This is a genomic window from Paenibacillus sp. BSR1-1, from assembly GCF_030403775.1.
In the GTDB taxonomy this organism is placed as follows: Bacteria; Bacillota; Bacilli; order Bacillales; family Cytobacillaceae; genus Neobacillus.
This window is the reverse complement of record NZ_JAQMWQ010000002.1, coordinates 57,672-489,746: the sequence shown is the minus strand read 5'-3', so window position 1 is coordinate 489,746 and position 432,075 is coordinate 57,672. Positions and strand designations below refer to the sequence as shown.

Sequence of the window (432,075 nt, the reverse complement as noted above, 5' to 3'; positions counted from 1 at the left end):
CATCTGAAGATATTTTAGCTGTTAACGAAGTAACATTGACTAATAAAATCAAGGAATTATGTAAAAGTCGTTCAATAAGATGGGCAAAGGAAAAAGCCCAACAACTTAAGGAAGCAGCAGCAAAGAATCCGTTTCAAAAGACACTATATCATAGTCATTTACTGAGTCTTAGTATGTATATTAATATGCTTCTTCAATACAAAGAGCATCTATCAGAGTTGGAGGCTGAGATAGATACTCTCGCAAAGGAAATTGAAGAATATAAGATTATCCAATCTATCCCTGGTATCGGAGAAAAAATCGCTGCAACGATCATTTCAGAAATTGGGGAGATAGACCGGTTTAATCACCAAAAAAAACTTGTCGCATTCGCTGGAGTGGATCCAGAGGTGTTTGAATCAGGTAAATTTAAAGCTACTCTGGTTCGTATTACAAAACGTGGGTCAAGTAGGTTGCGGCACGCCTTATATATGGCTGTTCGCTCTGGGATCCGTGATTGTCGTAAGCAGAAAACAACTGATGAAATTATCCCTAGAAACAAGAGATTAAGAGCGTTTTATGATAAAAAGCGTGAGGAAGGCAAACTTTATAAAGTAGCCGTTATTGCTTGTGTAAATAAGCTCTTACATTGGATCTATGCCATATTAAAAAACAGAACTACTTTCCAAGATATAGCCTAATTAAGATTTCCAGCTAAATAAGACAAAACCTTCCAATCATCAGTTAGCGGAAGGTTATTTGGCATGCTTATTTTTAGTATATCATGGCTAAATATTATTTTTTATTGAAAAATATTGACAAACTATTAGCTGGTTTAGCTGAATAAGAAAGCCACCAGTCGGTATTAGTTAATTTAATAAATTTAATATAATCATTAACAAAATGGATAATGAAATGAAACCTATCATAAAGTATCCAAAGTATTTTAATTGTTTTGGTAGCTTGTTTATCTTAGCATTAGAAGGGTTACTAGCATTTCCTTCAATCTCGTTAAAATGGTCTATTGCATCATTAAATGGTTTATTCTCATCCTTCATACAACCACCCCTTTACTAAATAATAACATTATTCAGTCCTCTGTACTGGGATTTTTTGTATTATTTTCCTAAACTAACCTGCTCCGTTAGCGGAACAAGAAAAAAGGATCGCCGCAGCCATCCCGATCTTTAACTCTTGCAACCGTTAGCATAAGTACAATGTTTCACAAACTTATTTTTGAAAAAGTAATTTTTAAATTTTGGCTTTGTTAAATAGTATTGTTGTTTTTCAGGTATAAAATATGGGAACGTCCGATTTGGACGTTCCAGTTCTTATCCCATTAAAGCCCCCTATAATGGAATAACTGTAAAGCTAATGAAGATTTTTTAAAAGCTGCGTTTCGCTGCCCAAGCTCCTTGCATTTTACTAAGGAATACAATTTGCCCAATATGATAGGCGTCGTGCATTGCTAAACTCTTTAGTTCAATCATTAATGGATTGTCTTCAGGGATTTCTCTATACAAATCTTCTAGTTCTGATGTTGCTAGTATTTTTTCTAGTTCACGATGAACATAAAAGTATTCTTGTTTTGTTTTCTGCCAATTTTGAGACGTCTCAGTTGGTAATCGATATGTAGCGTCATTATTTTCTGCCTGTGGTTCATTTGTTGTTTCACCAAGAAATCGTAACAGAATTCTTTTTTCAAAGAAAAGCAAATGACAAACTAATTCCCAAATGGAATGTGCCCCCACAACTGGTTTCCAAATTGCCTGTTCAAAAGTGATATCCTCTAGCACTTTTTCAAGTGGTGGAAACCAGTCTTCTTGATCTAAGCAGCTTGCCCATTGCTGTAACAAAAGTGTCCTTACCTCCATTTTCTATTACCTCCAATTTTAATCCCTTTAATAGATAATCATTTTAGTCAAGATTCATTTGAGTTGTATTTTCTATTCAAACTTACCTTCCCTCAACCAATATTTTAAAGTAGAATCCCCATCCACTTACACAAATTTTAAGAAATATCAGTCAAATAAGAAATACCATATTTCCCCTTAAAATGCTCGATTTATTTGTCGAAAACCAAAATTTTCATTTAATTTCTTTTTCAACTAACCTGCCCCTTTAGTTCAACAAGCAAAAATGACCGCCGCAGCGATCATTTGCCAGAAAGTGGTCTTTCACTCACAAACCGGTTTTTTTAAGAACAATTTTTCACAATCTTATAGCCAACTCGTACACGCTTATTGAGAAATACGCTCGTACTGACTGTGAATCAGCTTTCGAACCAACTTCAAAACCGCCAACAGTATCAGGAATATGAACGGATAAAGAACTGCAGAGTACCAAATTTTCCATTGATTGTAATAAAAGTATCCAGATTTGTCCGCTAACCACTCATAAACTACGGCGAAAACCGAGCACCCTATGATGTACCAAAATTTCTGTGCAACATTCTTCATGTACTGATAGTAATTCAGAAAAATAGCGTTAGCTGCAGGATAAATGCCGAATATGACAATTAAAGATCCCCATTGAGGACCTTTCTGGAAGTAGCCGTACCAATCGAGTTTTAGGTCTAAATAGATGTTCACTATCAGCTCAAAAACGCATGCAAACATACAAGTTGCGAATATCTCAGTTTTAGTCAGCTTCATAGGCATTAACCAGAACACGGTATTAAGTACAATAACCGTTAGTATTAAGAACCACACTTCACCTCACGTCCTTCACTATATTTTCCAACAGAATCGAATAATTCATTCGCCAAATAGCCATTACACAGTGGGATTCTTTTGTGCTTATTCAAGTAACCTGCCCCGTTAGTTGATCAACAACAAAAAAGAGCTGCCGCCGCAACTCTCTCTCTTCAAGTCAAGCACCCTAAAGTTTAAGTACATTTCTACACAAACTTGATTTCAAGAATTTACCTATTCTCCTTTGAACACGGGCTTTCTCTTCTCAGCAAAGGCTTGAACCCCTTCCTGAACATCTTTGGTACCAAAACATTGTTTAATAAAAGCGTACTCTTGTTTTAAAATGGTTGTTAGATCAGTGTCAGGGCTTGCAGCAAGCAATCTTTTAGAAAGCGTCATTGCTACCGGCGGTCCTGCCGCTAATTCCCTTGCAAAATCCATCACTTGTTCCTGAAATTCTTCATTAGGGAATATCCCGTTCACCAATCCAATTCGTTCTGCTTCTTCAGGGTAAATGTCCCGACCGGTTAAGATCAATTCGGCAGCCTTTGCCTGCCCGACCAACCGCGGTAAAAAATAACTCATTCCCGCATCGGGGCTGAGACCGCGGCGAATGTACCCAGCAGTTACCCTTGCGTCAGAAGACATGAAGCGGATGTCACAAGCCAGAGCCAGCGCGAGTCCTGCACCAGCCGCAATCCCATTGATCGCCGCAATAACTGGCTTATCACAATAAACAATCCCCAAAGCTTGATGACCAACCCAACCCAATTGATCTAATTTTTGATAACGGGATTGAGCGTCTGGATTTCTCTTCGCATAATCGGTCAAATCAAGACCTGCACAGAATCCTCGTCCACTTCCAGTAATTACTATGACACGGACATCATCGTCAGCAGAAGCCTCCTTAATTGCTTGGATAATCTCGGAGCTAAGTTTATCATTGACGGCATTAAGACGTTCAGGTCTGTTTAGTGTCAGTGTACGAACCCCATCCTTTGTTTCAATAATCATATGTTCCAACTTTTATTCCTCCTCAATAATTTGATTTTTAAATTTATTTACTATTCCGACTATTTTCAATATAACACTCTACTCAAATGCTTGTCACATTTAATTTACTGATATAAAGAAAAAATAGATATATGACGAAATTGTAAAGTATATGAAATAAATAAGCATAACAACCGTCCTTCATATACCTTTTCCCTATGAAAATTCTTTAAAAGGCAGCAGTGAATAAAAGACTGATTAACTGAAAAAAATGTAATAACTATGTTTTGAGGAGATGTTAAAAATGGCATTTGAGGAAGGACTCGCTCAATCAGAAAAAGCCTATAACCAGCTCACTGAGGTAAGTTCTTTATTTGCAAAAGCAGTGACAGAAGATTTTTTCTTTACATGGCAATGGTGGTTTGGAGTGGCCCTATTTGTAATCCCATGGATTGTTTGGATTATATTTAGGAAAAAAGATAGCACAGGACGTCTTCTTTTAGCAGGCTTCTTGACCATCATATTGTCACTTACGATAGATCTTGCGGCCTTATCACTAGGGTTATGGTCTTACCCAATGGTAATCATTCCTCTAGCACCCTTTCTATTTTTACCCTATCACTTCTCTATAGCACCAGTTGGGATTATGTTCGCTCTACAAATAAAGCCAAAAATGAATTCCTTGTTAAAAGGAGTCATATTTGCAGCAATTGCTGCTTTTGGAGGAATGAATTTCTTTAACGCGATCGACTTCTATAACCCTAAAAATTGGTCCACTTTATATGATTTTATTATTTTTTTAACTCTTTACTATGTCGCTTATGCGGTTACAAAGATGGAAAGCTATTCTAAATTAGATAAGGGATAAACAATATTTGTTACGACATAAAGGCGAGATGAATTAAGGAGTCATTTATTGCAACTTCAGTTACTTTTATTTCCTTACAATACTTATAGTTGCACTAGACGGCGAAAGGAACTTCTTTTCTCCAACGGAAAAAACAGATTTTTGACGTTTTATTTCTGCATATTGAAGTACCTTGCCTTTATTTAGAAAAACCAATAGATATATATCGTCCCTCTTATCAATATCACTTGGGTCTTTAAAATGGACATCTAATTGTTCATCGATACTTTCTTGAGTTGTATAAGGTGGAAAGATAAAGGCTTTGTCCCAGGTGAAATTAGCCAAAGATGTTATATCTATTTCACTTTTACTTTTGTTTTCCACTACTGTATGAATAGACTCTTCTAATTTTTTACTCTGTCGTACATTACTGTCACTAAATCCTACTAACAAATATAAAGAAAAAATAACAATTATAACTTTTTTCAATTTAAATCCCCTTTTCTCAATTATTTCCCCATTGTTTTCTCCTTAGAAATTTAATAGCTCTTTTCTAATCACTATTTTACCATTTCATTCTTCCGCTAACCTGCTCCTTTACTTTTTAAAGTATGCCACCAAATTGGCAAGCAACGTGTAAGGGCGTGTACGATATCCAAAACGTAAACAGCTACCCCAGCCACTTAAAAAAGTAGATGGATCGCTTTAACGGCGTTTCAACATTTTTTGGCTTGGTTTCGTTACTTAGACAGCAGGAATATGAGAATACAGCATCGAATAAGAAAAATATGTTGGTGAAATCATGCCTGTTTTCTGTGACCGACACGAATGACAATCTTCGGCTTTCTGCTTATAATTGTTAATAGATTAGCAATCAAAATCCCTCATGAACAAAGGAGAACTAAAAATGAGAAAACTTGTTCTATTTCTGCACGCATCTCTTGACGGTTTTGTAGAAGGTCCGAACGGTGAAATGGACATTGGCTGGGTTTCATACGATGCTGACTTGGAGAAACACGCGAGAGAAATTCTGAGTACTGCCGACACTGTCATATGGGGACGTGAGACTTATCAGATGATGCACAGTTACTGGACAGCTGTGCCATCGGACCCCTCAGCCTCGCACCATGAACTGAATCATGCCGAGTGGATCGAAAAGACACCCAAAATCGTTTTTTCCACGACGCTGGAGAAAGTAGAATGGAACAATTCCAGACTGGTGAAAGAAGATGTCGAGAAAGAGATCAAGAACCTCAAACAGCAGCAAGGCAAGGATATGGTCATCCTCGGCAGTCCTAGGTTAGCACACTACCTTATGCAGCTTGGTTTAATAGATGAGTATAAAATTACGGTTTCTCCCGTCCTGATCGGCAGCGGGTTGCCGTTATTCCAAGGTCTCCAGGAGAAGGTCAATCTTAAACTTATTGAAAACAAGACATTTGAGTCTGGAGCCATAGCCCTAGTTTACCAGACGGTTAGATGACCTTGTCTCCTAAAACAGATTACGACAGATACGATAGCTCAATAAGCCGCCTCTTCAACAAGGCGGTTTTCTTATCTTTAAGGTCAACATCAGGATTTAACATACCTTTTTTAAATAAATTTGTCTTTTTATTGTACTATTCTGCCCCCGTTAGCTCAGCAAGAAAAAAGACCGCCGCAGCGATTCATCTTTAACTCAAGCACCCGGTAGTGAAGCTACTACAAACTCTCTGGCAAGTGATGTTTATACATTTCTAATGCATTTGTATTTTCTTCTAAAACAGCCACAATTTTGGGATGAGGCTTAGCAAAGATAACTGGATAATCCTTTTCATCAAGTTCTTCATTAATGGAAAAAGCTAATTTTTCTTCTTCAATTGAAAATTGAGCAGCAATTCCCTCTTTATTTCCACGAGCATCAACCCTAATCCATTTATTAAGTGATTCAAGGAAGATAGCATTTAAAGCGTGAATACAATACCCTTTTTCTGGGGTATCAAATAACATCAATCTTTGATAACAAAAACCAATTGGTATTTCCTGTGAACGTAATAAAGACGCTAAGAGGTGTGATTTGGCATAGCAAATTCCCTCTTTAAAGTATAATACTTCCGAAGCATTACAAGTAACTCGCTTCGATTGAATATCCCAAGAATGAGAAATTTCATCACGAACAAATTTATAAGCTATTCTTGCTTTTTCAATTTCCGTTTGAGATGGATTAAAAAGTTCATCTGCTTTCTTTTTTATAATTGGATTAGAAAAATTAACTTCGTTTAATTCGAGTAAATAGTCATCTAGTTTTTTCGACTCACATACCAAATTCATATATACTTCTCCCCTCAACAAAATGCATAAATATGTATATATAAACATTATTTTACGATTTTTATTAGTTGGATCACAATCTTTGTTAGGTATTCTAGGAATTTTTGAATAAATTTTTTCAGTTTTTTATATTGACTTAAACCTCGGTTTAAGTCGTATGATAGACCTGTCGACGAAAGATGAAGAAACAATTTGGAGGTCTCCAGATGAATTACTGTTCAATTAGCGAAGCCGCAGCCAAATTCAATTTACCACAATCAACGTTACGTTATTATGAAAAAAAAGGCTTACTACCATTTATCCAGCGTGATGAAGCAGACAGACGGTTATTTTCAGATTATCAAATGGCGCTCTTTGAAATAGTGCTGTGTTTAAAAAACACGAATATGCCGATTAGCAGTATTAAGCAATATATGGACTGGGTTATTGAAGGTGACCCTACCGTTGAAAAAAGACTCGAAATGATGATGCAACACAAACAAACCGTGCTAAATGAAATTTCATTAATGACAGAATCCCTAAAAGGAATTGACTTCAAAATTGAACGCTATACAAAACAAATTCAGGAAAGAAAACAGGATGAGTACTGAAGGAAATAGTAAAAAAGGGAAAAGAGGAACTATAATGAAACTTTCAGGAAATACAATATTGATAACAGGTGGAAGCACTGGAATAGGATTGGCTTTCGCGGAACGTTTTATAAAGGCTGGGAATACAGTCATTGTCTGTGGACGACGTGAAAAGGTACTCCAAAACGCGAAAGAAAAACTCCCAAACCTAATTACTCGTATAAGTGATTTGACTATTGAATTTGAACGTGCAGCATTGTTTGACTGGGTAACATCCAACTATCCGGATGTGAATGTTTTAATTAACAACGCAGGAATCCAACAAAGTTTTAACGTGTTAAAGGCGGATTCAAAGAAAGATTGGGGTTATTTCAGTAAAGAAATCTCAACAAATCTAGAAGCACCGTTCCAACTCTCTATGTTATTTGCTCCATTTTTTGCAAATAAAAAAGAGGCAACTATTATTAATGTGACATCTGGGTTAGCTTTTACTCCATTTGTAATTGCACCTATCTATTCAGCAACGAAAGCAGCGCTCCATTCCTTTACAGTGAGTCTCAGACACCAACTTTCTGACACATCCATAGAAGTCATTGAAGTTGCTCCTCCAGCGGTGAATACAGATTTTTTAAACGGTGCAGGTCTGCCTGGAGAACCATTAGATGCATTCGCAGATGGCATTTTCAAAGAATTAGAAGAGGGTAAAAACGAAATCGGATATGGTACATCTGTGAATCGCTTACGTATGTCACGGGATGAAATCGACGAATACGTCGAGAAAAGTTACCAAGCAACAAAGAACTTAATTTAGTAACCACCGCTTGTGAAGAGTTACTCAATTATTTGAATGCTTTTCAGAAAATCATTTATTTAAGAAGAAAGTAGTTTTTTAATGGACCATAATGGGTTATAAAAAACTGCACCTCCATTGTTAGTTTTGTGTCTAACAATGGAGGTGCAGTTCAAATTATCCTGCCCCGCTACTTTTAAATAGTCCATAATCGCATGGGAGTAGTCATAACCCCATTTATTCACCTACTAAGCCATCACCATCTCGATCATCCATATATTTATAGAGCCATGAATCGCGCGTAATTGGCATTTTAAAGCCAGCAGCTTTGGCTTCAGCGATCGTAACAATTCCGTTATGATTGGTATCCACTTTACTAACATCTTCATTACTATTTTCCGTATCGTTTGCAGGTACATTGTCTGTTTTCGTTGGGGTACTGCTCGTACCCGTCGTTTTCCCTAAATTTTTGTTCACTTCATCTGGGTTTACATTGTCAAATTCATCTGTAATGGATCTGCCGTGAATTTTGTATGTGAATTTATAATGGTTAGGAATTTGCGTCTGAGTATTTGGATATTTAATCACTGCTACGAAATCCGTACAACCTCCTGCATCTCGAATCACTTTTTCCATATAAGCTTGATCACCGTGCCTATTGAGAATACTGTCCTGAGGTGTAATATTATATGCGTTTGATACTCCCCCAAGCGAGTCAGCAATCACATGTCCTTTATCCAAGGTTGGACTCTCTGTACCAGGAACATTTGCTTCATCGGAGTAATATCTACCTGATGACAAAACATGATCAGTTTTCGGATTTTGAAGTGTTATTTTTTTCGCTTCAACACGAATTAGCTGGCCGTACTCATTTGTATACGCCCAATATTCCCGATTTCCAAATCCGACATCTACTTTGACATTCGGCTGTCTATATCCTGACATATCCCCGCCGTTTACTTCAATTAGGGTATATTTGCTGTAATCAAATCCGTCCGTTGTACCTGTTGCCTTTAAAGTGCTAGATGCAGGAACACTTTTGTTGGGTTCACTATCACTCGCTGGTTTTTCTGTGTCATTGGCAGAAGTACTCTTATTTGCTTCAACAGTCTTAGAAACCGTGCTCGTTGGGGAAGTATCTTCAGCTATTTTTCCGCAACCTGCAAATACAGTTATTAAAATCACAGTAAATAAAATCAAAAATATTCTTTTGTTCAAACTTCTGCACACCTTTCTCATGTTTACACTAGACAAATCTTATTTAACAATAACACATTTTGATCTTTTGTTGGAATATATCTATCGTTGGTATTAAATCCTTATTTAACTAACTACCCCTTTATTTGAATAATAAAAAAAGTAGCCGAAGCCACTCAGTGTTTTGCTCTTGCCCTCTTTAGCTTAAGTAAAATTTTTCACAGAGTCATTCAAAGGGGACGTTAATTTATTTATCTTGGTCATGGAGACTGTGCTTTTAATAGGTTTCTAGAGTATGCTTGTATTAACTCATAAAACGACATTTTATCGTACTTTTTTCTAAGTCTTTCTTTTTCATTTTGAGAAACTTGTTTAAAGTATTGGAAATTGCTAAATGTATAATCTTCTAAGGTAGGTACTTCGATTCCCTTTGGTCTATATACCTGAATAAAAATTTCTTGAGATTTGACAAATGTTTTTAATAGTTCACACCAAATTTCCACATCTATGTTTAGTTCAATAGCTTGGATTGCGAACTCTGAAAATAAAAATTCGTCTGAGGAGTCTGGCTGTCCTTGTCCAGGATATTTTGTTCCTCTAATTTCACCGTTGGAAAATAATTCATAGCATTCATGAAATCGATGGAAATTTGACTGATCATGAAAACCATTAAAAAATTCTTTATATAATTGTAATAGCTTATTTGAGAGATATTGGATATCATCTATAGCAGCATTAGGCAATTCAGTATGTTTAGGAATTCTTCCACCTTCTTTGGAAGCTAACCCACGTTTCAAAAGACGTGCCAAAAGTATAGTGTAAACATCATTAATAACTTGTATTCGCCTAGTCTTCTCCTCTTTTGATAATTGAATATTGTTATTAATTAGCATTGGATGAAATTGGTTTTCATATTCTTCGAAAAATTCCTGAAACTGAACAATGGAGAAATCAAGATTTTTTATCGAGTTCTGTAGTAAAAAACCTCCAATGTCATTCTCATTAGCAGAGGTTAAATAAAATTTAAGATATCGTGCATTTTCAAAGCCAATTTGTACCCAACTATTTATACAGTCATTCGGAGTATATTGTGGAAGATTATTTTGAGGTCCATATTGAAGGTAAGATTGATTTGTAAATGTTGGTACACAATATAATGTATTATACGCATTTCGAGAAAGGTATCCTCCTAAATAATGGTTATCCCAATATGTCAGGAAAAATTTAAAATAAAAATCGTTAGATAAACCTACTTCAATCCATTTATTCATGTATTTTTGGGGTATATATTGAGGAAACCCTTGATCATATATGTTAAATTCATTAATCAAGATTATCCTGCTCCTTAAATTAATTGTAACTGTTTACTATATTTTGAGTATTTGCATGTCAAACGCAGACGTTTAGCTACAGGCTGATACGTGCATCAATTTTGCCCTATTTTTAATTCCTACCTAAGTTTTATGACTTGTAACGAGAATTAATACCCATTTTTCCTATTAATGTACCGTCGTGTTCAAACCTGCATATTTCAGGTTGAACATTTAGTGTAAGTACATCTTTTCACATTTAATTTAAATCAACCTGCAAATATAGCTAATCAAATACGTTTCATGAAATCCTTTTTCGGTGGGCACATGAAACTGGACAATTTTAAAAAATCAGAAGTAACAATATATAATGTCTTCTAGTTTGATTACCCTTTTTTTAATTAGTTACGAAAAAAAGCCGATATTATGCAACTCTGTATAAAAGCTGCATTTTCGGCTTTAAAGATTTTATCCTATCCGTTAAAGAAGATTGGCTTTTCGTTACATTAACGAGCCTCTCTAATTAAAAATTATTGGAAAGGTAAATGTAACGAAAGCTGCCCAAAGTCCGTAGACCGGCAAATACTTAGTAACGGCATCTTGGATTGCTGAAGGTCCGGATTTGTTTTGAAGAAAACGCATATAGGAGAACATAATCCAAATTAGATTTGCCCAGATAAGTATGTTTACTCCTAAAACAGCAAGTCTATTTGGCGTAATCCCATAAGAAGAAAGTCTGAACACGATGGCTGACAAAGCCACACTGTCAATGATAAGCGCAAGAACAATTAAGGCTAAATTTATATAATCTGAAATGTTCTTTTTGTCGTCAGAATCGCTTTCGGTGATGGAAAATATGGTAACGGCCAATACACCAAGGAGTATTCCATTGAAAGCGATCAGGAAATCGCGGTCCATGAATGGATTTTTTCCAACCCATATAACCGTTACAAGATAGGCCAACAATGTGACCAGGACGAGTGGACTAAAAATTTTAGCTATATATGGTGTAATATTCTTAGCAAGTTTAAGATTCATTGATACCAGGTTTGCGGCCACAATAGCAAGAGCTGCAGCACCAAATAAAATGACATTACTAAAATAGAAGTCTTCTATATCCAAGCCAACAAACCTAAATAACTGCATGGTTAATGCTGCTAGCACCATTCCGCTAACGGCCATGCTTGCGTAAAGAATACAAAATTCCAAATTAAATTTAATATAGCCTAATCTTGCAATGCCTTTTGAATATTCATTTCCTGTAAATGCAAGCCCTACCAATACCCATAAAAATATGGGAAGGTGCAAATAAGCAAGGATAGTACTGTCTTTATCATTTAATGGCAGCATATTAAGATAAAACACAGAAATGAGGAACAACGCGGCAAGGGAATAAATAACACTTTTTTTTGGTTTATTTTTGTAAACAAAATAGGCAGCAATAAAGGGAATTATACCAAAAGTCAGGTTAATTGGAGCAATTGCTTCCAGTTTGACAAAATGGAAAATGAGCCTGGTGCTTATCCCGGCCAGAATGGCTAAAATGCCCATTACTAGGAAACATTTTTGAAACAAGGAAGATTTTTCTGTATTTTCCTTCTCCTTGAAATGCAATCTTTCATACCAAACGCCAAGAACCTGAGAATCAGGATTTTGTTCCCATGCGTGTGAGAATGATTTTTTAAAAGCTTTTGGGTCTTTTCTATACATTCTCTCCAGCTCATGAGGATTAGACATATTTTCAATAATCAAATTGTTAATTTCCATCGTTATACCTCCTTTAATCATCGTTATCTAAAGTTTCCTCTACAATATTTAACTGTCTTCATCACTTTTGTATTCTAAAATATCTCCTGGCTGACATTCTAAAGCCTTACAAATTGCCTCTAAAGTGGATAATCGAATCGCTTTTGCCCTGCCATTTTTTAATATAGAAAGGTTCGCCATTGTTATTCCAACCTTCTCAGAAAGTTCTGTTACGCTCATTTTCCTTTTTGCTATTGATTTTGATTTTAATACATAATTTATCGTTTTACAATAAATTATTATTAATTATAATAATATTTTTGTTGTATTGTTGTTTTTCAAAGCAAAAAAGCATTTCTCCATCAAAGAAATGCTTTGTAAGTTTTAACTATTAAATTTATAACTTGTACAACTACCTGCCCCGTTAGTACAACAAGAAAAGGGGAACGCCGCAGCATCCCCATCTTTAACGCTAGCAACCATTACAGTAATAACGTAAAGCAAAACTACTTTAATGAACCTTCACACGGTTAGTAACATCATTTATGTTAAATATCCAAAAACATATAAGTAAAATAAGGTAAATATTATTGATAGAAAAATTCCCCATAACGGATTTTTAAAATGAATTCTAAGCATGGAAAACATTGAAAAGTCAAAAAATATTGTCCATTTTAATTTCCATCCATGAAAATAGTTGATATGGTCAAAACTTAGCAGCAATAATTCCACTATTATTAATGCCAATACCCATTTTATTATATAAATGCATTTCTTAAGGAAACTTTCCTCTGGAAAATTTGACAGATAAATAATTGTATACAAAGGATTTATAAGAAATGTGTGGCACAAATGAATTGCAATATGGCTATTGAAGAAAAAGTCATGAGAACTGAATTTCCATAAATGAAACTTGTCTAAAGCAAATAATTTATATAGGAGACTCATTGCCACAATATAAATCATGGTAGGATAATAGCGTTGCCATTCCTTCCAATTTGCCCACCTTAAAGATATAAGTATAAGAGTGACCCCAATTGTAAAATGCAACCTTATGTCTCTTCCTCTCATAAATGAAAAATTAATATTTAATTATTATCTCCATTTACATAACGCAAATTACATATTTTTACAATTTTTCCTGTTAGCGCAAGAAGAAAGCCGCCAAAAGGCGGCTGATCTTAAACTATTGCACCCTAAAGTTTAAGTACATAACTTCGCAATCTTGTTACCAAAACATGCATTTTTTTTGCTTAATAACGTTCAATTTAAACGAAGAACAAATAAGTCGGGGTTGTAGCAACAGTCCCACATGATGTACCCGTTAGCTGTAGAAGGATCAACAGTACTTCATTCTGTCCACTCCATCAATGTGTTCACTATTATTTTTCTATAATTAAGGACATAATGTATGTAAAAAGGTGTGTTCCAAATGGATTTCCCCACGATACATACTAATTTTTGGGATGCTGTAATTGCAGTCCCATTAATAATGATTTTTACTGAAATACTAAAAGTGATTCTGAAGGTCCCAAAAAAGTTTGTACCGTCTATTGCTCTTATTTTGGGATTATGTATTTCAATTTTTATAAGTCACAGACATCATCTAGTAGCAGGTATTTTTATGGGGTGGTTCTATGGATATGCTGCTATAGGTTCTTACGCGTCATTAAAAACAGCCTTATTATCATTTAGGCGTGGAAGAAACGATAAATAATTTTTAATGGCATCCTTTTTCAACAACTTAATATTACTAGGCTACCCCAATAGGATAGCCTTTTTTAATTTGTGGTTAGAGTAAGAATATCTACATTCCTCGAAAGGTCAAAACATAATTCAACAGAATCATTAATAAATTGTTGATGCTTAATAACAGGCATTTTATATTCTCCTTTATAAGCACTTTCTAACATCATAATAATAATTCACCGAAGTCAATATTAACTACATTTTCTTAAGCTAACCTGCTTCATTAGCTCAAAAAGAAAAATGACCGCCGCAACGATCATCATCTTTAACTTAAGCCCCTTTTGAATTTACCTTCAAGTCTTACGACTGCTGGCTCTTTAACGCTCTTCTAACTTTCCTTGCAAAAACTAATGGATCTTCAACAGATTCGATATTCACGTAAATCAAATTAGGATGATCAAAAAACCACTCATTGTGTACGGATGAAACTATTATTCCTTGTTTAAGAATGGAAGCAACAAAATTCTCGACTTCTATTTGCAAGAGTGCAACCCTACCTAAGCATAATGCTCGTCCAGTCTGATCATTTCTTGATTCAAATGAGAAAGAAGAGGTTACTCTGAAACGTTCTCCTAAAATTATTGCTTTTATTTCATTTCGATTTATGGTTGCTACGCATTTTCCACCCGCAAAACCCTCTTGCCCACCGATAATTCTAGCAAACTCTTGACAAATTGATTGATCATTATTCACAGCTATTCATCTCCTCCCTAGTATTACTAGGATATGAATAAATGAAAAGCTCTGATACGGACATGCATCTATTTCAAAATATAAATACGATTTTCAACGGGACGCAAAAGCCGTAGGTGTGGAAATATCCTAAATTTCTACATTGTCATCAAATTCATTAGCAACATAAAGAGTGGTACCTGTAATCGCCAATCTTAATTTTATTTAGTTAATTTCTTATACAGTCTTGGGTTAAAAGGTCAAACTATGAGGAAAAGAATTAAAAAAAATATAGCACCTGTACCACTGAAATATGTGAAAAGGCGAATTCCTCTAGTAAATTTATTCAACGGTTCAGGCAGGAAGAAACCCAAAAATAAACTAGTGCCAAATATAACAATTAAAGATGGAAGAACCTTTAAACAATGGTCTTTAATACCCTTTCTTTCAAATTGGCCCATTGAAAGTTCAACTAATTTATAAATTAAGAATAGATAAATAAACCCTATAGCTACGCTACCAATGAAATATATCACTTGTTTCCTCCTCCCCGTTAAAGGTCTCTAAGAAAATAATTGATACCTAAATTTACCATAAAATTCCTTCTAAATCGGATTTATTTAAAATGAGGTTTTTCAAGACGATCCTAATTCCTCTAACCTGCTTCGTTCGTTCAATAAGAAATAAGCAGCAAAAGAGATGCTGGATTTTTAACAAAGCACTATTTAATTGAACTTAAATAATCGTTGATTCTTTGCAATATTTCGGCATATAATTCCTTAAACGCCTCTGTAGCTCTAGAAGGGAAGAGCGCCGGAAAACAATTGTAGCCACCGGGTCGCAAGGCAAAGGTTTCAGAAGCACCGAAAAGCAAATTAGCTGAAGCAGGTGAAATTCCTGTTGGTGAAATTCCGTAGGGAAGCGTGTTGCCCTTAGCCTATGCTTACGAAAGGAGTGCGGGTTCGAATCCCGTCAGAGGCATTACTCAAACTGCACCATATTCCCTCAAATACGATATTAAAGAGAGAAGGATTTTCATCTTTTCTTGTTCCACTAACCTGCTTCGATAGTGGAACAAGAAAAAAGAGTTGCCGCAGCAACCCATTGTTCAACTCTAGCACCATCCTATTTTTTAAAGGATTTATAATACTCATACCCTAAGATTAATAACCCTATTAACGTAATCAAAACTCCTAAAATAAATGGAATACCCAGAAATAAAGTATCTACAGCTTCTTCGCCATATTGCTTTGCCCCAAAAATCGCAAACCACAATTTCGACTTTCCAGACCATTGTGTAATACTTGTAGCATAAATCGCACCCACAAAGACCATTGATAAAGTAACCAACAAGCCACCCAGCATCACAAATCCACCAATATCATATCATTTAAATTGCCTATTTTTCACTTAAGTTATGAATAAACAGGCTATTTCCTTAGGACAACTTCATCCAGTGATACATATTCATGCAGTGTAAATATATCTAATTATTTTAAGGAGGAGAATTTTTTATGGATAAGGACATCATTAAAAATTTTATAGGTAGTGTAATCAGGGTTGATCGAGGCGGACCAGAATCCAGAATTGGGAAGTTAATGTATGCAGGTGACGATCATATCGCCCTTCTCACGGAAGATGATGGAGTCGTTTATTACAACACTCATCATATTAAAAGTTTAACAGAAAATATGAAGGGGCAGATGGAATTCAACATTGAAGTTCCTAAAGATTTCGAATTTAAAAAAGCCGCCAATTTCCAAGAACTGCTTGAAGCATTGAAATTTCAATGGGTAAAAATTAATCGTGGCGGTCCTGAGAAGTTAGAGGGGGTACTCAGTGATGTAACTAAAGATTTTGTTTCTTTGATCAATAAAGAGGAAATCGTTCGCCTTTCTTTGTTCCACATTAAAAATATTAGTCATGGAGTAAAAATTGAAAAGGCTGAAGAAGTAAATTCTTATAACCAATCAAGTAACAAAGCTGAAAGCCAGTCAACTAGCCAATCAAAAATGGCTAAATCAGAAAAACAACAGTCACGTCAAAAAGTTGTAAAATCAAACGATTACAGTCGAAATAAAAAAAATAAGACCAAAAATTAGCGCAAAGGTAACTTCGCAATAAAGATCTGTTGTAGATGATGAAAGTGTACTATCAGATCGCTATTCCACAATGGAAGAGTCTTACGAAATTATTCTAAAACCAACCAAAATTAAGTTTTTTAAAGATCCTCACGTTACAGGGTTCACAGAGGTGTTGAATGAATGGGACACTGTCAGGAAATGAGCCTGTCAGTTCCCCATCATTCATTTTTTCAAAAATAATATCCTAGGTTTTAATATTGGTGGTATTCTTTACTTCCCTAGACTATTCTTTCTTCAGCTAACCTGCTTCGTTAGCTGAACAAGGAAAAGATCGCCGAAGCGATCTCATCTTGAACTCTTATCCCCGTTAGCTTTATTAACATTTTTGTATCCTTTTTTAATAAATAGTAAGATCACTTGTTGGATGAAAATAAGGATTGCCCCTAACATTAAAACTAATTTCGGTCTTTCAATACCTTCAGCAAAGAAGTAAATACTGGTTATACCAATAATTAATATAAATAAACAAAAAATTGTTACTATTATTTTAGTTTTTTTCAAGATTATCTCCCAATTAATTTATTATTTAGGTTGAATTTTTCTTCGTATTTTTAGCTAATTAAAGTACTCTAAAATATTTAAACCCTCGGATGCCTCTGGAGCTTCAAAAAATTTGGTAACATGAATAAACACCGCTTCCGTGTCAAAAGCTGCTCTTTCGGGTTGTTCGTTACGCCTTTGTGCAATTTGACGTAAGCATTGCTCGTTATTTAAATTAAGGAAAATTAGTTGATGGCTTGCACTGACCTCTGTGGCCATATCCAAAAACCACTTTCGTAGTTTTTGAGTGTTAGCTGGAAAATCCATCACTACATCTGTACCGACACTTAATATGTTTTGGACATGCTTTTTTACCAAAGGCTTGAGCTGCGCTGAGAATTTTAGATAGTCTTCAAATGATGCAATCTGATTGGGATAAAGAGATGAAAGCCATTCATCCTCAGACAACAGTACCGCATGTTTATCTATCGCCAATTGATTTGATTTAGTTGATTTTCCAGCTCCCATTTTTCCACAGAAAAAGTATAACGTCCCCAATTGTTTCATATATTTTAACCCCCTGCGCTTATTTAAGTTTAAAGTTTAAACTTTTTACCCATAGATATTCTCTTCTTATTAATATTTAGACCTTAAGATTTATATCCAATTTACTATTCTACCAATTTTATTTATATTCCTTCTTTAACAAACCGGCTTCGTCACATTAAGAAAAGAGCTGCCGCAACATCTTGTTCAATCAAGAACTTTTTATTAGGAATAGAAAATCAACTATCGTTAACATCCCTATTTGACAGGGATCATACGTGTCCATATTTTTAATAATAGTTTAAAAATCCAATAAAAGAAAAAAAAGTTAAATACTAAGCCAAATGAGGTAAAAGTAAACAACCATCCCCCCCGATAAACTAAACCTTCAGCAGGAAAACCAAAGTAAAAATACCCAAAGTCATTATCAACTCGATAACCAATTGCTGGAATTAAAGCGAAAATAATAATTGTAAAAAGACTTAATATGGATAACCGTTTTTTAATTCCAATTATCTTACCTTTGAGGCTTAATAATGCAAATATTATTAAGGCATTTGATCCAAGTCCCAGGATAAAAGTAATTACATTTAACATCTGTTCCATTAGAAACCACCTCTGATCGAATATGGCTAATTTCTCCATTTTACCCTAATTCCAAATTATTTGGAATATTACGTTAAATAATCTTAAGTAACTAACCTGTAATAGGAAAAAAGGATCGCCGCAGCCATCCCAATCTTTAACTCTTGCACCCGTTAGCTCAACAACACTAATTTTTCATTTAGCTTTTAAAACCTTTTAAAAACAAACTAAAAATAACTAAAATATATATTCAACCTCAAAGTCGGGTGAAACTAAGTCCATTTTTACTAAATCCCAATCAAAAGTTAGAATTGCAGATTGTTTTGATTTATGCGAAAGGAGGCGTTTGCCATTCTTAATAATAAGACTTTCAGCTTCCCAAAAGGTAACAGACTCATCTTCACCAGTACGATTACAAACAAATAAACATAATCCAGTATCTATCGATCTTTGTTCCCACTCACCATTGGGTCCGTATAGCCCTGGACCCCAAGCCGACGGGGCAATTAGGATCTCTGCTCCCTTAGATAAAAATGTGTCTGCAATATTTTTATTGTAGGCATCTGCACATATTAAAACACCGATTTTAACATTTCCCATATCTATTGGCTCAGTGATAGCACCAGAAGTAGACCAATCATCTATAATACTTGTGATCTTCCTTTGTTTTCCTATTAATTGACCATCCCGGTTTATGACAAATACTGAATTATAAAGCTCACCACTATCTGACTTTTCAGGACAACCAAGAAATACATAAGTATTTAAAGACTGAACCAATGTTAAAAAGTTCGTCATCCATTCATCTGGTTGCTGTTTTATCCAATCTGTTCCAATCTCTTGAGAAAATTGCAAGCCACTAACCGCTAATTCTGGAGTTATAATCCAGTCTACATTTTTATTTGCTGCTTTTTTAACTGCTTTTTCAATAAGACTTTGATTTTTTTTTATATCACCTGCGATTGGTAGCAAGTGCAATAAAGCTACTCTTAATTTAGTCAAATCAATTCCCCCTATTAGATATTAAAATTATATCATTCTGTTTATATCTCTAAGTTATAATTAAACTAATCTGCCCCGTTAGAATTCCTGTAGATCACTAATTTTCAACTTTGAAAAAAACAGGGCCCCTCAGTAAGATATGAGTAGAGACACCACTCTAACTCAAAATCCTAAGGAGGAAGCCCTTTTGTCTAACACTCAATCCGTCTGTTTTAAAAACATTTAAACAGTTCTATTCAGCCGCCAAGTGCACTCGGTCAATTGCTTTTGGAGGCTGCTCCATCCAGCCATGTTTGATTAAAATTTGGGCACCATCTTCGACAAATGCAAAAACATTAACGATATTTCTGCCATACATTAACGCAATATCTCTTCTTCCATTGACGGCAATGGAGTTTGCAAATGCTCTAATCTTCATCGAAAACATATCCACCTTGTGAAATAACATTATTTTGTCTGAAAAAGGTGAAATTAGCGAATCTGTAACCAAATGATCTAAGCGTGTTGGGGCTGGGAGATTATCAACGGTAAGTTTCTCACTGAATTGCTTAAGGGATTTTTCAGTAATGTCCAAGCCTTTTTTAAATAATTGCTTTACCTTATTATTTCTTACGACTTGATGAAATCCCAATAACAACGCTTTGCTTGTACTATTATTCTCAATGTTGTCATAAAGATGGGTGACTTCCAATGCATGTAGTGGACGGATATCCCCCATAAAACCTTTTAAATAGTTTTGTTTTTCTATAAAATCCACTTTTTCAGGTACGGGCAAGACGGGAGGTTTTAAAATAAAACCTTTGCTGATTAAAGTTATATTGAGCTGCTCTAAAAACTTAGAGGTAGCTAAGGTACACTCATAAAAAAATTCCCTGGTATCTTTTCGCATAACCAATGGAACAGCAACTGCATAGAGGCTTAGTCCCGCTTTGGCGGCATATTTCAAGTAATGGACATAAAATTCATCTTGATATAACCGGGGTGATTCCAGATTCACGTCTTTTTCTGTAAATCCGACAGGAATAGGGAAATTCTCCGAATTGAAAATCCGTTCCGCCTCTTTCATAAACTCGCTCGCTAATTTCAATCCATTTTCAAGCAACGTTTTAATATCCTGATCCTCAACATGTTTCAGATAATAAGTCAAAATCCGTTTGGACATGCTGTTCCCCATATATGTAGCCCAAAGTTTCGCCATTTCTACAGATGTTAATGGCGCTCCGGAATTAAGTTTGTCTGAACTTAAATTGATTGGTTTAAGCGTCGTATCCATGACTAAATCTCCTTCATCCAGGAATTTAAGTTAGCTTAGTATTTTTCCTTTTTTTAATTTATATTCGATTACAGTAATTCACGTTAAGTGCCCAGTGAGAAATTCATTCGTAATTTAAAGGCAATAAAATTTGTGCTTAATCTAATAATCTGCTCGTTAAGCTTTTATCCTATTATTTTTTACACAATCAAACTGATGTATTTACCCTTTTTAATATAAGGGCAATCCAAAGCTTCAAAATTTGTTCATCAGTCAAACACTTCATTTATTTTCTCTCCCAAATGTTTCATTTAATCCTTTTTAGGTATTCTCTCGGAGGAATCTTTCGTCTAGAGATTTCTTTATACACAAATCCGGTAAAGTCCATTCCTAGCTGCTGATCAATTGCTTTTCGATAAATTTTCAATAACAATTCATCCTCAACATAAAACCATGCATAATCCATTACACTTCATTACTTTCTATAAAAATGTTCATTCTTCTTAAAGCCTTCTTTCTCAGAGACATTGTTGCATATAATATCATTTTCTAATTCAAAGGGGCAAATTCTAAAAGAATCAGGAGGGGGTGGGTGCCGTATAGGAGAAATTGTTACCTTAGAGAAGAATAGAATTAATTGGTATACCGTTCCGCTATAGTGAAAGGAAAGGGATAAGGAGAGGGAAGTGTATTTAAAAATCCGCTGCGAAATTTGGCTTAAATAATACCTTGATTAACGCCAGGATGGCGATTCAGCCATTTTTGTTCTAGAACGGTATCCTCATCGAATGAGCATTGCCCAGATGAGATATGTCATCAAACGAATTTCGAATCGGGCACGGTTCAATAAATCGATTCATCCGCACCAACTGAGGCACAGTTATGCCACTCATATGCTGAATAATGGCACCTCTAGAAGTTATCAGAGCTTAGCTTACTAGGTCATGAGAAAAGTGAGACTACAAGGATATATGCACAGTTAAGTGGGAGTTTAAGGCGAGAGCTTTATTGCAAGTATTTTTAAATTGAACTCATAAAGCAATGCATTAAAAAGCATTGCCTTCTTTAATTCTCGTACCCGATAGTTAAATTTGTTAAATTCTAGTGACCTGCTGACCTTGAGGTTGACAATAAAATAATGAGAGGTCATTACAAAAATTAATTTCAGTAAAAAGCAATATTTTCCTTAAGCACCCGTTAGCTTAAGTACATTTTTTTACATACTTTATAAAAATTAATAACTGAAAAATCAGCTATTGTCCAATTAAGTTATAACGCCAATTATTGCAACGCATAAAGCTTCCTGGAGGATATTCAAATTCGCATTCAGAGATAAACTGAAAGTCAAGCTTCCGACAAATTGCATTAGAAGCAGGGTTATCAATCGATGGGAATGCGTGGATGTATTTATATTTGTTCTCACTAGATGCTTCTTCAATTGCTAACTTTACCGCTTTTGTAGCTATTCCTTTTCCTTGATAAGAGGCTAGAACGCTCCATCCAGTTTCATATACACTTTCATTATTCCAAGTAGTTTGCCAATAACCCACAGAACCTACTGGTTCTAATTCTGGTAACAATTTAATGCTGAACATACGTCCTCTATTACCCAGTTCAAGATATCGTTTATGTCGGTGCAAAATCTGCTCTTTACTCTCTGGACCTCCAAGATGCTGCATCATTTCTGGAGTGTTAATAAAAAAAAGTAAATCAAGGTCATTATCCTCCCAAGGCTTTATCTGAATGATATGGTTACTTGCTTCCAAATTTACTTCATCCTCTCACCATTTATTATTATTTACTCTTTCTTTACGAAAGCTAACAATCCTCTTTTTGCTGATATTGTTGTTTAACTAAACTGCTTACTGTAGCTGAATAAGAAAAAAGATCGCCGCAGCCATCCCAATCTTTAACTCTTGCACCAGTTTGTTTAAGTATAATCCTTCACAATCTTTTTCATTACAACGGTGTAGGAGTATAAATTTGTTCGTCAAAATTTAATTCTAGAAGTTGACCAGCTTGAACCAAACCAGCTCCAAAACCGTACATGAGAACTCTGTCTCCATTTTTAACTTTTCCCTCACGGATTCCCAGGTCAAGAGCTAAAGGAATAGTTGCAGCAGAAGTATTTCCAAAGTTGACTAGGCTATAAAGAGTTTTTTCCATTGGGAATTCTAATTTTTCACAGATTGGCTCTATAATCCGTAAATTGGCACTATGAGGTACAAACCAATCAACCTTGTCTAAACTCAATTGTGTTTTATTCAAAATTTGTCTAACACTAGTAGGAACACTCCTTACAGCCCACCGAAAAACTTCCCTGCCATTTTGTACAAGGCATTTCGTATCGATTAACTCAATCTCATTAACCTTGTTTGAAAGTCCAGTTTGATATACATTCTGTGCTCCACTTCCATCACTTCCCAAATGGAATCCAATGAAACCTTTTGATTGTTCATCCCTTTCAACCATAACAGCCCCAGCTCCATCACCAAATAAAACACATGTGCTTCGATCGGTATAATCCGTTATCTTTGAGATCGTATCGGCACCGATTACCAGAATCTTCTTGTGAAGTCCAGAGGCAATATAAGTGTTTGCTGTATGCAGAGCATATACAAATCCTGCACACGCCGCACTTAAATCAATGGCGCCTGTTTGTTTGATATTTAATCGTTCTTGTATGATGCTTGCGACAGATGGAAACGGAAAATCTGGAGTGCTTGTTGCCACGATGATCATATCTACGTCTTCGACTTTTTTATTATATCTGTGCATTAAATCCTTTACTGCAGCTACACATAAATCACTGGTAAATTCATCAGGGCGACTAATTCTGCGTTCACGAATTCCTGTTCTTTGAATAATCCAATCATTAGTTGTTTCAACCATTTGTTCAAGATCGAAATTTGTTAGCTTTTTTTCGGGCACATATGTACCAATAGCAGTTATTCTCGAACCTATCATAGAATCCACCCCATATTTTTATTATAAGTTGGTATTAGTACCTGGTTATAATTATAGCGATTTATATTATTAAAAATCAACTTTTTACATAACAAAAAGGTTACTCCTTTTTGAAGTAACCTGCATCGATAGTTCAATAAGAAAAGCCACCAAAAGGCAGCTCGCTCTTAACTCTTACACCCGTAAGGGGAATATATTAGTTTAACGAAGAAAATTATTAGTCCCATATATAGAAATGCACATAAAACAAAGATCCAAAAACAAATCCCTTAATTCCTTTAAAATAGCTCCTTATTAACCACTCTAAAGATGCCCCAAAAATAGAAACAATTGGTCTTCTTAACCTATCTATAGTTTTTGCACCGACAAAACCAATCAAAAAGTTGGATAAAAAGCTGCATGTAAAACCGTTACTAATTTTGATTATTCATTAGTTTCATAACTTCTTCCATGTACGGCATACTTAATATTGCACCTTTCCTTGTTGTGACAATTGCTCCAACTGCATTTCCGAAAATAGTAATTTCTTTCATATCATCGATATTTAAATCAGCAATAGGTTTATTTTTTTCTAAATATTTATATAAAACGCCACTAAAGAAGCCATCTCCTGCACCTGTTGTATCAACTGGATTCACTTTGAAGGATTTAAATTTCCCTATGTTCTCCCCTTTTCGATAAAAACAGCCTTCAGCTCCTAAAGTGACAAATATAAGTTCTGTGTTATACTGTTCAACCAATTGTCTTGTTCCTTTTTCTAAATCTGCCTTTCCAGTAATGAATTCCAACTCTTCCTCCGAAAGCTTTACAATGTTAGCATATTTCAATCCCTCTTTAATCATTTTCTTTGCATGTTCTAGATTCTTCCAAAGCAAAGCCCTTAAATTAGGATCATAGGAAACAATTTTCCCTTGTTCTTTTGCTACTTGGACAGTCTTTAGAGTGGTCGTGGCAGCTGGTTCATTAGTGAGGGAAAGAGATCCAAAATGAAAAATTTTGGTTTGAGCTACGATATTTTCATTAATGTCATCCTCTGTTAACATGGTATCCGCACCGGGATTTCGATAAAAGCTGAATGAGCGGTCACCATTTTCATCTAAATGAACAAATGCAAGCGTAGTATTTGCTTTTTGGGTAAAGGATAATCCTTCGCAGCATATGTTTGTATCTAATAAAACTTGCTTTAAATAATGTCCAAATTGATCATCTCCTACCTTACCAATGAAACAAGTCTTCTTGCCTAATTTGGTTAAGCCCGCTAATACATTGGCCGGGGCACCACCAGGATTTCTTTCAAAGACAACTTTGCCAGGCTGAGAAGAGTTATAAGGAGTTAAATCAATTAATAACTCTCCAAGAGCTGTTACATCATACATTTGAACCTCTCCTAAATTCTAGAATTTATTAAGCCAGAAGACTACTCTTCTGGCTTTTTATTTGAAAAAAACTTATTTAAGTTCTGCTTCGTAATCTATCAAGAAGCACGGCAATAACAATAACTATCCCTTTTACAACTTGTTGCCAGTAATAATCCACGTTAAGCAAAGTCATTCCATTCGTTAACACAGCCACAATCAAAACCCCAATGATTGTTGCTTGTATACGGCCACGTCCTCCTACAAAACTAGTACCACCTAGCACGACAGCTGCTATCGCATCTAGCTCAAATCCTATTCCTACCATGGGCTGCCCTGAAAACAAACGTCCTGCCATCACAACGCCGCTAACACCGGCCAATAAGCCACTGATAGAATATACATGAATCAGGGTGCGATTAACTTTAATCCCTGTAAGATGTGCAGCTTCTTCATTACCGCCAATAGCATAAACATGCCGCCCGAACATCGTATACTTTAAAACGATTAACATAATGATATAAACAATTGCCATCACATAAATAGGAGTAGGAATCCCCAGAATTTCACCTGCTCCAATGAACTTGAACTGCTTTGATGCCAATACGACAGGATATCCACCGGTTATAACATAAGCCAACCCCCTCAGGTAGGTCATACTTCCAAGCGTCACAATAAAGGAAGGCAACTTAGGTACAGCTGTTAAAAATCCGTTAATTGCCCCAGCAACATATCCTACAGCAGCTCCTGCTAACATAGCGATAACTGAAGGAGTTCCGGCATTTGATAGTAATACAGATATAACACTGCTCAATGCAAGGGTTGAGCCTACCGATAAATCAATTCCTCCTGTTAAAATAACTACAGTCATCCCAGCTGCCAGAATGGCAGTGATTGAACTCTGCTTTAGTACGTTTAAGATATTACTTGAATCCGTGAAATTCGGTGCAACAATAATCATAACTACGATTAATATGGCAAGAATTATTACCATGCCCAGCTGATTAAAAATCTGTTTAGATCGTTCCTTGAATGAAACTACGGATGGACTTGACATTTGTAAGTTTGTATTCATTGTTTAACCTCTCCTGTAGCATAGTACATAATTTTTTCTTGTGTTGCTTCATCACGAGATAGTTCAGCTCTGAGTTTACCCTCATGAATCACTAAAATCCGATCACTAACTCCTAATATTTCTGGTAATTCAGAAGAAATCATTAATACAGCAAGCCCTTGTTCTGCTAATTTACTTATGATTTTATGAATCTCAGTCTTTGCACCTATGTCTACACCTCGGGTCGGTTCGTCAAGCAGCAGTATTTTAGGACCAATAGATAACCATTTAGCAATAACAACCTTTTGTTGATTGCCTCCGCTAAGGCCCATAACATTTTGTTCCTTCGATGCCGTTCTTACTCCAAGTTCTTTAATGTATCGATCCGCATCACGATTCATTTGCTTATACTGCAATAGTTTAAATTTTCGATAGGTTGGCAATTGTGCCATCAGTAAATTTTCTTTTACAGATAAATTTGGTAATAACCCCTGTTCCTTCCTGCTTTCAGGAACATGAGCAATGCCAAGCTTTATTGCATCAATAGGACTTTTTATATGAACGGGCTTGCCATCCAAAATTATTTGACCCTCTGACAGTTCGGATAGTCCAAAGATTGTTCTTACCAGCTCAGTCCGTCCTGCACCGACAAGGCCTGCTAATCCCACTATTTCTCCAGGGTAGATTTTCAGCGATATCCCCTTTACATACTTCTTGTCAGAGACATTTTTTAACTCAAGGACTGGTTTTTGTTCAGACCTAACAATACTTTCGATTCTTTCTCTTACAAAAAGCTCATTTAACTCTCTTCCTACCATAAGTTTTACTAGATTCTCGGGATTTGTATCCGAAATTGGTCCACTTGTAACCCAATGACCGTCTCTAAGAACTGTAAAGCGATTTGAAATTTTAAAAATCTCATCCATTCGATGAGAGATATAAACAATAGCTACGCCTTTTCTTCTTAATTCTTCAATGATGCCAAAAAGCTTTTCTATTTCTTTATCTGTCAGAGATGCCGTCGGTTCATCCATAATTAAAATCTCAGAATTAAGTGATAAAGCTCGAGCAATTTCTACCATTTGTTGTTGGGCCACACTTAAGGTGGAAACATCCGCTCGAGGATCCAAGGAAGATCCTATGGATTTTAAAACTTGGGCAGCATTTTCATAAATATCATTCCAATTTATTAGGCCCAGCCTATTTTTCTTAAATGTTGTCCCCATCATAATATTCTCACCAATGGACAAATTAGGTGAAAGGCTTATTTCTTGGTGAATAACACTGATCCCTTTATTTCTTGCCTCCATTGGATTATTCCAATGTACTTCTTGACTTTTATATTCAATCGTTCCTCCATCAGGCTGATACACTCCAGCCATGATCTTCATTAAAGTAGATTTTCCTGCACCATTCTCCCCCATCAAGGCATGAACTTCCCCTTTATAGAGTTCGATATTAACGTTTTGCAACACCTTGACACCGGAAAACTTCTTCGTAACCGCCTTCATCCTAAGGATGGGTAACTGACTCTCTGGTAGACGGCAATTTATTTGTTCTTGAACCTGAAATACTGCCATTAGTGCCACTCCCTTAGTCTTTTTAAGTTATTTTACTAGGATATAAATATAGTGCTCTTGATAGAGCACCATATTTTACCTTCACTAGAGGGATAATTAATTACCAGCCACTATAGGAATCAACATTATCTTTAGTGATAAATTTAGTTGGAATAAGGACCTTTGAGTCAACTTTCTTTCCATCAATGATTTTTAATGCTAAGGCAACACCATCAATAACCATTTGATTCGGGAATTGTGCTGAAGTACCAGCAAAGCTTCCGCCTTTTTTCAGCGCATCAACTGCAGAAGGCGCTCCGTCGACACTTACGACAAAGAATTCATTTTGTCTACTAGCTTGTTCTTGAGCAATTTGTACTCCAACAGCCTCTTCATCATTTATTGTAAATACTGCATCGATTTTTTTGTTTGCTGTTAGTGTACCTTCCATTACGGTAAGAGCCTTTTCACGATTACCCTCACCATTTTGTTTAGCAACGACCTTGATATCTGGATATTTATTAATTACTTCGTTAAAACCTTTAATTCGGTCTGTCACTGCTGAAACAGGAGGTCCATCAATAATAACAATATTACCTTTTCCATTAAGTTGTTTTACAAGGTATTCCGCAGCTAATTTTCCTGCTTGTACATTATCAGACATAACCACTGTGTCAATGCCGCCTTCTGCAAATCCATCAAGAGCAACAACCGGAATACCTGCTGCTTTTGCTTCACTAACTGCACCGGCAATACCAGCAGAATCAAATGGGCTTAATAATATTAAATCAACTTTTTTTGTGATAAAGTCTTCAATTTGTGCAGTTTGTTTAGCAAGATCTTGATCTGCACTTACAGTCGTTACTTCAGCATTATACTTAGAAGCTACTTCTTTAGCACCTTTAGACATCGCTACAAAGAATGGATTACTTAAATTTGGAACTGTTAAACCAATCTTTAGCTTTTTTTCAGTTTTAGACTTGTCATTTGTTTTACTGGTTTTAGAAGCGCTTTCATTATTGCTGCATGCACCTAAAAAGCATAAAGTTAAAATTAATAATACTATGTTAAAAATTTTAAAGTTTTTCATGATTTGTAATTCCTCCTAAATAGAGTTTTGTAAAGTAATAGATACTTCTAGCAAAACACAATCCTTGTAAAAAAATCTGTAATATCGTACTATAAAAATGAGTGCTAAAATTAATACTAATTTTAGGTATACTCAGGCAGGGTTATGATTTTGGGCGTTTTTCCATTTGGTCGTGGTTGCCCTGAATCGTAACCTTTTTTGTAATTCTTTCATTTTTCTCCCTCAAAGAAGAGGTTAATTAAAATGATTAAAATCTTCTTCTATTATTTTCACACCTCTATAAGCATCACCTCCTAAAAATGATGTAGATATTTTTTTAAACGCTTTCATTTAAATGCCTTCATTTTTCGCTTTTATCTGATATTAGATCCTTACCTATGGGAGAAAAGTCAGACTACGCGAACAGAAATCCCTGATTCCTCAATGCGGTTAAGTACTGTCTTTTGTGCAGCACTATCGGTTATTAAATAATTTATCTCATGAATATCCGCAAACTTCGCAAAACTTACTTGACCTATTTTTGTATGATCAGTAATGAGAATAACCTTTTCCGCACAATCAATCATTTTCTTTTTCGTTGATGCCTCAATTAAATTTGGAGTTGTTAAGCCATTTTCTACATCAACGCCATTAGTAGCAATAAACGATTTGTCTACACAAATTTGATTAAAGCTGTTTTCAGCCAATGGACCTACCAACGCTAGTGTTTCTGAACGCAGAGAACCACCACATAATAAGACTTCAATTCCAGATACATCCTTTAATTCATTAGCACATAAAATTGAATTGGTAACCACCTGTAAGCTAGAAAAGTTTCTTAGCTCTTGGGCAAGATAATAAGTTGTCGTACCCGAATCGAGCAAGATACTTTCACCGTTCTCAATGAGTTTAGCCGCTTCCTTTGCAATAGCCCTTTTCTCTTTTTGAAACTGCACTTCTTTCTCAATGTAAGTCGGTTCGAAGGTTACACTTTTGAACAAGACAGCCCCACCATGCGTTCTTTTTAACAATTGTGCTTCCTCAAGTTCCTTTAAGTCCCTACGAATTGTTGATTCAGACAAGTCAAAGTGTTGACTTAATTCTTGTACATCTACTCTAGCATTCTTGTTTAGTAACTCTAGTATGGCCGACTTTCTTTCTATACCGTACATAGAATCGTTTCCCTCCAATTCATTTGTAATGCGGCATTTGACTGTTTTAGCTCATTTTTGAATGAATTTGATGTTTTGTGCTCATTTTTGATTATATGTGTTATATTACCAATTTACAATATCAATTTTAGAATAATTATGAAAATTTTAAAATTAGGGGGGAACACTCTGAGTAAGTAAAACTTAGAAGTAAACACAAGTTCGGGCTTCGAATGTTATTAATTTGAGAGAAATGAAAATTCCGTTAAGTTACATAATGCGCAAGTCAAACTCCTCCGCCTCATGCTCGTCGATTATAGGCCGCTGTATGCAGTCAGTATCGTGCCACATATCACGCTGCGCCTTAATTAGCTCCGGCATTCCATACGCAAACTGCCACTTCTTAACACCGCGATCTCTTATCGCCATAATATCACCTCGATAACATCATACACAAACAGGTGTTCTATATGTAAATGAAAACTTTCTAAAAAAGAGGGAATACTATTCTTCATCACTTTGTTTAAGGAGAAAGTAAATGCTCGATTGGATATATTACAATATAATAAATACCATTTATACAATCTTCTTCGTCCTTGGATTACTGTTTCTAAGCCTGATTTTTTTTGCATACCGTGCTTTCAAGGAAGATAATATGGCTAGCAAATGAAAAACGCCACCTGTTAAGGTGACGCATTCCGAGGGACTGGGAAGTTATATAAATCTTCTGCTGTTACATATAGCGATAGCAAAATAATAAATAACTACTGCCAACAAGGCTGTAGCTAAGATGATGAAAGTGATCTTTCAGATCTCTATCTACAATGGAAAAGTTTTTACGAAATTATTCAAAAATCAACCAAAATTAAGCTTTATTAAGATCCTCATGTTCCGGGATTCACTGTGGAGTTGAAAGATGGGACACTGTCAGGAAAAGCGCCTGCCAGAGCCCCATCTTTCATTTTTTCAATATTAATATCCTAAGTTTTATTTTTGGTGGTAATCTCTACTTTCATAGCTACTCTTTTTTCAACTAACCTGCATCCGTTAGTGCAACAAGCAAAAAATAGATCGCCTTAGCAAACTTCATCTTCAACTCTTGCACTCGTTAGTTGAACAAGCACTTTTTTTTGCAATAATGATTATATTCATTCTTCACATGTGAGATAGTTTGAAAATGACCATTATATTTTTCTGTTTTTATGGGAAAAATCCCCTTATATTATACTAAGGGGTTTTTTTTATATGCATTTCCTTTTAAATTTAATGTTCTTGGTAACTGCTATTAAATGGGGCGACTGGAAGAATTGGCGAACTTATTATCCAACCTGGCTTTTCTTTATTGGTGGTGATCTATTTAAAAATGCGTTATTGCATGATCACCCATTTTGGACTTATAAAGAAACCATATTGGGAAGCAGGATTCTGTTCGGACATCTAATCATCGACATTCTAATTATAACAGTGGCATATTCATCAACCCTACTTATTTATTTGGGGAAATTCCCTACTCAACGATTAAAACAAATAGGTTGGGTGTTATTCTGGGTTGCAATTTATAGCCTTATTGAATTTATCAACTTGAACTATTTAAATTTAATTGAACACCATAACGGATGGAATATGTTTTGGTCTATTCTTTTTAATTTAGTAATGTTTACAGTTTTAAAAATTCATCTAGAAAAACCCCTGATAGCTTGGTTAATATCCTTAATATTCCTGTCCATTTTATTATACATATTTCATGTACCATCATGGGTATTTAAATAGTAGTTCAAAAAGGCGATTCAAATAAGGTGTTCCAATTAAAGGTAACACCTTTTCCCGTTACTTATGTTGGTAATCTACTACGTTAACCTTTAAGTCGTGACTACATCCAATTTTAGGAAGAAAAACTTGATAACTTAGTCAGCATAAAACTTTACTTCTGCCACATCAAAATTTAGAAGTTTCTCTATTAGTTTATCAACATTCTTGTGCTTGTCTTTTCTAATATGTTCTTTATAGTGTTTAAGTTCCTCTGCTAATATAGACTTCATCTCCCTTAAATACTGTATCGGCATAATAATCCCTGAGTCTTCGCAAATTAGGGTAATTAAAAAACGTCTTACTTCCAGTTTGAAAAATAGCATTATGCAAAGAATCATCAATCGGAAAATAATCTATTTTATTGTTTTTATCGTCATACAAAATTGTTTTTCTTTTGTGAAAAACAAAGCCGCCTTAAACTCTTGCACCCGTAAGATGAACAACTCCATGTTTTATTTAAAACTGTTAATAATTTACTTGTGATTAGAGATACCTTTCTTAATAAAAATAGTTGCCCAATCCTAAAAAATTTCATATAAAGTTCTTCATTCATATTTGATGTAGGTGGGCTACTAGGCATACATCCAATCCAAGCTTTGACCCTGAGCATAAACTGGTTATATGTCTAATTTCAATAGGAGTGAACCTCGAATTATGGTATATATACGACAAAATCCAACCTATGCCCAGAGTCCCTGGGGGCTTGAAAATTGTATCTTTCGTTTCACGTATTTGTAGCTTAGAAACGGAGACAATTTCTGGTTCTTTTTGACGACTATCGGGCATCAAAGAGTTTATGGCTATAGGTTTTTCGGCGGAAGATGGAATCAATATTCGGTTGCTTTAAGAGATATTGTTAACTTCCATTGTTCTCCTCCAACACCAACTCTATATTAAAACACTGCTCATCACTTTCGTAATCGTATCGTTCAGTCTTTCTTTAGATGCGTCTGGGTTTTCGCATATACAGTAATCAATCCACCACCTGCGTGTTCCCTTCCATTATGTATAGAACGTTAATCAATTTGGTTAGCGTTCATTATACTGAAATTAGAATATATTCCAAAATAAAAAAATTCAATTTGTTATTATTAAAGTGGCGGTTAAACTGCTTCTTTAGTTGAATAAAAAAAAGACCGCCTCAGCGGACCTTCAACTTAAACTATGCTCTCCGTTTGTCAGAGGCGACCACTATTTCACGCCGTTGATCTTAATTTTATCCCAATATTTTTCTGCTTCAGGGATACAATCCAAGACCTCATTTGCTATAGCATCAAAAATACCTTCATCAGCATCAGGTGCATCATACCTAAACCATTCTCCGCCATTAAGTCTCGGTCTGTTGTTTATGTCGTGAGCAGTAACTTTATTCGGCGGAACTTTCTTACCCCAATGTGTGGTAACTCCATCTGGAGGACAAACCGCCACTTCGATAACGAATCCCCCGCCATATCTATCAAATTGAAATGTTACAAGGTCAATTTTATTTTCTTTGATACGACGGAAATGTGGAATTGAACCTTTAAATCCATTCTCTCTAAGAAAAGGTATTACTATTTTCTTTAAAGATGAAACCATACTATCTCTTTCAACTGCCATCTTTTAAACCTCACTACTTAAAATTAACTCTTTAGTAAATATTCTCTCTCGTATAAACATATTCCTTCTTCAACAATCCTGCCCCGTTCGTATTATAAGGTTAACCAGAATGCTAAATATTTCTGGTTGACCTTATTTATTTTGGTCTTATATCAGTAGCCAGGGTAGAACGTAACTGCCGCCCGTGGGGCTTTAACCCGTCAGCTAAACGGTTCGCCCCCTACTTGTAGAAACATGATTGAGGCTGGTTGGGACTTAGATCTCGTATAACAAGCGAAGGTGCTATTTATTGGAAGAAATTGATTATCTTAATAATTTTCGTCCTAAAAGATTCCCTATTAGAAATATTGGTACCATTAGAATGCTTAGAGGAATACTTTTGAATAGTAGATGACCGTCTATGAGTCCTAATTCAAACAAGCGGTAATAGGATAGAAAAGAATAGGGAATGACGATGAATAACGCCGTTATGACACCAGGTGTATAACTGCGAAAAATGATTGTTTGTCCAATATGCGAAAATGACTGAATAAAAAATACATTTAATGTTGCAGTAAATAGAAGAAAGTTTGCCCCATTTGGAAGTTGGCAAACGGTCATAAATGTGATTAATGATATAAAAAGTAAAATCCATGCCATACTAATAGAAAGTTGGAAGGATTTCGCACCCTTAATTTTTTTAATCGATATCGTAAATTTGGCAAGAAAAGTTTCCGGAACCTTATTTTTGTACTTTGTTATAAAACTCTCAACAGTAATAATCTCCTCTCAGCCATGAAACATAAAAGTGACAGGGAACAACCAAATAATTGTTGCAATATAATAAAGTTCATGAATTGTCTCTAGCATCTTTTGCCTCCTCAAAGGGATACCTGAGCACATCTAATTAATATATTGTATGCTATGGAACTGGTTTAAGAATTAGACCGTGACTATGTAGGTGATATTATGAAGATTTTCTTGGTTCTATCTAGTATTGTACTTCCTGTAATTATGTTCTTTCTTCAGAAATTCCGAATGATATTCCGTATTATTTTTAATCTAGTTGCCGTCGTATCAGCAATTATATTTGGAAATATTACTTCTGTTTCAATTTATGAAATCATTAAAGATCATACTGTATTTATGACAAATATCCATTCCATATTCCTAAATCCATTTTTCTTATCAACTGGAGGTTATTTAGGTACTTATCTTATTTATCGACTGATTTTCATAACCCTGGATGAAGGATAAATGTGCTTTGTAATCTTCTGTCTTTTAAAGTATCATTAATACTTGTAAAAAAGACCAAAATACGCAAGTAATGCAAAACTTGCATATTTTGGTCTTATCAATTTTGTTCTTTATTGTCGTAAAGCACCCGTTCGTATTATAAGTTCAGCCAGATATTTCTGGTTGAACTTTTTTTATATCGTTTTATGATATCGGTAGCCGGGGTATAACGTAAGCACCCGTGGGACTTGGATCCCGTCAGCTAAACGGTTCGCACCCTACTTGTAGAAACATGTTTGAGGCTGGTTTTAGTTTAAAAATCCAGAAAAAAAAGTAAAAGTAAACAACCATCCCCCCGATAAACTAAACCTTCAGCAGGAAAACCAAAGTAATAGGACCCAAAGTCATTATCAACTCGATAACCAATTGCTTGAATTAAAGCGAAAATAATTATTGTAAAAAGACTTAATATGGATAACCGTTTTTTAATTCCAATTGTCTTACCTTTGAGGCTTAATAATGCAAATATTATTAAGGCATTTGATCCAAGTCCCAGGATAAAAGCAATTACATTTAACATCTGTTCCATTAGAAAACTCCTCTGTTCAAATATGGCTATTTTCTCCATTTTACCCCGATACCAAATTAGTTGGAATATTACGTTAAATAATCTTAAGTAACTAACCTGTAATAGGTAATAGGAAAAAGGGATCGCCGCAGCCATCCCAATCTTTAACTCTTGCACACGTTACTTTAATAAGAAATATTACACAATAGACCCACCTAGGGAAGCAAAAACGACTTTAATAAAAATGCCCCAGCCTAAATGGCTGGGGTAAACGAAGCTAAAATCCAAATGGTCTAGGCGGCCAACAAGGGCTGAATGGGAATCCGCACATCGTATGTGTTTCACAGCATTTATTTACATATGATTCTATGTGAGGGAAATAGCATGGATGATGAATCAAATGCTTGTTAAAAGTAGTTGTATGCGAAGGGTGTACATGTGTTATCACATTATTATACAAATTTGTATTTACATATTGTTGGCAAGGTGAAACTAGTGGTGGATAATATTGGACAGGGAACGCTTGAGGCGGGCAGTAAATTGGCTGACATGCTTGAAATGGAAAGTATTGGACTGGCATCTGTTTCATGTGTGGTACTACATTGGGAGTTTCTTTCATTGGATGTACTATATTTGGAACTTCTTTCATTTTCGGTACTACATTTGGAGTTTCTTTAATTTTTGGTACTTCTTTTGGAGTTTCTTTCATTTTTGGTACTGCTTTTGGAGTTTCTTTCATTTTTGGTACTTCTTTTGGAGTTTCTTTCATTTTTGGTACTGCTTTTGGAGTATCTTTCATTTTTGGTACTGCTTTTGGAGTTTCTTTTATTTTTGGTACTGCTTTTGGAGTTTCTTTCACTTTTGGTACTGCTTTTGGAGTTTCTTTTATTTTTGGTACTTCCTTTGGAGTTTCTTCCATTTTAGGTACTGCTTTTGGAGTTTCTTTTATTTTTAGTACTACCTTTGGACTTTTTTTCCAAAACATCGTTAAATGACCTCCATGTGAAAATATCTTGTTATTACATTAGTCTATGTGAACTTAGATTTGTGCGGACTAGTTTATTACCTATTTTGTATGAAATGATACACACTACGATCTTATACTTCTTAATCATGTAATTTGTATCTGTTAACACATAAGAAAACGGGATAGACCCCGCCATCCCGGCCTTTAACTCTTGCCCCCGTTAGTTTAAGTGAAGGATTTCACAATAAAAACCCATTGAGTAATGAAGAATAAATATAAATTACAAACATTACCATTATTGTTTTACAGAGGCTTTATAGCACTGTATAGTAATTATTAGAAGACATAAAGGAGAAATGAATATGATTGAATCGAACGTCGTTTTTTACAGAAGTGATATAAATTAAGTAAACAAGGAGAAAAAATGGAACTTCAAACTCAAAGACTAATAATTATCCCTTGCACGAATGAATCATTATCAACATTTGCAACAGAGGAATATAAAATTGGTAGCCATATCAATAATTATTTGGAGAAACTAAAAGAGGATTCTTCCCTTCTAGGCTGGGGGGTATGGCTAGTTATAAATAAAGAAAATAACGCCATCATTGGTGATATTGGGTTTAAAGGCAAACCTGACTCAGAAAATATCGTTGAAGTAGGATATGGAATTGTACCTGCAGCACAAAACAAGGGATATGCAACCGAAGCAGTAAATGAAATTTTAAAGTGGGCATTTTCATCAGGTAATGTAAAAACAATAGTTGCTGAATGTTTAATTGATAACATTACATCCATTAAAGTCTTAGAAAAATTAAATATGAAAAGAATCGGAATCAAGAATAATATGTACTTATGGCAATTAAGTAAGTAATTTTATTTTTGTAATAAGGACGTGCAATTAATGGCACGTCCTTTTAATATACACCCGTTGTTTAGTTTTTTGAGGACAGAAATTATTTAATAATCATTGTTAACCCATTAATCTCTTATCGGGCGAAGAGTTCAAGTTTACGCAAAGTAAAACAGACATAATCGAGCTAATCATCTGTGCGTACTGTACTATAAGGAAGACTTAGAACCTTATAAAAAACGGTAACCGTGGAAATGTACATTAAAATACTTTTAGAATACCAAACCACTTGAAGCAATCCATTTTGCCCAATTAAAAACAAGGCTTTTCCAATAAGAACAAGCATTTAAGTAATCTAATAAAATGATACTAACTAAACTCGTACATCACTTTGGTACATTCATTATAAGGAGACGGTAGAAAATGAGTATCATTAATGGTAGGGATTTTATTGAACGTTTAAATAAAATGAAAAATGAAATTTGGTTTGATGGTGAAAAAATCAAGGGGGAAATTTCGGAGCATCCTGCCTTTAAAGGAATTCTTAAGACAAAGGCTTCCCTTTATGATTTGCAAAATTCTCAGGATCTAAAAAAAGAGATGACATTCCTTTTGCCAGAAAACCAAAATACTATTGGACTATCTTTCTTACAGCCCAAAACGAAAGAAGATTTAAAAAGAAGAAGAAACATGATTGAACATTGGGCAAGACACACTCATGGATTGATGGGAAGAAGCCCTGACTATATGAATACGGTTGTAATGAGTTTTGCCTCTTCCGCCAACGTTTTAAGAGATAGGGAAAATTGTTTTCCCGAAAACATTCAATCTTTATATGAAAGGGCAATGGAACACGATCTATCGTTTTCACATACCTTTATTACTCCCCAGGTAAATCGTTCACAAGTCTATTTAGGCTTTTCCGATGAGCCAATCTCCGCTAAGGTGATCGATCAAAATGATCAAGGATTGATTATCAAAGGTGCCCGCTTACTTGCCACTCAAGGTGGTTTAACGGATGAAATTTTAGTCTTTTCTGCACCAAGAATGTTTTTTGATCCTGACCAGGCGTTCGCCTTTTCCATTCCAACTAATACGAAAGGATTAAAATTTTATTGCAGGGAATCCTTTGTGGGGGGAGAATCTTCGTTTAATTATCCGTTAAGTTCTAAATATGAAGAAATGGACTCAATCGTCGTCTTTGACAATGTTTTGGTTCCATGGGACCGCGTATTTTATTATGATAATGTAGATGCAGCAACAGATTTTCTTGTTGAAAGCTCTTTTTACCCTTTTGCCTATCATCAAGTCATAACAAGACAAATTGTAAAAACAGAATTTTTCCTTGGAGTTGCTCAACTTCTTGTCGAGACAATTAATGTTGGGGAGTATCAACATATACAGGAAAAACTTTCCGAAATCATCATTGGTCTTGAAACCATGAAAGCACTTTTAGAGAAATCAGAAAATGATGCAGAATTGGATAAATGGGGATCTATGTGTCCAAGTATTATTCCATTACAAGTGGCTAGTAACATCTTTCCTAAAATTTATCCCCGTTTCAGCGAAATTATCCAAATAATCGGGGCTAGCGGAATGATATCAATACCAACGGAAAGCGCGTTTGATTCCGAAATTCGTTCAGAACTCGACCAATATCTTCAAGCATATGGTATGAATGCCGAGGACCGTGTGAAACTTTTCCGTTTGGCATGGGATCTTACGATGAGTTCGTTTGGTACAAGGCAAACCCAATATGAAAGATACTTTTTTGGTGATCCTATTCGATTATCCAGTAATTTATACAAAAACTATATAAAAGATAAGCATTTTGAAGAAATTAGAGGATTTTTAAATCTAAAAGATTAAGAGTGTCTTATCAAATTGTCAATGCAGTATCCTCCATTTATAGATTCACAAACAAAAAACCTTCATCATTTCACAAAACGAAACAGGTGTTTCTACTATGTAGAACCCCCTGTTTCATTGAACTCTTTTCTCAGCAAAGCTTAATATGGGTAGAAATAGTGGTGGTGGTGATATGGGTAGTAATGGTGATGGTGGTACGGGTAGTAGTGATGGTATTGTGGATAGCCAAAACCAAGACCTGGAGCTCCAAATCCAAGACCTGGTCCATAACCAAAACCTGAACCTGGTCCACCTAAGCCAAGACCCGGAGAGAAACCAAACCCTGAGCCTGGTCCACCTATACCAACCCTTTCATATGCATCATAATTAGGAAACATATCCATCCTCCTCTTTTCTTTTTACAGTAGAGTTTATGCGCTTTTGGGTAAAAGTTCTTGGGTATTTATCATGGATGCTGAATTAAATTGGGATTGATAAATAAAGAAAAAGACGTATGCCAATTCATACGTCTATTCTTGTGTCATATATTAAGTCGATTTCATTGTCTTATCTTATTGTGCTACTCCCTCTCCCTGGTAAATCCGAAATGCTGGAACAATCGTGTCTGAAACAATTTCTTTTCCTTTTTCACGAATAAAGTCCAATTTATAATAGGCGTCAAATCTTTGGCTGATTTCTGTTTTCACCAGTTCGGGCGGTGTAACGACGATGAATTGGAATTTCAGTTTTTCAGCGACTGCGAAGATCGGGTCAAGGACATGTGCCGATGCTGCCTGTCCGAACGGATTATCACAGACTAAAGGAACCCAGCTTTGATCGGTTTCGCTTTTAACCGATAATAACATCATCATCATAACCATTCGGGCTGATAGCTTTTGTCCCCCACTGCCATCTGATTTCGTCTTAGAACCTTGATTGATTGTCTGCCAGGTTGAATAATGATCTCTCTGCGGTTTCCCGTACATAAAGGCATTATCTGTCCGCATGTTATAGACGAGCAACTCTGGATATCGATTTCGGAGTGATACAAATAATATTTGCTCATCACTAATCAGTTGTTTTATTTCTTCGTCTAATGCTCGATTTTGATCATCAATCATGTCAAATTGTTTGGTAATTTTATTAATGGCCGCTACAAAGTGCTGCTTCAGCATTGGTTCGATCTCTTCAGCCTTTTTAGGCAAGATGTCTTCTTTGAGCTGGACGAGCGGAAAGGAACCTCGTTCATTTTTCAGCTTCATCTTCGCAATCATGGAACGAATGGCCTCTGATAGGCTCATTACTTTCATGCTGGCACGGCTGGCCCAGAAGTTTTGAGCCTTTTCCGCTCTTTCCTTGTCACGTTCTAATTGTTCCAACCCACTTTGTGAAAAACGTTTCATATTTTTAACGATGGTCTGGATATGCGTATAATGCCTTGTATCCATATGGTCTAGTGTTGTTAACACTTCATTTTTAAAACGAATCTCCCAATCTTTTCCTTCAATCGTAAGCTTTAAATTACGCAATGATTGATCTATTTTGGCATGTTTCTCTTGGCCTTCTTCCTGAATAGCTTGATGTTCTTCGCACCAGGATATGATACATGCTTTTCCTAGACTCTTAATTTGTTCTAAATCATGATTTGTAAATGCTGCCGCTTCCTCTTTTAGGATCACCGATAGGGTTAACAAATCACCTTCGAAGCCCGCAATATTGGTTTCCGCTTCTTTTTGGTGTTTCTCCGCTTTCTTTACTTCCTCTTTGGTTAATTTCGTTTGGTCTTTAATTTCTACTTCCTTTACTTCCAAATCAATATCTGCCCATTGTTCAGGCTGTTTTCCATGCTTTTCGACTTTCTTTCCTGACTTATCACGCTGTTCAATCGAATGCTTTAAGGATGTTTCCGCCACTGTTACAGCTGTTCCTTGTTCCCGTTCTTCTTTTTCTGCTGCCTTTACTTCCTTCTGTGCCGTTTGCAGCATATTTTCTAATATACTCATAGGTTCATCTGGTTCCGGAGCTTTATTCCAACCATCATTATAAGCATTGAGTTTTTTCTCTAATTTCTTTTGCTGCTTTTGTTCGGTTTCTTTTTTTGCTTGAAGAACAAGTAATTCTCTAGCCTGCTCTTCTTTTGATTTTTGGAGCTGTTTTAGCTCTTCGATACTTCCATTTACCTCTTGTAAAAAATATGGTGATAACCGAGGGACATCTTCGCATTGGTCTGCTTTTTCATCAGCAGGATAAACCGCTTCTTCAATAAAGAACTTAATCTCCTTTATATTTTGTTCGGTGGTAAGCTTCCATTCTACATACGTTTGATTCCACTGGTTTTGCTGTTCAACTGTCTTTAGATGCTCTTTTCCGATTTCTTGCTGCTGAATGGTCAAAGCTTCCTGTTGTTTCTCTTTTTCTAGTTTTACCCGTTTATTTTCTTGATGAAGAGTTTTGTCTTGTTCAAACTCCTCCAAGGTTTCTACATTTCTTGTAAGCTTTTCTATCCTGCCTTTTGTCTTTTCCAACTCTTCTTTTAATCTCAGCTGTAATTCCTTTTCTTTTTCTTCTTGTGCTTTGATTTCCTGCAATTTCGTTTTCAGAGACAGAAGAGAGTTTTGTTCCTGATTAAGAGCTTTTTCGATATCAATGGAAAGATCACTTGATAAAAAACGATCGATTTCTTTTATAATACGACGTAAGGAGGCTTCTGTTTTTTCAATTTCATCGAGAGCTTCTTTCTTTTCTTCTATTTGTTTCGCAATCTTTATTTTCCAGCTAGTAAATTGATTTTTATCACTTAAAAGCTCTTTCTCTGTTCCATTAAGAATCACAAACGATGGCTGGTGATGTTCGCTGTTCATTTCCTCACGCAAGAAAATCGGAACAGGACTTTTAAACATTCTTCCTGTCAGAACCTGCTGATTAATTTTTTGCCATTGCTGCCCGCTTACGACCAGCCCGTATGGAAGGAGCGGATACGTATGAAGGGTATGCGCCATTTCCTCTGGACGTAATGATTGGAGAAATTGGGTTCCATAAAAAACATCAATTCCCGTCTTCTCATCTATCCATTCCTTTAATTCTTTCACGTCTTTATTGGCGATCCAGAAGGGCTCATCATTTAAGGAATGGTCGAGTTGTGTGACCCATAATTCTTTTTTCATCTGTTCAGCTTGTTCTCGGTTAGTACCGAGTATTTCTTCTATTTGTATGGCATATTTCGATAACAGCGAGTGAGTAAACGGCGCTGTAACATCATCTATTAAACCAAGAAGCTTTTCTGCTAGTTTTGCCTCTTTTTGCTTTTGCTCTTCATTTGCTTGGTTTAAATCTTTATATTTTTCCTCTGAAAACTGAATGGATTGGACGAGTGTACCATGTGAAGTGGCAAGCTGGTTTTGCTTCTCACTAGATTCTTTATCTTTTGCTTGCAACTCTATTAATCTAGCCTTTTTGTCTTCAATTTGTTTAAAAAGACTGTCGATCAATCCCCTTAAGTCATAGGTTAAGCGGTCGCCAAATTCTTGGGTGAGGGCCGCTTCCTTAGACTCAAAAGTATGCATTTGAGTATAGAGAAAATCAATTTCAGTACTCAGTTGAGCAATCTCTTTTGTCTTTTGTTTATCCTGTTGAGCTAGCTCCGTTCCTTTTTTCTTTAAGAACTTTTGAAACCCCAAATACTGCTTTACAACTTCTTGTATCGATAAATAGGATTGCTCCCAATGCTTTTTAGCTTCTTGCTTGATTTCATCCATTCTTTGATTTACTTGCTCTAAGCCGATATTTTGTTCCAATGTCGCGATCTGCTGAGATAGAGAGCGAATCGTTTGTTCATTTTCACTCCACTCTTTTAATAATAGCTGAAAGGCCAATTGGTCTTTTCGATCCTGTTTCTCTTTAACGATCGCTTGGAAGGAAGTATGTTTCTCCCTTTCTTCCACTAATTTCTTATCCCAATCCATGACCTCTCTATGAGCTTTTGCAAACTCTAAATTATCATGTTGGAAGCGTAAATCCGCTTGCCTTACAATTAATTTCTCAATGTCTTTCTTTAGGGTAAGCAGCGTTTCCTCTTCCGATTGCTTCAAATGCTCTAAGGCACCAAGCAGCTGTCTGCCTGCCTGTATACTCGCTTGAACAATTTCTTTATGTTCTACTCCATTAGCTAAATATTCTTCAAATGGGACAATGTCTTCTAAAAACTCTTTATGGGCTTGCTCTCTTTTTAAAAGAACTGGCAGATCCTTAGCAATACTTGCCTGGCTCTTAAAAATCTCTACAAGATCGTTCTTTTGATGTTCGGTCCGATGTAAGACTTGACTAACCGTAGGGATGATTCGTTTTTGAAAAAGGGAATGATCATCCTCAGCCCCCTCGAAATATTTACCAACTCCGCCTTCATCCTTGTTAATGTCCTTCATAATATCCCAGTCTTTACGGTTAATTCCATATGTATCAAGGATGCGATAGTGCTTCTTCGTATCTCGGTAAACGTCATATCCATTCCATTTTAAATAATCCTTCAAGCTTTCGGTTTCAGCCACCTCATCATTTTCATAGAGTGGAATATGCTCAAGCGCTGCCTCTTCTTTCCGTTCAAATTCTCTTGTATAAAATGTAATATTAGGGAGGATTTTGGCTTCCTGTTCCAATGTTTTATTTTCATTTCCACTTTCTTCACTCAATGAGACACGCTGCTCAGCTGAGAACATTCCTCCCGTTACGAGATGCCGCCGGTCTGCACCGTCCAATTCCCACTGAATAAGAACATGAAAGGTATAGGGAATAAATTGCTCTTTATTGCTAAAGAAAAACTGCTGATAATAACGATTGTTTTGTTTTCCCCATGAAGTTCCAGGTTTGAGTATTTGGAAGATGGTCTGAAGGAATACCCCTTTTCCACCTCCATTCATCATCGCAATGAGGCCATTGGTTGATGTCTCCTCATTATGGAAATTAAAAGTGGTATCTTTGTATTGCTTTTGCATGCCATCATACTTCAGGCCGACAATTCTAATTCGATGGATTTTCGGCATGCCTATCCTCCTCCGTCGTCATCAATTTTTTTAATTGTTCATACCGATCATAATCGTGATACAGGTATTCAATTCGCTCAAACAGCTCTTGTTTTGGAATCACCTTCGCTATATCGTCCCGATCAAGAATGACGATCAGCCCCTCTGTCTCTAGTAAGCGCATAGCACCGGCAATTAAACCGATTCGGGTTCGTCTATTGCCTTTTTTAATCCCATAATCGTCTGTGTCAACCTCCATGTATTTCCATGTGGTCACAACTTCCTTCATATCAATTCGTTCTTCTTCTCCGAAGTCCGGTTTCGCTTTAAGAATGCTCTCCCATTTCATCATTAAGTCGTTGACTTGCCGTTCTAATACGTAATAGCTAATCCCTTCCCGCTTCGTCCGGATTTTTGCCGCCTGGTTACGGTCTATGGCTGCTAAAAAAGACATAATGACAACACTGATAAGATGGAAATGCTTTTTCGTTTCCACTTGCCGATGCTTTTCTTTCAAATGGGTAAAATTCGTTGCAAAAACCGAGCCGGTTGGTTGGACGACTAGGTGGATGCGTTTAGGCGATTCAATAATATATGTACCTGATTCGTCTGCTAATAATAGGACCGTCTGTCTCACTTCCGGATCAAAATAGGTCTGGAAGTGTTCACTGTTTTCGTCGATGACTTTATCTTTTAATAGTGTAAAATAGACAGCTGATGCTCTTTTGATACTTTCCGCATTCATCGTTTCTCCTCCTTCTGTACACATATTTTAAAAGGGGTCATTTTCATTTGATACCATAGAAAGGGCTCCGCCCGATGATCAAACTCAGTATAGATCTTCAAGCCTTCAAACACTTGAAATTGCGGATATTCCTTCATTAGTTTATAAAGAAGAATTTCCCGCTCATCGCTTAAGGTTTCTTCCTTTCGATGCAGCACTTGAACCTTCAGTGGCTTTTTATCGAACATCATCCACAAATCAATTGTTTCAGATTCTTCGAACCATAAATCCTGGACTTCTAATGGCAGCTCTGCTAGATCAGCTAACGAAAACTCTCCGTTTGTTTGTAAAAATTGAAAAACATAACTCCATGCTTTTATAACAGAATCCCAGTTCGTTACTCGCAGACGAGTAATGCTTTCTTCTGCCTCCTCTTCCAGTACAGCATCCGTTAGTTGTTTTTCATCAAATTCTTGTTCACCCCAAATCCAATCCAATGGCAAAATAAATTCATTCTTCGGTGAAAATAATGGAGAAAGGACGGTTTCTATCGTTTCGAAATGATGAACGCCTTCCTTCATGAACCAATTTTCATAAAAATGCTCTCGAAAAGAAACCAGGCTGTTTTCCCAAAACAATGAAGGGTTTTCCGCTTTTAATTTCATCTCATAGGAAATATTTTGAATGACTAGTTTTGCAAAGCGGTCATGTAATTGCCTTGTATGGCCAATTTTTTCTTGCAGGACAACCAATTCCTTCTGAATATAATCATCTTCTTCGTTTCTTCGTTTTGTCTTTTCGATCATACTAGTAATCGTACGGAAGTGATTTTTTTCCTCTTCAAATTGCTTTTCAATTTCAACACGATTGTCAGCCCTCTGCCATTCCTCTTCCATCAATAAGATTTTGGGATTGTTGATCATTTCCTTTTGAAAGGTGAATTCATTTGCCATTAAGCGGTTTACGCGTGAAATGAGGTGATCGAGGTTTCGGGTAGCTTTTCTGAAATTACCGTTTTTAATCAGCTGCATACTATAGAGTTGTTCAATCGTGATGGAGAATTCCTCAGCCATTTCCCTGCTCATAAAAATCATTTCCTGAGCGACATCTGTGAGTTTATAAACAATGGATCCGCCCATCTCTAAATTCGTATATAATTCATCCATTGTGACATACCGAAATGTTTGCGTCTCCCAGGATTGTCTTATTTCATCGTAATATAAGGCTTCAAATGGTTTACTATACTCTTCTTTTCCCTGATATAAAAGCCCGCTAGTAATCCGTTCCACTTGCTTATCGTCTGCTAAAAGCTTCATTTGCTTAATTGAGTCTTCAACGATATATTTGATATCTGCTTTACCTCTATGATCATCATCATTTAATTCTCTATAAAAGATGGTGAGGAGCACTTGCATGAGTATGGTTTGGATATGAGGCTTCAACTCACCTACTTCCATTCCCCTCCCCAGCTCAAACAGTGGATTTAATCGTTGCATTCGCTGTGCGAATCCTTCCCATGATTCGTTCACATCCATTTCCTCCATGTTTCGATTGTTAAAACTTCTTGTGGAATCCGCTTATTTTCCTGCCATAATTGCCGTAACAGCTCTTGCTCCTCTTCCATAAACCATTTAAAAAATAAATCACGGTATTGGATGTTTGGTGTTTGGCCTTGTTTTTGGTCATTCCTTTGTTCTCGACATTCAAGCATTTTGCGATAAATTTTTAAGGCTGGCTGAATACAGGAATCCGGGTATTTTTCGATAAGCCGAATGATGATCCCGTATCCCGCGGCATCAAGATCCCCTGCATAATAGAAAAGATAGGATTTTGGCGGAAACATTCGAAAGAAAAAGGAAAAGCTCCGTTCAATTTTAGTCCCTTCACCATAAATAATCAGTTCAGGTTCATAATCGAGTTGACCCGCTTCCAATAACTTAATGGAAGTATGAAAGAAAGATAGATTCTCGACAATTAGTACTCGCTGAATATCTTTTATTTCTTTCCCTTGCTTCATCCAAAATACAAAAGGCTCCCCGTAGTTCACCATTTTTAACTTCTCTTCTGATATTCCAATTCTAGCTAAAAATCCTTTTCCATCAGGAAAGCTATCACTGTCGAGTAAAAATTTTTCATGGTCAAAGAGCTCCAGGCTTCTTTCTTCGACTGACACGATTTCCCGTTCCTGACTGGATTGGAGAAATGTATAGACATTCTGGATTCGTACCCATTCCTCTTTCGTTTGCCATTCGGGATGCCGTTCATAAAAGGAAAAATCAAACTGGTCACCTAATTTCATCATCTCAAGACGGTCCCATTGGTTTTCTTGAACTTTTATATTTACCCAGTAATATAAGGCAAGTGCTGGGTTTTTTCCATTGTATTGATTATTTTCAATAGGAATAAGTTGTCCTTCCGTTTGCATGGTTTCAATGGCACGATAAAACAAGGTATAACCGTCCATTTCATCATAATCATCCAAAAGCTTGCGCAGCTGAAGTTCTAAGTCGTTTATATTTATTTTCTTTTTTTGTTTAGGGTGTTGAATATCTCCAATAAAACCTCTCACCCGTGTTTCAATGATATCGATGGTATTCACCTACTTAAAGCTTCTTAGTTTCATAGAAATAGACTCATGCTATCCAATTTGGTCATCCTTTAATTATAAACTAGTTGCGTAATTGGTGGTAAATGAAATTATTTTAATAAAGTATCCGTCAACAATTAGCCGAAAAAATTTTATAAAGTACCTATTTCCTTAAACAAAAATACCCTCACAAATATTGATTTGTGAGGGTATTGTCGTTTGCGCTTTTGCTTACTTTAATATTCACCTTTAATGACAAAAAATGAGCCCCGAATTGTTCCAGCTAGTTTAGATTTTTGCCTAGCAAACTTGAACTTATCTTCTAACTCCTTCGGTACCTCCATCCCTTCAGAAAGCTTAAAACCAACGGCCCGCTTCTTAGGGTCATCAACCGTATACATGACATTGACCGAAAGACCATCCTCATAAAAGACGTAGGCCATTTTGATATTTTCCACTTGAAAACGAGACGTTTCTAAAGGTTTGGCCGCAAACTCGATATCACGTTCTTTCAGAATTCGGTTCACATAATCAAGAGTCTGGCAGGACTCGCTTGCTGGTACAACTGTAAATTCATGCTTGTATTTGTTCATAAAGTAACGGGCTTCATGAGCACGTAAACCAGCAAGCGCTTCTACTACAGGTGAAGACTCTAAACCAACCGTAGACACATTTTTAAAATCAACGATATTGGACATTTCCTTCCCTCCTTTATCCCTTTATTTCCTAACAACAGGAATCCACATTTCACCAAAAACTAAGCCGTTTCGCTGCCCCATCTCAACCGTTGCATTTGGCGCACCAACATAAGCAAAATTCTTTGCTTCCGGCAAGACTTGACCAAAGGCAATGCCAGCAAGCTTATTATTCAATTCATCAGCCGTCGTCCCTTCCCCTTTAACAACTAGGTATTCTCCCTTAGGAAATTGGATCACTCTGTCAACTTCTGGTGTCGATGCTTCTGACATGACACCAGCATAATGCATCATCTTGTTATTCACCGCTTCGTTCACGGCAAAGATATAGTCATTTGAAGCTAAGGCTTTTAAAGCATCTAGCCTTCCATCTTGGCTGACGGCCTGCCAGAAGTCTGACTTTTCCTTATTTAAACCAGCAAAGTCTGTGTACTTGCTCTTAAGCTCAGTTCCAAAACCTAAAACGGTAAAGCTATCTTTTTCTTCTAATGTATAATTTGTCATATTCAAAACCTTCCTTTTTTAAATTTATCAAATGACTTGCGTTCTTCACTTGATAGCTTTATCATAGCCTTAAATCATGTCAAAAAATGATACTGTTTAGGAGTCCCGATGAAAAAAGTTGAACGGATTAATATCATTATGCGGTATATCAACAACCGCGCTCACTTTACAATTTCTGAAATCATGCAAGAATTTAACATCTCTCGTTCAACCGCAATTAGAGATATCAGAGAAATTGAAGCCATGGGGATGCCGCTTGTCGCTGAAGTTGGGAGGGATGGGGGCTACTTTGTCATGCACAACTCTGTCCTGCCCGATGTTCGCTTTACCGATAATGAGGTCAAGGCTCTTTTTATTGCCTTTATGGCCACGAGAAATCAACAACTCCCCTATCTAAAGAGTCGTCAGTCTTTAGCTGAAAAATTACTGGGCCTCATCTCAAAAAACCAGCAGGATGACCTTGTTCTTTTAAATCAAATCTTGCTATTTGAAGGCACCAATCCCCATAATCCCGACCTGCTTGATCTGTCAGACCTCCCTCATCCGATGTTAGAAGAACTAATTCAAATCCTTCTTTTGGATCGCTATTTATTGATTACCATCAACGAAGAGAATGTAATAAAGTCTTATCCAATTTATCTCTTGCACCTTTATCGTGAGAAAAGCCTCTGGATGATTGAAGGGTTTGACTTAAACGAAGAAAAGAAGCAGATTTTTCCTGTGGACGATCTCACCAATGTCATACCCTACCCAACGAAAAAAAGATTAAGTAAGAAAAGAATTTTAGAAAAGCTAAGTAAGCAGGAAGAAGTAATCAACCTAGTCCTTGAACTTGGTCCAAAAGCGATTGCCCAGTTCAGAAAATACCATCCTTTAAATGTTTCCATTTCCTATACGAATCCATACCAAGCCACAGCCATTCTAAAGACTTTTATCAATGTTCATAAGCCCGAAGAATTGGCCGAAATAACAAATTGGCTCCTTTTTCTAGGTGGGGATATTAAGGTCAGGGAAATGCCAGAAGAAGTCTTAGAAGGTTTACAAGAAAGATTAGGATTATACTGCCAATAAGCATAATCTTTTTAACTTTATACCCGATTACCTTTTTTGTTATTCGCCCAGCAATAAAAAGCCGTTCATCAAGTAAAAAAGAAGAGCTGCTATTATAGGCAGTTCTTCTTTTTCAATGTATCTTTATTTTCATCAATAAAATTAACCCAAGTATCGATGATATAGCGCCTTTGCTTCGGAAATATCCTTCGTTCCGTGGACTAACACCCTTCCGTCTTTAAAAACGACTAATCGGTGTGAGTCTAATGTATAAGATAAAAGGAAAGAATTTCGCTGTACTGTTCCGCCATTTCTCGCCAATATGATTTCTAACGCTTCTAAATCCATTACGGTAGGAATGGAAGGTCGGATCTGCACAGAATCTCTCCCGCATAAGACAGCTGATTTTGTTTGATTATCAAAGGATAAAAAAGGGTAAGAGCGTTCATTCCCGCAAGAAGGACAGTCCGCCTTTTTCAATTTATCCACTTGGACGGCACTAAATTGGTTTTTCCATAAATCAAAAGAAACTAGTTTGTTTCTTAATGAATCCATATCACCGACCAAAATTTTCAAGGCATCACTTATTTGATAAGAAACGACCATATTCACTGCTGGACTTATAATCCCTGCTGTGTCACAAGTTAATCCCCCTAGAGGAACCGTATCTAATAAACACGAAAGGCAAGGTGTCTTTTCAGGAATAATCGTGTAGGAAATTCCATAGCTTCCAACACAAGCACCGTAAATCCATGGGACACCCACTTTTTGCGATACATCGTTGATGATCATTCTGGTTTCGAAATTATCTGTTGCATCCATAATCAAATCTACTTTTTGAGCCCAGTCTTCCAGCTCTATGACTGTAGCATCCCCGACGATGGCCTCAATGGCCACTGACGAGTTAATATCTGTTAAGCGATTTTTGGCTGCGATCACTTTGGGAATCCGGTTTTTGGCATCTTCTTCTGAGTATAATTGCTGCCGCTGTAAATTGGACCATTCCACATAATCACGATCCACGATGGTTAGTTTTCCAATTCCAGCTCGAACGAGTGCTTCCGCACATCCTGACCCGAGTGCTCCCACTCCGATAATGAGTACGTGTTTATTGGAAATTCGCTGCTGCCCTGCTTTTCCAATCGGTGAAAATAGCTCTTGCCTTGAGTACCGATTATTCACCCGATACTCATTCCTTCCTTTGGACTGCTTGCTGTTGCATATCTCTTTTTCTCGATTCGGCCGGCTTCATAGCCTAATCGTCCCGCTTCTATCGCTAGTTTCATTGCTTTGGCCATTTTTACTGGATCCTTGGCCGCTGACACAGCCGTATTTAATAACACCCCATCCGCTCCTAATTCCATTGCCAAAGCCGCATCCGCTGGTGAGCCAATCCCTGCATCCACAATCACAGGAACGACCGCTTGTTCGATAATAAAGCTCAGGTTAACTGGGTTGATAATTCCTTGACCAGATCCAATTGGCGATGCCCCTGGCATGACAGCATGACAACCGGCTTCTTGAAGCTTCCTGGCTAAAACCACATCATCGGAGGTATACGGCAGGACAATAAATCCTTCCTTCACTAATTCCTCTGTGGCTTTTAAGGTTTCAATCGGGTCAGGGAGCAATGTTTTATCACAGCCGATCACTTCCACTTTAATCATATCGCATAGGCCTGAAGCTTTGGCTAATTTGGCGATCCGGACAGCCTCCGCTGCGGTTTTTGCTCCTGCAGTATTGGGCAAAAGCGTATATTTATTGGTGTCTAGCTGTTCTAAAAAATTCGGCTGGCTTGATTCAAAAATATTCATACGTCTAACTGCAAACGTAAGGATTTCTGCTTCGGAAACTTCCACGGCTTCCTTCTGGCTTTCAAAGCTTGGATACTTTCCTGTTCCCAGTAACAAACGAGATTGAAAGGATAATGAACCGATTTTTAACATCATCAACCGCCTCCTACAAAATGGACTATTTCAATTTTATCTTTATCTGCTAATCTAGTACTTTGGTGCTCTAACTTGGTTAATATCTCACCGTTCACTTCTACGACAACGACTTTATCGTGGATTTCATAATGGTTAAGAACATCTGAAACAAACAAAACATGCTCTGGCAATTGGACCCTCTCACCATTCAATAATACCTTCATATTTAACCTCCCAAACCTATCGTTTCTTTATGTCTTTCTAGTTGAAATGCTGAGAGAAGACTCTCATCTAGCAATCTGCCTGCCAATAGATCAGCTACTAGTTTCCCTGTAATCGGACTTAATAAAATCCCATTTCGAAAATGCCCTGAGGCAACAAACAGTCCCTTCCAGTGGGGATGCTCACCAAGGTAAGGAAGTCCATCGGCAGTTTGCGGCCGAATTCCCGACCACACCCGCTCCCATGCTGCCTCCTTGATCTCGGGAACAAGTTGAGAAGCTCTTTCTATTAATGTAGCAATTCCTTCTGGCGTTACCTTGTTATCAAAGGTATGTTCAACCATGGTAGCCCCAATATAAATTTCCCCATTTCGTTTTGGGACCAAGTAGCAGCGTTTATCGGAAAAAATCGTCGTGTTGATGATCGGTTTATCCGTTTTTATCGAAAAGCATTCCCCTTTAACAGGGTAAACACTAATATCCAGCCCAGATTCACGCATTAATTTCGCCGCCCAAGCCCCAGTTGCTATGACCACTTGCTCGCTATGTATGATGCCTTGGGTAGTTTTAACCCCTTTCACCTGTCCATTTTCAAAAATAAACGAAAGGACTTCCGTGTTTTCGCGTATTTCCGCACCAAAATAGACAGCCGCTTTGGCAAACGCTTCGGTTAACTTTGTTGGCTGCACATGTCCATCGTTAGGGAGATACATCGCTCCGACTACATTTGGCGAAAGGGATGGTTCCATTTCTTGTAATTCCTTTGCATCCAGCCATTTAATCGCTGGATCCCATTTCCTTTGGAAGGCGACCTGCATTTTTACTTCGTTTGCTATTGCTTCGGTCTCAGCAATTTTGAACATCCCTTTATTCACATATTCGATATCGATTCCTGAGTATTCATATAACTCACTTGTGATTGCAGGAAACATCGCCTGACTTTTTAAAGCCAACTGGAATAAAGGTCCGTCTTGTTCAATCTCCGCTTGTGCTGCCAGCATTCCGGCGGCCGCACTTGACGCTTGGCAAGCCAATTGATCTTTCTCAATGATGATTACTTTTCTTCCCATTTTGGATAGTTGATAGGCAATGGAGGTCCCGTTAATTCCTCCACCAATGATGGCAACATCAAAAGAATTTTCCACTTTATCCCTCCTCTAATGCATGAATGTAAGCTTTTACAGCGGATAACGGATCGGGCGCTTCTAAAACTCCTGACATGACTGCAATCCCCTTTGCCCCAGCCTGAAGTACTTGCCCCGTATTTTCGGGTGTTATGCCGCCAATGGCAATCACTGGAATGTCCAGTTTGGTTATCCTAGATAATTCCTCTAGTCCTTTAGGTCTCATTCCTGGCTTTGATTGGGATGGGAAAACATGGCCGTATAAGACATAATCAGCACCGTTCTCTTTTGCTTTTTCTCCTTCCTCATAGGAGTGGATGGAACTCCCTATCACAAGTTGAGGAAAATTTTCTTTTACAAGGTTTGCCTCTAAACTATGAAAGGCTAATTGAACTCCCCTGACCCTTGTTACGAAGGCAACATCGACCCGATCATTAATCATGATCTTAGATAGGGGTATGTTTTTCTTTGTTAAAAGTTCAACTGCTTGATAAAGGTCCCTTGCTGATCTTTGTTTCTCTCGTAAGTGAATCGCGGTTACATATGGGTGAATATCCATTACCATTTCACATAATTGCTCGATCGGCATTTTTCCATTGGAGATAATATGAAACTCTTTACCATTAATACTAGTGAAAATACAAGTCCCCCCTTTAAGAAGATTCCAGTTATCTAAGAAATAAAGTGAAAAACAAAAAACCACTTCCAAATGGTAAGGAAGTGGTCGAAAATTTGAATAGAAACGATGGTTCATCAAATATCCAGTTTCCACTTCCCTACGCTGGTATTACCCAGATCAGGTTCATAGAGTCCCGAAGTAACACTTCAATCTCAGCCCTTTAAAAAGGCACCTCTAGCGGAATTGCTTAAAATATTCATTTGTCATGTTAACCTATAAGGATAATGTTACCACTTCTATTAGAAAAGATAAATAACTTTTTTATACTAGCTTAGCAAACTTCCCTGTAACCAGGCGCGAGGACGATAGGTTCCAACCGGGATTTTAATCAAGCTGGTTTTCCCTTTCGAATTGATCCTGTAAAGTTCATCACATTGGTTCACATTGAAACCCAGCAATGGATGGCCCCCCATCCCTAAGGCACCCGACATCAAGAGCAGCCGCTGCACGAGAATGCCCGCCTCCATTTGTTGAATACGATATCCTCTATACCCCAACTCATCTTTGTTGTAATCCTTGTTTCCCACGACATGCATACATAACGGAACTTGAAACAGATTCACATTGGGCATTGTTAATCCAAAATGTAAAAGCTGCCGGTAATCACCTTGATTAATTCTCCGCAGTGCATGAGTACTATTTTCATAGGAGTAGGTACCATTTGGAACGCCTTCGACGTTATAAAAACTGCCATACAGTGAAAAACGAGTCCCTATCTGTCCTTCTGTTTCATCAAGGTCATTTTGATACGAGAAGGAAAATGTCTCTTTTAACAAAGTCGAAAGTTGAATTTGGCTTACATTTCTCAAAACAAAATCGCTATCAGGTGAACGGCGCTCCCTGCAAATAGATGTGAAATTGTACGATAAGCGTTCTGTTAAGGGCAAAAATAACATCTCAGTACTTAACAAAAGCGTTTCACTTTTATGTTTCATGATTTTCACAAATGACTCAGTCGTTTCTATCCTCGATGCCTCAGTAAGTTTTCTCAGCATCGGATAATCAAGGACTCGCTTTGATCGGTTATAATATACATGTTTCAACATGGGAATTTCCCTGCATAATTCAGCCGCAGAAACAATATCTCGATTATTCTCATTGTCAACATAATGGATAGGCTGCTGTAGGGCTAATGGAATAACCGCATATACACTTTCTTCCTTTTCAGATAATCCCAGTAAATGATTGATGGCCGGATCAAGAAATTGATAGCAGACGCGAGAGGAAAACCCCATCTGATCGGCCGCTTCCAACGTTTGCCCTATTAACACTCCTGCATCTAACCCTTGGAGCCTATAAGAAAAGTTATTGTATTTATAGAAATTTTTCCAAAACATCGTTGAGACAAAAACGGTGCAAAAACTGCTTGAAATATCATAACCGTTACCAAGACTTCTAGATAAGTAGGAGTCGTAGTTTCCTTCTCGCAGCAAAACAAGGCGGTGATGGGCCGCATCGTAATGGTAAATTCCATTTGGAGCTCCCTCTAGATTTACATAAACATATAATTCACTGGGATACAACGCTCCTCCGGAGGGAACAAATCTCCTTTTTGATTGGGCAAACATGACATCATTTTCAACCGTTCCAACGTTTATTGCGGTTTGTGAATATTGTGTCAGGCCATATACATACCATAAGAAATGGCCAAACTCCTCCAGACTTGGTTTTTGCTGGGAATCTCCTCGCTTGAGGGATAAAGGTTTTTTTGTGTTGAGAGGAATCACTGGTAAGCCGCGATACAGTTTATAGGGCAGGGGTCCATCTTCCCAGTCCACCTGCCAATCAGGCGGAAAGACTTTTTCCTGGTCAAAATGCAAATTGTGTAGAAATGTATCGAGCTCCAAACTTAAACCTCCTACTCTTCAATTATGGAAATGGATGAGGATATGGATTTAGTTGTTCGTATGATAACGGTGTCTTCTTAAATCCTAGCTCCATCGGTACTTTGAGTACCCTCTCCAGCCCTTTCACACGGGTAAGGTGATGACCAAACGTCATTGGTAACATTCCTGGAATTAAAACCTTTACACAGAATAATCCGTTCCGTTCTATCACTGGTGTTGTTTGATTAACCACTATGACTTCTAGGTTTAAGCGGCGGAATCTGTTTAAAATATCCAATAGATCATCCTTCAAATCAGAATTGGCTGGAGGCTGCTTGAATTCCTCAGCAAACGTACGTAATGGACGCTTATCATCTAATATAAAATCCAGCCGTTCTTCCGCTTCAGGAAGACCGTACAGCAGTCCATGATCCTCCATCGTACGTACTGCGAACGGATCGTGCAGCATATCTACATATTTCTGCCGGTTTATTTCCAATTTTTCGTCTTGTTTACCCATCATTCCTGCAAGCTCGTAAATCGTGCTTTTTACGGCTCTTACAGGATCAGGGTTTGCTCCGGCTGCACAAATCAGGTTTAGCCCCTTGGATGTTCTGTTTTTTGCTGCTGCCCATACGCTTGGAATTCCATGCTCCATCGTCGAATTGTAAAAATGAAGATCATATCCTGTCACTTCATGTACTCGGTCGACCATCAGCCGTAATTCCTTATCGTCGGCAGAATGAAGGTCAAGGCGCGGCAGAGGAAGTTTAGCATACCAGGTTAACAAGAAGGAATCCCGCTCAACGACTTCCATGATCCCATGGAAAATCGCTTCCTCTAAACTTCCCCCTAATGCACATCCATTAGAGGTTTCATAAACAAAACACTCCCCAAAACCCAAACTGTAATAGGCTAGTAACTCCGGTACCAAAATAGGACGCTCTTGTAAGAACGAATAGCCCCAGACCCAATTCATCGGGGTATCTGGATGAAAGGCTTTAAACGGAAAACGAGGCTTTTTATAATGTTCTTTTTCATGTAAACCTACTGTTGCTGGATTTAATGCTATTTTTTCTAAATTGTGATAGCTATCACGAACGATCTTTCTTTTTCCTCGCGGCTCAATCCCGCAATATCGTTCCAAGCCTTCCAAAATAGCAGTCAGCTCGCTCATTTCATAAGAATTAGACCTTCCCGCTACTCCCTCATCCCCTTCAAACAGCGGCATGTTTATTAATACATCCGCGAACGGCAGCGAGAAATCCTGCATTTTACCATTCATCACCCCACTGCGATAATCGAGGTAATCCTTGACGAGGAACGGTTTCAATTCCTCCATCGAACGTGTGCGATAACCCATACCATTTATTTTAGGACTGGATTCCAACTTGATTTGAGCCAACTCCGGTGTGTCATCCGGTAATGGACTGCAGATGGGGCATAATGGATCTGGCAAGAATGGATGGAGAGAGTTCGTTAACGTCCTCAGGTTCGTAATGAAAACTCTTTCTTCCAAATGGCTGGGTTCCCCTTGAAAAACTTTTTGTACTTCGCTGCATATCAACGCGGCGATTTGCGCTAGACCCGTTCGTGATGCCCAAGCATCCCTTATTCCACCTTCTCCTCTAACCCTGCTCATCTGAAATCCCCACATCTCACGGCGATCGGGTCCAGCTATTACGCGCCTGATGTCAGCACAACGCGAACATCCCGGTCTATCGGGACGTACGATTGGACCGATGATCCCCTCCCCAAAGGAAATAAATCCTCGAAGCCACGGTATTCCTGTTTCCCTGAATCTTTCTTCCGCATTCTTATGATCCAAAGGATTCCAGGCATCGTTTAGGACAATCGCGAATTCTATGTCTTCAGGGATTTCTTCTAATTGGCTTTGACGCTTAACGTGATAGCTGAGGGACAATTGATCAGAGACAAAATCCGCTAATAATCCCTGTCCCTCAATAAGAATCTGGGCAGCCATCAGGATTCCCCCTCTCGCACCTGTACACCATACACTCCTGCCAAACCTTGTTTTAAAAAAGGTTCGAACGCAAGATCATAGATAAATAGCTGTTTGTTCCTTCTGTTCAACACCTGTAAAGAAGATTGCAATAACTCCAATTTTGTTATTTCTGCACATGAGGGGATCTCGAGCTTAAATTTCTTTTCTTTCAGAAAAACAGCTGACTCCATTTCCCTATCGGCAACATTCAACTCGTTTTGCGCATCCAACAGCGCCTGTTGTAAGGAATACCGTAACGCCAATGCCGTATTTAAACCTGCCCTTGTGTACCAACGGCCATTTGATCGTACCCCGATGACAGGGAATCCTAGAATATCCTCTTTCAAGCCGATTGTCGGTGCACCATTTAAGGTAGTCAAGGCATTTAAATATAATCGGCACTGTTGATCTTCTATCGAACCCAGTGGAATTTGATAAATCGTGCTGTTATGATTGGCCTTTCTTTGTCTCAATTCTTCATCAATATAGGCCTGAAGACCTCGACAAACTGCCTCTTCGATTGTTTCTCCCGCACCTACGCCCATGAATCGATTGTGAATATTCACACTATTTTTCCGATCTGTGAGTTCCTTTATCATTTGTGAGACATACATTTCTATACCTGTAAGTCCTGCTTCCCTTCTTGCTTCTTCATGGGTTAATCCAGAGCAGATCACCTCCGGCAGGAGAGTTGCCGGTCCTTCTGAAACTGGATTAACGGCTTGAACATAGCACTGTGATAGAGGAAGCTGTTTCAGGTCTCGTTCTTCCCAGATATGGAAGATACCTGTTTCTACAGAAGTTAATAGATTGAAATATTCCAAGAGGTTATGATTTGGATCCTTTTCACTCTCTTCTTGCTCTAAACCTACATCGAGATCTTCCAGTAGTCGAGGCGAAACATCATAATTCGCAACCAATGGATGGGGGATAAATGAAATCCAGTCTCCTTCCAGTGTTTCAAGATTAAGATTGTAAAATTGGGTACTCTGATTGGAGTCTGCTATGTCTACAGCCTTTTTAAAAAATTCAAATACCATGACATGGGCAAGAATCGCTCCGGCTGTTCCCGAAGAAGATGGCTGCTGTCGGTCTAACTGCAAGAAAGATTGATGGATTCGGCGCCATGCGGATTCCCAGCATCCCTCTGATTCAGGATGAACCACTGGACCAGCAAGCCCCACTTGATCTAAGCAGATGGCCGGTACAAATACCTTCCGCTCCTCTTTGCACACCCTATTTAGCTCCCTAAGCTCTTTTTCATTTCCATCTTGAGAGATATATAAGATCCAATCATAGGGCTTTACTGCTTCTTGCCAAAAATTCCCGCCATCAGAGTGATATGGTATTTGTTCCACCATCACCTCAGAGTCATCGTTGCGGGCATTTTGAACGAGTTCATGAATCCGTACCTCATTTGCAGGTACCGAATCCGTCATCATGAAATGGAATTTCGGAAGCCCAGATTCAAGCAGGGCATCTGCCAATGAAACCAAAAAGGATCCAGAGCCAACAGCCAAAACTTTAGACTGTCGGTACTGTTGAAAACGGTACGGACCGGAATCTACAAAATTCTCGATAAATTCAATTTGTGAACCATATTTTTCGAGAATGCTGCTATTTAATTGGTGGGGATGATCTTGGCTTACATCTCGAACAAAACCATTCTTGTACAATGTTTCTCCAATCTCATATACCCTGTTACGATATGGGGGAGTTAATCCTTCTGTTATGTGTTCTAATGATTGCTCCCCGTTGAACATTGGCATCAGTTTTTCAATCCATTGATAGATGGTACCGCCTTCCAAACGGAATGAACTTTGATTATTTCTAAAATACACACCACCTTGTGGATCAGGTAAATAAAAGGTATCCCTTTTCACCTTTAGACGTGAATATGTGTTTAGCTCTGACATTCAGCTCCTCCTTCGTTCAAACTATTCGTAGATATGCACTATCAGTTTATGTACTTTTATTTGTCCAATATGAGTAAATAAAGCCAACTTGCCGATTGGCAAGCACTTATTTTGAAGAGTCGGACTTGTGGTTCGCTAAAAAAGAAATGCCCCTGTTTCAGAGGCATTTTTTTCAATAATTTTTTTCTACCACCAGAAACCGAAACAGCTAAAACCAATACCAAAACAGCTAAAACCAATACCAAAACAACTAAAACCAAAGCAGCTGCCAAAGCCACCACAACGGCCAAAGCCACCGCAACGGCCAAACCCACCGCACATAAAGCCACCGCAACGACCAAAGCCGCCGCAACGACCAAAGCCACCACAGCCACCACAACGCCTGTCGGCAAATAATAAGCTAGGATCTTGAGTATAATCCATAGGAACTAACTGACCCACTTGGTAAGGATCCATCCCTAACGATTGAAGATCATTTTGGAAATTCTGCATTTTTTCCTCCCCTTTGCTATTTATAATCAGGTTATCCACCTGTAAAGAGACTTGAATTTTTTTAGTGAACCCATGTAGGCTCCTTCTCGTACTCTCTTAAACAAATTATGATTCTTTTTAGGTCCTTGTTACTGATGTAAAAGCCTATTTCATTATCGGAAAATGTTTCTTCATTACAGTAAGCACTGATCACTGATTAAAAAAGGACCCAAACCAAATTGGTTGAGATATTTTGAACGCCAAACATTCCGTTTTTGAGGACTAAAGCGAACGAGCACCTTTATGATAGGTTGATTTGTTACTTTAAATTACTAAAAATCAGCACTTGTCCACTCCATTTTAATAATCTGACATATATTATTATTGCCACCGCCAAAGACATAGATATTTACCTCCAAAGAGACGTTTGCCCGTATTGCAGACGTCTCTTTACTTTTAAAGAAAACACTGATTTTTTTTGTCACTATGATGTTTGTCCAATCGCTACATCTCTAAAAAAATATATATATATGGAAAAGGTTTTCTCTTTAGAAAAATAAAGGGTGGTGATAAATATGTTTGGATTCGGATGCGGCGGTTATGGCTACGGAGGTTATGGCTACGGAGGTTTCTTTGGCAACAGCTTTGTTTTAATCGTAGTATTGTTCATACTTCTTATCATTGTAGGAGCGTCCTTCATCTAATAGATGGGGCAGGGTAAGTCGTTTGGAATATGAAAAAGACTCCAGTTGGAGTCTTTTTTATTTGGACGGTTCTTCTGGTCTGCACGAACATATTTTGAGCCATGAGAACCGTCCCTGTGGAATCTTTTACATCCCAACCTCTTCAGCAGCATACAACTCAAATGGATTAGCCGTATCTGATTGTCTAGCTAATTTTTCAACGATGAGACGATAACCCCTGCCGTATTCATCTTCCCGGTTTAAGAGTTGTTGTTTCAGCAGGTTGGCGTAAGGGATTTCTCCCAGATGGGTCATCATGTGTACTTCGACCCATGAGGCAAATCCTTCAATCTCTTCATGCGTTAGCTTTTCCACCTCTAAATTTTCAAACTGCCAAATATGTGTCAATTCATGGGCTAAAGTAGCGAGCGTATAGATTTTTGGGGACCCATTTTCTACAAATACTTTAAGCTTTCCATGAACATCCATGCTTGCTTTCCCGGTTAAACGAGGCTGCCCCGCTTCCGGAATAAAAGGTAAGCCGCTTATCTTGTGGATCTCGGCTGCACTTACCACTGACAGCTCTATATCTGCTGGCAAAGGTACTAAAAATAATTCAGTGAATAATTGACGAACTTGGTTATAGAGTGGCTCAACCTGTAAAACATCGTCAATGGCTGTCTCATTACAGGTAAAACATCTTTGCCTGCCATCATCGAGTTGATGAATTTGAGTGGAAGAAAACACATTTCCACAGAACACACATTGAGTAACGCCGCCGCTCATTTTTAGGTTGTCACGATCTTGTAACCGTCCGAGATATTCTGTTCGTACTTCCCGCAGTTTTTTCCTTGTTAACAGCTCATCGATCATTAAATAGGTTTCACGTAAGGCAAGTTCGGTTGGATACCTGTCATAACCAAAATGAAGGTAATGACTAGTCCCGTTACTCTCATTTGATAACCAATACAAATAGTCATTTAGAATATCAAAGATATGTTCCCAATTATTGCGAATCGCATCTAAAATTCCAAGGTGGACAGGAGAATCCTCTATCATATATATGATAATCTGCCCTTCGTCTTCCGTCTCACCATCCATCCGGAAGGAAGGTGTAATCAGTTGTAACTTTTTAGATATGGTGTCTGTCTCATCAAAAAATGAACCATCTAATTGGGTACAAACCTTCACAAAATGATGTGTTTCCGGAAATAAAGACAAAAACAACTCATTCAATAATAATGTGAGCGTAAATTTAATTTGAGCCGGGTTTTGAATCGTTCCCTCTTTTGAACGAATCACCATTCTAAGTAGATGGCCGTTCTCGTACTGCCTTATTATCTCTTCATCTTGATGGAAGGAATGAACCTTCATCGATTTTAGATTCAACATTTGACTTAATTCCACATAACCGCATGTGTAAACTCTGACATCCGCCTGCATCTCTCGAAGGCTGACCTCCACCCGGTCAAATGAAATGGTTTTATTCTCAGGGCAGCCTGCATCTATCAACTTACGTATTTGATATTCCATTCTAGGCCGGTAATATTTCTGCTCAAAAAGCGGTTCAAAGCTGACTTCCACGACTCCTTGCTCCAGATCGACCTTTTGGATTTTGTAGAGTTCCCCATTAAACGAATGAAATTGGCCCGGCAGGTATTGTTGATAGAAATGCCCTTCAAAAATCTCCGAAATGCACTTGTTGTTATGCCTGATCTCAATAAAACGGAACCCTGTTGGTAAAATCTTTTCCTTAGCTGTATACGGAATCCGAAATTGAGTCTGCCTTATAAAATCCCTTTTCGTGCGGTCAAACTTTACTAACTCTCTAGATTCGATATTCAATCGGTAGGCCAATTTAGGACCAAAAGCGATCGAGAATAACTCGTGAACACCTTCTACTACCGAGCGGTAGGAATATATTTTCGCCTTACTTAAGTAGTTCTTTATTTCTTCTTCGTTCAGGTAAAAATGACATAATCGCTCTAAAAGGTAAAAGGCAAGGCTCCAAACTGATTGGGATAAGCGTGGAGCCAATGGAGCAATGGTCCTATTGGTGCTCATATAAAATTCTAACTGGTCTGCTAAATAATCCCGAATTAAATAAGGCGGGGATACGATATGGACAAAGGAGGCCATTTTACCGGCACCTTTCCACATATTCAACCGATCGACTAAATTATAGTGATGGTCTCGAATGAGTAGAAAGGAGAAATCATCACTAGGAATGGAAAGATTTCGATCATGGATTCTCATCCTTTTTGAAAAATGATCCAACGTATCTAAATCAAATCCAAGCTCAAATAACGCCGACTTCGCATCCATGATTTCCTGTATGCTTTCTTTCACAGTGGTCTTCCGCTGATGGATGAAGTGAACGGGTTCAATATTTGCCTTTATAGCTGGCAAAGATAATACCACTTCCGCTTCTAATTGCCGGTGCGACATCTTCGGAAGGATGGTTTGCTGAAATATATGTTCTCCTTCTTTTTTCCAAACCATATAGAGTAAATTTTGACTTATGCTCGAGGAGGCGACGAGATCTCTTGGCTCGCATTGCAAGACCGTACGGATAACTTGCTCTAATCCTTCATACCACTCCGTTAAAATGATATACTGCGGTTTTTTGCCAATTAGCTCCCTTACATTCAAGTTAAACGAATGCAGAATGGTGGAATAGGCCGGAATCAGTTTTTCTCCCTGTAATAGCATAATGCCTTCCAATCTCTTTGTTTTTTCTAACTGGCTTAAGTATTGCAAGAATCGGTTCTCCTGCAAAATATCAGGTGAAACAACTAAGACATCGGAATTGAGGTTTTGCTCGAGGGCATCTAAAAAAGTGCTAACCTTCCAGACTTGATCTTTCCCGGCTACTTCGCTAATTCCATTCGTTACCCATTCCACCGCTTCCTTTGCAGCATTATGGCTATGGGCGATGAGTAAGATCTTCTTATTTTGCGTCAACAAATGGTACATTGCCGGAAAAAAATAGGAAGAGAAATCCTCGTAGATGACATCCTCAATCAACACATCATGTTCTTGGATGATTTCTAACATCATCCTCGTATAGCTCTCATCAATGATCAAGTTCCTTTTCTTTATTCCCTCACAAATGGTATTCATAATCAATTGATGCTCAGGATCAGACGAGAGATTTTCATAAGAAAAATGATTGGTTCGGTGAGGAAAAAGCTTATTTTCTTTTATAATTCCATCTGCCAATAAGCGGTCTCCCCATAATTCCTTGTATTGTTTAAATAACTCCTCATAGGAGGCAAGCCTTGTTGGGATGGCATCGTGCCCATCAATGAAGCCTTCACTATAAGCCGCCTTTCGCCCATTTAAGAACCAGGAAATCTCCATTAACAGAACAATGGAGATTATTGGATATTTTGGCAAATACTGAATCAACGATAAATGATATACACTGGCTATCATAAGGAGCACCAGTAAACCAATGGGAAAAATACTAGCATATTTGAAAAACCATGAAAGATACGTCCATTCTTTTTTCAAAAGGATCTGTCCCCGGCTTTTGATATACACCAGCGAAACAGTTCCCGGCGCAAATAGCTTCGTTTTTGTTCTATTTACGAGATCTTCCGGATAGAAGATTGCTTTGGCTTTTTTCGGAAGTGTATCGATCCAGCTTAGCCAGCGGTACTTCATCGGCTTTTGTTCCGGTTGTTGTACAGACAGCCTCCCCATCATTCTCCAGCACCATTTTACAAACAGAAATGCAAACAGAAACGATAGATTGAGTAGCAGCTGAATATAAGGTATTAAATTAGACATCTTTTCATCCAGGAATTTTTCAAAAAAACGAGTGAGACTATCATCGAATAGAAGTAAAGGTATGGAAGTGAATAGGGCTGCGGCCGGGAGCAAAAGTTGTTTATATCGCTGTTCCTGAGAATAATTCGCCGTATAAAGGAGGATGAAACTGATCACAAAGACGACTAGACTTCCTAACAATAAAGCGAGTAGGTTCATAGTTTATACACCTTATCCTCTTGGATCCGAATTTGATCAATTTCATTGAAATAGGTTGATTGATATTGTTCAATCGCACTGCCAAGGTATACTTCGATCCCATTTCTCCCAGCCTCCTGCAAGCCAGACTGCTGAAAGGGGGAATATATAGGATTCTCGTTTACACTCTTTTCCATTTTAATAGCCGGAACACTTCGATCTTTATTAACCGAGTCCTGTTCGATATTCATTTGCAGAATATGAAGCAGCCGGTTTGCCATATGTGCAAATTCTTCTAATTTAATAAGGTGATAGCGATGGAGCAGATTCTGTTCCTTCTTCTCTTCTGCAATGCTGGATACTTTTTCGTGATATTTTCGTAACGAAAAAAGCTTGAATAACTGTTTTAGGTAATGATTGTATTGATGCTGTGAATTCACTTGCATTTGATATATTTTTTCAATGTGCTCATAGGTTTGTTCTTGAAATTTCCAAATCGGTCGATGGGAAGTTCGTTTTGTCAAAATATACCCCAGGCAGATAACAGCAAGGATGACAACAAAGACGATCGCAAAATTTAATGTCCATCCTCTCTGAGATGCAGTGGCTGCCCACAGAGGCAGGAAAGGAAGGATTAAGATGAAAAAAATGAGTGCTCCCATCGTCTGGTACTGGCGCTGGCTAGGAATCAATTCTAGGAGAAAATGCATCTTCTTTTTCGCTCCTGGCACCTGATTTTTCCAGGTAGAAAGAGCTTCTGACGAAGAAGGCACTATGTCGATTACCTGTTGGTGCACAAGACTCATCTTTTCAACCAATTCCTGTTTATAATCATTGATTTCAATCCATTCTTCCTCTTCCAAAAATTCATTTTTCCTTTTTACTACATTCAATTTTTTAAGGGCTTCTCTTGATTTTCGAAGAAGTTCCCTTTCGCGATCTAGGAGGATGGTTTCTGCTTTATAAAGCTGATCCTGCCATTGGTCGAAGAAATGATACGTAATCCTTGGATGTTTCGAGAGTGGTGGATTGAAATCCCTATTCTTTTCAATCGCTGCCGCCGTATATGGGGCAAATTCATCATCCCGAAACCGATTAGTATGAAACTGATTTTGGAGTAATAGTTGATCCTTTATTTGTTTTTTCACTTTTACCAGATTAATATAATAATTTTTTAGTAATTTCTCTAAACGCTCCTCTTCTAACGTCACCTGGATCACACTCGCACTTCCCTTGTCCATCCTTTCAATAAGGGAGGGATGGTGACATATGGTCAGAAGGAAATAGGCGAGTTCCAAATACCCTTTCATTCTTTCCCGTTGAGAGCTTTGGTCGATTTCTTGACGAATTAAACGAATATCACCGATTTCACTTTGGATTCCCACATGAAATTTCAAACTGCTTGAAAGCTCTTTTGATGGCGAAAAGTTCGTTAACGATTGCGTCAAAGGGGGCGTCATCATTTGCTTCAGCTTATTCTTAAAATCTTCCAGCACAATCTCGAGCTGCCGAGAGGTCATCCAATAATCATGAGCCTGAACCTCTCCTAGATTCACCAAAAGCTCCTTTTTTCGAATGATCAACTGTTTAAGACAGCTTCTCACCCGGTCACATTTCTCTTTTAAAGCCAACATGAATTCATGATCTGGCTGGTCTAAAACAATATCTTGGAGCTGGATGGTGTCTCCCCATTCTTCATCCAGCTTGTTTATTTCCTGTTTCGTAAAGGCATTGCCCATTCCAAAAGCTAGTTGGTCTGATTCTAGACAGCCAAAATGATCCAGCTCCCAGCACCTTTTTAACTCTGCCTCGTTTGGAGCGTAATGAGAATTTCTTTTGATCATGTCAACTAAATGCAATAGGGTTTGAAGCGGATGAAAACCTTTGTCCTTTAAAGGGGAAAGTAGTTGTCTCCTTATTTCTGATAGCTGCGTCGTTAAACGTAAATGTCGATTTCGTTCATCATTTAGGTTCAAGAGAATAATCAACTGCCAATCCTTTATTCGAAGACGGTCTAAATGCTCAATCATTCTATCCACTAATGAGGAATAGAGACGTTCAGAGGAGGATTCCTCCTCCCAGTAAAAGATTACTTCGTTATGATTCTGCAGCTTATAAAAAAATGGCTCAACGAGATGCCAATCTTCATACTTTTTGCCGAAATGTATTACAATGGAGTGCATCAGAATCAGTCCTTTATCACAAGCTTATACAACTACTTGTTCTTGATTTAATGAACTCATTTTATGATTAATATCATTCATCCACTTGTTAAACTCTTCTGTATCCTGGGCTGTTTTATATCTGACAAGTGATTCAGCCCAGAGCCGTTTAATCAACTTCGCCGCTTCCCTTTTAGCTGAGTCCGGTTTCATAACCTTCATAAAGTATTCGACGATTTCATTTAACAAACATTGTCGTAACCGATCAGCCCTTACGGTTAAGGAAGGATCGGAGATAAATTCCAGATCATAAGCCAACACCAAATCTAAAATATTTCTGATTCCTTCTTTTTTTACTTTTGAGATTTCTAATGCTCCCAGGATAAAATCGTGTTCTTCTATATTTCGATTATTTTTTATTTGATTTTCCTGCGTTTCTTGGAATCTTTCTAAAATTTCATCATAGATGACAGGATTATGCGGTAAGGCTTCATGAAGCAAAAACGTATCTTCTTCCACCTTTTCTCCGAATTTCAGTAATAATTTAGTGCCCTGATTTCCACTATATTGATAGACTCTTTTCCCATCTGAGTTGACCAGCTGGAGCCACCCATAGATCACCCCAAGGATTAAAGCTCGGTCCGTGCGATTGGTTTCAAGCTCAGCCCGTTCTGGATTTAAGTCGGGCATATAGGCAGGAAGATGCCAATTTCGATCCAGGTGAGGCGTAATCGTACGATTTTCATCCTCATTAAGCTTGTTCACTAAGCGATGATAGGCCTCATAATACACTCCTGGCGGCTTGCCATTTTTTCCAGAAGAAAATTTGCTAAAGTCACTGACCGATAATCCATAATGGGCACGATAACAAACGATTTCATTCCGTTCAAACGCATTTTCAACAATTTGCTTATCATTAAATAACTCGTTCTTTTCCATCTCGCTGAGGAGATTAAAGCTTTCAGAATGGAGTCCCCAAAACTTCAAGCTTCGATAATGACTCGTGATGGGAACAAAAGGCTGTGCAAGCTCCTCGATCGCCTTAATCTTGCGATAAAGGTAATCGTCCACATCCTTTCCTAATCGGCCTGCTTCTATTTTTAATGCTTGAATTATGGTTAAATCCAATTGATCCTGATGCTTATTGGCCAATTCCTTCCGGCAGAACGCCACCACATTTTCTTTAAAAAACTCTTCTACCTTTGTTTCCTTATAAAATTCCTCTGAGCCGCGATTATTTTTCCGCTCGATGAAGCGGTTGTATAGACTTAAATAAATCTTTTGAGAGATGCTCTCCGGTAAGAACCCATTATCCACCGATTGGCGAATCCGCTCCCAGGTTTGTTCCAGCATTTCCTTATCTGCCAGAACGAAGGTTTTTGTCGGGTCACTGACGCCCTCGAACTTCCTGGCCAATTGATAAATCTCACCTGTGAGCGTTTCTTTTGTCTCCATTAAATTGTCAAAGAATCTTTGCCAATCCCCGATCATTTCCTTAATGGATTGATTGAGAGCTGAAAAGACTTGTTCTAGCAGCATCGAATATTTGTAACGGTTCAGCGTATTAAACTGATGCGTGGCCTTTTCCGTATATTCATTGATAAAATCTTTAAAGTTATTTCTAAACATACTAGAAAGGAACCCCTGCTTTAAGGCTTTATCAACGCGGCGGACTGCATCGTCTACGTCACCATCATTGCGGTCTAAATCATAGATGTCTTGATATCGATTCATCTGCTCCTTCAAGAGACGATTCTCTTCTCTTAAACTGGAAATCTTCTTGATTAGTTTATTGTGAATGCTATAAAGGATATAGCGTACCCCTACCGGATGGATGGGTGATTCCTCTTTCAGCAGCCACGTGTTTAAATGAAACCTACTTCCGTCCCCGCCATTAGGCGAATGATAATCAGAATCGATTACCTGGTAGGCAATGAAATGACTATTTTCATTGATTTTCTTGTTAATCTCTTTGGCATAGTCTTCCAAGGCTGCTTCCATCCGGTTTATTTCTTGTTTTGCTTGATCTTTTATTTTTAGTTTTCCTGCATCAAGCTTACAATGCTCTTCATAATCCTCTTTTAACTCTTCATCCTCTTTGATTACCCTTTTGGCATATTCCTCCACCTCATGCAAAAATAAATCTGCCTTCGAAGAGCCTTTTTTTCCTTTATCCTCGATTTGGTGAACTTGCATATCAAGCTGGCGGAAAAAGGGATTGGGTTTTTCTTGGTTATTTACAATCTGATCAAAGTATTTCACATAAAGCTCTCTGATCAGTGGCTTTTCATGATGGATTCCATTTCTTTCGTCATCTTCATGGCGCTTTTTTTCTTCATGAAAAAGCTGATCTAATCGAAGCCATGTGTCATTAAGTCCATTCACAGACCATTGTAATGCACAATAATCCAAAATATCTTCATACGGGTAGGTTAAGGAAGCGACACCAGACCCACAGTACCTAGCCTGCCCATTTGATTCTACTAAGCTTCTTATTTGATTATCTTCCTGTGAAAAGCTTTTTGCCGATATCGGGCTAAAGAGCTGCAGATACACGGTACGTGCCACCTGTTCCATATACTCGGAAACATTTGTCAAATGCTGCCCTTTCGTATTTTCGTAATCAAAAAGAAAGCAAAAATCATATGGAAGATGCTTATCGGTAATCGCATGTGCCGTCCTGCCCTCTAAATCAATCTGATTGGGGCGATACTCCAGTTCGATCGTCACATTTTGCTTATGATTGCCGGATGCACTTAAGGTAATGGCGTTCAGTTCTTTTAAACTGGCGTAGCCATTCCCTTGGACGGCTTCCCACTCATTTTGGTCCAGCGTATTACTTCTTACTAGAATATCAGGAAGTAAAAAAGCGCCGCGGATTAATACACTTTCCGACCCTAACTTCCGCTCCAGCATTTCCCGTAAATAGAGAGCAATTTGCAGGAAGATCCCGGAGCCGGTTCCTCCCACTAAGGAACTAATAATAATCACCCGGACATTATACGATCTTGAATCGCTATCCACTGGAAATATTCGTTCAATGCCGTCCCACAAAGCATTCAGTTTCCCTTCAGACATCGCTGAGCGAAAGGCGAGTCTTGAAACAGCCCGAACCTGGCCGGCTCCATCTGTCATCGTTTTCCGTTTGATTTGAGGATTATTCGGAAACCATTTTATGACTTCTTTATTCGCTTGCAGATATTCATTAACAGAATGGTTCGTGCTTGTTTGTGTCGCACAGTTTCGTAAATGATCCAATTGAGCAATGCTGCCGGCATCCGTATCAAACGCATGGATGGCCACTCTTCCTCGCTGCTCAGGGGGAATACGACCATATACCATATTGGCAATATTACTGCCTATACCGCCTAAACCGATTAAAATTGTTGGAACGTTAAAGCTCATGCTGGCTGCCCCCTCTTAGGAATTTTTAATGGGATTTAAATGTGTATACCAAATAGTTGTTACTTCTCTCAATTTGGATTTCATCGTTATGATAAATCGCTATGTCTGCCTTTTTACTTCTATCCAAAAGCTTTTCATGTCTCACAATCAAGTCAGCGTATTGGCTTTCTTTTACCAGCAGCACCCGGTCTTTCTTTCGATCCGCTTTAAATACTAAATCACTGATCCTCTTTTTTTCAGCTAGATAGGGTACCAGCCATCTTTGTACCCAGCTGGTATGGAAGTTCTCTGTCATCACCCGTGCCTCTCGCAGTTTTTCTCTTCTTCGGCTCTGCTTGTATTCTATGGAAATACGGTTTTTGTCAAACCTCGGTTTAATGATGATTCCAATCAAATACACAATTAGGGCCAGCAAGATTAAAATCCAAACGAGATCCTTGCCATATTTCTTAAAAAACGAGATATCTTCAATCCTCAGTGTAAAAGTGCCTTCGGCGACTTCATTAGGGTATTGGCCTTGCAGCGTCATATGCAGGGGAACTTCCCCCACGGAGGTTCGAAAAATAGGAGATAAACTCTTCGGATAAATGTAAATTTGATTTCCTTTTTGTTTCTTTTCAATCTTTATATGGCCCGGTGATTCTATTTTCAGTTGATTCATGATCTTCTTAAGCTCTTCGGCGGTGATTTCTTCTCCGTTAACCATTGGAGTGATCACAAGGGGGTGTGCCTGATTCAGTTTGTCTAACGATGCAGTCCAGGAATCGGTATTGGCGACTAAACTCAATTTACGAGTAGGAAGTACCTGCAGGCTCGTATTTTTTTCTTGTTGATAGAATCCCTTTATATTGACCTTTACGTTTACAGGAATTTTTTCATTGTTGGGTATTGTAAACTCCCCTATGAATTTATTAAGTTTACGATCATATTGAAGCGGAAGACTGTTTGGACCTATTTTCGCTTCCACTTCAAACAAACTTCCCACATCAATATCGCGGATATCAATTTCTTCATCGGAGCTGTCACTTTTCAACAATGTTGTTTCTACCCTCATTTTACTGCCTTTAAAGAACACGGAAGGATCCTTCGTCAGACTTCCATTGCTGTTGATTTTATGGAAACCGATTTTAAAATCAATTGCAGGTTCGGCTACTACCTCAATATTCTTCTGTTGTTCTTCAGTTAGGTTCTTATCAAAGACAATTTTGTAGGTGCCTTTTTCGATCACGCCATCACCATTCACGTTGTTAAAGTGTGTGAAGGTTCCCCGAATTGGTGGATTTAATTTTGCAGGGTCATCAGGGGTTTTCACTTTAAATGGCCCCTCTATCCCCTTTTCAATTCGTTGGTTGTTCATATAAAATTCCTTCATTTGAAAGGACGCATTTTCTTCCGCTGACTGTTCAAGGAGCGTAATTCTCCTTAACGGGAAAGGCGATTTTAGGACTAATTCATTCCCCTTCCAAACAGGATTCAAATCAAACTGCTCCTGTTCGTCTGGATCACGATTCGTCATGAGGGCAGCCACCTCATTTATCCGTTGAATAATATCCAGCTGCCCTTTGCTTTCTAAGACAAGTCCGCCTGAGCTTTCCTTCCATTGCCGTTTAAAATCAGCCATAATCGATAATTCTTCAGGGTTCAAATAGGTTTCAATGGGGATCAGGGTGGTGTGGATACTGGTTCCATTTTTCTCCACCTTCGCCTTCAAATCTTGTAAACTAGAGAAAAGTGCCTTCTTATCCGCATCAATTTGGGTGGCCGGAATAGATGGGTCAAGATGGTTCAATTCATTAAAAATTCCGTCCGTTAATACGATTAGCCAAAAATCTGAGTTTCTATTATTCTCTGCCGCTTTATTCAATTCATTTATGGCCGTATGTAAAGAAGCCAATGGAGTGTTTTTTTTTCCCTGCCATGCGCGAATTTGATCAATCTCGTGCTGCCGAAGTCTTTCATCTAATTCAATAGGATTCGCGACAGTTGGTGAACTCATAAATACCACCTTTAGCTGGTCCTGCTTCTCTAATAGAGCCGTGAAACTTTGAAGAGCATAATTCGCATATTTCCAATTATCAATGGGCTGTTTTCCACTTGTTCCAGATTGTTCCCACATACTACCCGAATCATCATATACAAGCGCAACAATCTTATTTTTGGGAATCCGCGGATCCATTTTCGCTTCAGCCTTAACAGTAAAGAAAGCAAAGGGATAAATTAACAGGATTAACGTCACAACCAGCTGTTTATACTTACCTTTCATTAATTGAACTCCCTTCAAGTAAACAAACACAGACGGTAAATTTACATTTTTTGATAGTTCATTTTATTTTATACAGGAAGTCCATTGGTTATGACCCATGCTTGTAATCTATAACTAATAAAAAAACCTCAACCCCTATGATAAATGGGCTGAGGGAAGGTTCTTTACTTTATTCGCTTACTATTTTGGATGTAGTTGAAAAGATTATTTGGATCGAATTTTTTCCGTTTCTTCTTTCAAATCTATTACCTTATTATTTCCATACGTTCAGAAACCAGTTGAACTTTTTGGCTTTTCCCCATGCATATTTGCCTGCATAGAGAAGCAAGTTGACAACCCTTGAAAAGAAGGAAGCGCCTCCATCCCAGGGGAGCCCTTTCCGATAGCGTACCCAATCGTGAACACGCCAGGGGGTTAATAGGTCAAATTTATACATGTCCCAGATTTTGCACTTCCTTTTTCTTGAACCAGCTGCATCAAGGATACCGTTCACCGCTCTTCGTGCTGCCTCATTGGCGGCTTCCATCGACGCTAGATCCCCGTATTCGTACGCACATAATCGGATGCCAGGAAGAGATTGGGAATACCAGTGAAAGCATAGGGTCTTAAGATCCACGCAAACACTTCGTTTATGAGCAATGGCTCACTATTGATCATGTTGCCAGAATCATCGAAATGGATGTCCGGATCCAAAAACCAAGAGTGAACATCCTCGTCCCTAAGCAGCACTTTTTCGTGATTTAAAGCTTTTTTCAGCTGTTCCCATACTTCATCTTTAATTTCTTCTTTGGTGCATTCGATTGCCTTTTTTCCTAACAGGATGCCTGGTTTGTACCATTCCGAAATATCAACCGAAATAATGCCCCTCACCTGACCATCCCCATACTGTTGGAGATCCTTCCCGTTCCAAAATTGTTTTTGTGAAATGGCCGTTATGGCCCATGGAGAATCCATAATGACACCAGAATTCCTTCAATCCTCGACAGTTCCCCAAGGTTTAGCCCTTTGCCTCCAACAGCCATAAGTGTTGTATGGTCGATCTCTTGAAAACCCAGCACATAGGCATTTATGGCAGTCCCCTCCCAATAAATGAATTCTTCTTTCATTTTATTGAGGATATCGCCAATGTAATCCTTGCATACCCTTATTGATTAGAATTAGAGGATTGCAGAATCGCCACCAAATTATTGACAAGTGCATTTATTATCTGCCCAAAAACAAAAAGTGACCCACTATGTTAAAGTTGATGGTCACTATTTGAATAATTTTATAGAAAACTCATTTATAGGATTTTGTACGTGAGGAAGGTGAAGTGGGGCTAATTTCCAATTAAGCAAGGCCATTCGTGTCCAAATATAATTTGTATTCTTTTTCAAGTTCACTCAATGTTAATTCATATAGTTGTTTGCTATTTTTTTTATAAATTCCAATTTTAATTAGCTTATTAATTAAATTTTGCTTTTTTAAATAAACAGCATTTCGAAGTAAATTTCCCATTTTTTAAACACCTCATTTTTAACTTTTTTGTCTTCTGGACAAATTTCATAGAATATCACTTTCTATTAGTTTTTTAATCTATGTATTTGATCCTTAACAACCTATTGGCCTTCTGTTTATTTTCTTGATTTGTCAAATTTTTTATCATGGAACTGATTAAAAATCAAATTAATAAGCCAAACAATACTAAGTGAAACCAAAATGTATGCGCTTAACCAAATTACAATCGCCATTTAATATTTCCTCCACTATAAAGCAAATATTTTTTACTCCTTTCCCTTTGACAGTTCAATTATAGGCAAGCAATCTTTTAAAAATTTGTCGTTTTATCTGGAATTAACAAGACTTAATTGAATTGTTAAATTTCTATAAAAAAAGAAAAACTTGTCATACTGTAGTAAATTTAAAATGATCTTAAAATGCAAAAAAAAACGGAGAAATAGTGGCTTCTCCGTTTTTTGCTTCAAATAATATGTTAATGTAATAGCGATAGTCAATTCATCCTGCTTTTTCCACTAAACAGTTTTTTTCCCATTGGCCATATTCTTCAATTGCAGTCCAGCTCAACCAGGACACTAGAATTCGTAATTCATTTGGACCAACATACCAGTATTCCCATCGTCTCTTTTCTGAATTTAAATAAATTCCTGTTTTGTTGACATTATACATGTGTGAACACCCCTAGTTTAATTTATAAAAATTTTCAGAATATTAACTATAAAACTAGTAATTCTCCAATTATCTAAAAACTCCTGCTAAATGGATATCATTAATTTATTTTCCTTTTTTTCAGATGATGGAAGATGCTTATTATCCATGCCCATTTACCTCTTTTGATTCATTGGATTTCCAATAATAATCTGCAAGTATCTCTGAAAATGCATCGATCGTATTATGAAGTTCACTCAAATTATTGTCAACACCACCAATTTCAAGCAACATAGCATGATTTGATATATCTTGATTGTAAACACCGTTACCATCCTTGTAAGTTTTAAGGAACACACCTCTACTAATACCAGGATACTTTTTTTCTAACTCTTTGTTTAAAACCTTGGCCAATTCTAGATTTTCCAGATAATTTTTGTTTTCTCGACCAATTACAAAATTGATCCTTGCATAGTTTTTATTATTAATAGTTTTAGTGGTAATTTGTTTTCGCAATGAATCACGGTGAATATCAATCAAATATTTTAATTGATTATTTTTGGCTGCTGCTTCTACAATCTCCCGGGATTCTGTATATGCTTTGGTTGATTCCCATCCTTTTTTCAGTAACTCTTGAGTCATATTTGTTTTGTCGTGCTCAACACCAATACCTTTACTCATTAAATTTTTGGCTAATCGATTCCCTAATCCAATGACATTTACTCTTTCATCAGAGCTTATGGCGTCGTCGGGTTTTTCAGCATCATTTAAAAGGGGAAGAAATGACTCCCAACTATGAGTTTGGTAAATAAATACTGTTTTATTTTTTGGGTCTGGAAGAGGTTTATTGTCATCGGTTGATTGACTCTCTTTTAATAGTTCTTCATGTGCTTTCCTCTCATTTAGTAAAACCTTATTTGGAGGGGATGATTCGGATGGTAGATTAGTTAAGTTGGTCCCTTCTCCTCCTACTACTATTTCTGTATCATAAACTCTTAATCCAGGGATTTCGTTCCCTAAAAGCGTTCTTGAATCAGTTGGCTTAATCGCTGTTGCAACCTGGAAAGCTAAATTTGACATTTTTGACATGGTAAATGCAGGGCTTTTCAATTTAGGGAAAAAGGTATGATTCTCTAATTTGAAAAATTGAACAAACAGTTTTTCTCCATTTACTATTCCAATAGAATTACTCATTTTTAGGGAGGAAATATTTATATTTAATACCACAACCAATGAAATCATGAAAAACATGACCAGAACAATTAAAACCGAGCGATAAATTAATTTTAGTGAAAATATTATTTTTGGATTCATCGGAAATACCTCCTTATCTTATGTATATGAATTAATAAGGAGTTAAAGAGGAGAAATATAGTTTTTTGATTTTACAAAAAAGTTACTAGTATTACAGTGGCAGAAGAAACTATAGATGCATTACCTTTAGTAGTTTGGATCATATCCTAATTCATTGAACCTTTTCTCAATCTCATATGCATATATAAGTTCGTAAAATTCTATTAAAGAACGTTTACTTAAATACTTATTATCTAAATCGAAGACGTCAGGTATTTCTCCATACAACTTAACCTTAACCCTGCCATTATCTATCCACCACTTTACAACCATTGTTCCTGTAGTTCCTTTATTCATCCACTTAACTTCATAAGATTGCATTTATTATCCACTCCACTGTTTCAGTTCTACCTACGAACTTCTAAATGAAAAAAGAAGGCCAGCACCCTTAATAAAAGGAAAGCTGGCTTTGATATGGTAGGAGGTATAGTTTACTTTATCATAGCTTTTTTACATATTAGTTACACAAATAGAACAATTTGCTAAAATTCCTTTATTGTTGTTCAGTAATCCCTGTTGATAACTGACGTTTTCCTTCATTAATTACATATATCATTCCGATTCAGAATAAGTCTCCGCTGTTGTGTCCCTGCATTCCCAGCATTCCGAACGATTTCTTTCCAGAATGCATAACTCCTCTCCGCATGAAATGCAAATATCCATTAGAAATCCCCCTTTCCGTGTTTTCTCTTAAAATATCGCCAACCCTTGTGTGCGAATCAGGTTGTTACATAATATTCTGAAAAATGAAGCATGCTTATGTTAATTGTGTTACAAATTTATTCGAAGTGCTGTATCAAGAAAATTATCAGTGGGTATTAATTGCTCAAAAAAAAAATGGACCTCCACTTTTTGGAGGTCCTTTTATTACTAATGTTTTCAGGTAAAATATTCTTCCCCTTTATATGAATAAGCTATTTCTTCTTATGACTGAATAAAGAACACATCCGGATTGTTTCCGTTATCGCTTTTCCGATTATCACTCCACGCATGATATAATGTTGTTCCAGGTCCGGCAATGATCTGATTATAGTCACCCATATAACATGGTCCGACCCCCGAATCAAAGTTAGTAGGAGCGGTATCCGGTACCATGGAGGCCGGGTTCGCAGTACTTAACATGGTTTCAGCACTAACTGTATCGTTTACAGGATCATAGGTGCGTTTAAATAAGGCAAATCTTAGAGGATCTACGAAACGGGTGTATTGAACATGGGCACCAAGGGCATTCACTGCCACCGAAGGGAAAAATTCATTGAAACTTGAATTGGCAATATTTCTCACATTCCAAGACGCACCTCCGTCAGTGCTAAATGCAAGTCTAACGTCATAGCTAGTAGTCTCAAAGCTGTTCCAGACCACATATAAGGTATTATTCGGATTCGAATTCGGACCCGGACCCACTGCAGCTTGAGGAAACTCATTCATTCGAATCTGCTTTGTTGGGGTAATCACAATTGCAGACAGATTACAATTATTACAATTACACATTGTGTTTATTATTTTGACAGGGGAAATGGGATCTCCTGTTGGGATCGGATTAAAGAAAGTTACCCCACCGTCTTGTGATTTGACCACACGAATTGCTGCATCCAAATTCGTTTGACCGAAAGTAAAATCTTCATAGAAAATATACAAGTTGCCATCGTTGTCTACAAGTGGGTAGGAACCCTGCATCCCAATAACAGGATTTCCATTTATAAGCACGTCCTTACTGTCAATCAAGGGCTGAGGGCTGCATCCAGTAGTCCATTTGGAGAAACGTAGTTTAGAATTACCATTTACATCAAAATCTGTCCAAGTTACATATAATGACTGTTGGCCAGGTCTGCTGGGATCCAGCCCGACGGTAATCCATGGTTTGTCTTCAAAGTTATTAGGGGACGGACCTACTCCAGCTACAAATGGGTTTCGAACCTCTATTAATCTGGTTAGCGGGTTAACATTTGCTGTGTTGATTTGAATAATTCCTTGGAGAGGATTGAAACTCGTGACTCCTAAATGTGCATAGTAGAATACCCCTTGGGCATCTACCGCGATAACGGGATCTCCTTGGTTTGAGAAACCAGGATTTTGAGGCATATCGCCGCAGTCACTCCAAGTGCTTCCAGCGTCACTGGAGAAGGCAAAGCCAGATGTATTGCCATCAATTTGATCTCGGTTCGTGTCATTAAATCCGAATAAAATAAAGGGACCGAAAGCTGCCAGGCTGGTTTCACTCTGAGTAATATTATTATCCGGTACTCCAACATCTTGTGCTGGATTGTTTACCTGCCTTTCACCTGGTGTACCAGTTCCTATATTGCCATTACCACAAGTGAGTACTATCGGCGGGCATGGAGTTGTGGTCGTAGTAGATGTTGTGGTAGATGTTGTAGTTGTAGTTGTAGTTGTGGTTGTCGTTGTGGTAGTTGTTGTAGTAGTCGTTGTTGTCGTCGTTGTGGTTGTTGTGGTAATCGTTGTTGTCGTCGTTGTGGTTGTTGTGGTTGTTGTGGTTGTTGTGGTTGTGGTTGTTGTGGTAGTAGTTGTTGTTGTTGTGGTTGTTGTTGTGGTTGTTGTTGTTGTTGTGGTTGTTGTTGTTGTTGTTGTTGTTGTTGTTGTTGTTGTCGTCGTTGTGGTTGTTGTTGTTGTTGTCGTTGTCGTCGTTGTGGTTGTTGTGGTACTAGAAGTCGATGTTGATGTACTAGTTGACGTTGAAAGAAATTCAAGTATATTTTCAAATTTAAACTGGAGTAACATTTCTTTTTTGATAATTGTTTGCAGCATTTTTTCCACTTCACTGTTAGCTTCTAATAAATCAGCTAAAGTTCTAGCTTGAATTTGTGTATTTACTGGTTCAAGCGTACCAATAGCTCCTTGAAGCTTTTCTGCTTCTGTATTTATTAAATGGGCCAACCCAAGTTCTTCAAATGCGATGCTTACAAGCAGCAAAAGGGCTACTTGTTCAGAATCTAAACCCTCAATGGGATTTATACCCTCAGGAGGGGTATTAGGAAAAGACATTTAAGTTCTCACTCCTTATATATTTCTGATTTATTATGATACGTTATTCGAGGGTTGTCTTTTTTGTTTAGGTGTTTCACCTGATTGAAATAGCAAACAAATATATGTAGTTATTCCAATGTCCCTAGGGATTTTATGGATTGAGCGAAACGTCAAAAAAACGCCTTCAAAAATGAAAGCGTTTTTCTCAAAATCCGAAAATTTTTTTTTGACTCATTTTAGCCATCCCAACTAAATACAATTGGCATCCATTACCTGTCCAGATACCGCCATTAATTCATTTATGTTAACCCAACCACCAATATTTTGATTTTGGTCAACACCTTCAATTGAAAATGAAAGGCTTATATTGTTTGGAAGTGTCAGAGTTGATCTTTTACCAATACAATTTTGAGCTTTTTGCAAAGAATCCACCTTTACACCGTCACACGAAATTGTATATCTTTGCAGAGGAAAATAAATTAATACTCCCTTTAAAGGATCATACGTCTTTATAAAACCTTCAACTGTTGTTCCATCACGGAAAGATAATCTGATCCATCGCTTTTGGTGATAACAAGCAAGAATTTTTGAGAATAGGCCTTGTCTGTAGTCATAGTAATATGGATAGAAAGGCTGGTAAGGATAATTTGGATACAATGCAGCCTCCCCCTTTCTTTAATCAGTAAATCTTTTCATGTATATGAGGAAAAAAAGAGATGGTGCTTGCGGTCTGAAAAATTACTTCCTTTGAGCCATGAGAACCGTCCCTATGGCTTTCTTTATTAAACTTTATTTTCAAATCTAGTACAGGAGTTGTACCAGATTTTTGCTAGATTAATATAAATAGTATTGTAAAGTATTAATATACTAAAAGGAGGTGTTGATTTTGGAACCTAAATGGCTCGATTGGGCAAAGCAGCTTCAGTCTATTGCTCAGACGGGATTAACGTATTCAAAAGATGTTTATGACTTGGAGAGATTTGAGTTAATAAGAAATATTAGCGTGGATATCTTAGCCCATTGCACAAATATGGAAAGGCAAGTAATCAAGGATTTATTTGCTAGCGATAAAGGTTATGCAACACCTAAGGTCGATATTAGAGCAGTAGTCTTTAAGGATGATAAAATACTGATGGTTAAGGAAAATTCCGATGGAAACTGGGCATTACCCGGCGGCTGGGCTGATATTGGACTTACCCTAAGCGAAGTTGCTGTTAAGGAAGTAAAAGAAGAATCGGGATTCGATGTGAAAGCAATCAAATTATTAGCTGTAACCGATAATAAATGCCATCCGCACCCTCCTTCAGCTTTTCATATTTATAAAATATTTATCCTTTGTAAAATAATAGGAGGAAAGCCGTCCAAAGGCGTTGAAACAAGTGAAGTAAAGTTCTTTGCTGAAAACGAACTCCCGACTCTCTCAACAGCCCGGAATACATTATCACAAATTGAAATGGCTTTTCAATACTTAAAAAATCCACAAGAAACCGTTTATTTTGATTAAATTCATTTTGCTATCGTTACGGTCCTCTTAAACAGTTTTTTTAGTCAAATCTAATAATGATCCCCGCTTTATCATCTTGACGCAGATGATTTTTTTTTTCAAATTGCTCTAATTCTAGGGAATAAACGTCAATACCAGACCTTTGAATCTTTTTAAAAGTTTCTTCGATTGAAAGATTGGGGTGAAAAAGCCCATCTGTTATCATTAATAATGTTTTGATTTCAGGAATATTTACTTGACCATGCTGAATGAAATCTATCACTTCTTCCTTTCCATTCGCTACCGTGTAACCATGTTGTTTATTCGCCAATGATCGATTAAAGACAAGCTGTTTAGTAATATCCTGAAAATACTCCTCACTTGGTAAGTTCATTCCTTGTTTTCTTTGTTCCTCTCGCCATACTTTTGCTCTTTTACTTATATCCTTTACGGTATCCCTTGTTAAGGCTTGTATCATACCGTTTTGATACTCAGCAATGATCATGCAGTCACCCAGCTGGGCATAAGAAATCCTGTCGTCTTTTTCAATTTTTATCACTGCCGCACATGTTGACCAAAGATTTTCATTTTTTGCCTGATCCACCTTGTATTTTTTCATTTGTTCTCTCAGCATTCTATTCGCGGTTACGATTCCTTCAACTAACGAAAGGTTACTTCGGTAGAGTCTTAAGAAATAATCTTTAAATAAATTAGCTGCTAAATATGCACCGTTCTTTCCGTTTTCATCCTTAAATGGTATTAGAGGTGTAACCCCATCAAAAACACCATAAACATTTAAGCCTTGATTTAATAAGACTGAATCTTCACTTACACCTTTTTGTGGGGCAGCCCTTAAAAATGACTCAACCTTCATTGGTTGTTCACCTCTTTTTTACATTTTTATTTAAAAAAACACTTTTTCTACAGTAAATCCCCATTGGCGGAATTTAGTGCATCCAATTTTTCACTTTAAGTTAGAGAAAAGCGAACAGTGCTGGACTGTTCGCTGGTTTTAAATGTATTTCTACGTTTTATTTTTATGAATGGTATGAAGGATTTTCTTTATGATTCATTTTATTTAAGACATTAAAAAATACCCACACTGCATTCATTAGTAACAAGGCACCCGTAATAAGAAACACTGATCTGATTCCAAAATAAGATGCCATCTGTCCCCCTAAAGTTGCTCCTCCAAATACCCCTAAATACCCCGCTGACATGGTAATGCCAAACACTCTGCCCGTAAGGAAATCTGGTGTAATTTGCTTAAGCAATGTATTTACAGAAGGCATTAGTCCTGCTGATGCTAATCCTATCATAAATCGTAACCCCATTAACTCCCAGGGATTTTTTACAAATGCTTGCGGTATAAACATCAATCCGGCCACAATAAGTGCAGCAAAGATGACATATTGTGCTCCAAGTTTATCCGATAATCTGCCAAGTCTTGGAGCTGCCAGGATACTAGCCAGTCCCGCTGCCGAGAATGTCATTCCGGCTAACAAAGCAACATGGTTTGAGTTTTTTGTTAATAATGTAATATAGATTGTAATGATCGGTTCAATCGAATAAAGGGCAAAAGTTAGGATAAAGAAGGTAACAAATAAAGTTATCGTTAAACTTTTTTCTGGAACCTGACTCCATATTTTTTTAATAGGAAGTACTTTTTTATCTTGGCGATTAAAGGTTTCCTTTACAAAAATAGCAGTGGCAATAAAGGAAATAAGCAACAAAGCGCCTGTTATAAAAAATACATTTTGCAATCCCGTGGTCTCTTCCAAATAACCACCAATCATCGGACCAATCAATGAACCTGCTGTACCTGCAGTTGAAAGTGTACCCAGCGCAAATCCTGCATGTTCTTTATCTGTTTGAGTCGCAATCAAAGCTGTACAGGCAGATCCATAACCTGAAATCACACCTAGCAATAATCTTAATCCAATTAGTTCAAAGACATTGTGTGCAAACCCCATACATCCAATAACAATTCCCATCCCAAGGCTCGCCCGCATGAGCATGGGCTTTCGTCCGTACTTATCTGCCGCACTTCCCCAAATTGGTGAAAACACAGCTGAAATGATAAAAGTAGCGCCAAACCCAAAACCCGAATATTGAGCAATTAAAGCCGGATTATGGACTCCGAGATGGTTAATATACAGAGGTAATACAGGCGCTATTTGGCTCATCCCTATACTGGACATAAACATTCCAAACCAACAGACAATTAAATTCCTTTTCCAAATTGGCATAAATGGACGCTGTCCTTTCCTTTTGTTATAAAAAACCAACAAGTACCTCTTAGAGTTAAGAGGCGCTTGTTGGTTTTACACGATTCTTTCTAATAATTGATTACTTCAATTTAATGTATTAATCCAAGTGTCCACAGTCTGAATATCTGCTTGGCGTGGAAATACCTTTTCCATGAGAACGCGGTGAACTTCAGAATCAGCATCGAGACAAGCATCCGAAAGCACTGTAATAGCAAAATCTTTATCGCCCGCTTCCCTCAATGTAGATAAAACAACTCCACTGGTAGAAATGCCGCTAAGAACAAGTCTGTTGATTTGTTGGGCACGAAGAATGACTTCCAGATTGCTGCCTGCAAATGCACTGAATCGATACTTCGTAATAACGGGTTCATTTGGTTTAGGCTGAACAGCTTCGTGAATTTGTGTGGCTGAATCAGAAAGGGTCATGCCTCCATTTTTAGAAATAGCAAAGAATGCTTTATTTTGTGGGCTGACTTCCGGATATCCCTCGCTGAATCCTACTCGAATAAAAATAACAGGGATATCGTTTTGACGAGCTGCATCAATAGCTTTCTGAAATGGTTGAAGAACATCTGTATTTTCTGCAAATCGGCTTACAATACCATTCTGCAGATCCATTACTAACAATGCGCTTTTATTATTTTGATTTTGCATATGTTGTCAGTTCCTCCCTATTGGGTTAAAATTAAGCGGAGAGTTCTCCTCTTAATACTAAATGGAGACCTCTCCGTTTGTCAAGTTCAAGATATGTATTGAATTTTTTAGGATGTGATAGCATGATAAATGACGAGAATACACCCCGTATTCGGACCGAACGTCGTGATGCGGCCAAGAATCGTCAGCTTATATTGGATACTGCCCATAGACTATTTGAGCAATTTGGTGTTGAACAGGTAAGTATGAATCAGATTGCCACCGAAGCACAAATAGGTCCGGGAACACTTTATCGCCGTTATCGAAACAAAGGTGAGCTATGCCAAGATTTGATAAAAGACAGTGTGGATCTTTTTTTCGAGGATATTGAAGAATACTTGAAGGAGAACGGTCAAGTACCGCCCCATCAAAAATTGAAAGAAATCCTAAGCTTTTTTATTCGTTTTAGGGAAAAAAAAGCACAGCTGCTTACTGGAGTCGAGGAAGCCAAGTCAACGAATCCCCTTAAGCCGCGAACCAAAAGCCCTTTATATGCTGAATTACATCAGATATTGGTCGAACTATTTGACGAAATGGAAGCAAACGAAAACACCTATTCGCAAAGTGCTTTTAAAGCGGATATGGTGCTAATGGCATTGAGCAGCGATTCGTATTTTTTTCAAAAGGATGTACGTGGGTACTCACCTGAGGAAATTTTGGAATTGCTATTCATTACTTTTATTGTCAAATAATTCGAGTAATTTATATCCTCCCAAAAGGCGCATTCTTTTTAAGAATTGCGCCTCCTTTATCTGCTATATATAAACTCGTTATGCTATGTACTAAGAAAATTTCCATCCATAACAAATGTATTAACTTCAGTTCCAATCAATATAACAAGGTGCTCATTTCCATCACTCCTTTATTGATGATGACTTATTAAAGTTTAGAGTGATGGAAAATTTGTGTAATTACTCTTTTTACTAATTGTTTTCAACATTTTTAGGATCTAGAGGATGATAAAAAGGGAATGGATGGTAATGATGAACTTCTACAAAGTCACTATGTCGAAAGAACAACGTAGGTTCGGAAATATCGAGTGAATAACCATCAGATGAAGAGCCCCCTGCAACCGTCACTTGAACGAGGTCACCTGATTTTCGGATGTCACCGCTGACAATAACAGATAAAATCCGCTGACTGTTTGGTTGTGTAGTATTTGATTCTGTTGGATTGGTAACAGACAAAGGAACAGCCATTCTCGATACTGTGTTCGGTGGAAGTGATATATCCTTTGCCGGAAGGAGCGGGGAAAATGAAACAGGGGAATCAACTGGATCTGAAGAAGTTGAAGATTGCTTAATCATAGCCCTAACATTAAGTGTTCGATTGGTTAGATTGCTTAATGTCACGATTATAATATTTATAGGGTGCGTACCTAGAGTGAAATTGGGAATAAGAAATGGGCCTGTACGAAAAATCGCCATAATTGAATCATCCTTTCAATAGTTTATTCTTTCAATACTTTAGTTAATGCAAAAGGACAACTATTTGCAAGGGACAAATTATCGAGTCCTTGCTAATAATTTAAAATTAATTTTCCATGGCTCCTTAACATCCTCTGTATTCGAATTTGCCTATGATGCTATTATTCTCGTGAATAAACATCCAGCCATTACAATGGTGAGTAAAGGATTTACCGATTTGTTCGGACTTACCAAGAAGGACGTTTTGAATAAATCGACGACTGATCTGTTTCCTACAAGAAAAAATGCAGCTAAGAATGGTCGACTGCAACTTCAACACTTGCATCAGTAGTTCAACAAGAAAACATCTATTATTTCTTCAATTGTTTGTTTTAATTTAAAGCATTCTCAAATTAACGGTTTAATAGATACTAGAAATAGTAGAATACCCTAGCAACTTAATACTTCCTTTCATATTATATAGCAAGTCTAATATAGAAAGGAGGTCGTTTGAAGTGAAATTAAATTATGAACGTGCAAAGCACTTAGAAGGCAGGGTCATACGCTTTCGACATGAAAATGGAGAATGGGTCGTAGGTAAAGTCGTAAGTGTTAAAAAAGATGGGTTGGAAATTGAGGAATTAGATTCTTCCTACTCAAATAAGGGTGATGGATATGCTTTTCCGTTTTTTAGTCCATTCTTCTGTCCATTTAAGTGTTTCTTTTTTGACCCCTTCTTCTTTTTCTTTTAAATAAAGGTATGAGCAAGTCGTTTTCTGATAATGCAGATACTTCTTTGCCTGCTTAAGTAAATTACTGATAAGGACAGCTTGTAAGTTTAAACTGTCCTTTTGTTTTTACCCGATCCATCGGAAAACGAGATTGAGGGGTTAAAATGAGCTTCTTTTTTTATTTTTGAGGACTTTTTTTGAGCGAAACGAAAAAAACACCTTCAAAAATGACTTTTGAAGGCGTTTTTTGCAAATTCGGAAAAATGTTAAATGGTTTTCACTGGTTCCTAGGATCGATTGGATGAATATTTTTGAATTCTGGATCAATTCAACTATTAAATTCATTTATCAATTTAATTGTTTCACTTTCAAAGGCTTTTTCCCCTTGCTCACCTGGATGATTTCCCCGATAATACTGATAGCAATTTCTTGTGTTGTTTCCGCCCCCATTTCTAATCCGATTGGGGAATGGACCCTCTCCAGCTGTTCCTCGGTGACCCCTTCGTTTTTTAATTTATCAAAAACGTGTATGACCTTGCGTTTGCTGGCGACCATTCCGACATAGGCACACGGGAATTGCAGTGCTGTTTTTAAGACAATATCATCACCATCTTTTGTTACAATCACCACATATGACTTTTCATTAAGATTGGCTGCAAGCAAAGCCTTCTCTATATCTTCGTCCACAAAAAGGTTGGTCGCATTCGGAAAACGTTCCTTCGTACAATAACCAATTCGATCATCCACAATGCAATAAGGAATTTCGAGGAAATCCGCGAGTTTTGCCAAGGCATGGCCTAAATGACCAGCTCCACATAGAACGAGTTCAGGCCTGCTTGTATAGACTTCAATAAACACCCGTAACGTTCCGCCGCAACTCATTTGAATTCCGTCTTTTGCATGTCGATTCAATTTATATTCAACGATTTTCGATTGGCCGTTTTGGATGGCCTTTACACTTTCCCCAATGATATAGTGTTCAGCCAAGCCCCCACCGACAGTCCCTTCAATCGACCCATCACGGTATACAATCATTTTTCCAACATGCCTGGGAGTCGAGCCCTTGGATTCTATTATCATAGCTAAAGCAAAGGTTTCGTTTTGACGAGTCAGCATGGCGACTTTTTCCATTAGTAGCATGAATAGCCCTCCCCCTTTTTTGAAAAAATCATTTCGTTTGATATTGCTTTAAGCTAAGAAAATAGCGTAATAGATTTAACGCAACAATTTTTCTGTAGACGGCCGTGGAGCGCTGATCGTCGATTGGCCGTATGATTTTATCAAAGTCTGCCACAATCTCAGCAATGTCTGAATCGGCTAATGGGAGGGTTTTTCCAACCAGCTTCTTCTCAATATTTAGGGAACGAACCATCGTCGGTCCGACCGCCCCGAAGGCGAAGCGAACATCTTCGATTCGAGCATCATTGATCCGGATATAGCCTGCAAACCCTACTTTTGCTATCGCATCTGCGTTACGGTTGCCGACCTTCTCAAAAACGACATGCGCATCTTCCTCTAATACGGAGGGGAGGATAATCTCCGTTACGATTTCATTAGGATCGCGCTGCACCCGCCGCGGCCCTTGAATAAAATCGTTAATCGCCACGATCCGTTCACCGTTGACGGAGCGGAGCCGAAGTTTTGCATTATATACATACAATAATGGAAGCGTGTCACCAGCTGGGGAGGCGTTGCAAATATTGCCTCCTAAGGTTCCCCGGTTTCGAATAGCCGGGGCCGCAATGGATTTAATGGCGTTTTTTAAAGCAACAGGAATTAACGCATGTTCTAATAATTCACTATAGGTGCAGCAGGCTCCGATGTGGAGATCCTTTTGATTTTGATTTACCTGCTTTAATTCGGAAAGATGATCAATAAAAACAACCGATTTAAGAATTTTCGGTGGTACGCCCCTCCGGCTTTTGTGAAGAACCATGACATCTGTGCCTCCGGCGATAATCGCACAGTCTTCCTTATTCAATTGGCTCAAGGTTTGCTCTAAACAATCGAAGCGATAGGCGGTTATTTTTTCTGCCATAGGCCGTCACCTTTTTTCGCTGCCAGATTAATCGCATCCACGATCATATTGTAGCCGGTACATCGGCACAGATTTCCAGAAATGCCATCCCGAATTTCTGCCTCTGTGGGATGAGGATTGTTGGATAACAAAGCGGCACTAGCCATAATCATCCCTGGAATGCAATAACCGCATTGCACTCCTCCGGCATTGGAGTAGCTCTCGTCTAAAAGCTTAAATTGTTCCGTTTCCATGATCCCTTCAATCGTTTGAATATCGGCACCGGCAATCGCGCCAATCGGAATCAGGCAGCTGTTTTGCAGGAGGTTATTGACAAACACACTGCAGGCCCCGCATTCCCCTTCCCCGCAGCCTTCCTTTGTTCCGATTAACTCAAACTCATCTCTAATTAAATCTAGTAATCTTGCAGTAGGAGGTGCGTCCGTTTCTACGATTCTTCCATTTAGGGTAAATTTAATCAATCACCTTCACCTTCTTTCCTCCAAAGGCTTTCAATAATGACTTCCGGTGTAATCGGAATTTGCTGAAAAGAAGTTTGCAGTGCATCCTCGATCGCTGCCTGGACAGCAGGAGCGCCGCCGATTAACGTCAATTCACCTGCACCCTTCGCCCCGTATGGACCATCGGCATAAGGGTTGTCAAAGACCTTGCTGTCGATGGACACCACATCCATTGCAGTTGGCGGGCCATAATCCGATATGCTTTTTTGTTGGATTCTGCCTTCCTTTGACGTCATTTTTTCCAAATAGCCGTACGCTAACCCTTGAGCCAAACCGCCGTCAATTTGGCCTTTCATAATCCGTTCATCGATAACCTTCCCGACTTCATAATTGCCGTATACTTTTTCTAGCTTTACATTTCCTGTTAACGTATCTACTTCCACTTCCACAATATTCACACCCCAGGAATAAGCCGGGTAGGCATCTCCCGTAAAGGTTTTCTCGTCCCATGGAATCATTTCTCGGTGAACATAATGCTCCACGGCTTCCTGTTCCACTCCGCTTTGCCACTGAGTCTTCAGTTTTTTGGCGGCCCGTTCGAGCAATTTCCCGACAATCATTGTCGTCCTCGAGGCAACAGTCGGACCGGAGTCTGGAACCTCTTTTGTATCGGGATCAGGATACAAAACTCTTTCGTACGGCAGGTCGAGTTCTTTGGCAACAATTTTACTCAATGTCGTATAGATTCCTTGTCCCATGTCAGAATTGGAGATTTTTAGCGAAACCAGGTCGTCCTTTGATTTCAGCAGCTTGACCGTTGCTTTAATATGATCTCTTTCGCCGCTGCCTGTAAATCCGCAGCCGTGGAGGAACAATGAAGTTCCAATGCCTTTTTTATAGCGCAGATTTTGTGGATTGTTATGCTGAAACTCCGCTTTTTTCGTTTTGTATTGTGACGCGGTAAGCAGGTCCTCTATCATATCTTCGACTAAAATTGGATCTCGGAATATTCCTTTGGTGATGGTGGGGTCTCCTTGTTTGACGAGGTATTTTCGTTTATATTCTAACGGATCGAAGTTTCCTAGTTTACTAAGGTGTCCGATATGGCTTTCAATTCCGGCAAAGCTTTGCGGCGCACCAAAGCCTCTGAAGGCGCCGTTCGGAACGGTATTGGTTTTTAAAACATAGCCTTTAGCATGGAAATGTGGAATCTTATAAACACCGGCACTGTTTATTAAGGCACGCTGCAGCACGACTTGGCTCAATCCTGCATTCGCTCCGCCATCGAGGTAGATGTCCACACACATGCTTAAAATATTTCCTTCCTTATCAAGGGCCGTTCGATAATTGAGTTTGGCCGGATGCCTTTTCGTCGTCACCACCATATCCTCAGATCGGTCGAATACGAGCATCACCGATTTTTTGACGGCTTTTGCCGCAACGGCTACGTGACAAGCCATCATTGAAGGAAACTCTTCTTTGCCGCCAAAGCCTCCTCCGGTCGGGCTTTGTACCACCCGGACTTCATCCGCCCCGCAGTCTAACGCGCTAATCAATGCATTTTTTATATAATAAAGACATTGCATCGATCCCTGGACGACAATTTCATCTTCCCTATAAATGGCTAGCATTCCTTGCGGCTCAAGGTAAACATGTTCCTGATAACCCGTATCATATTCTTCTTCGATGATTTGATGGGCTCCCTGCTCAATCGCTGATATGTTCTCCAAGCTTTCCCCGAATTCATAGCTTGCCATAGTGATCCCGGTTGCCGATTTTTGTTGGATTGCTTCGTCCAATGTATAGACAGCTTGATGTTCCTCAAAATCAATCTTCACTTCATCTAACAAACGGTAGAGGGTATTCAGGTCTTTTCCAACAAGCATGAGTATCGGCTCGCCAATATAATTAACCCACTCATTGGCAAAAATGGGCTGATCCTCTTGAATAATTTTCACATAATTTGGTCCAGATATATGCTCGGCGCCTACCGCTTCATACCCTTCCGGAAGAGTTGGTAATTGAATGGATTTGATTTTTCCATAAGCAATTGGCGACCGAACCAAAACACCATACACCATATTTTCCACTTTCACGTCACTAATATAGGGCAGCTGGCCCGATACTTTACCTTTATGATCCTTTTTGGGCACTGAGGTACTTATGTCTTTGAGACTCATTGCAACACATCCTTCGACACATTGTTTGTGGAGCAAAGGGACAGTTCTTTTCGTCTTAACTAATCTGGTTTAAGCTATGAGAACCGTCCCTTTGGATTTTGGACCTGTTTCTATGATTCATTTTTATTCAAAAAATATCTAGAACATTCAGCTTTATCATATTTAATCGCATTTTGGTAATCTTCAATCGTATCAATGTCCATTAATACACCTGGATCGTCTACGTTCAGGTATGTTTTTTCGTAACCGCCTAAAACCACACGCAAATTACTTTCAGGATTGGTTTCGAGAATTTTCTGTTTCACATTACTTGATAACTTGATAGGGTGGCCGCCTTTATAGTGAAAGCTCGGAATCACTACATCTCCTTTGTGTTTGGCTATTTGATGAACCGTCTCTTTTTTTACAAGGGGACAATCCCCGGGTGTGATAAAGAAGTCAGGGGCATTTACCTCGTTACAGCCCCTTTGAATGGAGCTAAACATTCCCTGGTTAAAGTTATCATTGTATACAAACTTGAACTGAAAGGAGAAAGCATTTTTACTGCGGAGTTTTGCCACCTCCTTTTGAATCAATTCCGCTTGATGCCCAGCTACGACGATCACTCTGCTGCATACACCTTCAAATTTAGATATCGTTTGCTCCAATATGGTCATTTGCCCCAGTGGCAAGGTCATTTTGAAGGCATTGGCCCGGGTGGAATAACCTGCTGCTAGAATAATTGCTTCCATAATATCACCTTCTACCTATCAGTTTCCTAGACCTAAATGGTAATCGTTCATTTCTTCAACTCTTATTTTCTATTTTATGGCCGGTATCTTTTTTGATGAACTAATTCTTTAGGACAATCAACCATTAAATCTAAATCTATGAAACATTAATTCATGCCTTTTCTTATAATAGGGAGAAATGTCCTTCATAGGGTACATGAAGGACAAAACCTATCTAGTAATCGGACAACGGTCGATCAAAGAGGTTTTTAACACCCGATCCCATTCTGAAACTGAGAGCTTTTCTCCTTTTCTATTAACTTATTTTGATTTCTGGTCAAAATATTTCTTTTGGGCCATAACACATTTTCTATACTTCTGCCCATATTTGATATAGACGGGCTCTAATATCCTTTCTGTGTGTATTATATAGTGTAATGTCTAAGTTATTTTCCATCTTCAGAAAGGAAGTGTAAAAAAATGGATAATGCCATACCACATTTTGCTGGTTCTAATGTTATTCCTCAGCCAGCATTATCTTACGGCTGTGCAGCGCCTGTATATGGAGGTTGTTTTCCTGCTCATGGATGCAACGAATTTATCATCATCGTAGTACTGTTCATTTTATTAATTATTGTTGGTGCAGTTTGTTTCTGCTGAAAATAAGCTCTATTAAATAATCCTCCTCTATAATCCAGAGTGAGGATTATTCCCTTAACAAAAATTGACTGGTTGGGGGAAGGAATTTAAAAAAGAGGTAGTAAGGTGTTTCTTGAAATAAAAAAGTTCCATGTCCAGAAAAGACATAGGAACTACATAATTGAACCATTTTTATCTTTTAACGATTTTTAGTGGAAGATTCTTCACACCATGCACGATAAATCCACGAGCCATTTCCAGCGGTTCATCATTTATCCTTTCGAAATGAGGAATTCTAGATAGCAGCAACGATAAGGCAATTTTTGCTTCCATTCGAGCTAATGGGGCGCCCAAGCAAAAATGAATACCATGACCAAATGCTATATGCGGATTCAATTTTCGATTCATATCAAATTGTTCCGGATTCGCAAACTTATCGGGATCACGATTCGCAGAACCGATCCACGCGATGATTCGACTTCCTTCAGGAATAGTTGTGCCGCTAATTTCAATATCCTGTTTCGCAAATCGGAACATGGCTTGCACTGGAGAACGATAACGCAGCGTTTCTTCAATTGCAGAAGGTAGTAGGTCCAAGTTGTTGCGAAGTCGTTCCAACTCATCCGGCTGCTCCAATAAGGTAAGGACCGTATTGCTAATTAGATTTGTTGTTGTTTCGTTACCGGCAACCAGCAAGAGCCAGCAAAACGATAATACATCTTCTTCGCTTAGCTGCTGATGATCCTCCTCTGCCTGAATTAAGGCGCTGATAAGATCACCTTGTGGATCTTCTCTTCGTTTGGTAATAATCTTTCGGAAATATTCATTCATTTCCTGGTGTGCTTTTGTCGAGTCTGCACTCGTTCCACCAATTGCTTGATCTGCGGAGGCAACGACTTCATCTGACCAATACTTAAATTGTTCGCGGTCCCCACTTGGAATACCGAGCATTTCGGCTATGACGATAACAGGTAGAGGATAAGAGAGGTCTTGTACAAGATCAAAATCTTCTTTATCTGCAATTCGGTCAAGAAGCTCCTTCGTAATGTCATGAATCCGCGGCTCAAGTGCTTCAATTGCTCGTGGAGTAAAAGCGCGACTGACAAGTGAACGCAATTTCGTGTGTCGTGGCGGATCACTCGTAATCAAACTGGAGTTCATTCTGGTTTGCATGGAGACAGTTGCTTGTGGCAAGTTTTTATCAACGTATTGTGATGAAAATCGAGTATGATCTGATAGGACTGTTTTAACATCTTCATAGCGAAAAACAGACCAGATGTTGTAGGGTTCAAAGAATAGTACCGGTTGTGTCTCACGCATCATTTTGTACATTGGATAAGGATTCCGGCGTATTTCCGGTGAAAAGAATGATTCCATTGTATCAGCCCCATTAATTAATGATAGTTAAGTCTACCAATATTAATATAACCTAACCTCTATATTAATGACTTATTTTTGGAATTGCACTTAGGATGATGTTCCCTATTGCTTCAGGGTCACTTTAAATTTAACAGTATATAATGTAGGACTTTTCAAATAAATAGAAGGAGAAAATCCTTTTGTTAAACAATCACTTACTTATCTATGTTTCACCTTTTTCTTCTTTATATATCCGTTCTCCGTTTTTGGGATTCACATAAACACGTTTTTTTACCTTTGAAACAGGATCAATAAACACTTCTTGTGTTGGCTCAAAATCTAGTGATAAATCATCAACATTATCTTTATAGCGTCTATCTTTACGTTTGGAATAAATCCAAAAGAAAAGTACTAAACAAATTTGAAAGACAAGATAATACAAAACCCATTTCATTTTTACTCTACCTTTTCAACTACGACCGCTGTCCCGTAGGCTACTATTTCGCTCATATTTTGGCCAATTTCTCCTGAATCAAATCGAAACATCACAACGGCATTCGCACCCATGGCATGAGCGTTTTGCGTTAATCTGTCCATGGCTTGTTTTCTGGCATCCTCAAGCATTTCCGTATATTCATGTATTTCTCCGCCCACAAGTGACCTAAATGCTGCAGTCAGCTGACCAGCAAAACCACGACTTCTCACGACCAGGCCAAAACAAGCCCCTTTTATTTCTTTAATTTTATAGCCATCGATTTGCTCTTTCGATACTACTAACATACATACTCCCCTTTTTAATAAGTATTAATCTACTATTCATTATAAAGGGAATATTTACAATTGTCGTTAAAAGTTTACAGCTAGTCCAAAAATATTCCAAGAGCTGCAAACATAAAAAAAGAATACTCCTTCAGTTAATGACTGAAGGAGTTTACTTTATCTTTGTAAAAATGATAAAAACTCAGCTCTGGCATCTGATTGTTCAGCAAATACACCATGAGAAGCGGTGGTAGTAGTGGAAGCGTTCGATTTTTTTATCCCTCTTCCACACATACACATATGTTTGGCTTCAATGACGACCATCGTCCCTCTTGGCTGAAGAATTTCCTCGATTGCCTCGGCAATTTCGTTGGTGAGACGTTCCTGTACCTGAAATCTCTTAGCATATCCCTCCACTAAGCGTGCCAATTTGGACAGACCTGTTATTTTTTCATGGGGTATATAACCTATATGAGCTACACCGAAAAATGGCGCAAAATGGTGCTCGCAAAGTGAATGGAATTCAATGTCTTTCACTAGAATTAGTTCCTTATGATTTACATCAAACGTTTTCTCTAAATGAATTTTCGGGTCTTCCCGGTTTCCTTCCGTATACTCAAGAAATGCTTTTAGCACGCGATGCGGCGTCTCTTCCAGGCCATCCCGATCAGGATCATCCCCGCATAATTCAATCAGGTCTCTAAGGGCTGACAAGATCTTAAAAACCTGAACATTATTTTGATTGTCCCTAGAGTAAGGATCACCAATTATTCCAGGAAATTTATTAGAAAGAGACTCTAACTCTTTTATAAACATAGTTTCACAGACCTTTCTCTTTCGCTAACCGTAGTCCTCTCTGGATCAATTCAGGGAATTCCGGATGAAGCGTTTGAATTCCGACCAATTGTTGAAGGAGGACATTTTTCCAAGAAGAAAGTACTTTAAATTGTTCCATGAGCTCAAAGATTTCCACTCGCAGCAGCCAATCCTCTGAAAAATCAGCGGAAAGTTTCTCGAATACTTGCTTCAGTTCTTCTTCCAATTCCTCACGGATCATGACCGTTTCTCTTAATCTCCTTACATCGCTGTAAAGCTTTTCAAGCATGGTTTCTTCCTTTTTCTGCAATGGCTTCTGTACCACTTCTTCCATATCGGAGTAAAACTGTTCGGAGTCTGCTGCTCCGGCAAAGACAGAGGTAATCGTCTCTCCCACTACTAAGTCAAAGGTGCCCCATTCTGGATGATAGAGGATCACATCGTTGAATGAAACGGTACAGTTATCGAAAGAAATAACGAGAATCCTGTTTTGATCACGAAGGAATTGCTGAGGAATTCCTGTCACGGTCACACCGCTTTCATATTGAAGAGTGTACTCTTTTCCTATCTCCATTTCTCCTAGCGGACATGTGGATTTTTTCAATCTTCCAACTGGGGCACCGAATCCATCCCCATGTTTACCCTTGCCGTGTCCTGGCAGTTCTTTATGATTAAAGGCTATAGCCGATGGCCCTTTTGTTCGAATGTAGCAAGCCTCACCATTCGAATCTTTTAAAATGGTACTTACTGTTCCAGTTAGCTGAACACCAGAATCATATTGGATGGTCGCCGTATGGTTAGAGCGGCGTGCCTTTTCGAGGCTTTCAGTCCCGCCTTTATTGAAGGCCATATTGCTGGCAAATTCCTTAACCGCCTCTATTAACTGCTCAAAACTTTCACATACAAACAATTGTGGCTGAGGCTTTGTGATATCAAAGCCGGTTTCAATTACAGTCTGTAAATCAAATGGCCGCTTTTCGACCGAATCCGATAGACTACTTCTTCCTTCCGCCACGGAAGATAGAAGTCCGGCACCATAAATTTTGGGCTCCTCCATCGTGCCGATTAACCCGTATTCGACTGTCCACCAATACAGTCTGGAAATTTGCTCTGCCTCTGACAGTTCGGTGACATTCGCTTGTTTTTCTTCAAAAAGTGCTTTAACTGCAGCAATCTCTTCTTGGTTAGCTGTCCCGCTTTCTAAAAGATTGGAGTATGCTCTAGTGGCTTCAAACAATTCATGTTCTTCGCTTGTGGCAAGTGCCTTTGAACCAATGCTTCCAAATAGTTTTACATATTCCGAGAATTTCTCGTCTACTAGAATGGGAGCATGTCCCGCGGCTTCATGAATGATATCAGGAGCAGGAGTATATTGAATGTTCTCCAGCTTCCGAATGTCTGACGCAATCGGTAAAATGCCATGGGCCTGAAAATCGAAGAATACCACTCCAGGAATGAATCCATCAATGTTGGCGGCACTCCAGCCAAAAGGTGAAAGTGCTTCGTTCATATCATGGACATTCGGAATTTTTTCAATAGAAATACCAGAAGATGTTAAACCACCAGTGTATGCTTGATGGGCAGATTCTTTTAGGAAATGATGATTTTGTCTCATTACATAACGCCAAACAGCCTGGTCAATCGCTGTGTATTTTTCATATTGCTGATCCACTACATATTTTTGTAAATGCTTCGGAATTTTCGTTAAAGTTGCTTCCATTTTCTGCCACTCCTTGTTAAAAAATAAAAAAGAGAGTCCTCCATCCCAAATAAGGGACGAAGAAGCTCTCCGCGGTACCACCCTTTTTGACCCAATCGAGTCCACTCTAAAAAATATGCCCATAATGCTGCATGTGTAATTCGTACCTCTTCTCACCTGGACTTTCACCACCCGTCCAGTCTCTATTGACTGTTAAGAAAGGTACTACTAGAATGCTAGGCTGTTATATCCACCAACACACTTAAACGCTAAAACGCTTTTAAGCATTAAAGTATATTAATAAAATACAAGGAAAAATGACATCTTGTCAAATGTTTTTTTAAAATAATTTTTCATAAACACTTACTTTTTTGCAGAAAGAGAAGCAAGTGCAGCTTCATCGAATCCTTTCACCAGCAGCCATACTGCCAAAATCAATTCATTCGCTGCAACTGGCAGCGACAATATACTCCAAACAGAAATTTGTTCAATCACACCGAACATTACGAGTAATCCATAAATAAATACAAGAGTTGCTCCTGTCATGCCCAAAATAGGGATAAACCTGGGCACTAGCTTAGATTTATAAAAAATATAACTGTACATCATCGTATTGATCCCCAGCATGAATAGCGGACCCAGCATAAATGTCCATGCATGAATTGCTTTTAATACGATACCTGATGTTTGAAAGGATGCGGAATCCGTGGCTCCTGCAGCTGCAAATTCCTGACTTAAGGTCAATAGGGACAACATACTGATTACACCTACTGTAATGATAATGGCTTCAAGAAACCTGAAACAAAGATGCCAAAGAGCAATCGTTTCATTATACTTTCTTAAAATCGGAAACATGGTAGTTGCCGTACCAACGGCTGATACAACAAGTATTAGCTCCATAAGCACTCCGAGTATCACCTGGTTGGCGTGTTCGGAACCATTTACCATGTAATCAGGACCATTAAGGATTGGGTCATATAAAATAAGACCGAATATTGCCGTAACGGCAGCTAGGATAAACAGTACACCCACAATTTTTGCAGCTTTCTTAGTTGAATCCATTTTTCATCGCCCTCTCTGCATTATTTCATCCACATTCAGCTTATGGCTTTGTGTTATCCTGATAAAAGAACACTTCTTCCAAGGGTAAGTGAAAGGCGCGAGCAATGCGAAAAGCCAGTTCTAGGGATGGGGAGTACTTCCCCTTTTCGAGTGCGACGATGGTTTGTCTTGTCACGCCTACCTTGTCAGCCAGCTGCTGCTGTGTCATTTCATCATGGTTGAAACGTAATTTTCTAATGTGATTGCCGACAAGATTTTTGCCCATGTTAGACTCCTCTCCGATAGTGATAAATTTTCGTAACTGAGCCTGTCACATCTGAAAGGAATCCCGAAATAATCAAGATCATGAACATCATCTGTGATGGCTCAATAATGACCAGCGATCCCATGGCAAGGAGAAAGCCCAGGATAAACACAAAAAAAGAATTCCGGCTCGCTTTTAAGCTAATTAACTTATCCAGTTCATCTGCAAATGTAGGTTCCTTTTCTCTGGTCGTCATTCTAAAGACGATATTAAAAATAATGCCGATTATGATGTGGACGACGATTGAAACCAAAGTCAATTGGATGACGAAGAAGCCCCAATAGCGAAAGGTTTCTGCTGACTCCAGTCCGCCAACGGGATGTTGAGGGTACATGTATAACCAATATGAGATGAAAATGAGTATTACGGTGATGACTGATACGATGCTCTTTTTTTCTTGATAGGTCAAGGTATACACCTCCTGTATGGTCACTTTTACATCAGGTAAAGTATTATATGCATCATGTAAAAAAAAGTTTACATTTAGTTATGTAAAGATGACATAAAATTGGCCGGACACCACCTAATAGATGTTTGTTCCGGCCAGTCTTTCCTTCCGCACGCCCACCGACAAAAAACCTTTTAAAACATAGGCATCCTGAACAGTGAATACAATGTATTAAACTTTTTTAATAGGGGCGATGGGATGCCTAATTCCATAAATCATCAATTAACGACTCAACAAATGATTAGTATCATTAGAAATGGACTGCCAAAATCTCCATTTCCTAAGACCATTACCATTGTCGGTGCAGGATTAGCTGGACTTGTTGCCGCTTCTCTCCTGAAGGAAGCAGGGCACAAAGTCACGATTATTGAAGCAACCAATAAAGTGGGCGGACGTGCCGCGGCAATACGTTCCCCTTTTAGCAGCGGGCTTTATTTAAACATTGGCCCTATGCGGATCCCCGATACTCATCTTTTAACTTTAGAGTATATTCATCAATTCGGTTTGCCCGTTAATCAGTTTATCAATCGGACTCCAACCGATATTCTTTTTCTCAATGGAATCAAAACACGTCTTGACATTTTTGAACGAAATCCAGGTATTCTAAACTTCCCTGTTGACCGGAATGAGAGAGGCAAGAGTGCTGAGGATCTGTTAAATTTAGCGATTCAGCCCATTATCGATTTTATTAACAAAAATCCTGTAAAAAATTGGCCTCTAATCGAAAAAGAATTTAAAGATTACTCGCTAGGTACATTTTTAAGCTCCTACCATTATCAATATGGAACCACTTTTTCAACTGGTGCGGTTGATATGATTGGTTTACTTCTTGACTATGAGGCCTATATGGGGATGTCATTTCTGGAAGTTTTACGCGAATCCGCAAGCTTCAGGACGGATCGTTTCTATGAGATAACGGGTGGTATGGACTTGCTCCCTAGGGCATTTTTGCCTCAATTAAAAGATGATATATCGTTCTACCAAAGGATGACGAAAATTGTACAGCAACAAAATAGTATAACCATTCATTCCAACCATTCTCACAACTTACAACAATCCTCTATAACAAGTGATCTTGCCATCATAACCATCCCTTTTACCGTCTTACGTTTTGTTGAAGTGGAGCCCTTCCATTCTTTTTCCTATTATAAACGGAGAGCAATTCGTGAACTGAACTATATGGCTGCGACGAAAGTAGGAATCGAGTTTAAAAGCCGGTTTTGGGAAAAAGAACATCAATTTGGTGGTAAATCGATAACCGACCTGCCGATTCGTTACACGTATTACCCTAGTCAGGGGATTGGCACAAAGGGTCCTGCTGTGGTCTTGGCCAGTTATACGTGGGCGGATGAGGCTTTGACATGGAATGGTTTATCCAACGAAGACCGAATTCACTATGCTTTAAAGAACTTATCCGTCATTTTCGGGGACCAAGTGTTTTCAGAGTTTGTTTCAGGAACGTCCTTTAGCTGGGTAGATAATCCATATGCTCTTGGAGCACTAGCGACTTTTAAACCTGGTCAGGAACACGAACTTTTCCCCTATATCGCTATCCCTGAAGGCCGGGTCCACTTTGCAGGTGAGCATACCACCCTTACACACGGGTGGATGCAAGGTGCCATTGAGTCGGGAATCAGAGTTGCTAATGAAGTTAATCACTTGCCAAAATAAAGAACAACAAACTGCCTGTTTACCTTTATAAATAAAAAACTCAGTTCAGGGTGAACTGAGTTTTTTAATGAAATTCCCTTATTTTTTGATAGCCCTTCCATCACTTTTTAACTTTTATTTTCTCAGATATAGTCTTCCAGTACTTTGGATCTTCTAAGCCAAGCCGCCAAATCCCAATTCCCCGTAAGTTATATTTTTCTACAAGGTTTAGCTTAAACCGCAAACTATGGCTATTCTCAAACCAAGCCTGGTGGTTATGTTGTTTATCATCGACGTAGCTGAAATAAGGTGTTTGCGATTTGGAGTCCCATATAATTTTAGCTTTATATTTTGTTTTCAGACCCATTAACTCTTTATAAGAGCTATACTTGGCTTTGCCTGCTGTTGTATCCCAGTCCCATCCATAACCAGCGATACCCAGTAAAATTTTGGATGGTGGTACTCCATGTTTCAAAGCATAACGAATCGTGGCTTCTGTCCATTCGACCGATGCTGTTGAACCGGGTGTTGTTCTTGTGTTGTGTTCATCATATGTCATAATCATTAACCCGTCCGAATATCGGCCAAGCTTTTCGTAATCAAACCATGGTGACCAGGGATTAGCACGGGAGTCCCCTGTGTTTGCCGGGACAGAAACCGTAACTGCTTTTCCATCACGATTTAGTGCATCAGACAATTCCTTTATCAGCTGGCTAAAGGAATCTCGGTCAGTCAAATACAAATTTTCCATATCAATATTAATACCGTCATATTTAAACTGATTTATTTCATTCCGTAAGTTCTGAATGAAAACATTGCGGTCTTTATCGGTATCGAGTACCTTATTCGCTGCCTGTTTCCCCTTCTCCACGGTTTCATAAAAGAGATTATGGACAACCATATATACCTTCAGGTGTTTTTTATGAGCACTCTGAATAACCTTTTTCTTATGTTCTGCAGTAACGGAATCAATAAGACTGCCTGGACGTTTATCATCTAGTTTATACCAAAAGGGAGCAATGACGCTTAAGCTCTTGAATTGGGAGTTAACTGTAGCTTGGGATCCAGGATACGTTCCTTCCTGTTCTGTATAGAAGCCTAATACATCACGAGGAGTTTTCTCCTTATTGTTTTCTTCTTTTCTTTGTATCTGGTTACAGGATGACATTAGTAGAATTGCCAAGCTTAAAGAAATAATGGTGAGCGTCTGATAACCATTTTTCGCCATAGTACACCTTCTTCTAATTGGTATATTTCTTAAGTTGATGAGAAAAGTTGTAACTTATTCAAGAATGGAGTTTCTCCAATGGATGGAAATCCTAAACACACAAAAAACTGCCGGAAAAAATTCTGGCAGTTTTTTGTGTGTTTTTTAATTACGCTCTTTTTAACTATGTTGGTAGGGATAAAAACTAAAAAAGCTCTCTATAAAAGGGCCATTCTTATCCTCAACTATTATATTACTTTGTTATATTCCTCGTCTGATACTGGTTCCAACCATTCAGGCGTACCAGCAGTAATGGCAATGTGTTCAAACCAACTATCTTTTGCGGCACCATGCCAGTGTTTCACACCATCGTGAATGACTATCACATCGCCAGCTTTTAGGAATTGAGCAGGCTTTCCTTCTTCTTGGTACCAACCTTCGCCACCAGTTACCAATAAAATTTGAAATCCATCGCGATGAATATGCCAGTTATTTCTGCATCCAGGTTCAAAAGTTACATTCCCAACACCCACACTCACTTTAGGATCAGCAACTAATCCTTTAAGATAACTTTGTCCTACAAAAAATTGTGCATATGCTTCATTTTTCTCTCCCACAGGGAAAATAACGCCATTTTTTACTTCTTCATGTTTTGCCATTCTAATTCCTCCAATATTCTTTATTTTAACCAACTTGAACTGTCGGACGAATAATCATTTCAGTATTTGCTATATGTTTTAGTTAATCGTATATTACTGCGTTATCGCACACCTGTGTATAATATAAAAGGAATAGAGGATAACTGCAATAATCAAAATGCTGTAATTTGTGCGTTACTGCACAAATTGAGTAAATTTGTGCGATAACTTTTTAGAAGCTTGGTGATTCCTACAATGTCTAGTATGGATAGACGAGTACAAAAATCTCAAGAGTCAATAAAAAAGGCTTTTATTGAACTAATGTCTGAAAAAAGTTTTGATCATATTACGATTCAAGATATTTCCGACAGGGCAAATGTCGGTCGAAGAACCATTTATGATCATTACATGGATAAATTTGATTTACTGGATAAGCTCATTGATGAACATATTAACGAACTAAAGAAACTGTGCGTATCAGCAGCTGATATGGATTTTACCGAGGGAAATCTGATGTGGTTTGAATACTTTGAACGTAATTCCTCATTCTTTTCAACCATGTTAGCGAGTAAAGGAGCCCCTACATTTCGTAGTCACTTCCTAAAATTTGTGATCGAGGAGTTAGCGGGTGAAGTTGATGTAACCGAAGGAAAAAATCAAGGATTAAGTAAGGATATACTTCTTAAATTTTTTGGAGCAGCTATAGTAGAGATCGTAACAGCCTGGATCACCAATGGTTTATCCGAACCAACTCAAGTTGTGGCAGAACAGGTAGGGATTTTGTTGGATCGGAATCTATAGTTTACTTCCATGGAAAACCTGACTTAATGAATAATATATAAATGTAATAAGCTTTTCCATCATAGGTGTTTCAATTTGAGCAGGTAAAACGGAATTCACTCTTATATTATGTTTTCCAAAATCAACCGCTGCATTTTTAGTAAGAGTTATTATTTCTCCTTTGGATGCAGTATACGCTGCGGATGTGCTCCCACCTACTAACCCATAGACAAAAGAAATATTAATGATAGATCCGCCTCCAATTTTCAACATTTCTGGGATTACCATTTTCATACCTAAAAATACACTTATCACGAATGGAGTTTCCCCCATAATGGAAATCCTGAACGCACAAAAAAAACTGCCAGAATTTTTTCTAGCAGTTTTTAGGTAATATTTATGAATATATTTTATTAACATTGATATCCTTAAAGTTCTTAACCTGCCCTGATATAGCCAGTTCAGTCGGAAGTCTTTCAATACTAGAGGCTCCAAAGAATCCGGAAACACCCGTTGTTCTATTTAAGACATACTCTGCATCTTCAGGTTCAGAAATTGGACCGCCATGGCATAACACGATGATTTCAGGGTTGATGCTCTTACCGGCATCATGGATTCGTTGTACTAAGTCGACTGCTTCATCAATATCCATTGCCGTTTTCGCGCCAATGGCTCCTTTGGTAGTTAAACCTACATGAGCAACTAATATATCAGCGCCAGCTTTTGCCATTTTAATGGCATCCTCTTCATTAAAGACATATGGGGAGGTAACTAAACCGATCTCATGAGCTTTTTTGATCATTTCCACTTCTAGATCATATCCCATTCCTGTCTCCTCTAAATTTTCACGGAATTGGCCGTCACATAACCCTACCGTCGGGAAGTTTTGGACACCGGAAAACCCTAATTCCTTTAATTGTTTTAAGAAGTAATCCATGTTCCGAAATGGATCTGTACCGCAAACACCTGCTAATACAGGAGTATCCTTCACGACCGGCAACACTTCGTTCCCCATTTCGACAACAATCTGATTGGCATCCCCATATGGCATTAACCCTGCCAACGACCCGCGCCCGGCCATACGGTAACGACCTGAATTATAAATGATAATTAGATCAATTCCGCCCATTTCTGCGCTTTTTGCCGATAATCCGGTTCCAGCCCCGCCGCCTATTATCACTTTGTTATCTTTGATTTGTCTTTTTAAACGTGCTAATACTTCATCTCTAGAAAGCCCCATTCTTAATCACTCCAATTCTTGTATTTAGTACTTCCAATAATTGATCAGCTATTATTTGAGCCACACTTGGATGATTGATATCTTCATCCATTTCCACGAATGTTATATGTGATTCCAGGTTTTCTTTAATCCCCTTATAGAGAGACTGCCTCTCATCAATACCTTCAAATGGCTGGTCCGGTCTATCTAGTAGAGAAACTCCTCCTTTAGGGAAAACGAGGACAGTCGGGGATGTACTTTTGTTCAACTTACGAGCAATGGTTTCCCCTAATGTTAAATTCTCTTCAACCGTTGTTCTCATCAAGGTTGTGGTTGGATTATGCTGATAAAATTTCCGATCTTTAAATTTTGCCGGCACTGTCTCAGGAGGACCGAAATTCACCATATCTAACGCACCCACTGAAACCACTTGGGGAATTCCTTGTGCCCCGGCAGCCTCTAAACGGTTTTCACTCGAGCAAAAAATTCCGCCCACAAGCCCATCTGCCAGTTCTGTCGTCGTGATATCCACCACTCCTTGAATAAAGCCGTCATTTATTAAGTTCTCCATCGCATCACCTCCAGCACCAGTTGCATGGAAGACAAGAACATCAAACCCGTTCTTTTCTAAAATCTCTCTCGTTTGATTTACACACGGTGTGGTTACTCCAAACATCGTGGCCGCAATCATTGGCTTTTCCTCATTTACTTCAGAAATGGAATTCCCTTTTACCATTCCGCAAAGGGCATTTGCTGCATTCCGAAGAATTTTGGCAGATAAACTGTTGATTCCTGCAATATCCACTATCGAATACATCATCATAATGTCTTTCTCGCCAACATATGGACGGGTATTTCCTGATGCTACAGTGGAAACGATCAATTTCGGAACGCCCACAGGAACACTTCTCATTGCGGCTGCACCGACGGTTGTGCCAGCCGTTCCTCCCATTCCAAAAACAGCTGCAACTTGATCCTCTTCTACTAATCTCTTTACAATCGAGGCCGCTCCATTTGTCATTACGGCAACTGCATAGCCACGGTCATTTTTTTCCCTAAGTTCATGAATGGTTGATCCACCTGCTATGGCAACCTCTTCATTCACGATGTCACCAGGAGTGGAAGATTCATAGATACCTGTATTGATTAGAAGTGTTTCCATTCCTGATTCTACGATCAATTCTTTCACATACAGAAACTCTTTTTCCTTTGTATCTAAAGAACCAACAAGAACAATCCTTTTACTCATAAGCGCCCTCCTTTTTCAAAATGTTTTCAAAAAACTCCTTCGTCTTACGAACAACCTCCACTTCACCTAGTTTGTCTTGCTGGTAAAATGACGGATAATGAGTATCAATTGTTAAAATAGCTTGTGGGTCATGTTCAGAGAGCGCCTTCATGATTGGTTCGTGATCAAACTCATCCTTTCCAGCAATCGCGAAATTGCCAAACAATCCAAACGGATTATCCTTCGTGATGGAATTCGATAACCGGGAAGCTCCTTTAAGATGGGTTTGATAAACCGCACCTTTAATGCATTCATATTTTTCTAAAGTCGGATATTCACCTGCCCTCCAGCCATTGACGATATCCCAATTGATTTTGAGATTTGGATGATTTGTATATTTAACAAGGATCCCCAATTCCTCACAATTGCTCGTTAACGTAGGCGGCTCGTTTTCAACCAATAGAATTTTCCCTCTCTCTTTTGCGTGTTCTGCATGCCTTAGCATCATTTCCGCATTAAACTTATACTGTTTCTCTTTTTCATCCTCTTGCAATAGATTAAAGTCCTCTTGTCGGTATAAGGAATAGATTCTAATATATTGAGCAGAGAAAATATCTGCCAGATCGAATAGTCGATTCAAGACAGTGCTCATTTGTTTATGATGGTTTTCATCATCATTGCGATAGGATGGAGTTCCGGAGAATGTACAAGGATTTACCGCCCAAGAGCTTAAACTGCTTACTTTAAGATTGTTCTCTTTCACTAACAAGCTTAAATACCTAGCTTTATCTAATGTGATGTTATCAATAGTAGATCCGTTTAATTTCCCTCTTAAATCAATATTTTCAAATCCAAGTTCTTTTGTATGATGAAGTGCTTCCTCGAATGACTCACACCCTAACATATCAGTGAAGATACTAAGTTTCATTTTTTTGTCCTCCCCAAAGTTATTCAATCGTAATCCATTTACCGGAACGGTTATTTTTATATGCATCAAAGATTTTTGTTAAATGAAGCGAATCTCTTAAAGTTGCGCGTTCAATTTTTCTACCATTTAATACCGCATTTGCGAAGTGATTTACGCTTTGGACCATGCCTTGTAGGAAAAGATTTTTATTGTAAATTTGTCCTAAAGAAAATTCTGGTTCCCAATGGACTGGACCATCTGCAGGGTCATCACCAATATAAGATGGGGCTTTCCCATACTCCCCGCTTCCTTTTAATCCCTTATAGTAGGACAGCCTCATCCCGTTATCGATTACAATATTCTGTTTATTCCCAATTACCTCAAATCTTTCTAATGGACTTGTATCTGCTTGAGTAGAGGGTAATTGTAAATTTCCAACAGCACCTGACTTAAAAGTGAGCAGGGTTTGGACGTTTCCGCTTGGCTGGTGTTCAATAAAGCACATTTCCTTTACCTCACCCATCAGGTAATGAATACCAGACATAGGATGACAAATATCTAAAAACCAGTGTAAACCTGTTCGTTCCCCAAGCTCCTCCTGGAATGGGGACAAAGTGAGCGGGTATCTTCCAGATACGGAGACAGGTTCCCCAAACGCTTCACTTTCAAGAATTTTTTTCGCTCTTTCAAACGATGGATAAAAATAGCGCTTATTAGAAACAAGGACGAATTGACCCGTCTTTTCTTCCAGTTCTATCAGCTCTTCTGCTTCTCTTGCTGTATAGGCTACAGGCTTTTCGATCCAGGCAGGCAGCCCAGCCTTCAGGATATCTGGAACGATTTTCGGGTATAGCGGGTGGCCGTTTTTATCAAAATTTAATACGACAAAGACAGCATCTAAATCTTCTTTTTTAATCATTTCCTTATAATCTGTATAGGTTTTTTCCGCACCAAATCTTTTTTTGTAAATATCTGCACGCTCTTGATTTAAATCACAAACCGCTACTAAGTCGATCGGAGCATAATCAAAGGTCGGATACACATTCCTAAATGCATGTGCTCCGCATCCAATAAATCCCACTCTTATTTTTCGTGTATACTCATAATTGAATTTCACTGGTTCCATCTTCATTCCCCTTTTCATTCTGCTATTTTAAAAAATCGTTTACTCCCCAATCGTTTTCCTGTCTGGCGCTGAATAGGCAATAATCATTTTACAAGGTTCCCAGCTGGTAACCGTTGCATTGTGCGGGACATTGCGCGGGATACGCAGCATCATTCCCGGTTTAAGATGGTACGTTTCTTCACCCAATGTGTGGTCACACTCACCAGATAAGACGAAGATCAGCTCTTCGCAATTTGGATGAACATGCCGGGGATTGGATTCCCCTGCCTTAATGTAAACCATGCCGAATGTCATTTCACACTCGGGATCGATTTCTTCCCCGCAAAGCCACTGAATTGCCCCCCAATCCATTGGTAGTACATGTTTTTCGGAATTCAAATCTGTAATCGTTGCCATTTTAACCTCTCCTTATAGTCGTAATTTCATAAAATCTATTAAAGTAAGAAAAGACTTACTTATTAGCCCCGTCCGTCATCCCTTCTACGAATGACCTTTGAAAGAGGATATAAACGATAATGCTTGGAATCATGCTAATGACAGTTCCGCCAAAAATTAAACCAAAATTTGTTGTTTGTTCACCCTGAAAAGAATATAAACCTAGTGAAATCGTAAATTTTTCTGGGTTTACCAATAAAACTAAAGGGAGTAAGAAGTCATTCCAGATATTCATAAAGGTGAAGATCAGCAGAGCTACTAAACCAGGTTTTGCAAGGGGAAGGATGACAGACCAAAAGGTTCGCCATTCCCCTGCACCATCCATGGCAGCTGATTCCCTCAGCTCTTTTGGTATATCGCGGAATGTATTTCTCATAAGGAAAATGGAAAAAGGCAGTGCCAATCCTGATGAAACCAAGGTAACACCAGTAAGAGTATTGACTAGTCCCATCGTCTTTAATTGAAAGAAGATCGGGATAATAATTGCCTGGATTGGCAATGACATCCCTAATAAAAACATGTAAAAGAGTAGGTTGCTTCCCTTAAAGGATAATTGTGCAAACGCATATCCTGCAGGACACGCAACAAGGGCCACAATCAGCATTCCACCAACCGTGATAAGTGCGCTATTTAAAAAATATTGTTTAAAGTTTCCTAGATTCCATGCATTGATATAGTTATCAAAATTCCATGACTTCGGCAGTGAAAATGGTGAATTGAAAATCTCCATATTGGTTTTAAAACTGGCAATTACCGCGTAAAAGATCGGTGCCGTGATAAAGATAAGAAGCAGCAGCAAGACCGTCCACAGAGCAATTTGTGAAGTCTTCCATCTCTTGACAAGAGATTCCATTAATTTTCACTCCTTTCACGGTAATAGTTAAAAGCAATCGTAAAAACAATGACGATGATTCCCAAAACGACACTTCCTGCAGTAGCGTAGCTTACCTTATTCATGCTAAAGGCAGCCTTATAGACATAAGTGGAAACGAGCTCACTCATATAAAATGGACCACCTTGCGTCATAATCCAAATCAAAGCAAATCCCTTCAGCGAATTAATAATGACCATACTAATCACAACATTCAGAGTATTCCGTAAACTTGGAACAGTAATACTCCAAAATTTCCGGATCGGGCCCGCTCCATCAAGGTCGGCTGCCTCATATAATTCATGATTAATATTTTGCAAACCGGCTAAGAATAAAATCATGTAGAGTCCATAAAAGGCCCAGGTACTCGCTATTACTAGTGCTGGGATGACATAGAATGGTTCCCCCAGCCAGTTTTTCGCTAGGTTCTCTAATCCAATTGATTTTAAAAATACATTTATTGGCCCCATCATCGGGTCATAAATTTTCGACCACAACACACCAACTACAGCTAATGAGAGAACACTTGGAAGGTAGAATCCTGCTCGAAAAAACGTTTTTCCTTTTTTTACTCGGCTAATCAATACTGCCAGTACTAGAGTCGGAATGACCATTAATATCAAACTTAAGACAACCCATAACAAATTATGGCTAAGAGCTTTCAAGAATATCTTGTCATCGGCGAGCTTGATATAATTTTCAAACCCTACAAAATTCATGGAAGGGGCTGCGCCGTCCCAATCAAAAAAGCTATAACGGACCGCATCGAACATTGGAATGAGCATAAAAATTGAATATAGGATTAAGGCCGGAAGCAGAAATGATAGAATGGTTATCAACTTTTTAAGCTTTAATTTGTTTTTCCCCTTTACCAATGAGAGATTTTTCTTGAGGTCCATTTCTAAAGAGGATGTAGAATCGTTTAGGTTCAATGCGTTTCCCCTCCTTTACTATAAGAGGCTTAAACTATTCAAGTCTCAATCCCAATCTAAGCCTCTAATTTATAATTCCTTATTTCTTATTTAACTTAAATCCTTCCGCGCGGTCTTTCTCAGCAGCCGCTTCAATATTATCCATCGCTTCTTTTGGTTTCGTTAATCCGCCCACCAAACCTTGTAAATTTTGATAGTACGCTTCCTTTGCTTCTACTCCCATAAAGACACTAGGATTGTAGCCTGAACCATTCTCAATATTTTTCATAGATGTTTTTAACACTTCACCTGCTGGCTCAATGCCAATCGAAGCTTTTGATGCAGGAACAAAATTGTAATCAGGTAAGTTTAAAACAATTTGGCTATAGTCTTTAGAAACGATAAAATTAAACCATTTTTCAGCTAGATCGACATCTTTTGCTTTGGTTGGAATAACCCAAGTTAACCCGATGCCTCCAACTGGTTTGGCGGTTTTGCCTTCTATGAAGGAAGGCATCATGACCGAATTCACGCTGGATTGTAATTTTTGATCCACAAGGTCAGTAATTAAATAGGTTCCCTCAGCCTCCATTGCCGCTTTTTTACTTAAAAATCTAAACTTTGAATCTGCCTGTGTTTGCGTTACGGACTCTTTGGTGATATATCCTTTTTTCACCCAATCAGCCATCATTTCCGCTACTTTCACAATCTCTGGATCATTCCATTTACCATTCCCATACAGAAGTTCTTCTACTTTTTCAGTTCCTGCAGCAGACTCTAACATAACCCCAAATAGCCAACCAATCGCATATCCATTGCGGGCACCCACAGTTATTGGTGCGACTCCCTTATCCTTCAACGTTTGAAGCGCTTTCAAAAATTCGTCTTTTGTAGTTGGAACCTTGATGCCATGCTGTTCAAAAACATCTTTATTATAGAAAAATCCAATTGCATCTACCATATGAGGCAATTCATAGATATTTTTCTCTCCTGAGATAAGATCATAAGCAAATGGACGCAACTGATCCTTCCAATTGTTTTTTTCATACAATTTATTTAATGGTTGAATTAAATTCACATTAGATAATACTGAAACTCTTCCAGGGCCGGCATTCATGAGAATCGCATCTGGCGGCTCAACTCCTGATTGTAAGAGGGTTGGCAGCTTGCCCGATTCTACCTGAACATCTCCATTAGCTACATTTACATTTACGCCAGGATTCAGTTCTTTAAATTTCTCCACTACCTTGGCCCATTGTTGTTTTTCTACATCGTTGTAATAATTAGGGATATATAGGTTCAGTGTTTTACCATGATCACCTGTTGCACTCTCACTCTTGCTTCCATTATTTTTACTAGTTTCCTTATCATTAGAACTAGCTGTTGGGGACTGACAACCCACCATCAAACTTAAAAGCATCACGATTGTTAGTGCTAAAGAAAATAAACGACGATAATCTCTCATTTTCATGCCCCTCCCTGATTCTTTAACAATGGTATTTTTAGTAGGAAACGACTAGGTATCTTAAAAAATAATTTACTTTTTATCCTCCCTTCGATTATTCTTAAAATATTAAATTTACAACTTACTGATAATTATAAATTTTAAATATAATATAACAACGGGATAAACCGTTGAAAAAAGGAGACATTTCGTGGGTAACTTGAAAAGCATGATCTAGATATAAAACAAGGGGGTTCTTTCAAAAATGCAATTTGCAAACTCAATCTTCTTCAAACTCCTTTTATCATTTGTACTTATTTCAGTGATACCCCTATCATTTGTGGGATGGATTACCTATGATAAATATTCGCGTAATCTCTATGAAAAATTAGAGTACCATGCAAATTACATATTAAGTCAGAAAATGAAGTCTCTTAACACATTTTTGTTCGATTTAGAAAGAATGCAATCTGGAATGAGAAGTAGTAATGTTTTCTCGCAATTTTTAGCAAACAATGATCCCACCATGCACCCTGATTACTATCTAAAACTTGATAACTTAATGGAAAGCATTCAAACAATCCGCCCGGAAACAGTCGGAATTACTATTATTAGTAATAATGGGTTTGTGTATAATTATGGGTATTCTCTCAATATGAAGTTTACAAAGGATCATTTTAATACACTGCCATGGTTGAAAGAGATTGAAAAAAATAACTTAAACCCGCTTATTACCAATCTCCATACTCGAGAGTATTCAAACCTAGATAAGAATCAAAAGGTCTACTCCTATGTACAAAAAGTTTGGGATAAAAAACTTAGAAGCTTTGGTTATATTGTGATCGATTTTAAACCAGAATTGCTTCAAAACATATTAAATAGTGAGTTGGATACCGCTATCTCTTCAGGAACATTTATTTATGACCGTCATGGTTTCGTACTATCACCAAAAGCATCAACGCATATATCGTTTGATTCCATTCAAAAACAAAAATCCGGGTTCGTCCTACAAAAAGCACATGATAAAAACTACCTCATTTTCAAGCAATTCAACCCTACCACTAAATGGTATGTGTCAGAATATTTTGAAGTAGGTGAATTTTATAAGCCCGTCAATGAAGTTAAATTCATTGCTTGGATCATCACTATTACCAGTGTCATCATTTGTATATTAGCAGCTATGTTTATCTCTCACAGAATATCCCAACCAATTAGGAGATTGCAGCAAGCGATGAAGAATGTAAAAAGTGGTGACCTCGACCAAACCTTTCATGTTAAATCAAAGGATGAAATAGGAGAACTTGGAAGAGGATTTAATGAAATGATCGTCCAGATCAAAAAGCTGATCCAATCTGTATCAAAAGAAGAGAAATTAAAAAAAGCAGCGGAAATCACGGCACTCCAGCTCCAAATTAATCCTCATTTCCTATACAATACGCTTGAATCCATTAACTCATTGGCGCGGATTAAAAAGGAGCATGAAATCAGCCACTTAATCGTATTATTAGGACGATTATTACGATTAAGCATAAGTTCTTTTGAGGAAAAAATCCCTATTCACCAAGAGATTATGTACATAGAAAGTTATCTTGAAATACAAAAAGTCAGGATGAGGGATCCTCTTGACTATACCATCACTCTTGAAGATGGTATTAAAAATTGTCTCACAACAAAATTAATCCTCCAGCCAATTGTGGAAAATGCCATTATTCATGGAATCGACCCTTTACGGACTTTTGGCAGGATAAAAATTGAGGGGAAGTTTTTAGATGAAATGATCATTTTCACCATTGCTGATAATGGAAAGGGAATACATCCAGAACAGCTGGAACAAATTCGTGAGCGTCTGAAAAATAACTCAGAGGAGCTATCGAAGTATAAAAAGAAAATAGGACTATACAATGTGCAAACAAGGATTCGTTCACATTACGGAGAAAATTTTGGAATCAGTATAGATAGTAAAGTCAACAAGGGCACGACAGTCACCATTAAATTTCCAATCGAGGTGTGTGATTTCAATGAAAAAAATGTTGATTGTGGATGATGATTGGCTAATTTCGAGCAGTCTGATGTCAATGGATGAATGGCAAGAGAGGAATATTGATGTGGTAGGAACTGCTGAGAGTGGAAAAGAAGCTTTACATTGGATGGAAAACGAAAAAATAGACTTCATCCTTACTGATATTCGTATGCCGAATATGGATGGCATTGAATTAACCAAACATATTTATGAACATTCCCCAGGTACCCATGTAATTGTAATGAGTGGTTATGAAGAGTTTACCTATGCCCATAGTGCGCTAAAATATAATGCAAAAGGTTATATCTTAAAACCTATCGATACAAATGAGCTATTTGAATTGATTGATAGAATTCAAAAGGAATCCGTCATTCCAAAGGCTAAATCTATGAGTTACGATAAATCTGCTTCCTATCATGAAAGACTCGTGTTAAGCGCAAAATCTTACATCCATGCTAATTATATGAATCCCATAACCTTAAAAGATGTATCTAAGCGTGTTCACTTAACCGAACATTATTTTGGACAAATTTTTAAATCCATTACCAGCGAATCCTTCATTCAATTTTTAACTCGTGTACGAATGGAAAGAGCATGCCAATTGCTTAAAAAACCAAACCTTAAATATTACGAAATAAGTCAGCAAGTCGGCTACAATGACCCCAAATACTTTACAAAAATGTTTCAAAAACAATATGGATTAACCCCAAAGGAATATAGAAAACAATTTTGAATCCCATGAAATACATTTAGAAAATATTCACCAAAATAGGACATCTCATTTGGATGTCCTATTTTGGTTATAACTCCCCGCCAAACGTTGCCACAGTCTGCCTTTCAGGAGCAAACACCTGCCCGTTCCATTTCAACACGGTTTGCACATCTCCCAGACTATCAGCATTGTACCTGCCAGCTATCCTTTGATGCGCTGCCAGCTCATAAATTCCATCCCGGTTTATATCAACGGGATATAAACCTGACAAAGGATTAACCCAGCCATTAATGGGGGCCTTCAAAATACCTTGTGGATTATAAATTTCCGATAGGTATTCCTTCCCCTTGTAAGTAAGGTCAAGAATATACTTTTGTTTGAGATAATAACTGGTCACCTTTGCTTTGTATTGATTTTCATAAGTCACATCATACTTATAGGATTCATTGAATGTATCCGAATCAAAGATCTGCTTTATTTGACCGTTAATAGAGGAAAAAATATACGCGTAAATAGCACCGCCGCTTCCTCCGGTATCAATGACTACTAAAATATCATCGCCATTTTTACCTGTAAAATCACCAAGAAAAAGAGTAGGATTGTATCCAGAGTTATTCTTAAAAGTGGTGTATTCATATTTATGGGTTCTGCCATTTTGGACCACCAACTTGATATCTTTCCAAAATGGACTATCAGGGGTTTTTTTCGCAGTTAGAAAAACATTATCCTTTATCCCGTCTCCATCGATATCGCCCCTCTTTACCGTTAAGACTTCGGGACTGCTGGTGCGCATTTTTCTTAGATCAGCAGATTGCAGACCAGCCCGTATTTCTAGAAGTTTGTGTCTTGAAGGATACGGATTTGGAAAGGACAAAGCAATATCAATCGTTTGCAGTGCTTCATTTAATAATCCGGCTCTTAACTGCGTATTTGCCAAACAATACCAATAAAAAGGATGATTCGCTTCACGTATTTTTGTGTAATAATGATGGAGTTCTTTATTGAAATCATTGGTGCCCAACTACATCCCCACCTATCAAATTAGTATACACTTAGATTTATATGTGGGATTTTGAGTAGCATTCCATTGTCCATTTAACCACGAGAATCGCCCTCTAACATTCTATGGTATAATAGGAAAAAACCACAATCAGTGAGAAAAGGACCTTATATTTATGAAAAAATCATGCAATGAATCTAGAACTATTCAAACCGACGGAGTCCTGCCAAACGACACAAACCCACACCAGACTCTCTTCGGTGGCGCCCTGATGAGCCGAATTGACCGCGTTGCTGGTATTGCCGCTGTCAAACACTGCGGAAAACCCGTTGTGACCGCAAGTACCGATTCGGTCGATTTCTTGCACCCGATCACCCTTCAAGATGCAGTCACATTAGAAGCGTTTGTCACATGGACCGGGAACACCTCGATGGAAGTGTTTGTAAAGATAACAGCAGACAACTACTTTACTAGGGAAAGCCGGGTTGCGGCGACTTCGTTTTTAACCTTTGTATCGTTAGATGAAAAGGGGCAGCCGACCCCAGTGCCTGCTGTATATCCCGAAACAGAGGAAGAGCTCTATTTGTTTAATACCGGAAAAGAACGTTTCATTACTAGATAGCTCCGAAGAGAAGAAAGCAAGCATCTAGCACAAACATTTGGCGGAAAATAAAAAAGCAATTTAACGGGTTCGGTCATATCTTATTTACTAGTTCGTATTAACTTTCGTGTTTTGACATCAAATATTTTATAACTAATTTCAAACATATGGTCTTTTGTAACTGTCACTTCACAAAAATAAGGGATGGACTTTCCATATGCATCAAGTGCAGGAATATCTCTGAAGGAATATATTTCATCTGTATTGAGCATTTTAAAGTCCGCTTCAGGAGAACGGCCTGATGAATCTATTTCGATCACACATGTCCCACTGATGACATCATATTTCTTTAGGACGACATATTTTAGGCTTGGGAGAGTAATCGCTAAAAGTAAAACACCAAAACATAAAATTCCAAGACATTTACCTACATTTAATAATCGAAAGTCTTTAGTCCCATACATCACAATTAAAGCAATTACTGCACCTATTACAAATAAGGATCCAAGTATGAGTATTAAATAATAAACGACCAAAGTATCACTTCCTCTAACGTTTACCCTTAAAATTGTATAACCCTGTCCTAATATAGGACAGGGTTAACATAAAGTTGTTTTTTTCATGCTGATAAAAACACTTTATGGGATAACTTTTTCGTCAAAACGTTACTTCTGCATAATCTGAATAAGGTTGCCGCATGTATCATCGAAAACCGCTATTGTGATTTCGCCCATTTTTGTCGGCTCCATTGTAAACTTCACGCCTTTTTCCAATAGGCGTTCGTACTCTTTACGAATATCTGCAACGCCAAACATTGTTGCAGGGATGCCGTCGGCAAATATTTTGTTTTGATATTCTTTGGCGGCTGGATGGTTATTCGGTTCGAGCAAAAGCTCGGTACCTTCTTGGTCCTCCGGAGAAACAAGCGATATCCACCTAAATTCGCCTAAGGGAATGTCATGCTTTTTTACAAAGCCAAGGTTTTCCGAATAAAACTTTAATGCTTTGTCTTGATCTTGTACAAATAAACTGGTAACAATGATTTTCATATATTTTTGCCTCCTTTAAGATTTGCTATGTATAGTAGTCTGATAACAATCTGGATGCAAGCAAAACAACCCACAGAATTGTTAAAAGTTGAATTTATCATAACACTTTCATCAGCATTTCGAAATCAAGTTTTCAATATCCTTCCCCCATTTGTTCAATAAGAAAAAGAAGCCGAATACTTACAACTTCTTGTCAGACCCACACGGTAGTTTAATAAGAACTATTTTACTTCTAAAACAAATGCATAAAAAGCATCGCCATGAGAAAGGTTCTTTTCCTTTTCATCCATCCACCATACACCATAAGAATAATAATAAACCCCTTTTTGTATAGGAACGGAAAAACTATTATCTTTAACCAAAACTTCATTTTCAATACTTTCACTAATCTGTGAAACGTGGAATTCATTTGGTTTTGGTTCATAGTCCATTATAAAAGATATTCGCTCACCAGGATTTACTTTAATAGGTTCTTTCCCCTTTAATAAATCAACTGGTCCCGCCGTATCAACACAGGTACCTTTCCAACAATAAGTGCCAAGTTTTGTTTCATACTTTACATTACCAATTTTTATATAGACTTCTGGAGGCTTTTCTCCTGACATTCCCTCTTTTGAACAACCCATTATGGTAAGACCGAAAAGAAATAGTAATATAAAAAGACTTTTGTTCATAAACAATCCCCTTTAATCCTTCTTTTCAAAAAGATCTTCTCTATTAATTTTAAAATAAAAACTCTATGATTCTTTATTCATTGTACCTAACAACAGTTTGAGCGAGAATGTCATAAACAGTCTGTTTATTTTTGTTCATTAAGGGGCTTACCAAATTGATAAATACAAGTCCGTATACCGTTAACAATAATATATTAATCAAATAATCAGGGAAATTAGAAGGTATGACAATGTGCCAAATCGTAAAATGCGACAACTCCCAAGGGGCAAATTTAATCGCAGAACGGACAAGCGAACGTCTCAGACCGATTGATCGACCATCTACACCCATGACCACTATCCCCATTTTTCGTTTTCCCCATGTCGCATGCGATTTCCTGCCTTCACTTATGGAAAAATAAAGATAAACAGGCAGTGTAATCAATAGGAATCCGGTGATTTCCGCTGACATGGAATTTGCTGTGAACAATGGAATCAGCAGCGGTCTCGCAAAAAAAGATAGTACGAAAAGCAGCAAGAGGTAACCCAAGATCATAACGTAGTCCCATAAAAAAGCAACGATTCGTGTTCCAAGTGATACGTTTTTTAATTTTTCATTTCGGCTCTCCATTGAATCCCCCCATCTTCATATTCCTAGACAGTAGTTTCATTTAAGACTATTGGGATATAAAGGATAATATGCAACTATTGAGCTAATTAAAAGAATGCGATCTTTTTAGGATATTTATGGATTTATACCTTATAATAGAATTAGGTATATAATTACAGTAAGAGGTGAATATCAATATTGGAAATATACAAAATACTTTTGGATTAAACAATTTCAAAACGATGAAAGAAACATCAAAAGCTGTTGAATTTAAAAATATTGTGAAGGATAAAGTAATTTATTTTTTTCCAAATAAAGAGATTACTATTGTTTTAAATCCAAAAAATGTTGAAGAGAATAAAGAACTAAGAGAGACCATACAGGTAATGGACCGATTTGCTATGGGTATGCTTATAAATTCCAATCAACTGATGAATTAGATGTTTTTTTACATAAGTTAAATAATAAATAACACCACGTTTTTGGAGGTTGCCTAAGACGATCACGTGGCTCCATCTCTCATGGCTTTGTAATTTTTCAAAATTAAACCTTATAGTTAAGCAATAAATCATTCATATCTTTCCAATGATATACCTCTCTTCTACTCTTTCAATTCCAATATCTTTGGTTCGTTAAGTGGTTATTTATTTTTGTCTTAAACTATCACTATTTCGATAAAATTTTTGTGCTATGTTTGGATAATCTAATAGATTTGGTTTCACTAACAAATGTAGACCCCAACAGGAGTACACCACCCAGCATTTGAATACAAGTCATTTGTTCTTGCAGGATAATTGCAGATATCAATATAGCTACAAATGGATCCACATAACTTAGCATAGCAATACTCTGTCCCTTTAATCCTTCCATACCAGAGAAAAATAACCAAAAACCGATCCCTGTATTGATAATCCCTAAAATTAAAATAAAAGGAATGGAAGAGCTTGATACTTCAAAGATACCAAAGCCGGAAGTCAAGAAAACATATGGCATTAGAAGTAAAGTGGTTGTTCCAAGCTGAATGATGGTCAGCTCTAACTTTACCATATTTTTAATAAATTTATTTAGTAGCAATAACGCAGCATAAAATGCAGCTGCGATTAATCCAAAGGAAAGTCCAAGAAGATCGTCTGTGCTGGATGCTCTCACGCCTTCACCTACAATCATTACCATCCCTATGATCGCTACACCAATACACAAAATTTTCTTGATGGATAATGGTTCCCGAAGTATAAAGGGAGAAAGAATCATCACAAATACAGGTGCAAAGTAATAACCTAGCGTTGCATTGGCAATTGTCGTATGGTCATACGATTGATAAAGAAAAATCCAATTTCCTCCCAATGCAATACCTGAAAGAATCAAAAATAAAGCATTAGATTTAATTAAACTCCATGATAATTTTTTCTTAATCACGAAGAATATTAACAGTAAAAATAAGAATCCTATGAAACTGCTTAGTATAGCTCTTTCGCTCGAAGATAGATCAATTTTTCGAACAACTAAACCAATTGTACCGAAAATAATCATTGATAAGATAAACTGAATTTTAGATTTCATCATCTACTCCTACGAATCTGCGAAACAGTTTTAATTCGCAGATTCTAATATCACTCACAAAAAACATCGTTTTGCACCTTTTCCTTTCCTAACTTGAATAATTATTAGTAAAAATATATCATAATCACATACATTACAAAAACGAATGTTTATCATGATAGGTATGACAAAATCAGATAGGATGAGGAAAGAGATATGAATATCCAAAAATATATGGCATTTGTCAAAGCAGTAGAATTGGGTAGTTTTACAAAAGCTGCCGAAATTTTGGACTATTCACAGTCTGGGATTAGCCGAATGATTAACGATTTAGAAAAGGAATGGGGGATTTTCCTTTTTGAAAGAGGACCTGCCGGTATCAATTTAACCTCGGATGGTTTAAAGTTACTGCCCCAATTAAAGCGAATTTGCAATGAGCATGAAATCTTAATGAAGCAGATTGAAGAATTAAATAATATGGAATCTGGGATGATTCGTATTGGGACATTTTCCAGCGTAGCATCTCACTGGCTCCCTAACATTATTAAAATTTTTAAGAAAGATTACCCAATGATAGATTTTGAATTTCTGCTTGGTGATTATACAGAAATTGAGAGTTGGATCCTAAATGGGCGTGTTGACTTTGGATTTTTGCGGCTTCCGACAAAAGCAGAACTTGAAACAATCTTTTTGGAACAAGACCGTTTGCTGGTAGTGATTCCCCCAAATCATCCTCTTGCTAATTGCGAAAAGTTTCCCATCAACGGCTTACAGAACAGTCCGTTTATGCTGTTGGAAAAGGGGGCAAAAGCAGAAATCTCAGAAATTTTTGAGAGGCACCATATTACACCACAAGTTAATTTTACAACATGGGATGACTATGCCATTATGTCTATGGTGGAAAACGGGCTAGGAATCAGTATATTACCAGAATTGATATTACAGCGTATTCCACACAAAATTATAACGAAAGAGCTTGAAGTTCCTGCTTTTAGAAATATTGGTGTTGCTATGAGAGAACAAAGATCACTTTCACTTGCGTCCAAGAGATTTTTAGAATATTTATCATATAGAAAAAGGGAGTGAAATAGTAAGGATAAAATTAAAAAATAGGAAAATATAACATAACTTTAGATGCGTTTGATAACTATCTGATTTTTAAAATAATTTTCCCTTTAGCCCTTCCCGACTGTGCATATTCCATCGCCTTTTGAGCATCTTTAAAAGGAAAAACTCTATCAATTACAGGTTTGATTTTACCTGACTCTATAAACTCTGCAATAATACGTAATTGATCTCCACTTGGCTTCATAAACAAAAACGTATATTGAACATTATGCTTTTTTTCAAGTGCTGTAAGTTTACTACTTGCTGCTGAGAACAAAAGTGTTTTAAAAAATCCTGAACCATATTCTTTGGCAAAACGAGCATTCGGTAAACCAGAAACGGAAACAATCTTTCCTCCGTCTTTTAAAACATCAAATGATTTCTCGAGTATCTTGCCCCCAAGTGTATCAAATACCGCATCATAATTTTTCAGTCTATCTTCAAATTTTTCTGACTTGTAATTAATAATTTCATCTGCACCAAGAGATTTTACTAAATTCGTACCAGCTTCACTTGCAGTTGTTGCAACAGTGGCACCCATTAATTTTGCCAGTTGAATAGCAAAGGTACCGACACCACCAGCCCCAGCTTGTATCAAAATCTTCTGTCCTTTTTGTAATTGCAGGATGTCATGTAACGCTTGATAAGTAGTTAATCCAACCAGTGGGATCGATGCAGCTTCCTCAAAGCTCAAATTTTTAGGTTTTAAGGCGATGTCATTTTCATGAATGGAGATATATTCCGCAAACGTACCGATTTTACTCTTACGTGGACGTGCATATATTTCATCTTCAACTTTAAAACGAGTTACTTTTGCGCCAACCTTTACCACGACTCCAGAAAAGTCATTCCCAAGGATAAGAGGCATTCTGTATTTAACTAACAATTTCACTTTCCCGTCGCGGATTTTAAAATCAACAGGATTAATACTAGCTGCATGAATTTCTGCGAGTACCTCATATTCACCCAATTCAGGTGTGGGCATTTCTGCTAAACGCATAGGGACTTCCCCATACCGATCTATAACCATTGCTTTCATTGCGTATTCCTCCTAATAACTTATGTTTTAATCTCATCATCTCAATAAAAGTTCTCCATTAACTTTTCAATATCCAACACAAGCGTTTTTAATAAACCTAATTTTGTACGTACATTTATATAGTAGTAGTTTTTTGTACCTTCTTTCCGCATTAAAATAACACCGGCATCTCTCAATATCTTAAGATGATGTGACACAGCAGGTCGAGAAAGATGTGTTTGTTCAGTAATTTCACCTACACGTAATCCTGTTTGACAATCCGTTCCCATTAAAACCATTAAGATCGATTGACGTGTTTCATCACCAATCGCCAATAGTACCCTATGACAATTAATAAAATCCTCTTTGATAATATTTAGTTGGTCATGCTTATTCATGCAATAAAATACCTCCAATGATCAGTTGAATCGTTTAAGTTGACGAACCATATGATCGAAACCAACTATATACTATGGTTGGATTCGGTGCAATATTGAGAAAGAAAATCGAGACGAATCACTTCTTAGAATTGGTAAAAAATTGCTTTTTTAAAGCAACAGTTTTCTGACCAATATCGATTACTTTACGACCTACTCAAAAAAAAAAAAACGACCTATATGGTCGAATATAATTTCACAATCCTTATTAAAACGGCTGATTTTGCCGTTTCTTTGCACTATTCGCGTACTATTACTTATACCAGTGATATCTTCTTCAGTCACTTTTCCTATCGAGGCTTTGATTGGTATCTGAAGTGACTTCAGACTGGTAGTATTCTTTCCCCTTTAGTTTAACTTCTGGCAAAAAGAAAGTTCCTATAAAGCTAAGAATGGCAAAAACTAATCCAACCATGAAGAGATGTTGAACACCATAAGTTAAAGAAGACTTCACAGCATTCATCAGTTGAATATACATCTGATGGCCCGCGTTTCCAAACTTATTAAACTGGGCTGCAATTGCTTGCTGTGCTTCAGATGTCAAAAGTGCTTGTGGATTCACACCCGCTAACTTACTTTTAAATTGCTGTAAAGATTCAGGTAATGTCTCGTTAAACTTTTGAGTGAATGCTTTGTTTAATATAGAGCCGAAAATTGGGGAAGCAATGACACCGCCAAGTGAATTCACAAATTGCTGCGTAGAATTTACGGTACCCATCATCTTATAAGGAAATGCATTTTGGACGACCATATTCATTAGCGGCATCAACGAGCCAATTCCAAGTCCAATAACAACCATGTTAAAAGCTACAGATGTCCAACTTGTATGAATATCCATCTGATTCATTAATATAGAGCCTGCCACGATCACTGCACCGCTTATTATTGCCAGGAACTTATAACGACCGGTTTTAGACATGACTTGACCAGATACTATGCAGCCTACAATAAAACCAAGCATCATTGGGGACATCACCCACCCACTGCTTTGTGCATTTAGACCAATTACTCCTTGAACATATACAGGTAAGAATATAAGGGTTCCAAACATCGTCATCCCAATCAGAATTCCTAAGATCAGTGAAGTGCTAAAGATACGATTTTTGAACAATGATGGTGCTAGTAGTGGATCTTTCGCCTTTCGCTCCCACAACACAAATAGGATAAGAACGATTAAACCTCCAATAAAGAGCGTTAGTTCTGTAGGTGAACCCCAGTCGTATTTTGTTCCTGCCCATGTAAAGCCAAGTAAAATCGGAATTAATCCAACAACTAAAATGGCAGATCCAATCCAGTCAATCTTCACCTGGTGTTCCGCACGTACTTTAGGTAAGGTAATAGACACCCCGATGATGGCAAGTATGGCAAAAGGCAAATTAATGTAAAATACCCATCTCCATGAGAGCGTGTCCGTAATCCATCCGCCGAGTGCTGGACCAATGATACTGGATAAGCCAAACACAGCCATCATCACGCCCATCCATTTTCCCCGTTCTTGAGGTGTAAATATGTCACCTATTGTTGCACGAGGCATACTCATCATAGCACCGGCGCCAATCCCCTGAAAAGCACGCGCCATAATTAGTTCTATCATCGTATGTGCCTGCCCCGATACCGCAGATCCGATTCCAAACATAATAAGGCCAAATAAATAAAACGGTTTCCGCCCAAATACATCCGACAGCTTACCGTAAATAGGAATAGTGACAGAAGACGCCATCATATATGCCGTAAATACCCAAGCATAGAGATGTAATCCATGTAAATCACCAATTATGGTCGGCATTGCAGTGGAAACGACAGTCTGATCCATTGATGAAAAAAACATCGTTAAAAGAACCGTTGCTAAAGCCCACCACTTTTTTTTACCCTTAATTTGATTAGTCGTTTGTACTTCTTGATGAGCCATACATTATTCCCCCGAATTATGACAATTAAATAATGTCTCGTAATTCCATTACCTGAACAATAGTCGATAATTGTTCTAAAGACTGGTTAAACATATCCAATTGACTAGGCTCTGGTTGTTTAAAGCAGTGTTTCAAGATTTTCAATACATTCATAGACTTATCAAACCACTCTACTAATAAGTCGAGGTTAAGATTTAAAAAACCCCCTTTATTTTCATTAATTAATAATTAATATATATAATGATTATAAGATCTAATGTTTACATTATTTAAATAATTTTAATAAAGCAAACTTACATTTTATCACCATCAAAAATAATGAATCTAGCATGTCTTGGTCCCAGAATCATTTTAATTTAATGTGTTTATTTCATTAGAAAAAAAAATCATGATATATTTAATTTGGTAAAATACGTAAAATCGCTTCTATGTTGAATTAATGTATGTTTAAATATGGAGGGAAAAACATGGGGAAATATCGATTAAATAGCAGTTTAATTGTGAAGAAAGATCAACGCGAAAAATTAGTAAATATGCTTCTTAAGGCATCGAAATCCATCGAGAAACTTGGAGAGTGCGATATTTATAATATTATGGTTTCCAAGGAAGATCCTAATTTAGTATTTATTTATGAAGAATGGTTCAATGAAAGCGCTTATATTACCTCTCGTTCTTTAGACCTTATTAAAAACCTTAATGAAAACACAAAGCCGATGATATCTGGTTTTGTCAAAACGCAACGTCAAGGATTAGATGATGAGTTTAAAGATTTTTCTCCTTTCAAATGCTTAAACATCATTGAATAAGAAAATATGGCAACTTTCATATGAAATTGCCACATTTTAATTAAGGAAGGACCAAATGTGCCCAGTTATAACACTGATCCTGGCAACCTTTTTCATCAAAAAAAGTTGCACAAAGGCAACCCCATCAAAAAAATAATCAACCCAACTATCATGCTTAATTTGACCATCATGCATTCTATAACTTTTTTCGTTATTTAGGTTATAGGGTACCTCCTGTAAGATGAGCATCAAACATATCAATGATTTCTAGGAACCTATCAGCTTCCCGGAAAACATGATCTGCTAATAGAGGATGAATAATGCTCTTTATTTTACATTGCTCGATTAAATCACGGGCTGTTTTCTTGAAGTCCCTAAGAGATGCAACCGAAACCCTATTTTGATCAAGGAATTGATCTAAAAGAGGAACAGTTTGTGATTGTGGCTTCATAGATTCTAAATCCCTTGCTTGATACAGCAATTGATCAAAATCATTGCTGAAATTCTGTGCTACGTCAACTAGTTTCCTTTCTGAGGGATCAAGGAGATGACCAATAAATTTGGCATGGTCTGCCATAATCCTTAAGAAAAAGACATTTTCTTTAATAATGGCATCTGGCAGCGCTTTTAATTTTCCTTCATTTAATTCAATTAATCGTTTTCTAAAATAATTTGCTTCCCTACTTGTATGGTCAACTAATAACGGAAAATTATTGGCCCCAGGTAATTTGCATGTAAGAATTAGTTCTAATACCTTCCGTTTAAATACGAAAATATTAGTTGCAGCTTGTTGAACCTCTGAATTAAATCTTCTAATTTGTTCTGGGTCTGTTTGATTATTAAAGGAATGGGCAGTTTGTTCGATGTGTTCAAATAATCGATAAAATTGATTAGCCTCTTGAATGAGCTGAGTATCCTCTGCTCTAAATCCTAATCGAAGAAATAAAGAATGCTCTTTCATAATCCTAGCCCAAAATCGTATTTCATTTAAGGAGCGCTCAACAAACATTCCAGATGTAACACCGGTATCGGCATGCAAAGATGTATCTTCTCCGTTCATTCTATATCCTCCCTGAAAAACTTCTTTTGTTCTATTCATATTTACATGGTCATTTGAATATGCCTCAAATCAAAAGTACCGTTATATTTGAAAATTAAGAAATACATAAGTAATTAAAATAAGTCGTTTAAAAGGAGGAAATGGGGAAACGATATCAATAGAATGTTCAAAGCTAAGGGCTGCGTATGGGGTTACTAAGCAAATCATTTGGGCGCTGCACAATAAGGAGGAAGAAGTAATGACAAATGAAAAACTAAAAATAGGAATTATATTGGGGAGCACACGTCAAGGTCGTGTTAGTCCACAAGTTGGAGATTGGGTAAAGGGGATTGCAGATAAACGTGGAGATGCAGAATATGAAATTATAGATATTGCAGAATTTAATTTACCATTTGTTTTTACAACTGCGGGCAATGAACCAGGATTGAAAGCATGGTCGGAAAAGCTAGCTATTTTAGACGGTTTTGTATTTATTGTAGCGGAATATAACCACAGTATTACAGGGGCCTTGAAAAACGCATTAGATTCTGCTCGTGATGAATGGAATAACAAAGCAGCTGGTATTGTAAGTTATGGATCCACTGGGGGAGCTCGTGCTGCTGAACATCTCCGTGGAATTTGTGGAGAGTTACTAATTGCAGATGTTAGGGTACATCCAACATTATCTTTATTTACCGATTTTGAAAACGGAACAACCTTTAAACCACAAGAACTACACTTAAATAATGTAAATGCGATGCTTGACCAAGTGATTGCATGGAGTGGTGCTTTAAAAACGTTGAGATAACAAAATTTTATAGAATGTAAAATACGAAAATAAACACCGATTTTGTTGAAAAAGTCGGTGTTTCTGATTTATTTAGTTTTTTCCCAATAGGTCTTTCTTTTTTATACCTGCCCGAAGCAACCCGAATCTTGAACTCATGTTAGAAAAAGGACCTACCTCTAAGCAGTTTAAAACTACCTGTTACTCGAATAAGATATTCATTCACGATGATTTCTCCCAAAGTTCAATCCATCTTCCTTCTGGATCAGCAATCCAAATAAATGTTCCATACTCACTTTTCTCAGGTTGTTTTAAAAGCGGTACTCCAATTTTATTGAAATGTTCCATCCAAGCCTCGATATTTTCTATTTGAAAATTTAGCATCACAGATTGTTCTTTTGGAAAATAATCACTATCTTCTTTAAATAAAGAAAAGATGGTTTCGTTGTCAACATCTGGCTTGATGATCGTACCATTCCACTCTCCCATCGATAAACCAAGAGTCTCTTTATACCAATTATTTAATGAAACAACGTCTTTTGTTCTCCAAAAAACCCCACCGAAACCTTTAATTTTCATGTTCTTAACCTCCAATTATATCGTTATTCGCTTCTTCCCTTTAGCTACCCATGCACCCCTATCAGGATCAGGTTTGCCCATTGTGACTTTACAGAAATTAATTAAGGAATTTCGAAATACTGGTAAATCACCTTTATCCCATCCTCAATTTTTTCTTTTTCGATTACATCTATTCCTTTTGATTCATAGATATTTTTCCAGAATTTTATTGCTTTTATGTTCGTTTCTATCTGACCAACTGCATATCTTCCCGGATACTTTTCAAATAACCTATCACAAGCCAGCCTTCCATACCCTTTTCTTCTGTATTTATTTATAATAAAGAAGGAATTAATAATATATTCGGCATGCTCTGGATTTGTAAAAGGTCCACTTTGCAACAAAATAAATCCTATTGGTTTCTTATCAAACAAAAGAAAAAACGGTGTAAGTCCCTCTTTTTCAAAAAACCAATCTAAAACATCAAATTCAAACAAACCGTTTTCAGGATTCAAATCAATGGAAGGATTAAATTCTGATAAATCGTGTAAAAATAATGTTAATAAGTTTTTTAATACTTCTTTTCTATCAGAATCAACCCTTTCAATAAGTAATTTCAATCATCTCTCCACCTTTAGGGTAAAAATCTTAGAAACATTCACACGTTTAAATTCTACTTGAATTACAATAAATCCTTTTTCATTAACCCGACTGCTAGTACAACAAGAAAAAAAGGATTGCTACAACAATCCCTTCTTAGGCATTCTACTCCATGTTGCCGAAAGTCGGTTTTCCCGAAGCCTCGTAGCGCAATAGAACTGAGCCGCTCGGGAACGTTCTGGATTCAAGCAATTGCAGGGCCGTCGGTATCGTTCCGGAATCGAAGAACCGTTTTCCCTTTCCCAGCAAAACCGGAAACTGCCAGATGTTCATGCGGTCAATCAGCTGGTGACGCAGCAATGTCTGGATCAAGTCGCTGCTACCGGCGACGTGCACCTCTGCATACCTCTCCTTCAGCAACGGCACACTTGTAGTCACATCCGCATCGAGCAGCTTTGAGTTGTTCCAATCGACGCTCGTTAATGTGCGGGATGCAACATATTTCGGTTTCTCGTTCAACAGCTTGGTGAACGGGCTGCTGGCCGGAGCCTGCTGCCAGTACGGCGCGAAGATTTCGTATGTTTTGCGACCGAGCAACAGCGCGTCGAGCCTCGCATAATCAGCCGCGATTAATTGTCCGGCCTCCGCATCGACATACGGTGCCTGCCACCCGCCATAGCCGAAATCTCCCTCTCGATCTTCATCGAGCCTTCCCGGAGCTTGAATAACACCATCCAACGTCATGAACATATTCACAACCAGTTTTCCCATGTTCCTTTTCATCCTTTCAAAATAATATCGCTCTCATTCATATCGAAGAACGACGTGAACGGAATTCGACACAATTTAAATATAATTTAGGAATATTAAAAATCTTATTTAGTATTACATTTTCAACAGACGAAGTATAAATTCCTTGTTCAATTAAACTCCCATGTTAGTAGAAGAAAAAAGAGCTCTTACACAATAAAATTGTCAGAGCTCTTTTGATTAATTCGTAGTATTTATTTCATGATTTTGACTCTTAGAGCGAACGCTTACAAAGATAAAAGAAGCGACTAAGAAAATGAAAAGAATGATTCCCACGATTTCGAAATCTAGTTCTGCCCAAGGGTTAAAGAAAGTAAATGCTAGATAAAATGAAACTCCGTATGCTAAGAAGACAATCACCCAACCCATAAGTCTAGACGCAGCTTGACCGATTTTGCTGGACTGATTCACCATTTTATAAACAATCATGGAATCAATTGTATCTGTAATCATCATGCCAAACATAAAAATTAATCCTAAAAATAAAGGTGTGTATTTACCTGAGTTACTTGCTGCCATAGACCAGACAGCTGTTTGACTTACCGTCTCGGCAGCTAAGGCAAACAAAGCCCCTACCAAAATGATAAGAAAGGGATTTGTTGTTCCTTTCGCAATTTTTGGAATAAACTTTCCCTTTAATCCACTAAGTTGAAATTCTTCATTATTCTTTTTAGTGCGTAACAGATTGTAAGTATTTAATGTGCCAATTAGGAATAAAGAAATAATCGATACCCATGAAGCAAAATTATCAAAATATGCTGGGAATGAAAAATTCTTTATCACCATTCCCAAAATCCCAGCCATCACTGCTACGATTCCTCCATGACCAAATGAAAATAACGTACCAACCCAACGTGCAAATGGACTTCCCATTCTCCAGTTATAACGGGTTTGTCCATCAATAAAGGCAAGATGATCCGCATCCAAACCATGCCGAAGCCCCAAAACAAAAACAAGTAAAAACAGTGATACAGTTTCCATATAAAAATTCCTCCCCTTTATAAACAGTTGCAACAAAAAAAATCAATCTCTTGGGATGATGATTACAGACACCCTAGATTCAATCGATTTTTTCCTGATTTCCCCATTCCTCAAAAAATATTAGATTACGAAGAGTTCTTCTTTTCTCCCAATTCGCTTGCTCTAGAATGGGGGCGGATGGATATTCATTGGTGTATCCAATCGAAATTAAGGCGACTGGATCAATATGAGGCGGAATCTGCAGGATATCCCTGACATCATTTTTCTTATAAAAACTTACCCAGCCCATTGCTAATCCCTCTGCATATGTCGTAAGCCACATGTTTTGGATTGCACAGGCTACCGATAGAATATCCGTTTCGGGGATCGAGTTTCTTCCTAATACATGGGAGCCCCCACGTGTGGAATCACAGGTGACACAAATGGTTAACGGTGCCTGTTTGATGCCAGCAACTTTCAGTTCTAAAAATTTTGTTTTTCGTTCATCCTCATAGTGGATAGCCAATGCTTTTCGTTCCTTTTCTGCCGCCCAGGCCAACCGTTCTTTTATTTCGTCTGAAGAAACGATTATAAAATTCCATGGCTGCATAAACCCTACGGATGGCGCATGATGGGCCGCTTGAAGAACACGTTGAATCACCTCAGGTCTTACCGGATCCGGGAGAAAAGTGCGGACATCTCTCCTTTTATAAATACAATCGTAAATCACTTCTCGTTCCTCTTGACTAAACATGTTAACCCCCTTTTGAAAACAAACTTTATGCATCTTTCAAATCATTATCTATTCCTTGCTTTCATAATGATATAAATTTATAGGAACGCCCTTGTAAGCGAGTGACATTTCCCTAATTATGTGTGAAACCACCAATTCATTGTTGGGAAGATTTCCATCTAGTATAATACCCGCGACCGTTCCACTGTGGGCGACAACAATTCCGCCCTGATAGCGATAGGCCAACTGATCTAATAGAGGAAAAACAGGCTTTGGCAATATTTTTTGATTCACCCGTGCACTGAGGGTTGCTGCCTCCGCAATATTAGTTATATTTTTTTCCTTAAATCCTTTTGTAACCAGATCAAAAGCTTTAATCAATTGCTCTTGATCGTTTTGGCTGTACTCTTTCGGAACTTCATTAAATTCAATTGTATTGATCATACCCCCAAGGTCGATCCCAACGAGGATGAATGGGGGTAAGGCCCCAAAGCTGGCAATCAGCTGACCGTGAATATAGTCATAGACCACGACTTCCTCATACATGACCCCATCGGTAGGTTCCACTTTTGCGGCAATCATCGAGATCATTTCATTTGTGAGCGGAATACTATAGCTGTCAGCTATTGCTCTTAATGAAGCAACAATATCCGCCGAACTGCTAGCCATCCCCTTGCCGGCAGGGATATTGGAATGTATTTCGAGGTATCCGCCCCCTCTTATCCCACAAAGTTGGAGTAACAATTCCCCCGCTTTCCTCGCTTTCATTTTGGAATTTACGACCCTTATTTGGGATATGGCTGTGTCTGGAACAAATCTAGCCTCACTTCGTAAACTCGGGATAGGCAAAGTGATTAAAAACGGGCGCTCTTCCATGATTCCTTGGACCAGTTCTCCAAATGTGCCATTGCAGCTTCCTTTTCCTAGTTTCATTGTTCAGGCTCCTATCCCCCTACTTCATGCCCAGCTCATTATTACCGAAAGGACCATAAATAACACGACACAGATAATGGAGGTTATTTTCATAACCGTTACTGTAAGTAAAATATCATCTGCTTGGATCTTCCGTAATGGTTCACCCATCTTTGCCCTTTCAGAGACTTTACCGAAATAATAATTCGTTCCTCCAAGTTGTACCTGAAGCGCTCCTGCGATTGTCGCCTCTGGGTAACCGCTATTTGGACTCGGATGAAGTCTGGCATCCCGTTTCATCATTTTCCAAGCGCCTTGTACATCGAGACGTTTAATCGAACAAGCAAGCAGCATCATTCCAACCGTTAACCGGGCAGGCAAATAGTTTACTAGATCATCTAGTCGGGCCGAGGCCCAGCCTAAGTTTTGATATTTCTCATTCTTATATCCAACCATCGAATCTAACGTATTAACCGCTCGGTACACCATTGCAAGCGGGGCACCCCCGATAAGGGCAAAGCATAACGGTGATATAATCGCATCGACAATGTTTTCGGCTACGGTTTCCACAGACCCCCGCGAAATTTCACTTTCCTCAAGGTTTTCCGTATCTCTTCCGACAATCATTCCCAGACTTTTTCGTGCAGCTCTTAAATCCTGATTTTTCAAGTGTCGGAATACTTCCAACCCTGCATCAGCCAATCCTTTTGTCGCGATGGTCGTTGAAATTAACCATATTTCCGCAATGACAGCAAGAACGTGATTCAGCTGATTGAGGCAGTAAAGCAGCACAGTAACGAATAAATAGCTGCCGCCAGCAATCAGAATAGGAAATAAGAGTCCTGCCAGTTTCAAATACCTTTCCTTTATGGTGAAAGAACGAATCGCTTTTTCCAAAAGACTAATAGACTTCCCGATGATGACCACCGGATGTGGCAGCTTACGGGGGTCACCGATGATTCGATCAATAAGATAAGCAATAACAATATAAATGGCATGAACTAACATCGAATTCTCAGCCCTCCTGATTCCTTACTGCTTTCCATGTGGCCTCATAAACAAGGCAGAAATCGTATTCCCAATAGTGGTGGCGGATCAATTAAGGCTTGGATTAAGGATTGATTTTCTTCTTCGGTTCGAATCGCAATCCGAAAATCCTGATCTGTTAGCTCCGGGTTCCGTGCCCGTCAGTAATTCGCCGCCATGTACAATTTTTTCAAAATAAACCATTTAAAACTCAATTCCCTTCACGGCAGGAATTCCTTCGTTATAATAATGCTTAACGGGCCTCATTTCGGTTACTAAATCCGCACAAGCGATGATTTCCTCTTGAGCTGATCGTCCGGTAATCACCAAGTGCATCCCCTTTGGGCGCTGCTGAATCAACTCTAGTACTTCTGTTAACGGAAGTACATCGTCTATCGGGAATTTATCAATTGCGAGGGCATTATTTAGTTCATCTAAAATGACAACATCATAGCCGCCAAACTTTACCTTTTCTTTTGTAAAAGCCCACGCTGTTTTTAGGGCTTCCCGATGTTCCTCCGGTGTTTTCGTCCACGTAAAGCCGACTCCTGTCTGCACGATTTCAATCCCTAATTTTTCGAACGTAATTTTTTCCCCATACGTTCGATCAGGCGATTTGATAAATTGAATCATCAGCACCCGTTTCCCTCGACCGGCGGCTCGGACAGCAAGTCCAAGGGCTGCAGTCGTTTTCCCTTTTCCATCACCGGTATAAACTAATGTAAGGCCGCTCTTTGCTTTGTTTTCTGTTACCTCTTCCATCCGTTTCACTCCTCGTTACAGCCAGACTGTTTTTTCTTCATAGGATGTCCGGGCTGGTACCTTCGCCTTTTTTATTACTTCTGGATCGGGATAACCGATAAACAAATTTCCAATTATTTTCTTGTTTTCTGGTGAGCCAATAAACTCATACATTCGTTGGTCGCGAACAAGTCCGACACCCCTTGTCCGCCAGACCAGACCTAATCCTAATTCTTTAGCGGCAAGCCACATCGAATGGATCGCACAGCATACGGCATATTCATTATCGGCAGAGGCCTCTTCATCGCCCGGAACAATGTCAGCGGTAACGACAATATGAACCGGTGTGGTTTTTAGTACTTTTAAGGAGCTTTCGATTAAATTTGGTTTGGTTGGAAAGCGTTCCTGTAGATATTCATAGGCCAACGCTTCATAACGTTTTTTTGCTTCACCTTTAATCACATAAAAGCCCCATGGTTCCCTCATCCGATCATTCGGTGCCCAAGTCGCTGCTTCTAATAAAGTGTGAATCTTTTCGTCTTCGACCTCTCGAGCCGCATAATCACGGATCGCTCTTCGATTTTTGATTTCCGCTATAATCGACATCTTATTTCCCCCCTATTCCTACTTCTTGCTTTTCTTCTGCTTCTTGAAACCAGCGTAATTTCTCGCGCAGGCCGACCACATCGCCCACCAGAACAATCGCCGGATGAGTAATCCCTGCTTCAAGGGCCCGGACTTCGATATCCTTTAAACTTCCGGTCACCGTCTTTTGCTTGGTCGTCGTTCCCCATTGGATGATGGCGGCTTTCGTATTAGGGCTTTTTCCGTTTTCGACTAATTTCGAGACAATATAGGGTAAATTCCCAATTCCCATATAAAAGGCAATCGTATCGATTCCTTGAGCGAGGGCTGGCCAATTTAATTGATCCTCATCCTTTTCCGCTCGGCTGTGGCCAGTGACGAACGCGAAGGAGGAAGCATAATCACGGTGGGTAACGGGAATTCCAGCATAAGCAGGTGCTGCAATACCAGCTGTAATCCCCGGCACTATTTCATAGCGGATCCCATGGTCCGCAAGAATTTCTGCTTCTTCACCGACACGGCCGAAAATACAGGGATCGCCTCCTTTTAATCTGGTGACCGTCTTGCCCTGACTGGCTTTTTCAACTAACAGCTGGTGAATTTGATCTTGAATGATCTGATGTCTTCCTGGCTGTTTTCCGCAAAATATCAGCTCTGCCTCCGGCTTTGCATATTTCAGCAGTTCCTCATTTACTAAACGGTCATATAAAATCACATCCGCCTGCTGGATACACTCCATCCCATAAACGGTAATCAGCTTAGGGTCTCCCGGCCCCGCACCAACAAGGTACACTTTTCCATTTGTCATCTTCTCGCTCCTTTCCTACATTACCCATTTGAAATTCCTGCCGATGCAAAGGTGGCCATTTCTTTCAGCATTAAGGTCGCTGATTGTAAGATCGGAAAGGCCACTGCTGCCCCGCTTCCTTCGCCTAGCCGCAAATCTAAATCAAGTAGTGGCTTCTTGCCTAATAACTGCAGCGCAATTTCATGTCCAGGCTCGACAGAACGATGGCCGACAATCATATACTCCGCTGCTGTCTCACAGATTTCCCTTGCCAAAAGTGCTGCAATCGTGCAAATAAACCCATCTATCAATATCGGAATCCGGTTTCGAGCGGCGGAAAGCATTGCACCTGTCATCCCGGCAATTTCCAAACCGCCAATTTTAGCTAAAATATCGATGGGATCCTTCTGGTCAGGGTTTCTTTCCTTTAATGCCCGTGTGATGACCTCTTGTTTATGACGAACTTTTTCTTGTGCAATCCCTGTTCCTCGGCCGACTAGAGTACCGATGTCCTGTCCGCTTAAAATTGCTGCGATTGCACTGCTTGGCGTCGTATTGCCGATCCCCATTTCACCAACAATTAGGCATTTGATTCCCTGTTGAATCATCTGTTCCGCTCGTTCATAGCCAACGGCGATGGCTTTTTCGGTCTCTTCTCTTGTCATTGCATCCTGGTGGCAAAAATTGTTGGTTCCATAGCGAATTTTCCGATTCACAAACCCGTCTGCTTCAATATCTGCTGCCACACCGATATCGACGACTTCAAACATGGCTCCGATTTGCCGGCTAAAGACATTGATGGCCGCACCGCTGTTTAAAAAGTTCATGACCATTTGCACGGTTACTTCCTGCGGGAAAGCGGACACCCCTTCTTCGACCACGCCATGATCAGCGGCAAACACGACCACTCCAGGCGGTGACACGACAGGAAAGTTTTCAGATGTCATTTCCGCCAGTTGAATGGCTAATTCCTCTAATCTCCCCAAGCTGCCCGGAGGCTTGGTTAAGGTATCGATATACGCACGAACTCGCTGTCCTATTTCTTTATCAAGAGGCTGGATTGCTATTTTTACGCTATTCATTGGGTGATCCCCCTTTTTTGGTAATCCTTTATTAAGTCTTCAATGACATCCAGTTTAACGTGTCCCCTTACATGTTCTGCCAGCCGGTCAAACGCTTCTTCCCGCAATTGGTTAAAAGATGGGCGCTTGTGGATGGGCTCCAACCCCTTTTTACGGCGGAGCTGATTAAGCAATTCCTCACGAAATTCATCATTATGGAATATCCCATGAAAATAAGAACCAATGATGGTTTCGTCTAAAGAATGAAAGCCATCCCATTTTTCATTTGTAAAAATAAGCCCTTGCGACTCTTCTGTCGCCACGGTTTCCCCCATATGAATCTCGTAACCTGTCACATGAAAGGTTTTTCCGAAAAGATGCAACATCCCATTTGATAGGGTCGTTGTCTTTTCTTTCGTAATGGTCGTTTTAATTGGCAGTAACTGAAGGCCTTCGATTGCTTGATGGAGCGACTCGATCGCTAACGGATCCTCAATTTTATCACCGAGCATTTGATAGCCGCCGCAGATCCCGAAAAGAACGGAGTGTTTATTTTTCTGAAATTCTGCTATTTTTTGAGCGATGCGGCTCTTTCTTAAAAATAGCAAATCTTCAATTGTATTCTTACTGCCGGGGAGAATGACTAAATCTGGTTGGTGTAATTGATCCGCTCTGGTAATAAAACGGACATGACAATCCGGCTCAGCAAAAAACGGGTCAACATCGGTGAAATTTGAGATTTTCGGATACTGGATCACCGCGATATCCAATTCTTTTTCGGTATTTTGAGTGGCTGTATATTGATTTAAAACAACGGAATCCTCTGCATCAATATTTAGATTCTTCAAGTAAGGGATCACCCCGAGAACGGGTTTACCTGTATACTCCTCAAACCACTTTAATCCGGATTCAAGCAGGCGGATATCACCGCGGAATTTATTGATGATTACGCCAATCACTCGGTCTCGGTCCTCTGGTTCCATCAGCTGAAGGGTGCCTACTAAACTAGCAAACACTCCGCCTTTTTCGATATCCCCAATTAAGATCACTGGGGCATCCGCCATTTTGGCGACCCGCATATTAACCATTTCCCGGTCATTCAGATTAATCTCGGCCGGACTGCCAGCCCCTTCAATGACAATTCGTTCATAATTTTGGGATAGGGTGGATAGTGATTGTTGAATCAGTTCCAATCCCGTTTGAAAGAATTCCCTGCGGTACCTTCCTGCTTCCATATTCTTATATGGTTTACCATGGACGACAATTTGGGATTGGTTATCCCGGTTCGGCTTTAGTAGAATCGGGTTCATATCGGTGGTTGCCTGAATCCCTGCGGCTTCGGCCTGAACTCCCTGTGCTCTGCCGATTTCTTTTCCATCTACTGTAATATAGGAATTTAACGCCATATTTTGGGATTTAAACGGAACCGTTTTATATCCGTCCTGAGCGAAAATCCGGCAAAAGGCGGTCACGACTACACTTTTGCCGACATCCGAATTGGTACCTTGAAACATAAGTGGAAGAGCTTTAGCCATTTTCTTTGAACTCCTTACATTTCTTGATTTAATTTTCGACCAGTCTATTCTCTAATTATGGTGATGGTGATGATGATGTTCATACCCATGTTCTTCCGCATATTTACGGAAATTTTCTAAATCTTGCATTCCAGTGGATGTACCGTTTATGGCCTGATTCATACGTTCTAACAGTACTGTTCTTAACTTTGGATGATAGCCAAAATACTGAGCTATATCAATTGTTACATGCGGATAAGTCTCTTTAAACTGGTCGGCCATTTTATTCATTCTTTCCATTAAAATTCCCGTAAATAAAAAATACGGGAGCATGATAATTTTTTTTGCGCCTAATTTTATACAGCGTTCCATCCCATCCTGCACAGTTGGCGTCGTTACCCCCATAAAGGCACTTTCAACGATAGGTACATTTAATTTCTCCCACAATAATCTGCTGATTTTATAAAAATCACCATTAGCATATGGATCGCTGCCGCCACGTCCAATTAATAAAATAGCCGTTTCCTCATGTTTTTGATCTACATCAAAACCTGCTTCTGCAAGTCTTGTTTTTAAAATTTCAAAAACTTCCTCATGAACACCTATCGTTTGGCCATAAGTAAATCGAACATCTGGGAAATGCTCTTTAGCATGTTCAATCTCTGCAGGAATGTGCAGTTTTGAGTGTCCTGCATGTAATAAAATGATGGGAATTACATGGATTTCATCTGCACCTTTTTCAACACACAACTGGATCCCATCCTCAATATTTGGTGATGCAAATTCTAAAAAACATGTTTCTACTAAAAGGGCTGGATCAATGTATTCTTTCATTTGCCCGACAAATTCACGAACTTCTATATTCCCTGTCTCTCGCCTGCTGCCATGTCCAACAAATAATACAGCTTTTTTCATCGGTCCATTACCTTTCTTGTATTTTTCAATTCCTTTTATGCGATCTTCACTGCGTTTCCGCACACCGTGCTCCATTGAATAAATGATCGCATCTTCTTTAACTTCATCATGAACAATATCACGTGCAGTTTCTTCATGTTGAACCGAATACCATGTCCCTTTTGGGTAATCAATTACGACGCATTTATCTTTACACCGGCCGTTACATCTTGTACGCGATGTATGAATATGCTCATCTAATCGGTTTTTTCGGATTTCGTCTCGAATTTGCTGCGTGACCTCCTCAGCTCCTGCTCCCATACAAGTTGCCCCATTGCAAATGAGTAAATGACGCTGCATTTGCGTTAAATTCCATGTTGTCATAAAGCGACCTCCCCTCTCCCATCATCTTGTAACCACTATGTCTATTTGTATTATCAACAGTGCCCCCGATTAAAGCCCTTTTTAGTAATGTCAAAACGAAACTTAGTCATGTAACTTCACAGGCTCCCAACTAATGATCGCAGCATAGAATGGGTAACGGTATACATACTTGCCATCCTCCATTGCTATAAAGCGTGCGAGTGATGCTTTCACATGTGCCATATCAAACCGAGGTGATAAGATTTTTTTGCTCTGTGCTTCATATAATTGCTGCAATGTATCATAACGATACTCACGCTCCAGCTTAAGCATTTCACAATTTGCATAAATCCCTAACTGATACAGCATATTGACGATGGTAATATAATCACGGCGAGGATGTTTAATGTCATAGCCAAACTGCTCATCTAAAATAACGTAATGCGGTTGAATAGGTCCTGTTGTTAAACCAATGATGGCGCGCTTTTTGGCAAGACTGTTCATTTTTTTCAACGCCGCATTCATTTCATACATACGATAAAAGCAGTTCACCCCAATAACAAAATCATGCTGCTCAATTTGCGCTTCTTCCCATTTACTATGAACGAACTGAACATTTGTATCGTTTTCAAAGTATTGTTTTAAATAAGCAAGCACACTTTCAGAACCATCCACTAAAGTTAAACTTTTGACATCTTGATGGAGTTGGAAGGAATAGTTGCCCCATCCCGGCCCAATTTCAATACAAGTTGAATTTTGAGGGATATGTAGTTTCATTTTTTCGTAAATTTTTTTTGCATAGTTATCTGTTTGCTTGTATGTTTTTTTCTTCAAGGACTGAGCCCAATATGCTTCTTCCAGCACATCATCGATCATTCTTTCTGGCATCTTGCCATGCCAGTCTAACATGCCTTCTTTCCACAGCTTTTCAAAATCAAATTGTAAAGGGGAACATTTTATCATTTAATTTTCTCCTCAATCTCGACAACATAAATGGACAATCCTTCTCTGGTGAATTGGGTGCCAGTTTGTGATTTAAACATGGCGTCCTGGGTGCTTAAAACTCAAGCCCCTTCATCGCTTTGACATCCTGATCAGCATAATAATGTTTTGTGGCATCAATCGTTGACACTAAATCAGCATCCTCACCGATTTTCTCCTATACGCTGCTGTAGCCACGCTTCACATTTTTGGTTTTCACCTTGCTCCATCCATTGTAATAAATGTGGATCCAGGAGCTCTGCTAATAGCTGTTTTTTCGCATCGCCCGTAAACTCTTGTAAAACTCGCTGGCGTGCTTCTTTTAAAAATGAAACATAATGCGCGTAATGTACTCCAAATTGCTCTTCTAAATCCGTCTTTACTTGGCGTGTCAGACCTGGACTTGCTCCAGACGTCGAAACCGTCAATACGAAATCACCACGGCGAACGACTGCTGGATTGATGAAATCAACACGTCCTTTTGCATCCGCACGGCTGAGTAATTGCCAATGCTGTGCTGCTTCTTCCACTGCATTATTTACCTCTTCGACATTTGTAACGGCGAAAATAAGTGCTGCATCATCTAAATCTGCAGGTACAAATTCTTTTTCTTTCCATGTCACAAACCCTTCATTGATGTAGTGCTGTAATTTTTCGGTTACAGCCGGGCTTATCACTGTCACTAGTGCCTTTGTTGGCAGCAGTGCTTCTACTTTTTGACGAGCTACATGTCCGCCCCCAACAATAACAACCTTTTTATAGTCAATATTCATTAATAGTGGGAAATAATTCATTGTTTATCCTCCAAACATGCTGCCAGCCAATTTTTCACAAGTTGTGGATTCGAAGCAAAATGAAAGTGTGTATAACCAGCTACAATATTTTTATGTAGGTAACCTTCCTGCTGAGCGCGAAAACGGCCTTTACTAAAATAAGCTGGTGTTGCATGCTCCCCCTCATACGTTGAGTAATGGAACTCATGCCCTTTTGCCTGCTCCTCTTCATTAATTAGAAAGTTGCCTGGAACACCTGTAATTTCCCGGTATCCAAGTGCCGCTAATTTATCTTGCATCCGCACACGTCCTGGAATGATCCCGAGCATTGGGAATGCCTGTCCTTGACGATTCACAATTTCCTCTGTTAAATACATAAAACCGCCGCATTCCGCTAATGTTGGCACCCCCCGCTCAAGCGTGATTCTAATTGATTGCTTCGTTTCCTCATTTTTCGCCAATACTTCAGCAAACTCTTCCGGGAAACCTCCGCCGATATAAAGCCCCTGTACATTTTCTGGAACTTCCTCATTTTGTAAAGGAGAGAAGTAATGCAATGTGGCACCATATGTACGCAGTAATTCTAGATTTTCTTCATAATAAAAGTTAAAGGCGGCATCTTTGGCAACTGCAATATGTACTTCTTGTCTTTGCGGCTGTGCATCAAAGATAGATTTAGAAATGTCTAATGATTGTGTTTTTGTAATTTCCAGCAGTTGTTCAATATCCACAGTTTCATGGATTGCTTCTGCGAGACTATCAAAATATGAATCTAAATCACCACGTTCTATGGCTGGCACTAAACCAAGGTGACGGCTTGGCATCATTGGTACTGCTCCTTTTAGCAAATAACCAATGACGGGAATTCCACATTCTTGTTCAATCGCTGCTTTGACAATTTCAAAATGGCTTTTACTTCCTAATTGATTTGCAATAACACCAACAATATTGGAGCCTTTATCTAACATTTGAAATCCTTTGACAATCGCAGCTGCACTTCTCGCCATACTAGCTGCATTGACAATTAAAATGACGGGACTTTGTGTAATCTCACTAATATGAGCAGCAGATCCTTCATTTGATAATGGGGATTTGCCATCATAAAAGCCCATCACTCCTTCAATAATAGCTGCATCTGCATCTTGGCTAGCTCTTGCGACAATTGCACGGACTGTATCATGGGACATCATGAAACTATCAATATTACGAGAAGGACGTTTTGTGACTGCTGTATGATAAGTTGGGTCAATATAGTCTGGACCGCATTTAAAACCCTGGACTGTTAATCCACGCTTCATAAGGGCACGCATGATGCCGATTGTAAATGTTGTTTTCCCAACACCGCTTCCTGTGCCGGCTAGAACAAATCGATTCATCGTACTTCCTCCTCAAAATTGACACGTGCAATGGATAAAGTCACATTTCCGCTTTTCTTTTTCTCCAGCAGTAACTCTTTCGCATTCGCATAGCGCAATGCAGCAGGTTCACTGACCCCATATGCACCGGTATATTTAAAGACTGTTTCCGATGGGTTTTGCATAGGTATTTCATTTAGCTGGTCAGGTGTGTAAGTTACAAACGACCAATTGTGTTTAGCCGTTAATTCAAGCAGTCCTATTTCGTTTTTCTTTAAGTCGATGGTCGCAACTGCTTTGACACTTTTTTTACTTAAACACAGCTCAGCTAATGTTTCATCTATGACTTGTTCAATTTCTGCCAATGCCGTACCACGATTACAGCCAATACCAAGTACAATTGATTTTGGACGATACATAACTCCGTTCTCAAGCAGTACCTCTTCATGTGACTCAATTAACCGATCAGTAATAAGCAGTGCCGCCTGCGGCTTTGCCATGATCGCCTCATCTATTGTTGGATATATTTTCAAATTGTCAGGCATTGGGCGTTCGTACATCCACCAATTTTTTTCACCCGTTTCCTGCACGATGGCAACATGCTCTTCATTGACAACCGATGCACTAACAGGTGTTAATTTTTCTTCACTTTCCCACATCCACCCAAATTGGGCGCCAAATAAATCCACGGGAATCGTTTTTTGAACATCAGACGCAGTGGTAACAACGGGTGAAGCACCAATCGCATTGGCAAACTCATGGGTTAAGGCATTGGCACCTCCAATATGACCTGATAAAACGCTGACGACATACTGGCCTTTATCATCCACAACTAACACTGCAGGATCTTTCTTTTTATCAATCAAAAGCGGAGCAATCATGCGAACAACAGCACCGAGGGAAATGATGCAAATGATTCCTTTATACTGCTGGAACAAAGCGGGCAATAATAGGCGAACCGTACCATCAAATAACTGAATTTGGCGCGCCTCTTCGTCCCCCTGTTCGAATTTCTTCATATAATAAAGATCCGCATATGGGAATTTTTCCGTGTAGCTTCTTGCATGTGCCACCCCATGTTTCGTTATGGCAACAAGGGCATATGGTTTGCGCTTTTCGATTACAGGAATTTCCCCTTCACGTAAACTAATCATTCGCCCTTCACACCTTTGCGGAAGCCGTGAGTAAAGGTTTTGTCATAAAGCTTCGAACGATAATTTTTTTCATGGATATGCGGGTCTAATGCCCAGCCTGCTAGAATCATCGCATGCTTGCGAATGCCATTGACACGCATTGCTTCATCTAATTCAGCTAGTGTTGTGCGAACGATTTTTTGGTCAGGCCACGAAGCACGCTGTACAACCGCAACTGGAGTATCGTCTGCCCAGCCTGCTGCCTGCAATTCTTTGGTAATTTTCTTGGTTAATGTTGCACTTAAAAACATGGCAATCGTACAGTGATGGCTTGCAAGTGCCTGTAATTTTTCACGCTCTGGCACAGGTGTACGCCCTTCAGCCCGGGTTAATATTAGCGTTTGAGTTAAATCTGGAATCGTCAACTCGGCACCAACGGCTGCTGCTGATGCAAAAACAGAACTTACACCTGGAACAACTTCATAGCTAATATCATGCGTCTTCAGCAGTGCTACTTGCTCCATGGTTGCCCCGTACATCGCCGGGTCGCCTGTATGTAAACGTACAACCTTTTTGCCTGCATTGACACGTTCGACAATACAATCCACCATTTCCTGAAGATGCATCCCTGCTGTGCGGATAATTTCTGCCGACTCCTTCGCTTCCGCTACCAATGTTTCGCTTACAAGTGAATCAGTATACATCACAACATCCGCTTCTTTTAATAACTTTAAACCTTTCACCGTGATTAAATCCGGATCGCCCGGACCTGCTCCGATAATCCAAATTTTTTTCATTATTTGCGCACCACCATACATGACAAGTAATTTAATTCTGCACCCCGTAGTTCATTCATTTTCCAAATTACCTCTTCATCAGATGTAACTTTTGTAACAACATGTGCTTTTTCTAATAAATTCATTTCCTCCAATAGATCGAGCATTCCGTCTATAACTTTTGCTACTTTGATAAAGACGATCGCATCGTGGTTTTCAATCACTTGACGCATTTCTTCCATATCCTCCGTAGCAGGAATCATGGCGACATGATCATCACCGTCAGCCAATGCAATCCCTAAGCGATTAACAGAACCATTAAACGATGAAATTCCGGCAACCGTTTCAATCGGAACAACAGGGTACATCGATTTCATTAAGTTCATTAAATGTATAAATGTGCTAAACAGCATCGGATCCCCTTCAGTCACAAAAGCTACATCTTTTCCTTGAACTAAATAGCTATAAATAGCTTCCACAGATTTTGTCCACTCAGTTCGCAGTGTATCTTCATCTTTTGTCATGGGAAATACTAAACCAAGCATTTCTTTTTCTGCAGGGTTAATATACACTTCAACAATACGATGGGCATAAGATTTACTGCCCTTTAATTTTTTGGGGTAAGCAATGACCGGGCTTTCCTGCAATCTGCGAAATGCTTTTACTGTGATTAATTCTGGATCTCCCGGCCCAACACCTAATCCAAATAAGGTTCCAATTCTCATGATTCATTTCCTTTCTTTGCTGTCACTATATAGATTGGATTTAACGGTTCCAAACGTGTTAAATTTAAGATTGGCTTACTTTTAGAAATTTGTACCTGTAATATCGATACTTCACAGCCTAATGCTTTTAAATGCCGAAGCGCTTCTGCCAGATTTTCAATCGTTACAATATTCATAACAAGTCGTCCATTTGGCTTTAAGCGTGAAATACATGTTTGCAATAAATGCTCCATATTTCCACCGTTGCCGCCAATAAAAATCGCATGCGGATCTGGAAATTCATCCAGACGGTCTGGTGCCTTCCCCAGCACTGCAACAAAATCTGTACGATGTTTTAATTGATTTTCCAAGCAGTTTTCAAGGTCACCCTCATTTTTTTCAATGGCATACACGGAACCTTCCCGAGCCATTTTCGCTGCCTCTATTGCAACTGAACCTGTGCAGGTTCCAATATCCCAAACAATGCTATTTTCCTTAATCCCTAACTCTTGCAGACAAAGCGTCCGAATTTCTCTTTTAGTAATCAATCCTTTATCTGGCTTTCGCTGAATAAAGGCATCATCCGGAATTCCAAGAGAAGAACGTTCCACTACCTCACGCTGTTTTAAAATCACAACATTCAATGGAAAAAAGGAGGTTTGCTCCATTTCGTCCAATGTGAAGCAGCGGCAGCGCTCGTTTTTACCTTGTAGATTTTCAGCAACAAAGGCTTCATATTCTGTCATACCGAATCGTTTTAAATACGTTGCAATCGCCTGTGGAGAATTCGTTTCATCTGTTAAAATAGCAATCTTTTTACGCCCATCAATTTTTTGTGCAAACCCTTTAATAGAACGGCCGTGCAAGCTGACAATATACGCATCCTGCCAGCTTTCCTGCATTTTAGAAAAAGCGAGCTGTACCGAGCTGGTATAAGGATAAATCTCTAATGGGAGCTTTTTCGCAAGCACACTGCCAAGTCCATAAAACAGTGGATCACCGGATACTAAAATAACGACATTTCTTGTTTCTTGCTGTAATTCAGCTGTTAACGCTGACAGACCGCCTTTGATTACTTTTTTCTCTTGTTTAAATTCCGGGAAAAATTGCAAATGACGCTCCCCGCCTACAAGCACATCACATTCATTGATCCACTCAGCATATTGGGGGAGCAAACCTTCCGCGCCATTATCCCCTATACCAATCATCTTCATCCAATTTGTCAATATTCTCAGCCTTTCCTAAACAGTGTCCATTCATGGCATACAAGGTTGTCGATACTTTCATGTCAGTATCCATATGATTCAGTGCATAGTAGCAGCAGTTTTTGCATAGTGCTGCAAAGAATGCCTCGTTTCCCTGAAGCATGTCTCCAACCTGTGAAGCCGTATTCGCCTGTAAAATTTCTTGCTGCGTCTCCACATCAACACCTACTTTATTGGCAATACCTGCTAAAAACTCAAAGCTAATCGGTGCACTTTTTGAGTGGACCATCATAACGCCTTGGGCAACTTTAGAGAACTTCCCCATCATCCCTACTAACGAGACTCTCGGAATCTTCTTCCGGGCAATATTTTTTAACGTAAAACCAACAAAATCGCCCATTTCGATAAATGCTTCTTCTGGTAAATGAGGATATTGCTTCATCGCATATTTTTCACTGCGTCCACCCGTTGTAATGACTAAATGCTCACATCCTGATTCTTTTGCTACATTAATCGCTTGTACGATACTTGCCATATAAGCAGAACTTGAAAATGGAACCACTGTTCCCCGTGTACCTAATATCGAAATTCCGCCGATAATGCCTAAACGCCCATTCAGTGTTTTTTCAGCAATTTCTTCACCATCTGGTACAGAAATGATTACTTCAATTCCGCAATCCAAGTTAAACTTTTCAATTGCTTCTTGTACAACGCCATATATCATTTTTCGTGGTACGGGGTTTATTGCTGCTTGACCAACTGGTACAGGCAGTCCCGCTTTTGTCACTCGCCCTACACCAACCCCGCCGTCTAAATGAATGCCTTTTTCTTTTGAATAACGGACGGTACTCTGAATTCGTGCTTGATGTGTAGCATCAGGATCGTCACCGGCATCTTTGATTGTTTCACACATTACCCTTCTATCTGACACTTCAAATGCGGTGACTTTAAATGTTGCATATTGTCCAACCGGTAAATAAATCGTGACTTCATCTGGTACCTTTCCAACGACAAGCGCTTGCAAGGCTGCCTTTGTCATCGCTGTTGCACAAGCTCCTGTCGTATAGCCGTGGCGCATTTGTGAAGGGTCTTTTTTATTTCGTTTCTTTTGCTCGTTCATCCGCCATAATCGAAATGGCATTAAGTGCAGCGACTGTCACTGTACTGCCACCCTTTCTCCCTGCATTCGTAATAAATGGAATTCCTTCCAGCACGGCTAACTCCGCCTTCGACTCTGCTGCTGATACGAAGCCAACTGGCATTCCAATAATTAAATCAGGTTTTGCCTCACCTTCCTTAATTAATCGAATTAACTCCAGCAGCGCGGTTGGCGCATTGCCAATGGCATAAATTCCTCCTTCTTGTAAACGTGTTGCTTTTTGCATGGAAATAATAGCGCGGGTTGTTCCTTGAGCCTTTGCTTCCTTTGAGACATCTTCATCTGCAATATAACAATGCAAGTCCCCGCCGTGTTTTTGGAATCGCTTGCGGCCAGAACCGCTTTCAATCATTTGTACATCCGCCACTACATGACGGCCCGCTAAAATGGATTGAATCCCTGCCTCAATAGCATCAGGCGTAAAAATCATGCTGCGGCCTAATTCAAAATCTGCTGAAGCGTGAATCACCCGCCGAACAACTAACCATTGTTCATCAGTAAAAGAATGTTCACCCATTTCTTCTTTGATAATGGCGAAACTGTGATCATAAATCTTGTCTGGATCGACCGTTACAGGAATAAATGTTGTATTAAAGTTCATATTTGCCATGAATAAAACCTCCCAATATTTTAGTTACTTCGTCAAAAGATGTACAAAAATTTTCATATTCAATCGCTGGCCGCTTTATTAAAATTACAGGAATCCCTAATTGCAGAGCAGCTGTCATTTTTTCATCTACAGATCCCACTTTGCCGCTTTCTTTGGTAATCATTAAAGTCACATTATATTGCTCACATAGTGCTTTATTTAATGATTCTGAAAATGGTCCTTGGATCGCAATAATGTCCTTTTGTTTTATGCCTAAACTATGACATTTCTCCATGTTCCCTATATTCGGAAGCATTCGGCAAATAAGCCGAATTTCATCACGCATTAAATATTTCGTAAATATTTCCAAGGTTTTGCTTCCTGTTGTCAGCATGATCGTCCCTTTATGAGATTGAGCTAATTTAGCTGCTTCTTCATAACTTTCAACTTCTGTAATTAGTGGAGAAATAAACTGTTCTTCCGGCCTTTCATAACGAATATAGGGGATATCGCATGCTTGTGCTGCAGCCATTGCGGTTTTCGAAGCTTCTTCCGCATATGGATGGCTGGCATCGATGACACAGGTCATCTTTAGCTTCTGGATAAGCGCCATCATGTCATCAACTGATAACCGCCCTACTTGATAAGGAATATGGTGGGCATTTAAACTTTCGGCTGCAGATTCTGTGACTACTGTTGCTAATAAGGGATAACCTTGATTTTGCAATTGAATGGCTAATGCTCTGGCATCACTTGTGCCTGCTAAAAATAGAATCATGTATTCCTCCTAATCTCCACATGGTGCCGGCTCGACTTTAATTTTGGAGCTCATATCCTGGTAGTTAAAATCCTGAATTCGTTTTACCCGTTTAAAATATTTAAAAAGGCGCTCATTGGGATGGGCATTTAGTTTGTACTCTTCTATCATTTTTGTTAATAACGGCAGCAGCTCATCTGGTTCAATTCCTTCTGCTACTGGCTGTGCAGCATGGGCCGTACGGCCAACCGGCTTTGCACCAATAAATAAATCAAATTTTTTCTTGCGGTAAACGATCCCGATATCATCGAAGACTGCCCGATAACAGGCCATACCGCAGCCGTTGAAACCAATATGTAATTCTTTTGGAAGCTTTAAGCCACCTAATTTTGTTGCTATTTCTTCCGCATATGGAATCGATTCTGCTTTTTCACCGTAGCAAAAATCACAAGCTTTTAAATTTAATACATCGCCCACAGGCATGACAATTAAATCATTTTGTTCAAGTTTTTCAACAATCGCTTCAGGCTGATTTGTTGGAATCTTTAATAAAAAACGATGGTCTGGTGTATATTCCATGGTGCCTGTCTCGCCAATGGTTTCTGCCAATACGCGCATTTGCTTTGGCGTAATAAATTTATTGGCTACACCAGGTGAAACAGCTAATTCGAATATATCTTCGACTGTCTGCTGTACTAACAATGGATTTACTATTTCAGTTTTAGTCACCATAAATAAAGCCTTTAAAGCCATATCTAATGAACTAACTTCAGGTTTTTTTTTTACAATTTGCTCATAACCAGCTTTTGCTTTCCCTGTTTCTTGATTTAATGCCCATGGCTCGGCTTCCTTTTTCAAACGCTGATGCGGTTTTAAGCTTTGCTTCTCTTCACCTAACGTATATTTACGCTGATACCCTCTAGGGGTAATGATTTTATTGTCATAAAAGAAAGTAGAAGAGTTCCCTATAATAACCGTTGTCAACATTCCGATATCATGTTCAAGCATTTCAGCCAGTGTTGTCAGCACTACATTTTGATTTTCACGATAAGCACTTTTCACAAGCCCCACTGGTGTTTCAGGAGAACGATATTTTAATAGAATATTTTGTGCCTCTACAATTTGGCGTGTCCGCCGACCGCTTTTCGGATTATATAAAGCTATAACGAAATCCGCCATCGCAGCTGCTTCAATGCGCTTTTCTATTACAGTCCAAGGCGTCAAATGATCACTTAAGCTGATCGTGCAGGAATCATGCATGACTGGCGCCCCCAATAAACTCGCACAAGAATTAATGGCTGAAATACCTGGAACAATTTCAACCGCAATTCCATCTTTTTCAGTCCAGCCCTTTTCAATCAGCACTTCATAGACTAATCCAGCCATGCCATATACGCCTGAATCTCCGCTGGAAATCACTGAGACAATCTGTCCTGCTTCCGCTTTCTTTACTGCATCCTGTGCACGTGTCACTTCTTCTGTCATACCCGTACTGATAATAGATTTTGCTGATACGAAATGCTCAATTAGCTCCACGTATGTTTTATAGCCAATAATACAATCACTTTGCTGCAAGGCAGCTACAGCTCGATTAGTAATATGCTCACGATCACCAGGACCGAAGCCAACAACAAAAATTTTTCCCTTTTTCATAGGCTTACCTCCAAATAAAAAATGCCTGCACTCCTTTTAAAAGGAATACAGGCATGTGAAATGGCAGTATAAAAAAGCATACTGAAACACAAAAACAATAGGTATAATTGTCTCGCCTATACTTCTCCCTCCGAAAAGCAAGTGTCGTTTAAATAAGCAGGTTTCCTGACTTAAGCTTCAGTTTACTCTTGCACCTTCCCGATTTCTCAGTGGTATAGCAATTTCATCAGCTCTTACAGTAGCGGGGGCTGTACTAGATTTTCACTAGTTTCCCTATTACCTCACATATGTGAGCACTTATTTAAAGTATTTATTAAATTTTTTTATAAATATATCATATAATCTCGAAAGTTAACAAACTATTTTTTTGAAAATTTTATGTTTAGCAGACCTTTATTAAACTCGAGTACCCCGTTAGATGAATAAAAACCATGTTTATTAATCAATTTTTCTTTATGAAGTTTAGCATTTTATTGAAAGCGAATTGGGATGATTTTTCATTAAATTTTGTAGAGTATGGGTCACTAAATCCGTGTTCTCCAAAACATTTATATATCTCTATATTATTCTTTTTATCTAAATTTGATATTAACTCATCCACACTAAAGGAGTGTTCCTCTTGAGGAAAGAATAAAATTGTAGGACATAGTGGTACTATTTGCGTGAAATTCCTAATTCTTGAACCATAGTATCCCACAACCCCATCAAGGCACTCTTCCTCACTACACAACCAAGCAACAGTTGCCCCAACACTAAATCCAATAATATATATTTTTTGATATTTATTTTTTACACCTAATAATAAATTCTTTAATTTATGTTCAGCATCAGAGAACCCTACATTCTCCATAAAATTGAGATAGGCATTCTCCTCTTCAGAATATTCAAATGGCCGTTCTCGGTCTAATAAGTTCGGACAGATCACATCAAAATCCTGTTTGGATAATAGCTCACAAAAATTCTTTATATGTTGATTAATGCCATAGATTTCGTGTATTACAATAACCAAATTAATTGATTTTTTCAGTACCTGAAGCATTTTTATCCCCCCTTAAAAGTGATTCTACCATAGGATATCAAAATATTTAGAGGAACACTATGTATCATTTATGATGTTTTAATTAGATGGAAAAACAACTACTATAAAAGTTTAACAAATCACACTTCATTATATTAAAATGTTAAGGAATCTCTCAAACTTATTTTCACCTATTACAAGAATCCTGCCCTTTACTGTTTATCTTTCTGTGGAATAAAATCCAAATTATAATAACTTCACTACATCTACATTATTTTATTTTTAAAAACCAAGTCTCAAATTGGAGATTCCTCATAACATAAAGTACTATTAAATTAATATTGTTTTTCAAAAATTTATCATGTTGCCCCAAGTGGCTCGTTTGTTAGGAGGATATTATGAGCGAAAATATTAAAACTTATGAAGCAGAAGGTATCAAAGTATATTGGGAACCCAATATTTGCGAACATGCAGCAGAATGTGTAAAGGGTTTGCCAAGTGTATTCAATACCCAGAAAAGACCTTGGATATCACCAGAGAATGCAACAGCTGAAAAAATCATGGAAGTGATTGATCGATGTCCAAGCAGAGCACTTACTTATGAGCAAAAATAAACAGAAGTAAAAAAGTTAGGAGAATGAGGAAATGACTGAAATTAAAATGGGCAAGAATGAATTCTATATTGAGGAATCTAATGAAATTATTGCAAAAATTCAATTTATCCCAAGCGGAAAAGATGTAAATGGAAGAAATTTAATTATTGTAAGCCATACAGTTGTATACGAGGGACATAATGGTCGTGGATTAGGCAAAGAATTAGTAAACAAGATAGCTGAATATGCAAGAGATGAAAACTTATATATTGTTCCTGTTTGTCCTTACGCAAAAAGTGTTCTTGAAAGTAAGGAAGAATATCAAGGTGTACTAGCAAATTGATGACATTTTATTATATATGCGTTGTATGAGCTACACTTAACTGGACAAAAAAATAGGGTCCACTAAACTTATCAATAAATCAGGGCATACTACTAATTAAATTCGGAACGCTGATGACTAAAACTTCGGAAAGCATGAACATACTTAGCTATTAACTAAAAAAACAGGAAAGTCCACCCTTGGTGAACCTTCCAAGTAAATACTATTATTCTAACACAATGTTAAACGGCAAGTCCTTCCTTTGCCATATTGTTGTTCTTCATCTTACAGGTTCAATTTAAAATATCGTATTTTCTTCATCTGTTTAACATCTTTATGTCAATTTTTGTGGCTAAATTTACTTTGTAGTTTTTAACCAGAACTATATAATTAAGGTATTAACGAGAGGAGAATAAAAATGAAACAAGTTGCTCTCCATCAAATGCATAAAGAACATAATAAACGAATAGCAGAATTTCATATGAACCACGAAATGAAAATACAGCTTGGTGAAAATGGAAACGGTTTATTGGCTAAATGGGAAAGATTTTTTTATAACAATGTCATTTCCCCTCTTAAAAAATAAAATACTTACTAATTGAACTGTCATCATAGTACAGTTCTTTTTTTTCGCAATTTGAGACAAAAATACGCATTAAACAAAAAGCAAAAGCTCCTGCTCCTTCCAACACTAAACTGCCGCGTTCCTTCAATAAGCAAAAAGCGATCTTTAGTTATTGAAGCATCGCACCATTTACTTTAAGTACAGGATTTCACAATCTTTTTTTTACACCTCATTAAACTCAATCCCTAAATGTATTGTACATGCAAAAAGACGCCTTCTTTTTTAGAAAAGCGCCCGACTGTTGAACAATGAAATATGCGAAAGATCGCTCTGCAAATACTACGAAAATCACCCGCTTCACCATAGAGAATGAAAAGGGCTACACTGTCAATACTGCTTCTACGGCTTGGCGAGGAATGTCACTGAATTATGGTGGTTTAGGACCAATCAACGCCACCCCAAGAGGATTGCAACTTTCGCAACAGAACAATTTGGCCGAGATGATACGTATCGTGCATCATGATATTACTGAGTAAACGCTCAATAGAGTACCTGTTAGCTGCATACGGAGCTTTTAACTTTTCATCTTCAAGGTCTGCAATGACCGTTTTTAATTTATTCATGACTTCATTAAGGCGCTGCACTGTCTGGGCCCACCCAATTTCGTCTTCTGGATTCCCCGGATTTCCAAAGGTTTCTTCATTGTCTTCTGCCTTATGCGGATTCTCTGTGCCCTTAATTCGATGGATTACGTCTTCATTCCAAAATATCAAGTGGTTGACAATCTGCCAAATCGAATTGCTGTTTCCCGAACTTGTCCATGCTGCCTCAGCTGCGACGACTCCATGAAGCGCCTGATTTATGGATGCAAACCACTCATTCTCATAGCAATGCATGTCGAGTTGTTCTAAAAACATTTTGGCTATAACTTGCATAAAACCAATCTCCTCACTGTATAGTGTAATCCTTCAAAGTTAAAAGTGATGGCATAAAATCACCTTCATTTTCGACTGTCGGGCATATAACGAAAAAAACTACTCTCAATAGAAATACTCCAATCATTTATTTTGAGAATACAAAAAAAACAAGATTACTATGGTTTATTCCACTTATCCAGTTTTTATTCCTTCATCATAACAGTACAGATGCATTGCCTTTATGACTTTTAAAAGGCTAACAAAAGTACATCCTTTACATACTTAAAAGATGATTCCAAGATGACAGCCGATTCCATTCTTCTATTATTCCATCTTTAATCTCTTTTCCATCAATTCTGCCATTTGTTTTGAATTTGGATTTCCTTCATTTCGTAATTTATTAATAATGTTATTATAATCCGTTTCATTTCGGTTTTGACTTAATTTATAGGCAGCCTGAATTTCTCCCACCTTAATCTTAAATCCAACTATCCCTTTCAGTTCACTTTCTATGAGCTGTTTTGAAAGTTTATCCCATAAAACCGGATTTTCACGATTTTCTTCATATTTTTCCAGCATAATTGTTAATTCTTCGATTAATTCGTCTTTTTCTAAAATGATTGCTTGACCATATACATGGACGGCTTGATAATTCCATGTTGGAACCTCTTCATGCCCATACCAAGAAGAAGAAATGTAAGCGTGTGGTCCCTGAAACATGATCAGCACATCTTCACAGGCTTCAAATGTTCTCCACTGAGGATTTCCATAAGCCATATGCCCAGTAAGAAAGTAATCATCACCTTTCTGAGTTAATCTCAAAGGTAAATGAGTGGCAATTGGTTTCCCTTGTAATGTTGTAACTACCGTGCCAAAAGAGTTTTTTTGAACAAAATCCCAAATTTCCTCAACATCTTTGACCTTATAATATTTAGGAATATACATCTTAATCCACCTTTCAAAATAGTTATATAAATCATTTTTTCAATTTACAAAAGATAAACCTTTTTCCTTTCTCGGTTAGAATTTTCTACCTACCTAGCACAGATTATTGTTGCAATTGCAATAATAATAGTATATGTTAAATTTAATCTATCTTTGTTGCATTTGCAACAAAAAATAATGTTAAAGGAGTCCAATAAAGTGAAATATGTTATTTATGTAGTAGGAATTTTCATATTAACTCTTGGTATTTCATTCACAATACAATCAGACCTTGGAACTTCACCCTTTGATGCGCTTTTGGTAGGTCTGTCCCAAAATTTGGGGCTTACGGTGGGGAGTTGGGAAATCATCTTAGCTTTTATATTGGTCGGGTTTAATTCATTATTAAAGAGACAAAAACCTGAAGTTTTGGGGTTGTTAACAGCCTTTATAACGGGTATTGGTATTGATATGTGGCTGTTTTTATTGACCAATTTGATAACACCTGAACTATGGTACAGCAAAGTTGTTTATTTTGGTATCGGCTTAGTTGTTATAGGGGTTGGAACCGCAACCTATTTGCACACAAACTTTGCACCGATTCCAATTGACCGCTTAACATTAATCATACAAGAATTAACTAGAACCACTCTATTTTTTTCAAGAACATTGATTTACCTTGTATTCATGATCTTGGCATTGATTTTAAATGGACCCATTGGCGTTGGGACTTTATTAACCGTTTGTTTAGGGGGGCTAATACTGAATTTCTTTATGCCGGTTGCTGAAAAAGTATTAGACCGCGTATTAACACACTCAAGTACATCATCATATCAAGATAAAGATAAAAACCATTCAATATAGGATGGTTTTTGTTATTCTTATTCCATTAAACTCACGTTAATCCAATAAAAAAAGCAGCCAAGAATGCCGCTTTTCTTCAACTTTTTGCCCCACATAAACGTTTCATAAAGGCTGGTTATTTAAATTTATGATTTTAAAAACTGTCTGTTCAGCTGACTGAAGTGCCCCTTCAAGATGGCCACTACATTGTGAATTCGTCTCTGTACCAGCAAAAATAATTTTCTTTTCCCATACACCTTCTACTCTTGGTTGTCTATAGTTCTGGTAATTCTTAAAAGGACTTAAGTCTTCCTCAACAGTCGTTTCAAAATCGCTGGCCCAATCTATTAAAAAAAAGGACTGCCGAAAACAGTCCTTTTTGTTGCCCTATTCAACGTATATTTTCTCACAAAGCTGCCTTATTAATTTTATAATTTTTATGATTGACTATGGTTGTAAGTGGTTCGTCCTTTTCTTTATTGTATCCGTACTTAACAATAACAGAATTTTCTCTAACACCAGTAACCATTCCTTCATGGCTTTTCCCTTCACGCTTAAATAAAATATTGTCCCCGACTTTAGCCGTTGCCATTTTATCACCTCAAACTTATTATTTTCAGCAAAGATAAAAAAATGCAAGATTTTACAATCCTACGTTGTTTTTCACCGTATTTTTACTCTTCATTACAATAAAGGGTTGCAATTTAAGGGAATTTTCTGTAAATTATAGTTAAAAAGGGTGAGACAACGTGAATTTTGCAGAGATAAATGATCAGATCCGATCTAAAAAAGGAATTATCGGGATTGTGGAAAAGGTATATGAAAACTCCGTAATGATTAAAATACATATAAATCCTACGGATATTTTTTATGAAAATAATGTAACCGTTATCAATCATAAGAACTACGAAGTTATAAAAAAAGCAGTATTACAATTATAAAACTATCCTGGGTATTACTTTACATTTATTTAAGTGCCAATAAGTTAACCTTTTCAGTTGGTTCAACATAAAAAAATGACCGCCGCAGCGGTCATTTTCCTTAAGAAGAGCACCCGTTAATGAATTAAGTTAGTTTCTTATAACTGCAAACTCATAGTAATTGTCCTAATGCTGAATCCCAATTTTTCATATAATTTAATTGCATGATTCCCTGCAAATGCACTTAGACGGATTTCTGAATATCCACCTTGTTTTAATTGGTCAATTCCTGCTCTCATTAACAGTTTGGAAATCCCATTCCCTCTAAATTCTTCTAAAACAAATAGTTCGTAAATAAATCCATTCATCCTATCAGTAAATTGGTCTTTGCTAGCCCCAATAAGAATCCATCCCATTAATTGATCGTTTTCTGTTGCTATTAAATAATAGCTTCCCTTTTCCAAAAGTGGTTTAACTAGTTGGTCAATTTTTTCTTTCGTAGGTTCTACTTCACCTAATGTGCCATCAAAAACAGCTTGTGGCGAAAGAAATAATACCTTTTTTAGTTCAAAATCATTCGGTTTTCTAATATCCATTAATTGAATCAGTCCTTTAATTTCCTTTTATTCAGTTTACAAACTAAAAAAATAGAAAGTAACGAAGAGTCGTACTTTCATTTTAATTAACATTACTTATTTGATTTCCTCAGCCAACTCCAAAATAATTCCCTCTGGACCACGAACGTAGCATAATTTATAACTTTCTTCATATTGCTGTATCTTACTAAAGATTTCCGTACCCTTCTTTTTCAATTTGGCAACAACAGCTTCAATATCTTCAACAGTAAATGCAATATGTCGGATACCGAGTGTATTTGCAAAGGTTTGCTGAATACCATTTTCATCTGACGGAGTATAAAATTTGATTAGCTCTAACCATGTCTGACCGTCAGGCGTTCCCAATCCTACACACGCTACTTTAACGTCATTAAGCCCAGCTGCATACCCCATCAACTCTCCTTCCATTTCCCATTCGCCTTTCACTTCAAGTCCAAAATCGAAAAAAAACTCTTTAGCAGCAGAGAGATCATTTACGATTACACCCACATGATCTATTCTTTGGATCTTCAAATTTCATACCTCCTATGTTCCTGTTATTTTGCAATATACTGTATTCTGTATTCAAGTTCTAGTATTAACAAAGGGAAGATTAATCTATTATCACCATTATAGAATCAACTACGCAATGTATTGGAAGGATTTTGCCTTAAATTTAACTCTAGCTAAAAAGATCCTATAATTTAAGTGGATATCTTCACCATCTCTTTTACAATCTAACATAATTCAATCCCATAAATGTGTTTGTTTTGAAAATGACTCATGACAAAAAGACGCCTTCTTTTATTAAAGAACCGCGCCCTTATGTAATAGCTAAAATATGACTCATGGGTTTATTTATATTATTTTATTCAGAAAAAATCCTCTTAAGTTTCGCTGCCATCACAGTTTATGTTAAGTATAAACTTATAACGCTCCCATACCGCCGTCAACTCTATACTGAACTCCTGTGATAAAGGCACTTTCGTCAGAAGCAAGGAATACTACCAGATTTGAAATGTCTTCTGATTCTCCATAGCGACCTAACGGAATGGCTTTTGCTAAATCTGCTTTTACTGCTTCAGGATTTCCAGGTGCAAAGCCTTCTTCCAAGGAACGCATCATTCTGGTATTTACAGGTGACGGATGAATGGAATTTACACGAACTTGATAAGGAGCTACCTCTACTGCACATGCTTTTGTTAAGCCTACTACGGCATGTTTAGAAGTAATATAAGGTGTTACGTTTGGACTACCATGCAATCCAGCAACGGAAGAAGTGTTTATAACACTACCATGTCCTTGTTTCTTCATTACAGCTAAAACATGTTTCAAGCCCAAGAATACTCCACGAACATTAACTGAAAGGACTTTATCAAAGTCTTCTACTTTTTGTTCTGTAATCGGGGCTACTTTTCCTTCAATTCCAGCATTGTTAAAGAACACATCAATTTTCCCAAAATGGTCAACCGTTTTCTGTACATAATTTTGAACATCTTCTTCTTTTGATACGTCAGCTCGAACGACTATTACTTCGCCATATGGATCTAATTCTTCTTTTGTTTTGTCCAGAGATTCCTGGAATAAATCAACTAAAACTACTTTTGCTCCTTCTTCCAAGAAACGTTTCGCTGTTACTTTACCGATGCCGCCTGCTCCACCTGTAATTATTGCAACTTTTCCTGATAGTCTTTCCATAGTGTAACCTCCATCATTTAATTAAAATATTCTGAATTAAATGTAATTATAAATCCACTATAAAAATTTATCAAAGAAAACGCTTTCTCTGTACCTTTCACTTTTTAATAAAGTTAAATATCTGTTTTATTAAATTATATGCAACTATTCTGACTCTATTTCTGAGCAGAGGTTATGCTAGTCTTCTCTACAAAACCGTCTCGTTACTTGAATGAGAAAAAGCGCCCCCTCTTTATTGAAGTAACATCCGGATAATTTAAATGAAAACCTTCACTATATTTAACAGAGCTAAAAAGGCAAACACATAATGTGCTCGCCTTTTTAGTAACAATGTGGAATTAAATATAATACTTCGGGATACTTAATGCTTATGCGACAGGTTGCATTCTTAATATTGAAGACTTTTTTAAAAGCAAAGAGTCTATTAAATCATTCAATCTATCGTTAAAGTTGTTCATTAAGAATGCTGCCTTAATAAATAAGGTAATTAAATCTGACAATAAGCGAATAAGTTTTTTCAAAATATATCCCCCCACATTGAAGCTTAGTGTTAAAAAAATAACACTAGTCTTATTATTCGTTTTAAAATAAAATTTATTAATTATTATTAATGATTTGAACCCGATCCTCCATTTGTGGCGGTTCTTCAAACCAACCGTTTTTAATCTTAATTTTAATTCCTTCATCAGCATAGAAGTATATATCCTTTGCGGACCTCTTTTATCTTTGAACATTGAGCAAATCCTATGTTGCCTAAATGAAATTTTTATTGCATTTGGAATGGTGTTCTTTTCATCTTCAACTCCCGCTTAGCGTAATAAACCCCAAAACGAGTATAATCCAAATAAAAAAATGATAATACCCGATAATCGGTTAATCCATATTAAAGTTTGTTTTTTAAGAGCTTCCTTGAAAAGCCCTACAATAAAACAGAGTATAAGCCACCAAATTCCTGAACCAATAAATACACCCAAAACCAAAGTGACCACTGATCCTTCGTTAGCTTGAGTGAGCCCCAATCCTGAAAAGATGCCAACAAAAGATAATATCGTCATAGGGTTTGTCAAAGTAAGGAGAAAAACTGAAAAATAATCCCCAAATAAATGCTGACCTTGTACTCGTGCAGGGTTTTCTGATGCCTTAGATATTGCAATTTTTATTCCTAAATAACATAGGAATATTCCCCCTGCTAAATGAAACCAAAACTGGTATCCTATAAAAAATTTTGTAATAAAGGTTAAGCCAAGCCCTGCAATAAGCCCATAAACGGCATCGGCACTTGCTGCCCCAACCCCTGACACAATCCCATATATTCTCCCCTGACTTAATGTTCTTTTAATAACTAGGACACCAATAGGTCCTACAGGTGCAGCAATAGAAAAACCAATAACTAAACCTTTCAAAAAAACAAGAATCTCCATAGGTGGGTATCCTTCCAAATAAAATATCTATCATTTATTGTAGTGTAACAATATGTTACGCTATCTTGCTTTGAAGCACAAAAAAATAGCTGCCTTCAATTGCAGCTCGATCTTTAACATATTCAACCGTTGATTAATAAATAATTCATTTATGATATTCAATCATCCAACAATCCTGATATTCCCCTTCGTGGAGTTCATGATTCGGGAGTATTTTAACTTTTTTAAAACCACATTTCTCATAGCATTTTATGTCCCTCGTATTTCTTGTTTGAGGGTCCATAACCACTCTGTCAGCTTTATAATAATTAATTAAGAATTTAACCATAGATGTAACAATTAATGTTCCAATGCCTTTATTCCTGAACTCTCCTTCACCAATAAATTGGTCCGTGCCGAAAATTTTCCCGTCAGTATAACCATATTCTTTTTTTACCTCATCATCTAATTGATAATATTGTATGTAACCTATTTCGATTCCCTCGTATTCAACAATACAGCCAGTAACACCATCCCTTCGGTTATAAAACTTTGCATTAACCCGGTATATATTAAAAGGATTGTTTCTCCCTTCATAAAATTCAAGAACTGATGGATCTGAAAGCCATTTTGCTAACAAATATTTATCCTTTTCCTCTAATTTACGGACCTTTAAACCATCACTTTTGAATAAGATATTAATCCCTACTCTCCCTTGAATGATTATTTAGATAATTCGTTTTATTTTGTTTAAATCCTCCAAATCTATCTAAAGCCAGATAAAAAAGCCCAAAGAACCAAGGGCTTTTAATGTGAATAAAATTATGTTGGTTGCTTCTTTTTAATAAAAGATAGTTGCTCCAATGATAATTAATAAAATGAACAAGACAACGATTAAGGCAAAACCTCCGCCATAACCAAAGCCGCCACCGTAACCGAAGCCGCCACAGCCACAGCCGCCGAATCCTCCATATCCGAACATAAATTTTTCACTCCTTTAAATGATTATTATTTCATTAATAAAAGCCGCCGAATCCTCCGCCCATAAAGGACGCTCCTATAATAATAAGAAGGATAAACAATACAACGACTAATGCGAAACCTCCACCAGCTCCTACACCGTCCATTTAAAAACCTCCTTTACATCTATTCCATACAAAATATGACTAAATCTTAAAGGTGTCAGGGCTTTAGCGAAATACAAAAGCCCAATCTCTACAATGGGATGAATTACTGTTTTCGAGTCACCCTACTCATTTTTTGAGTGGGGTTATTTGTTTTTCTAAAAAAATAAAAAAACAGACTCAAAAAAATAGTCTGTCCATATATGGTATTTTATTTAACTCCCAGTCTAAAAATTACCACTCGCGCCGTTCCATATTTCTTTTTTGTACATACTTTGTAATTACGAATTAAAAGGTTGCACTGTGAACACCAGTCCATCCACTATTTTAAAATACATAATTCATCTCAAAAAAAGACAATTAAAAAAAAGAGATAAATTAAAAGGGGATATGTACATGATCAACGTTTTATTTGTATGCTTTGGGAATATTTGCCGTTCACCGATGGCTGAAGCTCTGTTTCGTCACTTAGTCAAAAAAGAAAAATTGACAAACAAAATTGCAGTTGATTCTGCTGCAACCAGTTCATGGCAAATCGGCTTCCCTCCGCACGAAGGAACACTTAATATTCTGAAGAAATACAATATCTCTTCTGCTGGGCTTGTTGGACGCCGACTAAAGAAAGAAGACTTTTCGAAATTTGACTATATTATCGGAATGGACAAAAACAACATAAAAAATATTTATAGGATAACCGAAAAGCCTAATCATCCAAAGATCATTAGGCTGCTCGACCTGACCAAATACAGGAAAGATATCCCCGATCCATTTTATACAGGTGATTTTGAAGAAACCTTTCGTCTTGTTTCAGCTGGCTGCAGGGTATTACTTAATAAAATACACAGCGAAAAAAACTTAGGTTAATCGAATAAGAGAATGCTGCCATAATGACAGCTAATCTTCATCTCTAGCACCTGTTAATTAAAAAAACTGCCTAATAAAATAAGTAAATTAACAAAAAATAATTTAATTTTCTTTCCCCCTAATGTTCTTTTCCAGCACCGCAGCCATACAATTAATAACTTAACCTGCACCTTTAGCTTAATAAGAGCTGCCGTTTCAATTTATTTTTTTGGATTTCCATTCATATTGAATATCAGGTAAATTTTCCTCATTTTCGTGTCCTCTACCAATGATTTTAAATCCATTCTTTTCATAAAATCGTTGTGCGTTTTCATTTACTTCAAATGTATATAATGTTAATCTCCCACATGATTGTTCTTTTACCTTATCAAGTAATGTTTGACCTATACCGATTCCTTGATAATCATTATGAATATATAGTTGGCTTATCTCCCTTTCATTATAGGCGATCATTCCAACTACTTTTTCATCCATTAACGCTAAATCGATTTGGTACTGTCCTGGCAATACATTATTTAAAAAATTTATATAATTTTCAAAGCTATGAATTTCTTTCTGACCAATAGCCCGTTCCTTACTATCACGCCACATTCCCACTGTCTGTTTTGCATACTTAGGATTATACGGAATTATTATGAATTTGTGTTGTTTCACTACAATACCTCCTTATGATTTATTCAATGTTTCTTTAAGAAGTTTAGATTTTGCACCCTTTACATATATAAAGTGAATTTTCGCTATTGGAACAGTCAAATTTAGACTATTATATAATAGTAAGATTCATACTATTTACCGTTTGGAGGAATGCATTGTGAAAATGGAACATGTGGGGATTATGGTTAATGACATGGACGAGTCTTTAGAATTCTATCAAAAGATCCTCGGTTTGGAATTAAGAAATAGAGAATGGTTAACTGACACTGTTGAGCTTGCATTTTTATTTTTTCCAGAGCACCCGAGTGTAGAGGTTGAACTTGTCTATGGCGGCCCTGTTGAAAACGAAGGAATCGTTAACCACTTGGCCTTTACAGTTGAAAACATTGAAGATGAACTCGTGCGTTTAAAAAAAGCAGGTGTCAAATTAGTAGATGAAGAACCTCGAAGTATTTTAAATAATACAGTTAAAATTGCCTTTTTCCAAGGGCCCAATGGTGAGAAGTTAGAACTGGTAGAAAGATGAGTGTATATAGCAATAGGGGAGCGAAAAAGAGGGATATTTTTAATCGCCAAAGTGATTAAGTGAGTGGCATGCCGCTCTCTTTTTTATTGATAAAATTTGTTTATTCACCTCATTCGTCTTTAGTTAAATTTTTTAATAACTTGTGGTGTTTATGCAGTTTATGGATAATATAGCTGAATTGGAATACTGAGAATACTTGAATATAGTTGGCTAGGTCGCTTAATCCAATGACTTTTAGCATGATAGCTATTACTACTATGGTAATCCAAAACTCTAGTGACTTTATATAGCCTATCACAGAATCTCCCCTTTCCGTAATTAATTTTTATAACTAAAAATTGACCTGAGAGTAAAGGTGCCATTACATTAAAGAATTTATCTATCACTATAGTTAATGAAAAAAATTCTCTTATTGAAAGGGACAAGTTATTTAGTCATCCGTAAATTTTTTTCTTAATGATATTCATTCCTACTCCGACTAAACCGCCCGTAAAAATTAAGTGTATTTCTTCACAAATCTTTGCACCAAAGATAATAATTAGGCGATCATTCCAACTACTTTGTCATCAATTAACGCTTAATCTATTTGATATTGTCCTGGTAATACCATTTAATAAATTTATATGATTTTCAAAACTATGAATTTCTTCCTGACCAATAGCCCATTCCCCTTTATTATCCTGCCCCGTTCGTCGAACAAAAAAAGGATCGCCGAGGCAATCCCTGTTCTTTAACTGTTGCACTCCTTATCGAAAACACGGTTAACACTTGCACACCATTAAATGATTTCCATCAGGATCTTTAAATTTAAACCAATGGTTATGCTCAACACCAGTTGTTAATTCGACATTTTTACCCCTCATAAACTCATATGCTTGTTCAATATTGTTAGTATTTAAATGAAAAGGCGGCGTTTTGAAAATATTCTCCTCTGAATAAATTTTGCTATCTAAAACCATTCCCGTTCCATTCATAGGAATAATATATAAATGACCATATAATATCTCACCATTTGCTGGTAACCCTAATATGTCACAATACCAATTACGTGCTTCCTTCACATTACTTACAGGGATAAAAATGGTTCCAATTTGATTTGATATAGGGTTCATTAAATACCTCCAAAATGAATTTCTTATACATAGATTAATTCGCTACAAGTCAAATTTTCCCTTCGTCCTCCATAAAACGACCGATGTTATCCCCTATTATTCTATTTGCTGTGTGAAATTAAAAAGTTAGGATGAAATTATTGACAGAATTGCTAAACAAGTGTAATTTTATTGTTAATTAAATATTACTACTATTCTTATCTAGAGAGGTGGAGGGACTGGCCCTTTGAAGCCTCGGCAGCAGACATCTATTTGTACTGTGCCAATTCCAGTAGCGAATGCTAGAAGATAAGAGGAGAACCCGTTATGTACATACGCCCTCTTCTTATTTGTAAGAAGAGGGTTTTGCATTTTAAAAGAAAGAAGGAAATTATTCATGACTAAAGTACTTATAAAAGCACCATTCAAAGCGGACCATGTTGGCAGTTTTCTTAGAACAGAGGCGATTAAAGAAGCAAGAAAGTCTTTTTCAAATGGGACGATCGATGAAGAAGCTCTAAAGGCTGTAGAGGACCAAGAAATTGAGAAACTCGTACAAAAACAGATCGAAACAGGCCTAAAATCCATTACGGATGGCGAATTCAGACGGTCATGGTGGCACTTGGATTTTTTAGCTGGTTTAAATGGAGTCGAATTCTTTGAAAGTGAATATGTTAGCCACTTCCAAGGTGCAAAGACAAGAAATAATGCCATTAAAGTAGTCGGAAAAATAGAATTTGATCAGCATTATATGATCGAACACTTCAAGTTCTTAAAGCAAGCTGTTGATAAGTTTGGAGATGGCAGTCAAGTTGCGAAATTTTCCATTCCCAGCCCGAATATGCTATTTACAAGAATTCAAGGCGATGACTATTATCAAGGAAACCGTGAGCAGTTTTATCATGATACAGTAGCTGCTTACCAAAAGGCCATTCAGGCCTTCTATGATGCTGGCTGCCGTTACTTGCAATTTGATGATACGTCTTGGATTGATTTTATATCGGAAGATCGGATCGAAGCAGTCGTTGAAAAGCAGGGTATGGACGTACGAGATATCATCAAAACAAGAGTAAATTGTATTAATGAGGTCATTTCCGATAAGCCTGGGGATCTGTTGATTACAATGCATATCTGCCGTGGGAACTTCAGATCGACCTTTATTACAAGTGGTGGATATGAACATATTTCTGACGCGATTTTCGCTGATTTAAAAGTGGATGGTCTGTTCCTGGAATATGATGATCAACGTTCAGGGGATTTCGAACCATTAAAAAACTTCAAACGTGCAGATCAAGCTGTTGTACTAGGATTAATCACATCTAAATACCCGGAACTGGAAGACCCAGAAACTATTAAAGCGAGAATTAAAGAAGCAAGTCAATATATTCCTTTAGAAAACTTGGCATTAAGTCCTCAATGCGGATTTGCCAGCACAGAAGAAGGAAACCTTTTAACCGAAGACGAACAATGGAATAAAATAAAACACATCATTGAACTAGCAAAAAATGTATGGGGCTCCATCTAACTTTTTGATCTAATCATCATTTTATTGATTTCCTCCTTCTAATCATTCACCGGAAGGAGGATTTTTACCTTTCTAAAATCCTACCAAATCAAACATAAATAATAGAGTTGCTATTTAGCAATAGCCTAATTTAGTTATAGACAACCCTCATAACTACGTAAAACGAATATAGTATCAAGAAACGAAAGTGAATAAGGAGGGACAGTATTGTATTATCATCTATCTTCAACATTAAGTCCATGTCCAATGTATCATTTCAACCCACTTCTTAGAACCATATCAATTATCCCCTATTACTATCCTTATACACCATCTTACCCTCGTTCCTTTGAAGAAATGTGGCTATGTAATAACAATAACCTACAAAGAGGATTCTACTCCACACCGCAAATTATTGCTTACGAAAATACTGAAGCATTCCAACCCCATTGGGAATCGTTAAGGTGGTTCCCTCCAATGCATGATATGGAAGATCCCAAAGTTACTGCAAAAACAACCATTGAAAATAAATGGAAATCGTTAAATGGTGCTCCGGGTGCAGCTATTTCTTATGTGGAAGAGATAGAGACAGGATATCGAATCCGCTATCAGAATGGTGCTATTTATACGAAGAAAACAAAAGGACCTGCTTATTGGGTTTATGGTGCCATTAATGAGAAGTATCTTGCATTAGGCGGAGTCGAGAGCTGGCTTGGTTGGCCGGTTACTGATGAATTATCAATAAAATATGACGAAGGCAAAGTAATGCGTTTTGAGCATGGTGAGATCTATTGGTGGCCCGAGACAGGTGCTATTGAAATCGATCAAGTGGTGTTGACCTATAAAGGTATTCATTGCTTTGGTACGACTAGTGGACCTGGTTCTGACGAGGTTTATGCAACCATTAGCGTAGCAGCTCCTACTGGAAGAGACAATGAACCTGTAAATGTTTCAACATCCTTGACTAAACTTTACACAGGTGTTGACAAAGGTGAAAGTTTCTCGGATCATATAGAACTCTATCGTGGAAAACCATATGGTTTAAACGTAACATTTGTTTTAATAGAACACGATGAAGGAGATCCAAATAAGTATTATAAGATAGTCCATTCGACTGTTTCTACTGCTGCCGCAGCCGCAACTTCAGGAGTAGCAGCGTTAGGCGGTCCACTTGTCGGAGGAGCTGCAGCCTCTATTTTGAAAGCACTTGTAACACCTGTGGCAAAAGGGATAAACAGTCTACTTGGCACAGGTGATGACTTGATCGGTCAGTCCACAATTGTTCTCACATTGAAGGACCTCGTTCAGCTTTCGGCAAGACATAATGAATTCGTCCTTAAAAATCAAATCCCCTACAAGATCGAGACGCCGCCACTCACCGGTCAAGGTTCTTCCTTTAAAGGATATTTTAGTTTAAGCCGCGCATAAACTTTTTCGATTTTTTAGAAATCCTATAGAAAAATTCTTTTAAAAAAAGCAGCCCTCTCTTTATAACCGGGAAGGCTGCAAATGGATTATTCGTAGGGAAAACTGTACTAACGGTAGCGTTCTTCTTTAAATGGATTGGCTGTCATCGAATAGCCAAGCTCTTCCCAAAAACCGGCCTCGTCTCCTTTCATAAACTCAATCCCCGACACCCACTTAGAGCCTTTCCATAGATAAAATACTTCTGGTGGAATAAACCTTAATGGATAACCATGTTTTGGATCAATATCCTGCCAATCATGATTTTTATCTTTCCAACGATAGACAAACAGAGAATCGGCCCCTAATAAAGGCTCGAGCGGCAGATTTGCTGAATAACCAAACTTGTCTCCATTGTAATACCCGTAAATTTTAATATATTTTACATCTTCATTCATTTCGACAAATTTCAATAACTCTCTAAGTGCAATTCCTTCAAACGTTGTACCAAATTTAGACCAGGTGGTAACACAATGCATGTTAACTTTTGAAATTGTTTTTGGAAGCTCCATTATTTCTTTATAGGAAAAGAGCTTTTCTTCTTTTAGCTCTCCAAAAAGTCTAAAATTCCATGTGGTTTCATTGAACTCGGGAACATCCCCTACGTGCAGGATTGGCCATTTTTCCGTTTCAAATTGGCCTGGCGGAAGCTGCTGTTCCATCATACACCATCCTTTTTTCCACTTAATCGTTAATAAAATCAACGTGTTTCGTATAATATGCCATTTCCTATTTAGTTATTTACATACTCCGGCTTCTGTTAATAGAAGTATTCATCACCTGTTAGATTAAAACCAACAACTTGTGTCTTTTTTATCCACCAGAATCTTCTCCTTCCCTGTTACATATGAAGGAAATGACTGGATAAACTAAGAAGACAAACACAAAGATCTGTTATTAGTCTAAATACATAATAGCAATTATATCCCACAATATGGACATTATTAAAAAGTATGAGGATTATTCTATAAAAGAGGTACGAATGATGAATCGAATTCCTCCCTATCGAAGGCAAAGAGCCTATTTATCGCAATTTACAACTGGACAACTTCATTTGAAAAATCCGTGGGTCGTTGCCTTTTTTTCATTTTCATATCCGGGATTTGGACATTTATTGCAGCATAGATACGCAGCAGGGTTTCTTTTAATTTTATGGGAAACCTTTATTAATGGAGTTGCACATGTGAACCTTGGGATTTTGTATTCCTTATTGGGTGATTTTGATTCTGCAAAAGAAGTTATGAATCAACGATGGTTAATTCTTTACGTGGCCATATATATGTTTGGAATATGGGACGGTTATAGATCCACGGTGGATTTAAACAAACAATATTTATTAGCAGATAGAGAAGACGCTCCTATTTTGAATAAAAAAATGGGATCGTGGGACATGAACTACTTGGATAAACGTAAACCATTGGTAGCCTTAGCATGGTCCGTTTTATTTCCTGGTCTTGGTCACCTTTATATTCATAATGTTATTTCGGGATTTTTTATATTTCTCTATACAGTAGCAATCTGTTATTATGGTCATATTTTGTCTGCTATTCACTTATCAATGTTAGGTGATTTTGTAAAAGCTAAAGAGGTTATAAATATGCAATGGGCACTTTATTTTCCATCCATCTATTTTTTTATCATTTACGATGCCTATTCATCTACGATCGAGCTCAACAAATTGTTTGAAAAAGAAATGTCAAAATTCTTACGGAAGAAATACCAAAATATTCATTTTAAAACTCCCATTTGAAAGGGGTATAAACATTGTTAGTCATCGCTTCCTTTGAAAACTCGATTTTTATAGAGCTGGCCCTTTCGGAACTGGAACAAAATGATATTTCAAAGGAAAGGATACTGGCTGCCCCTCTAGATAAAAGAAGTGAGCAAAGGAAACTATTTGATACCATTCATAGGGCAGATGGCTTAAGTCTATTTGATGCAGCAGCCATACTTGGTACATGTTTGATGCTCTTAGGAGCCATATATGGTTATATTTTAAAATGGGGTCCAATTATATGGGGTATAATTGGTGCTGTTAGTGGTTTGCTTTTAGGGTTTCTTATAAAAATGATGTTAATTAAAAAAAATAAACTCGGAGTCAAAAATATTACATCTGAAATTGTTTTAATGATTCGCTGTGAAGAACATGAATACAAAACCGTTGAAAAAATCTTATGGGATAATCAGGCTCTCGGACTAACAAGAATAAAGAATATGTAGAATTTGTTTAACTGAAACCAGCCATTATTTTGGCTTATGGAGATTTTTCATTAAACAGGATTTTACCAATAAAAGAAAAGGGTATCGAGTTTAAACTCAGATACCCTTTTCCCTTTAATTATAATCATTTAAATTTATTAGTTTATTGAAACTAATCAATTCCAACACTCTTGGCTTTTTTAAAGGCTTGAATGATGAGAAAAAAAATAAACAATATTGGTATATACATATATAGAAAGCTTGATGAGACAATTGTTATAAAAGTTCCTATTTCCTCGACATCCATTTTACTTTTGACATTAGTAACCATGAAATGAACGATAATAATGGATATCCATAATGACATTCTAGGTTTAAATTTAAACGATTCTTTCAAAACTCGAATCGCCCCCCACAATGCCATACAACAAGGGGGAAGAATCACTAAGAGCCATAAAAAAATATAGATATATTCAAACCTTTCGATAAATGGAAAGCGGATAATTTTTGACATCATGAGGGTTGGCCAAGTAACATGTTCAAGCTGCCCATGACTAAAATAAACAAATGAGATGACTGTAATAAATAAATATAAAATGGTTGTATACGCTTGTGAAATATGGGCCCATTTTTGAGAAATTTGATTATTTTTAATGAAAGGAAAATAAATAAGTAAAAATTCCGGTCCTGAGTACATAAGAATACTTTCTTTTGCTGATACAATATAGTCACTTAAGCTGTGATTAAAAACGGGTAATAAATTCGTCCAGTAAGCATATTTGATTTGGAAATATAGCGTAAACAGAAGGAGCGAAGGGATTATCATCCCCCAAAAACAAATACCGGTAATAACCCTAAAGCCTCCGACAACTAAATAGGAAATCACAATAATCATAGTAAGTGATAAAAACCAAATGGGGGTGAAAGGAAAAACCCAAGTCACCAATACTGATAAATAGGACCTAATAATTGTTGAAACAATTAAAAGCATATATCCATAAAAAAAAATATTTAATACGTTTCCTAGCCATCTCCCAAATAATTGTTGATGTAAAGACATAATATCTCCATTATTTGATTTCTTTAATAAGAAATACAGCAGCCAAATAATGAGATGAATACTGATTCCGACTAATAAAACTGAAACCCATGCATCCTGTTCTGCTCCCTTTATGATTTTACTTTGAAAATTCAACAAGCCTACACCGGTTTGGGTACTGTGAATCAGAAAAAACAAAAAAAAGGGAGATACTGTCAAGCTTGCATTTAATTGTTTACTCACGCTCAATCACCTTTTCTTTTTACTCGCCCATCCCTGCATGAGATAGTTCTATTTTTAAATTAATCTCCATTGCAATAGTTGGGTACACCTTTTCATAAAACTCCTTTTCGTTCCATTTTTTTGAATACGCTCTTGCTAAATCACCTATACCTAAAGGATCGACTTGTTGTTTTTGAAACTTTACGAATAGCTTTTCAAAATCCTTTTTCATTTGTTTTTCCAATTGTTTTTTTAATAATAGATTATTTTGTTTTTTCCTTAAATCTAACCAGTCTGGAAAATCCTTTACCATACCGTTTACTGTTATATTGAATGTCACCTTTGATTTCGAACCATTGTTTCTAATTGATTTTTTGTTTTTTCCATATAAAATAGCTAATATTGCTGTATCCCTGGACTGCCCCTTATGTATGTTGAATTCTGTTTGCCCTCTAATCACTCTTCCTCTTAATATTTTATATAAAAAGCTTTCTTTTTGATCTAAGATAAGTCCCAGTCTGTCTTTTTTTAACACTGCTAGGCCTTCTACTTCAATGTTACCCTTTTGATTTATCTTTAAATATGGTATGGAAGGGTCTCTTCCCTCTCCATAGAAATCAAATAAAAAACTTTGCAACGTTGGAATTGGTACATTTTGAGTTCGATAATTTTGTTCAATCAATTTATATGGATAGTCGCTGTTTCTATCTTTATTTTTCATTAAAAATTCTCCTGCGGGTTCTTCTGAAACAGCTATTAACATATTACTTCCAATCAAGGGATCCCTGCAAACAGTCTTCACAAAATAAGACACCCCATTTACAGCTAGTTCTTTACCAAAGATTAAAAGGTTCAACTTTCCAATTTCTATCGGTTTAGGAGATTGTGCATTTAAAGTTTGTTTTATTAACTGGGATTTCCTTCCTTTCCCCTGTAAAATAGTGCTCCCACCTTTTTTTCATCTTCCGTATAATCAGAATAAAGCACAGTTCCAACATACTGGTTATCAACCTTATCAAAACCTAATACTTTAGGAAGCTGCACATCATCGATAATTTTTTGCCGTGGAAACGAGCAGCCAGGAATAATCAAAATGAGAGGCAAAAGAGCATAAAAACACCTTATATTTTTTTTCTTTTGACTATTCATTATTCATATCATCCTTATCTTGATTTGGTGTATATCTTTTTAGGGAAAGAGGTCTTAAAAATCTGCTTCGTGTCGTTGAAAACTTATATGATGATCGAATAAAACTGTCACGAAAGTTCTTTATTCTAAAAGGAAATAGTGGGACCATATATGGATTCCCCAAGGATTTAAGCTTTAATAAATGTCCTAACAGAAGAACGAACCCTAAGATAATTCCAAAGCCGCCCAAAAATGCTGCAAATAAAATAAGAGGAAACCGGATGAGACGAATGGCATTTGACATTTTAAAGATAGGAGTTGTGAACGAAGCAAGTGCTGACAATGAAACAATAATAAGTAAAACATTACTTGTTAGAGCAGCTTGGACTGATGCCTGACCAATTACAATACCACCTACAATACCCAGTGTTTGTCCAATTTTTGTCGGCAGGCGTGCCCCCGCCTCTCTCAACAATTCAATGGTTATTTCCAAAAAAATAGCTTCTAATACCGGAGGAAATGGAACATGAGCTCTTGAACTAATAAGCGGTTCCAATAAATCATCAGGTACAACTTCATAATGAAAGGTTAATATTGCAACATAGATTGGTGTAGCAAACAACGAGAAAATAACACTAATAATGCGAATGATTCGAAAAAACGACCCAAGTACCCAATTAAGATAATAATCTTCGGGAGAAATGAAAAAATCTAAAATCGTTGTTGGCCCAGTAATAATGTAAGGGGATCCATTCGATAAGATCGCAACTTGCCCCGATACCATCGCATATATAACTCTGTCAATCCGCTCAGTAGACAAAAAAATAGGAAAGGGAGTATTTGAGTTATCTGAAATAATTTGATCAATTTGGGAATTGTCGAAAATAACATCAAAATCGATATCCTTCAATCGCTGTCGAACGGTTTGAATATATTCCGGATTGGTAATACCATCCAAATATGCAATAACTACTTCTGTTTTGGACATTGTACCTATTGTTATTTCCTCAAAAACTAACTCCGGAACTGCTATTTGCTTTCTTAACAGATGAAGATTAATACCAATGTTTTCTACAAACCCAACTTTTGGGCCAATTACACTAAATTCATTTTCAGTATCATTATTTTCTCGATAACCAAGATTCGCATTTTCAACATTTATCGTCAAAAAATCTTCACTGGAAGCCTTGAACTGAAGAATAACATAGCCTTTGATTAGTCTTTTCTCAATATCTAGGGGATTACTTGTTACATGGACGTCCTCAAAAGGAATATATTTTTTTATATCATTCATTTTACTAATTTTCTTTATATGTTCTTGAATTGACGGTAGAAGGAGATCATTTATTTTTTTGGGATCCACCATACTTTTATAGTAACTAATTGTAATATCCTGTTCTTCAGATAAGGAAAATTGATGGAAATCACTCGATTTAGCAGCTTGTTGAAAAATAGTTTTTATTGACTTTGTTTCGTTCTCAGACTTTTGATTATTTAAAAACCGATCTATAAACTTGAAAGACATTTGTATCACCAAATGGATTTGAATTTTCAATTTATTGCTATAGAAGGAGGAAGGTTCAGACTGATATCGTTCAAAATGGATACTATTTATGGGTCATGAGAACCTTCCCCACGGTCTACTTTAATTTAATGCCAATAAATTTCAGCTCTGTCATTTCTTCGATGGCATATTTAATTCCTTCTCTGCCTATCCCACTTTGTTTAACACCGCCGTAAGGCAGATTGTCCTGCCGATAGGTAGAAATATCGTTAATCCAAACTCCGCCAATTTCTAATTGGTCTGCTACCCTGATGGCTCGGTCAATATCCTGGGTGAACACTCCCGCCTGCAAACCGTAAATGGAGTCATTGGCATATCCGATGACTTCCTCTTCTGTATCAAACGGAATGACAGATACGATCGGTGCAAAAACCTCTTCGGCGATGATTTTCATATTGCGATCAACATTGGTCATGATGGTCGGGGAAAGTATGGTCCCGTTTCGTTCACCACCCACTTCTATTTTTGCTCCATTTCGAACCGCGTCATCAATCCATAGCTTTGCCCGCTCGGCTTCTTTCTCGGTAATCATAGGTCCAATGTCTGTCGCTTCCTCCATTGGATCTCCAATTTTTAAAGCCCTTGTTTCTTGTTTGAACTGTTCCAAAAAGGGCTGATAAACATTTTTTTGAACAAAGATTCTTTGAGCATGGATACAAACCTGTCCTGAAAAAGAAAATGCTCCAACCACTAATCTTTTTACAGCCGTTTCTATGTCTCCATCTTCGAAAATAATATTAGGGGAATTGGAGCCTAATTCTAGTGTTACTTTTTTAAATCCGGCGGTTTCGCGGATTTTCTTTCCGACTGCTAAGCTTCCTGTAAACGAAACTTTATGGACTTTTTCGTGTGTAACAAGAGGAGCCCCAACCTCTCCCGTTCCCATTAACAAATTTAATGCCCCATTCGGAAGGCCTGCTTCCTGAAATAACTTGACTAATTTATAACCAGACACTGGTGTTTTCTCGGCAGGTTTGAAAACAATCGTATTCCCTGCAGCAATCGCTGGTGCAATTTTATGCAAGGACAGATTCAGCGGAAAGTTAAAGGGAGTGATGGCTCCCACTACACCCAATGGGATTCGTTTCACCAGCCCCATTCGATTTTCCCCGCCAATGGCTGCATCCATGGCCAGAACTTCCCCTGTAATATTTTTAGCAAGTTCAGAAGCAAACCGGAGGACCTGAACAGAACGATTGATCTCATCTCGGCTATATTTGATTGGTTTTCCAGCCTCTTGAATAATGGTGTCTATAAAGTCCTCCGGCTTTTCTTCTAATAGGTCGGCGGCTTTTCGTAAAATATCGCTCCGTTGATGTGCAGGCATCTTCTTCATCGTAGAATGAAAAGTTTCAAAGGCATTTTCTACTGCATCATTCAGATCCGTTTCAGTCGCTAAAGCTAATTCCGCTACTATTTCTTGGTTGTAAGGATTTTTTACTTCAAGTGTTTCCCGATTAGGTTCATTTCGCTCTTGACCATTGATAATCGAACCGAGCCGCATGTTGATCCTCCCTTTCTTAGCATTGAAGATGACTTAATTTCTCTGTTAATTTCATGTTTTCACTATAATCAACTGGGCAATCAATAAAGACTGGTTTGTTCATGGCTATGGCTTTTTCTAGTGCAGGCTTAAGTTCCTCTGCCCTGTTAATTTGCATTGCTTCAAATCCGTAAGACGAGGCAAGCTGTACAAAGTCAGGATTTCCAAATTTAATATGGGAAGGACGGTTAAACTTTTTCATCTGATGCCATTCGATTAAGCCATACCCTTCATCTCTCCATAATAAAACAATAATCGGGAGATTCAGCCGTTTAGCTGTTTCTAACTCAGCGCCGGTCATTTGAAAAGATCCATCCCCGCAAACAGCGACAACGGTACGATCTGGCTGGGCAAGCTTCGCCCCTATCGCTCCAGGAACCGCGATCCCCATTGATGCAAGCCCATTCGAAATAAGACAGGTATTCGGTTGATAGGTATGGAACATTCTCCCCATCCATACTTTATGGGCCCCCACATCTGAAACCACAATATCCTCTTCTTTTAAAACAGCACGTAAATCGGAAATAATTTTCTGAGGCTTGAGTGGGAAGCTTGTATTGTCACTAAATTGCTGCAGCTCATTCAGTGCCTTATTCCGAACGTTCAATACCCATGAATTATTCCTTTCTCCTGGGGAAAGAACCTTATGTAACTTTTCTAAATTCCGTTTGATATCTCCTACTACATTTAGTTTTACAGGATAATATTGATCGGTCTCTGCTTCTTCTGTATCGATGTGTAAAATGGAGGTGGCACCATTAGGATTCCATTTAGATGGAGCATACTCTGCAATATCAAAACCAATCGCGATAATTAAATCAGAATGATTAAATCCACAAGTAATGTAATCATTCCCGCCAATGCCCGCTGTAAGTAAACTTAAATCATGGGTCCAGGGAAGAGCTCCTTTTCCCATAAAAGTATGGACGACTGGTATATTGATCTTTTCCACTAGAGCCCGTAATTGATCAGCAGCATTTCCTCTCGTTATTCCATTACCTGCTAAAATGATGGGATGCTCAGCCTGTTCAATAAGCTCGGCAGCCTCTTTGATGACTTGGTCCCCTGCTTCTGTTAAAGTATGGACGGTTCCCTTTAAGGGTGTTCCCTCGATCTCCTTTCCAGCAATATCATTGGGAAGATCGATGTGGACTGCCCCTGGTTTATCTTGAGTCGATACTTGAAATGCTTTACGAACTGCCTCAGGTATGATTTCTCCCTTTTTTATTTGTGCATTCCATTTTGTTACAGGCTCATAGATATGAATTAAATCATAATATTGATGACTAATTTTATGCTGCCGGTCTAAACTAGCTTGGCCGGTTATCGCAACAATGGGATTCAAATCCATGTTGGAATTCGCAACACCAGTTAAAAGGTTTGTTGCTCCTGGCCCTAAGGTGGCTAAGCACACACCCGGTTTTCCGGTTAACCTCCCGTAGGTCCCTGCCATAAAAGCAGCACTCGTTTCATGTCGGGTTACGATAAATTTAATCGTTGAATCCAGTAGAGCATCCATCAGATCGATATTTTCCTCGCCTGGTATCCCAAAGATATATTCTACATCCTCTTCCTCTAAACACTTCACTAATAATTCAGCTGCCTTCACGATTACACACCCTTTACAATGGATTGATACACTTCTTCTAATGAATAAACATGATCTCTTTCGTCTTTGTAAACGATATGTTCAGGTTTAAAATGCACGGGGGAATCCAAACCAGCTGCTGCAGCCAGACGGAACAACCCTTCCCGCATACTGATTAAATAATTAGCCGTACGATACTTTTTCTCATCAATGACAAGAGCCTTTTGTAAATGGGGATCGGTTGTGGCTACACCGACCGGGCAAGCATTTGATTGGCATTTTAAGGCTTGGATACAACCTACTGTAATCATTAATGCCCGTGCAATATTGACGAGATCTGCCCCCATCGCAAGAGCAATAGCGATTCGATCAGGTGAAAAAAGTTTGCCTGAGGCAATGATTTTCACTCGATCACGGACGCCATATTTGATGAGGGCATTGTTTACTAATGGAAGCGCAGCTTTAATCGGCAGTCCAACACTGTCAGCCAGCTCCTGATAAGAAGCACCTGTACCGCCTTCACCACCGTCTACGGTGATAAAATCGGGGCCTTTTCCGGTTTCTTTGATGGCTTTTGCCAATTCATCCGCTTCATGCACACTTCCAATAACGCATTTCATTCCAACCGGTTTGCCTGTTTCCTCACGAATCCGTTCCATAAAAGTAAAAAGGGACGGGAAATCACTAAATTCTTTAAAACGATTAGGGCTATCGATGGATTTAAATGGTTCTACCATCCGAATTCTTGCGATTTCCTCTGTTACTTTTTCTCCATCAATATGACCGCCGCGTGTCTTTGCCCCTTGAGCTAATTTAATCTCAAACGCTTTTATTTGAGGGATTTGACTTTTCTCCTTTAATGCTTCCCAGCTGAAATTTCCCTCTCTATCTCTTACCCCAAATAATCCGGGGCCAATTTGCATAATAATATCGACTCCGCCTTTTAAATGATATTCAGATAATCCGCCTTCGCCTGTATTCATCCATGCCCCCTTTGCAATAGCTAAACCTTTTGAGAGTGCGGTAATGGCATGCTCACCTAATGAACCATAACTCATTGCGGACATCCCGATTTGCCCTTTTACAATGAAGGGGTGTTTTAAATTTTTTCCAATCACGATCGCATCCTTATCGTCTAATAAATAGGCGGATGATTCATTTTCCTCTAACACTTCTTTTTTCTGTGTAAATAAAGGTTCTTTTATCAAGAGATAACGATTCGTCGTTACTTTTGTCTCTTGGTCCATTTTTAATTCCTCTGTTAATTTAGGAAACATGGAATTTCGAATATAAAAACCAGCTTCTTCAAAATCCCGTAGTGAACCATATCCCATCACATTACGTTTATACTTTGCTTGTTTTACAATATGTTGAAAATCGATTCGAGAAAAAGGTTTTCCCTCTTTGTTACTATCAAATAAGTACTGACGAAGCTCTGGTCCAATTGTCTCCAAAAAGTACCTTGCACGTCCTAAAACCGGATAGTTACGAAGAATGGGATGCTGTTTTTGCGTTCGGTCGATAAATAATAAATACAATCCTACTACTAGTAAGACCAATACAAACAAAACCAATAAAACAAATACAATGATGATCATAACGTCGGCAATATTCATTATCATTTCCTCCATAAGTAAACACTTAATTGATATTAAAAATGGAATTTATAATGATAAGATTCTCTTTATGGGGAAATTTATCCTTAACGAAAATATGAGCTAAATGTAAAGAGCCTGACCTCAGGTGTGGTAACGTATTTTCACACCAGAAGTCAGGCTGCCTAAATTAACTTACACTTCCTTCGAATTGTACATCCCAATCATCGGATTCATCGTTTGTTTCACAATCGTCAACTTCTGAATAAAGGATGGAATCAACTGCTATTCTTTTTATTTTCATGAACTCCAATCAATGTCCCCTCCTAATTTGTTTATTGTATTCGTATGCATGTCCAACCAATTTTGTTAGGGACAATGGTTTAGAAATTATTAAATGAGTGGAGCCAAACAATTCTTTATATCTTTAGAAAATGTATTGAATTGATATACTAAAGGAATCACCGATTAAGGAGGAAATTGTCATGTTAATAGAAATGTGGACTGATTTTGCTTGACCATTTTGCTATATTGGCAAAAAGCGTCTGGATGACGCTATTCAGAAAATCGATTTTCCTGTTGAAATTGTGTATCGCTGCTTTGAATTAGATCCGTCAACAGGACGAGATGTTCCATATAATGTATACGAAAGTTTATCCAAAAAATATGGGATGAGCCTCGATCAGGCTAAAGCGAGCTGCCGCAACACGGAGCGCATGGCTCGGGACGCTGGATTGGAGTATCACTTTGATAAGGTCATTTTAACCAATACTTTTGATGCTCATCAATTAACGTTGTATGCAAAAAAGTATGGGATGATGAAGGAAATGACCGAACGACTCTTGCGTGCGTATTTCACCGAGGGTAAACATATTGGTGACCACGCCACACTTGTTCAGCTGGCTGAGGAAATTGGATTGGATGGTCCGGCCGTGAAAGAAATGCTGTCAGGTAAGGAAATGAGTGATGCTGTTTACGCAGACGAAGTTCAAGCCCAGCAATACGGGATTCGAAGCGTACCCTTCTTCCTCATTAACAAAAAGTATTCGCTGACCGGGGCTCAGCCTCTTGAAACATTTGTTCAGGCTCTCAAGCAAGTCATGCAGCAGGATGGTCCCTTCACTAACTTAGGCGGGCAAAGCGGTGCCACTTGTGATGATGATGGTTGCGAGATTCCGGAGAAATAGACATAAAGCATGCCGAAAATAAGCAAGCAGTGAATAAGCACTTGCCTATTTTCGGCTCATTGATCATTTTGATTATCTTTATCCCTTGTATGCTTCTCGTAATTTTTCAAGATCAAATTTCTTCATTCCAAGAAATGCTTTCGTTACACGCGCACGTTGCTCCGGTGTGCTCTTGCTCATCATTTCGTCCATCGCACTAGGCACAATCTGCCAGGAAATTCCATATTTATCTTTCAGCCATCCGCATTGCTCGGCTTCAGGAACTGCAGAAAGCTTTTCCCAGTAGTGATCAATCTCTTCTTGTGTGTCGCAATACACCATAAAGGAGAGTGCCTCGTTAAAACTGAATTTATGTTCATGCGCGCTATCCATTGCAGAAAACCACTGGTTTTCAAGCATGAAATCAGAGAACATGATTGTTCCTTCTTTGTCAGGTTCCATGCCTTTAGGATACCGGACCATTAGCCCTTGTTGTGCATTCTTAAATACAGATAAATAAAATTGAATCGCCTCTTCCGCTCTGCCACATTTATCTCCGACAAACAATAGTGAAGGCACAAACGCAGGCCGCTCTTCCCCTTCCGGGTTGGTAAGCATTAACTGCCAAGACAAACCATATTTATCCTGAATCCAGCCAAACTTCTTACTGAACGGATACTCACCAAACGGCATTAACGCTGTGCCGCCTTCGGACAATTTGTTCCAAACCTCAGTTATTTTTTCACTAGCGTCTTTTTCTCGCGAAGGGTCAAAATTAACAATGAAAGACACAGACGGATTGAGCTTGAAATAAGGTCCTGCACTGATGGCCATGAACTTCTGCCCCCAAAGCTCAAAAGTGACTATATCGGAGTCGCCAGAAGGTGTGTCTTTGATTGTTGTTACATTCGTAATTTTGGAGTCTGGGAAAATGGAAGCATAGAATTCTGCAGCTTCTTTTGCCTCCTTGTCATACCATAAATGCGGAACGATTTTTTGATTTGTTTTCGACATAGATTTTCCTCCTTCATTTCAAGCCAAGAGGACAGTTCTTTGGCCTGGGAACAGTCCCTGCAGCAAATAATATCCCTTTTTATTTTAGCACTTTTTTCCACTATTCTGCCAAGCCGAAGGAGAAAATCATTTCAAAAAGAATATTTATGAGTCATTTAAAAAGAAGGTACTGAACTCAGTATCCTTCTTTTTGTAATTATTGTTTTTTCAATTCATTAACAATCTCATTAATGCGTTTTTCCACTTCATATAGGTTCTTCTGCATCCTTTCACGACGACCGGTCAAAACCTGCAATTCCTGTTTTAATTCCTCTGTTTTGCTCATGATATCCCCTCCTGAGAATTTCTCTAACCTGCTTTTTATAACCACCTCATTTTTTCTTCAACGCTAATTCCCTTCTGTCTTCGGCTAAAGGAGGTTGTTCCAGCCAACCGTTCTCAATCACCATATCCATCCAATCATTCCCAATTTTCACATCACCAGAAATGGCCATCATGTAATGTGGAGTCAAGTCCCTTCTGGGTGAGGACGCCCATCCCGTTCCGTAATACACCATGGCGGTTGAGAATAAAAATCCGACCTGATACATCATTAGCTTTTCTGAAAACGGAGAAGTGGTGGATTTTGTCACTTCCGCTTCTAAAGTGGGGGGTGCGGGCAGATTTTCCTTATTCAATAGGTCATGAAACATTTGGATGTGGCTGTCTTTTGTTTTCACGGCATCCAAAAAAAAGGCTCGAACCTTCTTAGATTGAGCGACTTGGCAAAAGGCAACTGTGACTGCTTTCGCCATGATGCTCTTCTTCAAATTAAAGTAAATATCAGTAATCTCAATACAACTTAACGGCCTTTTTTCCCCAAACCAACCTGCTATAAAATTATCGTCTTTGACAAAATCGGGTTTTTCAGGTGGAAAAACCACTGGGGGGCGATAGTACAAGCCTTTTTCCATCAAAATATTCTTTGTCCGATTACATAATTCAATGGCAGAAGCATTACAACTCGTAAAATATTCACGAACGTCATGTCGAGCACTTGTGGTGAGCGCTCCGCTGTACCCATGACAGCTATGTATAGACATGATATTTAAAAAATGCAGACACAATACATCTGAAAAAAGGCGTGGTGTGTTTGGTATCATGTCATGATTCGTAAATCCGATTGGAATTGGAAAACCTTCATTTAAAAAGAATTCTTTTATTATCTTCAAATGTTCGGTACCGAGTGAAATCGCATATTCAAAAACATCTATGATTTCCTTGTCCTCTAGGTGTTCAATCATGTGTTTATGAAAGCAAAGCCCTGCTGTTTCGTTTAAATATTGTGTCCAGAGGGCAGCAATCTCTGCAGAAGTCAATTTGGTTTCATGATTGGAATTCACACAAGACACCTCATTGTTTTTTCATAGATTGTCTTACATGGAATTGAAATATACCTTATCTTTATTTAACGAAACACCCCTAAATTGAATTTATAAACCGGAACTTTATCTTTCGTGGTGGAATGAAAAATAGAATGACAAAAAAGAGTGTACCTAAAATGGTACACTCTTACGTTTAGAAATTTCCATATTATTTTTCCGTGTCAAATATATATTTTCCTACCCAAGCTGCGATTACACCGCCGACAATTGGGGCGATGATATATACCCATAATTGAGAAACGGCATCGCTCCCAGCAAATACTGCTGGTGCAAGGCTTCGTGCAGGGTTTACGGACGATCCGGTCAATGGAATGCCTAATAGGTGAACTAATAATAACGTTAAGCCAATGACAAGCCCCGCGAAAGATGCATTTCCTTTTTTACCTGTTACGACCATAATTACTAAAATGAAGACAAAAGTTAAAACAGCTTCCACTAAAAAGGCTCCTGATGATTCAAGATTGGCAAAGCTATTTTGACCTAGATTCGAAGTAGTCTTGTTCGATAAATTTAAAAAGGTTTGTAATAGTGCAGTCCCTAATAATGCACCAATGACTTGTGCCACGATATACCCTGCTAGTTCCTTTGCATTTATTCGCTTATTGACAAACATAGCGATAGAAACAGCCGGGTTTAAGTGGCAGCCAGATATGGTACCAATACTGTACGCCATTGCAACTAAGGACAATCCGAAGGCGAGGCCAATACCAAAAATGCCGATTCCATCCACTCCGCCGCCTAAAACAGCTGTTCCAGTTCCGAACAAAACCAGTACACATGTGCCAATCAATTCAGCAATCCCCTTTTTCAACATAAAAATTTCCCTCCTCACAAGTGTGAAAACGTGATTTTGTAAAGAATAGGGTCATTTTTGCAGGGTAAGACATGGCTTATCGGTTCCTCATGCAGTTAGACACGTTAAGCTGGCCAGCTATTGTTTTTTCCTTAGAGCTCTAAGTTAATATGAATATATGTGAAATACGGTTCGAATAAGACTTTCTCATCAAGATTTAATCATGGGTTTTAATAACCAGGATAGCGATTCCACCATTCATCTGTTTCTTGATGCCCTGTAAGTAAATCATCCGCAACTTGGATGATGATATCATTCAATTCAACCTTCTCTACCCAGTCTGCTGGGATTTTATTAAGTCCCAAATAGGCTCCAAGAATATTCCCTGTGATGGCACCGGTACTATCACTGTCCCCATTGTGGTTAACGGCAGCTACAATTGCTTTCTTAAAATCACTATTGTATTTCAAAGCACAATATACAGAAACCGCTAATGCTTCTTCCCCCACCCAGCCTTCTCCAAGTTGAGAGATAGCCTCATAATCAGAAAGGTCACTTTTTACTACTAAGTCCAGTGCCTTCTCTAAAATCCTTGTGCATTCCTCATGGTGTTCTTTGGTTTTCAGTTCCATAATGCTTTGTTTGACGGCAGTAAGGATATCTGCTCCTTCAATAATGGAAGCGACTATGGATGCAAGGGCGCCTGCTGATAAATAACCTGATGGATGTCCATGAGTTAAGGCGGCACAATCAGCTGCCATATCGAAAGCTCTTTCTTTCAGACAAAAAAGTCCAATTGGAACAACTCGCATGACTCCTCCACAGCCTTTACTATTATTAATGGGTTCTTCAATCGTCCCATGCTTTCTGTTTAATAGAGCGGATAAACATGAATTACCTGGTGCTCTCCTTGCATGGAGTTCTTTAACACCAAGCAGCCAGCCATCATAAATCCATTCGTAATCATCAATTCTTGGATATCCTTGTGTCAACAGCCACCTTTGATAAGCAAAGAATACAACTGATGGTGGATGACAGATTCCTTTCCGAATGCCTCTAGTTTCTGCTCTTAAGATTCCTTCAGCAGTGAAAAGTGTCATTTGCGTGTCATCCGTGATTTGGGCTTTCCCAGACGATACTAGTTGCAAATCTTGAATCCCATTGGGACCATATTGTTGAACAATTTGGTCATGCTTATTAAATTCAACCGGCCAGCCCAAAGCGTCACCGATCGCTCCGCCGATAAGACATCCTCTAAAAAATTCTTGCGTTCTTTTCATAAAAAATTCCTCGCTTTCAAACATTCATTTTGCACGAGTAAAATTTTGAAGGTAAATTGTGTAAACTTGGGTAATAACCATAACCTATTATAAACAAATAGGGTGTACCAAAAATAGCACACCCGTAAAATATAAGAATTGTTAAACTCAACAATGACTTTTCAGACAGCCATAATTAATTGCAGTGCGAAAAGCAGGAAGGAGTTTTCCTTCCTGCTTTTTTATTTATTAGAGCAGCTTTAGCCACTATAAACACTATCACATGTTCCAGGTTTTGGTTCATAAAAACAATGTTCTTTAAATTGACCAGATTTTGGTTGATCGTACCATGTTGCAGGACATGGAGCATGTGGATTGAAATACCATAATGCAAATTTCGCTGGGTGATCTCTCCAGTAGTCCAAATTCTGTTGTGCTAATCTTTTTTCAGAAGTTCTGGCTCTTTGATAAAATACATTCCCTTTTTGAACAGCTTCAAAGGAAAAATTTCCTCCTTGGACTTGAAAAATAACTTGGTTAACTGTTCTTAACCCTTTAAAATCTAAACAATTTGCTACAAGACGATTAACAATGACATTTCCAACATATAACATTCCCTGTTTTCCTTCACCTTCGGCCTCTGCTCTCATCATCCTTGCCATTAAGGCAACGTCCGAAGTCCGGTAACTAGCTCTTGGCATTTTATCACCCCAAAAATATAGTATGAAAAAAAGCCTACAATGTTGTCATAGTTAAAAAAATAAGAGCGCACATGGACTTGCGCATTTTTTTAAGTAAAGATACACTTTCATTGTTTATGCAGTATTATCCATACAATATTTGAAAGAGGGATTAATTATGAGGCATATTAGAAACATTTATTGTGTTGGCCGAAATTACGCGGCCCATGCAAAAGAATTAAATAATGCGGTTCCGACTTCCCCATTTCTATTTTCAAAGCCTACTCATGCCTTTGTGGAAGCCAACGGCCAGGAGATTTATCTGCCAGGAAATCGCGGATCTATCCATTTTGAAACAGAGCTTGTAATCTATATTGGAAGAAAACACGAGAAAGGCATGAAGGCAGATGAAGTGATCGACTTAATGGGAATTGGCATCGATTTTACCTTACGGGATGTTCAAGCTGAATTAAAGAAAAAAGGCTATCCATGGCTGCTTGCCAAAGGGTTTCCAAATTCCGGTGTGGTAAGTAAATTTATTAAATTTCCTGGAATTAACGAATTAATGGATAAGGACTTTACGATGATTAAAAATGGAGAAACAGCACAACAAGGTAATATTAAAAATATGATTTTTGATTTGCAGACAATCGTTGATTTCACCTCCGATCATTTTGGCTTGAACGAAGGTGACATCATCTTTACGGGGACACCAGAAGGAGTCGGCCAAATTATGGACAGAGACCATTTGTCATTAAAATGGGATAACCAAATTCTTGGGGATTGTGTGATTAAATTAAAATGATGCCTGGGGAGACGTTTCTCTTGGTTTTAACTAATCAGATTTAAGCCATGGGAACCGTTTCTGTGGCACCGAAATTTTTCTATCCATTCCGCTACGTTCATGGTAGAATCAAAACGTTGTGAAATTTTCCGGCGGTGATTTACCATAAAAGAATCTGTTGTTATTAAACAAAAATATAAATTATCTCTATCGTTTCGCTTTTTAAAAAAAGACCTCGTCTTTTCTATTTCTATTATACTTGCAGCTGCAAGCTGTTTCATTCAAGCTCCAAAACTGGAGTATATTAATTTCCATGTTTTGGTTTGTCTTTTCAACTTAATGCTGGTGATTAAGGCGTTAGAAGAATTAAAGATATTAGACAAATTGGCGATTAGTTTTTTAAATAAAAGCAAGAATAGTAAATCCGTTTCAGCAATCCTGATTTTGCTTTGTTTTTTTAGTTCGATGATCGTTACAAATGATGTAGCGTTATTGACTTTTGTGCCATTGACCCTTGTTATCAGCAGAAAAACAAATATGCCTATGATGGAGACGGTGATCCTCCAGACTGTCGCTGCCAATATCGGCAGCAGCCTGACACCAATGGGAAACCCGCAAAATTTGTTTATCTATTCCTATTTTGGCATTACGCCTATGCCCTTTTTCTCCACCGTCCTATTCATGGCTATTCTCGGGGTCAGTTCTCTCTATTTTTTCATTCATAGGCTTCGGGGGAGTGAACTAAAAGTAGACCTTACTCCCGTTACAATAGCGGATTGGAAAAAAGCATTGGTTTGGGGACTGGTTCTTGGCGTCATTATTGCCTCTATTTTTGGAATCATCCCTAATCAAATCGCATTCATAATCACTTTGATGATTTCATTTTTATTAAATGCAAAAGTATTACTTAAAATTGATTATTTGCTGTTAGTAACCTTTATTTGTTTTTTTATATTTATAGGAAATATATCTCATTCAGAGGCTGTACAAACCTTTGCTGGAACAAGCTTAAAGAATCCTGCTTCTGTCTATTTCAGTTCCATATTTTTCAGCCAAATAATCAGTAATGTACCTGCCTCCATCCTGCTTTCGAACTTCACAACGGACTGGAAACCTTTGTTACTGGGAGTCAATATCGGAGGGCTGGGAACACTGATTGCTTCTCTCGCCAGCGTCATCTCTTACAAACTGTTTATTCAGTCAAATCCAAGTGAGGCTAAGCAATATTTAATCAAATTTAGTATTTATAATTTTTCCTTTTTGGCGATTTTCGCACTTATTCAGTATGTAATCTTGAAATTTCTAAACATTATTTAACAAACGGTAACCCACTAAAAATGAAGGGCCGCTTTTCCTAATTTAGGATAGCGGCCCTTCTTCATTATTGATTTTCGTATTATTGAATGGCTCTGTTAAACTTGGTTGTTGATTTGCGCTCCAGGCGCGAGCGGTTCGCGGGCGTGCCGGGGAGCCTCCTCGGCGCTTTGGCGCCTCCGGGGTCTCCCCTGCCCCGTGTCTTCGCGCCTTCCGCTCCAATCAACAGTGTTAAAAATCAACAATAGTCTTTAACAAAGCCAATTCAATAAATATTAATTTACTTTTTTTAACAAATGCAATATGATATAAATGTGATATCACTTTCATATCACTTTACTCAGGGAGGGAAACGTATGAGAGAAAAATCCGTTTTTAAAATGAATGGTTTTGCCGCACTAATCCTGGCGTTATTGTGTATTATTTTCGGAGTTTATTTACTGGTAACTGGAACAGATATTCCTGGAAAAGCAGGTGGAGTATTTGTTGTTCTTATAGGTCTCATTATTGCGACAAGTTTAACCGTTGTTCAGCCAAACGAAGCCAAGGTATTAACGTTCTTTGGAACCTATCTGGGTGTCATTAGAGACCAAGGGTTATGGGCAACCATTCCCTTCACCTTCAAACGAAGTGTTTCTTTACGGGTTACCAATTTTAACAGTGAGAAGCTTAAGGTCAATGATTTAGAAGGAAATCCAATTGAAATTGCTGCTGTAGTGGTCTATAAAGTGAGAGATGCCGCAAAAGCCCTTTTTGATGTGGAAAACTATAAAAATTTCATTCAAATCCAAAGCGAAACCGGTATACGTCATATTGCCAGCACCTATGCCTATGATTCGTTCGGAACTACAGAGAACACGCTGACCCTTCGCCAAAATAGTGATGAAGTCGCAGATGTACTCGTATCGGATTTACAAAAAAGACTAGAGGTTGCGGGTGTCGATGTGATCGAGGCACGGATCATGCATCTTGCGTATTCTTCGGAAATCGCCTCTGCCATGCTTCAAAGACAGCAGGCACAAGCTGTTTTATCAGCACGAAAAGTCATTGTCGATGGTGCCGTAGGTCTTGTAAAGGCTGCAATTGACCAGCTAGCGGAGCAGGAAATTGTGGAGTTGGATGAGGAGAAAAAAGCTCAGATGGTGAATAACTTAATGGTAGCAATCGTTTCCGAGAAAGGAACGCAGCCCATCATCAATACAGGAAGCATTTATTAAGGTTGTGTACTAAATGAGTAAAAGAAAATCATTTCCGCTCCGGATTGACCCAAAATTATATGAAGTGCTTGAGAAATGGGCGGAAGATGAAATCAGGAGTGTAAACGCCCAAATCGAAGTCATCTTAAAAGAGGCAGCCAAAAAAGCAGGAAGATTAAAAAAAGAATAAAGTCGAGAGCCAGGGGGACGGTTCTTGTGGTCTAAATTAGTCTAATTTAAACCACGAGAACCGTCCCCTTAGCACTTCCCCGTGGATTTAACATAATATGTAATAATCGTATTTTTCCTAAATGGAGGGATTGTTTTATTAAAAAAATTATTATGAATGATGCGATTCAATCAAAAGAAGTGAGACTCGTATCAGAAAGCGGTCAACAAGTTTTACCTACCGTTCAAGCGCTTAACATGGCGAGTGAATTGGGATTGGATCTTATCCAAATCAGTGCGTCCGACCCGCCAGTTTGTAAGATTTTAGATGGCGGTAAATACAAATTTGAGCTACAGAAAAAAGAAAAGCAGAGCAAACAGAATCAGCAAACAATCGAAACTAAAGAAATTCGGATGTCCATCACAATAGGTGAAAATGACTTTCAAACAAAGGTAAAAAGCGCGATTTCCTTCTTAACAAAAGGGTATTATGTAAAGGTAAGCGTCCGTTTTCGCGGAAGGGAAATCACGCATAAAGAAATTGGCGAAGAACTACTTGCTAATTTTTGCCAACAGGTCAACCACTTAGTAAATTCTAAAACAAATGCTTCCTTACAAGGCCGAATATTATCAATCTTGTTAAAACCATAAACAAGTACAAAAGAAAAATGCGAGAGTCAATTGATCCCTCGCATTTTCTTTTGCATGATTTTTGTTTTCCAGTCACTGGTTATTTCTATTCTTTACCACTCTTATATTATTCCTTACATAGGCCCAATTCTGAGGTGCCGGCAGACTGATTTGCCAGTAAGTTGTGCCAGCTAAATGGTAAATATCCATAAGGTTATACTTTTCAATATAGCTGCGTATGTCTTCAAACCAAACTATATGTTCGTTCGTGCCGCTCCAATAACGATACCATGGTGATTTAGCCGGATCATCAAATTGAATAGATGTTCCATTTAGTATCGCCTGATTTTGTGCAGCAAGCACTGATAATCCCTTCGTTTCCTTTGTAGTGACCACTTTATCATACCCATATAATGCCATGGCGATTAGCATTTTCCCTGGGTTTATTTTAGTTAGAGCGTAGTTTATCACTTGTTCAACCCATCCAATTGGAGAGATTGGGTCGGGCGGGCCGCCAGGATAACCATAATCGAGCGTCATAACCGCCATAAGATCAACCGCATTGCCAATGGCTGCATAATCATAAGCTCCGACAATCCGATTGGTCGGTAAATCCGCTGTTTTGGCATGAACGTTTACTTGTAAAATTAATCCGCCCAGTTGTTTCTTTAATTCTATTAAAAACAAATTAAAATCTTTACGATTTGCCGGTGGGATGAATTCCAGGTCAAGGCTTACACCGCCAAACCCTCTAGTTGTTGTGAGATTGACGATGCTTGTGACTAAATTCTGTCGATAGGTTGAATTTCCAAGTACCTTTCCTGCCAGCTCCGCACTAAACCCCTTGGCCGTAAAGTTTCGAATCATTAATAATGGTGTAATGCTTACTTGATTGCATTTAGCAATAATGGCAGAATCGTCAGTTTCCATAAAAGCAAAACCCTCATCTGTAAAAGTATAATTCACAATCGCTAAATAGGTTAACTGACTGGATAATGAATCTAATATCGAAAGGGTTGCCGGCTCTGCTGAAGGTACCAAAAACCCTAGAGTAGTAATTTCCAAAAATATGTTTGCGGGTATTTTGATGATCTGGCCGACTCGAAGGTGATTGAGATCTATTCCCGGATTAGCAGCACTCATCAAGGTAAGATTAGAGTTAAATGCCTGGGCCAATTTCCATGGGTAATCACCCGTCTTTATACGATAAGCACGGATTGGCAGCGCATTGTCTGGAATATAAAGAGCAAGACCAGGAACTAGAGATGTTGATGTTAATCCATTAACACTAACAATTGAATGAATAGAAACATTATACTGCTTGGAAATTGACCACAGATTTTCTCTGGTACCAACAACATGAACAGACATCTTTTCACCCCTTCCCTATACTAAAGAATTTATGCCATTTCATCATTATTCAGAATTTAGTATTCTTATATTTCTAAGGATAATAGTATCCCTCAACTTCCCACAATGCCCTTCCCCCTCTTCTTGACCCCTTCACGGGAGCTCTGAACCCGCCACAGTGACCGGCACACTCTTTTTGAAACCTTCACGGGCACTCTCAACCCACCACAGTGACCGGCACACTCTTTTTGAAATCTTCACGGGCACTCTCAACCCACCACAGTGACCGGCACACTCTTTTTGAAACCTTCATGGGCACTCTCAACCCACCACAGTGACCGGCACACTCTTTTTGAAACCTTCATGGGCACTCTGAACCCGCCACAATGCCCGTCATCCTCCTTTTTACATCATCACGGGCACTCTCAACCCGCCACAGTGCCCATCACCCTCTTTTCAAAAACATCACGGGCACTGTGAACCTAGCACAGTGCCCGTGAAAAAAATCTTATTAAACACTTTTTACTCTCTTTTTTGAAGGTGGAGTCATATAGGTCAAGCGACTTTGTTTTACTCCCATCGTAATTAAGCTTTCTATCATTCTTGTTGCTGCAAATGCAGGATCGATCACGGGAACATCATAGCCGTTATGCCTAAGGCTCTCTTGAAGCTCCTCTGCTACCCCCATGAAGCCGGTGCAGCCTAACACAAGCACATGAGCGTTATCAAGTTCAATTGCCTTAATCATTTCTTCATACAATGCATTTTTCAACTTTTCCTTTTCATGAACCTCTAAAACGGGAATGTTTACGTATCTGACAGAAGCGAGATTTCCATTTACCCCCACAGTTTTACTAATGTTTTCAATCATCGGGACAACGTTTGGTAATACGGTTACAACCGAAAAAGATTTTCCCAAAGCACTTGCAAATAACATGGAGGATTCACATGGGCCAACAACTGGAATATTCAAAACTTCTCTTGCAGGCTTCACACCGGGATCTCCAAAACAATCACTAATGACCCCGTCGTACCCCTCGTTTTCTGCCTCAATTGCTTTTTCTAAGAAATTAGGAATACAAAGCGCTTCATCATATTCACTTTCTACAGATTCAGGGCCATAATCTAGGTTGACAACGCCGATTTCCGTAGATTCAGAAGAATAATATGTAAATTCCTTTTTAATTTCCTCATTGAAAATATCTGAAGTAATTGGCATAATAACTTTGATTTTCATCCAAATGCACTCCTTTATTTTAATTTACGGCCAGCAGGAAGTTTCCCACTGGCCTTTAATTACGCGTTCAGTTGTGATATAACAGCCTACACTAATTGCTGTGCTTGGAATTGCGCTAATTCACCTGCTGCTTTCACACGGATACGTGTGGCATTTCCTGGCATGTAGGCAAGCGGAACATCTTCAATATCTACTATAACTAGCGATTCAGGATCAGCTCCTGCATTGATGGCCTCGCTTCTTGCGATGGACTTGGCATCTTCCAGCGCTTTTTCCCGGCCAATGGTATCGAGGGTGTAGACCTTTTCGACTTGGCCGCTTACTTGGGAAATCGCTGACCCAATGGCATTGGCAACCCCGGAATGCTGCGGCCTGATTACCTCAGATGCACCCTTTAAAGTTTCCGGAAGTAATATGCTGCCTCCGCCAACGAGAATCACCGGTACTGGAGCCGCACTTGTTTTCATCTTATCAATCGCTTCCTCGACCAACTCTACCATTTTTTGATAGACTTTCTCTAATAGTGATTTATCCAAATGAGCAACCTTTGCTGGATCTCCCAATTCTACCTTGCCGAGTGCAACCGCAACGTCCGTTGTGGTTAACGTATCTCCTCCAAAAATTAACCCCTTCTCAGGCAGACGGTAGCCTACGCTATCTGGTCCAACGGTGAATTCACCGTTTTCTTGGATGCGAACAATGGTACCGCCGCCTAGGCCGATGGAAACAAGGTCCGGCATCCGGAAATTGGTCCGGGCTCCGCCGATTTCAACCGCTAGTGACGATTCCCTTGGGAACGATTGGACTAACACACCAACATCTGATGTCGTACCACCAACATCCACCACAATCGCATCACTAAGATCGCTTAAATAAGAGGCGCCGCGCAAGGAGTTTGTCGGACCGCAGGCTACGGTGAAAATCGGATATTTAACCGCGTACTCGACTGACATCAATGTACCGTCGTTTTGTCCGAAGAATACTCTCGCATCAATACCTTCCGCTTTTAACGCATTGATGAAGCCATCTGCTGCGGTTTTTGCCACATTGACAACCGCCGCATTCAAAATCGTCGCATTTTCTCTTTCCAACAATCCAACTGACCCAATTTCAGATGATAACGAAATCGCCACATCTTCTCCAAGAACTTCTTTCAAAATCTCACCAGCGCGTTGTTCGTGGGATTGCGTTACTGGGGAGAACACAGATGTAATCGCTACAGAATCTACTTTCCCTTTGATTTCATAAGCAATTTCATATAAACGTTCTTCTTCTAAGTCCACGATTTCCCGGCCGTCAAATTCGTGTCCCCCACGGATCAGATAAACATGCTTGCCAAGTGCTGCGCGGAGATCGTCCAGCACGCCAATCAGCGGCTTAACGGCTAATGTCGCAGGTGCCCCAATCCGGATCGAAGCAATGTTATTCAAGCGTTTCCGTTCCACGATAGCATTGGTACAATGAGTCGTTCCAAGCATGGCATATTTTATCTGATCACGCGGAACATTGGCATCGTCAATGATCTTTTTCATGGCATTGTAAATACCAGTCGCGACATCTTCTGTCGTTGCTGCTTTCGTTTCAGAAACTACCTGATTATTTTGATCTAAAAGTACGGCGTCCGTATGGGTTCCGCCTACATCGATTCCAATTCGATAGATACTCATTATAAAGCCACTCCTTTTTTCACAAGCTCTTCTACTGGTACATAATCCACATTGTAGCCAAAGTATTTTGGACCTACCGTGTCAATTCCCTTCGCCGTTCTCCATTTCGGGTGACATGGAATACCTATAACAACACATCTGGCTCCATAACGAATACCTTCTGTTGTAATCGGAAGTCCGGTTTCTGCATCGAGAACAGCAATAAGGTCAGGCGTGACGCAAAGTAACCGCTGTTCTGTCTGTGCGATTAAATGTTCATTTTGGAAGCTTAAGGTGCACGTTTCACCTTTATACTCATTTAATCCCTCAATTTTCGCCTCGCCTCTGGCAAACCCTGTTTCGGTTTTCCGGTTAATATCACTCACTTTACCACTGAACAGTTCAAAGCCACCGACTGTTTTCAAGACTTGTTCAATAGGATTTACATTGTTGACTTTAGCAAGGCGGATTGCTTTTCCAATCTCCTCTTCGAGCTTTAGGATTCCATGAATCCCGCTTTGTTTCAATTCCTTCGCTGTCATCGGATAAATTGCACACATAACAGAACCGCCCATTTGAATGGTTGCAGCACGGGCAATCCGCTCCGTCCAAACATTATTGATCGTTGATAGAAGCAGAGTGTTTCCTTTTTCATCCGCCAACATCCCAGGAGTGGCAGATATGCCATCCAAATAAAAGGTCACCATTTGCAGTTCAGGAAAGGCACGTCCCATTCCATCTGCATCGATAACAGGAAGACCTAATCTTGCCGCGGTAGCAAAAGGAAGCATGGAGTTCACACCGCCCGCTTCGATTGGGAAGGTTGCATATATCTTTTTCCCTAAATATTCTTCAAGATTTTTAAAGGCCTCGATGGCTTCCTCTCCGCTAGGTGCTTTTTCGAGCATAACGGTTGGTGCACCCATCATTGAGGATGGAACAACTAATGCGTCCTCAGGTACTTCATCTGGATCCAAAAGAGTTACTTCTCCATATTCTTCTATCGCCTGCAGGGCCATCAGTTTTCCAATGTACGGGTCACCACCGCCGCCTGTTCCGAGAAGTGCAGCTCCCACCGCTATATCTTCAATTTGTTGTTTTCCGATTTTTCTCATATTCTAAAAACCTCCAATATTCAGATAATTTATTATGCAGCTTGCCCTTTTGAAGCATTTTTGTTAAAAACTGACTTTACGATTAGCATTCCAACGTAATATACGACTGCACTTACTACAAGAGAATTGATCGATGGAATACCTGCTTTGACAAAATAACCAGCGGCAAAACCTGAACCCCAGGCAATCAAGGTAATTGGGCTCATTTTTTCCACCTTTTCTGGCAATGTTCCAGTGAGCCTGCTCTCATCCAATTCTTTGCGGTGCGTTTTTAAAACAAAATAATCAATGACCATAATCCCGGCAACTGGCGGAATAAATACCCCTAATAGAATCAAGAAGTCAACGAATTTATCGAGGATTCCCATGACGGAAAGAATGGTTCCGATTACCCCAATGACAAGGGTGACCAGCCCGCGATTTAATTTCAGATTAAAGACGGAATCAAAAATGTTCGTAAAACCTAAGGATGAAGAATATAAGTTCAAATTATTAATTTTAATGGTAGAAAATACAACGACGATAGCTCCAAGCCAGCCGGATGTTTGCATCATAATGCTGACAACGTCATTTGTCTTTGCTGCAAGTGCCATTAGCACCGCAATTATGTTAATCCCAAGTTCACCGACAAAGGTTCCAATCATCGTCATCCAAAATACATCCTTACCATTTTTCGCAAAACGGCTAAAGTCAGGCGTAATGACTGCACCGATGATAAAGCCTCCAGCTACCATTGTCGCTGCCATACCAAGTGATAAAGGCTCCCCTGCAGGCTGGCTATGTGTTAAATCGAAAACCGAATGTTTACTAAGAACTTCATAGATTCCAACACCGACTGCTAATAAAAAGGCAGGTACGGCAATGGTTGCCGTTGCACTCAACAATTTAAATCCAAAAATAACAAGGATTGTTACACCTAATCCGGTAAGTGTTGCGGCAACAGGAAGAGTTAATTTCCCATTTGAAGATTGAACCAATCCATTGGCAAACACGGAGTTTTGTACACCAAACCAGCCGATACAGGCAATCGCAATAATCGCCCCGATAATACTTGATCCATAGCGGCCAAATCCGGTCCAGCGTGACAATAGACTCGTTGAAAGACCCTCTCGTGCACCTGCATACCCTAATAGAAAACTAATGACCTGTAATATGACGCTGCCGAACATCGTAGCCCAAAACGCCTGCCAAAAAGTCATTCCATAACCTAATGCCGCACCCAAAATAAACTGGGAAATGGTAGCGAGAGCCCCGACCCTTACAATCGTAATGCTCCACAACGAATGACGTGCTGTTTGTGGTACCCTTGATAACGAGTAGTCATCACCTAAGCTAATTTTCTTTTCCATTTGGATCAACCCCAATTTAAATTTTTATAGACGAACCATCGCCTGCAGGTATAAGTTGCAAATCTCCAATCGCCTTCATTCGAATTCTCAATACTTCCCCCTTAAAATAATCAAAAGGAAATTCTTCAATTGAATCCACCTTTATGCTCTCTTCTTTTGCTCCTTTACGAAGAAGCTGTTGAAAAAGCTTCCCTTTTTCTTGCTCAATAATCTCTTCTTTCGTCTGATTCATTAACCAAAACACCTTATCGTACTGGGCACTCAGAGGGGCATAACAGGCACCGATGGCATTACTAATATGGTTGCAAAGAGGATGGTATACTCTTTTGTATTTACCGAATAAACGGTTAACTAGTAATTTGCTTCCTCCGCCAACTAAAACAACGGGTAGTCCATCGCTGTTCACCTCTAGACGAGCAATCTTTTCCTTAATTTCCTGGGTTACTTTTTTAATGACCATTTGACAATCTTCATATGATAACTTTTCCAATCTATCTAATGTCATCTTTTCGTCTGCAAACATCTCTGGATTCACTTTTAAGAATGAGTCCGTTATAGTCCACGAATCTCCTCCCCAAGAAATACCTTGATGCTCGAGGTCATTGGCAATTGTTTCTTTTATTTGAACAACTCCGTTGTCTATCGAAATCAAGCTTCCGCCTCCAATAGGCAATGAATACATCTTGGGTACTCGCAAATTGACATCAATGTTTAAAAAAGAGGATGAGCTCTCAGTCGATTCCGGTTGCCCATTGCGAATTTTCCCGATTTCAATCGTACTCCCTCCAAAATCTACGACAATACATTCTCGTAAACCACTTAAAATGCTTGCCCCTCTGAAACTATTCGTTGCCCCGGAACCAATCGTGAAAATTGGGTAATCGATGGCTTCATGCAGCTCAATCAATGAACCATCATTTTGTGTAAGCCAGCATGGGCAGTTAAGGTTCAGCTTTCGAAATAAATCGGTTAATTCCATCATGGCTTGACGAATAACCTTTGATAATATGGCATTTAAAAGGGCAGCATTTTCTCTTTCAATGAAGCCAAAGCTTCCTAATTCGTGGGACATCGTTATTGGCATCTCTGGGAAAACATTTTTTAGTTGATCCCTTAAGTAAAACTCTTCTATCGGATTTAATGGCGAATTTACTGCTGCAATACAAATTGCTTCAATGTTTTCCTTTATTAAATCTCGATAAAGGTTATCCAATTCCTGCGGGACAAGAGTTTGTTTTGAATCGTCATAAAAATGCTTAAGATGATAAACCTTCCCAATATACCGTTTCAGATGTTCGGGCCAAAATAAAGCTGGTTTCACGTGTGAAGGGCTTTTCATGATGCGAATGACCGCGGTTTTCGATAGTTGTACAGGATGATAAAGGGCATTTTGTACATGGGTCGTCCCGATAAAGATGCCTTCGATTTGTTCTGGAACGATCCGTGCGTCCTTGATTACGGCCTTCGTTGCTGCTTCTATTCCTGAAATAATATCATTTGAGGTAAGTTGCTTTTTCCAGGAAAGCAGTTTCCCTTCGTTGCCGACGATGACGACATCTGTATTCGTTCCACCTACGTCAATTCCAAGCTTCATCATGGTGTTCTCCCTGCAATGGTTGATAAGAAACAGCTAAATTAAAATTTCGGGGCCCTACATATTCCAGCATTTCCTTAGTCCGAAGAATGTTGGGGGCAGGAACAGCCAGTATGATGACGGACAAACCACGTTGGATTTCGGAAACATTATAGGGACTTAGTTTTTCAGCATCTAAGACAAGAATTAAATCAGGCGTGGTGCAGATATAATTTTTTTCCTTAATGGAAATGAATTCATTTCTAAATTCGATCTCCACTTTTTTATTGGAAAAAGAAGATTGGCCATCCACGGCGAATTTCCCAATCAAGCTCTCAGATTCGAACCACCTGCTCACTTCCGATACGACACCTGAGATAATGGGAATGGGTTTTCCATAAAGGGAGTTGTCGAAAACAGCCATCATTTCTTCCATTTTTTCACTTACCCTTAATTCTTTTGTTAACGCTTTTCCTAGGCGAAAAATCAAATAAAGGGAACCAGGAATCATGGAAGCTTTTACTTTACTCGCTTTTGCCCCAAAACCTGCAAAATGAACATTTCCACCGTTTTTCATCATAAAATCCTTTGCCGTTTCTGAAACGAGCTGAATATCTTCAACCCTTTGAATGATTGTTCTTGTCTCTTCGGCTAGAAGGACAAGTGGTGAAATAGAATTTTGATTGAGATGAAAGGTTGTCATCGAAATTTCAGGAAAGGCCCTGCCCATGTAATCCCCATCGACTACCGGTAAATGGTTTAGAAAGGCTGTCAGGATGGGGGCTAATCCATTCACTCCACCTATTTCAACGGAAATGACGGCTTCCGCCTTTTGCTGGACACTATTCTCATACAGCTGTAAAGCCTGACTCTCCTCTTCTCCGGAAGGGATGCGTTCATTGTAAAAAACCGTTGATCCCATCATACCCGTTCCTACCACCCATTCATCTTCGAGATCTGCTAGGGTCTTAACTGTTATCGTGTCATCCTCTTTCATCATCGATAAAAGTAAGTTCTGAATGGTAAGGAGATTACCACCACCTCCACAGCCAATTAATTTTGCACCTATTGCTAATAGTGGAATATCCTGCTTTTTAATTTGCCATGTCATAGAATGCTCCCCTTTCCTATTACTAATGCAAGGATCGTGCCAAAATAATAAAACCTCTGAAGCCAGAGGATAAAAGGATGTTACTGATTTAATTTTGAGAATTATGAGAAAAATTTGATAATGATAATTTGAAATTACCTTCAAAAAAGCTCTTTTTCTCATGTTTTTTAATCTTTTCTCAAATTTTCTCACTTTTTATTGAACTTTATTTGATTTTGTATTTATTAATCTTCCGATATAACGTTGGCAAACTTATATTCAAATGGATTGCCACCTTCTTTTTAGCGGCGGTTCCTCGGCCATACTGATCTAATAATTCGATAATCTTTTCTTTCTCGTCCAATTTCCGATCCGTTCTGCGAGGCAGAGGATTTTCATCTTCATTCACCGCACCTATTTTAGCCGTCGTCCGCAAATAATCAGGCAGGCTTTCAACTGTCACCAATTCGCCGATTTCCAATTGAACGAAATGATAAACCACGTTCTGCAATTCTCGAACATTGCCTGGCCAGGAGTAGGCCAGCAATCGTTCGAACACTTCGGGAGATATTCTTTTTGGCGAGCGGAATTGCTCTTTAGAAAATTTATTTAAATAAAAATCGATGAGGATGGGAATATCTTCTCTCCGCTCTCTAATAGGCGGAATCATGATGGGAATAACATTTAACCGGTAATACAAATCCTCGCGGAAATCCCCCCTTGCCACAAGGTCCTCAAGATTTCGATGTGTGGCTGTAATGATGCGCACATTCACAGGTGTACTCTTTGTATCACCCACTCTTTCGATTTTTCGTTCTTGGACCACACGAAGTAATTTTGCCTGTAAGGGAAATGGAAGATCGCCAATTTCGTCCAAGAAAATCGTACCACCATCTGCTAGTTCAAATCTTCCTGCTTTATCGGAGGTTGCCCCGGTAAAAGCTCCTTTGACATGCCCAAATAGCTCGCTTTCTAGTAAGGATTCAGGAATAGCTGCACAATTTAAAGGGATAAACGGACCATCCTTTCTGTAGCTTGCTTGGTGTATAGCCTGGGCAAACACTTCTTTTCCTGTCCCGCTCTCTCCCCTTACGATGACCGTTGTATCACTTGGAGCAATCCTAATGGCAATGTCGACGACATTTTGAATAGGAACACTGGTACCTTTGATATCATGAAAGCTATAAAGGACACGTTGTTCTGAAATCTTCTTTTTCAAATCTTTTACCGGAGTTAATCGGATAAGGTAAGAAACAAAGATTCCATCAGCAAGCAAAGGTTTCACCATTGCAGTAAATGCTTTTAACTTACCGCTTGGCAGCAAGCACGAAATTTTCCATTCCTGCTGCTTCTTACTTGTTTTCATTTTTTTCCAATCGTCTTGTGAGAGGATATCTGAAATATTCTCACCGATTAAGACCGATCTTACTTTATTAAATTCTAAACAGACACGATTACTTACATTATGTATCGTTCCATCAAGGCCAACGATTAACACTGGTTCTTCGATAAACGAAAAAATCCCATTTACTTCTTCCAATATAGAGTGGTTCGTATGCCGCAATTGGTTAATCTCTAATGTGTTACAAATCCATTCCCTGCAAAAATCCAGCCGGACGTCTAGTTGGTTTTCGTTTTCAATCAGCCAAGATTCATACCCCTCTAAAGCTGCAGCCACCAGAACCCCTACTACCTTTCTCTCCTGAAAAATTGCCTTTATCATAAAGGTATCGGTTTGGAAATATTCTTTAATGGAACAACTCTCGCATGTATGCTCCAATTTGTTTTTCACGAACATATCCATACCTGTTTGAATCACCTTATTGAGAATGGGACAATTTCTCTGATTCATGTTATCAGGAAGAAGTTCAACTTTTACAGGATAAGCATCAAATATTTTTTTATAATCAATTTCTGTTTCCATATGTATCACCTATGCCATTAAAGCAATTCTTTCTATATATAAAATCATTAAGAAAATTTTATCAAAACTGAAGCAAAAACAATAATGGAAATCACTAATTAGTTTGCACAAAAACGTATGATTGGTTGAATCAATGACTTTTTGTTAAAAATAAGGCCAGAAGTTCATGGGGACGGTTCGCTGGACCCATGAATCGAAAGGTAGGTTATGCCGATGATGCAAATTGAATTGTATGGTACGGTCTTTTATGATCCTGCAACAAATGAATGGACGGGATCTGGTACGGGTTGGTGGATTGAAAAAACGGAAAAAAATATTGCCAAGATCACGTTTGAGGAAGCGATTACGTTTGATCCTAGAAAACCGTCAAAAACGAATAATTACAGTTTGTCCATCAGTAATATCAATGATAATGGAAATGTAGATTCCTATAACGTCGATGAGGATGGGTTTATTCTTTGCTGGGAGGATTATTCCAACGACACCTGCATCGCTTCTTTTCAAGTCATAGGAACAAAAGTCAGTTTCGTCCCTAATGACAGAGCTCTTGGAACGGACGAAAGCGTTGCGGATATCTACGCTGCTGAGCTTCTTTTTAGTTATGAAGCGAAATATGGTGTCATTTCACTGATGGGTTCAGGATCCATTTCCTCCAAGGAAATTGCAGAGAAGAAGTTACATATCTTGAACAGCCATGCAGAAAAATTGCAGACCGCCATTGAAAAGGACCAAGACCCCTTCAATATGATACTGCTTCAGGGTAAATTGGAAAGAACAAAGATTAAAATGGAACGGCAACATCGAATCGTTGAGAAAAGTGCAAAATATTGGGATTCAGCACTAAAATTCGGAGAATTGTGGGGACATTATTCTGCTAATGAACAAGAAAAAGCACTTGGAGGCTGTTATGTTCCTCTTTGTACTGGGGGAGGTCCAGGTATCATGCGGGCAGGCGCACAAGGGGCACGAAGCCAGCATGCCCATGTGATCGGGATTGACTGTCAGTTTGGTGTCGACAATTTTTTCAATTTAAAGGATACCTATTCTGTCCATTCCAATCAACGTCTAAGGATGAATAATTTTTCGATTAGAGAAGGAGTTTTGATCAATTACTCTCATGTCATTCTGTTTTGGCCTGGAGGTTTTGGGACTGCCTGGGAAGTATATGAAACTCTATCAAAAATACAAACCAATCACCTTCGAAGACACCGAACCAAGGCTATTTTTGTCCATCCTGAGTATTGGGAGCCTTTCTTTAAATGTATCGACCATATGCGTGAGTATGGTGCCATTAATAGCTATGGGGATCGGATAAAGATCCCTGGTGTAGATGACCACCTGCCCGATGAAGCCTATTTGGCCGAAGTGGCATCCGGCCCGGAGGAAGCATTTGAAAAAACAAGAGCTTATGTCGAGCAACTATACCGGAAAAATCAATTAACATTAAAAGCCTGAATATCGAAGATTTCTAAAGGGAATCAGACACGGCTTCTATTCTGATTCCCTTTGGGGGACCTTCTGATATTGCTCATTTGGCAGACACATATCCAAAATCATAATCAAAACAAACCTGATAAAGTTCCTCTATTTCTTCCCTGCTAGGGACTTTAGGATTGTTCCCAGGACTGCCGCTGGTAATAGCATCGGATGCCATTTTACTGATGAAACTATCAAATTTCTGTTTATCTATTCCCCACTCTTTCAGGTTAGGAATGTTCAATACCTTGCAAAGATGCTTAACAGCGGCTACAGCCACCTTAGCAGCAACTTCATCCGTCAGGCTCTTATCAGGTTCAAAAATCCTGCCCAAATCTGCTAATCTTTCAATACATGAGTCCTTGGAAAATTCTAATACAGCAGGCAAAAGCATGGCATTTGAAAAGCCATGTGGAACATGAAAAAGCGCACCAATCGGTCTGGACATACCATGGACCAAACATACAGAAGCATTAGAAAAAGCTATACCTGCTTGAAGAGCCCCTAATGACATGGCTTCCCTTGCATCAATATTTTCTCCATCCTCATAAGCAGCAACAAGATTATGGACAATTAATTTCATTGCGGATAAAGCCAATACATCCGTCATTGGATGGGACTTCCTTGAAATATAGGCCTCGATGGCATGACTAAGTGCATCAACACCCGTTGCAGCCGTTACATGCTGCGGCGAAGGCATTGTTAAAATCGGATCTACTATTGCAACCGACGGCATAAAGGCTGGCTGTTTTATCATCATTTTGACATTATTTGAAGTATTTGTGATAACAGTTACATCAGTCGCCTCCGAACCGGTCCCTGCTGTCGTGGGAATGGCAATATGGGGAACTGGAGTAACGTCCGCTGCCTTTCCTCCGTTCATATAATCACCAATATAACCATAATTAGTGGCCAGGACCGCAACGGCTTTTGCTGTATCAATGCAGCTTCCCCCACCAAGGGAAATAACCAAATCACAATTTTCCACTCGAAAAAGTTCCAATGATTCTTCTACAAATTTGTCCGTCGGTTCTGACTTCACACCGAGATAAACTACACTCTCAACATCATTCTCCGAAAGCATTTCCTGGCTAATACGCACAAATCCAAGCTGATCGATGATCTCATCGCTGACGATTAAAGCCTTTTTACCAAATTGTGTTGCCTGGTTACCAATCTCTTTAAACGCGTTTCTACCATAAATAATTGCTTGTGGCGCTCTAAAAAAATTAAAAGTTTCCAATCAAAGTCCCCTCCCAAAGTCAGCCTATTCTATGTAGGCCAGGTTTATGAATGGTACGAAATAGAATCATAGAAAAGAGAATGTTCTGTTAATGGCCAAAATTTCTCAAATCGTTTTTTGCATCCTTTCCAGGTTTGGCTGCTTTTTCAAATCTTGATGAAATATATGCAAATAATAAATAACAAACGAGAAGGAATCCGGCTGCAAATTTTTCATTTGGTGCAACAGGCCCCCATACGGTACTTGCATTTAAAAGGAGAAGAAACAAATAAAATGTGAGCGTTTGATATTTTTTCTTTTGCTTTGTAGTTTGATAGTAGATTAGTATTGCTGCCCCAAGTAAAATCGCTTCTAAGGTAAAACTCCAAAGTGCACTAGAATATAAACCGAAACCTACTTTAAAAGAATTGCCAATAATCGGGAGATCCTTGCTGTGAACAATTAAATCCAAAATCCAGTGTGAGAAGACAGCGATTCCCATAAGTAAGGATTTACTTGTTAAAAACTCTTTGTTTCGATTTGACGGTAAAAAACGATAAAAGATTACCATTAATACAGACAAAACTAATGAACCAATTAAACTATGTGAATAGGGCATATAGTCAAGGTGAATATGGCTTCCGGGTAAACCTGTTTTTGTATCAGCTTTTTCAATTCCAAGAAAAATGAATATACTCCATACAATGTCCATCAATTGGGCAGCTAAAAATAAATGCCATAAAGGGATACCATAGTCCTTCCTTTTCAAAACATAACTGACTGAATAGTGACCAATAAACACACCAATTCCTCCTTCAGAGCAAAAAATATATCGCTTTAAATTCATTATATGTTTGAATATTGACCAATATTTAACGATATAGAATGTGCTATGAAAGGTTTATCAGTAATATGATATTAATATTCTTGATTGACTAGCTTTATATTTTAAAAGACTTGGAGATGATCCATATGAGTCACTTTTCACCCGTTAATGGATGGCTGCATTATACGAATCGTACGAAACAAGCTCCAGAAATTATGTCTAAAAGACGTGTCGATTTGAGTTATCAAAATGCTTCTGCTGAGGATCTTGGTCAAGGTTTCAAACGTTATACGTGGAGATCTGGAGTTCTGATTAATAGTCGTGAATATCTAGACTTTCGATTAGAAGCACGCGAAAATGAAAGCGTTGTCAATTCAGGATACTTAACTAATCCAATGGAAAATATCTTTTCTTTACAAAATGGCCCTATCAAACCGAATGTCATGGTTTTAGTCCTCCACAATGCCTCAAATGCCGAATCCGCAATTTCCCCTTGGCTCGTGGTTAAGGAATAGGGGCTAGCTATTAAAATTTCTATTCAAATATAAAAACCTCGTTGAAAAAAGTTACACTTATCCCAACGAGGTCTCTTTCTGCTTACTAATTATTATATCATCACATCGCAACTAAAAAAACTTTCAACTCATCCTAATGAAGTTTATCTCTTTTCAATTTCCCCATCTTTATTGCGTGAAAATCTTCCAGATTCAAGCTCATTGACAGGATCAAGACGGCCCCATGGCCAGCCCCCGAACTCTGTTCTGCGAAATTCGCTAAATGCATTCCGAATTTCCTGTTCGGTTGTCATGACAAAGGGTCCATATTGCACGACCGGTTCTTTTATTGGCTCACCTTCAAGAACCAGCAAATACCCTTCTTTGGCTCCATTGGTAATCTCGGTTTCTTGGTCCCCTGCCAGTTTAACACGGTGAGAAGCTGGAATAACATTCCCATCTATAAGAATTTCATCACCTTGATAAAAATACAAATTTCTATTTAATGTATCTGAAACAGATGGCAGAGTGAAAGAAGCGTTTGGTTCCATATGAATAAGATAAATGCCAACATGGTGGTTTGAGTCCTTGGCCCATGAGGCATTGGTTGGCTCTAAACTAGTCTTCGCCTGCAATTTACCTGCGATCAATTTCACCGTTGTTTTCTTTCCATTTGGACTAATTGACTGAATTTCAGGTATTTCTTCAGACCACAGCATCTTATATTCTGGATCTGCCGATTTATTTTTTGCTGGAAGGTTCAGCCAAATTTGAAAGAGCTCAAGCGGGTTCCCTTTATCCTGGTGAACGAGCGGGAACATTTCCGTATGCTGACAGCCACGCCCGGTTGTCAGCCATTGCACATCGCCATTCCCATAGCGCCCCGAGGCTCCCATGGAATCAAAATGATCAACAAACCCTTCTAAAACCACTGTTACCGTTTCAAACCCACAATGTGGATGCGCAGGGAATCCTGGTACTGTTTTTCCATGATACATGCGAAAGCCATCACGCAACGTAAAATCTTCACCTAGGTTCCTGCCTTCTAAGGAGGTACTTGGTCCCTGCTTTTCATTTCCCGGTGGATAAGCATCTTTATGATACATCGTTGCGAGGAACGGATCCTCTGTTTGCCAGGGAAAGCCCAGCCTTTGTATTGTTAAAACTTTTTTGGCTGACATAATTCTCCTCCATTAATTTCGTAAAAGTATTACTCCATAACATGCTGTTTCATGGAGTTTAATTCAGAAGAAAGCTCCATAAACCATTTCTTATCCCCTGTTGCTAATGCCAGGTCAATTAGGAATTGAATTTGCGTTTTATTAGTCACATTAGAAACAGGTAATGCTTTAACCTGTTTACTTAAAAATGGAATGGTTTTACCTATCTTATTATTATTGTCACTTGTTACAACAGTCACCTTTACTGCCCCGTCCGGAATATCTGGTAATAGTGAATCAACGTACCCAATGATTAATTCACCATCCAGTGATTCTCCTTTGATCCAGTCACCCGGTTTTAAAAACATACTTAATCACCTTCATCTATCTGTAATTTTTTTTATTACATTTCCAATAAAAAACTTTGCAGCCATACTATTCGGTTATAGCCGCTTTTTAACCAGATCAACAACCTCTTTAATGGTATAACCCATTAAATATTCACCCATATGTTCTTCAGCACCTAAGAAAATGCTGCAGAGCACTCTTTGCATGTTCGCCCCTACAATGCATTGTTCATTTGATTCAGGACATTTAGGCTGCAGGGCACCTTCTGAGGTAATTTTATATATATCCCAAAGATTTACTTCACTAAGATCTAGCGCAAATAGAAATCCGCCGCCAGTTCCCTCTTTCGATTTAATGAATCCATGTTTTTTTAACAAACTTAACACTTTTCGTATACGAACCGGATGCACTCCGGCACTTTCGGAAATAGCATCACTTGTTGACATTCGGTCCGGCTGAAGCGCAAGATAAGTTAAACTGTGAATGGCAAGGGTATAATCACTATTCATGGCTTCCTCCTTAAACACTTACATGTATTGTCTGCATCTTTATAGAATATTAATCAATGCACTGTAATACTAAACATTACAGATTAACTAGTCAAGCTTTTAGCTCGCTCATACATTCCATTGTTTTTTAACTTGTTCTTCTGCCAAGCGTTTAATTTTTTTCCAGTTTGTGTCTTTTTCCACAATTACATTGGTATGATAATTTCGATCTTTAAAATTAACTGTTACAAATACTTCAATCATTTCTTACTTCCTCCTTTTAAAAAACATATTAATTAGCGAGTCTTTGTATTTCCGTATTCAAAAATGTGCGAAGCTTACGAGGCAGAAAGCTCCGGATTTCGTCCTCGTTATACCCTACTTGTAATCGTTTTTCATCTAGGATAATAGGCCGGCGCAACATTTTTGGGTTCTCAATGATTAATTGATAAAATTCATTAAGCGGCATAGATTCAAGATTTACATTTAATTCCTGGAAAGCCTTTGAGTTGGTCGAAACAATTTCGCTCGTCCCCTCTTCTGTTAAACGGAGAATCGATTTAATCTCATCGACAGTAAGCGAATTAGATAAAATGTTACGTTCAATATATTCAATCTGATGCTCTTCAAGCCAAGCTTTTGCTTTTCGGCAAGATCCACAGCTAGGTGTCGTATATATAGTTACCATATTTTAACCACTCCTTAAAATATTTTGGCAAGCACGCGGGACAAATTTTATTTACATATTGAGTATATACCCGGAAATTAAGTGATAAAACCTGTTGTTCCTTACAATATTTTATTAATTGTAATAAAAAACCTTACAGTTTCTATACTGTAAATTTAATCGTTACAGTTGAATTTGTCAACTGTAATTTTTTGCTTTACAGTAAAAAAATACAGCGCAGCATAAAAAAAGCAAGTAACACTGAGCTCCTACCAGCACAGTGTTACCTGCTATTCTTCAAACAAACATTAAGCATCGTAATGTAAAGCTTCCGCCCTATTTAATAAAAAGTCCGAAGGTTCATTCCCATACAAATACAATCGATGCATCGGTCTTGTCATCGACACGTATAGCAATTTGATGTCTAGGTCAACATGTGAGTATGGTTCTTCTAGACATACAATGAATACGGAATCAAACTCCAATCCTTTAGATAAATAAGAAGGTAAAATCACAATATGTCCCTTCTTCATTTCTTCCTTTTCTTCTAATAACTGAATCGGAAGCTGACTATTTTTAAAAAGCAGGTGAATTCTTTGGCACTCCCGATCGGTCCGTCCGATAATCGCGATGGAGTGAAGCTCTTCCTCCTTGAGTAAGCCAATTTTTTGTTCGAGCTCCAGCCTTATCTGGACTGGATTCGCTGGATCAATTGTTTTATAAAATGGTTTTTCGCCATGCCGTATGACAGGTTCGACCTTCGGTAAGTCTTGGTCAATCAATTGAAGGATATCATTGGCCAAATTCATAATTTCAACAGTTGTTCGGTAGCTTTTTTGTAAAGCTTGATAGTTCGCATTTGGAAAAATATCTTTCAGAACAGGTGTCCAGCTATTCATTCCCCGATAGGAATGGATTCCTTGAGCCAGGTCCCCGACAATGGTAAACAGGTCAGTTTCAAAGCCCTCTTTTAATGCAGCAAATTGAAAATAGCTGTAATCCTGCGCTTCATCAATGAAAATACTGCGCATCTTATATTTTTCATCAATTCCTTCCAATTTTGCCTTCATATAAAAGATCGGGGCTAAATCTTCAAGTTCGTAGGCTCCACGATCAAAGATCCTCTGACAATATTTACTGAGCAGCTGGCATTCTTGTTCTGTAAGTGTAGTCGAATGCTTGTTGATCAGTTCGGGAGAAGACATTAGTTCCTTATACAAAGTAAAAATATCTTTCATGATAAACGATTCCATATATTTTTTGACGGCTACCTTTGACTCCTGCTCCACCCTTTTTATCCTTTGTTCTTTCTTATCCATCAAGTTAATCACTTTTTGTTGTCTTATTTCCGCTTCCAATTTTCGGCTATAAACAAATTTCTCAAGTGTTTCTTCATATTTCTTGTTAAGGTTTGAGAGCATGATGGATTTTTTCTTTTTTAAATCACTTTCTAATAATGTTTTTATTTTTCCAATCCGTTTATAGATTGGTAAATACGTATATTCTTTTAAAAATAGTGTTTTAAGCTTTTTGCCCTTCATCAGAACGGATTTTTCAACGATGAAATCCTCGCTTGGGGCAAGATTCAATTCCAATTCATTCACATAATTTTGGATTAATTCCTTAAATTCGAGCGAACCCTTTAAGCTTGAAACCCATTTCATTGACTTATTTTTTCCGGCATCTTCAAGGAGCTTCATCAATTTGGAATTAGGAGAAAATAATTTTATTTTCTGGCCCAAACAGCTTCTCATAAAATCAATATAGGTTGTTTGATTAATCTTATTTACCCCTAGTTCCGGCAGGACAGCCGATATATAATCAATAAACAGTCGGTTTGGTGCGAGAATCATTAATTTTTCTGGAGGAAATTGATAACCTAAGGAATAGAGAAAGTAGGATATTCTATGGAGTGCGATAGTTGTTTTCCCGCTTCCAGCGGCCCCTTGCACGATAATTGGGTGTTTTAATGAAGCCCTGATCACTTCATTTTGCTCATTTTGAATGGTCGCCACGATTTCGGTTAATCGATTGTCTGCTTTGCCTGACAAGGATTTTTGTAAAAGTTCATCATGGGTTGTTAAATCGATGTCTCTGATGTCTTTTAATAATCCATTGACGATTTCATACTGCCTTTTTAATGCCAGATAACCCGTTTGTGTCTCCCCATAAGCTTCATAAAACACTTCACCCAGCCGTCCGTCGTAGTAGACATTAGCAATCGGCGATCTCCAATCGACGATTATCGGCTGCTGTGTCACTCTGTCAAACAAGGATACCTTGCCTATGTACAACGATTCTTCCTTTTTCGTACTATCGCTTGTAAAATCAATCCTTGAAAAATAAGGTTTGCCAATCACGCTTTCTAACCTTTTGAGTTCACTTTCCGCTAATTCAAGAAAACTGGCATTTGCGAGGAGATCAGTATAGCTCGTACTGCTATCCTTAGAATTCAGCTCAGCAAATGATTGTTTCATATTTTCAACGAAAAATTCCTTATTCCCCTTCGAAATGTCTAAAACAGTTCGAATATATTCCTTCGTAAACTCTAAACGCTCTACTTCTGCTTGATAGTCTTTATGGTCCCGGACAGACACTTGATCCTTAGCACTCATCCTATTCACTCCTCACCTCTCAATTCCATTTTCGAAGCATGGGATAATTAAGATTAAACAAAACTTTTATCCCAGTCAAGTTTAAAGCTACGGCCAAGCCTCTCTTGTTGAACCTCGAGAACCGTCCCATTGGAGTTAGCGTATGTTATTAATGTGAGATAATTCAAAAAAAATGAAGGAGGAAACAATATGGGGAAAAGAAATGGCCATGATTTTGATGGTCACTGCGTGTGTGAGGTAGTTCGGACCATAAAGGACATACAGGATAATGCTGTTAGTCCTATAGAATGTGAGGAGTGTACCAGTTGTTTTAATGAGCCGCTTGGTTCATTAGTTTCACCAACTGAAGAGGAACCTGTCGACACTCGTGTTTTCGTTTTATCAAATGCGGATGGTTCGCCGTTTCATGCATTCTTTAGTGGTCAAAACGAAGCATGTGTATCTATCTTCTTCCGTGTTGAGGAAGTATTTGATAACTGCTGCGCAACCCTTCGAGTATTGATCCCTGGCAATTGCCAAGACGGAGGTTTTTGTCCTGTCCAGCTTGTGTCCAAAGGAGACAGATGCTGTATTGATCTTAGAAGAGTCTGCCAAGTAGATCGATTCATGGCAAGCCACGACTGTATTACAGTCGATTTAAAATGTTTCTGCGCTGTTCAATGTATTGCCGATGTATTTTTAGGAATTTGTGACTAACCTTAAACTTTTTGAAATTACCCCTGCATTTAGCCTGCATGTCTATACCCTCATGAAAAGGTGCGCCATTTTTGGCACACCTTTACTCAAGACCTACATCAGTTACATCCTCACTTACATAAATTTCATTTTAGTAAAAAACTCCTAGTAAAACGAGTATTTGGTCCCGTTTTGATTCGGACATGGCCTGAATATACTCTAATTGATTCTAAAAATTTCCAAAGTGGAATTTCCACCACTTATAGGTTTTAGAACAGGAGGTCATAAATGATTGTATTTGAACGGGTAAATAAGTTTTATGGGGATTTTCACGTCTTAAAAGATATTAATCTCACCATCCATCAGGGTGAAGTTGTTGTCGTCATTGGTCCTTCCGGTTCCGGCAAAAGTACCTTGTTGCGTTGCATCAATCATTTAGAATCCATCTCGGATGGGACACTCACCGTAAATGGGATATCTGTAGGAGATAAAAAAACAGATATCAATCAGCTGAGGCGGAATATCGGCATGGTTTTTCAGCATTTTTATTTATATCCCCACAAAACAGTACTTGAAAATATTACTCTAGCTCCCAAAAAAGTATTGGGCCAAACGGAAAAGGAAGCTAGGGACACTGCCAATCATTATCTTAATAAGGTCGGGATTTTAGATAAGGCTGAAGCCTATCCTTCCCAGCTTTCCGGCGGCCAGCAGCAGCGTGTAGCCATTGCCCGCGGCCTCGCCATGAAACCGCAAATCATGCTTTTCGATGAACCTACCTCGGCGTTGGACCCTGAAATGATCGGTGAAGTCCTGGATGTGATGAAAACCCTCGCAAAGGAAGGCATGACGATGGTCGTCGTCACCCATGAAATGGGCTTTGCCCGCGAAGTTGCCGATCGAATCGTCTTTATGGATGAGGGGCGAATATTGGAAGAAGCAATTCCGGCTGAATTTTATAAGAATCCCCGAGAAGAACGGGCTCGCCTATTTCTCAGCCGTATTTTAAATCATTAATGGGAGGGAAATGAATTGTTCAAGACGAAACATATTGTAAAATTGGTGTTGGTAACCATTGTGGCTGCCCTTTTTCTTGCAGGCTGCGGGAAGGACAAGGCCTCTACTGGTTCCAGCAAGGATGTGCTTGCCAAGATAAAGGAAGATAAAAAAATTGTGTTTGGCGTTAAATATGACACACGTTTGTTTGGATTGAAAAATCCTAAGACTGGTGAAGTCGAAGGATTTGACATCGATCTTTCTAAAGCACTTGCAGAAGAAATGTTTGGCAAGGATGTAAAGCCGGAATACGTTGAAGTGACTTCGAAAACGAGGGTTGGCCTTCTGAATAATGGCAAGGTCGATGCGGTCGTCGCAACGATGACCATCACGGATGAACGTAAAAAAGAAGTAGACTTCACGGATGTTTATTTTGACGCTGGGCAGTCCTTACTGGTAAAAAAAGGCAGCAAAATTCAAGGCTTGCAAGACTTGAAAAAAGGCACGACGGTGCTGGCGGTAAAAGGCTCAACCTCTGCGATCAATATTCGTGAGAAGGCGCCTGAAACTACTGTCCTCGAATACGAAAACTATGCTGAAGCTTTCACCGCCTTAAAGGCTGGTAAAGGTGATGCCCTGACTACTGATGATTCCATCCTTTATGGTATGGTCGAAGAAGATCCCTCCTTCCAATTGGTTGGAGGAACATTTACCGAAGAGCCGTACGGGATCGCCGTTAAAAAAGGCAACCAAGAGCTTGTCGATGCGTTAAATAAAGCATTAAAAAGCCTGAAAGATTCTGGAAAGTACGATGAAATTAAGAATAAATGGATTAAAAATTAAGAGTCTTTAGTTAAATTTGTGTTCTATTTTATAATTCGCTGATAAATCCTCAAAATCCGCTGATAAAGTGGTTTGATTTGCTGATAAACCTTCAAAAATTCGCTGATAAATTAAATTACATGGATCGATAAAGTGTAATTTTAAAGAAGAAAATGCTAATTTAGGAGATTATCCGCTTTAAAAAACGATTTTCTTTATGAAAACAGCCAAAAACAATGATTTAAACCCGGTTTCTCGTCAGGATAGGGAATCGTCTGTCTAAAACGGACCTTCCCTTCTTGATTTATGAGGAGGAGATCGATTGCTGGATTTCACGATACTAACGAATCATCTAGATTCTTTTTTGGAAGGCTTAAAAATTACGCTTATTTCTAGTTTAATAGCTTTATTGTGCAGCTTTATTTTAGGAACCCTTCTGGCCATCATGAGAATTGCCCCCATTAAACCTCTAAACTGGCTGGGGACGGCTTATATTGAATTTATCCGTAATATACCTGTACTGGTTATCGTGTTTTTCACCTATTTAGCGGGACACTTTGGCGGAATGATAGCAGGAACCATCGGCTTAACCATCTACACTGCCGCTTTCATCGCCGAAGCCATTCGAGCTGGAATTCTTTCAGTACCCAAGGGACAAATGGAAGCTGCACGCTCAACTGGCTTAAGTTACGGACAGTCCATGAGATGGATTATACTCCCCCAGGCTATAAAAATCGTAATTCCTCCCCTTGGCAACCAATTTATTAATTTGGTAAAAAATTCATCCTTGTTAGCTGTTGTCGCAGGCGGCGATTTAATGTATCAGGGGGATTTAATATCGGCAAAGACTTACGTCACTTTTGATACTTATATTTTTGTAGCCTTATTTTATTTAATTCTAACAATTCCCTTAAGTATAGGGGTTCGATTTTTAGAAAAGCGCCTGGCTAGAAGTAATGTTGGAGGTGCCTAAATGGATTTTCTCGCACCATTCAAAGAGGTCTATTCACTTGATAATATCAAATTTTTGCTTGATGGTTTTGGGATCACCTTAAAGGTGGCTGCCATTTCCATTGTGCTCAGCTTCCTTATTGGCGGTCTTATCGGGACTCTAAGGTATATGAAGATTCCCGTTGTTTCTCCTTTACTCGCTGTGTTGGTTGAGACGATTCGAAACCTTCCTTTGCTGCTTATTATCTTTTTCACCTATTTTGCCTTGCCTGAAATCGGGATTGAGATGGAAATCACGACTGCAGCGATCGCCGCATTGACGGTTTTTGAATCAGCCATGCTGTCAGAAATCATCCGAAGCGGATTGAATTCTATCGAAAAAGGGCAGATTGAAGCGGGACGTGCTTCAGGGCTAAGCTACTTCCAGACCTTACGTTACATCGTCATGCCCCAAGCTCTGAGAAGAATGGTCCCTCCTATTGTCAGCCAATTTATTTCTCTGCTTAAAGATACCTCGTTAGCTGTCGTCATCGCCTTGCCGGATTTATTGCACAACGGACAAATCATATACGCCCAAAAGGGATCCTATGTAATACCGGTATTCCTTCTGGTGGCATTCATGTACTTTATCGTAAATTATGCGTTGTCTCTAGTTGCGAGAAGGTTAGAATTGAATTAAAGCAAACATAACAAGTCCGGCTCCTACAAAGGGCTGGACTTTTTCACTTGTTTCCTATTCAAAAAATAAATCCCCTATGCATTGCATAAGGGATTTTCTTGATTAAACTCTTACCAAAAGCTCATTGAGGCGTTTTAAGAAGGAATCCAATTCAGCTTCTGCAGTAAATTGAAACTGATAACCATAATGGATGAGGTTTTCTCCATTATTTTGGTGCTTTGGAAAGTGTCTTAATGCAGTACTATTTCGAATCTTTCCTTTACTCTTTAGCGCTTCATTTTGTTCAACCATCAATGGGTTGAGTAAAATGCTTGTAACATTATTATCGTTCAGATAAACGATTTCCTTGCTCGTTTTATGCGTAAACTCTATGGCTTTTGTAGTTTCATAGGTCTTCTCGAAATTATTGGTACTAAAGACGGTTATTTCATTCTTCTTAACTTCACTTAGCGGTTCTTTTACGGCTCCTATTTTATCCATCCCTTTGGTTTTACCGGTTTCACTATTTCCTTTTTCCGTCTTCATTGCTTCCAGATGACGTTGTAACTCTTCTCTAAGTTCCCCCAGCGACTGGTCGATGTAGGGTTTAATCAATTCATCCACGTTTTTTGCATCTAATAGGTTTATTTCGGTTTTAAGTGGAATCTTATATTCCGGTGCAGTAAATTCATGACTGCCATACACTTCCATATACCAAACGCTTATTTCAAATAGTAACTTGTGTACATCCAGCACATCCTTGTACTCTGCTTCTTTTACATCATGCGCTGCTTTGTTACCCATTCTTCGAATCGTATTCAGTTTTGTATAAATATCCTCTGGTATGAGGTCTTCACGGAATAATTTATTGATGCGCTCTACCGGCTTTAGAGGATAAATCTTTTCTAACCCCTCTGATTGGCTCATTTTTTTAACAAATTCTTCACAAAATAAACGAGCCTGAATTAAGGATGAATTGGGTTGTTCAAACAACTGATCTTCAAGTCGGTTTGCTAAATCAGCTAACTCTTCAGAAAATTGTCTAACGAAATCAAATAATCGGTTATTCATCATGTACCCCCATCTATGTATCTCATGAAACTTTCTATTTTTTATAAACGTAATCAGTTTGATATTAACATATTTTCAATATTTTATTAATCTCTTAAGAATTTATAGGAGGAATATATACTAATATTAATTTAAAGAGTACCATAGCATTTTTTAGAAAGGATGAGATAAATGATTATTCGCGATCGGGAACAAAGCTTTATCATGATCACCCAGCATGACCATGCCAAAATATCAGGTGTAATTGCGCAGAATTGGAAGGATTCTTATTTTAATGGCGTGGAAAGAAAAGACGAAGTGGTTCTCGGAATTTATGAACATGATCGAGGTTGGATCGAACCAGATGCTGCTCCGTTATGGAATAACAACAAGCAAAAACCGCACTCATTTATAGATTTCCCCCTTGATTTAAAGGTTGGCTATTACAAAAAAGGGATTGATCAAGTTGAAAAAATGAGCAAATATGCCAGTCTTCTTTGCAGTTTACATTATGTCTCTTTTCTTCAATATGAAGAGGATCCCATCGGAACAAAATTTGTAGAGGACGAAATCACCAGGCAGCTGCACCTATTAAAAGCGTGTGGGATATTAGGAAAAATGAGTAAGGAAAAACAGTTGCAGTACCATCTAAACATCTTAAAATTCTGCGATAACCTCTCACTATATATTTGCCTAAACGAACCAGGAGGTATAAAAGAAAGAGAGCATCCTTTTTATAAAAACGGCATCTCCCCTTCTTTCTCTTTTGCCAAAAATCAGCCAATCCAGGTCAAATGGTCTGACCAAGAAACAGTCTCGCTCTCGGTGTCTCCTTTAGAAAAAGAAATACAGGTGCAATTACTTTATAAGGAAGTTAAAAAAGAAGATATCACCTCGAACGGGCTGCTATCAGCTTATTCAAAAACCCCCTTTTCCCATAAAAATGTGGCATTGACAGCTTGTGTCAACTAAGAAATGCCCCCTATTTTTGTTGAGTAATCACATACTCAGCCTTTTGATGTCTCGAAACACATTTATTATCGGTAACCCAGAAACGCCAAGGATAGTCCCTTGCTTCGCCAGAGTTGTCAATTCCAATCCGTTTCCCCGCGGATATGCTTTCCGGACGGAATCCTGCTGCAACAAATAATGGAGGTTGAATCAGTTGGTGTCCATAGTCCGCCATGGTAATTCCCAATGATTTGGTCAGTTTTCCAGGTCCGTCCGTCAGTTTTGTCAAATCATCTAACCCTCTTCTGGTTTTCATCAGCCCGATGCCTTCTACAGGTTCCAGGGCCCGTATCAAAACCGCTTCAGGATTTTCTTCCCCTCCGCTGACTACATTGAAAAGGCAATGTGTATGCATTAAATAAGTATAAGCAAGGCCGGAGCGATGAAACATGACCTCCGTTCTTGCCGTCCGCCTGTTATTAAAGCTGTGTGCAGCTCTGTCACCGGGACCTATGTAGGCTTCTGATTCTACAATATATCCTGCGGCTATCCCCTCATCCGTTTCTTTCACAAGGAGGCTTCCGAGCAATGCCTTTGCCAACTCAAGTGTAGGCTGTTCAAAAAACGACTGTGGTAATGGAACAAGTTTTTTACCCAAATCACCCAAAATGGATACCTCCAATAAAATGATTAAACTTAGTGAAAAAAAATCGTATGGTATGAATTTACCATTTTATTTTTAAATTTCAATTTCTTAGTCGATTGTCAAAAAAATTGTTATAATATAGCACATATGGAAGAAGTTCAATGAACTTTATCGATTCATGGAGAAAAAGGAGAAAAGCAATGATCTGGTTAATTATTTTGACACTATTACTTGCTGTATCAGCCGCCTGGTTAGGTTATACCGTAAAAAAAGAAAAGGCTAAACAAAAAGAATTGAGAAACAACCATTTCGAAGAGCTTGAAGCCATGAAGGAAATACAGAAAGCTTCTATGGAAACAGCAGCAGCCACCTATGATGAAAAAGTATTCCTTTTGTCTGAATCCTATCAACGTGAACTAGAAAAGCTGATAATTGAAAATGAAGAGATCCGAAAAAATTATCGAAACCCCGGGGAAATCAAAACCCATCAAATACTAGAAAATTTTAAAAATGATTTAATTCGAAAAAGAATTATTCCGCCAGATGAAATGATTATCATGCCGAATATTTTTATCCCTGAAGGAAATGGAAGTACTAGGCAGATTGATCACCTTGTCCTTTTATCAACAGGTATCTATTTAATAGAGACCAAACACTGGAACGGCCATATTGTCATGGGATTAGATAGAATGGGCAGCCACAAGTTTTCTTTCTTAACCGATTTAGTAGACCGTGAAAAAGAGGAAACACTTATCTTTACCAAAGGTGATTCTGGAGAATTAACCGTAAAAACATTAGATAACCCCATTTGCCAGATTCAACAAACAGCCATCCTCCTATCCAATTATTTACAAAGTCAAGATATTAAAACATGGATCAACACTTTGGTGTTTTTTAATCACGATGATAAAGAAGTTCACGATTGGTCGGATAACAGCATCGTTAAACGGATTACGAATCAAGACCAATTGCAACAGTATTTTATACATGAACTTACATCCCGAGATAGAATATACGGAGCTTTTCAGCTAAAAAATATCAAGCAGATTATCGATAATGCCAATTATCTTTAACTTTTAATCAACTAATGCCTGGTCATAAAACTTGTTTTAAAGAATATCTATGTTAATAGGAAACGTAAGTCTTAACTTTTACATGGAGAAGCCAGAGGAATGAAACTCACTTAGGTTAGGAGGGGAGCTAGGATAAGCCTTGAGGTTATGATCCAGTTGCTTACACTTATAGTGATGATCATTGGGCTGGCTGTAAAAGACAACAATTAAGACTAGACACCGCAAAAAACGAACCCACCAAATGGTGAGTTCGTTTTTTGTTTTTAATCACTTAAGAAAATAACATATGAGCAGAAAAAATGACTGTTGTTACTGTCATCATACTAAATACTGTAGATAATAAAACCGTTTGTGCTGCATATTCAGGATGATTTCCATATTCCAGTGCAAACAGTGAGCTATTTCTTGAAGTTGGAAAAGAGCTCGCAATCAATAAGGATTGAGCGGTAGTCCCCTCCAGCTTTAATGTTAAAATAATGATGAACGCAATACAAGGTGACAGGATTAACCGCCCAAAAAGGCTTAGAACCAACGGAAGCGAAACATTTTTTATTTTAAGGAAAGCACTTTGTGCCCCAAGTGTAATGAGTGCGATTGCTAAAAATGCGTTTGAAGTATTCTTAATAGGAGTCCAAATGTATTCTGGAATTCTTATTGAAACCGTCTTGAGTAAAACTCCGAACAAAAAAGCGTAGAAGACTGGATTTTTTAAAAATGCCTTTATCGCATGAAATTTTGCCTTATCAACTGAAACAGAATTAAATAATCCATATGTATACGTTAGTAGATTTTGAAAAATCAAGACCACAACTTGTATCGATAATCCAAGAGGATTTTGATGAAAAACAACTTGACTGACAGGTAATCCAAAGTTTCCCGAATTGCTAAGGACTACACTGTTTTTAAAGGTAGCTGAAAGGCTGCTCTCTAATTTCGCGATTTTAGATATTCCTGTGCTGGCGATCATTAAACAAAGACTTTGAATGATAAGAAAACTAAGAATATCCAGGAGTATATCTCCTCTAATTTTACTCTGATATACATTGGAAAAACTCACAGCAGGCATAAGTAAATAGGAATTTAATTTAGATAAGGTATTCATGTCAAATTTAAATTTTCTATGAAGGAAAGCTCCAGTTCCAATAAGAGCAAATATGGGTAAAATAACATTCAATGTAATATGAAATAAAAGGCCCATAAATTCACCCTTTCCATTTTAAGATTCAAATATTTGTATAAAGATGCCATAGTCATTGTTATATTTTATTGTTAATGCTATATCATACTGTCCACAGGTTTCTCCGCAAATTTGTTTGATGCCGCAAAGCGGCAGACTAAAGTATTTTCCTGTTTTCGGTTCGCTGACCGTTATTCTCCCAGCCTGGATATGAATTTTTGCCTTATGGATATAGCTCGTAAAACTAAACCCTGCGGTCCCTTCGATTTCATCCTTTAGGATGGCATCGAAATCTTTCCCTTCGTGCCCCAATAAGAATGTAATCAATTTCTTTGAATTACCCTCCAATTACTCTCCCCCACTTCCATTTCATTTTAAAAACAATCTCCAAACAGTTGAAATACTAATAAATTATCGATATCCATTCAAAAAAGGAATAGCAACATATCCTGTTTGATTCCAAGAAAAAAAGCCTGAGCATTTGCCCACGCTTTCTTAAATAGTAGATTTAAAATCCAATTTTTTTATAAATTCTACAAATTCTTTCACTATTTTGGTCTCAAGGGATTTCTCATGATAGAACATCCACGTTCTTCTTACAATAGGATTTCCTTTTTTATCCTTTAGAATGATCAGATGAAGGTTTTGATGATCCTGCACAAGTACACTGGGAAGTATCCCATATCCCAAACCGTTCACTACCATTTCCATGCATGTATCTGCTTTATCCACTTCCATGCCTATAAAAGGTGCCTTTGAAAATTGCCCGCTCCACCAATTATCAATCATGGTCTTTAGTAATGCATCTGTTTCATATTCAATTCTCGGTAGTGAAGGCAGGTCACGAATTTCAATTTTTTCTAAAGATGCAACACAGAGATTTTCTTCAAAGAGTAGAAATTTTGAATCGGACCACTGATAATCACCACGGACCATTCCAATATGAACATCCCCATTATAGGCAAGATTAAACACATCCCTGCTCCATCCCGTTGTCACTTTATAATTTACTTTTGGAAACTGTTCACGAAAAAGCTTTAAAAGGTGTGGCAGCTTGTGTCTTGTAATGTAATTAGAAACTCCTAATCGTAAGGTACCGCTTACCTCTTCACCCATATTAGATACCGTATCTTTAATCTGTTGGAGACGATTCAGCATTTCATCCGCACATTGAGCTAAATATTCTCCTTGGGGCGTAAAGTGAACACCTTTTGTTCCCCTTTTGACAATTTCTGTTTGATATTCCTTCTCTATTTGTTGAATTTTTTTCGTTAAGGATGGTTGGGAAATATATAAACTCTCAGCCGTTTTCGTGATATTCTTTTTTTCGTATAGCACCTTTAAGATTATCCAGTCCTGTTCATCCATTTGTTTTGGCCCCTAATCAGTAAATTACTATTAGATTACCACATAATAAATATGATTAAGGATTTAAAGCCCAAATTTATAAATTGGAAATAGATTTATGTTTTACGTACCAAATTTGATTGTTATAATGATGACTATGATATACATAGGAGGATGCCGCAATGACGACATTTGAAAAGTTAAAGCCCATTATCGCAGACCAACTCGGGGTCAATATGGGGGAAATCAAACTGGAATCATCTTTCAAAGATGATTTCGTAGCTGATTCGCTAGATATGGTGGATCTGACAATGGAAATTGAAGATGAATTCGCGATTGAAATTAGTGACAAGGTTGCAAAGACACTTCAAACGGTTGGAGATGTCGTAAACTTTATTAACAACCGAAAATAAACAGAGACCGAAAATAAATAGCAAAAAAATTATGAAAGGCGTAATACCTTTCTATTTTTTTTGCATAAAATAATATAAAAAATAAAAACTATTAAATTATTTAATTGAAATTTTGGACAACCTCTTTTTCAACTTCTACTACAAATTTACCCTTTTGGAGGTGTTAGGTTGGACGACGAATGCAATCTCCCTTATGAAGACACCATTTTCTGTATACACTGTGGACTTCCGATTGACTTTGGTGAACCTTATTTCATCTATGTAGAGAAGGATTTAAAAGGTCATAAGGTTTATTGCTGCGATGAATGTTCTTAACACAAATGCTTTATCTTAATAAAGTGACTTTGCGTCACTTTTTTTATTTAATGCTGGAAATGTACAAAATATATTGCAGGCTATTTTTTTGAAAATGAGGGAATGAATTTGAAGGAAAAACAATTAGCTGGCGAAGAAGCCGTTCACTACATCAAAGAAGGAATGACAGTAGGATTGGGTACCGGTTCCACTGTTTATTACAGTTTGATGAAGTTGGGAGAACTAGTAAAGAATGGGTTAAAAATCAAGGGTGTCTCTACCTCAAAATCGACAACAGCATTATGTGAACAGTTAGGAATTCCGTTGATATCGATTAATGAGGTCAATAGAATTGATGTAACCATCGATGGAGTAGATGAAGTAGACCACAAATTTAATGGAATTAAGGGCGGCGGCGGCGCACTGCTGTTTGAAAAAGTGGTTGCTTCTATTTCCGATAAGGTTATTTGGGTTTCTGATTCAAGTAAGGTATCACAAAGTATCGGGCATTTTCCTTTGCCTGTAGAAATCGTTCCCTTTGGCTATGTTCATGTACTAAGAACGTTAGAAAATCATAACCTGAATCCTCAATTAAGAGTTAAGCAAAATGAAATCTACAAAACGGATAGCGGGAATTATATTGTCGACCTGCACTTGAAGGAAATCGAAAATGTAGAACAATTAAGTTCATTTTTAAAAAATATGACTGGTGTTGTGGAACACGGTTTGTTTTTAAATGTTGTTGATACATTAATTGTCGGGGATCATGATCGTGTAAACATAACAATTGTCAAATAGAAGTTTCATTATCCAGCTTCAGGGAGTTTCGAAATATTTGAAACTCCTTTGTATTTTAAACGTATACTAATAAAATCACTTTTTAAAAACAATTGGAGTTGGTTAAGTGGAATCGACTGATTTATTAATGTCTGAATTAAAAAAGATTGAGGATTGGGAGAACGAGCAAAAGGATTTATGGTTTTGGGAGAAAATTGGCCGTTTGCCCTTTAAACTGCTGGATAAAATTACGCCAAAATTCATCCAAGAAAAAATTCGATTGGCGATTGATGAATTAGGAAATTACATACAAACGGGAGGACAATATTTACTAAAGGAAGAAAGCATACTTAAGAAGTTTTCCCCGAAAGAACCTTTACCTGGGCATGAATTCCGAATAGAGGACCTAAATCAAGTTCCGCTTGGTAAGATGGATGAGGTTGCAGATGAAATCAAACATTCACGAACAAAATTTGCTACCATTCAGGGAGCAACAACAGGGATTGGCGGGCTGTTTACATTGGCGATTGATGTCCCTGTCCTTTTAGGATTGTCCCTAAAAGTATTGCAAGAAATGGCCATTTGTTACGGATTTGACCCTAAGGAAAAGACGGAAAGGATATTTATCGTAAAATGTCTGCAATTTTCGTCTTCTGATATTGTCGGGAAAAAGGCTATTTTAGAGGAGCTTTCTTCGTTTCAGCAAGAAAACCGGAACAATCAAATGATTTCACAATTACAGGGATGGCGTGAAGTCGTGACTACGTATCGCGATAATTTTGGCTGGAAAAAGCTCTTTCAAATGATTCCGATTGCCGGGATGATATTTGGAGCGTTTATTAATCGCTCCTCCATTGGAGATGTCGCCGAAGCAGGTCAGATGTTATTCCGAAAGCGTAGAATATTGGAACGGATTAACCAATTAGAAAATGCCAGATGATTTAAAAGGGTTCAAATCTATACAAATAGATTTGAACCCTTTTGATTTATTCTTAGTTTTCGTTTGGGTCTTCCTGATAATGCTCGTTTAAATAGGAGTTCTCTCCAGTAGCAAAATTCACAGAAAGTAAACTCATTTCCGGATCAAGGCCATATAGTCCTTTAAACTCTTTATTGACCATGTCCCCACTTTGAAATTGGGGTTCTTTCTCATTTTCCTTCATTTTGTTCACCTCATTTGTTTATTTTTCTACTATTGTCTTCGTTTGTTTGAATAAAATTCTTCTAAAACGATAATTGGGAACCATTTACAAAATCTTCAACAGTTTCGATCTCGTCTTTAGTAAGCTCTCGTCCCACCTGATTTCTATATGCTTCCGATATTCTTTGTTTAACTCCTTTAAAATCCTCCGTGTAACTGGCAATAGTTCTGAGCATTTGGACTTCTTGATCGAACTCTTCCTTTGAAATCGGCTTCCAATGTGAAAGAACATATGTTTCAGCCTCAAATGCTTCCAACTTTTCTAACAGCTCAAGTGTTCCTTGAACCGTATAGTTTCGTTTTGGTGAAAAAATATCAGGATAAAGGCAATCTCCGAGAAATAAGATTTTCTCTTCTTTTATATAAACTACAACAGAATCTTGAGCATGGTCCCCGCCCACATGCTGCAAAATGCATGTCACATCGCCAAGGTCTATTTCCATTGTTCCTTCAAAGGCTACATCTGGCAGGGTAATCGTGATATTTCGATGCCCAGGAAACTCCTTCTTAATTGCCGAGGCACAAAATTCAATTTCAGCACCCTCTTTTACTCGTTCATCTAGGGCCACATCCGACCAGCTAAGTGGAAGCAGTTTCCCGATCTCCCCTTTCGTTTGCCTAGAGGCGATGGAAACAGCCTCAGTTAAAGCCGAAAGACCAAAAATATGATCCCAATGCCAATGAGTCAGAACAACCATGTTTGGTTTCGAAACCTGATTTTTAGAAAGCTCCTTTAAAAAATAATGCACATGCGCTTCTGAATTTCCAGCATCGATCATTAAATTTTTATGCTTTCCAACGACCATCCCTAAAATCGGGCGATCAGTCTCGGAAACGGGTGTCATATACCAAAATCTCTCACCAATTTTCTTCATTTCTTGCATGACAAGATCCCCCTTTATTTTTTCGTTCTCCGTAAGTAAGATAATATGATTACAAGTGCTGCAAAAGGGAGGAACAGCCAGAGCCAATTAAAGGGTGGGTTATTCTGTATTTCATATGTGTCGTCATCAATACTGGTATACTCCTCATTAGAAGAGGCAGTTTCGATTACATCTGTAGCACCGTTATTCGAATCATCTTCATTAAAAGTAACGGTTTCTGAATATGAATCTGCAGGTGGCTCCTCTTCCGGTATCTGCACGTCCATATCTTCTAAATCCGCAAGTGTATAAACGTTTCCTGCTTCATCTTGATATGTAGGTTCATCATCGTATATTTCGTTTAACAGTAATACAGTCGATCCGAAAAGAAGCGTTTTGGATAGCGCATTGCCGGAAAAATACCTTGCAGATTTTGGATATTTTGTCGTGAGTGAAGAATAGGATGGCAGATTTGTTGTTGTATTTTTTGTACTGCTGCTTGGGCTCCGATTTGTTGTTGAAGAGGCCGGGGCAGACATTTTCGGTTTGGAAACACTTGAACCGGATCTACTTGTACCGCCTGAACGGGTTTTAGCTTCTGTAAATGTATTGCCAAGGATAAAACTCAAAACAATGACCCCAAGCACACTTATTATGATTTTTTTCATGTATTTCCCCCCAGTTACTGATATTTACAACTTAATTAATACCTTATTTTAACATTTCAAGAAATTAGTAGATATCTTTTATCATTTATTTTGGAAACAATTTTCATAAATGGATGAATGCTCTTGTTCTATGAAGGAAAATTACTACTTAGGAAGAAATTGATATAAAGACATATTAAAAGGGAGTGTTTTTCAATGGATCAATGAATTATTACATATCTTGCGGAAAACGCTTTTCCACCATGGATAGAAATTGGGTCCGGCGGCAAAAGGGCTCTCTATGGAGATAGCCCTTTTTGCCTTTTAGTTTGGCGAAGCCGCCTTTACGTTCTTAGGGTTATTTTTGCTGTTTTGTATGATTCGCTGATAAAACTGAAAAATCCGCTGATAAAGTCGTAGAATTCGCTGATAAAATTGAAAATTCGCTGATAAACCTGTGAAAATCGCCGATAAATCCAACAACTCCGTAAAAAGAGTGTAATTTTAAACTAAAATGATGATTTTTTAAGAGCACTCAGCACATTAAAAGCAACAATTTGCCCGAAATCAAATAAAAAGAGCCAACCCTTAGGCTGACCCTTCTGAAAAATTAAAAAGTATGCGCTAAATCCTTTGCCCGAGCAATCGCATTTTCTTTAATTTCTTGTGCTTGCTCAGGCTTGGCATTATGTCCTTCTACAAAAAGTCCTTCAAGTGATGGAACTCCAAAGAATTGCATCATCACATTTAAATAACGGTGGCCCATTTCCATTTCAGCAGCGGGACCTTCAGAATAAAAACCGCCGCGAGCTTGGATATGCAACGCTTTTTTATCAGTCAATAAACCAACTGGACCTTGTTCTGTGTATTTAAATGTTTTACCAGCAACAGCAACTGCATCAAGATACGCTTTCATAACTGGCGGGAATGAAAAATTCCAAAGCGGAGTTACAAATACATATTTATCGGCTGCAATAAATTGCTCCGATAATTCAGAGAGTCGGCCCACTTTTGCTTTCTCCTCTGAAGAGAGCTCCTCAAAGCCTTGCCCAGATCGCAGTTTCCCCCATCCGCTAAATACGTCAGCATCAATATGTGGAATAATTTCTTTATAAAGGTCAATTTGAATAATTTCATCAGTTGGATTTACTTCTTTATATGTTTCAATAAATTCGTTGCCTACAGCCATACTGTAAGATTGCGTGTGATCATGCGGATGAGCCGTAATGTATAATACTTTTGTCATTTCTGTCCAATCCCTTCGTCATTTAAATATCTATCATATTAGTTGCTATAGCAACTACAAGACCTGCTCATTCTAACAAAAAAATAGTTGCTAGTGCAACTATTTTGATTCAATACATTTCATTTCTACATTTTGTCTCATTTTCAACAAAACTTGTTTAACAATTTGTTGTTCTTCCTTAGAAATTCCAGCACACACCGTACGGTTGAATTCTTCCGCCAGCGGTTTGATCATTTCACCAAGTTTTTTGCCGTTCTCAGTGAGAAATACATTAAACGAACGATTGTCAATTTCATTGATCTGTCTGCTGATAAATCCTTTTTTTTCAAGATTGCATATCATACGGGCTATATTGGTTTTATCTTTTTCGAGCTTCTTAGCAATTTCATTTTGTGTCAGCCCGTCCTTTTCCCAAAGGAGCATCAAAATTAAATTTTGTTCCGGCGCAATGTTTAACGGTGCTAGCTTGGCTTTGATATAACTGGTTAGGGTCAGGTCTGTTTGATGAATCATAATACTTAAAAAATCATTAAATACAACTTTCATGTAAAAGCCCCTATCATCTTCCATATGAACGAATTATATTGAATTAAAACCAACCTGTCAATTTTTGGAACATTATAAAAAACGCTCCTTACATCAGGTAAGAAACGTTTCGAAAACTTACATTTTCCTCAGTTCTTCAAGAATCTCCTGAGCTCTGTACCCCAAATCAAAATCATAAAGCTCTGCTTCCTGGCCATTTGCCGCTTTTACTAATTCGTCTATTAAGCGATTGGGTTTTGTTTCACCAAACGAAATTGCAATAAGTCCTTCTCCATTTTTTCCGCCTCTTAATTCGCCCCAGTTTTCTAGTGAAAGAATACCTTCTGAACCATAGGCAGTAAAAGCGATATGTTCTTTACCAGCGATTTGGCTTAAGCCTTCGATTAATACGGGTGTTCCATCTTCAAGCTCACCCGTTGCGATCACACCAGTCTCACATTTTTGGGGATCATCAGGCAATTCTAAGCGAGTTTGGATATTTTTGATATCGCCAAATACCTTTAAAGTTTGCTGGATAAAATGGACACCGACCTCTAAAACAAATCCCCCTTGCTCTCTTTCCCCTACCCAGTCATTTTTTTGCCAGAATCGCGGCCATTCTGGAAAATGCATGGTGAGGTGTAAACGACGGAGCTTGCCAACGTAATTTTCGCTGATCATTTGCGCAAATTTAGTGGCTCCTTGTTCATAATTAAGCGGGAAGTTCATCGCATGAATGACTCCTGCTTCTTTTGCAGCCTGAGCCATCTCTTTTGCTTCATCCAGGGAGTTGGCTAAAGGCTTCTCACATAAGACGTGCTTTTTTGCTCTTAGGACATCCATTACAATGGGATGATGAAATTTGGGTGGAACCGCAACGTAGATAAGGTCCACTCTTTGATCAGCAACCAAACTTTGGTAGTCAGTATAAACTGGAACTCCTCCGAGCGCATCAGCTGTTTCTCTAGCTAGGGACTCTAAGCGATCACAAACAGCCGTGATTTCAACGTCGGGATGTTCCTTGAATTTTTTTATTAAGCGTTGACCAATGGCTCCTAAACCAATAATTCCGATATGTAACATGAAAATTCCTCCCTTTTTATCCTACATTATACATTATTATCAAATAGAAAATGGATCTCTCATCAGTAATTAACTCTTTTATATAGGTTCCTCAACAGATACACTATTAACTATGCTTGCTGGCAAAAGTATCAATGCGGCTTCCTTATCGATTGTGAAGCTGAGTTAAAAAAAAATCCTCGCCACTATCAAAGTATGGCGAGGTTATTAAATTAAAAAAATTGTAATCAGAATTTCAAGGAAATGTAACCTAAATATGGGATAATCACTATTTCAAGGGGGTTTTTATCTTTAATTCAACCTAGGTGGTGCAAAGTTTGGAACGGACGAGAAAGAAAAGAAAAAGAATTAAATGGGGAAGAGTGTTTGGTGCCCTGCTTTTATTAGGGATCCTTGCTGCAGGTCTTTTTCAAGTATATCAATACATTGAGGGAACCATCCAGGTGATTAACCAACCACTTCAAAAAAAGGAGGTAAAACCTTCAATTCAAGCAGAGAAAAAGAATTTAAGTTCCATAAATGTTCTTTTATTAGGAAGTGACTCCCGAGGTGAAGATCATGCCCGAACGGATACCATTATGGTTGCCCATTATGATCCACAAACTCATAAAATGAAACTTATTTCTTTTATGCGTGATATGTTAGTCACTATTCCTGAACATGGACAGCAAAAATTAAATGCGGCTTATGCTTTTGGCGGTCCTGAGTTATTAAGTGAATCCATTAAAGAAAATTTAGGGTTAGATATACAATATTATGCGATGGTTGATTTTAAAGGATTCGAAAAAGCTGTGGATCTTCTTGTTCCCGATGGGATTGAAGTAGACGTACCGCATGAGATGTCTGATGGTATAGGAATGACGTTAAAAGAAGGTAAACAAACACTACATGGTAAAGAATTGCTTGGATATGTCCGTTTCCGGCATGACAGTTTAAGTGATTTCGGACGGATTCAAAGACAGCAGGAAGTGGTCTCAAAATTGACTGAACAAGTTGTCGGTCTCCATAGTATTCTAAAACTACCTGAACTCATAGGACTACTGAATAAATACATAGATACAAATATTGATAGCTCCACTCTCTTGTCGATGGGGAAAGACTTGTTCACGAAGAAAGGCAGAAATATAGAAACATTGCGTATCCCTGAAGAAGGCAGTTTTCAAAATAAAACGATTGATGGACTTGGTGAAGTATTAGATGTAGACTTCCAGCAAAATAAAGAAACTCTTTCTAAATTCATAGAAGAAAAAAGTATTGCTTCACAATAATTAAGACGGCACCTAAATTACAGGGTGCCGTCTTGAGATTTGATTCGAGGTAAATTCCTAATAAAAGTGTTCACCTTTGGATAAATGAAGAATGTTATATATTACTCCCTCCATTTTTGTTAACCCGCTTAAATCGCTCAAAAAGTAAAACACATCATACTCCCATTTATCCGGATTATAGATAACTAAATATTCTGCACGATCAATTGTTGGGACGCTTTCTCCAATCGTTTCTATTAAGTTTTTTAAACTTTCTTGCGGCTGGATTTTTCTTGTGATTTGAAATAGATACCTATTTTCTTTGATGTTAGACGTAGTCGAATCTATTAATGGAATTCCCACATTTACACGCTGCCAGCCGAAAGACCTTAAAATATTGTCGTAATACCCATTAAACAAAAACTTGTTAAGCCCGTTGCTGTCTTTCCAGAGATATAAAGGACAATAACTATTTTGAATATTATTATTGGTCCCCTTTTCCGTTACCAAATACAGTTTAAATTTGAGGTCTTCAAATCCGTCTGTTTTATGACCATTATCTCTTACTCTGTTTCTAATAATATTCATATCGTAATCACTTGGCAGTGTAATTTTGTATTGTGTTGCAATCATGTAATTTCGGCCTCCTTTTTTCACCTTCATTCTAATTCAATTTTACCAAATTTTCTCAGACAATACCCAAAAAAGCTAGTCCCTTTTCAAAAAGGCGACTAGCTTTTTTATCAAAGTTTATATTTTTTTAACTTTAATGGGACTAACCATTAAAAGGGCCAGAATCATGGTTATCCAAGCATTGCTGTATAGAAATAATCCCATTCCGGCTAAGGGCAGACCCGCAGCGGGAATAGGCAGCCCCTTAAAATACCCTATCGTTGGTTTGATGCTAAACCTAGCTAACCTTAACGCACCCATCGTTGGAAAAAGAATAAAGGCTAATGAGGTAAAAAATGATGGCGCCGCCAGCGAATGGAAAAGAAGGGCTGGAGCAACGCCAAAGCTAACAATGTCTGCTAACGAATCCAATTCGACCCCAAATTCACTATTCACCTTTAATTTTCTCGCGATTCGCCCGTCCAGGAGGTCTAAGACTGCCGATAAGAAAATAAAAATGCAGGCTAATTTCAAATAACCGCTCATATTGAAGGTAATTGAAAATACCCCGCATAATAAATTTCCGATTGTAAACAAATTGGGAACAGATTTTACTAGAGGCTGTAACAAGGTAGAATCCCCCTGACTTTTAAAAACACTCTACCTCTATAGCTTTTTCTTTCTCGTCTTCCATTATTCATCATTCATAAGTAGGTGTTGCTCTTTCTTATTGCTTTTTAATTGGAGTCACGACGGCAAATAAGTTTTCGGATGGATCCGATACATTAATTTCAATGATCTTATATCCATTCTCTCCATCTTTTAACTCGTTTTTCAAAATGAAATCATTGTAATTCATATCTCTTTCTTCCTCTCAAACAAAATACTCACAGAAGCTACTATATGTGAGAGGTGAAAATATGTGCATGAATTTTTTTGAATTACCCTAAAAATCAGCTTCGTTTTGATTTAAACGTTTTACAACAGGTTTCGGCTGAGTTGACAGCGGAATCTTGATGATTCTTTTCACCTAATTCGGAAGACATTTCCGTATCATATCTAGCATGGTTATCTAGCTCCACCATGATTTTTTCAGCAGTACAAACATTTCCTTCCCCATAATACGTACAGTTTGCGATTGCACAAGAAACTTCAACTTTTGGCATTTTATTACCTCCAAATTTAATGTCCATTTCTGTTTCTATTTTTCGCAATAGCGCTGATTTCATTCAAGGTTGAAATTGTCTCCAAACAATAAAAAGGAGCCCTAATAGGCTCCTTTACAGTATTTATTAAAATTTGGAATGATAGTTATCAATTTCCCATGTATGAACAGCTGTACGGTAGCTATCCCATTCAGCTTTCTTTAGGGAAACATATTCGTTGTAAACGTGCTCGCCTAGTGTATTAGCGGCAATTTCTCCTGATTCTAGTTCCTTAATGGCTGCTGCCAAGCTGCCAGGCAGGTTATCGATTCCACGGATTGCTCTCTCTTCTTCATTCATGTGGAAGATATCTTCATTAATTGGCGCTGGTGCTTCAAGACCCTTTTCAATTCCATCTAAGCCTGCAGAAGCAATCACTGCAAAGGTTAAGTATGGGTTTGAAGATGGATCTGGACAACGTAATTCCACACGTGTGGCCAAACCTTTTTTTGCTGGAATTCGAATTAGAGCTGAACGGTTAGAAGCAGACCACGCAATATAGCAAGGCGCTTCATAACCTGGTACTAGACGCTTATAAGAATTGACGAGCGGGTTTGTTACTGCAGTAAAGCTCTTCACGTTTTGAAGAACACCAGCAATAAATTGATATGCTTTTTCCGATAACTGTAATTCATCAGATGGATCAAAGAATGTATTTTCGCTTCCTTCAAAGAAGGACATATTAACATGCATACCAGAACCATTGATTCCGAAAACTGGTTTTGGCATAAATGTTGCATGTAATCCGAATTTCTTCGCTACTGTCTTCACGACCCATTTATATGTAGTTGCAAGGTCTGCAGCGGTTAGGACATCTGCATATTTAAAGTTAATCTCGTGCTGTCCTTCTGCTACTTCGTGGTGTGACGCTTCAATCGTGAAGCCCATTGCCTTTAATGCACGGTAAATTTCTAAACGAACTCGCTCGCCAAGGTCATGTGGAGATGGTTCAAAATAGCCTGCTTTATCGCCGAGTTCTTGAGTAGCATAGCCATTTTCATCTGTTTTAAAAAGGAAAAATTCTAATTCAGGTCCAACTGAAATAGTGTAGCCATTGTTAGCAGCACGATCTACCGTTTTCTTGAGAACGTTTCTAGTATCCCCTTCAAAAAGAGATCCATCAGGATTTTTAACAGAACATAAGAAACGAGCTTCTGAATAATTAGCCTCAACTGTCCAAGGAAGAACAGCAAATGTATTAAGATCTGGCTGAAGATAAAGGTCAGATTTATTGATTGGAGAAAAGCCTTTAATCGAAGAACCATCAAACATCATTTTACCTTCGACTACATCTTCTAATTGTTCACTTGTTACCGTAACGTGCTTAAGAATCCCTTCAATATCGACAAATTGTAAGTGTAATAATTCAACACTTTTTTCTTTAATCGTTTCTTTGATTTGTTCAAGAATGGCAGTATCTACAGGTACATTTGAAATAAGTGTTTCAGTCATGTTACATTACCTCTCTATCTCATGTTATGTTTTCTCACATCAAATTTATAAGTTGATTATAGTAAAAAAAAGTTCTTTTGACAATCATTTTTTGCATACTTTTTTGAATATTTATTCTTAATTTTTCGTAAGCGTTTTCATTTATTTGAATAGGACGCTAATTTTTTTGCCATCAATTGAATGTTTCTATTTATAAATATACAAATATATGTATTTAGTTTGCATATATAAAAAAAGTCCCAAAAGCTAAGCTTTTAGGACACTCTCGAAATAACCTTAAAAATTTATCATTTACTCAACTTACATTGTGCTTGTATCAATTACGAAACGATACTTCACATCTGAAGCTAATACACGTTCGTAGGCTTCGTCAATTTGGTCGGCTGAAATTACTTCAATCTTAGGAACAATGTTGTGTTCCGCACAGAACTCCAACATTTCCTGAGTTTCACGGATACCGCCAATCATGGAACCTGCAAAGGAACGGCGATGACCGATAAGAGAAAACACATTTACTGATAATGGCTCTGCGGGCGCACCCACGTTTACTAGAGTACCATCCAGAGTTAACAGTGAGAAATAAGCATTAATATCAATTTTTGCACTTACCGTATTAACAATTAAGTCAAAGGTTCTGGCAAGTTTCTTGAAAGTTTCTGGATCACTTGTCGCATAGTAATGGTCTGCCCCGAATTGCAAGCCGTCGTCCTTTTTACTCAATGATTGTGACAGAACAGTGACCTCGGCCCCCATCGCATGTGCAATCTTAACTGCCATATGACCAAGACCGCCCATACCAACAACTGCCACTTTCTTCCCTGGGCCTGCCCCCCAATGGTTAAGTGGAGAATAAGTCGTAACACCCGCACAAAGTAATGGTGCTGCGGCGTCAAGCTCAATGCTATCAGGAATTCTTACTACAAAGTTTTCCGTAACGACAATATGAGTAGAATAGCCACCTTGAGTAGGCTCTCCATATTTATCAACACCAGCGTATGTAGGGACATTTCCATTCAGACAGTATTGTTCTTCCCCTCGGCGGCAGTTCTCACAATCGCCGCAGGAGTCAACCATACAACCGACCCCTACTCGGTCACCGACCTTATATTTTGTGACCTCTGCTCCTACTTCCGTAACTATTCCTGCAATCTCATGTCCAGGTACGAGCGGATAGTTCACGGACCCCCATTCGCCGTGAGCCGTATGGATGTCAGAATGACAAATACCGGCATACTTAATTTCAATTAGAACATCATGCAAATCAAGATCGCGCCGTTTAATTTCAGCTGCTCGAAAGGATTTGTCTGGACCATCTACCGCTCGTGCTTTTGCAGTTATCATAAAAAAACCTCCGATAATGTATATTTTTCAAGAGAATGCGGCTACTGCTTTCTCTTGCATAATTAATGTTAATCCTTATAGTTAACTCTAAGTCAAGCGATAAATGTATATTTCTTTTGAAGTCCTCATTGGTTCTATCAGAGGACTTTGACATTCAGCAAATACCGTGATAAAATCTCACCAACCCATAGAGTTAACTCGAAGTCTATATCAATGAGAATAGGAGTTAAATAATGAAGACGTATTCTATCAGCGAGGTTGCTAAAGAATTGAATCTTACACCATATACCTTGCGTTACTACGACAAAGAGGGTCTTATGCCTCTTGTAGAACGGACATCCAGCGGCATACGATTATTTAAAGAATCCGATATTGCAGCATTAAAAGTTATTGAATGTCTAAAATCCACCGGGATGCCTATCAAGGAAATTAAAAATTTTATTGATTGGTGTTCTGATGGGGATTCTACATTACAACAGAGATATGACATGTTTATGGAACGAAAAGCTACTGTAGAAGCACAAATGGAAGAACTGAAAAAAACAATGGAAGTCATCGAGCATAAATGCTTATATTACAAGACTGCATTAGATGCCGGAACTGAAGATATTCATAAAAAAGCTAAAATAGAAATTTCCGTTACTAAATAACAGAAAGCCACCTGTATTTCATTAATGAATATATGAAATACAGGTGGCTCTATTTCTATTATACACTGCCAGTGGTACTAATTTGGTAACCATTTTAGAAGAAACCATATGTATAGTCTCCTGTCATACTGTCTTCTTAGATTTTAGGCTATGAAAAAATCTGCCCTATCCCACAGCAAAAAAATGGAGGAGTAAAAATGTCAAAAGAAATTCAAGTTGTACTTGTCACCGGCGGGAATCGAGGGATTGGTTATTAGTTGGTCCATCAATTGGCTTTGGATGGTTTTGATGTCATTTTAGCGGGCCGGGGATCAAGAGATGGGTCATAAAGCTACACAGAAGCTAAAGGATTCAAATCTGGACGTTTCGTTTGTAGTTATGGATGTGGATAATCAAGAAAGCATCCGTCAAGCAGCATTTACAGTAAATGAACAATTTGGAAGATTAGACGTGTTGAATAATAATGCTGGAGTGTATTTAGATGAGAATCAAAAGTTAATGGCTATGGACCCTTCCATTCTAGAGAGGACGTTGGCAAAGAATTTCTTCGGTGCCTTCCATGTTATCAGTTCCTTTATTCCCCTCATGGAAAAACAAGGGTATGGGAGAATTATTAATGTTTCCTCGGAATATGGAGCCATGAGCGAAATGCAATATCAAGGAGTCGGCACTTATAAGTTGTCTAAACTTGCCCTAAATGGATTGACACGATTAGTAGCGGCAGAAGTCCAAGGTGATTTCAAAATAAATGCGGTTGATCCGGGATGGGTAAAGGTTTTTCCTGTTGCTGCTGCTGATATGTTTTTAAATGAAGTTCAGGTGAAATTTACAAATTCTTAGAAATAAAAAAAGAGCGACTACCCTGTCCCTCTTTTTAACTATTTTTTGATCTTTGTTTATTATGTTTGTAAATATAATCAATCCTGTTCATGGTCCTATATCCTAAAATACCAAGGATTATTGTATATATTGTTGTTAAAATTAAGCCAGATATAGCAATCCAAAATAATGATGTTATCTTCTTCCTTTTGTTAAGCACAGCAATAACCTCCACCAATTAATCGTTATTATCTTGCACTTAATAAGGAAGATTATCCAAAATCCACAATTAATAAGAGAAAGTGGAAATAAAAAAAGTTACATAAAGGACTTTAAAAAGGTTAATATCAATCCTTATTCCTAACTAGTTCATCTCGATCCGATGCCATTGGAGGCTGTTCCAACCATCTATTTTTTATCATAATATTAGCTCCATCCTCAGCATACAATTGAATTTCTAAGGAGAGCCTGTTATACATTGCACTAATATCACCTCTAGGACTTTGACTGACAGCTGTACCGTAAAAGCCTACGCTCAAAGTAACCAAACCAGATGTGAAGTACATCATAAGTTTATCAGAAAATGTATACGCTGTACTATTAGTTATTTCTGAATCCCATCCCATTGGTGCAGGGAGTTTACTTTCCTCTAACTTTCCTCTAAATAATTTAATATGTTTATTCCCAATTTCTAAACCTTTTAAAAAGAATTGTGTAACATCCTTATTTTGTGCAACCTGACTAAATCCAGTTAGTGTCGCAACTCCCAAAGCGTTTCGTTGGAGATTAGCAAATAAATTGTCTACTTCAGCAGCTGTTAATGGTCTTTTCTCTCCAAACACATCTAACATAAACCATTGCTTTTTCACAAATTCAACCTTTTCTAAATTAGGCAAGCTGGGAGACCTGATAAATAATCCTTTTGACAATAATAATTCCGTTGAAATTTTATATAATTGCATTGTTTCGGCAAGGCATTCCATATAATACTCTTTAATGTCATTTCTTACAGATGCTGCTACACTGCCAGCATATGATATGAGACCAATCTTAGACATTTGGTTTATAAAATTAAGTACAAAACTGTCAGAATACAGTCTAGGAGCAGATAGGTCTACATCCTCTTCTATACTAAAACCATATGGAACTACATTTTTTTCCTCTGTTAAAATAGCTGTAATCTTTTGAATATGTGACTGAGATAAATCTAAAGCATATTTTATTAGAGGCTTAATTTCTTCATCTTCAGCTTTTTCTAAAAAATATGAAAGTACACATATGCTTGAACTATCATTTAAGTATTGTATCCAGATTTGAGCAATCTCACCTGCTGTTAGCCTTATCTGGTTTCCCTTTTCTTCCATCATTAACCTCCAAAAAAGAAATACTAAAAATACCTTCCCCATAAATTACCTGCAATATGTATTAGTTACCTTAAGACACAACCGTGCAAAATATGAGCCAGCAAGCGAAAAAGCTCATTATCTATTAAACTCCCCAAATTCAATATCTTTCTCATTGAATCATTGGTTTTTAATTACGTATTTTGAATAATTAACATACAGTTTGGCATTATAAGTTAACGTTGCAAAATTGAAGGAGGTTGATTAACTATGTACTTTTATAAAGAAGACTTAATTAATATGATTGTCCCTGATAAACCAGATCCTCATGCCGCAAAAGTGTTGCAAGAGGCACTTGGTGGTCAATTTGGTGAAATGAGAACGATGATGCAGTTTTCATTCCAAAGTGCAAATTTCAGAGGAAAAGCAAAACCTTTTCGCGACTTAATTAGAGGGATTTTTCTTGAGGAGCTTAGCCATGTTGAACTAGTTCAATCGACCATTAACCAACTATTAAATGATTCTGGTGAAAACTTGCCAGGTAACCAAGCTTCTGATGGCGCTCCATTGGATGATGTTATACAATCTGGTGCCAATCCACATCATTATATTATGGGGGCCAAGTCTTCACTTCCAGTTGATGCAGGAGGCAATCCGTGGAATGGATCATGGGTATATGACCATGGGAATCTAGCTGCAAACCTTCTAAATAATGTTGTCCTAGAATCCACTGGCGTTCTTCAAAAGTCAAGAATTTACGAGATGAGTAACAATAAAACATTAAGAGAGACGATTGCGTTTCTAATTGTTCGTGATAATGCACACCAAAATGCTTTTGCAAAAGCGTTAGAAACGTTAGGTGTTAATTGGGGCAAACTATTTCCCATTCCCAATTATGATTTAAACAAATATCCAGAGTGTCGTAAATACGTGGAAATGGGATTCCATAATGCACAATTCAATTTCCGCCTTGATGACACCCGCATTGGAGAAATCTTTCAAGGGAAAACTCCAAGCAGGAATGGCGGAGATCTTTCAGTCATCGAACCGCCAAGCGGCTATCCTGTTCCCGAATTGCCTGATATGCCAAATGAACATGCCCCTGGTCTATTTGACCTTAATAATTAAGGCTTTAAAGCATCATTTACGAACAGTCCCTGGATTATGTTAATTGTAATTCCGGGACTGTTTTCCATTGTAACTTTATACTACTTACAGTACCATCCTCATTAAACAACGCTCTCGTATTTCGCCTCTTTACTAGTGAGACTAAATGAAACAGCCGCAATAATCAATCAAAATTGTTGATTATCTTTAGGGAAAGTTGGTGAATAGTAATGTCTAAAGTAGATAGAAGAATACCCAAAAGCCAAGCAGCCATCAAAAATGCTCTTATCGAAATGATGACTGAAAAAAGTTTCGATGACATTACCATTCAGGATATTTCCGACAGGGCAAATGTCAATCGAGGAACCATCTATCTTCACTACTCCGATAAATATGACCTGCTAGAAAAGCTGGTGGAAGAACATAAAAACAAGCTTAGAGAAACAAGTGAATGGGCATGTGAAAAGGAATGGGTAGATGCTACTCTCATCTTTTTTGAATACTTCGAGAGTAATTATTTATTCTTTTCTACCATGTTAGCAAGTAAAGGTGCTCCCTCTTTTTCGCAGTAAGATTCTAGAATTTCTAACCGAAAAGTTCAAGGATGAAGTGGATATAGGGAAAAATCAAGGTCTAAATGAAGAGGTTATCGTGAAATTCGCTGCTAATGCTTATGTAGGGGTTTTGGAGTCGTGGTTGAAAGAAGGAATGCCTTCTCCTTCTTATGTTATTGCAAAAGAATTGGGGATTCTGTTAGAGAGGATTGTTTAGTTGTATAACATAAGCAATCCATCCTACTCAAGTCCCCATATTCTATATTAAGCTTATTTCTCTTTTTTAAAAAAGAAGCCTTGTCCATTTTCTTGCGGAACAAATCCTGATAAAGCCTTAGAGTTCTCTACCCTATTTTGTTCTGCAACTGAAATAACTGTGTATTTATTTCTATTTACATTAGGACTATTTTCTAGTATATCTTGTTCCTCTCTTGTTACAATTCTATATTGATTCCCCTTTTCAATATCTGCTTGTCCAATAAAAACACTTTCATATAGTGGTTGTTCTTGAGTCAATTCTTCTGTGTTTCCCAAGTCTTCAATAAATCCAATACATAGTGTGAGAACTCCTGCAACTCCAAATATAAATACTGATTTCCTTTTCATAAGTAACCTCCAATCCATTTACCAAATTGTTACATTCTATTAAATCTAAACAAATAATATAACCTTCAACTAAACTGCATCGGTTAGTACAGCAAACTGTTCATCTCTTACAATCAGTTCCTTTCCCCATATTATTTAAATAAAAAAGCCAAGATGAGTAAGAATTCTCATCTTGGCTTGTGTTTAGCTCAAATATTGTCTAGCTCACTTCCCCCTTTATGAAGTTGGTGATAGGATTAGCGCGATAGCACTCTTATCCAAGTTAAAATCCCAATCCACAAAAATATCATTTACTTTTGTTTTAAGAATAGTTTCAAATTGATTGCTATTATGTAATAATCTTTTCTCAAGATTTCGCTTTGCCAACTTTAATGTTTCGGAATTTCCTAATCGAATTAATTCTCTTTCGATGGGAACCAAAATTTCTTTTCGAATTACGACTAATGTTCTTGGGTTTACTCGAATGGAATGGATTTCACCTGGCTCCTTTTCGGCTTGAATACTGATTCTTGTTATTTCTGAGTGAATATTTTCTTTTCCTTCATAATTTTCATCATTTAAATGATTACTTTCCTTTGAAGAACCAAAACAAACAAAAATACCACTTTTATTATGAATTCCCCAATCGTAATAAAATTCACTGATTTCCATTCCAGTCAATATTTTAATATAGGCCTTAAACTCTGGAATAAGTGTTTTCATCAACAAATCTCTCGTTCTTAATACCATGGCTTCTTGACCTTGGGTTAATAAGACACTTTCAGAGGGTGTGATAAAGTTTCGTAAATAAACAGTCATGGTTGATTGATAATTAGAAACAAAAACCGATTCAGGCCCTTTTCCAAAATATTCTCGAAGTGTTCTTCCGATGTAACTAGCTAACTCCAAATTCACCTGATTTTTTTCCAAAGAAAATTCATCCTTTTAAAAGATAAAAGCATTATTTCTTTTATCCCCATTTTTATTTTAAATATTTTCTCATATTACCATCGACCTTTTCTTAATTTGTCCCAATAAATCGATATTGTATGCGTTTAAAACTGAATTTATTAGTTATTGTGAATATCATCGAATAGGTTAAAGTAACCAAATATTCCTAGAAATAGACTGAAAAGATTGAAAAGTTAATCGTTTAAAGATAAAATAGTCAATGGATAGAAGAAAAAATGCTTTTATCTAAATGGATTGCATCTAATTATCTAATTACATATGTTTTTTTACTATATAAAAAAAGATCATAATGATGGTAGTGAGCTAGACAACATATATTGAGCTAGACATAAGTCAAGGTGGGATAATGATTCCTATCTTGACTTTTTTTATTTTTCGATAAAAAAAAGGGAGAATCCTAAAAATGATAAAGATTGCAATTGTCGATGATAACATTCAATTAACGGAGATACTTAAAAAATACTTATCTAGTTTAGATGATATGGAAGTAATGGGGGTTGCCTACAATGGCATAGAAGGAATGGGGTTATTAAAAAGAGAACAACCAGACCTTGTTATATTAGATTTAATTATGCCTTATTCCGATGGGCTCTCTTTATTAAAAAATCTTGATAAAGAGAAAATGGTTACAAATGTTTTAATACTGACTTCTATCGGAAACGAGGATATCATAAAAAAAGCCAGCGAATTCGGGGCACGCTACTTTATGTTAAAACCTGTTGAATTATCCCATTTATCCAATACAATTAGAAATATTTGTCCAAACCAGAAAGGGTCGTACATTGTAAAAACAAACACAGAGAAAAAAGAGTTTCTCCATAATAATAAAGGTCAAAATATAGAAAATCGAATAACAAATGTTTTACGTTTGATGGGGATTCCAGCAAACCTAAAAGGATACTTTTATTTGAGAGAGGCTATTCAAATGGTATTCAGTAACTTTGAGCTATTGATGGGATGGGGAGGTATAACAAAAGTAATATATCCCACCATTGCAAGTAAATATCATACCACCCCCAGCCGAGTTGAAAGAGGAATTCGACACTCAATTGAAGTTGGATGGAATCGTTCAAGTAATGAGGTACTAGAGTTGATATTTGGTAACACAGTAAACACATTTAAAGTAAAACCCACTAATGGCAAGTTTATCGCTATGATTACCAATTATTTGAGAATACAAAAGGATTGTTAAGGTAACTCGAAAAAACTGTCTTCTTCAAAGAAAAGGCACAAATAATTGTGCCTTACAACGATATGAGTTTCATCAAAAACATTTCCAGCTTGGGCATGCTGCTCGATGTCTGAGTTTGAAAGAAAGTTTATTAGTGGTGTTTCTGGATTATTAGCTTTGTTGTTAAACTGTTCGACGTTTTGTGCTTTTTCTAATAAAGTTCTTTGAATGCTTCTTTTACAAACCTGTCACTTATTTCAAAATGAAAAGCCACCAAAAATGGCAGCCGTTGTTTATAAAAAAGAATGAATTAAAAATAGAATGGCAAAAGCAACACCAGAGCGCAAATGCCACTTCCGGTCCATCCTCTGATATCGAAATAGTCCCGATATAGGAACTGGAAGCAGGACTACCAAGGAAAGCAATCCACTTATATTATTAAAATCAAATTTGAAGCCGTGCATAAAGACAGCTACCGTATGCAAGATAATAAAAGCGATGGCGAGAATCGCTGCTGGTGTATGCCATCTTCGGGCAAAGCGCAGTAAAGTGGACAACCATTTTTTCACTTTACCATAACCTTTCAAATGACGGAGCTTAATTGCACGAAGAAGCACATAATAAGCAAGTACACAAAATAAGGCAATTCTAGCATTGGAGCCAAAACCTTTAAATGTATGCTCGAATTGCCTGCTGTGCAGAGTGGTTAATGAAAGTTGTAGCAGTCCCCTAAGCTCCCAAAGCATTATCAATGCAGCGATAATAATCGCTAAGATTATCCATATTCGTTCCTTTTTAGGAATCCACCCTTGTTTTTGGGCTTTGATTTCCCGTGTATTCATTGGTTTTCCTCCTTTAAATTAGAGTAGTGTATGCACTTCTTCTGTATTTTTAAATAAAAAACAACTTTTAGATTCTTAACTTGGTCATTGTTACCGAAATCCCATTTTTCCCGAAAAAACTAACCACTTAAAGTTAAAATAACCTGCAATTTTATTTAAATACAATGTAGCACAATAAATGAATTCATTTTCCAAATTAATGAATTCTTAATTATATATTAATTGAAAAAATAGGTTAATATTTATTAGACAAAAAAGCTAGTCACACTTAGCCTACTAGCTTTTTTTGACATTGAAAACTAAATTAAAGTTTTTATTATAATTGACGAATAATATGTTCCCATTTTATTCGTAGATTTTTTTTACAAGCGACAGTAAATACTATAAAAAAACTTTTTCCTTTTAGGAAGAGTTATGAAAACAATAAACCCACAAAAATATGCGCATATTGGTGTTAGATTAGTTAAAGTGGAGGTGAAAAAAATGGATCAACACCTGCATCACGTAGAGGAACATTTTTCTGGGTCTGACTTCATTCGGGATGTTGTCATTGGTATGTCAGACGGATTAACCGTACCATTTGCATTAGCTGCTGGTTTGTCCGGTGCTGTTGATACAACAACATTGATTCTCACGGCAGGAGTTGCTGAAATTGCAGCAGGATCAATTGCAATGGGACTTGGCGGTTATTTGGCAGGAAAAACAGATGCGGAACATTACGAATCTGAACTTGCCCGTGAACAGCGCGAAGTAATCGAACTTCCAGAGCGTGAAGTAGAAGAAGTATCTGAAATTTTTAGGGAATATGGTCTTGAAGAAGACCATATCAAATCGATTACTGAAACTATGAAAAAGAACCCTGAAAAATGGGTGGATTTTATGATGAGATTTGAATTGGGGCTAGAAAAGCCGGAACCGACAAGAGCGAGAAACAGTGCGATTACCATTGCTATTTCATATATTGTTGGAGGGTTAATCCCTTTGTTTCCATATTTTATCTTTCATAAACCTGCAACAGCATTAATGGTTTCTGTAATGGTCACACTTATTGCCTTACTAATTTTTGGATACGTAAAAGGAAGGTTCACGGGATCTTCACCTGTGAAGAGTGCTTTTCAAACAATGATTACTGGTGGTCTTGCTGCAGGAGTTGCATTTGGTCTAGCTAGAATTCTCACTTGACGTTAGAATTTCCGTTAGAGGTAACGGTATAAAAAAGCGGGGTCAGCTCCCCCGCTTTTTGGTATTTTTAATTAATAATTAGACAGAATTGCTGCTTTATCCAAGTGTCTCCGATTCCAACCGGAACCCTTCTACGACCACTTCTTCGTCGACCTCCAGCAATAAGCATCGTTTTCCTTCATAAGTAATATATTTTACATATTTCAGGTCTTTCGGGTTTATAGTTACATTGGCCAATTTGGTCTCGATTTTTATGGTCTTTGGAACTAAGCTGCTGGCTTTAAATTCATATTTTTCATCATCTATGATTTTTTTAATGGCATGCTCCACTTTTGCTGTCTCGACATTTTCCACGCCGCTTACGGTCAAAATGCGTTCGATATCCCGAGAATCCAATGTAGGAATTTCACTTTCTTCATTCTCTTGACTCTCTTGAACCAACTTATCGATTTCTTCATAAACATTGGAAATGACCCGGGATTCCACTTCGTCTCCCATCACTTCTTTTAAGATAAAATCGAAGCAGTCCTTATCTTCCTGCGCAGTAATAATCTCTTCGCAATTGAGCACTTCTTCAATAAATCTAGCATCTGGTTGATTCGCTTTCCCTGCACAATAGAGAAGATGGTTTACATCTGCCGCATTGTCATTAAACGCAGGGAACAAAAAGCCAGACAATGGAGAATCTAAATTAATAATAGGATCAAAGAAGTTATGCGATTTGAATTCTTTTTCAATATAATCAAACGTTAAAGCTCTTTTCGGCTGATCCGTTTTATTCAGACTGCAAAGGATAAATGGGCTCGAATAGACTTCATCATCCCCGCCTTCTTCGGTTTCTGCATTCCGTTTCCGGGTCCCTTTTCGGTATTCTCCCCGGATAAAGGTCACCACTGTATCAAATTCATATTTCATGTCCGCAAACATTTTCAAGACGATTTCCAGCATGTATTCTTTCCAATCATCGGTTGTCTCTTGTTGTAATCCTTCGAAAAGGAACATTTGGGTGCTATCTTCCACGTCCCGAATGAATTTCAGCTCGAACAGTTTTGCATCAAGCTGCCCTGTTAATACCTTCTTAAAGTTTGTCAAAAATAATTCCTGGGCTTCTTGTTCTAACATTTGAAACGGCTGGCTGACATGGTGGTAAATCTCACCTGATTCTTTCTGCACATAAACATTGAAGATTTCTCGAATTTGCAGGTTGTAATTGTCTAATTTAAATTGTTTCCGGATATTAGCGATATCTTTTTTATTCATTTCATTCAACTCCCATCCCTGATTATACTGTTCAGGAGGATAAATAGGAATACTCAATACCTCCTAATATCTAATGATTGGGCTTTTTGATAAAAAATGACAGGACTACATTCATCACCGCTAATCCTAAAAACACAATTGAAGATCCCGCCGCCTGAACGATTCGTCCCATAAGTAATACACCAAAAACAGGTGCTGCGGCGGCTAGGATTTTACCGCTAATGAATAGTGTTACAGCACTGTATTGCTTTGTTTTTTTGCTATTGATCCTGTTTGTGTATTCACGTATTAAACCCCTTCAATCATTTATTGCAACTACATAATGGTCAACTTAGTTGACTAATTTAGTTTTAAAAAAACCACATCTTTGTCAACAATTTTGACAAAGATGTGGTTTCATTTTTAACCATCCTTATTGTTCAATTCCCCATTCTACCTTTAATAGATCTTTAAGCATATTTACTTGCTCCAAACCTATTTTTTCTGCAATTTTATCCTCAAGCCGGGCTTTCAGTTCTGCGTTTTTTTCGTAGCATCTTCTCCTAAAGCTGTTAGCTGGATACACTTCTCTTTCTTGTTGTTTTCTTCACTAATCCTTTTTCAGAAAGATTTGTAATAAACTTATGAATGGCTTGGCGGGATATTTCTACATATTTGGTAACATAGGAAATGGTCGGTCTCTTCTCATAAATCCTGGCCATGATATACCATTCAGAATTGGAAATATAAATCTCACTGTTATCATTCCATGCTTTTTCTGAAATCTTTCGGACCAGACTATGTTGCTCGCTCAACAAATCTATAAGGTCTAAGTGTTGTAATTGAGAGTTAGGATCAACCCATTCACTCCAATCATATTCTTCGCACCTACTATACAAAATCCGTTATTGGATTTCAATTTGGTACTTCCATTTCCCTCGAACGTGCTTTTCGGTAATATAATCCGTACATGAAAACAGACATCATGATAACAAATGAATAGCCAATATAAATATTCCGATAAATACTTTCCGAAGATAAACCTTCCTGAAGGGTTAATAATAAGCCAGAAACTGTCACTCCCAGCCCCGCTCCGAAAAATTGCATCGATTGGACGATGCCTATCCCAGACCCGATTTGAGTCAAGGGCAAGATTCTTGTGATCTCGTTCGAAATGCTTGATGAAATCGCTGTAAAGCCCACACTTGCGAACATATAGGTGAAAAGGATGAAATAAGGATTTAAGGTAGTTAACCACGCAAATAGGATAGTGGCAATTAATAAAAATAATTGCCCAAAAACAATAACCGGTGCATTGCCAAAGCGGTCAATTTTTCTACCAATAATTTGTCCAGCTATCACCGCCAAAATGGCTCCTGGAAAAATGATTATCCCTACCTCTGCTGGTGCTTTTTTGAATACAGTTGACAGAATAATGGGCATTAAAAACAGATTTGAAAAGTTTATGAAAAACGCTGAACAACTAATAAATAGAAGTTTTGTATATTGCTTATTTCTGAGGAGTATTGGTGGAATAAACGGCTCTTTAATCTTATTCATATATCTCCAACTTACTGCCAAAAGTACAACCGTACCTAATAAAAAACCATATGAAAGTGTGGAGAGAGAAAGTAACAGGCACGTAACACTAAGCCCCGTTAGAATGGCACCATATAGATCGAAATGTCCTTTTTTAATCATTTCCTTAGGCAATAACCTTTGGAAGAAAGGAAGAGATAGGATAGAAAATCCAGTGATTGCGAAAAGATAATTCCATCCTAAGTATTGAGTAATAACTCCTCCAATTACAGGTCCTAAACCAAATGCCAATGAAGCAGCAGACGCAATAATCGCCATTGCTTTTCCACGCCTTGATATTGGTATATAGCGCCCCGCCATGATCATGCTTAATCCCATCACGGCTCCTGCCCCTGCAGCTTGAAGAATTCGAGCTCCTAATAACAAAATAAAATGATTGGAAAAGAAACCAATGATCGAAGCTATTCCTAATATGCTAATTCCAAAGAGTAGAAGTCTTGAGAGAGGAATAAAATCCGATAGCCTGCCAAATGTCAACGTTGATATAGCAAACATGATTGAATAACCGGAAACAAGCCAAGATGCGGTGGATGAGTTTAAGGAAAATTCATGAAGGACCACTGGTAATGCAACATTAAACATAGTCGTATTCATTACTACCAGCAAGGTCGTAAAGCTCCAAATGAAAATGAGTTTATTCTCTTGAAAGGACACCTTCATTTCAGATTGAGTAGAATCAATTATAATGGAAGACATTTGTTCCCCGCCCTACTTTTATAATTTTATCATCATTCTAGTAAACTAAAGGTGCATTTGTAACAATGGAAGTAATAATATGCAAGGAGTCCCATTCTCCACCTGAAACTGCCACAATTGGGTACTTTTTCGGGAAAAGCGATTTATCGATTTCATTAATTGTAAATCCTTTTTCATGTAAAGATTTTACTTCACCGCAAAGGTTTTCAAGATTATTTAACTTTTGCTTCAGCATTTCTTTTCCGTCTTTAATGTACCCTGAATGGGAACAAAATAACGTTTCGAAATCATGCGATAACAGCATTCGAATGGAATTCATAATTAAACGGATTGATTCACTTTTCATAATGACCTTTGTTTTTGGTGAAACATATAAGTCTCCTGTAAATAACCTGCCTGTGTCTTCATGATAAAGCGAGATATGGTCATTTGCATGACCTGGAGTATAAATCACTTTCCAATCCTGACTTTTAGTTTGAATCGTTTCTCCTAGCGGCATGGCCGTAAACTCTTTTCGTATCCCCCAAGCCATCTGGCGATATTTAGGATACGGGCAGGGCTGCACACAAGTGCTAATTCCTTTTTCATGAATATAGATGGGCACATTTCGGTTTTCCTGGAACCATGAAGCTGTGCCTGTATGATCCTCATGACTATGAGTTAAAGTAACCAGGTCAATCGAATGGCTTTCATAAAATGGAATTAGATCAGATTCAAGGTGTTTGCACCCGGTATCAATTAACATACCGTCTACTAAAAATGCATAAACCGTTCTTCCTTTTTGTCCAGCACTTTCAAAACTCCCCTCAATACAAGTAACGTCCTCTTTTTCGAATACATTTAACATACGGCGACTCCCCCTTTCCTCAGACTCCCATATTCGTGTTGCTAATTCCTATTTTAAAAAGGACTTTCTTAAATTGCTGAATTTCCTCTACATCAAAATCGGACATCACTTCTTTATTCATTTCATCCATTTTTTCGCATAATGAAACCTCCATTGATTTCCCTTTTTCTGTAAGAAAAACCAGCTTGTTGCGGCGATCATTCGGATCCATTCGCCTTTCTATGAACCCGTTATGCTCCAACCGGTCGATTATTCCTGTAATCGTTGCACTGTCCATAAGAAGTTGTTCAGCTAAAGCATAACCAAATTGTCCATCCTTTTCCCAGAGCCGTCGAAGCAATGCAAATTGTACAGGTGTCACACCATAAGAGGCTAGCTTGGATTTACTCACTTGATTCACTCTTTGTAAAGCTTTTGCTAGTAAAAAATGAACACAGATATCGAATTTTTCCATAATTCTCCCTCTATTTATTTATTTAAATTTTCTGATTAATAAAAATATATCATGTTCAAGATGATTTGTATACAAGTAATTCGTGTGCAAGTGATTTGCGCAAACGAAACTCACACAGCAAAAAACCTGCTTGTTTAAGGCAGGTTTTTTTGCTGATATTATTCTCCCACTACTTTCGCGTTCTTTAGCATCTCTTCAGTTAAGGTAATTCCTTCTTCTTGAGCAGCTTTTTTATTGATGTACAACTGAAGGTTTTCTGGGAAGCCGACAGGAATTTCGCTTGGTTTTTTACCTTTTAGAATTTCCACAGCCATTTTTCCGGTTGTATAGCCAAGATCATGGTAGTCGAATCCATAAGATGCGAAGGTTCCCCGTTTTACAGAATCACCTTCACCGACAAAGGTCGGGATATTTTTGTCATTAGCTACTTTAATCACCGATTCCAGTGCAGCAACAACGGTATTATCCTTTGGAATGTATAATACGTCTGCACGCCCAACCATTGACTCGGCTGCCTGTTTTACTTCGGAACTGGCTGAGATAGTCGTTTCAACCGTCTCCAGCCCAGCTGCCTCAAGAGCGCTCTTAGCGTTTTTAACATTGACAACGGAGTTTGGTTCCCCGTTGTTATAAATGATGCCTACCTTCTTGGCATTAGGAATAAATTTTTTAATGGCATCAATTGTATTCTTTATCGCCTCAGGATGGGTATCCGATGTGCCGGTCACATTCCCGCCTGGCTTGTCCAAGCTTTGCACAAGCTGGGCTCCGACAGGATCCGTTATGGCAGTGAACAATATGGGAATATCTTTCGTAGCGTTGACCACTGCCTGAGCACTTGGTGTTGCAATTGCCAAAATTAGATCATCCTTGTCAGCAACCAAATTTTTGGCAATGGACATATTATTGTTCATGTCTCCTTGGGCATTTTGGTAATCAAGTTTCAAGTTCTTTCCTTCTACATAACCGGCATCCTTCAGTGCCGCAATAAAACCTTCTCGAGCCGCATCAAGGGACGGATGCTCGACAATTTGTGAAATCCCTATTTTTACAACTTTCTCGTTTTTCTCCTTTGCTTCTCCGCTAGTTTCCTTACTTCCCTCTCCACATGCGGTGAGTAACATTAACATTCCACACACCAAAAGGACTAGACTCTTTTTCACCTATAAATCCCCCTAAATTATGTATTCTTCTAATAAAAAAAGGTAAACCTCCTCATTCTAAAAATTTATAATATTCTGATTTTATCACGCATAATATTTCCGGGCAATAGTACCTTTCTATTATATGAGAATTTATTCTAGTACGTTTTACCTATATTCTGTTCCATAAATTTCTGGTTTTAATACTAAATTTCGGAAAATAATAAAAGAGGAGTAAAACAAGATCCACTGCTGGAGGAAGTAGATTTGGAACATACTTGGTTTTCCTTGATACCGTTTCTGATTGTCATTGGCATGTCTATTTGGATAAAAAACATCCTGCCTGGTCTGGTAGTCGGCCTTCTTGTTAGTTCCTTCCTTGTGTCTGGCCATTTTTTAGGGGGTGCTCATCAGGCCGTCACCTATATCGTGACAACCTTGTCTAATGTGACGAACATGAAAATTATCGGGTTTCTTTATTTATTTGGCGGCCTCGTAGGGATGATGAATATTTCCGGCGGGATAAAAGGTTTTTCCGAATGGATGGGAACAAAGATTAGAACGGAGCGGGGCCTGCTGGGGTTCATCTGGCTTACCCTCCCTTTTACCTTTATGATGCCAATGTTTCGAATCATGATGATTGGTCCAGTCGTCAAAGCTCTTGCGAAAAAAATAAACATTCCGAAGCAAAAGGTCGGACTGACAATGGATATTTCTACAGAATCCGTTATCGTCCTTTTACCTGTTGCCACTGCCTTTGTGGGATTCATGGTCTCATTAGTTGAGGGCAGCATTAGAGGACTTCACATCGGTCAATCAGCGTATCAGATTTTTTTGCTGAGTATTTTGTTTGATTTTTTTGCGATTACGATGCTTGTCATTGGACTCATTCAAACCCTTTGGTCTCCTTCTAGAAAATCACAGGATTCACACTTAAATAATGAGCAGGAACTACTAGAAGAAGAGCATGAATTTCACCGGATGGGCATTAAAAGAGAATTATCTCTAGTCCAATCACAGCCATGGAATTTGATTTTTCCTGTCTTTTTACTTTTAGGACTTTCCTTGTTTCTGCTATGGAAAGACGGCACTGCTAAAGGGGCCAAAACCGTTTTCGACGCCTTTTCGAAAGCTGATGCCACCTTCGTCATGCTTCTAGCCGTATTTATTACTCTAGTGTTATCCTTTGCTTTCTATATCTTAAGACGTCTTCCTTTAAATGAAATTTTGTACCATTTTTATGATGGCGGCAATCAAATGATGGAAGCCATCAGTATGCTTGTATTGATCTGGTCCTTGACACTTGCGGCCAATGAGCTTGGATTTTCTACCTTTATCAGTTCAACATTAGGTTCCTTTTTACCACCTTTTTTAACTCCAGCAACCATTTTTTTGCTAGGTTCACTTACAGGTTATTTTATTGGTTCATCATGGGGAACGTGGGGGCTGTTTATGCCATTAGGAATATCCTTGGCTTCGGCTACCGATGCTTCCATTCCGTTAACGGTCGGTGCAGTGTTTGCCAGTGGTGCATTTGGCGCTTTAGCATCCCCATTAGGCGATACGACGATTACAACAGCATCGATTCTCGATATGCCTCTTATCGATTATGCGCGGTATAAACTGAAGGTTTCTGCTTTGGGAGGAGTGATTGCTGTTGTGCTGTATCTTGTTTGTGGTTTCCTAATTTCTTGAAAATGGTTCTCCATAGATGAATTGTTCACCCTGAATAGCTCACACTACTTAGTAAAGGATAATTTAAGGAGTGAACTTCTTGAAGAAAATTAGTTTGGTTTCTGTCGTAATGGCTGCTGCTCTCTTAGGTTTAACCGGCTGTAATAATGATAAGGCATTAAATAGCAGAAACAATTTGGGAACAAACAATATTAACAATGGTTCCAACCAGAACTTGCGCGTTTCAGCACGCGCTAGTAATAATGTAGAAAGCATAAATGAAGTCGACCAGGCCCATGTCATCCTACGTAATAATGATGCCTATGTTGCTGTCAGTTTAAAAAATAATAATGGTACTACAGGAACTGGTATAATTGGCACTAATGATGGCACCGCCGGAACGAGAGATACCACAACAAATAATATAGATCGTACCAAGCTCGGAGGCCGCACGGTTGGATCTGGAGATAATACCAATTATAAAAAAGCGGCTTCTCCTCTTGATAAAAAAATAGAAAGACAAGTACGTGCTGCAGATCGTTCCATTGACAATGTGTATATTTCGTACGATACTGCATTCTTTGGCCAAATGACAAATTATACAAACGAATTACGCAATGGAACAAACAGAGACGGTGTTTATAACGATTTTACGAATACGATTAATGGGGTTTTTCGATAAAGCTGCCGAAATATTATTCGGCAGTTTCTCATTTTAGCTTTGCGGGCAATAAAATGTATTTTTTCATTTACCGTTGAACCTCTTTTTCTGGTTACTGGGGAAATGAAACACCTTTTCATTTACCGTGGACTCTCTTTTTCCGGCTTCTGGGACAATGAAACGCCTTTTCATTTACTATAGATACTCTTTTTTCGATATCCCCCGTAATGAAACGCATTGCTGGAAAAGCACTACTCACTGCAACGGTTTCAGGCGATATACACACCAATCCCCTTCTTTAATTTGCACTAAATATGGCTGCTGTCGGCCCTCAGGAAGAACATATACAAAAGCCTCATAGTCTCCACTTTCGGTATGTACTGATTGAACAACTCGATCATAATAATTGTCTTTCCCAGGACCATAGTATTCTTCGAGCAGGTCCAGGGCCTCAAGTTCATTGTCATTCACCTGATATAGTTCACCAAATACCCAGTCTTGGCTGGTCAGAACTAAATATGGATATCCGCTCCCAGAATCAAATAGGTCACCTTTTATCCAACATTTATCTGCCAGGCATTCAGCATTTTTAAGAAGATGATGATTCTGCTCATACCTTCTTAACGTCCCGTATACAAATACTAAATGCTTCTTCAAATTCAGCCCTCTCTTCTAACTAAAAAGATTTGACTTTTCCATTATAACTGTTTTAACTTCAAAGCCATTTGGATTTTTTACTATTCCCTCTTGGGTAATAACATAACCTATAGATTCATATAAACGTACATTATCGGATAAACTCGCCCTTACTTTACATACGGTCTTAGTTTTTCCTTGTTTATTTGCATAGGTTTCAAGCCACTTTAACATAGTCCTCGCAATACCCTTTCTTCTTGCAAATGGCGGAACCGATACCCTTGAAAAATATATAGAATCGTCTTGTAACATAAATCTTAAAGAACCGACAGGGACTTCGTCTAAAAAACATAAAATGAAACTCTCAGTACCATTTAGAAATGAGTTTCTAAGAATATCAATTGGTTCATTAACTGCACTAGAAGGGACATCAAGATCACGATACTCCTCAAAGGCTTCCTTCATCAGTTGATGGGCAATAACAATTTCATCCTCATTTCCTATTCTAATTTCAATCCCCATAATTAATGATTTTCCCCCTATTAATCTGTAACTCTTCCATCTGGTAAATATGTTCACAAAGAATATTGATTATAGGGACAGAATTACTGCCCCTTAAGCTTCCTGTTATTGGTTACTTATTATGACTATCAAGTGCTTTTAATGCTTTCTTTGCAAGTCCACTCTCTCCAGCAAATTCCACATCCGCTTTTGGCATAGCATTATTTAATTGCTTATTCTTATTTTTATTCTTCGCCATTTTTTACCCCCCTTTAATTTTGAGTTTCCCAAGGATAGCCTTAATTGGTATCCACAATTTTAGTTTGCTTTCTTTTTGATTTGCTATGCTAAAATGATGACTTAGTAAATCAACGATTAGTAAAACTGTTTTCTACGTATTCATAATTTTCTTTTTCATCTCCTTCTATTGGTAAATAAAATTCTACAAAACGTACTAAAAACCTTCGTCACCGGACGAAGGTTCAAGAAACTTGTACATACTGTTTTCAGTTAACTTGTTAAAAGGACGTATTTTTCTTCTAATGTCTTCTTTAAGAATAAAGCGACTTCGAGCATTCCGTATTTTCCAGCTTTTGCTTCTGCATCAGAATTATAGTTCGTGTTTGTATTAATATCGTAAGTAAAAATTTCGCCTTTAGCATTTTTGATGAACTCGATTCCAGCAACTTGAATATTATTACCTGCTAGTACCTGTTTATATTTTTCTAAAATTTCGTCCTCAAACCCTTCAATGATTTGGAACTTAGGCTTCTCTTCTACTTCTTCTCCAACCGGGCAGAATAAATCGCCAATTTGGCATGCATCCGCTGGGCAAAGTTCAAATCCTTCCGAAGTATCAACCTTAACGGCATAAACAAAGTTACCTCCTACAAACTCACAACGGGTTATGTAGCTTTCAGGAGATTGAATGTATTCTTGAATAAGGGTAATGCCATCGACCGGCTCTTCGAAATTCGGACCTTCTACATACGCTTTTAAAGCTTCTAGACTTTGGAATAATTGAACACCTAAGCCTTTTCCAGCACGGTTATGCTTTGTAATAAAGGGTTGTCCTGCAAATGCTTGGGCTGATTTTATAATGTTTTGTTTTCCAACCGCAGCAATCGTTTTTGGAGTCTTTACACCATACTTGTTTAACTCTAAATATTGTAAAACCTTGCTAACCTCTAGCTTTAGAGCGCTCGTTCCATTTAACACAGTACGTCCATGGGCTTCAAGCCATGCTAATACTTGTCCAGAAAATTCAGCTGCAAAACGATGATCACGTGTATGAGAAGATGCACTCATTCGGCTATAGAAGATTCCGTCTGGCGGCTCTTTTGATAAATCTAACGATCCTTCGTCCAAATGCCATTCCTCATAAGGAACACCAAGTTCTGCTAACCTGTTTGTTAAATGGACTGTCCACTCACTATTTTCATGTATCACATATACCTTGCTCATCTTTATATCCCCTCACTAGTTCTTTATTAAACTACGTTTTTGTTCAACTAATGGCATAACCTGCTTTGCAAAGCGTTCCATTTCCTCTAATTGAGGAGAAAATTGCAATATCAATAAGTCTAATCCAGCTTCCTCATATTGTAAAATTCGATCTGCAATTTGCTCAGGAGTCCCTATTAAGTTCGGTCGCAGACCACGATTGGATACAGAGTAATCCTGTAATTGGATTTGTTGCTCTAAGTGTGATTTAGTGGTGAAATCCTTAAAGCCAGCATATCCGCTAGTATCTTTCACAGTCGTGATTTTTTCAAGCTCAGCTAGAGCTTCTTCTTCTGAATCTCGGCAAATAACATAAGAAGCCATTCCGAAAGAACTAAAAGGCTTATTGCCAGTTTGTTCACGTCGTGCCTTCATATCTGCTATTTTTCGATCAATCTCTTCAACTGTCCCACCGTGCATAACATAAGCATCACATTTTTCTGCAATGGTTTGCTTGCCTTTTTCACTTTCACCGCCTGCATAAAGAATCGGATTTGGTCTTTGTACAGGTTTCGGTACAAGCTTGGTATCCTTTAAATCGTAAAATTGACCAGAATAATTGAAGGTTTCTTCTGTCCATAAACCTTTTAGTACATCAATAAACTCTTCAGTACGAGCGTAGCGCTCATCATGTTCTGTAAAAATACCTCCATATTGACGTGCTTCTTCTGCCCACCAAGAAGAAACAACGTTTAGAGTAAAACGGCCGTTACTGATTTGATCAATATTTGCTGCCATTTTTGCTGCTATAGCAGGATTATGAAAACCTGGTCGTATCGCAGTCATTATTTCAATTTTTTCCGTCACTGCCGCAAGTGCTGCTGCTGTAGACCAAGCTTCAAGAGAATCATGCTCCGGTCCTTTAATATCATTTAAATATAATTCAGCTATTAAAGTAGTCGAGTATCCCCACTTTTCAGCCGATTGAATGACTTTTTTAGCATATTCAAAGGTTGGCGGCATATTTTCATTCTCTACATTTCGTAGCCAGCCTCCAAAAATCGGTAACCAAAAACCAAATTTCATATGCATTCTCTCCTCTGCTATTCTAATTCTCTAGTTTTCCTATTATTTAAGTAGGATTTATCTATAAATTAAAAACTCTCCTCGTAAGAAGAGAGTTTTATTTACTCTCTTCTCATCTTTCAAGCGATGTGCTCGATGGAATTGGCACAGTATTCATAAGAACCTGCTGCCGAGGCTTCAAAGGGCCAGTCCCTCCACCTCTCTGGATAAGAAGAAAAAAGTACATTCAATTTTTAATTAACTAATGTGATAATAGTTCAAATTGTTCAAATTGTCAATAAAATATTTCTAAAACCGAAATAAAAACCTATAACGATTCCTTTATTTAGGTACTATTAACTTTCGTGTTTTGAAATCATATATTTTATAACTAATTTCAACCATATGGTCTTTTGGAACTGTCACTTTACAATAATATGGGATTGACTTTCCATATGCATCAAGTGCAGGAATATCTTTGAAACTAAAAATTTCATCTGTATCAAGCATTTTAAAGTCCGCTTCAGAAGAACGGCCTGATGAATCAATTTCGATCACACATTTCCCACTGACGACATCATATTCCTTTAGTACAACATATTTTAGGCTTGGGAGAGTAACAACTAAAAGTAAAACACTAATGAAAAAGGTTCCAAAGATTTTCCCTATATTTAATAAACGAAAGTCATTAGTACCGTACATAGCAAAAAAGGCAAATATTGAGCCTATTACAAACAAGCCCCCAAGTATAAGCATTAAATAACACAAGAACATTCGTTCGTTTTTCCAACAACAACTAAATTTAATACAATATTACCTCATCTACCACTATACAGCCTATTCCAAACAAAAAAGCGACTGCTCCTTTGAACAATCGCCCCATTACTTTAAATTCAATTTATCATAATTATGGTAGCTTACAACGGAATATTCCCATGCTTCTTCGCCGGCCTTGTTTCTTTCTTTGTCCGGAGCATTTCCAGCGACTCTTTGAGTTTCTTGCGTGTTTCACGCGGATCAATGACATCATCAACCATACCACGGGAGGCTGCGACATATGGATTCGAAAACTTTTCACGGTATTCAGCAATCTTTTGCGCCCTGGTTGCAACAGGGTCTTCACTTTGTTCAATCTCTTTTGCAAAGATAATATTGGCAGCACCCTCCGGTCCCATCACAGCAACCTCCGCATTCGGCCATGCGTAAACCATATCCGCTCCAATCGCTTTCGAGTTCAAAGCAACATAAGCACCGCCAAAAGCCTTTCTTAGAATAACTGTAATCTTCGGAACGGTCGCTTCCGAGTAAGCGTAAAGAATTTTAGCTCCGTGACGGATAATCCCGCCATGCTCCTGATTGATCCCGGGGAAAAAACCCGTTACATCTTCAAATGTGATTAACGGAATATTAAAAGAATCGCAAAAGCGGATAAACCTGGACAGTTTATCAGAAGAGTTAATATCCAAGCCGCCTGCCATCACTTTCGGCTGATTGGCTATAATTCCTACACTATGGCCATCAATTCGTCCGAAACCAACGACGATATTTTTCGCAAAGTTTGCTTGGACTTGGAAAAAGTCACTATGATCTACTACCTGCTCAATCACCTTGATGACATCGTAAACCTTGGTCCCTTCAATCGGAACAAGATCGATCAATTCATCGTTCCAGCCGTCGTCTATTGCTGCCTCGATCACTGGCGGTTTTTCCATGTTATTTTGCGGCAAATAGCTCATTAATTTCCTAACCTGATCTAATACCTCTGGTTCAGACTCTGCTGTGAAATGGGCAACTCCGCTTATACTAGAATGAACCTTAGCACCACCAAGATTCTCAGCCGAAATTTTTTCACCGGTTACTGCTTCAATTACCTTGGGACCGGTAATGAACATCTTACTCGTCGTCTCCACCATAAAGATAAAATCTGTTATCGCCGGGGAATAGACAGCTCCGCCGGCACATGGGCCGAGAATGACTGATATTTGCGGAATCACCCCGGAATAAATAGAATTGCGATAAAAAATATCTCCGTAACCGTCAAGGGAGACAACTCCTTCTTGTATCCGGGCACCTCCAGAGTCGTTCAAACCAATTACTGGTGCACCGTTTTTGGCTGCCAGGTCCATAATTCGAGCGATTTTAAGTGCATGCATTTCACCAAGTGCACCGCCGAATACGGTGAAATCCTGGGAAAACACATATACAAAACGGCCATTAATTTTGCCATAGCCAGTGACAACCCCTTCCCCTGGGGCTTCAATTTTATCCATACCGAAGTTCGTTGCACGGTGTTGGATAAATGGATTTAATTCAACAAATGTCTCCTCATCCAGCAGAAGGTCAATCCGTTCTCTAGCTGTCAGTTTGCCACTATTATGCTGAGCATCAATCCGGTCGTCCCCGCCTCCAAGTTCGACCTTACGCTTTCGATCCATTAGTTCATCTATCTTTTCATAAATGATACTCATACCTGCTTCTCACCTGACTTTCTTGTAATTTTCCATTGAACTGATTTCCTCAAACGTTTTTATTAATTGTTTTGCAGCTATTGTTGCTGATATTTCATCGTTTCCCAAAGCCTTTTCAATGGCAGGTATTTGTCTGTTCACTTCCGGGTGATTAAAAAAACTGGACCTTAAGTAATCCTCAACCATTGTATAAGTCCAATTGATTGTCTGTTTTAGGCGCCGCTTCTTGAAAACACCTGATTGAGATGTTCTGCTTTGGAATTCTTCAATGACCTCCCAAATTTCGGCTATCCCTTCACCTGATAGGGCAGAACATGTACATAGGGAGCAGACCCCGGTTTTGAAGACCGATAGGAAAGATTCCTAATATCCTCTTGAAAATACATAGGCTGCAGTTCAATACCCTCATAGGTTTGCGAGACAAGTTTCTCCTCAAATGAAGCGCCTTTTAATGACTTCTCTGCCGCTTGCCGCCACTCTAGATAGGAGGTTGCCGGAAACTCGCTGAAAAGCTGATGTTGTTCATTTAACTCTTGCTTTTGAATAATTTTAGACATTCATTATTCCCCCGCTTTTTTCAAAGACTCCAGACTATTCCATTCTTACCAGGAAGAGAGGCTGGCCATGCTCTACTAATTGGCCATTCTTAACAAGGACTTCAACAATCTCCCCATTAACTTCTGCTTCGATTTCATTAAATAATTTCATTGCTTCAAGTATACAAACAATGGTGGATTTCCCAACTTTATCGCCAATTTTTACAAACGGATCTGCATCTTCACCCGGGGCTTGATAGAATGTTCCCACCATTGGTGAAATAATTTTATAAATACTTGGATCATTTGCATCGATTGATTTTTTGCCCGCTTCTTGGACTGGTTCCGATTGGACAACAGGTTTTGGGATCTCCTTTTTCACCGGAACAGGGGCTTCTTTGACAGCTAAAGACACAACCGGAGCTTTTGGAGGTTCGATCCTCACATAACTGTCTAGTGCGTTTTCCTGTTTCCTTAAAGAAATCTTTGAGCCTGCATCCTCCAAATCCAATTCCATTTCCTGAAGCGATGACTCTTCAAAAAGCTTGATCATTTCCCTAATTTCATGCATTTTCCACATTTCCATTCTCCCCTTTTTTAGTCTTCAATTTTGATAGAGTACAATTCTAAAAATTTCGTATTGAATTCACCTTTCACAAAAGCTTCATGCTCTAATAATTCAAGATGAAAAGGGATTGTCGTTTTAATTCCGCTAATTACAAATTCGGATAACGCGCGTTTCATCCGTTCAATTGCCTCATTTCGGTCTTTCCCCCACGTAATAATTTTTGCCACCATTGAATCATAAAATGGAGAAATCTGATAACCGGGATATACTGCGCTATCCACTCTTACCCCATAACCACCCGGCGGAAGGTACATTTCAACCTTGCCCGGTGATGGCATAAAATTCTTAGCTGGGTTTTCCGCATTAATCCGGCATTCGATTGCCCATCCGTTTATCTTTATATCACTTTGCTTGAATGATAGAGGATAACCCGCGGCTACTGAAATCTGTTCCTTAATCAGATCGAATCCGGTAATCATTTCCGTTACAGGATGCTCGACTTGAATGCGGGTATTCATTTCCATAAAATAGAATTGTCCGTGTTTATCCAATAGGAATTCAACGGTCCCTGCACCGTGATATTGAACTGACTTTGCTGCTGCTACTGCAGCATTGCCCATCCGTTCCCGGAGCTCTTGATTAAGTGCCGGTGATGGCGCTTCTTCTACCAGTTTTTGATGACGGCGCTGGATGGAGCAATCGCGTTCGCCTAGGTAAACCACATTCCCTTTTTTATCCGCCATAATCTGTATTTCTACATGACGCGGTTCCTCTAAATATTTCTCTAAATAGACTCCAGGATTACCAAAAGCCGTTTCAGCCTCTTTTTGCGCTTGCCGGATTGCCTTTCTTAGCTCCAACTCATCGTTAGCTACCCGCATTCCCTTTCCGCCGCCTCCAGCTGTGGCTTTCACGATAACAGGATAGCCGATCGTATCTGCTACCTTAACCGCATTTTCCAGGTCCTCGACTAAACCTTCTGTTCCAGGAACCGTAGGCACGCCCGCACGCTTCATCGTTTCTCTTGCAACCGATTTGGCTCCCATATTTTTGATTGCAAAAGGCTCAGGACCAATGAAGGTAATCTTGGACTCCGAACAAAGCTCTGCAAAATCTGCATTTTCCGCTAAAAAACCATATCCAGGGTGAATCGCGTCGGCCTTAGAAAGGATGGCAGCGCTGATCAAATTTGTCATATTTAAGTAGCTGTCTTTCGATGTTGTCGGCCCGATGCAATAGGCTTCATCCGCCATTTTTACATGCAGGGCCTCTTTATCTGCCTCCGAATAGACTGCAACCGTTTGAATTCCCATCTCCTTGCAGGCTCGAATCACTCGAACCGCAATTTCCCCTCGATTGGCAATAAGTACTTTTTTAAACATCAATTTGTCCTCCCCTTATTCTGGCTTAACGATAAGTAACGGCTCCCCGTAATCCACCACTTGACCTTCTTTTACGAGAACCTCAACGACAATGCCATTTATATTTGACGTTATATCTTGGAATAGCTTTAATTCTTCCACCTTACAGCTGCCGACAACACTGTTAGATTGAATCTTGTCTCCAGCCTTAATCGGTTCGATTCCGGTAAATGAAAACACTCCTATACAAGACGATACAATCGTGTGCAATGAATAATCTTTTTCTTCCTCTTTTACCGCTGGCTCAGCGGGCATGCGAGGAGGATCTGCATTTTCTACAGCAACTGCAGCTTCATTTAGTGCCGTTTGTACCTCCTGAAGATATTCAGTTACTTTAGGAAGAGGCTTCCTCATCAGAATCCTTACTCCCCCATTCATTAAGGTGAGTTCCTGAATGGAGGATCGATCGATTAATTTAATCATTTCTCTTAGCTCAAGCATTTTCACCATTGATTTACACTCCTTTAAAAATTGGCTTCAAATTCCCTGAAATTGGTTTTAATAGACTCTGTTTCTGTCAATCAATTAAATTGTCTTTATGTTTAATACATTCATTTTTTCTCAAACCGACTAGTTGGTCTCTGTACTTTACAACACAGCTTCTCTTATAGGAATTTTAAACTTGAACAAAGTATACAGACGGACTAGTTAGTCTGTCGAGTATAAAAAAAGAAGCCCAGGACCGACTAGTTGGTTTCTATTTTCAAATATTCTGAATAAAAAGTCAATACCTCTTTTAAAAAAAAGACGGACTAGTTGGTCTGCCTAAAACACACATAATTGCATATTTTAGACAAACCAACGTTTTCACTAAAAAAATTTGTCATCTAAACGAAGGTTTTCAGGATAAGAGTTTAGAAAGTATTTAGAAAATTGAGGGTTCTCGCTCGCAGTTTTTGTTAAGATTGAATGTAGTATAATATCCGAATACATAGTAGCAATTTCCTCTATTGTGTAACGTCCATTTTTTTGATACCACTTATAAATCCAGTTGATCATTCCAAAGATTGCCATAGAAATGATTGGTACCGGTAGTTCTTTACGAAACTCCCCACACTCGATACCATCTTGAATAACTTGAAACATTAAATTTTTATACTGATCTCTTTTAATCTCAATTTTATTAAAGTATTCCGGAGGCAGATACGAACTTTCTTGATAGAAGATAGTCACTTCATTTTTGTACAGATCAATCATCGTAACAAAGGATTTAATGATATTATGAAGCCTCTCTGTTGGTGTATTCCACTGTTCGTAAGCAGCCTGCCCCTTTTCCAATACGTAGGTAATAAATTTATCATGGATAATATACAACAGCTCATCCTTTGACTTAAAATTATGATAAAACCCGCCTTTTGAGGTACCGCACTCTTTTACAATCATATCAACCGTGACTCTGTGAAAGCCGTGTGCTTCAAACAATTGAAGCGATGTTTCGATAATTCGTTCTCTTAAAGTCTTTTTCGTCATTCCTCTTCACCCTATTTTATTTTACCATTCCTCTTCGTAATTAAAAACTAACTCAATTCAAAATTTCATGTATCAACAAAAATATTAGCAAGGATAGAAAATCATACAATTTTTCACCTTAACAAAAACTAGTTCCTTAATTTATACTTCATATCAATCTTTACTTCCCTTCTACCACCTTTGGTACCACTTTCCCTTAGAAAGCTTTAAAGTTATAGTTTCCAGCAAGTCTAAAATTTAACTCTATTATGGTACATCCAAAGGAAAATTATTAATGAACATATTATAAAACCTTTTCCTGTCCCAAATGTTTTTTTTAAATTGTACCTTTTCAAGTGACACCCAGAATAATACAATTTATATTAGCCTATTGATTTTGGAGTTTTGAAGAAGTGAGGTAAATTCAAATTGGATAGAAAAATTATTAATTTAGCTGTTGGAAAACCAAAGGGATATAATTGGAACAATAAAATAGAACTTTCTGGAATAGGAAAATCGGCTGTACAAGCCTTTGAGGTGAAAAAACCTGGTATTGTTGGTGATGATGTTGCAAATCACCAATTTCACGGGGGACCAGACCGTGCAGTATGTTTGTATCCATTTGAATATTACTCTTATTGGGAAGAGGTATTTCAAAAAAAGCTTATACTTCCTGCTTTTGGAGAAAATATTACGGCAACTGGGATGACGGAAGAACAGGTTTGTATTGGTGACATTTATAAAATAGGGGGTACTATTCTTCAAATAACACAAGGGAGGGTACCTTGTGCAACTATCTCCAATTATAACGAAGAAAAACAACTTTTAAAGAAAGTGGTTGAAACGACTCTAACGGGCTACTTTTTTCGGGTATTGGAAGAGGGGTCCATTAAGTTCGATTCGGAAATAAATCTTGTGGAAAAACACTCAAAAGAAATATCCGTTTCTTTTGCTACACAAATTCTTTTTCATCAAAAACAAGATAAAGCATCAATTGAAAAAATATTGACAGTTGATGCTCTTGCAGAGGACTGGAGGAATAGATTTTTAAAATTGCTATGATTCCCTCCTCGAAAACGGTGGATAACGCTAAAACCTAGCCAATAAAGCTAGGTTTTAATTTTTTTATTTGTTTGTCAACAGCCCTATAAGAGGGCCTTTTTCTTGGTTGATTTCTCTTATTCCAAATTAATAGCACATAAATGATGCACCAATAATGATAAGAAGAATGAACAGTACTACGATTAACGCGAAACCACTCCCATGCCCAACGCTCATTTTATAACACCTCCAGCATAATGATTTTTCTTGCTAGAACGTGTATTGGTATTGGTTTATTAATAAGTCATAGATGCTCCGACAATAATTAAAAGGATGAACAATACTACGATTAAAACAAAAGAACTGCCTCCGTAAAGGCCGCCTCCGTAGCAATTACCGCCCCAGCCGTAACCATAGAACATAATACTCACCACCTTTTTGGATTAACCAAATGTGTATTATTTTCGTTAAGATAAGGTTAGCTTGGATTAGTATCAGTTAATAAGATAAAATAAGCAATTTGCCTATAAAAATAAGACATGTCAGCATTATACGCAAAAGCTCTTTAGGATGTTACAAGGAAATGACAAATATGCTGGTTGTCTCTGTTACCAATTACATACACTCAAAAATCTATAAAACAGAATAAAAAAATAGGAATGGTGTGATAGCTCCATTCCCATTTCTACAACAGCCCCATAATGGCAACTTGATTACCTAGAAATCAAAAAACACCAGCGACTCAACCGTGCTGATGTTTTTTGACATTTTATTAAAGTAATTTCCCTAAATAATACGGCATTTGGCGTCGCCACCAAATCCAATCATGCGAAACATCTTCGCCCCACTCATCAAACAACGCTGGAATTTGTTTTTCTTCAAAGGCTTCTTTTAATGTAAAGTATGAAGGCAGCCCATCCTGTTCCCAATCACCCAGCCCGGTACAAATAATGATATCTGCTGAACGATATCGATCAATAAACCAGCCGTCATTTTGATTCCATATGTAATCTTTCGGAGAATTTTCGTAAACAAGAGGATCATTTCCGTAATCTCCAAAAAAGTAACGCGCATCGTAAATACCGCTAAGTGCAACGGTTGTTTGGAAGACATCCGGATGTCTCAGGAAAAAATTCAACGCATGATATGCCCCCATACTACACCCCGTTGTCATCATTGGATCAAACCAACCTGTTTTATGCTTAATAAAAGGAATAGCTTCTGAAATCACATAACGGTCATATGCCGCGTGGGCTAATGCACGGTCATGCGCCGGTTTTGAGTCGTGCAGCCAGCTTTCGCTATCTATACTAGCTAATGTAAAAAACTGAACTTTTCCGGATTCAATAAATTCATGACACGCATCAATCATTCCAAAATCATAGTATTCAGTATGCGTCCCTCCAGATGAAGGAAAAACTACGATAGGCATTCCACTGTGTCCATATCTGTTCAACAGCATTTCACGTCCTAATTCGCCACTCCAATGATTTAACTGTTCTATATGCATAAAAAAATCTCCTATCCTTATACGTTTACAATGCTGCAATTTTTTCGTTCATGTACAAAACGGATAATCTCATCCACTTCTTCTTGTGAATCTGCATTAATCGCATAAAATTGATTTCCTTGGAGTTCCGCAAACGCATCTGGCATGCGCTGTTCAAACTTCACACGGTCGCCAAATCGTTCAGTAATAGCATTCGTATCATGTTTATATTCATAGGCATCACGCTGTGTTATACCAACACAAAACTGATTTTCGGCATCGGGCTCCTTAAATTCTCCTCCTGTCACAAGAGAAGCATACTGAGCAAATAAATCAATGGAATACGCGAAATTGTACATATCAACCGTGTAGCCGCCAGCCAATCGGTTATTATATTCTAGTGCAACATAATCCCCATCTTCTAATTTAAAAAACTCAATATGGAAAAAGCGTTCTTTCATGCCAAAAGCTTTCACAATCGCCTTTCCATAAGTTTCGAGCTTTGGATCAATTTCTTTTTGAATCACATAAGCTAAGTCCAATTGACCCTTAACGAGTTCCAGAGTTGGCACATTATATGTAAAACTTGTTTGGAAAACAATATTCCCTTTCTGATCCACTAAACCATCAAATGTACAAAGCACGCCTCCTTCGACATATGGTTCTAAGAAGTACACCTGTGCTTCTCCCCATTCTTCTTCAAAATGACGTACATCCTCTTCTGAACTTAATTTAAAAGTTGCAGCTGATCCAACTCCATTATCCGGTTTAGCGATAACTGGCAGTCCTAATTCATCAATGGCTTTAGCTAACTCCTTTTTATTTTTAACGACTCTTCCTTCTACAACAGGCACTCCTGCTTTTTTAAACAGCTTCTTCATTTCAGATTTATACTTAACTTTTTTCAAATCATTCGTTTTATTGCCGTACACGTTAAATTGCTCACGTATCTGCGCATCAAGTTCTAACCAGTATTCGTTATTGGATTCAATGCGGTCAATTGGACCATGTTTATAAAATAAAAATGCAACAGCACGTTTCACTTCATCTACATCTTCTAAATTAGTCACACGATAATATTCTGTTAAAGAGTTTTGTAATTTGGAGCCTAATTGGTCATATGGCTCTTCGCCAATTCCTAAAACATTGACACCTGCGTCTTTTAAACGATGAGCAAATGACTGAAAATTACTTGGATAATATGGTGATATCAAAATATAATTCATAAAAAAGCTCCTCTCTCAGAATCATAAATTCATTATTTTCACAACTAACGTACAATTATTTCAATTTGAAATCAATCTAAATTTCCAAAAATATTAAAAATGTGATAGATTTCTCCCATGATCTAATTCACTCAAATATAATTATTCAGTTCATTCAAGACCACTTCTCACTTAAGAAACGTAAACATTCTGGCAAGTGTTTTGCCCAAGCTTTTTCATTATGTTCTTCATCCGCAAAAATATTTAAACGAATGCTATCAATTGGGACAGAACCTTTTATCAGTTGTTTATAATACTTAAGAGAGCAATCGATATATGCCTGTTTCATATTACCGTACATCAATTGACGATCGGCATCATCGCCTTCCTGAGTCCCAACTTGAATGTACACGCGCTGTTCAGGATCCAACTCTTTTCTATCAATATAACTGTCAAAGGCTTTACTTGTAATCCAATTGGCTAAAGAGTAAATGCCTAAACCACCAATTTGATCTTTATATTCAATACCCATAAAAGCGGAAATATTTCCTCCTAGTGAACTGCCAATCATCGCTGTATGATATTTATCCGATTTAGTTCGGTAATGCATATCGATAAACGGCTTCACGACCGTCATGACAAACTCAGCATACACTGCGCCTCTTCCGCCTAGTTCAATATCTTCAGGAAGTGGGCTTTCAGTGATTTTCCAAGGCGTATATTCATTAATTCGATCTTGTCCAGCGTTATCTATCCCAACAACAATCATCTTCGGTAAATCGGGGTTTTGTTTAATTGCCGGAATAACTTTCCATGAATACCCGCTATAAGATTCACTACTGTAAAAAACATTTTGTCCATCATGCATATAGACAACTGGATAATTTTCAGCCTCATCTTTATCATAATTTTTCGGCAATAAAACACGCACGCGACGTACTTCATTTTTATAAGACATATGTAATTGATGTGTTTCTAGTTTTAAATAAAAATAGGATTGATTCATTTTACCTTCCTCGCTCCCTTGATATTACATTAAATATACTGAATAAATCTAATGTTCACAATAAAAATATTATTCGATGCATAGGCAGATGGAAGTACGTTAGCTCCTCGATCAATAAATCAACATCTTAAGGAGCTATTTTGCACTTTAAGTATATATAATAAAACCCCATTTCTCAGTATTAAAATTGAGAAATGGGGTTTTATCGATACTATTTTTGTTTTAGTAATTGATCTACAATTAATTGAGACTTTAAGCCTTCTAATCCATCAACAAATGGTTGCGTATCATTTTGAATACAAAACATAAAATGCTGTACAGCATCTTCAAAGCCTCGTTGTTTTAAAATTGTTTCCCATGATGCAGAATATGTGGTAGTAACCGCATTTTCTTCTTCTATTTCAGTTGTATTCATGTTTTTCACACGAATAATTGCTCCATCTGCTACCAGTTCTAGCTGTTCTAAATTCGTCCCTGCTTTTCTATGCATGGCTGTGGTAATAGATTTACTTTGAGAAGATTCATACATATGCTGTGCATATAAAAGCTGATTTTCTTCGTTCGTATGAATTTTTCCAAACTGTACATTAAGACTTCCTTCCCCCAGCCAACGCGCTGTATCAACTAAGTGAAGGTAATCATCTAACATTGTGAACTCATAAGAATAAGGTCCTATACTGTCCGTTCTGTGCTTTTCAAAACGCAGCCAGGCTATATTATTCGCTTTTTCCTTTACTTTCACATACATTGGGGCAAAACGGCGATTAAAACCAACCATTAGTTTTCTTTTCATCTTCTCACTTAATTCGACTAATTTTTCTGCATCTGAGATGGAAGCTGCCAACGGTTTATCTACATATACATCTATCCCTTTATGAAGTAGTTCCGAAACCACTTCATAATGAGATTCAGTAGAGCTATGTACAAACACTGCATCACACTCTAGAGCCAATGCTGGTAAACTACCAAAATCTTGTATACGATACCGATTGCAGATTACCTTTCTTTTCTCTCTATTGGGAGAAAATGCACCTGCAAATGTCCAATCCATTTCTTTTGAAAGAATAGGCAAATATGCTTTCTGAGCGATACCACCCAGTCCTACCATACCAATTCTAGGTTTCAACAAATAAATCATCCTTTATCCTATATAGATTTTGGTTCCAAGGACTATTTTACAACTACTTTCTATATTCTCCTAAAAAATAATTCAACACAAATATTGCATATATTTACGAAACTTATGCTAGGCCTGAGTAAAGGCAATTCGAATTAATACCATACTCCATTAATAATCAGAATGAGTCCAAGTCCCTATCAATATATATTCATCAAGAGCGAAAACTGAATTTTAAAAGGAAGAATACCAATTTATGTGAATTGGAGGAAAAATGAATGTTCAAACCTAATCCCTCAAATACAGCAATTGTCATAACGGACCCACAAAATGACTTTCTGTCCCCCGGAGGTAAAGGATATCATCTAACAAAAAAAAACATTGAACATTACAACACACTAGGTAACCTTGAAATTCTAATAAGAACAGCTATGAGTAGAGGATACCAACTTTTTGTCTCCCCTCATTATTTATATCCCCATGATTATAATTGGCAATTTACTGGAGCTGAACAAGAAATGTTACTAAAGCTTCGAATGTATCAAAAACAAAATGACTACACTTCTTTTGGAGCCGACTGGGTTCCTTCACTAAAGCCATACATTTTATCTAACCAAACTGTCATTGCTACCGCCCATAAGATTGCCAGTCCGCAGACAAATGACCTCGTTTACCAATTACGTCAGCATAGCAAAGAAAAGGTGATCTTGGCAGGTGTCTTATCAAACATTTGTGTAGAATCCCATATGAGAGACTTAATCGAAAATGGATTCCAAACAGCTGTTGTTTATGATGCCACTGCCACCATAAGTGAGAAGGATTTTCAAGCAGCTGTGACAAATTATCATGCATTCAGCAGTGCTGTATGGTCAACTCAACAGGCGATCTCACTATTATAAAATTAAAATACTGTCCCCCGAGTTAAGTATAAAAGGGTTGCTTGTGAAAGCAGCCCTTTTTATAACCCTAAAGTTCTTCCCCATAATGGTGTACTTACCCTAACTGGCGTTTAAATTCTTTACTGGCTATGAAGTAAGCGATGACCATGATTCCGACGCACCAAGAAAGCGCGATCCAGATATCGTTGCCAACAGACCCTTCATACAAGAGGGCACGAATTGCATTTACGATTGAAGTCACGGGCTGGTTGTCAGCGAACGCACGAACAATTTTAGGCATGGTTTCGGTGGGGACAAAGGCCGAACTTATAAACGGCAGGAAAATCAGCGGGTACGAGTATGCTGTCGCCCCTTCCATAGACCCTGCTCTCAATCCAGGAATGACCGCCAGCCATGTCAGTGCCAGCGTAAACAGCCCGAGTATCCCAGCTACCGCGAGCCAATCCAGGATACCAGCGCTAGAACGGAAGCCCATCAAGAGCGCGACCAGGATAACCACCACGACTGTAAGCACATTAGATACAAGCGAAGTCAACACGTGAGCCCACAATATTGATGAGCGCTTGATGGGCATGGTAATGAAACGCGCCATCAGCCCGCTCTTTACATCTGTAAACAGCCGCAAGGAAGTATAAGCGACACCGGATGCGATAGCCATCAGCAAAATTCCCGGCAATAAATAATTGACGTAGTTGTCCGTGCCTGTCTCTATAGCACCGCCAAATACGTAGACAAACAGCAGCATCATCATAATCGGCGTAATCGCCACCGTGATAATCGTATCCGGGCTTCGCATGATGTTGCGCATTAACCGCCCTAATAATACCCCTGTTTTGTTTTTCATTTACATCTCCTCCTTTTTGCCGATGATTGCGAGGAAAATTTCTTCCAATGTCGGCTGCTTCTCGATGTACTCCACTTTCGCTGGCGGGAACATCTCCTTGAGATCGGTAAGGGTACCGGTCGTGATGATTTTTCCGCCATGTAAGATGGCGATACGGTCCGCCAGTTGTTCGGCTTCCTCTAGGTACTGGGTCGTCAGCAAGATGGTCGTGCCGCCGGCTGCAAGCTCCTTAACAGTTTCCCAGACTTCAATCCGCGCTTCGGGATCAAGCCCGGTGGTCGGTTCGTCGAGAAAAATGACTTCCGGGGTACTGATCAGGCTCATGGCGAGGTCAAGCCGGCGTTTCATCCCGCCGGAATATTTGTCCGCCCGGCGGTTGCCCGCATCGGTGAGGCTGAATCTTGCAAGCAGATTGTCGGCGACTTGAGCGGGATTGGAAACACCCCGCAATTTGGCGATCATCATCAGGTTTTCCCTTCCTGTGAGCATTCCGTCTAAAGCTGCGAACTGCCCTGTCAAACTGATACTCTGGCGAACATGATTTGGTTGATGCTTGACGTCAAAGCCGCAAATCCCTACTTCGCCGCCATCTGGCTTCATCAGCGTCGAGAGGATGTTGACCGTCGTCGTCTTGCCCGCTCCATTTGAGCCCAGCAGTGCGAAAATTTCGCCACGCCGCACCTCAAAATCGACCCCCTTTAAGACTTCCTTATCTTTAAAGGATTTTTTTAACCCTTTTACAGAAATCGCTGCACTGCTCATAATTATTTCCTCCTTATAAAAGCGTTAGATTGCCTATACTTCGCTACTAAGTCTGACTGATATTCTGTATTACTTACTACTAGGATAAAAATATAACTGAATAGTGAAGGTGAACACATTACATTTGTAACCAGCTATTCAGTCGGTATGATCTATTGAATTTTCTTTTTTCCCTATCGCTTCATGATACTCTGATTCCTCTTTAGTATCGATGCTAGGTGAAAATCGACTTCTAGGATTTCGCCATTAGCCACGACCAATCGTATCGTTCAACTTCTTGCGATATTTGTCCCTCCAAGTTTTCTCGTCCTTCACTAACTCGTCGCAGAAAGCGGCCACGTCCTCGCCTGTAAGGTCAGTAACTTTCTTGCCGTCCGCTGCACCTTCCTCGAACAGGTCGAGAATGCCGTAAAAGATACGGCTGCTGTCCTTCCAGTCGATGGGACCACCACCAGCAGTCCACATATATTTTTGGATAGCTTTGTAAGCGTTGCGGTACTCACTTGGAAGTGCCTTCGCACGCGCCTCCATCGCCTTCCATTCCCGCTTGTCATCCAGACTTCCGATAATTTTTTCAAAAATACTCATGTTATTTCTCCCTTTAATTTTATTTTAGTTTTAAGTTCGTTAATTTTACTTGAGACGAAATCCCATTTTTTCCAAAAAACTTCAAGTTGCTCTTGACCTGCTGTGTTGAGTGTGTAAAATTTTCTCGGTGGCCCCATAGTGGATGGCTTTTTCTCAATTTCCACCAGATTGTTTTTCTCAAGCCTCATGGTAATCGTATAAACTGTGCCTTCCACAACATCAGTGAAGCCAAGTTCTCGCAGCTGTTGCGTAATTTCATAGCCGTACGTTTCGCCACGACTGATGATTTCAAGCACACAACCCTCAAGCACCCCTTTCAGCATTTCCGTAATATTTTCCAATATTTTACCTCCATTTATATTTCACTTATATATTTTTCAGTCCTCTGTATCACAGGCATTTTGTGTTGCTGATATTCAGTATTACTGACTACTAGTATATAGTATTACCGAATAGCACCATTTGTCAATAAAACTTTTCATCAAAAAAGCCCGTTTTTGTGCCATCATAGGTATTTTTACCAAATTTATTTTCGAACGGGTTTCAGAAAATATGTGGTTGAAAAGATAAAAATCTTCCCCTTCTAACAAAGGGAAAGACGAGAAAATTATTTTTTTGTATACACCTGAAAAATCCCCTTTTAATCTGTATTAAACAGGCTGGTTGTTTAATCTTTCAATTTCTTCTTGAATTTTTCCTGGGTCTATTCGTTCAAACAACGGTTCAACATTTGACACATGTTGTGACTTAACCAAAAACGCTCTCCATTCCTTTTCTGTTGTGTTTATCATTTCCTTGACTTTTCTGCTTGAAAAAGGAAGATATGGTGTAAGGATATGAGCTAAATTTGCAATTAGATAAACACAGTTCGCCAGCGTTTGTTTGCAAGACTCGGCATCATCTTTTATTTGTTTCCATGGTTGTTGTTCATCAAAGTATTTGTTCGAAAATCTAACAGTTTCAAATACTTTTTCCAATCCTAGTTTGAAAGCTGCCGTTTCAATACAATTACCTACTTCCTTGTATAAACTATTCACTTTATCTTGAATATTCGTAGTTATGTTCTTTTCAGGAATAGCACCATCAAATGACTTTTCAATAAATTTTAATGTCCGATTAACGAAGTTTCCATAAGCCCCTAATAACTCACTATTATGGCTGTAGATAAACTCTTTCCAAGAAAAATCAGCATCACGGTTCTCTGGTGCGTTGATGGTTAAAAAATAACGTATGGAATCTGGTTCGTATCTTTCTAAAATATCTGGAACCCAAACTGCCCAGTTTTTACTTGTAGATAATTTTTTCTTTTCCAATGTCAAATACTCGTTTGAAACGATATGCGTTGGTAATGGTTCTTTTCCAAGACCAGCAAGAATTCCAGGCCAAATAATTGAATGGAAAGGGATATTGTCTTTTCCGTGAACATAATAGGATTGAGTGGAGGAATCCCAAAATGTTGAATCATCGCTAGCTGTTTCCTTTGCCCATAGTTTGCTTGCAGTGTAGTATCCTGATACAGCCTCAATCCAAACATAGACCTTCTTATCTTCATATCCAGCAACTGGAACACTAACCCCAATAGGCAAATCCCTTGAAACGGCCCTATCTTGCAAACCTTCTTTTAAGTATCGTTTCGTAAGAGAAATGGCATTTTCCCTCCATAGGGTATTGTCTTCTGCTTCTTGAGTATAGTTTTCCAAAACATTTTGGAAAGAGCTTAAAAAAAAGTAAAAATGCTCAGTGAATCTTGTAGTAGGTTCGTGTCCGCAAATTTTGCATTTTCTTTCAAGTAATTCAAGTGGTTCTAAAATCGTTGAGCAATTGTCACATTGATCGCCACGCGAAGGCTCTTTACAAACAGGACAAATTCCTTCAACATAACGATCAGGTAAAAACTGTTGACAATGTTCACAATAGGTTTGTTCGATTTCTTTTTTGTAAATCAGACCCTTATCAAGTAACTTTAAGAATATCTCTTGAACGATTTTATGGTGATGTGCAGTGTCAGTTCTTGTATAAGTATCGTATGAGAATCCTAATCTTGAAAAACAATCTTCAAATTCTTTATGATAACGGTCTGCAATCACTTTTGGAGAAACACCTTCTTGCTTTGCTCTGACTGTAATCGGTGTTCCATTACAATCGCTTCCTGAAACATACAAAACTTTTTCACCCTTTAAACGGTAATATCTCGCTAGAATGTCGCCAGGCAACAAACTTGAAATATGACCTAAATGTAATGAGCCGTTCGCATATGCCCAAGCCCCACCAATAAAAATACTCATTGATTAAAACCTCCTTAAAAAATATCATTTAAAAAACAAAAAAACCTCGCCTTAACTGTAATAGTTAAGGGCGAGGTTTAAATTTCCACGCGATACCACCTTAATTTGCAAATAGTTCACACCATTTGCCTCAACAAGTACGGAGTATTAAAAGCTACTCTTATACTGTGACATTAATAACGAGTGCCAAATCCCGTCGTAACCTACTAATACTAAAATACGTTCAGTCCGAAGCTCAGAGACCATTGTTCAAATGAATGTTTTTGCCTCTTTTCAGCTACCGAAGCTCTCTGGTGAAAAACAGTTACATTTTACTTTTTCTCTTCATTGCCTTTATTAAATAATTTAACAATAGTTTATTCAAAAATTTCCCAAGAGTCAATAACGAAATAATTTTTATATATAAAATTTTCATTTTTACTTTAAAATGCTTCTACTCCAAAATGGCGGTGGGTTCTTCAGCTCTCTCTTGTCACGAAGTGTTCAAATCTTTTTGACTTGTTTGTGAACTGTTTCTTGAAGAGCTCCAAATTCTAAATCAACGAATTTATAATAGCCATGTAACCAAGTTGATTATATGTTTTTTACATATGACACTTATTCAATCATTCACACAAAAAAGAGAAAGTTTATTAGCTGGAAAACTGACAAAAATGGAAAGAGGGAAAAAAATGTTTTGTTATCAATGTGAGCAAACTCCAACTGGCGGTTGCAATGTAATCGGTGTTTGTGGAAAAGATGAAACGATTGCAAGTTTACAAGATACAATTATTTTTGGATTAAAGGGTATTGCTGCCTATCGTACTCACGCTAACCAGCTGGGATTCACAGATCATTTCGTAGATTCAACTACACACGAAGCCCTTTATTTGACACTGACAAATTCAAACTTTAACTTACAAGAGCATATCGATATGGCGATGAAAGTTGGTCAATCGGCAGTGCGTGTTATGGAGTTACTAGATGAAGCACACACAAGTAGACTTGGAATTCCGGAACCGATTCGAGTGAGCCAAAATAAAATTGAAGGTAAATGTATTGTTGTTACTGGTCACAATCTTTTTGCTTTAGAAGAATTACTAAAGCAGACGGAAGGAAAAGGTATCAATATCTATACCCATTCTGAAATGCTTCCTGCTCATGGTTATCCGGTATTGAAAAAATATTCGCATTTAAAAGGAAATATCGGGAAGGCTTGGTACGATCAACGCCGCCTTTTTGAAAAATTCCCTGGAGCTATTTTAGCGACTACCAATTGTGTAATGCCTATTAAAGGTACTTATGCAGATCGCATGTTTAGTTATGAAGTAGCCGGTTTAGAAAATGTCCAAAAAATTGTTAATGATGATTTTTCAGCATTAATCGAAAGAGCATTGGAACTACCTGAAGCCAATATAGATTCTGATGAAACACTATTAACCGGATTCCATCATGAAACCGTTTTAGGTTTAGCACCAGAAGTCATTGCAGCTGTTAAAGAAGGAAAAATTAAAAGATTTTTTGTTATTGCTGGTTGCGATGCACCTGGTAAAGGAGGAGAATACTACCGTGAATTTGCAACATCCCTGCCTCCTGAGACAGTGATCCTTACAACATCATGCGGAAAATTCCGTTTTAATGATGTTGATTATGGAACTGTACCTGGTACAGATATTCCACGGTATATTGATTTAGGCCAATGTAATAACTCTGTTTCAACCATTAAAATTGCTAAGGGGCTTGCAGAGGCTTTTGAATGTGAGATTAATGAACTTCCTGTCAGCATCGTTCTTTCATGGTTTGAACAAAAAGCAGTTGCCATTCTTTTAGGTCTGTTCAGTCTAGGTATTAAAGATGTCAGAATCGGACCAAAACCACCTGAATTCATTTCTGAAGGTGTAATGAACGTTCTTCAAGACACATTTAATTTAAAATTAATCGGCACAGCCCAAGCGGATATACAGGAAATGCTTCAACTTTCAACTAATCAGTCGTAAGTCGAATAATAAAACCGAAACGCGTGAATTAGGTATTTCAATATTAATATGTTACACTTTGTTTACCATTTGTTTTACTGTTTTCTGCTTCCCCACCCATTCTAAGGTGGGGTTCTTTTTTTAGCATTAAAAAACAGACTCCAAAGTGGAGTCTGTTTTTTTGAATTAAGCTTTACGAACGTTAGCCGCTTGTGGTCCACGGTTACCTTGCTCAACGTCAAAAGTAACGGATTGACCTTCTTCAAGAGTTTTGAAGCCTTCGCCTTGGATAGCTGAGAAGTGAACGAATACATCTTCTCCACCTTCACGCTCGATGAATCCGAAGCCTTTTTCGCTGTTAAACCATTTTACTTTACCATTTTCCATTTTTCATTTGCCTCCTAGTGTGTTAAACACACAATATATTACTATCCTTGCTCTTAGTGATCATCAAGAAGAAAAACACCGAACAAAAATATTTATTAAAGAATATCACTAATTAAAAACGTTTTCAAGTTTACAATCTTTAGACCAGTTTTGTGCTTCTGCTTACTTTAATATTCTCCTTTAATTACAAAGTACGAGCCCCGAATGGTACCCGCTAGTTTAGACTTCTGCCTGGCAAACTTAAACTTCCCTTCTAACTCCTTTGGTACCTCCATTCCATCAGAAAGCTTAAATCCAACGGCCCGCTTCGGCTTAGGTCCATCAACCGTATACATGACATTGACCGAAAGACCATCCTCATAAAAGACGTAGGCCATTTTGATATTTTCCACTTGAAAACGCGACGTTTCTAAAGGTTCGGCCGCAAACTCAATATCACGTTCTACTTTCAAAATTCGGTTCACATAATCAAGGGTCTCCTGGCTTTCGCTCGCTGGTACAACCGTAAATTCATGCTTGTATTTGGTCATAAAATAACGAGCTTCATTAGCTCGTAAACCAGCTAGCGCTTCTCTTACAGGCGAAGACTCTAAACCAACCGTAGACACATTTTTAAAATCAACACTATAGGACATTTCCATCCATCCTTTTATCTCTTAATTTCATAATAGGAATTCACATTTTTATTAGAATAAGTATATTCTTTTTTGAATAAGGGTTGCAAGAGTTTTCAGAAAGTAACAGCACTTGCAACGGAATCTTCAATCCATGACACCAAACTCATATTTTAAAACAAAACTATCAGTGAATATGGATTTAATTTTCAGTTAAAAGAATTGTCAAACCGCACTATTTGCGTAACAAAAAAAGCGACTGTTCCGTTGAACAATCGCTTTGGTTAGTTTTGTCGGAATCCTATTACAATATCGCTATATACCCTTCTGTTCCATGCACGCGGATTCGCTGCCCATCTTTTATTAGTTTGGTAGCATTTTCTACCCCAACAATTGCTGGTAAGCCATATTCACGTGCGATTACTGCTCCGTGGGTCATCAGTCCACCAACTTCGGTAACTAGGCCTTTTATAGATACAAACAAAGGAGTCCAGCTAGGGTCAGTAAAGGCGGTGACCAATATATCTCCATCTTCTAGATCAGCATCTTCCATGTTTAAGATGACACGTGCTCTTCCCTCTATCACTCCGGAAGAAACAGGCAGACCTACAATAGCTTCGGGAGGGAGATGCTCTCGTTTGTACCCACCTGTACTGATTTCACCATCAGACGTGATCACACGTGGAGGAGTAAGTTTTTCAAATAATTTGTACTCCTCTTTTCTTTTTCTGATGATTTGGTAATCCAATTTATTTGTGCGTACGACTTCGTGAAGTTCTTCAAAAGTGAGATAGAATATATCTTCTTTTTCATGAATAACACCCGCCTTTACGAGTTGTTCAGCTTCTTTCAGTAAAGCGAGCTTATAAACGAAGTAGCGACTAACCATGCCGTATTTTGGATATTCACGGTAACCGATGAAATTTCGGATTAGGTCGATCATGTGTTTTGTTTCTTTGGATTTTTGTTCACCATACGGTAATTGCTTCAATCGATCTAATATCTCTTGCTCTTTTTTCAAAGCTTCATGTAGTCCTTGCTCAAATTTCCGATTGCTGGCATTAGGCTCAAAGTTTTTTATGTTACCCAGAATCATGGGGACAAGTGTAATTGGTTTTTCACTCCAACGAGTTTTAGTAAGATCGATTTCTCCACTGCATCGCATTCCGTATTTGTCGAGATAAGCAAAGATCGCGTCACGGGATTTTTGTCCACCTTCAAACTTAACCAGTTCATCCAAAAAGTTTTCATCGTTTACATGTTGTAAATAATCAATAACTTCTGGATAAGGACGAATCACATCTGCGACATCCAATAGCGCTAGACCCATTTCTGAAGTAATATTGTTTGGTACAGATTGAGAAAGTGTGTCTGCTGCGTTTTTTTCACCTAACCACTTATTTATGTTTTCATTGATCCATGATGAAGCATTCATAGCTGCCATAAATACACGCGAACTCTGTGGGTTAAATAATATCTTCTTTAATTCCTGGATATCTTCTAAAATAAAATCAAATAAATCCAGACCTGATTTCGTTTGGATGTTTTGTTTTAATTCTTCTATCGATGCTTGAGTACTCTTAATCAAATCAGCAACTATTGCTGGATCGCTTTCCATTTCTGCGAGAGAATCTGTATTGTTTCCGCTGGGACTCGGTGCTTTTTCATCATTCGGTAACGATTTTATCAAATCTCCTCGCTCAATGATGTTCATAAGTGCGTCTTTCATGAGCGGATCGTGTTGTTCCATGGTATTTAATAACCTATCTCTGCTAACTGGTGAAGCCAGATGAGGTGTGACATCAACAAACAACCTGCCGCCAGCTTTACGCATAGGTGCAGGAGTTGTTAACAGGTAAAAAGACAATCCCAATGGTTTCATGGGGTCGGTCATCATTTGTTGATGACCAACAGATATATAAACGTGATTTTCTTGATCATTCGCTTCAGGGATGGGAAAAAGAGTCGTGATTGGACGGCTCTGGACAATATAAAAGGTGTCATCAACCAAACACCATTCGATATCTTGCGGACAACCAAAATAAGCTTCGATCTGTCTTCCGATACGTGCCAGTTGTAAAATTTGTTGTTCAGTAAGTGTTTGAGTCTTTTGCTGATCAGAATCAATTTTTACTGTCTCTGTACCGCCTTCTTTTAATCCATAGATAGCTAATTTTTTGGCTGCTATCCTCTTATCGACGATTTTATCTTCCTGTACTTTATAACAATCCGCAGAGACCAAGCCAGAGACCAGTGCTTCTCCAAGTCCAAAACTGGCATCGATTGATAGCAGCTTCCGGTTAGAAGTAATCGGATCAGCGGTAAATAAAATCCCAGACGCCTGTGGGAAAACCATCCTTTGTACGATAACGGATAAATAAACTTGTCTGTGGTCAAATCCATTTTGCATACGGTAGATTACCGCTCGATCCGTAAATAGAGAAGCCCAGCATTTTCTGATATGCTGCAAGATGGCTTCTTTGCCGATGATATTTAAATAGGTGTCTTGTTGACCAGCAAAAGAGGCATTTGGTAAATCTTCAGCAGTCGCACTAGAGCGCACTGCATAAGCATGTTCATCACCGAACTGGGAGAGATAGTCTGAAACTTCTTTCACAACATCGGAAGGTATTTCTACTTCCATAATGATTTGTCGAATCTTCCGGCTGATTTTACCAATTTGATCTCGATCCTCTACTTTTAGCAGTGTTAGTTGATCTAATAAAGCATGATACGTTTCGTTTTGTTCGATGGCTTTTTGGTAACCCACTGTTGTTACACAAAATCCTTCCGGTACTTGTATTCCTTCAATTTTTGATAATTCCCCTAAATTTAACCCTTTTCCGCCAACGAGCATAAGCTGCGTTTTTTCCATTTCCTGAAAACCGAGAACCAAAGAACTCATTCTACATCTCTCCTAACCAGTAAGGTTCTTTTGATTTTAGCAGTAGAAAATGACAATAAAAAGTCTATTTTGACCATTTTTTATGTGGTATAATTAAATTAGGGATAGTTCGAAAAAATTTAGCTTTCCCTGCCATACAGTAATCTGATACCCCGGTTCATCCTCTCGAAAGCATGCCTTTCATTCGATATAGTAGATATCCTTTATGAAAATAAAATTCTTAAGAAGTTCATTTTCATTGATTGATATACTATTTGTTAAATCTTTTGTTCTCAATACAAACTCTTTAACCCCAATAAATTCTGATTCAGTAATTAGGTAAAATTGTGTTCCTTTTTTAAAGCCATTGAATTGCCTTTTAAGTGTATATACCTTCATTGAAAACCTCGAAAAATTAAAATGATTTTTGTTTGTGTATTTTTATAGATGGGAGGAAATGGTTTTCGGCCTCATTCCCCCTCAAACATTACATAAGTGTTTTTTCCTTGCAATTTAGCTTTATACATAGCTTTATCTGCATTTCTAATTAAGCATATCGCATCTGTTCCATGTTCTGGAAAAAAGGCCAAACCAATACTTGTTGATGTGTAAATCTGAATATTTTTTATGTTAAATGGTTTGTTAATCTCTTCAATGATTCTATTAACAATTTTTGGGGCCGAAGGTTGATCAATCTTTGGTAAAAAAACCAGGAATTCATCTCCCGCAAAGCGTGAAACTGTATCCTCTTTACGTAAACAGTTTAATAGTCGATTTCCCATTTCGATTAATAAAAGATCCCCAATTTCATGACCATAATTGTCATTTACATGTTTAAATCCATCAAAATCAAGGAAAATAACTACGCCAGTTTGCCTTTCCTTTTTTAGATCAATCAGTGAATCGGTTAATATTTCTTCAAAATATCTCCGATTTGACAATCCAGTCAATGGGTCAAAATAGGATAAAGCTTTATACTTTTCTTCTGCTCTCTCTAATCTGATTCTTTGATTCATAACAATAAAGAGAAATGGTATAAAAAGAATGGCAGTAATAATGGTGCCAATGAGCGCTTCCATTCCACCCATAGGTATTTTCCATATCCAGTGAATAACTCTATATAAGATGTTAAATTCAGCAATCTTTATACCCAATAAGCCAATTAAGATAAAAACTATTTTATATGACCATTTTATATATTTATTTCTTCCTGTTTTCAAATAATACATCCCCATTTTAATAATCCTCTTAACAGATTACTAAATCTCATTTACTACTTCAAATGAAGTTTTCTGGTAATAGCTTAACTCACATACTATTAATCTACAGAACATTTTCTTATCTATTATGGGCATACACACAGTCAACTAGGTATTAACCCACGTATGGTACATCAAGTTAGCTTTCATTAAATTTATGAATAATCATAGGAGGTATAAGGATGACAAAATTTTATTCTTTTCATGGGACCGTCACCATGATTACAGATCTTATGGGGCATAATGGTGAAGGAGATGGCTGCCATAAATTAATATCTGTCGTAAACGAAATGGGAGCAATCGTAAATTTCGTGGTGTCACCGAGTACTTACTTTGTAGACCATGTGATGGTGGCAGCAGGAGATCGTGTGACTGGATATTATGACGGAAATGCACCTGCTCCACTTATTTACCCTCCACAGTATCAAGCACTTGTCATGGTAAAAGATAGTCCTTATCAGAATGTTAAAGTAGATTATTTTAATAGTCAGTTGGTAAGTAGTGATGGACGATTACGATTAAATATTTCTCCATACACTCAAATGGTTTTACAAAATGGGCAATCCTTTACAGGGAACCCTGCGAACCGAGATCTCATTGTTATCTATGGGCCATCCACAAAAAGTATCCCCGCCCAAACCACTCCATATAGAATTATAGTATTGTGTTTGAGGTTATTATAGAAAATTCCTGTTTGGGATCATAGTTAGTTTAAAAGAACCTTTTAAATTGTAATGACTTTGATGGACGAGAATATTTCCTCCTCCACAGATTTGAAGTTCCATTCATGTGGATAGTAGCCTAATGGGTTGCATATCATTTCTATTCCTTTATATTTATCATGGTATCTGGTATGAATATGACCAAAAATATATTTTTCAACTCCATATTTCATGGCCAATTCACCCAAGAGTGCACTTCCCATCATCGCATTGAAAAAGTCCCAACTAGGATCGTTTTTACATAATATAAACTGTGAGCAGGGAACGAAATGTGTTACCATAATGATATTTCTTCCGCGATATTTGCTTAACCAGTTCTCTATTCTTGTAATATAACGTTCAGTTACTTCATAATCATTCCCAGTCCAATGAGCATTTGTTTTATCTGGCCACGTAAAGTCATTAAAAGTACCAGTTTGGAATTGTTCATTGGTATATCCTTCTATTCCAAGGGTGTAATCATACCAGCCTCCATCGCCAATAATAACCCATTTTTCATCTAATTCGACTGGACCATTTCCAAGGTTACCTTGAAACTCAAGTAGTGTTTGGTAAGCCAATTCAGAATCTTTATGATATATGTCGTGATTTCCATGCACAAATAATATCCTTGTTTGTGGATATTCACTTTGTAGTTGATTTAACAGGGCAAGACTTTTTTCAGGGCCAGCAGTCATATCGCCGCTAATGACAAACACTTCCGGTGAATGGACTGCGATCCATTTTTTTAGCGTTGCCATGATATCAGACTTTGTATTTTTACGATTTAAACCTTCATGAATATCGGACAAAACCGCAATTCTCATTCAATCCCTCCTGCTCAAATCTTTATGAAAATTCCTGTTTTTGTATGCTAATGGTGTCATGTTCATTGCTTTTCGGAATTTATCAATGAAATAGCTTGTGCTGTTAAAGCCCACTTGATAGGCAACATCTGTGACACTGGAATCTGGTTGTTGTAATAAAACTAAACTTTTTTGAATTCGAAAATCGGTAACGTAATTCAGAGGAGTTTTCTTTAAAATTCGTTTGAAGTATCGACAGCACTCCGAACGGCTTAATTGGCCAGCTCGTGCTATATCGTCTAAAAGGATTTTCTCAGGAAAATGCAGGTGGATCCAATCTAACATCTGCTTCATTCGTTGACTCTTAACCATTTCCGTCTGCTCGTACTCTAATTCAATACCATTAATAATTAGGTTCTTCCAAATTAATGTTAGATGAATGCTGATGTCGATTTCATAGTATGGTGGATTTTCTTTTATCAATTGATTGATTTTCATAATAGAGTCCAAAATATTATTCGCCCAATATTTCTTTGGCACTAAGAGTAAAAAAGGGATATTAGTCGCCTGAATATAAGGGTTTACATAGGTTGAATAAAGTTCTTGTGATAAAACGAAACTTGGGGAAACATTTAAACAAATATAGGTACATCCCGAATCATTTTTATCTTTTGCCATGTGCAGACATCCACTATTTATAAAAAGACCCTCGCCTTCCCGCACCATAATATTTTCTTCATTTACTTGAAAAATTGCTTCTCCTTTTACAACCAGAACAAACTGAAATTCATCATGCCAATGAAGTGGTATATATCCATTTACATTTTGGTTAATCGTTGTTTCGTAACAAGCAATCGGCAGCACAACAGTACGATGTTCAGTTAATTCTTTTAAACTTTGGTCCACCATAAAATCTTTAATTTGCACACTACCGCCTCAATATAATTATATTTTTTCATTCGATTTGAGTATTATTTCAGAGGTTTTCCACTTATTATTTAAGATATTATAACACTATTTTTATATTTGAAGGTGGAGAATCAACCATGAATAGACGAAAGGGAATGTTTCTTGTTATAACGGGAGCAGTGTTTTGGGGAGTCGGTGGCACAGTTGCCAAAAAGCTTTTTCAACAGTATCATATCGATGTGGATTGGCTGGTTACAATCCGATTGCTCATAGCTGGTTTTTTACTCTTAACGGTTCAATATTTCGGAAAAGACCGTTCCCAGATACTTGGTGTTTGGAAAAATCGGAGGATCGCCATTCAATTGATTATCTTCGGGTTACTAGGTATGCTTGCGGTTCAATACACCTACATGGCTTCCATTAAACATGGAAATGCTGCTGTAGCAACACTTTTACAGTATCTAGCACCAGTTATGATTATCGTATACCTAATTTTCCGGAAGCAAACAGTTATAACACGAAGAGATTTGCTGACTGTTTCGCTGGCTTTAGTGGGTTGTTTTTTCTTATTAACAAATGGCTCCATCTCTCAGTTATCTGTGCCAACACCCGCCATCGTTTGGGGTGTATTATCAGGATTAGCTTTAGCATTCTATACTCTATATGCCGTTCCATTATTGAAACAATACGATTCACTTGTCATTGTTGGATGGGCTATGATTATCGGTGGTTTTGCATTAAGCTTTATCCATCAGCCTTGGCAAATGGACTTTTCAAGTTTACCTTTAAAAGCTTATTGGTATTTAACCTTTATTATCGTATTTGGTACTATGATTGCATTTTGGTTCTTTATAGAAAGCTTACAAAGTCTGGAGCCTAAAGAATCAAGTCTTCTAGGCAGCATAGAGCCACTAGCAGCTGTTTTAACAACGGTCTTTTGGCTAAAAGAACCCTTTGGTTCTTTCCAATGGGTTGGTACAGCTTGTATTATTGGCATGATATTTTTGTTGGCTTTGAATAAAAAGTCTTCTTCAAGTACCAGCCAACCTTCAAAAAATGAAGAGCCCCTCAGAGTAAGTTGATAGAGGGGCTTTATTAAAGTCCAACGTTAGCCAACAAAAGTATTTTTCTTTAAATGATTCTCTCTAGGTTATATTGATAAATATGTTACATATGTTAGGAAGAGCTTTATTTGCTCTTTGATGTATTTTTAGGAACAGTAAGTAAAATCTTAGTGTTCTTTTTTGCATTTGCGTATGATGATTTATAAAAGATTTTAGCGGGTAATATAATCCTATGGTTAAAAGCAGTTCAATTGCTTATATCTTACGGAGGTACTTTATGCGTTATTCCATGTTTAAACGAGCCTTAATTGGGAAGCCGCTGAAAACAAGTGAATTAGGCGAACAACGATTAGGTAAATTAAAAGCACTTGCCATTCTGTCATCCGATGCCCTTTCTTCTGTGGCATACGGCCCAGAACAAATTATCATTGTGTTATCTACTTTAGGTCTTATTGCTCTCTGGTATTCGATTCCGATTGGTGTAGGTGTCCTCATTCTTTTAGCAGCGCTAATTTTGTCCTATCGTCAAATTATCTACGCTTATCCTCATGGCGGGGGTGCCTATGTTGTCTCGAAAAGTAACTTGGGGAAAAATGCAGGATTAGTAGCAGGCGGTTCGTTATTAGTCGATTACATCTTAACAGTGGCCGTTAGTGTATCAGCTGGTACGGATGCGATTACATCGGCATTTCCTCTATTACATCCCTATAATGTGCCCATCGCTTCAGTCTTAGTTATTTTGATCACGATTTTGAATCTCAGAGGTATTACGGAATCAGCTTCTGTCCTTGCCTATCCCGTCTATATATTTGTCGTTGCGTTAGTTCTTCTGATTGTAGTGGGACTGTGGCAAATTGTTAGCGGACAGATTCCTTCCCATCTACATTCACCAATTGGGACAGCTGTACCTGGTATAAGTCTATTTTTACTATTGCGCGCCTTTTCATCAGGCTGCTCGGCTCTTACAGGAGTAGAGGCGGTTTCAAATGCTGTTCCGAATTTCAAGGAACCTGAAGCTAAAAATGCAGTTCATACTTTAATGATGATGGGCATCATTCTAGCGATACTTTTCACGGGAACGATGTTTTTAGCCTATTGGCTGGGGATCTCTCCTAAAGCAGAGGAAACGGTTGTTTCCCAAATGGCTTCTAAGGTTTTTGGGAGAAACTTCCTTTATTATTTTATCCAGGGAACTACGGCCCTTATTCTGGTACTAGCGGCGAATACAGGATTCTCAGCTTTCCCTCTGTTAGCGGTTAACTTCGCCACTGACAAATATATTCCAAGAATGTTCCTAAATCGTGGGGATCGGCTTGGCTATTCAAATGGAATCCTTACTCTAAGTGTGGCATCCATTATATTGATTGTCATCTTTAGAGGAGAAACAGAACAGCTTATTCCCCTTTATGCGGTAGGTGTCTTCATCCCATTCACACTGTCGCAAACAGGTATGATTGTGAAATGGATAAGAGAGAAACCTTCTGGCTGGCTATTGAAAATGACCATTAATCTAATTGGCGCACTAATTACTTTAACGGTTGTGATCATTTTCTTTATCACCAAATTTTCTCAAGTCTGGTATGTTCTCATCTTCTTACCGCTAATAGTCTTAGTGTGCCATCGGATTAAAAGGCATTATGATGCAGTAGGTGAGCAACTTAGAATTGCAACAGGTGATGATGCTCTTCCGTTAGAGGGCAACATTGTCATTGTCCCCGTTGCTGGGATTACCAAGGTTGTAGAAAACTCATTAAACTATGCGAAGTTAATCGGTGACTCCGTGATTGCCGTTTATGTAGCCTTTGACCGTGAAAGTGAAAAACAAATGGAGGAAAAATGGAAGGAATGGCAGCCAGATATTCGTCTTGTGACTTTGTATACATCCTACAGAAGCTTATTACGACCGATTGCACGCTTTATCGAAATTGTTGAGGAAAAGGCGAATGAACAAAAGTACACACTTACCGTATTGATTCCTCAATTTATTACGAAGAAAAGATGGCACGATATTTTGCATAACCAATCAAGCTTATTATTACGACTTTACCTCATATATCAAAAAAATGTGATTGTTTCTACCGTGCCATTTCGATTCAAAAAATAAAATGCAATTTTCGTAGTTGGTAAACAAAAAGGGATTCCAAAAGTTATTTTTGGAATCCCCTTTTTTCAGCTTCTAAGCTGTTACGATTTCATATGTATCAGAACACACCATTTTCATTGGGGGAATTTTCCGGTATAGGCTGACCTACATCCCATAACTCGACGATAAGATCGTTATGGAATCGAAAGATATGAACCACAGCTGCTCCAAGGTCCTCTTGCGTTTGCTTTACATGGGAGTGAACCACAACTGTATCACCCTCTTCGATGACGCGTTTTACCTCAAGGGTTTTGTTTGGATTCTTAGTGGCGTTTTCTTCCATTGCGAGCATAAGAGAATCAGCATCTCCACGGAAAAAGGCATTATGATGGCGGAAATCAGGGCCAATATTTTTACTGTATGCTTCGCGCACATCCCCCGATGCAACCATTTGTAAAAACGACACAGCCTTCTCTCTTAAAGAATTCTTCATTGCCATTCATCCTTTCTTATTAATAGTTTTCAAAGTTATGTAATTGTAGTTCCATTATATATCCAATTTTTTGAAATTACACCAACTTATAAGTATATAAAGAACAAAAGAAAAAGGGCCTGCGCCCCAAACCCTCATTTGCTCTTTTCCTTAAACCATCCAAATTTTATACCCATTGAATAGAGCCAAACTCACCATGCGGATGGTTTTGTAATTTATATTTCCTATACTCATTTTCTAATTTTGAAAGTGGCAGCGTTTGAAGCTGTTGATCTTCTTTGTTATAAACGTTTAAGAATATTAGTTTATTGATAAGTTTTTGCCGCTTTTTTTCATCGTTATTTCTCATCATAAACACTCCTTCAGTGTAACTTCCCTTGAATATAACAACCTTAAATTTGGTCCGAATTATTTCTTAATTTGATTAATTTTAATTATAAACTTACAATTCCTATCTGTAAAGTATGAATTAATATTTAACTCCCTCAATCCCCAATTTCTGCAAAGATATGGGGCTTTTCTTCCGATTGTCCGCATAGAATGTGGACAAGGGTAAGTGCTCTCCCAATGAAAATAGTTAACTGGAGGGAATGACTTCATGCAATTTATTGAAGATGTTAAAGAAGTGAAATTTAGCTTTTTGGAAAAACCGCCGGCGTCATCTATGACTTATGCCTTTGTTTATGTTAATAATCACAACAAATACTATGCCGTTAAAAATGGAGAGCGATTGTCACGTAGTGAATTGCGGATAGGTAAATATAAAAAAGTTTATACAGTCAATATGCAGCAGCATACCATCACTTACAAGGAGGAAGTCCCTTCAGCAACAAGAGGAAGAAGGTTTTCTGTCAATCTGTTTATCGATATTGCCGTTGAGCACCCTGAAAAATTAGTTCAACAAAATGCTGGAGAATTTGGCCACATTATTAACAATAACCTGCCCTTCTGGGTGGAGTCGGAAGCAAGATTTTATCCTATTGAAGAGGATCTTAGTTTTGCCCGGCATATTGAAGAATTTTTTCAAACCTCGCCACTAGTTAAGGTGTTAAGAGAGGCCGGAGTAGTTGTTCGAAATATTCGAGTTTTAATCAGGCAAAGTATTCGGGACCAAAGCCATGATGAGGCGATCGCCGATTTAGACCGGAACGCAGAATTATCTGCCTATCAAGAGGCTCTAGACTTGGAGGAAGCGCGCCGGATATCGGCCTCGATAAAAGAAGCCCTTCAAGCTGGAGATTTTATCACTGCAGGGAAGCTTGGGGAAAAAAATGAAATGGCCAAGCGGTTAGTGGAATCGGAGTTTAGCCAAAATCAAGCTTTCAAAAATGAGGTAAACAAACAACTTTTTAATTTGATCAATGATCAAAATATAGACCAGTTTGAGGCGGAACAAAGATTAGCCAAGTTAAAAAAATTATTCCCCTACCTCCCCGTCAATCAGGAAAACACCAATGAAAAAAAACAGATTAGTGGCCAAAAGAGAGAACTCCTATCTTATTTCAATAAAGGAGAGTAGCGATTGTGGAATCTATTTATAATCAGCTGTTTTGGATCTGGTCACTTACTTCCGTCCTGCCGGAATGGTTGCGCCTTTTTTTGGCCCTCTTTGTCCTCCTGCAGCTCGTGAGGCTGATTTTGTTGTACATTGTTCCTCCCTTCTTCAACTTGTTGTGCCGTTTGTTGAAAAAAATGCATTATCTCATTTCTTACCCCATCATGGCACTTCTTTGCACGATGCAAAGAAGCCGGAGAGAAGCAGGTAAAACTGGTATATCTGTTTGGATTGATTTCATCGAAGAAATGTTTGCCTTTTTCGAAAGATTTTTCAACAAAATGATTCAGCTTTTCAAGAAACGGAGAAGGAATAAGACAAGGATTAAAAGATGGACCTTCTATTCTGCTACAACTTTTGTAATTTTGCTCACTGCAGCCATCATGAACAATCCAAATCAGTGGTATACACAAAAATGGAAGAAAGCAGAGGTATGGTTAAACCAAGAACATGTGCCCAGACAAGCATCCTTGGCTTCCCCTCACCCCAAAGAATTCATTTTAAATAAGGAGTATAAAGAAGGCGGAAATATTCGGGAAGCACCCACACTAACTGCGCCACGCCTATACACGATTACAAATGGAGAAATCTTGCACTTTTTGAATGAAGAACAAATAGATTCCAAAGGAATTAAGTGGCTAAAAGTTCAAAGCGCAAACGGGGTCGAAGGCTGGATTTCAGCCTTGATTGTCAGGGAAAAATAATCACGATTTCACGCAATTCAAGGTTATTCGATGGATTCGCAGGAGAAATTGGTCACATGATCATTTCTCCTGGAATTTAAGACGAGAAACACTAAATTAATAACATGATAGATAGGTAAATGCATATAATTGAAAAAGCAAAAAAGAGGATTGCTATTTTAAAATTTCTCCAGAATTTTATACCGTAAGCACAAAAGAAGAGAGCCGCTGCCAATTTAGCAAAGCTCTGATAATAATCATTGTCCGCAAAAAATGAACTGCTAAAGGTAATTGAAATAATCAAAGTTGTAGAAATTAGTATTTTAAACCACAAAGGCTCATGTAGAAATTGTTTAATAATAAATTTTATCCGTTGCATGACTGTATTACTCCCTTCATGAACCGTTTATTTCTATTAAGCATATGGTGTGGTCTGCAAAAGTATCACTTACCTTTATGCCAGTATGTATTTAGTTGAAGGGGGTCTAATAAAATCCCACAAAAGAGCGTTAATCCTTCCTGGATTAACGCATTTTTTTATTGCTCTTATTTTTGAATTGTCCTCAGGTCATTAATAAATGCTGTAACAACTTCCTCTTTTGTTGCCCAGGACGTAACCAAGCGAATTGCAGAGTGATCTGAATCGACCTTTTCCCATATATGGAAAGAATAATTCCTTTGGAGCTCAGTAATTAAGTAATTAGGCAAGATGGGAAAAATTTGATTTGATGGTGAATGTGTTAGAAACTTGAAATTTGCATTAACCAGTTCCTGTTTTAACTTGTCAGCCATTATGTTTGCATTCATGGCTAGATCGAAAAAGAGATTTTCCCGGAATAGTTCAAGAAATTGGATCCCTAAAAGTCTTCCTTTCGCAAGTAACGCCCCTTTTTGCTTCAAATGGAACCGAAAATCTTCTTTCAATGATTCACGGCAAATGACCAATGCTTCACCAATGAGGGCTCCGTTCTTCGTTCCGCCAATATAGAAGGCATCCACAAGTGCGGCAATTTCATTTAATGTAAGGTCATTTTCAGTGGAGCAAAGTGCTGACCCTATTCTGGCGCCATCCATATACAATATCAGATTGTTCTTATGGCAAAATTCACTTAATTGCTCCAGCTCACTTTTCTTATAAATGGTTCCAATTTCAGTGGAATTGGATATGTATACAAGCTTCGGTTTCACCATATGTTCGTCTGTATGAAAATCAAGTATTTGCTTTATGTGCAAAGGGGTTAGTTTCCCATCATCGACTTCTACTGTTAGAATTTTATGCCCAGTTGCTTCAATCGCCCCTGTCTCATGTGTAAAAATATGACCGGTGTGTGCCGCAATAGCAGCCTCGTGTGGTCTTAGAAAGGATGAGATCGCGATAAGATTTGTTTGTGTCCCGCCGGCGATAAGGTGGATATCTATATACTCTCGACCGATTCTTTCCTTTAAAAGTTCTACTGCTTTTTGAGTGTAGCGATCTTCTCCGTAGCCATCCTCTTGCTCAAAATTGGTTTCGATTAAAGCATTCAATATTCTAGGATGTGCCCCTTCACTGTAATCGTTCTTAAAACTGTACATTTGATGTCCTCCCATTAAAATATGTATTCTCTCGATTTTATTCCCTAATAAACCAAACCTTAGAAATTAAGTCATCCTTCACTTCATAAATAGCCATTAAGCTTGTGCTTTCACCTGTAAGTCCGTTGGTTGCGATCTCCCAGTCAATTACCTTGTTTCCAACTATGGAACGGTTTTTGATTTCGGCGAACATTTTCTTTTTGAAGGTCTCTGTATATCTTTCAATTAGTGCCTGCTTGCCGCTTAATGTTACTGTGTTATTCGGGAAGGTCAACACGGTAATGTCATCTGAGTAAGTGCTTGCAAATCCTTCTAAATCCTGATTATTGTAAAATTCAATTTGTTTTTGTACAACTTTTTCAATCGGCATATACTAAACTCCTTTTAAATTCTTTAATGATATTAACATAATATCATAATCTCCAAAATTATATCTGAACGCAACAAAAGCCGGTTTTTCTAATACCGGCTTTTGTGCATTAATTTAAGGATCTGTTAAACTTAGTTGTTGATTTGCGCTCCAGGAAGGAGCTTCCCTTTCCGCGGGCGTGCCGGGGAGACCCCGTACTCCCGCAGGAGTCTTCGCTCCTTCCGCTCCAATCACCAGTGTTAAATATCAACGATGCCCTTTTACATAGCCTTATTAAAAAGTTTGAGAAGCTTTCCCAGCACTTGAATTTGGTTGAATCCAAATTACCTGTTTCAATTGAACATATTCTTCTTCAAGGTCTTGCAGTGTCCATTCATAAAGATGCTTATTATTTTTCTTAAAAACCCCTAATTTAAGGAGTTCATCGATTAGATGTTGCCTTTTTTGCTGGCAAGCATTTCGAAGATTATTTTTCAAAACGAAAAACCTCCTAGTTTGCTTTTGGGATTTTACTGTGAAAATTGCTTAGAATAGAACGACGAAAGAACTAAAAAATATTCATTTTTTAAAAAATATTGTTTCAACTCCTTCCCACAAATGCCATTGTAATTCCTTAAATTAGAAAAAATTGTCGATTTGACACCTATTTATCGATTCTTAAACAAAATGTTATTTAGACTTAATAAATGAAATATTTTTGATGGACCCCCTATTTCCTGTTATAATCAAGCAAAATTCATTTTTGCGAACATATAATAGGTGATTACATGCGAAAAAAATATGCTAATTTAGAGAATGTCAGTACAAACAAAACGTTTAAAGACATGATGAGATGGCAAAGAGAACGAAAAAGCAAGGTAAAGGATTTATCGGTAAATATTGAGCAAAGTGAAAGTAAAATGGTTAAAGAACTACAGGAAAATCGAAATAAAACCACTTATACTTGGATCGGTCATTCGACTTTTCTGATTCAATTAAATGGAATCAATATTTTAACGGATCCTGTATGGGCAAATCGGATGGGGTTTCAAAAGAGATTAACCCCGCCTGGAATCCCGTTGACAGACATGCCCGAAATAGATGTCGTGATCATTTCTCATGGCCATTACGACCACTTGGACTTTCCAACGATTAAGCAGCTAAAAGGGAATCCTCAATTTTTTGTACCAATCGGATTAAAATCCCTATTTCTCAAAAAAGGTTTTCATCGTGTCACGGAATTGAATTGGTGGGAAAATGTTAAGCATGCAGGACTTACTTTCCACTTTGTGCCTGCTCAGCATTGGACACGAAGAACGGCAACAGATATGAATACGTCCCATTGGGGCGGCTGGATTATCCAGAATCAATCAGAGACGTTTTATTTTGTTGGAGATACAGGCTATTTCACGGGCTTTAAGGAAATAGGAGATCGCTTTCACATCGATACGGTGTTTATGCCAATTGGGGCTTATGAGCCAGAGTGGTTTATGGCGGCATCCCATATCTCGCCCGAAGATAGTGTTACAGCTTTTTTAGAATTAAAAGCAAAATTGTTTGTTCCGATGCATTATGGTGCCTACCGGTTGGCCGATGATACTGGCCCCGAAGCGTTAGAGCGGTTATATCGTGAATGGGAAAAAAAGCAATTACCAAAGGAGCAATTAAGGGTATTATTGATCGGGGAAACTGTAAATTACGGAGGCTTTTAATAGCCTCCGTTTTTTAATATATTTTTTTGTAGAGGCAGGTTAAGCCCAGCAATTCCCTCTGCAACCAGTTTGGCGATTTCCCTTGCACCCTTTTCTTGAAAATGAACCGGATCCTGTACACCACCAGGGTAATTTGGATGTTCTCCAGCATCCAGGAATAAAAAAAGCTCCTTAGTTTTTTCTGGTCCAAGTTGTTGATAAAGTGCCATACTTTTTGACGTCAGATCAATGACAGGGACATTCTCCATTCTGCCAACCTCCTTCATGGCATCAGGATACTGTCCGTGTGTGGACAAAGCCTTTCCGTCAATGGAGAAATTCTTTCTTTCGACCGGTGTTACAAGAATTGGGATGGCCCCTTTATTTCGTGCGCCGTCAATATATTCTTTTAAAAAACGTTGATAGGAAGTGGCAGGGTCTGTATAACGGGATAGATCATAGCTTTTTTCATCGTTATGTCCGAATTGAATGAGCAAATAATCTCCCTTATGAATTTGTTTTAAAATTCTGCGTAACCGCCCTTCGTTAATAAAACTTTTCGTACTTCTTCCCGGGACGGCTTCATTTTTCACGATGATTTGCTCATCAAACATTTGAGGGAGCATTTGCCCCCACCCAGCCCTCGGTGCCCGATTGCTGGTATAATTTGCAACAGTGGAATCGCCGGCGAGATACACTGTTATCCTGCTATTTTGTTTGGCTATTGATTTATAGGTTTTTAACCCGCTAAATATTAACAATATGACTGTTAACATTAAAATACCATGCAGGTACCATTTCTTTTTCAAAGTTTCTCCTCCTGATGCTTAAGCGCATGATAAAAACCTTCAATTATATGAAGGTTTTAGCCAGCTTATTATCTTAGCAAAAATTATCTCACGTTGTTGTCTCATTTTCATAAGCAATTACGACTACTTTTTTATGGGCTTGCTCACTTAATTTTTCTTCAAGTGATTGAATTTCATTTATTAATTGTGGTGAAAGTGAAGCTGCAACATATTCTTTTGTTTCATTTGTCATGGTTACACCCCCTCTTTAATTATAGTGTTTGACTTTCGATTTTTATATATGTATGAGCTCATTTTTTGCTGATAATTGATTTCGACCGTGCTGTTTGGATTGAAGCAATAATTGGTCGGCATAAATATACCCCTTCTCCATGGATATATTTTCGGTTACATCATAAAAGTAAAGGCCGAAGGATGCTGTATAGGGGATTGATACGTTTTCTCCATTAAACTCTGCAAGAACCTGACTGTTTTCAACACCTTGTCTTATTTTTTCCACAAAAGCCACCGTTTGATCATAATCTCGATTTCTCAAGAAAAGTGTAAATTCTTCCCCTCCGCTTCTGAATAAAAAATCACCCTGATTAAGATAGCTATTTAAGGTTGCAGCAAAATGCTGGATTACCCTGTCACCGACTGCGTGGTTATAAGTGTCATTGATGATTTTGAATTTGTCCAAGTCAGTGACCACAATCCCAATTGGTTCATTTCCTTGATTTAACTCTGCCATCTTTTTATCCATAAGGGCACGATTGGAAATACCTGTTAAAAAATCAGTATAAGCCATTTGTTCAAATTGGTCTCGTTCCAGCTTGTTTTGCAGGTATTGAGCTTTTTCAATAAAAGAGTGATTAACCAAATAATTCAAAATAAAGAAGCTGATCAATATTTCCCAATTTCCTTCCTGAAGGAAGACAAATAACATTCCGTTTGTGAACGAGATTTTCCCCAAATCGGGAATACTTCTGCTTTTAAAAAAATGAAAGACCTCCTCCCGCGATTTTATTTCCCCTAAGTAGTAGAAGATGATCGTGAGGAAGGTATCTGATATAACAGCGTTAATTGTTGCCAGAAAAAACATTAAAATCCAAAAGCCAAATGGTATCGCTTGAAAATATTGTTGTAAGGATTGGAACACATAATAGGAAATAGTATTTTGAAATACAAACGATCCGACGTTATAAAAAATGTGCTCGAATTCATCCGGATCTGCGGTTTTGGTGATTTTTTTATAAAAATAATTGCTAAATCGGTAGATCGATTCGAAAATAAGTATTCCTAACGGCCCGGAGAACATGACAAAGGACAAACTGTAGTTCATTCCATAATCAAGTGTCACATTTCCTTTTCGGCTCATGGTACGTAAATGAAAATAAAGCGTACTAAAAAACCAATACAGGATCACTGCCTTGATGAAAAATGTGTTTTGGAGTGGAACACGATTTGACCAGAACGCCAAGGCCGCAGCGGCAATGAATAATATGTATATGAATATTCTTGCCCTATTCGTCAAAGTCCCCCTCCTTTCGAAGTGCCGTTTGAATTCGTCTATGTCTAGAATCCCCTTGTTTTTAGAATACAATCGTTTTTTTAATTTAAGCAAAATAAAGAAGCAGCTGATCGGAGACCATCATCTGCTTCTTTTTTTCAAGAGATAAATTCTCTTTTTGATTTCTTTCTCCATTTTTTGAAAAAAGTTTTCCAAACTCTTATCAGCGGTTCCGTCTAATATACGCTTGCTTGCTAAGGCAAGTGCTCCAGTTATCTCTGCTTCAGCCATAAATGAAAGGCTGGTACCTCTCTGATTTTCTGTAATATGCAGAACTCCATTACCACTTATCTCACCAAGGTTCCCTTTTCCCTTTACATGGAGTCGGTAGGATGAAGCTGAATTCTCTTCTATCGTGTAGATTTCCAGCTTAAACATATCCTTAATTGGTCCTAATTGAATTTCAATTTCAGCCAGGTAATTTCCAGTCGATCTTTCTTCAAAAAAACGGCATCCAGGGAGTGAGTTTCTAAGTACATTTTCATCCTTAATATATTTCCATACAATAGACCTAGGTAATTCAAAGGAATGATCGTAATTGATTTTCAAGCGTACTCCTCCTCCATTGGCTTTTATTCATTTATTTATATTCAAATGGAGTTTGTATTGTTAATTGAGACGAAATGAGTTTAAAATTAGTTGGTGCAGTCTTTTATAGAGGAGGTAAAAATTCGCTTTGATCTATCTTTTTGTAGGTATAGCTGGTTCATTAGGTGCAATATTAAGATATCTCATTGGAATGACCTTTTATACGAATAGCACTTTTCCATTCGCAACTCTACTGATTAATTTATTTGGAAGTTTTTTATTGGCCTGGCTAACGACCAATTTTTTCAAGAAGTTCTCTTTCTCACCTCAGATATCCACTGTGATCGGAACTGGCTTTGTCGGTTCTTTTACCACTTTTTCAACTCTCAGTGTGGAAACCGTTAAAATGTTTCAATCCGGAAATATGTTACTGGGTGTTCTTTATGTTTTTGTCAGTATTATTGGAGGATTATTTATGAGCCGAATAGGATTTAAGGTCAATACCGAGGTGGATAAATCGTGACAATCATGCATTTGTTAATAGTTGGATTTGGTGGTTTTCTCGGGGCGAATGCTCGATATTCCATAAGTAAACGATTAAATCACGAATCTGCCTTACCATTGGGAACCTTGACGGTTAATTTATCGGGTGCATTTCTTTTAGGTGTAATCACTGGCGCGAAAGCTGATATCATAATTGTATTATTATTTGGAACTGGATTTATGGGCGCTTATACAACCTTCTCGACTCTGAAATTAGAAATGCTAAAGTTATTCTTTAAAAAAAATAAAAAGGACTTTATCCTTTATACCATCGTAACTTATGGAGCAGGCATAACACTGGCTTATTTTGGGTTTTTGGTTGGAAGTTTTTTTTAAGGTGATGAATACGCAAATTGGAACAACCTTCCCAAAATGGATTTAGGAAGGTTTTTGTATGCATGTTTTAGTTTTAAAAAATTACTTAACTTGTTTGGAAATCAGGTTAAAGCTTCAATCAACAACAAGACTTTACATTCCCATGCCTGGCATTCCACTCATTCCAGTGCCTGGGGAACCGCTCATTCCCATACCTGGCATTCCACTCATGCCCATACCTGGAAAGCTGCCCATTCCCATACCTGGCATTCCGCTCATGCCCATGCCTGGAAAGCTGCCCATTCCCATACCTGGCATTCCGCTCATGCCCGCGCCCGGAAAGCCGCCCATTCCCATGCCTGGCATTCCGCTCATGCCCGTGCCTGGAAAGCCGCCCATTCCCATGCCTGGCATTCCGCTCGTACCCATGCCTGGAAAGCCGCCCATTCCCATGCCCGGCATTCCACTCATGCCCATGCCTGGCATTCCGCTCATGCCTCCCATACTTGGCATTCCGCTCATGCCCATACCTGGCATTCCGCTCATACCTCCCATACCTGGCATTCCGCTCATACCTCCCATACCTGGCATTCCGCTCATACCTCCCATACTTGGCATTCCGCTCATGCCCATACCTGGCATTCCGCTCATACCCATACCTGGGAAGCCACTCATACCCATTCCTGATGTCATGTTTTCACCTACTTTCACTATATATACTATGATTTTTATAAAATTGGGAGCTTATTTTCTTCTAAAATTAGGCAGATACACTTTGAGATGATATTAAATTGTAAAGCCCCTATTACAAAGCTGAAAAACTGCTTTGTTATAATGTGGACTTGTTAGTGGTTTGAATTTTACGAAATTTCCAAAAGAGGTGTAATGAATGAAACTTATACTGCCCATATTAATCATATTAGGATTATCGACTTTTCTAACAACCCCTAAGGCTTATGCGGAAGCAAACATAGCGAATCAAAATTCGTGGTCACCAGCAGCATCACCTAATGGGATCAATGAAAAATTGCAGAAAATCAATCAAGCCATTCATGATAATCAAAAGGCAATTGTTAAAGCTGATTTAGAGGAAGCAGCGGCCGTATCTGAAGTACAAAAGCTTGAGAAGGATATTAGTCTTTTAAAAAACAGCATGGAAAAACGAAATAATGTATTAAAAGAACGTGCCCTTTCCTATCAGCAAAGCAACAGACATTTAAGTTATCTCGATGTTTTGTTAGGTTCAACTAGCTTGAGTGATTTTATTGACCGGGTTGGAGCAGTAGCATCGATTGTGGAGGCAGACCGGACCCTTTTGGAACAGCAGGAATCGGAAAAGAACGAATATGACAGTAAAAAGGCCGCTTTAGACAAAAAACTCACTGGACTTCTTAGCACGAAAACGGACCTCGAAGGAATGCGGTCCATGCTTTCGGAACAAAAAGGACAATATGAAGGCTTAAAAAAACAGATTGAAACTGTTAAAGTTACGGAATACATAGAGCCTCCGGTTTTGGAGGGTGGAAACGTTAAGAAAATCATCTCCGCAGGCTATAAATACATCGGAAACTCTGTCTATGTGTTTGGCGGAGGAAGAAATGAATACGATGTCGCCAACGGAAGATTCGATTGTTCCGGCTTTGTTCATTGGGCATTTTCCCAGGCAGGGATTGAATTAGGCTGGAGTACAGATTCAATAAAAAATTCTGGTGCACAAGTTTCGTTAAGCAAAATGCGGCCAGGAGACCTTGTTTTTTTTGATACTTATAAAAAAGATGGCCATGTGGGCATTTACCTAGGTAACGGGAAGTTCATTGGATCACAAAGCTCAACCGGAGTCGCGATTGCCGACATGTCAACGGGGTATTGGAAAGAGAAGTTTAATGGCAGAGTGGTACGGATTTAACTTCTTATTGAACGAAACGGTTCACCACGAAAAGGCTGGCTGCGTGACCGAATTCTCTTCTCAACTTCGTTTTAGGTAACGTAGAACCACTCTACGTGACCGAATTCTTTTCTCAATTTCGTTTTAGGTAACGTAGAACCACTCTACGTTACCCAATTCTCTTCTCAACTTCGTTTTAGGTAACGTAGACCACTCTATATTACCCAATTCTCTTCTCAACTTCGTTTTAGGTAACGTAGAACCACTCTACGTTACCCAATTCTCTTCTCCACTTCGTTTTAGGTAACGTAGAACCACTCTACGTTACCCCTTTAGTGTTTTTGAATGGATTTAGGTCACGTAGACCACTCCGACGTGACCGTATTGGGTTTCTTCTATTGATTTAGGTCACGTAACCCCTCTTTCTAAAAAAATTAACCAGCACTGCCCCTTTTTCACTAAGCTTCCTTTAAATCCGCCTGTTTTTTCACAAGCACCCTTATCACCAACAACGTCAAAATAACCGCAGCGGCCAAATAAATCACCAACGCTGTCACATCCGTACGCAAAATATGATAATCCCCAGTTGAAATAATGGCACGGAAGCCTTGGACAGTATAGGACATTGGCAGCAACGAATGAAGCGTTTGTAAAAACGTTGGTGTGAGCTCAATTGGAAACGTTCCTGCACTAGAAGTCAACTGCAAGACCAGCAGCACAATCGCCAGAAATCTTCCGGCATTATCCAAAGCAATCACAAGCAGCAATATAATTGACATAAACATCAAGCTTGCCAGAAAGGTAAATAGGTAAAGAAAACCAGGGTTCACAGGATCCAATCCAATTAATTTTATTAAAAAAAGATTGGTAATGATGCTATGAAAAATAGATATAAAAGCTAGTACAACCCATTTCGATAAAAACCAGGCCATCGCCGATGGAGGCCGGGTGCTGGTGGCCCGAAATGGAAGGATCGTGGAAAGCAAAAGAGCCCCAACGAACAAACTTAATGATAGGAAATAGGGAGCTAAACCTGTTCCATAGTTTGGTACACTATGCACCAATTGCTCTTTAAGCCTGACAGGATTAGACATCATTTCATAAATAGGCTGCCCGGAATGAATGGCTTGAATTTGTTTTGCTCCATCTGCCAATTTATCCGTTAATTCCTTGCTGCCGGCAGCAAGGTCCACTTCCCCGTCTTTCAAGGTTTGCAAATGGCCAATCACGCTATTCCACCCATTGTAAACATTTGTTGCCCCAGTAGAAATTTTTGCTTGTGAAGCAGCTAATTGATTAGCACCATTTGATAGGTCTTTCAATTTAGCAGCAATCGTGTCTGTTCCCGATCTAAGAGGTCCTGTACTTTGTGCAGCTTTATTTAATCCTTGATTAAATCTGGTAAAATTCGAATTGAATTTAACTAGGCCACTGCTGAGACTATTACTAATTTGGACCATTTGCTGATAGGCTGTGTCATTGGCAGAATCAGGGTGGCCAGTTGCATACCCTTCCATCGCTTGACTTAATTGCTTTGAACCATTCACAAGCGGCCCCATCCCAGATTCCAGTTGAGCAGAACTGCTATTTAACTGTTTTAGTCCACTATCCAAAGTGCCCAAACCACTATTCACCTGAGCCATACCCGATTGTATTTGTCCCGCACCATCGGATAATTGTGTAGCAGCACTGCTTAATTTTTGTGCTCCGCTTGACATTTGACTTAATGGATCGACTTGCTTTTGCATTCCGCTGATAATTTCCTCGGTTCCTGACGTTAATTTGTTCAAGCCTGCAGTAATTTGGCCTGAACCTTTACTTGCTTCATTCATTCCCTCTCCGACCGATTTAATATTGCCAAAAACGACTTCAGCATAATTTTTGCTGATTTGCTGAGCTAATTTTGTTCGAATCTTATCGACGGCATTTCTTCCAATTTGCGAGGCAATGAAATTGCTGCCCACATTCACCTTATAATAGAGATTAAGCGGCGTCGGTTTTTGCTCGGTTAACGTTGTCGCCATTTTGGAAAAATCACGAGGAATATAAATTTCAAAATAATATTGATTATTTTTTAGTCCTCTATCAGCCACCCCTTTACTGACAAAATTCCATTTGAAACTCTTATCGTTCTTCAATTCTTTAACCAGATCATTACCTATCGCGTACGAGGTCCCTTTATAATCGACTTTTTCGTCGTCATTAACTACCGCGACCGGCAGCCTTTCTAAATGAGCGTATGGATCCCAGTTCGCCCACAAATAAGTTCCACTATATAGGATGGGAACAAATAAAATCACAATTAACGCTACCATCAGCTTTGGATTTTTTACCATTTGTACCCATTCATGTCTAATCCAGGAAAACATAGTCAACGAATATACACCCTCTACTGTCATATCATACTTTTCATTATTTGTATGAATTGGTAGATTTATGTGCATTAGAAAATTATGACAATTAAATTAATGTGAAATTCCCGTTTTCTTGGAAGGATTATTATACATAAAAACAGAATATTAAAATATCTATTCATTTCGATAAACGAAATAGGAAGAAAAATAGGTGGTGTGTAATAGATGGATTTGCTAAACTCACAGAATAATAGAATTATCCCTTACAATCATAAGCTGGCTCCGCTCTTTATTCGCAACACCTTGCATTCCCTCATTCCAGTAGGAACAAAACATATTTATGTCGTTGGAATTGGTTCAAATAGAATCAGCGGTGACAGCCTTGGTCCGTTTGTCGGGACCTTGCTTTCTAACCTGTTTCCTGGCCATTTAACTGTCTTAGGAAATCTTCAGTCTCCTATGGATGCGAAAACCCTCATTCCGGCATTGACCCGGCTCAGTCTTCCAGAAAATAGTTTTGTTGTTGCGATTGATAGTGTTCTAGGTTCAGTGGGAATCGTGAATTCCATAGTCGTTCGAGAAGGCGCATTGCTGCCAGGAGAGGGCCTTGGAATCCCGCTTCCTCCAATTGGCGACTGCAGCGTTATGGGAGTCGTCCTAGAAAATGATCCATCTATGGAATCTTCTTTATTTATCACAAACCTTCACCTTATCTATACAATGGCTGTTAATATTGCAAAAGGAATTTCGCTGGCAGTTCGGCAGTATTTTAACTATCCTTCAAACCACCCGATCCTGCTCCATCATCAATAACCATTATCCCTGTTTACACAGGGATTTTTTTTTACCAAAAAAAAATTTTCCTTGTAAACGCAACCAATTTTCTTACAAAATTCATTTATAAAAAAATAAGAGTATAATTGGAAGGGAATAAAAGTAAACAGGGGTAGATTTCATTGAATAAACAAAATAGCAGGTATCGTTGGGTGGTTTTCGCCACCGTCTTGTTCACTTATTTTTTAATCGTGAGTCAAAGGACAGCACCTGGATTAATTTCCGATCAATTAATGAAAGATTTTAACATTACGGCGGCAACTATCGGCCTCTTGACCAGTGTTCAATTCTTGGCTTATGCTGGGCTGCAGGTTCCCATTGGTATCCTTTCAGACCGGTTTGGTCCCAATGTGTTTTTAATCGTTGGAGCGATACTCAATGGGCTAGGAACGGTTCTTTATAGTCTGGCAACAAATGAATATATGCTTCTTATTGCCAGATTGATGGCGGGTATGGGTGATGCGACGATTTGGGTTAATTTGGTTATAATTATGAGCCAATGGTTTAAAGTAAGAGAATTTGTCGGCTTACTAGGATTCGCCGGGGTGGGTGGAAGCCTTGGGTTCTTAATGGCGACCGTTCCCTTTTCCGCTTGGATCACCTTATCTGGCTGGAGAACTCCTTTTTTCATCACAGGAATCCTATTATGTTTATGTGGGCTTCTTTTATATGTTGTTCTCGTAAACAAGCCAAAGAAAATTTTTACGAAAGAAGCTTTAAAAGTAAAAAAAGAGAAAAAGCGTGAGAATACGATTGTCTTATTAAGACGGATGCTTTCCGATCGACAAGCTTGGGCAACGTTCTTATGTCATTTTGGCGTGGTCGGTACGTATGTTGGATTTATTGGTTCTTGGGCTGTTCCTTATGGAATGCATGTGTACGGGATGAGCCGATCAGATGCAAGTCAGCTGATTATGATTGGTTTAGTCGGGGCAATTATAGGAGCTCCGCTTACCGGCTGGATCTCAAGTAGGCTGGATTCCATTAAAAAACCTTATATCATTGTGCATATTATTGTTTTTATATGCTGGATTGCGTTCCTTATATTTAATGGGAAGCCATCCCATAGTATGCTTGTAGTTCTTTTCTTTATCATTGGCTATGGAAATGGTGCGAGCTCGTTGACCTTCGCTGTTGTCCGAAAATCTTTCCCGATGAAAGAGGTTGGAGTGGTTTCGGGATTTGCGAATACTGGTGGTTTTTTAAGTGCGGTACTGCTGCCAATTATTTTCGGAAAAGTATTAGACCATTTTCATGCGGCTAGCAGCAGTGTTGGCTATCACTATGGATTTATTATCCCCGTCCTGTTTTCCATGTTTGGCTTAATTGGGGGCATTCTAATTAAAGAACAGCGCCAGGAAGCCAAGCAGCATAATGAAATGTTGGCTTAGGTTATTAGTGTTCTTAGCTTCATTGCCCGTTGAATGAAAAAGTTGGCTTGCTCGAGAGATGTAAGTTCATTTCATTTACCGTATCTTGTAAAAGTTGCCTCGCTCGGGCAATGAAAGCCCAATCAAATTGTAAAATTGTGTTTTTTAATAAAATTTTTAAGACAGAAGGGTTTCTATTGAAGTATTTACCAATCAACTCGGATGACAAAAGAATACGTTTTTTGATCACTCTGGTAATTGCCTTAATTGGTGGAATTCTTTTCACATTCATTCATACCCCTATTCCATGGCTGCTTGGTCCGATGACCGCTGTCCTGATTGGCGCAAGGTTAGTGAAGCTTCCGTTATTCTGGCCAAGATACATTCGGGATACCGGGCTAATCATTGTGGGTTATTCCATCGGACTTTCGTTTACAAAGGATGCTCTATCGCAAATTTTTGAAAAGCTTCCTTCAATGCTCCTTATGACCGTTACGCTTGTGGTATTTTGCGCGGGAATTGCTTTCATTGTCTCCAAACTTACCGGTGTAGATTATGCAACGGTGCTAACAGGCAGTATTCCAGGCGGGCTTTCTCAAATGATTACCTTTGCTGAGGAAGTAAAAGGAATTGATATCACAACAGTTACCTTCCTTCAGGTTGCAAGATTATTGATGATCATTTTCTTTGTTCCCTTTCTGATTTTAGGACCTTTTTTTCAAAAAGTTAACTCGGGTCCTGTTGCAGACATCACTCATAAGACAGCAGCATTTTCTGGACCGTTTTTCCCAACCATACTTTTGTTTGCGGTTGTCTGCGTGATTTGTGCTTTCCTTGGAAAAAAACTTAGGTTTCCTACTCCATTTTTGTTGGCGCCGATTATCGGAACAGCCGTCATCAATATTTCCGGACTACATGGGCCTCCCCTATCTCCAACGATCTTGGACCTTTCACAATTCCTGATTGGCGGTTATATAGGATTATTATTAAAACCGGAAAAATTGCCGCACAAAAGGAAAATGATTACCCTTGCCCTAATAAGCGGCATGGTCATGATACTAGGCTCCATCGGCTTAAGCTTGCTGCTTGTTTTCTATTACCATATTTCTCCGTCTACAAGTTTTTTAAGCACAGCACCCGGCGGTATGGATCAAATGGGTATACTCGCTCATGAAGTGCATGCAGATTTATCAATGGTAACCGGGTACCAATTATTCCGGCTCCTATTTATCTATTTTGCAGTTCCGCCGATATTGAAGTTGTTTATTAGGGTACGGAGGAAAGTGAAGCAAATATAAAGCGGTGTTCACCTTGAACACCGCTTTATTTATTATAGATTTTTGTAATACAAAACTGTTGTATGCAACTCCCCATTTGCTGACTTGGCAAAGTTCGGGATTCGTCCTGCTTCGATAAATCCTAATGATTGATAAAGTTTATTGGAGGCGTCTCCCTCTCTTGTATCCAAAACTAACAATGACCGACCTTCTTGTAATGCCCGTTCCTCTGCTTTTTGCATTAAAGCACGGCCTAAACCCTGCCGCCTAAAATCCGGATCCGTAATGAGTTTGGCAATATCAGCCCTATGTAATCCGTTTTGTTTCATGCATAAATGTAATTGAACACTCCCGACAATTCTATTGTTAATTTTGGCCGCGAATAAAATCACACCAGGTGATAAAACCGTTTCCCAATACTCCCTGGCTAATGATGGTTTCATTGGAGGCAGAAAGCCTACGGCTGCGCCATCATCGACTACATTCACCAAAAGTTCAGAAAGCTCCGAGATAGATTCCTCTATCGAATACAATTCCTCAATAATCAACATAAACACCTCCCTTTTGATGATACCTCACAGCAACAAACAGAACTATATATATGGCAGAATATCTTACATTTAAATTACCTTTTTAGCCCATACTGAAATAGGAACAATTTAAAGTGAAGGATGAAGTAGATTGCATCTTGTTTCTGAAGCGATTATCCGTACATGTATTTCCTATATCGTTTTAATGGTTGTTTCACTTTGGGTTGGAAAACAGGTTAACTCCCATACAAATTATTATAATTTTGCTTTATCAATCACGATAGGCTCTTTCATTGGGAACATGGGGTTTGATACGAATCTCCACTTCGTTCCGATGATCTCTTCTTTCCTTACCCTTATTTTGATATATTTTTTCTTATCCTTTATTTCCGCAAACAGCCGTCCCTTTCGCAGGTGGCTGTCCGGGCAGCCGACTGTCATCATTGAAAATGGGAAAATACTTGATGCCAACATGAAAAAAATAAGATATACCTTGGATGATTTAAATCAGCAGTTACGAGAGCAAGGAATATTTGATATTTTTGAGGTGGAGTATGCGCTTTTAGAGGTGAGCGGCAAATTATCGGTATTGAAGAAAACACAATACCAAAATGTCAGCATGAAAGATTTTAATCCTGCTAATTTAAACGAAAATGTTATACTTCCAAAAGAACTTATAATGGACGGAAAGATAATAGAAAAGAATTTTAACCAGAATTTTTCAAAACAATGGCTGGAACAGGAATTAAAATCGCGAAGTGTACAAATCAAGGCGGTTCAATATGCCGTCATTTCATCCAATGGCAGTTTATTTATTGATTTATTTGACGATCATTTGGACTCACCGTTAGACACCGAATGAAAGTGGCTGCCCTAAATACTGGCAGCCACTCTTATTTAGACTCTATTTTTTTTAAAAAGTGAATCTGCGGCCTGTTAACAAACTGAATAGGGCGATAATTAACGCGATACGAATAGCCAATCTTACAACACGGCCTCTGATTCTTGTACGCAAAATAATGTTGTCGCTGCCTACATATTCTAATGTTCCAGTATATGTCCCATTATTAGTCACAACTTCTACTTCTTCACCAACAAGCTTATGTGCAAAGTCTCGAAAATTTTGTGAGCTCATCCAAATCAACTCCCTTCATTTCTATTAAATGAATTTCTCATAGAAATGATTGGGTATTTGCTGGACAAGTTTTAATAAAACTTTTAAACTTTAACAACATTCGTTGTTTCATTGAATACATTAACTAGATAATCTACAGCTGTTAAATAGACCATTCCGTTACCTTCAAGTTTTGGAGAATATCCTAATGGGACCGTTCTCCTTATTAATTGGGCATAGAGTTCTGGTTCTGAAAGATTTCTCTCGAATGCTTGATTTGACAAAGATTTTATGAGAGCCATTGCCCCTGAGACATGTGGTGTTGCCATTGAGGTTCCGCTGAGTCTAGCATATTTCCCCTTCAAATAAGTGGATAAGATATTTTCACCGGGTGCCACCACATCAACCTCTTTATTGGAATTACTAAAATCAGAAATATGGCGTTCAAGGTTGATCGCTCCTACACTTATAACCTCGTTATAGGAACCAGGATAATCGAATTCATCTGTAGAACCTTGTCCATCCCCCTCATTTCCTGCAGCACAGACGACTAGAATATTATTGGCCACCGCTTTTTGAATGACCTCGTGTAATTCCGGTACATCCTCTGGCCCGCCGAGGCTCATCGAAATGATATCAGCCTTTTGTTCAATGGCATAATTGATTCCCTTGATAATCCAGTCATATTGACCGGAGCCATTTTTATCAAGAACTTTTATAATTAATAGATTTGCTTCCGGGGCAACTCCAACTACGCCCTGCTGATTGGCAGTTGCTGCGATGGTTCCGGCAACATGTGTCCCGTGCCCATTGTAATCCTTATAAATCGTTTTGTTCCCTTTATCATCATTCGTAAAATTGCATCCGCCAATAATCCGTTCCTTTAAGTCCGGATGCGTGAGATCACAACCTGTGTCCAAGATTGCAATGGTAATGCCCTTGCCTTTTGTTTTTTCCCAAACTTTCGGGGACTGAATCATTTCAACCCCTTTTGGCACCTCGGTTACTTCTTCAACCTCTGCCATTACCTGGTACGGAATCAAGCGTACTTTTCGCTCCATCGTATTCCCCCTAACAGATTTTATGGAAGCCAACCCATGATGATAGTAATAGTTTAACAATTCTGAAACTATTAAAATAGATTCCTTTGGACTGTTTTTTCTCCTTTCACTCAAAATATAGGGACAAAGGATTAAAATAGACAGGCTGTAAAAATTCCGAAAAGTAATTTTAATCAAATTAATACATGATGGTAATCTAGGAAAAATTTATCTATGTTACATTGAATTTAGATTTTACTATGTTGGGATATGAGTTGAGGGCATGCTAAATGTAAAAGAAGTTACCAAATTACTAGGTTCCGAGGGTATTACAACGAGCGAGCAAATGGTTATCCGTTGGATCCTCGATGGAAAACTAAAAGCGAAACGGACTACAAATTTAAACATTGACTACCTGATTAAACCAAATGATTTGGCTGCGTTTATTTTAGAAAAAATAATTGAAGAAAATCGCAGAAAATTTGGTGTTGATTATCAGGATTGGGAAAAGACCTTCAAAGAAAACCAGAAATTGAAGGATGAGATTGAGGAGTTAAAAAGTAGTTTACGTATCGAACAGGCGAAAGTACGATCTTTGAAAAAAATGCTGCAAGCAGAATATGCTATTTCAGAACCTGCTTCTATCAATTTTCAGTCATTATTAGGATTAGACTCCCATGCGGACAAAGATTTAGTAAAGAAAGAGTTTAAAAAACTACTAAAAGCATTACATCCTGATCGCGGCGGAGATGATCGGCTTTTTAAGGTGTTTTATGAACACTATCAAGCAGCAAAATAGAATTAGCGAATAATATTTTTCTACAAATGATAAGAACTACATATTGAATGGTGTCGTTTTATGAAAGATTTTTACTATCTTGATAAAAACCTCGGGCTATTTGTAGATAAGTTTTCTAAGGTGCTGGCAGGAAAAACTGAACACAATCGAAAAATATTAAGGAAGACAAATCAGATGTCTTATTAATTAGTTGAAAGGTGGTCATTGTCATGGCTATGGAATTATCCCTACAACAAATTGTCGAAGGAATCCCGAAGTCCTTATTGAATGCATCTGATAGAGATTTGGAAGGTTTCCAAAACATCATTGATGAAACGATTAAATTAAGAGAGGCGCACCGAAACTTGCAAAAAATGGTGAAAAACTTCTCCACGACTAACATCCAGCGCTCTTAAAAACGAAATGTAAAACCGGCGCTGGGAATGGAAAATAAGATCTTCCCGCAGGCTGAACCAAACATTTTGGTTCAGCTTTTTCTTTTTTCTGAGCTTTGACCCCCGTTTCGTTTAAAGAATATAACTGCAATTGTAGAATAAGGTCTATAATTTTGTAGAATGCCCACTCAAATTTGTAGGATGTGTCCTGAAAATTGTAGAATACCTCAATAATTTTGTTGAATCCACCTTCGAATTAAAAGAATATAACCGCAATTGTAGAATAAGGCCTAAATTTTGTAGAATGCTCTGCCAAATTTGTAGGATGTGTCCTGAAAATTGTAGAATACTTCCATAATTTTGTAGAATACGATTCGCAAATAAATATACTGAATTCGTACCTAAATGATTTATCCGCGAACTCTCCGATTTTATCGACGAATATGCACCATTTAACAGCGAATCAAAATATCCCACGTAACATTCCTTTCTCAAAGCTCAAATCAAAAAAAACAATTTCCCTGCATTCGAATTAATTTTTCAACCATCCTATTAAGGGAGGTGAAATTTATGCCAAAAAATAATCCGATTGAATACTCCGGAAAAGTGCTGGATCAGCGAAATAACCTGACGGGGCCAGACGATTCGGGTAAGAACGGATATCCAAAAGCTCCAAAACATGTTGTTATTCAAGAGTCAAATAGAAAGGAGTGAACCGGATGGATGGAAAGTATAATACAAATGATGATGCTACTGTGGAATTGAAGAAAGCGATGAGTAAATCACAACCAAGAAAGAACCCGAATATGAGTGACGCTGAATATAAGATGAAATTTGAAGGAAAGAAAAGCTAGCTAAAACTAACAAAGGGCAAGGTTAAAAAACCTGCCCTTTTTGAGTCTCATTTTGGATATAGAATTTCATCGATGATCCCATATTCTTTAGCTTCCTCGGCACTCATGAAAAAGTCGCGGTCTGTGTCTCGGGCTACTTTTTCAAGCGGCTGCCCTGTCCGCTCGGAAATGATTTGATTGATATGTTCCCTTAGTTTAAGAATTCGACGCGCGGAAATTTCAATTTCGGTTGCCTGCCCTCTCGCTCCGCCCAAAGGCTGATGAATCATAATTTCGCTATTCGGCAGCGCATATCGTTTCCCCTTCGTTCCCGCCAGCAGCAGCATCGCTCCGAAAGATGCGGCCATGCCGGTACAGATCGTTCTAATGTCCGGCTTAATGAATTGCATCGTATCAAAAATGGCAAAGCCCGCAGAAGTGGATCCACCAGGGCTATTAATATAAAGGGAAATTTCTTTATCAGGGGCATCCGCAGCTAAGAATAGTAACTGGGCAACTACACTGTTAGCCACATGATCGTTGATTTCATCCCCAATGATAATGATTCTGTCCTTTAATAACCTTGAATAAATATCGTAGGAACGCTCCCCGCGATTGGAATTCTCGATTACATATGGAATGGTGCTCATGATTAACTCCTCCTTAAAGCAATTAATTGGCTATGCCGCCATACAGAGAGTGCTTGAAGGAGAGTTTAATGGAGCTGGCCGTGTTACGAGCTTTGTTACGTTAAACATACTTTGTAGTATTGGGATAGTTTGAATAAGGACGGTAGGGTCTTCCATTAACAACGATTCTTTAAAAAGCTTTGAAAGCAGCTCCCGTTCCTCTTCATCCCAGAAAATTTCTAAGGAATCAGATTGATGTTCTTTTCCCAATCTCTTTTTAGCTCGATGCAAATTGGACTTTACCGCCATTTCTGTTGTTTCTAAGATGTCGGCAATCTCCTTTATTTGATATTGAAATGCCTCTTTTAACAAAAAGATGATGGCTTGTTTTGGTGTGAAATGCTCAATCAGCATATCGACAGTTTCATCCAATTGATGAGTAGGTGCTGCCTTTTCAATATCGGACTCTATCGTTTCATGCTTCCTTTTTCTGAGCAGATCAATCCAATGATGGTAGGCAATTTTATTTAATAAAGCTGGAGACATTTTTTGCTGATATCTCAATGCCTTCAGGTACGTTTCTTGGGCGATGTCTTCACCATCCCATTTATTTTGAGCAAGGAAACTGCAATATCGCTGCAATTTTGGATAATGTTCTTTCCAAAATGGATCGTCTTCTTGATGTGGACCTTCTAACGGGAATGTTCTCGGCTTGTGTGACATGTTTTTTCACTCCTTTAGCACTCTCTACCCTATAAACGATTTAAGGCAGGGGAAAAGATACGGGGTCCTAAATTATTTTTTATTAATATATGCAGGGGGAATTTGAGTAACTAGTTAATTTCCCTTTTAGATTATTCGTCAGATTTTGTCCCTTACTACCTATGATGTATTTTTCAGGAGGACATTCTATTTTTAGCATTTGGATGGTGTTTACCCATATATTTATTCTACACCACTATTAAAGGGGGAATTGATTTTATGAATCAACAATCTTTAATAATGGATTTAGATGATACCCTCATCCACTGCAGCAAGTACTTTAGGAAGTCTAAAAACCAATTTGCTGATCAAATGCTGGATTGGTTTCATTCTGCAACAAAAGAAGAGATCCTCCAAAAACAATTGGAGATTGATTTAAAAAATGTAGAGGAATTCGGCTTACATTCTTCCTTATATCCGGAATCACTCGTTTTAACCTATAAATATTTTTGCGTGAAATATGGAAGAGGAATTTCAGATTTTGAAATAAAACATGTACACAGCATCGGTCAGAGTGTTTTTCAGATTGATGTGCAGCCATTTCCTTATTTATATGAAGTTTTGGAAAGGCTGCAGGAGGATGGACATGATTTGGTTTTATTTACTGGCGGCGATGAGGAAAATCAAAGAAGGAAAATTAACCAATTAGGTTTGGAAAATTACTTTGGAGACCGTGTGTTTATTTGTGAACAAAAAAATTCATACGCGTTGCAAATGGTCCTGGATGAGATTGCGACGGAGAAGTATTCCACCTGGATGGTCGGTAATTCTCTTAAAACAGATATTAAGCCAGCGATTGAGCTTGGAATAAATGCCATCCATATCCCCGCGGAAATTGATTGGAGCTATAACATATTGGATATAGATATTGAACCAAACGGGACTTTTGCAGAATTGCAATCTTTGCTGCAGCTTCCGGAATATTTACGGGATTACGCCTTTTATCAGGTAGCTAAATAATAGTTAAAACCCTTGATTCAGCGGCATGAATCAAGGGTTTTTCTTTTTACATAAAATGACGCATTGAGATTTGCTGATCTTTACTTTTTTCGTACAACTTTTCAACCATTTCTTGATGGACCGCGTCATCTATACTCATTTTCCTTTTATTGATGGTAATAGTTAAGAAAAATATATTTAAAGTCATTTTTGGTTCCTCCTTTTGTAGAGCTTTATCTTGTATCTTTTGATTACATTATAAGAGTTGTTAGTTTTTACCGAATCGATATTGGGAAGGATTTCTTCTGCATTGATGGTCTTAAAGAAGTCTGGAACTTTGGTCGTAGAAAATCAATTAAAACGACTAGTCAGTTTATTTAATAACCAAAAAATATATACCCCCATTTAATTACCTCCTTCTCAAATGGACTGTATAGTCTATTTTTATTTTACCTTATCTTGGTAGGTTAATCAATTACAAAAAATAAAAAAGACAAGCATCCAATCAGATGCTTGCCCCAAATGTACACGTGGAGTGGACAAATGACATAAAATGTCTTTTTGCGGTGCCTGACACCCTACAATAACACCCTACATACAACACATATATACCCTCTCCGGTCGCCCCACGGTTCCGTAGGCTAGGTCGGCGGCTATTTTTTCTTGGGTTACGAGGTGTTCGAGGTAACGTCTGGCGGTGGTTCGGCTGATGCCGATTTCTTTGGCGACCCGTTCGGCCGTTAAACCCTCGTCCACTTTTTCGAGAACCTCCATTACTTTATCGAGAGTAAGCGGGTCAATCCCCTTTGGCAGATACCCCCTCTCGCCACCTATGCCTCCCGCTCCTTCGCTTTCCTTACGAATAAGCATATCCACCTGCTGCTGGGTAACATGGGTATTTTCCATATTTAATTGAATCAGCTTATTATGATACTCCTGATACCTATTTAAAGATTGCTTAAATCGGTCAAAAACGACCGGCTTAATAATGTAATCAAATACCCCAATGCTAATCGCTTCCTGGACCATTTGTATCTCTTTTGTGGCCGTTATCATAATGACGTCCATTTGTTTTGCTTGCTGTTTGGTTTCCTTCAATAGCTCAAGTCCATTCATATCAGGAAAATAAACATCCAACAGAAGCAAATCCGGCTGCAGGATCTCAATTAAGGTCTTTGCCTCCACATAACTAGCGGCTATCCCAACCGTTTGGAAACCATCCAGCTGTTCCAGAAACCGTTTTTGAATTTCCGCAATCCTCAAGTCATCCTCAACAATTAACACTTCGATAGGCTTGTATCCCGTCACTTTCATTCAATCTCCCCCTTTGCTTTGGTATCGCCACTGTAAAAATTGTTCCCTCTCCCGCACTCGAAGAAAAGGTAACATATCCCCCTAAATCGTTTATTGCTTTTTGTACCAAACTTAAGCCGATTCCGGCATTACTCCCGGTATTCTTAGTTGAAAAACCTGCTGAGAAAATTTGGTCCTGATGCTTTGAGTCAATCCCTTTCCCGTTATCCTCTACTTCAATTATCAGGTCTTTTCCAAGATCCGTTAAAAACAGGGAAACGCGTTTTTCATGCATGCCATTTTCCCTAACGGCTTCAAAGGCATTATTGACTAAATTTCCTATAATCGTTACTAATAAATCTCTGCTAATTTCAAAAGGGAGATCCTTAAAGCTGCTCTCTCTATCTATTGAAAGATCAATTTTCAATTCGCTTGCTAAGCTTGCTTTTCCTAAAATGAATCCCGCAATAATCGGATCCGGAATTTCCCGCATCAAAAATTGAATAAACCCTTGGGCGACGTCCACTTCTCTAGAAATAAAATCAATCGCTTCTTTGTAGGAGCCAAGCTGGATCAAGCCTAGTAAAGTGTATAGCCGGTTGGAATATTCGTGCGTCTGGGCACGCAGTCCTTCCGCATAAGCTTTTACATGTGATAATTCCTGAAGGAGCGAAGCAAGCTCGGACTTACTCCGGAAGCTGGCAACTGCTCCTACGACTATTCCGCGCTTGTTAAAAATAGGGATGCGGTTAGCCAAAAAGATGTCTCCAAAAATCATAATTTCCTGGTCATACTCTGCCCGTCCTGATTTAACCACGTCATAAAGCTTCGTATTTTCGAGAACATCATCTATTTTTTTGCCCCTTAATAAAATATCATTCGGAACATTCAAAATTTTATGAGCAGTCTCATTGACAACTGTGATCCGGCCATTGGTATCAATCGCGATGATCGCCTCATGAATGGACTCAAGTATCGCATGCTTTTCCTGATACATCCAGGCTATTTCCTTTGGTTCAAGTCCGAAAATGGCCCTTTTAATATTTAAGGAGATTAATAAAGCAGCCACCAGCCCCCCTGCTAAAATTATCAGCGTAGCAAGAAAGACTTTTTGTTGTATTTTCGATACTTCTTTTTGAATTTCAGTCTGAAGATAACCAACCGAAACAACACCAATGATCTGACCGCCACTAATAATCGGTGCTTTTCCTCTTAATGATGGCCCGAGAGTCCCTGTCGATTCAGAAATGACCGATTTCCCTTTAAACACGCTGTCATTATCCCCCCCAACCATTTTTTGACCTAAACGGTTTGGGTTTGGATGCGAATAACGGAGTTCATCGCGGTTCCCGATGACAATAAATTCAGCCCCAACCTGATGTCGAATATTTTCAGCAATGGGCTGAATAATGGCGGATGGATTATCGGCTCGAAACGCGGCTTGTATCTCAGGCATATTGGCAATCGATTGCGCTACTGATAAGGCCTTCGAGCCGATTTCATGCTTCAGATTGGTTTCCATAATATTTTTAAAAGTAAATTCAATAATCGTTCCCATCACAATTATGAGAATGGAGATTCCGAGCATTAACTTTGTATGTAATCGCATTCAACCACCTCTAACTCTATCATATTAAAAAAATCTATTATTAAAAAGAGGACAAAAAAATAAAACAGCCAATTTAAGACTGTTTTTTTCTTTATAAACGAAAATTTACCAATTCTTTCCTCTTAGCGGCTAATTCTTCAATTATAAGCTGTAAATCTTTTATATCTTCAAGTAAACGGAGCTTTCGATTTTCTATCATTCTCTTAACCTCATTAGGATTTGGCCCGCCTTGAATCCTTCTCACTTCGACAAAGTGTTCTGAAGATATGATTTTTTTCCATTCTTCCTCGTTGAACGATCCATCGCACAAATCCTTAAGCATTGAATTAACTTCATCCACCTTCCAGTCGGCCAATTCTTTTTGCTCTTGAATTGTTCTTCTTGAAAGGGTACTCGCGATGGAATGTGCTTTTTTAAAGGGAATATCATAATTCCTTGTCAACGTGTCGGCGAACTCCGTAATGGTGATACAGGATTTTTCAGACATAACCTTTAAATGCCCCTCATTTACCTTTAGTGTCGTCACAACGGCAAACATGATTTTCATTACACGATTAGCTTTCGAGAATGCCCGATATAAATGAGGCTGCAGGTCATCTTCAGTATCGACAATATCACCGAAAGGGGTATTATGAATCATTTGGATTGCTGCGAGGGCATCGCCATAAGAGCTGCTTGCTAGTGCCCGTGAATGTTCGATCGACACGGGATTTCGTTTCTGGGGCATAATGCTGCTGACTTGGACATAGGGATCCGCTACTTTAAATGAATTGAATTCCCTTGTGACATGCATGAGGAAATCTTGTATCCATCTTCCGGTATTTACCATGCAGGTCATTAAAGCGGTTGACGCTTCTATTAGATAATCGGCACCCGCGACCGAGTCATATGAGTTTTCTATTACTTTATTAAACCCTAATAATTCGCAGGTACGAGAACGACTGATTGGAAATCCGGTCGTCGATAGGGCTGCCGCCCCGAGCGGTGATTGGTTTACTGTTTCAAAAGCGGCCCAAAGACGTTTAATGTCCCGCATCAATACATCATAAATGGCTAATAAATAATGCCCTAAGGTCGATGGCTGAGCAGGCTGGGTATGGGTATAGGCAGTCATATAGGTTTCGGTATGAAGTTCAGCCCTTATAAGCAGCGCTTCTCCCAATTGAAAACTACTTTCAAGCAGCTGTAAAAGATGTTCCCTTAACACCAAACGGTACATGGCAACCCCCATATCGTTGCGGCTTCTTCCAATATGAATTTTTCCTGCAAGCTCTTCTCCGATTTCCTCCGCAATTTTGGCTTCCACCATGAAAAATAAATCTTCATATTGAGGATCGTAAGTGATTTTTACTGTTTCTGTTCTTGCAACCTTATTAATTCCCTCTAGCATTTTTCTCGCTTCGGCGGTTTTAATTATTTTCTGGTCCTCGAGCATAATCACATGGGCACGATGGATGTCGAACATGACGTGAAATAGGTACTCCCTTTGATCATTAAAAACTGGTTTTAACAGTTCTTCCACATAGGTCTTTCCCGGAAAAACCAGCCCTTCCTGTTTGATAAACTCATTATTCATATGTTCCACTCCGTTTATTGACCTTTATTTAATTATACGAATGAATTATTTTAAAGTGATTTTTAAAAAAACCTTTCGACACACGAAACAAGATGCTATAATAAGCAAATGGATTTACATCAATGTTTGATCAGAAAGGCGTGTCTATGCCTATGTCAGGTGGTAATCAAAAAACTCTATTAAGCTTGTTTTTCGTATCGGTTCTGTGGGGATGCAATTATCCTGTCAGTGCTTACTTGCTTCAAGGATTTTCACCGGTGTTTTTGTCAACCGTCCGGATCTGTTTTACGTCACTTTTTTTAATTGTAGTCGCCTTCTCCGTTAAAGGAATGAAGAGGCCAACAAATACGGAGTGGAAATACCTGCTTGGTGTCGGTATCTTTGGAACGCTTCTTAATCAAACCTTTTATTTTACGGGGCTCAAACACACAACACCTGCAAATGCTTCCTTAATCCTTGCGCTTTCGCCCATTGCTACGATTCTATTAGAACGGATTATTTTTAAAGTAAAACTAACCTTAAAGAAAGCATCGGGTGCGTTGATCAGCTTGATTGGCGTATTTTCAATTATTGGAGTTGGAAAAGGTTCACTTGGGATTTCATGGGGCGATTTCAATATTTTAATCGCGATGCTTTGCCTGTGTATCAGTCTATTATTTATTCGAGGATTATCGAAGACGATGAATTCCTTTGTCATTACGATTTATGCAACGGTTCTTGGCAGTGTCTTAATGATTCCCGCTGCAGGTGTGGAGGGGATTGTCAGCGGATTGGTCATCAGCCCTTCCATTTTCATGTGGATCTTACTGATAGCTGCAGGGATTCTTGCACAAGGTGTAGCCGGTTTTTGGTGGAATAAAGGGGTTGCGAAGGCTGGTGCCGGAACCGCTTCCATGTTTATGAATATTCAGCCGTTTGTCGCAATTATTGCGTCCCACTTTATTTTAGGAAACCCAATTTTGATAAGCCAAATTATTGGTGGAATCCTCGTTTTATCAGGGGTTTATATCGCGAATTTACCTTCTGTGAAACCTATCATTAAAGCAGAGACTAATAAAATGGCTTAATTGGAACTTTTTTCCTTGAACAATTCTTTTATAAATCACATATCTTAACAATAGGTGGTACACCAAAAAAAGACCGCATCCCGAACGATACGGTCAAACTATAACTCTAGAAGTTTACGTTTAATCCATCAGCGTCTGCCAACGCAGGTGGATTATTCTTTTTGGTTAGTTATCTTTCTCATAAAGGATCACTCTTTTCTTATGGTAATTGTATTGTTTTAATATGCTCTAAATTCCGGAATACCTTTTCTCCATCAGCAGTTATTAAGATGATTTTGTTATTGCGGATTTTTTGAAGTAACCCAATTTTTTCTGTATGTTCCCCTCCATCAATAATGACTAGCTGGTTTTCAAATTTTTTCAACTGCTCATCTAGTGATCTTGCTAATGGTGTGGTTTTAGATATTTGTTGAAGATTTTCACTGCTTAATGAGTACGGCGTTGTGTTAGGAGGATACGGAATCAGCCATTTAACATGATTCATTGAAATAAACATTTTTTTGTATACAGGGGAGTAAAAAACAAAATAGTCATTCATAATGCTGGTTAAATAACCATGAATGGATTTATTTCCTGTTACATACACCTGAACAAACAATCCTTTAGCAACATTTAATGTCTTTCGAAACGAAATCACATCCATTTCAATCGGTTTATCTGAAGGGGATTGATAAGAGTCCTCTTCATCTCTATTTAACATGGTTTCTTTCAATCTTTGAACATGGATAAAGGGAATATATAGAAAGGAATGGTTTTTGTTATCGTATAAAACGATCATGTCCGCTCCACTATCCAGCAAGGTACCTTTGTGAAAATTCCCGCCTGAAATTTCAACCTCAATATTTTTCCCTATTAACTCAACAAAATCAGCTAACATCTTAAATCTCCTTTTCCCGAATGGTTTAGTTTTGCAATACTCCGCCAAATAGCCATGAAACCCAATAATATAAAACGACTAAGGTGAATATTACAGCTGGCGGTATGACAACACTTGTGATTTTAACGTATTCCCACCAGGTAATTCTCACTTTTCCTTTTCTAATAATGTGCATCCACATCAGGGTTGCAAGTGTCCCCATTGGAAGAAGTAACGATCCCATATCGCTGCCAATTACGTTTGCCAGGTAGGCTACCTTCAATTCAAGTAAACTGAGATCCATATTCGTTAACGTAAGTGTTCCAACCATAAGAGCCGGGTGATTATTAAATATATTGGAGAGTACTGATAGGAGGACACCCATCATAACGCTCGCATGCAGCAGGCTTCCTGCAACAATCGGCTCCATGAAACCAATCAGCCAGTCTGTTAACCCAATGTTATTCAGACCGTAAATAATGACATACATACAAAAGGCGAAAACAATGATATACCACGGGGTTTTTTTCAACATATCGATTGGTGGTATTTTTAAATAAGCCCAACGCCAAGCTAACAGGACCAATGAGCCAAAAACAGCCATCAGAGAGACAGGAATGTTTAAAAACGAAGCGACGAATAGGCTGACTCGGACAGCAAAAACGAACAAAAGTACATTGCGCATAAATCTCGAGCGGTCCTTTTCCGAATTATGCTGAATTCCGGACTTAAGTGGATGGTAGGATTTAAGCGACAATCCTGTTACTTCCGTTGGAATTTTTTTCGGCAAAACCTTGTAAAAACGAAGGAACAAAAGCCCAACGAGCAGGAGCAATCCAAGTGTTGCCGGTACAAACATCATGGCAGTGTGCAAGTACAGACTCATATGCACAATTTTTAAAGCGATTAAATTGACAATATTACTAACCCCAATCGGTGCACTAGAAGCGGTGGCAATCAACCCTCCTGAAAGTAAATAAGGGATTTTTTGACGATTTTTTAAGCCCATATTGTTTAATAGCATGACTAGTATGGGTGTTGTGATTAAGATGCTTCCATCATTATTGAAAAAAAGTGTCATCAAAAAGCACAAAAGGTTTACATACCAAAATAATCGAATCCCCGAGCCCTTGGCCTTTGCCGCCAATTTTTCTGCCACCCAGTTAAAAAAACCAAAGCTTTCTAATACGATTGCCATAACTATTGTCGCCATGATTGTAATAGCTGCACCACTGATAGTGTCGGCAATGATACCAAGATCGGTGAGTGTAACGCTTCCGCTTAGCACAACAATAATCGCACCAATGGATGCGGGAATTGCTTCATTAATGCCTCTTGGCCTCCATAGGATAAATCCGAGGGTAACCAAAAAAGTAATGATGGTTATCCAAACGGTTAAATGAACCATTTTTGTCTCCTTTCATCTAGCTGCTAATTCAGGATGTTTCCCTGAGACGACTTACCTCCAAATATCGGTTAGTACGCTCCTGTCCCCCCCTTCCATCTGTCCTTCTTGTGTTCTTGTACTCTATCTATATGTATCCCGCATAAGACAGGCTTTAGGTTTGTACCCTTTTTTCCTATAAATCCACTAGAGTCTAAAAAATAGCACTAGTATTTTTTAAAAAATAAAAAAGCGAAGCCATAAGCTTCGCTTGGTAAGAACTTTTATCCTTCAACATTAATAACGACTTCTTTCCCTTTTTTCTTCATCATGAACGGTACAATCAGCCAAAGGGCTGTAATTAGCAGGAAGACCATTGAAATCGGACGGGTAAAGAATACACTGTAATCGCCATTTGAAATGGTTAAGGCTCTGCGCAGGTTATTTTCAACCATTGGCCCTAATACCAATCCTAAAACGAGCGGAGCGATTGGGTAGTCGTTTTTGCTTAAGAAGTAACCTAACACGCCGCAAGTTAATAAAAGCAATAAATCGTACATCGAAACCTGCACGGCGTAAACTCCAAAAATGGAAATCGCGATAATCATCGGAATCAAAAATTGCTTTGGTGTTTGAATAATTTTTGCGAACACCTTTACAAGTGGCAGGTTTAGGATCAACAACATGATATTTCCGATAAACATACTAGCAATCAGACCCCATGCAACCTGCGGATGGTCTTCAAATAATAAGGGACCCGGCTGAACATTGTACATCATTAATGCTCCCATTAAAATAGCAGTCGTTCCAGAACCCGGGATTCCCATTGTTAATAAAGGGATCATCGCCCCGCCAGAGGCCGCATTATTAGCGGATTCCGGTGCCGCAACCCCGGCAATTGCGCCTGTACCAAATTTCGCAGGGTTTTTTGAAATCTTCTTTTCCAATAGATAAGAGAAGAAGGATGCCAGTGTTGCCCCTGCTCCCGGCAAAATACCGACGAAAAACCCTAAAATGGATCCACGGGCAATCGGTCCTGCGGATTCTTTCATCTCTTCCTTCGAAGGGATTAAGTTATTAATCCTCGCCATTTCCCCATCTTCTTCTTCTTTTTCTAAAATGGTTTTGAATACTTCACCAAGGGCAAACAACCCAACCGCGATCGTTAAGAATTCAATTCCCTGGTACAGCCATGGCACATCGAAGGTAAATCGGGCAATACCTGACACACTGTCAATCCCGATGGTTCCAAGCAGTAACCCGCAAACAGTCATAATCAAAGCCTTTGTAACCGACTTTCCAGCTAAACCGCTGACTGCTCCGAGACCCAAAAGCATAAGGGAAAAATATTCGGATGGGCCAAATTTAAGTGCCACCGCTGACAATGGTTTTGCTAGGAAAATCAGGGCAAGTAATGTAACAATCCCTGCTACGAAGGAACCAATTGCCGCAATCGATAATGCACTGCCGGCTCTTCCCTTTTTGGCCATTTGATAGCCGTCCAGAGTTGTGACAACTGAAGAAGACTCTCCAGGTGTATTTAATAAAATCGAGGTAGTTGAACCGCCGTACATCGCTCCATAATAAACCCCTGCCAGCAAAATAATCGCACTTGTTGCTGCTTGCTCGGGTGAAAGGCCGCTAGTAATGGATGCTGTTACAGGGATAAGTAAAGCAACACCGCTCATGGGGCCAATCCCTGGCAACACCCCAACAGCTGTCCCAATTAAAACCCCTACGAATGCAAAAATAAGATTATACCAAATAAGTGCTGTTCCGAATCCTTGAAATAAATAATCGAGTGTACTCATAATTAGCCTCCTCTCTTAAAACCAAATTGGCCAGCCTGGCAGTGTCCCTTTTAACACGTCTACAAATAAGAAATAAACGAGTCCAGAAAAGGCAGCGGATATAATGATGGACATAATCAACTTTTTACGCTCCATCGTTTGAAAGCAAACTAGTAAAAATAAAAACGTCGTAATGACATAGCCGATGGTTTCTAATGTTAAAATGTAAAGCAACGTAGCCACAAAGATAATAATAAATGGTTTGTACTCTAATTTTTCCTTATTTCCCTCAGCACCTTTTGATTGGTTCGCTTCAAAAAACAAGCGAATACTTAATAAGACTAGTAAGCCCCCCAATACGAAAGGAAAAATGTCCGGTCCAACAACGCTTCCATAAGATGAACTTGATATATGTCTGCTTCCGACAATAAATAGTACTCCAACAGCAAGAAATACAATGGACGCAACCCGATCGAACTTTATAGCCATTCAAAAACCCCCTTTTAAAAAAATCGGGAAGGAGAATCTTGCTCCTTCCCCTACTTTTTTACTTCTGCATACCTAATGCTTCTAGTAATTGTTGAACTTGTTTATCCTGTTCACCTAAGAATTTTGTGAAATCAGCGCTATTTTTATATTCTAGTTCCCAGCCTTGTGTTTCTACCTCTGTCTTCCATTCAGGAGATTTTACAAGTTTATCGATTGTTGTTTCCCAGTAGGATTTTGCTTCTTTAGACATTTTTTCTGGACCAAACACTCCGCGCCAAATCGTGAACTCAGCATCTACACCTTGTTCTTTAGCTGTTGGCACGTCCTTAAAATCACCGCCTAAACGATCGGTGGCCGTAACAGCGAGCACGCGAACCTTGCCAGCTTTTAGGAACTCTTTTACGCTTGAGGCATCTGTTCCAATAACATCTGCGTTACCGCCAAGAAGGGATGTAATGGCCTCTCCGCCTCCATCGTAAGAAACATATTTAATTTTTGTAGGATCCACTCCATATTTAAAGGCTGGTAGAATGGAAATTAAATGGTCCATAGAACCTGGTGCGGAACCTCCTGCAAAAGTAAGTTTGCTTGGATCCTTCTTGACTTCATCTAAAAGGGATTTTAAGTCAGTAAATTTGGAATCCTTCTTAACAACAATCGCGCCATAATCTTTTGTCAATTGAGCAAGAGGTGTTGTATTTTTGTAGCCATAAGGGCTGTTTCCTTCTTTTTTCAAGTTGTTGATTATAATCGGCGGTGAATTAACGAACAGCATTTCGTTATTTGCTGCTTGCTGTGTGGCGTATTCAGCCATAAACACAGCACCCCCGCCTCCTGGCTTATTCTCCACTGTTAATGGCTGACTTACCAGCTTTGTTTCACTTAAAACTTTAGTAAATGAGCGGGCTGTTAAATCCCACCCGCCGCCAGCTCCAGATGGGGCTACGACAGAAATCGCTTTTGTAGGATAGCTTGGACCAGCCTCTTTTTTACTAGAACCTGAACTTGCTGTTTCTTTACTGCTGCATGCGCCTAAGCTTAATGCCAGTGCACCTGCACACATTACTGCTGAGATTTTTTTGATCGAAAACATTTTTCTATTCCCCCTTGTAACCGTTTTCTTAATTTTACTTAAAATTTAGAAGATTCATAGTTTTTGCATTTAAACAGCATTAAAAACTTATAAACCATTTTGTTCATTTTGTTCACGGCACGATGTCCCAGATATGTAGAATCAATATAAAAAATTAAAGGCTGCCCCAAGGACAGCCATTTCCTTTTAAATCATAATTATCGTCCTGAATGATACCCGCCGTGGCCGTGATGGTATCCATGGCCTGGATAATATCCGCCGTGGCCATGATGATAGCCATGGCCTGGGTAATACCCCCCGTGGCCATGGTGATAGCCATAGCCTGGGTAGTACCCGCCGTGGCCATGATGGTAACCATAACCTGGATAATATCCGCCGTGACCATGATGATAGCCGTGTCCTGGATAATATCTTAAATTAGAGTTACTTGCATAAACTCCAAGTAGCTGCTGTTGCATCTACATCCCTCCTCAATTAGGTTGCAGAATAGTGTATGTGTCCCAAAAGAAAAATGGGATAGACTCCTGCCAAGACCCGAAATTCGTCCCAAAGGCAGGGGTAAATTTTTTAAAAAAGAAGACGCCATTCAATGATGAATGGCGTCTTTTATTTGGAAAGGCCTAAATTACTTCCTTAATACCAGCTCCGACAAACTTTCGCTTCTGTATATAGATAAGTCGTAAGGATAAGGCGACTCCTGCTGCCAGCAAACCAACAGTCAGCCCAATCCAGTAGCCTCTTGCACCCAAGCTGGTAAAGTTGGCAAGAAGGTAGCCGACGGGCAAACAGATAAGCCAGTATGCGATTAAGGTCATGATAAAGGCAATATTTACATCTTTATAGCCTCTTAATGCAGCCTGAGCTGTTGCCTGAATGGCATCCGCTATTTGAAAAAATAAGGCAAATATTAAAAAGTTTGCGGTTAGGTTGATGACAGCTGTTTCATTGGAATAGAAGCCGGCAACTTGATAGCGGAAGGCTACGACAAGTAATCCTGTTAAAATGGCGATTAATATGGCGAGATAGACGCCAAGCCAGCTATATTGCTTCGCATCTTTATAACGCTTTGCCCCGACCTCAAAACCGACAAGTACGGTCTGAACCATGGATATGCTGATTGGAATCATGTACAAAAAGGATACAATATTTAATGCCGATTGATAAGCAGCAATAGTGGTCACATTAAATTTACTTAAAAGGATCGTCACCACTGCAAACATACTCGTTTCAAAAAAAGTAGAAAGCCCCATTGGCACGCCAATTTTTAAAATCTCCTTACATTTTTCCCATGAAAATTCCTTCATGTTTTCAAATATAGGAAAGGAAGAAAACGGCTCTTGTTTTTTCACGATGTAAATGGTCATTGCCATAAAAGCCCAATCCGTAATGGCTGTAGCATATCCAGCCCCTGCCCCGCCAAGCTCTGGGAAGCCCCAATTTCCAAAAATCAGCACGTAGTTTAACAAGAAGTTAAGCGGCAAGGATATTATCATAATGATCATGATCACCCTTGTCTTTCCAAGTGCATAAATAAAGGATCTCAGAACATTAAAAACAAACAGTGGCAGAATTCCGTAACTAAGTCCAACGAGGTAATCGAATGCGGTTTCCCGAACTCTTGCCGATAGATTCATACTATCTAAAATTGGATCTAACAAGAAGAAACCGAGAATAATTAATAGGATTGTTATGAAAACCGAAAGATATACACCATGTTTTACAACCGAGGATACTTCATGGCTCTTTTTCTCACCAAACCGCTGAGCTGCTATAGGGGAAACCGCGAGCAGTATGCTGCTGATCCCTGTAAAAATCGGACTCCAAATTGAGGAGCCAATCGCGACACCAGCCAGATCGGAAGAATTGTATTTTCCTGACATAATCGTATTAAAAAACACCATTGAAAACATGCCAAGCTGTGTAATTAAGATTGGAATTAACAAGACGAAAATTTGTTTCGTTTTTTGTTTTATGGTAAAAGTCTGATTCATAAGTGCGTGCTCCTTGAGGAAATAAAAACCCGAAACTTCATTATACTCTATATTGGTTGATAATTCCCCACTTTTTAATAATATTTCCAAAAAAAGAGAACTTCCCTTGGAAGTCCTATTTCTTTACTATTTTTGATGGGTTATTAACCTTGTACAATACTGGTTCGTCAACGAGGAATTCTTCTTCGACGTCTTTTCCTTTTGCCAATTTCTTTGCGGCCACTTTGCCGTCAAATTCAAGAGAATCACCCGGAGCTAGTTCGAATTTTTTGAGTGTTTTACTGTGACTGCACCAAGCAAGACCGAGTTCTAGCGGGTTATCCTGTACGATCAGTACATTTTCTAAAACCACCACTTCATCATTTTCTTCATTAAATGGATTATAGGTCATCGCAAATTGTTTCACAGTAGCTGTAAAATGAACTTTATCAGACGGAAGCTCGAGTTTAGGCGCTTTCTCTTTCTTTGGTTTGGCCTCCTTTGCCTTTGGTTTCGGAGACTCTTCTTTTTGAACTGTCTCCTTTATCACAGGGGCTGGTTCCGTATCCTCTGTTATTTCTTTTTCCTCAATCGTCAGCAGACTTTCTTTACCGAAGCTTCCTGCCTGCATTTCTTTTAAATAAGCAGGATGAATGCAGCTTAGATGCCCGTCTTGGAATTCAATGACAAGGGTATTAAATCCACCATTATTTCCGTAGGCTTCAAAGCCTTTGATGGTTACAATGCGCTGGGCGTTTCTGTCCTTGTACCAGAATTCCTTTTTGGCTTCCCTTGCCGAGGATAAACCCCATTCCTTTAATTTTTCCTTATAATGATCCTCGTCTCGGAAGCTTTCATATTCCCCTTTTGGCGGAATATATTGAGTCAAATCCTTTTGTGTTTCCTGGATTGGCAATCTGGCCACTCCCTTCCATCTATGTAGGTGTTTTTATTATAACATTAACCCTTATAAATCCTAAAATTAGAACGTTCGATCGCACCAGCGGCATTACTTTTATTTTTCAAAAAATACTTAGTTCAGCGAAGGATTTTGTATGTATAATAGCTTTAGATATTAATAGCGAAGCTGGTGGGGGCACATGCGTACCTATAATGAAAAAATCAGTATTTATCATGGAATGGTGTCAATAATCGCTTTAAATTTAGCTGGTAACTACTTTCCGATTTTCGCCATTTCAATTCTTGGAGCGAATAATTACCAAGTAGGTTTAATTAGTTCTCTTCCTCCCTTGGTTACACTCATCATGACGATTCCAGCAGCGATTTTGTTAAATAAGCTGGAAGAGCAAAAGAAAACGGTTGCGATGAATGTTTTTTGGGCGAGAGTGATGTTCTTGCTTTTAGTGGGTGTGGTTCTTCTTCCACCTTCCTATCAGGCTTGGACTTTCTTAATCCTTATCGCGGTAATGAATGTACCTGGGACGATTTCTACCATCGGCTGGCAAACGCTTATTAGCGGAATGATTCGGGAAGAACGAAGAGGAACCTTTTTCAGTGATCGAAGTCGGTTGCTAACAATTGTAGGCATGGTGACAACACTTATTATTGGTATTGTTATGAAAAAAGAAACAGACAATGCTGCTGCGTATCAGTGGTTATTTTTTATGGCCTTTGTTTTTGGCTTACTTGAAATGTTTTTCCTGCTGAAGCACAAAGAAACGGCCCAGCTCAAAACAAATATCGATCGAAAGAACTCTTCGATGGATTGGTCTATTTTTAAAGATCAAGGATATAAGTGGTTTCTTATTGCGGCACTATGCTTTAACTTTGCCTGGCAGATGGCTTGGGGCTTATTTAATATTTACAATGTCAAATACGCACATGCAACGATTCTTTGGATTAGTTTATTTTCTGTTGGCAATCAATTGGTGCAGATCTTCACCTTCCCATTATGGAAAAAGTGGGCCGAGCAAAAATCGAATACGTTAGTGCTTGTGTGGGTGGCAGCGGGAATGGCTTCTGCCCCGATTTTGACCGTTATGTCTACAAATCTTTATTATTTAACGATTGTCAGCATGATTTCGGGATTTTTTCTATCCGGAACCACCCTACTATTGTTCAATCTATTGTTGGAGCAGTCTCCGGCGGAGAAAAGAACCTATTGCATTACCACCTATAATGTCTTGTTAAGCTTAGTTGCATTTATCGCCCCTCAAATCGGGATTTGGCTGTTAGAAGTAACGGGGATACAAAACTCTATGGGAATTAGTTCAATTCTACGGTTTATGAGTGCACTGATATTTTTGTTAATGCACGTGCGATTTATGAAAACTAAGAAACCAATTTTGGAAAAAAGCTAGGGTGCCTGCCCTAGCTTTTTTTGCTGAAATATATAGTTTGGGACTTTCATACTTTAATATAGGGAGTTGATTATGAAAACTGGAGGACACTATGATTATTATAAATAACCAGACAGTTAAGCCGGAGACCCTTTATAAAGAGATTACAAATGCAGAACAGCGGACGATTTTAAAAATAATGGCAGCCAATCAAGTCGAATATATATATCAAGATACAGCCCATTTAAAATTTGAGCTTTTATTTCGCACCAATACCCTGAGAGCGGCAAGGGAACTTAATAAGAGCGGGGTAAAATTTACGACGTTTAATTATGCTTTTCCGAATCGGAAACTTTGGGACCGGTTGAGTAATGGCGGCTTCCTAATAAAACCTGGCGTCAGCCCTTCTGTTGCTATATTAGACATCATTAAAAACGGCTCTCTCTATGCATTTGAATGCTCCACTGGGATTGCGATTGTCTTATACATTGCCACTCTTTATTCTATCGGCAGCGAACGGTTTAATGTTCTCTTCGACCGCCTTTATTTAATGGACTGGCAATTTGATGAGGATCTGCAGATTCTCCAGAAGTATGGGGATGATTTTATCCCTGGTGATGTGCTCCACTTCAACAATCCTGATTTTGACCCAAAGCAGGCGCATTGGCGCGCCGAAAATGTCGTCTTCTTTGGAAATGACCAATTCTACGGCCATGGTGTCGGAATTCGAAATGCCAGCACAATTATAAAATTTTTAAATACAAAAAGAAAACCAGGCCCTTCCAAATCCGCGTACCTCATGAACCTCATATCAAGGCCATATTATCAAGGATTTTTATAAGGGAATGTTTTATTACAAACTTAGAAATGGTAAAATAAATTGATTTACAATAATTGTGTGTGGAGGAAAACAATGTCTGTTGATGTTTATTTAAATTTTAATGGCAACTGTCGGGAAGCAGTGGAGTTTTATGCAAAGGTATTTGGCACAGAAGAACCACAAATTATGACCTTTGGAGAAACACCGCAGGATCCCAACTATCCTATGCCAGAAGAAGCAAAAAATTTAGTTATGCACACACGGCTTAACATCAGTGGCAGCAATGTTATGTTTTCTGATACTTTTCCAGGGATGGAGTTTGTTGAAGGAAATAACGTAAATTTAGCATTTGTCAGTAAGAATTTGGATGAGATTAAAAATGCTTTCCATCAACTAAAGGAAGGTGGAAAAGTGGGCATGGAGCTTCAAGAAACCTTCTGGAGCAAATGCTACGGAATGGTAACGGATAAGTTTGGAATACATTGGCTGTTCAATTATGACAGCGGCGAAAATGGAATGGGATAAACAAAGCGAAAGACCCTAACATTGTTGGGGTCTTTCGTATTGTTTATTAGCTAAAAATTAATGAATGAATCTTTAGGGTTCACTGAATCTTTTATTACTTTGTTTGCTTTCAGCCATTGTGCAACGTTGTTCCAGGTTTCAGGGTCCTGGTAGCCAAAGGTTTTATCCTTGGCATCCATTAATGGAAGCAGGATTTCCAAGCTTTTCGTTTCGACGTCCTTTTCAAGCGGGGAGGATTTGTCTTCGTGTTTCATTAGGACGGAAAGTCCCTCTTCTGGATGTTCAGACACATATTTTTGGCCCTTTGTGATCGCCGCCATAAACTTTTTAAATACCTCTGGCTTCGCTTTTAATCCCTTTTCACTGCCAACCAATACCAATTCATAATAATCGGGAACCCCATAGTCGGCAGGGTTTAATGTCCGCATAGGATGGCCCTCTTTATCTAACAATAATTTCTCATGATTAATATAGCCGCCAATAAGGGCATCTGTTTTCTTTGTTGCCATCGCCGGAATCAAGTCCCAGCCCACATCAACCATTTTAATCTTACTTGCTTCTCCCCCATCTGCCTTCACCATTGTCGATACAATCGCTTCATCCAGTGGAATCGATGGGTAGCCAATCGTCTTACCGGCTAAATCCTTCGGTGATTGTACCGAACTATCAGCAGGGACCATTAACTGATTTAAGGGATGACGGACGATTGCCGCAAAGGATTTCACAGGGATTTCCTCACCTCGCGCCACTAATACTTGCGGTTGATAGCTCAAAGCCATATCAATTTTGTCTGCCGCTACTAGTTTTAGAGGATCATTTGTATCAGCTGGCATTTGAATATCCACATCCAAGCCTTGCTCTTTAAAATAACCCTTCTCTTGTGCAGCATAAAGGAAAGAATGAACGGCATTCGGATACCAATCCAACATAAGGCTGACCTTCTGAAGCCCTGCATCCTTGCCCGAGGATTTAGCAGATTCACTTTTCCCACATGCACTTAAAAGTAATAACAATAGACTTAACATTATTAAGAAACTTTTTTTCATTCTACATACAACCTTCCATGATGTTAACGATTTTGATTTTTCAATAACTGTTTTTCTACTAAACTTATTAGTAAAAATAAGACAATCCCAAGCAAAGACAGAAGAAATATGGCAGCAAATACTGCATCTGCCTTTAAGTTTCCCGACATCCTTCGGCTGAAATAACCGAGCCCTTCACTTGCCCCCAGCCATTCTCCGATCGTCGCTCCCACAACACAATAGACAACAGACATTTTCAATCCAGAAAAGATGGAAGGCAGTGCCATTGGCATTTGGATTTTCTTAAAAATCATCCAGCGGCCCGCACCCATGGTTTGCAATAATTCACGATATTCCTTCCCGCCTGCCTTCAAGCCATCATAAGTACTCACGACAATTGGAAAAAATGCCGTTAAGATCGTGACAGCAATTTTACTCCAAATCGAATAGCCGAACCACATAATAAAAATAGGTGAAATCGCGATCAACGGAACCGTTTGTGAGATGACGAGAAAGGGATATAAGATTTTTTCTACCGGTCGGAAAAAATGCATCCCTATACCTAACAGTAGACCTCCAGCAAGAGAAAATCCGAATCCAATTAGGACTTCCTTTAATGTTGCAGGCAAATGCTCTTCGAACAAAAGCTCCCGGTTATCGATCAGAGATGCCCAAATCGCCGATGGGGAAGGCAGGATAAACGCTGGAACCATTCCCTGCTTGACGATCCATTGCCACAAACTGACAAGAAGGATGACCACAAGCAAAAATAACCCATAATCGCCGGTCCATTTTTTTAAATTACCTTTCATGTTGAATCAGCCACTCCAATTCTTTTCGCATCGCCATAAAATCAGATTGATAGATTAGCTCTGAGATTCTAGGTCTCGGCAAGCTGACTTTTAATTCTTGGATGCCGTTGCCTCTTAACAAATAAATTCGATCACTTAATAAAATCGCTTCCTCAAGATCATGGGTGATGAACAGGACCGTTTTTTGTAATTCTCCCCACAGCCCCAGTAACCAGCTATGCATGTTGCGTTTTGTTAAAGAATCCAATGCGCCAAACGGCTCATCTAACAATAAGAGGTCTCTGCCCGTCACCAATGTTCTTAAAAAAGCGACCCGCTGCTTCATCCCTCCGGAGAGTTCATTTGGGTAAGCATTTTCGTAATCTGCCAGTCCAAAACGGGCTAACCATTCGCGGACTTCCGGGATTTTTTCCTGGCTTTTTTCCTTTTTTACCTCCAGTGGCAGCAACACATTGTCCAAAACCGTCCTCCAAGGCAAAAGAAGGTCTTTTTGCGGCATGTAGCCTACCTGTCCTAATCTTCTTTTTGAATCCTGCTGCCCAATACGAATTTTTCCCGCTTCTGGCTCTAGTAAACCAGTAATCAATTTAAAAAGAGTACTTTTTCCAGACCCGCTTGCCCCTATTACGGATACAAATTCGCCTGACTTTACATCCAATGAAATTTCTTGAAAAATGGGTCTTTCGCCGCTAAATGAATAGGTCAGATCTTTGATAGATAACATGGACGAATTAGACAGGCCAATCGCCCCCCGCATAAACCATATCCCAGAACATGTATTCAAATCGGGAAGTCGTCAAAAAGTGATTTTCTAAAATGGCCAGCTCCCGTTCAGGTTTTCCATCCGCGTATGCGTCCAATAAATTAATGAGCCAAGTGGCAAGCTCGCCAAATTCACTTGAAGAGTACATTTTTACCCAATCACCGTACTGATAGTGACTGATAGAATTCGGATAGTTATCTGCTAGCATCTTGCTAATCTCCCAATAGCTCCACATACACGGCAGTAAAGCAGCGATTAATTCCTCTAATGAGCCATTTTGGGCGACATTCAGCATGTACCGTGTATATGCCAAGTTGATGGGAGTCGGCTTTGTTTCTTCAAGCTGCTGATGTGTAATTCCAAATCTTTCCGCATACTGACGATGGAGTTCCATTTCTCCATGTAAGGTTTCGTTTAAGAGTTTTGCGAACGCCGCCATCGTCTCCAGGTCCCCTGCCTTCACTGCTCCAAATGCAAACAACTTTGAATAGTCGATTAGGAACACATAATCCTGCTTCATGTAACGGATAAAGGATTCAACAGGTAATTCCCCGGTACCCATTCCGACCACAAAAGGATGCTGATGCGTTTTTTTCCAAATATCCTCTACTTTTAGATAAAGCCTTTGTGAAAATTTCATTGTTGGTCCTCCTTCCTTGTATTGCACCACTCTGCAATAAATACGGCTAACACTTTTGTAAAATCCAGCAATTGTTTGATTTCTACTTTTTCATTGACAGCATGGGCATCTTCTAGTTTTCCGGGCCCGAAGATAACCGTCGGAATCCCCGCCCGGCCAAGCCAGCCTGCGTCCGTTACAGTGGTTGACATACCAACCGCTGGCTCAAAGCCAAGCAATTTTTCAAAGGAATTAGTTAAAAGCTTTGTTCCAGAATGTTCAGGATCGATTTCTAAAGAAGGGAAAATTTCCCCGCGGTCAACAATCATCGATTTACCACCCCAAACAAATTCCGGAGGATTTTCCCTTAGCCATGGGTCAGAAGCAGCGACAGCACCAATATGCTGTTCAATTTCCTTAATCACGTCTTCGAAATCCTCGTTCGGGTAAAAATGTACCGTGATCCATAAAGAGCAGCGGTCAGCAACAAAAGCTGCATGCCGGCCTCCCTCAATGACTGCAGGATTGATCGTATTAGTACCAGACGGAAACCCATCATAGCTTTTCGTTACCGCCCAATGCCGTTCAAGTTCTTGAAGCCCGGTAATGATTTTTGTCATTTTCTCAATCGCACTGGCCCCGTTAATGCCTCCGCCAGCATGAATCATGTTCCTTCTAAGCCCGTCATGGTAGGTTTTTTTACTTTGAATGGTAATCCAGCCCGTAATGACGCCGCCCTGTCCTTGTATATGTAGGTCGCTTGTATCGACAACAACGGCATAGTCTGCCTTGTATCCTTTTTCCATACAGGCTAGCGTACCGGCCTCCCCCACTTCCTCCCCAATAACCGATTGGAATTGCAGGTCACCTTGTAGCGGAATGCCGAGTTGTTTTAAAAGTTTAATAGCCATAAGGGAGGCAGCGATTCCGCCCTTCATATCGGCAACACCACGGCCGTAAATATAGCCATCCTTGGTTATGGTTTCAAATGGCGATGAATTCCACTCTTTATCATCCCCTACCTCGGCCACATCCACATGCCCATTTATAATCAAGCTATTAAATTGATTAGAAGATTCACCGTGTAAAATCCCTACGACATTCGGATCTCCTGGGTATACGTCCCATTTTTCTGTTTCAAATCCCAAATCTTCCAGATAGCCTTTAATAAAGTCCTGTACCTCCGTGGTATTTCGGGCAGGTGGACTTACGGTTGGAAAGGCTATAAGCTTTGTTAATAGTTCCAGTAATTCCTCTTGTCTCGCTTCCACTTCATTCGATATCCGTTCCCGCAACTCTTTTCTCATTTGTTCACAGCCTTGGAATCTGCCAAATTGACAACTTTATTTTTTGAAAAAATAGTAAGAATAACAAAACCAATCAGTGCACCAGCAAAGGAGCTAAAAATAAACAATGGAATAAATCCAAATAAGGTCGCTTTTTGTCCGAGAATCAGGGTTGCGATTGGATAGGATAGGAGTGCTCCCAGGATGCCCGTTCCAATGACCTCACCTATAAAAGCAAGATATATTTTTCTAGTTTTCCAAAATAATAAGGATGCCAATAATGCCCCAACCATACTGCCAGGAAAGGCAAATACGGATCCGGTCCCCATTAAGTTTCGCAGCAGGGATACACAAAAGGCCTGGGCCACTGCATAATAAGGTCCTAATAATACTGCCGATAATACATTTAAAAAGTGCTGAACAGGAAAGACCTTGGTAAATCCGATTGGAATCGATACTAAACTGCTAGAAATCGTGCCTATCGCAATCATCATGGCCGTTAAAGTAAGTTTATGGGTTCTTTTCATCCTGTCACCGCTCCTTTTAATTTCTTGGCAGCTTCTAAAGGTGACTTTTCATGGCTGATTGCCGTAATAACGGAAACCCCATCTGCGCCTGCTTCCACAACGGATCGGGCATTTTCTGCCGTAATTCCGCCAATGCCGACAATTGGGGTTTGGTATCCATTTTTCCTAAGTGTTTCAATAAGTTCTGTCCCCCTGGATGGTTTAGCATCCACTTTTGTTTTTGTCGGAAAAACTGGCCCAATACCAAAATAATCTGCGCCTTCTCTGATCGCAGTCATCGCTTCCTCTGTAGAATGAACAGACACCCCGAGTAGTTTATCGCCAATTTTTTTCCTAACCGTTTTCACAGACTCGTCCTCTTGCCCTATATGGACACCGTCAGCATCAATCGCAAGTGCCAGCTCGATATCGTCATTGACAATGAACGGGATGTGATGCTCTCTGCATATGCTTTGAAGTTCTCTGGCGAGAGTATTTTTATCCTCTCCAGTTAAAGCACCTTCTCCTTTTTCACGAAATTGAAAAAGGGTAATCCCCCCAGCGATGGCTTCTTTTAATACCTCAGCTGGGTCCTTCAGGCAGTTAGGGCTGCCCATGATAAAATATACTTTTAGGTAGTCTCGTAAATTTTTCATAAGCGCAAGCCCTCATTCTTTACTCTGTATCCCCAATGGTTGGTTGGACCATGTCCTTTGCCAATTTCCAAATCAAATTGGATCGCATCATGAATAAAATCCTTGGCTAATGCGACTGCCTCATATAAAGGCGCGCCTTTTGCAAGTTCAGCTGTGATGGCTGCTGAAAAAGTACAGCCGGTTCCGTGAGTGTTTTTCGTTTGAATTCGTTCCTTGGCAAAAGTGTAGAATTCTGTCCCGTCAAACAATAGATCGATGGATACAGATTCATCCTCATCATGGCCGCCTTTGATGATAACGTTTTGAACGCCAAATTCCATTAATCTCTTAGCCGCTTCCTCTTTCTCTTTGGCCGTATGAATCGACATGCCAGTCAGAACCTCGGCTTCTGGTATGTTCGGTGTAATTACTTTTGCAAGCGGCAATAAATATTTTTTCATTGCTGAAATGGCTTCCATCTGCAATAATGAAGCGCCACCTTTGGCAATCATAACAGGGTCTACCACAAGGTTTTCCCAATTAAATTTACTTATAATTTCAGCAACCGCCTCGATGATTTCTGCATTAAAAAGCATTCCGGTTTTCACGGCATCCGTTCCCATATCATCGCCTATTGCCTGTATCTGTTTTACCACAGCCTCGACTGTCATCGGATACACCCCATGAACACCCAAGGTATTTTGAGCGGTAACAGCGGTTAAAGCTGACATTCCAAAAACCTGTAATTCCTGAAAAGTTTTAAGATCCGCCTGGATTCCGGCTCCGCCGCCGCTATCCGACCCTGCAATCGTTAATGCTTTTTTCATTTTATTAGCCCCCTAAACCTGTCTGATTGCGCTATGTTGCTTAATATCATCAGTGGAAACAACTGACAATTGGTTTAAAAATTCGATTTGGAAACTGCCTGGTCCTTGTTCAATTGTTTTTTGTGCTGCCTTTTCCGCTGCAATTCCATAAAAAGTTAACGCAGCAACAGAAGCCTTTATGAGATCTTTTTCGACACTTGCAAAAGCACCGATTACGGAGGTCAATAAGCATCCTGTGCCGGTCACTTTAGTTAAGATGGGATGACCATTAGCAACGGCATAGGTTGTTTTGCCATCGCTGACGATATCTTCTTTTCCGGTAATGACAACTACGCAATTCATTTTTTGGGCAGCTGTGTTCGCAAGGTCAATGACATTCCCCTCGGTATTTCCAGCGTCTACGCCCTTGATTTCCCACTTTTCACCAACAACATTTGCGATTTCTGCCGCATTGCCTCTAATGATGGAGATTTTGACATCCTTCATAATTCTTTGTGCCGTTTCGGTTCGATACCTCGTAGCCCCAGCTCCTACTGGGTCAAAAATGACCGGGACATTATGTTGATTCGCAGATTTTCCTGCAAGAATCATAGAATTGACGTTTTGAGAGTTTAATGTACCAATATTTAAAACGAGTGCACTAGCGATTTTAGCCATATCGGCAACTTCTTCCTCGGCATAAGCCATAACCGGTGATGCCCCAAGTGCCAGAAGCCCATTTGCTGTAAAATTCGTTACCACAACATTTGTGATATTATGTACAAGTGGATTCACTTCTCTTACTTTTTGTAATGTTTCATACAAACTGTTTTTTTCCATTAGATTTTCCTCTTTCCTTTTTTAAAATACAAAAACCAGATCCATTCATGGACCTGGTTCATAAGCAAGTAAGCGTAATGACTTTTCTCGACTACTTTCCTACGCTGGTATTATCCAGATCAGGTCCGAAGGGTTAAAAACGTTGCCGTTTCCTCTCAGCCCGCATTATGGGCACCCCTAGTAGATACTAAACATGTTAAATTTAAATCAATAATACTCCTATTAAACTTATAAGTAAATATTTAATTACTTAAAAAATTATTCAAATAGGTTTACATAATATTATTATGCTAAATTAATTCGAGACCTTCATATACCAATTGTTTTTATTCTTTTTTCGCCAGGTCCATTAGCTCCTTTAATTCATTGGTAAATCCTTTAACTGCCCGATTACCAACTACTGTAACTGGCACCCCTAAAAATCCGTAATCTTCCACTTCCTTTTGATATTCAGGGTTGGTCGAAACGTTCCTTGTTTCAAACGGGATTCCTTCTTCTGTAAGTACTTTTTTAACCATCGTACATTCAATACAGTCGTTTGTCGTATAGACGATCACTTGCTTGCTCATCATTGTTTTCCCCTTCTTTTAACGATTCTCTAATTCATAAAATGATATGGTGTTTCGCCATAATGTATCAGAAACTTCTTCCAATGACAATTTTTTAATATTTGAAATTTCTTTAATTGATTCACTCATCATATTCGGATGGGTCATTTTCCCGGAAAAAGGACCTTCGAACGGCCATGGCCCGTCTGTTTCTATCATCATCTGCTCTAAAGGGTACATGTGAACGATGTTCCTTATTTTTTCTTTATAGACAATTTCAGGGGTAACAGAAATAAAATACCCATTCTCTATCATTCTCGTAATGGTTTTCGGATCTCCCTTAAACCAGTGAAAATGTGCCTTTTTAATAGAGTATTTTTCTAAGAGGTCACATACGATAGGTGCATCGTCATAAATTGCATGAAGGACGATTGGTTTACCCCATACAGCTGCTTTTTGGATAAATATCTCCAAAATATTTAGGTATTGTTCGTGTTGGCTTTCAGAAACTTGATTTTGCTGCCTTAAATAATATGGAAGACCAACCTCTCCGATAGCAGCCATTTCATTTTGGTGATCATTCATCCAATTTAATAGTTCTAAAACCTGGTTTTCACTTGGCAAAGCCTGCTCTGGATGGTAACCGAAGGCTGCCTTCACCTTTTGATATTTTCTTGCTAACTTTAGGTTTCTTTTGCAAGATTCAAGATTACAAGAAACTGTGATTACCTTATCAATCAGAAGAGAATCATTCATTATCTGTTTAATTTCACCATCATTGTAATGATCAAGATGAATATGGGCATCAATCATCTTAAACAAATGGACCAACCCCTTTATATCAACATTTAAAGCGCTTTCATCCGACAAAAAAATCGAGAAATGTCTGTTCTTGCGCTTTCCCAAGGAATAAAGAAATATTTCCTCGACCGTTAATTTTCATTAGAGCCTATAATAAAGCCATTTTACCATTCCTTATTCTTAAAAAACATGAAAACATGAAATAACTTAAGTTCCTCATCATTTCGACTTTTTCCGCGTTTCTTCTCTAAATACAGACAAATCCCCTTAAATGTCCACCTCAAGTGGACATTTAAGGGGATTTGTCTTTCTGTGGTGCCTGACACCATGAAAAATATTTGGAATGATTTGTATATAGAAATATAATATATTAATAGTATGGGGGTGTTTCTGGTGGGAAATGAGGTTAAGGGCTCGAAGTCGCATTCTAGTACGAATAACAATAATAAGACTGATGTAAGGGTTAATAATCATTTTAGTCTTACTATCAATTTTGGTGATTCTTTAAATTTACTTGCATTAATTGCTGGTATCTATTTAATTAGGAAAATGAACAAGAAACGAAAATCGAAACATGAGAAAAATGTAATGGTATAAAGCCATTACATTTTTTTGTGGGATTAATATTTTCCTAAGCAAACATAAGCTTTTTATTCAATCGAAAATCCTTTTAAATGAATACTCTGTAGTAAACCCGCTATGGAGGTGAAAATATGAATCAGATTAATAGAGATGATGGTTCGGAGCGCCATATTTTTCTTTACAGATCAACGTTAATTTATAAGACTTCCAGCTCTTATCAAACAATTTATGTTACAGAGCGGAATGAATTCGACGGAATGCGAGGAAAATTTCGAATGCTTCAATTTTCTTCTGATGCTGTCCAAGGAATAATAAATTTAGAACAGCCTCAATTACTTGTAGCTTCAGGATATCGAATTGTTGTGGATCTTATTGATCACTATGCATTTCATTTCCAAAATGGATTTATTATTGGACATGGGATTGGCACGATAAGCTCTTATTATTCTAATAAACATTTGTTCACTGCAGAAATTGATCCGTTGGTCGTCGAGGTATCCAAGAAGTACTTTGGACATACAGGAAAGAACGTGGAACTTGGTGATGGACAAGCGCTCTTAAAAACGCAGAAGGCGCAATCGCAGGATATCATTTTTTTGGATGCATTCAGCGGCAGTGAAATCCCGCTTCATCTAACAACAAAGGAGTTTTTTTCTCTAACAAACGATAAGCTCTCCGACAAAGGAATTTTCATCATGAATTATATTGGAAAAATAAAAAATGATGAATTATTTCATACCCTTTATTCGACAATTTCAAGTATCTACCCTAGCGTGAAGCTTTTTGTTACAGAACCTATGAAAAGATCAAATCAAAATATATTTTTTGTTGCAAGCCGGCGTGTCCTGGAGAATTATTCGCCTCGAGAAGCAACCCTCTTGGATATGCCGAAATGATTAGCGTGATTACAAATCTATTATGATATTAGCATAATTTCATAAATTGATTGATTTAACTAGAACAAATCTATTCTTTTCAACATAGCTTGTCTAATATAAGGAGTTAAAAAACTACCTTAAATATAATATCGAGAGGGGGGATCACACGTGGCAATTACACTACCAGCTTGTCCAACTCTTGGTGATATTGTTGTAGGACTTGTTTTAGTTGTTGCATTTTTACTTGGCAGCCTTCTAGGTGCTCGTCCAAGTACACTTGCAGCAGTATCAGATGCCATCGCAACTGCTTTTACTTGCTCCTAATTTAGGGCAATATTAAATTCGCAGTCTATAAAAAGACCTTCTTAGCTAAGGCAAAGAGGGTCTTTTTTTATCGATATCAAAATATTTACTTACATGGTGATATTAACACACTACATGATGATACAAGCGACATAAGATATAAAGAATTTTTGAACTAATTAAGATTAAACTAAAAAGGTGGTTAATTTATGAGTGGCAACATGAATGAAAATAATGCACAGGATGCAGGTAATAATATGGACAAGGACCCGTTAAAGAATCTCACCAACAATTTATTAAATAATCAAAATTCGTTTGATTTAAGTTCCATCATGCGAGTTGCAACAACTCTTCTAAACAACGAATCCATCATCAATTCGTTTACCGAACTTAATAAACAGAACCAAACCCCTGCCCCATCTACAGCTCCTGAAAAACAGGAAAATGCAGAACTTGCTTCTTTATCTGAGCAACTTGAGAAACTCTCTAATGATTTTTCAGAATTAAAAAAAGAACTATTAGAATTAAAAGAATTAAATAATTATATGATTAAAATATTCAAGAAACTATATGATTCAAAAAAGAAATAGTGTATGGTGGCTAAAAAACCTTGATATCCAAGGTTTTTTTATTTAGAAGGAATTTTCATCAACACTATCTATATTTTTCAATTAATGTTTTCCTGGATGCTTTTTCTTTTCGTTTTTCATATTATTAGAGTCTTTTTCTTTCTCATTGTTTGCAGCATCAGTTTTCTTTAAAACCTGCGAAGAATCCTTTTCCTCTGCAACTTGTACTGCTTCTTTCTTTTCAACGGCCGGTTCAAGTAATAATTTTTCTTCAACATCGTGTGGGATTGCCTTTGTTTCTACGAGTTGTTCAAGGCGATTGATTCTTTCCAGTAATTGAGCACGTTCTTGTTCAGCCGCTCTGCCTTTCGAGGAATAATATGGATCGCTTTCCCACCAGTCCATTCCAATTTCTCTCGCTTTATCAACTGAAGCGACAAGCAGTCTGATTTTAATGGTTAGCAAGTCTACTTCCGCTAAAGCTATTTTTATATCCCCTGCAATCACGACTCCCTTATCTAAGATTTTTTCTAAAACTTCTAGTAAATTCGTAGATTGTGATGCATGCTGTATGGGCATATCAATCTCTCCTGTCAATGGTTTAAAGAAGTCTCCCCAACGGACCCAATTCTATATTGAGATCTTCATGTTCTAAACCGAAAATTACCTTTAATTCTTCCATTTTTTCCTCAAGCCTCATTAAGGTTAACCCCAATTCCTCCAGCTGCTCCTCTGTTAGGGTATCACTTTCAACCCTTCTCATTGCTTGACGTTCCATTAACTGGCGAAGAAGTTCAATGATCGTGAGTACTAATTTCGCCAATCCTTGCTCTACCTTGTTCGAGTCTAAGGGCATCCGTTCCATTCAAAATGACCTCCCCTCCGTTATTCAGTTCCCTTTGTCCAAAGGCACTTTCAATTGATGAGATCAGAAGCTTAAGGTCGACAACAATTAAATCAATATTGGCAATCGAGATTAAGATTTCTCCCCGAACTACAACTCCTGTATCAATAATGCCATCCAATAAATCCAGCAAAGTCATTTCTTTATTTTCAAAAAGATGATACCGCTCCATCTTAGGTCTCCTTCTCCATTTTGGAAAAATGATAAGGCGGCCAAGGACCGGTAACATGAAAAGTACAGCCTAGTGTTGTGTAAGTTTTTTCTATTTCCTGGACTTTGTTTAAAAACTGTTCAGTATTGCTGGTTTCTATCAGGTAATCTGCATTCATAATCATGTCTTCTTTTCGTTCGGTAACTTCTTTACCCCAATTTTTGCGAAGATTGACTTCATGGACAACTGATAATAGTTCTTGATTGGTTGCCTGCCACCATTTCATTTGTTCCACTTCAAATTGGGCTGCAATCAAATTTTCCAGGTTTTTCTTCATTAAAAACTGCTTCCCTTTTGGCATAAACGTTAATTTTTCTTTTAATTCCAATACAGCTGGATTATGATCTAGGACATATTCTAAGGCTTTGTCCTTAAGGCAAAACATTTTTACATTCCACTCTTGCTTACTTTTAAGGGAAAGGAGTTTTTGATAAAAAGCATCATATTGCTCTGAGAGGAAACTTTCTAAAGTTGTTTCTTTTTGAAAAATGGTGCAAAACGACAAGGGAAGGACAGTAGTATTTTTATGCATCGCGGCAATGACTTCATGATGATGAAAAGCCTTTTCCTTTAACCATTCAGCATCCTTAACAAGAAGGTCTATTTGCTGTTGAGAAAAGCTAGGGGCATTGACCGGGGTAATGACGGCTGCTAAATCTTTATACTTCTTCGTATAAATGGGTTTTTGATCAATCCCCTTAAGTGAAGGAATTTCTGAATGTTGAAGTTCCTCTGTTAAAATGACCCCATATACATATAAAAAGTCTGTACCAATCTTTGCTAGAGTCATAGTGCATCCTCCTTATTAAACCTCTAATCCTCTAAAAACTCATTTTTTTCACGTTCTTTGGCTATTTTATATCTGTCTAGCAATTCCTGTTCCCGAATTACGTAGGCTTCTTCCTCAATTTCCTCTAATTCGTACATCATATGCAACTCGATGAGCTGTTGTTGAATATATTGGATATCGTACAATTCTTGGTCTGCTTCTTCTTGAATTTTTTCCCCAAGCTTGATGATGGAACGGAACGGTAGTGTAAAAAATTTAAAAATCATTTTCCTTCAATCCTTAATCGAATGTCGACAAAGTTATAGGCCGGCCATGGGCCTGAATACTTAAACTCTACTTTTTCTTTCCATAATTCAAATAAATCATTTACTCTTTGATCAAAGGCCTCTTCCCTATCACAATGGACTAAAAAAGCGGCATTCAGTAAAGTTTTTCCAGGAATCGTTTGATTTATTTTTCCTGCTTCAGCTAATTCCATGAGAGAATCATAGATTTGCCTTTCCACTTCCTTTTCGAGCTGTAGAACAAAGTTTCGAGCCTGTTCGCCTAAATGAATCTGCTCATAAAAAGAGGCAGGGTCGGTGAAGTCTTTTTGTGCGGTTCTCCACTTTTTTATGATGGGATCCTGACTCATTTCATGATCGATCCATTCTTTTTTTGCGACAATCTTTAAGCCTAGCTCTATTTTGTTTTCTAATTTAGAAAATACTTTTTCTAATTCTTCATTTATATGTCCAGTTATAAGAAGAACGTCCTCCTCAGAGTTAAATACATTTCCAAAGCTCATTGGTATTAGGCTATATCGTTTCATCACTTCTGATAATGTCTGCTGATGAGCAATTAAATTATTCCGATTAGGCAAGACTTCATCGATTACTTTTGATACCACCATCGCAATGTTTTGGAAGTGAATGGTGTAAATCTCATGTTCTTGCCCGTTTAACAATACTTTTCCAAAGGTTTTAGGTTCATTTTCCTGAATAGCACAGAAAACATACACCCCACTTTGATGACTCATTTCTGTTCTTCCTTTCTTAATAATTCTTTTAAAATTAGCTCTTGAACTTCAATCCGATTCATCTTGGGAAGAACTTGATTAACTGGTCTTGTTAAAACATCCAGACAAAGCGCCTGGAAATGCTGATTATCTGCAGCGATTGGTATATCGGCCTTTTGAGCAATGGTGCCAATCATTATGGAAGCTCTTAAACTAGGACAAAATCCCTTTCCGTAAGCTCTTAGATTGGAAACAAGTCTTACAACTTCCTGGGAATTCGTGTGGCTTAATCCAATTTTCCTTTTCAGAATTTCAATCTCGGTTTCTTTGTCGCATTGTTCTAGGCTTATCGTAATTAAACGGTCTAAAAGCGCATCCTGTGTATGAAATGTACCAGCATATTCCTCCGGATTGCTTGTGAATATCATAGAAAAGTCAGGATGACATTTTAAGAATGATTTTTTTCCATTCCCATACATAGGAAGAACTTTTTCTTCCAATAAGGCTAGAAATATATTATTCGTCTCTGGGCGGGAACGTGAAAACTCATCGTAAATTACGACATGTCCATTTTTTACTGCTTCGACGAGCTTTCCTGGAACCCAATTTGGTTTTATTTGTTGTTCGGTTTTATAAACAGAGTGAATATAATTATCGATGATTTCCTTTTTGTATATTCCTTGATAATCCCCGATTAAATCCTTATTCGATAATTCATGATTGCCACGGATAATCGTTACTGGCCTGTTTAATTGCTTTGCAATATAAATGGCTAAACTTGTTTTCCCCACACCAGAAGGTCCGACAAAATGAACCGGGAAACCAGCGTTGATGTAATGTAAGGCTCTATTATAAATTTCTTTAAATAAAGCAGTGCTCACAAATGTATCTTTTTCCTCATTTTGCATCGTTTGAATCAAACCTCCTTAATTTTTTAAAATTTAATAAAGGAGCCAAGGCTTGTTACTTGTATGCCTTGGCCCCTCCTCACACATAAAACACAGCCTTTAACTGCTAGACTCTTCTTCATTTTTCAGTAGTGGTTTGTCTTTCTTAAGAAGTCCAACTGCCTCTGCGTATACTAACCATGTTTCAACACTTGCAATAACGATGCGGGCATCGATTGTAAGGACCTCAATACCAACAAGTGATACACGAGCCCATAGATCTATTACCACACCTTTATCCAATATGCGGTCGATTACTTCAGCTAAGCTTGAAGAGTCCACACTTTTTTGAATGGCAGCCATTGAATCCCCTCCTTCCGCATGACTGTAACCAAGGGGAATCTATTTTATTTTATTCCTGTTAAATACACTGGTGATGCATCCTGCCCTTTTAACAGCCAAAATTCTTCGTCACATAACGAATTAAAATATTATATGTTTAATAGCATTAATAGGAGTGGACAAACTGTGTGTCCGTTAAAGGAAATTGTATAAAATTTAAGCATTTTTACTAAAGAATGCTATATTAGTAGAGGAGTATTTTTTTAAAGAATAATAATTGTGGGGGATTAATTTGGAAGAGTTCGTCTATCTAATTAGGCCAAATCGTGCAGATTTTATCGAATCAATGACAAATGAAGAGTCTATAATCATGGCTGATCATTTCGAGTATTTGAAACAACTGTTAGCAAAAGAAAAATTAATCTTGGCAGGTCCATGTTTAGACGGTGCATTTGGAATTTGCGTCTTTAAAGAAGATTCATGGGAAAATGCAGAAAAAGTGATGATGAATGACCCTGCAGTATCAAACGGAATCATGAGCTCAGAATTACATAAATATAGGGTATCTCTCATGCAAGAAAAATAAAAATTAGTCATCTCCACATAGCAGGCGTCAATTGACACCTGCTTTTTTGCGTTTAGGCAGAGATTTTATCTTTAATTTCAATAAACATTCGACCATTTTAACCCCTTGTCCCCCCATTTTTGATTTAAATCAAAACAATATTAAAAAAGTAATCATACAATAACTTATCCACATTTATGTTAGGGGGTAAACAATGGAAAGTTTTTTTCGCATAAGGCGGGATCAAGATAGCGAAGGTGTTATAAGACTGCACCCGGAGGTTGCCAAATTTATCGGTATCACCCGCTGGACTGAAAGGATTTTTTTCTTTGGAAGTCAATCACTAAGGGCACCCGTTTATACGTCCCATAACCTTCAGGAAAATGAGGTGGGCATTTCTTCAGATATTCTAGATCAGCTAAACATTCCTCTTAACTGCCATTATGAAATTCTATTAAAAGGCGACGAGATCCACTTCGGTCCCTTTATTGGCATACTAGCTGGAAATTCATCTAATTCTCTTAATAGTCAACTAGAGGACTTATTGGATTATTTATTATATTACAGTGAAATCAAGGGTGCTGTTCTTGTTTTTTCACTTGAAGGTGTAAATAAAGAAGATCGAACCATAAAAGGTTATCTATTTAATCCTAGATCGAAACAATGGGAAAAAGGGACGTTTCCTTATCCTTCCTCTATTTTTGTTCTGACGAAGAAGGCAAGCTCCAAATGGATTAAGCATTTTCAATCTGTTATCGGTGATGCGGTTTTTAATGATTTTCATTATAATAAATGGAATATTCATAAGATTTTAGAGTCCTCCTATGCTGTGAAGGATTATCTGCCACATTCCATATTGTATGAATCTCCTGAAGAACTGTACTCATTCTTAGAGAAATACTCTAAGGTGATGGTTAAATCTATCAGCACCTCAAAAGAATCCTATATTTACAAAATTTCAAAAGAAAATAACTACATCATCTTCACGAATCCACAAAAGGGAGAATCGAAGAAAATACGATTCGCTGAAAAGGACCAAGTCTATGAAGTGTTTGCTAAGTATTTTAAAGCAGGAGAATATATGATACAGCAATCAATTGAACTGCAAACTACACATGATCGGACCATTGACTTTCGGGTGATTGTTATCAAGAATCCAAAGGGTAAATGGCAGGCCATGAACATGTTTGCACGACAAGGTAAACCAGGCACTGTTTTAAGCAATATATATCCGTTTGTTGAATTGGGGAAAGAAACGTTGAAAGAAGTTTGGGATCTTAATGAAGTGAAAACGGCCATGCTGGTGAAGGAAATTGCCGATAAATCGATTGAAGCGGTTAAGGTAATCGAAGAAAAAGGCGTTCACTTTGCCAATGCCAGTGTAGATGTAAAAGTTGATGAGAATGAAGCTATTTGGATTCTAGATGTCCAGCATCGAAACCCTTCCCATGAAATCGCACTCGTTGCCGGTTTCCCCGACCTTTACTACGAAATCCTTAAAACCAATATGCTCTATGCCAAAAAACTAGCCGGATTTAATTAATTCATAAATAAACACATAACCACAACTTATAAGATGTTGGTGATTTCATCAGTTAACATAATAATATTATGTTAACTGAATAAAAATAAACAAGGCAAATGTCCTCCTGAGGTGGACATTTGCCTTGTTTTGTCTTTTTTTGGTGCCTGACACCTATCTCAACATTACCCCTGTTGCAAAGGTCAGAAATACGTGGGTGCCAAGTTTGACGGTTGGTTGGACGTTCGTGTCCTTAAGCGGGTCCAGGCAGACGATGTCCATGGCTTTTACTTTTGGATGGCGGCCTGCTGCTAGTACTCCTTCAAGCAGTTCTGCGGTTGTCATGCCACCCGGCGTTGAGGCCGGTACCCCTGGAGCAAAGGCAATATCAAGGACATCCATATCCACGGTTAAATAAATCGTATCTACTTTCGCAGAAAGCTCTTCTAAGCATTGAAGAACTGTCGCTTCGATGCCCTTCTTCCGAGCGCGGCCCAACGTAATATAGTTAACGCCTTTTTCATCCGCATATTGCTTTAAATCCTTGGTATTAAAAAACCCATGCAAGCCGATGTTGTACATATTAGAGCCTTCGACTACACCACTTTCAATCAGGTTCCGCATTGGTGTACCGTTTGAAGGGCCGTTATCACTCATATCACGTAAATCAAAATGAGTATCAAACTGGAGAATTCCGATTCGCTCCTCAGGCTTCGCCCTTTGGAGCCCCTTCACCATCATCGCCGTAATCGAATGGTCGCCGCCTATTGCACAAACTTTCGAATTAATAAAATGACCATGAAGAGCCTCCGAGGCCTCAATAATATTCTCATGACAGCGACGGATATCGGTGACATGCATAGGAACGTCCCCCACATCCAAGACGTTCATATCCGCTAGGTCAATATCCTCGTCAAGATTGTAAGTGGTAAAACCTTTCCAAGCACGCCTAAACGCATCCGGAAATTCCGACGCTCCTGAAGCACTAATCGATGAACGTGACAAAGGCACTCCGACAACGACAATTTCCGCTTCTTTGCTCTTTTCAGCATCAGCCGCAGCATCGAGCGGCTGAATCCATTCATGAACCTTCTCCGGAGCACGTCCCTCCGGTCTTACCCATGTAAAGCTGTGAGGATTAATTTTTGGATAAAGAAAGCTCTTCACTGAGCTGACCTCCCTTGACAACCACTGCACCATTTTTCACAACCGTGTCCACGTGGTTAACCCCATAGGAGTATTGAAGCTTCATATAGTTCGGCACATTAAAAATGGTTACATCACCCTTTTTGCCAACCTCCAAGCTGCCAATCTCAGCAGCCCGATTAATCGCATGCGCCGCATTGATTGTGGTCGCCGAAATAACTTCTGCAGGAGTCATCCCCATTTTCAAACAGCCAAGACTCATGATGAATGGAAGGGAAACCGTTGGTGATGAACCTGGGTTGCAATCCGTTGACAAGGCAACCGGTACACCCAAATCAATCATTTTCCGGCCATTTGCCGACTCTGCCATTAAAAAGTACGCGGTTCCTGGAAGTAATACGCCTACTACTCCCTTTTCCGCCATTGCCTTCATGCCCTTTTCAGATGCCTTCAATAAGTGGTCTGCAGAAACCGCCCCCACTTCAGCCGCAAGCTCAGCCCCTTCATACGGTTCAATTTCATCTGCATGAATTTTCGCCAGCAGCCCGTGGCGTTTACCCGCTTCAAGGATCCTGCGGGATTGCTCTGGTGTAAACACACCATGCTCACAGAAAACATCATTGAACTCGGCAAGGCCTAGTTCTGCCACCTTTGGAATCATTTCGTCAATCAACAATTCCACAAACACATCCGGATTTTCTTTATATTCTTTCGGAACTGCATGGGCTCCCATAAAGGTTGAAACAAGGTCAATGACATGCTTTTCATTCAGCTCTTTAGCCACTTCCAGCTGCTTTAATTCCGTTGCCCATTCCATGCCATAGCCGCTTTTTGCTTCTACTGTAGTAACACCGTGGCGAAGGAACGCGTTTAAACGTTCATAACTTTCACTAAAAAGCTGTTCATGGCTGGCAGCCTGTGTTGCCCGAGTCGTCGCATGAATCCCGCCGCCAGCATTCATAATATCCATATAAGTAGCCCCTTGAAGGCGCATATTAAACTCGTTTTCTCTGCTTCCGGCAAAAACAACATGGGTATGTGGGTCGACAAGACCAGGGGTAACAAGTTTACCCGTTGCATCGACAACCTCTGCGACAGCTAAACGAGCCATATACTTTGCTGCTAATTCCTCATCCGTACCAACCGCCTGAATCACTCCGTCCTCAATCCAAACGCTTCCATTCTCAATTATACTTAACTCAGACATCGCACCCTTAACAAGGGGAGCTTTAGAGCTCCCCTGCAAGGTAACGAGCTGAGAAGCATTTCTAATAAAAAGTGCTTTACTCATTCGTTTCCAATCCCTTCAATCTTAGTCTTGTTGAAGCATTGGCATCTTGATGCCTTTGTCCTTAGCTGTCTTAATGGCTAAATCGTAGCCTGCGTCAGCGTGACGAACTACACCCATACCAGGGTCAGTTGTTAATACGCGCTGTAATCGAATTTCTGCATCCTTAGTTCCGTCCGCAACAATTACCATACCAGAGTGCTGCGAATATCCCATACCAACTCCGCCGCCGTGGTGAAGGGAAATCCAGCTTGCACCGCCAACTGCATTGATCATTGCGTTAAGAATTGGCCAGTCAGAAACTGCATCACTTCCGTCCTTCATTGCTTCTGTTTCACGGTTCGGCGAAGCAACAGAACCAGCATCCAGATGATCACGGCCGATAACGATTGGTGCAGAAACTTCACCAGAAGCAACCATGTCATTGATGACTTTACCAAAGCGGGCACGATCCCCATAGCCTAGCCAGCAAATACGGGCAGGAAGACCTTGGAAAGCGATTCTTTCTTGAGCCATTTTAACCCATTTACAAAGATGCTCGTCATCTTTAAACTCACGAAGTAATGCTTCATCAATTTTGCGAATATCTTCTGGGTCGCCGGATAAGGCTGCCCAGCGGAACGGTCCTTTACCTTCACAGAATAATGGACGAATGTAAGCAGGGACGAATCCAGGGAAGTCGAACGCATTTTCAACGCCTTCATCTTTTGCTACCTGACGAATATTGTTACCGTAGTCAAAAGTAACGGCCCCTTTTTGCTGCATTGTTAACATCGCTTTTACATGTATAGCCATGCTTTGTTTAGAAAGCTTCACATATAGTGTGGAATCTTCTTTTCTTAACTTCGCTGCTTCTTCTAAAGAATAGCCCACTGGCACATAGCCGTTTAGCGGATCATGAGCAGAAGTTTGATCTGTTAACACATCAGGAGTGAAACCTTTTTCAATCATTAATGGTAAAATTTCTGCCGCGTTACCAAGAAGACCGATAGAAAGTGCTTTGCCTTCCTTTTTCGCCTCGAAGGCCAATTTTAACGCTTCATCAAGGTCTTTTGTTTTTACATCCAAATATCGTGTTTCAATACGACGGTCGATTCGCCATTCCTCTACCTCAATTGCAATACATACGCCGTCGTTCATCGTTACGGCAAGCGGTTGAGCGCCGCCCATGCCGCCAAGACCAGCGGTTAAGGTGATGGTGTGTTTTAGAGAGCCGCCAAACTCTTGACGAGCAAGTTCTGCGAATGTTTCATAAGTACCTTGAACAATTCCCTGGCTGCCAATATAAATCCAGCTTCCAGCTGTCATTTGACCGTACATCATGAGGCCTTTTTTATCTAACTCATGGAAATGCTCCCAATTTGCCCAAGCTGGTACGAGGTTTGAGTTTGCCAGTAATACGCGTGGTGCATCCTTATGGGATTTCCAGACAACAACCGGCTTACCAGATTGGATTAAAAGTGTCTCGTCCTCTTCTAACTCTAAAAGCGTTTTCACAATAGCATCAAAAGATTCCCAGTTTCGAGCTGCTTTTCCTATTCCGCCGTATACCACGAGGTCTTCTGGTCTTTCTGCCACTTCCTGGTCAAGGTTATTCAATAACATGCGCAGCGCTGCTTCTTGAATCCATCCCTTTGCGTGAAGTTCAGTTCCTTTATAGTTTTGAATTACGCGTGGTTTTGTCGTATTTGTCGTTTCCATTATCGTCACTCCTTAATATGATTCTATTAGTATTATAAAAATATAATCTTCTGAATAATACGGTTAAAAAATTGGATGAAGGATAATATTTATGTTTTCATCTAGAGGATATTTAGGGGACAAGCCAGTAAAAGTATAAAATTTTTAGAAAAGAGCATTTTTTTTAGAAAATAAAGACTCAGAGCTTATTCTGAGCCTTTTTCACTGTGGTGTATATCTATTTTTTTCATTCGAAATTCCCTTGGTGCGATTCCAACAGCTTCCTTAAACATTCTGCTAAAGTAATTCGAATTTTGATAGCCAGCAAGCTGCGAAATTTCCTTAACTGGTAAGTTGGTTTCCGTTAAGAGCCGTTTTGCCTCCTTCATTCTAATCCTAGTCAAAAAATCAGTAAAGCTTGAGCCCGTTTTTGAAATCAGCAGATGGCTAAAATAGGATGGATTTCGGTCGACATAATTGGCAACATCTTCTAGTCTAAGAACGCTGTTCGAAAAATTTGCCTCCATAAAAGCAATGCCGCGCTCAATCGGGTCTTGCTTAAAGTTGCGAATACTTGCTTCGGCACCTAAAAATAATTTTTGCACGAACAGGATGAAATTTTGCACCGTACGGTAAAGAACGGTGTCATATAATATGGAATTAAAAATATAACGGTATTCCCGTTCGAAGCTTTGGTCCCCATCAAGATTATAGGTCATCATATATCTTCTCACTTGAGCAAGGATACTGGTTAATCTGATTCTAACCAAAACTGGATCGGGATAGCGCTCTTTTAATTGTAGAAATTCATCATAAAGCCATTTTTTTATTTTTTCTAAGTCACTGTTGGCAAGCATGTCCACCCATTCACGCTGCTCAGGAGGCGCCAGGAAGGGATCGATATGAACCCAATCCGGCGAATAATTAAGTTCAACTACTTGCTGGTATCCCTTATAATAAGTAAATTCGAGCATTTTTCTCGTTTGCAAATATTTTTGATTGAGCGTTAATGGTGACGAGTTCCCCTTATGGACCACAATCGCAAGGGGTTCGGAGAATTCCTCATCCCACTTTCTCATTGCTTTTTGACATTGTTCCTTAATATTAGGGCAGATTTCCTTGAAGAGAAGAATCACCATATCATTTAAAGCAAAAATTCCGGGCACATCCTTGAAAGGATACTCTGTTAAAAAAGAATGTAAGGTAGGTATCGTCTCGATACTTTCTGTTTGGAACGCAGCGATATGGTAGTTCTCTGAGTTCATGGTGTGTGGAATAAAAAGCGCTTCATAAGAAATATCTTTATATGAATTTACATGATAATTGCTGTTAAAATTGTTTTTTATGCCAAGCTTCCTCGACGCCTTCTGATACGCGGACTTAATCTTGGTGGTAGAAAAAGGTTTAATCATTAACTCTAATGCCTGCATATCAATCGCGAGCCTTGCCTTTTCGAAGGTCGCTTCGGCACTTGTCAGCAGTAGAATGGGGTCATAAATTTGCATGAGCTCGCGAAAGCTGGACCATTCCTCCTTGCTGACCATATCCAGCTCCATCAGCACAATATCCGGGGATTCTTTTTCAAAATGAACGATGAATTCTTGAAAATTCGATGCTAGAATTATGTTGGTTACTGGAATGGAGGAAGTTTTCAGCAGCCACTTTAATCCTTCTCGCTCGTTTAAATCGCGGTCGGCAATAAGCCATTTTCCTTCCATCCTCGCTCACCCCTTTCAGAAACATTATACATAAAAAAAGGATCCGGTGGTAAACGATAATAAAAAAGGCTCTTTTCGTAAACTTTGTTGCTTTTAGAACTTATTAAGGGTTACTTACAAAGTTTCTATGCAATTTTCGCAAATGTTCTTACGAAAAGATGCCACGATGAATCATGTTAAACGGGTTGATGATTCTATACGAAAAACGTCGACCTTTGCGAAAATAGCCATGAAAAATGAAAAGGTGTGAGCATATGAGGAAATTTGTTGTTTTTTTCATCGTCCTGTTCGCTTTTTCAATAAATACCCCTATCACAGCGAGCGCACAAGAGCCGATAAAGGGAATTTATGTGAAAGCCGAAAACACGCAAGGTCCAAAGTTTGAAAAATTAATGAATCTGATCAACCAAACAGAATTGAATGCGATGGTTATTGATATAAAGGATGACCACGGCAATCTCACCTTTCAGCCCTCTAAAAATTCACCCTATTATACGGCCAGTCGTCCTTATATTAAGAACTCATCTGCATTAATGTCGACACTTAAGAAAAATAAAGTATACCCGATCGCCCGGATAGTCGTTTTTAAGGACAATGTTTTGGCGAACGCTAACCCCGATTGGTCGTTTAAAACTACAGAAGGGATTTGGAAAAATTCACGGGGTGATTCGTTTACAAACCCTTTTGTCAAAAAGGTTTGGGACTATAATATCGGTATGGCGATTGAAGCTGCCAAAGTGGGTTTTAAAGAGATACAGTTTGACTATGTTAGATTTCCGGAAAAATTTTCGACGTTTGAGGGTTCGTTAACCTACATTGGTAAAAGAGAAGGAAGCAGCCGTGTCAACGCCGTAACTGGATTTGTTAAATATGCGAAGGAAAAATTGAAGCCTTATGGGGTCAAGATGTCAGTCGATACGTTTGGAAATGCGACCGTTATACCGGAAGCACCGGGAATTGGCCAAAATTTCTCCAAAATCGCTAAGAATGTAGATGTCATTTCTGCGATGATATATCCCAGCCATTGGAGCGGCATTTTCGGAATTACCAAGCCTGATTTAGAGCCATATCGTCTTGTTTCCGAATATGCAAAAGTTGAAAAAACCCGATTAAATAAATTGACCTCCCCTCCTGCTTCAAGACCGTGGCTTCAGGATTTCACCGCTGCCTGGCTTGGAAAAGGAAATTATAAAGTGTACGGAAAACAGGAAATTGAGGATCAAATTCGCGCCCTTCATTCACAGGGCGTCAATGAATATTTATTATGGAACGCGGCGAACAACTATACACCAAATGTGGATTACACCCCGTATTAATGAAAAACAATAGGACAAATACCCATTGGTGTGGGATTTGTCCCTTTTCTTTTTAGGTAGTTGAAATGAATAGTTTAGCATCAAGTAAGGATTCTTTAATTAACATGCTCCGGATCTCATCAGGAACTTTAACCTTACTTCTTAATTTTCGATCGATGGTTGTAAGGACTGACTCTGCTGAAACGACAAGTTCTTGTTCATCCCTGATTATTTTTTGTGTCAACGTAAAGCTGGTATTCCCTACGCGTTCTAGCGTCGTTGTGATAAATAGCTTGTCGCCTTGGAATACTTCCTTTTTATAATCAACGCCAATATGTACCGCTACTGCTTCGACACCAAGCAGGATACAAAAATGATACCATTCCTTCCTTGCCTGATCCAAGTATTCATAGAGTTTCACATTATTTACATGACCCTTTTTAGATTCGGCAATGAGTTCTAATTCGGTGTAAGTCAATGGGATAGCTCCTTTCATTTAAGTTAGATCTTATGTAAATATTCTTATTTATACTGTATAACAATCTATTAACATATGAAAGAAAGAATCCATTTTTCTAAATAAGAAAAAAACTGATCTTGTAAATAGATCAGCTTAAAGCGGTCTTTTCTCAATCTTTTTTACTCTTGAAAACATAATCCCCACAACAACACCGAAAATAATGGAAATAAACTTTATTAAACCTGTGGAAAGGGAAAGAAAATTTAGGGTCATTCTGTTGCTTTCATTAACCACTCTTAAAAGAATACCCTCCATCAGCGGCTCGTATAGGATTAAACATGGAATAAGCACTAAGGGAACAGCCAGCCGATTTCGATTAATCATTTTTTTGGTTAAAAATATAAAAATTATCGCAAATAGGATAGCGAAGCCATAAACAAACCAGTTCATATACTGAAGAGCACGGCCTGGCTGATTAAAAAAAGTTAAAATAAAGAGATAGACAATCCATAAAAATGAAACCAACAAAGCTAAAACTTGTGTTCTAATTAAAAATTTCATACTAAACTCTGCCTCAATTTCCTCTAATTTCATACACTTACCATAACCAAAAACAGTGCAATTAACAACACTCACCAGAACTATTTTTCAATAATAATTTAAATATTTCAAAAAAATATAAAAGATTTTTTTCATGTTATAATTCGTGTGAATCTAGAAAAGACAAATGTTTACAGGAGGCGGATATATGGGGAATGAGGCACATTTAAAGAAAAATATTGGTTACGCTGTTGCAACATCTTTGGTGGTTGGTACAGTAATTGGTTCTGGAATCTTTATGAAACCTGGAATCGTCATTTCTTCAACCGGTAACTCTACGCTTGCTCTATGGGCTTGGATTATTGGCGGCATCATAACTTTGGCAAGCGGCTTGACCATTGCAGAGGTTAGTGTGAAAATCCCCAAAACAGGCGGCTTGTATGCGTATATTGAAGAGGTATATGGGAAGTTTTGGGGGTTCTTATGCGGCTGGGTTCAAACTCTTATTTACGGCCCTGCGATCATGGGCGCACTTGGTCTCTATTTTGGTACACTTGTGGCGAACCTGTTTGGTTTCTCTGCGTCAAGTAATACCATCATTGGAATCATAACCATACTCTTTCTAGGCTTTATGAATTTATTAGGCACGCAATATGGTGGATTCATTCAAAACATCTCTACGATCGGAAAATTAATTCCTATTATTTTGATTGCCGTTTTCGGCCTTTTCCAGGGCGATGTTCAAATCATGAATATGGACAGCGGGGTAACACAATCATTAAGCATGGGAGCAGCAGTATTAGCAACACTATGGGCATATGATGGCTTTATGAACGTAGGATATATGGCCGGCGAAATGAAAAATCCCAGCAAAACACTACCTCAAGCTATTATTACAGGGATATTAATTGTTATTGCCGCCTACTTGACAGTGAACCTTGCCATGCTGCATGTCCTGCCTGCGAGTAAAATTGTAGAATTAGGTCCGAATGCAGCAAGTTCCGCAGCTGCTATTCTATTTGGAAAAATGGGCGGAAACCTAATATCCGTCGGCATTCTCGTTTCTATTTTCGGCTGCTTAAATGGGAAAGTTCTTACATTCCCGCGGATTCCCTATGCGATGGCAAAGGATGGATTCCTGCCTGCAGCTAAAACCATTTCTTCCATTCATCCAAAATATAAAACACCGGTGGGGGCGACCTTGCTTCAAATGGCCATCTCTATCATTATGATGCTGGCGGCAGATCCTGACCGTCTATCTGATATAGCGATTTTTACAGTATTCACCTTCTATGCACTATCCTTTGTGGCAGTCTTCTTACTAAGAAAAAAGGCAAATTCCAACAACCAAAATCTTTATAAAGTACCTTTATATCCAATTACACCAATCGTAGCCATCCTTGGTGCCTTATATATAATTGGCAGCACCGTCATAAACAAACCTTTAGACGCATTCCTATCGATCCTTGTAACCATAATCGGAATTCCAATCTACACAATATTAAAATCAAAACAACAAAAGCAACAACCACTATCCAAAGTAAGCTAACACGCAATCAATAAGCTCGTCCACCCCAGGCGGACAAAAACACAAAAATGTCTTTCTATGGTGCCTGACACCACAGAAAGACATTTTTTACTTATTTCTTATATTTAGCTTATGTCCTCAACTTTGAGGATCATTTCTTTTTCGATGTGGCTGGCTCGTATTCCAAATTTAGGTGTCATAGGAGGCAGGGTTTCTCCGAGCAGGATTTTTATTGCCTGGTATGGGAGATTGATTCCTGAAAGGCAGCTAATATGCATTCCGCCGCTCATTCTTGGATTAATCTCAAGCAGCTTCGGTACCCCGTTTCCATATTTCATTTGGATATTGAAAACATAGGGCAATTTATATTCCTCGTGAAAATCACGAGCAAGATTCATCAATTCAAGGCTTTCCACCAGCTCCCTTACCCGGCCATCCCCCTTCATCCTTGGAATTGCCGCATACAGCTCGTCTTGAGACGCCAAGCAATCAATACTATATTCTCTACCATCCAAATATTCCATCACCATTAAATCAGGAAAAGATTCCTGCTGACTAAAAATTTCACAGGCATATTTGTACGGCATCCGAAATCGAATCCCATGCTGAAAAAGCTGCTGAATGGAATCAACCTCTTCCTTAATCACACGAAAACCGTTTGCCCCTTCACCAGTGACTGGTTTAAAACAAACTTCATGTCCTTTTTCTTTCAAAGACTCATATGCCATTTTAAATCCAGCAATATTATTCACAACATAATAATCGGGTATTAAAAAGCTGGGAACCCGCTGAGCAATGGATTGATAGGTGGCTGCTTTATTGTCCACAGTCTCCATTAAATCAGCATCAGGGCAAACCAACACTTTGACACCTATAGCCTCAAACTCCGCCAAACGTTTCGAAATGAGCACATTTTCTTTTCGGGGAATAAAAATATCAATCCCATGCCACTGACAAAAATCAAGACAAAAAGCAATATATTCATCCCCTGACACTTCTGGCTCAATAAATGCGTAATCACAATTTTGCAGATATAGTGCATCCTTATTAGGATGTGTACCATAAATAAGAAATTTCCGACCCTCATTGTTCGCACGAATCAAATCCATGTAATGCGAAACCGTCGTAAACCATCGATTAAACCAAATCTTCATATGAAACCTCTTTCATGTTGTAATTTAGGACTTTTCCATTATGTTCCAACAAAACAAATTTTATAACATGAAAATTATTTTAATAAAAGAAAAACGCTCCTGCGTAACCAGAAACGTTTAAACAACTTTTAACATTCAAGATCATTAAAATAAAGCTAATAGTTCAAATCCCGTATAAATTTTGGCAATATTATTACGATTTACCTTCGATTGAATATTCTTTTCACGAATTTTCCAATTTCTTGAATTGCGTTTCTCGCTTCCGGCAAAAAATCGCCACTCATTTGCCAAACATGCCACATCCCATCCCATACTTTGAACGATACATCGACTCCAGCCTTTCTTGCATTGGCGGCGAGCAGCTCCGCATCACTTTGCAAAATTTCATGATTACCCGCTTGGATAAGCAATGGCGGCAGTCCTGTTAAATCAGCGAAAACAGGTGAAATCAAAGGGTGGTCTAGGGATTCCCCGCCAGCATATTCGCGGGCCACTTTCCATACACCCTCTACATTCAAATAGGGGTCCAAATTTCTGTTTGTTTCATAGCTTTCACCACTGCTTGTTAAATCTACCCATGGTGAAAGGCAAACAATCCCAGCAGGGAGCGGTTCATTCTGATCCCTTAAAACTAAAGCGGCAGCAAGACTTAAGCCCCCGCCAGCAGAATCCCCTGCAACAATAATATTGGAAGCTTGATATCCCTCTTCAAGCAGCCACCGATAAACACGGACGGCATCTTCAATAGCCGCGGGAAAGGGATGCTCTGGTGCCAGCCGATACTCTGGGATCAAAACCTTCGCTCCAGCAGCCTTCCCAATTCCAGCCGCAAGCGTACGATGGGTTTGAACGGAGCAGTATTCATACCCGCCGCCATGTAAATACAGAATCACCTTATCATTAAGAGAATCTGGAAAGGAAATCCACTCAGCATACATTCCTTCTATCTGAATGGATTCAACAATACTGTTTTTAGGCATCCTTAACCTTTTTGAAGCTGCATCAAGTTTTTGGCGTCTTTCTTCAATCCCCACTTCCAGCATCCGTTTTCCCATAACTCTTTTAACAGAAAGTTTAATTACTTTTTCTAAAAAATAACTTTTGAAACTTGTCATGATTCCTTACCCCTCTATAAGCCAACGATTTATATATTTACATTATACTAGAAAAATCATTATTGCATATTATTTCCAATATTAATTTTTCAAAGATTCCGTAAATTTTTTTTGACCCTTCTTCCATTTCTACCTTCCTGTAGTACAATTGAATTAACTGGTACAACCTTATCCGGAGGTTTTTCATGAATCGTCTTACTGACCATTTAATTATTATATCCTTTGATTGTCTCTCAGCTTTAGATTATCCCATCATTAAAGACCTGCCCCATTTTAAGACCATTCTAAACAACGGGGCCTACGTCCAGCATGTTCAATCCATCTACCCATCTGTCACATATCCCTGTCATGCCACAATCGTGACTGGCAACTACCCAATCCGCCATGGAGTCATAAATAATACCCTGCTCCAGCCTGCAAGGCTTTCCCCGGACTGGAATTGGTTTCGTGATTCCATTCGAGGCACAACCCTCTATGATGAAGTCAAAAAAGCAGACATGACTACTGCAGCGCTGCTATGGCCTGTTACAGCCAAAGCCAATATTGATTTTAATATGCCGGAGATTTTCGCCAACCGCCCATGGCAAAATCAAATTCTTGTTTCTTTAATGAGTGGAACCCCTCGGTTTCAATGGGAATTAAATAAACGCTTCGGACATATACGCAACGGTTTGAATCAGCCTGAGTTGGACGACTTTGTGCTCGAATCAGCAGTAGATACCATAAAAACAAAGAAGCCGAATTTAATGATGATTCACTTTACTGATTTAGATTCCCAGCGCCATTATCACGGTTTTGCCGGCGCTGAAGCGATCGCAGCGATTCACCGCCATCATAATCGGCTTGGAAGAATCCTCGATGCACTAAAGGAAAGTGGAATCGAAGAAAACTCAACCATAGTTGTATTAGGTGATCATAGTGCCTTGGATGAAAATATAGCGCTTCATCTAAATGTTCTTTTGAAAAAGCAAAACCTCATCACCACCAATCCAAAAGGCAAAATAATTAATTGGAAGGCCTACTGTAAAAGTTGTGATGGCTCCGCATATATTTATCTTAAGGACCAGGAAGATCTAACTACAATCCGCGACCTCCAGACACTGCTGGATTCCCTGCTTCAAGATCCTGACTCCGGAATTGAAAAAGTTTTCACAGGTAAACAGGCTGCGGAAAAAGGGGCAGACGGAAATTGTGCATTTATGTTAGAGGCAAGGAAGGGATATTACTTTCTAGAAGACTATGAAGGAGAATATCTCAAATCAATTACACAAGAAGAAGTAACTCTCGATAAAAAATACACCCTGGCCACTCACGGGTATTCACCAGAGAAAGAGAATTATGGAACGATTCTAATGGCAGCAGGAAAAGGGATTCGGCACATCACCCTGCCTGAAATCCGACTTATTGATGAAGGCCCAACCTTCGCAAGATTACTCGGTGTCAGCTTAGGCGATACAGATGGAAGCGTGGTTGAAGAATTACTAGATTTATAAAAAAATAAAGGGGGATACGAGATGAGCCGGATGACAAAGCAAGAAAAAAGCTGGGTTTTATTTGATTGGGCCAATTCTGCCTATTCCATTATAATCACCACTGCCGTTTTTCCGTTATATTTTAAGGCAGCTGCCAATGAGGCAGGACTTGCGGCGGCAACCTCCACAGCCTACTGGGGCTATGCCAATTCGTTTGCGACCTTGCTAATTTCCATTTGTGCACCTGTTTTGGGCAGCATCGCCGATTTCAAAGGATTCAAGAAACGATTTTTCACCTTCTTTTTTGCTTTAGGCATTATTTTTACCTTTTTACTGGCAGTAGTCCCAAGCAACCAATGGCTAATCCTTCTAATCTGTTATATGGTCACGGTGATTGGCTTTGGCGGCACCAATATTTTCTATGATGCTTTTCTAGTTGATGTGACGACCGAAGAACGAATGAATCAGGTATCATCAAAAGGCTATGCGATGGGCTATATCGGCAGCACGATTCCCTTTATTATTGGGATAGCCCTTATCATTCTTGCGCAGCAAGAAATCCTACCTCTTTCCGTTTCAGTTGCAAGCCAAATCTCATTTGCAATCACAGCGTTGTGGTGGGGCTTATTCACCATCCCGATGCTAAGGAATGTAAATCAGGTGTATTATAAGGAACGTGTGCCAAACCCGATTGTGAATGGATTCAAACAATTTTTTGGGACGTTTTCCAAAATTAAACTATATCGCCCGCTATTTCTATTTTTACTTGCTTATTTCTTTTATATTGATGGGGTTAACACAATTATTACCATGTCAACCACATATGGAGCAGATTTAGGTATCGATTCACAAAGTCTATTAATCATTTTATTTGCAACACAAGTCGTGGCGGCGCCATTTGCTGTTTTATATGGGAAACTAGCCGATAAATTTAATGCCAAGACCATGCTGCTCGTCGGTATATTTGTGTATATCGTCATTTGTACGTATGCTTATTTCCTAAAAACAACGTTAGATTTTTGGATTCTTGCGATGCTTGTTGCTTCTTCACAAGGAGGAATTCAGGCATTAAGCCGCTCCTACTTTGCCAAGCTTGTTCCAAAGGATCATGCAAACGAATTTTTCGGCTTCTATAGTATTTTTTATAAATTCGCAGCTATTCTAGGACCTTCACTAATGGGATTTACAGCGTATGTAACAGGAAATACAAACAGCGGAGTATTCAGCTTAGTCGTCTTATTCATCATTGGCGGTCTGATCCTCCTCAGAGTACCAGAAACAACCAACATCTCAAAATCAAATTCTATTTCTCAATAAAAACCTGTCTATGACCTCGTCCACGGCGAGGTCTATTTTTTTAATAAACAAGGGGCTTGTCACCATAATTTCAAATAATTTTCTATATAATGTTACAAACCGATTTTCTTTTTGATTCGTTTATTTTTGTAAAGAGATCAGGGAAATGATGAGGGGGATTGCCTTTTTTATGCAAAATAAGAGTGATGTCGAGTTGATGCAATTAATTAAAGAAAAACATCGCCCTGCTTTAGAAGAATTATATGATCGCTATATAAAACTTGTATACTCGTTCAGTTTAAAAGCGACGAAGGATCCTGATAAAGCCAAAGTGATTGTCCAAGCTGTCTTTATGCGGATATGGACGTCAGATTCGGGGTACAACCCTGAAAAAGGCCAGTTTGTGAATTGGCTTCTCACCATTACACGAAATATCACGATTGACCATCATCGGAAAGATAAAAAGGATGCTGCGTTTGTCTCGATTGGGCAGGAACAATTGGAGCAAATCCCTGGATATCCTGCCAATAATCCCGCTGAGATTGTATCAAGAAAGCTCCTGAGAGAACAAATACAAAAAGCCTATCAATATCTATCAAACAGCCAAATTGAACTGATTCAATGGCTATACTGGGAAGGCTATACGCTCCGCGAAATAGCGGATATGAAACAAGAACCAATCGGCACCATTAAAAGCAGGCTGCATCAAACTCTTAAAATCTTAAGAAATCGTATGGTTACGGAGATGGGGGAATGAAAAAATGACGATTAATCATAGCTGTTCATTGTCCATTGAATTAGTCTCTTACTTGCTTGGCGAAGCAACAGAAGAAGAAATGATTCTATTTGAAGAACACCTTTTAAATTGTTCAGATTGTCGCAATGAAGTCCAAGAAATGCGGGAGGCGTGGAATTTGATCCCTTTTAAATTGGATGATGTTGAAGTACCTTCTGAATTAAAGTCAGAAGTCATGAATGCCATTTTTCAAGATGACAGTTCTAATAATACTACCACCCCTGTGGAAAATAGACCTCGTCCAGATTCTAAACCAATAGGACGTATTCGGCAAACCGTATTTGGAGCTGCTGCTGCAGTCCTTTTATTAACCTTTGGCGGTGTTTTGTGGAATAATTTTCAACTTAGGGAAGAGCTGGCGAATGTAAAAGAAAAAACACAGCTCCCTGCTGAGGTCGTAAAAGTTTATTCATTAAAATCTGCGGATCCCGCTTCAAGCTCCGCACAAGGAAATGCCTGGATCTATCAGCAGGGTGATACAAGACAGCTGGTGTTTAAGGTTCAAGGACTGGCCTCCACTCAAGGTTCAGAAGCCTATCAGGTTTGGTTAATCCATGATGGAAAACGAACCAGCTGTGGTACATTTCAAGTGGATCGGGATGGAAATGGCTTCCTTTCCTATCCCTTACATGGTGATGACTTAGCGTTTGATGCGATCGGAGTTTCACTCGAACCAGATGCCAATGGAACCCAGCCCCGTGGAAAAAAGGTATTAGGTACTTAGAAGAAATAAAGCCCCTGATTCTCGGAAATGAGAATCAGGGGCTTTTTGCTTAAGTATTTTGGTATTCCGTTATTTTTTGATGCTGTTTGTTGGGGATGTTATCACCCAGCCAACAGGCGCGCCGCCAATCCCATGTGTTAATGTTCTACCGTCAATTACGGCAGGCACCTGGTTCGGAGCAATGGTCCCGTCTGTTGTCACGTTATTGTAAATACTCCACTGATTAACATCTTTATCTTTAAAGCTGAACATAAGTGGTTTATTAAACTTACCAATAATCTCATTTGTCTTTGAATCTAATACTCTAAAAGCAAAATTCATAATCACCGTTTGACCGGAAGGAGCATTTGCTTGGAAGTTATCATTATCTCCTTCAAGCACCTGAAATTTTACACCATTATTAAATGCTCCAGATGGAATATCAATTTTAATTCCGCTATGACTAATTTTCGCCGCTTCTCCTGCTTCAATTTTCTTTTCAGCCACTACCTTTGGAAAACCTAATTGCGTAAAATCAGGTACTCCCGCAGCAAAGGCCACCGCACCAAACAAAAGCATAGAAATTAATGATAATACTGTTACTAGGGTGAAACGATTTTTCATAAACAGACATCTCCTTCGTATATCGTATTGGGCTTTCGTTATAAGTTAACGAAATGTTCGCCTATACGGTTCGAAGAAAATAAAAAAAATCCCTGCAGGAAGTTCTCGGTAGAAGAATATTCATGCAGGGGAATATTAAAAATATTAATTATTTACGTACAAATGATACATTCTCTTTTATTCCCCCAGAGCTGGAGACTATTTTAAGTGTACCTCCCTGATTGAGTGCAGGACCCGTACCTCTAAACCTGAAAACACCTAACGTATCTACATCTGCCTTTCCTAATTCACGTTCTCTGGGATTGCCATTCGCATCAGTATCTACCAGATAGATGGTCACCGATACACCTGGACCAAATATATCGGAATTGCCATCCACCCTCCATGTCGATATCCTTGTACGGAATTCTGCAGTAACATTGGAAATATTATCCGGTACTGTGGAAATGCTAACTGCTTTGGTGGACTCGACTATCTTTCCATTAGCACCTTTTACTTGTAATTTGAATGTGTATTTAACATTTTTCTTTGGAAACATAAACGTTGGCTTAACTGGATTTGTCATATCCAGTGTTACTTTTGGATTAATATCTGTCTGTATCCAAGTGTAATCGATGGCATTTTTTGATTTACTGCCGTCCAAGGTGACTAATGTACCTTGAACAACTTTTTGATCTGATCCAACATCTGGGATTGGGTCTGGAATCGCCACATTCTCTACCGTCACTTTTACCGTGCTGGTGGATGTGACTCCATTAGGATTTGTCAGCAACAGTTGAAATTCCAACACACCCATTCCAGTTGCAGCGGTAAACGTCGGAGTTAACGTATCGGCACCTGTTAAGGTAACTGGTTTAGCTCCAGGTGATAATTGTGTCCATTTTATTGTAGTAGTTCCAGGTACAACACCAATCGATTGCGTGCCATCAAGTGTAACTAAATTACCTACCCTGACCGTCAATGGAGCACCAGCATTTGCTACAAGCGGACCAAATGGATCCCCGTCAATATCAACCGGAATGACAACCTCCCCGCCAATAGACGACTTTATCGTAATGGAAGGCGGGACATAATTAGTTGGTATATTCACACCACTCTCGGGAATAACTCCAGGGAAACCTTCAACTGTAAGCTCTGTCTTATTCACTTTATCACTCGATAACGCTTTAACAAAAAGGGATTTATTCCCTATATTATAAGTTGCAGACCCAGTTATTTTATCCACAGGATTAATATCCTTTTTGACAGTAACAGGTTTGTCGGTTTTATTCGTTACTGTTATTAATGGCGGGGTATCCCCTGTAAAAGGAATTCGTGCAAAATATTTGCCATTCGCCCCCCTCATCCTGATAGGGAGATCTCCTGGTTTATTTGTGGTAACATCAATGTCGTATGCTTTATCCTCTTCAGTTGAAGCAAAAACATCGACTGTGCCTCCATCTAATGCTTTACCATCCTGATCAACATTACGGCTATACGTTGCCCTTACAACATCTACACCTGCTTTAGTCGCTAATTTCCCCATCAGACTGAACTGGTCTGTTTCGGCACAGTTGTCGCCACAAGAACCTTTTCCAATTCCGACACCTTCTACTTTGAAAAAGTTCTGATTATTGTAGCCGCCGGTAATTGCATGATCCCTGTTGGGATCTCCGACATAGCCTGGCGGTGCATCCTTATCCCATTTTAAAAATCGTCCGATACGACTGTTCATGGCCGCAGTAAAGCCGCCAGTGGTACCAATGTCTTCTACAAATCTTATTTCCCCATTTGTAGGATCTTTTTTATCGGCTGCAGTAGCTACCAATTTATCAACGCCATATGGATGGGTGATGGTGTATGTGTTTCCTGTCACTAGTCCATCAATTCGAAAACGAACTCTTCCGAAAACAATCTGGTCGCCATCTTGCGGGATTCCATTAGCCCAAGAGGCTTCAAGAGCAAAGGTACCAACTGCTCTTCCTCCATTCGGAAGATCGATTACTGAACTTGCTAACTGGTAAAAGCCTTCTTCTGGAAAATTATTATTTTTGAGAGAAATGGGCTCATCTGGTCTAGGAATCTCCTCAGGTATTAATGCGCAATAAGGGTCGTTTACATCAAGACAAAGCTGCAGCCTGGTGTCAGCGCTGTCCTTGTACCATACAGGAAATCCATTATCCTCATCAATTGGCCCGTATGATTTCAATTTAAAATCTGGCTTTTGAATTGTTTCGGCTTTAGCCCAAAAAATACCTCCGCTAAGCACAACTAGCACTGTTAATATCATAATAAATAATCGGTTTAAAGGATTTCTTTTCCGCTCTATTTTTTTTCTAGAATGAATATTTTTTCTAGGTTCCAACCTTAACCGCCCACCTTTACAAATGGAAATATGTTTCGAAAAATTACTTCAAAATGGGTAATTTAACTAACCTTATCTCTTACTTCAACTGGTTTACTGAAACCTGGATATTCTTTTCCTATCTTATTAATCTCGATTCTTACATTTTGAAACAAAGGTTCTATGAAACTCAAATCCTCATTTTTTATCTCCAGATATTCGTTAGGCTGCAAAGTTTTATAGCTAAACATGTGACCAGTTTTATTGTGCTCTTCCTTTTTACTCCATAACGTTTTTACTCTTGATGGACTAGTGATTATTTCCTTACTATATAACGATTCATTACCATAACGATCGACCGCGGTAACGGCATAATAATAATTTTTTGGCGGCAGCGGATCTGTTTCAGTAAATGAATTCGTGTTGATAATCTCCCTATTTACCTTCTTAAATTCCTTTTCAAGAATCGCTTTCCGATAGATGTTGTAACCGACAATATCCTTGCTTACTAAGCTATCCCAAACGATGGTTTTGGATTGTTTCCCTTCTCTAACATTTAGAGGTGGACTAGGCTGTCGGTCAGGAAGCGGGAGCAATTGGCTTTTCGGCTTGTCATGAATGCGGATAATTCCCCATAAGCCACCTTCCAAATATCGTCTCAGCTTCATCTCGCGATAGAGATAATCACCTGCCGGATTTAGGAAACCTTCTTTTTGAATCGGAATAATATCGAGCGATTCTCCGGTAGTCAGCGATCCCTGACTCGAAACAAGCTTGGAATTAGAATCCGTCCACTGATAATGCCAGCGATTGCTATGAAGGGTAAAGACACTTCCTCTCGAGCGGTCTGCTGTCTGCATTACTCTTAAACGTATTGGGTCCCCTACATAGCCTTCTGGAATCGGAGTTGAAGGATCACCATGAATAACCGAGCTGAACACGAGTGACTTATCTGGGTTGCTAGCCAGACGATGTTTAAACGGCTCAGAGCTATAATTAATCCCTTTTTCACCACGGTCTTCCATATCAGCATGTTCACCCGTTTTTGGATCCACTTCACCAGGGGTTGGCGCACTGCCATCCTTTCCAATTGTAAAAAGTCCATCTGAAAACATAAGCGCCTGTTCCCTGAAATCAGGTTTATCAGGGACAACGATATCAGCACGAGCGCCGGATAATAAGGTTTTCCCGGTCATCGGATCTCTGTACTGAGAACCCTTCGGTTCTATGATGAGCGACCCATAGGCGCCGTGCAATCGATGACTGCGAATGTCCCCATAATCATAAAGGATTGTGCCCCCGTACTCTTTGTCTGCATACCAATTATAGGTAATGACTTCTCCTGGACCGATGGTTTGATCATAGTTATAGCCTATAGTTGCACCATCCGATCCCTGTACATCGTATTGGACCATTTGCGGGTGAAGGGAAATACGGTTAGAATTTTTCCAATATACTTGCCCTGCCATTAGCAGGTCTGGGTCATTCTTATTTACTGGCGGTTTAAACGGCAAGTTGTTTTTCAACGTCACTTGAATGCATTCACCTTCATTAGCCCGGATAACAAGGGGCTCGGCACTTTTTTGACCTTTTAGAATGGAGGAAACATCCTGGGTTAAAGCAAACATGATTCCAAATGGATCATGGTCCCCCGCTTTGTTATACTGAATATCCTTCATAAAAGCAGTCACATCAAATTTTTTCACTGGTGCCGAAGGCGGGCATGGATTACCGGTACTCTTCGGTTTTATCGGATTACGATTGGTTTTTTTCATTTGTTTCATTTTTTCCGGGTCCGTTTTCGTTTTCAAAGCTGGTCGGTCCGGCAGGCTCTTCAAACCGGCATTTTGCTCGCCCCAAACCCTAACAAATCCCCATAATCCGCTCCATAAATCTTCGATTGGCTGGGATGACCATAGATAATCCCTTTGTTTGACACCGACCGGATTTGGCTGTATTTCCATGGAAAACTGCTCTGACATTCCAATGGATTGGGTCGATGTTATCTCTGAATCCTTGTTTCCCGATTCTTTTTTCCAGCTTAATCCATGGATATTAAAGTTATGCTGTGTTTCATGGGCGCCTTGTATTAACCGGATTTTAATCGGATCGCCAGGGTAGGCTTCAATAATAGGTGTTTGCGGGTCACCATGAACCCAGGAACTGAATACATAGGCTGGATCCGCATTATTTCTTCTAAAGAATGGTTCATTCGAGTAATTGACTGCGGCATATCCATGGGCTTTATATACTTGGGATGGATCTGACTCCAACGGAAGTAAATTTCCATTTTTATCCCACATCCGGGCAAAATCGTGATATAGGAGAACCTGCTCACGAAAATCCTCTTTATCAGGCGGGACAATCATCGCTTCCGTTCCCGATTGAATTTCCCGTCCTGTCTTAGGATTCAGCCATTTTGAGCCTTTTGGTTCTACTATTAATGTCCCGAACGTCCCATGAAAGCCTTTTTCGCCAGCTGACATATGGTCATGGAAGAAAATATTCCCCTCTTCATCGGCATACCAGCGATAACGAATTTTTTCACCTGGAAGAACACCTTGATTATAGTTCCAGCCGACCGCTGTTCCATCTGATCCAAGCGGATCAAAGCCGACAAAATGGATATGGATTGAAAGCCTGTTAGGGTCTTTAGCCTTATACAAATGGTTTTCCAATGTCACTTCGACGCAATCCCCTTCATTGGCGCGAATGACAAGAGGGCGGGGCCTTAAGGTTCCGTTTAAGATCTTGGCCTCATCTTCTGCTAGGACATACATCCTGCCTTCCTTGTCATGATCTCCTGCGTTATTGTAGACAATGTCCGTTTCAATCCCTACAATGTTATATTTTCGAACGGGAGCATTCATTGGACAGCGGTCAAAATTGGGAGCACCTGGAACCAATGCCCCTAATGCGGCTTTTTCACCCTCTGTTGGCGGGCGCAGCTCAGGATCCGGCGGCTTAGGAGCTTGTTTCCCTAATTCTCCCGGAATGTATTTCGGAAATCCTGGGTTCGCTTCGGTAGGACTTTCTGGGGCCTTTCTGTCCTTAAGCGGCAATAAATCCGGTTGTAATTTATCAAAAACCCTTAACAATCCCCACATTCCTTGTAAATAATGAGGAAACAAATGACAATGCCATAAATAATCACCTGGTGCCCCTTTACCATCCTGAATATATCCGGCATTATTGGTCAAATCGAGTGTTTCGGCACTCCCGATATTCAGAGTTTCGGAGTCCACCGTATTGGTCTTTTTCGTTTCACTTTTCCAGCGGTGTCCATGAAGATGGAACACATGATTTTCATCTTGATTGGCCCCAATTATTCTAAATTTAATCGGATCCCCAATATAGGCAGGGGTAATCGGGGTTGCAGGATCTCCATATACCCATGAGGAATAAAACATCGTAGCGTCTTTTCCATCTTTGGTTAATGCGTTTTGCATTCGTTCATCTAATGGCTCAGCCCGGTAATTAACCGCATAAAGCTCTTTTTCGATGCCGTTCACTTCCTGCCCGTCTCCATCTGGAGGCTCTGGAAGAGGGTTTTCCTCTTGCGGTTTAGGTGGAGCAGGTTTAGTACCGCCGGCAATTGCGTCAATACCATCATGGAAAAATAAAGCATATTCTCGAAAATCTGGTTGATTAGGGAGTTCAATATTGGCGTATAGTCCACTCTTGATCTCTTTCCCCGTTTGCAGGTCCGTCCACTTGGCTCCTTCTGGTTCTACAATTAAAGCGCCGAACAAGCCATCTCCCATAGTTCCTTTACCATGGGCAGGATCGGTAAAATAAGTAAAGTCTGCACCATTGGAAAAAAGGAACGTACCTTCTTCATCGGCATTCCAACGGTAGTGAATTTCTGTGTTTGGAGCGGCGGTGGAATCGGGATTAAATCCGACGGCCGTTCCGTCCGATCCCTTAACATCATAGCCCACTCCTTGAATATGAATCGAGGACTTCTCTTTTAACTTATTGGTAAAAGTAACCTCAATACAATCACCCTTATTCGCCCGAATGGTAAGTGGCTGCACTTCTTTGACCGGTTTGCCGGGATTCCTGGCAATCGAGCTTTGTATTTCATCAGCCTCTTCTTTTAAGGCATAAATCTTGGCATCAGGATCATGGTCTCCAAATTTGTTGTATACCATATCTATATTGAGAGCAACTATTTCGAAATAACGAACGCGTGAGGCTGGTTCGCATTTATTTTGTAAATTTTTTGTCAGTTCAGTTAAGGTCGGGGCTCCCCCCTGCGCTGAGTTAGTTCGCAAAATGGGATAGTTTTGTTTGTTTGGTTGTGATGGATCATGGTGGTTGGATGAAGAGACTTGAGCACTTGAAAGACTTTGATTGGATGCGGCCACAATCTTTGGTGCCTGGCTCGTCTTTTCAAGGGCTAGCATCTGTGGTGGCTGAGATGATTTTATAATATAACCTACAGAAATTGCAGAAATGGTCAATAAAATAATTAAGCTAAATAAAAGTAGAAACAGCGACTTTTTATTCAAAATTGACCACTTCACCTTCTATTAAAATGATAAAAATTTCCCAATAGCAGGTCAAAAATTAATAGCATAAATAAATGATTAAAACACTACAAAAATTTATATGATTAGGACTTATCTAATATTACTTTTATCATCCTTCCGGCTATATTGTTATTGTTACAGAGAACATTAGTCCTAAATATATTGTGAGAATAAAACTAATAGCAAAAACAACGGTAAAGACGACACTCGTTTTTTTAAAGCTTTAAAGGATGAGGGATAAAAATAATCCCTCCTTCGGCGGGGGTGGAAGCTGTTAGCTGCGTATGCGCACTCGCAATAGATGGGATCAACAAAAAGGCTGTAAAAAATAATACCATTAATTTTCTCATAAAATACACCCCCTTCTTTGTTCCTAGGAATTTAGAAAGATTATCTATTTAAATTCTCACAATCTATTACAAATCCTCCATAAATCAGAAAATTATGATAAGTAAATTTATTCAAAATAAAAGAAAACTAGTACAAATGTCCTTAAAAAAGCCCCCCTATCGCCTGGGAGGCTGTCTGCCAACGATTACTTAACTGTAATCGGAATCCTGCCATTTATAAGAAACGCATCGCTCAAATGATGTCTATATTCTACTTGAGCAAATGTATTCATTGGTTTTTCAGTCCTGAATAAAACATCACAGCGCTGTGCCGTACTCATCTCAAACGGTGTACCGGCCTTAAGCGTGTATGGATGATTATATTTACCAAACGGAGGAACACCAAAGGAACGTCCATCACAGGCAATCACGACGACATCCACCGGGAACGTAATATTGATTTTCACATATGCGGCACATAGCATCCGAACTAGGACTGTCTGGTTGATTTTTGCATTGATGGAAATCTGCATTCCCTCAACTCCGCTATTATAGGCGGCAGGTACGGTCACACCAGAGCGCATAGTCGCAGTCCCCCCTACACGGCCAGGGAAATATTCGCCGGTAACTACAAAATAATCTGGATTGTAATCATTAAAGGCAAAGAAATTGTACTTTCCAGAGCCATTAAAGTGAAATTCATCATTGATACCAGGTTCATCCCCATGCTCAGGGAAGGTCTGGTGTGCATCCTGTGCCTGTTCACGCCAGACGGAATCTATATCGTCAATAACCCATAATGCCTCGACATCATATGGAACCGTCATCGCATGTGGATCACCGCTTTCAAGACTGCCCCCAACAAATCCAGGGAATTTCGGGAAATTTGTAAGATTTGCGGCTGTCCGACGTGGATAACCCCCTACATTTTTTCCATCCTTTGGGTCATACGCATCAGGCGGCTCAATGATAAGAAAACCATATAAGCCATACTCAAAATGCTGAAGAGTGTTCCTATGACAATGGTAAAAATAACTGCCTATATGATTCGGCTGCCATTGATAGGCGTAGTCTCCTATTTCCATTGAACAGTGCCCTACCCCATCATTTATAGCTGTTGGCTCAATCCCATGCCAGTGAACGGTATGAGGAGGCTGCCCATGTCCTTTAACCTGTCCATGATAAATAACACCACGGGGGACACGGATCGTTGGACCTGGAAAGATTCCATCCGCTGCTTCCGGGACATCAGGATTGGCAATTAGAAAGAATTCCAGTTTCTTGCCGTCCCACGTTTTTAATTCCGTGCCATGCATCAAGTCAACCCTTTGCGTGTTCGGAATCTGCATCGTGGCACCCGGAATATTTGCTGCAACAAAGGCAGGGACAGGATTTGTCGGCGCTAAGAGCTCCGGCGTGGGCGGACTGGCCTTAGGCGGATTAAATGATTTTACCCAGCTGGCTTCATGGCCTTTAACTGACCTGCGTGGGATTTGATAACCTGGTTTTGATGATGACATAGCATTTCTCCTTCGCCCATTCATAAATATTTTTCAAGACTATGAATCTATTTCTTAGTTTCCGTGTGATTGGTGTTCATTCTTTACGGGATCAGTGTTAATCGGGTTATTGATTATCTGCGTTCGTGCATTAGTGTTTGTGGTATTGGATGTCATGGTATGAGATCCATCCATTCCCATTTCTGGTCCTGCAGCAGTTCCTGTTTCGACCGGACCATGATAGGTTGGAGCATTCGGAAAAGTCGTTACTCCTCCAGGTGTATTCCGATCTCCAATAAAATGAAGTCCACTCATCATTCCCAGGCCGTAGTTTCCGCCCTGCGAAGATTGGCTTGCTTCCGAGTGGTCATGCATGGGATAACAAATTGGTGATAGTTGAACAGCGAGATCATAATCACCGACCTTTTCACCAATGTCTGGCAAGTGTATGTTTAATTCCTCTGTAGGCGGCCAGACAGGGTGAGGGGTCGAACCGACAATCCTTGGATTCGGGATGGACATTAACGGTTTATCAGGAAGCCCGATTCCACGCTCATTCGGAACATCAGGCGGACGAATAAACGGAACGGCCCATTCATATATCTCCAGCGGATCAACCGTTAAAGTGTCCATCCAAATGGGATTCTCTTGAACAACGCCATTTACCCCAATTCGGTAGACGTGGTTTGCATGAATGTGTAAAGAATGCATGGACAGCCCTGCGTTTAAAATCCTGACTACAACTGGCTCTCCAACCCTATGGTTCGGGGTAATATAAGGATTATGGGCCGCAAACCAGCCTGAATGTCCATTAATTGTGAAGAATTCAGGTTTTTTGTTTAATCCATCCGGCCTGTATCGGTCAAATTGAAAAGCTTTCATGAACTGGGCAGCCGGATAATCTTTTCCAGGTGTATATTTCCCTACCTCTTCAAACAAACGGGAGCTCGCCTCATGAAGCACCCAAACATATTGTCTAAATGCGGGGGTATGGGTGGCATCATCCCCTGCCTCCCATGCTATTCCAGGAAAATGTTCAGTTGAACCAAAATCATCGAATAACTGTTGGACAGACGGAGTTGGATTAGAATATGGGGTGAAACGGTGCCCGCTCACAGCCTTACTTGGCATGACTACTAATGCCCCGTGAAGTCCCATCACCCGGTTTACAGGTGCGTTTAAATTATCATAATATAAATAAGTACCCGCTGTTTGCGGCGTAAATTCGATTGTTTTTGTTTCTCCTGGACGTATAGGTCCACTATCAACCAATCCGCTTATGTAAAACGCATGAGGTTCATCGAGGGAATTGGTTAGTGTAACTTTTACGGTATTGCCAGCCGTTGTAAAAATATGAGGACCTGGAACCTCTGCTGGGAAAGTTTTCTCTTTATAAAACCAAAAATAACATTGTGCCTTATTTATTGAATTGTGCGTAACCATATCCTTTACGGCATCCGTTATAGTAAAATTAAGTTCCTGAACTAGTTTTGTAGTGGTGGCAAGCAACGGGTTTTTGGAGATCCATGAAGGCATGACGCTCCCTACAATTAATGATGCAATGCCGCCTCCCGCATACTTTACAAAATCTCTTCTCTTCATGTTTTCCTCCTTTAAGCACATAAAAGATCAGATTTTTTCTTTTTCCTCATGGTGGACTAGGGGCCGTCATCAGTAAGGTCAAACCTCCCTATTAAAAAATGCTCCAAAAGGACTATTTTATCTCCTGGAGTGCACACTCTCTTTTCTATTGTTGGATTTTTTTCTATTTGACGGTACTTTATAACTATTCAGCGCTACTTGGGAAAATTACTAATTTAATTCCGAAAGTTTTATAGGTCGATTTTACTATTATCAAAAAAATAGAATGACCCCTGGCTTTATTTCCGGAGTCATTTATTTTACTTTATAATAGGTATCTGAATAGCCTTCTTTCGAATTTGGAGATTGTTCGACCAGGAATAGGAGTTGGGATTGGTTTAGTGGATAAGCATAGGCCTGATAGGTTTCACTTAAAAAGTTATATCTAGTTTTCTTTATGGCAAAATCAAGATGGTATTTTTCTTCTAAATATTTTTCCATATTCATCTCTTGTTGTTGTTTCTCCCATGGTGTTCCATAAAATTGTGAGTATACATAAAAGCTAAATCCGAGTAATAGCAAGGATACCAACCATAAAATTATTTTTGTGGCCTTAATACACCTCACCTCACAATTATCTGAATATTTAAAATATAATATTCGACGTTTTTTTGAATTATTCCTTCCCTCTTCGCATTAGGACAGACAGAAAAATTCAAAAAAACACGAACCCTCCGGTTCGTGTTGTTGTGATCTTTATTTAACATCGTATCCTTGATCATCAATGGTTTCTTTAATGGTGTTTAAGGATACGACATTAGCGTCAAATTCTACATCAACTTGTCCCTTGTCAAGTTTAACTGCCACTTTTTTAACTCCTTGAAGAGCTCCGACGCTGCCCTCTACGGCTTTCACACAATGACCACAAGACATTCCGCTTACATTTAACGTTACATTTTCCATTTTGATTCCTCCATTATTTTTTCATTAATTTTTGGATTGTTGTCAAGACCTCATCCAAAACCTCATAATCCCCATCTTGGATTCGCTCTACGACACAGCTTTTCATATGTCCTTCAAGTAATAATTTGGCAACACTATTAAGTGCTGATTGGGTGGCGGAAATTTGGTTGATTACGTCATCGCAGTAGGTATCTTTCTCGATAAGTCCCTTAATACCGCGAATTTGGCCTTCAATCCGGTTTAACCTTGTAATCAGATTGTTCTTCACTTTATCTGAATGGTGGCTTTTCCGATGGCTCCCTTCAGGTTCACAGCAGGATTCTTCTTCTTTGCCAAGATCTAAAGACATCAAGACCGCCTCCTTTTTTGTTATTATATCATACCCCGGTACCGTATTTCGAAGATCGTGTGACATTATTTGTTCGAATTTATTATATTATTTTCTTTTCAACTCATACCAATATTAGAGTTTAACTCTTTGTAGTCTCAGTGCGTTTAAGACTACGGAAACGGAGCTGAAGGCCATTGCTGCACCGGCCAGCCATGGTGCGAGAAATCCGATTGCGGCGATTGGTATTCCAAGTGTGTTATAACCAAAGGCCCAGAAAAGATTTTGCTTGATATTGCTGATGGTTTGCTTACTCATATAGATGGCATCGGCAATGCTAGTTAAATCGCCCCTCATTAAGGTTATATCGGCAGCTTCCATTGCGACATCTGTTCCAGTTCCAATGGCCATTCCGATATTAGCAACAGCCAATGCAGGCGCGTCATTGATTCCGTCGCCAACCATAGCAACAAGTTTTCCTTCCTGCTGCAGCCTTTTGACTTCAGCCGCCTTTCCTTCTGGCAACACTTCGGCAATTACAGAGTCGACACCCACTTCATTCGCAATCGCATTGGCTGTGCGAATGTTATCACCTGTCATCATGATTACTTCTAAGCCCATAGACTTTAATTTCTTTATTGCTTCTTTTGAAGACTCCTTAACAGTGTCGGCTACCGCTACAATTCCAGCAAATACGCCATTAATCGCAGCCAGCATGGCTGTTTTTCCCGTTTCCTCTAGTTCGAGCATCTTTTCGGAAGATTGGAAAGGTATTCCGAATTGATTGAGTAAATTACGGGTTCCGATTACTACTTCCATACCTGCGACTATCGCCTTTATTCCGTATCCCGGAATCGCTTCGAACTCAGTTGGGTCAACCAACTCAATTCCCTTTTCTTTAATCCCTTTTACGATTGCTTCTGCAAGAGGATGTTCAGACTGCTTTTCAGCCGAACCAACCAAGTGCATAAATGTTTCATGATCAAATGGTCCTTCCACAAAGACATCTGTTAATTCTGGTTTTCCATTTGTTACCGTTCCTGTTTTATCAAGGACGATTGTGGTGATCTTATGTGTCATTTCTAAGTGCTCGCCGCCTTTAAATAAAACGCCGGCTTCTGCCGCACGGCCGGATCCAGCCATTATCGAAGTTGGTGTCGCAAGTCCCAGCGCACATGGACAGGCAATGACAAGCACTGCAATCATTTTTTCTAAGCTTTCCGCAAAGTTTCCTGGGCTGACCCAAATAAACCAAATGAGGAATGTTAAAACCGCAATTCCAATGACAATTGGTACGAAAATTCCTGAAATTTGATCGGCCAACCTTTGAATTGGAGCTTTCGACCCCTGGGCTTCTTCCACCACTTTTATTATTTGTGCTAAGGCCGTATCCCGGCCAACCTTCGTCGCTCTGATTTTAATAAATCCGTTTTTGTTTATGGTGGCGCCAATCACTTGGTCTCCGATTGTTTTATCAACTGGAACACTCTCACCTGTCAGCATGGATTCATCAAGGGTCGAACGGCCTTCGATAATCTCGCCATCCACGGGGACCTTTTCACCTGGTTTTACAAAAATGATATCGCCAACTATAACTTCTTCGATGGCTATGGCTTGCTCCTGGCCATTTCTAAACACTGTTGCAGTCTTTGCCTGGAGACCCATTAGCTTTTTAATGGCTTCAGAGGAGCGGCCCTTTGCCCTGGCTTCGAACAATTTACCTAAAATAATCAGCGTGATGAGAATAGCACTGGTTTCAAAATAGAGCTCTAAAGAATGCTGCCCCTTTCCAATTGAGAGGATAGATACATACAAACTATAGAAATAAGCGGCTGATGTTCCAAGTGCAACGAGGACATCCATATTGGCACTTCCATTTCTAAGTGCTTTATAAGCGCCCAGATAGAATTGCTTTCCAACAATAAACTGTACAGGAGTAGCCAGGGCTAATTGCACCCAAGGATTCATTAACATTTCCGGCAGATAGATAAACGAGGTAAATTCAAAATGACTAACCATCGCCCAAAGTAGCGGAAAGGATAAGATTAGTGAAAAAATAAATTTGCCTTTTTGTTTTTCGATTTCATGTTGGCGAGTGTTAGTGCTGTTATCTTCCGTTACTACGCCATATCCGAGATCATTTATTTTTTTAATAAAATTATCAACACTTGTTGCTGCAGAATCATATTTGATTGCCGCTTTTTCAAGCGCCAGGTTTACATTTGCTTCTTGAACCCCATCTAGTTTGTTTAACCCTTTTTCAATTCGGTTCGCACACGCCGCACAGGTCATACCTGTTATCGGTAATTGAATTTCTTTTAAATCAGAACTCATTTTTCTTTCCTCCAATCTATTTGGAATTTCTTTATTATTTATCTTATATTTATATACTATACCCCCCTACCCTATTTGGTCAATAAAAAATAAAATATTTTTCCGGATTTTTTTCAATACGTACTGATAAATTTGTTGTTGATTTGCGCTCCAGGCGCTTCGCTTTCCGCGGGCGTGCAAGGAAGCCTCCTCGTCGCTTCGCTCCAATCAACAAGTGTAAAAAAATCAAAAGTGCCTTAGACACAACATTTAAATAAAAAAAGAGCTAACAGATAGCCCTTTACCTCTTCATAACCCCCACAATTATCGCCCCAATAATGGCCCCTATTGTGGCAGAGCCAAGAATCATAAAATAGATAATGTCTCCCAATGCTGACATCTCTTGACCTGGAAAGATCCAAGCTTTTATCCCTATAATGAATGTCCCTATTAGGAATAGAAGGGCAGGAATCCATTTCGCCCATTTGGACTTAAATTTCAACAAAAGGAATGGTAACAGGAGTCCAAAAAGAAAAATTATAAAAAAGAACATAGGCGTTCTTCCTTTCAGATGTTGACTTATTTCTTACTATATTAGACGCTCTTATGATTTGACTGTTTCATTATTCAAGACTGTCCCAATGCCCATTTTTAACAATACATGCTCTTAAAGGAAGGATTTGGTTCAATCTTTAAGCATGCACGAGGTAATTTATTGAGGTTCCATCTCAATCCACTATACCCCGCCACACCCCTTTATATCGACTTTGTGCATTCAAAATCTGAATGCTAAGATTAAAACTGTGCACGACAAATAATCGCTCAAAGCGAAATTAACCGGAGGGATTCGTTATTCATTATTTAAAGCTGAATTACACAAATGAAATGGAAAAAGCGATGATGAAAGCCCATGGAGTTTGTTACGAGGTTTATCAGAGGAACCATCGAGTCAGGATGAAGGTTGAAAAACGAAGTGAGCGAGAGCATCAAAAATACCAGCGAACACTTACAGAATTAGACCGGAAATTACACATAAATTATATAGGAAAAAGGGCAAACGGGATTACATTTTGATGGTCTTGGTAACCAAAGGATAACTTAAACATAAAGAAGGGTCACGTAGAAAACTTCTACGTGACCCAATTATTTTGGTCCCCAATACCCTTGTGTAGATTAATTGACTTCAAAAAACGTTCATGCAATACTTGAACTACATTTCAGGTATTTATGCCTAATGAAACCTTACTAAGGGAGGTTTTTATGAATCAACGGATCATACGTTTTACGCTAATGATTACTCTCTATTCAGCGTTAACGTTTTATATTGGCTGGAATGGATGGGTTTGGCTTCACTCCGCATTTGGACTTCAGGACAAATGGATATATGGATTCATTGTTGGACTAATATCTTTTTCCTATCTTATTGGTTATTTTCTGAAAAAAATCGCCATTTTTAAAATAGTGGGCGCATATTGGTTTGGCTTCCTTCAATACGCTGTCCTTTTCCTTCCACTTGCGAACCTTGTTGGGTTGATTTTGATATTTTTCAATTTCCCTTCACTTGCTGTCGTTAATTGGATTGGAAGTATCGTATTTTCGGCATTTCTTATTGTGTTTATATATGGCAGCTATAACGCATACAGCCCGATTGTTCGTAAGTTTTCTATTTCCATTCCAAATCAAGCAAGTAATCTTTCGAATCTTAAAATCGCGATGGCATCCGATATGCATTTTGGCAGATTGTCAGGTTTAGAGCATGCCAGGAGGCTTGTTCACGAAGTGAACTCCCTCAATCCCGATATCATCTTATTGCCGGGTGACATCATTGACGATGATCCTGAGCCATTTATCCAAAAGAAAATGGGAGATGTATTGAAGCTGCTATCTGCTCCATTAGGCGTATATGGGGTTCTAGGAAATCATGAATATTATGGAGGCGGAATTCCACGGTTTTTGCAGGAAATGGAACAGATCGGCATTACTATATTACTAGATGAAGTAATCACCATTGCTGACAGCTTTTATTTAGCAGGCCGGAAAGACAAAACCGATCGTAATCGAAAGTCTATTTCTGACTTATTATCTGATATACCTAATACCCTTCCGATCCTAATGATGGATCATCAACCATCGGATCTCATTCAAGCAGAGAAAAATCAAGTTGACCTTCTATTGTCAGGGCATACTCATCGTGGACAATTGGCACCAAACCATCTCATAACAAGGAGAATGTTTGAAGTAGACTGGGGTTACTTGAAGAAAAATCAGCTTCATACGATTGTGTCATCAGGCTTTGGTTTTTGGGGTCCTCCGCTTCGAATTGGCAGCCGTTCTGAAATTATTCAAATTGATGTATCCTTTATGGAATCAAAATAATTGCCATTTCAATATATTTAATAATTTTTCCATTTTTCTGATATTTTTTCTCGCATTCTTTACTTTCCATCATATATAATAGATAAAATAACATTTTTGAAAGGTGTTGGTTAATTTGGCAAATCATTCTGAATCAAAAAAAATCTCGGTTAATTCTACAATTTCTTTAAAAGGAATTGTTAAGGCCATATTTAACGATACCATTCACGTTCAAATTGGCGGAAAAATTATTACCCTGCCAACCTCAGATTTCCTTTTGGAAAACAAGTTAAGTAAATAGATTAAAAGGCGATATCTCTTCACAGAGATGATCGCCTTTTTTAATTCTTCAACTCTGCTGTTTTTTGATAACAGTCACACGTTAGGATATGATCATTTACCATTCCAACAGCCTGCATAAACGCATAACAAATCGTAGTGCCGACAAATTTAAAACCGCGTTTTTTTAAATCCTTGCTTAATTTGTCACTGATTTCCGTGGATGCAGGGACATCTTTTAATTCCTTAAAGTGATTTTGAATTGGTTTGCCACCCACAAAGGACCAGATATACTGACTGAAGGAGCCAATTTCCTCTATGATCTTCAAGTACGCCTTTGCGTTGGTAATTACCGCATTGATTTTCAGCCTATTTCTAACTATTCCTTCATTCAATAAAAGCTCCTCAATCTTCTTTTCATCATATGTAATAATTTTTTCTGCTTCAAAATGATCAAAAGCCTTCCGATAATTCTCCCGCTTTTTCAAAATCGTATACCAGCTTAGACCAGCCTGGGCTCCCTCAAGATTTAAATACTCAAACAGCAAACGGTCCTCATAGACAGGCACTCCCCACTCCTCGTCATGATAATGGATATATAATGGGTCCTTATTTACCCAGCCGCATCGATTCAAATTTTCCACTTCCCTAATTGTTTAATTCCTTCTATTATCATTGATTTCCTCGTTATTATCTAGTCCGAATTCTAAAGACTGATACATTCCATTTTCTTACGTTAATCAAAATAATCTAAAAAATAAAAATACTCCTTCTCATTTTAACTAACTTATGATAGTGTATATAACAGAAAAAGGATTGACTGCACCAAGAAAATTAAATGAAGGATTCCCTTCATTTGGAAAGGACGGAAGAATGGAAAATGTCTCTTTTCAACAATTGGTTCGGAATAGGTTCTCCGACTTATCTGCAGGTCAAAAAAAAGTGGCCAAATATCTGAGTGAAAACCTCAACCAAGCCGCCTTCAAAACGGCCTTTCAGATTGGCCGGCAGGCAGCTGTAAGTGAAACCACCGTAATACGATTATCCTATGCATTAGGATTTGAAGGTTTTAGCGAAATGCAAACGACGATTCAACAAGGGCTCCTTCAGGAGAATCAAGCAGATTCTGAAAATAATAACCGCTTGTCTTTCAGAAACAGCGACCCGTTTAAAAGAGTAATTTTAAATGAGATCCAACTCTTAAAGCAATTAATTAATCGATCAAATGTCGAGGAAATTTGGAAAGCCGTTGATACCATTATCAAGGCAGATCAAGTGTTAATCGCCGGACATATGCTTTCTCATGCAGCTGCCTACTGGTTTTCCTATATGCTCAGCTCCATTAGAGATCATGTAACATTATGTTCACCTACTGGAGAATTTCTAGAAAAATTTTCAAACCTTACGAAGGACTCAGTAGTGATCGTTTTTTCCTTTCCGAGATACTCCAATGACACGATTAAATTAGCTGAATATGTAGCTGAAAATGATATATGTTTAATTGCCGTAACCGATCGCCTGCTTTCACCTGTTGGAAGAATTGCAAATATTGTCCTAACCACAGAGGAGAATGCCCTAACTGGCAGCAATTCAATCGCATCCGTTATCAGCTTAGTGGATTTGATTATTGAAGGGATCCACGAAAAAGACCAGGAACGGGTCCAAAAACATCAACAAAAATTAGAAAAAATGTATACCAGCTTAAATGTTTTTAATGAATAAGTGTAATCAAAATTATTGTAAACGCTATCACACATGAGTTCGATAAAACATTAACGTGGTAAATATTTTCAATTAACAACTACCGATCTAACATTTAAACTAGCTATTATTATTTCATTATAAAAGAGGTGTTTCTATGCAAAATTCTGCACGTAAATCTGACGTTGTTGTACAATCCTCCTTACCAGAAAAAGAGCATTTGGAACGTAAGCTTAAAACAAGACATTTAACGATGATCGCCATTGGCGGAACAATTGGAACCGGCCTATTTTTAGCAAGTGGGACAACCATTCATGATGCCGGTCCTGGCGGTGCTTTAGCTGCTTATCTTATCGCAGGGATTATGGTTTATTTCTTAATGACAAGTCTTGCAGAGATGGCTGCATTTATTCCTATTTCTGGTTCATTTAGTACATATACTGCCAGATTTGTCGACCCTGCTTTAGGTTTTGCTGTAGGGTGGAACTATTGGTATAACAACGCGATCATTCTTGCACTTGAATTGTCAGCTTCAGCTTTAATTATGAAATACTGGCTGCCGGATGTTCCAGGAATCGTCTGGAGCGCCCTATTCCTTGCCATGATTTTTGGTCTTAATGTATTATCTGTAAAAGGCTATGGAGAATCCGAATTTTGGTTTTCCATTATCAAAGTGGCAACTATCATCATTTTTATCGCTGTCGGTTTATTGATGATTTTTGGAATTATGAATGGCCACACTGGCGGTTTTGACAACTTCACAAAAGGTGAGGCTCCTTTTAAAGGCGGTCTATTGTCCATTTTCAGTGTCTTCATGGTTGTGGGATTTGCCTTCCAAGGAACGGAAATGGTTGGGGTTGCAGCTGGGGAAAGTGAAAACCCAGAGAAAAATATCCCTAAAGCGATTAAGCAAATCTTCTGGCGTATTCTATTGTTTTATGTCTTAGCCATTTTCATTATTGGTGCATTAATCAGCTATAAGGATCCGAATCTATTAGGCGGAGATCTTGATAATATTGCCGTCAGTCCGTTCACACTTGTATTTAAGCATGCAGGACTTGCATTTGCGGCCGCAGCTATGAATGCTGTCATTCTTACTTCTGTTTTATCTGCCGGAAACTCATCTCTATATGTTGGGTCACGTGTTCTATGGGTATTGGCGGAGGAAGGTAAAGCTCCAGCCTTTTTGAAAAAAGTAAATAAAGGAGGCGTACCAGTAAACGCTTTATATATTACGACATTAGTTGGTATGCTTTGCTTCCTGACTTCCCTATTTGGTGACGGTACCGTTTATTCTTGGTTATTGAATGCGGCAGGCTTAGCTGGATATCTCTCTTGGTTAAGTATTTCCATCACTCATTTCCGCTTCAGAAAAGCCTTTGTCGCTCAAGGCAGAGATTTTAAGGAGCTGCCATATTTAGCAAAATGGTTCCCATTAGGCCCAATTTTAGCAACAGTGTTATGTTTAATTGCCATGCTCGGAACCAATTATCAAGCCTTTATCGGCGATAAGATTGACTGGTATGGAATTGCTGTTTCCTATATTGGACTGCCACTATTTATATTGGGTTATTTAAGCTATAAAATAACTAAAAAGTCAAAAATGGTACCATTAAAAGAAGCCGATTTTAGCAGAGAATAATTTTTAAAAATCAAGCAGCCAGGCAATCAGCCTGGCTGTTTTACTTTTTAATTCGATACGCACGTCTTTCTGCATATTCCGAGCAAGGAATACATACTTTTAAAGTTTCACCTTTATCATTGATATAGGTTCTAAGAGGCTTTACCTTCCTTTTGCAAATCGCACATTTGTTATTAAAGAAATTAAATAAAAACACAATGGTTCACCTTCATCTAATTATTATTATTACTTTATTCTATGATTCATCATTTTTACCTAGACTGTTGCCCATATTTGTCCCCCGCTTGTGGTTTCAGACATAAAATATCAGTACTAAAGATAAAAAGGGCGGGTGAGGTATGGGATTATTTATCAACAATCGTGAGCACCCTGAAGTGTTTAAAAATAAGCAAAATATTAATGAACCTAATCAAGCGTACTCGCGGAAGGATTATTTTACCGAGCTAATTAATGAACTTAGAATGCAATCACAGCTTCATAAAGAGACCGAAGCCATTCATTGGAAACAGGTTGACAATCAACTCCACGACTTAAGAGAAAATCATCAATACCAAAAGGAATTTGAAAAGCAGATCATCCAATGCTTACAGACTATTAATGATAAGCAGCTAGAATTGCAAAAAGATTTGGCAGGAAAACTTGCCGAACAAGCGGAGTTTCAAGGGGGGGTTTTGCAGCGTTTAGATACACAGGAAGCCCTGATTGACAAAATGTCACGGCAGCTAAACAATATTCGTTCTATCCTTTTTGAAAGGACGAATTATTTAGCGAAAAAAATTGAAGATGGCTATAAAGTAACCTCCTCTTATGTGTATAAACTAATGACTGGCTCAGAACAACCACTAACTTTCTTTCTTTTAAATCATAAAAAGGAAGAAAAGCAGAATCATACTGAAACATAATCGTTCACAGTTTTTGTCTGTGAACGATTTTTTTTAACAAAAAAACTGGAAATAAAATTCCAAATTTCACACAAAATAGAATTAGGTAGTAAATGAGATATAAAATTGGGAGGCAAGTCATGACGAATATTTTTGAATCGATCAAAGACCTATTTGCACCCTTGGTCGATGGGGAAGAAAAAAAACCGTTACATACCGGTGAAGTAACGAATTTATGGGTGTTGCTTACTTTACTTGAAGAAGGCTTGATTGTTTATCAATTAGGACTTAATACCACAAAAGATGATCAGTTAGTCCATGCCTTCACTAACGGGGAACAATTATCAAGAAGTTTAATTGATCGTTTACGGAACTTTTTTATCAAAGAAGGCATTCCCTTGCCGCCCGCTTCGGAAGCCAAACCAAAGTCTAATCAGGATACCATTCCTCTTGGTGTCAAATATACAGATGAGGAACTGGCCAACTTGGTCTCTGCTAAGATTGCCGCTGAAATCACTCTCATCGGACAAGCTTTAGCCATGGGCATTCGAAATGATGTCTGTCAAAAGTTTTTTGAAATCCAATATGAAATATTTAAATATGGCTGCTCTTTTAAATTAATGATGCAAAACCGCGGCTGGCTCAAAATCCCTCCCTATTATTATCCGCCTGGTTTACCAAGAAACTAAACTTAGTAAAAAACCGTTCATGCTGATTGTAAGCATGAACGGTTTTTTTATTACATTTCACCTTTAGTGAAAATATCTGTTAAGACAGGAACAATTTGTTTTTTACGGGAAACAACACCTTTTAAGGTTGCAGTGTTATTGGAAAGTGTCACATTATAAGCTTTTTCTACAGCCACAGTTTTGCTTCCTAGCGCTAAACCAATTGAATCGTTAGTTAAAATATCTGTGACAACAAATAAGAATAAATCAAGGTTTTTTTCTTCGATTTTTTGCGAAATAGCAGCTTCTAATTCCTCTTGACGTGATAGGACATCTGCCGTGTCAACTACATTCACTTGTGCAATTTCCACTTTGCTTGCGCCCATTTCGAATCCTTTAGCATCCAGGCTTAAAAGTTCTTCAATTGATTTATCCCTAACATCTGCACCAGCTTTAAGCATTTCTAATCCGTAGCTTTCTGCATCGACACCAGCAATTTCTGCCAATTCACGCGCTGCGGCCACGTCTTCTTGCGTGCAGGTTGGTGATTTGAATAACAAGGAATCAGAAATAATCGCTGAAAGCATAAGTCCGGCAATTTCAGGTTTAATTTCCTTGCCATTTTCCTTGTACATTTTATTTAAAATCGTTGCTGTACATCCAACTGGCTCGCAGCGGTAGTAAAGGGGGTCACTTGTTTCAAAGTTGGCAATCCGGTGGTGGTCAATTACTTCTAATACACGAACATCAGTAATGTCGTTTGCACTTTGCTGGCGCTCATTATGATCAACCAAGATAACGGAGTTGACTTCCGTAGCCACGGCTTCAACTAACCGTGGAACCTCAGCATTAAATTTATCAAGCGCAAATTGTGTTTCGCCATTAATTTGGCCAAGGCGGATAGGCTCAACCTCTAACCCTAGCTGTGTTTTTAAGTCTGCATAGGCGATAGCAGAACAAATTGAATCTGTGTCTGGATTTTTATGTCCGAAAATCAATACTTTTTCCATTTTTATTACTCCTAATCGTATTAAATTATGTAAGACCGCCCCATTAAATGAACATGGCCCTATTGGAAATTATATAATAATACGATATAGGTTTCAAAAAAAATTTATTCGGTGATTTTTTTTAGCATCTGAACCTGCTCTGTGGTTTTATTAAATCCAAGATCCATAAGGTGTTGAATAACTGAATTGGAGATGGCCCCATTGATGATCGTGAAGTTCACCGTATTATCGGCATTTTCAGTGATCGCGGCCAAAATGGCATTTATGTTCTGGACATTCACGTCAGCTAATAATTTCACCTGATATAAAAATACCTTCTCTAGCTGGCCATTTTGATTCCACACTTTCTTATACAAGCCATATCCCAGTGGATTTCCGGACTTACTATAATATACTTGTGCTTCACCAGACTTTACGCTCTGCCATTGGCATTGCCATGGGACATTTTCTTTATAAAATGGAAGAAGCGGGAGCTTTTCTGGGCGGATTGATTCGGCTTGAATTGGGTTCACATTTGTACCCTTTGGTGCCCCGCTTAAGAAAACGAGTGAATCGATTATTTCATAACCAAATCGTTGGTATAAGCGGATGGCTTTTTCATTTTCCTTTATTGCTTCAAGTGTGGCAGCTTCGACCCCATTTTCCTGATAAATTTTTAAAGTTTCTTCCATTAATAGTTGGGAAACACCTTTCCCTCGATATTCTGGAGCAATTCCCGTTCCACCATTCCAGGCTGTTTTTTTACCCTCCACCGTGCGAAACCCATTCACAACGATAGCGATTGGTTCCTTCTGATCAAATACAACAACGGAATCGCTCAATGAAAGACCTTCATTTACCAAGCGATTAAAAAACATATCAGGTGTCATTTCAATTTGGACAAAATATCCTTCAAATCCTCGGTTCCAGGCCATAACCGCCTCTTGTATGGTGCATTCGGTTAATTTTTTTATTGTATATTGCATTCCTTTTCCCCTCCTAAGCTAAAATACAGAAATACATCTAGGCTTTTCGATTGAGAAAAACAGACAGTTCATAGTCCGGATATACTTGGAATTTGATACTTCTGCTCTTCCCAATATATATAACTCTTTAAAGGTTACAACTCCCATGAGCATTGAAGAAAAATCTGATATATCCAATGAGATTTCAACATCATAATCCCCATTTGAAGCCACTTTTACCCAGCCGTTATGAGCATGGAGAATTAACTCGACATTGTTTTGCGGCAAAAATGTATCCTTAATCTTAAGTTTTACCTTCGCCGTTACCTGGTTGAAATTATGATTCTTTAAATCTTCAAAAATCCCATGAACATTAATGATGCGATACATTAATCCTACTCCTGAGAGGCTGCTTTCATGATATACACTAGGAAGGAGATTATCAGAACCATTACGTGGATCCTCAATCAAAAAGTGGACATTCTCCTCTTGGGTATTCCATACAATTCGGTTTACCTGGTCCGCCTGTGTATGGAGAAACGTGCTAATTTCTAACAAAGCTTCTGGGGTTTCGAAAATCATTTCTTTGATGACTAAGTCATTGTTTATAAAATTGGTTGGGCTCCTTTTTTCAAATGAAAACTGCATATAGCCTTTGATTTCATTATCCTCTTCAAATCCAATTATTCTGTTGTCTGGATTTTTAAACATCCCTTCTAATTCCGCATCGGTTTTATAAAACATTCCATGGGTGTTTATAGCATACCTTGAATAACAATCTCTAACTTTCTCTTTATCTATTAAGCTTAAAAACCTAAGTCTTGTTTTACTCGGACCTAGCGGGAAGTTTTGCGGATTGATTCGATACTGGTGCATCTTTGGTCCATACCCAAACCCCATCTTTTTGTAAAAATCAGGACGGAATGGATAAAGTAGCACCATATTTGTTCCCTTTTCTACAAAGAAACTTAGAAAATATGAAATAAGCTCCTTGGCTGCTTTTTCTTTTTTATGTAAAAGGTCGACTGCTACAAGCCCAACTCCCCCTACAGGAATGAATTTTTTGAAAAGGTTCATTTGGTAGTAATGAAGCCTCATCCCTCCCAATAATCTATCATTTCTAAACAAGCCGTAAAAATCGAGGGACTCATCTTGGTTCTGTCGCTCGATAAATCTTTTTAAAGTGGCTTCTTTCATCTCTTTTGTTGGTTGCATCATCCCAGGATAAGCATTTGTCACGATATCTACGAATTCCTTTAATTCGTCGTTATTTAATTTTCTAATCTCGCTCATTTTTTCCCTCCAATCAAAACCGACTATTCAGTCTATTTTTATTAAATCAAATCCTTAGCCCTTTTTCAATATTTTCTGATAAAAATCTTTCATTACATTTTGACATGTTTTTTGTTAAGATTAGTCTTAGTCAAGAATTTTTGGGGAGGATGTTTATGCCACCAGTTGTTTCCGATAAATATAAGCAAGAAAAGAAAGCGGCAATCCTCAAGAGTGCCTTCGAATGTTTTGCTGAAAAAGGATTTCAAGTTGCCACTATTGACGATATTGTTGCCCATTCCAAAATCAGCAAGGGAGCCATTTATAATTATTTTAATTCCAAAGATGATATTTACATTGAATTAATGAATCAGCATACCAACGAGAATATTACTTCGCTAAAACGCGAACTCGAAAAATTGGCTGATACAAGAGAAAAGCTGGATTATTTTTTCCATCTATATAGTCACCTTGATCAACATCCCCAATTTTCCAATTCAACCCGGGTACATATCGAATTTTGGCTGTATTCTACTAGAAAAAACGAACTGCGCGATATCATGCTGGCTCGATATGAATTGTATAAAAACCTTTTTAAAAGGATTTTGGTGGAAGGAATTGAAAAAGGGGAAATCTCAACACACGTTAATCCAGATGAACTTTCCTTCATATTCTGGGGAGTTATTGACGGTATCTCCTTACATTTTGCGATGCTGTTGGACCAATATCCTTATCAAAAGGTCTATAAAGAAATACAAGAACTAATATATACTAAATTAGGATTTAACTAAAAACCCATTATGGATATGCCATAATGGGTTTTACGTTTTACTTTACTGTTTCTTTTGCTTCTTCAAACGGCCATGCAGGAAGTATGCTTAATAAGGGCTTGTCCTCGCGGTAGCCTAAAACATATTCCGCCTGCATAACAGTATGAATTTCACGTGTTCCTTCATAAATAACTGGTGCCTTGGCATTTCTTAAATAACGCTCTACTGGGTACTCATTGGAGAATCCATATGCCCCGTGGATTTGTACTGCATCGTTTGCAGCTTCCCAGGCATAATCACAAGCCTGCCACTTTGCTAGAGAGGTTTCACGTGTATTTCGTTTCCCTTGATTTTTTAACCAGCCGGCTCTAAATACAAGTAAACGTGATTGCACTAGGCCCGCTTCCATTTTGGCAATCATTTGCTGTACAAGCTGGTGCTTGCCAATTTCTTTTCCAAAGGTACTCCTTTCATGACAATATTTTAAGCTTGCCTCTAAGCTGGCCATGATGGTTCCACAAGCACCTGCTGCCACGGTAAATCTGCCATTATCTAGGGCAGCCATGGCAATTTTAAAGCCTTCCCCTTCTAGTCCAAGTAAATTTTCTTTCGGGATTTTCACATTATCAAAAAAGAGTTCCCCCGTATTTCCTGCACGAATTCCCAGTTTCCCTTTAATCGCTTTTGAAGAAAATCCTTCCCATTTCCTCTCTACAATAAATGCGGAAATTCCATGATGTTTTTTGCTCTTATCCGTGTAAGCAAACACCAAAAAATGATCGGCTACATCACAAAGGGAAATCCATGTTTTAGACCCATTTAATATGTAATAATCGCCTTCTTTTACGGCTGTAGTTTGCATTGCCGCAACGTCGGAGCCTGCATTTGGCTCGGTTAATCCAAAAGCACCAACCTTTTCACCCTTTGCCTGAGGTGTGAGATACTTTTGCTTTTGTTCTTCATTACCCCATTGCAGCAAGGTCATGCTGTTAAGACCAGTGTGAACTGATACCGCTGTACGGAAGGCCGTATCTCCTCTTTCTAATTCTTCGCAGACAATAGCCAAAGAGTTATAATCCATGCCGCTGCCGCCATATTGTTCAGGAATACATACACCCATAAGTCCTAAATCAGCAAGACGTGTTAGAATGGACGATTCAAAATGCTGTTTTTCATCCCATTCCCGAATATATGGGTTAATTTCCTTGTCTACAAACTGTCTTACTGTTTTTCTTAGTAATTCTTGTTCTTCTGTAAGTGAAAAATCCATCATTGTTATGTTCCTCCTGAGTCTATTGTAAGGTTATTTGCGAGAATCCTGGTTTATTTGTGAATTTTCCTTGTTTATTCGCGAAGCTAGTTATTTTATTTGCGAATCTAAGCTTTTTATTTGCGAATTTAGCCCACTTATTTGCGAATCACCCCAGCCAAGGAATTTTTATTCCCCGGCCGAGGGACAATTCTAATTTACTTAACCGTCAACGGAACAACCTTTTGCCCAATCGCCGCAATCAATTCCTTTGGCATTGGGAAACTCAATGCCGCCGGGTCCTTCATTACGGCTGGAATCGTCTGCAGCAGTGCTTCTTCCGAAATATTGTATTCTTTAAAATCAGCCGGCAGGCCGCACTTTTTCTGGAGCAAGCGAATTTTATCCACAACCTTAGATAAAGTGGTTTCAGCCGAATCTCCCTTCGCATCTACATTTAAGGCTTCCGCCAGTTCAGCCGCCTTTGGCAAATACAGCTGCGGAACCAGTTCCATTACCACCGGTAAGAACACAGCGTTTGCCAAGCCATGCGGAATGCGGAATAACGCACCATATGCATGGGCCATATTATGAACTGGAATCGCATTTAAAGCGAAGCTGAAGGCGGTAATTCCCATTAAACTCGCCTGAAGCAGATCCATACGGGCTCCAAGGTTCTCGCCATTGTATACCGCAACCGGAAGATTTTTCTCAATTAAGCGAATCGCATGAAGGGCATAAGCATCTGTTAATCCTGTCGCTGTCGGTGATGCCAATGCTTCAATTGCATGAGTTAACGCATCAAACCCAGTAAAAGCGGTAATGAATGGCGGAAGCCCGACAGTTAAGTCCGGATCTAAAACGGCCATATCGGCATTTATAAACGGATTGATGATATTCGTCTTCATTTGAATATCCTCATTATAAATAACAGCAATTGGCGAAACCTCTGATCCGGTTCCTGCTGTAGTTGGAATAGCAATATGCGGAATTGCGATATGATTTGCCTTTGGAAAAGACTCATATAACAAGCCGCCCGGAATGGCCTCTTTAATGTCGGCAAGCCCTTTATGGAGTGCATACTTCACACCTTTGACAGTATCAAGGACACTTCCGCCGCCAACCGCCAGCAAACTATCTGCCCCGACTTCCTTTGCATAACGGACCGCATCATTAATACAACGGCTTTCCGCATCCTGAGCAATGTCAAGATACGTTCCAACTAGCTGCGGGCCGCTTCCATGGCCAGTCAGCTCAAAAATAGACGCTACTTTTTCGACGATACCTGCTTTTTCTAGGCCTTTATCGCTTAGAAGAAGTACACGTTTGGCACCAAGTCCGGCAAATAAACTCGGTACCATGGCCCGTGAATTTGAACCGCTGTAAATTCCAGTACGTAACATGAACTGTGATAAGGTTGTTTTCATTTTAAATCCTCACCTCTTCATTTGTTTTGGCCGAATAAAATACCGTACCAATTACGCCTTTCCAGCTCTGGAGACATGGAAGTGTGAACATGCTTCACTTGTGTATAAGCATCAAGCGAATGCTGTCCCATTTCCCGGCCGATGCCGCTTTGTTTATAGCCGCCAAACGGGGCATCACTGCGAAGCATATGCCAGTCATTGATCCAAACCACACCTGCTTGAAGCTTTCTCGCAACCTCATAGGCCTTATTTACGTCACGGGTCCAAACACCTGCAGCTAATCCATAAATCGTATCATTTGCCATTTTAATTGCATCATCTAAATCTGAATAACGGATAACAGATAGTACAGGTCCAAAAATTTCCTCTTGAGCAATTTTCATATCATTAGTTACATTGGTAAAAATCGTCGGCTCGATAAAATGACCTTCTTCACAGCCTGGGACCTTCACTTCTTTGCCGCCGCAAACCAATGTTGCTCCCTCTTGTTTTCCAGCCTCAATATAAGAGAGAATGGTTTCTTTTTGTTTTCTTGATATGACAGGTCCAACATCCGTTGCGGGATCAAGCGGATTTCCAAGCTTTAATTTTCCAGCCAAGGCCGCAAGTCTTTCTACAACTTGGTCATAAAGTTTATCTGGGACAAATAACCGGGTACCCGATTCACATAACTGACCGGAATGAAGGAATACACCAAACAAACTTCCAGGGAGGGCGATACTTAGGTCAGCATCTTCCAAAATTATATTTGGCGATTTCCCCCCAAGCTCTAGGGTAGTATTTTTTATCGACCCAGCGGCAAGTCCCATAATTCTTCTGCCAACCTCGGTTGATCCTGTAAAGGCAACCTTGTCAACCATTGGATGTGTTACCAGGGCCTCTCCTACTTCGGCACCAGGACCTGCCACAACGTTTATGACACCTGGAGGGACCACAGCAGAGATAATTTCTGCTAGTTTCAGAGTAGAAAGCGGGGTATAGCTGGCAGGTTTAATCACAATAGTGTTCCCCATTGCCAGTGCCGGAGCGATCTTCCATGTCGCGATTACCATTGGCAGATTCCAAGGGGTGATGGCTGCACAAACGCCAATAGGCTCTCTCCAGATAAAGTTATGGGCCGGCCCAGGGAATGGTGGAACTGGCAGAGTCTCAGAAAAAGGATATTCTAACGTAAATTTTGCCAGCGTTTGAAATAAATCAACCATTTGTAAAATATCGCTGCTTCCAATTCGGCGTACTGTACCACCTGAACTAATTGCTTCCAAGTACGCCAATTCTTCAGCATTCGCAGCGATTTGATTGGAAATAGCGTAGAGTACATTTGCCCGATCCTTTGGCTTCATACTTTTCCAATCGCCATGGTCAAAGGCATCGCGCGCTGCTTTCACAGCACGATCCACGTCAGCCGGCGTTCCTTTTGCAACCTTAGCTACTAGCTCACCCGTTGCCGGGTTGAACACATCAAACATTTCCTGGCTGCTTGCTTGCTCCCACGTTCCGTTTATAAAGTGTGGAAATGCTGGCACCTCTACCTTTACTGTCATCGTAAAAACCTCCTTAGTCATATTTTCATTACAAAACTCCAATCTCACTGTCTGTTAATCTATAAATCTCTTCGATTTTTTTACCTTTGGCTCTAGCTAAGACTTCCATCCGGACAGATAGTTGTTTTAAGGTAAAATTCATGACATCATCAGGATTTCCCCCGAATGAACTTACCTCCCTTCCGTCAATTCCTTCCTGATTTAACCGAATAGCTAACGGAGTCAGTTCTGCCATCTTGGCAGCAACAAAATCAAAGAGATGCGGATGTTCACAAATCAATCTTTGCAAAAGGAAGGTGCCGTAGCCAATATGTCTTGACTCATCCTTCTTTAAATTCCCTATTCCTTCGAGGAGACCTGGCATTATATTTGACTTTTCTAACGCTTCATAAAACGAGTAATACCCCGTTTCTGCTAATACGCCTTCAACGAACATGTTGTAAACGACAGATGCTTCGGCTATTGCTTCTGGAGACTGGTCGGTTATAAGGCGTTCCATCGTTGTTGGGAGAATTTCATAGAAAATTTTCTGATATGTTTCTGTATGAAAATGGGAAAGGTCCCCTCTCTCGCCAAGAGCATTTAACACAAGACGGAAAAATTCGGTGTGCTTGGCTTCCTCATATAAAAAGGTGGTTAGAAACATTTCTTCCTCAAGACGCCCTTCTTTGGCAATTGCCATAATTAGTGGAAGAAGATCAAGAGTAACCGCCTCTTCGCCTGCCTGGAATTGCGAAATCAGCCTCAGTATATCCTGTTTTTGAACAGGGTTAAGAGTTTTCCAATCCTGCTGATCCTTGCTAAAATCGATATCTGCCGGATTCCAAGTTCCCAGCCGCTTTGCTTTTTGATAAAGACGATAAGGGAAAGAATCTTCAAGTAACCCTCGTTTACTTGTCGTTAAAATGGTCCTTTTTTCCATGCGTTTATTCCTCCTTTTTATCTTTGGTTCTTCTGTTAACCTTGGCTGTTGATTTGAGCTCCAACCAATTGTTAAAAAAATCAACGGTGGCATGTAACACAGCCTTTTCTTTAGGGTTTGATTACAATATTTGAAGCCGCTTTACGCAAATGAGTTTTCAAGATTTTCCCTACTCCATTTCGAGGCAAGGACTCAAGAAACACTACTCTTCTAGGTGTTTTGTTTTTAGCGAGATGATCCTGGCAATAACTGATTAATTCCTCTTCCGTCACATCATTACCCGGTTTCTTGACAACGCATGCAACCATTTCTTCACCCATTCGCTCATCTGGGACTCCGACAACTGCCGCTTCAAACACCTGTTCATGAGCATTGAGAATTTCTTCGACATCACGCGGGTAAACATTAAAGCCGCCGCGAATGATTAAATCCTTTTTCCTATCGACAATGTAAACATATCCAACCTCATCAATCCGAGCCATATCACCGGTATATAACCACGAATCCTTTAACACCCGAAGTGACTCTTCCTGATTTTGGTAGTATCCTGGCGTTACACTATCACCGCGAACGATTAATTCGCCCACGTCTCCTATTGGAAGTTCCTCACCAATTTCATTCACAATTTTCACTTCTACCCCCGGAATCGGAATGCCGACCGAACCAGGTTTGACCTCATAGCCTTTCTTATGGGCCGTGACAACCGGTGCTGCTTCTGAAAGCCCGTAGCCTTCATAAACCTTTGCGCCAAACTTTTGTTCAAACGCATTTAATAATGCGACGGGAAGCGGTGCTGATCCTGAACCCACTGACTCTAAGCTCGAAGTGTCATATCGGTCAGCTTCTGGATAAGAAACTAAGGCGTGAATCATCGCAGGAACAGCTGAAAAAGTTTTAACTCGGTAATTCTCAATCGCGCTGAACACTTCTTTTACATCAAAGCTGGAGAAAACGACAATCGAACTTCCCGTAAGGAAGCAAACATTGGAAACCGTCAGACCATAGACATGCGCAAGCGGCAGAACCCCAAGTGTAGTCCCTCGCTCTGTATCATTATGTTTGGCGGAATTTGCTGCATTAGAGAAGAGATTTTTATGAGTTAAAAGAACACCTTTTGGATTTCCTGTAGTACCAGATGTATATAAAATAACTGCTGTATCTTCTGGTTTCACTTCACCTAACTCACGGCTTTCCCCCTGAGCCAATACATCATAAAAGTTTTTCGCCTGGTCATTTGACGGCTGATCAACCACAATTAACTGAGGTTTTGACGGTAATCCTTCTAAAGCTTTTTCAACATTTTGAAGAACATAAGAGGAAGTTATAACTGCTTTAGCCCCTGAATTTAAGGCAATGTAATGAAGCTCTTTTGGATGAAGAGTGAACATAACTGGAACGATGATCGCTCCCGCCCTCGAAATTCCTTGATAGGCAAAAAGGACTTCAGGACAATTGGGCATGCAGACAATAACACGGTCGTCTTTATCAATGCCAAGCCTCTGTAATCCATTGGCTAATTGTTCAGCGTAATTTTTCGTTTCCACATTTGTAAAGGTCTTATCCTTGAAAAATAATAGCGGATATTCCCCAAACTCAGCGATATTGGTCTCTAGCAGGTCCTTTAACTTCATTAAATCCTCTCCTATTTAAAAAAATGAAATTTCAAAAATGAAAGAATTTCCCCAACTTATATGGCGTGACAGACGACAATTGAACCCTTATGTTCATAGCGGACAAGTTGTCTTTCCTCCAACAAATCTAAATGACCTTGAATTTGTGATAATCCTAAAAACACGGTTCTGCCATGTAAACGTGGATACATTTCAGAACAGATTTCAAATATTGTTTTTTCACCCCTGCGCAGAATTTGTATGATCTGGTCACAACGCTTTTCCTGTTCTAGCAATCTTGTTTTAATCAACGATAAATGGTCAGAAAATGCTTCTCCGTGACCTGGGTAAATCATTGTTAGTGGCAGCTGGCTTACTTTTTCGAGAGAGTGACGGTACTGAAGAAGCGGCTTTGGCCTGACATTCTCCCCCGAATTAGGCGGTTCGATAAAAGCGTTTACAGAAAAGGCCTTTATAAGATGGTCACCGGCAAGAGCATCCCCTGTTTCGGGATTCCAGAGCAAAATGTCACATTGGCTGTGACCGGGAACATGTACTAGTTCAAACCTTTGTCCACCCAAATGAATTTCATCCCCTTCATTTAGGTAGGAAACATTTCGCCACTTTTCCTCTCTGAAGCGGCGTTGAATGATATGTTCGAAGGGATCTGCCCCACAGCTTTCTATAAAATTATTAAAAAACTGCTGGACTCTCTCAAACTCGTTAAAACCAGTATTAATCGAACCCTTCGCCTGTTCATGGACAAATATAGGTATATCTATTTCTTCTTGAATATGTGGTATAGCTCCTGCGTGGTCTATATGAATATGGGTAAGCACAATTTGATCAATATCTTTTAAAGTAACTCCAAAGTTATGTAATTTTGTTTTAAGCTTCTGAAAGGACTCTTTGCCGGGATTTCCAGTATCTATTAACGTAACGGTTTCACCAATCGCTAAAAAGGCATTTACCGTACCATCAGCAAAGTGCGTTTCTAATTCAAGTGGGACTATTTTAACCAATCCATTGCCCCTCCCTTCCAAAAATATTATTCTACCACCACAATATGCAGAAGGTTACCCCCCATCTGCTATCAAAACTATATTACTAGCAATCCTATAATATGATTATCTTCATCCAAAATATGAAAATTATTTATTTTTTTCAAAAAATAATAAATCCCCCTTGTGTACAATCACGGATGAAGCATTTTCGTAATTTCTACAAGGGGGAAAAGCTTTTTTAAATTGGCTATTACTCTTTTATTTTTGGAAATTATTTCACTTGAATTGGCACAATTTTACCATTTTCAACAGCAGCAACTACTAACTTTGATTCGAAACCGCCATCCTCGCCAATTTTAGGAATATTGTAAACCTTTGCTTTGTCTGGTAAGTTATCAAGACCCTTTTGCATATTGGCACGGATTTTTTCAACATCGTCAACGGAGCCAGCAGCCTTCATAGCCTCAACGAATGCATACATACCAATGTAATTTAAGCCTGCTTCAGAGCCTGGATCTTCATTATATTTAGCTTTATAATTCTTCACATATTCAGGGACAGCAGCCTCATCAGAATCAACTAATGGCATTACACCAATTGCTCCGTTAAGTGCATCATAGCCGCCAGTAATCTTTTTCATTTCATCTAATTTAGCCTGGTCCATAATGATGAAACCACCCTTAAATCCAAGCTCTCTTGCTTGTTTTGCCACCTTTGCTGTTGGTTCAGATGCACCACCAATAAATAATACATCCGGCTTTTCTTTAAGAGCATTTGTAACGATTGTAAAGAAATCAGTTTCTTTCGCAAAGTCAATGGAAGAATTGTAAACCACTTTTCCACCTTGTTTTTCCCAATATGGTTTAAGCTTTGCAGACCAGTCCTTGCCATATTGTGATGCAGTTGGAAGGAAAGCAATTTTCTTTCCGAACTTGTCCATTGCATAATCAGTAAACGGCTTTAGATAGCCATCATAACGAGGAGGAATTCGGACAGTTAGTTTGTTGCCAACATCAGAAACTTTCGGTTCACTTGTGTAAGCACCAATAATGAATTTATCTTGTTGGTTGAATACTTGTAATGCGAATACGCCGCCGCTGTGCGGGGTAAAAATAATTGGCGTTTTGTTTTCCTGCATCAGCCTTTTCGCATTGGCTCCTGCCTCATTTGGTAAGTATTTATCGTCTAATGAAACGATATTTAATTTGTACTTTTTACCGCCAACTTCAAATCCGCCAGCGCTGTTAATTTCATCAGCTGCCATCGAAATTCCGTTTAGGGTACGCTTACCATAAAATGCTGCAGGTCCGCTTAATGGGCCCGTATAACCAATGTTAACTGTTCCAACATCTCCTGATTTGCTTCCGCCGCCATTGGATGCTGGCTTTGTGCTTGCTGTCTTATCGCTTGTACTATTACATGCAGCCAAACTGAAAATCATAACGAAGATAAAACACATAATAAATAATGACTTCATTCTTTTCATTGGTCTTCCCCCTAGTAATAAAATAATTTTTCAGATTTTGACTGTGATGAATGGTCCCTTCATCACCCCCTTAAAGGCAATGTTAGACTTTAAGCCCCAATATAGGCTTTTCTGACCTCATCATTAGCAAACAATTCGGCTGAAGTACCTTTTAGGACAATGGAGCCGTTTTCAAAAACATAGCCTTTGTCAGCAATTTTTAATGCAGCGTTGGCATTTTGTTCAGCTAAAAGGATAGTGGTTCCTTCTTTATTGATTTTCTGAATGACTTCAAACATTTGCTCAACGATTAATGGAGCAAGGCCAATGGATGGTTCATCCAGGAGCATTACCTTTGGTTTTGACATCAAAGCTCGGCCGATGGCAACCATTTGCTGTTGACCGCCGCTCAGAGAACCCGCTGCGTCATGGCGCTTATCCTTTAAAATCGGGAACAATTCATAGACATGTTCAAGAGATTGCTTGATTTGCCCTTTCTTCCGACGATGTACATAGGCACCCATATTAAGATTTTCTTCAACAGACATGGCAGGGAACAGTTTTCGTCCTTCAGGGCATTGACCAATTCCTAATTGGACAATTTGATCAGCTGACTTCCTATTGATTTTTTCCCCTTCAAAGAGAACTTCGCCTACTGCTGGCTTGCTTAATCCGCTTATAGTCCTGAATGTTGTACTCTTTCCAGCCCCGTTTGCGCCTAATAGGACAACGATTTCTCCAGCATTTACTTCAATATTAATGTCATGGACGGCTGTAAAGCTTCCATATTTGACAGAGACGTTATTAAGTTTAAGCAATGGCGCTCCCTCCCAAATAAGCTTTAATAACCGTTTCGTTATTACGGATTTCGTCTGGCCTGCCCTCGGCAATTTTTACACCATAGTTCAAGACCATAATTTTATCAGCTATTCTCATAATCATTTGCATTTTGTGCTCGATTAAGCAAACCGTAATCCCTTTTGACACCATCTTTTGCATTAATTCCGCTAAGCCTTCGGTTTCATCCGGGTTTACACCAGCGGCCGGTTCATCTAGGAAAACAATTTCTGGATCGGTCGCTAGCGCTAGCGCAAATGCTGTCCGCTTCTTCTCTTCTTGAGTTAAGCTGCCAACAATGTTACCAGCGATGTTTTTCAAACCAACGAATTCTAACACTTCCATTGCCTTGTCACGGCATTGTGCTTCTTCCCTCTTTAGACGAGGTGTTCTTAATATGGCATCAACTAATGTTGATTTCGTTCTTAATCTATGACCGACGATTACATTATCTAAAATAGTCGATTGCTCAAATAAATTAGTTGTTTGAAAGGTACGGGCGACTCCAAGTTCCGCTATTTTATTGGATGGCATCTTAGTAATATCCACTCCTTTAAAAATAACCTGCCCGGAAGTCGGTTGATGGAATCCGCTAATCAAGTTAAAAAAGGTAGATTTCCCAGCACCATTAGGACCGATAATCGCATTAATTTTCCCTTGTTCAATCGTGAAATCGACATTATTAACGGCTGTATTACCACCGAACCTCTTCGTCAGATTTTTTGTTTCTAAAAAGATCACGCCTATCCCTCCTTCACTTGTTTATCTGAGATTGTATTTTTTTCAATGACCATTTCTTTGGCAGTTCGCCCCTTAGACACAGTTGTTGATTTCTGACTGCCTTTCGATCTGATCATTTGGAAAAGACTAGAAACTCCTCCGACGATACCACGTGGGTAAAAAATAACCAATAAAGTTAAAATTGGTCCAAATATGAGCATCCGTTGATCCTGTAAATCTTGCAAAAATTGGGATAGCCAAACGATGAGCAGCGTACCGACAATAGGACCGGTTAATGTTCCAATACCCCCTACTAGTAAATAGGTTAGTAAGTCAAACGTAATCTGGATAGCACCAATGTCTGGTCCAATAAAGCGTACAAATGAAGCATACAAAGCACCAGAGAGACCTGCAAAGAACGTAGAAAGAACAAATACGGTTAATTTGTTTTTCATCGTTGAAATTCCGATGGTTTGCGCAAGATCCTCACTATTACGAATCGCAATATAGGTTCTTCCTGATAAAGAGTGAATAATTCGATACATAACTAGAACGACTAGGAGTAAGAACACTAAAACAAGATAATAATTTGATAGTTCGTTATCAAATTTGATTGGGCCAATATTGGCTGGGGCCGGAATCCCAATTAATCCGCGGACGCCTTCTGTAAGACTCTCCCATTTATCAATCACTAGATAAAGAATATAACCTAAGCACAAGGTATAAATGGCGAAGAAATGCTCCTTTGTCCGTAAGGCAATTATGCCAACGATAAGTCCTATGACACTTGTAATAACAAGAGCTAACAAAAACGCCAGCCAGAAATTCATTTGTGCTTTAACTGTTAAAATTCCAAGTGAATACGCACCGATGGCAAAGAATCCGGCATGTGCCAAGGAAAGGTATCCCGTATAACCAGCTAGTAAATTGAGACCATAAACCCCAATCATCCAGATGAAGGACAATGTCATGACGTGAATAATATACGTATTATTTTGAGTCATTAAAGGAAAGAAAACGGCAAGTAAAATTAATACAGGAATAACAATTTTTCGATTTGAGATCGTTGACATTAATGGCCCCCCTTTGAAAACAGTCCTGTCGGTTTAACTGTTAAGATAATAACGAGGAGGACAAAGGCAATGATATCCTTATAGTCATTTGAAATATAGGTTGCACCTAAACTTTCACTAAACCCTAAAATATAGCCTCCTACAATCGCGCCTGGAATACTTCCCATTCCGCCAAGGATGATGATTACAAATGCTTTTAAAATGACGAGTTGTCCCATTCCTGGGAATACTAGATTAATAGGTGCCGATAATGACGAAGCGATTGCAGCAAGGCCCCCTGAAATCATAAAAGTTAACATGGCAACCTTGTTTGTATTTACCCCAACTAAGTTTGCTCCTTCACGATTTTGCGACATGGCAATGATCGTTGCACCGGTATAGGTCTTTTTTAGGAATAGATATAACAAGATCATTACGACAATTGCAGCGATAACAATTAACAGCCTTTGCATAGTAATCGTTAAACCAAAGATTTGTACAACACTTTCATATGGGGTTGGCATTGACTGGTAATCAGCACCCCAAATTTTTTGAGCGAATGCTTCCAAGAATAAGAGAATACCAATGGCAGCAATCTTATCATGGATTGGTGGTGCCTCTCTAAGCGGATGAAAAACTAACCTTTCCATTAATACCCCGATAAGACCAACCACAATTATTGAAACGAATATCGCAATCCAGTAATGAAGTCCAAATTTGGTCATCATGGTTAAGGTTACATATCCACCCATCATGTATAACGCACCGTGAGCGAAATTTGGTATGTGCAGAATACCATAAACTAACGTTAATCCTAACGCTACTAGGGCATATACGCTTCCAATGGTCAGACCATTAAATAACTGCTGAATTAAAATCTCCATTGCTCTCCCCCTTTTTGGTTGAAACACTGCTTGTCCACAAAATATTCCATCCGGTGGGCCCTCCATTTAGAGTTCACCGTTTGATATTCACTATTATTGAACTGTATTTTCCGCTTTTGCTTTTTCCTCATCCTGCAGAGTACGCCATAAAATCTTTCCGCTGGATGTCATTGGGAACTGCTTTCTGAATTCAATGTATCTTGGGTATTTATACGCAGCCATATGTTCTTTTGACCACTCGATGATTTCTTCCTCAGTCACTTTCCCTTCAAAGCCTTCATTTAAAATGACAAATGCTTTGACGGTTTCTCCCCTCCTTGGATCAGGAACGCCTACAACACAGGCCTGTTGAATGGCTGGGTGTTTATAAAGATAGGATTCTACTTCTGTCGGCCAAACCTTAAATCCAGATGCATTAATCATCCGTTTCACACGATCGACTATGAAGAAATAACCTTCATCATCATAACGTCCAATATCACCTGTTCTGAAAAACTTCTTCCCGTCAATTTCGATAAATGAACTTCTATTTTCATCATCACGGTTATAGTAACCTACCATTACCTGCGGACCATTGACGATGATTTCCCCGACCTCACCGACACCTAGTTCTTTTCCGGTTGCAGGTTCAATGATTTTAGCATCCACATCAAAGGATGGAATACCAAGGCATTGCATTTTAGGACGTTCTGCCGGATTGAAATGGGTTTGGGCAATCGTTTCGGAAAGTCCATATCCTTCCACAAATCGTAATCCCGAAAGTTTATATAATTTTTCACCAACTGCCTCTGGCAGTGCAGCGCCCCCTCCAGAAATGGAGGTTAATGTGGAAATATCCTCTGCAACTAACTTTGGATTCGCTAAGAAATCGACAATCATTGTCGCTATTGTAACCCAATGAGTACATCCTAAATTCTTAATAAAGTCAACAGCAGTATCCCGGTTCCATCTGGTCATGATCACAATTGTACTGCCGCTGTATATTGGCATATGCATGCTATGCACCATTCCTGTGACATGGAAAAGTGGGAGCGTCATAAGGTGAATCGCATTTGGCGTTGACTGTGACCAATGATAACAGCCAACCGTGTTAGCCTGAACTGTCTTGTTCGTATGCATACAACCCTTCGGCAGCCCTGTTGTACCGGATGTATAAGGAAGGACGGCAAGGTCCTCACCCTTCGATGTATGTTCGGATGGGGTCAGATTTGCCTGAATAGCATCACACCAATGGTAATGGTTGGGTTCAGTGAAGGTTGCTCTTGGCAATTCAACCTCAGTCGGCAATACTCCTTGAAAATCTTCCCCTTTATAATCGGAATAAGCAGCAATTAATAAATTCTCTAGCGAAGTTCTGCCTAATAGGGGCTGGACTCGATCATATAGTTCTTGTCCAGCAATGGCTGTTTTGATTCCACAGTCTCGGATATAAAATTCTAGTTCATTGGCAACCAGCATTGGATTGATCGGTACTACAACGGCATTTGCCCTTATAATTGCATAATAGCCAATGATGAATTGCGGCGAATTTTGCATGAACAGCAAAACCTTGTCACCTTTACGGACTCCTAACTTGTGTTCTAAATACCCTGCTAAGGCATTGACTTCAGCATCCAGGTCCTGATATGTAAGTTTGTTTCCGTAATAATAAATAGCATCTTGTTCGGGATAACGGCGTGCACTTACTAGAAGGTTGTCATAAAGTGAAGTGGAAGGAACCTTCAGAGATTTTGCAAGTTTTGGCCAATATTTGTGATGAAGAGTTAACATGGTGCAGCTCTCCTTTTCAATTAGAATGTTAAATGGAGTTTGAAACCTTCTCAGGATTTGATATTCCGTTAAGGACCATATCTAGAAAAATCTCAACCACTTTTTCAACTGGGACTTCGCCGTCAGGATTGAACCAATAATAGCTCCAATTCGTCATTCCAAGAATCCCCAAGGTTAAGATATCTGCTCGGAATTCCTTCTTGAGTACACCTTGATTAATTCCTTCTTCAACCAATTTCTGCGTATTTCTTCGGAATTGAGCTCGTTTTTCTTTTATCTCTTCTACATGTTTTTCATTTAAATGCCTATTTTCCCTTGTAAAAATCCGGGCACTAGGGCCTTTAGATTGTATGTTGTTTATGAGCATAAAGATAATCTCATAAAGTTTTTTCGTAAAATCATAGGAATTGTTTTTTAAAATGACTTCCTGCTGTTTCACAATCTCCTCAATATACGATAAGTGAATATCCTTCAAAAGTTCTTCTTTACTGCTAAAATAATAGTAAAAGGTTCCCTTCGTAACACCCATTTCTTGAACAATATCCTGCACAGAAGTGGATTTAAAACCATTTTGGTGAAATAAATGGATACCTGTTTCCATAATTTTTTGCTTCATAGGATGTTCCTTTCGACTATTAATCTAGGTGGAGGGAAGGGGAGGCAACAAGCTGCCTCCTTTTCCTAATGTTTAGTTTTGATATTATTCGCGTTCAATGATCGTAGCGATTCCTTGACCGCCGCCAATACAAGCGGTAATCAAAGCATATTTTCCTTCGGAGCGATGTAACTCGTATACAGCTTTTGTTGCCAGGATAGCACCAGTTGCGCCTAACGGATGTCCATGGGCAATGGCACCCCCGTTAACATTTACTTTTGCGAGATCCATTTCAAGCTCACGATTACAGGCCAACACTTGAGCAGCGAAAGCCTCGTTAATTTCAATTAGATCCATTTGTTCAAGCGAAAGGCCTGATTTTTCCAGTACTTTTCTAACCGCCGGAACAGGTCCAATTCCCATGATATTCGGATCTACTCCCGCTACGGCATATTGGCGGATAACAGCTAACGGAGTAAGATTTAATTCTTCCGCTTTTTCTCTCGACATGATAACAAGAGCGGATGCGGCATCATTTAATCCTGAGCTGCTTCCAGCTGTAACTGTGCCGCCTTTCAAAAAGGCTGGCTGAAGCTTTTCCAATGCCTCGATCGTCGTTTGCGGTCTTGGGTGTTCATCGGTATTAAAGATCACAGGCTCACCCTTTTTAACGGGGATTGTGATCGGGACAATTTGTTCGTCAAAACGTCCCTCTTTCATTGCTGCTGCCATCCGCTGTTGACTTTGAAGTGAAAATTGATCTTGTTCTTCTCTTGAAATCTGGTATTTTTCCGCCAGATTTTCTGCAGTTATTCCCATTGGCGGATTACCGGCCTTTTCAGTTGATACCTGTAATTTAATAAAACTTGGTGGTTCAGCATGGTATGTTTTTTCCGGACGGGCCATCAAATACGGGGCACGGCTCATGCTTTCAGTTCCGCCAGCCACAAAGATATCTCCATCACCTGCTTTAATCGCCTGGGCTGCCAGATTAATAGCATTAATACCAGATCCACATTGACGGTCAACGGTTACCCCTGGAATATCAATCGATAATCCTGTTTGTATGACTGATAATCTAGCAATATTTCCTCCACCCGACAGAACATTGCCAAAAATAACATCATCAATCATTTCAGGCTTAATTTTCGCTCTTTTTACAGCTTCTTTGATCACTTCTGCACCCAACACATGTGCTGGAACGCCTGCTAGGGCACCGCCCTGCCTGCCGATCGCTGTTCGAACAGCTGAAACGATGACAGCATCTCTTTTCAAATATATCGACTCCTTTTATTCAAACTTTTTCCGATTGTCTTCTACATTGCATGAGCGCCGCCATCTACCACCACAATATCACCAGTAACAAAATTTGAAGCTGGTGCTGCTAAAAATAGCGCAACCCCTTTTAAATCAGTATCAGAGCCAAACTTTCTTAATGGTGTACCTTCGAGGATCGCTTCACCGCCCTCGTCAAGCAGTCCTTTTGACATTTTCGTTGGGAAGAACCCCGGTGCAATGGCATTAACGTATATACCATGTGGACCCCATTTAACTGCTAAATCTTTTGTAAAGGTTACGACTGCCCCTTTACTAGAGTTATAGCCAATGGCATTCATATATTTCGGATTGCTTCCTTGTAAGCCTGCAACAGATGCAATGTTAATGATTTTTCCAGCTTTTTGCTCGATCATGACCTTTCCGACTGCCTGGGACATTAAGAAGGTTCCGGTTACGTTAACATTCATAACCTTTTGCCAGGCTTCAAGCGGCATTTCTTCAACAGGAGCTCCCCAAGAGGCTCCACTATTATTTACGAGAATGTCAATTCGTCCGAACCTCTCCACTGTTTGTTCTACGACGTTTTTTACATCTTCAGGATTGGAAACATCACATTTTAATGCAAAGCTTTCAACCCCCAGCTTTCTAAGCCCTTCAGCCACTTCCTCACATGCCTCAAGCTTTCTTGAACAAACAACAACATTTGCTCCCGCTTCCGCAAAGCCCTCAGCGATTTGCTGGCCTAGACCTCTGCCGCCTCCAGTAACTATTGCCACTTTTCCTGTTAAATCAAACAGCTTTTGAACATGCATGGTACTTCCTCCTATAAAACCATTAACGGTATTTTTTTAATTCGTATCTTGCAATCGCTCGCTTGTGAACCTCATCCGGCCCATCCGCTAATCTCAAAGTTCGGATATTAGCCCAGCTGGCTGCCAGCGGTGTATCCTCACTGACCCCTGCTGCACCAAATGCCTGAATGGCGCGATCGATTACCTTTAATGCCATATTTGGAGCCACTACTTTAATCATGGCGATTTCTGCTTTCGCTTCTTTATTCCCTACAGTATCCATCATGTATGCCGCTTTAAGTGTCAGTAATCTAGCCTGCTCAATATCAATTCTTGCCTCGGCAATCCATTCCTGAATAACACCTTGCTCGGATAGCTTTTTACCAAAAGCTGTTCTGGATTGAACACGCTTACAAAGTTCTTCAAGTGCACGTTCTGCTGCTCCGATGGTTCTCATACAATGGTGAATTCTTCCTGGGCCGAGTCGACCTTGTGCAATAGCGAAGCCTTTTCCTTCATCCCAGAGCATGTTGGAAGCAGGCACTCGAACATTTTTATATTCAATTTCAGCATGTCCGTGCGGGGCATGGTCATAACCGAAAACCGGCAAGATCCGTTTAATCGTTACTCCCGGAGTGTCTAGTGGTACTAGAATCATAGATTGTTGCTCGTGAGTTGGAGCAGTTGGATCGTTTTTACCCATGACAATCGCTATCTTACAACGTGGGTCTCCGGCACCTGATGACCACCATTTCGTTCCATTGATGACATATTCGTCGCCATCCCTGATAATACTAGACTGGATGTTGGTCGCATCAGAGGAAGCCACATCTGGCTCTGTCATCGAGAAACAGGAACGAATCTCGCCGTTTAATAACGGTTTAAGCCATTGCTCTTTATGCTCTTCCTTTCCATATCGAACAAGGACTTCCATATTTCCTGTGTCTGGTGCTGCACAGTTAAATACTTCAGGGGCAATGCTGGATCGGCCCATAATCTCACAAAGCGGGGCGTATTCCAAATTCGTTAATCCGGCACCATATTCACTTTCTGGTAAGAACAAGTTCCATAAACCGTGCTGTTTTGCTTTTTCCTTCAACTCTTCCATGATGGGAGGAACCTTTGAAAACGGAGCATTTTTATCAATTTGCTCATGATAAACCTTTTCATTTGGATAAATATATTCTTCCATGAAGTCATTAAGCTTTTTTTGTAACTCTTGCACTTTTTCAGAATAAGTGAAATTCATCATTAACACTCCTTTTAACATACTAACTAGTTGGTATGTTACTAAATTTAATATATCCATAATTTTTAGAATATTCAACACACTGATTTTCGACAAATTTCTCATTGATATAGTAGAAACATATTTGTTTAGCCAAAAGAGCCTGTTTTTCTTGTATTAACAAAGATATTCTTATATTAATCTAGTAATTTTTTGAAATTTTTTTTATTACGACTGTCGAACTATCTTATAAACACCAGTGCCTTTTGCAATAAGTTGATTATTTTCATCGATTATTTCCGATTCAATCGTGGCTATTTTATAACCTTGCTGGAGTATTTTTGCCCTGGCAAAGAGATCTCCTGTGTTTATAGGAGCAAAATAATGCACATCTAAATTCACAGTTGATATAGATGTTTGATAAATTGTACGCAGTTGAATGGATTGAACCATGTCAAGCATGGAGGCATGGACTCCGCCATGCAGAGAATTATTAGTGTTTAATAAGTCTTTTTTTACAGCCAGCTTGAGTAAAATTTCATCTTCATTTCCGCTTACAATCTCAAATCCGATATGCTTAAAAAATGGATTCTTTTCAAAAATTTTATAAATTTCTTTTTCCACCATCAGCAACTTCCTCCCCCCTCCCTTCCTTACTTCTGTTTATTCGGAGTTGCCTTGAAAGTACCTATTCCCTTAGCAATTAAAACCCCGTCTTCGGTGAAGATCGTCCCCTCAGCCGTTACATATTTGCCTTCATGCTTCAAGATTTTTGTTTCCGCCTGATAAATATCCTTTGGCAATAGGTCAAAAAAGGAAAGATTTAAATTTATCGTGGTAGCAAAGGAACTCGTTTCTATGGAGATGGTGGCACCCATAGAAATATCGAGCATCGTTGAAAAAACACCAGGATGAATCGTTCCATCATCTTGGAGCAAATGCGTCTGCAAGGGTAAAGTTAATTCAAACTTATCAGCAATCGTGCTTCTAAACCCCATATAATCAAAAAATGTAGATGATGTCTTTGGTAGGTTCACTCCCATGTTCCTTTCTACATAACCTCGACCATCAATGCCATTCCTTGGCCTCCGCCGACGCAAAGAGTAGCGATTCCCCTCTTTTTCTCACGGCGTATTAGTTCATGGATTAAGGTGGTTATGATTTTTGCTCCTGTAGCACCCAGTGGATGTCCAAGGGCAATAGCGCCGCCGTTAACATTTACCTTATCCATATCTAAATTTAATTCACGAATAACCGCTAAGGCTTGCGCGGCAAAAGCTTCGTTCAGCTCAATTAAATCAATATCATCAAGAGTTAATCCTGTGCGCTCCAAAAGCTTTCTAACCGCCGGTACCGGTCCAATCCCCATGATTTCAGGAGAAACCCCAACAGAGGTCCAATCTACGATTTTGGCCAGCGGCTTTACCCCTAATTTACCAGCATGACTTGCTGACGTCAGTACTAATGCAGCTGCCCCATCATTTCTGCCACAGGCATTTCCAGCCGTAACTGTGCCATTTTCTTTAAAGGCAGGGCGAAGCTTATTAAGTGCTGCCAAAGAGGTTTCCGGTCTTGGATGTTCATCAACTGTAAAGATAAATGAGCTTTTTCTGCTTTTAATCTCAACCGGAACGATCTCATTCTGGAAATGATTATTATTGATAGCAGCAGAAGCCCTTAATTGACTTTGCAGCGAAAAAGCATCCTGGTCCTCCCGGGAAATCGAAAACCGCTCAGCAACATTTTCTGCGGTTATGCCCATACCAAGATCTTGGCCATAGATTTCAACTGGCTGTTGACCTGCTTCAGTATTCGAATCTACAAGTTTCGTATTATCTCCGCCAAAGCGGGAGTTTCTCAGATAAATAGGGGCATTGCTCAAGCTTTCTGTACCGCCCGTAACTACGATTTCTGCCTGCCCGAAAGCAATTTGCTGTGCGCCGGATGCGACCGCCTGCATGCCGGAAGCGCATAAGCGATTAATTGTAAACGCAGCAGCGCTTTCAGGGACCCCTGCCCTTAAGGCCGCAACTCTGGCCACATTCGAAGACTCAGTTGTTTGTCTGACTTCCCCCAATATTACTTCATCAACTTGATCGGCTGAGATCCCAGCCCTGTTAATCGCCTCTTTTATTGCAATGGAGGCGAGCTGTCCAGAATTAAGGCTTTTTAATGCACCGCCATACCTTCCGACAGGTGTACGAACAGCACTTAAAATAACAATCTCTTCCACTATAAAGTCCCTCCTGGATTAATAGATTAGCTATATTCTTTTTCTAATTGTGCGGCGATAATATTTTTCTGGATTTCAGAAGTGCCCTCATAGATCCTTGTAATTCTGGCATCGCGATAATAGCGTTCTACTGGATAATCGGCGATATAGCCTAGCCCCCCATGGATTTGCACAGCTTTATCTGCCACTCGGTTATATACCTCAGAACCATAAAGCTTCAGCATCGCTGCTTCTTTGATCACCTTCATTCCTTGATCAACCATCCAGGCGACACGGTAAGTAAACGAACGAAGTGCTTCAATTTCAACCGCCATCTCTGCCAGCATATGGCTGACTGCCTGATTTTTGATAATCGGCATGCCAAATTGGATCCGTTCTTTCGCATATCTTGTTGACATATCCAATAGTTTTTGACAGGATCCTAGATTCCGTGAAGCTAAACCAGCACGGCCATTTGCCAATATCTTTAACGCATTTACATAACCTTGGCCTTCAGCTCCCAATACATTTTCAACTGGAACTTCACAATCTTCAAAAATTAATTCTGCAGAATGCGATCCTCTTAAACCCATCTTTTTTTCAATTGCTCCCACTTGAAAGCCTGGAAAATTTTTTTCCACAATAAAGGAAGTAATCCCCTTGGCACCTTGATCAGGATCTGTAACGGCCATCACCGTAAAAACACTTGCCTCTGTGGCATTTGTAATGTAATGCTTCAAACCGTTTAAAATGTATTTATCCCCGCGTCTCACCGCTGTTGTTTTTAAATTAGCAGCATTTGATCCGGCAGCCGGCTCCGTTAAAGCAAATGCTCCCAGTTTTTCTCCGCTTGCCATATCGGGAAGATACTTTTTCTTTTGCTGTTCATTTCCCATTTCAACAATGCCCACAGTCCCAATTCCTGTATGTGCTCCAATTAATGTGGTATACCCATTATGTGTTTGTCCGATTTCCTCATATAAAGCACATTTACCCACCATGCCAATCCCAAGGCCGCCGTACTCTTCAGGTATACTTAAACCAAATAGTCCCAGTTCCTTGGAGAGATTAATGATTCTTTCAGGAATATGGTTATCTTCTTCAATTTGCATTGCAACAGCTTCAACCTCGGTTTGAATAAAATCTCTAATATTCTTTTTCATAAACAGAATGTCTTCGTCTAATTCAAAGTTCATTGTTGTCACCCCTAGTTCATCTAAATGTATCTTCTAAACCGTTTTCTTTGCTTCTTCTAACAGAACTCGCTTTAATACCTTTCCAACCGTATTCCGCGGTAATGCTTTGATGATCTCGAATTGTTTAGGCACTTTGTATCGGGTTAAAAGCTGATAGCAATGCTCACGCAACGCCTCTTCATTTATTTCCCTGCCATGTTTTGGCACGATATAGGCCTTCACCAATTCCCCCGCTTGGCTGTCCGGTATGCCAACCACTGCTGCTTCAAGGACATCAGGGTGTTCGTACAGCACTCCTTCAACTTCCTGCGGATATACATTAAACCCGCCAACAATAATCATTTCTTTTTTTCGGCCGACTATATAAAAATATCCGTCCTCATCCATCGTGGCTAAGTCACCAGTATAAAGCCAGCCATCACGCAGGGCGTGGTTCGTTTCCTCAGGCTTATGCCAGTATCCTGCCATCACCTGCGGCCCTTTTATCAATAATTCGCCTACTGACTTCTCCGGCAGATCTTCCCCATTATCATTAACAACGCGGCAGTCCGTTTTCGGCAGCGGAATTCCAATGCTTCCAACCTTCATCAATCCATCCGGTGGATTCCTGTGAGTAGATGGCGATGTTTCAGATAACCCATAGCCTTCACCTATGGATGCGCCTGTTAAAACTTCAAACTTCTTCAAGATTTCGATTGGTAAAGGAGCAGAACCACTGGTACAGGTTTTAAAGCTCGTTAGATCATAATTTTCAATATTTGGATAATTCACAAAGGCATTGTACATTTTAGGGACACCTGGGAAGAACGTCGGTCTGTGAGCTTGAATGAGATGGAGTACTTTTACCATTTCAAATTTATTGACCAATACATTGGCTGCGCCAATGTAAATGGATAGGTTCATTCCACTGGTCATCCCATACACATGGTAGAGGGGAGTTGCAGTTAAGATGGTTTCTTCGCCAAAAAACATTCTGGCTCCGTAAAGCGCTTTACTTTGAAGAACATTGGCTGTCAAATTAAAATGAGTCAGCATCGCGCCCTTCTTTTTACCAGTCGTTCCACCTGTATATTGAATGACGGCAATGTCATTTTGCGCATCAATAGCACATGATTCAGTCATTGGTGGATAGCTGTTAATTAACTGGCGAACACTGTAAAAATCTTTACTTCCTGCGGAAATTTCCGTGACATAAACTTCTTTAAAGCTATAAGATTCTTTGAGTTGTGATATTTTTTCAACACCAGACGGTTCAGTAACCAAATACGTTATTTCAGCATCATGAAAAATTTCAAGAAGTTCTCTTGGGGTGTAGTGCGGATTAATCTGAACAACAATCATTCCAAGCTTCAAAGCGGCGTAATAAGAGATTACATAATATGGATGATTGGACACCATTAATCCAAGTCTATCCCCCTTATTAGCTCCTCTGTTTCTCCATGCAGAGGCTAGCTTGTCTACTTGATCTTTCAACTGTTTATAGGTCAAGCTTTCATCTTCATAAATAATTGCTGTCTTGTCACCATATTTCCTTGCAGTATCCTCCAAAAATGAATATAAACTCACTTCCGGGATTGAGAAGGAAAGATTGGTCGTCTCGGGGTAATGATCCATCCAGGGACGTTTGTGCTCTGTAAACAAACCTTTCACCTCACTAAATGGAATCTCTTAAATATATACTTTATTTGTCTGGTAGTTTAAAAGATGATAAATGGTTTCAAGGACAGGAGTTGCTACCTCTAATTCCTTGCCTTTTTTTACGATATAGCCTGCGATGGATTCAAGCTCAAGTGTTTTTCCTTTCAGCTTATCCTGCAGCATCGAAGTATGATGATTTCTTGCCAAGTTTCCTTGTGCAAAAATGGTTTCGTAAAAATCCTCATCAATAGTAAAACCCAATGCTCTAGCAACTGCGATTCCTTCTTTACATATTTTTTCGGCAGAGGAATACAAGCCTTCATTTTCAAAGACAGCCCCCACCTTTGACTCAATTAATGCAGTTATTGGATTGAAGGTAACATTCCAAAGTAACTTTTTCCATTTAATCTCCAAAATATTGCTCGTGGTGAATGTATCTATGTTTGCCGCATTAAATTGAGCTGCAATTTCATTTACTTCTTCAGATAAACGATTATCCAATGCCCCAATCAAAAGCCTAGGTGGTACGCCAATTTGTTTCACAGCACCCGTTTCTGTTACAATGGCCTGGATATAAGTAGCGCAGGATAAAATCCGCTTATCCCCAAAAATGTCCGCAAGAATTTCTTCATTATCCACCCCGTTTTGAAACGTCATAATTAGGGAGGATTCTTTTAAAAACGGAAGGAACTTTGTTGCAACTTCCGTTGTACTTGTTGATTTCACGCAAAATAACAACAGGTCAATATCTGAAAAGGACTCATATTGATCGGTAAAGACTCCGTCAACAGTAAATCGCTCCACTTCACTTTCAATCGCTAGTCCTTTTTCTTGCATTCCTTGAAGTGTGGTTCCACGTGCTAAAAAAATAACCTCATGACCTGCCTTTTGCAAAAGCCCGCCAAAATATCCTCCAACGGCACCTGTGCCTGCTACCCCTATCTTCATATAAAAATCCTCCAGAAAAAATATGTAAGGATCTGAAAAGACTCAGCTTCATCTTTTCAGATCACTTAATTAATCCAATAAATCAGGTTGTTCTTTCACTATCCGATTCCATAATGGCTGGAATTGGAACCAGCCTGCTTCATGGGTTCCGACTGTTTCATAGGTTACAGCCGCACTTTCATCATCAATGACAATAGGTGTTCCTACCGACTCTGCAAGAATTTGTGCCTGACACGACCGTTCCATTGTAATAAACCACCATGCCGCTTCATCTACAGATTTTCCGACTGTCAATAGACCATGATTTCTTAAAATACATGCTTTTCGATTTCCTAAAGCTTTTCCAATCCGCTGGCCCTCCTCAATATCCAATACAACACCGGTAAAATCATCAAATAAAGAATGATCGTTATAAAATGCACAGGCGTCCTGGGTAATCGGATCAAGGGGTCGTCCAAGAGAAGACCATGATTTCCCGTACACCGAATGGGCATGTGCAGCGGCAATGACATCTGGGCGTGCGGCATGAACCTGAGAATGGATGGCAAATGCTGCACGATTAACAGGATAATTTCCTTCGACGACCACACCGTCATGATTACATAGAATTAAGTCGGAGGCTTTAATTTGACTAAAATGCATCCCGAATGGATTCACCCAGAAGTGATCCTTCCGCTCAGGATCGCGTGCCGTAATATGTCCGGCGACCCCTTCATCGAAGCCAAATTTAGAAAATAAACGGAAAGAGGCCGCTAATTTTTGTTTTAAATGCTGTCTTTCCTCTTCAACTGATAAGAAAACTGGCGGCTTATAGCTCAAAGTCATTTTAGTGGACATACTATCACCCTTTAATAATTGATAGAAATAAACCCAGCATTATGATCCATTAAATGCCGGGTTTTTTTAAATTTTCAATTCTGTTTATCTTGTTAGTATTGGTGATATACTACTTCACCTTTTAAAACATCCTTGCCCTGGCCGTTAACCGCTTGAACGGTAAAGCTAAGTTTATTTTCTTCTTTTTCCTTCAATACCGCTTTAAGGGTAATGACATCGTTTAAAAATACCATGCCTTTAAAACGGATTGAATAATCTTCGATGAAACCTTCCTCATAGTACTCAGTAAACAACTTTGCAAGGTTACCCATCGTCCACATCCCGTGTGCAATGATGCCTGGCAATCCTGCCTTACTCGCTTCATCGTCAATCGTATGAATCGGGTTAAAATCCCCGGAAGCCCCTGAATATTTAATCAGGTCCATTCTTGAAACAGGTTCTAATTGAATGTCTTTTAACGATTCGCCAATTTGTAATTCAGTAAGTGTACTCATCGGGTCAACACCTTCCTAACAGCTTCAGAAATGACAACCGTTGAGGTTGAACTAAAAATGGTATTCCCTGCAGCATCATCGCCATAGCTTTCGAGAACGAGGAAGCCCATTTCACCAAAGTTACCCTTTTTCTCAAAGTAGTTTTTTACTTTTGAATAACAGTAAACCTCTTCCCCCACTAATAAAGGACGGACATAATGAAAGGTTTGTTCCCCATGGATTAAGCCTTTATTTGGAAGATTCAATCCTTCAATCACACCATAATCAAAAACCCTTGGGAATGTCGGCGGTGCAATATTTTTACGGTATCTGGACTGTTCGCCAACTTCTTCATCAAAGTAAATCGGATGAAGATCGCCGATGGACTCGGCAAATTTCTTAACAGCTCCTCTTTCAACAACATTTTTCACTTTGTTTGATTGCTTGCCAATTTGATCTTTAAACAATTCATCCTCACCTCACCTAATTAACATTTTGGTCCGCCGGCAACATAGATGACTTGCCCATTTACAAATGAGGACTTTTCATCCGCAAAGAAAGCAACAGCATTAGCAATATCCTCAGGCTTCCCGCTTCTTCCCACAGGAATATTCGATACGCTTGCCTGGATTAATTGCTCAAAGGAAATGCCAATTCTTGAAGCCGTTTCTTTTGTCATATCGGTTTCAATAAATCCAGGTGCAACAGAGTTCGCAGTAATTCCATATCTTCCAAGCTCAATGGCCAATGTTTTAGTAAAGCCTTGTAAACCTGCTTTAGCAGCTGCGTAATTGGCTTGGCCGCGATTTCCAAGAGCTGAAGTTGAAGAGATATTAATAATACGTCCATACTTTTGTTCTACCATATACTTCTGAGCTGCACGTGCCGCATTAAACGACCCTTTCAAATGTACATCCATAACTGTTTGCCAATCAGAGTCTGTCATTTTGAACAACAGATTATCGCGGATCACACCGGCATTATTGACGAGAATATCAATCGAGCCGAATGTATCATGTACCTCTTTTGCAGCAGCTTCTACCTGCTCAGCATCTACAACGTTAGCCACCTTTGTATACACTTCATAGCCTTTTTCCCTGAATTCATTAGCAGTCTCACTTAATGCCTCTTCGTTTAAATCAATAATAGCAACCTTTGCCCCTTCGCTTGCAAAAAGCTCGACAATGCCTTTTCCAATTCCACGGCTTCCCCCTGTAACAAAAGCTACTCTTCCAGCGAATCTTCCTGCCATTTTTCTTCCTCCCAAATTAAAAATTTCTTTTAGACAACGCTTTCAAAAAAGAATTAAACGTATTGACCAACTTTTGCATGACCTTTAATCAAATTACGGGCAATAATCATACGCTGGATTTCATCAGTTCCATCGTAGATTCTCCATAGTCTTGCTTCACGGTACCAGCGTTCAATTGGCAATTCTCTTGTATAACCCATACCGCCATGAATTTGCAGAACTCGGTCTACCACTCTGTTACCCATATTTGCTCCATATAATTTAGCCATAGATGCAAGATGGCGATTATCTTCGCCTTGATCAAGGGTAAAGGCAGCATTTAGAACAAGCCAGCGGGCCGCTTCAATCTCAACGGCAGAATCAGCAATTTGCCATTGGATTGCTTGGCGCTCAGCGATCGGCTTGCCAAAGGTAATTCGTTCTTTGGAATAATCAATGGCCATTTGCAATAAGCGTTCAGCAGCCCCTACTGCTCTTGCACCGACAATCCATCTTGCAAATCCAATCCATTCTAAACCAAGATTGTAGCCTTTGTGCAATTCGCCAAGAATATTTTCCTCAGGAACGCGCACATTATCAAAAACCAAGCCAGCTGGACCCCATTCTCCCATTGTATGTATATATTCAGATTTCCAGCCCATATCACGGTCAACAATAAAACAGGTTACACCTTCACGTCCGCGTGTAGCTTGGTGTCTTTCTTTATCCGTAATGGCAATCGCCATAACGAAATCAGCTTCATTTCCGCCTGTAATAAAGGTCTTTTCACCATTGAGAACCCATTCGCTTCCATCTTTTACAGCCGTCATTTTGATATTTTGCGTATCAGAGCCTGCACCAGGTTCGGTCATGGCAAAGCATGATTTCTTTTCGCCATTGATGGTTGGGATTAGATATTTTTTCTTTTGTTCTTCATTTGCATAGTAAAGAATATTATCCGCAGAACCGCCAAACGAAAACGGAACAAACGTCTTGGAAACTTCCATTAACACAATCGCCATCATCATCTGACCTAAATCTGCACCGCCATATTGTTCAGGTGTGTTTATTCCCCAAAAACCTGCCTCTTTTGCCTTCAATTGTAATTCTTTTAATTTCCCTGGCGGCAGACTTGGTTTGCCTTCCCGCTCATTTCTAAGGACATCGTTTTCTAGTGGGATCAGTTCTTTTTCTACAAATCTTCTAATTGTTTTTTGCACCATTTTCTGTTCATCTGTCAAACGCAAATGCAAAGTAATCACTCCATTCTTATTCTTGCAATCTAGTTTTTTTACCATTAAAAATAATATGCAATGATCAATCGAAACATACCTACCGGTTGGTATGTAATTTAATTTTATTTCGAAATTTCAGAAAATACAAGTTTAATTTATATGAAATTGAATTTTTTTCTCTTTATTGACTATTTTTATGTAATATTACAAATGATATATATGATATTCCTAAGTGAATATCCGTTTCAAATCCTATGATGAGGTGATTTTTGATGAGCTATAAAGATCATTTAGATCCCCACTCTGAGCTATTTCACCATACATTTACCAGGCCGAAACGCCAGAAATCACAAGTGAATGGCCAAACAAGAGAGTCTCAAAACCAAATCATCTTAAGGAGCAATGCTAAAGCTCACCGCTGGTAAGAGCTTGGCAATGGAAACGAAATGGGCCTTTTCTCGATTAAAAAAATTGGGAAAAGGCCTTTCTGTTAATTGATATTCTTTGCTTTGAACGATAACATAAATTCAAGTTAAAAAACTTACAGGAGAGACAATTGCAATGTTTGAAGAGTTTAAAATCAGAGATGCAGAAGTAAACGATCTGCCGATTATTGTGGAAATTTACAACTCTACGATTCCCAGCAAAATGGTAACAGCTGATACCGAACCAGTAAGTGTGGAAAGCCGAAGAAAATGGTTTGACGAACATTCCCCTTCTTTTCGTCCTTTATGGGTGGTTGAAAGTAATGGCAATATATGCGCCTGGGTAAGCTTTCAATCGTTTTACGGCAGACCCGCCTATAATGCCACGGCTGAAGTTAGTATATACATTCATCAAGACTTTAGAGGAAAAAAACTTGGTAAATATTTAATTCAACAAACAATTGATGCCTGTCCAAAACTGAAAATCAAAACTTTGCTTGGATTTATTTTCGCCCATAATGAACCGAGTGTTAAATTATTCAACAGCTTTGGTTTTGAAAGATGGGCCCTCCTTCCAAATGTAGCTGAACTGGATGGGGTGGAAAGAGATTTATTGATCCTCGGTAAAAGACTATAAAAGGAGACCCTTCACATTGGTACATAAAGCCATAACTGATTTAAAATAGATTTCCACAATAGAAATATTCCAAAATACCTAATTTTCCTGTACTATATTATGTGAGAAAATATTTTCTTACATTCTTGGAAATTAATTTCCTTGAAGGAATTGGAGAATCTCATGGAGAAAAAAAAGCTAATTTTCCTCTATTGCATTTTAAGTATTATATGGATATACGGTACAAATTATTTAATTAATGAGTTTATGCCGTCTGCTTATATGTCTTTTGCCGCAAGATTTAAAGAGGTTCTATACATCTTTGTTACTGGATGGTTCATCTATTTTTTAATTGTGAAATCACAAGAATTAAATGAATCAAAAGAAGACCAAAAGCGTCTTTCGACGTTAATCAATTCAATGGTTGATTTTGTAAACTTTAAGGATGGAGAAGGCAGATGGATTGAGGCCAATGAATTTGGTTTACAATTATTTCAGCTTGAACACGTAGATTATCGTGGAAAAAAGGATTCAGAATTAGCGGAATACACCGAGTTCTATGCAAATGCGCTCAGATATTGCGAAATTTCAGATGAAGAAGCATGGAAAAATAAAGGAATAACCCGGATTGAAGAAGTCCTGCCTGTACCAGATGGAACCATTAAAACCTTTGATACCATTAAAGTTCCTTTATTCCATCCTGATGGGAGCAGAGAAGGTTTGGTTATTATCGGCCGGGATATTACGGAAAGAAAAAATATGGCCAGACAATTAGCCGAAAGTCAGCAGCAATATAAATCACTGTTTGAGTACAGTCCGGATATCGTATATATGTTTGACTTGAACGGAAACATAACCAATCTAAACCCTCACTTTGATGTTATAACCGGCTTCAAACGCGAAGAGATGATTGGTAAAAATATAAGGACATTATTGCCCCAAAAGTATAAAAGGTATCTCAACCGATTTATTTCTTCTTTAGTTGATGATAGTAAGCCTATTATGTATGAACTGAAAATTCCACATGCCAATGGGAAAACACTAACGATCCAAGCTACCTCACTCCCAATTGTTATTAATGGGAACATAACAGGAATCATTGGCTATGGCAGAGATGTGACGGCTTTAAGACAAACAGAGGAACGTTTAAGAAGGACGGAGAAACTGTCTGTGGTTGGTGAGTTATCTGCGAGTGTTGCCCATGAAATACGGAATCCGCTCACCTCATTAAAGGGATTTGTTCAGCTTTTACAAATGGAAGATCAGAAGCACCAATTCTATTATCAAATCATGTTAGATGAATTAAATCGGATTAACCACATTGTGGGTGAATTATTACTATTAGCCAAACCACAGCTGTTGAAATACACAACTGCAGATATTCAAAAGCTTTTGAACGATGTTATTTCCTTATTAAGCACCGAAGCGAGTTTATATAATGTGCAAATTGAATCAATTTATTCTGAAAATGAGATCCTTATAGAATGCGATCCGAACCAGCTGAAACAGTTATTTATTAATATTATTAAAAATGCAATTGAAGCCTCCATAAATGGCGGGAAAATATCCATTATCCTTGAACAGTCTGAAAACGAACAGGTAATAATAGCTGTCAAAGACAATGGCTGCGGGATTTCTAAAGAGAGGTTAGAAAAAATTGGCGAACCGTTCTATTCTTCAAAGGAAAAAGGAACTGGTTTAGGTCTTACTGTCAGCTTTAAGATTGTTCAATCTCACAAAGGAACAATCAGTTTTGAGAGTCAAAAAAATCAGGGAACCTCCGTTAATATTACCCTGCCAATGAAGCAAGACTGTTCAAAAAAAACCAAGCCCGCTTAGGACGGGCTTGATTTTTTTTTCCTATTTCGAAAAAATGCCAAGATTAATAACATACAGGGAATAATAATCTGAAAGGGCCAATGCAAATAAATCGTGACTACATCCAGTCCCTCTCTAATATGTTCCGCATAACTAGAAGCAATAGTCACGGAAGAAAATAAAACCAGCACCCCTATTGGGAACCCAAGCTTCCGTTGATTCTTGAAATTGAATATATCTGCCGCCCCAGCGACAGCTGCATAATAATATATAGCTATCTTAAAAAAACCACCAATCACAAGATACAGCATAAATAATACATCGAGCCGCTCAATAAAATTCGCTAATTGAATTTTCCCGATTGTTGTTAACAATGGAAAGTTGGAACGAACAAATAAATCCGTTCCTAACGAAGCAATATTTATGACAGCCGTTATCGCGATATTAATTCCACTTAGAAGTATCCCGCCAATACAAGCCATTTTTACTTTTTTTGGTTCATTTAAAAATGGCAGCACCATCGTAAAAACAATCATTTCTCCGAATGGAAAAGTGAAAGTTTCACGAAGAAAAGTTTTAATAACAGGCTTCCATCCATTTTCAAGAATCGGTAATATATTTTCAAAATGAATTAATCCAGAAAAGAGGATTAAAGAAAATCCTCCTATTGCCAGGATATAGATAACCGCAAAATATATTTCCCCCACTCGTGCAATGACTTCAAAGCCCTTATGGATTGCATAAACAATTGTCAAGATCATTAAGGTATTAATGACAAATAACGGTGTACTCGTATAGATGGTTGTGGTTAACAGCTCTCCAAAATCACGTAATATCCTTGAGGCACCGTAGATAAAGTATACGATGTAAAGTATTGCGATTAAACGGCCTATCCATTTACCGGTGATTTTTTGGATATAACTTGTAAACGGAAGGTCAGGATAATACAAAAACAAGCAGTAGTAAACGAAAAAGAGAAGCACTCCTGCTGTCATTCCCAGCAAAATGGATATCCAGGCGTCTTGTCCTGCACCCGCCCCCATACCAACCAAAATCGCGCTGCCCATTTCATACAAAACTACGAGAACAAATAATTGGGATGCATTTATTTTTGCCTTTTCCATTTGCTACACTTCCCTACTCACAACGGGTTACTTATTCATCGTGGACCAAAACGGTATTGTCCGGATTCCTTCTCGCCGAATGTAGGAATCTACCTCGACATTTACTTCTAGACGGGCAAATTGTTCGTTCCAATTCCTCTTAAGCTTATTCCAAAGCTTGGGATCTGCTCGATGCACCCGTTCTCCAAACCCAAAAATATCACTTTTCTTTTTTTGGGCCGCTTTTACCGCATTGACTATTTGTCTTTTAATTTCTTTTTCCACAAGCTTATCAAGTTTCTCAATTACTTTCGGATTCGTTAAATCAATCGCGGTATTGGCTTCACTAATCCAGCCTTCATCTTCAATTCTTATATGAATGACTGGTTTTCCATTCTTAAAATTAACCGAAACTTTTGTTTTAGTGCGAATGGATGCCATTGAAATGGCGTCCTTTTTACCATTCCATTCAACATTAATATCCGTACTTTTTACCTTATTTAGAATCCAGATAGCCCCTCTGGCATTGTTATTTTCAATCCAGCCTTTTAGCTTACCATTTTTAAAAATAGCTAATCCATTCGCCTCAAGGTAGGCATCTGATTTGGTAGATTGAAGATTTTCCGCCTTTTGAGCTTGTTCTTTTTTGCCCATTAATAAATATCCATTTAAAATTGGTTCTTTTCCACTGCTGATAATTCCACTAATAAAATCATCTACGTTAACACTCATATTTTCCCCGAGCATATTTTGGGTCGATTTGATCTCTTTTGTAATCTTACTAACAGGAAGTTTATCCAGGTTTGTCAGTGCTGAAACAAGGTTTTCGGCAGACGTACCTCTCGCAATCACCATTTCAGTAGTCGTTCTAAATTCAGGGTCTCGATCTAATGCATCAACAATATCCAGCAAATCAGTTTTTGCCACGCCTTCACTTATTACCACTAAATTTGTGTGAGCATAATATAGACGCCTGGAAATTTTCTTTGTCGCGCGTCTTGCTGCCTCTGTAATGGTGTCCCCTGAGCTTTTATATACAGCAATTGGCAGTCCTTGCCCTCCGCCAGTCTGCCCAGAGGAAACATTGCCCGGATTTACAAGCTGCCACGAAACATCAAACTTTTGGTTTTTACCTTTATCAATTCCAATGGCCATTACAAAGGCTAAATCGGTTAACTCCTTTTGATTCCAGCACGCCGTTAAAGAAGGTAAAAGAAAAAACACATAAATAGTCAGCAACAAATATCGTTTCATCAAGAATCACCCTGCGATGATTGGTCTTCGTCTTGCTTAGGCGGACCCGGTTTCTGATTTTCTCCTGTCCGGACCACATTTCCTTTACTGATAAACATCGGTCTATTTTTCATCGCCCAAATTGGAAAACGAATAAACACATCCTGTTGATTTCTTATATTAAATGGAGCGATCGGCATCATGTAGGGAACTCCAAAAGACCTTAGAGAGCATAAATGGATGGTCATAAACATAATACCCAGCATAATTCCATAAAAGCCCAAAATGGTGGCAAGTCCCATCATAATAAAGCGGATTAATCTTGCGGCAATCGCCATTGTAAAAACGGGAGTTGAAAAATTGGCAATGGCAGTAATGGAAACGACAATGACCATTACGGGTGAAACAAAACCTGCCTGAACGGCGGCCTGCCCAATTACGAGCGCACCTACGATGGAAACCGCTTGTCCCACTGCCCGCGGAAGTCTTAATCCTGCTTCCCTTAATATTTCAAAAGTAACCTCCATAATTAATGCTTCAAAGAATGCCGGAAAAGGAACATTCTCTCTTTGTGCTGCAATCGCTATAGCCATGGTGGTAGGAATCATTTCCTGATGGAAGGTAGTCCCGGCAATATATGCTGCCGGCCCAATTAAAGCAATAAAAAAGGCTAAAATTCGTAAAAGCCGAATACTTGTTGAAATATCAAATCTAGCATAATAATCATCCGGTGCTTGGAAAAATTGAATAAATAAAGCTGGTACTGTAACTACAAAGGGTGTACCGTCCACTACAAGGGCAATTCTTCCTTCAAGCAAATGAGAAGTAATAACATCTGGCCTTTCAGAATGATGAGTGGTTGGGAATGGTGTCCAGGTTTGGTCTTCAAATAATTGCTCGAGAAACCCTGAAGCTTGCACGCCATCAATATTAATGCGGTTGAGTCTTTCCTTTACTTCGCCAATAATTTTTTCATTTGCAATACCCTTTATATACATAATGGCAATATCGGTTTGCGTCACGGTACCCAGCTTCATCGATTCAATCCATAAATTTGGGCTTTTTATCCGCCGCCTTATTTGTGCCGTGTTTGTTCGGAGTGTTTCTGTAAACGAATCCTTCGGTCCCTGAATCGATAATTGGGTTGAAGGTTCAGAGATGGCACGTTTCTCCCATCCCTTTGTTTCCACACTAAGGGCTTTTTGGAAGCCATCTAAAAAAAATACCGTATTTCCAACTAAAATGGCATCATGTACCTCATTCCAGTTGGTGATTGACTCGACGTTTCCCAGACCAGCTGTGAAATCAATCATTTGTTGGAAACTGTCGGTAACCATCTCCCTCACTTCTTCTGTCACCGTTTCCATAAAAAAGTCACTGATCAAAGTATTACTGGCAAGACCGTCAATGTAAACGGCGATCCCCCTGCTGCCGCAAAATTTAAACTCGCGGTATGAAATATCTGTACTGTTTCCATATTCTTCTTTAATTCTTGCAATATTATCTTTGTAGTCTCTATGGATTGGCAATTCGTCCGGTTTTCCTGGATCCTGCATTTGCCTAAAGTTATCGTTCTGTCTCTTTTTTTGCTTTTTTTTCAAAATATTAGACAAAATCGACACGTAATCTCCGCCTCACTCAAAGAAGTTTCATTTTCACTATTACCAATAATGGTTAGAATCCCCAAAGTGATATATTTTATCCAATGGATAATTCCAATTCTAAGTAGAACTATAATAACAACACATAAATATGGGTGAGGATAATGAAAATCATTTTGGTAACTGGTTTATTAGCGGCTTTGTTAATAACTTTAATTATTGCACTCGATATGATTATGGGAGCAGGATTACCTGGGGTAATTTGGAAAGCAATAAACCCTTTTAAAGTAATGGAACCAGCAGAATATATCATATTAATACTTTCTATTCTCTTCTTTTTAATTGCTTCGTTTGGAGGTTATTTAAATAAGAAACGGCAAAGCAATCCTCCTTCAAACTCATAAAGAAGAAAGCCCGCCTTCACTCAAAGCGGGCTTTCTTCTTTATGAGTTTCATGAATACCAGTTGGAGATTTCCTTTTGAATAAACGGATGAAAGCTTTAGCTCTATTTTTCCATTTGCTTTTTCCTTCGTAATTAGGCCCGTAAACATAGCGATTCCACAAATAATAGACTATTTCCTCAATGATAAGAAATAAGCAGCAAAACAAAGCAAAGATACCAGCCCAGTACCACATTCCATGGACCCCCTTCTCAAATAGTCCTTGCATTCTATTTGAAAAATTCTATCTATTCTTTATTTTACCAGATTAATGGAAAAATGTGGAGGAATAAGGTTTACACCGTTTTTTCCACTGTGGATATTTTTGTTTTGATATATGTCCTGTTTCCGGCAGTGAAGAAAATAATACTTCCCAGCGAAAGGATGGAAATAATCCAAAACATGAATTGACCATGGTAATGGCTGAGGAGAAATCCCCCAAATATAGGACCCAGGAAATTCCCAATTTTTCGGAATTGGCCAGCCCCAAAATAAGTTCCACGTAAATGTTCCGGTGCTAATTTGTCCATCATCATACTGTTAGAAGGAAAAATTAAAATTTCACCGATCGTCAGAAGAATCATTGCAATAATGGCAATCACCCAGCCATTGATAAAGCTAAAGCCAAGTAATCCTGCCGCAATAAATAAAGAACCTGCAGCCATCGCCTGCATTAAGCTAAATTTTTCAGCAAAATGGCTGATCGGCATCTGCAAGCATACCACCATTACAGCATTAACGGTAAGCAAAACAGAAAAAATGGCTACACCGTTTTCCAGTTTCCCTTCCAAGAATTGCGGCAAATTGGAGTCTATTTGGACATAGCCAATGTTAATTAAAATGATTCCAAATAAAAGGTATCTTAACGCTTTATCTGTCTTGATAATCTTAAATGCATCCACAAATGATACAACCTTTTTCGTTTCTAATTGTTTAGCAATAATGAGTTTTTTCATTAAAATAAAAAGAACGATTCCATATCCCAAGTAGGTTGAACCAGTAATGGCGAACGAAAGCTTTGCAGAATGATTAGCCAAAAAGGCACCTACAAGAGGTCCTACTGAAGCTCCAATGTTCATGGCGGTATACCTTAAAGAGTACACCTTCATTCTAATTTTCTTATCAGTCAAATCTGCCATAAGTGCTTGTGATGTTGGTTCAAAAAAGGAAGTACATAGTCCAATAATGGCATTTAATAAAATGAACCATCCCTGACTATTTGCTACAGTAAACCCATAATAGACAAATGCTAACGTAAACAAAGCAGTGAGCATAATCGGCCTTCTGCCAAACCGGTCTGATAAATGGCCCCCAATGAATCCTCCCACTGTGGCCATTAAAGGGCTCATACCGACTGTCAACCCAATAATAATTGGTGAAAGATCGATATGACGAGATAAATAAATCGATAAAAATGGAAGTGTCATGTAGGCTGAGCCTCTGGATAATACCGTGCCAATTAATAATACCCAGACAATTGGGTGGAATTGCCCAATATAGATTTTTATTTTATTCATATGTATGGCCTCGCAAATTATTTTTTACTTAATTAGTAAACTATGTTAGAGGGAAATTGTAAAGAATTTTCCTAATTTTACTGCAAACAAAAAAGTCAGCCCCCACAGGGAAACTGACTTTTCTCGTTAGTTCGGATCTTTATAATTCATAGCCCTTTCACTGTCTCCAAAGCCTTTGGTGGTTGGATCTTGAACGAGCCCGAGCATGGATAGTATTACAAATATGGCATTTACTAATGTCAATATTGAATTTTGAATAGTGTCAGATAGTTGGAAATCGGTAATCCCTAGTGAATGTAATCCAGCCAGCACCAGTTGGGCAACAATCATTAGCTGTGATATAAATGCGATTACCCAGTTTTTGTTGCGAAATCGGACCTTCCAGTTAATCATCATCCCATCCCCTTTCCTATGTTAAATTAGCTTTTCTATAACATATGCTGGGTCTGAAATTGGTTGTCCACGAATATCACGAAATTACTTATTGTTGGTCTTTTTTCAAAAGAAAACTTATAATAGTAAAAATCAATCATCCCTAAAAGATAAGGAGTCATTATGGACAAGTTACATCCGTTATGGGAAATGATCGTTCGCTTTTGGAAAAAGAGACATTTAACTCAAATTTTTTTATTAATCATTCTTGTTGTGGTTCTCGTAACCATTTGTTATTTTGGATGGCTTGCTACAAGGGCGAATGTTCAATCCCTAAAAGAAGGTTTAAGCCAGCCGACCGTTATTTATGATAAAAGCGGCAAAGTGGCAAGTAATGTCGCAACAAATCGAACACAAGGCGTTAAAATTGAAGAACTGCCAAAATATGTGCCAAATGCCGTAGTGGCCATTGAAGATGAACGCTTTTATAAGCATAGCGGCTTTGATGTACAAGGAATCGCTCGTGCCTTTTTTGGAAACCTTTTTGCAGGAAGGGTTACTGGGGGCGGCAGCACGCTAACCCAGCAGCTGACGAAAAATGCCCTTTTATCACCGGAACGTACCTATAAGCGAAAAGCTGAGGAATTGTTTTTAGCTGTAAAAATTGAAAAGGTTTATACAAAAGAAGAAATTCTGCAAATGTACCTCAATCAAGTATATTTTGGCAGCGGCGCTTGGGGAATCGGCAACGCTTCAAAGAAATATTTCAATAAAAATATCAAGGACATCAGCGTGAGTGAAGCTGCCATGCTTGCAGGGCTATTACACGCACCTAATTACCTTGACCCGTATAAAAACTATGACCTTTCGATGAAACGGCGAAATGTGGTATTAGCCAAAATGAAGGAATTAGGGTTTATCAATACGACTCAATATAACCAGGCCAAAAAAGAAAAAATCCGTCTTCATGATGGCGGAGGAAGCTTTGTTGACCGTAAATACCCTTATTATGTCGATGCTGTTTTGAATGAAGCGATTTCCAAGTATGGATTAACCCAGGATGAGATCTTAACGAGAGGGTACCGCATCTATACCGAAATGGACCAGAACCTTCAGGCGGGACTTGAAAAAGTTTATAGCAAAAGCTCATTATTCCCTAGAGGAAGCGGAAATACTTTGGTTCAAAGTGGTTCGGTATTAATGGACCCCGCCTCAGGTGGAGTCCGTGCCCTTGTCGGCGGAAGGGGTGAACACGTTTTTCGCGGTTTTAACCGAGCGACTCAATTAAAGGCACAGCCTGGGTCCTCAATCAAACCACTTGCTGTATATACACCTGCACTTGAAAATGGCTATGACTATTCATCCGAGCTTGTCGATGAGCCGATGACGTTCGGTAATTACAAACCGGAAAATTTTTCAAAAAACTACCAAGGCAAGGTTCAGATGTATAAGGCTTTGGAAGAATCGTTGAATATTCCTGCCGTTTGGCTGCTCGATCAAGTGGGCTTAAATAAAGGGGTTGATTCCTTAAAACGGTTTGGAATACCTGTTGAAAAGGAAGATCGAAACCTAGCCATCGCCCTTGGAGGAATGAGCAAGGGCGTGTCACCCTTACAAATGGCAAATGCTTTTTCAGCTTTCCCAAATGGCGGAAAGCGGCAGGACAGCCATTTGATTACAAAAATTGTTGGTCCAACTGGGAATATTATCGCTGAGCGAGAACCGAAAACGATTAAAGTTACCTCTAAATCTGTTGCAAATCAGATGACTTCGATGCTCTTAAATGTGGTGGAAACGGGAACTGGAAAGCGTGCTCATATCCCTGGTATGCAAATTGCCGGAAAAACAGGCTCAACTCAGCTTCCCTTCACGGTCAATGGAACAAAGGATCAATGGATGGTAGGCTACACGCCAAACCTTGTCGGTGCGATTTGGCTTGGCTATGACCAGACAGACCAGCAGCATTACCTGCCGAGCTCAAGCTCAGCCAATGTGGTTCCAATTTTTAGAGAAATCATGCTCGAATCACAACGCTACCTTCCAAAAGATAGCTTTGAGGTGACTTCAATTAACGATCAGCTTAAAGGAAAGACGAGTACTGGGGAAAGGATCAATGAACAAGCAAAGAAAATCAGTAAGGAATTAAATGAAAATGCGGAAAAAATCGGCGCCGCCATCAAAGAAAAAGCCCCATCCTGGAAAAAGAATTTAGATAAAGTTTTATATTCAATTGGTGAGGGAGTAAATTCGTTAGTCGAAAAACTGAAAGAAATTGGAAAATAGCACGCCCGATGAGGCGTGCTATTTTTATCATTAGCTCTGTTAAACTTGGAGTCTAAACATTCGACACTCTTAATGAATGGAAATAGGTACCTGTTAAATTCTTTATTCTTTCTTCCTGCTTAGAATTGTACATCACTATAAAGCAGGTGGCAGGGCCAGACGATTTAAAGATATCCACTTCTGTGCTGACCATCTCCAGGGTAAATCTTACTTGGGAGAACATTTGATTCATTTCAAAAAAGATTCCCTTCGAGCCGACTGGCCAAACCATGATCTCGTCCATCTTGCATACTTCTTGAAAAATGGTAAGAGGAACAATTTTTTCCGACTCTTCTATAACTTCGGTCCCTACCAATGGCTGTCCAATAACAGCAAATTTTATCCGGGAGGAAAAAACAAGTTCCGTTACTTTAGCATTTGTTTTTTTCCCAAGCACTACCAAGCCAATGGCTGATTGCAGCAACGCAAAATTACTTTCCGAGCTCCCAGTGATCGGAACTTTGCTCATTCCTATTTCCGTTAACCCTTTTTGTATCCCCTTTAATAGCTCTTCCCATGGTTCATTTCCACAAAAGTTATGAAGGATTACACTCATCGGCTCACCGCCTGCTGCCATACACTCCATAGCCGCTACTCGAAAGGAATAATAGGCCACTGATTCGTAAGAAACTTGAACATGATCATGTTCTTTCATTCCAATCGCACCGCTGTTATCACTGGCAATAATTAAAGAGTTTTCTGTATCCAATGGCAGCGAAATAATATCCCTCATTCTTTTCTATCGCCTTTAGTTAAGGTTGATATAACAATGGAAGAAAGACTTGGAATCGCAATTAGAGCAATCCCTGTATTAATAACAGAGCCAATTAATAGCGAAGGGACAATAGCCGCATAAAAACCCTTATTCATTAAAAATATGAAAGGTATTGGTGCAATTAAAGCATTTCCCACAATGAAAAGACTCGCTGCTGAAATCTTTTTATTATACTTATACATTAGGCCAAACATCCAAACCAGCGCAGCCATCTCTCCTGCTATAAGTAGATGCAGCGGCCCTAACGGAAAACCAGCCAGCAGGGATGATATTAAATGACCAAATGCGGCAACGACAGCTCCAGCCCCGCCGCTTAATAAAGCGGCTGCCAGCAGGGCTGGGAAAACATCCAAAGCTACGCTCCCTACAATTGCAGGTATTTTTATCGAAGCGCCTATTACCGACAAGGCTGTAAGCATGGCGAGCAGAGTAATCCGTTTACCGGCTGTATTACTTTTCATTTTTACGCTTCCCTTCCCTAAACACAATGGCACTGCGAACATACTCAACGTCTTTAACCTTCATGCGATAATTTATGACTCTCGCTAACGCAAAGAAAAAGTCTGACAGACGATTTAAGTATTGGAGAGCCAACTCCGGTGTCTTCGAATCAGCCTTTAATAGTTTCACTACTAATCTTTCTGCTCGCCTTGTCACCGTTCTAGCAATATGAATCGATGCCGAGGGCTTGGTTCCACCTGGTAAAATGAACCGTTCCAGTTCAGGTGCCTCTTCAATGTATTCATCAATTTTCTTTTCCAAGTACTCAATCGATTCCTTTTGAAGCTTTAATTCCCGCTTCTCAGACACATTAGCCAGATCCCCGCCACAATCGAATAATTCATGTTGGATCTTTTCCAAATCAAGAAGAATATCCTTAAATAATTCAGAGTCGAGTTCTGTTATCGCCTGGCCCACGAAGCAATTTACTTCATCCACTGTCCCATAAGCCTCTACCCGAGTGTCATCCTTATCTACCCTTCCACCAATAATACTTGTTTTTCCTTTATCACCTGTTCTTGTATAAATTCTCATTTCCTAAACCCCTTTACTTTATTTTTTGATTTAATCCATACCAAATGACGTCCATTTGTTCTGACCTTTTGGCCAAATCCTGATATGCCCATCCGGTAATATCACGCCAATTCCTATTTTCCGCTTCCATAGGTACAATCCCTTTGGTAATATCCGTCCCAATAATAACTATCTTCCGATCTGTTTTTGCTTTTTCCCATGAAGTCCAAAGGTCCAAATAGCTATTCCAGATTTCAAGGCATTGCTTTGCCTCATACTCTACTGATAGACCTTTCAGCCATTTTTCTATACCTTCGAGTATTAACAAATCTTGGTCATCTTCCAATTTCTCTGGGAGAGGACGATGATCATATGCAGATATCCAGCCATCATAGTCCTGCACCAAGTAGGATTTTTTTACCCAGGCTCTTTTACCGTTAAAGGCACCTCCTGTAACAAAGTGCATCGCTGACCCCTCCTTAACGCCTCTTTTTCAAAAATTAGTTCATAGCCTTTGTCATGCTCTACTCCCCAATCCCAAAACGATTTCTTATCACGCGCATATTGCGTTAATAACATTCTAATGACCCCGCTATGGGTAATTACTGCTACGCGATGCCGGTTTTGATTCATTATTTCGTTGACAATTTGTTTCCATCCGGCTCCAATTCGATTGGTAAATCCCAATAAGGATTCCCCATCCGGGGGAGCAAATCCCATTGGATCTGATAACCAGCTTTGATAGTGCTTGTCTTCTTTCAAGTTAGCATAGGTTTTCCCTTCCCATTTACCAAAGTTCATTTCTCGTAAATTATTTAATAGAATAAGGGGATGATCAGGAAATAGAATTTCCGCCGTATGCTGACATCTTTTTAGATCACTTGAAAAATAGCATTCATATCTCTTATTGGTCGAAAAATGCATCGATTCTGGGCATAAAGGGGAATCCTCCCAACCGAGATACACTTTTCTTCTATTTGCTTCGGTCATTCCATGGCGAAATAATGCAATAACCACACAGTCATCCATAGTAATAGCTCAGTCCCTTCAACTGCAGCTCCCAATACATCCCCTGTAATACCACCAAACCATTTTTCAGATTTATAGCGGCTAAAAAAGAAACATCCCAAAGCAACAATTATTAAAATACTTAATAACTGGATTGATTGAGCCCATACCATTACTGCTAACAGATATGATGCAATGTAAACAGGGTAAACCCACAGTGTCTTCGGTGTTGCGGCACTTTGAAACAAAGAGCCTAATCCCTCTTTTCTGGCTGATTTAACGGTGAGCAATAGAGCACCCATTACACTTTTACTTAAAAAAGGGATTGCCATAATCAAGATGTAAGATAAAAGTTGGATGTTCTTCGCAATTTCATAAATAAAGATAAATCGGCAGGTCAATAAAATGATTACCGATAAAACTCCAAATGCACCGGTTCGGGGGTCTTTCATAATCTCAAGTCTTTTCTCGCTGTCCCGATATGAAAAGAACGCATCACTAGCATCCATCCAGCCATCTAAATGAATTCCGCCTGTCAGAAGAATAGTTGCCAGCCATATCAGAAGGGCAATAGCCAGCTGTGAGAAAGGGGTCCATTCCAAACAAATATAAATCAGAATAGTATAAATACCCCCCTGAAATAATCCCAAAAGGGGAAAGGATTGTACAGATTTCTTTAAATAGTCCTTATCCATGGGTATTTCTAACGGGACGGGAATAGACGTAAAAAATTGTAGATTAATCAAGAAACCTTTAAGCATTTTTATCATTTTGCACTCCAATTCATGATTCGATTTTTCAGCACATCCCATCTTATATGGCTTTTCATTTGTTTCGTAACGTAGGAATTATTAGACATATTTTGCGATTTGAATGGGGTGACCTTTACTCCTTCATTGGAAAGTATCCGGCACAATGCTGTGACGATGAGACTTTTCCCAACATCTGAAGCAGTGCCCTGGATCATGACGCCTTTCATCCTTTCACTCCTTTCATTAGGATCGGGATACCTGCCTCAACAAGATAAGCCTGGTCCGCTTCCTTTACTAATTGCTGATGAATATGGCCCAGAATTTTCCCGTATATGAAAACCAGTTTGTTACCGTCCACTGGCACATTTAAAACCTCATTGCTGACAACAATTGTTTTTTTTGCCCGGCTTTTAATATCCATAATTCCAGTGATGATATTTTCTGTAACCTTTTTTAAAAAGCTTTTATCCCATTCCCGCTCACTTATAAAAAGCTCATTGTTTAATAGAGTCGTGACACAGTCTAATAAAATAATATCTCGATCGGTAAAATATTTCCCTAACTTTCCTATTTGGACAGATTGCTCAACCGTTATCCAATGGTGCTTCCCTCCTGCCCGATCTTGCTGATGCTTAACGATCCTTTTTCTCATCTCATCATCAGATTGGACTCCAGTTGCAAGATAGTGAAGCTTTCCCCCACAGGACTCTGCCATGTCCACTGCCACCCTCTCTGCAAAGCTGCTTTTACCACTTCGTACTCCGCCTGTTATAAAGATCAATGATGAGACCTTTTCCATTCTGCCAGCACCTCCATGAGCTGATTGTTTTCTTCAGAACCTTTAATCGCAAAGCGAAGCCATTTTCCATCCAAACCAGGAAAGTTAAAGGTATGTCGTGGAACAAATCCCTTTAGGATTAGGAACTCAAATAACTCATACTGATTTTCAATGTAAGGATCCCGCAATAAATAAAAATTAACACTAGAATCCGATATCTCGTATTCTTGATCTTTAAGGAAATGAAACAGCCTTTTCCGTTCATTGTAAATAAAGTCTTTAGTCCTTTCGATAAAGGATTCCTCTTGCATGCAAATTTCACCTGCCAATAATGCAATGGCATTAATGCTCCAATGAGGCTGCAAGGAGCTTAGTTCCGCAATGACTTTAGGTTTTGCCAACATATAGCCTAAGCGAATACCTGGGATAGCAAACATCTTTGTCATCGAACGAATTATGATTAAGTTAGAAAATCTGTTTATGTAAGGTGTCAATGATTCATAATCTATTAAAAAATCATAAAAAGCCTCATCTAAGATTACGAAGCAATTGTGCTTTTCACCAGCCTTTATAATTGAAAGAATCGTTGATGCTGAATACTGAACGCCTGTAGGATTGTTTGGGTTACATAGAAACAAGGCATCTGCCTGCCTCAATTTTGCAAATATATCACCAGGATTAAATTCAAAGGCTGGTTCGACTAATTGATGGTAAAAGATTTCGCACTGGTTAGCCCGGCACGCTGCTTCATATTCCGAAAAGGCCGGTTCCACTATCAATACTTTTTTTCCAGCCATCATCCTTCCTATTAGGGAAATGAGCTCTGCACCTCCATTCCCGATCAAAATAGAATCATCTGATAGGCCTTCTTTACATGCTATTCTTTCCTTAAGATTGGACGCAAAGGGATCTGGATAAACCATTATTTTTTGAAAAAAGCTATTCCAATTTTCCTGTAAAGATGGCGGCGGACCAAGTGGATTAATATTGGCGCTAAAGTCAATCTGTTTGTCAGGGTGTTTAAGTCCCATTGCTTTATAAAGGTACTGCGGATTTGAGCCATGTGAAGGCCAATTCAAGGGCTGCCCCTCCGATCCATAAAAATAGTAAAAATAAAACGACCGTTTTACTTAAAATTTCATTTGCCTTTATGATGTGGCCTGAATGAATAGGCAGGATTGGTTCCCCCATCTTTGCCCGATTTGATATCATTCCCTTGTAATAGTTGATACCGCCAAGTTGAATACCTATAATGGCAGCTACAGCAGCTTCTCCCCAGCCGCTATTTGGGCTTGGGTGCTTTTTAGCATCTCGATATAATATAGCCCAAGCCATACGTAAACTCATGTGTTCCGGACGGTTGGCAATCAGCATAAAGAATCCCGTAATCCGGCTCGGAATCCAGTTCATCAGATCATCCCATTTGGCAGAAGCCCAGCCAAATTCTTTATATTTATCATTTACGTGACCAACCATCGAATCGCAAGTATTGGTTGCCCTGTAAACGATCGCAAGTGGTGCACCGCCAATTAGAGCCCAGAACAACGGTGCTGTTACTCCATCACTCGTATTTTCGGCAACCGTCTCTATTGCTCCCCTTGCAATTTCCCCTTCATTCAATGAGTCAGTATCCCGGCCTACAATATAGGAAAGTTTTATTCTTGCGTCCATTAAATCTCCTTTTTTTAATGGGAGATAAACCTCCAACGCGGCCTTCTTCAAGCTTTTTTGGGCAATTGTAGTTGCGATAATCATACTTTCTATACAAATCCCTGCAATGGGGTGAATCTTGTAACCTATTAACACTATTAACAAGCAAACAATAAAGGATATGAATAACACAAAAAGGAGCATGATAACCCCTTTTAATTTTTTGGATTCTCCATTATTCAATCTCACTTCAATAAACGAAATCATCGAACCAATCCATCGAACGGGGTGCGGCCACCGTGGAGGATCACCTATAAGTAAGTCAATGATATAAGCAATGGTTATCGATATTAAATGATATATAATCATCATGGTTTCCTCTTACAGGACTTTTGAATCGCTTCTACGGTACACTGATATACCGCTTTACTAATAAGTTGCCCTAAAGGAGTAATGGTTCCGGCAAACTCCAATAACTTTCCATTTTGAGTAGCGGCAATAAGAATACTATCGGTCGATGTCCCTGTAGCAATCGTGCCAGTAACTTGATCGATAACCTCTAAATCATGCAAGGCCTTTGCTTTTGCTTCGGTAGCGGTCATAATTCCTTGAATATAAGCTTCCTCTGTCAGCTCTCCATTTACAAAAATCCATGTATTGATCGTGCCAGGCACCACTTCAACCGTATGCCTATCACTTCTAGATGCATCAACCGCATTGCCAACCCCTGCTGTGACAAGTACAAATATGGAGAATTCATCCAGTTTTAGTTGTTGGTATACGACGTCTTCCAATATTACAGCAGTCATCATACCTACGGTTTCGGATGGCTCAAATCCTTTTGATCGTAAGAAAGCCGCCATTTCCAATCGATGATCATCACAGTTGTAGTTTTTATCAACATGCCGGTTCACAAAAGTCTGGTGCCACCCAGTTCCTGATCCTATAACGCCCGAGGACATTGTTCTTAATGGAATGGGGGATTTAAGCTCGATATAATCACATGTAACATGTACCATATCTTCATTTATTTCAATGTTTTCCTGTTTAATAACTTCAGGTAATAAAACCATTTGCGGTGCAGCCACTTTTGGATGCGGGTGTTTTTGGATATTTGTATGATATACATCCATAATCCGTTCTTCCCTAAGTACTTCATTTGGAATATGATCGATATTAATGGTACCTTTTTCAAGCAACAGTAAGCGATCACAATAAAGTCCCGCAAGATTTAAATCATGAAAAATAGAAATGACGGTCAATCTGTTTTGTGCTGTCCATTGTTTTAAATGGTCAAGTAATTCCTTTTGATAAGATAAATCCAAGTGGTTCGTCGGTTCATCTAAAAGAAGGATTTCCGGCTCCTGAGCCAGCGCTTGTGCAAGGAAAACCCTTTGCTTCTCACCGCCCGATAATTCCTGAATATTTTTATGTTGAAACGAGGATATACCAACCTGCTTCATAACTTTTTGAACTATTTCTTCATCCTGCGTACTCCATGTTTGAAACAATCCCTTTTGATGAGCATATCGGCCAAGAGAAACTGTTTCTTTTACCGAATACGCAAACGATTGAGAGGAGTGCTGTGAAAGGACCGCGATAATTTTGGCCAGCTGCTTTGGCTTGTAGTCCTGCAGCAATTTTTCTTTTATCTGAATCCGGCCATTCTGTATCGGTAAAATACCACTTAGCATTTTCAAAAGTGTCGTTTTTCCGCTCCCATTTGGTCCTAATATCCCAAACAATTCCCCTTGTTTGACTTCAAAAGAAATATCTTTTAAAACGGCTTCGCCCGAGTAACCACCTGTAACCTGTTGGACGCTGAGCATTCTTTTAACCACTTCTTTCTATCCTTTTTCGTTGTAATAGGATTATTGCGAATACGGGTGCACCGATTAAGGCTGTAATGACTCCAATCGGAAGTTCAGTCGGAGAAATTACGATTCTTGAAACAAGGTCGGCTAAAATTAAAAATCCGCTTCCTGTAATAATAGATAAAGGAAGGAGATGTTTATGATCAGGCCCCCATAGCAGCCTCGAAAGATGTGGGATAACTAGCCCAACAAAGCCAATTGTTCCCGATACAGCCACCGCAGCTCCTGTTAAAATAGAACCTGCCGACAAGATAATCAGCTTTCTCTTATACACATTTACACCTAAGTGCCGGGCTCTCTCTTCCCCAAAGGACATGGAATTTAACTCTCTTCCATTTAATATAAGGATTACTGAACCGAGAATGAAAAATGGCAAAATGATTTTTATGTATTCCCAGCCTCTCATCGATACACTTCCAAGAAGCCAGCCTATAATCAGTCTTAGCTCATCTCCGGTAAGCGCAATCATTAGAGAAATTATAGCTCCCAGAAATGAACTGAAAATAATCCCCGTTAGAATGATTGTTTCCACTCTCATTGAGCGCTCAATTTTACGGGCAAATGTTATCACCAAGAAAATGGTAATAAAGGAAAAAACGATACTAAGCAATGGGAGTGTGAATGGGCCGATAAATGGAAGTGAAATTTGGAAAAAAAGGGTAAGGACCGCGCCCACAGAGGCTCCAGATGATACACCCAGTGTATATGGATCTGCCAGCGGGTTTCTTAACAGACCTTGAAAAGCCGCCCCTGCTATCGCAAGAGCAGCTCCTACAAGACCGGATAATAACACTCGAGGCAGGCGAATGTTGATAACAATGCTTGTATACATTGGATCCACTGAATCAAGTGAAATAAATCCCAAGAATTTCGCGCTGATAATTTTAATAATGGCAGGCACCGGTACAGAAACGGTGCCAATTGATATTCCTAATAACATGGAAAAAATAAGGAAAATGCCTGCCGCCACATAGGCGAATACCTTATTATTTAAAAACTTCTGGATAGATAGCCTTTGCAAGGTCCTCTACTCCTTCAACAATCCTTGGTCCTGGACGTGTAACGCGATCAGAATCAACATCGATTACTTGTTTATTTTTAACTGCTTTGACATTTTCCCAGCCTTTTCTGGTTAACACTTGTTCAGCTGGATTTTTCACATAATATCCATATGTAGTTATAATGACATCAGGATTTCGCTTAATCATAGCTTCTTGATCAATTTTAATCCAGCCTTCTTGATCATTAGCGAGATTTTCTGCATTAATTATCGTTAGCATTTCATTCATAAAAGTATTTTTACCAGGTGTATAAATTTCTGGAGCAGGTGATACCTCAACCAATACCTTTTTCTTTACTTTATTTTTTTCAGCCTTTGCCTTAATTTCTGCTAATTTATCTTTCATTCCTTGAATCATCTCATCAGCTTTCTTTTTCTCCCCAGTTGCCTTCCCAATCATTTCAATAGAATCATATACTTGGTCAAAATTTTGTGCATCATTCACAACGATAACCGGAATCCCCGCATCCGTTAACTGCTTTAACCCATCAGTTGAATTTTGAGCATTGGATGCATGTGCAAATACTACATCTGGCTTTAAGGAGATGATTTTTTCTAGATTAATCTCTTGTCCGCCAACTTTCTCTTTTTTAGCGGTTTCCTCTGGATAGTTATCAAAATCAGATACACCCACTACGTTCTTACCAAGGCCTAATGCAAAAACAATCTCGGTATTACTAGGAATTAGCGAAACAATTTTTTCAGGCTTCTTTTTGAGGACAACATTATTATTTAATGCATCCTTTATTGTGACGGGAAAAGTAATGTTCTCAGATTTTTTTTCAACCTTTGTGTTACTTTCATCTTTCTTTTCCGCACAGCCTGCTAAAGCACCTAAAATCAATAAAATTACGATTAATAGCGAATATAATTTCTTCATTTTAATTCCCCTTTATACTATATAAATAGCTATTTTACAAAAAATAAATTTTTCTCTCGCCAAACT

At 38.7% G+C, this 432,075-nt stretch carries 449 protein-coding genes, 11 pseudogenes, 5 riboswitches and 1 other annotated feature; of the genes and pseudogenes, 118 read left to right on the top strand and 342 right to left on the bottom strand.

Annotation, left to right across the window (positions count from 1 at the left end; genetic code table 11):
• The coding region (locus tag PH210_RS05740) for an IS110 family RNA-guided transposase (protein WP_289983741.1) at positions 1-680 on the top strand (680 nt) is incomplete at its 5' end.
• A 168-nt stretch (positions 681-848) separates the two neighbouring features.
• Here the strand turns inward: PH210_RS05740 and PH210_RS05735 are convergent.
• From PH210_RS05735 to PH210_RS05725, 4 genes are all read right to left on the bottom strand, one after another.
• On the bottom strand, positions 849-1,037 hold the full coding sequence (locus PH210_RS05735; protein ID WP_289983740.1) for a hypothetical protein: 189 nt from the start codon (positions 1,035-1,037) through the stop codon (positions 849-851).
• Positions 1,038-1,364: 327 nt separating this feature from the next.
• A complete protein-coding gene (locus tag PH210_RS05730) occupies positions 1,365-1,853 on the bottom strand; it encodes a DinB family protein (protein ID WP_289983739.1) in 489 nt (162 codons plus the stop codon).
• Positions 1,854-2,219: 366 nt separating this feature from the next.
• Positions 2,220-2,633 carry a CBO0543 family protein gene (locus tag PH210_RS29725; RefSeq protein ID WP_354669959.1) on the bottom strand — a complete coding sequence of 138 codons (414 nt, stop codon included), beginning with the start codon at positions 2,631-2,633 and terminating at the stop codon, positions 2,220-2,222.
• 273 nt (positions 2,634-2,906) lie between these two features.
• Positions 2,907-3,686 carry an enoyl-CoA hydratase/isomerase family protein gene (locus PH210_RS05725; RefSeq protein ID WP_289983800.1) on the bottom strand — a complete coding sequence of 260 codons (780 nt, stop codon included), beginning with the start codon at positions 3,684-3,686 and terminating at the stop codon, positions 2,907-2,909.
• A gap of 283 nt (positions 3,687-3,969) precedes the next feature.
• Between PH210_RS05725 and PH210_RS05720 the strand changes: the two genes are divergently transcribed.
• Complete coding sequence (locus tag PH210_RS05720; protein ID WP_289983738.1) at positions 3,970-4,533, top strand: CBO0543 family protein; 564 nt, start codon at positions 3,970-3,972, stop codon at positions 4,531-4,533.
• A gap of 66 nt (positions 4,534-4,599) precedes the next feature.
• On the opposite strand, the gene PH210_RS05715 is transcribed toward PH210_RS05720, so the two are convergent.
• Positions 4,600-5,001: a hypothetical protein gene (locus PH210_RS05715; RefSeq protein WP_289983736.1), complete on the bottom strand. Its 402-nt coding sequence runs from the start codon at positions 4,999-5,001 to the stop codon at positions 4,600-4,602.
• Between the two features lie 149 nt (positions 5,002-5,150).
• Between PH210_RS05715 and PH210_RS05710 the strand changes: the two are divergent.
• Both PH210_RS05710 and PH210_RS05705 read left to right on the top strand, forming a co-directional pair.
• Positions 5,151-5,307: pseudogene (locus PH210_RS05710) on the top strand (IS1595 family transposase); the annotation flags it as partial.
• A 112-nt stretch (positions 5,308-5,419) separates the two neighbouring features.
• Entirely contained in the window at positions 5,420-5,995 is a 576-nt protein-coding gene (locus tag PH210_RS05705; protein ID WP_289983735.1) for a dihydrofolate reductase family protein, read from the top strand.
• 218 nt (positions 5,996-6,213) lie between these two features.
• On the opposite strand, the gene PH210_RS05700 is transcribed toward PH210_RS05705, so the two are convergent.
• The gene (locus PH210_RS05700) at positions 6,214-6,822 is read right to left on the bottom strand and encodes a transglutaminase-like domain-containing protein (RefSeq protein ID WP_289983733.1); all 609 of its coding nucleotides are present in this window, start codon (positions 6,820-6,822) and stop codon (positions 6,214-6,216) included.
• Between the two features lie 206 nt (positions 6,823-7,028).
• Here PH210_RS05700 and PH210_RS05695 point away from each other — a divergent pair, with 206 nt between their 5' ends.
• Together PH210_RS05695 and PH210_RS05690 are read left to right on the top strand one after the other, a co-directional pair.
• Entirely contained in the window at positions 7,029-7,412 is a 384-nt protein-coding gene (locus tag PH210_RS05695; RefSeq protein ID WP_289983732.1) for a MerR family transcriptional regulator, read from the top strand.
• 34 nt (positions 7,413-7,446) lie between these two features.
• Positions 7,447-8,202, top strand: coding sequence for an SDR family oxidoreductase (locus PH210_RS05690; RefSeq protein WP_289983730.1), 756 nt, complete (start codon positions 7,447-7,449; stop codon positions 8,200-8,202).
• Between the two features lie 216 nt (positions 8,203-8,418).
• Here PH210_RS05690 and PH210_RS05685 read toward each other — a convergent pair whose 3' ends face one another.
• From PH210_RS05685 to PH210_RS29720, 5 genes are all read right to left on the bottom strand, one after another.
• Complete coding sequence (locus tag PH210_RS05685; RefSeq protein ID WP_289983729.1) at positions 8,419-9,399, bottom strand: DNA/RNA non-specific endonuclease; 981 nt, start codon at positions 9,397-9,399, stop codon at positions 8,419-8,421.
• 239 nt (positions 9,400-9,638) lie between these two features.
• On the bottom strand, positions 9,639-10,709 hold the full coding sequence (locus PH210_RS05680; RefSeq protein ID WP_289983726.1) for a hypothetical protein: 1,071 nt from the start codon (positions 10,707-10,709) through the stop codon (positions 9,639-9,641).
• Positions 10,710-11,207: 498 nt separating this feature from the next.
• Positions 11,208-12,455 (bottom strand): DUF4153 domain-containing protein, encoded by a 1,248-nt coding sequence (locus PH210_RS05675; RefSeq protein WP_289983725.1) that lies wholly within the window; start codon positions 12,453-12,455, stop codon positions 11,208-11,210.
• A 48-nt stretch (positions 12,456-12,503) separates the two neighbouring features.
• On the bottom strand, positions 12,504-12,716 hold the full coding sequence (locus PH210_RS05670) for a helix-turn-helix domain-containing protein (RefSeq protein ID WP_289983797.1): 213 nt from the start codon (positions 12,714-12,716) through the stop codon (positions 12,504-12,506).
• Positions 12,717-12,977: 261 nt separating this feature from the next.
• On the bottom strand, positions 12,978-13,505 hold the full coding sequence (locus PH210_RS29720; protein ID WP_354669958.1) for a CBO0543 family protein: 528 nt from the start codon (positions 13,503-13,505) through the stop codon (positions 12,978-12,980).
• A 361-nt stretch (positions 13,506-13,866) separates the two neighbouring features.
• Here PH210_RS29720 and PH210_RS05665 point away from each other — a divergent pair, with 361 nt between their 5' ends.
• On the top strand, positions 13,867-14,151 hold the full coding sequence (locus PH210_RS05665; protein ID WP_289983724.1) for a hypothetical protein: 285 nt from the start codon (positions 13,867-13,869) through the stop codon (positions 14,149-14,151).
• Between the two features lie 332 nt (positions 14,152-14,483).
• On the opposite strand, the gene PH210_RS05660 is transcribed toward PH210_RS05665, so the two are convergent.
• The 3 genes from PH210_RS05660 to PH210_RS05650 form a co-directional block, all read right to left on the bottom strand.
• Positions 14,484-14,876, bottom strand: a complete 393-nt coding sequence (locus tag PH210_RS05660; protein WP_483312084.1) for a DUF1259 domain-containing protein — start codon at positions 14,874-14,876, stop codon at positions 14,484-14,486.
• A gap of 239 nt (positions 14,877-15,115) precedes the next feature.
• On the bottom strand, positions 15,116-15,391 hold the full coding sequence (locus PH210_RS05655; protein ID WP_289983722.1) for a hypothetical protein: 276 nt from the start codon (positions 15,389-15,391) through the stop codon (positions 15,116-15,118).
• Between the two features lie 589 nt (positions 15,392-15,980).
• The gene (locus PH210_RS05650) at positions 15,981-16,220 is read right to left on the bottom strand and encodes a hypothetical protein (protein WP_289983721.1); all 240 of its coding nucleotides are present in this window, start codon (positions 16,218-16,220) and stop codon (positions 15,981-15,983) included.
• A gap of 149 nt (positions 16,221-16,369) precedes the next feature.
• Between PH210_RS05650 and PH210_RS05645 the strand changes: the two genes are divergently transcribed.
• On the top strand, positions 16,370-16,957 hold the full coding sequence (locus tag PH210_RS05645) for a hypothetical protein (RefSeq protein ID WP_289983718.1): 588 nt from the start codon (positions 16,370-16,372) through the stop codon (positions 16,955-16,957).
• 327 nt (positions 16,958-17,284) lie between these two features.
• Here PH210_RS05645 and PH210_RS05640 read toward each other — a convergent pair whose 3' ends face one another.
• From PH210_RS05640 to sda, 6 genes are all read right to left on the bottom strand, one after another.
• Positions 17,285-17,500 (bottom strand): hypothetical protein, encoded by a 216-nt coding sequence (locus tag PH210_RS05640; protein ID WP_289983717.1) that lies wholly within the window; start codon positions 17,498-17,500, stop codon positions 17,285-17,287.
• Positions 17,501-17,554: 54 nt separating this feature from the next.
• The gene (locus tag PH210_RS05635) at positions 17,555-18,046 is read right to left on the bottom strand and encodes a P-loop nucleotide/nucleoside kinase family protein (protein WP_289983716.1); all 492 of its coding nucleotides are present in this window, start codon (positions 18,044-18,046) and stop codon (positions 17,555-17,557) included.
• Positions 18,047-18,283: 237 nt separating this feature from the next.
• Positions 18,284-18,631: a hypothetical protein gene (locus tag PH210_RS05630; protein WP_289983715.1), complete on the bottom strand. Its 348-nt coding sequence runs from the start codon at positions 18,629-18,631 to the stop codon at positions 18,284-18,286.
• Between the two features lie 216 nt (positions 18,632-18,847).
• On the bottom strand, positions 18,848-19,612 hold the full coding sequence (locus PH210_RS05625; RefSeq protein WP_289983714.1) for a carbon-nitrogen hydrolase family protein: 765 nt from the start codon (positions 19,610-19,612) through the stop codon (positions 18,848-18,850).
• A gap of 232 nt (positions 19,613-19,844) precedes the next feature.
• Positions 19,845-20,885, bottom strand: a complete 1,041-nt coding sequence (locus PH210_RS05620; RefSeq protein WP_289983712.1) for a DUF3231 family protein — start codon at positions 20,883-20,885, stop codon at positions 19,845-19,847.
• 286 nt (positions 20,886-21,171) lie between these two features.
• Positions 21,172-21,330, bottom strand: coding sequence for a sporulation histidine kinase inhibitor Sda (gene sda, locus PH210_RS05615; RefSeq protein ID WP_289983710.1), 159 nt, complete (start codon positions 21,328-21,330; stop codon positions 21,172-21,174).
• 124 nt (positions 21,331-21,454) lie between these two features.
• On the opposite strand from sda, the pseudogene PH210_RS29905 reads away from it, so the two are divergent.
• Positions 21,455-21,888, top strand: a pseudogene (locus PH210_RS29905) (tyrosine-type recombinase/integrase); the annotation flags it as partial.
• Positions 21,889-22,117: 229 nt separating this feature from the next.
• On the opposite strand, the gene PH210_RS05605 reads toward PH210_RS29905, so the two are convergent.
• The 7 genes from PH210_RS05605 to PH210_RS05575 form a co-directional block, all read right to left on the bottom strand.
• Positions 22,118-22,630, bottom strand: coding sequence for a GNAT family N-acetyltransferase (locus PH210_RS05605; protein ID WP_289983709.1), 513 nt, complete (start codon positions 22,628-22,630; stop codon positions 22,118-22,120).
• 193 nt (positions 22,631-22,823) lie between these two features.
• Positions 22,824-23,831, bottom strand: a complete 1,008-nt coding sequence (locus PH210_RS05600; RefSeq protein ID WP_289983708.1) for a ketoacyl-ACP synthase III — start codon at positions 23,829-23,831, stop codon at positions 22,824-22,826.
• Between the two features lie 413 nt (positions 23,832-24,244).
• Positions 24,245-25,207, bottom strand: a complete 963-nt coding sequence (locus tag PH210_RS05595) for a carbohydrate kinase family protein (RefSeq protein ID WP_289983705.1) — start codon at positions 25,205-25,207, stop codon at positions 24,245-24,247.
• 76 nt (positions 25,208-25,283) lie between these two features.
• Complete coding sequence (locus tag PH210_RS05590) at positions 25,284-26,261, bottom strand: ABC transporter permease (protein ID WP_289983704.1); 978 nt, start codon at positions 26,259-26,261, stop codon at positions 25,284-25,286.
• A complete protein-coding gene (locus PH210_RS05585; protein WP_289983701.1) occupies positions 26,258-27,820 on the bottom strand; it encodes a sugar ABC transporter ATP-binding protein in 1,563 nt (520 codons plus the stop codon). The genes PH210_RS05590 and PH210_RS05585 overlap by 4 nt, the downstream gene beginning before the upstream one ends.
• A 100-nt stretch (positions 27,821-27,920) precedes the next feature.
• Positions 27,921-28,889 (bottom strand): ABC transporter substrate-binding protein, encoded by a 969-nt coding sequence (locus PH210_RS05580; protein ID WP_289983699.1) that lies wholly within the window; start codon positions 28,887-28,889, stop codon positions 27,921-27,923.
• A 389-nt stretch (positions 28,890-29,278) separates the two neighbouring features.
• The gene (locus PH210_RS05575) at positions 29,279-30,040 is read right to left on the bottom strand and encodes a DeoR/GlpR family DNA-binding transcription regulator (RefSeq protein WP_289983698.1); all 762 of its coding nucleotides are present in this window, start codon (positions 30,038-30,040) and stop codon (positions 29,279-29,281) included.
• 1,224 nt (positions 30,041-31,264) lie between these two features.
• Between PH210_RS05575 and PH210_RS05570 the strand changes: the two genes are divergently transcribed.
• Positions 31,265-31,789 carry a CBO0543 family protein gene (locus tag PH210_RS05570; protein WP_354669956.1) on the top strand — a complete coding sequence of 175 codons (525 nt, stop codon included), beginning with the start codon at positions 31,265-31,267 and terminating at the stop codon, positions 31,787-31,789.
• 1,230 nt (positions 31,790-33,019) lie between these two features.
• Here the strand turns inward: PH210_RS05570 and PH210_RS05565 are convergent.
• Both PH210_RS05565 and PH210_RS29715 read right to left on the bottom strand, forming a co-directional pair.
• A complete protein-coding gene (locus PH210_RS05565; protein WP_289983696.1) occupies positions 33,020-33,427 on the bottom strand; it encodes a DUF4304 domain-containing protein in 408 nt (135 codons plus the stop codon).
• Positions 33,428-33,730: 303 nt separating this feature from the next.
• Entirely contained in the window at positions 33,731-34,186 is a 456-nt protein-coding gene (locus PH210_RS29715; RefSeq protein WP_354669964.1) for an HXXEE domain-containing protein, read from the bottom strand.
• 189 nt (positions 34,187-34,375) lie between these two features.
• On the opposite strand from PH210_RS29715, the gene PH210_RS05560 reads away from it, so the two are divergent.
• The gene (locus tag PH210_RS05560) at positions 34,376-34,663 is read left to right on the top strand and encodes a transposase (RefSeq protein ID WP_289983693.1); all 288 of its coding nucleotides are present in this window, start codon (positions 34,376-34,378) and stop codon (positions 34,661-34,663) included.
• Between the two features lie 292 nt (positions 34,664-34,955).
• Here the strand turns inward: PH210_RS05560 and PH210_RS05555 are convergent, their stop codons facing one another.
• Positions 34,956-35,231, bottom strand: coding sequence for a hypothetical protein (locus PH210_RS05555; RefSeq protein ID WP_289983691.1), 276 nt, complete (start codon positions 35,229-35,231; stop codon positions 34,956-34,958).
• A 256-nt stretch (positions 35,232-35,487) separates the two neighbouring features.
• Positions 35,488-36,195, bottom strand: coding sequence for a CotD family spore coat protein (locus tag PH210_RS05550; protein WP_289983690.1), 708 nt, complete (start codon positions 36,193-36,195; stop codon positions 35,488-35,490).
• Between the two features lie 406 nt (positions 36,196-36,601).
• On the opposite strand from PH210_RS05550, the gene PH210_RS05545 reads away from it, so the two are divergent.
• The 3 genes and pseudogenes from PH210_RS05545 (at position 36,602) to hpaB (ending at position 38,899) form a co-directional block, all read left to right on the top strand.
• A complete protein-coding gene (locus PH210_RS05545) occupies positions 36,602-37,051 on the top strand; it encodes a GNAT family N-acetyltransferase (protein ID WP_289983689.1) in 450 nt (149 codons plus the stop codon).
• 65 nt (positions 37,052-37,116) lie between these two features.
• A pseudogene (locus PH210_RS05540) lies at positions 37,117-37,273 on the top strand (IS110 family transposase); the annotation flags it as partial.
• Between the two features lie 180 nt (positions 37,274-37,453).
• Positions 37,454-38,899 (top strand): 4-hydroxyphenylacetate 3-monooxygenase, oxygenase component, encoded by a 1,446-nt coding sequence (gene hpaB, locus PH210_RS05535; RefSeq protein ID WP_289983688.1) that lies wholly within the window; start codon positions 37,454-37,456, stop codon positions 38,897-38,899.
• Positions 38,900-39,039: 140 nt separating this feature from the next.
• On the opposite strand, the gene PH210_RS05530 is transcribed toward hpaB, so the two are convergent.
• From PH210_RS05530 to PH210_RS05500, 7 genes are all read right to left on the bottom strand, one after another.
• The gene (locus PH210_RS05530; RefSeq protein WP_289983684.1) at positions 39,040-39,276 is read right to left on the bottom strand and encodes a hypothetical protein; all 237 of its coding nucleotides are present in this window, start codon (positions 39,274-39,276) and stop codon (positions 39,040-39,042) included.
• 174 nt (positions 39,277-39,450) lie between these two features.
• On the bottom strand, positions 39,451-43,914 hold the full coding sequence (locus PH210_RS05525) for a coiled-coil domain-containing protein (protein ID WP_289983682.1): 4,464 nt from the start codon (positions 43,912-43,914) through the stop codon (positions 39,451-39,453).
• The gene (locus tag PH210_RS05520; protein ID WP_289983681.1) at positions 43,892-44,638 is read right to left on the bottom strand and encodes a DUF6063 family protein; all 747 of its coding nucleotides are present in this window, start codon (positions 44,636-44,638) and stop codon (positions 43,892-43,894) included. Before PH210_RS05520 ends, PH210_RS05525 begins: the two co-directional genes overlap by 23 nt.
• The gene (locus PH210_RS05515) at positions 44,635-46,152 is read right to left on the bottom strand and encodes a hypothetical protein (RefSeq protein ID WP_289983679.1); all 1,518 of its coding nucleotides are present in this window, start codon (positions 46,150-46,152) and stop codon (positions 44,635-44,637) included. Before PH210_RS05515 ends, PH210_RS05520 begins: the two co-directional genes overlap by 4 nt.
• Positions 46,143-47,216 (bottom strand): Wadjet anti-phage system protein JetD domain-containing protein, encoded by a 1,074-nt coding sequence (locus tag PH210_RS05510; protein WP_289983678.1) that lies wholly within the window; start codon positions 47,214-47,216, stop codon positions 46,143-46,145. The genes PH210_RS05515 and PH210_RS05510 overlap by 10 nt, the downstream gene beginning before the upstream one ends.
• 224 nt (positions 47,217-47,440) lie before the next feature.
• Positions 47,441-47,902, bottom strand: coding sequence for a DUF8821 family protein (locus tag PH210_RS05505; RefSeq protein ID WP_289983675.1), 462 nt, complete (start codon positions 47,900-47,902; stop codon positions 47,441-47,443).
• A 21-nt stretch (positions 47,903-47,923) separates the two neighbouring features.
• Positions 47,924-48,403 (bottom strand): GyrI-like domain-containing protein, encoded by a 480-nt coding sequence (locus PH210_RS05500; RefSeq protein ID WP_289983673.1) that lies wholly within the window; start codon positions 48,401-48,403, stop codon positions 47,924-47,926.
• A gap of 108 nt (positions 48,404-48,511) precedes the next feature.
• On the opposite strand from PH210_RS05500, the gene PH210_RS05495 reads away from it, so the two are divergent.
• Entirely contained in the window at positions 48,512-49,474 is a 963-nt protein-coding gene (locus PH210_RS05495) for a helix-turn-helix transcriptional regulator (RefSeq protein WP_289983672.1), read from the top strand.
• Between the two features lie 141 nt (positions 49,475-49,615).
• Here the strand turns inward: PH210_RS05495 and PH210_RS05490 are convergent, their stop codons facing one another.
• From PH210_RS05490 to PH210_RS29710, 9 genes are all read right to left on the bottom strand, one after another.
• Positions 49,616-50,635 (bottom strand): thiazole biosynthesis adenylyltransferase ThiF, encoded by a 1,020-nt coding sequence (locus PH210_RS05490; RefSeq protein ID WP_289983671.1) that lies wholly within the window; start codon positions 50,633-50,635, stop codon positions 49,616-49,618.
• Complete coding sequence (locus tag PH210_RS05485) at positions 50,632-51,399, bottom strand: thiazole synthase (RefSeq protein ID WP_289983790.1); 768 nt, start codon at positions 51,397-51,399, stop codon at positions 50,632-50,634. The genes PH210_RS05490 and PH210_RS05485 overlap by 4 nt, the downstream gene beginning before the upstream one ends.
• A gap of 2 nt (positions 51,400-51,401) precedes the next feature.
• Positions 51,402-51,605, bottom strand: coding sequence for a sulfur carrier protein ThiS (thiS, locus tag PH210_RS05480; RefSeq protein WP_289983670.1), 204 nt, complete (start codon positions 51,603-51,605; stop codon positions 51,402-51,404).
• 2 nt (positions 51,606-51,607) lie between these two features.
• Positions 51,608-52,747, bottom strand: coding sequence for a glycine oxidase ThiO (gene thiO, locus PH210_RS05475; RefSeq protein WP_289983669.1), 1,140 nt, complete (start codon positions 52,745-52,747; stop codon positions 51,608-51,610).
• 1 nt (position 52,748) lies between these two features.
• Positions 52,749-53,480, bottom strand: coding sequence for a thiazole tautomerase TenI (gene tenI / locus PH210_RS05470; protein ID WP_354669963.1), 732 nt, complete (start codon positions 53,478-53,480; stop codon positions 52,749-52,751).
• A 2-nt stretch (positions 53,481-53,482) separates the two neighbouring features.
• A riboswitch (TPP riboswitch) is annotated at positions 53,483-53,591 on the bottom strand.
• A gap of 80 nt (positions 53,592-53,671) precedes the next feature.
• Positions 53,672-55,252 carry a SagB family peptide dehydrogenase gene (locus PH210_RS05465; protein WP_289983667.1) on the bottom strand — a complete coding sequence of 527 codons (1,581 nt, stop codon included), beginning with the start codon at positions 55,250-55,252 and terminating at the stop codon, positions 53,672-53,674.
• Positions 55,253-55,274: 22 nt separating this feature from the next.
• A complete protein-coding gene (locus PH210_RS05460; RefSeq protein WP_289983665.1) occupies positions 55,275-57,215 on the bottom strand; it encodes a TOMM precursor leader peptide-binding protein in 1,941 nt (646 codons plus the stop codon).
• Positions 57,215-59,152, bottom strand: coding sequence for a putative thiazole-containing bacteriocin maturation protein (locus PH210_RS05455; RefSeq protein WP_289983664.1), 1,938 nt, complete (start codon positions 59,150-59,152; stop codon positions 57,215-57,217). The genes PH210_RS05460 and PH210_RS05455 overlap by 1 nt, the downstream gene beginning before the upstream one ends.
• Before the next feature lie 186 nt (positions 59,153-59,338).
• Positions 59,339-59,608: a hypothetical protein gene (locus PH210_RS29710; protein ID WP_354669962.1), complete on the bottom strand. Its 270-nt coding sequence runs from the start codon at positions 59,606-59,608 to the stop codon at positions 59,339-59,341.
• 650 nt (positions 59,609-60,258) lie between these two features.
• On the opposite strand from PH210_RS29710, the pseudogene PH210_RS29900 reads away from it, so the two are divergent.
• Positions 60,259-60,327 (top strand): annotated as a pseudogene (locus PH210_RS29900) (YjcZ family sporulation protein); the annotation flags it as partial.
• Between the two features lie 126 nt (positions 60,328-60,453).
• Here PH210_RS29900 and PH210_RS05440 read toward each other — a convergent pair.
• From PH210_RS05440 to PH210_RS05380, 13 genes are all read right to left on the bottom strand, one after another.
• A complete protein-coding gene (locus tag PH210_RS05440) occupies positions 60,454-64,299 on the bottom strand; it encodes a hypothetical protein (protein ID WP_289983659.1) in 3,846 nt (1,281 codons plus the stop codon).
• Complete coding sequence (locus PH210_RS05435; protein ID WP_289983657.1) at positions 64,296-66,461, bottom strand: hypothetical protein; 2,166 nt, start codon at positions 66,459-66,461, stop codon at positions 64,296-64,298. Before PH210_RS05435 ends, PH210_RS05440 begins: the two co-directional genes overlap by 4 nt.
• A 24-nt stretch (positions 66,462-66,485) precedes the next feature.
• Complete coding sequence (locus PH210_RS05430; protein ID WP_289983655.1) at positions 66,486-69,845, bottom strand: tubulin-like doman-containing protein; 3,360 nt, start codon at positions 69,843-69,845, stop codon at positions 66,486-66,488.
• Between the two features lie 25 nt (positions 69,846-69,870).
• Positions 69,871-72,108: a vWA domain-containing protein gene (locus PH210_RS05425; RefSeq protein ID WP_289983653.1), complete on the bottom strand. Its 2,238-nt coding sequence runs from the start codon at positions 72,106-72,108 to the stop codon at positions 69,871-69,873.
• A 253-nt stretch (positions 72,109-72,361) separates the two neighbouring features.
• Positions 72,362-72,634 carry a hypothetical protein gene (locus tag PH210_RS05420; protein WP_289983651.1) on the bottom strand — a complete coding sequence of 91 codons (273 nt, stop codon included), beginning with the start codon at positions 72,632-72,634 and terminating at the stop codon, positions 72,362-72,364.
• A 5-nt stretch (positions 72,635-72,639) separates the two neighbouring features.
• Complete coding sequence (locus PH210_RS05415) at positions 72,640-73,062, bottom strand: NAD(P)/FAD-dependent oxidoreductase (RefSeq protein ID WP_289983649.1); 423 nt, start codon at positions 73,060-73,062, stop codon at positions 72,640-72,642.
• Complete coding sequence (locus PH210_RS05410; RefSeq protein WP_289983646.1) at positions 73,041-73,214, bottom strand: hypothetical protein; 174 nt, start codon at positions 73,212-73,214, stop codon at positions 73,041-73,043. Before PH210_RS05410 ends, PH210_RS05415 begins: the two co-directional genes overlap by 22 nt.
• 223 nt (positions 73,215-73,437) lie before the next feature.
• A complete protein-coding gene (locus tag PH210_RS05405; protein ID WP_289983644.1) occupies positions 73,438-73,605 on the bottom strand; it encodes a Fur-regulated basic protein FbpA in 168 nt (55 codons plus the stop codon).
• A gap of 498 nt (positions 73,606-74,103) precedes the next feature.
• Entirely contained in the window at positions 74,104-74,274 is a 171-nt protein-coding gene (locus PH210_RS05400) for a hypothetical protein (RefSeq protein ID WP_289983642.1), read from the bottom strand.
• Positions 74,275-74,415: 141 nt separating this feature from the next.
• On the bottom strand, positions 74,416-75,567 hold the full coding sequence (gene spoIIP, locus PH210_RS05395; RefSeq protein WP_289983640.1) for a stage II sporulation protein P: 1,152 nt from the start codon (positions 75,565-75,567) through the stop codon (positions 74,416-74,418).
• A gap of 126 nt (positions 75,568-75,693) precedes the next feature.
• Positions 75,694-75,927 carry a hypothetical protein gene (locus PH210_RS05390; protein ID WP_289983639.1) on the bottom strand — a complete coding sequence of 78 codons (234 nt, stop codon included), beginning with the start codon at positions 75,925-75,927 and terminating at the stop codon, positions 75,694-75,696.
• Positions 75,928-76,530: 603 nt separating this feature from the next.
• Positions 76,531-78,609: an alpha-helical endospore appendage domain-containing protein gene (locus PH210_RS05385; protein ID WP_289983638.1), complete on the bottom strand. Its 2,079-nt coding sequence runs from the start codon at positions 78,607-78,609 to the stop codon at positions 76,531-76,533.
• A 231-nt stretch (positions 78,610-78,840) separates the two neighbouring features.
• Positions 78,841-79,248 carry a hypothetical protein gene (locus PH210_RS05380; RefSeq protein ID WP_289983636.1) on the bottom strand — a complete coding sequence of 136 codons (408 nt, stop codon included), beginning with the start codon at positions 79,246-79,248 and terminating at the stop codon, positions 78,841-78,843.
• 229 nt (positions 79,249-79,477) lie between these two features.
• Here PH210_RS05380 and PH210_RS05375 point away from each other — a divergent pair, with 229 nt between their 5' ends.
• A complete protein-coding gene (locus PH210_RS05375) occupies positions 79,478-80,095 on the top strand; it encodes an NUDIX hydrolase (protein WP_289983635.1) in 618 nt (205 codons plus the stop codon).
• A gap of 40 nt (positions 80,096-80,135) precedes the next feature.
• Here PH210_RS05375 and PH210_RS05370 read toward each other — a convergent pair whose 3' ends face one another.
• From PH210_RS05370 to PH210_RS05360, 3 genes are all read right to left on the bottom strand, one after another.
• Entirely contained in the window at positions 80,136-80,948 is an 813-nt protein-coding gene (locus tag PH210_RS05370) for a protein phosphatase 2C domain-containing protein (protein ID WP_289983634.1), read from the bottom strand.
• Between the two features lie 163 nt (positions 80,949-81,111).
• Positions 81,112-82,323 carry a multidrug efflux MFS transporter gene (locus tag PH210_RS05365; protein ID WP_289983788.1) on the bottom strand — a complete coding sequence of 404 codons (1,212 nt, stop codon included), beginning with the start codon at positions 82,321-82,323 and terminating at the stop codon, positions 81,112-81,114.
• Positions 82,324-82,428: 105 nt separating this feature from the next.
• Positions 82,429-82,998: a cysteine hydrolase family protein gene (locus PH210_RS05360; protein WP_289983632.1), complete on the bottom strand. Its 570-nt coding sequence runs from the start codon at positions 82,996-82,998 to the stop codon at positions 82,429-82,431.
• A gap of 122 nt (positions 82,999-83,120) precedes the next feature.
• On the opposite strand from PH210_RS05360, the gene PH210_RS05355 reads away from it, so the two are divergent.
• The gene (locus PH210_RS05355) at positions 83,121-83,729 is read left to right on the top strand and encodes a TetR/AcrR family transcriptional regulator (RefSeq protein WP_289983630.1); all 609 of its coding nucleotides are present in this window, start codon (positions 83,121-83,123) and stop codon (positions 83,727-83,729) included.
• A 231-nt stretch (positions 83,730-83,960) separates the two neighbouring features.
• Here the strand turns inward: PH210_RS05355 and PH210_RS05350 are convergent, their stop codons facing one another.
• The gene (locus tag PH210_RS05350; protein ID WP_289983629.1) at positions 83,961-84,464 is read right to left on the bottom strand and encodes a hypothetical protein; all 504 of its coding nucleotides are present in this window, start codon (positions 84,462-84,464) and stop codon (positions 83,961-83,963) included.
• A gap of 64 nt (positions 84,465-84,528) precedes the next feature.
• On the opposite strand from PH210_RS05350, the gene PH210_RS05345 reads away from it, so the two are divergent.
• Both PH210_RS05345 and PH210_RS05340 read left to right on the top strand, forming a co-directional pair.
• A complete protein-coding gene (locus tag PH210_RS05345; protein WP_289983627.1) occupies positions 84,529-84,795 on the top strand; it encodes a PAS domain S-box protein in 267 nt (88 codons plus the stop codon).
• A 163-nt stretch (positions 84,796-84,958) separates the two neighbouring features.
• Complete coding sequence (locus PH210_RS05340) at positions 84,959-85,195, top strand: hypothetical protein (RefSeq protein WP_289983626.1); 237 nt, start codon at positions 84,959-84,961, stop codon at positions 85,193-85,195.
• A 327-nt stretch (positions 85,196-85,522) separates the two neighbouring features.
• Here PH210_RS05340 and PH210_RS05335 read toward each other — a convergent pair whose 3' ends face one another.
• The 5 genes from PH210_RS05335 to PH210_RS05315 form a co-directional block, all read right to left on the bottom strand.
• Positions 85,523-86,314 carry an XdhC family protein gene (locus PH210_RS05335; protein WP_289983624.1) on the bottom strand — a complete coding sequence of 264 codons (792 nt, stop codon included), beginning with the start codon at positions 86,312-86,314 and terminating at the stop codon, positions 85,523-85,525.
• Positions 86,315-86,342: 28 nt separating this feature from the next.
• Positions 86,343-87,212 (bottom strand): FAD binding domain-containing protein, encoded by an 870-nt coding sequence (locus tag PH210_RS05330; protein WP_289983622.1) that lies wholly within the window; start codon positions 87,210-87,212, stop codon positions 86,343-86,345.
• Positions 87,197-87,673 carry a (2Fe-2S)-binding protein gene (locus PH210_RS05325; protein WP_289983620.1) on the bottom strand — a complete coding sequence of 159 codons (477 nt, stop codon included), beginning with the start codon at positions 87,671-87,673 and terminating at the stop codon, positions 87,197-87,199. Before PH210_RS05325 ends, PH210_RS05330 begins: the two co-directional genes overlap by 16 nt.
• Positions 87,670-89,832: a xanthine dehydrogenase family protein molybdopterin-binding subunit gene (locus PH210_RS05320; RefSeq protein WP_289983618.1), complete on the bottom strand. Its 2,163-nt coding sequence runs from the start codon at positions 89,830-89,832 to the stop codon at positions 87,670-87,672. The genes PH210_RS05325 and PH210_RS05320 overlap by 4 nt, the downstream gene beginning before the upstream one ends.
• Positions 89,833-89,942: 110 nt before the next feature.
• The gene (locus PH210_RS05315; protein WP_289983616.1) at positions 89,943-90,563 is read right to left on the bottom strand and encodes a nucleotidyltransferase family protein; all 621 of its coding nucleotides are present in this window, start codon (positions 90,561-90,563) and stop codon (positions 89,943-89,945) included.
• 459 nt (positions 90,564-91,022) lie between these two features.
• On the opposite strand from PH210_RS05315, the gene PH210_RS05310 reads away from it, so the two are divergent.
• Positions 91,023-91,202: a YjcZ family sporulation protein gene (locus PH210_RS05310; protein ID WP_289983615.1), complete on the top strand. Its 180-nt coding sequence runs from the start codon at positions 91,023-91,025 to the stop codon at positions 91,200-91,202.
• A gap of 171 nt (positions 91,203-91,373) precedes the next feature.
• Here PH210_RS05310 and PH210_RS05305 read toward each other — a convergent pair whose 3' ends face one another.
• The 8 genes from PH210_RS05305 to PH210_RS05270 form a co-directional block, all read right to left on the bottom strand.
• Positions 91,374-92,558: a cytochrome P450 gene (locus PH210_RS05305; RefSeq protein WP_289983614.1), complete on the bottom strand. Its 1,185-nt coding sequence runs from the start codon at positions 92,556-92,558 to the stop codon at positions 91,374-91,376.
• Positions 92,559-92,763: 205 nt separating this feature from the next.
• Positions 92,764-92,994, bottom strand: a complete 231-nt coding sequence (locus tag PH210_RS05300) for a hypothetical protein (protein WP_289983612.1) — start codon at positions 92,992-92,994, stop codon at positions 92,764-92,766.
• Between the two features lie 2 nt (positions 92,995-92,996).
• The gene (locus PH210_RS05295; protein WP_289983611.1) at positions 92,997-93,320 is read right to left on the bottom strand and encodes a heavy metal-binding domain-containing protein; all 324 of its coding nucleotides are present in this window, start codon (positions 93,318-93,320) and stop codon (positions 92,997-92,999) included.
• A gap of 156 nt (positions 93,321-93,476) precedes the next feature.
• On the bottom strand, positions 93,477-94,115 hold the full coding sequence (gene folE / locus PH210_RS05290) for a GTP cyclohydrolase I FolE (protein WP_289983610.1): 639 nt from the start codon (positions 94,113-94,115) through the stop codon (positions 93,477-93,479).
• A gap of 4 nt (positions 94,116-94,119) precedes the next feature.
• Complete coding sequence (locus PH210_RS05285) at positions 94,120-95,835, bottom strand: aromatic amino acid hydroxylase (protein ID WP_289983609.1); 1,716 nt, start codon at positions 95,833-95,835, stop codon at positions 94,120-94,122.
• Between the two features lie 342 nt (positions 95,836-96,177).
• The gene (locus tag PH210_RS05280; protein WP_289983608.1) at positions 96,178-96,876 is read right to left on the bottom strand and encodes a DUF4386 domain-containing protein; all 699 of its coding nucleotides are present in this window, start codon (positions 96,874-96,876) and stop codon (positions 96,178-96,180) included.
• A gap of 40 nt (positions 96,877-96,916) precedes the next feature.
• Positions 96,917-97,141 carry a helix-turn-helix transcriptional regulator gene (locus PH210_RS05275; protein ID WP_289983607.1) on the bottom strand — a complete coding sequence of 75 codons (225 nt, stop codon included), beginning with the start codon at positions 97,139-97,141 and terminating at the stop codon, positions 96,917-96,919.
• A gap of 1 nt (position 97,142) precedes the next feature.
• Positions 97,143-97,589, bottom strand: coding sequence for a DUF2178 domain-containing protein (locus PH210_RS05270; RefSeq protein ID WP_289983606.1), 447 nt, complete (start codon positions 97,587-97,589; stop codon positions 97,143-97,145).
• A 237-nt stretch (positions 97,590-97,826) separates the two neighbouring features.
• Here PH210_RS05270 and PH210_RS05265 point away from each other — a divergent pair, with 237 nt between their 5' ends.
• Positions 97,827-99,299 (top strand): flavin monoamine oxidase family protein, encoded by a 1,473-nt coding sequence (locus PH210_RS05265; protein ID WP_289983605.1) that lies wholly within the window; start codon positions 97,827-97,829, stop codon positions 99,297-99,299.
• A 100-nt stretch (positions 99,300-99,399) separates the two neighbouring features.
• Here the strand turns inward: PH210_RS05265 and PH210_RS05260 are convergent, their stop codons facing one another.
• Positions 99,400-100,506 carry a glycosyl hydrolase family 18 protein gene (locus tag PH210_RS05260; RefSeq protein ID WP_289983603.1) on the bottom strand — a complete coding sequence of 369 codons (1,107 nt, stop codon included), beginning with the start codon at positions 100,504-100,506 and terminating at the stop codon, positions 99,400-99,402.
• Positions 100,507-100,733: 227 nt separating this feature from the next.
• On the bottom strand, positions 100,734-101,144 hold the full coding sequence (locus tag PH210_RS05255) for a cupin domain-containing protein (RefSeq protein ID WP_289983601.1): 411 nt from the start codon (positions 101,142-101,144) through the stop codon (positions 100,734-100,736).
• A 234-nt stretch (positions 101,145-101,378) separates the two neighbouring features.
• On the opposite strand from PH210_RS05255, the gene PH210_RS05250 reads away from it, so the two are divergent.
• Positions 101,379-101,924, top strand: coding sequence for a TetR/AcrR family transcriptional regulator (locus PH210_RS05250; RefSeq protein WP_289983600.1), 546 nt, complete (start codon positions 101,379-101,381; stop codon positions 101,922-101,924).
• Here PH210_RS05250 and PH210_RS05245 read toward each other — a convergent pair.
• From PH210_RS05245 to PH210_RS05205, 9 genes are all read right to left on the bottom strand, one after another.
• Entirely contained in the window at positions 101,919-102,236 is a 318-nt protein-coding gene (locus tag PH210_RS05245) for an SDR family NAD(P)-dependent oxidoreductase (RefSeq protein ID WP_483312083.1), read from the bottom strand. The two genes, PH210_RS05250 and PH210_RS05245, sit on opposite strands and share 6 nt — an antisense overlap.
• 64 nt (positions 102,237-102,300) lie before the next feature.
• Positions 102,301-103,143 carry a phosphoenolpyruvate hydrolase family protein gene (locus tag PH210_RS05240; RefSeq protein WP_289983599.1) on the bottom strand — a complete coding sequence of 281 codons (843 nt, stop codon included), beginning with the start codon at positions 103,141-103,143 and terminating at the stop codon, positions 102,301-102,303.
• Positions 103,130-104,371, bottom strand: coding sequence for a Tm-1-like ATP-binding domain-containing protein (locus PH210_RS05235; protein WP_289983598.1), 1,242 nt, complete (start codon positions 104,369-104,371; stop codon positions 103,130-103,132). Before PH210_RS05235 ends, PH210_RS05240 begins: the two co-directional genes overlap by 14 nt.
• Positions 104,364-105,278, bottom strand: coding sequence for a sugar phosphate isomerase/epimerase family protein (locus tag PH210_RS05230; RefSeq protein WP_289983596.1), 915 nt, complete (start codon positions 105,276-105,278; stop codon positions 104,364-104,366). The genes PH210_RS05235 and PH210_RS05230 overlap by 8 nt, the downstream gene beginning before the upstream one ends.
• A 19-nt stretch (positions 105,279-105,297) precedes the next feature.
• Entirely contained in the window at positions 105,298-106,383 is a 1,086-nt protein-coding gene (locus PH210_RS05225; protein WP_289983594.1) for a Gfo/Idh/MocA family protein, read from the bottom strand.
• A 39-nt stretch (positions 106,384-106,422) separates the two neighbouring features.
• Positions 106,423-106,779, bottom strand: coding sequence for a cupin domain-containing protein (locus PH210_RS05220; protein ID WP_289983592.1), 357 nt, complete (start codon positions 106,777-106,779; stop codon positions 106,423-106,425).
• Between the two features lie 55 nt (positions 106,780-106,834).
• Positions 106,835-107,671: a carbohydrate ABC transporter permease gene (locus PH210_RS05215; RefSeq protein WP_289983589.1), complete on the bottom strand. Its 837-nt coding sequence runs from the start codon at positions 107,669-107,671 to the stop codon at positions 106,835-106,837.
• Positions 107,671-108,621 carry a carbohydrate ABC transporter permease gene (locus PH210_RS05210; protein WP_289983587.1) on the bottom strand — a complete coding sequence of 317 codons (951 nt, stop codon included), beginning with the start codon at positions 108,619-108,621 and terminating at the stop codon, positions 107,671-107,673. Before PH210_RS05210 ends, PH210_RS05215 begins: the two co-directional genes overlap by 1 nt.
• 79 nt (positions 108,622-108,700) lie before the next feature.
• On the bottom strand, positions 108,701-110,065 hold the full coding sequence (locus PH210_RS05205) for an ABC transporter substrate-binding protein (RefSeq protein ID WP_289983585.1): 1,365 nt from the start codon (positions 110,063-110,065) through the stop codon (positions 108,701-108,703).
• A gap of 244 nt (positions 110,066-110,309) precedes the next feature.
• On the opposite strand from PH210_RS05205, the gene PH210_RS05200 reads away from it, so the two are divergent.
• Together PH210_RS05200 and PH210_RS05195 are read left to right on the top strand one after the other, a co-directional pair.
• On the top strand, positions 110,310-112,088 hold the full coding sequence (locus PH210_RS05200; RefSeq protein ID WP_289983583.1) for a cache domain-containing sensor histidine kinase: 1,779 nt from the start codon (positions 110,310-110,312) through the stop codon (positions 112,086-112,088).
• The gene (locus PH210_RS05195; RefSeq protein WP_289983582.1) at positions 112,063-112,797 is read left to right on the top strand and encodes a response regulator transcription factor; all 735 of its coding nucleotides are present in this window, start codon (positions 112,063-112,065) and stop codon (positions 112,795-112,797) included. The genes PH210_RS05200 and PH210_RS05195 overlap by 26 nt, the downstream gene beginning before the upstream one ends.
• A 67-nt stretch (positions 112,798-112,864) precedes the next feature.
• Here PH210_RS05195 and PH210_RS05190 read toward each other — a convergent pair whose 3' ends face one another.
• Entirely contained in the window at positions 112,865-113,569 is a 705-nt protein-coding gene (locus tag PH210_RS05190) for a YybI family spore inner coat protein (RefSeq protein WP_502306724.1), read from the bottom strand.
• Between the two features lie 382 nt (positions 113,570-113,951).
• Between PH210_RS05190 and PH210_RS05185 the strand changes: the two genes are divergently transcribed.
• On the top strand, positions 113,952-114,398 hold the full coding sequence (locus PH210_RS05185) for an acyl-CoA thioesterase (protein WP_289983581.1): 447 nt from the start codon (positions 113,952-113,954) through the stop codon (positions 114,396-114,398).
• 80 nt (positions 114,399-114,478) lie between these two features.
• Here the strand turns inward: PH210_RS05185 and PH210_RS05180 are convergent, their stop codons facing one another.
• From PH210_RS05180 to PH210_RS05160, 5 genes are all read right to left on the bottom strand, one after another.
• Positions 114,479-114,913, bottom strand: coding sequence for a hypothetical protein (locus PH210_RS05180; RefSeq protein ID WP_289983580.1), 435 nt, complete (start codon positions 114,911-114,913; stop codon positions 114,479-114,481).
• Positions 114,914-115,042: 129 nt separating this feature from the next.
• Positions 115,043-115,426 carry a methylglyoxalase gene (locus PH210_RS05175; protein ID WP_289983579.1) on the bottom strand — a complete coding sequence of 128 codons (384 nt, stop codon included), beginning with the start codon at positions 115,424-115,426 and terminating at the stop codon, positions 115,043-115,045.
• Between the two features lie 221 nt (positions 115,427-115,647).
• Entirely contained in the window at positions 115,648-116,100 is a 453-nt protein-coding gene (locus tag PH210_RS05170) for a hypothetical protein (RefSeq protein ID WP_289983578.1), read from the bottom strand.
• 73 nt (positions 116,101-116,173) lie between these two features.
• The gene (locus tag PH210_RS05165) at positions 116,174-116,710 is read right to left on the bottom strand and encodes an RDD family protein (RefSeq protein WP_289983577.1); all 537 of its coding nucleotides are present in this window, start codon (positions 116,708-116,710) and stop codon (positions 116,174-116,176) included.
• Positions 116,711-117,355: 645 nt separating this feature from the next.
• Positions 117,356-118,249, bottom strand: a complete 894-nt coding sequence (locus PH210_RS05160; RefSeq protein ID WP_289983575.1) for a DMT family transporter — start codon at positions 118,247-118,249, stop codon at positions 117,356-117,358.
• A 195-nt stretch (positions 118,250-118,444) separates the two neighbouring features.
• Between PH210_RS05160 and PH210_RS05155 the strand changes: the two genes are divergently transcribed.
• Positions 118,445-119,314, top strand: a complete 870-nt coding sequence (locus PH210_RS05155; RefSeq protein WP_289983573.1) for a LysR family transcriptional regulator — start codon at positions 118,445-118,447, stop codon at positions 119,312-119,314.
• 61 nt (positions 119,315-119,375) lie between these two features.
• Here PH210_RS05155 and PH210_RS05150 read toward each other — a convergent pair whose 3' ends face one another.
• The 3 genes from PH210_RS05150 to PH210_RS05140 all read right to left on the bottom strand — a co-directional run bounded on the left by PH210_RS05150 (position 119,376) and on the right by PH210_RS05140 (position 122,699).
• Complete coding sequence (locus PH210_RS05150; RefSeq protein ID WP_289983571.1) at positions 119,376-120,374, bottom strand: NADP-dependent oxidoreductase; 999 nt, start codon at positions 120,372-120,374, stop codon at positions 119,376-119,378.
• Between the two features lie 41 nt (positions 120,375-120,415).
• Positions 120,416-120,751 carry an ArsR/SmtB family transcription factor gene (locus PH210_RS05145; protein ID WP_289983569.1) on the bottom strand — a complete coding sequence of 112 codons (336 nt, stop codon included), beginning with the start codon at positions 120,749-120,751 and terminating at the stop codon, positions 120,416-120,418.
• Positions 120,752-121,067: 316 nt separating this feature from the next.
• Positions 121,068-122,699 (bottom strand): MDR family MFS transporter, encoded by a 1,632-nt coding sequence (locus PH210_RS05140; protein WP_289983568.1) that lies wholly within the window; start codon positions 122,697-122,699, stop codon positions 121,068-121,070.
• 468 nt (positions 122,700-123,167) lie between these two features.
• Here PH210_RS05140 and PH210_RS05135 point away from each other — a divergent pair, with 468 nt between their 5' ends.
• A complete protein-coding gene (locus PH210_RS05135; protein WP_289983566.1) occupies positions 123,168-123,506 on the top strand; it encodes a putative quinol monooxygenase in 339 nt (112 codons plus the stop codon).
• A gap of 199 nt (positions 123,507-123,705) precedes the next feature.
• On the opposite strand, the gene PH210_RS05130 is transcribed toward PH210_RS05135, so the two are convergent.
• A complete protein-coding gene (locus PH210_RS05130; protein ID WP_289983564.1) occupies positions 123,706-124,545 on the bottom strand; it encodes a DUF2935 domain-containing protein in 840 nt (279 codons plus the stop codon).
• Between the two features lie 185 nt (positions 124,546-124,730).
• Between PH210_RS05130 and PH210_RS05125 the strand changes: the two are divergent.
• Positions 124,731-125,332: pseudogene (locus PH210_RS05125) on the top strand (NADPH-dependent FMN reductase).
• Positions 125,333-125,533: 201 nt separating this feature from the next.
• Here the strand turns inward: PH210_RS05125 and PH210_RS05120 are convergent.
• From PH210_RS05120 to PH210_RS04995, 26 genes and pseudogenes are all read right to left on the bottom strand, one after another.
• Positions 125,534-125,890 carry a VOC family protein gene (locus PH210_RS05120; RefSeq protein ID WP_289983562.1) on the bottom strand — a complete coding sequence of 119 codons (357 nt, stop codon included), beginning with the start codon at positions 125,888-125,890 and terminating at the stop codon, positions 125,534-125,536.
• A gap of 101 nt (positions 125,891-125,991) precedes the next feature.
• Positions 125,992-126,489 carry a GNAT family N-acetyltransferase gene (locus PH210_RS05115; protein WP_289983560.1) on the bottom strand — a complete coding sequence of 166 codons (498 nt, stop codon included), beginning with the start codon at positions 126,487-126,489 and terminating at the stop codon, positions 125,992-125,994.
• 145 nt (positions 126,490-126,634) lie between these two features.
• Positions 126,635-127,240 (bottom strand): dihydrofolate reductase family protein, encoded by a 606-nt coding sequence (locus PH210_RS05110; RefSeq protein WP_289983558.1) that lies wholly within the window; start codon positions 127,238-127,240, stop codon positions 126,635-126,637.
• Positions 127,241-127,459: 219 nt separating this feature from the next.
• Positions 127,460-128,260, bottom strand: coding sequence for a HoxN/HupN/NixA family nickel/cobalt transporter (locus tag PH210_RS05105; protein WP_289983557.1), 801 nt, complete (start codon positions 128,258-128,260; stop codon positions 127,460-127,462).
• Between the two features lie 79 nt (positions 128,261-128,339).
• Positions 128,340-128,993 (bottom strand): 5,6-dimethylbenzimidazole synthase, encoded by a 654-nt coding sequence (gene bluB, locus PH210_RS05100; RefSeq protein WP_289983555.1) that lies wholly within the window; start codon positions 128,991-128,993, stop codon positions 128,340-128,342.
• Positions 128,994-129,041: 48 nt separating this feature from the next.
• Positions 129,042-129,905, bottom strand: a complete 864-nt coding sequence (locus tag PH210_RS05095) for a GHMP family kinase ATP-binding protein (protein WP_289983553.1) — start codon at positions 129,903-129,905, stop codon at positions 129,042-129,044.
• Positions 129,906-129,929: 24 nt separating this feature from the next.
• Entirely contained in the window at positions 129,930-130,892 is a 963-nt protein-coding gene (cbiB, locus tag PH210_RS05090) for an adenosylcobinamide-phosphate synthase CbiB (protein ID WP_289983551.1), read from the bottom strand.
• 222 nt (positions 130,893-131,114) lie between these two features.
• Positions 131,115-131,672, bottom strand: coding sequence for a cob(I)yrinic acid a,c-diamide adenosyltransferase (gene cobO / locus PH210_RS05085; RefSeq protein WP_289983550.1), 558 nt, complete (start codon positions 131,670-131,672; stop codon positions 131,115-131,117).
• Between the two features lie 15 nt (positions 131,673-131,687).
• A complete protein-coding gene (locus PH210_RS05080) occupies positions 131,688-132,257 on the bottom strand; it encodes a nitroreductase family protein (protein WP_289983548.1) in 570 nt (189 codons plus the stop codon).
• 1 nt (position 132,258) lies between these two features.
• Positions 132,259-133,044: a uroporphyrinogen-III C-methyltransferase gene (gene cobA / locus PH210_RS05075; RefSeq protein WP_289983545.1), complete on the bottom strand. Its 786-nt coding sequence runs from the start codon at positions 133,042-133,044 to the stop codon at positions 132,259-132,261.
• A gap of 20 nt (positions 133,045-133,064) precedes the next feature.
• Entirely contained in the window at positions 133,065-134,105 is a 1,041-nt protein-coding gene (gene cobT / locus PH210_RS05070) for a nicotinate-nucleotide--dimethylbenzimidazole phosphoribosyltransferase (protein ID WP_289983543.1), read from the bottom strand.
• Positions 134,102-135,619, bottom strand: coding sequence for a cobyric acid synthase (locus PH210_RS05065; protein ID WP_289983541.1), 1,518 nt, complete (start codon positions 135,617-135,619; stop codon positions 134,102-134,104). Before PH210_RS05065 ends, cobT begins: the two co-directional genes overlap by 4 nt.
• Positions 135,620-135,670: 51 nt before the next feature.
• Positions 135,671-136,876: a CbiX/SirB N-terminal domain-containing protein gene (locus PH210_RS05060; protein WP_289983537.1), complete on the bottom strand. Its 1,206-nt coding sequence runs from the start codon at positions 136,874-136,876 to the stop codon at positions 135,671-135,673.
• 102 nt (positions 136,877-136,978) lie between these two features.
• On the bottom strand, positions 136,979-137,818 hold the full coding sequence (locus PH210_RS05055) for a class I SAM-dependent methyltransferase (RefSeq protein WP_289983535.1): 840 nt from the start codon (positions 137,816-137,818) through the stop codon (positions 136,979-136,981).
• Positions 137,819-137,912: 94 nt separating this feature from the next.
• Positions 137,913-137,996, bottom strand: a pseudogene (locus tag PH210_RS05050) (cob(I)yrinic acid a,c-diamide adenosyltransferase); the annotation flags it as partial.
• A 4-nt stretch (positions 137,997-138,000) separates the two neighbouring features.
• Positions 138,001-138,630 (bottom strand): precorrin-2 dehydrogenase/sirohydrochlorin ferrochelatase family protein, encoded by a 630-nt coding sequence (locus tag PH210_RS05045; protein ID WP_289983533.1) that lies wholly within the window; start codon positions 138,628-138,630, stop codon positions 138,001-138,003.
• Complete coding sequence (locus PH210_RS05040) at positions 138,627-139,985, bottom strand: cobyrinic acid a,c-diamide synthase CobB (RefSeq protein WP_289983531.1); 1,359 nt, start codon at positions 139,983-139,985, stop codon at positions 138,627-138,629. Before PH210_RS05040 ends, PH210_RS05045 begins: the two co-directional genes overlap by 4 nt.
• Positions 139,982-141,118, bottom strand: a complete 1,137-nt coding sequence (locus tag PH210_RS05035) for a cobalt-precorrin 5A hydrolase (RefSeq protein WP_289983529.1) — start codon at positions 141,116-141,118, stop codon at positions 139,982-139,984. Before PH210_RS05035 ends, PH210_RS05040 begins: the two co-directional genes overlap by 4 nt.
• Positions 141,115-141,894, bottom strand: a complete 780-nt coding sequence (cobM, locus tag PH210_RS05030) for a precorrin-4 C(11)-methyltransferase (protein ID WP_289983527.1) — start codon at positions 141,892-141,894, stop codon at positions 141,115-141,117. The genes PH210_RS05035 and cobM overlap by 4 nt, the downstream gene beginning before the upstream one ends.
• The gene (gene cobI / locus PH210_RS05025) at positions 141,894-142,598 is read right to left on the bottom strand and encodes a precorrin-2 C(20)-methyltransferase (protein ID WP_289983525.1); all 705 of its coding nucleotides are present in this window, start codon (positions 142,596-142,598) and stop codon (positions 141,894-141,896) included. The genes cobM and cobI overlap by 1 nt, the downstream gene beginning before the upstream one ends.
• A complete protein-coding gene (cbiE, locus tag PH210_RS05020; RefSeq protein WP_289983785.1) occupies positions 142,595-143,791 on the bottom strand; it encodes a precorrin-6y C5,15-methyltransferase (decarboxylating) subunit CbiE in 1,197 nt (398 codons plus the stop codon). The genes cobI and cbiE overlap by 4 nt, the downstream gene beginning before the upstream one ends.
• A complete protein-coding gene (locus PH210_RS05015) occupies positions 143,766-144,902 on the bottom strand; it encodes a cobalt-precorrin-5B (C(1))-methyltransferase (protein WP_289983523.1) in 1,137 nt (378 codons plus the stop codon). Before PH210_RS05015 ends, cbiE begins: the two co-directional genes overlap by 26 nt.
• Complete coding sequence (locus PH210_RS05010) at positions 144,877-145,551, bottom strand: precorrin-8X methylmutase (protein WP_283865449.1); 675 nt, start codon at positions 145,549-145,551, stop codon at positions 144,877-144,879. Before PH210_RS05010 ends, PH210_RS05015 begins: the two co-directional genes overlap by 26 nt.
• Positions 145,532-146,308 carry a precorrin-6A reductase gene (cobK, locus tag PH210_RS05005; RefSeq protein WP_289983518.1) on the bottom strand — a complete coding sequence of 259 codons (777 nt, stop codon included), beginning with the start codon at positions 146,306-146,308 and terminating at the stop codon, positions 145,532-145,534. The genes PH210_RS05010 and cobK overlap by 20 nt, the downstream gene beginning before the upstream one ends.
• Before the next feature lie 9 nt (positions 146,309-146,317).
• Complete coding sequence (gene cobJ, locus PH210_RS05000) at positions 146,318-147,940, bottom strand: precorrin-3B C(17)-methyltransferase (protein WP_289983516.1); 1,623 nt, start codon at positions 147,938-147,940, stop codon at positions 146,318-146,320.
• Between the two features lie 138 nt (positions 147,941-148,078).
• Positions 148,079-148,256: riboswitch (cobalamin riboswitch) on the bottom strand.
• Positions 148,257-148,382: 126 nt separating this feature from the next.
• Positions 148,383-148,979 carry a dienelactone hydrolase family protein gene (locus tag PH210_RS04995; RefSeq protein WP_289983514.1) on the bottom strand — a complete coding sequence of 199 codons (597 nt, stop codon included), beginning with the start codon at positions 148,977-148,979 and terminating at the stop codon, positions 148,383-148,385.
• 377 nt (positions 148,980-149,356) lie between these two features.
• Here PH210_RS04995 and PH210_RS04990 point away from each other — a divergent pair, with 377 nt between their 5' ends.
• The 3 genes from PH210_RS04990 (at position 149,357) to PH210_RS04980 (ending at position 150,459) form a co-directional block, all read left to right on the top strand.
• Complete coding sequence (locus PH210_RS04990) at positions 149,357-149,572, top strand: (4Fe-4S)-binding protein (protein ID WP_289983512.1); 216 nt, start codon at positions 149,357-149,359, stop codon at positions 149,570-149,572.
• A gap of 31 nt (positions 149,573-149,603) precedes the next feature.
• Positions 149,604-149,894: a GNAT family N-acetyltransferase gene (locus PH210_RS04985; RefSeq protein WP_289983510.1), complete on the top strand. Its 291-nt coding sequence runs from the start codon at positions 149,604-149,606 to the stop codon at positions 149,892-149,894.
• A gap of 397 nt (positions 149,895-150,291) precedes the next feature.
• A complete protein-coding gene (locus PH210_RS04980; protein ID WP_289983509.1) occupies positions 150,292-150,459 on the top strand; it encodes a hypothetical protein in 168 nt (55 codons plus the stop codon).
• 416 nt (positions 150,460-150,875) lie between these two features.
• Here PH210_RS04980 and PH210_RS04975 read toward each other — a convergent pair whose 3' ends face one another.
• Together PH210_RS04975 and PH210_RS04970 are read right to left on the bottom strand one after the other, a co-directional pair.
• Positions 150,876-151,373 carry a DinB family protein gene (locus PH210_RS04975; protein WP_289983508.1) on the bottom strand — a complete coding sequence of 166 codons (498 nt, stop codon included), beginning with the start codon at positions 151,371-151,373 and terminating at the stop codon, positions 150,876-150,878.
• Positions 151,374-151,679: 306 nt separating this feature from the next.
• Positions 151,680-152,300, bottom strand: coding sequence for an FMN-binding negative transcriptional regulator (locus PH210_RS04970; protein WP_289983507.1), 621 nt, complete (start codon positions 152,298-152,300; stop codon positions 151,680-151,682).
• A gap of 198 nt (positions 152,301-152,498) precedes the next feature.
• Between PH210_RS04970 and PH210_RS04965 the strand changes: the two genes are divergently transcribed.
• The gene (locus PH210_RS04965) at positions 152,499-153,143 is read left to right on the top strand and encodes a YczE/YyaS/YitT family protein (protein WP_289983506.1); all 645 of its coding nucleotides are present in this window, start codon (positions 152,499-152,501) and stop codon (positions 153,141-153,143) included.
• Between the two features lie 385 nt (positions 153,144-153,528).
• Here PH210_RS04965 and PH210_RS04955 read toward each other — a convergent pair whose 3' ends face one another.
• Positions 153,529-153,714, bottom strand: coding sequence for a DUF2187 family protein (locus tag PH210_RS04955; protein WP_289983504.1), 186 nt, complete (start codon positions 153,712-153,714; stop codon positions 153,529-153,531).
• 157 nt (positions 153,715-153,871) lie between these two features.
• Here PH210_RS04955 and PH210_RS04950 point away from each other — a divergent pair, with 157 nt between their 5' ends.
• Positions 153,872-154,063 (top strand): DUF2187 family protein, encoded by a 192-nt coding sequence (locus tag PH210_RS04950; RefSeq protein ID WP_289983502.1) that lies wholly within the window; start codon positions 153,872-153,874, stop codon positions 154,061-154,063.
• Between the two features lie 137 nt (positions 154,064-154,200).
• Here PH210_RS04950 and PH210_RS04945 read toward each other — a convergent pair whose 3' ends face one another.
• The 9 genes and pseudogenes from PH210_RS04945 to PH210_RS04905 all read right to left on the bottom strand — a co-directional run bounded on the left by PH210_RS04945 (position 154,201) and on the right by PH210_RS04905 (position 158,863).
• Entirely contained in the window at positions 154,201-154,638 is a 438-nt protein-coding gene (locus PH210_RS04945) for a GNAT family N-acetyltransferase (protein WP_289983501.1), read from the bottom strand.
• A gap of 96 nt (positions 154,639-154,734) precedes the next feature.
• Positions 154,735-155,172 carry a VOC family protein gene (locus tag PH210_RS04940; RefSeq protein ID WP_289983499.1) on the bottom strand — a complete coding sequence of 146 codons (438 nt, stop codon included), beginning with the start codon at positions 155,170-155,172 and terminating at the stop codon, positions 154,735-154,737.
• A gap of 393 nt (positions 155,173-155,565) precedes the next feature.
• Positions 155,566-156,336, bottom strand: coding sequence for an SDR family NAD(P)-dependent oxidoreductase (locus PH210_RS04935; protein ID WP_289983497.1), 771 nt, complete (start codon positions 156,334-156,336; stop codon positions 155,566-155,568).
• A 368-nt stretch (positions 156,337-156,704) separates the two neighbouring features.
• Positions 156,705-156,857 (bottom strand): hypothetical protein, encoded by a 153-nt coding sequence (locus PH210_RS04930; RefSeq protein WP_289983495.1) that lies wholly within the window; start codon positions 156,855-156,857, stop codon positions 156,705-156,707.
• Between the two features lie 76 nt (positions 156,858-156,933).
• Positions 156,934-157,041, bottom strand: a pseudogene (locus PH210_RS04925) (DUF3231 family protein); the annotation flags it as partial.
• Between the two features lie 104 nt (positions 157,042-157,145).
• Entirely contained in the window at positions 157,146-157,757 is a 612-nt protein-coding gene (locus PH210_RS04920) for a LysE family translocator (RefSeq protein WP_289983492.1), read from the bottom strand.
• 145 nt (positions 157,758-157,902) lie between these two features.
• Positions 157,903-158,433 carry a GNAT family N-acetyltransferase gene (locus PH210_RS04915; RefSeq protein ID WP_289983784.1) on the bottom strand — a complete coding sequence of 177 codons (531 nt, stop codon included), beginning with the start codon at positions 158,431-158,433 and terminating at the stop codon, positions 157,903-157,905.
• A gap of 144 nt (positions 158,434-158,577) precedes the next feature.
• Positions 158,578-158,718: a YjcZ family sporulation protein gene (locus tag PH210_RS04910; protein ID WP_223587558.1), complete on the bottom strand. Its 141-nt coding sequence runs from the start codon at positions 158,716-158,718 to the stop codon at positions 158,578-158,580.
• Positions 158,719-158,752: 34 nt separating this feature from the next.
• Positions 158,753-158,863: a YjcZ family sporulation protein gene (locus PH210_RS04905; RefSeq protein ID WP_289983490.1), complete on the bottom strand. Its 111-nt coding sequence runs from the start codon at positions 158,861-158,863 to the stop codon at positions 158,753-158,755.
• Positions 158,864-159,256: 393 nt separating this feature from the next.
• Here PH210_RS04905 and PH210_RS04900 point away from each other — a divergent pair, with 393 nt between their 5' ends.
• Positions 159,257-159,724, top strand: a complete 468-nt coding sequence (locus tag PH210_RS04900; RefSeq protein ID WP_289983488.1) for a low molecular weight protein-tyrosine-phosphatase — start codon at positions 159,257-159,259, stop codon at positions 159,722-159,724.
• Positions 159,725-159,919: 195 nt separating this feature from the next.
• Here the strand turns inward: PH210_RS04900 and PH210_RS04895 are convergent, their stop codons facing one another.
• Positions 159,920-160,378 carry a GNAT family N-acetyltransferase gene (locus tag PH210_RS04895; RefSeq protein ID WP_289983487.1) on the bottom strand — a complete coding sequence of 153 codons (459 nt, stop codon included), beginning with the start codon at positions 160,376-160,378 and terminating at the stop codon, positions 159,920-159,922.
• Between the two features lie 163 nt (positions 160,379-160,541).
• Between PH210_RS04895 and PH210_RS04890 the strand changes: the two genes are divergently transcribed.
• Positions 160,542-160,904 (top strand): VOC family protein, encoded by a 363-nt coding sequence (locus tag PH210_RS04890; protein WP_289983781.1) that lies wholly within the window; start codon positions 160,542-160,544, stop codon positions 160,902-160,904.
• A 761-nt stretch (positions 160,905-161,665) separates the two neighbouring features.
• Here PH210_RS04890 and PH210_RS04885 read toward each other — a convergent pair.
• Positions 161,666-162,016 carry a VOC family protein gene (locus tag PH210_RS04885; protein ID WP_289983486.1) on the bottom strand — a complete coding sequence of 117 codons (351 nt, stop codon included), beginning with the start codon at positions 162,014-162,016 and terminating at the stop codon, positions 161,666-161,668.
• 194 nt (positions 162,017-162,210) lie between these two features.
• A riboswitch (SAM riboswitch) is annotated at positions 162,211-162,311 on the top strand.
• Positions 162,312-162,392: 81 nt separating this feature from the next.
• On the opposite strand from PH210_RS04885, the gene PH210_RS04880 reads away from it, so the two are divergent.
• Both PH210_RS04880 and PH210_RS04875 read left to right on the top strand, forming a co-directional pair.
• Positions 162,393-163,520, top strand: coding sequence for a 5-methyltetrahydropteroyltriglutamate--homocysteine S-methyltransferase (locus PH210_RS04880; RefSeq protein ID WP_289983485.1), 1,128 nt, complete (start codon positions 162,393-162,395; stop codon positions 163,518-163,520).
• Between the two features lie 456 nt (positions 163,521-163,976).
• Positions 163,977-164,927, top strand: a complete 951-nt coding sequence (locus tag PH210_RS04875) for an LGFP repeat-containing protein (RefSeq protein ID WP_289983484.1) — start codon at positions 163,977-163,979, stop codon at positions 164,925-164,927.
• Between the two features lie 107 nt (positions 164,928-165,034).
• On the opposite strand, the gene PH210_RS04870 is transcribed toward PH210_RS04875, so the two are convergent.
• A complete protein-coding gene (locus tag PH210_RS04870; RefSeq protein ID WP_289983482.1) occupies positions 165,035-165,625 on the bottom strand; it encodes a molybdopterin-dependent oxidoreductase in 591 nt (196 codons plus the stop codon).
• Between the two features lie 320 nt (positions 165,626-165,945).
• On the opposite strand from PH210_RS04870, the gene PH210_RS04865 reads away from it, so the two are divergent.
• On the top strand, positions 165,946-166,713 hold the full coding sequence (locus tag PH210_RS04865) for a hypothetical protein (RefSeq protein ID WP_289983481.1): 768 nt from the start codon (positions 165,946-165,948) through the stop codon (positions 166,711-166,713).
• Positions 166,714-166,727: 14 nt separating this feature from the next.
• Entirely contained in the window at positions 166,728-167,183 is a 456-nt protein-coding gene (locus PH210_RS04860) for a hypothetical protein (RefSeq protein ID WP_289983479.1), read from the top strand.
• A gap of 151 nt (positions 167,184-167,334) precedes the next feature.
• Here the strand turns inward: PH210_RS04860 and PH210_RS04855 are convergent, their stop codons facing one another.
• The 8 genes from PH210_RS04855 to PH210_RS04820 form a co-directional block, all read right to left on the bottom strand.
• Entirely contained in the window at positions 167,335-168,444 is a 1,110-nt protein-coding gene (locus tag PH210_RS04855; RefSeq protein ID WP_289983477.1) for a GerAB/ArcD/ProY family transporter, read from the bottom strand.
• A 19-nt stretch (positions 168,445-168,463) separates the two neighbouring features.
• A complete protein-coding gene (locus PH210_RS04850) occupies positions 168,464-169,330 on the bottom strand; it encodes a Ger(x)C family spore germination protein (protein WP_289983779.1) in 867 nt (288 codons plus the stop codon).
• Positions 169,330-169,572, bottom strand: coding sequence for a hypothetical protein (locus PH210_RS04845; RefSeq protein WP_289983475.1), 243 nt, complete (start codon positions 169,570-169,572; stop codon positions 169,330-169,332). The genes PH210_RS04850 and PH210_RS04845 overlap by 1 nt, the downstream gene beginning before the upstream one ends.
• Complete coding sequence (locus tag PH210_RS04840) at positions 169,565-171,076, bottom strand: spore germination protein (protein ID WP_289983474.1); 1,512 nt, start codon at positions 171,074-171,076, stop codon at positions 169,565-169,567. The genes PH210_RS04845 and PH210_RS04840 overlap by 8 nt, the downstream gene beginning before the upstream one ends.
• 115 nt (positions 171,077-171,191) lie before the next feature.
• Positions 171,192-172,619: an aldehyde dehydrogenase family protein gene (locus PH210_RS04835; protein WP_289983473.1), complete on the bottom strand. Its 1,428-nt coding sequence runs from the start codon at positions 172,617-172,619 to the stop codon at positions 171,192-171,194.
• A gap of 16 nt (positions 172,620-172,635) precedes the next feature.
• Positions 172,636-174,267: an acetolactate synthase large subunit gene (locus PH210_RS04830; protein WP_289983472.1), complete on the bottom strand. Its 1,632-nt coding sequence runs from the start codon at positions 174,265-174,267 to the stop codon at positions 172,636-172,638.
• A 2-nt stretch (positions 174,268-174,269) separates the two neighbouring features.
• Positions 174,270-175,862, bottom strand: a complete 1,593-nt coding sequence (locus PH210_RS04825) for an FMN-binding glutamate synthase family protein (protein ID WP_289983471.1) — start codon at positions 175,860-175,862, stop codon at positions 174,270-174,272.
• Positions 175,863-176,031: 169 nt separating this feature from the next.
• Positions 176,032-176,154 (bottom strand): hypothetical protein, encoded by a 123-nt coding sequence (locus PH210_RS04820; RefSeq protein ID WP_289983470.1) that lies wholly within the window; start codon positions 176,152-176,154, stop codon positions 176,032-176,034.
• A gap of 217 nt (positions 176,155-176,371) precedes the next feature.
• Here PH210_RS04820 and PH210_RS04815 point away from each other — a divergent pair, with 217 nt between their 5' ends.
• Positions 176,372-177,028 carry a DsbA family oxidoreductase gene (locus PH210_RS04815; RefSeq protein ID WP_289983776.1) on the top strand — a complete coding sequence of 219 codons (657 nt, stop codon included), beginning with the start codon at positions 176,372-176,374 and terminating at the stop codon, positions 177,026-177,028.
• A 78-nt stretch (positions 177,029-177,106) separates the two neighbouring features.
• Here PH210_RS04815 and PH210_RS04810 read toward each other — a convergent pair whose 3' ends face one another.
• The 6 genes from PH210_RS04810 to PH210_RS04785 all read right to left on the bottom strand — a co-directional run bounded on the left by PH210_RS04810 (position 177,107) and on the right by PH210_RS04785 (position 182,198).
• Entirely contained in the window at positions 177,107-178,021 is a 915-nt protein-coding gene (locus PH210_RS04810) for a VOC family protein (RefSeq protein ID WP_289983469.1), read from the bottom strand.
• A 196-nt stretch (positions 178,022-178,217) separates the two neighbouring features.
• Positions 178,218-178,346, bottom strand: coding sequence for a hypothetical protein (locus tag PH210_RS04805; RefSeq protein ID WP_263297639.1), 129 nt, complete (start codon positions 178,344-178,346; stop codon positions 178,218-178,220).
• 46 nt (positions 178,347-178,392) lie between these two features.
• Complete coding sequence (locus tag PH210_RS04800) at positions 178,393-179,403, bottom strand: DUF3231 family protein (protein WP_289983468.1); 1,011 nt, start codon at positions 179,401-179,403, stop codon at positions 178,393-178,395.
• Between the two features lie 190 nt (positions 179,404-179,593).
• Positions 179,594-180,259 (bottom strand): aquaporin, encoded by a 666-nt coding sequence (locus tag PH210_RS04795; RefSeq protein ID WP_289983467.1) that lies wholly within the window; start codon positions 180,257-180,259, stop codon positions 179,594-179,596.
• Positions 180,260-180,468: 209 nt separating this feature from the next.
• Positions 180,469-181,518 (bottom strand): ADP-ribosylglycohydrolase family protein, encoded by a 1,050-nt coding sequence (locus tag PH210_RS04790; RefSeq protein WP_289983466.1) that lies wholly within the window; start codon positions 181,516-181,518, stop codon positions 180,469-180,471.
• A 239-nt stretch (positions 181,519-181,757) separates the two neighbouring features.
• Positions 181,758-182,198 (bottom strand): cell wall hydrolase, encoded by a 441-nt coding sequence (locus tag PH210_RS04785; RefSeq protein ID WP_289983463.1) that lies wholly within the window; start codon positions 182,196-182,198, stop codon positions 181,758-181,760.
• Between the two features lie 157 nt (positions 182,199-182,355).
• Between PH210_RS04785 and PH210_RS04780 the strand changes: the two genes are divergently transcribed.
• The 5 genes from PH210_RS04780 (at position 182,356) to infC (ending at position 186,290) form a co-directional block, all read left to right on the top strand.
• Complete coding sequence (locus tag PH210_RS04780; protein ID WP_289983461.1) at positions 182,356-182,982, top strand: fumarylacetoacetate hydrolase family protein; 627 nt, start codon at positions 182,356-182,358, stop codon at positions 182,980-182,982.
• A gap of 144 nt (positions 182,983-183,126) precedes the next feature.
• The gene (locus tag PH210_RS04775; protein ID WP_289983775.1) at positions 183,127-184,278 is read left to right on the top strand and encodes an SLC13 family permease; all 1,152 of its coding nucleotides are present in this window, start codon (positions 183,127-183,129) and stop codon (positions 184,276-184,278) included.
• Positions 184,279-184,631: 353 nt separating this feature from the next.
• The gene (locus PH210_RS04770) at positions 184,632-185,492 is read left to right on the top strand and encodes an SPFH domain-containing protein (RefSeq protein ID WP_289983459.1); all 861 of its coding nucleotides are present in this window, start codon (positions 184,632-184,634) and stop codon (positions 185,490-185,492) included.
• A 13-nt stretch (positions 185,493-185,505) separates the two neighbouring features.
• On the top strand, positions 185,506-185,661 hold the full coding sequence (locus PH210_RS04765) for a type II toxin-antitoxin system antitoxin (protein ID WP_098573206.1): 156 nt from the start codon (positions 185,506-185,508) through the stop codon (positions 185,659-185,661).
• 152 nt (positions 185,662-185,813) lie between these two features.
• On the top strand, positions 185,814-186,290 hold the full coding sequence (gene infC / locus PH210_RS04760; RefSeq protein ID WP_289983458.1) for a translation initiation factor IF-3: 477 nt from the start codon (positions 185,814-185,816) through the stop codon (positions 186,288-186,290).
• A 72-nt stretch (positions 186,291-186,362) separates the two neighbouring features.
• Here the strand turns inward: infC and PH210_RS04755 are convergent, their stop codons facing one another.
• The 8 genes from PH210_RS04755 to PH210_RS04720 form a co-directional block, all read right to left on the bottom strand.
• On the bottom strand, positions 186,363-187,640 hold the full coding sequence (locus PH210_RS04755) for a glycosyl hydrolase family 18 protein (protein WP_289983457.1): 1,278 nt from the start codon (positions 187,638-187,640) through the stop codon (positions 186,363-186,365).
• Positions 187,641-188,130: 490 nt separating this feature from the next.
• Positions 188,131-188,856 (bottom strand): aspartate/glutamate racemase family protein, encoded by a 726-nt coding sequence (locus tag PH210_RS04750; RefSeq protein WP_289983456.1) that lies wholly within the window; start codon positions 188,854-188,856, stop codon positions 188,131-188,133.
• Between the two features lie 86 nt (positions 188,857-188,942).
• Entirely contained in the window at positions 188,943-190,523 is a 1,581-nt protein-coding gene (locus PH210_RS04745; RefSeq protein ID WP_289983455.1) for an ROK family protein, read from the bottom strand.
• Entirely contained in the window at positions 190,523-191,617 is a 1,095-nt protein-coding gene (locus tag PH210_RS04740) for an S-methyl thiohydantoin desulfurase family protein (RefSeq protein WP_289983454.1), read from the bottom strand. The genes PH210_RS04745 and PH210_RS04740 overlap by 1 nt, the downstream gene beginning before the upstream one ends.
• Before the next feature lie 32 nt (positions 191,618-191,649).
• A complete protein-coding gene (locus tag PH210_RS04735; protein ID WP_289983453.1) occupies positions 191,650-192,966 on the bottom strand; it encodes a purine-cytosine permease family protein in 1,317 nt (438 codons plus the stop codon).
• A gap of 16 nt (positions 192,967-192,982) precedes the next feature.
• Positions 192,983-194,563 (bottom strand): hydantoinase/oxoprolinase family protein, encoded by a 1,581-nt coding sequence (locus PH210_RS04730; protein WP_289983452.1) that lies wholly within the window; start codon positions 194,561-194,563, stop codon positions 192,983-192,985.
• Complete coding sequence (locus PH210_RS04725) at positions 194,544-195,650, bottom strand: DUF917 domain-containing protein (RefSeq protein ID WP_289983451.1); 1,107 nt, start codon at positions 195,648-195,650, stop codon at positions 194,544-194,546. The genes PH210_RS04730 and PH210_RS04725 overlap by 20 nt, the downstream gene beginning before the upstream one ends.
• A gap of 205 nt (positions 195,651-195,855) precedes the next feature.
• The gene (locus PH210_RS04720) at positions 195,856-197,553 is read right to left on the bottom strand and encodes a sigma-54 interaction domain-containing protein (protein WP_289983450.1); all 1,698 of its coding nucleotides are present in this window, start codon (positions 197,551-197,553) and stop codon (positions 195,856-195,858) included.
• A gap of 213 nt (positions 197,554-197,766) precedes the next feature.
• Here PH210_RS04720 and PH210_RS04715 point away from each other — a divergent pair, with 213 nt between their 5' ends.
• A complete protein-coding gene (locus tag PH210_RS04715) occupies positions 197,767-199,008 on the top strand; it encodes an LOG family protein (RefSeq protein WP_289983449.1) in 1,242 nt (413 codons plus the stop codon).
• A gap of 73 nt (positions 199,009-199,081) precedes the next feature.
• On the opposite strand, the gene PH210_RS04710 is transcribed toward PH210_RS04715, so the two are convergent.
• Positions 199,082-200,272, bottom strand: a complete 1,191-nt coding sequence (locus PH210_RS04710) for an iron-containing alcohol dehydrogenase (protein ID WP_289983448.1) — start codon at positions 200,270-200,272, stop codon at positions 199,082-199,084.
• Between the two features lie 88 nt (positions 200,273-200,360).
• Positions 200,361-201,053 (bottom strand): hypothetical protein, encoded by a 693-nt coding sequence (locus PH210_RS04705; protein WP_289983447.1) that lies wholly within the window; start codon positions 201,051-201,053, stop codon positions 200,361-200,363.
• 170 nt (positions 201,054-201,223) lie between these two features.
• Here PH210_RS04705 and PH210_RS04700 point away from each other — a divergent pair, with 170 nt between their 5' ends.
• Positions 201,224-201,592, top strand: a complete 369-nt coding sequence (locus PH210_RS04700; protein ID WP_289983446.1) for a hypothetical protein — start codon at positions 201,224-201,226, stop codon at positions 201,590-201,592.
• A 143-nt stretch (positions 201,593-201,735) separates the two neighbouring features.
• Here the strand turns inward: PH210_RS04700 and PH210_RS04695 are convergent, their stop codons facing one another.
• From PH210_RS04695 to helD, 6 genes are all read right to left on the bottom strand, one after another.
• Positions 201,736-202,752 carry a pirin family protein gene (locus tag PH210_RS04695; RefSeq protein ID WP_289983445.1) on the bottom strand — a complete coding sequence of 339 codons (1,017 nt, stop codon included), beginning with the start codon at positions 202,750-202,752 and terminating at the stop codon, positions 201,736-201,738.
• Between the two features lie 29 nt (positions 202,753-202,781).
• Positions 202,782-203,099 carry an IDEAL domain-containing protein gene (locus PH210_RS04690; protein ID WP_289983443.1) on the bottom strand — a complete coding sequence of 106 codons (318 nt, stop codon included), beginning with the start codon at positions 203,097-203,099 and terminating at the stop codon, positions 202,782-202,784.
• Positions 203,100-203,174: 75 nt separating this feature from the next.
• Entirely contained in the window at positions 203,175-203,588 is a 414-nt protein-coding gene (locus PH210_RS04685; protein WP_289983442.1) for an RrF2 family transcriptional regulator, read from the bottom strand.
• A gap of 108 nt (positions 203,589-203,696) precedes the next feature.
• On the bottom strand, positions 203,697-203,831 hold the full coding sequence (locus tag PH210_RS04680; RefSeq protein ID WP_289983441.1) for a BA3454 family stress response protein: 135 nt from the start codon (positions 203,829-203,831) through the stop codon (positions 203,697-203,699).
• Between the two features lie 28 nt (positions 203,832-203,859).
• Positions 203,860-204,255 carry a transcriptional regulator SpxA gene (spxA, locus tag PH210_RS04675; protein WP_289983440.1) on the bottom strand — a complete coding sequence of 132 codons (396 nt, stop codon included), beginning with the start codon at positions 204,253-204,255 and terminating at the stop codon, positions 203,860-203,862.
• A gap of 287 nt (positions 204,256-204,542) precedes the next feature.
• Entirely contained in the window at positions 204,543-206,849 is a 2,307-nt protein-coding gene (gene helD / locus PH210_RS04670; RefSeq protein WP_289983439.1) for an RNA polymerase recycling motor HelD, read from the bottom strand.
• 189 nt (positions 206,850-207,038) lie between these two features.
• On the opposite strand from helD, the gene PH210_RS04665 reads away from it, so the two are divergent.
• The 5 genes from PH210_RS04665 (at position 207,039) to PH210_RS04645 (ending at position 210,972) form a co-directional block, all read left to right on the top strand.
• Positions 207,039-207,545 (top strand): CotY/CotZ family spore coat protein, encoded by a 507-nt coding sequence (locus PH210_RS04665; RefSeq protein ID WP_289983437.1) that lies wholly within the window; start codon positions 207,039-207,041, stop codon positions 207,543-207,545.
• 267 nt (positions 207,546-207,812) lie between these two features.
• Positions 207,813-208,541: an amino acid ABC transporter ATP-binding protein gene (locus PH210_RS04660; protein WP_289983434.1), complete on the top strand. Its 729-nt coding sequence runs from the start codon at positions 207,813-207,815 to the stop codon at positions 208,539-208,541.
• Between the two features lie 15 nt (positions 208,542-208,556).
• A complete protein-coding gene (locus tag PH210_RS04655; protein ID WP_289983433.1) occupies positions 208,557-209,363 on the top strand; it encodes a transporter substrate-binding domain-containing protein in 807 nt (268 codons plus the stop codon).
• 301 nt (positions 209,364-209,664) lie between these two features.
• The gene (locus tag PH210_RS04650) at positions 209,665-210,315 is read left to right on the top strand and encodes an amino acid ABC transporter permease (RefSeq protein WP_289983431.1); all 651 of its coding nucleotides are present in this window, start codon (positions 209,665-209,667) and stop codon (positions 210,313-210,315) included.
• The gene (locus PH210_RS04645; protein ID WP_289983429.1) at positions 210,316-210,972 is read left to right on the top strand and encodes an amino acid ABC transporter permease; all 657 of its coding nucleotides are present in this window, start codon (positions 210,316-210,318) and stop codon (positions 210,970-210,972) included.
• Between the two features lie 102 nt (positions 210,973-211,074).
• On the opposite strand, the gene PH210_RS04640 is transcribed toward PH210_RS04645, so the two are convergent.
• The gene (locus PH210_RS04640) at positions 211,075-212,022 is read right to left on the bottom strand and encodes a DUF4145 domain-containing protein (RefSeq protein WP_289983427.1); all 948 of its coding nucleotides are present in this window, start codon (positions 212,020-212,022) and stop codon (positions 211,075-211,077) included.
• A 171-nt stretch (positions 212,023-212,193) separates the two neighbouring features.
• Between PH210_RS04640 and PH210_RS04635 the strand changes: the two genes are divergently transcribed.
• Positions 212,194-212,973: a DUF3891 family protein gene (locus PH210_RS04635; protein ID WP_289983425.1), complete on the top strand. Its 780-nt coding sequence runs from the start codon at positions 212,194-212,196 to the stop codon at positions 212,971-212,973.
• Positions 212,974-212,983: 10 nt separating this feature from the next.
• Here PH210_RS04635 and PH210_RS04630 read toward each other — a convergent pair whose 3' ends face one another.
• Positions 212,984-213,619: a DNA-3-methyladenine glycosylase gene (locus PH210_RS04630; protein WP_289983424.1), complete on the bottom strand. Its 636-nt coding sequence runs from the start codon at positions 213,617-213,619 to the stop codon at positions 212,984-212,986.
• A 179-nt stretch (positions 213,620-213,798) separates the two neighbouring features.
• On the opposite strand from PH210_RS04630, the gene PH210_RS04625 reads away from it, so the two are divergent.
• Complete coding sequence (locus PH210_RS04625; RefSeq protein WP_289983423.1) at positions 213,799-214,671, top strand: nuclease-related domain-containing protein; 873 nt, start codon at positions 213,799-213,801, stop codon at positions 214,669-214,671.
• A gap of 271 nt (positions 214,672-214,942) precedes the next feature.
• Here PH210_RS04625 and PH210_RS04620 read toward each other — a convergent pair whose 3' ends face one another.
• The 3 genes from PH210_RS04620 to PH210_RS04610 all read right to left on the bottom strand — a co-directional run bounded on the left by PH210_RS04620 (position 214,943) and on the right by PH210_RS04610 (position 217,216).
• Positions 214,943-215,869 carry an AEC family transporter gene (locus tag PH210_RS04620; RefSeq protein WP_289983422.1) on the bottom strand — a complete coding sequence of 309 codons (927 nt, stop codon included), beginning with the start codon at positions 215,867-215,869 and terminating at the stop codon, positions 214,943-214,945.
• 18 nt (positions 215,870-215,887) lie between these two features.
• On the bottom strand, positions 215,888-216,196 hold the full coding sequence (locus PH210_RS04615; RefSeq protein ID WP_289983421.1) for a hypothetical protein: 309 nt from the start codon (positions 216,194-216,196) through the stop codon (positions 215,888-215,890).
• 147 nt (positions 216,197-216,343) lie between these two features.
• On the bottom strand, positions 216,344-217,216 hold the full coding sequence (locus tag PH210_RS04610) for a LysR family transcriptional regulator (protein WP_289983419.1): 873 nt from the start codon (positions 217,214-217,216) through the stop codon (positions 216,344-216,346).
• A gap of 161 nt (positions 217,217-217,377) precedes the next feature.
• On the opposite strand from PH210_RS04610, the gene acpP reads away from it, so the two are divergent.
• The 4 genes from acpP (at position 217,378) to PH210_RS04590 (ending at position 219,619) form a co-directional block, all read left to right on the top strand.
• Entirely contained in the window at positions 217,378-217,608 is a 231-nt protein-coding gene (gene acpP, locus PH210_RS04605) for an acyl carrier protein (protein ID WP_289983418.1), read from the top strand.
• Between the two features lie 168 nt (positions 217,609-217,776).
• On the top strand, positions 217,777-217,923 hold the full coding sequence (locus PH210_RS04600) for a hypothetical protein (protein ID WP_289983416.1): 147 nt from the start codon (positions 217,777-217,779) through the stop codon (positions 217,921-217,923).
• 108 nt (positions 217,924-218,031) lie between these two features.
• Complete coding sequence (gene rpiA, locus PH210_RS04595; protein ID WP_289983414.1) at positions 218,032-218,700, top strand: ribose-5-phosphate isomerase RpiA; 669 nt, start codon at positions 218,032-218,034, stop codon at positions 218,698-218,700.
• Positions 218,701-218,827: 127 nt separating this feature from the next.
• Complete coding sequence (locus PH210_RS04590) at positions 218,828-219,619, top strand: EcsC family protein (RefSeq protein ID WP_289983774.1); 792 nt, start codon at positions 218,828-218,830, stop codon at positions 219,617-219,619.
• Positions 219,620-219,671: 52 nt separating this feature from the next.
• Here PH210_RS04590 and PH210_RS04585 read toward each other — a convergent pair whose 3' ends face one another.
• The 6 genes from PH210_RS04585 to PH210_RS04560 all read right to left on the bottom strand — a co-directional run bounded on the left by PH210_RS04585 (position 219,672) and on the right by PH210_RS04560 (position 224,244).
• Positions 219,672-219,842: a hypothetical protein gene (locus PH210_RS04585; RefSeq protein WP_289983412.1), complete on the bottom strand. Its 171-nt coding sequence runs from the start codon at positions 219,840-219,842 to the stop codon at positions 219,672-219,674.
• A gap of 61 nt (positions 219,843-219,903) precedes the next feature.
• Positions 219,904-220,764, bottom strand: coding sequence for an MBL fold metallo-hydrolase (locus tag PH210_RS04580; protein WP_289983411.1), 861 nt, complete (start codon positions 220,762-220,764; stop codon positions 219,904-219,906).
• A gap of 14 nt (positions 220,765-220,778) precedes the next feature.
• Complete coding sequence (locus tag PH210_RS04575) at positions 220,779-221,411, bottom strand: hypothetical protein (RefSeq protein ID WP_289983409.1); 633 nt, start codon at positions 221,409-221,411, stop codon at positions 220,779-220,781.
• A 589-nt stretch (positions 221,412-222,000) separates the two neighbouring features.
• Positions 222,001-222,636, bottom strand: a complete 636-nt coding sequence (locus PH210_RS04570) for an FMN-dependent NADH-azoreductase (RefSeq protein ID WP_289983408.1) — start codon at positions 222,634-222,636, stop codon at positions 222,001-222,003.
• 99 nt (positions 222,637-222,735) lie between these two features.
• A complete protein-coding gene (locus PH210_RS04565) occupies positions 222,736-223,182 on the bottom strand; it encodes a MarR family winged helix-turn-helix transcriptional regulator (RefSeq protein WP_289983407.1) in 447 nt (148 codons plus the stop codon).
• A 117-nt stretch (positions 223,183-223,299) separates the two neighbouring features.
• Entirely contained in the window at positions 223,300-224,244 is a 945-nt protein-coding gene (locus tag PH210_RS04560) for a Gfo/Idh/MocA family protein (protein WP_289983406.1), read from the bottom strand.
• Between the two features lie 317 nt (positions 224,245-224,561).
• Between PH210_RS04560 and PH210_RS04555 the strand changes: the two genes are divergently transcribed.
• Positions 224,562-225,512 (top strand): LCP family protein, encoded by a 951-nt coding sequence (locus PH210_RS04555; protein ID WP_483312082.1) that lies wholly within the window; start codon positions 224,562-224,564, stop codon positions 225,510-225,512.
• A 57-nt stretch (positions 225,513-225,569) separates the two neighbouring features.
• Here the strand turns inward: PH210_RS04555 and PH210_RS04550 are convergent, their stop codons facing one another.
• The 6 genes from PH210_RS04550 to PH210_RS04525 form a co-directional block, all read right to left on the bottom strand.
• A complete protein-coding gene (locus tag PH210_RS04550; protein WP_289983404.1) occupies positions 225,570-226,124 on the bottom strand; it encodes a DUF4865 family protein in 555 nt (184 codons plus the stop codon).
• A gap of 117 nt (positions 226,125-226,241) precedes the next feature.
• Entirely contained in the window at positions 226,242-226,733 is a 492-nt protein-coding gene (pssA, locus tag PH210_RS04545; RefSeq protein WP_289983403.1) for a CDP-diacylglycerol--serine O-phosphatidyltransferase, read from the bottom strand.
• A 97-nt stretch (positions 226,734-226,830) separates the two neighbouring features.
• The gene (locus tag PH210_RS04540) at positions 226,831-226,962 is read right to left on the bottom strand and encodes a hypothetical protein (protein ID WP_289983402.1); all 132 of its coding nucleotides are present in this window, start codon (positions 226,960-226,962) and stop codon (positions 226,831-226,833) included.
• A 94-nt stretch (positions 226,963-227,056) separates the two neighbouring features.
• Entirely contained in the window at positions 227,057-227,269 is a 213-nt protein-coding gene (locus PH210_RS04535) for a DUF1540 domain-containing protein (protein ID WP_289983401.1), read from the bottom strand.
• Positions 227,270-227,395: 126 nt separating this feature from the next.
• Positions 227,396-228,760, bottom strand: coding sequence for a type I glutamate--ammonia ligase (glnA, locus tag PH210_RS04530; protein ID WP_289983399.1), 1,365 nt, complete (start codon positions 228,758-228,760; stop codon positions 227,396-227,398).
• Between the two features lie 300 nt (positions 228,761-229,060).
• Complete coding sequence (locus PH210_RS04525) at positions 229,061-230,101, bottom strand: NAD(P)-dependent alcohol dehydrogenase (protein ID WP_289983398.1); 1,041 nt, start codon at positions 230,099-230,101, stop codon at positions 229,061-229,063.
• A 233-nt stretch (positions 230,102-230,334) separates the two neighbouring features.
• Here PH210_RS04525 and PH210_RS04520 point away from each other — a divergent pair, with 233 nt between their 5' ends.
• Both PH210_RS04520 and PH210_RS04515 read left to right on the top strand, forming a co-directional pair.
• Positions 230,335-230,751 (top strand): MerR family transcriptional regulator, encoded by a 417-nt coding sequence (locus tag PH210_RS04520; RefSeq protein ID WP_289983396.1) that lies wholly within the window; start codon positions 230,335-230,337, stop codon positions 230,749-230,751.
• Between the two features lie 318 nt (positions 230,752-231,069).
• The gene (locus tag PH210_RS04515; protein WP_289983394.1) at positions 231,070-231,591 is read left to right on the top strand and encodes an SDR family NAD(P)-dependent oxidoreductase; all 522 of its coding nucleotides are present in this window, start codon (positions 231,070-231,072) and stop codon (positions 231,589-231,591) included.
• A 326-nt stretch (positions 231,592-231,917) separates the two neighbouring features.
• Here the strand turns inward: PH210_RS04515 and PH210_RS04510 are convergent, their stop codons facing one another.
• The gene (locus PH210_RS04510; protein ID WP_289983392.1) at positions 231,918-232,934 is read right to left on the bottom strand and encodes a DUF3231 family protein; all 1,017 of its coding nucleotides are present in this window, start codon (positions 232,932-232,934) and stop codon (positions 231,918-231,920) included.
• Between the two features lie 249 nt (positions 232,935-233,183).
• Here PH210_RS04510 and PH210_RS04505 point away from each other — a divergent pair, with 249 nt between their 5' ends.
• Both PH210_RS04505 and PH210_RS04500 read left to right on the top strand, forming a co-directional pair.
• Positions 233,184-234,041 (top strand): manganese catalase family protein, encoded by an 858-nt coding sequence (locus tag PH210_RS04505; RefSeq protein WP_289983390.1) that lies wholly within the window; start codon positions 233,184-233,186, stop codon positions 234,039-234,041.
• A 209-nt stretch (positions 234,042-234,250) separates the two neighbouring features.
• Positions 234,251-234,791: pseudogene (locus tag PH210_RS04500) on the top strand (TetR/AcrR family transcriptional regulator).
• Positions 234,792-234,844: 53 nt separating this feature from the next.
• Here PH210_RS04500 and PH210_RS04495 read toward each other — a convergent pair.
• Both PH210_RS04495 and PH210_RS04490 read right to left on the bottom strand, forming a co-directional pair.
• The gene (locus tag PH210_RS04495; RefSeq protein WP_289983389.1) at positions 234,845-235,180 is read right to left on the bottom strand and encodes a hypothetical protein; all 336 of its coding nucleotides are present in this window, start codon (positions 235,178-235,180) and stop codon (positions 234,845-234,847) included.
• 216 nt (positions 235,181-235,396) lie between these two features.
• Positions 235,397-236,089 carry a Na-translocating system protein MpsC family protein gene (locus PH210_RS04490; RefSeq protein WP_289983387.1) on the bottom strand — a complete coding sequence of 231 codons (693 nt, stop codon included), beginning with the start codon at positions 236,087-236,089 and terminating at the stop codon, positions 235,397-235,399.
• Positions 236,090-236,534: 445 nt separating this feature from the next.
• On the opposite strand from PH210_RS04490, the gene spo0A reads away from it, so the two are divergent.
• Positions 236,535-237,323 carry a sporulation transcription factor Spo0A gene (spo0A, locus tag PH210_RS04485; protein ID WP_289983386.1) on the top strand — a complete coding sequence of 263 codons (789 nt, stop codon included), beginning with the start codon at positions 236,535-236,537 and terminating at the stop codon, positions 237,321-237,323.
• Positions 237,324-237,595: 272 nt separating this feature from the next.
• Here spo0A and PH210_RS04480 read toward each other — a convergent pair whose 3' ends face one another.
• Positions 237,596-238,144, bottom strand: a complete 549-nt coding sequence (locus tag PH210_RS04480; RefSeq protein WP_289983384.1) for a hypothetical protein — start codon at positions 238,142-238,144, stop codon at positions 237,596-237,598.
• A 483-nt stretch (positions 238,145-238,627) separates the two neighbouring features.
• On the opposite strand from PH210_RS04480, the gene PH210_RS04475 reads away from it, so the two are divergent.
• Positions 238,628-239,326 (top strand): VIT1/CCC1 transporter family protein, encoded by a 699-nt coding sequence (locus PH210_RS04475; RefSeq protein ID WP_289983382.1) that lies wholly within the window; start codon positions 238,628-238,630, stop codon positions 239,324-239,326.
• Between the two features lie 96 nt (positions 239,327-239,422).
• On the opposite strand, the gene PH210_RS04470 is transcribed toward PH210_RS04475, so the two are convergent.
• The 6 genes and pseudogenes from PH210_RS04470 to PH210_RS04445 all read right to left on the bottom strand — a co-directional run bounded on the left by PH210_RS04470 (position 239,423) and on the right by PH210_RS04445 (position 245,291).
• On the bottom strand, positions 239,423-240,586 hold the full coding sequence (locus PH210_RS04470) for a DUF4317 domain-containing protein (protein ID WP_289983381.1): 1,164 nt from the start codon (positions 240,584-240,586) through the stop codon (positions 239,423-239,425).
• Between the two features lie 412 nt (positions 240,587-240,998).
• Positions 240,999-241,442: pseudogene (locus PH210_RS29895) on the bottom strand (MarR family winged helix-turn-helix transcriptional regulator).
• Positions 241,443-241,480: 38 nt separating this feature from the next.
• On the bottom strand, positions 241,481-242,860 hold the full coding sequence (locus PH210_RS04460) for an MFS transporter (RefSeq protein ID WP_289983379.1): 1,380 nt from the start codon (positions 242,858-242,860) through the stop codon (positions 241,481-241,483).
• 37 nt (positions 242,861-242,897) lie between these two features.
• Positions 242,898-243,707 (bottom strand): MBL fold metallo-hydrolase, encoded by an 810-nt coding sequence (locus PH210_RS04455; protein WP_289983377.1) that lies wholly within the window; start codon positions 243,705-243,707, stop codon positions 242,898-242,900.
• 19 nt (positions 243,708-243,726) lie between these two features.
• Complete coding sequence (locus PH210_RS04450) at positions 243,727-244,161, bottom strand: MarR family winged helix-turn-helix transcriptional regulator (protein WP_289983376.1); 435 nt, start codon at positions 244,159-244,161, stop codon at positions 243,727-243,729.
• A gap of 158 nt (positions 244,162-244,319) precedes the next feature.
• Positions 244,320-245,291 (bottom strand): ABC transporter substrate-binding protein, encoded by a 972-nt coding sequence (locus PH210_RS04445; RefSeq protein WP_483312086.1) that lies wholly within the window; start codon positions 245,289-245,291, stop codon positions 244,320-244,322.
• Between the two features lie 279 nt (positions 245,292-245,570).
• Between PH210_RS04445 and PH210_RS04440 the strand changes: the two genes are divergently transcribed.
• Together PH210_RS04440 and PH210_RS04435 are read left to right on the top strand one after the other, a co-directional pair.
• On the top strand, positions 245,571-246,998 hold the full coding sequence (locus PH210_RS04440; RefSeq protein WP_289983374.1) for a Na+/H+ antiporter NhaC family protein: 1,428 nt from the start codon (positions 245,571-245,573) through the stop codon (positions 246,996-246,998).
• A gap of 79 nt (positions 246,999-247,077) precedes the next feature.
• Entirely contained in the window at positions 247,078-247,659 is a 582-nt protein-coding gene (locus PH210_RS04435; RefSeq protein WP_289983373.1) for a YhcN/YlaJ family sporulation lipoprotein, read from the top strand.
• Between the two features lie 234 nt (positions 247,660-247,893).
• Here the strand turns inward: PH210_RS04435 and PH210_RS04430 are convergent, their stop codons facing one another.
• The 13 genes from PH210_RS04430 to PH210_RS04375 all read right to left on the bottom strand — a co-directional run bounded on the left by PH210_RS04430 (position 247,894) and on the right by PH210_RS04375 (position 257,746).
• Positions 247,894-248,295: a gamma-glutamylcyclotransferase family protein gene (locus tag PH210_RS04430; protein ID WP_289983372.1), complete on the bottom strand. Its 402-nt coding sequence runs from the start codon at positions 248,293-248,295 to the stop codon at positions 247,894-247,896.
• Between the two features lie 15 nt (positions 248,296-248,310).
• Positions 248,311-248,796, bottom strand: coding sequence for a GNAT family N-acetyltransferase (locus PH210_RS04425; RefSeq protein ID WP_289983369.1), 486 nt, complete (start codon positions 248,794-248,796; stop codon positions 248,311-248,313).
• 112 nt (positions 248,797-248,908) lie between these two features.
• On the bottom strand, positions 248,909-249,034 hold the full coding sequence (locus tag PH210_RS04420) for a hypothetical protein (protein WP_289983367.1): 126 nt from the start codon (positions 249,032-249,034) through the stop codon (positions 248,909-248,911).
• A 251-nt stretch (positions 249,035-249,285) separates the two neighbouring features.
• Positions 249,286-250,239 carry an ATP-grasp domain-containing protein gene (locus PH210_RS04415; RefSeq protein ID WP_289983365.1) on the bottom strand — a complete coding sequence of 318 codons (954 nt, stop codon included), beginning with the start codon at positions 250,237-250,239 and terminating at the stop codon, positions 249,286-249,288.
• A 15-nt stretch (positions 250,240-250,254) separates the two neighbouring features.
• Entirely contained in the window at positions 250,255-251,304 is a 1,050-nt protein-coding gene (locus PH210_RS04410) for an LLM class flavin-dependent oxidoreductase (RefSeq protein ID WP_289983363.1), read from the bottom strand.
• 109 nt (positions 251,305-251,413) lie between these two features.
• Positions 251,414-251,517, bottom strand: a riboswitch (SAM riboswitch).
• 108 nt (positions 251,518-251,625) lie between these two features.
• A complete protein-coding gene (locus PH210_RS04405; protein ID WP_289983359.1) occupies positions 251,626-252,021 on the bottom strand; it encodes a hypothetical protein in 396 nt (131 codons plus the stop codon).
• A 179-nt stretch (positions 252,022-252,200) separates the two neighbouring features.
• Entirely contained in the window at positions 252,201-253,751 is a 1,551-nt protein-coding gene (locus PH210_RS04400; protein WP_289983357.1) for an acyl-CoA carboxylase subunit beta, read from the bottom strand.
• Between the two features lie 9 nt (positions 253,752-253,760).
• Positions 253,761-254,021 carry a P-loop NTPase family protein gene (locus tag PH210_RS29700; RefSeq protein WP_354669961.1) on the bottom strand — a complete coding sequence of 87 codons (261 nt, stop codon included), beginning with the start codon at positions 254,019-254,021 and terminating at the stop codon, positions 253,761-253,763.
• A gap of 17 nt (positions 254,022-254,038) precedes the next feature.
• Entirely contained in the window at positions 254,039-254,308 is a 270-nt protein-coding gene (locus tag PH210_RS04395) for a hypothetical protein (RefSeq protein ID WP_289983355.1), read from the bottom strand.
• A gap of 34 nt (positions 254,309-254,342) precedes the next feature.
• Positions 254,343-254,867, bottom strand: a complete 525-nt coding sequence (gene accB / locus PH210_RS04390; RefSeq protein WP_289983353.1) for an acetyl-CoA carboxylase biotin carboxyl carrier protein — start codon at positions 254,865-254,867, stop codon at positions 254,343-254,345.
• 17 nt (positions 254,868-254,884) lie between these two features.
• Positions 254,885-256,237, bottom strand: coding sequence for an acetyl-CoA carboxylase biotin carboxylase subunit (gene accC, locus PH210_RS04385; RefSeq protein ID WP_289983352.1), 1,353 nt, complete (start codon positions 256,235-256,237; stop codon positions 254,885-254,887).
• 15 nt (positions 256,238-256,252) lie between these two features.
• Positions 256,253-256,726 (bottom strand): acetyl-CoA carboxylase biotin carboxyl carrier protein, encoded by a 474-nt coding sequence (locus PH210_RS04380; RefSeq protein ID WP_289983350.1) that lies wholly within the window; start codon positions 256,724-256,726, stop codon positions 256,253-256,255.
• Between the two features lie 360 nt (positions 256,727-257,086).
• Positions 257,087-257,746: a TetR/AcrR family transcriptional regulator gene (locus PH210_RS04375; RefSeq protein WP_289983348.1), complete on the bottom strand. Its 660-nt coding sequence runs from the start codon at positions 257,744-257,746 to the stop codon at positions 257,087-257,089.
• 408 nt (positions 257,747-258,154) lie between these two features.
• Here PH210_RS04375 and PH210_RS04370 point away from each other — a divergent pair, with 408 nt between their 5' ends.
• Entirely contained in the window at positions 258,155-258,787 is a 633-nt protein-coding gene (locus tag PH210_RS04370; RefSeq protein WP_289983347.1) for an MOSC domain-containing protein, read from the top strand.
• A 126-nt stretch (positions 258,788-258,913) separates the two neighbouring features.
• Here PH210_RS04370 and PH210_RS04365 read toward each other — a convergent pair whose 3' ends face one another.
• The 6 genes from PH210_RS04365 to PH210_RS04340 all read right to left on the bottom strand — a co-directional run bounded on the left by PH210_RS04365 (position 258,914) and on the right by PH210_RS04340 (position 263,595).
• A complete protein-coding gene (locus PH210_RS04365; RefSeq protein ID WP_289983345.1) occupies positions 258,914-259,003 on the bottom strand; it encodes a YjcZ family sporulation protein in 90 nt (29 codons plus the stop codon).
• Between the two features lie 59 nt (positions 259,004-259,062).
• A complete protein-coding gene (locus PH210_RS04360) occupies positions 259,063-259,188 on the bottom strand; it encodes a YjcZ family sporulation protein (protein WP_289983342.1) in 126 nt (41 codons plus the stop codon).
• Between the two features lie 350 nt (positions 259,189-259,538).
• The gene (locus tag PH210_RS04355) at positions 259,539-260,276 is read right to left on the bottom strand and encodes an esterase family protein (protein WP_289983340.1); all 738 of its coding nucleotides are present in this window, start codon (positions 260,274-260,276) and stop codon (positions 259,539-259,541) included.
• Between the two features lie 17 nt (positions 260,277-260,293).
• Positions 260,294-261,481, bottom strand: a complete 1,188-nt coding sequence (locus PH210_RS04350; RefSeq protein ID WP_289983339.1) for an ATP-grasp domain-containing protein — start codon at positions 261,479-261,481, stop codon at positions 260,294-260,296.
• Between the two features lie 154 nt (positions 261,482-261,635).
• Positions 261,636-262,466 (bottom strand): alpha/beta hydrolase, encoded by an 831-nt coding sequence (locus PH210_RS04345; protein ID WP_289983338.1) that lies wholly within the window; start codon positions 262,464-262,466, stop codon positions 261,636-261,638.
• A 211-nt stretch (positions 262,467-262,677) separates the two neighbouring features.
• Entirely contained in the window at positions 262,678-263,595 is a 918-nt protein-coding gene (locus PH210_RS04340) for a Gfo/Idh/MocA family protein (RefSeq protein WP_289983337.1), read from the bottom strand.
• Positions 263,596-263,861: 266 nt separating this feature from the next.
• Between PH210_RS04340 and PH210_RS04335 the strand changes: the two genes are divergently transcribed.
• Positions 263,862-264,482: a cysteine hydrolase family protein gene (locus PH210_RS04335; protein ID WP_289983336.1), complete on the top strand. Its 621-nt coding sequence runs from the start codon at positions 263,862-263,864 to the stop codon at positions 264,480-264,482.
• 94 nt (positions 264,483-264,576) lie between these two features.
• Here the strand turns inward: PH210_RS04335 and PH210_RS04330 are convergent, their stop codons facing one another.
• The 5 genes from PH210_RS04330 to metG form a co-directional block, all read right to left on the bottom strand.
• On the bottom strand, positions 264,577-265,326 hold the full coding sequence (locus PH210_RS04330; protein WP_289983334.1) for an ABC transporter permease: 750 nt from the start codon (positions 265,324-265,326) through the stop codon (positions 264,577-264,579).
• On the bottom strand, positions 265,327-266,088 hold the full coding sequence (locus PH210_RS04325; protein WP_289983332.1) for an ABC transporter ATP-binding protein: 762 nt from the start codon (positions 266,086-266,088) through the stop codon (positions 265,327-265,329).
• A 246-nt stretch (positions 266,089-266,334) separates the two neighbouring features.
• On the bottom strand, positions 266,335-266,676 hold the full coding sequence (locus PH210_RS04320; protein WP_289983330.1) for a DUF1048 domain-containing protein: 342 nt from the start codon (positions 266,674-266,676) through the stop codon (positions 266,335-266,337).
• A complete protein-coding gene (locus PH210_RS04315; RefSeq protein WP_289983328.1) occupies positions 266,673-267,017 on the bottom strand; it encodes a PadR family transcriptional regulator in 345 nt (114 codons plus the stop codon). Before PH210_RS04315 ends, PH210_RS04320 begins: the two co-directional genes overlap by 4 nt.
• A gap of 309 nt (positions 267,018-267,326) precedes the next feature.
• Positions 267,327-268,961, bottom strand: coding sequence for a methionine--tRNA ligase (gene metG, locus PH210_RS04310; protein WP_289983327.1), 1,635 nt, complete (start codon positions 268,959-268,961; stop codon positions 267,327-267,329).
• 63 nt (positions 268,962-269,024) lie between these two features.
• Positions 269,025-269,298 (bottom strand) — a binding site (T-box leader).
• 334 nt (positions 269,299-269,632) lie between these two features.
• Between metG and hcp the strand changes: the two genes are divergently transcribed.
• Positions 269,633-270,937, top strand: coding sequence for a hydroxylamine reductase (gene hcp / locus PH210_RS04305; protein WP_289983772.1), 1,305 nt, complete (start codon positions 269,633-269,635; stop codon positions 270,935-270,937).
• Between the two features lie 165 nt (positions 270,938-271,102).
• On the opposite strand, the gene PH210_RS04300 is transcribed toward hcp, so the two are convergent.
• The 4 genes from PH210_RS04300 to PH210_RS04285 all read right to left on the bottom strand — a co-directional run bounded on the left by PH210_RS04300 (position 271,103) and on the right by PH210_RS04285 (position 276,021).
• Positions 271,103-271,303, bottom strand: a complete 201-nt coding sequence (locus PH210_RS04300) for a cold-shock protein (protein WP_223587661.1) — start codon at positions 271,301-271,303, stop codon at positions 271,103-271,105.
• Between the two features lie 167 nt (positions 271,304-271,470).
• Complete coding sequence (locus tag PH210_RS04295) at positions 271,471-271,938, bottom strand: DUF8821 family protein (protein ID WP_289983323.1); 468 nt, start codon at positions 271,936-271,938, stop codon at positions 271,471-271,473.
• 283 nt (positions 271,939-272,221) lie between these two features.
• Positions 272,222-274,822 carry a phosphoenolpyruvate synthase gene (gene ppsA / locus PH210_RS04290; protein WP_289983322.1) on the bottom strand — a complete coding sequence of 867 codons (2,601 nt, stop codon included), beginning with the start codon at positions 274,820-274,822 and terminating at the stop codon, positions 272,222-272,224.
• A gap of 449 nt (positions 274,823-275,271) precedes the next feature.
• The gene (locus tag PH210_RS04285) at positions 275,272-276,021 is read right to left on the bottom strand and encodes a GGDEF domain-containing protein (RefSeq protein WP_289983321.1); all 750 of its coding nucleotides are present in this window, start codon (positions 276,019-276,021) and stop codon (positions 275,272-275,274) included.
• 221 nt (positions 276,022-276,242) lie between these two features.
• On the opposite strand from PH210_RS04285, the gene PH210_RS04280 reads away from it, so the two are divergent.
• Positions 276,243-276,743, top strand: a complete 501-nt coding sequence (locus tag PH210_RS04280) for a hypothetical protein (RefSeq protein WP_289983320.1) — start codon at positions 276,243-276,245, stop codon at positions 276,741-276,743.
• Between the two features lie 41 nt (positions 276,744-276,784).
• Here the strand turns inward: PH210_RS04280 and PH210_RS04275 are convergent, their stop codons facing one another.
• Both PH210_RS04275 and PH210_RS04270 read right to left on the bottom strand, forming a co-directional pair.
• Positions 276,785-277,588 (bottom strand): metallophosphoesterase, encoded by an 804-nt coding sequence (locus PH210_RS04275; RefSeq protein ID WP_289983318.1) that lies wholly within the window; start codon positions 277,586-277,588, stop codon positions 276,785-276,787.
• A complete protein-coding gene (locus PH210_RS04270; protein WP_289983761.1) occupies positions 277,589-278,488 on the bottom strand; it encodes an AraC family transcriptional regulator in 900 nt (299 codons plus the stop codon).
• A gap of 125 nt (positions 278,489-278,613) precedes the next feature.
• On the opposite strand from PH210_RS04270, the gene PH210_RS04265 reads away from it, so the two are divergent.
• Entirely contained in the window at positions 278,614-279,558 is a 945-nt protein-coding gene (locus PH210_RS04265; protein ID WP_289983316.1) for a DMT family transporter, read from the top strand.
• A 259-nt stretch (positions 279,559-279,817) separates the two neighbouring features.
• The gene (gene kimA, locus PH210_RS04260) at positions 279,818-281,644 is read left to right on the top strand and encodes a potassium transporter KimA (protein ID WP_289983315.1); all 1,827 of its coding nucleotides are present in this window, start codon (positions 279,818-279,820) and stop codon (positions 281,642-281,644) included.
• A gap of 97 nt (positions 281,645-281,741) precedes the next feature.
• Here the strand turns inward: kimA and PH210_RS04255 are convergent, their stop codons facing one another.
• Positions 281,742-282,116 carry a nuclear transport factor 2 family protein gene (locus PH210_RS04255; protein WP_289983314.1) on the bottom strand — a complete coding sequence of 125 codons (375 nt, stop codon included), beginning with the start codon at positions 282,114-282,116 and terminating at the stop codon, positions 281,742-281,744.
• A gap of 166 nt (positions 282,117-282,282) precedes the next feature.
• Complete coding sequence (locus tag PH210_RS04250; RefSeq protein WP_289983313.1) at positions 282,283-282,465, bottom strand: Fur-regulated basic protein FbpA; 183 nt, start codon at positions 282,463-282,465, stop codon at positions 282,283-282,285.
• A 249-nt stretch (positions 282,466-282,714) separates the two neighbouring features.
• On the opposite strand from PH210_RS04250, the gene PH210_RS04245 reads away from it, so the two are divergent.
• Together PH210_RS04245 and PH210_RS04240 are read left to right on the top strand one after the other, a co-directional pair.
• Positions 282,715-283,635 (top strand): hypothetical protein, encoded by a 921-nt coding sequence (locus PH210_RS04245; RefSeq protein ID WP_289983312.1) that lies wholly within the window; start codon positions 282,715-282,717, stop codon positions 283,633-283,635.
• A 5-nt stretch (positions 283,636-283,640) separates the two neighbouring features.
• Entirely contained in the window at positions 283,641-284,375 is a 735-nt protein-coding gene (locus PH210_RS04240; protein ID WP_289983311.1) for an SH3 domain-containing protein, read from the top strand.
• 525 nt (positions 284,376-284,900) lie between these two features.
• On the opposite strand, the gene PH210_RS04235 is transcribed toward PH210_RS04240, so the two are convergent.
• The 3 genes from PH210_RS04235 to PH210_RS04225 all read right to left on the bottom strand — a co-directional run bounded on the left by PH210_RS04235 (position 284,901) and on the right by PH210_RS04225 (position 286,776).
• Positions 284,901-285,929, bottom strand: a complete 1,029-nt coding sequence (locus PH210_RS04235) for a threonine aldolase family protein (RefSeq protein ID WP_289983310.1) — start codon at positions 285,927-285,929, stop codon at positions 284,901-284,903.
• A gap of 37 nt (positions 285,930-285,966) precedes the next feature.
• Entirely contained in the window at positions 285,967-286,299 is a 333-nt protein-coding gene (locus PH210_RS04230; RefSeq protein WP_289983309.1) for a nuclear transport factor 2 family protein, read from the bottom strand.
• 273 nt (positions 286,300-286,572) lie between these two features.
• Positions 286,573-286,776, bottom strand: coding sequence for a Fur-regulated basic protein FbpA (locus tag PH210_RS04225; RefSeq protein ID WP_289983307.1), 204 nt, complete (start codon positions 286,774-286,776; stop codon positions 286,573-286,575).
• Positions 286,777-287,066: 290 nt separating this feature from the next.
• On the opposite strand from PH210_RS04225, the gene PH210_RS04220 reads away from it, so the two are divergent.
• Positions 287,067-287,990: an MBL fold metallo-hydrolase gene (locus PH210_RS04220; RefSeq protein ID WP_289983305.1), complete on the top strand. Its 924-nt coding sequence runs from the start codon at positions 287,067-287,069 to the stop codon at positions 287,988-287,990.
• Here the strand turns inward: PH210_RS04220 and PH210_RS04215 are convergent.
• The 4 genes from PH210_RS04215 to PH210_RS04200 form a co-directional block, all read right to left on the bottom strand.
• Complete coding sequence (locus PH210_RS04215) at positions 287,987-288,778, bottom strand: rhamnogalacturonan acetylesterase (protein WP_289983303.1); 792 nt, start codon at positions 288,776-288,778, stop codon at positions 287,987-287,989. The two genes, PH210_RS04220 and PH210_RS04215, sit on opposite strands and share 4 nt — an antisense overlap.
• 88 nt (positions 288,779-288,866) lie before the next feature.
• A complete protein-coding gene (locus PH210_RS04210; RefSeq protein ID WP_223587679.1) occupies positions 288,867-289,010 on the bottom strand; it encodes a hypothetical protein in 144 nt (47 codons plus the stop codon).
• A 42-nt stretch (positions 289,011-289,052) separates the two neighbouring features.
• Positions 289,053-290,291 (bottom strand): GGDEF domain-containing protein, encoded by a 1,239-nt coding sequence (locus PH210_RS04205; protein ID WP_289983300.1) that lies wholly within the window; start codon positions 290,289-290,291, stop codon positions 289,053-289,055.
• Between the two features lie 117 nt (positions 290,292-290,408).
• On the bottom strand, positions 290,409-290,876 hold the full coding sequence (locus PH210_RS04200) for an SRPBCC family protein (RefSeq protein ID WP_289983298.1): 468 nt from the start codon (positions 290,874-290,876) through the stop codon (positions 290,409-290,411).
• 127 nt (positions 290,877-291,003) lie between these two features.
• On the opposite strand from PH210_RS04200, the gene crcB (PH210_RS04195) reads away from it, so the two are divergent.
• Positions 291,004-291,378: a fluoride efflux transporter CrcB gene (gene crcB / locus PH210_RS04195; RefSeq protein ID WP_289983297.1), complete on the top strand. Its 375-nt coding sequence runs from the start codon at positions 291,004-291,006 to the stop codon at positions 291,376-291,378.
• Positions 291,379-291,383: 5 nt separating this feature from the next.
• On the top strand, positions 291,384-291,734 hold the full coding sequence (gene crcB / locus PH210_RS04190; RefSeq protein WP_289983759.1) for a fluoride efflux transporter CrcB: 351 nt from the start codon (positions 291,384-291,386) through the stop codon (positions 291,732-291,734).
• A gap of 132 nt (positions 291,735-291,866) precedes the next feature.
• On the opposite strand, the gene PH210_RS04185 is transcribed toward crcB (PH210_RS04190), so the two are convergent.
• Complete coding sequence (locus PH210_RS04185; RefSeq protein ID WP_289983296.1) at positions 291,867-292,406, bottom strand: hypothetical protein; 540 nt, start codon at positions 292,404-292,406, stop codon at positions 291,867-291,869.
• A gap of 196 nt (positions 292,407-292,602) precedes the next feature.
• Between PH210_RS04185 and PH210_RS04180 the strand changes: the two genes are divergently transcribed.
• On the top strand, positions 292,603-293,619 hold the full coding sequence (locus PH210_RS04180; RefSeq protein ID WP_289983295.1) for a C40 family peptidase: 1,017 nt from the start codon (positions 292,603-292,605) through the stop codon (positions 293,617-293,619).
• A 437-nt stretch (positions 293,620-294,056) separates the two neighbouring features.
• Here the strand turns inward: PH210_RS04180 and PH210_RS04175 are convergent, their stop codons facing one another.
• The gene (locus tag PH210_RS04175; protein WP_289983758.1) at positions 294,057-295,967 is read right to left on the bottom strand and encodes a YhgE/Pip family protein; all 1,911 of its coding nucleotides are present in this window, start codon (positions 295,965-295,967) and stop codon (positions 294,057-294,059) included.
• Between the two features lie 210 nt (positions 295,968-296,177).
• Here PH210_RS04175 and yyaC point away from each other — a divergent pair, with 210 nt between their 5' ends.
• The 3 genes from yyaC (at position 296,178) to PH210_RS04160 (ending at position 299,454) form a co-directional block, all read left to right on the top strand.
• Entirely contained in the window at positions 296,178-296,765 is a 588-nt protein-coding gene (gene yyaC / locus PH210_RS04170) for a spore protease YyaC (protein ID WP_289983293.1), read from the top strand.
• Between the two features lie 143 nt (positions 296,766-296,908).
• Entirely contained in the window at positions 296,909-298,177 is a 1,269-nt protein-coding gene (locus PH210_RS04165) for an MFS transporter (protein ID WP_289983291.1), read from the top strand.
• Positions 298,178-298,353: 176 nt separating this feature from the next.
• Positions 298,354-299,454, top strand: a complete 1,101-nt coding sequence (locus PH210_RS04160) for an AbrB family transcriptional regulator (protein WP_289983289.1) — start codon at positions 298,354-298,356, stop codon at positions 299,452-299,454.
• A gap of 32 nt (positions 299,455-299,486) precedes the next feature.
• On the opposite strand, the gene PH210_RS04155 is transcribed toward PH210_RS04160, so the two are convergent.
• Complete coding sequence (locus tag PH210_RS04155; protein ID WP_483312081.1) at positions 299,487-299,984, bottom strand: GNAT family N-acetyltransferase; 498 nt, start codon at positions 299,982-299,984, stop codon at positions 299,487-299,489.
• A 130-nt stretch (positions 299,985-300,114) separates the two neighbouring features.
• Between PH210_RS04155 and PH210_RS04150 the strand changes: the two genes are divergently transcribed.
• Positions 300,115-300,825: a DUF421 domain-containing protein gene (locus tag PH210_RS04150; protein WP_289983287.1), complete on the top strand. Its 711-nt coding sequence runs from the start codon at positions 300,115-300,117 to the stop codon at positions 300,823-300,825.
• Positions 300,826-300,876: 51 nt separating this feature from the next.
• Here PH210_RS04150 and PH210_RS04145 read toward each other — a convergent pair whose 3' ends face one another.
• On the bottom strand, positions 300,877-301,098 hold the full coding sequence (locus PH210_RS04145; protein WP_289983286.1) for a hypothetical protein: 222 nt from the start codon (positions 301,096-301,098) through the stop codon (positions 300,877-300,879).
• 83 nt (positions 301,099-301,181) lie between these two features.
• Positions 301,182-302,138, bottom strand: coding sequence for a S8 family peptidase (locus tag PH210_RS04140; protein ID WP_289983283.1), 957 nt, complete (start codon positions 302,136-302,138; stop codon positions 301,182-301,184).
• Positions 302,139-302,400: 262 nt separating this feature from the next.
• On the opposite strand from PH210_RS04140, the gene PH210_RS04135 reads away from it, so the two are divergent.
• From PH210_RS04135 to PH210_RS04120, 4 genes are all read left to right on the top strand, one after another.
• Entirely contained in the window at positions 302,401-302,916 is a 516-nt protein-coding gene (locus tag PH210_RS04135; RefSeq protein ID WP_289983282.1) for a J domain-containing protein, read from the top strand.
• A gap of 209 nt (positions 302,917-303,125) precedes the next feature.
• Positions 303,126-303,311 (top strand): hypothetical protein, encoded by a 186-nt coding sequence (locus tag PH210_RS04130; RefSeq protein WP_289983281.1) that lies wholly within the window; start codon positions 303,126-303,128, stop codon positions 303,309-303,311.
• A 549-nt stretch (positions 303,312-303,860) separates the two neighbouring features.
• Complete coding sequence (locus PH210_RS04125; protein WP_289983279.1) at positions 303,861-304,004, top strand: hypothetical protein; 144 nt, start codon at positions 303,861-303,863, stop codon at positions 304,002-304,004.
• 5 nt (positions 304,005-304,009) lie between these two features.
• On the top strand, positions 304,010-304,144 hold the full coding sequence (locus tag PH210_RS04120) for a hypothetical protein (protein WP_289983278.1): 135 nt from the start codon (positions 304,010-304,012) through the stop codon (positions 304,142-304,144).
• A gap of 47 nt (positions 304,145-304,191) precedes the next feature.
• On the opposite strand, the gene clpP is transcribed toward PH210_RS04120, so the two are convergent.
• Both clpP and PH210_RS04110 read right to left on the bottom strand, forming a co-directional pair.
• Positions 304,192-304,773, bottom strand: a complete 582-nt coding sequence (gene clpP, locus PH210_RS04115) for an ATP-dependent Clp endopeptidase proteolytic subunit ClpP (protein ID WP_289983277.1) — start codon at positions 304,771-304,773, stop codon at positions 304,192-304,194.
• A 30-nt stretch (positions 304,774-304,803) separates the two neighbouring features.
• A complete protein-coding gene (locus PH210_RS04110) occupies positions 304,804-305,475 on the bottom strand; it encodes a sigma factor-like helix-turn-helix DNA-binding protein (protein ID WP_289983276.1) in 672 nt (223 codons plus the stop codon).
• A 258-nt stretch (positions 305,476-305,733) separates the two neighbouring features.
• Here PH210_RS04110 and PH210_RS04105 point away from each other — a divergent pair, with 258 nt between their 5' ends.
• On the top strand, positions 305,734-306,474 hold the full coding sequence (locus PH210_RS04105; protein ID WP_289983275.1) for an HAD family hydrolase: 741 nt from the start codon (positions 305,734-305,736) through the stop codon (positions 306,472-306,474).
• Between the two features lie 46 nt (positions 306,475-306,520).
• On the opposite strand, the gene PH210_RS04100 is transcribed toward PH210_RS04105, so the two are convergent.
• The 4 genes from PH210_RS04100 to argH form a co-directional block, all read right to left on the bottom strand.
• Positions 306,521-306,661 carry a YrzI family small protein gene (locus PH210_RS04100; RefSeq protein WP_289983274.1) on the bottom strand — a complete coding sequence of 47 codons (141 nt, stop codon included), beginning with the start codon at positions 306,659-306,661 and terminating at the stop codon, positions 306,521-306,523.
• 383 nt (positions 306,662-307,044) lie between these two features.
• Positions 307,045-307,767, bottom strand: a complete 723-nt coding sequence (locus tag PH210_RS04095) for a response regulator (RefSeq protein WP_289983272.1) — start codon at positions 307,765-307,767, stop codon at positions 307,045-307,047.
• A complete protein-coding gene (locus tag PH210_RS04090; RefSeq protein ID WP_289983270.1) occupies positions 307,724-309,355 on the bottom strand; it encodes an ATP-binding protein in 1,632 nt (543 codons plus the stop codon). Before PH210_RS04090 ends, PH210_RS04095 begins: the two co-directional genes overlap by 44 nt.
• Before the next feature lie 91 nt (positions 309,356-309,446).
• Positions 309,447-310,940: an argininosuccinate lyase gene (argH, locus tag PH210_RS04085; protein WP_483312080.1), complete on the bottom strand. Its 1,494-nt coding sequence runs from the start codon at positions 310,938-310,940 to the stop codon at positions 309,447-309,449.
• Between the two features lie 113 nt (positions 310,941-311,053).
• On the opposite strand from argH, the gene PH210_RS04080 reads away from it, so the two are divergent.
• Positions 311,054-311,998, top strand: coding sequence for a DMT family transporter (locus tag PH210_RS04080; RefSeq protein ID WP_289983267.1), 945 nt, complete (start codon positions 311,054-311,056; stop codon positions 311,996-311,998).
• A gap of 199 nt (positions 311,999-312,197) precedes the next feature.
• Here PH210_RS04080 and PH210_RS04075 read toward each other — a convergent pair whose 3' ends face one another.
• The 8 genes from PH210_RS04075 to PH210_RS04040 all read right to left on the bottom strand — a co-directional run bounded on the left by PH210_RS04075 (position 312,198) and on the right by PH210_RS04040 (position 320,496).
• Positions 312,198-312,875, bottom strand: coding sequence for a YwrJ family protein (locus tag PH210_RS04075; protein WP_289983266.1), 678 nt, complete (start codon positions 312,873-312,875; stop codon positions 312,198-312,200).
• Between the two features lie 25 nt (positions 312,876-312,900).
• Entirely contained in the window at positions 312,901-314,262 is a 1,362-nt protein-coding gene (locus PH210_RS04070) for an arsenic transporter (protein ID WP_289983264.1), read from the bottom strand.
• Between the two features lie 260 nt (positions 314,263-314,522).
• Entirely contained in the window at positions 314,523-316,049 is a 1,527-nt protein-coding gene (locus PH210_RS04065) for a tripartite tricarboxylate transporter permease (protein WP_289983262.1), read from the bottom strand.
• 15 nt (positions 316,050-316,064) lie between these two features.
• Positions 316,065-316,517: a tripartite tricarboxylate transporter TctB family protein gene (locus tag PH210_RS04060; protein ID WP_289983258.1), complete on the bottom strand. Its 453-nt coding sequence runs from the start codon at positions 316,515-316,517 to the stop codon at positions 316,065-316,067.
• Positions 316,518-316,575: 58 nt separating this feature from the next.
• Complete coding sequence (locus PH210_RS04055; protein ID WP_289983257.1) at positions 316,576-317,610, bottom strand: Bug family tripartite tricarboxylate transporter substrate binding protein; 1,035 nt, start codon at positions 317,608-317,610, stop codon at positions 316,576-316,578.
• 197 nt (positions 317,611-317,807) lie between these two features.
• Entirely contained in the window at positions 317,808-318,068 is a 261-nt protein-coding gene (locus PH210_RS04050) for a hypothetical protein (RefSeq protein WP_289983254.1), read from the bottom strand.
• 162 nt (positions 318,069-318,230) lie between these two features.
• On the bottom strand, positions 318,231-319,601 hold the full coding sequence (locus PH210_RS04045) for an MATE family efflux transporter (protein WP_354669952.1): 1,371 nt from the start codon (positions 319,599-319,601) through the stop codon (positions 318,231-318,233).
• 115 nt (positions 319,602-319,716) lie between these two features.
• The gene (locus PH210_RS04040; RefSeq protein ID WP_289983253.1) at positions 319,717-320,496 is read right to left on the bottom strand and encodes a hypothetical protein; all 780 of its coding nucleotides are present in this window, start codon (positions 320,494-320,496) and stop codon (positions 319,717-319,719) included.
• Positions 320,497-320,680: 184 nt separating this feature from the next.
• On the opposite strand from PH210_RS04040, the gene PH210_RS04035 reads away from it, so the two are divergent.
• From PH210_RS04035 to PH210_RS04025, 3 genes are all read left to right on the top strand, one after another.
• A complete protein-coding gene (locus tag PH210_RS04035) occupies positions 320,681-321,901 on the top strand; it encodes an MFS transporter (protein ID WP_289983251.1) in 1,221 nt (406 codons plus the stop codon).
• 91 nt (positions 321,902-321,992) lie between these two features.
• Complete coding sequence (tgl, locus tag PH210_RS04030; RefSeq protein ID WP_289983250.1) at positions 321,993-322,721, top strand: spore coat transglutaminase TGL; 729 nt, start codon at positions 321,993-321,995, stop codon at positions 322,719-322,721.
• A 72-nt stretch (positions 322,722-322,793) separates the two neighbouring features.
• Positions 322,794-323,225: a VOC family protein gene (locus PH210_RS04025; RefSeq protein ID WP_289983248.1), complete on the top strand. Its 432-nt coding sequence runs from the start codon at positions 322,794-322,796 to the stop codon at positions 323,223-323,225.
• A gap of 50 nt (positions 323,226-323,275) precedes the next feature.
• Here the strand turns inward: PH210_RS04025 and PH210_RS04020 are convergent, their stop codons facing one another.
• The 11 genes from PH210_RS04020 to PH210_RS03970 all read right to left on the bottom strand — a co-directional run bounded on the left by PH210_RS04020 (position 323,276) and on the right by PH210_RS03970 (position 331,878).
• The gene (locus PH210_RS04020; protein WP_289983245.1) at positions 323,276-324,271 is read right to left on the bottom strand and encodes an ABC transporter substrate-binding protein; all 996 of its coding nucleotides are present in this window, start codon (positions 324,269-324,271) and stop codon (positions 323,276-323,278) included.
• Between the two features lie 23 nt (positions 324,272-324,294).
• On the bottom strand, positions 324,295-325,062 hold the full coding sequence (locus PH210_RS04015) for an ABC transporter permease (protein ID WP_289983244.1): 768 nt from the start codon (positions 325,060-325,062) through the stop codon (positions 324,295-324,297).
• Positions 325,052-325,819 carry an ABC transporter ATP-binding protein gene (locus tag PH210_RS04010; RefSeq protein WP_289983242.1) on the bottom strand — a complete coding sequence of 256 codons (768 nt, stop codon included), beginning with the start codon at positions 325,817-325,819 and terminating at the stop codon, positions 325,052-325,054. Before PH210_RS04010 ends, PH210_RS04015 begins: the two co-directional genes overlap by 11 nt.
• Positions 325,794-326,465 (bottom strand): thiaminase II, encoded by a 672-nt coding sequence (gene tenA / locus PH210_RS04005; protein ID WP_289983241.1) that lies wholly within the window; start codon positions 326,463-326,465, stop codon positions 325,794-325,796. The genes PH210_RS04010 and tenA overlap by 26 nt, the downstream gene beginning before the upstream one ends.
• Positions 326,462-327,751, bottom strand: coding sequence for an acetylornithine deacetylase (locus tag PH210_RS04000; protein ID WP_289983240.1), 1,290 nt, complete (start codon positions 327,749-327,751; stop codon positions 326,462-326,464). Before PH210_RS04000 ends, tenA begins: the two co-directional genes overlap by 4 nt.
• The gene (thiW, locus tag PH210_RS03995) at positions 327,748-328,257 is read right to left on the bottom strand and encodes an energy coupling factor transporter S component ThiW (protein ID WP_289983238.1); all 510 of its coding nucleotides are present in this window, start codon (positions 328,255-328,257) and stop codon (positions 327,748-327,750) included. Before thiW ends, PH210_RS04000 begins: the two co-directional genes overlap by 4 nt.
• Entirely contained in the window at positions 328,254-328,892 is a 639-nt protein-coding gene (gene thiE, locus PH210_RS03990; RefSeq protein ID WP_289983237.1) for a thiamine phosphate synthase, read from the bottom strand. Before thiE ends, thiW begins: the two co-directional genes overlap by 4 nt.
• Positions 328,889-329,698 (bottom strand): bifunctional hydroxymethylpyrimidine kinase/phosphomethylpyrimidine kinase, encoded by an 810-nt coding sequence (gene thiD / locus PH210_RS03985; protein ID WP_289983235.1) that lies wholly within the window; start codon positions 329,696-329,698, stop codon positions 328,889-328,891. Before thiD ends, thiE begins: the two co-directional genes overlap by 4 nt.
• A gap of 12 nt (positions 329,699-329,710) precedes the next feature.
• On the bottom strand, positions 329,711-330,517 hold the full coding sequence (gene thiM / locus PH210_RS03980; protein WP_289983232.1) for a hydroxyethylthiazole kinase: 807 nt from the start codon (positions 330,515-330,517) through the stop codon (positions 329,711-329,713).
• 79 nt (positions 330,518-330,596) lie between these two features.
• A riboswitch (TPP riboswitch) is annotated at positions 330,597-330,706 on the bottom strand.
• Between the two features lie 137 nt (positions 330,707-330,843).
• The gene (locus PH210_RS03975) at positions 330,844-331,086 is read right to left on the bottom strand and encodes a glutaredoxin family protein (RefSeq protein WP_289983230.1); all 243 of its coding nucleotides are present in this window, start codon (positions 331,084-331,086) and stop codon (positions 330,844-330,846) included.
• 18 nt (positions 331,087-331,104) lie between these two features.
• Positions 331,105-331,878: a TatD family hydrolase gene (locus PH210_RS03970; protein WP_354669960.1), complete on the bottom strand. Its 774-nt coding sequence runs from the start codon at positions 331,876-331,878 to the stop codon at positions 331,105-331,107.
• Between the two features lie 381 nt (positions 331,879-332,259).
• Here PH210_RS03970 and PH210_RS03965 point away from each other — a divergent pair, with 381 nt between their 5' ends.
• The 4 genes from PH210_RS03965 (at position 332,260) to PH210_RS03950 (ending at position 334,219) form a co-directional block, all read left to right on the top strand.
• Entirely contained in the window at positions 332,260-332,463 is a 204-nt protein-coding gene (locus PH210_RS03965) for a hypothetical protein (protein ID WP_289983225.1), read from the top strand.
• Between the two features lie 116 nt (positions 332,464-332,579).
• Positions 332,580-333,344, top strand: coding sequence for a spermidine synthase (locus tag PH210_RS03960; protein ID WP_289983222.1), 765 nt, complete (start codon positions 332,580-332,582; stop codon positions 333,342-333,344).
• 150 nt (positions 333,345-333,494) lie between these two features.
• Positions 333,495-333,650, top strand: coding sequence for a hypothetical protein (locus tag PH210_RS03955; protein WP_289983221.1), 156 nt, complete (start codon positions 333,495-333,497; stop codon positions 333,648-333,650).
• Between the two features lie 188 nt (positions 333,651-333,838).
• A complete protein-coding gene (locus tag PH210_RS03950; RefSeq protein WP_289983219.1) occupies positions 333,839-334,219 on the top strand; it encodes a hypothetical protein in 381 nt (126 codons plus the stop codon).
• Positions 334,220-334,489: 270 nt separating this feature from the next.
• Here the strand turns inward: PH210_RS03950 and PH210_RS03945 are convergent.
• The 8 genes and pseudogenes from PH210_RS03945 to gvpJ form a co-directional block, all read right to left on the bottom strand.
• Positions 334,490-334,777 (bottom strand): annotated as a pseudogene (locus tag PH210_RS03945) (gas vesicle protein); the annotation flags it as partial.
• Between the two features lie 22 nt (positions 334,778-334,799).
• The gene (locus PH210_RS03940) at positions 334,800-335,063 is read right to left on the bottom strand and encodes a gas vesicle protein K (RefSeq protein ID WP_289983218.1); all 264 of its coding nucleotides are present in this window, start codon (positions 335,061-335,063) and stop codon (positions 334,800-334,802) included.
• Complete coding sequence (locus PH210_RS03935) at positions 334,993-335,274, bottom strand: gas vesicle protein (protein WP_289983216.1); 282 nt, start codon at positions 335,272-335,274, stop codon at positions 334,993-334,995. The genes PH210_RS03940 and PH210_RS03935 overlap by 71 nt, the downstream gene beginning before the upstream one ends.
• Position 335,275: 1 nt before the next feature.
• Positions 335,276-336,103 (bottom strand): GvpL/GvpF family gas vesicle protein, encoded by an 828-nt coding sequence (locus PH210_RS03930; protein ID WP_289983214.1) that lies wholly within the window; start codon positions 336,101-336,103, stop codon positions 335,276-335,278.
• A 23-nt stretch (positions 336,104-336,126) separates the two neighbouring features.
• Entirely contained in the window at positions 336,127-336,369 is a 243-nt protein-coding gene (locus PH210_RS03925; RefSeq protein WP_289983212.1) for a gas vesicle protein GvpG, read from the bottom strand.
• Complete coding sequence (locus tag PH210_RS03920; protein ID WP_289983210.1) at positions 336,366-337,121, bottom strand: GvpL/GvpF family gas vesicle protein; 756 nt, start codon at positions 337,119-337,121, stop codon at positions 336,366-336,368. The genes PH210_RS03925 and PH210_RS03920 overlap by 4 nt, the downstream gene beginning before the upstream one ends.
• The gene (gene gvpN, locus PH210_RS03915; protein WP_289983209.1) at positions 337,118-338,008 is read right to left on the bottom strand and encodes a gas vesicle protein GvpN; all 891 of its coding nucleotides are present in this window, start codon (positions 338,006-338,008) and stop codon (positions 337,118-337,120) included. The genes PH210_RS03920 and gvpN overlap by 4 nt, the downstream gene beginning before the upstream one ends.
• A gap of 99 nt (positions 338,009-338,107) precedes the next feature.
• Complete coding sequence (gvpJ, locus tag PH210_RS03910; protein ID WP_289983207.1) at positions 338,108-338,350, bottom strand: gas vesicle protein GvpJ; 243 nt, start codon at positions 338,348-338,350, stop codon at positions 338,108-338,110.
• A gap of 271 nt (positions 338,351-338,621) precedes the next feature.
• Here gvpJ and PH210_RS03905 point away from each other — a divergent pair, with 271 nt between their 5' ends.
• Positions 338,622-338,915 carry a YciI family protein gene (locus PH210_RS03905; protein WP_289983205.1) on the top strand — a complete coding sequence of 98 codons (294 nt, stop codon included), beginning with the start codon at positions 338,622-338,624 and terminating at the stop codon, positions 338,913-338,915.
• A gap of 193 nt (positions 338,916-339,108) precedes the next feature.
• Positions 339,109-340,437 carry a YheC/YheD family endospore coat-associated protein gene (locus PH210_RS03900; RefSeq protein ID WP_289983203.1) on the top strand — a complete coding sequence of 443 codons (1,329 nt, stop codon included), beginning with the start codon at positions 339,109-339,111 and terminating at the stop codon, positions 340,435-340,437.
• A 153-nt stretch (positions 340,438-340,590) separates the two neighbouring features.
• Here the strand turns inward: PH210_RS03900 and PH210_RS03895 are convergent, their stop codons facing one another.
• The 4 genes from PH210_RS03895 to PH210_RS03880 form a co-directional block, all read right to left on the bottom strand.
• On the bottom strand, positions 340,591-341,583 hold the full coding sequence (locus PH210_RS03895; protein WP_289983201.1) for an agmatinase family protein: 993 nt from the start codon (positions 341,581-341,583) through the stop codon (positions 340,591-340,593).
• Positions 341,555-342,853: an imidazolonepropionase gene (hutI, locus tag PH210_RS03890; RefSeq protein ID WP_289983200.1), complete on the bottom strand. Its 1,299-nt coding sequence runs from the start codon at positions 342,851-342,853 to the stop codon at positions 341,555-341,557. Before hutI ends, PH210_RS03895 begins: the two co-directional genes overlap by 29 nt.
• A gap of 21 nt (positions 342,854-342,874) precedes the next feature.
• Entirely contained in the window at positions 342,875-344,551 is a 1,677-nt protein-coding gene (gene hutU, locus PH210_RS03885) for a urocanate hydratase (protein ID WP_289983198.1), read from the bottom strand.
• A gap of 185 nt (positions 344,552-344,736) precedes the next feature.
• On the bottom strand, positions 344,737-346,248 hold the full coding sequence (locus PH210_RS03880) for a helix-turn-helix domain-containing protein (protein ID WP_289983197.1): 1,512 nt from the start codon (positions 346,246-346,248) through the stop codon (positions 344,737-344,739).
• Positions 346,249-346,502: 254 nt separating this feature from the next.
• Between PH210_RS03880 and PH210_RS03875 the strand changes: the two genes are divergently transcribed.
• Complete coding sequence (locus tag PH210_RS03875) at positions 346,503-347,564, top strand: putative glycoside hydrolase (RefSeq protein WP_289983196.1); 1,062 nt, start codon at positions 346,503-346,505, stop codon at positions 347,562-347,564.
• A gap of 52 nt (positions 347,565-347,616) precedes the next feature.
• Here PH210_RS03875 and PH210_RS03870 read toward each other — a convergent pair whose 3' ends face one another.
• Positions 347,617-348,021 (bottom strand): acyl-CoA thioesterase, encoded by a 405-nt coding sequence (locus PH210_RS03870; RefSeq protein ID WP_289983195.1) that lies wholly within the window; start codon positions 348,019-348,021, stop codon positions 347,617-347,619.
• A 135-nt stretch (positions 348,022-348,156) separates the two neighbouring features.
• Positions 348,157-348,564, bottom strand: coding sequence for a hypothetical protein (locus PH210_RS03865; RefSeq protein ID WP_289983194.1), 408 nt, complete (start codon positions 348,562-348,564; stop codon positions 348,157-348,159).
• Between the two features lie 187 nt (positions 348,565-348,751).
• On the opposite strand from PH210_RS03865, the gene PH210_RS03860 reads away from it, so the two are divergent.
• Positions 348,752-350,092, top strand: coding sequence for an APC family permease (locus tag PH210_RS03860; protein ID WP_289983193.1), 1,341 nt, complete (start codon positions 348,752-348,754; stop codon positions 350,090-350,092).
• Between the two features lie 104 nt (positions 350,093-350,196).
• Here the strand turns inward: PH210_RS03860 and PH210_RS03855 are convergent, their stop codons facing one another.
• Positions 350,197-351,225 (bottom strand): ATP-grasp domain-containing protein, encoded by a 1,029-nt coding sequence (locus PH210_RS03855; RefSeq protein WP_289983192.1) that lies wholly within the window; start codon positions 351,223-351,225, stop codon positions 350,197-350,199.
• Positions 351,226-351,425: 200 nt separating this feature from the next.
• Positions 351,426-352,340 carry an alpha/beta hydrolase gene (locus tag PH210_RS03850; RefSeq protein WP_289983189.1) on the bottom strand — a complete coding sequence of 305 codons (915 nt, stop codon included), beginning with the start codon at positions 352,338-352,340 and terminating at the stop codon, positions 351,426-351,428.
• A 185-nt stretch (positions 352,341-352,525) separates the two neighbouring features.
• On the opposite strand from PH210_RS03850, the gene PH210_RS03845 reads away from it, so the two are divergent.
• From PH210_RS03845 to PH210_RS03830, 4 genes are all read left to right on the top strand, one after another.
• Positions 352,526-353,833, top strand: coding sequence for an alkaline phosphatase family protein (locus tag PH210_RS03845; protein WP_289983187.1), 1,308 nt, complete (start codon positions 352,526-352,528; stop codon positions 353,831-353,833).
• Positions 353,834-353,854: 21 nt separating this feature from the next.
• Entirely contained in the window at positions 353,855-355,129 is a 1,275-nt protein-coding gene (locus tag PH210_RS03840) for an MFS transporter (RefSeq protein WP_289983185.1), read from the top strand.
• Positions 355,130-355,298: 169 nt separating this feature from the next.
• A complete protein-coding gene (locus PH210_RS03835; protein WP_289983184.1) occupies positions 355,299-355,865 on the top strand; it encodes an RNA polymerase sigma factor in 567 nt (188 codons plus the stop codon).
• Between the two features lie 4 nt (positions 355,866-355,869).
• Entirely contained in the window at positions 355,870-356,628 is a 759-nt protein-coding gene (locus PH210_RS03830; RefSeq protein ID WP_289983182.1) for an anti-sigma factor, read from the top strand.
• A gap of 69 nt (positions 356,629-356,697) precedes the next feature.
• Here the strand turns inward: PH210_RS03830 and PH210_RS03825 are convergent, their stop codons facing one another.
• The 11 genes from PH210_RS03825 to PH210_RS03775 form a co-directional block, all read right to left on the bottom strand.
• Complete coding sequence (locus PH210_RS03825) at positions 356,698-357,231, bottom strand: hypothetical protein (RefSeq protein ID WP_289983180.1); 534 nt, start codon at positions 357,229-357,231, stop codon at positions 356,698-356,700.
• 148 nt (positions 357,232-357,379) lie between these two features.
• Positions 357,380-359,575: a PKD domain-containing protein gene (locus PH210_RS03820; protein ID WP_289983179.1), complete on the bottom strand. Its 2,196-nt coding sequence runs from the start codon at positions 359,573-359,575 to the stop codon at positions 357,380-357,382.
• Between the two features lie 62 nt (positions 359,576-359,637).
• On the bottom strand, positions 359,638-364,068 hold the full coding sequence (locus PH210_RS03815) for a multicopper oxidase domain-containing protein (RefSeq protein ID WP_289983178.1): 4,431 nt from the start codon (positions 364,066-364,068) through the stop codon (positions 359,638-359,640).
• 236 nt (positions 364,069-364,304) lie between these two features.
• Complete coding sequence (locus PH210_RS03810) at positions 364,305-364,439, bottom strand: hypothetical protein (protein WP_289983177.1); 135 nt, start codon at positions 364,437-364,439, stop codon at positions 364,305-364,307.
• Positions 364,440-364,624: 185 nt separating this feature from the next.
• A complete protein-coding gene (locus PH210_RS03805; RefSeq protein WP_289983175.1) occupies positions 364,625-365,938 on the bottom strand; it encodes a multicopper oxidase domain-containing protein in 1,314 nt (437 codons plus the stop codon).
• Between the two features lie 54 nt (positions 365,939-365,992).
• Positions 365,993-367,519 carry a multicopper oxidase domain-containing protein gene (locus PH210_RS03800; RefSeq protein ID WP_289983172.1) on the bottom strand — a complete coding sequence of 509 codons (1,527 nt, stop codon included), beginning with the start codon at positions 367,517-367,519 and terminating at the stop codon, positions 365,993-365,995.
• A 294-nt stretch (positions 367,520-367,813) separates the two neighbouring features.
• Positions 367,814-368,125 (bottom strand): YfjL-like protein, encoded by a 312-nt coding sequence (locus PH210_RS29890; protein ID WP_483312079.1) that lies wholly within the window; start codon positions 368,123-368,125, stop codon positions 367,814-367,816.
• 129 nt (positions 368,126-368,254) lie between these two features.
• Entirely contained in the window at positions 368,255-368,461 is a 207-nt protein-coding gene (gene copZ / locus PH210_RS03790; protein WP_289983169.1) for a copper chaperone CopZ, read from the bottom strand.
• Between the two features lie 13 nt (positions 368,462-368,474).
• Positions 368,475-368,810 (bottom strand): metal-sensitive transcriptional regulator, encoded by a 336-nt coding sequence (locus tag PH210_RS03785; RefSeq protein ID WP_289983168.1) that lies wholly within the window; start codon positions 368,808-368,810, stop codon positions 368,475-368,477.
• Positions 368,811-368,924: 114 nt separating this feature from the next.
• Positions 368,925-371,123, bottom strand: coding sequence for a heavy metal translocating P-type ATPase (locus PH210_RS03780; protein WP_289983166.1), 2,199 nt, complete (start codon positions 371,121-371,123; stop codon positions 368,925-368,927).
• 280 nt (positions 371,124-371,403) lie between these two features.
• Entirely contained in the window at positions 371,404-371,655 is a 252-nt protein-coding gene (locus tag PH210_RS03775) for a hypothetical protein (RefSeq protein ID WP_289983165.1), read from the bottom strand.
• Positions 371,656-371,987: 332 nt separating this feature from the next.
• Here PH210_RS03775 and PH210_RS29885 point away from each other — a divergent pair, with 332 nt between their 5' ends.
• From PH210_RS29885 to PH210_RS03765, 3 genes are all read left to right on the top strand, one after another.
• Positions 371,988-372,176 (top strand): YuzK family famiily protein, encoded by a 189-nt coding sequence (locus PH210_RS29885; protein WP_483312078.1) that lies wholly within the window; start codon positions 371,988-371,990, stop codon positions 372,174-372,176.
• A 186-nt stretch (positions 372,177-372,362) separates the two neighbouring features.
• Positions 372,363-373,478 (top strand): metallophosphoesterase, encoded by a 1,116-nt coding sequence (locus PH210_RS03770; RefSeq protein WP_289983164.1) that lies wholly within the window; start codon positions 372,363-372,365, stop codon positions 373,476-373,478.
• Between the two features lie 115 nt (positions 373,479-373,593).
• A complete protein-coding gene (locus tag PH210_RS03765) occupies positions 373,594-373,758 on the top strand; it encodes a hypothetical protein (protein WP_289983162.1) in 165 nt (54 codons plus the stop codon).
• Positions 373,759-373,798: 40 nt separating this feature from the next.
• Here the strand turns inward: PH210_RS03765 and PH210_RS03760 are convergent, their stop codons facing one another.
• Entirely contained in the window at positions 373,799-374,371 is a 573-nt protein-coding gene (locus PH210_RS03760) for a DNA-3-methyladenine glycosylase I (protein ID WP_289983161.1), read from the bottom strand.
• A 181-nt stretch (positions 374,372-374,552) separates the two neighbouring features.
• Here PH210_RS03760 and PH210_RS03755 point away from each other — a divergent pair, with 181 nt between their 5' ends.
• The 4 genes from PH210_RS03755 (at position 374,553) to PH210_RS03740 (ending at position 378,649) form a co-directional block, all read left to right on the top strand.
• The gene (locus PH210_RS03755) at positions 374,553-375,458 is read left to right on the top strand and encodes a MurR/RpiR family transcriptional regulator (protein WP_289983160.1); all 906 of its coding nucleotides are present in this window, start codon (positions 374,553-374,555) and stop codon (positions 375,456-375,458) included.
• 136 nt (positions 375,459-375,594) lie between these two features.
• On the top strand, positions 375,595-377,079 hold the full coding sequence (locus tag PH210_RS03750; RefSeq protein ID WP_289983158.1) for an amino acid permease: 1,485 nt from the start codon (positions 375,595-375,597) through the stop codon (positions 377,077-377,079).
• Between the two features lie 338 nt (positions 377,080-377,417).
• Positions 377,418-377,981 (top strand): hypothetical protein, encoded by a 564-nt coding sequence (locus PH210_RS03745; protein WP_289983157.1) that lies wholly within the window; start codon positions 377,418-377,420, stop codon positions 377,979-377,981.
• A 119-nt stretch (positions 377,982-378,100) separates the two neighbouring features.
• Positions 378,101-378,649 (top strand): DUF3231 family protein, encoded by a 549-nt coding sequence (locus PH210_RS03740; RefSeq protein WP_289983156.1) that lies wholly within the window; start codon positions 378,101-378,103, stop codon positions 378,647-378,649.
• A gap of 50 nt (positions 378,650-378,699) precedes the next feature.
• On the opposite strand, the gene PH210_RS03735 is transcribed toward PH210_RS03740, so the two are convergent.
• The 3 genes from PH210_RS03735 to PH210_RS03725 all read right to left on the bottom strand — a co-directional run bounded on the left by PH210_RS03735 (position 378,700) and on the right by PH210_RS03725 (position 381,875).
• A complete protein-coding gene (locus PH210_RS03735) occupies positions 378,700-379,638 on the bottom strand; it encodes a manganese-dependent inorganic pyrophosphatase (protein ID WP_289983155.1) in 939 nt (312 codons plus the stop codon).
• Between the two features lie 104 nt (positions 379,639-379,742).
• Entirely contained in the window at positions 379,743-380,603 is an 861-nt protein-coding gene (locus PH210_RS03730; RefSeq protein ID WP_289983154.1) for a GNAT family N-acetyltransferase, read from the bottom strand.
• Positions 380,604-380,621: 18 nt separating this feature from the next.
• Entirely contained in the window at positions 380,622-381,875 is a 1,254-nt protein-coding gene (locus PH210_RS03725; protein WP_289983153.1) for a GNAT family N-acetyltransferase, read from the bottom strand.
• 155 nt (positions 381,876-382,030) lie between these two features.
• Here PH210_RS03725 and PH210_RS03720 point away from each other — a divergent pair, with 155 nt between their 5' ends.
• Entirely contained in the window at positions 382,031-382,645 is a 615-nt protein-coding gene (locus PH210_RS03720; RefSeq protein ID WP_289983151.1) for a TetR/AcrR family transcriptional regulator, read from the top strand.
• Between the two features lie 37 nt (positions 382,646-382,682).
• Here PH210_RS03720 and PH210_RS03715 read toward each other — a convergent pair whose 3' ends face one another.
• From PH210_RS03715 to PH210_RS03585, 27 genes are all read right to left on the bottom strand, one after another.
• Positions 382,683-383,894: an acyl-CoA dehydrogenase family protein gene (locus PH210_RS03715; protein ID WP_289983754.1), complete on the bottom strand. Its 1,212-nt coding sequence runs from the start codon at positions 383,892-383,894 to the stop codon at positions 382,683-382,685.
• Positions 383,895-384,091: 197 nt separating this feature from the next.
• Positions 384,092-385,300: an iron-containing alcohol dehydrogenase gene (locus tag PH210_RS03710; RefSeq protein WP_289983150.1), complete on the bottom strand. Its 1,209-nt coding sequence runs from the start codon at positions 385,298-385,300 to the stop codon at positions 384,092-384,094.
• Between the two features lie 17 nt (positions 385,301-385,317).
• Entirely contained in the window at positions 385,318-386,844 is a 1,527-nt protein-coding gene (locus PH210_RS03705) for an aldehyde dehydrogenase family protein (protein WP_289983149.1), read from the bottom strand.
• A gap of 28 nt (positions 386,845-386,872) precedes the next feature.
• Positions 386,873-387,766, bottom strand: coding sequence for a R2-like ligand-binding oxidase (locus PH210_RS03700; RefSeq protein ID WP_289983148.1), 894 nt, complete (start codon positions 387,764-387,766; stop codon positions 386,873-386,875).
• 110 nt (positions 387,767-387,876) lie between these two features.
• Positions 387,877-389,397 carry a long-chain-fatty-acid--CoA ligase gene (locus PH210_RS03695; protein WP_289983147.1) on the bottom strand — a complete coding sequence of 507 codons (1,521 nt, stop codon included), beginning with the start codon at positions 389,395-389,397 and terminating at the stop codon, positions 387,877-387,879.
• Between the two features lie 56 nt (positions 389,398-389,453).
• Positions 389,454-390,398, bottom strand: a complete 945-nt coding sequence (locus tag PH210_RS03690) for an MBL fold metallo-hydrolase (RefSeq protein ID WP_289983145.1) — start codon at positions 390,396-390,398, stop codon at positions 389,454-389,456.
• A gap of 253 nt (positions 390,399-390,651) precedes the next feature.
• A complete protein-coding gene (locus PH210_RS03685) occupies positions 390,652-391,866 on the bottom strand; it encodes an ABC transporter substrate-binding protein (protein ID WP_289983143.1) in 1,215 nt (404 codons plus the stop codon).
• An 89-nt stretch (positions 391,867-391,955) separates the two neighbouring features.
• Positions 391,956-392,663: an ABC transporter ATP-binding protein gene (locus PH210_RS03680; RefSeq protein ID WP_289983141.1), complete on the bottom strand. Its 708-nt coding sequence runs from the start codon at positions 392,661-392,663 to the stop codon at positions 391,956-391,958.
• Positions 392,656-393,420 carry an ABC transporter ATP-binding protein gene (locus PH210_RS03675; RefSeq protein WP_289983752.1) on the bottom strand — a complete coding sequence of 255 codons (765 nt, stop codon included), beginning with the start codon at positions 393,418-393,420 and terminating at the stop codon, positions 392,656-392,658. Before PH210_RS03675 ends, PH210_RS03680 begins: the two co-directional genes overlap by 8 nt.
• 5 nt (positions 393,421-393,425) lie before the next feature.
• Positions 393,426-394,475 (bottom strand): branched-chain amino acid ABC transporter permease, encoded by a 1,050-nt coding sequence (locus tag PH210_RS03670; RefSeq protein WP_289983140.1) that lies wholly within the window; start codon positions 394,473-394,475, stop codon positions 393,426-393,428.
• Positions 394,475-395,338 carry a branched-chain amino acid ABC transporter permease gene (locus PH210_RS03665; protein ID WP_289983138.1) on the bottom strand — a complete coding sequence of 288 codons (864 nt, stop codon included), beginning with the start codon at positions 395,336-395,338 and terminating at the stop codon, positions 394,475-394,477. Before PH210_RS03665 ends, PH210_RS03670 begins: the two co-directional genes overlap by 1 nt.
• 93 nt (positions 395,339-395,431) lie before the next feature.
• Positions 395,432-397,108: a long-chain fatty acid--CoA ligase gene (locus PH210_RS03660; protein WP_289983136.1), complete on the bottom strand. Its 1,677-nt coding sequence runs from the start codon at positions 397,106-397,108 to the stop codon at positions 395,432-395,434.
• 28 nt (positions 397,109-397,136) lie between these two features.
• Positions 397,137-397,724: a TetR/AcrR family transcriptional regulator gene (locus tag PH210_RS03655; RefSeq protein ID WP_289983134.1), complete on the bottom strand. Its 588-nt coding sequence runs from the start codon at positions 397,722-397,724 to the stop codon at positions 397,137-397,139.
• Between the two features lie 84 nt (positions 397,725-397,808).
• Positions 397,809-398,978 carry a thiolase family protein gene (locus PH210_RS03650; protein ID WP_289983132.1) on the bottom strand — a complete coding sequence of 390 codons (1,170 nt, stop codon included), beginning with the start codon at positions 398,976-398,978 and terminating at the stop codon, positions 397,809-397,811.
• Positions 398,979-399,019: 41 nt separating this feature from the next.
• Positions 399,020-399,793: an SDR family oxidoreductase gene (locus PH210_RS03645; RefSeq protein ID WP_289983130.1), complete on the bottom strand. Its 774-nt coding sequence runs from the start codon at positions 399,791-399,793 to the stop codon at positions 399,020-399,022.
• 22 nt (positions 399,794-399,815) lie between these two features.
• On the bottom strand, positions 399,816-401,021 hold the full coding sequence (locus PH210_RS03640; protein WP_289983129.1) for an acyl-CoA dehydrogenase: 1,206 nt from the start codon (positions 401,019-401,021) through the stop codon (positions 399,816-399,818).
• A gap of 207 nt (positions 401,022-401,228) precedes the next feature.
• Positions 401,229-401,627, bottom strand: a complete 399-nt coding sequence (locus PH210_RS03635; protein WP_289983128.1) for a PaaI family thioesterase — start codon at positions 401,625-401,627, stop codon at positions 401,229-401,231.
• 26 nt (positions 401,628-401,653) lie between these two features.
• Complete coding sequence (locus tag PH210_RS03630; RefSeq protein ID WP_289983127.1) at positions 401,654-402,037, bottom strand: PaaI family thioesterase; 384 nt, start codon at positions 402,035-402,037, stop codon at positions 401,654-401,656.
• A 14-nt stretch (positions 402,038-402,051) separates the two neighbouring features.
• Complete coding sequence (locus PH210_RS03625; RefSeq protein ID WP_289983750.1) at positions 402,052-403,236, bottom strand: thiolase family protein; 1,185 nt, start codon at positions 403,234-403,236, stop codon at positions 402,052-402,054.
• A gap of 23 nt (positions 403,237-403,259) precedes the next feature.
• Positions 403,260-404,408 (bottom strand): acyl-CoA dehydrogenase family protein, encoded by a 1,149-nt coding sequence (locus tag PH210_RS03620; RefSeq protein ID WP_289983126.1) that lies wholly within the window; start codon positions 404,406-404,408, stop codon positions 403,260-403,262.
• A gap of 33 nt (positions 404,409-404,441) precedes the next feature.
• A complete protein-coding gene (locus tag PH210_RS03615) occupies positions 404,442-406,049 on the bottom strand; it encodes a long-chain-fatty-acid--CoA ligase (RefSeq protein WP_289983124.1) in 1,608 nt (535 codons plus the stop codon).
• 27 nt (positions 406,050-406,076) lie between these two features.
• Positions 406,077-406,994 (bottom strand): ketopantoate reductase family protein, encoded by a 918-nt coding sequence (locus PH210_RS03610; RefSeq protein ID WP_289983123.1) that lies wholly within the window; start codon positions 406,992-406,994, stop codon positions 406,077-406,079.
• Positions 406,995-407,063: 69 nt separating this feature from the next.
• Complete coding sequence (locus PH210_RS03605) at positions 407,064-407,831, bottom strand: class II aldolase/adducin family protein (protein WP_289983122.1); 768 nt, start codon at positions 407,829-407,831, stop codon at positions 407,064-407,066.
• Positions 407,832-407,923: 92 nt separating this feature from the next.
• A complete protein-coding gene (locus tag PH210_RS03600; RefSeq protein WP_289983120.1) occupies positions 407,924-408,325 on the bottom strand; it encodes a MaoC/PaaZ C-terminal domain-containing protein in 402 nt (133 codons plus the stop codon).
• On the bottom strand, positions 408,322-408,771 hold the full coding sequence (locus tag PH210_RS03595; protein WP_223587797.1) for a MaoC family dehydratase N-terminal domain-containing protein: 450 nt from the start codon (positions 408,769-408,771) through the stop codon (positions 408,322-408,324). The genes PH210_RS03600 and PH210_RS03595 overlap by 4 nt, the downstream gene beginning before the upstream one ends.
• A 20-nt stretch (positions 408,772-408,791) precedes the next feature.
• Positions 408,792-409,556 carry a beta-ketoacyl-ACP reductase gene (locus PH210_RS03590; protein WP_289983117.1) on the bottom strand — a complete coding sequence of 255 codons (765 nt, stop codon included), beginning with the start codon at positions 409,554-409,556 and terminating at the stop codon, positions 408,792-408,794.
• Positions 409,557-409,609: 53 nt separating this feature from the next.
• Complete coding sequence (locus tag PH210_RS03585; RefSeq protein ID WP_289983115.1) at positions 409,610-410,788, bottom strand: acyl-CoA dehydrogenase family protein; 1,179 nt, start codon at positions 410,786-410,788, stop codon at positions 409,610-409,612.
• Positions 410,789-411,042: 254 nt separating this feature from the next.
• Between PH210_RS03585 and PH210_RS03580 the strand changes: the two genes are divergently transcribed.
• From PH210_RS03580 to PH210_RS03570, 3 genes are all read left to right on the top strand, one after another.
• Positions 411,043-411,195: a YpzG family protein gene (locus PH210_RS03580; protein WP_289983114.1), complete on the top strand. Its 153-nt coding sequence runs from the start codon at positions 411,043-411,045 to the stop codon at positions 411,193-411,195.
• Between the two features lie 136 nt (positions 411,196-411,331).
• The gene (locus PH210_RS03575) at positions 411,332-411,832 is read left to right on the top strand and encodes a GNAT family N-acetyltransferase (protein WP_289983112.1); all 501 of its coding nucleotides are present in this window, start codon (positions 411,332-411,334) and stop codon (positions 411,830-411,832) included.
• 162 nt (positions 411,833-411,994) lie between these two features.
• The gene (locus tag PH210_RS03570; RefSeq protein ID WP_289983110.1) at positions 411,995-413,650 is read left to right on the top strand and encodes a PAS domain S-box protein; all 1,656 of its coding nucleotides are present in this window, start codon (positions 411,995-411,997) and stop codon (positions 413,648-413,650) included.
• Here the strand turns inward: PH210_RS03570 and PH210_RS03565 are convergent.
• The 3 genes from PH210_RS03565 to PH210_RS03555 are packed head-to-tail and all read right to left on the bottom strand — an operon-like array spanning position 413,647 to position 417,521.
• On the bottom strand, positions 413,647-414,753 hold the full coding sequence (locus PH210_RS03565; protein WP_289983109.1) for a GerAB/ArcD/ProY family transporter: 1,107 nt from the start codon (positions 414,751-414,753) through the stop codon (positions 413,647-413,649). The two genes, PH210_RS03570 and PH210_RS03565, sit on opposite strands and share 4 nt — an antisense overlap.
• A 27-nt stretch (positions 414,754-414,780) precedes the next feature.
• A complete protein-coding gene (locus PH210_RS03560; protein ID WP_289983107.1) occupies positions 414,781-415,986 on the bottom strand; it encodes a Ger(x)C family spore germination protein in 1,206 nt (401 codons plus the stop codon).
• Complete coding sequence (locus PH210_RS03555) at positions 415,986-417,521, bottom strand: spore germination protein (RefSeq protein ID WP_483312085.1); 1,536 nt, start codon at positions 417,519-417,521, stop codon at positions 415,986-415,988. The genes PH210_RS03560 and PH210_RS03555 overlap by 1 nt, the downstream gene beginning before the upstream one ends.
• Positions 417,522-417,730: 209 nt before the next feature.
• On the opposite strand from PH210_RS03555, the gene PH210_RS03550 reads away from it, so the two are divergent.
• Positions 417,731-417,970, top strand: a complete 240-nt coding sequence (locus PH210_RS03550) for a YczF family membrane protein (protein WP_289983103.1) — start codon at positions 417,731-417,733, stop codon at positions 417,968-417,970.
• A gap of 20 nt (positions 417,971-417,990) precedes the next feature.
• On the opposite strand, the gene PH210_RS03545 is transcribed toward PH210_RS03550, so the two are convergent.
• From PH210_RS03545 to PH210_RS03535, 3 genes are all read right to left on the bottom strand, one after another.
• Positions 417,991-418,203: a hypothetical protein gene (locus PH210_RS03545; protein ID WP_289983102.1), complete on the bottom strand. Its 213-nt coding sequence runs from the start codon at positions 418,201-418,203 to the stop codon at positions 417,991-417,993.
• Positions 418,204-418,303: 100 nt separating this feature from the next.
• Complete coding sequence (locus PH210_RS03540) at positions 418,304-419,524, bottom strand: MDR family MFS transporter (RefSeq protein ID WP_289983101.1); 1,221 nt, start codon at positions 419,522-419,524, stop codon at positions 418,304-418,306.
• Between the two features lie 126 nt (positions 419,525-419,650).
• Positions 419,651-419,917, bottom strand: coding sequence for a phage holin (locus tag PH210_RS03535; RefSeq protein ID WP_289983100.1), 267 nt, complete (start codon positions 419,915-419,917; stop codon positions 419,651-419,653).
• Between the two features lie 162 nt (positions 419,918-420,079).
• On the opposite strand from PH210_RS03535, the gene PH210_RS03530 reads away from it, so the two are divergent.
• A complete protein-coding gene (locus tag PH210_RS03530) occupies positions 420,080-422,179 on the top strand; it encodes a transglycosylase domain-containing protein (protein ID WP_289983098.1) in 2,100 nt (699 codons plus the stop codon).
• Between the two features lie 52 nt (positions 422,180-422,231).
• On the opposite strand, the gene PH210_RS03525 is transcribed toward PH210_RS03530, so the two are convergent.
• The 13 genes and pseudogenes from PH210_RS03525 to PH210_RS03465 form a co-directional block, all read right to left on the bottom strand.
• Complete coding sequence (locus tag PH210_RS03525) at positions 422,232-422,951, bottom strand: ATP-binding protein (protein WP_289983096.1); 720 nt, start codon at positions 422,949-422,951, stop codon at positions 422,232-422,234.
• Positions 422,948-423,454: an ECF transporter S component gene (locus tag PH210_RS03520; RefSeq protein ID WP_289983095.1), complete on the bottom strand. Its 507-nt coding sequence runs from the start codon at positions 423,452-423,454 to the stop codon at positions 422,948-422,950. Before PH210_RS03520 ends, PH210_RS03525 begins: the two co-directional genes overlap by 4 nt.
• Entirely contained in the window at positions 423,444-424,028 is a 585-nt protein-coding gene (locus PH210_RS03515) for a cob(I)yrinic acid a,c-diamide adenosyltransferase (protein ID WP_289983094.1), read from the bottom strand. Before PH210_RS03515 ends, PH210_RS03520 begins: the two co-directional genes overlap by 11 nt.
• A 13-nt stretch (positions 424,029-424,041) precedes the next feature.
• On the bottom strand, positions 424,042-424,473 hold the full coding sequence (locus tag PH210_RS03510) for a bifunctional adenosylcobinamide kinase/adenosylcobinamide-phosphate guanylyltransferase (RefSeq protein WP_289983093.1): 432 nt from the start codon (positions 424,471-424,473) through the stop codon (positions 424,042-424,044).
• Positions 424,425-425,024 (bottom strand): histidine phosphatase family protein, encoded by a 600-nt coding sequence (locus tag PH210_RS03505; protein ID WP_289983092.1) that lies wholly within the window; start codon positions 425,022-425,024, stop codon positions 424,425-424,427. Before PH210_RS03505 ends, PH210_RS03510 begins: the two co-directional genes overlap by 49 nt.
• The gene (gene cobS / locus PH210_RS03500; protein WP_289983091.1) at positions 424,994-425,785 is read right to left on the bottom strand and encodes an adenosylcobinamide-GDP ribazoletransferase; all 792 of its coding nucleotides are present in this window, start codon (positions 425,783-425,785) and stop codon (positions 424,994-424,996) included. The genes PH210_RS03505 and cobS overlap by 31 nt, the downstream gene beginning before the upstream one ends.
• 62 nt (positions 425,786-425,847) lie before the next feature.
• Positions 425,848-425,994: pseudogene (locus PH210_RS03495) on the bottom strand (nucleotide-binding protein); the annotation flags it as partial.
• On the bottom strand, positions 425,991-426,566 hold the full coding sequence (locus PH210_RS03490) for a bifunctional adenosylcobinamide kinase/adenosylcobinamide-phosphate guanylyltransferase (protein WP_289983088.1): 576 nt from the start codon (positions 426,564-426,566) through the stop codon (positions 425,991-425,993). The pseudogene PH210_RS03495 and the gene PH210_RS03490, both read right to left, overlap by 4 nt.
• Positions 426,545-427,624 carry a threonine-phosphate decarboxylase CobD gene (gene cobD, locus PH210_RS03485; RefSeq protein ID WP_289983086.1) on the bottom strand — a complete coding sequence of 360 codons (1,080 nt, stop codon included), beginning with the start codon at positions 427,622-427,624 and terminating at the stop codon, positions 426,545-426,547. The genes PH210_RS03490 and cobD overlap by 22 nt, the downstream gene beginning before the upstream one ends.
• A complete protein-coding gene (gene cbiB / locus PH210_RS03480; protein ID WP_289983084.1) occupies positions 427,581-428,564 on the bottom strand; it encodes an adenosylcobinamide-phosphate synthase CbiB in 984 nt (327 codons plus the stop codon). The genes cobD and cbiB (PH210_RS03480) overlap by 44 nt, the downstream gene beginning before the upstream one ends.
• Positions 428,564-430,024: an adenosylcobinamide amidohydrolase gene (locus tag PH210_RS03475; protein ID WP_289983749.1), complete on the bottom strand. Its 1,461-nt coding sequence runs from the start codon at positions 430,022-430,024 to the stop codon at positions 428,564-428,566. Before PH210_RS03475 ends, cbiB (PH210_RS03480) begins: the two co-directional genes overlap by 1 nt.
• A 4-nt stretch (positions 430,025-430,028) precedes the next feature.
• On the bottom strand, positions 430,029-431,090 hold the full coding sequence (locus PH210_RS03470; RefSeq protein ID WP_289983083.1) for a FecCD family ABC transporter permease: 1,062 nt from the start codon (positions 431,088-431,090) through the stop codon (positions 430,029-430,031).
• Complete coding sequence (locus tag PH210_RS03465; RefSeq protein ID WP_289983080.1) at positions 431,056-432,009, bottom strand: ABC transporter substrate-binding protein; 954 nt, start codon at positions 432,007-432,009, stop codon at positions 431,056-431,058. Before PH210_RS03465 ends, PH210_RS03470 begins: the two co-directional genes overlap by 35 nt.
• Positions 432,010-432,075: the final 66 nt, after the last annotated feature.

Bases quoted from the DNA above. Each gene is read 5' to 3' on its own strand.
- PH210_RS05585 (WP_289983701.1), bottom strand. From the start codon at position 27,820: ATGGCAGTATTTCAGGTTCAAGAACAAATAAATTGCCGTCTACCAGAG.
- PH210_RS03575 (WP_289983112.1), top strand. From the start codon at position 411,332: ATGTTTGAAGAGTTTAAAATCAGAGATGCAGAAGTAAACGATCTGCCG.
- PH210_RS05205 (WP_289983585.1), bottom strand. From the start codon at position 110,065: ATGAGAGATTATCGTCGTTTATTTTCTTTAGCACTAACAATCGTGATG.
- PH210_RS04400 (WP_289983357.1), bottom strand. From the start codon at position 253,751: ATGAGTATCATTTATGAAAAGATAGATGAACTAATGGATCGAAAGCGT.
- PH210_RS04480 (WP_289983384.1), bottom strand. From the start codon at position 238,144: ATGAATACACGGGAAATCAAAGCCCAAAAACAAGGGTGGATTCCTAAA.
- PH210_RS05120 (WP_289983562.1), bottom strand. From the start codon at position 125,890: ATGAAAATTAAAGGTTTCGGTGGGGTTTTTTGGAGAACAAAAGACGTT.
- cbiB (WP_289983084.1), bottom strand. From the start codon at position 428,564: ATGATTATATATCATTTAATATCGATAACCATTGCTTATATCATTGAC.
- PH210_RS03645 (WP_289983130.1), bottom strand. From the start codon at position 399,793: ATGCATGTTCAAAAGCTGTTTGATTTAACAGGAAAAGTGGCAATAGTT.
- PH210_RS05595 (WP_289983705.1), bottom strand. From the start codon at position 25,207: ATGTATGATGTAACAGCTCTTGGAGAGTTATTAATTGATTTAACTCCT.
- PH210_RS05580 (WP_289983699.1), bottom strand. From the start codon at position 28,889: ATGAAAAACTTTAAAATTTTTAACATAGTATTATTAATTTTAACTTTA.
- PH210_RS05080 (WP_289983548.1), bottom strand. From the start codon at position 132,257: ATGTCGATTATAGCGGAAATCAAAAATCGAAGAGCGATCCGTGATTAT.
- PH210_RS05015 (WP_289983523.1), bottom strand. From the start codon at position 144,902: ATGAACGAGCAAAAGAAACGAAATAAAAAAGACCCTTCACAAATGCGC.
- PH210_RS03580 (WP_289983114.1), top strand. From the start codon at position 411,043: ATGAGCTATAAAGATCATTTAGATCCCCACTCTGAGCTATTTCACCAT.
- PH210_RS05590 (WP_289983704.1), bottom strand. From the start codon at position 26,261: ATGAATACAAACTTACAAATGTCAAGTCCATCCGTAGTTTCATTCAAG.
- PH210_RS29725 (WP_354669959.1), bottom strand. From the start codon at position 2,633: ATGAAGCTGACTAAAACTGAGATATTCGCAACTTGTATGTTTGCATGC.
- accC (WP_289983352.1), bottom strand. From the start codon at position 256,237: ATGTTTAAAAAAGTACTTATTGCCAATCGAGGGGAAATTGCGGTTCGA.
- PH210_RS04665 (WP_289983437.1), top strand. From the start codon at position 207,039: ATGGGGAAAAGAAATGGCCATGATTTTGATGGTCACTGCGTGTGTGAG.
- PH210_RS04975 (WP_289983508.1), bottom strand. From the start codon at position 151,373: ATGCAAGTTATAGCCAAAATGTTTTTAGAACAACTCGACATGCATTGC.
- PH210_RS04585 (WP_289983412.1), bottom strand. From the start codon at position 219,842: ATGAAGGAAAATGAGAAAGAACCCCAATTTCAAAGTGGGGACATGGTC.
- PH210_RS04135 (WP_289983282.1), top strand. From the start codon at position 302,401: ATGCTAAATGTAAAAGAAGTTACCAAATTACTAGGTTCCGAGGGTATT.
- PH210_RS05130 (WP_289983564.1), bottom strand. From the start codon at position 124,545: ATGAACGGAGAAGATACATCTTTGCATGCCGATACCGGTGTTACATCT.
- PH210_RS04770 (WP_289983459.1), top strand. From the start codon at position 184,632: ATGAGAGAAAAATCCGTTTTTAAAATGAATGGTTTTGCCGCACTAATC.
- PH210_RS05550 (WP_289983690.1), bottom strand. From the start codon at position 36,195: ATGTTTTGGAAAAAAAGTCCAAAGGTAGTACTAAAAATAAAAGAAACT.
- tenI (WP_354669963.1), bottom strand. From the start codon at position 53,480: ATGAACCATCGTTTCTATTCAAATTTTCGACCACTTCCTTACCATTTG.
- PH210_RS03605 (WP_289983122.1), bottom strand. From the start codon at position 407,831: ATGTCCACTAAAATGACTTTGAGCTATAAGCCGCCAGTTTTCTTATCA.
- PH210_RS05095 (WP_289983553.1), bottom strand. From the start codon at position 129,905: ATGAAACTAGGAAAAGGAAGCTGCAATGGCACATTTGGAGAACTGGTC.
- PH210_RS04765 (WP_098573206.1), top strand. From the start codon at position 185,506: ATGAGTAAAAGAAAATCATTTCCGCTCCGGATTGACCCAAAATTATAT.
- PH210_RS04755 (WP_289983457.1), bottom strand. From the start codon at position 187,640: ATGTCTGTTCATGTTGTTGGTACCAGAGAAAATCTGTGGTCAATTTCC.
- PH210_RS04245 (WP_289983312.1), top strand. From the start codon at position 282,715: ATGCAATTTATTGAAGATGTTAAAGAAGTGAAATTTAGCTTTTTGGAA.
- PH210_RS05675 (WP_289983725.1), bottom strand. From the start codon at position 12,455: ATGGAAATTAACAATTTGATTATTGAAAATATGTCTAATCCTCATGAG.
- PH210_RS04275 (WP_289983318.1), bottom strand. From the start codon at position 277,588: ATGAGAATTGCGGTTTTGTCCGATATTCATGAAGGTTTAAATCGTAAA.
- PH210_RS04870 (WP_289983482.1), bottom strand. From the start codon at position 165,625: ATGGAACAGCAGCTTCCGCCAGGCCAATTTGAAACGGAAAAATGGCCA.
- PH210_RS04220 (WP_289983305.1), top strand. From the start codon at position 287,067: ATGCGAAAAAAATATGCTAATTTAGAGAATGTCAGTACAAACAAAACG.
- cobA (WP_289983545.1), bottom strand. From the start codon at position 133,044: ATGACAAATGGAAAAGTGTACCTTGTTGGTGCGGGGCCGGGAGACCCT.
- PH210_RS04795 (WP_289983467.1), bottom strand. From the start codon at position 180,259: ATGTTGAAAAAGGGGATTGCTGAATTGATTGGCACATGTGTACTGGTT.
- PH210_RS05365 (WP_289983788.1), bottom strand. From the start codon at position 82,323: ATGCCAATTTGGAAAAGGAATTTAATTGTCTGTTGGTTTGGAATGTTT.
- cobO (WP_289983550.1), bottom strand. From the start codon at position 131,672: ATGGAAGAGGTAACAGAAAACAAAGCAAAGAGCGGCCTTACATTAGTT.
- cobM (WP_289983527.1), bottom strand. From the start codon at position 141,894: ATGAAAAAAATTTGGATTATCGGAGCAGGTCCGGGCGATCCGGATTTA.
- PH210_RS05245 (WP_483312083.1), bottom strand. From the start codon at position 102,236: ATGGGGGAAACTCCATTCGTGATAAGTGTATTTTTAGGTATGAAAATG.
- PH210_RS04685 (WP_289983442.1), bottom strand. From the start codon at position 203,588: ATGAATAGTGATTATACCCTTGCCATTCACAGTTTAACTTATCTTGCG.
- PH210_RS04780 (WP_289983461.1), top strand. From the start codon at position 182,356: ATGAGGCATATTAGAAACATTTATTGTGTTGGCCGAAATTACGCGGCC.
- glnA (WP_289983399.1), bottom strand. From the start codon at position 228,760: ATGACTGAAACACTTATTTCAAATGTACCTGTAGATACTGCCATTCTT.
- PH210_RS03560 (WP_289983107.1), bottom strand. From the start codon at position 415,986: ATGAAACGATATTTGTTGCTGACTATTTATGTGTTTTTTCTTTTACCT.
- PH210_RS04810 (WP_289983469.1), bottom strand. From the start codon at position 178,021: ATGTCGAAAACAAATCAAAAAATCGTTCCGCATTTATGGTATGACAAG.
- PH210_RS05420 (WP_289983651.1), bottom strand. From the start codon at position 72,634: ATGGAAGCCGCCAATGAGGCAGCACGAAGAGCGGTGAACGGTATCCTT.
- PH210_RS04125 (WP_289983279.1), top strand. From the start codon at position 303,861: ATGCCAAAAAATAATCCGATTGAATACTCCGGAAAAGTGCTGGATCAG.
- PH210_RS03810 (WP_289983177.1), bottom strand. From the start codon at position 364,439: ATGAGAAAATTAATGGTATTATTTTTTACAGCCTTTTTGTTGATCCCA.
- PH210_RS03545 (WP_289983102.1), bottom strand. From the start codon at position 418,203: ATGTGGTACTGGGCTGGTATCTTTGCTTTGTTTTGCTGCTTATTTCTT.
- PH210_RS04460 (WP_289983379.1), bottom strand. From the start codon at position 242,860: ATGTCTTCCATTATAATTGATTCTACTCAATCTGAAATGAAGGTGTCC.
- PH210_RS03925 (WP_289983212.1), bottom strand. From the start codon at position 336,369: ATGATTTTTAAATTTTTTACACTACCGTTCCGTTCCATCATCAAGCTT.
- PH210_RS05430 (WP_289983655.1), bottom strand. From the start codon at position 69,845: ATGAGCTTTAACGTTCCAACAATTTTAATCGGTTTAGGCGGTATAGGC.
- PH210_RS05505 (WP_289983675.1), bottom strand. From the start codon at position 47,902: ATGTCCAATATCGTTGATTTTAAAAATGTGTCTACGGTTGGTTTAGAG.
- PH210_RS04900 (WP_289983488.1), top strand. From the start codon at position 159,257: ATGATCAACGTTTTATTTGTATGCTTTGGGAATATTTGCCGTTCACCG.
- PH210_RS04700 (WP_289983446.1), top strand. From the start codon at position 201,224: ATGAGTCACTTTTCACCCGTTAATGGATGGCTGCATTATACGAATCGT.
- PH210_RS03875 (WP_289983196.1), top strand. From the start codon at position 346,503: ATGAGGAAATTTGTTGTTTTTTTCATCGTCCTGTTCGCTTTTTCAATA.
- spoIIP (WP_289983640.1), bottom strand. From the start codon at position 75,567: ATGAATCCAAAAATAATATTTTCACTAAAATTAATTTATCGCTCGGTT.
- PH210_RS04050 (WP_289983254.1), bottom strand. From the start codon at position 318,068: ATGCAACAGCAGCTACTTGGAGTTTATGCAAGTAACTCTAATTTAAGA.
- PH210_RS04690 (WP_289983443.1), bottom strand. From the start codon at position 203,099: ATGTTTTTAAAACCGGGTGACTGGATCAAAGGAGAATCACTGGATGGT.
- PH210_RS03850 (WP_289983189.1), bottom strand. From the start codon at position 352,340: ATGACAAGTTTCAAAAGTTATTTTTTAGAAAAAGTAATTAAACTTTCT.
- PH210_RS05570 (WP_354669956.1), top strand. From the start codon at position 31,265: ATGCATTTCCTTTTAAATTTAATGTTCTTGGTAACTGCTATTAAATGG.
- PH210_RS04010 (WP_289983242.1), bottom strand. From the start codon at position 325,819: ATGCGGGGGGCGATTGGCCTGTCTAATTCGTCCATGTTATCTATCAAA.
- PH210_RS05485 (WP_289983790.1), bottom strand. From the start codon at position 51,399: ATGTTAAAAATCGGTTCATTATCCTTTCAATCTCGTTTGTTACTGGGA.
- hpaB (WP_289983688.1), top strand. From the start codon at position 37,454: ATGAGTATCATTAATGGTAGGGATTTTATTGAACGTTTAAATAAAATG.
- PH210_RS03930 (WP_289983214.1), bottom strand. From the start codon at position 336,103: ATGACTCTAGCAAAGATTGGTACAGACTTTTTATATGTATATGGGGTC.
- PH210_RS05060 (WP_289983537.1), bottom strand. From the start codon at position 136,876: ATGACAACATGGAATTTAACGCAAATGCAGCGTCATTTACTCATTTGC.
- PH210_RS04360 (WP_289983342.1), bottom strand. From the start codon at position 259,188: ATGTTCTATGGTTACGGCTGGGGCGGTAATTGCTACGGAGGCGGCCTT.
- PH210_RS04840 (WP_289983474.1), bottom strand. From the start codon at position 171,076: ATGTCTTTCAAGTTTATAGATCGGTTTTTAAATAATCAAAAGTCTGAG.
- PH210_RS04885 (WP_289983486.1), bottom strand. From the start codon at position 162,016: ATGAACCCTATATCAAATCAAATTGGAACCATTTTTATCCCTGTAAGT.
- PH210_RS05330 (WP_289983622.1), bottom strand. From the start codon at position 87,212: ATGGCAGAAAAAATAACCGCCTATCGCTTCGATTGTTTAGAGCAAACC.
- PH210_RS04495 (WP_289983389.1), bottom strand. From the start codon at position 235,180: ATGAAAAGGAAATCAGTATTTATATTTGGAGTTGCAGGAGTTCTCACA.
- PH210_RS03825 (WP_289983180.1), bottom strand. From the start codon at position 357,231: ATGAAAAATCGTTTCACCCTAGTAACAGTATTATCATTAATTTCTATG.
- PH210_RS03640 (WP_289983129.1), bottom strand. From the start codon at position 401,021: ATGAATTTCACTTATTCTGAAAAAGTGCAAGAGTTACAAAAAAAGCTT.
- PH210_RS04740 (WP_289983454.1), bottom strand. From the start codon at position 191,617: ATGAGAAAAATCGGAAAACAACAAATTGAAGATATAGCGGTGGGAGCT.
- PH210_RS05320 (WP_289983618.1), bottom strand. From the start codon at position 89,832: ATGAGTCTCAAAGACATAAGTACCTCAGTGCCCAAAAAGGATCATAAA.
- PH210_RS04080 (WP_289983267.1), top strand. From the start codon at position 311,054: ATGTTTGATCAGAAAGGCGTGTCTATGCCTATGTCAGGTGGTAATCAA.
- PH210_RS04075 (WP_289983266.1), bottom strand. From the start codon at position 312,875: ATGTTAGCTGATTTTGTTGAGTTAATAGGGAAAAATATTGAGGTTGAA.
- PH210_RS05035 (WP_289983529.1), bottom strand. From the start codon at position 141,118: ATGATTAGTTTACGTGAAGGGGAAATTCCTGTAATCGAAAAGCGCAAA.
- PH210_RS05105 (WP_289983557.1), bottom strand. From the start codon at position 128,260: ATGGAAACTGTATCACTGTTTTTACTTGTTTTTGTTTTGGGGCTTCGG.
- PH210_RS03550 (WP_289983103.1), top strand. From the start codon at position 417,731: ATGAAAATCATTTTGGTAACTGGTTTATTAGCGGCTTTGTTAATAACT.
- tenA (WP_289983241.1), bottom strand. From the start codon at position 326,465: ATGAAATTTTCACAAAGGCTTTATCTAAAAGTAGAGGATATTTGGAAA.
- PH210_RS05515 (WP_289983679.1), bottom strand. From the start codon at position 46,152: ATGGATGTGAACGAATCATGGGAAGGATTCGCACAGCGAATGCAACGA.
- PH210_RS04720 (WP_289983450.1), bottom strand. From the start codon at position 197,553: ATGGAAACAGAAATTGATTATAAAAAAATATTTGATGCTTATCCTGTA.
- PH210_RS05140 (WP_289983568.1), bottom strand. From the start codon at position 122,699: ATGGCTCATCAAGAAGTACAAACGACTAATCAAATTAAGGGTAAAAAA.
- PH210_RS05190 (WP_502306724.1), bottom strand. From the start codon at position 113,569: ATGCGCACCAGCAGTCCCGAAGTCTTAACGGTAAAGAGGGGCGATATC.
- PH210_RS05725 (WP_289983800.1), bottom strand. From the start codon at position 3,686: ATGATTATTGAAACAAAGGATGGGGTTCGTACACTGACACTAAACAGA.
- PH210_RS05645 (WP_289983718.1), top strand. From the start codon at position 16,370: ATGGATAAGGACATCATTAAAAATTTTATAGGTAGTGTAATCAGGGTT.
- PH210_RS04635 (WP_289983425.1), top strand. From the start codon at position 212,194: ATGATTATTCGCGATCGGGAACAAAGCTTTATCATGATCACCCAGCAT.
- PH210_RS04175 (WP_289983758.1), bottom strand. From the start codon at position 295,967: ATGTTTTCCTGGATTAGACATGAATGGGTACAAATGGTAAAAAATCCA.
- PH210_RS04060 (WP_289983258.1), bottom strand. From the start codon at position 316,517: ATGGCTATAAAGTTCGATCGGGTTGCGTCCATTGTATTTCTTGCTGTT.
- PH210_RS03950 (WP_289983219.1), top strand. From the start codon at position 333,839: ATGAGTGGCAACATGAATGAAAATAATGCACAGGATGCAGGTAATAAT.
- PH210_RS04470 (WP_289983381.1), bottom strand. From the start codon at position 240,586: ATGAATAAAAAAGATATCGCTAATATCCGGAAACAATTTAAATTAGAC.
- PH210_RS04380 (WP_289983350.1), bottom strand. From the start codon at position 256,726: ATGGTGAAAATGCTTGAGCTAAGAGAAATGATTAAATTAATCGATCGA.
- PH210_RS05620 (WP_289983712.1), bottom strand. From the start codon at position 20,885: ATGGATACGACGCTTAAACCAATCAATTTAAGTTCAGACAAACTTAAT.
- PH210_RS04335 (WP_289983336.1), top strand. From the start codon at position 263,862: ATGTTCAAACCTAATCCCTCAAATACAGCAATTGTCATAACGGACCCA.
- PH210_RS03750 (WP_289983158.1), top strand. From the start codon at position 375,595: ATGCAAAATTCTGCACGTAAATCTGACGTTGTTGTACAATCCTCCTTA.
- PH210_RS04660 (WP_289983434.1), top strand. From the start codon at position 207,813: ATGATTGTATTTGAACGGGTAAATAAGTTTTATGGGGATTTTCACGTC.
- cbiE (WP_289983785.1), bottom strand. From the start codon at position 143,791: ATGAAGATGATTGGTATAGGGGATAATGGCGCGGAAGGTTTGCTCCCC.
- PH210_RS03830 (WP_289983182.1), top strand. From the start codon at position 355,870: ATGACGATTAATCATAGCTGTTCATTGTCCATTGAATTAGTCTCTTAC.
- thiS (WP_289983670.1), bottom strand. From the start codon at position 51,605: ATGAAGGTATTATTGAATGGTGAGAGGGTCCAATTGCCAGAGCATGTT.
- PH210_RS05400 (WP_289983642.1), bottom strand. From the start codon at position 74,274: ATGTATAATGTCAACAAAACAGGAATTTATTTAAATTCAGAAAAGAGA.
- PH210_RS05735 (WP_289983740.1), bottom strand. From the start codon at position 1,037: ATGAAGGATGAGAATAAACCATTTAATGATGCAATAGACCATTTTAAC.
- PH210_RS05600 (WP_289983708.1), bottom strand. From the start codon at position 23,831: ATGATAGGTTCGAGAATAACTGCTATTGGTACATATGTGCCCGAAAAA.
- PH210_RS05275 (WP_289983607.1), bottom strand. From the start codon at position 97,141: ATGGGCAAAAATCTTGTCGGCAATCACATTAGAAAATTACGTTTCAAC.
- PH210_RS04980 (WP_289983509.1), top strand. From the start codon at position 150,292: ATGAAACAAGTTGCTCTCCATCAAATGCATAAAGAACATAATAAACGA.
- PH210_RS05285 (WP_289983609.1), bottom strand. From the start codon at position 95,835: ATGGAAGCAACTTTAACGAAAATTCCGAAGCATTTACAAAAATATGTA.
- PH210_RS04535 (WP_289983401.1), bottom strand. From the start codon at position 227,269: ATGCCAAAAGTTGAAGTTTCTTGTGCAATCGCAAACTGTACGTATTAT.
- PH210_RS05010 (WP_283865449.1), bottom strand. From the start codon at position 145,551: ATGGCAAATATGAACTTTAATACAACATTTATTCCTGTAACGGTCGAT.
- PH210_RS05700 (WP_289983733.1), bottom strand. From the start codon at position 6,822: ATGAATTTGGTATGTGAGTCGAAAAAACTAGATGACTATTTACTCGAA.
- PH210_RS03610 (WP_289983123.1), bottom strand. From the start codon at position 406,994: ATGAAGATAGGGGTAGCAGGCACAGGTGCCGTTGGAGGATATTTTGGC.
- PH210_RS05360 (WP_289983632.1), bottom strand. From the start codon at position 82,998: ATGCAAAATCAAAATAATAAAAGCGCATTGTTAGTAATGGATCTGCAG.
- PH210_RS03960 (WP_289983222.1), top strand. From the start codon at position 332,580: ATGAATCAGATTAATAGAGATGATGGTTCGGAGCGCCATATTTTTCTT.
- PH210_RS04145 (WP_289983286.1), bottom strand. From the start codon at position 301,098: ATGAGCTCACAAAATTTTCGAGACTTTGCACATAAGCTTGTTGGTGAA.
- PH210_RS04365 (WP_289983345.1), bottom strand. From the start codon at position 259,003: ATGAGCGTTGGGCATGGGAGTGGTTTCGCGTTAATCGTAGTACTGTTC.
- PH210_RS03465 (WP_289983080.1), bottom strand. From the start codon at position 432,009: ATGAAGAAATTATATTCGCTATTAATCGTAATTTTATTGATTTTAGGT.
- folE (WP_289983610.1), bottom strand. From the start codon at position 94,115: ATGTTTATAAAAGAGTTAGAGTCTCTTTCTAATAAATTTCCTGGAATA.
- clpP (WP_289983277.1), bottom strand. From the start codon at position 304,773: ATGAGCACCATTCCATATGTAATCGAGAATTCCAATCGCGGGGAGCGT.
- PH210_RS04355 (WP_289983340.1), bottom strand. From the start codon at position 260,276: ATGCATATAGAACAGTTAAATCATTGGAGTGGCGAATTAGGACGTGAA.
- PH210_RS04890 (WP_289983781.1), top strand. From the start codon at position 160,542: ATGGAACATGTGGGGATTATGGTTAATGACATGGACGAGTCTTTAGAA.
- crcB (WP_289983759.1), top strand. From the start codon at position 291,384: ATGCATTTGTTAATAGTTGGATTTGGTGGTTTTCTCGGGGCGAATGCT.
- bluB (WP_289983555.1), bottom strand. From the start codon at position 128,993: ATGTTTAGTCAAGAGGAACGAGAAGTGATTTACGATTGTATTTATAAA.
- PH210_RS04560 (WP_289983406.1), bottom strand. From the start codon at position 224,244: ATGTTACATATCGGAATTATTGGTTTAGGAGCCATTGGTCAACGCTTA.
- metG (WP_289983327.1), bottom strand. From the start codon at position 268,961: ATGAGTATTTTTATTGGTGGGGCTTGGGCATATGCGAACGGCTCATTA.
- PH210_RS04025 (WP_289983248.1), top strand. From the start codon at position 322,794: ATGTCTGTTGATGTTTATTTAAATTTTAATGGCAACTGTCGGGAAGCA.
- PH210_RS05150 (WP_289983571.1), bottom strand. From the start codon at position 120,374: ATGAAAGCAATGGTTATAGATCGGTATGGGGAAGTCCCTATGCGTTTA.
- PH210_RS04790 (WP_289983466.1), bottom strand. From the start codon at position 181,518: ATGAAAAGAACGCAAGAATTTTTTAGAGGATGTCTTATCGGCGGAGCG.
- PH210_RS05185 (WP_289983581.1), top strand. From the start codon at position 113,952: ATGAAAAAATCATGCAATGAATCTAGAACTATTCAAACCGACGGAGTC.
- PH210_RS03880 (WP_289983197.1), bottom strand. From the start codon at position 346,248: ATGGAAGGAAAATGGCTTATTGCCGACCGCGATTTAAACGAGCGAGAA.
- PH210_RS04140 (WP_289983283.1), bottom strand. From the start codon at position 302,138: ATGGAGCGAAAAGTACGCTTGATTCCGTACCAGGTAATGGCAGAGGTT.
- PH210_RS04055 (WP_289983257.1), bottom strand. From the start codon at position 317,610: ATGTTTTCGATCAAAAAAATCTCAGCAGTAATGTGTGCAGGTGCACTG.
- PH210_RS05690 (WP_289983730.1), top strand. From the start codon at position 7,447: ATGAAACTTTCAGGAAATACAATATTGATAACAGGTGGAAGCACTGGA.
- PH210_RS05195 (WP_289983582.1), top strand. From the start codon at position 112,063: ATGAAAAAAATGTTGATTGTGGATGATGATTGGCTAATTTCGAGCAGT.
- PH210_RS04425 (WP_289983369.1), bottom strand. From the start codon at position 248,796: ATGGGGATTGAAATTAGAATAGGAAATGAGGATGAAATTGTTATTGCC.
- PH210_RS05240 (WP_289983599.1), bottom strand. From the start codon at position 103,143: ATGGGGCTTTCTAGAGATGAAGTATTAGCACGTTTAAAAAGACAAATC.
- PH210_RS05265 (WP_289983605.1), top strand. From the start codon at position 97,827: ATGCCTAATTCCATAAATCATCAATTAACGACTCAACAAATGATTAGT.
- PH210_RS05695 (WP_289983732.1), top strand. From the start codon at position 7,029: ATGAATTACTGTTCAATTAGCGAAGCCGCAGCCAAATTCAATTTACCA.
- PH210_RS05720 (WP_289983738.1), top strand. From the start codon at position 3,970: ATGGCATTTGAGGAAGGACTCGCTCAATCAGAAAAAGCCTATAACCAG.
- PH210_RS03970 (WP_354669960.1), bottom strand. From the start codon at position 331,878: ATGATTGATGCCCATATTCATCTTGATCATTACAATGATGGTGAAATT.
- PH210_RS03845 (WP_289983187.1), top strand. From the start codon at position 352,526: ATGAATCGTCTTACTGACCATTTAATTATTATATCCTTTGATTGTCTC.
- PH210_RS04805 (WP_263297639.1), bottom strand. From the start codon at position 178,346: ATGAGCAAAACAGAGGAATTAAAACAGGAATTGCAGGTTTTGACCGGT.
- PH210_RS04320 (WP_289983330.1), bottom strand. From the start codon at position 266,676: ATGAGTATTTTTGAAAAAATTATCGGAAGTCTGGATGACAAGCGGGAA.
- PH210_RS04130 (WP_289983281.1), top strand. From the start codon at position 303,126: ATGGCTATGGAATTATCCCTACAACAAATTGTCGAAGGAATCCCGAAG.
- PH210_RS04640 (WP_289983427.1), bottom strand. From the start codon at position 212,022: ATGAATAACCGATTATTTGATTTCGTTAGACAATTTTCTGAAGAGTTA.
- PH210_RS05045 (WP_289983533.1), bottom strand. From the start codon at position 138,630: ATGAATTATTTCCCACTATTAATGAATATTGACTATAAAAAGGTTGTT.
- PH210_RS03555 (WP_483312085.1), bottom strand. From the start codon at position 417,521: ATGCAGGATCCAGGAAAACCGGACGAATTGCCAATCCATAGAGACTAC.
- PH210_RS05260 (WP_289983603.1), bottom strand. From the start codon at position 100,506: ATGGCGAAAAATGGTTATCAGACGCTCACCATTATTTCTTTAAGCTTG.
- PH210_RS04185 (WP_289983296.1), bottom strand. From the start codon at position 292,406: ATGACATCAGGAATGGGTATGAGTGGCTTCCCAGGTATGGGTATGAGC.
- PH210_RS05350 (WP_289983629.1), bottom strand. From the start codon at position 84,464: ATGGCGATTTTTCGTACAGGCCCATTTCTTATTCCCAATTTCACTCTA.
- PH210_RS04725 (WP_289983451.1), bottom strand. From the start codon at position 195,650: ATGACATGGCAAATTAAAAAGCAGGATATTCCACTATTAGCAATAGGT.
- PH210_RS03570 (WP_289983110.1), top strand. From the start codon at position 411,995: ATGGAGAAAAAAAAGCTAATTTTCCTCTATTGCATTTTAAGTATTATA.
- PH210_RS05220 (WP_289983592.1), bottom strand. From the start codon at position 106,779: ATGGCAACGATTACAGATTTGAATTCCGAAAAACATGTACTACCAATG.
- PH210_RS04865 (WP_289983481.1), top strand. From the start codon at position 165,946: ATGATGAATCGAATTCCTCCCTATCGAAGGCAAAGAGCCTATTTATCG.
- PH210_RS05520 (WP_289983681.1), bottom strand. From the start codon at position 44,638: ATGAATGCGGAAAGTATCAAAAGAGCATCAGCTGTCTATTTTACACTA.
- PH210_RS05255 (WP_289983601.1), bottom strand. From the start codon at position 101,144: ATGGCAAAACATGAAGAAGTAAAAAATGGCGTTATTTTCCCTGTGGGA.
- PH210_RS05300 (WP_289983612.1), bottom strand. From the start codon at position 92,994: ATGAAATGGGTTTTGTATTATCTTGTCTTTCAAATTTGTTTAGTACTT.
- PH210_RS29720 (WP_354669958.1), bottom strand. From the start codon at position 13,505: ATGAGAGGAAGAGACATAAGGTTGCATTTTACAATTGGGGTCACTCTT.
- PH210_RS04550 (WP_289983404.1), bottom strand. From the start codon at position 226,124: ATGATTGCAACACAATACAAAATTACACTGCCAAGTGATTACGATATG.
- PH210_RS04575 (WP_289983409.1), bottom strand. From the start codon at position 221,411: ATGAAAAAAATCATAATAAGTGTGCTTGGGGTCATTGTTTTGAGTTTT.
- gvpN (WP_289983209.1), bottom strand. From the start codon at position 338,008: ATGCAAAATGAGGAAAAAGATACATTTGTGAGCACTGCTTTATTTAAA.
- cobJ (WP_289983516.1), bottom strand. From the start codon at position 147,940: ATGAAAAAGGGAAAAATTTTTGTTGTTGGCTTCGGTCCTGGTGATCGT.
- PH210_RS03940 (WP_289983218.1), bottom strand. From the start codon at position 335,063: ATGGAACGGATGCCCTTAGACTCGAACAAGGTAGAGCAAGGATTGGCG.
- sda (WP_289983710.1), bottom strand. From the start codon at position 21,330: ATGGATTATGCATGGTTTTATGTTGAGGATGAATTGTTATTGAAAATT.
- PH210_RS04300 (WP_223587661.1), bottom strand. From the start codon at position 271,303: ATGGAAAATGGTAAAGTAAAATGGTTTAACAGCGAAAAAGGCTTCGGA.
- PH210_RS04515 (WP_289983394.1), top strand. From the start codon at position 231,070: ATGGGTCATAAAGCTACACAGAAGCTAAAGGATTCAAATCTGGACGTT.
- PH210_RS05055 (WP_289983535.1), bottom strand. From the start codon at position 137,818: ATGATAAAATGTTCCCCTTTACAATTTGATTTTGAAAAGCTGTGGAAA.
- PH210_RS29885 (WP_483312078.1), top strand. From the start codon at position 371,988: ATGGAAAAAGCGATGATGAAAGCCCATGGAGTTTGTTACGAGGTTTAT.
- hutI (WP_289983200.1), bottom strand. From the start codon at position 342,853: ATGAGTAAAGCACTTTTTATTAGAAATGCTTCTCAGCTCGTTACCTTG.
- PH210_RS05495 (WP_289983672.1), top strand. From the start codon at position 48,512: ATGAAAAAAGTTGAACGGATTAATATCATTATGCGGTATATCAACAAC.
- cobI (WP_289983525.1), bottom strand. From the start codon at position 142,598: ATGAGAATTGGAACCTTATTTGGATTAGGTGTTGGGCCGGGAGATCCA.
- thiD (WP_289983235.1), bottom strand. From the start codon at position 329,698: ATGAAAAAAGCATTAACGATTGCAGGGTCGGATAGCGGCGGCGGAGCC.
- PH210_RS05110 (WP_289983558.1), bottom strand. From the start codon at position 127,240: ATGGGAAAACTGGTTGTGAATATGTTCATGACGTTGGATGGTGTTATT.
- cobS (WP_289983091.1), bottom strand. From the start codon at position 425,785: ATGATAAAAATGCTTAAAGGTTTCTTGATTAATCTACAATTTTTTACG.
- PH210_RS05160 (WP_289983575.1), bottom strand. From the start codon at position 118,249: ATGAAATCTAAAATTCAGTTTATCTTATCAATGATTATTTTCGGTACA.
- PH210_RS05460 (WP_289983665.1), bottom strand. From the start codon at position 57,215: ATGGCTGCCCAGATTCTTATTGAGGGACAGGGATTATTAGCGGATTTT.
- PH210_RS04735 (WP_289983453.1), bottom strand. From the start codon at position 192,966: ATGGAAAAGAAAATTAGCTTAGGTGATGACTACTCGTTATCAAGGGTA.
- PH210_RS04015 (WP_289983244.1), bottom strand. From the start codon at position 325,062: ATGAAAGGTAATTTAAAAAAATGGACCGGCGATTATGGGTTATTTTTG.
- PH210_RS05555 (WP_289983691.1), bottom strand. From the start codon at position 35,231: ATGGAACAGATGTTAAATGTAATTGCTTTTATCCTGGGACTTGGATCA.
- PH210_RS05235 (WP_289983598.1), bottom strand. From the start codon at position 104,371: ATGAGTAAAAGGATTGTTCTTGTTGGTTCTTTAGATACAAAGGAAAAA.
- infC (WP_289983458.1), top strand. From the start codon at position 185,814: ATGAATGATGCGATTCAATCAAAAGAAGTGAGACTCGTATCAGAAAGC.
- PH210_RS05665 (WP_289983724.1), top strand. From the start codon at position 13,867: ATGGATTTCCCCACGATACATACTAATTTTTGGGATGCTGTAATTGCA.
- PH210_RS03805 (WP_289983175.1), bottom strand. From the start codon at position 365,938: ATGTCATCATCAAAACCAGGTTATCAAATCCCACGCAGGTCAGTTAAA.
- PH210_RS04345 (WP_289983338.1), bottom strand. From the start codon at position 262,466: ATGAATCAATCCTATTTTTATTTAAAACTAGAAACACATCAATTACAT.
- PH210_RS03735 (WP_289983155.1), bottom strand. From the start codon at position 379,638: ATGGAAAAAGTATTGATTTTCGGACATAAAAATCCAGACACAGATTCA.
- PH210_RS03520 (WP_289983095.1), bottom strand. From the start codon at position 423,454: ATGAAAAGTAATACAGCCGGTAAACGGATTACTCTGCTCGCCATGCTT.
- copZ (WP_289983169.1), bottom strand. From the start codon at position 368,461: ATGGAAAATGTAACGTTAAATGTAAGCGGAATGTCTTGTGGTCATTGT.
- PH210_RS04695 (WP_289983445.1), bottom strand. From the start codon at position 202,752: ATGTCAGCCAAAAAAGTTTTAACAATACAAAGGCTGGGCTTTCCCTGG.
- tgl (WP_289983250.1), top strand. From the start codon at position 321,993: ATGATTATTATAAATAACCAGACAGTTAAGCCGGAGACCCTTTATAAA.
- PH210_RS04785 (WP_289983463.1), bottom strand. From the start codon at position 182,198: ATGCCAAGAGCTAGTTACCGGACTTCGGACGTTGCCTTAATGGCAAGG.
- PH210_RS03590 (WP_289983117.1), bottom strand. From the start codon at position 409,556: ATGGCAGGAAGATTCGCTGGAAGAGTAGCTTTTGTTACAGGGGGAAGC.
- PH210_RS03525 (WP_289983096.1), bottom strand. From the start codon at position 422,951: ATGAGGGATATTATTTCGCTGCCATTGGATACAGAAAACTCTTTAATT.
- PH210_RS04410 (WP_289983363.1), bottom strand. From the start codon at position 251,304: ATGAAATTTGGTTTTTGGTTACCGATTTTTGGAGGCTGGCTACGAAAT.
- PH210_RS05425 (WP_289983653.1), bottom strand. From the start codon at position 72,108: ATGAAAGGTAAGTATAAACAGCTGGTTGTGACGTTAATCCTGTTAATT.
- PH210_RS04280 (WP_289983320.1), top strand. From the start codon at position 276,243: ATGACAAAATTTTATTCTTTTCATGGGACCGTCACCATGATTACAGAT.
- PH210_RS03780 (WP_289983166.1), bottom strand. From the start codon at position 371,123: ATGAGTTCTGATTTAAAAGAAATTCAATTACCGATAACAGGTATGACC.
- PH210_RS03785 (WP_289983168.1), bottom strand. From the start codon at position 368,810: ATGTCTTTAGATCTTGGCAAAGAAGAAGAATCCTGCTGTGAACCTGAA.
- PH210_RS04330 (WP_289983334.1), bottom strand. From the start codon at position 265,326: ATGAAAAACAAAACAGGGGTATTATTAGGGCGGTTAATGCGCAACATC.
- PH210_RS04510 (WP_289983392.1), bottom strand. From the start codon at position 232,934: ATGGAAGAAAAGGGAAACCAGATAAGGCTAACAGCAGGTGAGATTGCT.
- PH210_RS03600 (WP_289983120.1), bottom strand. From the start codon at position 408,325: ATGAGTACACTTACTGAATTACAAATTGGCGAATCGTTAAAAGACATT.
- PH210_RS05250 (WP_289983600.1), top strand. From the start codon at position 101,379: ATGTCTAGTATGGATAGACGAGTACAAAAATCTCAAGAGTCAATAAAA.
- PH210_RS03695 (WP_289983147.1), bottom strand. From the start codon at position 389,397: ATGAAGTTAAAGGACCTGCTAGAGACCAATATCGCTGAGTTTGGGGAA.
- PH210_RS05415 (WP_289983649.1), bottom strand. From the start codon at position 73,062: ATGGATTCTCCATGGGCCATAACGGCCATTTCACAAAAACAATTTTGG.
- PH210_RS04565 (WP_289983407.1), bottom strand. From the start codon at position 223,182: ATGAAAGTTGTATTTAATGATTTTTTAAGTATTATGATTCATCAAACA.
- PH210_RS05650 (WP_289983721.1), bottom strand. From the start codon at position 16,220: ATGCTGGGTGGCTTGTTGGTTACTTTATCAATGGTCTTTGTGGGTGCG.
- thiE (WP_289983237.1), bottom strand. From the start codon at position 328,892: ATGAAAAATTTACGAGACTACCTAAAAGTATATTTTATCATGGGCAGC.
- PH210_RS04580 (WP_289983411.1), bottom strand. From the start codon at position 220,764: ATGCAAGAAATGAAGAAAATTGGTGAGAGATTTTGGTATATGACACCC.
- cbiB (WP_289983551.1), bottom strand. From the start codon at position 130,892: ATGTTAGTTCATGCCATTTATATTGTTATTGCTTATCTTATTGATCGA.
- PH210_RS03740 (WP_289983156.1), top strand. From the start codon at position 378,101: ATGACGAATATTTTTGAATCGATCAAAGACCTATTTGCACCCTTGGTC.
- PH210_RS04610 (WP_289983419.1), bottom strand. From the start codon at position 217,216: ATGGATGAACAGGACTGGATAATCTTAAAGGTGCTATACGAAAAAAAG.
- PH210_RS05145 (WP_289983569.1), bottom strand. From the start codon at position 120,751: ATGAATAAGCATGACCAACTAAATATTATCAAAGAGGATTTTATTAAT.
- PH210_RS04295 (WP_289983323.1), bottom strand. From the start codon at position 271,938: ATGTCCTATAGTGTTGATTTTAAAAATGTGTCTACGGTTGGTTTAGAG.
- PH210_RS04090 (WP_289983270.1), bottom strand. From the start codon at position 309,355: ATGCGATTACATACAAAGTTAATGCTCGGAATCTCCATTCTCATAATT.
- PH210_RS04995 (WP_289983514.1), bottom strand. From the start codon at position 148,979: ATGCTTCAGGTACTGAAAAAATCAATTAATTTGGTTATTGTAATACAC.
- PH210_RS04745 (WP_289983455.1), bottom strand. From the start codon at position 190,523: ATGAGTATCTATCGAATTGGAATCGATGTAGGCGGAACCCATACGGAC.
- PH210_RS04985 (WP_289983510.1), top strand. From the start codon at position 149,604: ATGACTGAAATTAAAATGGGCAAGAATGAATTCTATATTGAGGAATCT.
- PH210_RS04620 (WP_289983422.1), bottom strand. From the start codon at position 215,869: ATGGGCCTTTTATTTCATATTACATTGAATGTTATTTTACCCATATTT.
- PH210_RS04715 (WP_289983449.1), top strand. From the start codon at position 197,767: ATGATGCAAATTGAATTGTATGGTACGGTCTTTTATGATCCTGCAACA.
- PH210_RS03730 (WP_289983154.1), bottom strand. From the start codon at position 380,603: ATGCAATATACAATAAAAAAATTAACCGAATGCACCATACAAGAGGCG.
- PH210_RS04265 (WP_289983316.1), top strand. From the start codon at position 278,614: ATGAATAGACGAAAGGGAATGTTTCTTGTTATAACGGGAGCAGTGTTT.
- spo0A (WP_289983386.1), top strand. From the start codon at position 236,535: ATGATAAAGATTGCAATTGTCGATGATAACATTCAATTAACGGAGATA.
- PH210_RS04255 (WP_289983314.1), bottom strand. From the start codon at position 282,116: ATGAAGAATTCTTTAAGAGAGAAGGCTGTGTCGTTTTTACAAATGGTT.
- PH210_RS04475 (WP_289983382.1), top strand. From the start codon at position 238,628: ATGGATCAACACCTGCATCACGTAGAGGAACATTTTTCTGGGTCTGAC.
- PH210_RS05155 (WP_289983573.1), top strand. From the start codon at position 118,445: ATGAATATCCAAAAATATATGGCATTTGTCAAAGCAGTAGAATTGGGT.
- PH210_RS04325 (WP_289983332.1), bottom strand. From the start codon at position 266,088: ATGAGCAGTGCAGCGATTTCTGTAAAAGGGTTAAAAAAATCCTTTAAA.
- PH210_RS03855 (WP_289983192.1), bottom strand. From the start codon at position 351,225: ATGAAGATTTGGTTTAATCGATGGTTTACGACGGTTTCGCATTACATG.
- PH210_RS04035 (WP_289983251.1), top strand. From the start codon at position 320,681: ATGCGTACCTATAATGAAAAAATCAGTATTTATCATGGAATGGTGTCA.
- PH210_RS05635 (WP_289983716.1), bottom strand. From the start codon at position 18,046: ATGAAACAATTGGGGACGTTATACTTTTTCTGTGGAAAAATGGGAGCT.
- gvpJ (WP_289983207.1), bottom strand. From the start codon at position 338,350: ATGGCTGCCATTCAAAAAAGTGTGGACTCTTCAAGCTTAGCTGAAGTA.
- PH210_RS05410 (WP_289983646.1), bottom strand. From the start codon at position 73,214: ATGAAAGAAGAATTCATTTATTGGGAGGGGACTGCCATAAATGCCTAT.
- PH210_RS03510 (WP_289983093.1), bottom strand. From the start codon at position 424,473: ATGCACTTTGTTACAGGAGGTGCCTTTAACGGTAAAAGAGCCTGGGTA.
- PH210_RS05280 (WP_289983608.1), bottom strand. From the start codon at position 96,876: ATGGATTCAACTAAGAAAGCTGCAAAAATTGTGGGTGTACTGTTTATC.
- PH210_RS04100 (WP_289983274.1), bottom strand. From the start codon at position 306,661: ATGACTTTAAATATATTTTTCTTAACTATTACCATCAATAAAAGGAAA.
- PH210_RS04420 (WP_289983367.1), bottom strand. From the start codon at position 249,034: ATGGCGAAGAATAAAAATAAGAATAAGCAATTAAATAATGCTATGCCA.
- PH210_RS05545 (WP_289983689.1), top strand. From the start codon at position 36,602: ATGGAACTTCAAACTCAAAGACTAATAATTATCCCTTGCACGAATGAA.
- hutU (WP_289983198.1), bottom strand. From the start codon at position 344,551: ATGGAAACGACAAATACGACAAAACCACGCGTAATTCAAAACTATAAA.
- PH210_RS05730 (WP_289983739.1), bottom strand. From the start codon at position 1,853: ATGGAGGTAAGGACACTTTTGTTACAGCAATGGGCAAGCTGCTTAGAT.
- helD (WP_289983439.1), bottom strand. From the start codon at position 206,849: ATGAGTGCTAAGGATCAAGTGTCTGTCCGGGACCATAAAGACTATCAA.
- PH210_RS03770 (WP_289983164.1), top strand. From the start codon at position 372,363: ATGAATCAACGGATCATACGTTTTACGCTAATGATTACTCTCTATTCA.
- PH210_RS04880 (WP_289983485.1), top strand. From the start codon at position 162,393: ATGACTAAAGTACTTATAAAAGCACCATTCAAAGCGGACCATGTTGGC.
- PH210_RS05335 (WP_289983624.1), bottom strand. From the start codon at position 86,314: ATGCTACTAATGGAAAAAGTCGCCATGCTGACTCGTCAAAACGAAACC.
- PH210_RS05575 (WP_289983698.1), bottom strand. From the start codon at position 30,040: ATGTACGGTATAGAAAGAAAGTCGGCCATACTAGAGTTACTAAACAAG.
- thiW (WP_289983238.1), bottom strand. From the start codon at position 328,257: ATGAAAAGAACCCATAAACTTACTTTAACGGCCATGATGATTGCGATA.
- PH210_RS05560 (WP_289983693.1), top strand. From the start codon at position 34,376: ATGAAGATTTTCTTGGTTCTATCTAGTATTGTACTTCCTGTAATTATG.
- PH210_RS04180 (WP_289983295.1), top strand. From the start codon at position 292,603: ATGAAACTTATACTGCCCATATTAATCATATTAGGATTATCGACTTTT.
- PH210_RS04095 (WP_289983272.1), bottom strand. From the start codon at position 307,767: ATGAAAGTGACGGGATACAAGCCTATCGAAGTGTTAATTGTTGAGGAT.
- acpP (WP_289983418.1), top strand. From the start codon at position 217,378: ATGACGACATTTGAAAAGTTAAAGCCCATTATCGCAGACCAACTCGGG.
- PH210_RS05390 (WP_289983639.1), bottom strand. From the start codon at position 75,927: ATGCAATCTTATGAAGTTAAGTGGATGAATAAAGGAACTACAGGAACA.
- PH210_RS04375 (WP_289983348.1), bottom strand. From the start codon at position 257,746: ATGACGAAAAAGACTTTAAGAGAACGAATTATCGAAACATCGCTTCAA.
- accB (WP_289983353.1), bottom strand. From the start codon at position 254,867: ATGTGGAAAATGCATGAAATTAGGGAAATGATCAAGCTTTTTGAAGAG.
- PH210_RS04645 (WP_289983429.1), top strand. From the start codon at position 210,316: ATGGATTTTCTCGCACCATTCAAAGAGGTCTATTCACTTGATAATATC.
- PH210_RS05165 (WP_289983577.1), bottom strand. From the start codon at position 116,710: ATGGAGAGCCGAAATGAAAAATTAAAAAACGTATCACTTGGAACACGA.
- PH210_RS04990 (WP_289983512.1), top strand. From the start codon at position 149,357: ATGAGCGAAAATATTAAAACTTATGAAGCAGAAGGTATCAAAGTATAT.
- PH210_RS04825 (WP_289983471.1), bottom strand. From the start codon at position 175,862: ATGAATATTGCCGACGTTATGATCATCATTGTATTTGTTTTATTGGTT.
- PH210_RS03665 (WP_289983138.1), bottom strand. From the start codon at position 395,338: ATGGAGATTTTAATTCAGCAGTTATTTAATGGTCTGACCATTGGAAGC.
- PH210_RS03655 (WP_289983134.1), bottom strand. From the start codon at position 397,724: ATGAAGCAAAAAATTATGGAAACAGGTATCCATTTATTTCACCAAAAT.
- PH210_RS04590 (WP_289983774.1), top strand. From the start codon at position 218,828: ATGTCTGAATTAAAAAAGATTGAGGATTGGGAGAACGAGCAAAAGGAT.
- PH210_RS04250 (WP_289983313.1), bottom strand. From the start codon at position 282,465: ATGAGAAATAACGATGAAAAAAAGCGGCAAAAACTTATCAATAAACTA.
- PH210_RS05385 (WP_289983638.1), bottom strand. From the start codon at position 78,609: ATGTCTTTTCCTAATACCCCTCCTGAGGGTATAAATCCCATTGAGGGT.
- PH210_RS05135 (WP_289983566.1), top strand. From the start codon at position 123,168: ATGGGGAAATATCGATTAAATAGCAGTTTAATTGTGAAGAAAGATCAA.
- PH210_RS04730 (WP_289983452.1), bottom strand. From the start codon at position 194,563: ATGATGAAGCTTGGAATTGACGTAGGTGGAACGAATACAGATGTCGTC.
- PH210_RS05315 (WP_289983616.1), bottom strand. From the start codon at position 90,563: ATGGAAGCAATTATTCTAGCAGCAGGTTATTCCACCCGGGCCAATGCC.
- PH210_RS04455 (WP_289983377.1), bottom strand. From the start codon at position 243,707: ATGTTAAATGTATTCGAAAAAGAGGACGTTACTTGTATTGAGGGGAGT.
- PH210_RS03660 (WP_289983136.1), bottom strand. From the start codon at position 397,108: ATGTTAACTCTTCATCACAAATATTGGCCAAAACTTGCAAAATCTCTG.
- PH210_RS03620 (WP_289983126.1), bottom strand. From the start codon at position 404,408: ATGAACTTTGAATTAGACGAAGACATTCTGTTTATGAAAAAGAATATT.
- PH210_RS04505 (WP_289983390.1), top strand. From the start codon at position 233,184: ATGTACTTTTATAAAGAAGACTTAATTAATATGATTGTCCCTGATAAA.
- PH210_RS04210 (WP_223587679.1), bottom strand. From the start codon at position 289,010: ATGACAAATGAAACAAAAGAATATGTTGCAGCTTCACTTTCACCACAA.
- PH210_RS04120 (WP_289983278.1), top strand. From the start codon at position 304,010: ATGGATGGAAAGTATAATACAAATGATGATGCTACTGTGGAATTGAAG.
- PH210_RS03920 (WP_289983210.1), bottom strand. From the start codon at position 337,121: ATGAGTCATCAAAGTGGGGTGTATGTTTTCTGTGCTATTCAGGAAAAT.
- PH210_RS03745 (WP_289983157.1), top strand. From the start codon at position 377,418: ATGGGATTATTTATCAACAATCGTGAGCACCCTGAAGTGTTTAAAAAT.
- PH210_RS03715 (WP_289983754.1), bottom strand. From the start codon at position 383,894: ATGGATTTTTCACTTACAGAAGAACAAGAATTACTAAGAAAAACAGTA.
- PH210_RS05435 (WP_289983657.1), bottom strand. From the start codon at position 66,461: ATGCACTCCATTGTAATACATTTCGGCAAAAAGTATGAAGATTGGCAT.
- PH210_RS05705 (WP_289983735.1), top strand. From the start codon at position 5,420: ATGAGAAAACTTGTTCTATTTCTGCACGCATCTCTTGACGGTTTTGTA.
- PH210_RS03935 (WP_289983216.1), bottom strand. From the start codon at position 335,274: ATGGAGCGGTATCATCTTTTTGAAAATAAAGAAATGACTTTGCTGGAT.
- PH210_RS03860 (WP_289983193.1), top strand. From the start codon at position 348,752: ATGGGGAATGAGGCACATTTAAAGAAAAATATTGGTTACGCTGTTGCA.
- PH210_RS03800 (WP_289983172.1), bottom strand. From the start codon at position 367,519: ATGAAGAGAAGAGATTTTGTAAAGTATGCGGGAGGCGGCATTGCATCA.
- PH210_RS04105 (WP_289983275.1), top strand. From the start codon at position 305,734: ATGAATCAACAATCTTTAATAATGGATTTAGATGATACCCTCATCCAC.
- PH210_RS05525 (WP_289983682.1), bottom strand. From the start codon at position 43,914: ATGCCGAAAATCCATCGAATTAGAATTGTCGGCCTGAAGTATGATGGC.
- PH210_RS04395 (WP_289983355.1), bottom strand. From the start codon at position 254,308: ATGTCTAAAATTATTCAAAAGCAAGAGTTAAATGAACAACATCAGCTT.
- PH210_RS03705 (WP_289983149.1), bottom strand. From the start codon at position 386,844: ATGACAGTAAAGGTAGAGGTGCCAGCATTTCCACACTTTATAAACGGA.
- PH210_RS03700 (WP_289983148.1), bottom strand. From the start codon at position 387,766: ATGGAAAAAAGGACCATTTTAACGACAAGTAAACGAGGGTTACTTGAA.
- PH210_RS03475 (WP_289983749.1), bottom strand. From the start codon at position 430,024: ATGCTCAGCGTCCAACAGGTTACAGGTGGTTACTCGGGCGAAGCCGTT.
- PH210_RS05310 (WP_289983615.1), top strand. From the start codon at position 91,023: ATGGATAATGCCATACCACATTTTGCTGGTTCTAATGTTATTCCTCAG.
- PH210_RS03685 (WP_289983143.1), bottom strand. From the start codon at position 391,866: ATGAAAAGAATGAAGTCATTATTTATTATGTGTTTTATCTTCGTTATG.
- PH210_RS03975 (WP_289983230.1), bottom strand. From the start codon at position 331,086: ATGAGCAAGCAAGTGATCGTCTATACGACAAACGACTGTATTGAATGT.
- PH210_RS05065 (WP_289983541.1), bottom strand. From the start codon at position 135,619: ATGGCTAAAGCTCTTCCACTTATGTTTCAAGGTACCAATTCGGATGTC.
- PH210_RS05405 (WP_289983644.1), bottom strand. From the start codon at position 73,605: ATGGGAAATTTACTTCGAAATGCTGTTTATTTAAAAAAGCAAAATTTA.
- PH210_RS03530 (WP_289983098.1), top strand. From the start codon at position 420,080: ATGGACAAGTTACATCCGTTATGGGAAATGATCGTTCGCTTTTGGAAA.
- PH210_RS04625 (WP_289983423.1), top strand. From the start codon at position 213,799: ATGATCTGGTTAATTATTTTGACACTATTACTTGCTGTATCAGCCGCC.
- kimA (WP_289983315.1), top strand. From the start codon at position 279,818: ATGCGTTATTCCATGTTTAAACGAGCCTTAATTGGGAAGCCGCTGAAA.
- PH210_RS05530 (WP_289983684.1), bottom strand. From the start codon at position 39,276: ATGTTTCCTAATTATGATGCATATGAAAGGGTTGGTATAGGTGGACCA.
- PH210_RS04680 (WP_289983441.1), bottom strand. From the start codon at position 203,831: ATGATTGAAGTATTTGTAACAGTTAATTTTAAAGATCGAAATTATCAT.
- PH210_RS04350 (WP_289983339.1), bottom strand. From the start codon at position 261,481: ATGAATTATATTTTGATATCACCATATTATCCAAGTAATTTTCAGTCA.
- PH210_RS04230 (WP_289983309.1), bottom strand. From the start codon at position 286,299: ATGCCGATTGAAAAAGTTGTACAAAAACAAATTGAATTTTACAATAAT.
- yyaC (WP_289983293.1), top strand. From the start codon at position 296,178: ATGGATTTGCTAAACTCACAGAATAATAGAATTATCCCTTACAATCAT.
- PH210_RS04065 (WP_289983262.1), bottom strand. From the start codon at position 316,049: ATGAGTACACTCGATTATTTATTTCAAGGATTCGGAACAGCACTTATT.
- cobK (WP_289983518.1), bottom strand. From the start codon at position 146,308: ATGATTCTATTTTTAGCAGGCACAAGTGATGCCAGAGCATTAGCCATT.
- PH210_RS05200 (WP_289983583.1), top strand. From the start codon at position 110,310: ATGCAATTTGCAAACTCAATCTTCTTCAAACTCCTTTTATCATTTGTA.
- PH210_RS05630 (WP_289983715.1), bottom strand. From the start codon at position 18,631: ATGGAACAGATGTTAAATGTAATTACTTTTATCCTGGGACTTGGATCA.
- PH210_RS05455 (WP_289983664.1), bottom strand. From the start codon at position 59,152: ATGTCAGAGCTAAACACATATTCACGTCTAAAGGTGAAAAGGGATACC.
- PH210_RS03835 (WP_289983184.1), top strand. From the start codon at position 355,299: ATGCAAAATAAGAGTGATGTCGAGTTGATGCAATTAATTAAAGAAAAA.
- PH210_RS04750 (WP_289983456.1), bottom strand. From the start codon at position 188,856: ATGAAAATCAAAGTTATTATGCCAATTACTTCAGATATTTTCAATGAG.
- PH210_RS05175 (WP_289983579.1), bottom strand. From the start codon at position 115,426: ATGAAAATCATTGTTACCAGTTTATTTGTACAAGATCAAGACAAAGCA.
- PH210_RS04945 (WP_289983501.1), bottom strand. From the start codon at position 154,638: ATGGATATTAGAAAACCGAATGATTTTGAACTAAAAAAGGTATTATTT.
- PH210_RS04415 (WP_289983365.1), bottom strand. From the start codon at position 250,239: ATGAGCAAGGTATATGTGATACATGAAAATAGTGAGTGGACAGTCCAT.
- PH210_RS03840 (WP_289983185.1), top strand. From the start codon at position 353,855: ATGAGCCGGATGACAAAGCAAGAAAAAAGCTGGGTTTTATTTGATTGG.
- PH210_RS03565 (WP_289983109.1), bottom strand. From the start codon at position 414,753: ATGGAAAAGGCAAAAATAAATGCATCCCAATTATTTGTTCTCGTAGTT.
- PH210_RS04070 (WP_289983264.1), bottom strand. From the start codon at position 314,262: ATGGTTCATTTAACCGTTTGGATAACCATCATTACTTTTTTGGTTACC.
- PH210_RS29710 (WP_354669962.1), bottom strand. From the start codon at position 59,608: ATGGATCCTTACCAAGTGGGTCAGTTAGTTCCTATGGATTATACTCAA.
- PH210_RS03515 (WP_289983094.1), bottom strand. From the start codon at position 424,028: ATGAGAATTTATACAAGAACAGGTGATAAAGGAAAAACAAGTATTATT.
- PH210_RS04910 (WP_223587558.1), bottom strand. From the start codon at position 158,718: ATGTTCGGATATGGAGGATTCGGCGGCTGTGGCTGTGGCGGCTTCGGT.
- PH210_RS05295 (WP_289983611.1), bottom strand. From the start codon at position 93,320: ATGTTAGTAGTATCGAAAGAGCAAATCGATGGCTATAAAATTAAAGAA.
- PH210_RS03865 (WP_289983194.1), bottom strand. From the start codon at position 348,564: ATGAAATTTTTAATTAGAACACAAGTTTTAGCTTTGTTGGTTTCATTT.
- ppsA (WP_289983322.1), bottom strand. From the start codon at position 274,822: ATGAGTTCTTTGGTTCTCGGTTTTCAGGAAATGGAAAAAACGCAGCTT.
- PH210_RS03535 (WP_289983100.1), bottom strand. From the start codon at position 419,917: ATGATTAACTGGAAGGTCCGATTTCGCAACAAAAACTGGGTAATCGCA.
- PH210_RS05440 (WP_289983659.1), bottom strand. From the start codon at position 64,299: ATGAACCTACTCGCTTTATTGTTAGGAAGTCTAGTCGTCTTTGTGATC.
- PH210_RS04450 (WP_289983376.1), bottom strand. From the start codon at position 244,161: ATGGAAAAATTCGATATCTGTGTTCATTTTTTACTAGCAAAAGCTTTA.
- PH210_RS04905 (WP_289983490.1), bottom strand. From the start codon at position 158,863: ATGGACGGTGTAGGAGCTGGTGGAGGTTTCGCATTAGTCGTTGTATTG.
- PH210_RS04235 (WP_289983310.1), bottom strand. From the start codon at position 285,929: ATGTACAGTTTTAAGAACGATTACAGTGAAGGGGCACATCCTAGAATA.
- PH210_RS05370 (WP_289983634.1), bottom strand. From the start codon at position 80,948: ATGAAGGTTGAGTCATTTTTAAGGGCTGCCCCACAAAAAGGTGTAAGT.
- hcp (WP_289983772.1), top strand. From the start codon at position 269,633: ATGTTTTGTTATCAATGTGAGCAAACTCCAACTGGCGGTTGCAATGTA.
- PH210_RS04525 (WP_289983398.1), bottom strand. From the start codon at position 230,101: ATGATAACTGCAAAAGCACGAGCGGTAGATGGTCCAGACAAATCCTTT.
- PH210_RS04540 (WP_289983402.1), bottom strand. From the start codon at position 226,962: ATGAATTACAATGATTTCATTTTGAAAAACGAGTTAAAAGATGGAGAG.
- PH210_RS05170 (WP_289983578.1), bottom strand. From the start codon at position 116,100: ATGAACAAAAGTCTTTTTATATTACTATTTCTTTTCGGTCTTACCATA.
- spxA (WP_289983440.1), bottom strand. From the start codon at position 204,255: ATGGTAACTATATATACGACACCTAGCTGTGGATCTTGCCGAAAAGCA.
- PH210_RS04835 (WP_289983473.1), bottom strand. From the start codon at position 172,619: ATGCGGCTCGGTTCGATTATCAATGGTCAAGAGCGAAATGAACCTAAT.
- PH210_RS05305 (WP_289983614.1), bottom strand. From the start codon at position 92,558: ATGGAATCATTCTTTTCACCGGAAATACGCCGGAATCCTTATCCAATG.
- PH210_RS05225 (WP_289983594.1), bottom strand. From the start codon at position 106,383: ATGGAACCAGTGAAATTCAATTATGAGTATACACGAAAAATAAGAGTG.
- PH210_RS04935 (WP_289983497.1), bottom strand. From the start codon at position 156,336: ATGGAAAGACTATCAGGAAAAGTTGCAATAATTACAGGTGGAGCAGGC.
- PH210_RS03635 (WP_289983128.1), bottom strand. From the start codon at position 401,627: ATGGTGGAAAAAGAAATTTATAAAATTTTTGAAAAGAATCCATTTTTT.
- PH210_RS05215 (WP_289983589.1), bottom strand. From the start codon at position 107,671: ATGGAATCTCTTGTCAAGAGATGGAAGACTTCACAAATTGCTCTGTGG.
- PH210_RS04875 (WP_289983484.1), top strand. From the start codon at position 163,977: ATGCATGATATGGAAGATCCCAAAGTTACTGCAAAAACAACCATTGAA.
- PH210_RS03540 (WP_289983101.1), bottom strand. From the start codon at position 419,524: ATGAATAAAATAAAAATCTATATTGGGCAATTCCACCCAATTGTCTGG.
- PH210_RS03490 (WP_289983088.1), bottom strand. From the start codon at position 426,566: ATGGAAAAGGTCTCATCATTGATCTTTATAACAGGCGGAGTACGAAGT.
- PH210_RS03775 (WP_289983165.1), bottom strand. From the start codon at position 371,655: ATGTTCTTTTTTATAATTTTTCTTTTTGGACTCCTGTTACCATTCCTT.
- PH210_RS03720 (WP_289983151.1), top strand. From the start codon at position 382,031: ATGCCACCAGTTGTTTCCGATAAATATAAGCAAGAAAAGAAAGCGGCA.
- PH210_RS04445 (WP_483312086.1), bottom strand. From the start codon at position 245,291: ATGTTAATGTTACTCACCGCATGTGGAGAGGGAAGTAAGGAAACTAGC.
- PH210_RS04955 (WP_289983504.1), bottom strand. From the start codon at position 153,714: ATGGCAACGGCTAAAGTCGGGGACAATATTTTATTTAAGCGTGAAGGG.
- PH210_RS04845 (WP_289983475.1), bottom strand. From the start codon at position 169,572: ATGAATAGTCAAAAGAAAAAAAATATAAGGTGTTTTTATGCTCTTTTG.
- PH210_RS04570 (WP_289983408.1), bottom strand. From the start codon at position 222,636: ATGACAAAAGTATTATACATTACGGCTCATCCGCATGATCACACGCAA.
- thiM (WP_289983232.1), bottom strand. From the start codon at position 330,517: ATGGAAAAAAACAGTTTGTATGAAACATTACAAAAAGTAAGAGAAGTG.
- cobT (WP_289983543.1), bottom strand. From the start codon at position 134,105: ATGAATAGCGTAAAAATAGCAATCCAGCCTCTTGATAAAGAAATAGGA.
- PH210_RS05355 (WP_289983630.1), top strand. From the start codon at position 83,121: ATGATAAATGACGAGAATACACCCCGTATTCGGACCGAACGTCGTGAT.
- PH210_RS03900 (WP_289983203.1), top strand. From the start codon at position 339,109: ATGGAAAGTTTTTTTCGCATAAGGCGGGATCAAGATAGCGAAGGTGTT.
- PH210_RS04110 (WP_289983276.1), bottom strand. From the start codon at position 305,475: ATGTCACACAAGCCGAGAACATTCCCGTTAGAAGGTCCACATCAAGAA.
- PH210_RS04000 (WP_289983240.1), bottom strand. From the start codon at position 327,751: ATGAGAAAAGAGTTGCGGGAACGGATATCGAATGAAGTGGAAGCGAGA.
- PH210_RS05500 (WP_289983673.1), bottom strand. From the start codon at position 48,403: ATGACAAATTATACATTAGAAGAAAAAGATAGCTTTACCGTTTTAGGT.
- PH210_RS04520 (WP_289983396.1), top strand. From the start codon at position 230,335: ATGAAGACGTATTCTATCAGCGAGGTTGCTAAAGAATTGAATCTTACA.
- PH210_RS04970 (WP_289983507.1), bottom strand. From the start codon at position 152,300: ATGTATATTCCTAAATATTATAAGGTCAAAGATGTTGAGGAAATTTGG.
- PH210_RS05565 (WP_289983696.1), bottom strand. From the start codon at position 33,427: ATGGCAGTTGAAAGAGATAGTATGGTTTCATCTTTAAAGAAAATAGTA.
- PH210_RS04045 (WP_354669952.1), bottom strand. From the start codon at position 319,601: ATGAATCAGACTTTTACCATAAAACAAAAAACGAAACAAATTTTCGTC.
- PH210_RS04020 (WP_289983245.1), bottom strand. From the start codon at position 324,271: ATGAAAAAAAGTTTCTTAATAATGTTAAGTCTATTGTTATTACTTTTA.
- PH210_RS03725 (WP_289983153.1), bottom strand. From the start codon at position 381,875: ATGAGCGAGATTAGAAAATTAAATAACGACGAATTAAAGGAATTCGTA.
- PH210_RS04920 (WP_289983492.1), bottom strand. From the start codon at position 157,757: ATGGAGATTCTTGTTTTTTTGAAAGGTTTAGTTATTGGTTTTTCTATT.
- PH210_RS05230 (WP_289983596.1), bottom strand. From the start codon at position 105,278: ATGAAACTTAGTATCTTCACTGATATGTTAGGGTGTGAGTCATTCGAG.
- PH210_RS04155 (WP_483312081.1), bottom strand. From the start codon at position 299,984: ATGTTGATTATTGAGGAATTGTATTCGATAGAGGAATCTATCTCGGAG.
- PH210_RS05040 (WP_289983531.1), bottom strand. From the start codon at position 139,985: ATGAATCGATTTGTTCTAGCCGGCACAGGAAGCGGTGTTGGGAAAACA.
- PH210_RS03710 (WP_289983150.1), bottom strand. From the start codon at position 385,300: ATGAAAACAACCTTATCACAGTTCATGTTACGTACTGGAATTTACAGC.
- PH210_RS03670 (WP_289983140.1), bottom strand. From the start codon at position 394,475: ATGTCAACGATCTCAAATCGAAAAATTGTTATTCCTGTATTAATTTTA.